Origin of the sequence: Paenibacillus sp. FSL H3-0286 (assembly GCF_045040705.1) — a bacterium.
Classification (GTDB): domain Bacteria; phylum Bacillota; class Bacilli; order Paenibacillales; family Paenibacillaceae; genus Paenibacillus_AQ; species Paenibacillus_AQ odorifer.
This window is the reverse complement of the sequence record NZ_CP150285.1, coordinates 3,450,903-3,912,275: the sequence shown is the minus strand read 5'-3', so window position 1 is coordinate 3,912,275 and position 461,373 is coordinate 3,450,903. Positions and strand designations below refer to the sequence as shown.

Here is a 461,373-nt window from a genome sequence, read left to right as displayed (position 1 = left end):
GGAATGACTGTTAGCTTATTCAGCTAACGGGCAGCTTAGTTTAAGATCATTCTCGGTGAACTGTATCATAAATAGGGGCAAGTTTAACCCTTGAAACCAGTGAGCTAGGATCAATTTCGTTTCGAGTTAATGTAAATAATAGCCGTTATTTTAAAATATGCGACAAGAATTGCATTTAAGGAAACATTATTGTATGATTTTGGTGTGTTAAAAATTGGAAAATTCAATCGTCATTGTGTGGACAGTACGGAAACTACTTCAGCAGTTAATTATGGCGTAACCAAAGTTTCTTATACTCATTAACTAAGGAGAAGCAGCCTTGCGTAAGAAGAAATATGTTAGCATTGCCTCAATTACATTGATTGTGATTATGGTCGTTCTATTCTTCAGTATGAAAAATGTTCTTTTCGACGGCTCTTCTAACAAATCAGAGGAACAGGCCGCCACAACAACCAGTGAGATGATTAACGAGACAGAGAAACCAGCTGCCACAATAACGAATAAGGGAACCAATGAAAAGAAGAGCGTAACCGCGATGGAGGCACTGCGCCTTGGGTACTTAGAGGCGAAGAAGCTGACGGAAGAAGAGCCGTTACTTATTAACATAACAAGCACGGATGACACTTCTGTTTCCCAGGAACGAACCGATGGTTCGGATGGAACAAGAGATGCTTGGAATCTCGAATTTGGCAGCAAGAAAGGGAATGTTTTTATTTATATCAAGATCGATAATGGAATGGCCATTAAGACTGATGTGAAAAAGCACGATAAGAATTTACTTGTAAAAGGACAGTATGCGATATCTGATATTCAAATCGATTCTTCCGATGCAGTTAAACAAGCTGTTGAGAGACTGGGGATGAAACCAGGAAATCCTGCTATAGCAGATGACTGGATCAAGGGGTATCATTTTACTATCAGCGGGTATAATACTGATCCTAACTCCTCCAAAACACGTCTGCTGCTAAGAGTTATGGGTATCTCGCCGAATTCTCCTAATCGTGAGAATGACAGTTTGAGAATGAGCGCTTTCTTTGATGTCAAAACAGGCGAATTGATGAGCGCTACCGAGATGACAGGCTTCGACAAGGAAGGGAATACCATGTGGAAGAATAGTGAGCTTAAATACTGATGACGGCATAAATAAATGAAGAAGGAAGATATTTTCATAAAAATACAACATATTACCAAATAAAGAGTTATTATTGATGGAACTTACCGTGCGTTACTGCTCATGAGCAGACGCATGGTAAGTTTGTTTTTGTGTAAAGGCGTTATTAACTGTCTACTTGGTAAAGGCTATACGCATCACTCAAGTTTATTGAAACTGGAAATATCCATTCTTCCAGGTGATGTATATGCTGTGTATATTCTTTAGTCCCCTGAACGGCGGTTAGGGCAATTGGAACCTAGCGGATCAAAGAAAGAGCATTCTGCAAAGGATGGCCCAAAAACTTACCGTTACAAACAGCGCGGTGAACTGTATCACAAGTTGTGGTAAAGTAGATTGTTGGGTTGAGCTAAGAGCAGCAATGTTAAAAATTGCAGATTGTTGTTTATAGATTGCTAAGTGAGGATTGAAAGGCTGAAAGATTGATGAATAAAGGGATGCAGGCGATTCGCAAAGCAAATAATTTAGTGCGATCCTAATAAAAGATGAGGTATATGTAATGCCAAAAAACGATAATATGCTGGCAATCCTATGGATGCTGAATTCGGGTGTTAAAATGACCGCAAAACAAATATCCGAAAAGTTAGAAATAAATATAAGGACAGTCTATCGGTATATTGATGCGCTAAGTGCCAGTGGAGTGCCTATAATATCGGACACTGGTCATAATGGCGGGTATAGCTTACTGAATAATTTTATCAGAGCACCTCTGCTATTTGATATTGAAGAAAAAAAAGCACTTCTTCATGCTGCTGTTTTTGCAAAAGAAGCGGGATACCCTTTGAGTGAGGCTTTAGGTAATGCGACATCCAAATTGAAAATGTATTCGAATCAGGAACAGGAAAGTGTTCTCAGCCATCATTTAGCCGGATTTGAAGTTATAAACCGTAGGGGAGACCCTTCTATTCAGCCAGTATTGGCGGAATTGGAGCAAGCTGTAGCAAACGAATTCTCTGTAGAAATTGATTATCACACACGCCGTGATGATCAACCCAAGACTAGGGTGATAGATCCCTATGGAATGGTGTACTGGAACAATAAATGGTATATTGTTGCATTTTGCCACCTGAGAAATGAGATCCGCAGCTTTCGGGTAGAACGGATTTTACAAATCAAGCGGACTCAAAACATATTTAAACGTTCCGAAGCTTTTTTGGCTCGGGAATTTTTTTTGCGAAATCTATTACCTGATTTAGTCGGCAAGGACGGGTTAATTGCTTTAATTATCGAAGGTAGGTCAGAGGCGTTGGATGACTTATGCCTGCATTGGTTTTTGGGGCATCATCTGAAAGAGCGTACATCAAATCAAGCAATCTTTTTACTTGAGGAAAAATCAATTCATACCTATGTTCCTAATTTTCTCTTATCCTACGGGAAATCCATTCAAGTAATCGAACCACAGAGTTTGAAGGAAAAACTTGTTGGTGTTGTGTCGGAGTTAATGGAATATTATCAACTTTAAAAACTTCACTGACAGCGGATGTCAGTGAAGTCATTTTATAATGATGATAATCATTGATTACCGATGGTTGGTATCACTTGATGAATTGTAAAATAGGGAGAACTTGCAAATGAATAATACGGTATATCTTTATGTGTTTGACACAATGGCAGACTGGGAAATAGGTTACTTAACTGCCGAACTGAACTCGGGAAGATATTATAAAAAGGGGCTGGCCCCATCAAAAATAGTTACCGTGGGAATTGATAAGACTTCAGTAACTACAATGGGCGGATTAAAAATATTGCCTGACATCAAATTGGATGATTGCAGTATTGAAAGATCCGATCTATTGATTTTACCCGGTGGAGATACATGGACAGAAACCATTCACCACCCCCTCTTAAAAATCGCTGAAAGGTGTTTAAGGGAAGGTATATGGGTTGCAGCGATTTGTGGCGCTACAATGGGACTTGCCCAGACAGGATTGCTGAATTCACGTGGGCATACAAGCAATGATCTGGAATACCTTAAAATGATCTGTCCCACTTATACAGGAGAAAAGTATTACAAAATGGAGTCTGCTGTAACTGATGGAAAACTGATCACCGCATCTGGAATAGCTCCGTTGGAATTTTCTGCACACATCTTGAAAGCTTTGGATGTGTTTTCTCCAAAAACATTAGACGCTTGGTATAGCCTTTATAAGACTAGTGATTCTAAATATTACTATGAGTTGATGAATTCAATACAATAAAAGATATGAACACCCAACGACTTTACATCTATTACCCCATATATAACAGTGTGTTATATATGGGTAAGGACAAGATGCCGTATGAGTAACAATGCGATTTAAAATATTCGTTCCACAGGAATTCTAAGGGAGTACGATAGTTAAGCATAAAGGGCTCCACATATTAGTGATGTATAATATGTGGAACCCTTTATTATATCTGACTTTCCTAAATCTAGATCTTGATAAATTGAAAAAATAAAGTTGTAGACTGCTCGCTGGCGTTAAGTTGTCTAAGAATACATTTGGATAAAGTGGGAGATATTACTGGAAACTTCTCCAGATGGGCGGTTATTATGAAAAAAATACTGATATCATTTTTGGCGATACTTATTTTTTCCACTGTTACAGTAGAGGCTGCGCCTGAATACGCAAAATGGGGCAAAATTGCAGTAGAGGAAACACAAAAACGATACAATGCAGTCATAATTGATTATAAGCACATTGGTCGTACTGAACTAACACCTAAAAAGTCTGAAGAGAAATTCAAACTATGGATTAGAAGCAAAGCAGGTAACGAGTTTGGAGTTTTTGTATCGATCCAATTTGACCCGCTAACTGATACAATCCAATCGATTCAGTTTTCTGAAACTAATCGTTAGATTTAATAAATCTCGCGATTACGCTAATGGGGCACGATAGCACAATGACAACAGGCTGCCGAGATTATAGGCAGCCTGTTCAGCTAACGGGCAGAATACCGTGATGTAGGTTTGTACTTTAAATGAGAAGAGTAATAGAGGTGGATTAAAGATAGGACTTTATTTCCCAGTCCAAGACTGCCGCTGGTTTTATAAGGAGCCATTCTAATTTTGAGGATTTCCATCGTATGACTAGTTTATCCTCTAATTGAACGCCCTTAATCCCAAGGATGAAATCCCTCCAAAATGCTGTGAAATAACAGCTTTTTATGAACAAGAACTAACCATAGCGTACCAAAAAGGACTAAATTTACTACTTTATTCTACAATTTCAACATATGAAAAATTCACAATAGAAAACTCAAAACCTATTCCTCTCCCTAGCTACTATCCACTAATTCTACAAATTCTACGCCCATACAAACAAAAACCATGAAAAAGGATATCTACACCAACCCTTATGTTTAAACAAGCTTTTTTTCTATTTTTATTGCTAATTCCATAGCTTGTAAGGCATAGTCTAACTCGATTATTGATGTAGAACCCTCCTCTAAGCATTGGAGAGCATGCGTAATACTCTTTTCAAAAGGATTAGCTTGTTCTAACAAAAGTTGCTGTTTACCTGCAGAGGTATATTCAATTAATGATCCTTCAACCGTGCCGTTCATGTCGTCACTTTCTTGATAGACTAGCTTTCCTTGTTCAAAATAAGCCTCATACCCTACGGAAAAAGGATAACCAGTTGGCATTTGTGAGGATACAACGATCTCTGCGGAGACATTCGTTTTCTGAAAATGGGTACGCACTAAAGCTTGTTCACTTCGTCCACCATCGGTTCCCCACACAAAGTATTCTTCTAACGATCCAAGCAGCCACGTTACAAAATCAAGTTCGTGAATCATCAGATTTGTGGAGATAGAATGAAGTCCGAGATCCCCCCAGAGAGGAGACGTTTCTCTTTTTAAGGTGAAGGCTAAAAGCTTTCCATATTTCTCATTAGAAGTGGTTTCGTATAAATATTTGTACGCAGGATCAAATTTAATAAATTGGTTCACGAGAATTCGTCTGCCATAAAATTGTTCTGCTTCCTTCATCGCAAGGGCATCTTCAATGGTAAAGCATACGGGGGTTTCACAGAATACATGTTTTCCATGCTTAAGCGCCTCAACGGCATATTGTCTATGTAAAGTCACGGGCAGACAGATATCGATCACATCAATCGTGGTATCAAGCATGATATCCTCTATATTTGTGGTAATCTCAACGCCTAACGTTTGTTTTAAATTTTGCAGCTTAGCTTCATTTCTACCATAAACAATAACTTTGTCTACACGCTCATTTTTCGTCAATAATTCTGCATGATAAGCTCCGAACCCTGTTCCTAATACGGCAATTTTCATATGTTTCAGCTCCCTTTATGTAATGAACTAATCATAACCTGTTATTGTTGACAACATCATGGCAAGAATTTTGAAGTATACTAGATAAAAAAGAAAAGCTCGGAGGTTCTCATGCGCTTGCATCGTTTGATTGCTATTTTATTATTAGTGGAATCGAGAGGGAAAATGAAGGCCAATGAACTAGCTCAAGCCTTGGAGACCTCTGTACGTTCAATCTATAGAGATATTGATGTGCTAGCTGAAGCTGGAATTCCTTTGTTGTCTATGTCGGGGCCCAATGGTGGCATCTCCTTAATGGAGGGATACACAGTTAACCTGAAGCAGTTACATGGTGAAGATGTAATCAATCTATATTTAACAGGTATGGGCATCTATTCTGGGGGCCATTCTGAATCGGGTCTTAAGCTGAAAACGACGCTGTTGAAATTAGAAAAAACATTGCCCGCATCCTACCAACCTGACATTCAGAAAGCGCAAAAACGCTTTTATTTCGATGACACACCTTGGTGGACAGAACGAATAGAAATTCCCTGTCTGGAATCTATTCGGACAGCTGTTTGGCGATCTCAGAAACTACAGATTGCGTACCAAAAGGTTAGCGGAGAAATATCATGCAGGAAATTACAGCCCTATGGTCTTGTGGTGAAAAAAGAGGAATGGTATCTTATAGCCTACTGTGAAGAAGCTAAGCACATCCGCACATTTAAATGTGAGCGAATTGCCTCTACGCAGCTTGTGGAAGAAGAGTACTCTATACCTATGGATTTTTCATTAGAAGAGCACTGGAAGCGGCAGGGACAGGTTTTTAAGCAAGCTTGTAAAGAGGAAGAGGTCTATCCTGTTGTGATTAGAGCCGATAAGAGAACAAGGTCTTCTTTATCTCAGCTAGAGGTCATGGAAATGAGGGAAGAAGGGGATGCATTCATTTTAAAGGTGAATATGTTTGGTTATGAAAGTGCATGTGCTAATATCTGGAGCATAATAGGACATTCCGAAATCATTGAGCCCTTAGAGCTAAGGCAATATGTGAAAGGTCAGTTGAGTTTTCTGCAGGGAATATATGATTAACCGTTTTTTCTATGTAAAAGAGACCGTAGCTATTGCATATTCTGCAAAGATACGGTCCCGATTTTCTGATAAATGAATTAATTCATATATTCGGTTAACATAATGATTATTATGTTAACCATGATGAGAATGATCCAATAAACATAATATTGGATTGGATAAGTTATCCTTTTATTGCTCTAGTTTCAACACCAAGTGTTAATTTCTCTCTGGCAACAAGTCTTTTGTGCGCTACGAGAAGAAAAGGAAGACCAAAAGCTGTTGTTAAAGCCAACGGTACGAAGATCGCAAGGCCATTCTGAGCGCCATAATGGTCTAACAACACACCCCCGAAGATAGGTGCCATAACACTCCCTAAATTATTAAAGCCAATCGTACCAAAGTACGTCCCTTTCATTTCAGGTTTGGCAATCCGATCGATCAACATATCCATCATCGTAAAGAGTAAGACTTCCCCTATAGTGAACAGAACTACACTGATCATTAATAGAGCCACACCACCTGCAAGCCCCACTAAGAGAAGACTAAGTGCAACGCAGATATTCCCAAGGATTAAAGGGACAATCGGCGGGAATTTACTTGCCGTTCGTACAATGGGATACTGCACTACTAACACGGTTATAGCATTCAGTGACAACATATAGGAGAACAATTGCCCACCATTGGTGAAATGCGTATTCATCGCTAAATATTGAGCCATTGTTGAGCCGAAGTGACCGTATCCTAACACACAAAAGATGGTACCCAGAAGTACAGGTAGGAACACACGGTCTTTACCGGTGATTGTCAAAGCTTCGAGTAAACGTGGTGCTTGAGCTTGTGTACGGGCGGGCATGCTTGAACGATGTGCCTTAAATTGCATGAATAATACAATTCCATATGCAACATAAACGATTCCTGCGATTAGAAAAGGAAAAGTTGATTCCGCAGAGCCGAGCTGTAGCCCAATGATCGGACCAAATACTACACCAAGATTAATTGCTGCATATCTAAGATTAAAGACAAGCAGTTTGCTCTCGGGAGGTGTAATATCAGATAAAAGTGCCCGTGAAGTAGGCTCGAATACAGATCGACATAAGCCGTTCAAGGTGTTCACCAGGAAAAATACCCATAGATGTTGAGCCACTGAGAATCCGAAGAAGACGGCTGCCCAGCCAAATACCGAGATTAACATGACGATTTTGCGGCCAACAATATCAGAAATATAACCGCCATAAAAACTGGCCAATACGCCTGCCAGCGAGCTAACCGCGACCGTAATCCCTGTTTGTGTCGGGGAAGCTCCGAGAACTTGGGTTAGATAGATGGATAAGAACGGGATGCTCATCGAGGTTACCAGACGTCCGAACATGGTGCCGATGATAATTGTCCAGGCTAGTGGGTGAATGTGCCTTAGATGCTGATTCATAATGATTACGATCTCCTAGTCTTATTGCTCTAATATTGTTGCTGCATATTCCTTGTTGATTTATGTATAATTATAATGATAAAAGGGGGAAGGAAAAGTGTAAGGATTACATTGACCATTTCACCTTTAAAGGAGTGAACCATTTGGACCAGATAAGTAATCATTTTTTATGTTTAGCAGCAGGCGTTACTAGTTCGTTCAAACTGAATGAACCTGTTCCTGTGACGATAGATTTATTGGCTTCGATCCTGATTTGCACTCCACGTAATGTTAAATTCGTGCTGCGGAAACTGGAAGAGCAGGAATATATTCAATGGCAGCCGGGGAGAGGCAGGGGGCATATCTCTCAACTTACTTTTTTAAAAAGTATTGATGAGGTATTCGAGGATAGCTTTCAGGAGTTAGTCAGTAAAGGAAAGATAAAAGAAGCTATCGAATTGATGAGCAGCGATCAGGTGACCGGACCCTTAAAGGAACGATTGTTAACGATGTTAAATAAACAGATGGGTTTCCGTAGTGAAGCAGAGTCAACCTCAGGGCTGGACGTCCTGCGGATTACCCGTAACCGGCATATGGAAGTACTGGACCCTGCTTATGTATACACCGCTTTTGAATCCTATTTGCTGGGTCAGATCTATAGCACACTAGTTACTTATGATGCAACGACCGATACCTTTCTTCCTGGTTTGGCCCATATGTGGGAAGCTAATGAGGGCCATACAAGTTACATTTTTTACCTCCGTAAGGGGGTGCGCTTTCATCACGGAAGAATCATGACCTCGAGAGATGTAAAAGAGACGCTACAACGGCTTATCGACTTGAACAGCCCTGCGGTTAGCCTTTATAAGGATATCGAACGAGTAGAGGTTGAAGGAGATCATCGAATCCGGTTTGTGTTGTCACGTCCAAATCTCTTTTTTCTGCATCTGTTCAGTTGTATTCACATGTCCATTCTTCCTTACGATATAGACATCACTAGTGAAGTAAGCGGTACAGGTCCCTACCGTTTATTGGATCTGAATGAGGATGTTTTGGTGCTCGCAGCTTTTGATTTTTATTTCGGAATTCGGCCGCTTCTGGATCGTGTTGAGATTTGGTATTTGCCAAAAGAGGCTTCTAATGAACGCCAATACCAGCTGCCAGATCCTGAACATGGGGAACTTTTACCTGATATCATCAGCAATCACAGTATAGATTACCCAGCCTTAGGCTGCAGATATATTCTGTTTAATTTTCATAGAGAGGGAATTCATCAGCAGCTGTGGTTTCGCCAAGTGATCCGTATCCTTTACAGTCGAACGGCTTTAATAAAAGAATTGGGTGGCAATCGTATCACTCCAGCAGATAGCTTTTTGCCATGGGAGAGCAGTAAGAGAGAGCTTCTAGATCCAACTTTGGAACATGCCCGAGCGCTTTTAGCGGAAAATGGGTATCAGGGAGAAGTCATTACTTTAGCAACTAAGGATAAAAAAGAAGAACGAGAAGAAGCGTTATGGCTCCAAACACGCGCTGCCTCCGTAGGTTTGCAAATTGAGTTATATTTTTTCAATGAATTTAAGGCAGATCATATACAGACAACAGCCGAGATCCAGCTTGCTGAAGAGGTTTTAGAAGATGATTGGCAATGGGGAATGATTAACTACTTTAATAATAAATCTAATTATTTATTTTCTTTGCTTAGAGAGGACCAGATTTCATTGTTTTCGAAGGTATTAGGTCCTTTCACAGAATCTCCAAAGGATGAACGGGTGAAACTGCTGAATCAAGCAGAGGGGATTCTTCGAGACAATTACTGGGTGCTACATGGCTGTCATATGAATAAAAAAGCTCAGCTAAATCAAAGCCTGTTTGGTCTGCACACCGGTTCCTTCGGGTTTCTGGACATCTCTAAGTTATGGATTAAAACTAGGCTTTAAGGTTTTCTTTTGTTATACTTTCCAAGGAGGCTGTATCGATAGAATCGAATGGCGCTCTAGATGGATCAGATTTATGAATAGTAATTTATTTGTAGCCATGGAGGTGAACTCGTTGGATTTTGCTCAGATCCGTATGGACCGAGACAAAAGAACGGTCGATACTTGACTCTTTTTTTGCCATTCGGACCTGTTTAGCGGATAAGCTAAGCGGTCTTTTTATTTGTTAAAAAAAGGTGGAAAAAGGGGAGACTTACATGCGTTTTCTATTCGTGGGTGCAGGAGCTATTGGTGGTTATTTTGGAGGGCGTCTGGTTCAAAAAGGGGAAGATGTAACTTTTCTAGTCCGTTCTACTAAACAAAAGCAGTTAGAAGATGAAGGTCTGGCAATAAAAAGTGTGCATGGTGACTTTCAGACTCCCGTTCGGACGATTACATATGGGGAGAAGGCAGCGCCTTTTGACTGTATTATTATTGCAGTGAAGGCCTATCATTTGCCTCAGGTGATGATGGATCTTACCCCTTTCGTCGGTGAACATACTATGATTCTCCCGCTCCTTAATGGGTATAAGCATTTTGGTATTTTGCAGCAGCATTTTGGAGCAGAAAAGGTACTGGGTGGTCTTTGTTATATCGAAACAACGTTAGGTTCTAATGGAGCTATCATACAAAGTAGTTCTTTTCATAGTATTGTGTTTGGTGAATGGGCGGGTGGGGAGTCAGAACGAACGCAGAAACTTCTCAGTCATTTGGATAAAGCAGGATTCACTGTGATACTAAGCTCTGATATTCAGCGCGAAGTGTGGCAGAAATATATATTCGTAGCTAGTTTAAGCGGGATTACAACTTTAATGGATAGCTCGGTTGGACCCATTTTAGCCTCATCTACAGCGCGTACTATTTATGAGCAGCTTCTGAATGAGATCGTGAGTATAGCGCAAAGTGCAGGTATGCCTGTTGGAGCAGATATGGTATCGGTCACGATGCAAAAGATGGATTCGGTGCTACCCGAATTTACTTCCTCTATGCATAGGGATATGCTAAAACATCTGCCAGTGGAAGCTGAACATCTGCATGGTGCACTTTTGGCGATGGCTGTACCTGGTCAAGTTATGTATCCCATTCTCGAAACCGTATATGCCCGTTTGAAAATATATGAAAGCGTTAATGATATGAGATGATCTGTATAAAATTACTTTAAGGAGCTGGACGATTATGAAGGAACTGAATCAAAAGATAATGACATTTCTAATGTTCGAAGGAAAGGCTGAAGAAGCTATGAATTTCTATACTTCTTTATTTGATCACTCCGAAATCATCAGTATTAAACGTTATGGGACAAATGAAGCAGGCCCTGAAGGGAGTGTCATGCAGGCTACTTTTTCATTACATGGACAAGTCTTTATGTGTATAGATAGCTACGTGAAGCATGGATTCACCTTTACTCCAGCGGTATCCTTATATGTGAATTGTGAAAGTGAAGCCGAAATTGACCGCGTCTATGCAGCATTATCCCAGGGTGGACAGGTGCTCATGCCACTAGGCGAATATCCATTCAGTTCGAAATTTGGCTGGGTAGCGGATCAATTTGGTGTGTCATGGCAATTAAATCTTTCGGGGAATGTGTAATCGATTGATGTGTTGCACGGTCAGATAATATTCTGTATCACAAGGGGCCGAGTTCGTCTGTAAAATGACGTAGTCGGCCCCTTAGTGTTCAGGCAGCGGAAAGGTCTGAGGAATCTTCTGATTTTAAATTACGATTGCAGCCCACGTAAGACTAATGATGAAATTCTCTCGGCGACTTCTTGTTGATTTATAGTATTATTCCCTGTTACCCATTGATAGACACCTTCATGGATCATTTGTGCGATGATCGGTACATAAAAGCTTTTCCCGTGATCTGGGTAGATATCTCCTAAAGCGTTAGATAAGTGAACCTTCAGCTCATTTATAATCTTCTCTTTCAATTGAGGGACAACCATCCCTATATAACTGCTGCGGCATTGTATGTTTGGTTGCTGATAGAAATCGAATACCGATAATACGAGTTGAGTGATGCCTTCTTGATCGAATTTAATTTCACCTTCAGTATGTTTTACAATAGCAGCGGATGCCGAATCACCCATAATATAATCCAATAATTCATATTTATCATTAAAGTGCGCATAGAACGTGGCTCGATTAACTTTAGCTCCCTTTGTTATATCGACGATTGTTATTTTCTCAAAATCCTTCAGGGAAACTAACCGTAAAAAGGAGTCAATTAAAGACTGTTTAGTCTGTGTCAGCCGAATATTGTGTACTTTAGTAGCCATTACTTCACTCCTACCCAACAATTTAGCAATTTTGTTGCTATAGCAACATTTGCAGGTTGATTGTTGATTGATACATTAAATTAGTAGCTGTATATTAGCAATTAAAGCAACAGCTGTTACTTTAATATATCATAGAAAAGGAGTTTATCAAAAATGAGAAATATTGTTATCGTGGGTGCAGGGCCTGGGTTAGGATTGTCTCTAGCTAAAAAATTCGGAGTTAATGGATTTAGGGTGGCTGTCATTTCACGCAATCCCGAGAAATTATCAATGATCATTAGTGAACTTAAGAAACTTAATATTGAAGCACAATCTTTTGTAGCGGATGTGACAGATTTAGCAGCTCTAAAACAAGTCTTTCAAGCGATAATAAAAGAGTTTGGTTCAATCGATGTACTAGAGTTCAGTCCGTATGCAGGGTGGGATAAATTCACTCATGTGCTGGAAACTACACCTCAAAGTGTGTTGGAACAAATAAACAGTTACTTGCTGCCCGCCGTTCTTTCGGTTAATGAAGTATTACCCAATATGATCCATAGAGGATCAGGAGCCATTCTTTTTACCACTGGTATTTCTGCTATGTTCCCTTTGCCTTTTGTAGGAAATGGCGGCATTGTTATGTCTGGTATACGAAATTATGCTACTGCTTTACACAATGAGTTAATAGATAAAGGAGTATTTGTCGGCCATCTTTCCATAGGGACAATGATACAAGCAGGAACAGCTGGTGATCCTGATGTTATTGCAGAGACTTGGTATAGCTTATATGAAAAGCAAGATAACTTTGAGGAAGTATTCCCTCTAGGATTGGATCCGACCCATCTTCCAAATTAAAAAACTAAATCTTATTTGATTAGCAAGTCGCCTTAATGGCGGCTTTTATCCTATTAGAAGACATATCTCTCATCAGAGTGAAGCAGGATTGAAGGTCAGATGTGAATGGATTTAATTACATTGCTGAACAACGGTTGTGCGTTCATTAGTAATCGTGACTTTGGAATGACCTGATAAATATTCGGTATAACCGCACACGGTTTGTTCTTTAGACTGTCCGTTAGAGTTGGTATATCGAAGATATATAGCACCTTCACCATTTAAACTCAATTTTGGTTTGAATTTTTTCTTTTGTCCTGCTTTTATTGGACTTGTATACAATTTCTTTGAATCCGCACGAATTAATCCTACTTCGATAGAGTTAATATCAACATCAGATTGATTATCTACGATGACTGAGAAGCTTTTAAACGGACTCAGAAGATTTGATATCGTCCCTACACCAAGAGCAACTCCACAAGTAATCAGAAATATCGTAATCCCTATAAAAAATCGTTTTCTCATCCTTCAGTCCCCCTATATAAGTAAGACAGGGGTTACTTAAAAAATGTTACAACAAGGAGAAGTTAGTTATAAAAATTCATTACCAAATCAAGCGTGGACTTGCATGTTATTATAAATATATTCCATATTAATGATTTGAAAAGGGGTTTTGTATTGACTATTATCCGTCATTTTGAACAAGGTGACATGCCATTACTTGGTGAACTTTATAACTCAGTATCTTCAAAGGGGAATGTTGTTTTTTGGTGGGTTGGCACTGAGGAAAATTGGGAAAATGTATATTGCGCTTTCGAGGACGGTAAAATGGTGGCCAAAGGTCAAGTGAGCATCATCAATATTGTGCCACCCGGCCGTACCAAGGATAGCAGACATTCGATCTACCTGAACTTAAAAACAATACCAGAACGTGAAGGCGATTATGATTTATTAGAAAAAGTTTATCAGTCACTCTTATTAAGAGCACTCGAATTAAAAGAAACGTTATCAAAGGATTACAAAACTACTCTATGTGTAGGGAACGATTCGGCAGAAGTCTTGAATACTCAATTTTTCGAAAAAGTGAAGGGCTTCTCTCATTATAATAGCTTATTTAAGATGAAACACAATCTAAGTGATGGCTTGTCTGAACCCACTCTGGCTAAGGAACTTGAATTCGCAACCTGGAATATGGAGACGCCTGAAGAAGACGAGCATTATTTGGAATTAGAAGCTGAGATTTGGCCGGAAACTCCGCTAGGGAAAGAACGGTTAGCTGAATTTAAACAAAATCCGCTCTGGACATCACTTGTTGTTCGAGAAGGGGAGAAGGTTGCGGGTAGCTTAATGGTCTGGCAGGAAGAGAAGGGTGGCTACATCGAAAATGTATTTGTACTTGAGCCATGGAGAAGATCCGGAATTGCTAAGTACATGCTTTTTCAAGCATTGAGCTATTTTAGAACCCACGGACTGGAAGAGGCATGTCTGATGGTGCTTACGGAAAATGATTCTGCATTACAGCTATATGAATCTGTCGGTTTCATTCTAACGAATGAGGAAAGACGCTATCGGATTGAACTATAAAAGTTTTTGAAAGTGAAGGATTACCAAGCAAAGTGCGATAGCTTTTTTGTCGAGCTTAGGTTCGAGGTTAAGGTCGCACTTTATTTGGTAACCCGTTCTGTGAATTATCTGCTAAATGCTTTCATACCTTTTGCTTCCCATCACATTTCTTACATACGTTAAGCTTTTCACCTGAAATGCCTTTCCCGAAGTACAACAGCTTAATACGTGTGCTGCCACAGATCGGACATGTTCCTCTGGCCCGGGATGGAATGCGCCAAAGTGCTTTGCCACGTTTGTTTTTAGACATGATTTGCCCCCACCTTTACTCTGGATACTCCATCTTATGACCAAGAGGAACTTAAAGTTCGAAGAGCGAAAAGAATAGAAAATCGGATGAAAAAGGGGCAAAAAATACCCTCAAAAAACAGCGTATAACTTAAATTATACGCTGTTTTGATTTTAAGGCGTTTTTTTAGGGGGAATGGGGCACTTGGACGAGTAAAACAGGTGGATTTTAAAGGAATATTTTATAAATAACGGATGTCGATGTCTTTGAATCTTCCCGCTGACATTTTAGGCATTCTGAATTGCAGGGAACCTTGTTTATAAGTGCCTCTGCTCTGATCTGGAATGACGGGAACTGGCAACTGAATAATCTCGCTATGATCTTTTCCTAAACCTGTTAATTTAATTTGTGTGCGATTGATTTGTGCCCATATACTTTCGGGGTGAATTCCGTTTGGAATACGAATTTTGGTAATCAGGTGATTATGAGTGTCGATATGCTCAAAACTTAAACTTGTGGTTTCGTTCATAAATGAAGAGGAGGTCGCTGCAGTTGCTTCACGGATTACTTTTTCGACATACCCGTCAATTTGGTTAGGATCCAACTTCCACTGCTCTTCAAGAGCTTTCAAGGATAACTTTTTCTTAAAAAAGGGATCTTCATTCATCCAATCTAAAGGGTTCGTCTTATTGGGACTCATAGCTCTGCGCCTCCTACGGTTTTTATCCATTGTATGGGCGTTTGACTTATTCAGTGACATCTGGGCGAATATCTACATAGAATAGCTTATCATTCCGAAAGGAGGAGTGGTTTGGTGGTTTCAATCATCGGCAATATTAAAATCAATAGCGTAGGCCCCAGCTCCACAGTCTTAGTAGGAAATACGGCATCCGTTATCCTGAGCAGCAACTCTAAAATTTATGCTGGTGCCAACTCCTTCTCCATAGGTGACTCTATAGGTACGAATATAACGAATAATGCGGCCAGCAGTACAAATACGATGGATTCAGATGTGGTGGATCAAGTATCACCTCCTTAAGGGTGGGGTTTAAATGAACATTACGGTATATCAATGCATATCGATCTATAATCTAAAAATCGGCACTATCTCTAATTCCTCGGTACTTCAGATTGGTACATCGGGACGAATTAATACTTTGTCTCATAATTATGAGACCTCTGGAGCTCCATCATCGGCTCCAACGACTCCAGCGGAAAAAATGGCTTCACCCCTTGTATCCTTACCGCCAGCGGCGGAACTATATGCACATCTGAATTAGGCTCTTTTTCCCCGCATACAATAAACCATAGGAGGGGGTTGTATGCATCCGTATTACGCTCAGCAGGTTTTTAATACACTAAGATTGCAAGCGGAGAAGATTCAACAGTTAGAGAAGCAGCTTCGCGATTTGCAAGGCGATGTAGACAGCATAAAGAACAATAAATCTGCAAGTATAGGACCTATCAATTATCATTTTGAACAATTAAAAATCGAAAAGCTGGAAGGCACTTTAAATATAGGCATTACACCGAATGAGGGAAACAATCTGGATGAAGCGATGATCAACGGTAAACCTATAGGGGAGCGGGAGGATGGTACAACTGCCTTATCGGATCAGATTCGCCCACAGATTTTGAAGTATGTGCAAGAAGAGGTTCCCTCGCAATTTTCACGTTTAGAAAAAGAGAAGAATTTAAGCATTGATGAGCAATATATCCAAATGGTGACTCAGGATCTGCTGAATCAAATGGATGGACGGATTAACGAGTATGTAAACCAACTCCCTGCCACAGAAGAAGGGCGTGGATACACTGATGAGGAATGCGCTTCTATTGTAGAGCAAATCAAACGAGATATCGTTATGGCAGTAGAGCGGCATTTGGAAATAAATATAACCGGAAGGCGGGAGACGAATGAAGATAACGGTGATCAATAGAGATATTAGTGTCAATGCAGTGAAAGTCGTTTCGATCTCGGGTTCATCAGTATTTTTAGTAGGGGATACTCAATCCATTCATTGCTCCTCGGCGTTTGACAGCGTAATAGAATATACTCAGAGCGCGCCAGATCAAGTCAAAAAAGGCAGTTAACCTATGCACACCTCACGCATACAAGATGTTTATATCAACAATCTGTCCGACAGTTCTATTTTTATATGTGGATCTGTAAACCGGGTTCAATCTAAATTCCTGGGAAGAAAGGAGAATTATCTTTTTAACATAAGGGAGATTAATAATCACCCGAAAGATACTACACTCATAGACATCCCTATCCCTGTATGGACTAAGCAAGGGAATGAAGCGGATGAATTTGTGATATTAAAGGATTCCGCAGAATCAATGATTAATATACAATATATAAAAATTCTGTCGATTGGGTCTGGCACGACCTTCCAGATTGGAAACAGCGGGTCAGTTCATCTGGAGAGTCGAACCAGTGAGTTTAAACGAGAAGTGGCTGCAAAAGATGAGGAGTAACAACAACTATTTTAATTCTTTTGGCAGGGAAATCGCGAATATATCATGCTCCGTCTGGATGTAGAGAATACCATTCGCACTAAATAGTGTGCCGTATTGTTGTGCTCCGGTTTTTACTTTGCCAAGCGCTTTGCCTGTTTCTGCATTTATGATATAGAAGTAGCCATTCTCATAGCCAGTGTAAATCCCCTTACCGATCAATTGAACACTAAGCGCTGGACTGTCCGGTCCGTTGAAGCTTATAATGCGATTATCGTTCATTTGAACGCCAGTGATCTGTGCACCCTTTTGGAAAAAAGCCATGTTATTTACTGGTCCAGCCACCCAATTTCCGTACTCCTGATAACTTTTGGGTTCACTCGTTGTTTCTTGACCTAAGGTAAAGCGGTATAGTGGATGACCACCCCATTGGTCTAAACCTCCATCGACTGTATATAGATACGAGCCTTGAAGTGATGTGAAATAATTACCGAGTCTACTGACATCTTCGAGCGGTTTATAGTTCTTATTGGTCTTCGCTTTTCCAGTTTTAACATCAACATGTACCAGGGTCAACTGATAGCCTTTAAGAGGCACATTAGAGGCATCATTTGCAGCATTGGCTTGTTCGCGGAGTAATAATTCACCATCCCGGTAAGCAACAAAGCTATAAAATCCCTGAATTCTCCATAACTTCTTGCCTGTAGCCGGATCGAGTCCGAAAAACTGTGTGCGTCTATTATCAACGGTACTGGATACTACCAATACCCCGTTATAAAGACCGTCGATACTTCCTACATACATAGGGATGTCTTTATTCTCCCAGATCTTTTTACCAGTGACCGGATGATAAGCTGCAATTCCACCATGCTCGTTCCGGAAGTACAACACTCCGTTAACTAACTCCGCGAAAGCACCGATCTCAATCGGATCTTTGGCAGCCTTAACCTTCCAAAGCAATTTCCCCGTTTGAGCATTAACTTTTACAAGATAACCCTCATAAGTGATAAAGAAAACCGAGTTATTCGTTATAATCTCAGGATTTGTTCCGTTTTTGTAGGACCATTTAACTTTGCCTGTAGTGAGATCGGCGGCCTTTAGTGTCCCGCCTGATGAATAATAGAATAATCCATTTGCAATAGGAGCCAGTTGGCTATAAATTCCTTGACCATCTGCCTTGTCGTGCCATAAGGGTTTAATTGTGGTGATAGAGTCGACGGTTGTTGAAGAGGAGGCAGAGGTTGTTACTGCTGCTTGAGCACTAGACAAATATATACCAGCTCCAGATACGAGCAAGGAGGAAGATATAACGGTCTTTAGGATAAACGGTACATATTTCACGATTTTAGCTCCTTATACATCATTTATAATATATTGACGCAGAGAATGGATATTTGTTTCTCAATTGTAAAAATACACTTGTTAACATAATAAATATTATGTTAACAATAAAAAGCGAATCAGTTTCGCACAAGAATTCTGTGTGAACCAATTCGCCTAGTAAAAGAATATGTCAACAGTTGATTTGTTTAGAAACCTTCACGAAGCCATGTTGTCGCTAACTTGATAGCTCCTTTTTTAGCATGAGTCTCGGCTAAAGGATTCAGCATGACAAAATCATGAATGATGCCTTGGAAGCGGACAGCCGTAACATTCACGCCAGCTTCCCGCAATTTGGCGGCATAAGCTTCACCCTCATCCCGTAGCACATCTGCTTCACCAGTAATGACCAGTGCATCTGGTAAATCCCGCAGCTGTTCTAGGCTAGCACGAAGAGGGGAGGCCGTGATTTGATTACGTTCCTCAGGGTCAGTAGTATATTGATCCCAGAACCATTTCATGCCGTCCCGCTGCAAGAAATAGCCTTCGGCGAATTCATGATAGGATTCAGTATCAAACGAGGCATCCGTTACCGGATAGAATAATAGTTGTTTCGCTATCTTCGGCCCACTCCGTTCTTTAGCCATTAGAGTAATAGCAGCGGCCATATTCCCACCAACACTGTCTCCGGCTATAGAAAGCTTGCTAGTATCTAATCCGTGCTCGCTTCCTTTTTCAGCTGTCCACTGGAGTACTGCATAGATTTCTTCAATAGCTGTAGGATATTTAGCTTCTGGGGAGAGGCTGTAATTTGGGAAAACAATTGCGGCCTCCGCTCCGACAGCTAGTTCACGGATCAGGCGATCATGGGTATGAGCATTCCCAAACACCCAGCCTGCGCCATGAATGTACAGGATAACAGGCAGCGACGCTGATGAGGAGCTTGGGGGACGAACGATTCTTATGGAAACATCACCGTTAGGTCCACCTGGCACCATTAGATCTTCAATATCAACTTCAGGTTTATATATCTCACTGGATTGTACGCTATCTACCGTTTCACGGCCTTTTTCTGGCCCAAGGTCAGGTAGAAAGGGAGGTTTCGCATTATCATCAGCAAATTTTTGAGCAGCTGGCTCAAGAATGATCTTAGTTTTGTTTGGCATGATTTATCGTCTCCTTTGACTGGTCATAGTCTAGTATACCCTCTTCATTCCATAACCATCTAAGCAGCTGCTGAAACGAATGCCAGTTTAGAAGTAGTTAGAGATTTGACGCTATTTGCACATTTATCGCCTATTGAGCACGGTTTCGGACACCAGTACAACTATTCCTTAGGGAGAGGTTCAAACGCAGTTAGAGCCTTACAACACCTTTTGTTGTTCCTCATGCATTTCAGGACCAATCTCTTCAGTGACACGCATCCTCTGTTTACGCTTATTACGGATAATCCAAACGAATACCAAAGTAATGAGTAGCGGATAGCCTATTGCCCAGCCCGTAAAAGGAAACACAGCAGCTGTTGCTAAAAAGGAAATCCAACTTATCGTCACACCTAAGCGACTTCCTTTGAGCAGACGTATTCCTGCAGCACAACCTCCGATATAAGTCAGGATAAAAGTAGCATTCGGAAACTGGATCAGAGTGGTGATGGAGAGGGACCCGCTGCCATACAGCGTCATCACCGATACAAAACAGAGCAGAAGAAAAGCTATGCCACCGATAGGAGTATGATACTGTTTGGATATTTTACCCATCCATTTCGGTGCAGAGCCTTGGCGGGATAAAGCATAAGCCACACGTGAGGCAGCTCCTGCATAGGCAATAATTGTGGCTGTACAGATGAACAGACCGGTAAGTCCGGCAATAAATCCTCCCCAGCGCCCAAGAGGCTGACTAATAATCCAGACGAGTGAAGTGCTTGATCCACCTTTGAGGTAGCTTTGTGTACCAACAGTTGCTAGTGCGGAGAGAAAATATAGAATCCCTACTATAATAGCGGCGATAGTTACTCCTTTAACGGCGGCACGCTGTGGGTCCTTGAACTCCTCAGATAGGTGTGAGACAGCCTCCCAGCCAATAAAACACCAGAATAAGATTGCAGCAGCCTGGCCAATGCTCATCCATCCATGTGGGATAAAGGGAGTGAAGTGTTCGACTTCCATACGGGGCAGTGCAGTAGCAAAGGAGAAGACCAGCACAGCAACAATCGCTATAACTACCGCTATTTGTACCTTTCCAGCTACCTGCATACCAATCCAGTTCGTAATCAGGCCAATGACCAACATAATAGCGGCAATAGTAATTCTTGCAGATTCGTCCCAGCCCATAGCGGCGGTCATATAACCAGCTCCAGTCAGTGCAGCAACAGGTGCGCCAATCGGAACGGACATCAGAAAGAACCAACCTACCAGTGAGCCAGCTTTTGGACCAAAAGCAAGCGTTACAAAATGGGACACGCCTCCAGCGTTAGGGAATTTAGCAGAGAGCAGACCCATTGATAAGGCCATCGGCAAAATCAGCAACGACATAAATCCCCACGCCAGTAATGAAGCGGGACCCGCCATTTCTGCAGCTAAACCAGGAACAATTAAGACCCCAGAACCCAACACAGCCCCGATGTAAAGGGCAATAGCCTGAGGCATGCCAATGTTTTTTTGTAAAGTGTTTGAACCGGATTCCTTCATGTTTTTTTATCCTGCTTTCCTTGTCTTTTGTTCTAGAGTAGCAGATAATAGATCCATTGGAAAAACAGAATTTTTGAATAGTATCCATTCGATATTCCGATGGTTCATTTTCATTTAGGGGGAAATTCATGGAGTCACGTCATCTTTTTACCTTTTTAGTGGTAGTGGAGACGGGCAGTTTTACTAGAGCAGCACAGAAGCTTGATTATGCACAGTCCAGTATTACTGCACAAATCCAAGCACTAGAGTCTGAAATTGGCCAGCCATTATTTGATCGGATCAGTAAAAAGATTATCCTAACCGACGCAGGGCGTCGGTTGCTCCCGTTCGCTCAGGAAATATCCAGAATGCACACTTTAGCAGAGGACGCGTTACGCTCGGATAGTGAGCTTACGGGTTCTTTACGGATTGGGGCTCCTGAATCTCTAGCTGCTTTTCGCTTACCAGGTATTATTAAGGAGTTTCGCGCTAAATATCCGAAGGTGCAAATTCTTCTGAAGCCTGGAGCTTGCTGGGAACTATCAGATTTTGTCCGTTCGGGTGAACTGGATTTAGCGTTCTTGTTGCAACCTGAGACGGAAGATAAAGATTTAAATATAGAAACATTAGTACATGAGCCGATGACGCTGATCGCAGCGCCAGATCATCCCTTATTAAACCTTGCTGAGGTAGAACCCCTTCATTTAAAAGGAGTGACCATACTTCATACTGAAACGGGCTGTTCCTACCGGACTTTATTTGAACGGCATTTGAACAGTTACGGTGTATTTCCTGACCCCACGTTAGAGTTTTGGAGCATCGAGGCGATAAAGCAATGTGTGATGGCTGATCTTGGCATTGCCTTTCTTCCATTAATTACTGTAAAAAATGAACTCTCCGAAGGCAAACTTGCCAGGTTGAATTGGAATGATGAATCACAGCGTGTGGCGACGCAGATCGCCTATCATCATAAGAAATGGAAATCGCCCGTACTGACGGAGTTCTTACTTGCGATACAAAAACATGCTGAGCAATGGAGAAGTCTAATATAGATCAACGTTAACAAGGAGGCTCTAAGGCATGAATGAGTGGTGTGAAGACTACGAAGAAGGGCTGGAGGCCTTTCTCATCTGGATGAAGGATGCCGGGTACACTCCCTATACGCAAAAATCCTATTTAGTAGATGTGAAACAATTTTTAGACAGCCTGAATGGTAAAAAGCTTGAGACGGTGAAGAAGCTGCATGTCATTTCTTTTTTGACCTCTGTCCGCGAACGTGGAGTGAGTGATGCGACCCGTAACCGGAAGCATGCTGCGATTAACTGTTTTTTCAAGGCATTGATCGAGCTGGAATTACTTCAGAACAACCCGGCAGCCGGGATTAAGAAATCCAAAACGGAGATCAATCGTGAGCCGGTCTACTTAGATGAAAGTGATCTGGGTCGGTTTTTATCTTCTATAGATGGTAAATACAAAAAGCGCAATTTAGCAGTTTTTTTGTTGATGTCCTATATGGGGCTTCGGGTGGGGGAAGTCCACACACTGAATTTGAGTGATTATAATGTAGAAAGACATTCCCTCCGTGTGTTTGGGAAGGGGCGTAAATGGCGTAATGTGCCGGTTCCCGAGGATGTAGTACCTTTTCTCGACTCTGCGTTAGCAGAAAGGTTAGATCCTTGGCGCAGTAAAGAGGAAGCGATGTTCATTTCACAAAAAGGACGCAGGTTGTCGATCCGCGGCATTCAGCAAATTGCAGCAGATACCTTTGATCGTTTCCAAAGGGATGTGCCAGCAGCACAGCGTCGTCCGTATTCAAGTCATAAGCTCCGACATTCCTTTGCAACCATGCTGCTGAGAAAAGGGGCAGATCTGCGCACTGTACAGGAACTGCTTGGTCACTCCTCGATCCAGACTACAACCGTATACACACATATTACCAGTCGTGAGAAGGAAGAGGCTATGTCTAAATTACAAATCCAGCTGTGATTGAAAAGAAAGAAACCTCCTTAGGAAATTGATAACAAAAAACAACTTGTTATTATAACGGTATTGATTTATTCTAACAGTTATTAAGAGTTTTTTATAGGAGGTCCTAATCGTGAAGGATGTATTTCTAAAAGGGATGACTTATGGCTGGGGATCAAAACGAGGTGAATACCGTACAGAATATGCAGAAGATTCGATGAGAAAGCTGGCGGAGACAGGAAGTGAATGGATCGCCTTATCTTTTTGGACATGGCAAGACACAGTGCATTCAACAGAAATTCATTATGATTACGGTTACACGGTGACAGATCGTGATCTCGCACATGCGGTACAACAGGCAAAACAGCTTGGTCTTAAAGTTTGTCTTAAACCTGTTGTGAATTCGAGGGATGGCATTTGGAGAGCTAGGATTGGATTTCCGGAAGAGGGAGAGATTTATTGGGCAGCATGGTTCCGTTCTTATACAAATTTCATTAAACACTATGCAGAGTTGGCGGAAGAGCTTGAATGTGAGATGTTCTGTATCGGCTGCGAAATGGTAGGCACAGAGTCTAGAACTGCGGAATGGAGACAATTGATTCAAGAGGTCACCAATCTTTATACAGGGCCGATCATTTATAATGCTAATCATGGCAAAGAAGAAGGAATCGAGTGGCTGGATGAGGTGGATTTTATCGGAACCAGCGCTTATTATCCGGTAGCTTCCGTGCCGGGAGATTCTTATGAGAATATGCTGGCAGGTTGGGAGCGGCAGAAACCGCGGCTTAAGTCACTTTCTGAGCGATTTGGCAAGCCTCTCGTATTCATCGAGATTGGATGCCGAAGTGCGCATGGATGTGCCACCATGCCATGGGACTTTACATACACAGACTTACCGTATTCAGAAGATGAACAAGCCAACTTCTATCGGTCAGCGCTGGAAGCATTCTGGAATGAACCTTGGTTTGCCGGTTACTTCTGGTGGGACTGGAGCACGAAATTATATGCCTTGGAAGAGGCTTCCATTGACCGTGGTTTTGATATTTATGGCAAAAAAGCCGAACAAGTTCTCAAAGAATATTACAAGCAACCTATCACTAAATAAATTGATAAAAAAGATCCGGAATTTCAGGTGAGCCTGATCTGCTATAGGATCTTTTTGTCATTGGCAGGCTAAGTTAATTCGTGTTATATTAAAAACCGTCCTTTTCATAGTGGAGGCAACGCTCCACGCATAAAAAGGACGGTTTCTTGTGTCTTTTGTATTCAAAAAAGGCTGTTTCCAGCCATATACGCTTACAATTCTAGCTTAGCTATTTCTGCTTTTAGCTTCTCAGCGGATTTCTGGAATAAAGCCTGTTCGGTTTCATTGAGTGGGAGGTCCAGTACCTGCCGAACACCCGAGCGGTCTACTACGCAAGGTGCACCGAGATAGACATCCGAAACCCCGTTATAGTTGTTTAATAAAGTAGAAACATTCAACACGGCGCCTTCATTATGAAGAATGGAGACTACAATTCGGTCCAGTGCAAGAGCTATTGCATAAGAGGTTGAGCCTTTGGCATCAATAATTTCATAGGCTGCATTCTTGGTATCTTGGAAGATTTCTTCGCGTTCTGCTTCGTCAAAACCAAGATCAATCCCAGCTACATTCGCAAGACTCCAAACCGGAAGCTCTGAATCTCCATGTTCACCGATGATCTGTCCGTGAATACTGCGAGGATCGATTTCTTTGTGAAGACCGATCAAATAACGAAAACGAGCACTATCAAGTACCGTACCAGAACCAATTACACGTCTGCGGTCAAACCCACTTATTTTCAAAGTCGCGTAAGACAGAATATCTACAGGGTTAGTTGCAATAAGTAGAATGGCATGTTGGTTATACTTTGTAATTTTTTCAATGATATCTTTAAAAATCGAAATATTTTTACGAAGCAGATCTATCCGGGTTTCTCCCGGTTTTTGTGATGCACCGGCAGTGACTATAATGATATCTGCTTCACGGCAGTCTTCATAAGTACCAGCCCATAACTTCACACCACCGACAAAAGGCATGCCGTGATTCATATCCAGTGCTTCGCCAAGTGCTTTCTGATGATTAACGTCAATAAGTACGAGTTCGGGCATACGTCTACGTAACAATAATGTATAGGCTGTAGTTGTACCAACTGCTCCAGTACCGATAACTACGACCCGATTGGGTTTTGGGGGGGCCATGTCTCCATCTCCTTAATATTTCAAATTTTTGGTTTCAATCTTGTCCATCATAATCGTTAACGGTAGTGTTTTCAAGCTGATCTTATTTAATGCATTACCCTAATTAAGGCCATACTAAAATGTGATTTTTATTTCATTATCTTAGCAAGACTAGACAGGAGAGAATGTAAGGATGGATTTATTTCGTAAAAAGGCTCTACACATACCCACAAGTTCTGAGGGGACGCAGTTAAACAAGACGTTGGGTGCCCTGGATCTAACAATGCTTGGGGTAGGAGCCATTATCGGCACAGGTATTTTTGTAATGACAGGAGTTGCCGCAGCAGAACATGCAGGTCCTGGTCTTATAATTTCTTTTTTACTAGCGGCGTTTGCCTGTGTGCTCTCGGCATTATGTTATTCGGAATTTGCTTCGACCATTCCTGTTTCCGGGAGTGCTTATGCTTATAGTTATGTAGCCTTTGGAGAACTATTAGCTTGGATCTTAGGCTGGGATCTTGTCTTGGAATACGGAGTTGCCGCAGCGGCTGTAAGCAGCGGTTGGTCAGGGTATTTTCAGGGGTTATTAGAGGGCTTTGGGATACATCTTCCAACCGCACTATCGGGGGCTTATAATGCACAAGCGGGTACAATAATAAATCTGCCTGCAGTAATCATCATTTTGTTAATTTCCTATTTACTGACTCGGGGAACCAAAGAAACGGCACGCTTTAACGCAATCATGGTTTTTATCAAAATAGCAGTGGTGCTTCTATTTATCGTAACAGGATTTTTCTATGTGAAGCCAGAGAACTGGACTCCGTTTCTCCCTTTTGGGTACCATGGCGTGATCAATGGCGCGGCCACAGTGTTTTTTGCCTACATAGGTTTTGATGCGCTAGCAACCGCTGCTGAAGAGGTGAAAAGACCCCAACGCGATTTGCCGATTGGAATTATTTCATCCCTTGCTATCTGTACTGTCTTGTACGTTCTTGTCTCACTCGTATTAACGGGTATTGTTCCATATACTGATCTCAATGTTAGTGATCCTGTATCTTATGCGCTTCGCTTTGTAAATCAGGATATGATTGCCGGTCTGATCTCTGTTGGAGCCATTGCGGGAATGACTACGGTACTGCTCGTGATGTTATTCGGTCAAACTCGGCTGTTATTTGCCATCTCACGTGATGGCCTGCTGCCCATAAGTTTATCTAAGATTAATGCTAAAACACAGGTACCTGTACGAAGCACATGGATGGTAGGTATCTTAATAGCTGTGTTAACGGGTTTCATCCCACTGGACCGGTTGGCAAATCTGACAAGCATAGGAACATTGTTTGCCTTTTTTGTAGTGTCTTTAGGGGTAATCGCGCTTAGATATATTCATCCGGATTTAAAAAGAGGGTTCAGAGTTCCTTGGGTACCTTTCATTCCGCTGTTAAGTGCGGCAACTTGTGGTATTTTGATGTATAATCTAGGAAGTGAGACTTGGATTGGTTTTCTAATTTGGACAGTTGTTGGACTTCTAATCTATGCACTATATGGCTATCGTAATAGTAATTTGAATCATAAATAAGATTCAATCCATCCGAGAGGAGAGAGGTTATTGGCATCTAAGATTGCTGGATTGAAGGGAATAAGATTAATATTGATGCTGATTTTGTTAGCGTGGGTGGTCACGGCTTGTTCATCTCCTCCCCCGGAACCTACTCAGCAGCCCCAGCCGACAGAGGCACCTGAAGAAGGTCAGACGATAACCCTGATTACTCCAGACGCCAATCATATTGACAATGATAGCGCTCCGAAATATCAAATTCAGACTCGTCTTACAGATTTTCAGCTGCTTAGTGAAAGTGAGGGTCTGGCCTGGGGGGTTACCAAAAACGAACTCCGGTTGTACTTGACCCGGGATAACGGAGCAACTTGGGCTAATATTTCACCAGCACCAAATGTGCAGTTCCTCTCCAATCCTGTGTATGGGAAGGGGATTTTCTTCACGGATCCATCTCATGGTTGGATTATAAGAAGTGCTTTTGGCTCGACAGAAACGATTGTGCTGCGAACCACAGATGGTGGCCAAAGCTGGAAAATCTCATCTTTAGGAGATGTGAATACAGTATCCTCTGTATATTTCAACTCACCCAGAAAGGGTTGGCTGATGACCTCATGGAACGCTTCTTCCAATAAAGAGAACAAGGCACTTTTTTCAACGACAGACGGTGGGGCCACTTGGGAAGAAGTGATGCAGAATGAGCAATACAATCCGAATTTCCCAAATGATTCGATACCGTTTGCCGGGGTCACCACTGGAATGATTTTTCGCAATAGTACACATGGATTTGTGACACTACAGACAGGTGCTCTTCCCAAAATCTTTATGACAAAAGATGGCGGTAAGAGCTGGAGTCTCGGGCCAGCTTTTCTAGTTAACGAACGTTTAGAAGATTGTGACCGAGTAATTACTGGCAAACCGGAGTTCTTCGATGCTACTAAGTCTACTGGTTGGATGTCTGTTGGCTGTCAAAAGGATAAAGAAAAAACGATCACTTACCATGGATATTTTACAGCTAACGGCGGCGCTAATTGGAAATTCGCTTCCTTTGGATTGAACGCACAAGCTGGTGTTAATCGTCTAATTGCTCCGACTTTTTTGAATTCACAGATCGGTTGGACCATACTCGGCGACACCCTTTACCATACGATTGATCAAGGAGCGACCTGGTTACCGCTTAAAGAGAGCAGTGTACTGCGATCTAAGCTTTTGGAATATCCGGAGATTGTAAAGCTGCAGTTTTTTTCCACTGAGGTGGGGTGGCTTTTGATTGAGAAAAAAGAGGACAAGCGCTCGATACTGTTACAGACTACGAATGGTGGTATCAGCTGGCGTGTAATGTAATAAGGAATAAGAACCTGCCTGATGGTAGGTTCTTTTGTTGTTAGCAGAGTGGGGGTTTATTGTTGTTTGTGAATGATTGAATATAAGGAAAAAACTTATTTAAAATTTTCTTTATAAATGTGAAAAAAATCACATGACATTTAAAGAATCCTGTGATATATTTAACACATAGAAAACAAGTTCAAATTTTCACAAACTCAGACATCGAATAGGAGAGATTACAATGAAAACATTCGAAACAGATTATATGACAAGAAACCTTTTGCAACTTTGCTACAACTGTGATGACGCTCATCTTTGTGAAACTGAAGAACAATGCAGAGCTTGCTGGGCTGAGAATGGAATGTTAGACGATCAGACGGACGAAACTAAGAAATTGCTAGACCTAGTTCATGCTTAATTTAATAACTGAAAACTCTGTATAGAGACCACTCGAATTCTTGATTTCTAAGAAAACGAAGTGGTCTTTTTTGCATCTAGTCTCACTTATTTAATGCTTTCTGGACTAGATGAGGCATATACATGTACAGAAGTACCCAGAACGCAGCAATTAGGCTGAATAACAAGAGGAAGAAGGGGGAAACTGTCATGGGAATGGGCCCGGATCTTTCATGGATGTTTGATTTTGCCGGAACGGTGATGCCGATCTTTATCGTTGTTATGATTGGTATTCTTGCTATATCAGCAGGCAGGGGCTTGCTTCAATGGGGCAGGAACAATGGCTCCCCCATACTAACAATCCCTGCGCATATCGTTAGCAAACGGACTGAAGTACGACAGCAGCAGCTTCAGGAAGAGAATGGCTCAACTCGTACTAGTACAACTTACTATTTAACGTACGAGCTGGAGGGCGGTAGTCGCATGGAATTTAAAGTAGATGGCCATGAATATGGCTTGAGTGCTGAAGGCGATAGAGGAATGCTTACTTATCAAGGAACCAGATATCATGGATTCCAACGACAGGCACAATACTCAACTGCGGAGTAGTCATATGTATTAAATCAAAACAGCGATCCTCATGCTCATGGTGGATCGCTGTTTTGCGTTTTGGTTATGTACCATTCAAGCTCATTGATCCTGTAGCTCTCAAAGCTAACTGATCCCGTAGCTCTCAAAGCTAACTGTAGGTGCGATCATCTATTAAGTGTCAGATCTTCATTACCCTCTCACCTTGCGGACCCAGATGACGTTATTTGCAAATTCACAGTCTTTTGAGCCTAGTTTCGGACTCCAATGCAGCTATTCATTAGAAAGAGGCTTATAATCGGTGCTTTGCGGGCCAATAGGGGCTTTGGGGTCCGTTAGAATCCGAAAAGTGGATTAATATCGCGAATAAGGTCAGCTGTGTCCGATAGCGCCTTCTGAGCGGGTGCTGACGTTGACGCAGTTGCTAACAAGGAAATTGATCTAACGTGGACATTGTTGCTAACACCGAGCCCGATTCCAGCACCGTTCGACGCTACCACCGACGTCGACTCTGATGCTAAAGCTGTCGTTAACAAGAACATCGAAGCTGACGTTGATAATTGTTGCTAACACAGACACCAATTCCAGCACCGATTCGACTCTAACACTGATGTCGACTCTGATGCTGGCACTGAGCTAACCCCGACGTCAACTCTGATGCTGCCACCGACCCCGACACCGACGCTGTGCGCAAATGTAATTGGACATACACAGCATATGGACATACGCAGCTTAGAGTGTAGATAATGGGGATTTGCTGAGTGGTTAAAAGGAAAGATCCCTACTCTAAAAAATAGGCGGGAACTGTCACCTCTTAGGCGAATGCACATACTATACAGCATGCAGTTAAGAACGAGGTTGCTACAAGAAGTGACCCCAAGGAGGAGACAGCGTGGCCGTCATCAAAACGAACTCGGAAGATGTGAAGGTGCTGGCGCGGTTGATGAGAGCGGAAGCTGAGGAAGATGGAGATCTCGGCATGCTCATGGTCGGCAATGTTGGCGTCAACCGGATTCTTGGCAATTGCTTGGACTTTAATAACATTCGGAATGTGAATGATATGGTCTATCAAAGTCCTGGAGGTTTCGAAGCGCCGCAGAAGGGATACTTCTACCAGCGAGCCAGAGAAGCAGATATCCGTCTAGCTAAACGTGTAATTGCTGGTGAAAGAACCTGGCCAGCTACCAATGCTTTGTGGTTCTTCAGACCCGCAGGTGATTGTCCTGCAACCTGGTATAACCAACAAAACACAGGCCGCTTTAAAGCCCATTGCTTCTTTACTCCGACCGGAGAAGATTGCCCGACTGTATTTATCGGCAATTAGCATGGTAACTGTGCAAAGAGAATTACTCAATAAAATGAGTAATTCTCACAGAAAGTTAGTTTGATTTCAATTGTGTCCAAATGTAAGTTTCAGTAGTGTCCAAAGGAGCTTATGCTCTGATAAACATTTAGGAGGTTTCAGTAAATGATCGTTCAACCTTACCGCCCCGTAACTTATACCATCGGTAGTGTCTCTTCTTCAGGTATGCCAATGTCTTCCGGAATGCCGATGTCATCTGGAATGCAAGGCATGGGCAGCATGCCACCCCAAGTAAGCAGTGGCAGTCCAATGACTCCAGGGGGAGTAGTAGTTCAGAATCCACCACAAACGTTCGAACAATCCTACATTGAGAATATTTTCCGCCTGAATTTAGGAAAAGTAGGTACGTTTTATTTTACTTATGAGAACAATAAAGACTGGAATGCCAAAGTTTACAAGGGTGTGCTGGAAGCGGCAGGCCGTGACCACATTATTATCAGTGACCCTGCGACCGGCCAACGCACCGTCTTACTTATGATTTATTTTGATTATGCTACCTTCGATGAGCCCCTTACTTACCAATACCCAGGTGTAATTGGCAATCCTCCAACGATGAGAAATTGTCGCTAAATTTAACCCATCTTCGATGAGAAGAACTCCAACGCCAAACGGTTAGGAGTTCTTTTTATTTGTGATGAATTTATGGAACAATCTTGATAATCATCGCCCATTTTTTTTCAAAAGGACACGCATGCTTGCGGTTTGCCCCAATATATTAATATAATAAAGTATATATTCAAAAACGTGATTCTAGACTGGAGATGAAACCATTGGGAAATTGATACTGAAAGGGACAAACGGCAAGCATTTTGCCAATACTCTGAAAAAACGAAGGAGGTGGGCCTATCCATCCATGTACGGAAAATGGTGGATAGGAGTATAAATTGAGCGACCCTTTACCCGGTATATTACATGTTGGTCTTATTATTTTGTTGGTATTGTTAAACGGATTTTTTGTTTCAGTCGAATATGCAATGGTGAAAGTACGAAGTGGTAGAATTGATACCCTGATTGAAGAAGGTAGTAAAAAAGCTTTTAATGCAAAAAGCATTGTCAGCAACCTGGATGGCTATCTCTCAGCCTGTCAGCTCGGCATTACATTGGCTTCGCTTGCATTAGGGTGGCTGGGTCAACCAGCTATAGCTAATCTTATCGGGCCTTTATTAGGAAGCATAGGTTTAGGAGAAACTGCTGTTAATGTTGTATCTTTGGTTATTGCTCTTATGTTCATTACTATCTTGCATATCGTATTAGGTGAGCTTGCACCTAAGACCATTGCTGTTAACAAGGCTGAATCTGTCCTTTTACTAACAGCAGGACCGATGAATGTATTTTACAAAATCATGTATCCAGTGATATGGATCGTTAATGGGCTGGCGCGTGGTTTACTGCAAATTTTCCGATTAGCCCCGGCTTCAGAGCTGGGAACGGCGCATACGGAAGAAGAAATTCGTATTATCATGCAGGAAAGTAACAAAAGCGGCTTTATAGATAATACTGAAATGGCGTTAGTTGACAATATTTTTGAATTTGTGGATACCATGGCTCGGGAGATCATGATTCCGCGGACAGAGATGATCTGTCTGAATAATCATGTTTCTGCTGAGGAGAACCTTGAGATTGCCTATGATGGCATGAGGACACGTTATCCCGTCTGTGACGGTGATAAGGATCATATTTTAGGCTTCATCCATATAAAGGACTTAATTAAGGATCGTCCACAAAGTTATCAGAAATTAATTCGTCCAATATTGACCGTGCCGGAATCCATTCAGATTAGTGCTTTGCTGAAAGTTATGCAGCGTGCGAAGACACAAATCGCCATATTGATCGATGAGTATGGGGGTACTTCAGGAATGGTGACACTGGAAGATATCATGGAGGAAATTGTTGGAGAAATTCAGGATGAATTTGATGAGGAACGTCCCGGTGTTGAGAAGCTTGGCGAGGATGAACACTCCATTGACGGTTTGATGCTTATTGAAGAGATTAATGATCTTTTAGGTCTTCATATGGAGACTGAGGATTACGATACGATAGGCGGCTGGCTGTATTCTAAATTGGAGGTTAATCCACCTCAAAAAGGGCAATCCGTAGAATTTGATGATCATCTATTTATTGTAGAAGAGACTGAGAATAAGCGAATTTCTCGAATTAAGCTATTGCGGTTACAGTTATTGAATGAAGAAGCTGGAGCTTAATGGAATTATATATTTTTAAAATAAGAGCAGCGTTTCTCCTTTTGGAGTTACGCTGTTTTTTTTGACCATACTGTTTGCCAAAAAGAGATTAATAATTATATAATTTTAAATGTATATGATAAAAACTACATTAGTCCCTAGAGGACAGAAAGGAATTCTCCTTGAGTAAACCTAAAAAAAGTCCAAATGTTCCCCAGTTGAGCAAACAAGAGAAACGACGGGTAGAACAGGAGCAACAGAAGCAGAAAACGAGAATTTTAGTTATTAGTTCAATAGCTGTAGTAGTTATCATTTTTGTTGGATTGTTTATGTTAGCTTCGAAAGATGCAGCAAAGAATGTCTCTACAGGAGAACCGGTAGAATTCAATTATAGTGAGCTACCTAGGATTGGTAATGAGGATGCACCTGTTAAGCTTGTTGAATTTGGTGATTTCAAATGTCCAGCTTGTTCCCAATTTGCTGGCTCCATGAAACCGAAAATTGTTCAAGATTTTGTCAACGAGGGAAAAGCAGCTCTTTACTTTGTAAATATGGCTTTCGTTGGTCCTGACTCTGAGACAGCTTCACTAGCTGCATTGTCTGTATACCATCAGAATAAGGATGAATTCTGGAAGTTCTATGATGCTGTGTATGCGCAGCAAGGGGATGAGAGTGTGGAATGGGCCACTGAGGATTTCTTGGTAAGCCTTGCTGAAAAAGAGAAATTAGCGATCGATTACGATCTGTTGCGTAAAGACATCCAAGAGAAAACTTATGCAGATGAGCTGAAGAAAGACATTCAGTTGGCAACTGACGCAGGCGTGACAACTACGCCTTCGCTCTACATTAATGGAGTGAAAACGGCTGAACCTTTCGATATTGAAGCGATTACATCTGAAATTAACACCGCCGCAAAAGCAGTGGAGGCAAAGTGACAAAATTCCTATCTTTTTGCAAGCGTAACTGCCTCTATCTGGCCTGGTTCGTCTCTTTGGTTGCTGTAGCTGGTAGCTTGTATTTAAGTGAAGTCTTGAAGTATGAACCTTGTAAGCTTTGCTGGTTTCAGCGGATTTTTATGTATCCGCAGTTATTTTTGTTGGGAATTGCCACTTTCCGTGGAGATAAGCGCATCATTCCTTATGTGCTTCCATTAAGTTTGATTGGTGGCAGTATCTCAATCTATCATTATGCGGAACAGAAGATTCCAGCGTTAAGTAAAGTTCTACCTTGTACAGTTGGTGTTCCTTGTAATAAAGATTACTTGAACTACTTCGGATTTATAACGATTCCTTTGTTAGCTTTAATAGCGTTTGCTCTAATAAGTCTCCTTCTTTGGTATGGACGTAGGGAAGAAGAAGTGATTGAAGTAGATGCTGAGGAGAGCTTAGGATTTTAGTTTTTACTTTGGAAGGTACAAAAAAGCTGAAAAGGTATTAAAATCACGGGCTAGAGGGATAATTGAAGATAATGAAAGAGAGCATCCAATAAGACGCTATATTTGAGCTTATTGGATGTTTTTTCATTCTTTTTTCATTTTTTTCAACGCTTTACTGTAGGCACTTTGTAGACTAATATTAGACCTTGTGAGAAGTTGAATATGCGCTGAATTTTCTTAGGAAAAACGGGGGAACCAAACTTGGCATTCATGCCAATGGGGTGAATCGGAACCGGGTCGAACAGACCTCTACCGTAGGGCTATAACCACAGCCCGAATCCGCCAGCTAACCTCGTAAGCAAGGTGGGAAAATGACCATGCATAAGCATGCGGATCATTTCCGTATGCTTATTTTTGTGTCTGCATTTATGAAATCCACCGATGAAAACAGCGCACGGAAATTCCGTTTCAGCTCCCAAAGAAAGGAACTGTATCCACCATGGTAAGCAAGGTAAAACGACTATTGATCGGACGTCCGATGAAGTCGAATGAACTCGATCATGAAAAGTTATCCAAGGTTAAAGCACTGGCTGTTCTGTCTTCTGATGCGCTCTCGTCTGTAGCCTACGGAACGGAACAAATTCTGATTGTACTAGTGGCTGCCGGGTTTACTGCCATCTGGTATTCCCTGCCAATTGCATTAGCCGTATTGGGCCTGCTGGCCATCCTGATTTTATCCTATCGGCAGACGATTTTTGCTTATCCGCAAGGAGGCGGAGCTTATATCGTAGCCAAGAGTAATCTTGGTATTCCGACAGGGCTGCTCGCTGGGGGTTCATTATTGGTGGATTACATTCTTACCGTAGCGGTTAGTGCCTCGGCAGGGACGGATGCGATCACATCGGCTTTTCCAAGTCTTCATAATCATACTGTTCTCATCGCTGTATCTGTTATCGTTTTATTAACAATCATTAATCTTCGCGGAGTGACTGAATCGGCTTCATTTATCGCAATTCCAGTGTATTTGTTTGTGGTTTCGATTGTTGTTCTGATTATCTCCGGTATCGTTAAATATGCAATGGGTGGCGCGCATGCGAATGTTCCTGAAATAGGCAGCGCCGTATCTAATGTAAGTTTGTTTCTACTATTAAAAGCGTTTAGCTCTGGTTGTTCAGCCCTAACGGGGGTTGAGGCCGTATCTAATGCGATCCCAAACTTTAAAGCACCCGCTGAGAAGAATGCAGCCAAGACGCTAATGATCATGGGACTTATCCTTGGCTTTATGTTTACCGGAATCACTGTGCTGGCGTATTGGTATGGGATTGTGCCAGATGAAAAGGCTACGGTTGTCTCTCAGATCGCTGAATCGACCTTTGGCCGTGGCGGATTGTACTTTTTCATTCAAGGGATTACAGCAGTGATTTTGTTCTTGGCAGCTAATACAGCATATTCAGCGTTTCCGCTGCTTGCCTTTATGTTTGCAAAAGATAAATATCTGCCACATGCATTTATGGTCCGTGGTGACCGCCTTGGCTTCTCAAACGGCATTATTTTTCTAGGAGTTATGTCTATCATACTTGTGACTGCATTCCATGGGAATACGGAAGGTTTGATTCCACTATATGCGGTAGGCGTGTTCATTCCTTTTACCTTATCCCAACTGGGGATGATGGTGCATTGGATCAAAACAAGACCCGCTGGATGGGTGAAAAGATTTGTAGTAAATACCATCGGTATGCTGACTACATTGACGATTACGCTTATATTTATCATTACTAAATTCTCGAGCGTATGGATGGCATTCATTTTCTTACCTGCTGTAATGTTCGTGTTCCACCGTATTCATAAGCACTATTTGAACACTGCGGATCAACTGCGTATATGTCCGGCTACGGATAAACCTGTAATTAAAGGAAGTACTGTAGTTGTTCCTGTTGCAGGGGTTACACGTGCTGTATTACATTCCATCAGCTATGCGAAGTCTCTAACAGATAATGTTGTTGCTGTGTATGTAGGCTTTGATGAAGAAGACATTCATAAGATGGAGCAACGGTGGGAGGAATGGAATCCAGGTGTACGCCTGATTGTACTTCGTTCCAGATATCGTAGTATCATTCGTCCGTTAGTGAAGTTTATCGATACGGTAGAGTGGAAGACCGCTGCGACGGATCACATCACGATTCTGATTCCACAGTTTATTACCAAACATTGGTGGCAAGCCGTGCTTCATAATCAGACCAGCTTTTTAATCCGCTCGTATCTAATGAATCAAAAGGACGTTGTAGTAGCGACTGTCCCGTATCATTTAAATAAATAAGTAGAAGATTAAAGATGAGGTTATATCCGGAACGTTCGGAATATAACCTCTTTTGTATTTTATATGAAGAAAATTGTTGCAAATCCACAGAATTTGAAATTTATATGTTGACACAGAGAATGAGAATCAATATCATTTAAAAGTGAAGCAGAGGTAAAGGTCACCTTTGAATATCAAAGCAGTTACATATAGGAGGGTTTTTAATGTTTTGGCTTAACAGAAAAAGATCAGGAAGCATGAAAGTGACGATGAGCGGACTAATAGTGATGACGCTAATACTTTCCGCTTGTGGTAATAATAATGCTGAAAGCTCATCAAATGCAGGAACAGCGCCTACAACAGCGCCTACAGCAGAATCTACAGAGGCACCTGCTGCACCTAAGACGTTAACAGATGCAATGGGTCATAAAGTAACGATTCCGGCTAATCCACAGCGCGTTCTGGGTTCATATTTGGAAGACTCTTTGGTAACTCTGGGTGTAACTCCAGTAGCTCAATGGTCAGTTACAAATGGCGTTCAGGATTATCTGGCCACTGAATTGAAGGATGTTCCTACAATTAGTTACGACCTTCCGTTAGAGGCTGTAACCAGCTTTGCTCCGGATCTTATTATCATCCCATCGGAGTCTTCTGTTCAGAACGGGATTTACGATCAGTTGAATAAGATTGCACCCACTTATGTAATTGGGGATGAACTAAATCAAGATTGGCGCAAATCGTTGCTCAAGATGGGTGAGATTTTGAACAAAACCCCTGAAGCAGAAAAAGCCATTAAAGATTATGATGTTAAAGCAGCGGCTGCGAAAGAACAGCTTGCAGGAGCTATTGGACAAGAGTCCGCGGCTATTTTATGGTTGGTGCAAAAAAACTTCTATATTGTAGACGAAACCCGCAGCAGTGGAGCTGTATTATATACAGACCTTGCCGTAACGCTGCCTAACTTAGTAACAGAGATCCCAGTAGGAACAAGAGCAACTTGGAATCCGATCTCACTAGAGAAGCTTTCTGAGCTGACCGCAGATCATATTTTCCTTGTAAATAGTGATAAGACTGAGGGTTCGGAGATCCTAGATAGTGCAATCTGGAAGGGCATCCCAGCTGTAAAAGCTGGAAATGTGCATGAAATGAGCTCAACAAGCAGCTGGCTTTACAGTGGGGCGAACGCTGGCAGCAAAATCATTGACGATGTGCTAAAAAGTCTTGTGAAATAAAAGTCGTAATTCACCATGAATGAGACTGATCATTTCGGTGGGGAAGGGCGTGCAGATCAAGTATCTCGGGATACAAAGATCTGCACCATTTTTTTATAAACCAATCCCATAGTACGGAAAAATCGTTCCTGCAATTGTACAACATAAATATTTTTGCGATAATGAGAATGATTGTTGTTATCATATAAACCATTGTAACTATTGAATAAGGAGACGACTCATGGTTTCACCCTCAGATTTCGCAAATCGTATTAAAAATGAACCCAAAAAAGCTCTACATACCCGACCGGCAGCTGCCATTGGTATTCTTATTTTTGGACTTGCTGCCATTGCCTTCGGATTGGCACTTTCGGTCTCAGTAGGTGCAGCAGATATCAAGTTAGCTACGGTATGGGAAGCTATATTTCATTTCAATCCAGATTTACAAAAACATCAGGTAATTAGAGAACTGCGATTTCCACGTGCTATTGCTGGCGCCTTAGTCGGTGCTTGCTTCGCAGTAGCAGGGGCTATCATGCAGGGGATGACAAGAAACCCGCTTGCGGATTCAGGGCTGTTAGGCTTGAATGCAGGAGCAGGGGTAGCGCTGGCCATAGTATTTGCTTTTGCACCCTCACTCTCATTCACTTCACTAATGTTGTATTGCTTTATCGGTGCCGCTGTGGCCTCTTTTATCGTATTCGGAATCGGTTCGCTTTCTTTTAATGGCCTGACCCCCTTGCGATTGACATTAGCAGGTTCGGCTGTTAGTGCTTTATTGGTTGCTATTAGTCAGGGAGTAGCTATTCTTTTCAACTTATCTCAGGACATAGCCTTCTGGTTAGCTGGTGGGATGGGTGGAGCTAGCTGGACTCAGATCAAGATTATATTCCCTTGGGTGGCCGTAGCCTTAATTGCAGCAATGATGTTATCACGATCCGTCACATTGCTCAGCTTAGGAAGAGAAGTAGCGGTTGGTCTGGGGCAGCGGACAAGGATAGTTCAATTGGCATGTATGATTGTTGTGGTTATCTTAGCTGGAAGCGCGGTTTCAACGGTTGGCCCGATTGCTTTTATAGGACTAATTATTCCACATGTTACACGTTATTTCGTTGGAGTGGACTACCGCTGGATTATCCCTTGCTCGGCAGTTCTAGGGAGCTTATTGATTATCTTTGCAGATATTGCCGCAAGAATGATAAATGCACCTTATGAGACACCGCTAGGAGCTTTAATTGCCATCATCGGCGTACCGTTCTTTATTTATTTAGCGAGTAAGCGGAAGGGGGAGCTGTAATGCCCAAATTAACCCTTACTCCAGATGAAAAAGAACGCCGCACACGCGCCTTAACGGTGTTAGCGCTCCTTGCTATACTGATCGTCGTTGTGTTTATAGTCAGTATGAATACAGGGTTTATGCGTCTATCCCCACTAGAGGTATTACATACACTCATGGGTGATGGAACACATCAGCAAAAGCTTATTTTATTTGATTTCAGATTACCCCGCATCGTAATTTCATTGTTAGTTGGAGCGGGCTTTGCAGTATCGGGCTGTATTCTACAAAGTCTCGCACGTAATGCACTCGCTGAACCGGCTACGCTGGGCATAAGTGCTGGTGCAGGTTTTGCGGTAATCATTTTTATCTCGTTTTTTCCGGCTACAACAGCAGCTCCGGTATTTGTCTTGCCTCTCTTAGCGCTTGGTGGGGCTGGCCTGACCGCAGCTTTAATCTATATTCTTGCCTACCGGAAGGCAGATGGTCTGTCTCCTACAAGGCTGATCCTTATCGGGATTGCGGTCGCTGCAGGAATCAATGCTTGCCAGCTTGTATTGGCACTTAGGCTTGATCCTAATAATTATCAATTTGTAGCTACTTGGATCGCCGGGAAAATATGGGGTGGGGATTGGAGATTCGTCCTTGCTTTGCTGCCTTGGATCGCGATTCTGTTACCGTTCGCCTTCTATAAAGCCCGGGTTCTAAATGTATTGAATCTAGGGGACCACACTTCATTAGGTCTAGGAATGCGTGTGGAGAAGGAACGTATTCTCCTTCTGGTAACAGCCGTAGCGCTTGCCGGCTCCTGCGTCGCGGTAAGCGGAGGTATTGGCTTCGTCGGCCTGATAGCACCACACCTGGCTCGCAGGCTCGTGGGACCCCGCCATCAAGTGTTATTACCTGCTAGTGCTTTGACAGGGGCGCTTCTTATGATTACCGCTGATACCATCGGCAGATGGGTGCTGCAACCTGCGGAAGTTCCGACTGGCATTGTGGTTGCGATTATTGGCGCACCTTACTTTTTATATTTACTCGCCAAGTCTAAAGCGTAAATTAGTTCATACTTAGGAGCATAGCTCCATAAAACTTTTAAGGGAGTTGTAGATCATGTCAGAACGTTTGAATACAGAAGAATTAAGTATTGGGTATGCAGAGGCTACTATAGTTAAAGGCTTGAACTTGTCTATCCCTACGGGAAAAATCACCGCACTAGTGGGCGCTAACGGCTCCGGTAAATCTACAATCCTCAAAACGATGGCCCGGATTATGAAGCCGAAGAGTGGCACCGTAATGCTGGACGGCAAATCGATCCATAACTTTTCAACTAAAGAGGTTGCTCGTCAGCTAGCGATTCTACCGCAGAACCCAACGGCTCCTGACGGTCTGACGGTATCTGAGCTGGTCAGTTACGGTCGTTTCCCTCATCAAAAGGGATTTGGCACGATGACCGCAGAGGATCGCAACATCATCTCCAACGCCATCTCTGTTACGGGCATGGAATCTTTTCATGATCGCCCTATTGACCGTCTCTCTGGTGGACAACGTCAACGCGCTTGGATCGCTATGGCGTTGGCTCAAGAAACAGATATTTTATTCCTTGACGAGCCTACAACGTTCCTAGATATGGCGCATCAGCTCGAAGTTCTTCAGCTTTTGCAAAAGCTGAATGAGGAAGAAGGCCGTACCATTATCATGGTCGTGCATGATTTGAATCATGCTACTCGTTATGCGCAGCATATGGTAGCGATTAAGTCCGGTACTGTGGTTAGCGAAGGCTCACCTACTGAGGTTATGACACCAGATGTATTGCGGGAAGTGTTTGGAATTGAAGCGGATATCGTTCCGGATCCACGTACGGGTGTGCCACTGTGTCTTCCTTACGAGCTTGCTGCCTATAAAGCTGTGTAATTATCATCTAAAATCATATAACGAACAGGCTCCCGTCATTGACAAGGGAGCCTGTTCGTTGTTACAGTTGTGGTTGCCTACAATTTCATAATAACTCTTTAAAATAGATCAAGGACCATCATTTATACATGGTTAAAGGAGCATGAAAACATGAATATTGACAAAATTCAAGATGGCCTAGAGCAGCTAATGACTGCAGGAAAAGTGAAAAGTCATGAGAATTTAAAAGATCACGTGTACACTAAAATGGGCGGAAAAGCTGATATTTTGGCTGCACCAGCTACTTATGATGAAATTCAAAAGATTGTTACATATGCAGAACAAAATGGGATAACCCTTACGGTACTTGGGAATGGCTCCAATGTGATTATCCGTGATGGAGGGGTACGTGGAATCGTTCTGCAAACGGCAGGACTGACCGAAATGGGAATTCGCGACAATCTCTTATATGCGCAATGTGGTGCCAAAATAATTGATGTTTCCAGATATGCGCTTGATAAGGAGCTTACGGGTCTTGAGTTCGCCTGTGGCATTCCAGGAACAGTTGGTGGAGCGCTCTATATGAACGCAGGTGCTTATGGCGGTGAGATCAAAGATGTCCTGCATAGTGCACTAGCTATAAATAAGAACGGGCAATTGGTAACTCTGCAAGGAGATGAGCTGCAATGGGGATACAGAAAAAGTGTATTCGCAAGCGGTGAGTATATTGTACTTGAGGCCAAATTTGCTATGACTTCCGGTGATGTTTTAACGATCAAGGCAAAAATGGATGAACTAACATATTTACGTGAATCGAAGCAACCGCTTGAGTATCCATCCTGTGGGAGTGTATTTAAGCGGCCTCCAGGCCGTTTTGCAGGACAGTTAATTCAAGAGAGCGGCTTACAGGGTACAAGAATCGGCGGTGCTGAGGTATCCAAGAAGCATGCGGGATTTATTGTGAATGCAGATAATGCAACAGCCAGTGATTACATCGGGCTAATCCACCATGTAAGAGCGACTGTGAAGGATAAATTCGGTGTAGAGCTTGAAACTGAAGTGGAGATCATTGGAGAAGAATAAATGATAAGCAAAAAGAGCCCGCAGATCGCTGTGGGCTCTTTTTGCTTATCATAATCATGTTCGTTTAATCTACTGAAAGGGTGTAATTAGCTCTGTCCGTAGTTATTTCTGCCTTGCGGTCGGCTAAGTCTACGATTTGAAGACCTTCAACAGCTAAATCATAAGTGGATTGTGGCAGGGATACCAGTTCACCATCGGCGTTAAGTGTGCTGCCGAAACCTCTTAATATCAGTGCACTTCCAAGATATTCATCAATTACGTCATCTGCACTCCGGAAATCTACGGACTCTAAATTGAAATGAACTTTATCCAAATCACGAAGTTCTTTCTTTTCAATAGCGATTGTTTCATTTAAATGATTGTTAAGCCAATCCATAAGCTGCTGTATACTTTGTTCCATAAAATGCTCCCACCCTTAGCTCGAAGATTATTATGAATAAGTTACCCTTTTCTTAGGATTTGAATCCTTTTTTTTGCCACATCTTAATTAACTGTATGAATAATTCATGTGATTAAAAAAGAAATTCACGACCAAATTGGCATTGTTTTTGAACTTCATAAACTCTACATACGCAGATCTATCCGCGGTAACCTGGAGTTATTTGCTGATCTATATAAGGTAACAGTAAAGAGTAGAACTTGTCAGGAGCGGGCTACCCATGGTATAGTTCAAGACGCAATATGCTTTAAGAAGAAGTCTGCGCTAAAGTTGTGCAGGAGAGGTTCGCGAACTCCCTCTATAAAAAACTAAGAATATATTAAACAGTACAAGCGGTTGCTGTCCTTTATACGGACGTTGCTTCCGTTTCTTCTTAGTGGAGCCAAGTTTTCGAAATCTCGTTCTTCTTTCCATTACCGGCCAAGGCCGAAGGAAAAGAGAGGGGTTTTTTGTCGTGTCAGAAGGAAGATTGAAAGAGGAAATGCAAGAAGTTACTTTGCTTGGTAATCAGGGAACACAGTACAAGTTTGGTTATGATCCAGACATTCTGGAGGTGTTTGATAACAAACATCCCGGGCGTGATTATTTTGTTAAATTCAACTGCCCTGAGTTCACTAGCTTGTGTCCTGTAACGGGTCAGCCGGATTTTGCCACGCTGTATATTTCGTATATTCCTGAACAAAAAATGGTGGAATCCAAATCATTAAAGCTGTATCTGTTTAGCTTCCGCAACCATGGTGATTTTCATGAGGACTGTGTCAACATTATTATGAATGATCTGATCTCTCTGATGGATCCGCGTTACATTGAGGTATGGGGCAAGTTCACTCCGCGCGGAGGCATTTCAATTGATCCTTATTGCAACTATGGAAGACCGGGTACGAAGTATGAGGCGATGGCGGAACACCGCTTAATCAATCACGACCTCTATCCAGAAAAAGTGGACAACCGCTAAATTCCAACTTGTGATAAGGAGAGATTCATATGAACAAAAAAGCACTCGTCGTATTCAGCGGCGGACAAGATAGCACCACTTGCCTGGTTTGGGCATTGCAGCAGTATGAGGAAGTGCAGGTAGTTACCTTCAACTATAATCAACGTCATGCGGCTGAAATCGAAGTTGCAACAGAGATAGCAGCTAAGTTTAATGTAAAACAGCATATTCTTGATCTGGGGCTGCTCAATCAGCTGGCACCCAATGCACTTACCCGTCAGGATATAGATATCGTGGCTGGTGAAGGAGATGAGCTTCCAAGTACTTTCGTCGATGGACGGAATTTGTTGTTTTTATCTTTTGCCGCAATATTAGCTAAACAACTGGGGTACTCCCATATCGTCACTGGGGTTTGCCAAACGGACTTTAGCGGTTATCCGGACTGCCGTGATGTTTTTGTGAAATCATTGAATGTTACGCTGAACTTATCTATGGACTATGAGTTTGCGATCCACACTCCCCTAATGTGGCTGGATAAAAAAGAAACGTGGAAAATGGCCGATGCACTGGGGTATTTTGATTATGTTCGCGAACACACACTGACCTGTTACAACGGTATTATTGGCAGTGGCTGCGGTACTTGTCCAGCCTGTCTATTGCGTCAGCGTGGTCTTGAGCAATATGAGGCGGAGAGAATGGAGGCCGGTTCTTAATGCTTAACGAGGTTTCAGTCTGCAAAATATTTACGTTCGATGCGGCACACCAGTTAGTGGGACACAAAGGGAAATGCAGCAATCTGCACGGACATACTTATAAGCTCGAAGTAGTGCTTAAGGGCAAACCTATGGCCGCGGAAGGCCACTCGGATGAAGGTTTCGTCATTGATTTCAGCGATATCAAAATGACAGTACAACAAAGCCTTGTAGATCGTTTAGATCACGCTTTTCTTGCTATGGGAAATGAACCTGTGTTAGAAACGTTAACGAATACGGGATCCAAAGTAGCCTTGTTGTCTTTCCGCACCACAGTGGAGAATATGTCTTCATATATTGCCTATAAGCTTAAGCAAGCAGGGTTGCCTTTGTACTCGGTAAAGCTATGGGAGACTCCAACCTCTTGGGCAGAGGTGCTGGCTGAAGATGTTCCGGATGAAGGGCCATCCTACCGTTTGTATGGAGGCTGTGATTGTGAGTAAGATTCCTGTAATTGAAATGTTCGGTCCAACTATTCAAGGCGAAGGTGCGGTAATTGGAGTGAAGACGATGTTTGTCCGTACCTATGGCTGCGATTATCGCTGCGGCTGGTGTGACTCCGCTTTTACTTGGGATGGTACGGCTAAGAATAAGGTTCGCATGATGGAAGCAGAAGAAATCATAAATGAATTATTGGCGTTAGCTGGAGATAATTTCGACTGTGTTACGATTTCAGGCGGTAATCCTGCCTTGATTGGTGAAGGAATGGGTACCTTCATCAACCTGCTTCATGAGCGTGGAATAAAAGCAGCGATAGAAACTCAGGGGAGTAAATGGCAGGATTGGTTCAATGACGTGGATGTGCTGACAATCAGTCCTAAACCTCCAAGCTCAGGAATGACAACGAATTGGGAAATGCTAGATAACATCATGAGTAAGATGGAGAAACTGGGTCGTTCTACACATAGCTTGAAGGTCGTAGTGTTTGATGATAATGATTTTGATTATGCGAAAAACGTTCACCAGCGATATCCGAATGTGCAGCTCTTTCTGCAGCCTGGTAATGATGATGTCACGGAAGAGGGCAACATTTCTGCTCGACTTCTGGGAAGGCTGGAGTGGTTGTTTAATAAAGTAATCGCGGATTCGGGTATGAACAAGGTTCGTGTACTTCCACAGCTGCATGCATTGATCTGGCATAATAAGCGTGGCAAATAAATGTTTGATGAAATCGTCCGGGTATCTGCTTACAGATACTCGGTTTTTATTTTTAACAGTTGTAACTTCTAGTAGGTAGATAGTCTGTCCCAGTTTCTGGTATGATTTTAAAAAAAGCTCTTGGAGGTTATTCATTTGGAACAATCAACAGCATTATTAATTATCGATGTTCAAGAAGCCATGTTCTCCTATGATCTAAAGCTGTACGATGAAGAGGGTGTGATGGACAGGATTGTCTCCCTTCAGCAAAAAGCTCGATTAGCAGGTACTCCTATTGTGTATATTCAACATACCGAAGATGAGGAGTACACAAAAGGTACACCCACTTGGCAGATCAGTCACCGCATCACACCGCAGGAAGGCGAAGTTATCGTTGAGAAGCCTACTTGGGATGCTTTTCACCGAACGGAACTGCAAGATGAACTCCAGAAGCTCGGGATTACGAATCTGGTGATCTGTGGGATGCAAAGTGAATTCTGTCTGGATACGACGATAAGACGCGCATACAGCATGGGATATAAAAGTGTACTGGTCTCAGACGCTCATAGCACCTTTGATAATGGGGTTCTGAGTAGTAGGGAGATCGTTAAGCATCATAATGCGATAATTGGAGGTAGATTCGCCCAGTTACGAGCTGAAAGCGAGGTTCAGTTCTAGATGAATACACCCCAGGCTGCCATGAAGCCTATTCAGCGTTCTCGCCTTAGATTGTTTGCTGGCAAACGATATTTTATTTGGAAAAGATATTTGAAATGGTGCACTGGACGAAGCAAAATAGCGAAGCAGCGTACGGATGAAACTTTAACTTATGCAGCTATGACTCATGCTACCCCGTTATTAAGAAGTCTTCGGAATGTAGATATGGTGCTTCAATACAATAAAATAACTAACTTACGGCTGGCAATTGCGAAGCTGGATGGACTTGTTGTGCAGCCGGGGGAGACTTTTTCCTACTGGAGAAGTATTGGTAAGCCCACTAAGCGAAAAGGGTATCTGGAGGGTATGGTGCTGCATTATGGTGGTTTTCATTCCGGGGTTGGAGGAGGCTTATGCCAGTTGTCTAATCTGATCTATTGGATGGCACTGCATACGCCACTTACCGTTATGGAACGGCATCGTCACAGTTATGATGTATTTCCAGATGAACAACGTACACAACCTTTTGGAAGCGGGGCGACCTGTTCTTATAACTATTTGGATCTTCAATTAAAAAATAACACCGCTCAAACGTATCAACTAAAGCTCTGGCTGGACGATAGCCATTTACACGGGGAGTGGAGATGCAATGAGCAGGCGTTTTATGATTATGAAGTATACGAAAGTGATCATAGGATTAGTCTAGAGCCTTGGGGCGGATATATACGCAGTAACAAGATCAGTCGAAAAGTATATACACGCTCTGGAGATCTAATTGGAGATGAAGCTGTAACTGATAATTACGCACTAATGATGTATTCTCCGCTTCTTCATGGATAAGAGGGTAGGGCTTAGGGATATAACATAGAAAGGCATGAAAATTATATCTCTAGACCATCTCCAAAGGAGCGGATTAACAGCATGAAAGCACTAACCTACCAAGGGAAGAAAAAAGTGAAAGTTAAAGAAGTAGCTGATCCGACGCTTGAGAAAAAAGATGACATCCTTGTTCGGATTACCACTACGGCGATTTGTGGCTCGGATCTGCACATTTATAACGGGGAAATACCAGGTATGCATGATGATTATGTTATTGGTCATGAGCCGATGGGGATAGTTGAGGAAGTGGGACCTGATGTAACTAAAGTCAAAAAAGGTGACCGAGTCATCATCCCCTTTAATGTCGCCTGTGGGCAGTGTTTTTTCTGCAAGCATGAGATGGAGAGCCAATGCGACAATGCTAATGACGCCAAGGACACAGGCGGTTATCTTGGTTATTCCGATACTTATGGGGGCTTTGCAGGCGGACAAGCTGAATTGCTGCGGGTTCCTTATGGTAATTTCGGCCCTTTTGTCGTTCCTGAGGATGCAGAAATGGAAGATGAGAAAATTCTTTTCATATCTGATATTGTGCCTACTGCTTGGTGGGGAGTAGAAAGCGGCGGAGTGAAGCCAGGGGATACAGTCATTGTTCTCGGCTGCGGTCCTGTTGGACTGCTTACTCAGAAGTTTGCCTGGATCAAAGGTGCCTCAAGAGTCATTGCGGTTGATCATATTGGCTATCGTCTGCAGCATGCGAAGCTGACCAATAATGTTGAAGTTTATAATTTCGAAGAGATCAAGGATATTGAAGCTCATTTGAAGGAGATAACACATGGGGGCGCAGATGTAGTTATTGACTGTGTAGGTTTAGATGCCAAAATATCTGCTTTGGAGAAAGTGGAAACCACTCTGAAGCTACAGGGAGGCTCACTCAGTGCATTTAGAATGGCCTCGGATATCGTACGTAAATTCGGAACTATTCAGCTTGTGGGAGTTTATGGGCTTAATTACAATATGTTCCCTTTGGGTCATCTATTTGAACGCAACATTACTTTAAAAATGGGACAAGCGCCGGTGATTCACTATATGCCGTTGCTGTATAAGATGATTAAAGAAAATAAATTTGATCCTACAGATATCATTACGCATCGCCTGCCAATTAGTAAAGCGGAGCATGGCTATGACGTTTTTAGTGAGAAAAAAGAGGATTGCATCAAGGTTGTTCTGAAGCCGTAGCCTTTTAAGAAGCATGAGCTTTCGTCAGAAATGACATTGCTTGTGCTTTTTTTAGTGAAATCTTATGAAAATAGATGCATTTTTTCACGGTCTGCGTTAAATTAACATAAGTGACTTAAGATATTGAAAGGACGCGTAACATGTGAAACTTAAAAAACCGCCACTTCCGATTCCACTATTAATGTTGATAGGGATTGTGGCCATCTCCTTTTCCGCCATTTTTATTAAATGGTCTGATGCACCTGCATCTATACAAGGCATGTACAGATTATTATTTACCTCACTGCTGATGCTACCTTTTGCAAGACCCTATAGTGGAGCTGCTTTTGCTCTTCGTAAAAAAGACTGGCTAATGCTCATCCTCTCAGGCGCAATGCTTGCGCTGCACTTTTTGCTATGGATGGGATCATTGAAGTATACTTCGGTAGCTAGTTCAACAATGATCATGGCGCTGGAGCCTGTATTTATTATGCTGGGTGTTTATTTTTTGTATAAGGAAAAGACAGCTCTGTCCGCTATTCTAGGGCTTGGCATTGCGATTGGCGGTGTCGTGTTTATCGGCTGGGGTGATATCGGCATCTCTGCGGATAATCTAAAAGGTGATCTATTATCGGTCGGAGGCACTGTCGCGGTAGCTGTACATATGCTGATCGGTCAAAAGCTAGTGGTGCGCATGCCCTCTTACTTATATAGCTTGATTGTCTTCTTATCAGCCGCTGGCGTGTTTGCCGTATACAATCTGTTCATGGGGATTTCCTTTTTTAATTATCCGGCCAAGGAATGGGGAATCTTTGTATTGTTAGCAGTGGTGCCAACGGTGTTTGGCCATATTTTGTTTAATTGGTTACTACAATATGTATCCGCGACTACGGTTTCAATGAACATTTTAGGAGAACCAGTGGGTGCCAGTATCTTAGCGTATTTACTCTTGGGTGAGCAGCTAACAACCTTACAATGGGCAGGTGGGCTGCTCGTTATGATTGGCCTCGCAGTATATTTGTACGCGGGAAGAAGGAAAACTATCCGGATGGCTGATGCCATTCAGAATGCTTCATAACAGATATTTTACACATAAAGGGGTAGCAATGGATGGAAGAGCAGAATCAATATTCAAATAATCAGGCAGAAAAAAACGCTGTGCCAACAAGCGAAGAGCTTTGGAACGAAGATACTTATACCGCTTGGGTAACTCGGTTTGGTACACCGTCAGAAGCAGCTGCAAAATTAATAAAGGAACCAAGTGCAAAGCTTCACCCGCTCCTTTCTTTTTTTGGAGAGGTGAAGAGTAAGAAAATGATGAATTTAATGGGCTCAAACGGGATGAAGGCCGTGGCACTCTCATTACTAGGTGCGGAAGTAACGGTTGCTGACTTCTCGGAAGCCAATGCGCGATATGCGGCTGATCTTGCCCAAGAAGCAGGGGTACCACTAACCTATATCGTCTCAGATATTCTTAAGCTGCCAGAAGACGTCCTTGATGGTTCATATGACATCGTCTTTGCAGAGTTAGGAATTGTTCATTACTTTACCAACCTTACACTATTCATGGAAACGGCTCGCCGATTGCTATCTCCTGGAGGCGTATTTGTACTCCGCGATTTTCATCCGGTAACGACCAAGCTTATTTCCTCGAAGGGATCTACTGCGAAGGTACGCAAACACAAAGTAAACGGAGATTATTTTGACTCTTCATTGGAAGAGAAGAAGGTATCCTATTCCAAGTATTTGCCTTCCACAGGTAAACCAGCAGGTGAACAAGAGCATAGTGTTGTGTATTGGCGCCGCTGGACACTCGGAGAAATTGTAACCGCAGCAGCTAATAGCGGACTAGTGATCCGCCAATTAGTAGAAGAACCTAATCTATCTTCCGACGTGTATGATAAGGGAATTCCTAAGACCTTCACATTGGTGGCTGGAAATGGCGCAAGCCTTTAGGAGGGTTCGCTGACATGTGATTTTTAGGGTATAACATTTGTGCTGAACTGAGGTGCTCTCGGTTCAGCTTTTTTTGTATGTAAAACATAAAATTTTAAACTTTTTTACGGAGATTATTCCATTACAATGGCAACTTATAGGGAATACAATGATTTTACATTCCGGATTGAAAGCGATTACTTTAAGGGTTAAGGCATTCTCAAAGAATTTGAGGTGGATATCAAAATGAACGAAGTGTTGCTTCGTATGGAGGGAATCAACAAGTTTTTCCCAGGTGTTCATGCTTTGAATGAATGTCAATTTGAGCTGAAGCGTGGGGAAGTTCATGCGTTAGTAGGAGAAAATGGCGCTGGCAAGTCTACCCTTATGAAGATTGCGACAGGTGTCTATTCCAAGGATGCTGGTCAAATGTGGTACAAGGGAAATGAAGTGGAGATTGTTAATACCCGTGAAGCACAGGAGCTTGGAATTAGTATCATCCATCAGGAATTGAATTTAATGCCTCATCTTACAGTCGCCCAGAACATTTACATTGGACGAGAGCCGCGAAAAGGTCTGAAATGGTTCGTTGATGATGTGGAGATGAACCGAAAAGTTCAGGTACTGTTTGATCAAATGAATCTGAAGCTGGATCCCAGAGTTTTGGTATCAGACCTGACCGTTGCTAATCAGCAAATGGTTGAAATCGCTAAAGCCTTGTCTTTCCAAGCCGAGGTATTGATCATGGATGAACCAACCGCCGCGTTAACAGATACAGAAATTAACGAGTTATTTCGAATGATTGAGCAGCTACGAGATAAAGGTGTGGGAATTATTTATATCTCTCACCGCATGGATGAATTGAAGCGAATTACAGACCGCATTACAGTTATGCGTGATGGTTGTTATGTAGATACCGTTCGTACCGATTCAATAACGATTGATCAGATCATCAGCATGATGGTTGGACGTGAATTATATCAAACGTCGAAACCAACGATTGCGAAACAGACTCAGCAAGTTGTCTTAGAAGTTCGGAAGCTTTCTAGAGGGCATGCGTTCAAGGATATTAGCTTTCATCTGTATAAAGGTGAGATTTTGGGCTTCGCTGGTTTAATGGGAGCTGGACGTACCGAGGTTGTACGTGCCGTATTTGGTGCCGATCCCATCGATGAGGGTGAAATTATGCTCCATGGAAAATCGGTTCGGATACGTCAGCCACATCAAGCGGTACAGCATGGTATTGGGTATTTGTCCGAAGACCGCAAACGTTTCGGATTGCTTGTGGATATGGATATCAGCATGAATAATGCGATTGCCTCCTTTTATAAATTCCGTAATTCATTTGGCTGGATGAAGGAGCGGGAGATGCGAAGCTCAGCGGAGCAGCATGTTGAAGCGCTAGCCACCAAAACTCCAAGTGTAGGTCAAAAGGTTAAGTTTCTGTCCGGAGGTAATCAACAGAAAGTGGTCATCGGCAAGTGGTTGACTAGAGACTGTGATGTACTCATCTTCGATGAGCCCACACGAGGTATTGATGTAGGCGCGAAAAGTGAAATTTATAAGCTGCTGGATCAGCTTGCGAGCGAAGGGAAGGCGATCATTATCATTTCTTCAGATCTTCCTGAGATTCTAAGAATGAGCCACCGGATTATCATTATGTGTGAAGGGCGTATAACAGGAGAACTCCCCGCAGAAGAAGCATCGCAGGAGGCGATTATGAAATATGCGACGAAACGTTCATAACTGTTCAAGAGTTAACCGGAGGTGTCAGGACTATGAAGATCGCGGATAAAGAGATTAGTCAGCCAGCGGGTATGAAGCAATCGGGAGGGCAATCCGGATTCAAACAAAAAATATTGGCATTTGCCAGTCTGATCATATTGGTCATCGTATTTTCTTTATCCTCCAGCAACTTTTTTCAATTCTCAAATCTTGTCGGAATTCTAGTTTCTACAGCTGTAATCGGAGTATTAGCGCTTGGAGCTACCTTTGTTATTATTACGGGCGGCATCGACCTTGCTCTCGGTACTGTAATGACATTCTCATCTGTTATGGTTGGAGTCATTATTACATTCTGGGGTCTGCCCGTCCCGGTAGGCATTGTAGGTGGGATTCTGGCTGGAGCACTGTGTGGCTTTGTCAGCGGTTTGATGGTGGCGAAGATGAACATTCCACCCTTCATCGCCACTCTGGCGATTATGATGGTCACCAAAGGCTTGTCGCTTGTCATCACCGGTGCCAAACCTATATATTTCAACGATGATCCGATCTTCGCCAAGATCGCCATGGGTAAAATGATCCCCGGTATACCCAACACCATCGTTATCTTCTTATTACTCGGTATGATCGCAAGCATAATCTTGTCTAAGACGATTATTGGGCGTTACAACTTCGCGCTTGGCAGTAATGAAGAAGCTACTCGCTTATCAGGTGTGAACACAGTCAAATGGAAGATTATTATCTATTCCATTACAGGGATTTTTAGTGGAATCGCAGGTATCCTGATGGCATCACGTCTGAATTCAGCACAGCCATCACTGGGCACCGGTTATGAACTAGAGGCTATTGCGGCAGTGGTCATTGGCGGAACTTCCTTAAGTGGAGGTGTAGGTTCTATTCTAGGCACGATTATTGGCGCACTGATTATGAGTGTGCTGACGAATGGCTTACAGATTATGTCCGTGGCTCAGGAATGGCGGACGGTCATTGTCGGTGTTGTAATCATCATTGCGGTTTACGCTGATATTCTACGCCGCCGTAAGCAATAAACTTGGTATGATCTCCATCCGGAGTGATATACAAAGCAAATGACGAGGGGGAAGATTCAAATGAAACTGCGTCGTAGAGGGTTTATTATGCTTGCCAGTCTATTGTTAGTCACTACTTTGCTGAGTGCATGTAACAACAATGATAGTAACAAAAGTGCATCCGGTTCAGACAAACCATACATTCCAGTCATATCAAAAGGGTTCCAGCATCAATTCTGGCAAGCGGTAAAGCAAGGAGCGGAGAAAGCTGCTAAGGAGTTTGATGTTGAGATTACCTTCGAAGGTCCAGAAAATGAGAGTCAGGTGGATAAACAAATTGAGATGCTGCAAACCGCTCTCGATAAGAAGCCAGCTGCAATTGCGCTTGCTGCACTGGACAGCAAAGCTGCGATTCCTTATCTAGAAAAGGCAAAGGAAAATAAGATTCCGGTCATCGGCTTTGACTCTGGTGTAGACAGTGATATCCCTGTAGCAACAGCAGCGACTAACAATAAAGCAGCAGCTGCTTTGGCCGCAGATAAAATGGCTGAACTGATTGGCAAGAAAGGTAAAGTGGGCCTTGTCATACATGACCAAACGAGCAGCACAGGGCAACAGCGTCGCGATGGCTTCTTGGAACAAATGAAAGCAAAATATCCGGATATTCAAGTGTTAGAGCCGCAATATGGAGGTGGAGATCAGTTAAAGTCCACAGACCTTGCGAAAGCGATGATGCAGGCAAATCCGGATCTGAAAGGAATCTATGGCTCTAATGAAGGCTCTGCTGTAGGTGTGGCTAATGCAGTTAATGAATTGCAAATGAATGGTAAGATCGTAGTCGTCGGCTTTGATTCTGGCAAGCAGTTGATGGATGCTATCCGCAGTGGTGTTGTGGCTGGTGCTGTTACACAAGACCCCATTGGTATTGGCTATCAAGCTGTGAAGGCAGCTGTGCAAGCGATTAAAGGGGAAGCGGTTGAAAAGAACATCGACACGGGGTTCCACTGGTATGATAAAAACAATATGGATTCCGATGAGATCAAACCTCTACTATACGAATAGAGTTTAATAATTGAGGTTGCCTCACGTAGGCGGCCTCTATTATGCTTATGCTGATAAGTTCAAAGTTGTGGAGGTGTTGGATGTATAAAATAATTCTGGTTGATGATGAAGATGAGGTTCGTGAAGGGATCAAACAGAAGATTACATGGAGTAAATATGGGTTTGAGCTGGTTGGTGATTTCGATAATGGCAGAGATGCACTGGAAGCAATCGAGCAGCATCGGCCTGACGTAATTATTACTGATATTTGTATGCCTTTTATGGATGGACTGGGATTGGCCAGAGCTGTGATGGATAGGTACCGGGATATGAAGGTCATTATCGTCACTGGATATGAAGACTTCGAATATGCGAAGCAGGCCATAACACTGAAGGTGACTGAGTACTTATTAAAACCGATTAATGCACGTGAGTTTGCTGAATTTCTAAGTAAGATGAAGCAGGAATTAGATGAAGAGCATCTACAAAAAGCGAATTTAGTTAAGCTTCGTATGCAACTTAGTCAGAGTCTTCCATTGCTGCGGGAACGATTTTTGGAGCAGCTGGTAACTACTCGAATGAAAAGCGAAGAAATCGAGAAAAAATTGAGTTATTTTCATATTCCGTTGCAGGGTCAAGTGTACCTTGCGCTCGTTATAGATATAGAACTGGAGAAACGAAGCCAGGACCTAGCTTTTGATGCAGAGCTACTGCGTTTCGGCGCCTTTAACATTGTTCAAGAGCAGCTGGAGAAAGAGCAAGAGGGAGTGGTATTCCAGACGAGAGATGGAAAAATCGCTGCGATAAGATCCGGCAATTCGGAGACGTTAGAAGTAGCAACGCAGCTTCTTGCAGAGCAAGTCCAGAGTAGCTTAAATAAATATTTGAAGCTGTCATCCACCATAGGCATCGGTAGAAAATATAATACTTTGCAACAAATTCCACTATCCTTCCAAGAAGCGGTCTCCTCCATAGAATATCGTTACCTTTTAGGCATAGATAAAGTTATCTCCATACAGGATCTTGAGTTTGGCAAGGGATTGGATCAGGCGCATTTCACCTCATGGGAAAAGCAATTTATATCCGCTTTAAAGACAGGTAAAGCTTCTGCTGTATCGGAAATTCTGTTGAAGTGGTTTCAGGAGCTTAAAAGTAATACCTCCTCTATAGAAGGCTGCCGTAGCAGCATCTATCAGCTGCTGGTTTCTTTGATGAACTATGTGGTCGACATCGGCTTCCCAAATACAGTAGTTGTTTCGCATAATATGTTTGCAGAGGTTGCTGCGCTTAAGACTTTAGATGAAGCAAGGAATTATCTGGAGAGGACTTGCCATGCGCTGATACTTAAACTATCGGAACAGAGAACAACGGTTCGGACTTCTCAGATGCAAGCCGCAGAAGCTTATATTCGCGAGAATTATTGTAATGACAGCTTTTCACTCAATGAGCTGTGTAGCCATATTTTTATGAGCATCAGTTATTTCAGTGCAACTTTTAAACAGCACACCGGTGAAACATTTATAGAGTATCTGACTCGACTCCGTTTGGAAAAAGCAAAAGAACTCCTTACGGTCACACAGTTGAAGACATATGATATCGCTGCCAGAGTTGGTTATGCTGATCCACAGTATTTTAGTGTTATTTTTAAACGTAATGTAGGAAGCACACCGAAGGAATATCGACACCGGCAGAAGGAGAATCTCTCTCTATGAGATCACAGCGCTTTTTCCGCAGCCGAAGTATTCATACTAATATTGCTGTCTCCTTTTCACTTCTTATCCTCTGCACAACTATTGTCCTGAGTTATACTTCCTATCGCCTGTCCTCAGCCGCGGTCAAGGGCAATTCTGTAGCCTATACTTCACAGTTAATAGAACAAGTAAAACTGAATATCGAGAATTACATTGGCAATATGGAGAGCATAGCCGCTCTGGTGTTAACTAGCAGTGATCTAGAGAAGTATATAAAAGGCTCGAATTTAGATAAAGAAGAGGCACTTAAGAATAAACTGCTTGCCAGTCATTATCTCCGGTCAGTGGTTCAATCCCGCTCGGATATTTCCTCTATATTATATGCAGGCTCAGATGGCATGACCGTTTCGGATCGACAGCATGCTGTTTTGAAACCGCTTCCTGAACTAATAGCTCAAGATTGGTATCAAAAAGCTATGAATCAATTAGACGTTGCAGTTTCTTCCTCTCATGTGCAGCACATCTTTCAAGATGAATACCGGTGGGTAGTCTCGATCAGCCGAAAACTCTCGAATGCGAATGCTATGACGGAAGCGGATCAACAAGGTGTACTGCTCGTAGATCTCAATTACAGTGTAATTAATAATCTATGTAAACAAATCGAACTGGGAAAACGAGGTTATGTTTTTATCGTCGATCCCGCAGGTAGCCTTGTCTATCATCCACAACAGCAGTTGATCTACTCCCAGCTCAAGTTCGAACAATTAGAGACGGTCCTTGGGATCAAGAGTGGATCTGTTACGGTTAACACGGGGAATGATCAGAAACTGTACACTGTGGACACTACCAGCTTTGGCTGGAAAATAGTTGGAGTCACTTATCCGGATGATTTGGTCGCGAACAAGCAACGTATGCAAGGAACCGCCGCCTTATGGGGAGCAATTAGTTTGATTTTTGCTATGGCTATATCGATATTTCTCTCTTACGCACTGACCAAACCCCTGAAGAATTTGGAGCTGAATATGAAAAAAGCGGAACGTGGAGAGTTCGACATACGCGTGGAGATTGAGAGCACGAATGAAATCGGCAAGCTTGCTCGTACGTTTAATCTCATGATGATGAAGATTAAAGAGTTAATGGGACAGATCGTTCTGGAGCAAGAGATGAAACGTGTGAGTGAACTGAAGGCACTGCAAGCGCAGATTAAACCTCACTTTTTGTACAATACACTTGATTCGATTATTTGGATGGCAGAGACAGGAAAGATGGAGGAAGTGGTTGAGATGACTTCATCTCTATCCAAGCTGCTTCGTTCAACAATTGGTGAGGGTGAGGAATTGATTCCGCTGGCCAAAGAATTAGAGCATATTCGGCACTATTTAACGATTCAGAACATGCGTTATCGTAATAAATTCACTTATTCCATAGAGGTACAAGAAGATATCCTAACCTGCAGCATTTTAAAAATGGTACTTCAGCCTTTGGTTGAAAATGCGATCTATCACGGCATAAAACATAATCCTGAGCAAGGGCACATTCTGATCCGAGCAAGACAAGAACAGAACGATATTATCGTACAGGTCATTGATGACGGTATTGGGATGGATGAAGAGCAGATGGGTAAGGTACTGCTGCAAAAATCAGATTTCAAGACTGGCAGCGGTGTAGGTGTCGCGAATGTGAACCATCGTGTCCAGCTGTATTTCGGTGTGAAATACGGTTTGTCTTTTGCAAGCGAGATGGAGGAAGGAACGACGGCCACTTTACGAATACCTGTGATTTATGAGGAGGAGAGTCAATGAGCGCTTTACGGTCAAAAATTGGCCTGTATACTCTGCTACTGCTCTTCATTGTTACTTTGGGTTCATTAGCCTATCGTATGTTTACAAATGAGCTTGACGCAAAGGTTAGGACCATTATTTATGTGCCCAAGACTATCGATAGCAGTATTGAATTCTGGGAAGTGATGAAACAAGGTGTGGCAACTGCGGCTAAGGAGTTCGGCGCAGAGGTTCGCACGATTGGAACGGATACAGAGCTTGATGTAGATCAACAGATAGAACTGCTGGAGCAAGCAATTAAGGAAAAGCCTGACGCCATTATTTTATCTGCTACGGATTATTATCGCCTCATTCCAATCGCGGAAAAGATCAAATCAGCTGGCATTACGCTTATTACTGTAGATTCGGGCTTAAGCGGTGGTGTATCAGAGAGCTTTATTGCTACAGACAATTATGAAGCAGGACGTAAGGCAGGACAGGAGTTAAGAAAATATATCGATCCAGAGGATAAAGTCGCTATCGTTAACTTTGTACAAGGCTCTGCCACCGCAATTGAGAGGGAAAGAGGGGCTCGTGATGCCCTTTTAGAGAATGGAGTTCATGATGTGCAGCCTACATTATACAGTGATGGTTCCGTGCGAAAAGCGTACCAGTTAACTGTTGGTTTACTAAAGGACGAGCCAAATCTAAAGGGGATAATAGGTCTTAATGAACCTTCTACACTAGGTGCTGGGCAGGCGATTATGGATATGGGATTTCAGGACAAAGTGAAATTATTTGGGTTCGACAATTCTAGCAATGAGGTGAAGCTCCTCGAAAAAGGGATCTTGCTTGGCACGGTAATGCAGAAGCCTTTTAATATGGGGTACTTAGCTGTGAAGACGGCGATTGAAGCTGTTGAGGGTGAGAAAGTGGAACGGATAATAGATACAGGCTCCGTGATCATCACGAAGGAGAATATGTATTTAAGTGAAAATGAGAAATTAATGTTTCCTTTTATAGAATAAATGAACAAGGAAGCTTCTAAAACCGTTTGCGGCTTTAGAAGCTTCCTTGTTTTTTTAAAGATCAAGAGTCGTTACTATATCAACAAAGGATTGCTGCAACGGTGTTAAAATATGATCTTTACGCCAGCCGAGCACAAACCCGCCGCTTTCAGGCAGAATCCCTGGCAGGTTAGCATAGCTAAGCTTGCCTAGCTCAATCTCAGCTTTAACCGCCGCTTTAGAACAAATACCAACACAATCACTCCCGCTAACTAACTGCTTAATCACTTCTGGAGAATTCAACTCGGATCGGTTCCATAAACGGATTTGATTGAATTGTGCCCATTGATCGGCATACCCTCGTAAACAAGATCCTTGCTCATGCTGAATCCACGGCTCATTGGCAATTAGTTCAGGTGTTAATTTCTCTAGGCCTTCAAATGGATGACCAGTTGCAAAAATTAGGACAGGTTCATCACGGACAATAAGCTGAAAATCAAAAGATTCGTCCTGCCAATCCGCAGTATGTAAAATGGCCATCTGAATATCCCGACTACGGAGACGCTCACGTAACAAAGCATCGCTTTGAACAGTCAAAGAGTTGTTAATCCCCGGATAGAGTTTCATGAATTGGATTAACACATTAGGTAAAATATAAGTTGCAGGAATAAAACTGGCTTCCAGCTCTAATATTCCTTTTGAGGGGGAAGAAAATTGTTTAACTGTGCGTTCAGCTTCTGCTGTGAGAGAGACGATTTTGAGGGCGTATTGATAAAGGGCTCGTCCAGCATCCGTAAGCAGTACTCTTCCGCTTCGGTAAAGAAATAGAGGGGTTCCGAGCTCAGCCTCCAGATTCTTCATATGAAAAGATACAGTAGGTTGTTTAAGGCCTAATTCTGCGGCTACATCGGTTACTTTTTTATATTTTTCAATTAGAACTACGATGTTCAATTTCATAATATTCATGACTTTCCTCCACATAATGCTAAGTTGGATTATAAATTATATCTCCATTATAGATTATATCTATACAGATATACACTTTATATTGGTATTTTTTTCGTTCGCTTTACAAAGATAAGAAGTTTCTCTAACGAACGAGCTCTAGAATAAGAAGAGTCAGAGGGGCCAAGAAGTCCCGGACAACATATAACATATGCGTTTGATGAACTTTTACAGTAACCATGCATATGGGGGCCAAGCTCCACAACACCATGTTAAAGCTTTCGAAGCCAGTTTGGTATGAACTGATCAGGGAGCCATGCTAACAAACCATTTAGGAGGAGACAAAACAATGCAATTCAAAAAATCATGGATCATGACTTTGGCTTTAACAAGCGTACTGGCACTATCGGCTTGCGGTAACGGCGGGGCAAACAACACAGGAGGAAACGCTGCAGCAACTAACGAAGGAAGCGGCGGCGCTGAAATAAGTGGTTCGATTCTGGCTTCAGGTTCAACAGCATTACAACCCTTGGTTGAGCTGGTAGCAGAGAATTTCATGGATAAAAACACTGGCGTGGACATTCAAGTTCAAGGCGGTGGCAGTGGTACTGGTCTTACTCAAGTAGCTGAGAAACAAGTAGATATCGGAAACTCTGACGTATTCGCAGAAGAAAAATTAAAAGATGCAGATGCGGAAAAAGCAGCAGCACTCGTAGATCATCAAGTAGCAGTAGTAGCGATCGCAGCAGTATCTCATCCTGATGCTGGTGTGGATAGCTTGACTAAACAACAACTGGTGGACATTTTCACTGGTAAAATCACTAACTGGTCTGAAGTCGGCGGAGCGGATCAAAAAATCCAAATCATCAACCGTCCAGGCAGCTCCGGTACTCGTGCTACCTTTGAAAGCTTTGCACTTGGAACCAAAACAGAAGATATCCCAGGTTCGATTCAAGAAGATTCCTCCGGTACGGTTAAGAAAATGATCGGTGAAACTCCAGGGGCAATCGGATACCTTGCTCTTTCTTACCTGGATGATTCCATTAAAACACTTAGTCTTGACGGTGTAGAAGCATCTGTTGACAATGTTGTTTCTGGTAAATACCCAGTATGGGCTTACGAGCATATGTACACAAATGGTGAACCTAATGCAACAGTAAAAGCATTCCTCGACTTTTTCTTAACTGACGAAGTGCAAACAGGTGAAGTTGTTGAACTTGGATACATCCCAGCTGTTAAAATGCAAGTTGTTCGCGACGTTGCAGGAACTGTTACCGCTAAGTAATTTAATTCTAGGCAATGTTATTGATTAGAATCTCAAGTGATTAGAGGCGGATACATCTGCCTCTCTTTTCACTTTAGAAAGAGGGAGCAATTGAGGGTGAAACTAAAGAACTCACGATTCGAAAAACATCATATTGAAGATTTTGTTGGACGTACTTATATGTCCTTCTGTGTATTACTGTTGATAACAATCATTGTATCGATGGTATATTTTGTAGCGTCTAAAGGAATTTCAACCTTCACAAGTGGCAATGCTACAGTTTCTGAATTTCTCTTCGGTACAAAGTGGTCGCCTGAAGCGGATACGCCTTCCTTCGGAGCTTTTCCATTTATCTCGGGTTCCTTCCTGGTTACTTTGCTTGCCGCATTGATTGCTAGTCCACTTAGCTTATGCGCTGCGTTATTTATGACTGAGATTGTTCCAGGGTGGGGCAAAAAATTACTTCAACCTGTTATTGAGCTTTTGGCAGGGATTCCTTCGGTAGTATATGGTTTCATCGGATTAAGTGTAATTGTACCGTTTTTACGCAACAACCTGCCGGGCCAAGGCATCGGGGTAGCTGCAGGCGCGCTTGTGCTCTCGGTAATGATTCTTCCGACGATTACAAGCGTGGCTGCAGACGCGCTGGCTTCATTGCCGCAAAACTTAAAAGAATCTTCCTATGCGCTTGGTGCCACCCGGTGGCAGACGATTTCGCGGGTGATTATTCCAACAACCTTTCCTGCCATAATGACAGGGATTGTATTGGGAATGGCTCGTGCTTTCGGTGAAGCACTCGCTGTACAAATGGTTATCGGGAACGCGCCATTCGTACCAAAATCACTCTTTGAGTCAGCTTCTACCTTGACCAGTGTGATCACACTCGGTATGGGGAACACGACCATGGGCTCACCTCACAATAATGCACTGTGGAGTATGGCACTGGTTCTCATGTTGATGACTTTCGTATTTGTCTTCTTTGTGAGAATGCTTGAAAGGAGAAATAAAATTTGAAGCCGAGAACCGTAAATAAAATTGCCACCAGTCTTATTGTATTTTTCGCGATGCTCATCGTTGCCATTCTACTTGGACTTTTGGGATATATCCTCTTTAGAGGCTTAAGCCATATCAGTTGGGATTTTCTTTTCTCCGCACCGCAAAAGATTCGTGCAGGTGGAGGGATCGGACCGCAGCTATTTAACTCCTTATTCCTGTTGGTACTGACACTTATTATTACAGTTCCGCTTGGACTGGGTGCCGGTATTTATATGGCGGAATATGCTCGTCCCGGTAAGATTACCGGCTTTATTCGCTTGATTGTTGAAGTATTGTCATCTTTTCCTTCCATCGTAGTCGGCTTGTTTGGTCTATTGCTGATTGTTAACTATTTCAATCTAGGCTTCTCCTTAATCTCCGGTGCGCTGGCATTGACGGTCTTTAATCTACCGCTGATGGTGCGGATTACAGAGCAAGCTTTCCGTAGTGTTCCAAAACAACAAAAAGAGGCCGGTTTTGCACTAGGATTGTCAAAGTGGAAAATTGTTACCTCGGTGTTGTTTCCGGTAGCATTACCTACAATTATTACAGGTACTATCTTGTCCGCTGGCCGTGTCTTTGGGGAAGCAGCTGCGTTGATGTTCACAGCAGGGATGAGTAGTCCAAGATTAGATTTCACTAACTGGAATCCACTTAGTGCGAATTCACCACTGAATCCCTTCCGTCCAGCGGAAACGCTGGCTGTCCACATTTGGAAGGTCAACAGTGAAGGTCTAGCTCCAGATGCTGCACAAATTGCTGCGGGAGCTTCGGCGGTGCTTGTAATTATGGTGTTAATCTTCAATCTGGCAGCACGTTATTTCGGAAGATTTATTTATCGTAAGCTTACAGCTTCAAAAAGAATGAACTAATCATACAAATTAAAGTAGAGATGTAGGAGGAGTAATCGATGGGAACGTCGGCAACAGCAGTGCGTGAATCTTTTCAAACCGAAGACCTGAGTATTTTTTACGGAACATATGAGGCAGTAAAGGGGATAAGCCTTCCATTTGCTGAAAATACGGTTACTGCACTGATCGGCCCCTCCGGCTGCGGTAAATCAACCTTTCTTCGTTCTTTGAACCGGATGAATGACGAAATTTCTGGCTCAAAAACAAAAGGAAGCATCTGGATTGATGGAGTGGATATTAATGCTCCGGGTACGGATGTGATTAAGCTGCGTCAGAAGATCGGGATGGTATGGCAAAAGCCAAATCCGTTCTATAAATCGATTTACGATAACATCGCTTTTGGACCTAAGTATCATGGCATTAAAGGTAAAAAGGCTCTTGATGAGATTGTTGAGAGCAGTCTTCGCAAAGCAGCATTGTGGGATGAGGTAAAGGATCGTTTAAAAGATTCAGCGCTTGCACTTTCCGGTGGACAACAGCAGCGTCTTTGTATTGCTAGAGCGTTGTCGGTTAACCCGCAAATCCTACTCTTGGACGAACCAGCATCAGCTCTAGACCCGGTCTCCACAGGTAAAGTAGAGGAGCTAATCAAGGAGTTAAAAGAAGAGCTTCGCATCGTTATTGTGACACATAATATGCAACAGGCAGCTCGGATCTCTGATTATACCGCATACTTTTATCTAGGCTCCCTTGTCGAATATGATAAGACGGATAAAGTCTTTACCAATCCAGAGAATCAAATGACGCAAGAATATATCATGGGCCGATTCGGCTGAAGCTGTGAACATCGTTCCTTCGGGAACGGTGTTTTTTTGTGAATTCAAGAGTTAATATGCAGAGAAACAATAACATCCGAAAGTTTCTGCGAAGTATATCGGTTGTTTTTAAATGAAATTACCTGTGATTCGAATGGTTACCTGTTATTTGCAAAAGGTAGAAAGATGCTGTATCATTTGTGATAATGATTATCATTATTACTATAATAGGGAGTGGATCTTATGACGCAATCTCAACAGACTCAACAGAATAGTGTGGCCGAAATAATAAAAGAACGACGCTCGATTAAGCTTTTTAAAAAAGATCCACTTCCACAAGGCCTTTTAGAGGAATTATTAAATGTAGCGGTATGGGCACCGAATCATGGTGTGCGTGAGCCGTGGAGATTTATTGCTTTTCAAGGGGAAGGTTCGAAATTCCTAGCTGAATCTGCATTTGCTTTTGTAAAACGTGCTATAGCTGATCCAGAAGTGGCTGCTAAACGTAAAGAATATATCTCGAATATTCCATTAACAGTAATCGTAGTGATGCCTGAAGATCCTCGGCAGAGAGAGTGGGACGAGGATTTTGCAGCAGCGTCCGCACTTGTACAGAACTTCCAGCTCGCAGCTTGGGAGCAAGGTGTAGGAACGATTTGGAAGACTGATCCATACATCAACAACCCTGAATTCCGCACTAAAATTGGTGTGAAGCCCGGCGAAAAAATTGTAGCCATGATCCATGCCGGATATCCGGAGACTGTACCTGACAGCCGTCCACGCACAGACGCTTCGGAGCTGCTGAAGATCGTAGACTTCTATCCAGAGAATGGCGTAGTGGAATAAGGAAAGTCGAAGGCATTCGTATATTAAAAGCGGCGAAAGATCAAAAAGATCGAAAGATCATAATTATCGAAAGATCAAAAGTATCGAAAAAGCGTCGAAAGATCAAAAGTATCGAAAGATCATAAGCGTCGAATTATCAAAAGTATCCTTAGGGATGCTTTTTTTTGTTGCTTAGACTAGCCGTAGTCGGGTGAGGGGGGAAGGGCTGCTGGGTGCTGATCACGTTTCGCTGCTGGTCCTCTGCTTATGTGGCTCAACCTTCTACTTACTTCCTAGTGATCTCCTATTGACCTTCTGCGGGCTTCCTACTGACCTCTTACTGACCTCCTACTGACCTCTTGTGGGCTTCCTACAAATCTCCGTATCGGACTGTATTGCAGCTATTTGAGCTTTTTGAGTCATTTTGCCGATCTATCGGACCGCATAGCTCTTATGACCATGCAACTGTGCAGAATTGGTGTGGTTATGAGTAAATAGCTGTAACTGGGTCCGATAGCACGTCAATTAGCTGCAAATCTACGAAATAAGGACTCCTCAGTCCGATGCAACGGCGAATATGTGAACTAACTCCAAACTAACCTAAACTACCCAAACTAACTAAAGACCCTCAGTATGTTACGGACCGTATAACAGCTATTTGAGCTTTTTGAGTCATTTTGCAGATGTATCGGACCGCATAGCTCTTATTACCATGTAACGTCGTAGAATCAGTGTGGTTTTGAGTAAATAGCTGCATCTGAGTCCGATAGCTCGCCTAAAACGTTTGAAATGGTGAAATAAGATCAACTGAGTCCGAACCATCGGCAAAAGTGTGTTCACAAGCATGGGGGATAGTTCAAATCGCGCAAGAACCCAAAGTAACCTAAGAACCAAACCAATGATGTCCAAGTTACCGAATTAACCCAAGTAAGCAAAGAAACTCAAGTCACAAAAGTAGTCAAAAAAGTAAAAAGAGCCAAGATAACCTCAAGAATTTGATGAAGCTATTGAAGCTAATGAAGCTATTGAAGATCAAGTAGGCTCAAGTAGGCGAATAACCCAAACTAACTAAAGACCCTCAGTATGTTACGGACCGTATTGCAGCTATTTGAGTTTTTTGAGTCATTTTGCAGATGTATCGGACCGCATAGCTCTTATTACCTTGTAGAGGCGCAGAATCTGTTTGGTTATGAGTAAATAGCTGCAATTGGGTCCGATAGCTCGCCTAAAAAGTGCGAATTGGAGAAATAAGGTCATCTGAGTCCGAACCATTGGCAAAAGTGTGCTTACATACTAGCAAAGGCGGCGAGTTAGGCATCGCAACTGACTGGCTATGGACTCAGTTACAATCACTCTTCACCATTTGATCCAACGGTGGGGAGAAAGTATTTCCTGACGGAGAGGGAATGGAAAATGAAGTCTGGATCCTAATATGAAACGTTGATCTTAATAAGAAACGTCGATCCTAATATGACACGTCGATCCTAAAGTCAAACGTTGATCCCACCAATTAAATGCAATATATAATGTACATAATGACCGATATAGATTACAATGGTGGAAAATGGAATGCATGACAAACATTAAAAGGGGTTATGGAGTGGGAGAGAACAAAAACATCAAGTTGAAGCTGGCTAGGATCCAAAAGAATCTTTCCCAAGAACAGTTAGCGGAAGTTGTAGGGGTTACACGGCAGACGATCGGCCTGATTGAAGCTGGTAACTATAATCCAACGATTAAGCTGTGCATAGCCATCTGCAAGGCGTTAGATACGTCATTAAACGATATTTTTTGGGAGGATTAGTTGTGAAAGGGCCAAAGATTAAAGACGAACGAATTATCACAGAAATTCAGAAGTTTAGTACGCACGGATTGTTGATTGTGTTAGTGGGATTTATGATTAGCCTTTTGGTAAAAGTATTTATCCTGGAGTGGGACATCAAATATTGGGTTGATACTTTTGGGATTATGCTGTTAGGTTGCTTGTATGTTACCGTTCGTTGTGTCAAAGATGGGATATACCTGCTGCCAAGTAAGGAAGGAGAACTCAAACGGTTTAAGAAGATTCATCTAATATCGGGAGTTATCAGCACGATTATTTGGGCCACGCTAACATTTTTGCTTGATTTTAGAGAAGCGGGAGAAGTGGATATTAGAAAAAATATATCGAGTACTCTCGTGGGGGCGGTTGTTTTTTTCATAGGGATCACTTGGGCGATGTGGTACATAATTAATAAATCCAACAAAAATGCTGACAAGAACATTGAGAATTAAAGATTAAAGATTAAAGATTAAAGATTAAAGATTAAAGATTAAAGATAACCACCTCTTGCAAAACTAATGTTATTAGTTTATATTTAAGCTAATACCATTAGTTTATCGGAGGGGTAAGTATGAGAGTAACACGTGAAGGTCATTTATTGCAGTTGACTTGGATGCCTAATTTTTTTCCAGTGAATTGTTACATTATTGAGGAAAACGATGGATTGACTTTAATAGATGCCGCTATGCCATTTAGTCTAAAAGGAATTATGGAGACCGAAGCGAAGCTAAATAAGAAGCTTACACGCATAATCTTAACGCATGCGCATGATGATCATATTGGGGCACTGGATGGACTGAAAAAGCAACGTCCAGAGGCTCAGGTGTACATCTCTGAGCGAGATTCGGCATTACTACGTGGAGATCGTTCACTTCGGGAAGGAGAACCTCAGACCCCTATTAAGGGAGGTGTGCCGAAGAAGATAGCTACCAAGCCAGACGTCCTTCTCCACGAAGGGGATACCATTGGCTCATTATCAGCGATTCACACTCCAGGACATACCCCCGGCTCTATGTCTTTCCTTGATTCACGCAGCGGTGCTGTAATCGTGGGGGATGCTCTTCAGACCTTCGGGGGAACTGCGGTGGCTGGAACCATCATCCCCCTGTTTCCTTTTCCAGCAATGGCTACATGGAATAAAGCTCAAGCTCTGAATAGTGCGATTAAGCTTCTAGAGTTCTCTCCAGCTTTACTTGCTGTGGGTCACGGCAACTTACTTAAAGCGCCAAAGCAGGAGATGGAGAAAGCCATACGTAAGGCACAAATGATTCAGGATAGGAGTAATTAAATGTCACCTAGAGCAGGATTAGATCGTCACACGCTAGTGATTAGAGCAGCAGAAATTGCCGATGCTGAAGGTATAGAAGCTGTTACCTTGGCTGCACTAGCAGCTAAACTAGGTGTTCGTTCCCCGTCACTATATAACCATATAAATGGCCTGCAGGATTTGCGGACTGGGCTCGCAATTTACGGTTTAGAGTTATTATTTACATGCATGTCGAACGCAGCTGAGGGATTAAATGGAGATGCTGCTGTACACGCGATGGGCCGAGCATATGTGGATTTTGCTAGAAGTAGACCAGGTTTGTATGAGACTACACTACGAGCGCCTGAACAGGAGAACACGGAGCTTGAAGCGGCTGGTGAGCATATTTTGCAGTTTATAATTCAGGTGATGAAGAGTTATCAATTAGGTGAAGAAGGAGAACTTCATGCCGTAAGGGGATTACGGAGTATCCTACATGGATTCGCCTCTTTGGAGCAAAAGGGTGGATTTGGTATGGCGCTCGATACTAACGAGAGTCTAACCCGCTTGATTAGCACTTTTATAACCGGAATTGGAAATATGAAATCAGATTAAATTAGATCTAGGAGATGATGAACGAATGGGTCAGGAATATGAACAAGGTAGTGTCACCACTTATGGGGAAACAGCAGAGATTATTGCGAAATTGGGGATTTTACCGCTTGCTGCGCTGATTCCCGGGCACCCGTCTTTAAACGGCTTAACTAAGCCCGAGAATTGGCATACTGGAACAGATTTAGATCCGTGGTCATGGCGTGCGCAGTTTCCAGGTGAGGGTCTTGCAGGATACGGAAAGTTTATTAAGAAAAAGGCTATTTTGGTCTCAAGGGAGTGGTTTCCGGCATTTGTAGCAGCAGTAGGCAGTACCAAATCTATTGAAGAGCGGTATAAGGATGGGTTGGCTAGTAAAGAAGCTGTGACCTTACTGCAGATTGTTCGTGAACATGAAGGCATTGATACACGTAAACTTCGGGCAGAGGCTGATATGAAGGCAAAAGAAAAGAAAACAGCCTTCGATAACGCGGTTACTGAGCTACAAAGATCGTTAGATATGGTGATCTCAGGCATCAAGCAACGCCTGAATGATGAAGGTGAAGTAAATGGTTGGAGCAGTACCTCGTTCGAGACGGTCAGTCACTGGATGTCAGATAACGGTTTATCCGCTTTTGAAGGGGATAGAGAAGAGGCCATAGCTTGGATACAAACGAAGATGAACGGGGTATGGTCGCCAACAGCAATAGCTTGGACAAACAAAGCATTCTCATGGAATTAATAAAAACGGTTAATCACTGCTCCATAGAGAGTGATTAACCGTAAGCGTTTTCCAATAAAATTATATCCATCACATTAAGGTTCCAACATAGGCGCCAAGTAAGCAATCAGGAAATACAAGAATCCAAAAAGCAGCATAACATAGGCAGTGTATTTAATAGCATTAGATGCAACAATTCTTGAATCTACCGGTGGTTGAATTTCTAGCTGTTCTTCTTCGAGGCTGTCAACTTCTTTGGATACTGGGTCTCTCAACATGATAATCCCCTCCTTGGAAATTCAATCCTTAACTGTATTGTGACATATTTGTGAACGGAAATCAACAATAGTGTGAACAAATATTGAACTTTTATTCAAATTTGGGCATTTTACCACCTGAAATGTTGCTGTTAAAACAAAAACAACCCGCTTACTCTCTAATTAGAGAGCTAAGCGGGTTGTTTGAAGTTGGTTCTATCTAGGATCTAACGGGTGTTGTTTATACCTTAAGCCCAATCCCCATTACGGAAGATAGGTACTGTTGTTCCATCATCGTTAATTCCGTCAATATTCATTTCAGGTGAGCCCATCATAAAGTCAACATGGGTATGGCTTTGATTCATTCCTTTTTCCAACAGCTGTTCTTTAGTCATCGTAATTCCTTCTTGAATTGTGAAGGCATAAGCTGCACCTAAAGCCAAATGACAGGAGGCATTCTCATCATACAATGTAGTGTAATAAAGAATACCGCTCTCAGAAATCGGAGAGTGGAAAGGCACCAAAGCAACTTCACCAAGATAGGAAGAGCCTTCATCCAGTGCGATTAGTGATGCCAAAGTTTCTGCGCCTTCTTCAGCAGTAAAATCAATCACTTTACCGTTCTCAAAGGTCAGCGTGAAGTTATTGATTAGATTGCCGCCGTAGCTAAGTGGCTTAGTGCTGCTCACTTTACCATTAATACCAGACTTCAGAGGGGCAGTAAACACTTCTTCCGTAGGAATATTGGCTAAGAAAGGGACGCCCTTACCGTTCACAGCTCCAGCCTGACACCAGATGTGTCCTTCCGGCAACTCAATAGTTAAATCTGTACCAGGTGCTGTATAGTGCAGCTTGCGAAACTTACTTTCATTCAAGGAAGCGCAACGAGTTTTGAGTCCATCTAAATGGCGGCTCCATGCTTCAATAGGATCTTCCTGATCCGCACGTGTGGCTTTAAAGATGGCGTCCCATAATAGTTCAACCTGCTGCTCTGATGGAGCGTCAGGGAACACTTTTGCTGCCCAAGAGGCTGATGGGAAGGCAAGGCCGCTCCAGCTCGCATGATTCCCCATTAAGTACTCACGATAAGGTGCTAGGGTCTGCCCAGAGATACGTTGATTATCGGCAATTCTTCCAGGTTCAACGCCTTTTAAAAGATCTGGGTCAGCGGAGATAATGGTTAGAAATGCGGCTCCCTTTTTAGCAAGATCCTCTAATTCATCGGCTTGCCACTGCGGCGGCTCCAGGAAGGAATCGGATGGAGCAAGATCATAACGTGTACGTAATACAACTTCATCACTATAATTTACCTTTACAAGTCTCGCGCCGGCTTCATAGGCTTTACGAACCACAAGTCGCACAAGCTCTGCGGATACAATATCTGCATTCACAACGAGTGTCTGACCCGGTTGAATATTAACGCCAATCTTCACGGCCAGCAATGCGTAATTCTCCAGCTTTTGCTTGAAATCCAACATAGTTTCTATTCCTCCCAATATCCTGTATCTCTTGTGTGCTTAAATTAGAACGCCCAGTTTCCATTCAGGAAGACAGGTTCTTCAGTTCCATCAGCAGTTATCCCGTAAATGTTCATCTCAGCTGACCCGATCATGAAATCCACATGGGTTACACTATTGTTGAGACCATGCTCAATTAACTGCTCTGGATTCATGTCTTTACCGCCTTCTAAACAGAAGGCATAAGCCATACCTATAGCAAGGTGATTAGAAGCATTTTCGTCAAACAATGTGTTGTAATAAAGAATGTTGGATTCAGAAATAGGGGATTTATGAGGAACCAAGGCAACCTCCCCTAAGTATTTCGCTCCTTCATCCATGCTAATGAGGTGCTCTAGCGCTTCTTGACCTTGCTCAGCAGTAACACTTATAATACGGCCGTTCTCAAAGCTAATAGAGAAGTCATCGATGATGTTGCCGCCATGACTAAGTGGCTTTGTGCTTCTTACAGTGCCATTAACACCAGTCTTTAGTGGTGCAGTGAAGACTTCTTCGGTAGGCATATTGGCTACAAAAGAATGACCTTTTGCATTAATGCTGTCTCCTTGTGCCCAGATATGGCCTTCAGGAAGCTCGATGCTAAGGTCAGTGCCAGGTGCTATGTAATGCAGCTTTTTATATTTTTTTGCGTTGAGTACATTCGCTTTTTGCTCCAAGGTGTCAAGATGCTCCTGCCATGCAGCTACTGGATCTTCACGGTCAAGACGCACGGTGTGGAAAATGGCTTCCCAGAGTTTATCTACACGTTCTTCGGCTGGAACCTCAGGGAATACTTTATCCGCCCAAGCTTGACAAGGAACAGCTACAATACTCCAGCTCACTTTGTCGGACATTTGCATTTCACGATATTTGGTGAGGGCAGCTCCGCGAACTTTTTGGAAATTGGAGATACGTACTGGATCAATACCTTTAAGTGCATCAGGATCTTCAGCGATCACGTTAAGGATAGCCGCACCTTTTTCGGCGAATTCAGTCATTTCACCTGCGTACCAAGTAGGAGGCTGAGTGAATACCTCTGGTGCAGCGTGTTCAAACTGTTGGCGTGTAATGCTTGCATCACTCCAGTTCACCTTAACTAAACTTGCTCCGATAGCATATGCCTTAGCGGTAATTAGACGTACGAAATCAGCGGCAAGAATCGGTGCATTCACCACTAGAATTTGCCCGGGTTGAACATTAACACCTATTTGTACAGCTAAATCTGCATATTTACTAAGCTTAGCCTGAAAATCAGTCATTGTAATTTCCTCCATTTACTAATAGTTTAGTACTTTACAAGCATTGTACTAAATTATTAACCGCCGGATGAAAAAAGTCAATTACGTGGAATTTACAGTGCAAAGAGAAGGAATTACATTCATTTCAATGATATACTGAAAGGGTAGCTGATTTGATGATAGGAAGGAAGATAAGTGGATGAATTTAGAGATCGTAAGTGCTGAAATGAGCCGTAAAGAAGATAAAAGTTATGTAGGGAGGACTGTATTCACTCTCGAAAATCATAAGGCTCCATATGAAATCACTTTCTTCAGTACAAGAGGAACGGAATGGGATTACAGTCTAAGCTTTGCGGGTGAGCCTGGGAGCGAGGAACAGTTCTTAGAAACGGATGCATTGCTGGAGAATAACGATGATGTGTACAATCAGTTGCTGGATGCTGCACTTGATCAACAAGAAATCGTGGAAGAATAATAATATTATTGATATGACGCCAGCGGCATTATCTGGTAGCCGCTGGCCATATCATGATTATCCAATCGTTATCTTACCTTCTGGGTAACGGTACAGTTCTTTACTACCTTTTGGTTTCAAAGCATAAGCAAGTGTAAGTGGTCCGGTCCGGCCCATAAACATCAGGATAATCACTAGAACCTTTCCTGCCGTAGTCAGTTCCGGAGTAAGGCCCATAGATAAGCCTGAGGTTCCAAAAGCAGATACTGCTTCAAAAAGTACAGTTAGAAATTCAGCGCTCTCGGTTAAGGATAATAACATCGTAGCGATGACAAGCAGCATAAGAGACATTAATGTGATAGTAAGGGCTCTATATACATTTTCTTTAGCGATCCGGTGGCGGAACATTACAATATCTTCTTTCCCCCGTAATCGCGCAGCTACTGCAGTAACCAGTACGGCGAATGTAGTGATCTTGATTCCTCCACCCGTCGACCCAGGTGCAGCTCCGATAAACATCAATAGAATCATCAGAAATTGTGTAGATTGCCGTAAAAGTGGAACTTCAATGGTGGTGACACCACCAGATCGCGGAGTTACCGCTTGTAAAAAGGTCGCCCAAAACTTTCCGCTTGCACTCAAGGGCTTCAGCGTAGAATTAAACTCCAGTAAAAAAAACAGCCCCGCACCAATAACAATCAATATAAGAGAAGTCCAAAGAACAACCTTTGAATGAAGAGTGAGTCTTCTGCGTTTAGGAAAGTCCATAAGATCAGACAGAACGATAAAACCAATCCCTCCAAGAAATATGAGACTCATTGAGGTAAAGTTAACAATGGGATCATTTACAAAACGAGTAAGTCCGCTAAACGGCCCATGAATATCACCGAAGAGATCAAAGCCTGCATTATTAAAGATAGATATACTGTGGAAAATCCCATAATATGCTGCTTTCCCAAAGGGCATATCCATCATAAACCTTCCAGCAAACAACACGGCCCCCGACAGCTGAATAACAAGAGAATAGATCAGGACTCTACGGATTAAGAGTACAATTCCCTGCATCGAATTTTGGTTCATGGATTCTTGCAAAAGGATTCGCTCTTTCAAGGATATCCGTTTATTAAGGACCAAGGTAATCAAAGTAGCCATCGTTACAAAGCCTAATCCTCCGATTTGAAATAAAATGAGTAGAACAACTTGTCCGAAGGTAGTTAGCTGAGTTCCCGTATCAATGACCGCAAGGCCTGTTACACAAGTGGCTGAAGTCGCCATAAACAAGGCATCGATAAAGGATATTTGTCCGGATGTTGAGGAGACCGGGAGACTAAGCAGAAAAGTCCCGGCAGTGATAAGGATTAAGAATCCTAGTGATAAAACTTTGGGTGGGGTCATTTTAAAACCACCGAAGTTCAGGTTAGCCAATGTAATTCTCCTGACGTACGTGATATTGGAGTAATGCTCACAGAATTATAACACAACTTACCAGCCCTTCCCTAAATGGAGGGAGGTAATTGACATATTTTATCGAATTATTCTAGAATAACACCCTATCCGTCAACTTAAAAGAGGAGGCTTTCTTAATGATTATAAGTCCGATTCTGAATCAGATTGGTGCTGTTTTTATTCCGGTAAAGGATATTGAGAAATCAAAACAATGGTATTGCCAATTGCTTGGACTCCCATTAGATGGAGAGGTATTATTCGGTCATTTATATGTAGTCCCTATGCAGGGACCGGGCATCGTTTTGGACAGTAAGATTTACACCGCTGAATCTGTTCTAAACATCCCTTCGTTTCATCTTAACACCGAGGATATTGATGCTGCTTATGATTATGTAAAGGCCAACGGAGGAGAGATTCTCACGGATATTGAGCATGATCATTGGTTTAATTTTAAAGATCCCGATGGAAATGTGATCATGGTCTGTCGTTGTTAATCGTTGTATAGAAGGGAGTAGACGAATGATAAGAGAAGCAGTGCCCGAAGACGCTACCTTCATTGAAGAACTTTATCGGATTTTGCTGCCTGAGCATCCAGCTATTCATGTATCTCCTGAGCGGCTGAAGCAGATCGCAGATCATCCGGAGAGTTTTCTATATGTGTGCGAAGAACAAGAAACAATTGTCGGGTCGTTACATCTTCATTTTTGTATGGATGCTTTGTGTGACGATAGGCCCTTTGCTGTCATAGAAAGAGTCATTGTGGCTGAAAAAGTACGAGGAAAAGGGTATGGCGCAATGCTAATGAGACATGCCGAGAATGTAGCAATCTCCAAGGGAGCCCTTAAGATTATGTTATCAAGTGCTGCAAAGAGAGAAGAAGCGCATCGTTTCTACGAAATTCTTGGTTATGATAGCAGCTCCAGTAAGGTATTCAAGAAGTATTTATAGTTATTTACGATTGGAAGTGATGATATGATGGTTACACTTAGAGAACTGGTGCCGGAGGATGCAGGTGAACTGCTTCGACTTCAGCATCAGTTAGACCAAGAGTCCAAATTTATGTTATTGGAACCGGATGAAAGACAAGCTAGTCTTTGTCAGGTCAAAGAAATGCTCGAAAGCTTTCTGGCAGCAGAAACTTCAATTCTTATAGGGGCAGAGGTTGACGATCATTTGGCAGGTTACTTGTCTGTTAGAGGTGGAAGTGTTAGACGCAATACACATAGCGCGTACATAGTGATTGGGATTCAGAAACAATATCAGGGGAATGGGATTGGGGCTGGCCTGTTCCGGGAGATGGACATCTGGGCTATGAACAATGGGATTGTTCGTCTTGAGTTATCCGTCATGACCCATAATCAAGCTGCTTTGGGGCTGTATACCAAGAGCGGGTTTGAAATCGAAGGGACGAAGCGGAAATCTCTTATTGTCGATGGTGAGTGGGTGGATGAGTATTATATGAGCAAAATTCTCCAAAAAGAAAAAAGGATAGAGTGTCAGATTTAATCTGATGACCCTATCCTTTTTTTATGAATAAAGGTTATGATTTCGTGATTTATGATGATTCAGTGTTGCTTGATTGTTCGATAACAACTTCAACCTTGCGGACACGGTATCTGTTCATCTCGCGGATGGTCAATGTTACATGGTCACGAACAATACTTTTGCCAATGGCTGGATCTGCGATATGACTGTATACCCAGCCTCCAACTGTGGTCACTTCTTCATCTTCGAAATCAAGCCCTGTAAGATCCTTGACCTCTAACAGAGATACCTTACCGTCGAACAGATAGTTAGTATCGCTTATTTTTTCGACTTCTCTGCGTTCATCACCGTCAAACTCGTCACGGATTTCACCAACGATTTCTTCCAAAATATCTTCAATCGTGATGAGACCGGATGTTCCACCATATTCATCAAGCAGCAAGGCAATATGCACACGCTCCAACTGCATACGAGTTAGAAGATTCTTGACCGGTGTCACCTCAGATACTGTCAGTACGGGTTGAATTAAGCTATGAAAATCAAAATCAGGATTGTTATCATACTGCAAATAGAGCTGTTTCGTGTTGATCATTCCGATAATATTATCCTTGCTGCCTTGTGCCACAGGGAAACGAGTATATTGCTCCTTGCGGATAATTTCGAAATTTTCTTTCAACGAATGATTGGTGAAAAGACATACCATATCGGTTCGCGGAACCATGATTTCTTTGGCGAGCATCTCATCAAAAGTAAAGATTCGGTTAACATAGCCATATTCGGCTTTATTGATTTTCCCGCTTTCGTAACTCTCGGACAGGATCAAACGAATCTCATCTTCACTATGCGCGTCTCCATGCTCACTAGCTGGTTTCATCCCAAAAAGACGAACAAGCATATTAGCGGAACCGTTCATGAACCAAATGAGAGGGTACAAAATTCTGTAGAACCAAATAATCAGCGGTGAAGTAATTTGACCGATTTTTTCCGGAATGTTTATAGCTGCCGTCTTCGGAGCAAGTTCTCCGACAACGACGTGCAAGAATGTTGCAATGATGAATGCGAGTAAAAACGCAAGAGGGTGACTCACACTAGAACTGATATTGGCCCAGTCGAAAATAGGAAGCAATAACTGTTCGAATGCAGGCTCTGCCAGTGCACCAATACCCAGCGCAGTGATGGTAATCCCGAGCTGACAAGCGGATAAATAGCCATCGAGATTAGCGGATACCTTCTGTACTGCCAAGGCATTCTTCTTTCCGTCAAGCACCATTTGACTGATCTGGCTACCTCTAAGTCTCACCAATGCAAATTCTGTTGCTACAAAAAAAGCGGTTAAAATAATCAAAATAACCACCAACGTCAAACTAAGTCCTATACCCATATAATCTTTACCATCCCTTTCGTTCCTAAAATAGGTTATACTCATTATTATGAGTTCTTATGAACTATTCTACGAACTTTTCAGTAAAATATCAAATGGTGGAGGGAAACAGATATGGAATCATTTGCATTGACTCGTGTGGAGATGTCCAGTCTACTGCTCTCATTGACCGGATTGTCAGACCGGAAACCGCTGAATATCCTCCAAGAGGCATGGGCAAAGTTTCACCGTGAAGAATTACAAAAGGGGACTTCGTTGCCCGCTTTTTTATCAACCAATGTTCCACCCATATTACAAAAGATCATTAAAGGCGGCCATGTAAAAGGCTTTTCACTTGGTGAAATTGCTTCATTGGGCCATCTTATAGAGTATTCCACATTGACCGTCACAGCTATGCAAAATTGGGTCAAGCGCGACTTCAAGGAATATCTCGGTTCGCCTAAAGAAGGAAAGAAATATTCGGTTAATCAGGCGGCGCTTTTGTTTATTATCGATGATCTCAAATCTGCTCTTAACTTTGAAAGTATCCGCCAACTGTTCCAGCTAATGTTCCTAAAGCCGGATCGCGATGATGATGATCTAATTGAACCGGCCAAGCTGTATTACGCCTATGCAGGGCTTTTTGAGGAGATCAAAAGCAATCCATCGATTCAGACGCAATGTAAAGTAGATCAAGTGTTGCACAAGGAGTTCTCTTGGAAAGAAGATACCTCGTTAAAAAGCTCTATAGATCGTGTAATTAACCGGCTGACACATTTATCGAGAGCGCAGAGAGAATCCGTTCGTAATATGCTGCTTATCGCCACAATTTCTGTGCAGACCTGTTATTTTCAATCGCTGGCTAGGCAATACTTTAATGCTGCTTTATTTCTTGATTTTTGAGCACTTCAATTTTAAAATGTATAAGTGAAACAATCAAAAGTAAGTTTATTGGTTAACAGGTTGAAATAAGGGGGCTTCGATGTGAATCAAATGACACTGCTGCGGAATCCGAAACAAAGGAAATTACTCTTCAGCGCTGGCTTGAGCTGGATGTTCGATGCGATGGACGTCGGAATGATTTCTTTTGTTGTAGCAGCTTTAGCTAAGGATTGGAATCTGGGACCGGAGCAGATCGGTATATTGACTAGTATTAATTCTGTCGGTATGGCAGTAGGTGCTGCAGCGGCAGGGATATTAGCAGACCGCTTTGGCCGTAAACCGGTATTGCTGTGGACACTCCTTATTTTCTCGGCGGCAAGCGGATTATCTGCATTTGCAACAGGCTTTGCGATCCTCTGTGTGCTTCGTTTTATCGCGGGGTTTGGACTTGGCGGTGAGCTGCCTGTCGCTTCTACCTTGGTCTCAGAGAGCATGCCTGCTCAGGAGAGAGGCCGTGCGGTTGTGCTTTTGGAGAGCTTTTGGGCAGTCGGTTGGATTGCTTCGGCATTAATCGCGTTCTTCATTATCCCTGATTATGGCTGGCGTATAGCTTTCGGAATTGGGGCTGTACCTGCACTCTACGCTTTATATCTAAGACGGGCGATTGATGATTCACCGAAATTTGCTGAGATTAAAAAGGCACCCGTTTCCTTAAAGAAACGAATCGCTACCGTATGGTCGCCAGAATATCGCCGTTCTACAATTATGTTGTGGATTTTATGGTTTACGGTGGTGTTCTCGTATTATGGCATGTTTCTATGGCTGCCTACAGTTATGGTACTTAAAGGCTTCAGCTTGGTCAAAAGCTTCGAGTATGTGCTTATTATGACGCTCGCTCAGCTGCCTGGATATTTTACTGCCGCTTACTTTATTGAAAAGTTCGGACGTAAATTTGTCCTAGTCATCTATATGCTGTTCACTGCAGTTAGCGCCGCATGGTTCGGAAATGCGACTACTGAAGGCATGCTGATGGCTGCAGGAATTTGTTTATCCTTCTTCAATCTTGGCGCTTGGGGTGGCATGTATGCTTATACGCCAGAGCTGTACCCAACGGCTATTCGTTCCACAGGCGCTGGTTTAGCAACTTCCTTTGGCCGGATTGGGGGCATTATCGCACCTTTGCTGGTAGGGGTTCTAGTAGGTAAATCTATGGAGATTGGCTCGATCTTTATGCTATTTTTTGTAACGATTATTATCGGTGCATTAGCGGTATTGTTCCTTGGCAAAGAAACAAAGGGAACCGAGCTTCTATAAAGTGTGATTCTGCATTACATACTTGATGTTAATCTATCAACAATGCTAAAATATCAAGAAGAAACGATGTTATCGTCCTGTATGGATGACCACTATTCACGTAAGAACAAAACGGTTCCTTCACAGTTGTGAACAGGACCGTTTTTTTACATTAATCCTTATTTATAAGGACGGAGCGATCGCACATGAGTAATGATAGGAAGCAACCGCATTTCACAGAATTAGTCTGGGAAAGTACGGAACAAAATGTACCGATTCCGCCGCGAAATTCCCCTGAACCTGCGCTGCCTAAGTCATCTTCTAAGAATAATGGCAAAACAAATTCAACCCCTGAACCTTCATTACAGCTGCAGCTTTGGGATACAGAGATGGAAACGCCGGAGCCTGTGACTACCACCGAAGGGCAGTTCGTAACAAGAGCGAAGGAATTAGTTGAAAGAACTGAGGACTCAGCGCTTTTTGTTCCTTTTAAGAGTTACTGGCCTACATATGGCCATATGACAGGCACGCAAAGCAGATGGTATTTTTATTGGCGGAATGAAGTTAGACAAGGCAGATATCTGAAAACAGATCTTTCTTATATTTTTCTGCATGTATATGAGCTTATTAATGGCGTGGGGTGGACTGACCCTAATGATGGCTATAGGCAGCTAAATCTGATCTGGGAAGCTTACCGGGAAAGTTATAAACGTTTGGATCAATATCTTGGCGGCTGGATCGCGGACTTCTCTTTTGTACATCATTTGGATGTCCCGCTTTCTATCATTGTGGCTCGTTCACGTGGTCTTGCTGGGGATCTGGCGGAGCTTGAATTAATGAGAGGACTGACGACTGCTCCTGAGCAGCTAACCTTCGCAGTATTAACGGCAATGTCGGACTATGATATTAGTAAATCCAAGTTCTACATCGGAGAAGGCAATGAGGCTCTTGAACAATACATTCCGCAGGTCGTGGCGTTAATTAATGCTTATGTCACCCGGAAACACGGCTCCAATCTAGTTGAAATGTTTCCGCCTGGACCAGCGGTGATGCGGGAGCGTTATTTATTCCGAAGTGCCGTATATGATATTTCATTATATGGCTATTCTGTTCTTATACCGGTTGTACGTATTAGTAAATCTCCACCACTTCGCAGTCTGATTACAAGGTTATTTCGTCTGACTGAGAATAAACTCCGGGAACTGATGGGCTACCGCGGACGACTTAAAGGTATTAATGTAGAGGCCGATATGGATGATTTGATCACTCGTTTTCTAAAGCGTGAGTATCTTAAAGAGACGCAGGAAGACAAAGGGCCGACAGTCGTCATAGATCCGGAGAAGCTAGAACGCCTGCAAAGTGATTCTGAAATTGTACGGACGATGCTTACGGTTGAGAATATGGACGAGCAAGATTACGAGGCTAGCGAGCTCGAAGCAACTATCGGTGAAATCGATCCAATACAAGATAGTAAGGAAGAATTGTTGCCTGTAGAGGTGATTGAAGAAGCTCAAGCGGTTAGCATAGGATCGGAGGCAGAACAGTTTGCCAATGCTTTAAGTCCACTACAACGGGAAGCACTGCTTGCTCTTTTGGATGAGGATGGAAGTCAAGCTTTACTGAAGCTGGCTGCTGCTAATGGCACGATGTCAGAGCTTCTAATTGATGAGATTAATGAAATCGCAATGGACATTCTTGGTGATCTGATCATTGAGGGGGAAGACATTGTTGAGGAATATATCTCTATGCTGCGCAATATTTAATGAGGTGAACTTTGGATGAGTGAATTAAAAATACCTAAACGAATGACAACTGCGCTAGTCAATTCGTTGACGGCTGGTGTTGTTCCGCGTATCGGACTAGAGCACATAGCCGTTGGCCGTCGGCCGGAGATTGAAGCCATATTAAGAGATATGGAGAACATTGCAGAGGGTGGAGCAGCTTTTAAGCTGATTACAGGCAAATTCGGCAGCGGTAAAAGCTTTCTGCTTCAGATGATCCGTAATTACGCGATGGATCGGGATTTTGTAGTAGCAGATGCTGACCTGTCCCCTGAGCGTAGGTTAGTAGGAACTAAAGGACAAGGCCTAGCGACTTACCGGGAGCTAATGAGCCATTTATCGACCCGCACACGTCCAGATGGTGGAGCGTTGGAGATCATCCTGCAGAAATGGATTATTACGCTACAGCAGTCCGTGATGCAGGAGAAGGAATATGGGCCTGATCACCCTCAGCTTGGTGAAGAAGTAGAGAAGCGAATTTACGCTGTAGCCTCTGAAATGCGCGGTCTGGTACATGGTTTTGATTTTGCCAAAGTACTCGCCTCTTATTGGAATGCACACAAGCTGGCCGATGATGACCAGAAACAGGATTCGCTTCGCTGGTTGCGTGGAGAATTTGCAACTCGGACAGAAGCCCGCAAAGCGCTTGGAGTTGGCGTGATTATTGATGATGATAATTGGTATGACTATATGAAGCTTTGGGCGGAATTTACTGCGGCTATTGGCTATAAAGGTCTGCTGCTGTTTATTGATGAAGGTGTCAATCTTTATAAAATTACGAACAGTATTTCCCGTCAGAGCAACTATGAAAAGCTGCTTACCATGTTCAATGATACGATGCAGGGGAAGGCAGAGAACTTAGGGATTTTTATAGGGGGAACTCCGCAATTTGTGGAAGATGGACGGCGTGGTTTATTTAGTTATGAGGCACTGCGATCGAGATTGGTTGCTGGCCGGTACGGGGCGGCGGGTCTGAACAATTATACTGGACCTATCATTGCTCTGGACATGTTATCACACGAGGAAATTCTGGTACTGCTGCAAAAGCTTAAAGAGATTCACGCCCTACATTATGGTTATGAAGCGCGTTTATCACAGGAACAATTGGTTCATTTTATGGAGGAAGCGGTTGGAAGATTAGGGGCTGAGGAACTCTTAACTCCACGGGAGGTAGTTCGTGATTTCATGGATCTGCTGCATACGCTCCACCAGCATCCGGAGATTACTTTTGAACAGCTAGTGGGCGAAAAAACTGCTAAGCCAGCTGAGACTGAGCAAAATGAACTGGATGGATTCCTGGCGGAGTTTGAATTATGAGTGATAATCCGTTCTATAGGCTGGCTCCCTTCATTAAAGAGTTTATTTATAAGAACCGCTGGGAGACTTTGCGTGAGGCACAGGTGGATGCCTGCCGGGTGCTTTTTGATACCCCGCATCATCTGCTGATTGCCTCAGGTACCGCTTCAGGTAAGACAGAGGCAGCATTTTTCCCAGCGCTTACTGAGCTGTATGAACGTCCTTCCGGTTCGGTTGGCATTTTGTATATCGCCCCTCTGAAAGCTTTGATCAACGATCAATTTACACGTTTGAATGATTTGCTTCGTGAAGGCAATATTCCGGTGTGGTACTGGCATGGAGATGTACCTCAAGCCGATAAAACAAAACTGGTGCAGAATCCTTCAGGCGTGCTGCAAATCACCCCGGAATCGCTTGAGGGGTTATTAATGAACCGCCCGAATGCTATTCCAGCGTTGTTCCATGATCTACGTTTTATTGTCATTGACGAGGTGCATGCCTTTATGGGAGCTGACCGGGGGATCCAGGTGTTAAGCCAGCTGGCGAGAATCTCACGAATGGCGGGATGTCATCCTCGCAGAATCGGTCTATCAGCTACGCTGAGTGACTACGCTTCTGTCACAGAGTGGCTGGCGGCGGGCACACGGGAGAGCGTTGAAGTGTCCGCTCCACAAGGCGGGCGTAAGCTCCGTTTAAGTGTGGAGCATTTCTCTTTCCCGGATGCACGGGATGAGGTGCAGGCGGAGCATTTAGAACGTGCGAAGCAGTCTTATTACGATTTTATTTATGATCATACGCATCTGAAGAAGGCGTTGATCTTCACCAACAGCCGCTCAGATGCGGAGACGGCGACCCTAGAGATGCGGAGGACGGCCGCGAAGCGTGGTGAACGGGATGTATTTCACGTTCACCATGGCAGCATCTCCGCGATGCTGCGTGAAGAAACGGAAGCCGCGCTGCGGCAAGGCACCGGACCGGCTGTTGCCGCAGCGACGTTGACGCTGGAGCTGGGTATTGATCTGGGCGAGCTGGAGCGAGTGCTACAGGTCGGCGCTCCCTATAGCTGCGCAAGCTTTGTGCAGCGGTTAGGCCGCTCGGGCAGGCGTGGAGACGCTGCATCCGAGATGATCTTTGTCACGCCCGAGGAAGAGGACGAGGAAGCTCAGCTTCCGGCGCGGATGCCGTGGACACTGCTTCGAGCGATAGCGGTAATTGAGCTATATGTGCGCGAGAAATGGGTGGAACCCCTGGTCGTGCGTCAGCTGCCAGTTGGACTGCTGTACCATCAGACGATGAGCATTTTGAAAAGTATGGGTGAGGCCGAACCGGATGATTTAAAAGAAGCGGTTCTGAGTTTGCCTTCGTTTAAAACCATAGATCCTACTGATTATGATATTTTCATGACCTATATGTTAGGCATGGGACAAATTGAGAAGATGGACGAAGGCAGCTTGATCATCGGGATGGCGGGAGAGAAGATCGTGAATAACTTCCGCTTCTACGCGGTCTTCAAAGATGATGAAGAGCATGTGGTCTATAACGGGACTGAGGAAATCGGATCGATCACAACGGTTCCACCACCAGGCTACTGTTTTACTCTGGCAGGTAAGCTTTGGAAGGTAGAAGAGGTGGATAATCGCCATAAAGCCGTTTATGTGAAAACCTCACGCGGCAAAGTAGATACGTTGTGGCTTGGTGCGGGTGGGGATGTACATACACGCATCATGAACAAGATCCGTGAAATCTTAGGAGCCACTTCATTGTATCCGTATTTAGCTCCGAGTGCGGCTGCGCGGCTCGAACGAGCCCGTCGTTTAGCGAAGGAAAGCGGAATGCTTGTGCGGTCCGTTATGCCGGCGGGTGGAGATTCCATGTTCATTCTGCCCTGGGCCGGTAGTCGGCAATTCCGTACGCTGGAGCGCCTTCTGAAGAACAACCTGAAGAGCCCTCTGGGACTGCGTTCTATCGTTCCCATGGAACCTTATTATATGGTCGTTGCGGGTAAAACAGATGCAGAAACGCTGGAAGCAGAGATCATTGCCGAAAGTATGGCTGCCACAGATCCATTATCATTGTTATCCCCAGATGAAGCACCCTACCTCGGAAAATACGATGAGTTCATCCCGCATGAGCTGCTGCGCAAAGCTTTTTCCTTGGATGGATTAGATGTCCCGGGTCTGATTGAGGTTTTAAAGCAGTGGCAGCAACCTAATTAACCTTAAGCAGTACCTGTTGAAAATACTCTAAATTGCAGACGTCCGCTTATGCGGGCGTTTTGTTATGTCCGGACCAATGCTGATATATGAACTTTCCTTAAGTTTCAAATGTTGCATAAGAATAGGGTGGAAGGAGAATAGTACTAACAGATTCCTATAGAGGATGATTGCGATGTGGCCTAAAATAGTCTCTTATATTCCGGACTGGACAATTTTTATGCAGGCGGCGATTACGCTGCTCTTTCCCGTAGGGATTTTTTATCTTTACAGGCATTTGTATTTTTATGTTGGAAGCGGACGCTCCAAGGAAACAGAGGCCAAATCACAGGATGCGGAACTGAAGAAGAATGACAATCGGGAAGTAAATCCGCAGCCTCCTGTGTCTACTGCTTTTACCCAGGACTATGATGCCGATCTGACAGCGATAAAAACGGCATTGGGGGAGAACAGTGATGTACATTTTCGTGAATTCTCAGTTAAAGGTATACAGGCACGTGCCGCATTGGTCTATGTAGAGGGGATGCAGCACGAGGAGCTAATCAATCAGCAGGTGCTGCAGAATCTGATGTATGCCGGCGAAACGCAGGCTTCAGAAGGAATATACAACTACTTGAAACAGAATATGCTCCCCTTAGCTCAGCTTAGTGAAGCCAAGGATTTAGACCAACTGCAGGAGTTTGTCCTATTCGGATACACTGCGCTGATTGTCGAAGGCATGCGTGAGATGTTGCTGGTGGGTTCTCCGCATGGATCCGTGCGCGCGATTACTGAGCCGACCTCGGAGGCTTTACTGCGTGGGCCTCGGATTGGCTTTACTGAGGTGCTTAGTGAGAATACCTCTATGCTGCGGCGCCAAGGGCTTAATAAGAATCTGGAAATGAAAATGGTTGAAGTAGGCAGCGAAATCAAGAAGAACCTGGTTATCGCTTATATGAAAAACATTGTAAATCCTGATCTGCTCCAGGAAGTGAAGGAACGTATCTCCAAAATTGATATGGACTTTATTCTGGAATCCGGCTATGTGGAACAGTTGATCGAGGATGATTATTTAAGCCCGTTTCAGCAGACACAGAATACGGAAAGACCCGATCGGGTAATTGCATCCTTGTTAGAGGGAAGAGTCGCGATTTTGCTGGATGGCACACCGTTTGCACTCGTTGTTCCAGTGACGTTCAGTATGCTTTTGCAGTCTCCTGAGGATTATTATGAGCGCTGGATTCCGGGTACACTTTTGCGGATACTCCGGTTTTGCGCATCATTTCTGGCTCTGTTGGCTCCGGCGCTGTATATTTCCTTTATCTCTTTTCATCCGGGACTGATTCCTACACAACTGGCGATCTCCATTATCGAAACACGCCAAGGTGTACCCTTTCCTGCATTAATTGAAGTGTTGATTCTGGAAATTTCCATTGAAATTTTGCGTGAAGCTGGAATTCGGCTGCCGAAGCCCATAGGTCCGGCAATGGGGATTGTCGGAGGTCTAATCATTGGAGATGCCGCGGTACAGGCTGGTATTGTAAGTCCTTTTTTGGTAATTGTTGTAGCTGTGACAGCGATCTCTTCGTTTTCCATACCGATGTACAGTGCGGGGATTACTCTTCGGATCTTACGATTCGCAGGCATGTTATTTGCGGCGGTCCTGGGCATGTTCGGAACCATCCTTTTCTTCCTGCTTATTTGCAGCCATCTGACTCGGCTTTCAAGCTTTGGAGTTCCTTACGTCACCCCTATTTCCCCTTTCCGCTTAAGTGACTGGAAGGATTTGTTCGTTCGTGCACCGTTATCGATCATGAAGCGAAGACCGGAGATGCTGAAGACCCAGAAGAAAAAGCGCAGGTCCTAGAGAATGTATTCTTAGCAGGAGCAGAGGGGAGACCACAGTGTTTAAACGAACTGATGATAAGATCACAACCTCGCAGGCTTCCATAATCTTGACCAATTCAATGCTAGGTGCGGGAATTTTGACTTTGCCCAGAAATGTTGTTAAGGCTGTGCAGACTCCCGATGCCTGGATTTCAGTAGTGCTGGGAGGTATCGTCGTATCTTTGGTCATATTGGTTATGGTGAAGCTTAGCCAGCAATTTCCAGGGAAGACTGTCTTTCAGTATTCTAAAAGAATTGTTGGGAATTTTCCAGGCAGTGTAATGAGTACAATATTGATTCTTTACTTTATTGTGATTGCGGGTTTCGAAATCCGCGTTCTGGCGGAAGTAACATTGTTCTTTCTTCTGGAAGGGACACCGATCTGGGCGATTGTGATGCCGTTCATCTGGGTGGGCACTTATTTGGTGTATGGCGGGATTAATTCCATGGCCCGCGTGTTTCAGATTGTATTTCCGATCAGTATTTTTATTCTGATTATTTGTTATATCTTAAGTACCAGAATATTTGATATCCAGCATTTGCGTCCTTTTCTGAGTGAAGGCATGATGCCGGTGATCCGAGGCATGAAGTCTAGCATCCTGATTTTTACCGGTTGTGAGGTTGTGATGACAATGACGGCCTTTATGGAGCATCCGCAGCAAGCGGTCAAAGGAATGATGGTCGGTTTAAGTATCCCGCTGGTATTGTATTTGGTTACTGTTGTGATGGTTATCGGCGGCCTATCCATCAATTCTGTAATCACCAGCACCTGGCCTACGATAGATTTGGTACGGAGCTTTGAAATATCAGGGTTCTTTTTTGAACGATTTGAATTTCCGTTGCTCGTCATTTGGCTGATGCAGATGTTCTGTAATTTTTGCAGCTTTTTCTTTAATGCATCACTTGGCATCTCCCAGGTATTCCACCTAAAGATCCATCCGGTTATGTTCGCTTTAATGCCCATCATCTTCATCTGTACGATGATCCCTCAGCGCATCAATGATGTCTTTAGTCTTGGTGATGCGATTGGCTATATGGGTGTGCTGATCTTTATAATGCTGCCACTGTTATTGTCGATTGTATTAATCATTAGGAAGAAAGGACTCAAGCAGAATGTTTAGACAGCGGGTTATTCGCCTACTATTGGTATTCGTGATTCTGCTTACGCAGTCTGGCTGCTGGAGCAGTAAGGAGATTGAAGACTTGAGTGTTTATACGGGATTGGCGCTTGACAAGGGGGAGCCGAAAGGAGTCGAACGGGAGTTTGAGGAACTCGGAGGAAGCTATTTTAAGAAAAATAAATTGACGGCTACGGTACAAATTGTGCCTGAAAAAATACTCGGAAACTCTGGCAAAGATGGCGCAACACCACAAACTCATTATCACAACATTTCTGAGACAGGGGATTCTCTGCTTGAGATATTCCGCCAAATCTCAATACGTAAGAACCGTCCGATTATAGGTCATCACCTCAAGGTTGTTGTCATATCTGAGAAACTGGTGCAACAGGAGAAGATCAGACGGCTAATGGACTTTTTACTGCGAGATAATGATATCCGCCCTAGCTGTCTTATATTTCTTAGCCAAGGGCCTGCATCCGACACACTTAAAACAACTTCGGAGGAGATTCCTTCTTTTCGTCTTGCAGACATGATTCATAACCACTTCAGAACCAGTAAAGTTATGAAGGGCATAACGTTGTCTAATCTAGATGCACTTATGTACTCCAGGCAAAGCTTTGTTTTACAGAACGTTGTGGAGGCACAAGGTGAGGTGGAATTTTCCGGAGCAGGTATTATCAAGGGAGACACAGGACAGTGGATTGGCAATATTGATCAACAGGATGTGGAGAGTATTGCCTGGATCAAAGGGGACATAAAAGGTGGGAGCATTAAAGCCTATAATCAGTTGAATGAAGCGATTACTTATGAAATTAAATCAGTTAAGAGCAAGATTACGCTGAAGGAGACTGCGGATGAGAAGTTCTCTATTCATGTAGCCATTGAGTCTGATGGACGTCTTATTGAGAATTGGGATGATAATGAGCATTCCGCGGAAGTTGCCTATTTCAAAGAATTGGAGAAGATATTCGAGGAAAAATTAACCGAAAAAATCAATGCTCTTATTCACAAAATGCATTCTACCTACAAAGTGGATATAGCAGGGTTCGGAAATTGGTTTAGCATAGAAAAACCGCAGGTTTGGAAAAAGATCAAGGATCATTGGGACGAGGAATTTATTCGGATGCCATTGACCTTTGATGTTAAGCTTAAAATCACCGATTTTGGTTCCACGACTGAATGAAGGGTTCACTTGATAGCGTGTTAACTCGAAAAGGATCTCAGCAGCCGATGATGGCTATTGAGATCCTTTTCGTGGTTAGTAAGTAGAAGCTGCAAAAACAAACACAACGACGAATAATATAATAATTGCGTACATCAGCGTGCCCACAATTCCACATACCAGGCCTGCAATCGCTAGGCCTTTGCCTTGTTCATAACGATTACGGATTTCCTTCAGCGATAAGGCGGATAGAATAATCGCAATAATTCCTAACAGAAAACCAATATAAGGCACAACAATAGAGAGGATTCCCAAGACAAAACCAGCGATTGATTTACCATTCGTCGGTGCCGGAGGGGGTGGAGGCTGATAATAGTTCAAATTGTCGTTTGGTGGATAGCTCATTAAAATCACCTCCAATAGAAATTGTTATTGAATGTAGTTAATCCAGTGCTCTAGCTGCACACAAGGGACAAGCCCAATAGATTCAGCTAGACGAATGGACGCTTGATTTCTTTCAAGGACGTGATAGCGTGGAATAAAGCCTCGTTCTAACGTTTCTTGTATGGCTGTGCGAACTACCATTTTCGCGTATCCGTATCTTTGAAATGCTTCTAAAGTATGAACAGCGCCGATTTCCCAAATCTGCTCTTCATTTCGGAACGCTAGGCAGGTACTAACCGGATTGTCGCCCTGAAAGATTGAAACGGAAAACGCTCCTTTTTGGAAATATTCCTCAATTTCTTCCTTATTGTAATGGTTAGCAGCCCAAAGTGGAAGTAGTCTGTCGTCAAATGAATGATTGATTGACACCTCTTTGTCCTTACTATACCTTAACCCCTCAGTTGTGCTGTAAGAGAAAAACCCCCGAGTTTTTTCTAAAGAAAAATGCGCAGACAGTGCCTCTTGGTACTTCACATCCTGTAGTTTAAAAACAAGCTTCGCCTGTGCTGGGAGCAGTGGTAGTAAAGCTGGAAATATATCGGGGCAGCTGTAATCCAAAAATACGATGTAATCCGCTTGAGGATATACCCTATGATCATATGCGTATGCTGTGGCTGGAAGAAGTAATACAATACCCCACTGATCACCATGCTCAACTAGATGTGTTTCCATGACTTCGTGGAAGGAGTTTAACATTTTTAACAAGCTTACATTCTTTAAGGGATTCGTTTGTAATTTGTTTATGATTCGTTCGTTCTGGTGCACGTTCATCCACTCCTAGCTCAGATTTATATATTTTACTATAAATAGTACTTATGCAGATATTTATATTTTTCCCTTTACTAATCATTAATCTATTGAAGAAGGAAGGTTGACATTGACTGTTATAATATATTAGGGAAAATAAAGCTCGCTGTTTGAAGCAGCATACGTGAACGGAGGCACATAATTTCATGACACAATCTATCACAGGCGCTGCTGTTCGTGTAGGAGAAGGTCTATCTAAGCAATTCATCCTAATTCTAGCCATTGCATCAGGACTAAGCGTGGCAAATATGTATTATAATCAGCCGCTCCTAGCTGAGATAGGACGCACATTTAATGCTTCCTCTAACGCAGTGGGATATGTATCGATGCTTACTCAAATCGGCTACGCGCTGGGAATGTTATTTTTTGTTCCACTAGGTGACATTCGTGAACGCAGAACACTGATATCAGGACTTCTTATTGCTGTATCACTGTCACTAATTGGTTTCGCTACCGCACAAAACCTCACTTGGATGTATATCGCCAGCTTTGCTATCGGCATAACTACGGTGGTGCCGCAGGTCATCATTCCTCTCTCGGCTGAGTTAGCTTTACCGGAGGAGCGGGGGAAGGTTATAGGCACAGTAATGAGCGGATTGTTTTTTGGTATTTTGCTAGCAAGAACAATATCCGGAATTATAGGGGATATGTTCGGCTGGAGAGCGATGTACTGGATTGCCGCAGTAGTCATGTTATTGTTATCCCTTATTCTTTATCGGCTAATCCCGGCAACGAAACCAGACAATAATTCCTCGTACTCAGATCTGCTGAAATCAATGGGACAACTGATTCGCAGATATTCGACGCTTCGTGAGTCATCTTTAATTGGGGCTTGCATGTTTGGCGGCTTTAGTGTGTTCTGGACTTCTCTAGCTTTCTTTCTGGAAGGAGAACCTTATCACTACAGTAGCTCTATTACAGGATTGTTTGGTCTTATTGGTGTAGCAGGTGCTGCTGGTGCTCCATTTATCGGGAGGTTAGCAGACAGAATTGCTCCCAAAAAGATTGTAGGAATCCTACTGTTAATTACATTAATTGCTTACGGATTTTTTGGTTTAGCCGGATTTACGATCTGGAGTTTGATTGCTGGAGTTATTATTCTGGATCTTGGGGTACAGGGGTCACAGGTCAGTAACCAAACACGGATATATGCACTTGAACCAGCGGCTCGCAGTCGTATTAATACTGTTTTTATGGTCAGCACTTTTACAGGTGGAGCGATTGGATCCACGCTGGGAAGTTTTGCATGGCAGCATTGGGGCTGGAGTGGTGTCTGCTTAATGGGGGGAACGCTAGTTGTAGCCGCTTTATGCATATGGATCGTCTATAGAGTGATCGAGAAAGAGGATTTACCAGAGACTAGCTAGAAACGTATTACAGTACCTTTTATTATACCCGGGAGGTGTTTGATCATCGCTGAGAAGACGAAAGTTATAGAGGTTGTCCCGTATAACCCAGAGTGGAAGGCAGAATTCAATAGATTAAAAGAACAGCTCTTATCTTATGTCGGAGATCTTATTATTTCTATCGAGCATGTGGGCAGTACTTCGATTGAAGGGCTAGCTGCTAAACCTATCATCGACCTTGATCTTGTGATGGACAGCTACGATGTACTCCCACAAATCATAGAACGTTTACAACAGCATGGATATGAACACCAAGGGAACTTGGGAATAGAGGGAAGAGAAGCGTTTCAAAGACTTCAGGATGATGGATTTATGAAATATCATCTGTATGTATGTCCTAAGGATGGAAAAGGCTACTTGGAGCATATCGCTTTCAGAGACTATCTGCGATCGAATACAGCAGCGCGTCAAGCGTATGCAGAGGTCAAACAACGCTTGGCAGAACAACATCGTTATGACATTGATGCTTATTGTGAAGGAAAGACAACGTTTGTTAGCTCAATTTTATCTAAAGCCATGAAAGAAACGTAAGATACATCAATCACTTGCCCGTTCGAAGATGATTTCGAAATTCACTGGGAGACATGCCGCTCCACTTACGGACTGCTTGGAGAAGTATAACGCGTCATTGAAACCGACCGAGGAAGAGATCTGGTCGATGGTCAGCGTGCCTCCTAGCAGTTTTTTTGCTTTATCCATACGAACCTTTAATAAATATTGTTTGGGAGACATGCCGATCTTTTGTTTAAAGACTTTAGAGAGGTGCGCCCTATGATAGCCTAGAGACGATGCCATATGGTCGATACTGATCTGTTGATGAAACTGTAGAGAAATCCAACGGATCGCTTGATCGATCTGACGGTCGATAACATCCGGTAATTCTATCGATTGAGAGGGAAGCGAACTTATGTTCGCAACACCGAATTTGTGCACTAGCAGCCGCAGCCAACCCGAAGCTTCTAAGCTCTCCAGTCGAGGATAAGCAGATTGCTGAAAGGATAAACGAATATGTTCATATACTTTATGTATCTCTATTAGGTTATCTAAGTGGATTATTGGCTTGTCCCTTGTAATTCCCACTTCGTGTAGTAGCTGTTCAACCGCTTCCCCTTGTAAGGCCACCCATACATATGTCCACGGACGATCCATGTCTGCCTGATAGCTAAATAACGCCCCCGGAAAAATAACAAAGGTATCCCCCTTACTACATCCCTGCGAATTACTGCCACTTTGAAAAACACCTTCCCCATCAATTACTGTGTGAATGAGATAGTAATCATGAACAGATGGGCCCATTTTATGGCCAGGAACGGGTTTGCCTTCTCCGCTGAATAATACAGATAGGTCATGATCATCGGGAGCCAGATTAAACCCTGCTGTAAAATGATAATGCTCTGAAGCCATTTACTTAGAACCTCCCCAAGATTGCTTTTATAATACATTTAGATTATAGGATTGAATATACAAATGCAACAAACGTCCATATATCTCTTGTATTTCTCCATACTCATTGGGACCGCTCTCATTTATAGTGATTAGTGAAGAGAGCAGACGGTTATGACCTGACATCCTAGTGTTTATAAGGGAATTATAGTTTACTCTATTCCATAAAACTGCGATGTTAATACCGTTCACCTCACCTATAAGGAGGAATATTTCACATGTCTAAAATTACATTTATCGGAGCGGGTAGCACCGTATTTGCCAAAAACGTGTTGGGAGATTGTATGAGAACGCCAGCCCTGCAAGGGTTTGAACTTGCCCTGTATGATATTGATCTACAACGCCTGAAAGATTCCGAGAATATGCTAAATAATATAAAAGAGAGCAGCGGCAGCACTTGTGTTGTGAAATCCTATACGGATCGTAAAGAAGCTTTGCGTGGAGCTAAATATGTCATTAATGCAATCCAAGTGGGAGGTTACGATCCTTGCACCATCACAGATTTTGAAATTCCGAAGAAATATGGCTTGCGGCAAACGATTGCGGACACAGTTGGCATAGGTGGGATTTTCCGTAACCTGCGTACTATTCCAGTGATGCTGGACTTTGCTGCGGATGTACGGGAGGTTTGTCCGGACGCACTCTTTATGAACTATACGAATCCTATGGCAGTTCTGACCAATGTGATGAATACCTATGGCGGTGTAAAGACGGTGGGATTATGTCATAGTGTGCAGCATTGTATTCCGGGCTTGTTCGAGCATCTGGGTATGGATCAGACAGGTGTTCAGGCTAAGATCGCTGGGATTAACCATATGGCTTGGTTATTGGAGGTTACTAAAGACGGCGAGGATTTGTATCCGGAAATTAAACGCCGTGCCGCTGAGAAGCAACAAGAACATCACGGAGACATGGTCCGTTATGAAATGATGCTTAAATTCGGTTACTACATTACGGAATCTTCGGAACATAACGCAGAGTATCATCCTTATTTTATCAAACGTAATTACCCAGAGCTTATCGAACGGTTTCAAATTCCACTCGACGAGTATCCACGCCGCTGTGTAGATCAAATTGAACGTTGGCAACAAATGCGTGAAGAATTGGTTAATAACAAAGAACTTAAACATGAACGTTCGCATGAATATGCGTCTTATATTATGGAAGCTATCGAAACTAATGTGCCTTTCAAAATAGGTGGCAATGTTATGAATACAGGTCTTATCACTAATCTGCCAAAAGAAGCATGTGTAGAGGTCCCTTGTTTAGTAGATAGAAGCGGAGTAACTCCGACCTACGTGGGAGATCTGCCTCCACAGTGCGCCGCACTGAATCGTACAAACATTAATACACAGTTGTTAACGATCGAAGCAGCGATTACCCATAAGAAAGAGCATATCTATCACGCCGCAATGCTCGATCCACATACAGCAGCTGAATTGTCGATGGATGACATTACAAATATGTGCGACGAGCTGATCACAGCCCATGGAAACTGGCTCCCGGCGTATAAATAAATTAACTAGTTAGGACTAAGGAAGCCTGAGAAATCAGGCTTTTTTTGATTGTATTTCTACGAAAACCGAATGCTATCTTTAAAAAAGACCACGTCGTTTCTTCTTGCTTATCTGTCTAGGACAACTGGGAGACATCGGAATACACATATATGGATTATCTAAATGTGGAGGTGATCCTTTATGATCGTTGAAAGCTATACCTTAGCATCGTCCACAGCTTATGCTACTCCTTATTATGTGATTAGAGGTGAGCTTCCTGGTCCTGTCTTTATGGTGGTGTCGGGGATACATGGGAATGAGACAGGAAGTATTCGTGCCGCACAGATCATTGTAGAACATTTTAACCAGAGAAGGTTGTATATACACCGGGGCACGATCATTGTAGTACCTCTAATGAATCAAAAAGCTTACCGCAAACGGATCAGAGGTGTACCCGATTTAAACCGCACCTTTCCACGTTCTAGCAAAACGGCGGCAAAACATCCATTAGCTTCAGCTTTGCTACAGCTAGTACTAAGATATCGTCCCACCTGGTTTCTGGATCTTCATGAAGCAAATGGGTTGTCACAAAAAAATCCGAAGCGACTTGGCCAGTCGATCATCGTCACTCCGGGAAGCCGAGGAACAGGTACAGCAAAACGTGTCATCAAAGGCATTAATCGAACGATTCCCAAAACCGCTTATCATTTTAATATCCGTTTACGGGAGCGCCCCGGCTCCTCAAGGGCAGCCGTTACCCGTATATTAGGGGCTAAAGCATTTACTGTGGAAACCTGCTGGAGCCTTGATCGTGAGCTGCGGATTCGCTATCAGATAGATATTGTTAGCCGTTTTTTAAAAAGTGCGGGATTATTGTGATAGAGAAAATATCTGATAACTGTGTTAGCTGGTTCTTAGATCCTAGGAATCAGCTTTTTTGCCGATACAAGAAAGGTAATTGACAACAATGGGTATAGTGTATATATTACATATATACATTGATAACACATAAACTAGGAGTGAGGGCACGATTACATGAACATATTGATATCCAACACTTCCGGTGAACCCATCTATGCACAGATTGTCAGCCAGATCCGCCAGATGATTCTGCAAGGAGAGTTAGTGTCTGGCACCCCATTACCTTCTATCCGGCTATTAGCCAAAGAGCTGCAGATTAGCGTAATTACAACGAAACGAGCCTATGAAGAACTGGAGAGAGAAGGGCTTATCAATTCAATTGTGGGGAAAGGTTCCTTTGTTTCTGGTGCAGATCAGGAGTTTATTCGGGAACAACGGCTACGGATTATGGAGAACAAAATGAAGGAGATTATCGACGAGAGTAAAATGCTGGGGATTAATTTTGCTGAGTTTAGTGAGATGTTGAAATTGCTTTATGAGGAGGAGACAGAATGAAAGAAGTCATTCAATTGGACCAAATATCTAAAAAATATGGCCATTTTAGCCTATGCGAACTTACGTTCGGTATCAAAGAAGGGTATATCACGGGGCTAATTGGACCGAATGGGGCAGGGAAAACAACATTAATAAAAATGATGATGGGGATGGTGTTTCCTGATCATGGCAGCGTCAAGATTTTTGACCAGGAGATGTCTATCCATGAAGCAGAGAATAAGGATCGGATTGGCTATGTCTCCGATGAAAATTACTTTTACGATCAATTAACCATCGATCAGATGAGTAAGATTATTGCTCCTTTTTATAGTCGTTGGGATCAAGAAACGTATAGGAAATACATAGAGATGTTCAAGCTTTCCCCGCGGAAAAAGATTAAGGAGCTCTCCAAAGGAATGAAAATGAAGTATTCGCTCGCCATTGCCTTATCACATGGTGCAGATCTGCTTATTATGGATGAACCTACTGCAGGACTTGATCCTATATTCCGAAGAGAGTTGCTTGATTTGCTTAGTGAGCATATCCAGGATGAGAAGAAGTCTATTCTTTTTTCAACGCATAATACGACTGATTTGGACCGGATCGCGGACTATATTGTTTTTGTGAACGAAGGGCACCTAGTATTTAATGAAATGAAAGAATCTCTAGCCAACAAATACATGCTGGTAAAAGGCAATAAAGAGTTGCTTGATCGGGATGTACGAAAATGGTTCATCGGGCTTAGAGAGACGGAAGTTGGTTTCGAGGGTCTTCTGAACAATCGCTCTGAGGGGGAACACTTCTTTAGAGGTCATGCCATATGCGAAACACCTACTCTGGAAGAAATCATGTATTTTACGGTAAAGGGAAACGCTTTGTATGTTTAATCTCTTGTTGCTGATTCGAAAAGACTTTATTCTCCTGCGGAATTTTATCCCTATATTTCTCTTGAGTATCTTGTTCATCGCATATGTTCAACTGGATAACTCCAGCATGTTTGCTACTTTTCAATCTTTACTGTTGCTCGTATACTCCTGTTCTATGGATGCACAGAATAACAACACAAAGTTTGTGATAGGGTTACCAGTAAGACGGCAAGAGATTATCTTGGCTAAATACTTATCACTTATTCCTTATTGTTTCATCGGTTTGGTTTGCTCTTTAGCTTTGTTACTAATTTCCTTTTCATTTGGATATTCCATTAGCCCGTTTTATTGGATAGGGGTATCTTTAACGTTACTTATGATTCCTTTGGCTGCGTCTATTTATCTGCCGATTCATTATTGGCTTGGTTCCAAAAACTATTACTTCAATATCCTTTTTAATGTAGTAATAACGATTACCACCCTGAACACTGGATCTTCACTCTCAAATTCATCCTTTTTCTTAACAATTACCGACATAAAGCTGCAGGATCATCTGTTGCCGATTGGTTTGATAGGGATTGTTTATCTCTCCATATTGTACTGCTCTTATAGGATTTCACTACGATTGTTTAGCAAGGAAGAGTTATAAGCTAAGGAGGACGTAAAGTGTATAAATCATTTTTTTTAATTCAAAAAGACTTCATTCTTCTGCGTAAATTTCTGATGCTGCTAATCCCCTTTTTTATTTTTATAGCTTATTCGAACTATCATAGCTTCAGTTTATTTACGGTAATGCCACCCATGCTGTTATTGATAAGCTCCTGCTCAATGGATACTCAGCAGATGACGCAACGGTTTCTCGTTAATCTCCCTGTAAGGAGACAAGAGCTTGTCCGTGCCAAATATTTTTCGATCCTTCCGTATGCGCTTGTTGGGCTGGCAGCCACGTCCTTTACCTATCTCCTGATTATTGTAACAGGTAAAGCCGTAACCCCTCATTTTTGGCAAGAGGTTGGTATTACGTTATCCATTTTCCCTCTCCTTGCGATGCTTTATTTACCGATTCATTACTGGTTAGGGGCAAAGGGAGCGCAAGTGGTTAATCTTGTTTTTATGATGATTGTTATGTTTGGACCGAACGTGTTTAGCTTTTTGATCCAGTGGATACCTGATGTGAACAGATGGCTGAGTTTTGGAGTGAAAGGTACGGTCATTCCCTTTATAATCCTAGGTCTGGCTTATGTATTCTTGCTTAGCTGTTCATATATCATTTCTCTGCGGATTTTTGTGCGGAAAGATCTTTGATTCGAAGGATTTGAGATTTTGAATGAATTCATATACCATTGTCACTACAAAGATAAATAGTAGGGGAAGGGTATACAACCAATGCCTAAAATGATCTATAGCTTTCGCACAAAAATGATTATGCTGCTGATGGCCAGTATGCTTGTATCCGGTGGAATTACCTTTTCAATCTATAAAATTCTGCAGAGATATTATCGATCAGAGGTCTTATTAGAAAATCCATTGACTAAAGTTCGCTACTTGATGCGGGATATCGGTGATGTTAATGCGTTTTTGATTATCTTCATTCCTTTGGCCATCTTATTCTTTTTTATATTTACTAAACCATATGCAAATTATTTCAAGGAAATCTCGAAAGGGATCCATCAGCTGGCGTCGGGTGATTTCTCGGAGCGGGTAGATATCCCATCTAAAGATGAATTCGGCCTTATTGGCCATGATATCAATCTGGCTATTGACCATCTTCAGGAAGCTATTGAGCGGGGCGACTTTGCGGAGAGCAGTAAAGATCAACTTGTATTAAATCTGGCACATGATCTGCGTACACCACTTACCTCCGTTATAGGTTATTTGGATTTTATCCTTAAGGACAATGAATTAACGCCAGAACAGACCAGACATTATACAACGATCGCTTATACTAAATCTCAACGTTTGGAAAAATTAATTGATGAGCTATTTGAAATCACAAGAATGAACTATGGTAAACTTACGCTTGAAAAAACCTCGATCGACCTGAGTGAGCTTCTTTTGCAGTTAAATGAAGAGTTATATCCCGTTTTTGAGAAAAATGGTCTTACTTCCCGCTTAGATGTAACCCAACCTCTGAAGATAGAGGGTGACGGTGAGCTGCTGGCACGTGTATTTGAGAATCTCCTCACCAACGCAGCGCGATATGGAAGCGACGGTCAATTTATTGATATTCATGGGTATTTAGAGGAAAACGAAGTCGTTATTGAGATCATTAACTATGGAGATTGTATTGATCCGGAAGAGCTGCCGCGTATTTTTGATATGTTCTACACCGGGGATCGAGCGCGAACGCATCCCACAGGGAGTACGGGACTGGGCTTATTTATCACTAAAAACATTGTGGAACAACATGCTGGAACAGTTTCTGCACAAAGCAGTGTAGTGCGGACGATGTTTGAAGTACGGCTTCCACAAAATAATTGAGAACGAAGTCAAGTGTCGACTAAGCAGGAGTAAAACCGAGATCTATGTGATCTTGTGGTTTTACTCCTTTTTTAATGGTTTGGTCAGCAGAAAGGATGAACGTTACCGGACATTTATTTGAAATTTTTAATAAATCGTGATATTATTAGCTTGCTAAGTAATTTGTAAGGCAGTACGGAGGAAATATCTGTGATAGAAGATGAGATAAGGGAACTACTGGATAGAATATCAGCGGAAATGCGTAGAGATTATGCAGAACTGCTTAGAGAACTTAATCTTCATGTGGGTCAAGAACAGTTATTATGCCGGTTATGGAGAACAGATGGAATGACACAAATACAGCTAAGTGAACGCTTGAATTGTGAGCCTCCAACCATAACAAATATGGTGAAATCTCTTGAAAATCATGGGTTTGTTGTTCGAAAAAGAGATTCTGAAGATGGCAGAGTTAGCCGAGTGTATCTAACCCCAGCCGGACGTAATCTCTGCGAACCTGTGGAACAGATCTGGAACAAACAGCTGGATAAATTACTAGCCGGAATTATACCTGAAGAACGTTTATTATTAAGAAGACTTATGAAACAAATGGCCGATAATTTAGCTTGAATCTGGAACTAATCGCCATAACCGTTAGTAAGCTAATTAAAACTAAGAAAAGAGGAACATAGATGATTACAAGTTTGACTCGCATCAATGAATTAGCTAAGAAAGAACGTGAAGTAGGCTTGACACAAGGCGAATGGGTTGAACAGATCGCATTGCGTGAAGACTATCTGCGTGAAATTCGTGGACAAGTTCGTAACAGTCTTTCTGGAGTGACAATTTTAGATCCGGATGGAAATGACGTAACCCCTGAGAAGCTTCGTGCAGCGCGTAAATAATCAATGAACTAATAAGTGGAAACTACACCTTTAGATAACGTTAGATTAGCCTATGGCTGATCGACGGATATCTAGAGGTGTTTTTTGTTATATAAATCTTAACAGAAGCTTAATTCGTTATCATTAGGAGCTGTTGAAAGTTAAGAATCAATTAAACTTGCGTTACACAGGATCTAAGACTGGATTGTTAGAATGAAATAGACAAAAGATAAGGGATAACATGAAGGGGTGCAGAAGTTGGAGAAACTAAAAGAAACATCAAGGAAGGAAATGAAAGTATGAAAAAAACATTATTAATTTTACTTAAAGTAATAGTCGCTATAGTCATACTCCTAGCACTTTTTCTGGTCATCGTTTTTACAGTCAATGTGATCAGCAATAAAGTGGAGAAAGGAAAAATAGAACCCTATGGTCAGCTTGTACCTGTCGACGGGAAAAAGATGAATGTTACCATACAAGGGCAAGGCAAGGAAACAGTCGTGTTACTCCCAGGGTTTGGAACCGCATCACCCGTAATTGATTTCAAACCACTTGTAGATGAACTGACTCCTTTCTATAAAGTTGTAGTAGTTGAACCGTTTGGTTATGGACTAAGCGATGTCACCACAAAAGAACGAACGGTCGACAATATCGTGAGTGAGCTTCATGAAGCTTTACAAGAATTAAAGATAGATCGTTATATTCTGATGGGACATTCTATAGCGGGAATTTACGGACTGGACTATGTGAACAAATACGAAAACGAAGTTAGTGCATTCGTAGGCATAGACAGCAGCGTACCCACACAAGGGGGCAACGATGAAGAATTTCCATCAGGAACCTATAAGCTGCTTAAAAACTCAGGATTTATGAGATTGCTGGTAAAGCTCAATCCAGCCCAAATCGTTACACCAAGTGATGATGAGGAAACTAAAGAACAAAATAGAATGATTTCACTTAAAAACATGATGAATCCTAATATCATCAGCGAAGCAGAGCATTTTAAAAGTAATTTCAAAGTCACGGAAACATTAAATTTCCCTAAAGATCTTCCTGTTATTTTCTTCCTAGTGAAAGAAAATACGGATGTTCCAGGCTGGGAATCCCTGCATAAAGAACAGATTAAAGACTCCTTACACGGGAAATTGATGTTGCTTGATGGGGAGCATTATTTGCACCATACCCGATCTAAAGACATTGTCGAGAACTTTAGAAGCTTTATGGGAGAGATAAAGTAAGAATGAATGAGAAAAGCCTGCTAATACAGGCTTTTCTTTTTTTGTATTTTCAAATAAGTGAATCCTTTAGAAAAAAATGATAAATTTATCAAAGCAATTATGGGCACTCTATATCCTAATCTTTATTATAGGAAGGACTACCATAGTATGTGCGGAATAGCAGGAATATTAAAATATAATGGACAGCCACCACAGGAAGAAACCTTAAAACAAATGACAGGGGTTATGAATCACCGAGGTCCCAATCATGAGGGAGTATGGCTCAATTCTCACATTGGACTTGGTTTTCGCAGATTGTCTGTAATTGATTTACGTGATGGTAATCAACCGATGACGAATGAAGATCGTACCCTTTGGATTGTTTTTAATGGTGAAATCTATAATTATAAAACACTACGAGATCAGTTAAAGCTAAAAGGACATCACTTTCAGACGCAATCAGATACAGAAGTCATTGTGCATTTATTTGAGGAATACGGCAAGGACTGTGTCCATCATTTACGTGGAATGTTTAGTTTTGCGATTTGGGATCTTAGGGAACAATCTCTTTTTGCTGCTAGAGATCATTTCGGAATCAAACCTTTTTATTATTACAAAGACGAAAATAATCTTTTATTTGCTTCGGAAATTAAAAGCATACTTGCAGTGCAAGGGGTACCCAGAAAGCTTCAATATCAAAGTTTATTCAGCTACTTAACTTTTCAGTATGTCCCGCATCCTGATACGATGTTTGAACACATTCATAAATTAGGACCTGCGGAGCGATTATTTGTTAACTCGGATGGTGAAATGAAGATCGAGAAATATTGGGAACCCCATTTTCAACCGGTAGAACGATCTTTAGCAGACTATGCTGAAGAAATTCAGTGGAAATTGAAAGAGTCTGTAAACCTTCATTTACAAAGTGATGTGGATAGAGGATGTTTTTTGTCCAGTGGAATTGACTCCACCGCAATAGCTGCAATGATGAGAGCAGAAGAATCAACAAAAACCTTTTCGATTGGATTTGAAGGGCTGAACAATGAAACAATCATTGCAAATCAAACAGCAGACAAACTGGGGACAGATCATTATTTTCACATCTTATCGCAAAAAGACTTTTTTGAAAGTATCCCGAAAACGGTCTGGCATCTAGATGAACCTGTAGCGGATCCTTCTGCCATTGCACTCTATCATCTAAACCAGCTTGCCAAAGAACATGTTACGGTTGTCCTATCAGGGGAAGGCGCTGACGAGTTATTCGGAGGATACAGAATCTATAGAGAGCCAAATGCTTTAAGACCGATAACCTGGATGCCTAACTTTATAAAGGATTCGTTACGAAAATCATTATCCGTATATCCCTATCATTTTTATGGGAAAAATTATTTACTTCGAGGTCTGACACCTTTAGAAGAGCGTTTTTTCGGAAATGCTAATATTTTTAACAAAAGCGGTAAAATGAACTTGCTCCACGAATCGGTACACGCTCAGAATAGCTTTTTACATCCCACGGATATCGTTAAGCCTTTTTATGATAAGACAGCTCACCTAGACCCTACGACAAGAATGCAGTTTATTGATATGAATTTTTGGTTACCTGGAGACATTTTATCAAAAGCAGATAAGCTGTCCATGGCACATTCATTAGAATTAAGAGTCCCGTTTTTAGATAAAGAGGTTTTCGAGACGGCTAGTAAAATACCTGTGTCCAATCGGATTGGGCAAAAAACAACAAAACTTGCTTTGCGTAAAGCTATGGAAGGAATCGTTCCGGAAGCTATAGTGAATCGCCCAAAACTAGGATTTCCCGTGCCCATTCGTGATTGGCTCAAAACTCCAATTTCAGATATAATGTTTGAACAAATACGCTATAGTGGCATTGAAGAAATATTCAATATGAATATCATCGAAGAGATGTTTGCCCAGCATCGGAGTAATAAAGGCGACTATTCGCGTAGAATATGGATAATTTACATTTTTTCAGTATGGTACACTCTTTTTATAAAAGAAGATCTGAAGCAATTAAATAGTGCCGTGTTGTAATGGGGGAGTGATTCGTTGAATATTGAGGAATATGCATGGAATAAACATGAACAGCAATTAAGAGAAACTAACATGTTTACTTATACTAGTCCAAAGATAAAGATTGTAGATAACCATGAATTAAGAAATCGGCTTGAAGAAACGCTTGAAGAGCTGCCGCAGAAGTTTCTGGCCAAATGGGCTTTGAAAGTAGCAGTTGAGCACCTGGATCATCTGGTCCAGCAGCTTGTAAATGACCCGCGGATTGATTTAGGTATAGAAACGCTAGAAAAGCGTATAACTGGTGAGATTAGAGCCTTTGACTTAAGAAAAGTTGGATTTATTGTCAATGAATTAGCCAAAGAGTCCACAACCGAGGCTAGTAAGTATGCTGCCCGTTCTTTTGCACAAGCCATTGCAACTGGACATATGCGAGGACACGCTATGGTTTGCAGTGACTATGCAGTAAAACTGGTGAATTACATATCAGATCATTCTTCAGTTGCAGAGGCAGCTACTAAAGAACGGGAAAGACAATTAAGGATAGCTGAAGAGTTGCTTTGAAATTAAAGCTTTAAAGATGAACATGTATGAGGATGATTATAAAAGTTAAATACTGGGAATAGTTAACTTTTTATATGATCGAGAGTTATGTAATCTAATGCAAACAATAAAAACATTATTAGTACTTAAAGTTTTATGCGTGACTTGATGAGCTTAAAAGCTTAATACTCGTTTTAGATAATACGATTACTAAATAAGAATCAATTGCTTAGGAAAGGGCGGCGATTTTGAACAGTTTTGAACATTGCTTAGATATCAGTAATGGATAGCTAATTAGTAATATTATGGAACTAATTGGTTGCTTCCATTAATTTATACACTACTTCCTCACAAAACCCGTATTTTGTACATATGTCACTAAGATGCGTTCTACTTAGATTATACATAGTTCTTATGGATTTGTCTGAGGACAAGAACTTGTACCCATTGACGATTTACGGTGTTCTTCCCTTCATACTAAAAACGCTTCTTTATTATAAATAAAAACCCGTTAATTTTCAAAAGATGAAAAATAAACGGGTTTTAAAAACTTAATCTTTTTACATATTTATCAACTGACTTTTGTAGCTTTAAGTTCTCTGATTTTAAATGGATGACCAATATAATCCTGCGATGCTAAGGGTTCCTTAGATATAGCTCGATTTTCGTTCTGTTATTTTTATAAGATCCCTCCCCTTTCTCGCAGTAAAAAAGCAATTCGGATTAAATACAAATTGCTTTTTCATTGAATACTGTGCTCCGGTACCTGAAGTATGTTGGGGATGACTCGATAATCACCTGTAGAACCTTAATTTGGATGTCATAATCTAGTTGAATCACGAAGCGGGAGCATTCGATATTCAGGTAATGATGAAGAAGCTCCACTTCCTTATCCAATGCAATATAGTCTCACCTTTGTCCAGAGCAAGCCGATAATACCGTGCGGACAATTTGGAGATTCGTTCAGTCTCCTGGACCTTCTCCTTTCGTGCATTCCATGAGATCAGTACCAGCGTTAATATAGAAAATGCTGACGCAAAGGCCCCCATTTCCACTTTACGCTTGAGTTGTTCGGTCTCTCAAGTCGTTTGAATCGGAAGCTATGGCGGGAAAACCAGCATGTACTGAACCAGTTCCGATGAATACCGCAGATCTTCCTATCGTAGAGTAATTGAAAACACTCATTTTCATGGAGCTGCACTCTAACTAGTAAAACGTTGGAGTGCAGCTCCAGTTATATGTAATGCGTCAGAACATCCAGTGCTTTTAGCTGACGAGCTGCGTAATACGAAAATTACATGTCGTAGATTGAGTGAGCACGCTTCTGTTTTATTAGTTACCTATATAATTTGACTCGCTAACTTCATTTTTGACCTGTATATAAAACAAAAAGGCATCAAGATTTGCTGTCCTGATACCTTTGAATTCTCCTGTATGAAATTCCCGTTTCTCCTTCAGATCAAGGCTATCCTTGGTTTCTTTTTATAACCAGAATAGATCTCTAAGAAAATTAAGCAACCGTTCCCCCGCTTTAATACCGAGAAACGGTTGCTGTTTAAAAGGGACTTTTTAAGTTTGTCTTCTTGATTGGGTGTGTATGACCAACTATGCGACTTCTGTTGTTATTGTCGTCCGACATCATTTCTCGTACTACATTTTATATTCAACCTTTTGGCGGTTTATTATAGTCTTTCCTCATGTCACTCATAAGATGTTCCGTATAATAGACAGATTACTTCCTGTCTATTATGGGATGATTTCATTACTTATACGTCAGCTTGTTTTTTAATCTTCGAGCTCTTTGATGATTTTCGGATATTTCTTATCCAAATCATTAAAATACAACAGGTGAAGATCGGGGATCTGATGGTAGTTGGGCGGTATATGGATCGGATTCGAGCGATTGAGCCTCTCCGGACAACGCCTGCTGGCACCGTTTTTTGGGATATTCAGATGCTAGGTTTGAGGGGGACCTCGGCGGCAAGAAAAATTCGGACGATCATGCCTCAAGCGCGAATTGTATTTACTACGGCGTATTCGGAGTATACGTTAGAAGCGTTTGAAATTCAATCTATCGACTATAAGCTATATCTGAACGTCAAGTCCGTACGGATGCGAATTTCGGCAAGCACCCTATATTCAGTGCCTCGGGGGAATTTCATATTCATTTGCCGTATACCGAAAGCAGGCAACTATCATGGAAAACGAGCAAGGAGAAGGAGATTAACGCTTTTTTGATCCACTAAATAGGGAAAGCTGTGAATGGCACGCTTTTGATAAAGTCGCTTTGGCCGGGGTTACAAAATTCAAAGTATCGCTTTTAAAGACCTTAGCAATTATTTATTTTTTGATAAATTGCATGATTCCTTTAGGAAAAGTATCCTCTACCTCTGTTCTTTTATCATACAGATTGTACCAAGCCTCAGCCACTTGATCAGGATCAAAACTTGTACCCTGTTTGATTAAAGGACTAATGGATAAATGGCCCACAAATACTCCAAGAGGAAGCAAACGCTCGTGTAAACTAAGAATATAGTTTCGGAGTCCAGACATGGCGATACCCGAATTTCCAAACATCGAGCTTGGACTCATTGCGGAAAGATCGCTTGTGAAAAGAAGTGCTCCTTCACCCCGTTCAATCATTTCTGGAAAGACTTGTCTAGCTGTATTAATAGCTCCGATGACAACATTGTTAAAAAATTGAAGTGCGCTCTCATCAGTCGTTTCCAGAACAGATGTTGTAGTAACATTTCCACTATGCGGGCTAAACTCCAAGACATCGATTGTACCGAACGTATTCTTAATTTCTTGAAAAGCTCTCATAAGTTGCATTTTGTTAGTGATATCGGCAGCAAAACCCTGAGCTTCAATTCCCATCTCACCAAGCTGCTCTGCATATTTGTCCAATTTCTCCTGTGTTCTTGAAACTAGGGCGATACGGAAACCGTTTTTTCCAAAAGTCTTGGCCAGCGAGAATCCCAGACCTGGTCCTGCACCGATAATAACCATTGTTTTCAATGTATACTCACCTTCCATAGAGACATTAATAGTCATGATATAGCCCAACATTGCCAAAAAGAGTTGCATAAGAGTTCAAAACCATATCAACCTTCTTCTATTCTCTGAAACAAAACGATTGGTTTTCGTGACTTCAATCGCAAATGGGAGTCAATTTCCTATAGATACAAATACTCTTCTGTACGATTATTTGTATCTAATTTAGACAGTGGAAGCCCTCCCGGCTTCTCCTACTTGATAACGATCTTCAGACATTGAACCTATTTAGCTGATGTCCCATCAGGACTACTCCTCCCTCATTTGTCAGTGTCCATCTTTCACTTTCTCTAAACGAATAAAAAACTTCTTTAATTCTGTATTCACAGTCTCTTGTGCTCAAAATGATCTTATCACATAAGAAAAAATATATAAAGTTGAGTTACTTGACTTTACATTATTGTTCGCTTATATTTGTCCTTGTAAGTATCTTGCGATGGAGGTTTTAACATGACTAGACTTAATGGTAAACGAGCACTTATTACGGGTGGCACCAGCGGAATTGGCTTGGAGACAGCCAAACAATTTCTGGCTGAAGGTGCTGAATTGATTGTCACCGGAGTAACTCCGGCAAATGTAGAAAAAACGCAAAAGGAACTTGGAAATCAAGTCCTTGTGCTTCAGGCAGATTCCCGAGACCTCAATGCTCAACGTCAACTGGCTGATCGAGTTGAACAACATTTTGGTAAACTGGATATTGCCTTTTTAAACGCAGGCGTATCTGACTGGCGTCCATTCGAGCAAATCGATGAAGAAGCCTTTGACCGCTTGTTTGCCATCAACGTAAAAGCTCCATTTTTCTTAATGCAGGCATTAACTCCAGTGATGGCGAACCCATCCTCTATCGTTTTAATGGGATCGAGCAGTTCTCATGCCGGATATGCACATTCCAATGCTTATGCGGCTACTAAAGGCGCCATTTCCACTCTGACCAAAGCCTGGAATTCCGACTTATTATCGTCTCACGGAATTCGCTTCAATACTGTGAGTCCTGGACCGATTGATACCCCGCTTTACGATAAGAACAAGCTAGGCGTGTCTGACGAAATTCGTGAGATGGTTATTAACCGCATTCGTGACGGGATTCCGGCTGGACGCATGGGTACTGCCGAAGAGATTGCCAAAGCTGTTGTTTATCTGGCTTCGGATGAGTCACGCTTCACCATTGGCGTTGACTTGGTTCTGGATGGCGCTCAAACGATTCTCTAATAGGTTAGCCCTATTGCTGCTTAAGCCCTCCGAGGGTGCTTAGGTAGCTTTTTCTTTTAGAACACGATCAACTGTTGTATAGTAGTGAAGAGGGTGCTATCCCTCTGATAAGACTTAAATCCAACTTTGGAGTGGAATTATGGGAACTAAATCAACTTACCATGAACGTATAAAGGAAGAAAAAAGGGCGTGCGCGATTGCCGCTGCACAAGAACTGTTTTTTGAAAAAGGGTATGCGCGGACTACTTTAGCTCAGATTGCAAAACTTGCTGGTCTCTCTACAGGTACACTTTTCAATCATTTCCCGACGAAGGAATTGATTTTTGAAACCATCGTCAAGCATTTTTGGGAGCTTGATCCCGAATGGGACTTTCCACCGGAGCTCGGCTCTCCCCTGCAAGGATTAATAAAGTTCGGACGAGACTACGCATGCGTGCTGACTCGTGATGGAATGGCTCCTTTATTCCGGGTCGTCATTGCAGAAGCCAAGCAGTTCCCCGAGCTCAGTCTTTTTCATTATGAACTGGGCGAAGGCGCCGTGCATCAGAAATTGACGCAATATTTAGTAGATGAAGTTCAATTGGGTAATATAAATCTGCCGCATGCATCAAAAACGGCCAACGAATTTATGAGTCTCATTTCCGGGCAGGTGCTATGGCCAAAAATGTTGCTGCTTGATTTCAGTATTTCACGAGAGCAGGCTTTTCAAATAGCGGATGAGGCTGCTCATACGATTATAAACAAGTATGCCGATTAAAAAGACGAATACGAGAGATCTCCCAATATGAGACTCCCTCTTATTCGTTTATTTACGTTCTTTGTAGAAATGAAGAACCATCAGGGTTTATTGATTATCACCGTATTTTTAGAGCGACTTTTGCTTCAGAGAACTCACCTCTATCTGTGATGCGGTTCTCCGCACTTTCTGTCATAATCCAACCTTTAGTGTGGTAGCCACTCAATAGAGACTCATAATCTACTTAGATATACATCTAATCTGTAATCGGGCTATATTCTTGTCCATTCCGGTAATCGGTACAAGTTCTTGTCCCTCGACAGGATGATTGTCTCACAATCTAGAAGTTTATATTATTTGATCTATTTATCACTTCCTCTTCCGAGTTCCGAGCAATAACCACATCATTAATTAGAGCCTTGCGATCTTTGCTGCGTTCTATAGATATCCCCAAAAGTCCCGACAACAATTGTAAGTCTCTTTTGAAGAGTACTATTATTTTTTAACTAATCAGCGGAAAACGAATCATAACTGTCGTACCACACCCTACCCCGCTGCTAATGTGGACAGTACCTTGATGTTGATTGACGATCCAACGTGCGATCGATAGCCCTAAACCTGCTCAGTGATCCCCTCTACTTCTAGAGGAATCTCCCTTATAAAAGCGATTAATACGAGTGGTAATTCATGTTCCGAAATACCCACTCCGTTATCCTTGACGGTTACAAGAACTGATTTCCCCTGCCTAAGACACTCAAGATCGATTTGCCCATCCGCCTGCGTATATTTAATGGCATTGTCCAACAAAATCATGAACAACTGTATGAGACGATTCTCATCTCCATTCATGAGCAATTCCGAGCCTTCGACATGAAGCTGTACCCGCAACTGCTTGTAATCCATTATTGGCTCCATTTTTTTGGCGATCTCTTTAATGATCTCGTCAATTCGCACAGGTTTGCATGAGATAACTTCCTCATGTGAATCGCCTCTTGCCAGAAGAAGTAGGCCGTCTACCATGTTGCTCATTCTTTTGGTTTCTTTCAGAATGGCTGAAATTGGAGCACTTTCTTCCTCGATCGTATGATCGGGATGGCGTAACAATATTTGTGTTTGCCCTCGGACGACCGAGGGCGGACTTCTCAACTCGTGAGAGGCATCTGCAACGAATTGCTGCTGCTTATCCCAAGCCTTCTGAATTGGTATGAGCGCCCGTCTAGCCAAAGAGTAACCTGCGATGATAGATAATAACGCGCCGACACCGATTCTGTATGGACCTCAGCCGCTCCATGTCGATTTGAAGTTCATCTCCTCATCGGAGCTGGCAGTACGAGTCGAGAATCCGCTCGTACTTTGGGAGCACGACAATTCGCTCCATTCAATAATCACCGAGACATCACCTTCGTACCCTACCCCTACTCCTCAATGGATTGAGGATCGGTTCTGGGTATGGGTGCATTATGGAGCAACGAAGTTAGGCAGAGGAGAACTATTCGAGTTCATTGATTTGCTCTCTTACATACGAAGTGCCGTGCTCGGGTCCCTGATTCTTATGGATATCCGGCATCTTCCGTCAGGAGTACGTAGGCTGGAGCAATATGCCGCTCACGAAATAGAAGAGCTTAAAGAGACACTTCCGCTCCACGACGCCTCAAGCAGTTACCACGCGCTGAAATTCTCCATAAAAATTTATAGAAGATTGCGTCAAGATACTGAAGGACTGATACGCAGGAAAACTGCTGAGCAAGCTGCTATCGCATATCTCGATTCTGTATACGATAGCGTACGCAAATGATGTCTTGTCGCAGAGACATATTGGAATGTTACCGGATCGGAAACAGCATTAGTGACATACAACATTAATCTAACGGAGAAGTACGACAAGTTCTGCTATAAGCACCAAACAGTGTGAAAAGCAGAAGATTACTTCAGTAATCTTAACTTTACAACCGAGGTTGGGAATGACGGAACCATGTATCCCGAAACCATCCCGCCAATAATCCTGCGTACGTCATGTTTTACAGAACATGAGGTTTGAAGTACAGGTAGATTCGGTGGTAAGAACGTTCAAACAGACTGAACTGACGAACTTCCGAATGTACAGGTCTAAAGTTAGAGCATATGGAAACATATGCACCATCAAACGATGGGGTGGCGTTTGAAATCCGGCTTGATGTCCGTGGCGGCGATTCCTTCAGCCGGCTCGGCTTCATGGTACATGAAGAAGGCGTCCGCAAAGATTACGCCCCAATCCGAAGTTGCATTGTCAACGATCTCCACATACAGCTTTTTGCCCAAATATTCGGAAAGATCCGCCTTATATTGCTCCATATTGGCAAGCCGCAAACCCTGTGCGGGATTCGGGAAGCCAACGTCAGCGAAGGCGCTGTTGCCATACCTCGCAATCACTTGGCCCGATTCAGCCTCCACGACATTTATATAGGCCTTGTTTGGATTTTTCGCACCGCCAAGCTTGAAGCTGATCCAGCCGCTGCCGCCCAGCTCGAAGGTGCTGGACCGAAGCACGCCAGTCGCAGCCTCGTCATGCTTCCAGCCATTTAAATGAAAGGAACCTTCCTGGTTGTACGGAATTTGTTCCCCCCACCAAGTGGTTTCGTCCGATACACTGTCCTGATCGAACGCTTAGCCTTTGACAACCGTCCAGCCTGACATATCTCCAGTTTCAAAGCCTGGATTCTCAATTTGATAGACCGTATCCGTTACGGATGATCCCAAACCATTACTTGTATTTTGGTAGACCGTATCTGTAACTGACGATCCTATGTCCGCCTTTAGATCAGAAGCTTCCCCACCTTCCCATACAACTCCTGCTGCGGCTGTACCCTGGATTGCCGGAGTCATAAGCTGAAGAGCCATAACCCCAACAACCATTTTGAAGATCCAAGATTTACTACTGTTGGCATCCCTCATTAACAAGCCTCCTTAGTCACTTTTTATTCACGCCAAAATAAAGCGCTTCCATTTAGTGATTTACTTATTTGAGGCGTTTTTTTTCTTCATGGGGTAAGGAGCGCCTGGGCGCCCCGCGTTACCAAATAGACTTCATATCCCATATTTCCATGGACTTCACCAATGACTTACCATCTCCCCAGAGCTCAAGCCCTAATGCATCCTTACGGCTGGGATAAACCCGGGTCGTCAGGCTTTTCAAACCGTTGGCATAGGCTTCGACCATGGAGCGGTCCAAATAGATATGCAGCTTCAGATTCTCACCTAACAATTCCAGCTTCCCTCCTTGAACCCCACTACACTTTTCACCTAGATGCAGTGTCGTTTTCGTACGGTCGACAAGGAACTTAGCTTCATTAAAATCATAATACAGCAACGTTTCCTCTTCTCCATCCGGTGTACACCGGACCTTGATTCCGAGTTGTGTGGCACTGCCTCGATCCAGTTCCAATTGAATCTCAAGCATGTCGCCTTGAACATCCCTCAACTGTACATTTACCTCAGCCAATGACGTGTCCCGGAGCGATAATCGTTTCCCACCGCGCAGCGACTCTAGCTCCTGAACCGGCTCGACTCCGAGCCGCCCATCCTCCCGCAAATAGACGTTTAGCGGCAAGCCGCCGTTATGAGCCCAGCCTGACTGGTATTCCAATTTAGAAGTACGATCACCCTGTGCAATCGTAAAGACGATATTTCGACCAGTCTTCGGATCAACCATGCCGCTCGGACCGGTAAAATGGAAATCACCGACATCTATCAATTGCGGTTCTTCTAGATCCGGGATAAATGAAAGATTGTCTTGATCCAGCTGCCCGATCCAATAGAATACCTCAACATCGGCACCCTTTCCTACAGGACTAACCAGCAGAAGATGCTTGTTTTCCCCCTTGTTGTCAGTGCCTAAGGGAAGAAGTACAGGCAACTCCCAAATGGGTCCAAGATAAGGGAACTTCTGAATATCCGCCTGATGGAAAGGCCCTTTGTATGTCCAATTCAGCATATCCTGCGAGGTAAATGCCAGCGCTGCCCCGCCTTCGCCTTCAATCCCTGACCCGACCAGGGCATACCAGCCGTTCTCATCCTTCCACACAAACGGGTCCCGAAAATCTCCGAATGCACCCATTCCCTTCTGCTGCACGATGAGCGGCACCGGGTGTTTAATCCACGTAATGAGATCCGGGTCTCCATCCTGCGGATAAGTGCTACGGGCAAGCGCGACGCTCTGATTCGGTGAAACACTATCATTGCCTGCCGTAAAGAACAGCACTGGCAGTCCCTCTGCATCATAGGTTGCACTTCCAGACCATATCCCGTCCGGTGCGAGCTGATCCTTCTCAGGTGCCAGCGCTACAGGAAGATCACGCCAATGCACCAGATCTTCACTCACCCAATGTCCCCAATGGATATGATGAAAGTACGGTCCTTGCGGATTGTGCTGATAGAACAAATGATACTGCCCTTCAAAATAAATTGGCGCATGAGGCTCGTTCATCCAATGTGCCGGCGGGCTGACATGATACTGCGGTCTGTGCCGATCCGTAAGCAGAGGTGTACGATCCAGCTTGATGTCGTCATATCTCAATTGCGGCCGGACGCCTCCATGTGCGGAATCCAACACTTCCTGATAAAAAGCTGCTACGTCCTCATTACTTAGGGCACGGTTATAAATCTTCAACTCATCCATGATCCCGCTGAACATATGAAGGCTGAACACTTCGGCAAGCCTGCTGCTGTGATTATTCCTGCCGATGAACAGATCCGTGTCCAACGCCTCAGCCAGGCGGGAACCGCGGGGCACCGCTGCCGATATGATTTCGGTGCCGTTCAGGAACAGCTTGATTTCACCCTCTTCTCCATCGAATACAGCGTTCACATAAGACCACTCATTCTTAGGAAGTTCATAGCCGTCCGGCGACCAGATTTCCTTCCATTCTCCTCCCTCAAGCCCGATTTGGAAGGACCAGGAGCCGTGACGGAACATGCCAAGCAGATATCCCTGCTTAGCCTTGTTATTGTAGCGGTTCACTATGGCAGCCAGTTTGCCTTCATGTCCCCACTCATAGGTGCGCGGGGCAACCCAAACCCCAATGCTGAGAGCCGATAGAAATTCCGGCTCTCCGTTACACTCTTCTCCGTGGACAGAATGAGCAATATATGTTGAGTAACCATCGAAGAGGAGACCACTTCCTGTTACCCCCTGTCTCCACAGCGGAGTACAAGGGTCGGTAAACTCTGCGTTGTTGAATACATAATGAATCTCATCTACCGTCTTAGTGACGCTCTCCATAGCGCTCGCTCCGGTCCCTTCATCAAAAGCCCAATGCATCATTAGTCCCCGGTTACCGACTTGGCTACTCATGCCTCATTCCTCCCTGAAGACTGCCCTGTGCTAACACTCGGAATCTGTATGGACTTCAGCGTATGGATTTGAAGCGAGTTCAGGACAACCTGTCCTGATTGTGTACTTATCTGAATATTCTCAATCGGAGCATCCGGGAAAATCTGATCGGTTAACACAACCAGACCATTAGCCGCATAAACTTCAACTGCATTGCGATCCAGCCAGATGTGCAGCTTAAGCTTACCGTTCGTAGCGGCCAGGCTGGCACCGTGACGGCTTGCGAACGCCGGGTGGAAATCAGTCAGACCACTTTCTGAACGGTCGGTAAACAGCCATTCCTTAGCAGGGTCATATCCGATAATAATTTCGCTCTGCTGTCCGCCAGATTGCAGATGGATACATATCTCGTCCCCGGATTTGATATCAATCTCTCCTTTAATTTCTAACAGATCACTATTCGTCTGCTGTATAAAAGGAGTCTTCGGCGTAACTGTGACATCGTTCCAGCTCATAGATTCATTACGCAGCTGCTCTATTTCCCGAACAGGCATTTGGCTCAGCACGACACTTCCGTTCTTACTAGTCAGGGACAAGGCGCGGGGCAAAGTCATTGCACCTCTCCAGGAGCCGGTAGGCGTCTCGTTGGCATATTTCCAGTTGCTCATCCATCCGATGATTACGCGGCGTCCATCCTGCTCCGGAATATCGGACCAGGTAACTCCCGCATAATTATCTCTTCCATAGTCTAGCCACAGTATATGATCCGCAGGATTGTCATTGATGAACGTCTTTCCATCGAACTCTCCAATAAAATATTGCGTACGCGATCCCTCTGGACAATTGGGATTATCTCCGATGCTGATGATCAGCACCCATTTTGAACGCCCGGTGTCATCCACCGGCAGTTGAAACAGATCAGGGCATTCCCAGACGCCATCATGTGACCCTTCATTTATACCAAATTCACCGGTCAGCGACCATTCACGCAAATTCTCGGATGCGTAGAACAGGGCATGATCTCCAGCGACAATCACCATAATCCACCGTTCACTTTGCGGATGCCAGAACACCTTAGGGTCCCGGAAGTCTATCAGTTCTTCCTCGATCAGCACCGGATTTCCGTCATACTTATGCCAGGTCTTGCCCTTATCGCTGCTGTAAGCCAGGCTCTGCCGCTGGCGCGGCTGCCCCGTGTCCGAATGGTTATCGGCATGCGTAAAGATCGCGACCAGTCCATCTGAATCTTCGAATAAGCCGCTGCTGTTATTCCAATCCACTACACAGCATCCCGAAAAGATCGCTCCATGCTCATCCGGGAATAGAGCAATAGGCGCGTGCTCCCATTGAATCAGGTCTTCACTGACAGCATGGCCCCAGTGCATTGGTCCCCATTTATTACCGTAAGGATGATGTTGATAGAATAGATGATAGCTTCCCTCATAATAGACTAATCCGTTGGGATCGTTTGCCCAGTTTGAGGGAGGTGTGAAATGAAACCCCGGTCTGAACCGCTCATCATTGAATTGTTTTCTGGACTCTATCATATCGTTAATCTCATCTGTCGTTGGCATGGACCCAAGAGCCCCCTTTCGTGTGGTTACCAGCGCTCCGGCGGCATTGGCAAAGGTCAGCATGTTGGTGATTTGCAGCTTGGTCAAATCCTGTAAAGAGCTTCCGCTTTCCAGAATCTTAAATAACATACTGCCCAGAAAAGCATCACCGGCTCCTGTTGTGTCAATGGTCTTGACCTTAAAGCCCGGTACATATCCCTCTTGACCAGCCAAACGGTAATAGCAGCCTTTTTCCGCTAGAGTGACGATAATGAGCATGATATCGAAGTTCTGCTGGAGCTCTTGTGAACCCTGTTCAACATCACTAGTTCCGGTTATAAAAGAAAGCTCTTCTTCTGAGATTTTCAGAATATTAGCATAATTCAGGCCCCAAAAAATATTCTGTCTGGCTTCTTCCTTGCTCTCCCATAAAGAAAACCGGATGTTAGGATCGAACGACAGTAGAACTCCTGCTTCCTTCGCCTTAAGAACTGCCGTCCTGGTAGCCGTGCGAGCAGGTTCATGGGTCATCGACAACGAACCAAAATACAGCGCCTGACATGCTTCAATCCGCGCCAGCGGAACATCCTGCGAGTGTAAGAAGGTATCCGCCCCCGGTTTCCGGAAGAAGCTGAAGGACCGGTCCCCCTGATCGTCCAGATGGACAAAGGCCAGCGTTGTACTCGCTTCATTGGTAACCGAAACTCCTGTTACATCTACCCCGCTGTTACGCAGAGCATTTTGCAGCAATAAACCGAATTGGTCTTCCCCAACTTTGCTGATCAGTGCTGATCTGGCCCCCAGGCGGGATAGCGCTGCGGCTACGTTAGCCGGAGCTCCCCCCGGATTGCATTCAAACTGATCATTCCCCCCAGTCGTCCTGCCTGCCGGTGTAAAGTCTATCAATACTTCCCCTATAGCGATGACATCAAGCACAGTTTCTCCCCACCTAACTTCTATTTATTTTTTCAGATTTTCATTATAGCGATCCAGCCCTTTTTGATAGATCTCCATCAGTTCATTCAGGCCCATCTTTTCCAGTGTTTTAATGTAGTTGTCCCACGCCTCATCTGCGCCGCCATCCACAATGAATTTTCCTCTTTGGGTATTTACATATTTAATCAGTTCCGGCTCAATCTTATTGATGGTGTCCAGTTCCTTCGGCTCAAAGAAGATGTTCGGATAGTTTTCTTTTTCCATATACGGATTGTAGTATTTCTCCAGGTCCTCAGCTCGCTGCTGAGCCCGGGGTTCCATATCTACCACTTTTCCGAAGTCATCGAAAGTAATGATACCGGGTGCACCTGATCCCGGAGCAACCTTCTGTCGGAATTCACCTGCTGAGGCTCCTTCAGGAAGCGGTAAATTCACCAGTTTTCCGTTTTCGTCCTTCTTGTACACGACATCCAGTGGTCCCCAGTGGATTTGAGCAGCCATGTAAGGTTCATACTGCTGGTCAATCCAACGCATGGTGATTTCTGGATTGCTGTTCTCTTTGGTAATGACAAAAGACCCGCGCCCCGGACCGCCGCCATTAGCGCGTCCAATCGTCTGCTCGCTATCCGCGCCTTTAAGCGGAGACAATAGCACATAATCCTTGGCACGTTCGGTTCCGACAACTTCTTCGGCTTCCCACCAGACATAAGATCCCAGCGTCTCATCTGTCGTTTTACCTTTGGCCAGATACTGTGCTGCATCCTGAGTGAAGGATTCCGGATCAATCAGGCCCTGCTTATACCATTTTTCATGGAAATAATTCAAAGCATCCTTATATTCAGGCTGAGTTGCGGTGAAAATGACTTTTCCATCGCGGACGACACGGTGTTCCAGATTATCCGGAAGACCAAAGGCCCCGAATAGTCCGGCAATATCCATGCACCACTGCATGTGCATAAAGCTTAACGGGATTTCATCCTGCTTGCCGTTGCCGTTCGGATCTTTTGTTTTGAAGGCAAGCAGCGCTTCCGTGTATTCATCCAGCGTTTCCGGTACTTTTAGGCCAAGCTTATCCAGCCAGCTTTTATTAATGACGTGAAAGAAAGGGTTGGTTCCAAGGTTGTTTTCTTCCCAGGACGGCAGACCGTAGATATGCCCATCCGGCGCTGTGATCGATGATTTGATATCAGGACGGCGCTCCAGAAGCGCTTTCAGGTTAGGCGCATATTGATCAATTAAATCCTCCAGCGGAATTAGCGTTCCATCTTCACCATAATTGATAAGCTCGTAATCAGTGAATCCGGCTGCATAGAAGGCATCCGGCAAATCGCCACTTGCGAGAAGCAGGTTTTTCTTTTCTGTATAATCGGTATCCGGAATGTTCTCCCAATTAATCTTCACGTTGGTTTCTTGCTCCAGCCGCTTGAAGATTTCCATCTCTGAGAACTCTGGTGCCAGGGCCGCCTTCGGGGCTACCATTCTTAACGACACTGGTTTGTTTACAACGGGAAGACCGGTTGCATTGAAATTGTCTTTCTGATTGGAATTTTCCGCCTGATTGTTTGTCCCGTTACCGTTACCCGAACATCCGCTCAGCGCAAACGCTCCTGCTAATACCAGAATCCCCGCATTTTTAAATAAAGAACTCATTTTCGATAACCTCCCTTTTGTTCATCCCGCCAGCTAATTACTCCTGTTTTGTTTTCATATATTGCTCTGTATACGCTGTGCATCCCCCCTTTCAAGTACCGCGTCAAAGTATTATCCTTTGATGGAGCCAATCATTACGCCTTTAACAAAGTACTTCTGAAGGAAAGGATACAAAATCAACAGCGGAAGACTGGATACCATAATGACCCCGTATTTGATCAGTTCCGTCACACGCATCTTGGCTGCATAGGATTCCACATCGATCATCATGCCGGAGTTGACCTGATTCTGGACAAGGATGTTGCGTAGCACTAATTGCAGCGGATACTTGCTCTCATCATTTAGGTAAATCAATGCATCGAAGAATCCGTTCCAGAAGCCGACCACATGGTATAACACCATTACCGCCAGGATGGACTTGGACAACGGCAGAACGATGCTCCAGAAGAATCTGGTGTTAGAACATCCGTCGATTGAAGCCGCTTCCCACATTTCGTCTGGTATGGATGACTGAAAAAAGGTTCTTACAATAATGACGTTAAAGACACCGCCTGCCCCGGGAATGACCAGCGCCCACATCGTATTCAGCAGGTGCAGATCTTTAATCAGCAGATAGGTGGGAATCAGCCCGCCGCTGAAAAACATGGTAACCAGCAAAAACCACATAATCAAAGACTTCCCGGCCAGATCCTTCCGGGCTAACGGATAGGCTGCAAATACTGTCACGGCTACTCCAATTAATGTTCCCAGCGTTGCATAAAGAATGGAGTTGCCATATCCGATCCAAATGGAGGAGTCACTGAATATCCGTTCATAACCGTCCAGCGTGAAGCCTTTCGGGAATAGCCAGACCTCACCGGAGTAAATGTAATTGGGGTCACTGAATGAGGCAACCAGTACAAAATACAACGGGTACAATACTAGCAGCATAATAATGGTCAACAGAATGTAATTGATGATGTCAAACCATACATCCCCTCTGCTCTTTCGCTTCAATAATTGATTCATAATCGTCTCCTCCTTACCACAGACTGGTCTCTGTCATCTTTTTAGCGATCCGGTTAACGGTGAAGATCAAGATAATATTAATAAGGGAGTTGAACAGGCCGACTGCCGTAGAAAAGCTGTATTGGGCTTTCTGAATCCCCATCTCATATACATAGGTAGGGATAATATTGGAGGTGGCGTAGTTTAGATCACTCTGCATCAAAAAAGCCTTTTCAAAACCGATACTCATAATGTTGCCGAGTGCGAGAATCAGCAAGATAACGATCGTCGGCAGTATGCTGGGAATATCTACATACCAGACACGCTTCCATTTGCTCGCCCCATCCATAATGGCCGCTTCATGCAGCTCGGGATTGACTCCCGCAAGTGCAGCAAGATAGATAATCGTGGCGAAGCCTGTTTCCTGCCAGATTCCTGATAAGATATACAAGGGACGGAACCAACCCTCATCAGCCATGAAGAGAATAGGCTGTCCGCCAAACGAGGTAATAATATGATTCACGATTCCGCTGTTTGGAGATAAAAAAACATTAAGCATGCCAACGAGTACTACGGTAGAGATAAAGTGCGGCGCATAAATCACAGTCTGTACAAATTTCTTATAGGACTTGCCCAGCATCTGATTCAGCATAATTGCGATGATGATTGGAGCCGGGAATCCAAATAACAGCGAAAGAAAACTGAGTGAGAGCGTGTTTGTGATGATTGTCCAGAAGTTATAGGAATTAAAGAAATCTACAAAGTGCTGAAATCCTACCCATTCACTTCCCCAGATCCCCTGGCTGGGTGAGAAATCCTTAAATGCAATTTGCACCCCATACATCGGATAGTACTTAAATACGAGGTAAAGAATAATGATTGGCAGTAAAAACAGGTACAGTTCGTAGTCGCGTTTGAACCTGCTCCATGGTTTACGTTTTGGTTTGATCATGGAATGATTCGCCCTGTTAGTTGTTGAATTCACGCGTATTCTCCCTTTCGTGTACAATTAATTACTTTTGAAACGTTTCCAATTTGAATTTAGAAAAAAACATTGGATAGATCTTTATCAAGAATCACCCGGATGTGCACATGTTTTCCAAAACTTTTTATAAGAACTGATCTATCTTAATTATTTTTGAAACGTTTCCAATTTAGAGTGAAAAACATCAGTTAGTAACGTGCTTCCACAGAATGAGCTGAAGTTTTTCGATTAAAGGGGATCATGTAGTTTCACCTTGTTTGAATTTAACGGGGATACGATAAACTTGTTTATCTAAAGGAATGCCATCAATCTTGTTATAGAGCAGTCTAATTGTCATGCGTGCCATCTCTTCCACCGGTTGCCTGATTGTTGATAGAATAGGATGAAAATAAGGATTATCCTGAATACCATCATAACCGACGACCTTCACATCTTCTGGTATACGAATGCCCTTCCTGCGTGCTTTGTCAATATAGCTGGCAGCGAGCATATCGGTAATGGCAAAGATACCATCTACATCGCCATGTTCGTTGAGGAACTCGTTAATATAGGCATTGTCATCTACTATTGGATCCGGCTTCTCGTAGATCACATAATCGATGCCTAAAGCCTCCGCTTCATGAATAAATCCTTGCCTGCGGTTCATGGTTTCGCTGAAAACGGAAGTGACACTCCCCATAAAAGCCGGTTTCCTGGCTCCTGCTTTCACCAGCTCTCTTAAAGCAAGACGTCCTCCCTCAAAATTATCTGAGGTCACACAGGTAATCTTCTTGTTAAAGTGCCTGTCGATGCTTACAATCGGAATGTCGTTGCTTACATTATTCTCGATATCGTTGTAAGTTATGCCAACAATACCAGCCACTTTGTTCTGCCGGAGCATTTCCAGATAATATAGCTCCTTTTCAGGCTTGCCTCCACTATTACATAACATAAGCTTAAAGCCTTCCCGGTCCAACTCATCCTCAATGTAATAAGCCAATTCAGAAAAGAATGGATTCCAGATACTTGGAAGTAGTAGAGCCACCATCTTAGATTTCTGCATCTTGAAATTCCTGGCCACTTCATTAGGGAAGTAATTCAGTTCTTGTATAGCTTCCTCCACTTTTTTGCGTGTCTTGGGTTTTACAGCGCCAGAGTTGTTAATGACTCTGGACACGGTTCCTACAGCAACGCCTGCTAAGTTTGCAACATCTTTAATACTTGTCATTTAACACCCCCGACCTCTCTATGGAAATTATAATATCACCAAAATGGAAACGTTTCAATATTTATTTTGGAAACGTTTCAACTTTTCTTCTGCTTGTAACAAAGATCTGTTTTTACTGCTATGGATGTTCTAAGGTATAGCCTGCAAAAATCAGATCAGAAAATTAGATGAACATAAAATCGGCAATAGTACCATATTCTTGTCCATTATCGGCAATGGGAGCAAGTTCTTGTCCTGAGCAAAGGACAAGAACTTGCTCCCTTAAAACAGAAAACCCGCGCTTGGCGCAGGCTCTAATGGGACTATGTTGTTGTCCACCGACATACAATGACAAAAAGTTACCTACATAAATATAGATGTCATCCTCCCTATAATGATAACAAAAAATCTATCTTCAAAAAAATTCTTCAATTAAAAATACTATATCTATTAGGTAATAGCCTATGGATTTTTTATGTTGTTCTAATTCAGTCAATTTATATTCGAGATACAAGTTCGAGTTAATCCGATATTTAGGCATTTTAAATATAGCTTCATCTTTGACCGCCACATATTCAGCGAAAACTCCTATTTTATTCACCGGCAACCTCGTATAAACTCGGTTACCAACCTGAAAATTAACAACATCTTTACCACATGCTTCTATAACACCAGATAGTTCATTACCTAATGTTAATGGGAAATCATAATCAGTAATCATTCGGATACTGCCATTTAAAATTAATGAGTACCTCACGATTATCGATTTCCGGTATCTTAACATTGTTTATTTCCAAATGAATTTCTTTTGAGTATTGTATTTGAGCAGCTCTCATGTTCTGCCAGCTTCCTCTCCATTTGAAAATTTTATGGCGTACAATTTTCAGTTGTACGCCAGTTGTGATTCCACATATTCTTATTGATGTTGAGTTTTTAATTCTTCCATTCTAGGGTAGTCTGTATAACCTGAGCTTCCGTTACCAGAGTATAATGTTTTAGGATCAACTTCATTTAAAGGTGTTCCTTTTTTTAGTCGTTCCACAAAATCCGGATTAGCTAAAGACCAGATACCGACTGGTACGACATCAGCAGTACCACTATCAATATCTACACTAATATCTTCAAGTGCCCGCCCTACTCGATTGACCAATAATGGATTTGTCCAAATTGAACGAATTTCATGGAGCAGTATTTCATTCCCTAAATGCATCACATGGAGGTATGCTAAATTATAATTAGCTAATTCTTTTACAAGATGGCGATAAACCTCTGGTCCTTGTGCGCCTTCAACAATCCCACCAAGAGGTGTTCCTGGTGAAATACGGAAACCGGTTCTTTCTGCTCCAATTTCTTCAACGACTGCTCTTGTTACTTCAATTGCAAACCGAGCACGGTTCTCCACAGATCCACCGTATTTATCGATTCGTTTATTAGAATTTTCACTAATAAATTGATTAATTAGATAACCGTTGGCTCCATGAATTTCAACCCCATCAGCACCTGCTTTAATAGCTGCTGCAGCTGCTCTTCGGAAGTCTGCAATAGTATTTTGAATATCTTCTTCACTTAGCTCTCGTGGGACGGGTATTTCCTGCATTCCTTTAGCAGTAAACATTTCTACACCAGGTGCGATCGCAGAAGGTGCAACTGCTTGTCGATGATGCGGAGTATTGTCGGGGTGCGATATACGGCCCACATGCATTAATTGTATATACATAAAGCCACCTGCTTCATGCAACGCATCCGTAACCTTTTTCCAACCTTCTATTTGCTTTTCAGTATAGATGCCAGGTGAATTTAAATAACCTTGACCATCATCAGATGGTTGTGTACCTTCACTAATAATTAATCCCATTGATGCTCTCTGAGCATAGTAAAGAGAGCTTAGTTCTCCAGGTGTGCCGTCCTTCTGTGCTCTACTACGTGTCTTAGGTGCCATTGCTAAACGATGAGGTAATTCCATATTTCCAATTTTCGTATTACTCCACAATTTGTTCATTTATTATTCCCCTTTATGAATTAAATTAGAAATGAAATTGTTATTAAGAAAGATGAGGGTACAGTGCAGGAACGCCACCTGCAAGTCCACCTTGTATCATTCGGCTGTTATCATCAGCAATAATTTCAAAGCTGCCAGATTCTATGCCATTAATAGCTATTTTTGCGATATCTGCAGGGCTTGCTTTGGGGACTTCTAAGCTGGTTGTCATGTCTGTATCCATAAAGCCCACATGTAATCCTGATACTCTTATATTATGAGGATATAGATTTAAACGTAAATCGTTCGTCAATGCCCACTCTGCAGCCTTTGCAGCTGAATAAGCACCTACAGTTCCTGAACTAAACCAAGATAATGCGGAAAGAACATTTAAAATAGATCCTCCCCCATTTTTTTCAATTATTGGTGCAAAAGCACGAACCATGGACAGCGTACCGAAGAAATGCGTATCAAACTCCAAATGTATTTTTTCTACCTCATCGTCCAGCAAAGTGGCGCCAGTAGCTGAGCCTGCATTGTTGATTAAAAGCGTCACGTCCTTAGCGAGGATAACAGCTGCTTCAACTTCTTGAGTGTTGGTAATATCAAGCTTTACTGGTATAACGCCTGGAATGTTAATGGTTTCCGGATTTCTTGCACCACCATAAACCTTAGCCCCTCTGGATAAAAGCTCCAGCGTGAGATGGCGGCCAAAACCTCGATTTGCTCCAGTGACAAATGCTACTTGTTCAGAAATTATCATTTTTGTTACTCCTTTTATTCATCGTTTATTCACTATATGGGAATGATCATTCTAAAAAACATATAAGAAGGATCGTTTAAAGAGATCTTTAAACGAGACAAGACTCAGTTATGAGAACAATCATTCTAGAATATGCATAAGCAATTATATTTAAATAATAATTACTTATATAAAAGTTTAATTGATAAATCGGCTATTCGATGTAATTTTTCTTTAGGCACTGAGGTCCTAGTCATTACCCTTAATCCCACAAAAACAGAATGCAGATGTTCCGCTAGATCGTCGGCATTGAAATCCAAGCTAAATTCTTCATCCTGCTGGCCCCACAGAATAATATCTTTGAGCAGCTTCTCTGATAATGTGAACGATTCAATGGACTTCAAATCCACATTGGCATCGCGCATTGCTAATTCCACCGCTGAATTCACCATCAAACAGCCTGAGGGCGAATCTTCTTCACCATTTATTATGAAACTAAAGATAAGCTGAAGTGCCTCAGTTGCAGTCTTGGAACGTTTAACTTCTCTTGAAAGCTCAGCATTCACTTTATCGCGAAAACGGTCCATGGCTTTCAAAAACAGCGTATGCTTGTCGCCAAATGTGTCATATAAACTTCTTCGATGAACTCCCATATGCTCTACAAGATCTGTCAAAGATGTCTTCTCGTAACCCTGTTCCCAAAAAAGCTTCATCGCCTTATCTAATACTTCGTTCTCTTCGAATTCTTTGCTTCTTGCCATTCGATTCCCTCCCTAATAGTAAATGTAACATATTGAGAACGATCGGTAAAGAATAGATTTTCTAATCACTGTTGACGATGTGCTCTCTTAGCTTTCTTCTTCACTCCTTCCGACTGGTCTGTGGTGACTTACCTCCGAACGGATCCCTTCCCCATCATAGCGCGACTATGTAGGTAACTTTAAGTCAATAAACCACAATGTAGATACATTTGTGCATTTTTTTTGACACAAATGTACCTACATAAAAAAAAGAAAAGCCTGATTTAACAAGCTTTTGTCGAGTAGCTTATGTTGGCACTTTTGTGTCTTTGGACAGTTCGTTATATACATGTCGGTGGACAAGAAGATTGTCTACTTCGGCTACGGTACTTAAAAGGGTAAAGTTAACGGGTGGCCGTTAGCTTAATAAAAAGACAGCCGATCATCTAGACGGCTGCGATCGTGTATGGATTGATCGTTCCCCATAAGCGTAATGATGTTGCTTCAGTCAAAAATAACTGCAATCTTATTAACCTGCTCCGTAATTTATAGCGAGGTTACGAACTTCACCTCCGGAAAGCGGCTATCTGGTCCTTTCATTAAGATTCCGTCTTGATTTTTCAGATACATATCGAAGAAATTCAGCATATAGGTATTGGTAACAGAGTCCGCTCTATCGGGCTCAATCTTTCCTGTAATGCCCAGCATTTTGAAAATCGGAGAAATGAACTGTACGTCGGTAAAATTCAAATGCTCCGTATTTTCGATATAGAGGACTTGTCCCCCTTCGTCGACCGCTTTGCGCATCCGTTCAAGCTCCAACTTTTTATCTTCCGTTACTTGATCCTCCCACTCTCTGGTTGAGCCCATACGGTTAATTTCTGCATCCGTGTAGACCCGGTTATCCATCACCATTTTTAATTTTTCGAAATAGCTTTCCGAGTTGAGGAACAAAAACGGCTTTCGCAGTCCCTCTCTTTCACGCAGACGATAAAGCCCTCCATCCAGATCTATGCCAACCGCGATTCGCGGATCGTAAGAAGCGTCATAAGCCGTTGCTCCGCCGATAGAATGACCGAACACCCCGACATGGTCGAGATCAATCCAGCCTTTTAGATGACTTGGAATCTGCCCCGATTGGATAAGCTCGAATTGGTCCAGCACAAACACCACATCTTCGGTTAAAACTTTCCCTAACTTGTCGCGATTTCTGCTTTCCGTCCGATAATTATGGTCAGGCGAGAATAAGTCGTTGGTTGTGCTGGTCGTGATTCGACCGTCCGGAAACTCGGTTGCAAATGTGTTGTAGGTGTGGTCGATCATTGCCACGATATATCCGTGACTCGCGAGATATTCGGCTTGCGAAGTGTGGAGGAATCTAGAAGAGCCGTTGCCGGGATTCCCAAGGATCAGTGGGTATGAAGTCTGTGCCGTAGAGATTTCCGCCTCCAAATATGCATAACTGGATACGTACTTCAGGTGTTGAAAAGTAAACCCGGGAAGACCATAGTTTGCGGCCATATAACTTAAAATCCGCGTATCGGGAATAAAAGCAGTTCGCTTGCCACTACCAGCTTGAGTCGGATACCATACCTGAACCATCAATTCTCTTTTACCCTCTCTTGCTTTATCAAAAATCTCTTCTCTATTGGTATCCACAAAATGAAACGTTTGCGTTCCTACCTTAAATTCCCCTGTCAGTTCAGGGAGTTTAAATACAGGAAAAGCATACATGAGAACAGCTGTTCCGACCAGCATGATCGCTATAGCGGTATAAGCTGAACCCAACAGGAATCGAGGAATTTTTTGGAAACTGCTTTTTTTAAAATAACTATAACCTGAAATGGCTAAAAAAATGACCGTTATGCAATATGGGAAAAACAGCTGAACTCTGTATCCTTCTACCGTCCAATGAATGACCAGCAAAACTGCGGCGATCCCGCTTGCAACGAATACTGGAATAATACGCTGACCTTTTTTTAATACAACTGTTAATACAAATAAACTGATGTTTGACAAATATAGCAATAATTCAAACAATCTCATCTCAAGTCTCCTTTAAAAAAAATTCATTTTCATTTGTTCCAATCATTCCTGCCTAGCTAGCCTAACCCCCCTCCTTTTGCTGCTTCAGTATAAAGACGGTTTCTGAATCCAAAATGTATCAGTTTCGTTTCTGTAAACTGCTTATTAGCTTAATAAAAAGGCAACCGATCATTTGACCGGCTGCCTTCTTATTTTGATTGAGCTATCGTTTCCCATTATCTTAGCTTAATGGGTCACATTCGTAGTCTTAATGCAACCTACCACTTATTCCATTAATCTTCCTTTACTTCATTATCATTCGGAATTAATTCATACAAGGCACGAACATCACAACCGATGGAATCGGCGATCGATATGGCAATTTTGAGTGGCATCACTCTTTTGTTTTCAATAAAGTCGTAAACTCGTTCCGGTTTAAAAAGCAAGTCTTTTGCCAGCCATTCCGCTGACTTCCCGGATTCCATCAATCGTTCATTCAGTAAGCAACGTCCTAGTTCAAATTTCAAGAAGTGATGACCTCCCGCATAAGATAATACTTAACCTTAAGCGTTGTCCATTGCCAGCATGAATATACTTCATAAAGGGTCCTATAACGATGAAGTTCCCCATGTTTCCTGTTAGTTCAATCTGAGGTTTTCCTATTTTCAGCCCAATTTTCCTGTTCACAATTGAGATTAATGATGCATAATAGCACTGTGTAGAAAATCTGCTAAATCCTCCTTGCTATATTGATTAATGATGTTCATATCTCTCACTCCGTGCATATATAAGCAATAACGCCCCATCTCGTGGTCTATAACATCGTCCACCTTAAGAGTAAGTTAGGTCAGTTTTTATGGAGTATATTGTGTAAACAAGCTTATGCGCGCTTTTTTATTGTTATAGAACATATGGATTTGGTTTGAATGACAGACTCATTCTTTAATATAGGGCGTAAACCCTCTTGAATATAGGTTCTCCACTAACTTGAAAAATTCTTCTGACGATAAATCCTTTTGACGGTGGAGCCAAAGACGAAACAAAGAAAGAGCAGTTGTCAGGTAAAACTCAATGAAGTATGGCGTTAGTGATTGGTTTTGCGGAACGTTTAATTCTAATTGATTCAAAGCGATTTCTTTTTTTAAGCGTTTTAAAAAACGGACACTTCCATAATCACCCAAAAGGGCATTAAGAACCAGGAGATGTTCTTTTTTATCCAGACAATAGAGCGTGTCTTGAACCGTATCCAACGATAGCTCTTTATTTGCCAATTCTTTTTTCATTTCATTCAATAGGTCATTTTCAACAGAGTCTAACAATTCGTAAATGTCAGTAAAGTATTGATAAAAGGTGCTGCGGTTATATCCTGACTTATTCGAAATTTCCTGAATCGAAATTTTCTCAATCGGCTTTTGGCTATATAACTCACAAAAAACTTCTACAAACTTTTGTTTTGTTTTCTCCGTTATTTGGGGTTGCTTTTTCATGTTTCCCTCCTACTGGTGAATAAGAATACCATCCGACAAATCATAAAAAACTGATGGTTGATCAAGGAATAATGAAGATTTATAATCACATCATACAACACGTTGTCGGATAATCCAAAGGGAATATTAATAAGTAGGGGTGGTTTATATGTCAGCAAAACAAGATAGAATTTTAATTTTTGGTGCAGGTGTCATCGGGAGCATGTACGCAATTAAGCTTATTGAAGCAGGGTTTGACGTTAGCCTGTTTGCACATTCGAATAGATATAAATCATTAAGAGAAAATGGCCTGCAGTATATAGAAAAAGGTACAGTTAGATCGATACAAGTGAATGTCATGGATACGCTCGAAAATGACGATGTATACGATTTTATTTTCGTTACCGTTCGTTATGATCGGTCCGAAGCAGCGTTGTTAGCGCTAAAAGATAATCAAAGCAAAAATATAGTTACGATGACTAGTAATTCAAATGGATTTTCTTCGTGGCTGGATATCGTAGGGGATAGACTTTTACCAGCTTTTCCCGGCTTCGGCGGACAGATTAAAGATGGAGTATTGCATGCTCGATTTCTACCAAAGTTTATAGCGGCAACTGCATTTGGAGAAATTAATGGTGTAGCGACAGAACGCATAGAAAACCTCGCAAAACTATTTAAAACAGCAAAGCTTCCCTACGTTATTAAAAAGGATATGCAAGCGTATCTAATCACACATTCCGTATCAGATATTGCCATGTTGAGTTTTTTGCATTCTGAGAATAAGATTATTGACAAAAAAACAGCCAGAACCAGAAAGACGGCACGCAAAATAACAGTCACTTTAAAAGCGTATCTTAGGGAAATACAAAAAGCGGGCGTTTTAATTGATCCTCCAATACTTAAAATGGTGCTTAAATTTCCAAACTTACTTTTGGATCTCTTCTTTATGACATGGCTACGAACTAAGATGGTTAGGGATATGATGTTGCCGGATTATGCGAATAATGCTAACAATGAGATTGTACAGCTGAGTAATGATTTAATGAAATTTTTAAGTCAACATGATATCAAATCGGAAATACATGTTCCGTAATTTTTTGTTAAAATAGTATGTTTTTTTTAATTTATTTTCATTAAATCCTTCAATCAGGCATTAATCTGAGTATGAAAATCTAAATATATAGTTTTTTCGTAGCATCCTTGAATAAACTACCGGGAAATGATAATTGAACAGCGGCAGTCCAAGACTTTATTTATCAAGTCTTGGACTGTCGCTGCTTTATTATCCGGGACAGTCGGCTGATAAACGCATTTCAGTATTCAAAGTTTTACTCACACCTGGGGTGATTCCTATCTTGGTTGTGGTTCTTGCCTGGATGCTGGCTCATAATATTTTGTATACCTATATCTCTCCTTTCCTGGATGATATGGGGCTTGAACCCTATCTCGGACAGGTTCTGCTTGTTTTTGGAATTATGGCACTGGTGGGAATCTGGGTGATTGGGATTTGCTCTGATATCTCTTGTACTAGGACTTTGGAGTGAGCATGGTACTATTATCTTCATTTCTGTTGCGCTGTGGGGGCTGACATTCGGTGGTGCGGCAACATTGTTGCAGACAGCACTTGCTCAGGCTGATGGGAAGCAAGGTGTGGATATCGTGATGCCTATCAATACAACGGTTTGGAATCTGGCTATCGCCGGCGCCGGGATGTTGGGAGGAGTCCTTCTGAATCAATGGGGCACCACCTCCTTTCCTTGGGCACTTCTGCTTCTCTTGCTTCTTGCTCTGTCTCCTTTCTTTTATAAAAATTTCACCCTATTTTGATAAAGCTCAGTGTAGGCAAGCTTCATTAATCTTTCCATGTTACCTGCCATCCATATGACTGAAGTTTAAAGTATTTATTAAACTCCGCAACTACGGACTTCGCGTTCTCTTTCGATGTGGCATGAAATATAGTTATATCGACTATATTACAGTCTGAAATTTCCTCCAAACCTTTAAGTCTTGATGCATCTACTCCAATCTGCTTTAGACTCATACAATTTTTGAGTATTGTTAAATCTCCAACCGGATAAGTGAACTGCTTTAATTTCTTCAATTCTCCTATAACCTCTATATGTGATTCATCTATTGCACAGCTATCTGTCTCAAAAACCGTTAGATTCTTTAAAGCTTTTAAGAATGATAAATGTGGTATTGTCACTTGTTTGAGCTCTAGTTTTATTAACTTACTAAGGTTTGAAATATAAAGCAGGTCGCCAACCTCCATTTCTTCTAAACTTAGTTCCTTCAAATTTTTTATAGTTCCAATTAATCCCCTATCAATTGAGTTCATTCTACATAATCTCAAACTCTTTAATTTCTTTATATCTTTCAGTGTATGTATATCTTTTAATGGAAGTCCTATTAATGTTAGCTTCCTTAACCCATCTAAAGAAACCAAGTACTTCAAATCAGACTCTTTAAAAGCTTCTGATCCTATCACAAGTTCTGCTAAAGAAGTCAACCGTTGAAGTACATCAAAATTAGTAATTTCATCCGCATGTATAATAAGTTCTTTAAGATTAACCATATGGGTTAAAATATCCAAAGATATTGCTCCGTATTTTTGAGCTTGATCAGCTCTAATAAATACCATTCTCTTTTTTTTCAATGTTTTTGAAGATACAAAACCACTTTCAACATCGTCTTTAAAATACTCTTCCCAAAATCCGCTTACAGGGATAAGGCTGTTCTCTTCGATATTCAAATTAGTCAGAGCCAAAATATCATCTAACAAACTTCCACTTTCACGGGATAATATGATTACATCTTCTTCTTCACGAATACCAATACTACTATTTCTGAGACTCGAATCGATAAATTCAAAGAAATGTCCCAAACTTTCTGCAATAACATAGGAAAAATGAGAATTATGATCTATCGTAATAATTTGCCCATAAACGCCCTTTTCTCCGGGGTCTAAATCTATTGCCAAAAATGAGCCACCACCATCTTCAGCAAAAGGAATCCAGCCTTCTCTGTAGTTCCCATCTTTTATTACATCTGATTTGCTGGATATAATATCGTACGCTGATTCCAAAAGGGACTTCCAGTTGCTTACTATCGATTCAATGTTCATCCAACCAAGACCAGCCATTATGCCAAAAATCTGCTCTCCTTCTCCATTAAAATTCATGTATAGCTTTCTGAAATCTTCTGGAAATTTGCAGTTCATCATGCTCTCGAAAAGATTTATTTCTGATTCCTCAACTGCTGGATTCAGTAATTCCTCTACATTTGGTATATGCGATTTTAATGTCTCTATAAGTAAACACTCTTCTTTTTTATTAGCTAATGACATATAGTGGCCCCCATTCTACAGAGTCATAATAGTTTCAGTAAACATTCTTGGTTGATCATCAATCATTTTGTTATGATTCATCTTCAACAGTTCTATCAATAATTAATTCTATCTTAAATATGGAGCATCTATCTCCCGATTTAGCAATATCGTATCATGAATTTGTAAATATTGTTGTATTAAGTCATATGAAAAAAACTAAGAGTCATCTTAGGGGTTAATTTTATCTCTATATAAACTTCATTCACAACTAATTTTCACCCTATTTAATGGTACGGTTCAGCGTAACATCTATAGAACGCAGACACCTACACAAACACCTGCACCATTGTCTCCACAAGCCGCGTTGGATACGATTAATGCTTACTACGTTCAGCAAGCTGGCGATGCGCCTGACCACTCAATATTTGACACTACTGGAGTAACAGATGTTACTCCGTCGAACTTAACCTATGTTGATTATGCATTGAGCGTGGACGAGACATCTCCATGGACAGTACTTGAAATTCAAGAGATTGTTAATGAAGTTCATTCAGGACTCGTATTGACAGCGATCGGCACGGGGCTTTCCCATGCCGTTTTGAATTCCATTTTTATTCCCGTTCTTACCTTTGAGCTTAACTTAATGACCTTGCCTGTTTGGGTGTCCTTATTGTTTTTCTAAGTTTTGCTTGCTAAGCGACTCTATTCAGCATCATTCTGCTCTTCCAGCCATCTCAAAATCGCTTGGTTTGTTTCTTCCGGCTTTTCTTGCTGGATCCAATGACCGCAATCCAGATTGACCACTTCTGCATTAGGCACGAACTTTGTCAGGTTTTCAGACCTCTGGACCGTATCCCGGTCACCATAGATCATGAGGGTCGGCTGTACCATGAAAATGAAGGGGGTTGCGATTTTGGATGAGCTGTTTCATCCCTTCTTCATTTAGCGATTTGATTTATGCCTCGCATTTAAAACGTTCTGACTTTGATGAGAATTAAACCCTAATTGATTGAGAAATACAGTAGCTCCTCTCTCCTATAGATCAGGGAAACAATAGACCCAGATTTATGCAGTACCAAAAATCCTTTTAACCATTCTTTTGTTATTTATATTTCCTTATTCTGTAATATATTTTTTGCAATGTTGAAATTTTAGCCCTTCTTCAGATGAAGCGATCAATATTCCAAGCCTTCTTAATCGTGTTTCTTCTTTCTTGGCGCTCATTACCCACCAGATTGAATCTCTTTTATAGGATGGTGATAAATTAGTGAAGAATAGCCAGGCTGTTTGATTTGCCTTGATTTGTTCTTCATATTCTTTGGCAAGTTCCACGTTTCTTTGTTCAGAGGAATAGCCTTGTGCATCGGTTCTGTTGTTAAAGACGTGCATTCCTTCTGGTCTCATCTTTCCAAACTGTATTAGTGCTTTTACCTTCTTTACGTTCACAGCACTCCATACACTATTTACTTTGCGCGGAGTAAAGCGAATCTTATAGCTTTGTTTATCAATGGTTTTTCGTATACCGTCAATCCACCCAAAACAAAGAGCGGCATCTACTGATGCAGACCAAGTAAGGCTTGCACGACCTGTACTTATCCCAAAATAGCCCACCCAAATTTCACTAGCTTCAGCATGATGTTCTTCTAACCAATCGTTAAACTCTTCTTGGTTGTTGAAAAAAACTACATCTCCCATTGTTCCAGCCATTTTAAAATCGCTTGGTTTGTTTCTTCCGGCTTTTCTTCCTGGATCCAATGACCGCAATCCAGATTGACCACTTCCACATTGGGCACGAACTTTGTCAGGTTTTCAGACTTCGCAACCACATCCCGGTCGCCGTAGATCATGAGGGTCGGCTGCTGGATGATTGGGTTCACTTTCGCCAATAAGCGCCAGTTGCGGTCAAGGTTCCTGTACCAATTTATGCTGCCCGTGAACCCTGATGTTTCAAAAGCGGAGACGTAAACGGCCAGCTCGCTTTCGCTCAATACGGGCTCACCGAGCGGTGTTTCTGCTCTGGCGAGATTGATCAACGCCATACCTGGCTCAGGTGCTCTGAGAGGCTCGCTCTTCCGGTACAGGTTGCGAAGGAACCTGTATGTATTGTCTTCGAATACGGCGTCCGCGACGCCTGGCTGTCGATTGAAGTGGACGAAATAGAAATCGCCGCCAAGTATTTCTTCCATGAACTCGATCCAGGGTTTTTCTCCGCGCTCTTGGTAAGGCAAGCTCAGATTTATCACTTTATTGACGCGGTTTGGATGCAACAAGGTCAGTCCCCAAACGACGAATGCACCCCAGTCATGACCGACAAAGGTAGCGTCCTCGTATCCATAGTGATCGAGAAGCGCGATGAGATCACCCGACAAGTGTTCAATGTCATAGTCTGTTACTTCGGTCGGACGGGATGAGTTGCCGTAACCCCGCTGGTTGGGGACGATGGCATGGTAGCCCGCTGCGGCAAGTGCGTCCATCTGATGGCGCCAAGAAAAGGCATGCTCTGGCCAGCCGTGGCAGAGTACAATAGGTTTTCCTGCGTTTTCTCGGCCTGCTTCAAACACTTCGAGTTCCACACCGTTGGCTGAAATAAGGGTGGGCTTGGGAAAATCGGTTGGATTAAACATTGAATTAAAACCTCCTTCTTGTGATACTTGTAGTATAATGAATAAAAGGTGACATCTAGATGTCACCTTTCTGAAATCATGTAAAAAAAGAGGGCAATTATGGACAAAGTGGAGAGACTCATTTCGATTATCATGATATTGCTGAAAAAAGAGGTTGTTTCTACAACGGAATTCTCACAACTATTCAATGTCTCCAAAAGAACGATCCTTCGCGATATGGAAACATTGAGCTTATCGAACATCCCGATCTACTCTGTCAATGGGGTCAAAGGGGGCTACGGCATAATGGATGAATACAAGGTTGATAAACGCCTTTTAAGCAGCTCCGATTTACAGAATATATTAACTGCGCTCGGCGGATTGGAACAAATCCTCCGTACTGAAGAAGTTGAAAGAACGATAAAAAAAATAGAGGCAATGGTTAGTCCATTGTCTCTAAATCGTTCCATTCAACTGTCGTTTTATGATTGGGAAGGTCGGTCCGAGATTCTTGAAACCTTAAAGACATATCAAGAATCCATTTCAAAAAAGAGGCTGGTTTCGTTTGATTATACAGATAAGGACGGGGCTGTAACGAATAGAATGGTCGAGCCCTATGAGCTGCATTTTAGCGAATCGAGTTGGTACTTGAAAGGATTCTGTTTACATCGACAGGGATATCGAACTTTCAAGTTATCTCGGATCGATCATATTACTATGGATGAACGCGCGTTTCATCCTAGAGACGATTGGTCAGAGCAAGTACACGAAGCAAATTATCTACCTGAATTCGTCACGATTAAGGCCTGGATATCGCCTAGCATAAAAGATCAAATCATCGAAAGGTATGGTCGAAGAAGTATTGAAGACCATAATTCTGGATTTTTATTAGCAACCATTTATGTCCCACAAAATCGTATGGGATTTCAACTTTTAGCAAGCTTCGGCACTCATCTAAAAGTTGTAGAGCCCAAAACCTATGTTGAAGACTTTCGAAATTATTTATATCAAATGATGGAGAACTATTCCTGATATATTTAGCATTAAAGCTTCAACCTTCAACTCAACTTTTCACCCTATTTATGGTACGGTTCAGCCCGATTTGTCTTCACCGTGTGATACATCTGTTCCAAGATTTCAGCCACGTTTAGATTCTATTGTGATTGTGCGCCTGAGTCTGAACCAGCTGATCTTCTCAACTGCTGTGTTGCGGTCCCCATCTGCAGTTTCCGGGCAATCTGCTTGTTGCGCATTCCTCTGATACCTTCAATAGTCCTCCTTGCTTCATTTAGAGTTATATATACTGGTTCTCTCAAATTAATCACGTAATCTAGTGCTCCGAATAATAAAAAAAGCCCGCAAGCTAGTTACCTGCGGCTGTGAATTTAGGATATGTTGTTATTTATTATTATCTCTCCCCTCTGCAACAAGCCTTAGCCCACTTTCATGGAGTTAGTTGCTTGTGGAAGCTACACCAAAGGCTATACGCGTTGAATCGTGGCTATCATGACACCGGCAAATCCAATGCCTAACTGCACCAGTATTTCCGTGCGCCTAGGAGGACACGCTATGCGATTTTCAAGTGGCAATCGCCTCCTTCTGTTCCTTAGCTTTTGGGAATCCTTGATCCACACCTTGTTCTCTACGATTATCACGCAAGAGCTCGTACGTCACATACACCGGTCGCCCTGTTCGTGGTTCCAGCATAATCTCGGCATCAATGGCAAATACCTCACGCAGCGTCCGTACCGTCATTACACGCTCTGGCGAACCATGCTCCACCACCTGACCCTCACGAATCGCCACCATATAGTCGGAGAAGCGTGCTGCCAGATTCAGGTCATGCAGCACCATCACAATCGTCACCTGTTGACTGCGATTTAGTTCATAGAGCAGTTCCAGCACTTCAAGCTGATGCGCCAGGTCCAGATAGGTTGTGGGTTCATCCAGCAGGATCAGATCGGTTTGCTGGGCGAGCGCCATCGCAATCCATACGCGCTGACGCTGACCGCCAGATAGCGTATCGACCTCACGATGCTCAAACGCTGTAAGCTGTGTAACCGATAGAGCCCAGGCTACTACTTGCTTATCCTCTTTGGAGAGCTTGCCGAAGCCCCGTTGATGTGGAAAACGCCCATAGGCGATTAATTGACCGACCGTCAAACCGCTCGGTGCGGTCGGCGTCTGCGGCAGAATCGCCATCTGCTTGGCCACTTCCTTGGTGGACAGCGTACGGATATCGGCGCCATTCAGATAAACCGTACCATTATTCGTCTTGAGCAACCGACCGACTGCCTTTAGTACGGTTGATTTGCCGCATCCATTGGGACCAATAATCGAGGTAATCTGTCCACGCGGAATCTGCAAGTTCAGTTCTTTTACGATAAGCGTGTCATTATAGGCAATATCGATTTGTTGCGCTGTAATACTTTCCATGACGTCCTCCTAATTGGCCTTCGATAGTAAATAAAGAAAGTACGGAACACTGATGACCGTAATGACGATTCCCGTCGGCACATCTCCCCCCAAGCTAACCGTGCGCGTAATCGTGTCAGCCAGCACCACGACTAATCCTCCGGTCAGGCTGGCAGCCGGAACGAGCAATTTATGATCGGGCCCGACCAGTTTTCTTGCCACATGCGGAGCGATCAAGCCAACGAAAAAGAAGCTTCCGCCCACGGCCACACTGCCAGAGGATAAAGCAACCGCAGCGACCGACAACCCCAAAAACTGCCGCTTCACGGCAAGACCCAGCCCTTCTGCCGTCTGATTGCCCAGATGGAGGGTGTTGAGTATGCGAGACTTGTAGAAAATATAGCCGAGTAAAATCAAGACCCATGGTGCCAGTACGGAAATATAACGCCAATCAGCGCCCCATAAGCTTCCCGCCAGCCAATGCAGCATGAAATCCATCTGCGAATCATTCAGCTTGAGAGTCAGGAAGGTGGTCAGCGCTTCATACCCGCTTCCGAGTGCGACCCCGGTTAAGATCAAACCGATTGGCGAAATATCTCGCCCACGGCGATACGATAATAAGAAGATCAATCCCGCCGCCAATAATCCGCCAACAAAGGCCAGTAGTGGTAGGGCAATAAAGGAGCCCTTTCCTGTCGATGCGATGAATACGACGAAGAACAGGACAAACAAACCCGATCCCGAACTAATCCCCAGCGTCCCTGGACTAGCCATGTCATTACGCAGCAAACTCTGCATCACGACCCCAGCCGCTCCCATTCCCAGACCTACCAAGATCGACAGTGTGATTCGTGGCAGGCGAAAATCGAACACGATCAGATTTTGCTTATCTGTACCGTTTCCGAGGAGAACATTCAGCACTTCTAGCGGTGAAAGATTCATTTTGCCAGAATTCATGCTAATGACAGCAAAAATAAGGATGAGCACCATAAGCACTATATTGACGATAATGCCCCTTTGCACCGTATAACGCTGCTTGATCATTCAGATTCCCTCCTTTGCTTGCGAGCCAGGAAGAGAAAGTACGGCACACCAATGATAGAAAATATAATACCAATCGGTGTTTCGAACGGCTTATTGATCAAGCGGCCAGCCAGATCGGCCGACACGGTCAGCAACGCACCATATAGTGCAACTGCCGGAATAATGTAACGATAGTCGACACCGACCATGTATCGCACAATATGTGGGGTAATCAGACCAACAAACCCGATCGGACCAACTAAGACAACAGCTAATCCAGTCAGCACGAGCACGATAATCGTCGATAAACCTTTGACCAGTCCGCTACGAATACCGAGTCCACTTGCCACATCATCCCCCAAACTGAGCAGTGTAACAGAAGGAGATAGCGCCAGCGCCAGCAGTACACCACCAACAAATAGCGGTGAGATGATCAGCAATTCCCCCCACTTGACCCCCGCTGTACTGCCTGCCGTCCAGAATGCTAATGCTCGACCCAGATTATAATTGATCGCTAAATACTGACTGAGTGCGCCAAATAGCATAGAGATGGACAGTCCTGCCAGTACCAGCCGCTGAGGCGTCATCCCGCGCTTGCCCAGTGACGCGATGAAGTAAGTGATCCCGGTCGCGAGTGCTGCTCCCAGACAAGCAAACAGCATCATATGCCCATACGAATAACCCGGCAGAAAGGCCAGGCAAAGAGCAATCGCGAATGCTGCACCAGAGCTGATGCCCATCAGCCCGGAGTCAGCCAGCGGATTTCGCGTCGTTCCCTGCATAATAGCCCCACATACCGCAAGGCTGCATCCGACGATCAGATCGGCTACGGTACGCGGAAGACGTAGGGTTTGTATAATTTGATGCTCAGTGAGCGTTGGATCAAATCGGAAAATAGCCTCCCATGCAGTCGCTAACCTCATGTCGGCGGCGCCGAAGCTAATCGACGCCGCCGACATGAGAACCGTTAATCCAAGCCCTACCACCATGTACATGGTGAAATTCACCGCCCCACGGCGTTTTTGTTCAGGCTTGTTTTTCATTACGCTTTCCTTTCCTTACCTACTGATAGTCATATTTACAAATTGGAGTACTTCTTTTTACCTCGTCAAAATCCTTATCTAGCCATAGCCAGCAATTGATTTACAATATGATCAATCAATGCACTGGAAGTCATTATATCCGTGGACCAAGATAGCGATGTACCCACCGATATGATCCGATTATGTTGCACAGCAGGTAGCGATTTCCAGACCGCATTATCAGTAGGGACTTCCGTATCTCCTATAGCGATTAGATAATCCCCTATGTAAGCAGCCAAGACCTCCATAGAGATATCTCCCCAATATTTATCTGTGTCAATAATATCAGTTTGAACTTTTGAAGGTGCCTTCATTTTAAGTCCATTATAAACAAGCTCGCCAACCGCATGCTTGGCTCCAGCGATGTAGTTACTTTTATCACTGAATTCCCCCATAGTAATCGTCACGTCTGAAAGACCTGCATTCTGAAGGGCTAGCTTCGCTTCTTCTATTTTTCCGGCATAAGCACTCAGAACAGCCTTAGCCTCTTCCTGCTTGTTCAAAACATCACCAATAAAATGTATCCGCTCTTCTGTAGTCATATCACCATAAGGGACATAAATTGTCGGGGCAATTTTGGATAAATCTTCATAATTTTCATCGCCCCATGCTAAAATGATCAGATCAGGCTCAAGAGTCATGACATCTTCCGGCTCCATAGCTATTTTAATAGAGTCTGTAATCTGGTTAGCAAAAACAGCCTCTTTCCCGTCCCTTGCCGCTCTCGCCACCCCTAAAGGAGTTACACCTAGGGCCACCACATCACCAACCAAATAATCGACTACAACACGCTGAGGGTTGTTCGGTACCTTAACGTCACCCTTTACTGTGGAAATCGTTCTCGTCTGCGAGACTGCTTCTGAAGCTTCCGGTTGTGTCGTCTGTTGTGTCTGCGCAGGGTTTGAATTCACCGTTCCCCCGTTATTCGATGGCGTTCCCGACGCACATGCCGACAATAACAGCATCAAGCTCATCGTCGCCGCCAAGATCATTTCTTTACTTCTTACTTTTCCAAACATGGTTGATTCCCCTTCTCTATAAGACTGGACTAGACCCGCTAGTTCCCTCTCATAGTAAAGAAAATGAGAATCATTATCAATACCATCAACCTGCATAGATAGTGCGTTTATTTTCCGATAATCACTTGGCGTCATCTTGTAATACTTCTTAAACATCCGAAACAAATTTTTCTCATCTGCAAAACCAGATCCTGTTGCGATCTCTTTAATGGTTGCTTCTGTATGTTTCAAGTCATGGCAGGCAGCTTCAATCCTTCTCTGAATGAGGTACTCCTGTAAGCTCATGCCTTCCTTTTTTTTGAACAGCCGCGTCAATTGCCCGCCACTGATCCCAAACATATCAGCAATTTCTTGGAACATAATCGGCTGCATGTAATGTTTATCGAGATATATCTTGGCAGAACAGGCTGGATCTGGCTGGAGATACCGAATTTCACCACTCTCAAAATCTCTGTACACCCCATGTATCAATTGATATAGAAAACTTTTGGCCTGCAGCTGATCCATCGCTTTGCCGCGGTTCCAGCCATTCATCATCTGTTGAAACCAATCGAGTAGCAAGATAGGATTACTTGGTGTATAACCATACTGTTGAACAAATGGATTTACTTCCTCCAGTAATTGCTGCAGGTGCCTCTTGAAAAAAAGAGGTAATTCTGCTTTATAAAATACCATAAAGGTCTTCACATTCTCCCCTTTAGGCGAAATACTGAGCAGGCTCCCCTTCCCTCCGTGAACTAAACCAAAGCGTTCCATTCCAAATGTGGTTTCATTCAGTTGAATTTGTGCTTCTCCTCCACATGCATAGATAAACATGCTACTAGGCATTTTATACTGCTCCAACGGGTATTGGGACGCTACATTCTGAAAACGTACATCTATTAATGTAATGATCGAACGTGTCCAAATGTGGGCCATCGTATCGATCATCTCTGGTGTAAATACCTGGCTTGCTGCTGCTTCGTCTTGCATCTATCTGCGCTCCCTCATCTCACCTTTTGCAATTTATATATCACCTATCAATTGATATTGATTATCAATATCATAATTCATGAGGTAAGTATATCATCATTAAGTGACATTGGGGACAAGTTCTTGCCCTGAGCAAAAGACAAGCACTTGTACCGATAAAAAAAACCGCGCACAGCGCGGCTTCCAGTGAGACTTTGTTCTTGTCCTCTGAGCGAAGAATCGTTTCTATACTCTCAGTAGAAGATATTATTTACAGCTAAATATTCCGAAGCAGTGAAGGATCAAGTTCCGCTCTCCCTAAGTAGCCGCTGCAGATAACGGGACGGTTAATGATTTCATACATTTTTTTAAGATCCGAAATGTACTCTTGGCTCCAAGTTTCAAAAGAATCGAATTCCGCCTTAGAAATTTGATGGTACTCCGGGGAGTCGGTTACCCCCGTAAGGACCTCATATGCATAAATATTATCGCCAAACTTTCCTACTGATTGGTATCTTCCTGTTTTCAGGCAGATATAATCGGTATATTTCACGGTCATCCCTCATCCTGTCATTGATTTCCTCAAGTCCATTAATTTAAATCTTGTATAAATCTAACTCCGCAGCAACTCGTCCCGCGCTTCCGTCAGTGCGAACCCCAGCAGATTTCTGCCCCGCCATTTCATGGGATTCTCCGCATCCGGATTGGACTGGCCCATGCCGATCCCCCAAATACGGTCTCGCGGGCTAGCCTCGACGAGGATGCGGTTCTTCGTCGAGTTAAGATAATCGTTAAGCTGAGGATTCTGCGAAAATTTGGCCAAGCTGGCTCTTTTGACGATGCTGTAACATTCCTTATCCCAAATATCTTTGTCAAAGTTTTGGACCGCACGTCCAAAAGCCTTCATCTCCTTTGGATGCTTAGCTTTAAGGATGGACTCCAGCATTTCGTCATCGCCGAACAACCTTGCCTTCTCGGCCATCATAAACTGCTCGGCGCATGAGTACTGCGTTCCCTCTACCGTGAACGGGCACAGCCACCATTGGCTGAAGCAGCTTTTATCAACGCTCCCGTCCTTAGGCGGTGTATGTCCCCAAAAAAACACGAATTTGAACTTTTTTCCCTCGTTATATGCTTTTCTTAACTCATCGATATTGTAAATCATCGTTAACCCTCCAAATTTCTTCGATATAAGCGGGATGGTCTATGCCCCGCATTTTCGGTATAATGATCGGTCTCCACTACAAGATCGGCTACTTTACGCCGGAAGGCCGCCTTCAACAGCTCTTTATCCATAATTACCTCATAAACCTGCTGCAGTTCCGTCAAGGTAAAAAGCTTCGGCATCAAGTGCAGTGCAATATCGGTGTAATTCACTTTTCCCCGTAACCGATCAATAGCGCATGCTATGATCTTCGCATGGTCGAAGGCCAATCCGTCATTCGATACGATCTCATAATCCGTGCCAGTCGATGTAGTCTTCGCTGTCATAGTCCTCGCCACGACCGCCGAAAGTTCTTCTTCTTCACTGCTTAGTTTGAGTTCGTACTCCAGCGTCTTGATGTATCCGTCCACAATCAGTTCTTTTTGCTCCCGCAGCGGCCGATAGGATACCTTGAACCAGGCGGCGTCTGCTGCATCATCACCTGCCTTAAGCTCCAACTTGTCGCTATTGATCAGAGCCATATAGCTGCAGCTTATTACCCAGGTTCGTGGGTCGCGCCCGATATCACTGAACGTATACAACTGCTCCAGATAAACGTCTTCTACGCCAGTTTCCTCGCATAGTTCCCTTACTGCTGCCTGCTCAGTCGTCTCATTCGGCCGGACAAAACCGCCAGGCAGCGCCCATTTGCCCAGGAAGGGGTGAGCCCCCCGGCGAATTAGTAGGACGCGTAGCTCTTTTTCCGGTAGTTTGCGATAACTGTCAGCCTCGTCTTCGGTCACAGTGAAGATAACCATATCCGTTGTCACTGAAGGACGCTCGTAATCGCCTGCCTTGTATTGCTTCAAAAATTCAGATTCCGTAAGTCCATCCTTATCCAACAAATCCAAGTGGGTATGCCTCCTTTATATTTGATTTAACCGTTCAGCTCTCCGAAATAGTTCCCGTAGGGCTCGAACTTTGCCAACACTTCATCTACCTTGCGTATACGTTCCTCCAGGCTCCCCCGCAGCGTAATATAGGGGATCCGCCGCTCCTTCAAATCCGCGATAATCTGTTTATGAAAGACATGCCGCTTCTGATCCCCGCTGCGGTCCCACGTATCGTCGTAAGGAATATCGTCAGCGCATAAGAAGAACAGATCATAACGTTGCGCGTTCTCCAGAGCGATCCGGGTTAACAGCTCGGGGGCTCGGCCGTGGTAATCCAGGGCGAACATATACGTCGTGATCGCATTGGTATCGACGAACAGAACCCGGTTCGCCGCAAGCATTGCCTGTTCTTCGCGCTCGATATGACCCACCGCGATTTCATCGAACGCTTCCAAGCCGATTCGGCGGTCCACCTGATGTTCGGTCCAATAATCGCGTCCGTATTCGCTTGCGAACGTTGTGCAATATCGCTGTGCCAGTGCTTCGGTGATCGTCGACTTACCCGTTGACATCGCTCCAACGAATACCAATTTCGTGATCAAATCCCGGTACACGATATCACTTACGAACTCCCTGTACTGATATGGATTGGAACGGACCATCGTCGCTGAGATCGGGACCCGCTCTCGAGCTTCATCCACCCGCCGGTCTATTGCACCCAAAGCGAGACTCATATGTTTGCCGTAGAATTCGCTCGAGTAAAAATGCGATACTTGCTCTCCGTTCAGCAAACCGAGTATATACTGTTCTTCCCGAACCTCATGCTCCCTGTCATCCGAATATCCATCCGGACCATCCCAAGCTTCGATTACCCGGACTTCCGGATAGAGCCTGCGAATCCAATTTGCCCGGACATGAAGCGGGATCGGAGTGACTGTCGTTTCGTAAATGACTAGGATCAATTCATCGACCTCTTGTAGCGCCGTTTCAATCATGAACTGATGGCCTTTATGCAGCGGGGCAAACTTCCCCAGTGTTAGTCCAAGCGTGTTCATGCCGCCACCTCCTTCGCCCCTTTATTCCAAATATAGTACCCGTAAACTGCGTTGACCAGATACGCGCTCCACATCACGATCATCAGTAGGCCTTCCCCGCTGCCCTCCAGCATGCGAATCGCCCACAGCAGCACCGTAAAGAGATTTAGCATGATATAGACCAGCCATTGTTCCTTGAATCTTCTAACCATTAAGAAGGTCGCCACAACAGACAGCACCGTTGTAGTGGCATCAATGTAAGGCGAATTCTGTCCCGGAATGAACGAAAGCCCAAATCCGAGCACTAAACAGCCGATTACACAGACCATCCCAACGAGGAGCAGTCTTCTAAGATCCATCTGCCGCATGGTCAGTCTACCGTCTTTTTGGCGATTATTTTTCCACATGTAGAAGCCAATGACATTCATTGGAACAAAGAATAGCAGATTCAGCATAACCTCTCCAAACAAACCGTTAATATAGGCCAAATAAGCATAACCGATGGTATTGTACATGCCGAAAACATAGCTCATCAGGTTGCCCTTCGCTGCAAGCACCACGCATAACACCCCAGTAATAAATACCGTGAATCCGAATAAAGAGTCCTTTGTAATCACTGTAAACCCGACAGCGATTGAGGTAAATAGTATCAACCACGTAATTTCGAACAGATTCCAGTTAGCCGCCACCTTTTTCATCTTGCATCCCTCCGCTTTTTCCACTCATTCATAGAGCGAAAAAAATTAGTTGTACTTAGTATCGTTTTGTTAATAACATATTGTTACTATCAAAAATAACAGAAAATTCTGCGAAGGGCAAGCAAATTCTTCCTATTTCCACAGGCAGTTACTTATTTAAGGCTTCTCAACAGAACTAACTTTAAATTTGTAAAAATAAAAAGAAACCCCTATTAAAAGGGATTTCCTCTAATCTTGTTCAACTAACGTACCAATAGGTGGACTGTTTTTTAAGGTTTACTATTCCGTCTTTATACTCGAATAAATAATCACCCTCTTTTTCTAAGAGAACAGGTAAATATTGAGCTACCATTTCAGTAAACACGAAATCATCCCCACAATTAAATTGTGCACTTCATTACATAAACCCGTCTTCGGGTTCACCAACATCAAATCCTAATACTTTTGTCGCTTCCAATTTAAATCTCTCTATCCAAGAACTCCAATCACTATTACTCATCTGTGCATAAAATGATAAACCACTTGGCTCCACTGAAGCCACAATAAAAACATCATCATCTTCCTGCCCGAACCAATAGGGAATTCCATTTTTATATATCGTCATCAACTTATAAGAGTCAGTAGCTCCGATAGAATAACTCTAAGCTCAAGTTCCGTCTGCTCTGACTTCACGGATTTTTCCAGCTTTGCACGGCTTCCGAATATCCGGTATAGAACCTGCTCCCGTTCATATATTTCTTTAGGCGACAGCTCTTGAAGCAGCGCTTCTGCAAGCTCGACCCGATCGATCACGAAGTTTTTGACAGATCTTGCTTCCTCATTTCCTGCTAGCAGAATGTCGACTAGAACTGGCATAAGCTCAGCCTCCACACCGTGCGTATCAATAAAGGTCTCCGCATAACCATCCTGTATCATTTGGTGCTCCGAATCTACCATCTCCATATAACGAGAGACGAGTGAGAAATATTCCTTGCTATATAATCCTAATCCGAGTACAGCATAGGTACCAGGCATGACCGACTTTTCACCCGGTTCCGTGTCCTTGTACCACGCATAGGGCTCCATAGCGATATCCGCATACGCAGCCAGCTTAGGAAAAAGAGACGGATAGGCTAGTGCACCCGCAAAAAACTGATGAAGACCTGATTTAGCCATTTTTTTTAGAGGAAGATAGTTCTTTTGTTTGCTTTTCAGCTTCAGGTTATATTCCTTCGGGAATCCCTGCTGCAGCAATTCGGTAATGTGATCCAATGCTTCTCCATAAGCTGGTTCCTCCTCGTTCAAAATCCGGACTTCAATGCTCTGTGTTACATCATTATTATCAACTTCAACACGGGTCCCTTTATATACTGGAGTGAATTTCCCGCTTCCCCCCAGGATATACTCCGCTGCGTGTTTTGAACCAAGCTGGACAGCTAGTTTCAAATATTGTTCCCGGATGTCCGGTTTCGTTTTTCCAATTTGCAGAGCGGCATATACAAAAAAGGAAAGTTGATCTGCATTCGGATCCATAAGCGCCATATCCTCTTTAGGTATCCAATCCATTCTAAAGCTGCCTGTACGCACAAAATAGCGTGGAAGAAAAATATTTTGAATCCAATTATCCATAGCCAAAGTATACTGGCCAGTCCATTCGTCTAAGCGTCGCCTATTACTTCTGAGCTTGTCGGATAAATGCTCAATTAATGGGCCAACCGCATTTTCTTCTTGCTTCATAAGATCAGGGTTCATCAAGTGATGAGAAAAGAAAAACTGGTCATCAACACTCGGCAATACGGGAAGATCAGACATGATTTTGGATGTTATAAACTTCTGTAATGATTTGCGGAGTTCGTTCAGCTTCTCTTCGTTAACCAGATGCACGCAAAGTGTTAAGTCTTCGTCCTCCATTTCAAAGGAAAGTACGATCTGGAATCGGTAATCAAAAAAACGAGGACCTAACTTCTCTGATAAAAAAAGCTCCTCCACTCTCTTGCATAATGCCGGGTAAAGTTCAGATCTAATTAATTCATCCGTGAGTTCGGCGATATAAGGACCTGCTTCGATTTCATAAGAGCTGTCCGTCCAATCGAACGGTTCTTCAACATCAATATGTATTTTTCCGTCACGCCAAGCTACCTGAAGATAATCCTTTATCCCTGCCTGGAGCGGACGATTTTCTATGAATTCATTTATTCTTATAGTCTCTTTGTTGTATATGGTTATCATCTCGCTCCACACATCGTCTAAAAACCTCTGTACTGCTGCGTTCATTCCCATTCCTCCTCATAGTTAGTGCTAATAGAACCTAGTACTCCTCATGCAGATTGAAGACGGAGCAGCAGTTGATCAACCAGATCTGTCTCTCGCAGCTGGTTGATCCAGCGCTGAGGGATATGCTCATACCCATATCGGATTCCGGCAAGTCCACCTGTGATACAGGCTGTTGTATCCGTGTCGTTGCCTAAGGCAACTGCTCGTTTGACGGCATCTTCGTAGGAAGTGCAGGTTTGGAGGATCATACACGCACTGAACAAGGAATCTACGACATAACCAGATCCTTCGCCATAGAATACTTTATCTGGCTGAATGTTCTCTTCGAGCTCCCGTTCATGCTCAGGCATCTGCTGGTAGATCGTTCGAAGCTTGCTAAGAGCAGTTCGGTAGCACAGATTGAAGTCTTGCTCTTGCAACAGTTCACGTGCAATTAACACATAGAAGGCACAACATACCTGATTACAGATATGTGCATGAGTTACAAGGCATTGAGTATGTGCATCCTGTACGAGCTGTTTATCTGTTCCTTTGTGCCACAAGGCAAGTGGTAGCACGCGCATTAGCGCCCCATTCCCTTTCCCATCAGGAACCGTATTGCCACTCTCGTAAGGAGACATTCCATGGTAATAAGTGGTCAGCGTACGACTGGTTTGTATCCCAACATCAAAAACTTGTTGGGCTACTGCCCATCTACCTTCATGATACCAGTCGACCAATTTGTCAGCAAAATCAGTTAGCTCCAGTGTACCTTTATCGATCAGACTCTCCAGCAGACATAGTGCCTGCGCACCATCATCCGACCAGGTGCCGGCTGGAACATCTCGGTAGGTGGGCTGAAAGCCCACAGGAGGAGTAAACTCAATCTGCTCCAGAGGTGGGAGCTGCTCCGCTGATCTGAATTCATAGGGGACACCAAGAGCATCTCCAATCAATAAGCCGTAAAGCCCACCCTTAATCTTATCCCACATGTTGTATTCTCCTTATCACTAGATATAATTTGGATCAAGCTGTCTACAAATATATAAGCCTACCCTATCAATATTTAAACTGTTTTGCATCATGTAAATAAAAATTGAAGAAATAAGCTTCCAATGAACAAAACGATAGTAATCTAAGCCCTTTTTGAAATCAATAATATATAACAAAAGATGAGGCTGTTTTTAAAATCAACAACCTCATCTTTTTTATGAATACTTCCCGAATAATTACGTGTCTCTACTTAAATAACCAATCAACTTTTTCTGCGTATTCGCAGTTTATTTTAGTCCCTATAATTAGCTAGGATGAAGTGCCCGGGCCATCGCATCCATATAGCCCTGAACAGCGCGCTGACTCACTTCTGTTTCTGGAGCGAAAATTTCGAAAAGGTGAAAACAACCGGGATACAGGTGGAATTCAACATCTACACCTGCTTGTGCAAGTCGTGCCACATACTCCATTGTCTCGTCTCGGAATAGATCGAGCTGACCTATACAAGTATAAGCTGGCGGCAAACCTGCCAAGTTCTCCGCTCTCGAGGGTACTGCATAAGTAGATTTTCCTCTGACGTCGCTCTCCTCGCCCAGGTACATGTTCCAAGCTGCTATGTTGTCTGTTCGGTTCCAGATTGCGCCTGCTTCCGTAATCTCATGACTGGACGGTGTGATGTTACGGTTGTCAAGCATCGGGTATAATGGCATTTGGAAAATAAGAGACGGTCCTCCTTTATCACGCGCCATCAGCGCGAGTGCTGCTGTCAGTCCGCCGCCACCGCTAGCACCGGCAATTGCAACCCGATCCACATCAATGCCAAGCAAGGCTGCCTCCTCCGTCATCCATACCAATCCAGCATAACAATCTTCGATCGCCGCCGGATAAGGGTGCTCGGGAGCAAGCCTATAATCAACCGATACGACTATACATTCAGCTGTCTGAACAAAACGTTCGCATAATTCGTCGTCCATATCCGGATGTCCTAACACGTATCCTCCCCCGTGAATCCATAGCATGGCAGGTAACAAGTCATTCGTTCGCCCGGCAGGCTCATAAATTTTCACCAGCATCTCGCCTCCATCCCTCGGGATTTTGCGCCTGGTTGTGTTTACATGCTCTGATCCTTCCACGGATGCAGCTGACACTAAGCTCCTGCTCCACTCTAAATTCTTCTCCAATTCAAACCCAGGAAATTGTGAATAAACCTCTCTTAATTCTGGTAGTATACGTGGTTCAACACTCATAATAATCCCTCCAAATAAAATAATGAATTCGTTCGTTTACGTCTTATTCATAGATAATCCTTATCCCATTTGAGCTTCCCACTTGGCAATTTCCTCTCGTACTTGCGGCGCAACTTCTGTACCGAGCAGTTCTATAGCCCGCATAACCAACTCATGCGGCATCGTACTTAAGGGAACATACATCATGAATCGTGTAATCCCTACATGCTTACGCAGATGGATTATTTTTTGGGCGACTGTTTCCGGATCCCCTACATACAACGCACCATCAAAGCGTCGGGCAGCATCATAGCTGGAACGATCGTAGTACGCCCACCCCCGTTCTTTGCCGAGCTTATTCATACCGTACTGGGTTGACGGAAAAAAGAGTTCTGCTGCCTGTTCCGTATCTTCTGCAACAAATCCGATGGAATGTGAACCTACCTGAAGCCGTGATGCATCATGTCCGGCATGAGCTGCCGCCTTTTTATACAGTTGTACAAGCGGTGCAAAATTGGTTGGGTTTCCACCGATAATCGCCAGGACTAATGGCAGGCCCAGAAGTCCTGCACGCACGGCAGACTCCTGGGTACCGCCGCTACCAATCCATACGGGTAAAGAGTGCTGAACAGGGCGCGGGTATACACCCAGATTATTTATCGCTGATCGATGTCCTCCACTCCATGTAACTTTCTCAGATTCCCGTATTTTCAGAAGCAGCTCGATGTTTTCATTAAATAAATCCTCATAGTCATGCAAGTCATACCCAAAAAGCGGAAAGGATTCAACAAAGGAACCCCGGCCCGCTATAATCTCGGCACGTCCATTGGATAAGCCGTCAAGCGTGGCAAAATCCTGAAACACACGGACAGGATCAGCTGATGAAAGGACCGTCACAGCACTCGTCAATCGAATCCGCTTTGTTAGGGGGGCTGCAGCAGACAACACCACTGCTGGTGATGAAGCTGCATAATCTTCACGATGATGCTCACCTATGCCAAACACATCAAGTCCTACCTGATCCGCAAGGACGATTTCTTCGACGACTTCTCGTAATCGCTGTGCGTGACTCATCACAACTCCGGTCTCAGTATCAGGCTTTGTTTCTATGAACGAAGTAACACCTATTTCCATAGTTAATCTCTCCTTATATTTTCTCTAGCAATTCGCCCGACATCATCGGTGCAACCCAATTTCTTAAGAAGAATGCTCAAGACAACGGATTAAAGCCGTCCAATCCAACTCACCATAACCATTGGCAATTCCTTCAGACAAGTGATGGTGGATAAGCTGACCTAAAGGTAGAGGAGTTTGAACGGACTTCGCTGCCTCAATAGCCAATGCAACATCTTTTAACCCAAGCTTCATTTTAAAACCGGCCGGTTCAAAGCGCTGTTCGCTCATGATCGCTCCATAGTTCTGATATATTGGAGATTGAAAAAGAGCATTCACGACATTCATAAATCGGGACGAATCAATACCGTGCTTTTCTACCATTAGCTGCACTTCCGACAAAGCTTCCAGCATTGAAGCAATTAGAAAGTTAACGCCAATTTTCACAACGTTCCCTTCTTCGCCGTGATCCCCAATCTCTACTATCTCTTGACCCAATACTGTTAAAACGGGAAGTACCCGTTGTCTTGCTTGTTCCGGACCAGCTAAAATAATACGCAATTTAGCTTCTTTAGCGGCATCTGGGCGCCCCATCACCGTGGCAGACACAAAGTGTTGCTTTCGCTCCGCATGCGAGACGGATAATTTTCGAGCCAGATCTACGCTGATTGTACTGGCAGAGATGTGAATTCCATTTTCCGACAATCCATTCAGAACACCATCTGGTCCCTCGACGACCTCCTTCAAAGCAGCATCATCAGAAAGCATGGTAATTACAAGATTGCTTTCTTTCACTGCCTCTAGCGGTGTTTTGGCATATCGTGCTCCCTGTTTCATTAAGGGTTCAACTTTTTCAAGGGTCCGATTAAAGATGACTAATTCATAACCTGCTTTCAACAGATTTTGGGCCATTGGGAGCCCCATATTTCCAAGCCCAATAAACGATACTTTCATTAGACACCTCTCCTTATTTTGAGGGATTTCTCAATAACGGAATGATCGTTCCGTAATAATTAAAAAAATATAGTCTAACACATACTCCTTAATTAGCACCTTCAAAATATGGGGAATATGATAACGGAACGATCGTTCCGAAATAATTAAAAAAAATTAGATTCCTGCTATTACAAAGCTAATCATCTCTTTTGCACGTTCCGGATTCTGATCTGCTTTGGCCATAATATTAATGCTTTGATGTAAATTCAACAATAAATAAGACAACGCTTTGATATCAGTCGTTTTATCAATTTCTCCCCGTTGCTGGCCCTTTTCTAAAAGGTCACAAAAAGCTTGCTCTAATTCCAAAAAACTAGTCTTTATCAACTCATTAATTTTTTCATCTGGCGACTCCAATGTTGTAGCTACATTCGTAACAAAACACCCGCCCGGCAGGCTGGTATCGTATGCTGAAGCAATATGATACTCAAAAAATTGAAGAATTCCATCTCTAACACTAGATGCATGTTCAAGAATAGCCTGCTTATTGAAATTCCCCTTTTTATAATGCTCAAGGGCATCTGTATACAAGGTTTGCTTGTCGGAAAACGTATCGTAAAGGCTGGATCGGCTAATGCCCATCACCTCTAGTAAATCCGGTATGCTAGCCGCTTCGTATCCTTTTTTCCAAAACAACAGCATAGCTTGATGCAGCGCTTGATCTTTGTTAAATTCTTTTGTCCTAGCGATAAGTAACACCTCCCGTCATTGAAATATAACATATCTGAACTGATCAGTCCAGATTTATAAAATAAACGGACACTCATATTGGTGTCCGTTCTTAAGAGCAAATACATAGTCATTGAATTGCTCATAAACATCTTTTATCCAAACATCAATGTTTGTTGCATATTATTCTAGTTTAATGATCAAATCAGCTAGTTCAGAGTTAGGCATCTCGTTTACGGTAAAATATAATAGCTGCTGTAATAAAGATCAGTGTCCATAACAGGGAAATACCTGTCCCTTCCATTGGTGTAAGGACATTTATTTCATCGGAGGAAGGCGGCATATACATATAATATCCTGCTGTATCCGGAAAAAAATATTTAGTATTGTGTAGAAAATCTTTCGACAATGGACTGACAATGAAGTAATAGCCAAGCAGTACCACTAAAGCAGGAGTAGTTCGTCTTAATAAAGCACCTATAGCTGCACTGAGAAGTGTGGTTAAAGTTAGATAGCCTGTTGCACCTGCTAATGATTTTATCATTTCGTCTATTTCAATCACTACTGCTGTGTCTTTCATCATGATAAAGGTATATAGTACACCTGATGCAGTAGTAAAAGACGCCGCAGGAATGGTTATAATGGCCAAGGCCAAATACTTCGTGGATAATTGAAACCCTCGCCAAGGTATCGTAGTTAAAGTAGTTCGAATCTGTCCCCCTGTATATTCTGAACAAGTAGCTAAGATACCAAGAATAATGAATCCTGCTTGAAGATATCCCATAGAAGAAAGTCCTGTATTCAGTATATTTTGCGTTCCTGCTGCCCCTTGTAGATCAACAGAAGTAAAAGCAGCGGCTAAACCTAAATTAAGAATGAATGTAACCAAAAGAGTGAGCCCTATCAATGGTAATGTAACTAATTTATCCAGTTCAGCACCCAGGATTTGTGTTATCTTTCTACTAGATGAGACACTCATGCTGCAACGTCCCTCCTATGGAATACAATAGCTGCAACAATGAAAACAACGACTACCCAGGCAAACATGACTAAACCGCCTGTGAAGGGGGTGTGAAACCTCTCGAATAAACTGCCTGTGGACGTGTTGTCCGTAAACATAAACATTTCAGCGCCAGCCCTATCTGGTAAGTAAAACGCCAACTTTGTAACCCTATACAACAGGACACTAAATGATACAACGGATGAATTTATTATGAGCACAGCAAGCGGGAGGATGCCATTCTTAGTTAGAAAAGTAATTCCAAGTGCTAAAAGAGCAGTGAATGTCCAGTAACAAATGGCACCGATAAGTCTGGACCATTCAAATGCAGGGGCATATTCACCAAGAATAAGATGCGTTGCAGACACAGTTGTCATAATAGCTACAATACAAAGCAGTATGCTGATCACAGTCACAGCACCTGCTTTTGCCAATAAAAAATGAATTCGGGATGAAACAACAGTTAAACTCGTTGTAATCTGTTGTCCTCCACCAGATTCACTGCTCTCTGTCAAATACTCACTGCTGACAGCAAGCACACCAAGAATAATAACGCCTTGCACACCAAGAGCTAACCCGATATAGCCAACTTCCGATAGCCGCGTGCTAACTCCAGCTATAATCTCCTCTTTTTGTGCTATGCTGTCCAAGGCAGAAATAAGCGCTGGGGCAAACGCTCCAATGAGAAAAGCAAGCCAAATACCCGGTAAGGAGAACAATTTAGATAGTTCCGCGTTGAATGCTCTCATACAACTTCACCCGCATTTTCAGATGTCAGGGCAAAAAAGGCTTCCTCCAGCGTGGAATAGTTACCTATTACTTCTTCCAATGTTCCATCTGCAACGATGGTTCCATGCTTAATAATCACCACATCATCAACCGTCTCTGCAAGCTCTCCCATTAGATGACTGGATAACAACACCGTATTTCCAGACTCAGCACGTTCACGTAAAAATGTCCGAATCCACCGAATTCCTTCTGGGTCGAGCCCATTTACGGGTTCATCTAAAATCAATATTTTTGGATCACCGAGTAGCGCAGCTGCTATTCCAAGTCTCCTCCCCATACCAAGAGAATACTTCCCAACTCTTTTTCCGGCTGCATTAGTAAGACCTACTATTTCCAGAACTTCCTCGACACGTGAGTTAGACAATCCTGCGGCACGGGCAATCCAACGCAAGTGTGCCCGTCCTGTTCGCATACGATGAGCTCCAAATCCATCAAGTGCGGCACCTACTGTGGATACAGGATTCTGTAATTCTGCGAATGGCTTTCCATTGATTAGTGCACTCCCTGAGGTAGCACGATCTAATCCAAGCAGGATGCGAAGTGTAGAGCTTTTACCTGCTCCATTTGGACCTAGAAAACCAGTTACTCTGCCAGGTCTAGCTTTAAAACTGATACCTGATAAGATTTTCCCAGTTCCGCGATGTTTGACTAAGTTATTAATTGTAAGCAACCATAACACTTCCTTTCTGTTATGGTTCTAATTATAAAGAAGCAAAGTTACATCTCGGTTATCCTGCTGTTTACTTCTGGTTTAACTTTAGGTTAAGCTCTACCAATAGCCACTGTTGTGCCGTTTTCATTTGATGTAAAGTCAGCTTTAAGCTTCATTTTATTCAACATATAATTTGAAGTCGATAAACCTATCCCCGCCCCACGCTCATAGGAAGAGTTATCCATCCCCGGACCTCTGTCTGCAACAATGATCTGTTCTTTTTCTACATCAACCACAATGTTTACATATTTGCCCTCTGCTGCATGGCGGAGAATATTCTGAAATAAATTATCCAGAACACGTGTCATCCATTTAGGATCTGCTTCCCAATAAAAAGTCTTCTCTGTCGGTAAATCAACCTCGATCCGGATTTCTTTTTCTTCAAATACAGGATACCACGCAGCAACAGATGCTCTTACTAAACGTCCAATATCTGTTGAAGTGGGCTCAAAAGGATGTTTTCCTGATGTAAGCAATGTATAGGAAAGTAAATCATCCATTAGATCTCCGACTCTAGTAATCGTATGGTTCATCTCTGATAATGAGTTTTGTCCTTCTAGACTCATTGATTCTTTATTTAATCGGGTGACATGTCCTCTCAAAATGGTAAGCGGCGTTCGTAAGTCGTGAGATAAATTCGCGATGAGTCGATGTCGTAACAATTCCTCTTCATGTTCTCGCTTGCGACTGTCTTCAAGCTGTTGAATCATCCAATTAAAGGAACTTCCTAACTGGTCTATTTCATCCATACGATCACTTTGAACAGCTATTGGTTTAGGAAATGAGTTATGATTAGCTGAAAATGACATGACTTCCTGTAAGCAGGTGAGACGTTTACAAAGTCTCAAGAAGAAAATCCAAGAGATTACCACAAATGCGACAATAATAAAACCAAACACAAGAAGTACAATGTAAAAATAATTTAACTTATTCAGCTCTTCTTCATTAAAAGGAGACGCAATGAACGCAGATAAGAAAATAAGTACGATCGGAGGTAAAAAGATAAATAGAAAATGTCCTTTTAGAAAACGACGAAATAGTGATTTAGTCTGTCTCATAGTTTCACCCGATAGCCTATTCCCTTCAATGTTTCAATAATCTCTGGGGAGTCTGGATGGCGTTCCAGCTTTTGACGCAGTCGATGAATATGTACCATTAATGTTTTATCACCTGTGATATAAGCCTCTTCCCAGATGGCTTCATAGATTTGTTCTTTTGGTAAAACTTGATTAGGGTGGCGTAAGAAGTACATCAAAATATGATGTTGTTTCCCTGTCAATATAATTTCTTCTCCTGTGTGTTTGTCAAATACCGTTTGGATTTCCGGATCTACTTCAATATAATTCCCTAATGAAATGCGTTCGGAATGTGTTCCGCCCTTTCGACGGATTAATACTTCTAATCTAGCAATTAGTTCATCCGTATGGAATGGTTTCGTTAAATAGTCATCAGCAAATTGTAACCCTTCTACCTTATCATCTATCGATGTTCGAGCAGTTAACAGCAAAATAGGAACAGCAGGAGCTGCCTTTTTTAATCGTTTCCCCACAGTAAATCCGTCTAAACCGGGTAACATGATATCCAAAATAACGATTTCATGCTGATTTACTTCTTTTTCAGCTCCTTCACCAGAAAGCAGCCACTGTACTGAAAATCCTCGTTGTTCCAATTCTTCCTTTACCCAACTGCCTATCTTCTCATTATCTTCAATATATAACACGTTTCTTTTCAAGTAACTTCCCTCTTTCTAAACCGAGTTCACTATTAGACAGATTAACACAATCTAAAGAATTGTTTCCAGTTAAGACAATTTTATTGTTCGTTAATAGAGGACTTTCACCGCCAAGTTATCGTCTATGCCGGGCGCACACTAGAAAACCCTCTAACATGGCAGTGCATGTTAGAGGGTTTCGAGCGTAGCTGCTAATTTTAGGAAATACTACTTCGTGATACTAATGGATTTCGAAGTATTATCGAAGAATATATTTGCACCAAAATACTCAGCAATGAAACGTAATGGGAGCATAGTACGACCGTTTACAAGTTCAGCTGCTACATCCATTCCTGGTGCAAGTTCACCGATCTTAATCGACAAAGTCTGACCTTTCAAAGTAATCATTACGGTTTTCGTAACGTTATCCCAGCTTACGTTTGCTCCTAAGCTCTCGGCAACGAAGCGCAGTGGGACTAACGTTCTGCCTTTAACTACCGTTGAAGCAACGTCCATACTCATTTCGATTCCGTTTAATTTATATCCTGTCTTTCCTAAAGTGAATTCCAATTTCACAGGTTCAGGCTTGGCTGTAATGAAGATATAACCTAGTCCTTTTGCCGTGAAAGTAAATTTACCTGTCTCACGCTCATAGTTGCCGCCTAAACGCTCCATGTTACCGTTCAATTGAAGCATAACACCGCATAACATGTTAAGCTCGTTTGTCGACAACTTCTCTTTTGACAGATCGAAGGTTACGGGTATAAGCCCTGTATAATCCGTTACTTCCCGGCCATCCACGAAGATCTTTAATTCATATCCCCGCCCTATAGCTCCGCCTCTTTCATCTACAGGTTTAATGACAACCTTCATCCACTTTCCTGTATTCAATTGCTTCAACAATTCAGCGGACAATTTAACAGATACGGTGTTATTCGTAACGATTAGCGGTTTGTCGGCATTAATAATCGCACCGATCGTATCGCTTTGAATCTCAAGCTCATCTTTTCCGGCTGACATCGTCAATGCAATGGAATTGCCCTTCTTCAGCTGCTCTTTGATTGTAGCATCAATACGCTCCGCTACTGATAACTCTGGCGAAGGAGTCGGCGTACTGCTGTGGCCATTTGAATTGCCGCCATTGTTATTGCCATTATTGCCACCACTGTTATTTGCAGTAATTACAATAGTTAACTCTATCGTATCCATGCCAGCATGATTGGAAGCCGTAATATTGAATTTGTAAGTTCCCGCTTCAGTAGGCACGCCTGAAATAATACCCGTAGCTCCTTCTAAATTCAGCCCAGCAGGTAAATAATTATCACTCACTTTCCAGGTAATCGGTTTGTCGCCGTAAACCGCTAATGTTACCGTATACGGTTGTCCAACGTTGCCGCTTGGCAGATTCTTAGTGATAATCTCCGGAGCTGTATCCACTGGCTTATCTTCTTTAATCTCGATGCTCAATTCTCGCTCATCTTTACCAAAATCATTCGTTGCTGCAACCGTGAATTCGTAATATCCTGCCTCTGGAGGCGTACCCGAGATAACGCCTGTTGCTTCATCTAGTTTCAAATCTACTGGCAAATCTCCTCCCTGGACCTTCCAAGAAATCGGTTCACTGCCATATACCGCTAGTGTTACTGTATACGGTTGTCCAACTTTGCCATTTGGTAAATTCTTAGTGATAATCTCCGGAGCTGTATCAACTGAGACATCTTCAGTGATCACTATATTGAACTGTTTTGTGTCACTGCCAACGTCATTGTTTGCTTGAACTTTGAACTTAAATTGACCCCATTGATCCGGTGTACCAGAGATAACACCAACATCTTCATCCAAGCTCAATCCTGATGGTAATTGCCCCTCTACAACGGCCCATTTGATCGGCTTATCGCCATCAGTGGTAAGAACTGCCGAATAAGGTTGTCCTACCTTGCCATCCGCAAGCGAATTCGTCATTATCGTTGGTGCCGTACCTGCGTCTTCAGCCCATTTCGCATATAATTCAATATCCCTTGTAACAGGATCAGCATCGAAATTCCAAGCATCGTTTAATCCTTTATCTTGATACCAACCGCCGAAAACAGTTTTATCTTTTGTCGGCGCTGTTGGCTCGGTAATTGTACCGCCCATGTCAGCGAACTTCACCGCAACTTCACTGCCCCCATTGGAATCAAAAGTTACCGCATAAGGGTTGTGCGCGCCGATGGAATGCGTTCTAGCGCTAAGTGAATTGCCGAAGAAGTCTGTTCTCTCCGTCATATGAGGCAGAGCATTCGCCCGATCCACATATGGGCTTACAATCTCGGCACCTGCACCATAGGCCAGGTTATTACCATCCGCAAGACGGAACCCGTTCATCGCATCGTAATCAAGCTTGGCATCCACTGTCCCACTGTTGGTAATCCAATGTTCAGGTGCAGATTTATAATCTTTTAATATAGAATTCAGTTCCTCTTCCGTTACATAGCGGTTGTCTGTTGCTGTTACGCCTGCACCTAGATATCCGCCTCCACCTGCGTTCATGCTGCCAAAAAGATTAGCCGGATACACAATGTTGTTCGTAAACCGTCCGGCTGCAAATGGAGCTGATGTTCCCCCGCCTTTCAGACCAACCTGGTTGTTTGCCCCAGTGTAGGCAAATATATTATTTTGGAAATAAATGTGCAAGTTGGAGGCTGTCGGGTCAAATACTAACGAACTGCTATTCTTCAATGGTGTGACGATGACATTGTTATAGTATAAGCCACTTAATTCCTCGCTCGTTGAAGAACCTCCTGCAAGCAATATTAGACTGTTAAAGCTCTTGTTAAAATCGGGGCTGCGGCCGTCGTTCACGCTAATATTATAGCGAACGATATTGCCCTTGGCAGCATTCATCTGTAAGTACCAACCACCATAGTTATTTCGGCTGTAATTGTATTCATACACATTATCCTGACAATAGTTGTCAATGTCCCAAGCCATACCGTCATTACTTGCATGATAAGGGTTATCCACAGCTTCATTATAGCGGAAGATGGTGCCTTTACTTGCCATAATCCACGCAGCCGCATAGTTTTGCGAACCTAGATATGTTGGTGTTGTATTATTTGGCCCCCAGTTCGTAACCAGATTGCCACTCTTATCGCTTAAATAGCTATAACCGTTGTCTGTGACCACATTTCGTTCCACAAGGGAGTTGTTCCCGCCGGACATGACAATGCCATCTCCAACCGAACTAGAAACCCAGTTGTTTCTAAACACAGCGTTGGATGCCCAAGGATAGCTAGAATTACTCCAAGTAATGCCTGTGTTATTAGTCCCAGGATTGCTTGGCCCGTAGGCATTATTGCGAATACCTTCGTTATCACAACGAAGGGTTTTGTTGCCTTCAACCAATATATCCACATAACCATTAATAATGATGCCGCCGGATACCTTACTTGCCCCATTTGCTTGGTGCAGCCCATTAACATCATGAACATAGTTATCTCGAATGACGATTCCTTGCATACGAGCATCAGCATAATCTTGAATATTAAACTGACCTTGTCCCAGCTTCGAAATCCTTGACATTACAGCGATACCGGAGCGGCCGTCACCTGCCGCATTGCCGATGTTCGTTACTTCAATTCCACTGACTACCCAATAGTTTACGTCATATAACTCAATGGTACCGTTTAAGGATATGCCTGATGGGCTCGACGCTGTTCCTCCACCATTAATTACCGGGCGTTGGTTAGGGTCGGTCGTATTATATTTTGTAAGCGTAATCGGATTTCCTTCCTCACCATTGCCGCGCAGTCTGATTTGTTCGTTCCATACGCTATTCGCATCCAGATAAATAGTTGAACCTGGCATAAATACATATTCATTAATCTTGGAGATTGATTTCCATGCCGTAGCTGGTGTGCGTCCATCTGCATGATCGTCACCGTTATTGGAGAGATAATAATCACGGACTTCAAGGGGTACAATGTTCAACTCGAAGGTGATTTCGGCAGGATACAGATCAAGTCTAACGGTATATTTTCCCGGCACGATATTATTTCTTGTGAATGATTCTTTGTTAATCTTCAATACATTACCGCTAACCGTATAATCCACATCCCGCAGCAGAGTTACAGCGCCGATCTTCACTCCAGCCAGATCCGTTAAATCAGGATTTACGGTGATATTATAGTCATCCAGACCAATAACATATGTGCTGTCTTCCAAGTGACTATACTCTTTAGGCAAGAGCTTTAGCGTAATAGAAGCTGTTCCGGTTTGGGCTGCTATTCCACTATCGATAACATATACGTCATCGATAAAATGCCTGTTCTGTATATCCTTAACCGTTCCAGGCTTGTTGCCCCAGTTCGTAGCAAGCTGCAATGCATCGATCTTGGAAATATTGTTCTTAACTGGAGTATCAAAATTTCCGCCAGCTGTTGTTTGCCTTTGAATGTCTTGTCCATCGATTTTATAGGTTGTTCCTGTTGATGTAACGAACCATTGAAATTTATGCCAACCTTCGCTTCGCTGGACATCTACAGGATAGAATCTCCCGGATGAACCAGGCCTGACTGCGTAATTGGTCAGATTTTCCGCCCAGTCACCATCTCCATTGCCATAATTTATTGCGATATGTTCATTGGACGATGGGGTTAAGCCAAAGACAGCGTGGTCATTGGAAGCCGCTCTGCCATCATCATAGTACCAAGCAGTAACGATTGTTGTCTTACCGGTTGCAGGGGCATAATTATAGGTACCTGGAACAGTCGCCACCTGACCGGCGCCGCTTGATGTCGCGGCCTTTCCTCCGGTACGGGACATCACATCGCTGTGAACATATCCGTTCGCACCATTTGAAAATTTCTTCTCCCCTTCAAATCCATCGTAAAACTTAGTGTCAGCCTTATTGAAGTAATCAACGCTCACATGTACAGTAACTTCTTCGTTCCCTGTCGGAATATAACCTTTCTTAACCGTCACGAATCCGGCATCATCAACTTCAATCTTATCCTTGTCTTGATCCGCCGGACTGAAGCTGATGTTATCAGCAACGAACACATCAGCTGTGTCAACCATTAACCGCGTTCTATCTCCTGCCCGTAATGTATCGTTCTGGCGAATTAGCGCAATGTTCGCTGAATATTGTGCACTCTCCCCTGACTCATCAGAGTCTAAGAATCGTGACGTTGCGTTGCCGTTTGCTTTTATTTTAAATGTATCATTTAAAGTCGGGGACAAAGCCGCATCATTGCTTGTTGCTGCAATCGGGCTTCCATTAACCACTCCATTACTGAAGAGTTGAACCGAATAGGCAGATGCGTTAGCGACGCGATCCCATGTAGCGTATGTGCCGTTCCATCTGGCATTTGCCGGTACAGGCAATTTCTCAATCTTTAATATTCCGGATGCTGCAACTTCTTCACTGATATCTCCCGCATTATTTATGACAATAGCTGTAATAGTGTAGTTGCCCACTCCGAGTGCCCTTGCATAGGGCAGAACATGATGCCTTTCATGATTGTTAGGCTGGTCGGGTCCCCCATTTTTCGATAAATAATAACCAACCGGTCCACCGTCTTTGAACAGTGTTACAAGGGTATCCCCGTAATTGGAAGCGCCATTATAAATACCCGTATCCGAGTCAAGCGTTGGATTAATTGGTGCATTCACCTGCGTATTGGTGGTTATCAACAACGGTACAGCATGGGATTTCACTACAACTCCCTCTGCCGAGGAAACTTCGCAATAATAAAAATTGCCTTGTTGTGAAGCTGCGTCCACATTGGAAAGTGTTAATACTGCCTTATCAGCTCCGCTGACTTTTGTCCCGCTCAAGCCAGTCTCATCATCAGATACATACCATTGATAAGCAGTAGCAGCGGCTGATGCCGTAATGCTAAATGTTGCTGTCTCACCTTGTTTCACTTCTGCAGCTGTTGGCTGAGTGCTTATTTCTAAATTTGGCAATCCGCCGGGAGGCACCAAATTCACTGTTAATGTTCTGGTTCCTGTTGTTGTAGCCACATCTTTTACAACATAAAAATCGTCAATTAGATGTTTATTTTTAATATAAGCTTTGTTCCCTGTCTGGCTATTCCATCCTCCCGCTATTTTAGGCTGAATGGTTGTACCGCTCTTCATAGCTCTGTAAATATCACTTTGCGCTGAATCGGATATTAATGTTCCGTCTATTTGTAACGTCGCACCATTTGGTGTAATAAGCCACTCGAATTTATGCCAGCCTGTGGAACGTAAAGCCCCGCTATCTTTCCAACGGTTGCCTGCTGTACCCGCTGATGATGGTGCATAAGCCCAAGTATATTTCGTCGGGTTATGAATAACATCTGCCTCTGAACTTTGATAGAATGTCCCGGCAAAGGTGGCATTTTTACCATCTACAATAGCAAATTGCGTTCTATCCGTCGCAGTCTTCTCCTCATTAGGATACGGGTCAAAATACCATGCCGTCATCTTATAATTGCTGCCAGCCGGCAATGCCACATCTTGAGCTACCTTTTCATTATTCGTATCATCCGAAGGTGTAATCGCTTTCAATCCAGAACGGGACTGTGCATCGGACAGCGTGAATGACGAGCTTAATTTGCTCATAGATGTCATCGGACCATTGTTGTTCTCGAAGTCCTCCATGAATAACACTTCTGAGTCAGGGTAATAACCCGCCCTGGCCGTGATTGTCACCGGGACGCCCGGAGCATCTGGCGACGCAAATGTATAACCGTTAGATAAAGTAATGTTCCCCTGATTATTAACAGTTAAAAGTTGCGAATTGCTGGAATCATAACTTACCTCGTCAATAACCGGTCCTTTAACCAGACTGCTTAAAGGTGAACCTTTATACGTAAGATTTACCCTACCTGTTTGACCTGCCGCTTGTGTCAATTCTAGTACAACGGAGTCAAAAGATTCACTCCCTCCCGCAGCTGACACTTCGGATGAAGGTGCTAAGCCGAACAGACCAGGGAATGCCAACGTTGTAGCCGTAACTATCGACAAAGCTTTTTGCATCCATTTCCATCGTATCATTCCAAAATTTCCTCCCTTTGAAATTAATAAATTTATACTTTATAAAAAATCTGTATCTATGGAAGTCTCAATAGACATAGATTTTTATAAACTTAAAAACTAACTATTCTAGTTCACTACTAACTCACTGAATCGATTACCGTTATACACGATCTTCAATTCATTCGTATTTGCAATTAACGCGCGCAAGTCAGACTCCGCCGATCCGTATAGAATGGAATCTTTCACTTCTTCCAGTTTAAGCTTGGTGATTTCCGGTTTTGTGGTTAATGTAGCAACGACATCCTCACCCATATATTTACCGATTACTGTCTCACCTACAGAAGCAGCAGCTAAAGACTCCCAGAACTTAAGAGACTCGGTATCTTCTTTGGATATATCTAAACGATTTAGCACTTTCTCTTCTTTGACTTGTCCCGCTGTCGCTAACGCAGCCGTTAATTTATCAGCTACACGAATATAATCCGCACTTTTTGATGCATACTCAACTTGTAACTGGGCGTCGCTCATTTTCGTTTTCTTTACCTGGGTTTCTATCAAATCCGGCCAACGGGCGCCACTTAAATATTGCATGTATTGATATAAATCAAACTGAGGCAACCCATAGTAAGTCTCTCCTGAATCATCCATCTTAGCTCGCTTAACATTTTCTTCTTGCATGTCGGATTTAAGCTCATCAAAGCTTTGGTAAGGGGCGATTCCTCGCTTGTGTGCAATAAATTGCTCCTGCTTGGACATTAGCAATGCTGTCATCGCAGAATTTTTGGCGTATTCAGAGGGGGTTTCATGATTTTTGCCGTATTGATGTGTCCAGAAGCCCTCATCTGCTTGGGCCCCATAAGTTCTGAAGAAATAGTCTACCGTTATAGCTCTCTGCTCTTTGACAAAAGATTGAAATTCTTCCTCTGTTACGGCGTATCCATCTACTGTAAATATCCAATTTTCAGGCAGTTCCGCCTTTTTGTTAGTTAAGCCCAACATGAGTAAAGCAAGAACAATCAGAGCGGTAAACAAGATAATCACTGTTGGTTTTCGTCTTGTAATCCCCATGACAGCCTCCTCTCCAATATTCAACCTAGCTTTGCATGAAAGCCATGACAGTGAAATTCTTCTCCGTTGCAGGAGAAGTTCCCAAATTTAAATGGTTAGACATTATTGTAAGTTTAGCCACCCCCTAATGTAAGCGCTTATTTAGACTGAATTAGAACAAATTTGACATGTTCAAATTACCACGTTTGGTTGAAAACGCCCTGCTAATCTAGCATGAGCAGTATTATGTAGATATCACCCAGTTGAGAGCCTTGAAAGATTAGCTTTTTGTATAGCTCTATACTAAATTCCAGGAAATAAAAAAGCCGAATGGATTGTTCTCATCCACTCAGCTCATAAGTTTATTTTACAATAATCTGTATCGTATCACTTTCCGTTGTTCCACTTCCATTCATAAACTCACCGCGATAGTGATAGATGCCAGGAGATTTCCCTGAAATTTGTGTAGTGGCCGATTGAGCACTTGGTGTTTGTGAAGATAAAGATTGCGTTTCAATAAGTTCGCCATTTTCATATAATCGATACTGTGTTGCGTTCGTGCCCCACCACATATTAGCAGTAATGTTATAGTCCCCATCTTGATCCCAGTTGTCACTAGACAAAACAGGTTTGCCGGGCTTCGCCTCAGCCACGGTGACGGTGTGTGGATCACATGAAGTCGTTCCATACAAATTCGATAACTCACATGTATACACATAGGTTCCATTCGGCTTTCCTTGAATAGGAATAATGGAAGTCTGGGCGGCTGGCGAAACATCGGCCAGTGACTTCGTTTGGATCAATTGACCATTCTCGTATAACTTATACAGTGAGCCATTGTTTCCCCACCACATATTCATTGTAACCTCATAATTGCCATCATTTATACCTGTCGCAACACCGCTATTATTCGAAAGTATCGGTTTACCTGGCACCCCATTTGCAAGCAATTCCGGGCTAACGGAATGCCGTTCGAACTTGACTGCATCAGCCCTCGTATAAATCATATCGGCAGGTAGAGTTGGCGGATCTACCGTTGTCGGAGTAACCCTGGTTAGACGAACGTACTCGCTGCCGTCTCCAGTAAAGTCGAACGTTCCTAGATTAACCCAACCTGATGAGCCGACGGTTGCATCAATATACGTAACTTCGGTAACCGACTGATGCTTCACTTCCACTTTGACATAGTTATCGTTTGCCGTCGTATGGACGAGCTTGTAAATGGAGACCGTATATTTCCCCTCTGGGAACTGGCCTTTCCACGTCGCTGATGAACCTTGAACGGTAGAATAACGGGACTTAACCCCAATTTTGTATCCAGCTAAATTGCTTTGGCTCCAAGATCCTTCTGTCGTGTATAACCCAGTCGTATTCGTGCTGTCGACAATAACCGTTAAGTCCCTGATCGCAATTGTCATAGAAGGTGTTGTTAAGGTCACCCCGTCAATCGTTACAGTGGCCCATACCTCAATATGATCCGTTTCTCCGTCGAGACTTAGAAGGGTCAACATACCGCTACTGTCCACTTCAGCCAGATCGGTTCGATCAACGAAATACTGCACATTTGCCTGTGATAGATCACCAATCAGACCGTTATCCAAATAGCCGGTTACGCTTAGTTGTGCGGTTTGAGTCATTTGCAGTTCACCCCGATCCGACAGGATCACCACAGACTCCAATTGCGGCATACTGTTTGGATCCACCCACATCATCGCATCGGCAACTACCCGTGACTTGTTGGCCTTATTGGTTAATTCGACATATCCGCTATCGCCTGCTGCAAAAGGATAATCTCCCAGGTGCACCCAAGTCCCATTGGCCGTTGTCTCATCAACGGTAACCGTCTCGGAGCCTCCACTATAATAAACGGTAAATGAGGCATTCGTTGCCCAATTTTCACTTGTAGCGGTTATTTGCGGAAGCTTGTAATACACACTGTAAGTAACACTTTCCGGCAGCTCAGGCCGCCATTTAATTCTGCTTGTCGCTGTGCCGGCAGTCGATTTGGCGTACACATAGTTATCATAGTAATAGTCGTTAGCCGTTGTATCCCGTATCCAGACGCCTTCTGTCTCTGCCTCCGTATTATCCACAATGATCGATGAACTCTCCTGCCAATCCGGTTGAACTGGAGTTTCTTGTACTTGATCAGGCAAATAGAGTGTCCGCTTGCGGGTCTGTTTCCCATCCGATTCCACATAATAAGTGAAGGTTTGGGATAAATCGTTTACCCGTATCGACCATTCCATCGGATAGATCGTATCTGGAATGGTTGTATACGTTACTCCGCCATCCAAGGAATAATGGATCGTCGCTGGTTTTGTCGTTTTTGCCTGCACATAAGCATCATAGGCCGTTTCGTCGGGCTTGACGATCAGCATACCTTTAACCGCATCTATTGGACTGTGGATATCGAAGAAATAGCTTGCATCCGATGTATCAGCAGTTCTGACCTGGTGCAGCGGCACATCAATGTTGAGTCCTTCTACAATGATAGCGGTTATTCCTTTGCTTGAAACCGTGGCTTGAATGATTCCACCACTCATAACCGCTTGCTCTGGTGTGCCATTGTCGCGGATGATGGTTACGGTATAATCTTGTGCCGGGTTGAACCCAATGATTTGCGCATTCAATTCGATCGGAGTCTGGACTTCAGCTGATGATTCGTTGCTTAACCCGATGTAGAATTTATTCCCGCTCTCTCCCGTTATCCAGTTCAATTGAGGATGGTTGGTCTTGATAATCCCCTTGGGCATCCAGAGCCAAACGTCGGAATTACCGTAAAAATTCCCTGGTTTATTTCCATAGAGGTGATATTTGAACCATAAAAAATTAGTTTCAAAAACAGAAGGAAATGTAATACTACCATTTGATTTCAACGTTTGTTCGCTGATCAAATAATCCATCGTTTGCCCGAGCTGTCCCGGGATATGGTGATAATAGATGGATGTAGCCCCGCTTGGGCCTTCCAGAGGAAACTCTGGCTCAAGTTGGCTAACGGCGAAGCCCTTATAGTAATAACCTGGATAACTAGAATATCGTCCAATAACTGCATTATGAGCAATATCCTGCAGCAGTTTATCACCTGTATAGAGCGACAATCTCAGCATGAATGGAGCTTCCTGAGCATTCATCCGATAATAGCCAGTTGTACTTCCCGCTTCAAACGTCAATCCATTGGGAGAAACAAGCCAACTATCCGCTTGTACGCCTCCGGCTACATCTTCTGGGAGCTTGATCCGAGGATATTGATATTTACCACTTTCCGGCCAATGGAACGACTCCGCGTAATTATACGTCTCAGGCTGCGGAATCGTAACGCTACCTTCAGGAACCGGACGAGCAACAAACATCGTTGCATACCGTTTGGCTTCCTTATAAGCTGCATTCAAGTATTTGGGATCCTGAGTTTCCTCGTAAAGCTCCAAGATCTCCATACACAGCTTGCTATAATAATAAATGAACTCATTTTTACTCACATTGACGGATGCAGGCGTATCAATATGCTGCATGATATAGCTGTCGGCTGCATCCTTGGCAGCCTGTAAATACTGCGTATCTCCCGTCATACGATACATCATCAGGGGTTGAATGACAGGACCACGGTCTTTCTGGTCAGGATCACGCACGAGGTATTCTTCCTGTGCCAGTGCTCCAATTCCTGCCGAAGTACCCATCATCTGATTGAGAGCGGTTACGCTTGAAAAATCAAACGGCAAGGTTGCCATTTTCCATAACGACGGCACACCGTATACTGGCTTTTGCGTAGGCGACCAGCCTATACCATTTCGCGATAAGCCATACTGGACGGACGGCAATGCTCTCGTATCGTAGAGCTGGTCATCCCCAGTCAAATAGTAAGCCCCCAAAAGAACTGCATTCGAGCTTGTTCGAACGCTATCCTCGTTTTCGATGTCAATAAAGCCCTTGGCACGGCTCCACCACCCGCTGGGTGACGGGACATAATCAACAGAGTCATCCCCTTGCGGCTCTATCTTAAGTAAATCGATCATATTGAACATCGCGTCAGTAAGCGACTGATCTGATACATTTTCCCGGTATGCAGAATAACCGTACTCTTTGCGAAGAATATCCGCGTAGGACTCATACAATTTGCTTTTTTGAGCGATTAGTCCCATATGAAATTGATAAGTGCTTTCTGCGTTCATTTGAGAATAGGTCCCTAATTGAGGAGCGTACAAGATTGGCTGCACGCTGCCTTCGTTGTTGACAAGGCTCATGCCAAGCCTTTGCTTCGTAACGCCTCCCGTCGGTTCAAATTCAACCGGAAGCTCATCCGACGGTACAAATACCCCATATGTCAATGGATTCCCCGAACCGTCATTCTTCTCAATTAGACTCATCGGAGCGCTTAGTTCCCTTAAGCTTGTTGATTCCACTGAACCTACCATTTTGGCGTGTGATCTGAAACCATTTAACACTTCATTGACGTCTGAGATTTGCTCTGTTGTGAAGGACTGATAACCGATTACATAATTGCCATCCTTGCGAGGTGTAAAGGCGAAGGAAACATCAGGTTTGTCCCCTGACATAGACCAGTTCACTTGTAAATCGTAATCGCTTTCATGTGAAGAATCGGTTAATATCGCCGTGTGGCTGTCTGGGAAATTGATCTCGTCGAATGTAATCCAGCGTTTGTTCATCGTATCGTAATAATTGGTTCGACTCCCCGCATTCCCATCCAATAAGACCCATTGTTCTTCAAGTCTTTCCGCCACATTATTAACAGGCATCCAGTTCCCCGTATCCGTATCCTTGTAGAACATATCACGAACGATGGTTTTGCCTTCATCCCAAGCAGCTTCATAAAAGGTAGCCTTATAGCTGGCATTCTCGATGCTGCCTTTTTCCGTGTAACTGAGATTCGCCAATGTACGACTGCGCAGCGGAGGCAACGGCGGAGCTTGCTGCCGTATATTCCCTTCAAATTTGACCGCATCGGCCCGCGTAATGATTTTTCCGGTCGTAGGTTGTGTTCGAGTCAGTCTGACAAATTCGCTATCATCACCACTGAAATAATAGGACCCCAAATCAACCCATCCGGCCGATGGCCCCGACGAGGGTCTCAGATCCATAAACATAACATCCGTAATCCCATTGTGAACAATTTCGATTTTAACATTACTGTCTGCTTTATCCGCCCAATCAAGTTTGTTGAATGAAATTTTCGCCGTCCCTGCTTCTAATCGCGGATTCCATGTGATGCTTCTTCCTACTGCATCGGTAAATTTGGAACTAGAATTATTATATCCCTTCACTCCCGTACTTGTAGTCCAATCAGGAGCGGAGAACCCGTTATTTGCGTTATTTACATCAGTAGTGACGACATCATCAATCGTGATGCTTCCATCATCAATGATGATCGTCTTATGAGGCTCTTTTTGCTGAATATTCCCTTCGAACTTGACCGCATCTGCACGAGTAAGTATCGTGCTGGTTGTGCTGGTAGACCGAGTTAATCTAACGAATTCGTTACCAACTCCGGAAAAATAGTACTCTCCCAAATCAACCCATCCCACAGAAGCGCCAAACGAAGGCCTCAAATCCATAAAAAGAACATCCGTCGTTCCATTGTGGACGATTTCAATTTTTACATTGCTATCCGCTTTATCTTCCCAGTTAAGCTTGTATAACGAAATTCTCGCCGTTCCTGCTTCCAATCGTGGATTCCATGATATCGTTCTGCCTGCTGTACTCGTATATTTGGAGCTGGAGTTATCATACCCCTTCACCCCTGTACTTGTGGTCCAATTTGGAGCCGAATATCCGTTGTTCTCGTTACCCACATCAGGTGTCAAAACATCATTGATCGTGATGCTCCCGTCATCGATGATAATCGTCTTATACGGTAAGGTCTCTGCATAAGCGGTCCTTATTCCGTCTAGGCTGAAAGGAACTAATATCGTCACGATGAAAACGATTAAGAAAAACAGCTTCCTTTTTATCATACAACTCACAGCCTCCCTTAAGTTGATAACGCTTACAAATTAATAAAACCCTCCTTTGTTCGAAGATCATAAAGAAGCAATCAGCCGTATTCTTCTGGCTAATCCCGCTCCGTCATTTTTATCATAGCATGTCACGTAACTGTGAAATTTCTTTGATTTCAAGAATTTCTTATAAGATTTTAAGCAAGAAGAAACGACATTGTCTTCCTTTAAAAAGAGACCTACATCATAACTGGCCGCTCAACTGCAGTCAGTATGATATAGGTCTTTCAATTGGAGAAAACCTTATGATTAATTATAATGGCGGCTGCACCAATAACAACTTCCCAAGCTGGATCACCGTTTGATCATACCAATCTGGATGCTGCCGAATATGCTCAATACTTCGTTCATTGCCGCATGCCTCAAATACAGCCGCTTTGTCTGTCTTTTCGGTATCGACTTCGAAGCGCACCGTATGTTTCCCATTCGGGAGCTCCGGCAAGAATACATACTGATTACGATTATGATCGTTGTGTAGTGTGAATCGATCGACAATAAAGGGTTCCCCACCATCCACCGACACCTTCAATCTGCCAGAATCAGGCCCCCCGATATCGAATAACCCGATATGAGTTCCCTCGAACTGCACCGTAATAGCCTCTCCAGGATCGACTGCTCGCCACAGGCCGGGGAACAACCAATTGTACTCGCGTACTAAAGCACAATCATCGGGAGTCATGTAAGACCATCCTGCGGAAAAATCGGTAAGACTATCCAATGACAGCATGCTCGCATATTCCCAAGGATTAGCCGGGACCAACGGATTCTGAGGTAAGTGATGTACTGACCTTCCTGGATGATCCTGAAGTTCTCTAATTTTTTCAAATGACCGGGTGATCGTATCCGTGTAAATCTGATGTCCTTCGGGAATAGTCGGATGGATCGAATCATGTGTAAAAACAACGGCTCCGGAAATGGACACGTCTTCCCTTGAGGTGAAAACGAGTTTTCCCTCCGACACCAAGTGACTGACCGCTACGCCCAGATGAATCGAAGGAATACCGTAATAGTCGGCCACTTCCTCTTGCATTAGAGCCCCCTTCTGGTATTCTCCAGACTGAAATAAGGCCACATCCCGCTCCTTCAGCGTATAAACGAACAGGATATCAGTAAACCGGCTCCGCTTGCGGATCTGACGGACAATCCCTTCGATCCGCGCCTTGGATTCGGGATCTCCGCCATCATTACCGACAAATTCAACAAATACTAGATCAGGTCGATGACGCAGTACATCTGTCTCCAAACGGGCACAGCCCAAATCCGATCCTGTCCCATCAATGCCTGCATTCACAGAGCGGATATCCGCCTTAGGATATTGCTTACGAAGCCAATCCGCCGTCATAACCCTGTAGCCTTCAGAACGTGTATTACTGCCGCCGAAATAGACGATTGTTACGGTATCCCCATTTTCCAATTTTTGAATTATATTGGGGAGCCCTTTACGAGGGAATAATTCCTTCATCGTGACTTCACCTGTCCTCATTTATCGATTTTAGGAGCAAACAATTTCACAGCAAACACTTCAAAATAAGGCGAACCATAAGTTGCGCCGAAATTAATCCGGATTCGGGTTACACCATTCGCATCTATCTTATGTTTATTCAACGTGAGATAATTTCCACGAGTTATGATTGTCCTCTCGGTTCCGTCTTCTAAGGTCAAGGTCATATCATAATCTTGGATAAGGGACTCAATCGGGTCGTTGAAATGCTCCAAATCCAGCTGCGAATTAAAAACAAGATGGATTTCGTCCAGATTTTTGGGGCTTGCAAAACAGAATTCCAACCATTCCTGTCCTTCCGAATGTTCAGAAATCCAGCCATTCGGTTGGCCATAAGGTCTGGAGTAGCCATTGACAACATTCTCAGGACTATACATATTCTGAGCTGGCACCAGGTCCTTAAAGCAAATGCTCTTATTGAATTTCTTCAGCCTGGACGGCTCTTCCGGCCTATAGTGGAAGCTGACCGCTCCTGTCAATTTCTCTTCATTACCGTATATGGCAAGGCTCGCCGTGCCCTCCAATATGATGTAGATTTTGTCGTCAGCCGGTTTCTTGCAGTCCAAGTCTAGCGTAATCCAGTCGTCATGACCGGCTGTAATAACCAAGTGGTAGTCTCTCAACTCGCTGGTTGGAATGTAGTTTTCCTTTCGTTCCCCGCCAAAAAGCTTCACATGTAGAGTTTCCGAATGCTTGGAGCTATTTTTAATTTTGAACCGTACGCTTTCAGCCACGGATGTCTGAATCGGCAAGACCAAACATAACCCTTTCTCCAAGGAAATCTCTTCGGTTGGATGAAGATTGTCATAGCTGCGCTGAGACGAGGCACGAATAGTTAATCCGTCAGCGAAGTAAGGATCCAATTCCTCTTGAAGGCCTACAATGGTTTGTCCGTCTCGAAGCAATAGCGCCTGCAGCTCCCCCATATGAGCTTCGACTATAGCAGCAGGGTCTACCTCATATTTCGAGCACAACGAAGCAGCTGTTCCAACCGCCTGCCCCATACAACCGCAGGTTGCCATAACCCTTGTAGATCCGAAAGCCACATGGGTAGCACTTATATTGCGACCAGCGAACATGAGATTAGGAATATTTCGTGAATATAAACTGCGGAAAGGGATATTGTACAATCCAGGCACGAAATTCCAAGCTGTAGCCGGCCCCTCATCGTAGATGCCCTTATTAGCATGTAAATCCATATACCATCCACCGACCGATACAGCATCTTCGAAATGCGGCTTTGCTGTGAGATCGTTCTGAGACAACATGTGATCCCCAATAAACCGCCTCGACTCCCGCTTTCCCGGGATCGGGCATACATAATCCAAAATGAGATTGTCTACATCATCAAATTCACCGCTATTTTTGAGATAATCCCAAATCCCGTATACCAATTTCCGCAGCTCTAACGCGATGTCTTCATTATTTTTAATAATATCCATATGTCCGCCGTATTCCAACCACCACAATCCGCCAAGCCCGTTGATTTTTCTTGGAAAAGCCCGATGATTTAAGCCTTTTCTGATACTATCGAAAAAGGTTAACTTCGTAATATCATACGCAAAGCCAGGTCTTTTGTATGGAACGGAATATCCTACGTCACGGGCTTGAAACAGGATCGTATCGCCCATGGTGTAATGGTCCGCCACTTCAGGAGCCAATTCTTCCTTGTATTCATGTTTCGCTTCTCTCCCCCATCGGAAGAGAGCACCTGCCTGATATCCGACAACTCCATCTCCGGAGCAATCGATATAGGTTCGGCTTTCAAAACGAAATTTCCTTTCGGAAGCCAATTGAAGACCATCCACCCATTTAATTCTGCCGTTCTCCATGCCCGTCTCATGCACGCATGTATTCAGAAATAGAGAAATGTTAGGCTCAGCATAGACCATATCCAACAAGACCGTATCCGAAAGCGAAAGCATCAGCTTCTTGTTGTATAACGGATTATAGTGGAAAATCTTCAACTTGAGTTCTTCCACCAACCCTCCTTCGCGTGCATAATAGGATGGACTGTTTCCGAGATAAGCCGACCCGTTGATATGAACCCTGACCTCGCTGCTCGCATTTCCCCCAAGAACCGGTCGATCATTAATAAGTGACACTTGCAGCCCTTGGCGTGCGGCGGCAATAGCAGCGCATATCCCAGCAATACCTCCGCCGACGACGGTTACATCTGCTTTAATAAGCTCCATTTTGATAACCTCCATGATTAGATCCTTCTATCATGGTAATCCTTTTGCTCCCTTTTTTTTTACATGATTTCGCGAAAAAATCACACATTTTTTGCAACCTTAATTGGATTCATACCGTGTCATTTTTATCCGATATTGCTTAGGAGTATCACCCGTATATTCTTTAAATAATTTGCAAAAATAACCTTCATTCACAATTCCTACTTCTTCGCACAATTCCAATATAGAATAATCCTGAATATTTAACAGCTCGAGAGCTAATTGGATTTTTTTACGATTGATGTAGCTGATAACGCCTTCGTTCATTGTTTTTTTGAATAAGCTGCTAAAATACGATGGAGCTAAATTCACTTCCTCGGCAATCGCCTCGAGCGTTAATCGCTGTTTCAGGTTTTTCTCTATAAACCGCATAGCACTCATGATTTCTATACGATGTAAAAGTTGGCCGGCGTGTACATATTCGAAGGTAAAGTCGCCGATATAGGCAAGCTGCTCCCGAAAAGCTAAAAATTCTATGGGAAACTCTGCTACTTCCGTAGCCAACTTGTTTCCCGATTTAAACTTCACAATAATGTCTCTGTACAAGTCTCTTAACATAGGCGCCATGATGGACTTATGGATTTTATGGTCCGTAACAAATTGGTTCAGATCAGCAAATGCTTTCTCCAGCTCTTCCTTGGAAACCTTTCTTTTCACCCCAGCAAGAAAATCAGCCAATTTCTCCTGAAATTCTTCTTTTCTGTCATTATGGTAATGGAACCGATGCATGGGTGTTTTTACTACTTTCTCTGTATGATAATAGAAATCATCACTCACATTTTGTGCTTCCGTGTAAGCTTGTTTGATGGATTCCCAGCCTCGGTGTGGACCTCCAAAAGCGACGGATACCCTTTGATTCAAATATTGATGCAAATGGGAGACGATCTGCCCCCCCAATGTCTGGCAATCATATTCCGTTTCCAGATCACTACGATTATTTTCCCAGGATAGAAAGCCAATAAACCGATTATCGGATAGATCCGCAGCTACACCACTGCCACCATTCATCACCGTTTCTTCGATTATATTTGTAATCGCATACCTCAATATGTTCTGATCAGACGCTGAATAATCATTTCGGAAACTTTCATACATATTCATTTCGACAATAAAGCAGCGATAGTTGGCTTGAAAGAAATGGAACTGCATACGATTGGCAAAATCTGATGCCCGATGAGAAGGGATTTCGCCTCTGATAAGCTCGTTAAAAAATTGCTTGCGGACTCGATATTTATTTTCAAGCACGGATACGTTTAAAGATTGAAATTCCGCTTCTTTTTTCTTAACTTCATTTAAAATCCCGGCTGCCTTATCTAAAGCTCGACCCAAATCCGCATCTCTGAGCGGAACCTTAACAATGTATTCCAATACGTTGGCTTGAATAGCTCTCTGGGCGTATTCAAAGGATGAATAAGCGGTCAAAAGAATGAATTGGGTATGGGGAAGCTTTGGCTTTAGCTGCTCAATCATGGAAATCCCATCCATTCGCGGCATGACGATATCAGATATTACGATATCCGGCTTAAGCTTTACGATCTCCTCTATCCCCTTCAGCCCATTATTCGCTTTTCCCACTAAATGAAATCGCTTATCCCTAAGGGAGCGCTCGTGAAAAAACAATTCCAATCTCTGAATGATTAGATCTTCATCGTCAACAATGAAGCAGGTGTAGTCTCTCATCATCATGCATCTCCTTTAAACAAGCCTGCTGGGAATAAGGCGCGAACCCGGGTTATTTCCTTAGGTATGCTTATGATTTGGAGCCCGAACTGTTCTCCGTAGTGAAGTCTGATTCGGTCATGAATATTGTTTAACCCGATTCTTTTCCTTTTCAATTCCACATCCCCCGGTTCTGAAATTAAAATATGCTTTATTTTATCAGTTGGAATTCCCTCGCCCTGATCAACTACTTCTATGATGACGTTGCCACCCTCCCTGTACGCATGAATAGTAATAGGGCCTTCGATCCCCCCTCCGTTATAACCATGGAAGATACTATTCTCCACAAGGGGCTGCAACAGCATTCGAAAAACCGGAAAATCTATTAGCCCTGCTTCGATATTTTCGATTAATTGGAAGTTTCGGTTATAGCGGATGTTCTGGATCGCGATATAGTCTGATACATTCTGCAATTCCTGACGCAGTGATACCTTCTCCGAAGCGTCAGCTATCCCATATTCCAATATTGAAATGAGAGACTCGATCACCACATCTACTTTCTCTATTTGTCCGAGTCGTATGACATTGCTGATAGAACCAAGCGTGTTATACAGAAAATGAGGGTTTATTTGAGACTGCAGCACTTGAATTTCCAGCTTTCGTTCAAGTTCGTTATGAAGCTCTGCTCCCCGAATCAGTTCCACAATTTGCTGCAGCATACGATCGAATGCTCGGGAGAGATCTCCAAACTCATCATTTCGGTTAATCGATATTGTAGTTGTGAGGGAGCCTTGCTCCACCCGCTTCATTTTTGTTTTGAGTGCATAGAGCGGGTTCCTTATATATTTGGCAATAAAGAAGGAAACGAACAGACTTAAGAGAAAACCAGCAGCTAGAAGCTCGATATAATAGGTTTCCAATCTGGATAAAGCAGCTTTCAAGCGTGATTCATCGTTGATTGAGATGATGGTCCAGTTGAATTTTTCAGTCGGTTTTTTTAGAAGGGAGACTTGAATCCCCTCCTTGGTGTGCAGTTGAAGGTTTGTTTCTGTAGTATCCAGAATTTCTTCTGCTGACGTTTCACCGATTGAAAAAGTATGATCTTGAACATTCAGGGGGCCTTTATTTTCCGAAAATCCGGCAATGATTTTTCCCGATGCGGTGATTAGAGCCAAATTCATTTGTTCTTTTTTATTAATCTTGAACAAGGTATCTTCAATGGCATTTAGATCTAAATCTACTGCAATGGCCATAGGAAACGGAGCACTGTTCAGATATCGGACCATCGTAACTGTCCAGCCGGAATATTTAGATTTGTAAGGATCACTGACAAATGTAATCCTTCTATTCTTGTCAGCTGCATCAAACAATGGTTCTCTTTCAGCTAAAGGTTCATCAAATATTCGGGTAGGTGTACTTCCGCCTAGAATAGATAAATCGTTTTTGATCAAATAAATATTACTGACGTAATTACTGTTGAGTTCATAGAGCTCTCTTAATTGCTTTTTAATCACGTCCGGATTGTCAATGTTGGCTTTCACCGATGACTCGACCGAGAACAGCATCGTCTGGAAGGAGGAAAAATTAACTGTGAAATACTGATCAATCTTATCAAGTATTTGGTTGGTGTAATAAATGTCAGAGGTTCTTATTTCCTTTTGGACATAACGATAAGACAATTGGCTTATCAAGATTATGCAGCTTAATACAAATGCAAACACGATAAAAAATAGTTTTAAAGGCAAGCTGATTCTTCTTCGCATCGATCATCTTCCTTTTAAATCTGTAATAAACAAATAATAGCATATGATAAGAAGAAACGCCTTCGGCGTCCTTTTTAAGGACGATAAGCGTTTCTTCGAAAAATAGAAGGATAAAGTATAAAGTAAAACTTATACTTTCTTATATTTCAATAAAGAGAGGGGCTAATTATAGCCGCTCTCTTCGTTTGATTTACTTGATTAAGCCTGCTTCTTTAAATTGCTTGATTACTGAATCTTTATACTTCTGCATGTCAAACTTAGTTTCCAATGTATTGAGGAAATTATCCCAGTTCGAAAGAGGCTCTTTGCCAGTCATAAATTTGACCAAGCTTTCATTAATGTAGCGTTGGCGGTCAGCAGCCAATGAATCGTTCGGGTCTTCAGTCAATAAATTCCCGGGCAACGTAGCCGCCACGTATTTCTGATTGTTCTCAAAAGCTTCTGCCGTCTTCGGATTCTGGAAGCTGAAGTACTCAGCATCATCACCACGACGCGGCATTCTATAATGATCGACCCATAAGTACTTTTCTTTCATTTCCTTTGATAATTCGGAGGTTTTATTTTTGATCTTGCCGTCTACCAAATCCCAATGAATCCCTTTAATTCCGTATGCAAAATTCGGATAGGCTTCTTTGTCCGTAAAGAGATAATTCAGCATGGACAAGATCCGAATGATTTTGTCCTTATCCGCTTTCTTGGATATGGCCCATGAATTGCCTTGGAACGATTTTCTCTCTACAATTTGATCACCATAAGGACCTGTCATTGGAGGAATGACGATCCATTCCGGCACCTCTCCACTGATTTCTTTCATTTTTTGCTGATAATCTGGTTCCAGCCTGCGGGCATCTCTTATCATAAAGCCAACTTTACCCTTAAATAACTTTTGGTCCAATAAATCGGGAGTATTCATCGTCACCCAGTCTGGATCTACAACTTTAGCTTCCATCATTTTATTGATATAAGCGAGTGCTTCTTTCATTTTTGGGTCGGTAAACAGGAACACTGGTTCATTGTCTTTCACATCAATGGCTGAGGGAGGATTGACACCAAACATCCACATCAAACTATCGAAGCCATAGGTTTGCAGATTGCCTTCTTTATTCATACCGCCTATGAATCCGTACGTATCATTTTTACCATTGCCGTCCGGGTCTTTCTCTGTAAAGGCTTTCATAACTTCAAATAGCTCGTCAGGTGTTGTTGGCACTTCCATATTCAGCTTTTTCAGCCAATCATTACGGATAAAGAAGCTTCGACTAATACCGTTTACATTATCATAACCTGGAACTCCAATGGTTTTTCCCTGATAGGACATCGCCTCCCAGGAGTCGTTGCTAAAACGTTTCTGCAATTCAGGAAATTGATCCAGATACGGTGTCAAATCCGCAAGAACGCCTTGGTCATAATATTGCGCGAGATCAGCCCGGCTCTTCAAAAAGATCAAATCTGGAATATCTCCGCCAGCAATGAGCGTATTTAATTTAGTCGTTGCTTGCCCTGATTGAGGAATCATCATTTCCAAGTCGATATTTACTGCTTTCTCCAACATTTGGCGTTGGATATCTTCTTCACGGGGAGGAATCGGAGCAGCAGCATTGAAAGTTCCTTGGTTAAACATCGAAATTTTCAATTTGGTTTCAAAGGGACTAGACTGGCCTTGTGAATTACCCGAAGCTGTCGATGTAACCTCTTTTTGTTCCCCACAGCCTGACAATACTGTTCCCACACCGACCATTGCTGTCAGAATAGCAAATGTAATCGCTTTACGTTGCATAATGACCTCTCCTTTGCTTCTATATTATCACGGTTTCCCCGTAACAACTCAGGTTGGAATATCTTTTTAACCTTTAACCGATCCCAAGAGCACACCTTTGGTAAAATGCTTTTGCATAAATGGGTAAACGATCAAAATCGGAACTGTAGTTACGACAACTGCTGCCATTTGTATAGCGAACGTACTAACAGCTCCGGTATTGGCAAGCGAATCAGCACTTTGTGTTGCGACGTTAAGCAGGATGTTGCGCAAGATCACTTGAAGCGGCATTAAGTTGGAATCATTGATATAAACAATAGCATCGAAGTAACTGTTCCAATGCCCGACTGCGTAAAATAATGAAATTGTGGAAAGGACGGGCAAGGACAGAGGTAAAATGATCCGCCATAACGACTGAAGTTCACTTGCACCGTCTACCCTCGCTGATTCCTCGATTTCAGCAGGCAATTGCTCGAAAAAGCCTTTAATGATCACCAGATTAAATGCACTAATGAGATTTGGAATGATCAATACCCACGGACTGTTTAGCAATCCCAGAGAGCGGACTAGTAAATAAGTCGGAATTAATCCTCCTCCAAACATCATAGTAAAGACAATGAATAGTAAAAATGGGCTGCGACCCGGCAAATATTTTTTGGATAACGGATATGCCGCGATTACCGTAAAGAACACATTGAGAGCAGTGCCTACAATCGTTCGAAACAATGTGATTTTATACGCCTGCCCAATACCATGAGAAATGAATACTTCTTTATAGGCTAGAAAGGTAAAGGTTTCTGGTATAATAACAATTCCTCTTCTTAGCACTTCCGATTCTGGCGTTACTGAAACAGCAACCACATATAGAAAGGGTAGTAAGCAAAGTAGAGCTAGCAAAATAAGAATAAAATAAACGAATGCTTGCCAGACCTTTTCTCCGATTGTCAAATTGATCATTTTGATAACCACCTCACCAAATTTGCCCATCGAATTTTTTGGCGAGCTTATTCGCTGCCAACACTAAAACAAATCCGATGACCGCTTTAAATAATCCCACAGCAGTAGCCAAGCCAATCTTAAGTCGCTCGAGCCCTTCACGGTATACCCATGTGTCGATAATGTCGATCTTCTCCTGATTAAAGCTGTTGGCAAACATGAATATTTGGTCAAAACCAGCATCCAGAATATGGCTTAATTTAAGGATCAGCATCAGAATCATCACGCCTCGAATGCCGGGAAGTGTTACATGCCATAGCTGTCTCCACTTGGAAGCGCCATCAATTCTAGCCGCTTCATATAAGCTTGGATCGATTCCTGCTAATGCTGCAAGGTACAATATCGCTCCCCATCCAATATCCTTCCATATTTCAGATAAGATGATCAGCAGTCTGCCCCAGGCAGGTTCCGTTAGGAATGAGATGGGTTCAACTCCAGTTTCCTTCAATATCATGTTAAAAAGACCATCCCCTGGGGCTAATAATGCCACCATCATTCCATAAACAATGACCCATGATAGAAAGTGGGGTAAATAAGTGATCGTTTGAACGATTTTCTTAAACCATTGGGTATAAACTTCATTGAGCAGCAAAGCAAGTATGATAGGAGCTGAGAAACCGAACAACAGCTTATACAGGGATATGATAATCGTATTTCTCATGATGTCCCAGAAATAAACGCCGTTCATAAAATCTGTAAAATTTCTAAATCCCACCCATGGGCTATCCCATAGTCCCAAAGCCAGATTATAGTTTTTAAAGGCAATAATGATTCCCGCCATAGGAATGTATTTGAATACGGCAAAGTAAACTAATGCCGGGAACAAGAGAGCGTACATCACTTTATACTTTTTTATCGTCCTTATCCATGAGTTCCGCTTTTTGGGGAGGGGAATGGCGTCCGCTGCCAATTTTGCTTGCATATCATCACCTCGTCTTTATTTGTATTTGTATAATAGCATCCCCCTACTGGATAAATTTCTGTAATTTCAAGAATTTCTTATAAGATATTAAGTAAGTACAGCCTTGGATAATTCCAATACAATAGGCATGATTGTCTTGCATTAAAGCTCGTACAATAACTCTGGCTCGAAAGTTTGAGTATAGACCAAATACAATCCTGAGGACCCAAACAAAAAAAGCCCTAGAAAAAATTGGGCTTAATTTAATGAGTCATGTTTTTTATATAATGCATCCACGTATTTTATTTTCCATTACTAAAAATAATCACCACATCATCAACCGTCGCTGCATGCTCTTCCATTAGATGAATGGGATAAATCAATAATGCTTATGACTGAGCCAAAATTCCTTTAACAAACAATGAGACACTATGCTTGTAGAACTCTTCCTCGGTGACGAATTGGGATTGATATTGCCGGTGAATCAGCTCGCTCATCTGAAATCCGTAGCACATCGAGAGAAAAGACATTGCGACAAGACGCTCATCCTGTCTGGCGATAACTTTTTTCTTCTGCAAGCGTTCAAAATATTCAACCAGCAAGGAGTGAAGCTTCGCCGGCGGATCGGCGAGCATTCTGTCTAATTCGGGAAGCATTCCTTTGTCGCGGATGCCAATCAAAATGATGTCCGCATTTTTATGGAAAAACAAACGGTACTGCTGACTTACATTCAGCAGATCGACTTCCGGATTATCGGTCGCTTCCTCTTTTAACAGCTTCTCAAATTGCGGAATATCCGAATGTCTTTCAATGATGGCTTCCAATATGCCTTGCTTGCTTCCAAATTGCCGAAAAATCGTAGATTCATTGACTTTAGCTTCCGTTGCAATGGCTTTGGTGCTTACTCCCCGATAGCCATTCTTTTTGATGAGCTGTGTCGCGGCTTCAATGATTCTGTCTGAAGTTTGCATTGTAGTTCTCCTTTTGCATATGTTAATCCTATTCTACTACAAGTTCTGCATATGCAGCAGGGTCGGGGTTCATCATTTTGATAAATGTTTTTTAAGGCAAATCGCTTCTTTTTTCCCAGCGGCTTGGTTCCGTAATCTTGACATGATCAGGCACCAATTGCGTGAGCGTGCCTAATTTATCAAATGTAATCTGGATTCGGTCAGAGGGCAACAGCCATTCTTCGGTCTCGATTGCGCAGCAATCCGGTATCGTCCCCATTCCTATAATCGTGCCCGGGAGCGGTGTGAAAACTTTGAGAACCTCCTCCATCACTTTTGCAGGGTGTGCAGCATACTCGGATGTGCTCCCCTTCCAGTGCAGTCTCTCCCCGATGCATACATTCACATCCAGTCCCAGCGGATTGTCGATTTCATCCGGCGTAACCAGAAATGGCCCTATGCCTTTGCTGCGATCAAAATCTTTGCAGCGCGTCGGTCCGGTCAGCCCCTGGAAATCCGGCCATTGCACATCGCGGACAGTACTGTCATTAAAAATAACATAACCTGCAATGCAGTTCTCCATCCCTGTAACAAAGGCCAGCTCCGGCTCAATATCCAGGTAGGAAGAATACGAAGGCCAATGAATCGTATCTCCATCGCCAATTAATGCATTATGGTTACATTTGTAATAACTGAAAGTTACTTTATTCGGATCTTGCTGGAATTTTTCAGTGATTTTTTGTTTAAGCTCTTCTCTTTCCGGCCCTGTATATTCTCTTTGCAGCAGATTTACGCCAGCATTTCTCAGATGTCTTGGCGTCAGCCCGAAATCGATAAGCGCAGCCGGATTTGGAACTGGCGGCAGCAGTTTTACCGCTACAATCGGGCAGATTTCATTTTCATTAAATTGATGCGACTGTTCGACCGCATATTGCATTAATTCCTTAGCGGCATCATAACTTGCCGGTAAATAATGAAGATAGCTGTCCATACTTTCAAGACTGTCAACGAATGTTCCCTGCTTTTTCATGATTGCGGCAAAAGACACGACAAATTTCTCGTTAATTACAAGCCCAAACAAAGGTTCCTGGGATATTTTGGTTTGAAAGGTTACTAGCTTCATGTTGCAGCGCCTCCATACATGTAGTGTGATGTTGTTCTGTTACTATCATATCGTACAGCATAAATGCATGCAAGTACATGCTTGCATTTTTGTTTTCCGTTCTCTATAATAAAGCCATAGTCATTATGCCTTATCCTAAAAACATATACGTAAAGGAGAATTTTTATGAAGTATGGACGTATTATCCAAAAACCTCGCGTTAAATTTTTTGAAGTCGCAGATGGCGTCTTTGCTGGTATTTCGCCGTATCGCGGGATCAGTTGGGCCAATGCCGGATTCATCAACAAGGGTGATGGGTTGGTGTATGACACGTTCTTCGATTTGTTCCATGCGCGGGAAATGCGGGAGGCTTTTATGGAAGTAAGCAACGGCGGCTCTCCCGCATATGTGGTGAACTCGCACTATAACAGCGACCATGCCTGGGGAAACAAAGTGTTTGAAGATGCTTGTATTATTATGCACAAGGAAGCCTCTAGAGAGCGTCTCACCGAAAATATCGCTTGGATGGACAGCGTCATCAGAAGAGGAAAGAATTCTCCGGAATCGACTCCGGGCGAGCGGTTTTTTGCAGCGGAATTTGAAGGATTTGACCTGGAAGGCGTAGAATGGGTGCTCCCGAATATTGAGATAAAGGACGATATCAACATCCGTCTTGGCGATACAGAAGTTATGATTCAGAACGTAGCTCCAGCCCACTCTGATAGTGACTTACTGTTGTGGATGCCAAAAGAAAAAGTACTGTTCGCTGGCGATGTCGTGTTTAATGGTTGTACGGCATACAGCGAAGAGGGAACCCTCAATTGGGTTAAAGTGCTTGATCGCATTATTGATGAAATTAAACCCGAAATCGTTGTTCCAGGGCATGGCGCCATTTGCGGCTTGGATTTCGTAAAGGAGCAGAGAGACTACCTCTTGAACCTGATCAGCGAGTTCAACAAGCATTACAATGACGAAATCGATTCCTTGTCCCTGACCAAGCAAATGGATATTTCCCGCTTTCTTCATTGGATTCAGCCAGAACGCTTGTATGTTACAGTGGATATCCTATTGAAAAGCAAACGAGGGTTACCACCCCATCCAGTTTGGAATGAGGTGCCTGCTAAGCTGGAAGACATGAAAGCTTTTTTGGCTGGAAAATATGACAATCAGATCAAGCCATGGGACCCTATGAGTGTTTGGCAAGAATAGCAATTTACAGCTAACCTATGAAAAACAAAAAAACGGCCCTGTCGCAAATGATGCGAACAGCGGCCGTTCTTTTGTATTGTTCCACGGAATTAAAATCGGTGCTTAGAAACGATTATGATAAAAAATGAAGAAGGACTATGGTTTACTAGAGGGGAATCCCCCCAATTGGATGGGAGGAGATTCCCGTTGTTGTTGTATTTATTATTCCAAATAGCCTTCGGCAAGTTTCATTAGGGTTTCTTTGCTTACTTTATTTAGGTCACCCCGTAAAGTATAGGCGTATTTCACCTTTTTGTCTGGGCTCTCGTATACCCATTTCAGCTCGTGCGTCTGCGAAGGAGCAAATTCTGTATGCAGCATCTCTACTCCCTTCACTTGAACCTTCTCCTGCTTAAATTCAACCTTCTCGTCAATATACATTGTAGGATCGCTCTTTCCACTCAGATTAGTGATATCAACCCCGATTTTATCTTCGCCATTTTGATACGTAGCAAAGAGAAGGAAAAACTGATCTGTCATTTCAACCGGCATCATGGCATATCCCTGATTGGATTCTTCCGCCTGCCTTCTCAGCTTTTCTGCCATTTTCTTTTTTTCTTCCGAAGAAGGAGGATTCACTTCCTGAGCATTTTTAAAGATTACGTCCGCCTTTTGGAATGTATAATTTCCATTGATGTTGTCTGCGATCTTAATGGATTTATCCGTAATCTTATCGCGCAATTGAGATGGATCATGGAAGATCGTCAACTTTGTTCCAAGATCTGTTTGATGATTCGGGTTATTGGCAACCATATAGAACAGCCCAGCTTCCCCGTTCTTAAGCACCTTTTCCTTCACTTCAAAAAATGCCTTGAACCGCGCTGCCTCATCTTTCGTTTCTGTTTTTACGTAATCTTTTGTAGATTTAGTTTCATATACGACTTTGCCATCTTTATTGGTCAAAGAATGATATTGAACTGCCGCATAACCCGTGGAGGCCATTAACATCATCCCTACACACGCAGTCAGAACAACTTTATATTTCATAAAAAACCTCTCCTTTTCTTTTGGCTTAGCATGTATTATTCTCATTACTTTTCCTGTCAAGTCGGCGTCGGGAATGCGCGCGTCATCAAACAGTTTTTTCAAATCCCGATCCCTGTCCATATTCATACACTCCCACTCCCTTCACTTGCGCATAATACTTTCGAAATTTTGCAGATGTACGTTCGTATCTTTTACGAAGGCTGGCGCTGTTTTTACCGAGAATCAATCCGATCTCCTGATAGCTTTTATCCTCGACACAACGTAAGATTAACAAATTACGCTCTTCCGCCGATAATTTTGCCATGGCCTGATGTACGGATTCATCAAAATAGTTGGCTTCAATATGCAAATCGACTTCATTATTTTCTTTCTCATCTTGGTAAAAGAAAGGCAAATATTTCACCAACTTTCGCTTACGGATGATGTCGATACATTGATGGTAGGCAATCTTGTATACCCAGGCACCAAAATCCATCTGATATTGGGTATATTTTTTCAAGGTGCGGAAGGTCTTCAAAAATACCTCCTGTGCGTTTTCCTCGGCTTCGGCATAATTGCCCAGCATGTGATAACAGTAGAGAAAAATCGGTTTTTGATAAATCTCCATGATTTTCTCAAATTGTTCTGTGTTCCCATCCAACACATCTGCAATGATCTGATTTAACTCCGCATCATTCAAGCTGTCTCCCCCCCCCTTTCACTCTATACAACGAAGAGCTCGACCTAAAATGTGACTGCAATAAAAATCTCAAGAATAAATCTTCTTTATTAACCCCTCGTTTTTTAGCATCTCCCCTGGCACATATTGCTTTTCAAACTTTAATATTAATAAACATAACAAAGAAGCCCTTCTTGTGAGGGCTTTCTTTGTTTTTCTTACTCAAATATCAGGAGCCTATGAATAATTATTGAGGTTGAAAATCTGAGAACCCTGAGATTAGTACCCTCAACCCCTTGCTGACGCTATCGACCTTCCATACACCATTCGTAAATACGAGAGTGATCGTACGATCCTCGGCATATTGATCTTCTCCTGTTAGACCATTTGCCAATATAACCGATTGCGCAAGCGTGGCTAAAGTCTTGTTAATGTATACTGGCGACGAGGCAGGCGATTCATAGGTACTAGCTGTATTCAAGCCTTTATTTTGAACGATAGACTTAATTAATTTATCGGTAAAGTACGGTTTGAAGTAGGAACTAATATTTTTAATTGAAGAGATATCAGCTGCTTGATTTAATTTATCGGAGAGTTGTTTTAACCGTGGATCCATAATTTTCTGCTTATCAGAGATTTGAATAGATTGTTGCTCCATGTTGACTACGAGTTCCTTACCCCCCAATGTTATGGTCGCCTGCTTAGACTGTTGGTTCCATAAGACATTTGCACCTAGCGATTGACCGACAAAGCGTAGCGGAACATAGGTTGTTCCTTTAATGACCTGCGTGGCAGTATCTATATCAATATATTCCCGGTGCGGAATATCCGGGTTATCTGTAGTCGGTGGTGATTCAATAATTGCGCGTTTGAAATTTGCAGCAAGCCAGAGGGTCGTGTCTCCATTTTTAATCTTTACTTCTTTCTCCGTTTGAAACCATTCCACACTTGCGCCTAAATTTTCTGAAACAGCTCGTAACGGAATGAGAACTCGACCGTTGTTAATTTGGCCGTTATTTATGATCGTAGGTTTGGATGTATCCGCTGCAAAGCTATGCACCGGTATTACTGGAAGCACAAGTAAAGCTGAGGCAAATAAGGAAATCATCAATTTTTTCTTCATAATAAAACCTCCCATAATAGATTTATCTTAATAATAGAAGTTTTCCTTTCTTATTTTGTTTGAGTTGTTTGAATACCCAAATTGTTATAAGTTTATCCAATATTTATACACTATTACATGCAACGAATCTAGAGAAACTTCCATACTATTAATGAGCTGTAGCGTAAGCGATGCTGTATCTCAGAATCGCGTCCGTAGAAACATCAACAAATTGCCGAAAGCTTTAAGCGCTTTATTTGACTTGAAAGATTTAAGTACATCCAATGCGCTAGTTGAGAAGCACTGTCCGGGCCGGCGTTCGAGAATAAACCTGTTCATCAAGTCCTGCCGATCAATCTTTAAGTTCATATGACCACTCCGTTATATGACGAGTGTTTTCAAAATTTCAATACCAAATTCATCGCTGCATATTCTGCTTTCTCCAGGCCTTCGGTGTCACCCCTATCATTTTTTTAAATACTGTAGCAAAATGCTGACTTGTCTTAAATCCAAGTTCCATGGCAATATCCGTGATGGACATCTTCGATTCCTTCAGCATCTGGCTTGCACAATCTATACGAACTCGTTCCATATACACTATAGGCGATTGTCCATTCGTCTCTCGGAACACACGATAGAAATGCGACTCACTCAACCCGAACTCCTTTGCAAGCTGTTCAATTGAATAACGAGCAGATGGATTCTGCTGAAGTCTGTCCTTCAGCTGCTGCGTGTAGGTATGCATGTTTGGGGAATGCACAACAAGCTGCGAATGATGAAATAGATGCAGCAAAATTTCCATGACATAATGCCGAAGTTGAAATTCCAGCAGTACCGTACTCTGGTTCTGTAGAAGCTGCTTCAATTGTTTGAAATAGACGACAACGTCCTTGCTGACCAATTGAATGCGTGGACAGTTCTGCATCCAATTAACGAAGATCTGACGCTCCTCCTCTTGAAGCCCGAACCATTCCTTGTTTCGGGCTGGGTCGCGAATAATCATCCACCAAATGGTGGATGGACCAATATAATCAAATTTGGCACGGTGCCGCTCCCCCGGACTTGTATGTATAACTTGCTGGGCATTCGTATGGTATGTTTCGTCTCCGATCTCCCAGTCGACAGCCCCCTGATCAACATAGACGAATTCGTATGCATCCTCATGCACATGATTCGTTAAAGGCATCGCTTTGCTAAAATGGTCATACCCCATTAACAATAAATCCTTTACTCGAGCCGAGTTGCCATTCTCTCCCTCTATGACATATACCCACCGTTCATTTTTGATATGATTCGCCACAATCTATACTCCACCTCTGCTTGATTTGTTTCTGATCCTATTCAATATAAATCGAAAAGTCAAATGAGATAAATTGCTATACACTGAAATCGTGATTATGAGGAAGGAGCGATGAACTTGAATCAGAGCGCAACACACATTCACGTTATATTCAAAACACACTTGGATATTGGCTACACGGATTTCGCGAAAAATGTGACGGACCGATATATGGGGCAATTTTTTCCAAGTGCGATTCAAACAGCGAAATATTTTGCCGAGAACCCGGAGAAAGGTTCCTTTATCTGGACAACGGGCTCATGGTTAATCCATCATCTATTAAAGCACGGTTCCAACGAAGTAAGACAACAAGTCGAAGAAGCGATTGCAAAGGATTATTTAAGATGGCATGGTCTTCCTTTCACCACATATACCGAGTTATATGATCGCGAATTGCTTGACTATGGCATTCAAATGGCGACGCGACTTGATGAGCGATTTGGCAAGCGTACGATCGCAGCCAAAATGACGGACGTTCCCGGTCATACACGCTCGTTAATCACGCATATGGCAAAGGCTGGTCTAAAGTATTTGCACTTAGGCGTTAACCCTTCCAGCTATGTTCCTCACGTTCCTGAAATGTTCTTATGGCGAAATACGGACGGATCTGAAATTGTTGTCCACTACAGCAAAGATTACGGCACAACCTTTGACATCGAAAGTTTGAACGATATCCTTTACTTCGCGCATACCCATGATAATCATGGCCCTTCTACGGTGCAGCAGATTGAAGCTGAGTTCGCCAAGCTGCGAGAAGCTTATCCGCAGGTAGTGATACAAGCTTCCACATTAGACCAGTATGCCGAAAAGGTATGGGCTATTCGTAATACCTTAACTGTCGTAGAAGAAGAAATCGGCGATAGCTGGATTCACGGTTCTTCCACCGACCCTTACAAATTAGCATGTTACCGAGAATTGCTACGCTTGAAGAGTAAGTGGCTGCAAGAAGGGGCGTTAACAGACAGCGATGAAGAATATCGCAATTTCTGTGATGAGTTAATTATGATTCCTGAGCATACGTGGGGTGTAGATATCAAAAGATATCTTGCAGATTATATCCACTATGGTAAAGATGACTTCCAAGAAGCACGCAAACGCGATAAGGTCGATATCAACTTAAACCCGCTGGAATATCGGTTCTACGAAATGAACTCCCGCGCTGAAATGATTGAAATGTTTGGTGAGGAAGCCGATGCCAAGCTGAATGCACGTTCCTTTAGTCTTATAGAGAAGTCTTGGCAGGAACAGCGTGAATACTTGAAACAAGCAATCCAAGCACTTCAACCTGAACGACAAGAGAAAGCCGAAGTTGCCCTGCTCGCGTTGAAACCATCTCGTAGCACTCTAACGGATGCAACTATCTTATCAAGTGACCAGCCTTATGTATTAGGAGATTTTGAGGTTGTGTTTGAGGATAGTGGCGCAATTGTCGGACTGAAAGATGCTCGCGGTCGGGCATGGGCCGGTCCAAAAAATCAAATTGGTTTATTCTCCTACGAAACTTATTCGCAGGCCGATTATGACCGATGGTATCGTGAATATCATCTCAGTTGGAGACATACGCATGTGTGGGCAACCGGAGATTTTGGGAAACCAGGGATGGACTTAACCCACGAGTGGATAGCACATGAAGTTATGACACCAAGGCTTCAGTCCTTGCAGGCTGTCTTTTGTGAAGAGCAGGATGTCGTGCTTGCAAACCTACGTATGCCGAGAGCGGCATGTGAGTGTATGGGCGCTCCACGGGAATTAACGCTTGAGTATGTCTTTAAAAAACATACGCATACAGTGGAATGCAAGCTGCAGTGGTTTGACAAAGATGCCTATCGCCTTCCCGAAGCCTCTTGGATGAGCTTTAATCCGATCGTGAACAATCCAAATCAATGGAAGCTGGACAAAATCGGTCAACTCATCTCACCTTTGGATGTCGTTCAAGGTGGAAATCGCAATATGCATGCGGTTCAGCAAGGGATGTACTATGCAGCAGCAGATGGAAAAGTGCAAATCGATACGTTGGATGCTGCACTTATCTGTCCTGGGAAGCCACGCTTGCTTCAGTTTGATCATACTTTTGCTCCGCTTACCGGAGGTATGCATGTGAATTTGCATAACAATGTATGGGGAACGAACTTCCAAGCATGGTATGAAGAAGATGCTTTGTTCCGCTTCAAGCTGTATTTTCAAACTCATATATAATTTCCCTTCGTTTATATCTCGATTGGATAATCCTGTAATTCCGAAAGGAGCTCTACGATGAATCAGCACAAACCTTGGACAATTTACGTCATTCAACATTCCCATACCGATGTCGGCTATACCGAGCGTCAAGAAAAAATTCGTCAATATCATGTCAATTATATTCGGCAGGCTCTGCAAATTGTACGTGATATTGAGAGCGGCGCCAGACCTGACTTAAAAGGCTATAAGTGGGTATGTGAAACCTATTGGCCTGTTGAATCCTTCCTATTGAAAGCCACAGACATAGAAAAAGAAGAACTCGCTCATGCGGTGAAGAAAGGTTATATCGGTCTCTCCGGCACCTATCTCAATTTCGGTGAGCAATTAAATCAAGAGATACTCTCTATCATGATTAAGCGGATAACAGATTATGGACAATCGATTCAATTCCCGGTACGTTCTGCGATGACGGCAGACATTACAGGCTTTGGTTGGGGATACAGTCAAGTGCTGGCGGATGCAGGTATCGAGAATTTGATTACATGTATTCATACGCATCATTCCATGTTTCCACTGTGGAAGAAGCAGATTCCGTTCTGGTGGGAAACGCCGAAAGGAGATCGTATTCTCACCTGGAGCGGTGAGCATTACATGTTCGGCAATGATCTTGGATTGACCCCAGGCATTGGCGGATCTTATACGATTCGCGATGATCATGATGTCCGAAACGGTGTATCCTTTGTAGTGGCCGAAGCACGTTTTGATCGTTATTTACAGCAATTGGTTGCTGATGGTTACACGTTCCCGTTCGTACCGGTGATGGTGTCCGGACTTCCTACCGACAACGGCTCGCCGAACGCAGCGTTGATGGATTTTGTGAATCCATGGAATGAGAAGCATGGCGAACGCATCCGGATTCAACCGGCGACCTTGGACGATTTCTTTGCAGATTTGAGATCTTATGCAGAGGAGCATCCCGAGGAAATCGAGACCTTCCGTGGGGACTGGCCAGATTGGTGGACAGATGGCTCGGCGACGACGCCGATGCATGTACAGATTTTCCGTGAAGCACAGCGTGTCTATACAAAGGTGAAGCTATTAGATCCCGCATGCGAGATCGTCTCCAAAGAACGTCTTGAAGCAATGGAATATGAGCTAGCGCTATTCGCTGAGCATACATGGGGTTATCATTCCTCGGTCACCGAACCTTGGAATCCGTTCGTTCAAGAGCTTGGCTGCAGGAAAGAAGCCTATGCGGCCAATGCCAGCTCACTCGCTCATACCGCTTTATACGACATCCTTGAGGCTCGCGGTGACGCTTTGCTTCGTCCTAATTGTCCAATGAAATTTGAGTTATATAATCCTAATGATTTTGCGCAAACTGATTATGCTGAACTCATTATGGAAGGCTGGAATATATCGGAATTGAAGAACGGTTTTGAAGTCATGGATGAATCGACGGGCACTGAATATGAGGTGCAAATGGTTACAGGGCACCGCGGTGTCATCCTTACCATTCCGGTAACGCTTCAGCCAAAGCAGCAGGTACAATTGACGATCAAGTCTCTTATCAATCACAAACCTGTAACTGCGTATCGAACAGATTACGTAGGCTCGGATCGTATGTTGGATATCATCCCGCCAGTCGCACCGAAGCTTCAGGTTACGCCGAAATATATGGAATCGCAATACGTAAGACTTGAATGGGAGATCGGTGCTGGCATCACGAAATGGATCGACAAGACCGTGAATCAGAACCTGCTTCGTGCAGATCGGAATCACCATGCATTTTCTCCTGTTTATAATGTGACTCGGGCAGCTAACGAATTTGGTATGTATGATGTTCGGCGCAAGATGGGACGCAATCGTAGAGGCCCTGATGCAATTACTTCTGTGGGAACACTGGTTAATGTTGATATTGTTGAAAAAGGCGCACTATACGCTAAAGTTCGTCTGACATACAGCGTCAATGGCTGCAGTCATTATTCCTTACTTGTCACCTTATACAGTGATCGTGCGCGAATTGATGTTGCCGTACGCATGCATAAGGAAAGTGTATGGGACCCAGAAAATCTATACATTTCTCTTCCGTTCGGAAGTGCTCCCTCTTCACCGCAGCAAGAACTATGGATTGAAAAAACCGGTGCGTCAGTACGACCGCGTATCGACCAACTCCCGGGTTCCCTTGCCGATTTCTACTGTGTTGATGAGGGTGTGGCGTATATCAGTGAAGGACGAGGGATTGCGATTGCCATGCCGGACACGCCGCTGATTCAAATCGGTTCATTAGACTATGAGGATCGTCTTCTGAGCGGCCATCCGGAGCTTGCCCATGATCCAGCCCACCTGTACTCATGGCCCATGAATAATTATTGGGAGACAAACTTTAAGGCGACACTGGGAGGATTCTATGAATTCCGATATTATGTTACTTGGGGTGAGGAACTTCATACCCCAGAATCTGCAATGAAGGCGTGCAGGAGCATGAACGCGGGTATCCTGTCTTGGAGAACAAATTTATAAGCAATAATCATTGAAAATAATCTCCCTACAAGATGTCTCTTCTCCCTTAATATAGTAAACTAAAAAGTTGATCTGCAAAATAGATCAACTTTTTAGTGTCACGTAAATTGAGGGCTTCTCCGAGATTAAACCCATTGCTTCTTCCAGACGCTCCAATTTACGTGTGCTAATACAATTTGAGCCGGTTTAGCGTTTTTCTCTGAAGCGATTTTTACTACCAGTTTTTGAAGAACTGCTCATCGTTTAAGACAAACGTGGATTATAGTCTAGGCGAGAATCGCAAAACAGGCTAAAGAACTGCTCCCGATATTACACCGGAAGTTATTCTTTAGCCTGTTGCTTGGTAAGATTGATCGAATGCTCAGAGGAGCTCTTGCTTTTTTTACACTCCAACTTCTCCGATCATTTGCTGTTCGATTTGTTTCATCTCATAAAAATAGCCTTTTTGCCCCATCAACTCCGAATAGGACCCCGTTTCGACTAGCCTGCCTTGGTCCATGACCACAATCTGGTCCATCTCTTCCAATCCGGTTAGCCGATGACAAATCAGGAGAAGCGTATCATTAGCCGCCTGTGCGTAGAGATGCTTCAAAACATGATGCTCTGTCACATAATCCAGCGATGAAGTGGGTTCGTCCAGAAGCCATACCCGTCCTTTGCGGAGCATCGCTCGCGCCAGAGCCAACCTCTGCTTCTCGCCGTCTGACAGATTCTCCCCTTTTTCATACACCATATCGGTCAACGATGTATCGGGCAGCTGCATTTTTGCTAGCACATCCAACAATTGTTCGTCTGCATGTTCTTCTCCATTCAGCAGCAGGTTGTCCCGGATCGTTCCCCGGAAGAAATGACTTTGCTGAAACACTACAGTAGCCGTTTGCCAAATGCTCGTTTCATCCAGTTCCTTCACCGAAATGCCGTTTAACCGTATATCACCGGCCGTTGGTGTTCGCAGCTTGAGCAGCAATTCGATAATCGTTGATTTTCCTGATCCACTCGGCCCGACAATCGCCGTTTTGGAACCAGGTAAAATGTGCAGGGATACATCCCTGAGCGCCGGTCTCCACTCCCCTTCATATTGAAACGTAACATCGGATAGCTCCATCGTAACGGCATGATCAACAGACAATGTGCCACTTGGCTGCGAAGACTGCTCATCAAAGGTCTGAACTGTTTCCGTCAGTCGTTTGGCTGCGTGTTCGCTATCCTCTTTATACGCGGGTAATGTGGCCATAGCCGCCGCTTCTTCAAATACGGTTTGTGATGCCATAACCAGCATGGCAAGAAATACGCCTGCAAGCGCTCCTTCCATAATTAAATAGGCGCCAAGCGTAAGCACTCCCCAGGAAACGAAAAACGTAACAAAAGTGTGCATCGATTGCCCGCGCAGCAGTTGCCCGGCTGCTCGTTGCTGCTCAGCTGCCAATACAGTGGAAGCATGCTGGAGATGTTCCTCCCGCTGTGCCAATTGACCATATACTTTTAAATCCCGGAAACCGTACAACACTTCGGTAACTTCCGTGGACAGCTGCGCCCTCTGCTCACGAACGCGTCCATGTATTCTCCGCTGCCCGAGTAACACAATTCCCGGTACAACGAATGCCGTTACCAGCATACCTATTACAAACAAAACGGCAATCCAGATCGAAAAGGTAGAAGTAAACAGCACCGTAGCCAAAAACACCATGACGACCATGATCGGAGGATAAGCGACTCGCAAAAAATAATTTTGCAAACTTTCCACATCCCCAACGATCCGCGCAAGCAGATCCCCGCTTCGATTTTTGTTCAATATACCAGGCGTTAAAGGAATAAGCTTGGCAAAAAAGGATGTACGTAAACGGCTAAGTATGGAGAATGTCGCCCGGTGAGAATACAAGCGTTCTCCATAACGACTCGCCGCCCGAAGCAGACCCAGCAGTTTGACCATGGAGGTGAGTACAATTAAAGTATAAAGCGGTGGCGCAAATACCGTTTGCGAAATCAGATATCCGCTCGCAGAAAAGAGTGCCACACCGGCTATGCCGGCGATAAATCCACCCAAAATCGAAAGAATGATATCCTTGCGCTCCTGAATCATCGCCTTTGACAGAACAGCCAGTTCATTCATGAGGATATCCCCCCTTTCCGCTCTACATCAATCATCTCGGCATACTGAGGCAGGCGCTCCAGAAGCTCGTCATGTCGTCCCGAGTCCACCAACACTCCATTGTCCATAAACAAAATCTTGTCGGCTTGTTGAATCGTATATAATCGGTGAGCTACCGTAATCATTGTAGCCGTTTTTGCCAGTTTGGCTATGGAGCGTTGCAGTACCCGCTCGGTGTGCAAATCAAGTCCAACTGTGGGTTCATCAAACAAAATGATAGCAGGACGCTTCAAAAAAGCGCGTGCTAAGGCAAGCCGTTGCTTTTCCCCACCAGACAGTCCCCGGCCTCCTTCACCAACAAAGGTATCAAATCCATGCTCTAATTGGGCTGTAAGCGCAGCGAGTCCTGCTTCTTCCCCCGACCGCTCAATTTCTGCTCTGGAGATGCTCCTACGAGCACCAATCGCAATATTTTCAGAAAATGTGCCTGCAAAAATATACGGATGCTGTGTAATGTAGCTAACATGTTCGAACCATTCGGTTTCATCGTATTGCGAGAGTGGACTTCCATTCACCAGAAGCGTTCCCGATTCTGGTTTCAGCAGACCGGCAATGAGATGTAGCAAAGTCGTTTTGCCGGAACCGCTTTTGCCAACAATGGCAATGTGTTCTCCTGGACTAAGCTGGATCCGCCCCGTCTTAAGCTCGAAAGAATCTGGAGCATACTGAAACCGGAGTTGGTCAATTACGATGGACGGCGGTATTAAAAGGTCTCCAGAATGGGTGAGTTCCAATTTGCTTATTCTGTCGGTCCTATCACCGACCTTATCCATGCTGTCGATCTCGTCGATTCCATCGGTTGTTAATGCTCCTTCAATGCCATTAGCGTCCCTGCTCCCCCCTGCCGTTTCCTCAAGCATCTGTTCTACCTTACGAACCGCACCCATACTTGTCCGGCCGCTGTGAAAGGCCGTTCCCGTATTCTTTAACAGGTTGTAAAACTCGGGAACGAGCAGCAAAACGAGAAAGGCGGTGTGGAACGTCATAGATTTGAAAACGAGCAACTGGATGGCCAGTTCAAGAGCGACAATGCCAATGCTTAGCATCACGATCGATTCCAGCATGAAGGTATTCGTAAACGCAATCTTCAAAATGCCCATTGTGGCATCACGATAACCCAAGCTACTGCGCTCAATCTCCTGTTGCTGACGGTGAGCCCGTCCAAATATTTTCAATGTCACCAGTCCTTGAAGAGAGTCTAGAAACGTCCCTGAAAACTCAGCCAGTTGCGCGTATTTTTCTTCGGACTTGTTCTTCGTTTTCAGCCCTACCAAAATCATGAACAGCGGGATGAACGGAGCAGTAAACAATAGAATGAAACCTGTGTTGGCATGTTGGATAAATGTAACGACCAAAATCAGAACCGGGATGATAGCAGCTTCCATCATACGCGGCATGTATTGACTGAAATAACTATCGGCCTCATCCACAGCATCCAGAGCAATACTGACCTTTCCTCCCGTCTGTCCACGAAGGGTTGAAGGCATGGAGGCATGAGTCAAGTTTTGCAGCACGGCAGCGCGCATATTTGTCTTAGCAGTGGCAGCCATATGTAAGCCAACTATACCGTTTCCATAAGACAACAGTGTGCGTACAGCCATAACAGTTAGAAGTATGCCGAGCAACAGGATAACCGATGAAAATGAAGCTTTCTCGACAAAAATCCGTTGGACTGCTTCAGCAAGCAGTCCAGCCTGACTCACAATAGCTATACCGAGCGCGAGCGAAATGATTGCGAGGAGAGCCCTGTTTTTCCTTTGTGAAGACATTTGTTGAGAAATCAGACTGGATTTCCTCTTCACAGATCACACCTCCTTTATCTATAGGCTTGTAGGGAAACCTCAAACATGCCGTAATGGATTAAACAGCTTTATTTTTTCCCTTTTACATAATCCGCATCAAACAGGAAGAGTTTGAAGACCAGAATAAGGGATGGGATCAACAGGCATAGACCGCCGATAAACACAATTACTAACGCTAAACCCATTGCCGGTGAAGTTGCACTGCTCTGAATCGTGATATACGGATCAAGAATATAAGGGTATTGCCCAATCCCATAAGCGAAAAAGGCACAGAAAAACTGCAACATGACGCATATAAAAGCTAATCCGTAACGGCGTCCGTTATATAACAGCCACATCGCGATCATAAAGAAAGCAACGGAAAGTGCCAGCAACCACCATAAATCCATCATATTTTGAAAATGGCGCTCATTGTGTTGACCCAAATAGATAAATGCTGTCAGTGCGAGGATTATCGTCGGTGTGCTCCAAAACAGGGCGTAGTTGCGCATCAGCTTCAACGCGGAATGATCCTCCGCCCGAGAAGCGTAAAATGTCAGAAATGAGCCGCTAATGAACAAAACGGACACGATTGCCAGTCCAACGATACTCCACGATAACGGATTGGTAAACAGCGCCCAGTAATCCAGAGAAACCGTCTCCCCCTGCTTCACGATAAAGCCGCCTTCAGACAAAGTTAGCGCCACTGACAACGATGCTGGAATAAGCAAACCTGTAGCTCCGTACAAAAAAAGATATACTATGTTTTTCTTGGAACCGTAATTTTCAAAAGCATAGAATGAACCGCGAATCGCAAGAAGAATCACTGCAATGCTTCCCGGAACAAGTAACGCGGAGCCATAATAATAGGCTGTGTCCGGAAAAAATCCGACGATGCCAATATAGAAAAAGATAAAAAATACATTTGTAATCTCCCATACGGGTGATAAATATCGGGAAATCAGACGATTAATGAGATGATCCTGCTTCGTTAAACGTGCATAAAAGGCGAAGAAGCCCGCTCCGAAATCAATGGAAGCTATAATTAAATAGCCGTACAAAAACAGCCAGAGCACCGAGATGCCAATCAATTCGTAACTCATCATTCAGTGCCCCCCTTTTCCGCAGATTGATTAGGATGATCCTTCATCCATTTCTCCATCTCAGCTTCTGCCGGATTATTGTTGAACAAGCGTCTTAGCACGATTACACACATACTGCCGAGTACGATGTACAAGAGCAATAAGGCGAAGAATATAATTCTTACATTCGGTGAAGACGTGGCCGCCTCCTCAACACGCATATATCCACGGATAATCCACGGCTGTCGGCCAACCTCCGCATAAAACCATCCCAGCTCAACAGCCAGAAAAGCGAGAGGGGCGCTCAGTGCGATGATGCGAAGCATCCATTTGTTAAGCTCATTACGCTTTTTCCAGAACACAAACAGAAAATATAGAAACGAAATCGCGAGCAGAGTAAATCCAATTCCGACCATTAAATCAAACAGATAATGAACGAGAAGCGGTGGCCATTCTTCCTTGGGGAATTCCTCGAGCCCCGTCACCTCTGCATTAAAGTCACCAAAGGCCAGGAAGCTGAGCAGCTTCGGCAGATGAAGAGCCCCTAGAACTTCATGCTCTGCATTCAGCCATCCCAATAGTACCAAATCCACACTGCTGCTCGTCTCAAAATGCCACTCTGCCGCTGCAAGCTTCTCTGGCTGATGCTCGGCCAAAAACTTGGCGGACACATCACCGGCTAACGTGTTCAGCAAACCGAATAGTAAAACAACCGCCATCATGAGATTTAAAGATTTTTTGTGGTATGCGGACACACCTTTTCTCAGCATCGCGAAGGCTGCAATCCCGGCTAACAAGGCAGCTCCTGTCAAATAGGCCGAGCTTAATACATGGAACACTTTGGAGAACGTCGCCGTATTCAGCATCGCTTGCACCGGGTTAATCGCTGTGAATTGGCCTGCTTCCATGACAAAGCCCTCAGGCTGGTTCATGAATCCGTTCACCGTCGTAATAAAAACGGCAGACATGCCTGCCCCGGCGACAATCGGAATCGTCAGCAGCCAATGGATATACGGATTTTTGAAGCGATCCCACGTATACAAATAAATGCCCAAGAAGATAGCTTCAAAAAAGAACGCGAACACCTCCATGAATAACGGAAGTGCAATGACATTCCCAGCCAGTTTCATAAAATTCGGCCATACCAGGGCCAGCTGTAGTGAAATCGCTGTACCGGTCACGACACCAACCGCCACAGAAATGACAAATCCTCGAGACCACCGCTTTGCCATAAGTGTATAATGGGGGTCCTTCTTCCGAATCCCGATAAACTCTGCTATAGCGATCATTAGCGGTATACCGACGCCAATCGTCGCAAAAATAACGTGGAACCCGAGAGTCAAGCCTGTCACCAGCCTGCTCCATAGCACCGTATCAATTGCCATTCTTTAATGCTCCCTTCAAAACACTGTTCATTTTTCTATGATTAGGCCTGCTAACTGTTGGCTGCATTCAATATCAGGTTTAGCAAGGTTCAGCGACATCGTTGCCTGTTCGTTTTAGTATGACGTTCATCGTTCTTTGCTATGTAAAAAGAGAAAAAATTCACAAAGCAAGAGTTGGCGAGCCCGATTTACCTGATACTGAGCAGTCAAAATTATAATGTGACCTAATGATTAAAATCATCTTATCTTAAATTGCAAGTAATTCAATCACAGATATCTCTTAATCCCTAAACGTTCAAGAAAGGGTCAAATCTTTCTGACAACTCAGTGAATAACACAAAAAGTACCCGAAGGAGCTATTGATTGATTAGTGCATATGTGATGTCACAAGTTCCCTCCTACTTCGATGCTGGCAAAAAAACGATATTTTCTCATTTTGAGCCGTAATATATCCCCTTTTTTGCAACAAAAAAACACTGACTCAAATCATCAGTGTTTTTTGAATTAAAGCTAATTTCATCTTTGTCATGACAAATCTTGAACTGCTACTATCATTTAGTACGACCGTAGAAAAAAGAATACCCATCTGATTTCCCAAGCTTAGTCGTCTCCGTTCCGTCCACTAGCTTGACCGCTTTCAGCAACGATACAATTTGCGTATGCATTAGCTTTGCATCAAATTTGTCCATCTCTCTGTTGTCACTATCCACGAGCAGATAGTCGGGCATTGGAATGAAACCAATCACCGGTATCCCTGCTTCAAATAAGGGCTGACTCTCTCCAAACTCAAACTTGTTATGTCCACGCAATAATACAGTACGTGTGCTATCTGTCTTTTCAATAGCCTTCAGCCAAATGCCTGCCATCATTTCATTGCCTGCATAGGTATATTCTGTACTTATTTGTCCAGTTGGACCATAATGACCCGTATCATCGTCCTTCCACTCCATGCTGCCTAAATGCTCAACCGTAATTCCAGCTACAGCTTTTAAATGGCCATTCTTGCCATCCCACAGCTCTCGATGCCCCTCCATCCAGGTGGAAGTTGCCTGAGAGGACCCTTTGAACTCCGGTAATCTAAAATGCCCTGTCACAAAAGCAAATATCATCGTACGTTCCGGCTGCTCCTGCTGTAAGTAACGAATCATAGACAGCATGCCCACAGCGCCATTCTCCTCCACCACATTTATCCCATCCGTATGAGTATTTACGATAATTGCTTCGTCTTTATTCTTACCGTCAATTTTCACATAAAAGGATTCTGTTGGGGCATCTTTTTGTATTTCCGCTTCTAAAATAACCGTACCTTCTTTATGCTCCTGAGCTGCGCTGATCACCTTTTTCCCTTCCGTTTCATTAACCCAAATCGCAGGGATTCCAGCATAATCGGTGGTAAAAGGCACATATTGCTCTTCAACCTTATCGTCAGATACCCCTTTCCAGACTAAAACAACAGCTTTTACGCCCATTTCCTTCGCTTGCTCCAATTTAGCTTCTTTTAATGCTGTAGTGAGGACCAGATCGCCTTCATTTGGGGCAATTTGGTTGTCCATTGGTGATGAATCCCGCATATTCATAACGATCCCACTTGGAAAATTTCTGAAATTCTCAATTTCAATGACAGCAATTTTTCCGCTGGCCTGGCCATATTCACCACGCTTCGTATACACCAGCTCCCCAGTTACACCTTTTTCGTCAGTTTCCCCGGAATAGGGAAAAGCTGAAGAGACATGAATTTCCTGCTGATCAATCATTAAAGCACTGTTCTTTTCTTCCCATCGGTCAAAAGTATAGCGATCACGATAAACTTGCAGCCCCATATCCGATACCTGCTGCTCCAGCCAAGCAATAAACTGATTGTGACCCTCAGAGCCGGTTGTACGGCTTCCAAAAGAATTCATTACTTCAATATCTTTGAGCATCACTGCTGCAGAATCCAAATTGCGTTCATCGATCGTCACTGTCGTATCAGCAGCTAATGCTACAGGTGTTGTAATAGGTTTTGCATAGACTCCAATACCCCAAAGTGCAGTAACGATAAGTGCAGCAATGCTGAATAACACTTTACGAACCACTAGAAACGGAGTAACTCTTCTGCTTACCTTTTGCCCCAAGAGTCCTCTCCATATGCCCGCTATGATCAGCAAGAGGATAGAAAGCGCAAGCAGCCAAAAATTTCTTGTTAGTAAGAATAACCCTTCTGCCACCATCGCACTAATAAATACTACATGTAACTTCTCACGCTTCTTTAATAGTAAAAAAGAGATGCCTAATTCTGCTAATAAAAAGATGATGGTCACGATTGAGATTACCGTTTCTTCGCCAATGAATACCGTAGCACTTAGTGCTAGGATCAAAAGCAGCACTGCTGACAATCGTCTATATAAGATTTCTAACATGACGCCCTCCCATTTTAACTAACGATTATTTTGACATTACATTTGTAATGCCTTATGGTTTTAGCATATTGAAAAGACTCATGAAAAACAATGAAACGAACATCAGAATGTACAAACGGAGGGGAAATGTCATCTCAAATCATGAATTATACAGTCCAAATACCTCTCAGCATCGTTCCAATAAAGAAACCAACCGTTTGACAAGAGAAGCCATCTGTACGGCATTAGTCTTCTTGATCCAGGAACAGCCTTTTGACAAAATCACCATCACCGATATTGTGAAGCGCGCAGGGGTTTCTCGAACAGCCTATTACAACAACTATTCCTCCAAGCAAGAGATCCTGGTGGATTTGGTCGATTCGCTTATTTTTGAAATTAATCAAAAACTCTTACCTTACACCAATGAATTAACAGGCAAAGCTAAAGAACCTCAAAAATTTATCAAAGTGCTTTTTGAAGTTATTTTTCAGCAGCGGAACATCTACAAAGCACTTCAGAGTGCAAAGTTTGATCATGTAATTCTGGATTGCTTGAATGAAATGATGCTTTCTACTGCTCATGACAAAAGCGACGAGAATGTGTACCGAATATACTTTAAAGCGGGGGCCCTCTATAATGTTCTCCTTAAATGGATACAATCAGACTTTGCAAAATCCATAGACGAAATGACCAAAATTTGTCTTGAGGTATACCATACTCCAATGTCCCAGGAATAAGGTTTAAAAATCGTGTTTATAAATGAAAAAACAAAGAAACCACGGAACCAAGTTCGGCTCCGCAGTTTAATTATCAACCCTACTATTGAATTTGAATTTGTTTCATGTACTCTTTGAATGCCTCGGCGATTTCTTTGTATTTTGTATGATGCAGATAATGTGAACCTTCCATTGGGATCATTTTGCCCTGTGCGGATTGTTTGACTTGCTCCTCATGCAGCGGAATCCACTGTTTATTGTGCTCGTTATTTGATTGAACGAAGAGAAGCAGCGGCAAGTCATTTGGCATTGTGATTTTTTCTCCATTTTTGAAATTGGAACCGAGGTGGCCCAGTTCATTCATCAACGTTGGATTGGTCGCGACTTGATTCGAAATCAAACGCATCTGTTCTTTGGTATGCTCATCGAACGCAAGCGATTCATAGGGATCTCCGCTCACTTTTTGGACCAATCTCATTAGACCTGATTTTTGAAGAAATTTCATGGCGTTCAAAGGTAATTTGACATCCATTCCGGGTTGATTGGGAACGCTGCTATCGATGCCGACAAAAGCAAGAACTTCATCCGGATATGTGTTCACATAGGTCGCTCCGTAAAGTCCCGCGATGGAATGTCCCATTAGAATGTAACGGTCTAAACCCAGTTGCTGCAATGCTTCGTGAACCTCACTTACTATATTCTCAGTCGTTCTCTCCTTCTCGGTTTCATCGCTCAAACCATAACCGAAAGGCTCGACCACCACGACTTTATAATTAGGGGTAATTTCATCGATCAGCAATTTGAAATCAAGTGCAGGCGTCGGGGTTCCTTGTCCCGGTAGGAGTACAACAGTTTGTTCTCCACTGCCTTGAATAAGCACATTCATCTTTTTCCCATCCACATTGACATACTGGCCATACGATTCGATTTTCTTTTTCTCTACCCCGTCGCTGATTGCATCAACGATAAAAACGATGCCCATGAACAGCACGAGCGCCCCTACAATACCTCCGATTATTTTTAACCATAGGTTCCGTTTCTTGTGGCTCTTAGTCCCTGTTGTTTTTATTTCTACCTTATTTGCCACGTTCATCTCTTCCCTTCCTTGTCCCTGTATCTGAAGTGCCGCCTTGACGACATATTCAAAGTGTAATCAATCAAGATGTACTCTTCGTGACGACAATATGAACGGAATATGAACAAGACAAAAAAAGAAGTTTTAGATTAACATCAAATCGGAAATGAAATAATGTTCTTGTCCTTTACTCAAAAAGCAGCGTTTCTCATTAGAGATCGCTACTTTTTATTGTATACTTCATTTAATATGTGTAGGTTCTCACTATTCTATTATTTCTCAGCACAAATCATGAATATCGGTGTTGACCGGTTTAAGACTTGCTGTTTCTCATCCAGAATTTTTGCGTTCAAATTCTCTTCAGCAAAAATATTAGCGAAGCCTTCTTTTTTGAGAGTCCGTATATCCCACTCGGGACGCCATTCTCTGGTCAGCGGCAATACAAGACTCAGACGGTCTGTCTCCTCTATGTCCTTATGATGCGGGAGTTCACCAAAGCCCTTATCTACATAGGTTTGCTGATCCTCTACTCGCTTTTGCTGCATCTCTTCGTCCCAGAGATGGCGATTCCAGTTGGCATCAAAAACCAGCAGCCGTCCCCCAGGCTTAAGTACACTTCTCCACTCTTTGTAGGCTGACTGCGGGGATCGGTAAGGCTCCAGGTGACATTGCGGCACACGATTAGATCGAAGCTCTCCGCAGCAAAGTCAAGCTTGTGCGAATCCATCTTGCGGAAAGTAACGGTTACACCTTCCCGAATGGAGTGGGCACGTGCTTCTTCCAGCATATTGTCGGTACAATCGATCGCAGTAACCAGATGCCCGGCACTCGAAAGAATCACAGAGAAGAAGCCAGGAAACCCATTTATCATTCACTCCTTCTTGGCAAGTATCATGAACCGGTTTACATTCTGGTAACCGTATTTCAAATAATCTAGCGGCATCGCACGGGCAGGGATAAAGTTCCGGTGAACATCTATGGTTCGGAACCCGGCCTGTTTCAGCGCTGTCTCGTCAGCTTCAGGCCGTAATACATTAACATATGGCAACTCGCTTAGCAGGCTTTTATCTTGACTGCTTCGCTGGCGGATTCTTTGTTCTGTGAGTAGAATCAGTGTCCAGGACAAGGCATACCAAAATCTATGGAATACAGTCTTGCTCTCTTTATACAAATAGTTGCCGTCAAAAATAATCAGGGTCCCGCCCGGTTTTAGAATCCGATACCATTCAGCATAAGCCCTCTGTGGATCAGGAAGCGTCCATACTACATCCCTGCAGACCACTGCCTCAAAGCTATTCTCTAGCTCCATATGCAAATCGGCAGCATCAGCGACATAAGCTGGAACTTTATATCCATAACTCTCAAAATTTCGTGAAGCTCTATCGATCATTCCCTGAGAGGTATCCACCGCTGTAGGCAGATGACCCATCTGTGATAAGAGTATGGAGAAAAAGCCAGGCCCTGTTCCCACATCCAGCACCTTTTGCTGGGTAGTTGTTCCCAACCCTTTAATAAGCAGTTGTTTCCAGAGGTTTATGGTTTTTTTGCTGCGGAATTGAGTCTGTATGACTTTGTCATAACTCTCCGAGCTTGATGTCCAGTATTTCGAAATCTCTTTTAACATCATTTTTCTCCTATGTCGAGTAGATTCCAGAAGACCGGCATAAAGGTGGAGTACCCCGGTTTAAATCCAGTCACTCTATTATTTACTGCTAAGATATCGTCAGGGAAATAAATAGCTGCAAACATAGCCTCCTGATACAATTTGGAGAAAATGGAGTCATATGCGGTCTGACGTTCCTGAATATCGGTTGTTCCTACTGCTGTGTCAATCAGTGATTCTAGTCCAGGATCAGACCATACGACAGCAGATGCGTCAGCTGTTTTATGAAATAGGGACAGCAAGAATGCATGCGGATTATAAGCATCATCATAAGTCCGGTACATGATTAGATCATAAGCTTTGCTTGTCCATAAGGCATCATAATAAGCATTCGGCTCAAGAACCTGAAGATTCACTCTAATGCCAATCTCCTTTAACTCAGACTGAACCAGTTCACTGATGGACTTCCATTCGGGATATTCAGCCTGCTGCAGCACGAAATTAAGCTCAAGCTGGGCTCCGTCCTTCTGTACAATTCCATCTCCGTCCGAATCCGTGTAACCGGCAGCTGCTAGCAGTTGCTTCGCTTCCAGCGGATTGAAGCCGTACCAAGTATTATTGGACTCCGTCACATAAGGAACTGTCAGCGGGAACAGGCCTTGAGCTTCACTGCCGATACCGTCCATAAGATCTTCGACAATGCTTTTTTTATTAATTGCCAAATTGATAGCTTTGCGCACATTCAGATCTTGAAGTGCGGGCGTTTTGTAGTTAAAGATCATGAAATGAGAGTTTGTTCCTTGTGCTTTTTGCAAAGTTAGTGAAGAATCCGCTTCAATCACTGGCACGCTTTCGACTGGAATCTTTCCCATTTGTCCCCCGGCAATGTCAATGTCTCCAGCTTGCAGCGCTAGTACTCTGGACTGTGGATCTGGGATTACCTTCAAAATAATTTTCGACAGCTTCGGCATTTCTCCCCAATAATTCGGATTTCTGACGAGTATGGCTTCCTGATCTGTTTTGTAGCTCTCTGCCATCCATGCGCCAGTTCCAATCGCTTTGATGAATTTACCCGTAATATCTCCTGCGGGTTCCACAGCGGAAGGGCTGATAATTCGGACCGGTCTTGCAAAGGATAACTCGGTTAAGAAGGGATAATACGCTTTGTTGAATGTCATTGTGATCGTATGTTCGTCCACAACAACAAGGGATTGCATCGCAGTTGCTACATTTAACGAATTGGCTGGATCCTTAATCCAGCGTTCGAAGGAGAATTTAACTGCGTCGGCATTAAACTCCGTACCGTCAGAGAATTTGACGTCATGGCGAAGATGGAACGTATATACTTTCCCATCTTCTGAAATATCCCAAGACTCCGCAAGCGACGGCAGTATTTCGCCTTTTTCACCATACTCCACTAACCCCTCATATATCATCGCGTGCACATTCATCGAACCATCATAGGCACCGGCATCCAATCGGTCTATACCGGCATCAGACGATATAGCAACAGTGACTGTCTTGTCCTGAGCTTCAGATCCTTGTGCAGCTTCATTATTGGCGGTATTATTGGCTCTAGCCGTAGAATTGCTGTTATTACTGTTGCTGCAACCTGATATCAACACAACTATTACAAGAAGCATAAAGAATAACGATTTTGATAATAGGTTTTTTGTCTTAGGGTTCGTTCTCATTCTTGGTACATCCTTTCTCTACTTAACATCATAGGAATGGCTGGGTTGCCACTCTTCTCCCAGTCTCTTCTTTCTTAAGCGGGGGTCCTGCACAGGTACCGAGGAGAGCAATGTTTTTGTATAAGGGTGGTTTGCTTGCTGCAACATGGTTGCACCCGATTGCTTCTCTACAATTTCCCCTTGACACATCACAGCCACACTGTCGCAAAAACGATTTACAACTGACAAGTCATGTGTAATGAATACATAGGATAATCCCAGCTCATGCTTCAACTCCTGCAGCAGATCCATCATTTGCTTTCGCAGGGTGACATCGAGACTTGAGAAAGGTTCATCGCAGATAATCAGCTCCGGCCGCAAGGCGATTGCGCGCGCAATTCCGACCCTTTGCTGCTGTCCGCCGCTGAGTTCATGCGGATAGCGGTGAATATGCTGCCGTTCAAGTCCCACAAGCTCAAGTGTGTCTGCTACCGTGGCCCTGCGGGCTCCAGCCTTCCTCTCTCCGTAGTTCTGAAGAGGCTCCCCGATAATCTGCTCTACCGTAAACAACGGATTAAATGAAGCCAGACTGTTCTGAAACACCATCTGCATCTTCCTGCGGATCATGCGCATTTCGCTAAAGGTCCAATCCGTATAATCCTCGTTCCGGTACATAACTCTTCCGGAGGATGGTTTCTCCAGTCCCAGCAGAAGTCTGGCCAAAGTGCTCTTACCACAGCCACTTTCCCCCACTAAACCAAGGGTCTCACCGCTCTCCAGACTGAGAGACAGGTTGTTGACGGCATGAACACTTCTGACATTACGTGTGAACCACCCCCTTTCCATCCCATATTTCTTGTTCAGGCTTACCGCTTCCAATATCTTCAAGATCACCACGTCCCTAAAAAATGTAATATTACCGTTGTTATCTGCACTCAATTAAATATTTAGTATAGGGATGCACGGGATTAGAAAAGAGTTCAAACACATTGCCTGATTCCACAATCTTCCCGGACTTCATCACATATACATAATCTGCAAGCTCCGCAACAACGCCAAGATCATGGGTAATTAATAGAATGCCGACATTGTTCGTCCATCTGATTCGGTCCAGCTCTTTAAGAATCTGGGCTTGAATGGTTACATCCAATGCCGTTGTAGGCTCATCTGCAATTAGCAATTGTGCTCCGGATACCAGGGCGATGGCGATCATTACTCTTTGACACATACCACCGCTAATTTGAAAAGGATATTTATTGAAAAGCAATTTAGGCTCGCTGAGCCCTGCTTGCTCCATCTGCCTCATGGCAAGCAGCTTTGCTTCTTTTCCCGATATACGCTTGTGCAGTTTAATCGTCTCCATGATCTGCCTGCCAATAGTAAGTACCGGATTCAGCGCGTTCATAGGATCTTGAAAGATAACAGCCATTTCTGTTCCCCGAAGTTTCTGTAACTGACGGCTGGAGCACTCACGAAGATTGTTACCCTTAAGCCAGATTTCTCCACTCTCAACTATGCCTGGAGAATCTACTAATCCTAATATGGACATTGCCGTAACACTTTTACCGCTGCCGCTCTCACCTACAAGTGCGACAATCTGCCGGGATTTCACCTCGATACTGACATCATCAACCGCTGTAACTTTATAACTGCCTGTGTGAAAGCAGGTGCGTAAATGACTGACCTTCAGCAGTGGAGACTCTGCCATCATATTCTGGCCCCCCACTTTACTACAGAATTGAAAGCACGCTCTGGTTGTCGCAAGCCTTCTCCCAACAGATTAAAGCCCAGAACCGCCAGCATGATCATCATTCCCGGAAATAGCATCAACCGCGGCTCCGTTTGAATATAGGCACGGCTGTCGTTCAGCATTACTCCCCATTCCGGTGTAGGCGGCTGAGCTCCCAAACCCAGAAAGGACAAACCCGCAATGGAGAGCATAATCGTACCCACTTCCATAGAAGCAAGAACCAGAATAGGCCGGGCTGCGTTCAGCAGAATATGCCTGAAAATAATTTGTAAATGAGAAGTGCCTGACGCTTTGGCCGCTGTAATATATTCACTTTCCTTGATTTGAAGGACCATACTGCGTATCACTCTGGCATACCCCGTCCACCAGACAGCAGCAAATGCGATTAGCAGATTCTTCATACTGGGACCTAGCATGGCTGTAATAGCAAGGGATAGGATTAAGCTGGGAAAGGCAAGCAATATATCTATGATCCGCATAATCAAATGATCGATCTTGCCGCCAGCGTAACCAGCCAGTAAACCAACAGGGATGCTAATCGCAAAAACAACGATCAACACCATAAACGAATCATTCAGGGAGGTTCGGGTCCCATAGATTAATCGGGATAAGACACAACGTCCCAGATGATCCGTACCGAGCGGGTATTGCCAGGAAGGTGTAGCCAGTTTGAGTTCCATGTGAATCTGCAGCGGATCGGAAGGTGAAAGCCATGGGGCAAAGAGTCCAACGGATATGAACAAAAGTACTATGCCCGCTCCTAACCTTGCTCCCTTATTCTTAAATAAGCTAATACGAAATATGACAATCCGCTCCTTCTAAATCGTCACCGCAGCCTGATTCGCGGATCCAGCAGCAGATGTAATAAATCCACTGTCAAGTTAATCAGGACAACGACAACAGCCATCCATAATACGTAACCCTGAATGACAATATAGTCTTTCGCAAAAATCGCCTCAATGGCATACTTACCAATTCCCGGCCAAGAAAATATAGTTTCAACAATAACGGAACCGCCTAATAGCCCCGCTATGTTAACCCCAAGGAGGGTAAGACTCGGAAGAAGCGCATTACGAAGTGCATGCCGAATGATTATTCTCCATTCCTGCAGCCCCTTAGCTCTAGCTGCTGTGATGTAACGCTTGCCCAAAACGTCTAGGAGACTGGAACGAATCAAGCGGATGTAGACTCCTGCCATACCAAATCCTAGTGTGAGGGCAGGTAGAATGACACTGGATACCTCATCCATTCCCATCACAGGAAATAGCTTAAACTTCACCGCACCATAATAAATCAGAAGCAGACTTAGCCAGTATCCTGGCATTGAAACACTGAGCATTGCACATACTCTTCCCAGTCGATCAAGCATTCTACCTGGATATAATGCAGACCCCACTCCTATCGGCAGGGCAATAAGAATAGCGGACAATACGGAACAGGCACTGAGCAGTAAAGTTGCCGGAAAACGACTCATCAGCTCTGTGAACACTGGACGACCGCTGCTGTAAGATAAGCCAAAATCGAGATGGGATACCCGGTTCAACCAGTGAAAATATTGCTTATGTACAGGACCATCCAGACCAAGTGTATGTCTGGTCGCCTCAATAGCTTCCTGCGTAGGTTTGATGCCGTCAGCACGCAGCATGATCTCCGCTGGATCACCTGGTGTTAAATGCATCAGCGCAAAGGTAATGCAAGAGATGCCGAGCAGCACGGGGATGAGCTGCAATAAGCGTTGCAACAAGTATCGATTGATGGCATTCAACTCCAAAATCTTAATCGTAATAATTACGATTATAGCATAATCTATTTAAATTAATAGTCTTAAATTGATTTATTTTATGTAGGACATAAAAAAATCAACCCCTATTAAATGAGTTGATCTTTAAACATTTGGTCTCTGCACAGTCGCAACTATTTTTCACAATAATATTGTCAAATCCTTAGGAATCATGTCATTATAAGTAGGTTCATATTAAAAATAACAATAAAGGAAGTGTGTATTTGAGTCGGTTCAATCTAGTCCTCATCTATGTTTTATCCATCATGATAGCTTTTCTTTTAGGGATTTACGTGGCCCCTAGCGTTGAAACACGCTTGAATGGGCAGACTGTGGCAAGTAATCCCGTTATCGAAGAAATACCGCCTAGTACCGCAGATAAAGCTGCTATTGCTGCTGAATCCAACACTACTGGATCCAATCCTATTGAATCAAATCCTACTGAATCTTCACCTTCACCTTCCCCGGAAGCCGTTGTCTTGGAAGATATGCCTTCGGACGATGATACTGGACCCGTTGGTGATGACTCTGAAGATCTGTCAGTAGCAGATACCCCATCCGGGCAAGGGATTGGTGCGCCATTAGAATTCAAGTATAGTACGAACTCTGCCGATGCTGTTAAGCTTACTTGGGAAGCTGACAACTTAACTGGAAAAAGGATCAATTATTACACAGCCCACATCAGCACGTTTAATCCAGTAGGCGATCCTTCCAATGATCAGCTGAACGGCAAGAGCAGCTTTTCACTTAAATATGTGGGGCCGGTTGAGCCCAATGATACTTTATTTATTTTCAGTGATTTTACATATCAGAATACAATACATACGATTATTATTGACCAGCTCACACTTCAATATGATGATGGTACTATCGAGACCTTCGACTATGGTTACGAAACTACCGATGATAGCGGCCTATAATCCACATGATTTGCAGCCCTGGTGCGAACCAGGGCTTTTTGCGAGGCACAATTGAACTAATGGTAAAGTAAAAAACGAAGAGCGGCCTGGAATCCGGCGCTCTTCGTTTTTTACTTTTATTGTTACTGTCAGTCTGTTTAGCGGATGACCGTTACCTTGATCGTATCACTGGCAGTCACTCCCGCCGCGTTGACCAGCTCCGCCCGATATTCGTACACACCGGCAGTGCGTCCGCTGATAGTGGTTGCTGCACTTTGTGCCGAAGGCGTATGGGCATTCAGCGGCTGCGAGTCGATGAGCTCCCCGTTCTCATACAGGCGGTATTCTGTAGCGTTAGTCCCCCACCACAGATTCATCGACACCTTATAGGTGCCATCTCCGTCCCAGTTATCTTCGGATAGTATCGGCTTGCCCGGCGCGGAGTCACTTATGGTGACCGTAAGCGGATCGCTCTTGGTCGTGCCATATTTGTTGATTAACTCCGCAGTGTAAACATAAGTGCCGTTCACCTTACCATGAAGCTCTGTACTTGCCGTCTGGGCAGCCGGCGATACATCTTTCAGTGTCTTGGAATCAATCAGTGTGCCGTTCTCATAGAGTTTGTAACTCGTGCCGTTATTACCCCACCATAGGTTCATGGTGACTGTATAGTTACCATCACTAAGTCCATTAGCATAGCTGCTGTTGGAGGATAGCACAGCTTGTCCTGGCTTACCAGTCGCAATCACCTGGCCGCCAATAACCTGGAACGTATTGCTCTTTTCAGTCGTATTGCCGGCTGCGTCATGCACGATGTATTTCACGGTGTGGGGGCCGGCGCCTAAATCGGCGGCGCTCAGGGTCTGGCCTTCGGCAATCGGTCTTCCATCTAATAGAAGCTGTTTCGAGGTGACACCTGACAATACATCGTCAGCAGTCAATTCAAAGTAAAGCTGTGCTCCTTCTTCTACATCTCTCACCTCATGACCGGATTCTTTCAGTTCGGCAACCGGTGGAGCCGTATCAATATTAAGGTTCAGCGTCTTTAGATCTTCCACTTTGCCTTTTGCCGGCACAGCATGGTATGTCAATGTATGCCGCCCATCTTCCTTCAGGTCCACAGGTGTACTGTACTCAGCTTCCTTGTTGCCGTTCAGCGAGTAATAAACATTAGCTGTATCTGTATTCGCCTTCAGGGTAACGGTGACCGGCTGGTTAAACCAGCCGGAATCATTAGGCTCGGCAGAAAGCGTCGCCGTTGTTACCGGAGTCCCCTCTTCTGCTGCTGCGGCGAAGTCATCGAGGCTTCTCGGCTTGAGCTGGTAGATGCCTTTAAAAATTGCGGCAACACCTGTAATATTAAGTTTCTGTCCCTCTGTATAAGGGAAGATATCCTTAGTAATGCCTGTCCGGGCATCCACGCGCACATGATTGCTTGTCCCGTCGGTATTGACGGCGTCGAATTCAAAGGAGCCGCTTGGCGTAGCGTTGATAATGTTCGCCACGGTCACACCGTTCAGTTGAACCAATTGGCCTTGGTTGGCATCATTCACCATGCTCGCCGCAATCGGCTGCGGCAGTGTCGCCGTGCCCGTCTTCGCAATTTGCACTGCTTCTGTCAGCTCCAGCTCTGTGTTGTACAATGCGGTGGACGCTGTTACCTTGACCTTATCGCCCACGTGGAAGCCGCTCTGACTCTGAAAGACATAAACCCCACCGGTTCCATCTTGGAGATAGAAGGACTGTCCGCCGAAGATACCCGGCTCAGTCGTCACGGTCCCCTCCACCGTTACCAGTGATCCGGCTGCTTTAGCCCGGGAGTCGCTGATAGAGATTGTAGCCGGAATGGGATCTTCCTCAGCCGGAAGCGGTTCAGCAGGAACATTGCCCAGCGTCACCGATTCAGTCTTGAGGTTTGTACTGTTCTGGCGAAGGCGCAGATTGGATGCAGCTGTGGTGCCCGGCTTGATCTGGATCGTCAGATCCTTATAGGCATGACCGTTCAGATCACCTGTCAGATTGAATGAGGAGCTATAGCCGTAGCTGCTTGGCCAGGTACCGTCGCTGTTCTGAATCTTGGCGATTTGGGCGCCGCTGCTTACTTGGTAGACACCTACCTGGAAGCCGGATACGCTTGTGCCTGCAGGAAGATTATCTGCACTCACCCGAATCTGAAAATTCTGTGCATTTGGCAGCACAGCCTGGTGCGTGAAGTTATAAACCGCACTTGCAGTGGCTGCCGGTCCGCCGTAGGAGCCTGCTTTGAAGGTGCTGCGATCATACCATTTGTAGCCAGCATTAGGTTGAGCCCAAGGCTCCGGCTGCGGCTCAGTGGACAGCGCCGGCTCCTCGAATGGCAGCAGTGTTGTCGGCTGATCTAGCGTCAGGCCATTCACCTGGGTGAAATCCGTATAGCTCTCCTGCTCGGCGAGCCAGTTCACGGTGTTAACCAGCAGTGTGGCATCGTCCACTTCCTTGAAGCCATCGTAAGTTGTTTTCTTGGCGCCGGTATCTTCGCGCAGGTATTTAGGTGTTGCATCCTCTACAGGAGATGAGTCACCGATGAAGGCTGCCTTGCCGGCGCCTTTTTTAGCAACTGCCACATAGGGACCTTCTGCCACACCGCCGCCGTTATAGACCCCCTGGTCTACGGCATTGGCCCAGGCAGCATTGGTTTGCGGCAGGTAGACGATACCTTTCGCACGGGCTGGGTCTAGAATGGCCAGCGTTGAACCGGCATGCATAGCTACCGCTGATACGCCCGTTGTAATGCCGAAGGCTTGATCGGGAGCCACGACGTTGGTTGCGTTAATGTCGCCAAGCGCATTGTAGCGGAAACGGACACCGAACTCGTCCGCCAGCCAGTCAGAGCTAACCACACCCTGCATGGCTGAAGAAGCGACCTCATCGGCATTCATGCCTTTGGCTGGATTGTCCCACGCTCCACGGCGGTAGCCGTTGAAAGCTTCTGAACCATCCCAGCGGTTTTTGTTGCGGTCGGCGTTATAATGGTCGCCGATGAAGAAAATACTGCCGCCATCCTCCACATATTCCGCCATCGCAAGCTGCTCGCTTGCTTTGTAGGGCACGTTGGATTCGGCGACGATGTAGACATCATAATCGGAAAGATCACTCAAAGTAATTGGAGTCGTCTTGCGGAGTTCTTTGACATAATAGCCTTCCTGGGCAAGGGCATTCCCAAAGTCTGAAAAAGCGCCGTCAATCACCCAATCGGCTGCTCCCGCAGTCTGCTCATGGGTGTTGTCGAACAGGATCTTCTGGCCTGCATGCTCATTGACGACTTTGGCCTCAATGTACGGCGCAGGATCGTTTGGTCCTTCTGCGAATACCGCCGAACCGGCTCCGAACGTGAACAGCTGAAGTGGTACGGCCACCGCCACAGCTAGAGTGCTGTTCATCAGCCTCTTTTTCCAAACTGAATTCTTCTCCTTCATACCCTTCCTCCTCAAGATATAGTCCGGTGAGTAATTACCATAAATACCCACCTGCTAGACATCTACTATCCTATCTCAAAACAATTAAAAAAAAGATAGATTTATGTAAACTGCTGTAAAAATTATACTTTTGGCCTATAAAACGGGTCGAATATAGAAAGGGTATTATGAAAAAAGTCACAGTTGCTGAGGCTTATGATGAAGGATTGGACTATCGGGATATTAGCAAAAAAAAACGAAACGGATAAATGCTTCGTTTCGCTCTCTTCCTATGTCGCCGCTGGCAGTTTCTGCTTGTTGTCCTGGTATCAATATTCCAGAAACATCAGTGGCTTAAGTATATCTATTAAACTATTTACTAGTGCCAAGTAACAAATTCACAATCGTATCAAGCTGAAGCTCTAATGAAAAAGGATCTTCCATTACGAATTCATCATGATAATTATCACCATACAAATAAACTTTGCCATTTTTCACTGCAGGGATGCCTTTCCATATGTTACTTTCCATTGCTTTATTGGTAGCATCCGCATCGCCATTATAAACAAAAACATAATCACCTAAATATTCTGGAAGCACTTCTAATGAAATCGATTCAAATCCCTCCGCCATATTTTTTGCACTTTCTGTTGGAGGCAGCTGAAGCATATTGTATATAGTGGAAGAACCATAGTTTCCTCCCTTTGCCGCTAAGACGTATACCGCCTTTTGTGAAAACTGAACAATCGAAACGGTTTCCCCTTCCTTGATAACCCCGGCAAGTTTAGACTTTGCTTCAGCTACTTTCTGTTCATATTCCGTAATCCATTCTTCTGCTTCTTTTTCTTTTCCGAATATTTTGCTTACACTCCTAAATTTATCAAGCGGCCCTGCTGTTTTTAACCCCTCCCAATAAGGCAGAAAAACAGTGGTCCCAATTTTCTCATATTGTTCTATGTTCTCATCGATCGAACCGATAATTAAGTCCGGATCTAGCATCGTTAATTTTTCCAGATTTAAAGGGAAATCCCCTAAATCCTCAATTTTCTCGATCGTTTCTTTGGGTATGTCCGCTTTTTCCATCCAGCCTTCATCCAGCATAAACGTTCTTGCTCCGATGGGTACAATTCCTAATTTCAATAAATGCCCCATATATTGGTCAGCCGCCACTCTTTTCGGCTCTGCTGGTACTTCCACATCTCCCTTAGGCGTTGATACTATTCGAGTGTTCGTACTTTCTTCTGATGTTGCTTGATTTACGGTTCCATTCCCATTACTTTGTTCCTTCGTAGCAGTACCCGTCCCACTTGAGCAAGCACCTAATAATAGAGAACCGCAAAGCAGTAAAGCGGCCGTCGTCTGAGATTTTGTCATTTTAAACATATGTAATTCCCCTTTTTCCGTATTATGATAATGATTATCATTATTAATATACTGTTGAACGATGGGTTCAAAAATAGAGGATGTGGGGAAGTTTAATGGACTTTCAGCAACTTTTGGCCGCTGTGACTCTTTTGTTCTAAAATGTGCAGGGGATACACCTTTTCTTTTCTTGAAAATTCGGCTGAAATAATATACGTCTTTATAACCAACGCTTGCTGATATTTCCCCGACCGAAGCATCTGTTGTCATTAAAAGCTCTGTTGCAAGTTCAAGCCGAAACCGAATTAAGTAATCAATCGGACTCATACCTGTGTACTCTTTAAACAAAGATGACAAATGATAAGCACTGAAATTAAATACTTCCGCAAGAGAATCTAATGTAATTGGCTCCGCATAGTACTCCTGAATGTAGGTGATTACTTGGACTGCAACACTGGTCTGTTTCACCTCAGTCTCTTTTCTATGTAATTCTTTTAAAACCTGATGAATGAATTGATAAAAAAGTGATTTTACGTTGAGTCTCTCTTCTTGCTCGTTCCATTTTTGATACATCAATTGCATTTTGTTATAAAGTAAAATGGGTGCATCAGGGGAAAAACAATATTGTGATTGGAACAGATCCTCCTCTTGAATCCATGCACGATAATAAATGATATAGTAAACAAAATTCTTACTTGTCGGAACAATATTAAGTGTCGCCCCTTTCCCGCTATGCAGGACTTGAAATCCTGTAAAAGAAAATTCAGAGTGATCTAACTGAACTTGAGCGCTCCCTTGTACCGAAAGTAAAAATATACTGGCAGGAATCTTGTACTTATGAAGAATTTCGCCTTGAACCCTTTCAATATGGCGCACATCCAATAACTTGACCGTCGCTTGGTCCCAAAGCAATATTTCATTGCTTTTGTACATAATGACTACCCCTCCGTTATCTGTCTAATACTCATCATAAATGATAACCATTATCAATAACAGTCAAGATATTTATCTTAATAACAAAAATCCGATTGCCCTAAAAGGTGCAATCGGATTTTTTAATATAAATTTATTGTTCAGACGCCAATTGCAGAAAATGATCTGCAGCCAAACGGACAGCCAGGATACTTGCGCTATTGAGTGAGTTATCAAAGATAAGAACATGATTGTTTTTCACTGCTTCCAGTGAGTTCCACACGTTCGAAGTTTCCTTGTCCTTGATGGCTGCCTTTGCGATATCCATATCATGCTGGATAATAATATAATCAGGATTCATGCTGTATATCCCTTCCAGAGAAAGGGCCCCTCCCTCTTCAGGATATCCCTTCGGTGGCAACAACCCGAAGCCTACAGTTTGATTGTAGTACATCGTGTTTTTAGAGCCTTGAGCATTAAAATTAGCTTTTCCGTCGACCCGTAGTAAAGCAAAGGTTTTATTCTCAAGACTACTTAGCTGTTCTTTTGTTTTTGCAATCATTTCTTGGGTTTCCTTAATGGCTTGTTCCGCTAATGTCTCTTTACCAACAATCTGAGCACACAGCATCGTCGTTTTTTCCCAGGTATCGGTGTAGTCAATTAAGATGACTGGTGCAATCTTATTCAACTCTTCATAATTGCTATCAACAGAACCCTTGAAGGTTACAATCACATCAGGCTTTGCTTCCATGATCATTTCCAGATTCGCATTGCTGCTGCCCAAATCAATGATTTCAGCAGTTCCAGCGTAAGGCTGTAAAGTAGCAAAATCCTTCATCGCTTCCGCTGCGTTAGTTGATGCGATTGGAGGCGTATCAAGAGCAAAAAAGTAATCTAAATACAAGGGATGCAGAACCGCTATACGCTCAGGTCGTGTCTTGAGCACCACTCCATTGTCGCTGGCATCCGCAATTGTTCTTGGCCATCCTGCTTCTTCGATCTTGCCAACTTCTGGTGTAGGCGTGACTGAAGTTTCGGAACACCCAGCCAGTAATCCTACTAGTATAATTAAGGATGTAATCCATCCATATAGTCTTTTCATTTGGCTCCCCCTTGAGTTGTTATCATTACTGTCTGTATAAATGCTTCATTAAATCACGGTTTTTCTGCGTGAACAGGTCATTATGTGAAGACACCATCCCGGACGAATTTGCCTCCGGTGTGATGTATTGTTTGGATTGGTTTACCGCATTGGCAGCATCCTGGAATGCCCCCGCGATCAGGTGCAGTTTCCCCTCATGATGTAGAACATCCCCTGCCGCATAAATACCCGGCACGGATGTCCCGCTCATTACTGATCCTGAAATCCGGTGTTCCCACAGATCCATTTTAATTTCACTGTTCACCAGCAGTTCTTTGTCGCGCTCATAACCGTGATTAATGATGACCTCATCGACAGACAGCTCAAATCCCTCTCCGTTGTCATTACTTTTTAGCAGTACAGTCCCTATTCTTTCGTGATCCGGTGTGGCAATCAACTTTTCGATTGAAGTATTTAACAAGCACTCTACGCCATTGTTTGCCAAGCGTGAAATATCGGCTTCATGCCCCTTTAAGTTCTCTTTCCGGTACGTCAGAAACACCTTTTTGGCAATCGGAGCCAGTTCATTCGCCCAGTCTACAGCAGAATGGCCGCCTCCCGATATTAGGACAGTCTTCTCTTTAAAGCGGGCAAGTGACTTCACCGTATAATGCAAATTTGTGATTTCGAATCTTTCGGCACCCTTGATTTCGAGCTTGACCGGCTTCAAAATGCCTCCTCCAATGGCCAATATGACAGTTTTAGTGAAATGCTTCCGGTTTGCGGCTGTGTGTAAAATAAAGTAACCTGCTTCATCTTGCGAGATGGATGTGACCTTTTCATTAAAGGCAACCTCCGGTTGGAAAGTCATCCCTTGACCAACCATTTGTTCAATAAGCTGCGAGCCAAGAATAGGCTGTAAGCCTCCCACGTCCCAGATCATCTTTTCCGGATAGACATGCACCTTGCCGCCAAGCACAGGTTGGAATTCTATAATTTTGGTTTCCATTTCACGGAGTCCGCTATAAAATGCAGCAAATAATCCAGCCGGACCGCCGCCAATAATCGTAACATCAAACAATTCCTCTTCATGCATCGTTCAATCGCCTCATTTCTCTTTTTTAAATCCCTAAATGCTCACGGAAAGTGCTACCCGTATATTCGCTCCGGAATAAGTCTCTTTCAACCAGCTGCGGTACCAACTTCTCAAAAAACAGCTCCATAGATTGTTCCGAACCGCCTGGCAGGGCGATGAAGCCATCTATAGCCCCCGCTTCAAACCGTTCAATAATATCGTTCAGCACATCCTCGACTGTCCCGACAGATACCCAATGTGCAGATCCGACAACCTCCGGCCTGTCCAAGATTTCTTTCACTGTAGGCTGATTTTTAATAATATAACGCCGTAACAACTCAGCATGAGTCCGGCTGCGGACGGCCTGACTGGAATCGGGTAACATATCGGCAGTTACTCGCTTATCTAAGGGATAACCGCTTAAATCAAGACCCAGCACCGATTTAAGCGAAGCATGTCTGCGTTCAAGGCTTAAATTCGCATGTGCAGCCTTATGTAATTCAAGTGCTTCTTCGCGCGTATCGGCCAGGAAAAAATATAAGCCCGGCAAAACTTTGATAGCATCCGGATCACGGCCCTGCTCAGCCGCTCTTCTTCTCAGATCATTCCTTAGTTCCACTCCCGATTCGATATCCGGCATTGCGGCAAAAATAGCATCAGCTACAGATGAGGCGAAATTCCGTCCAATATCCGAAGCCCCAGCTTGGAATAGCGGCGGCGTTCCTGACTTGTGAGCAGGCAAAGTAAGCGGCCCTTTTACACTGAAAAATTCCCCGGAATGATTAATGGCAGTCACTTTATCCTTATCCGAAAACATACCTGACTGACGGTCGATAACAATCGCTTCATTCGGAAAACTCTCCCAAAGCTTGCATACAACATCCGTGAACTCCATAGCCATGGCATATCTCTCTTCCGGTGACGGCATGGGTGAGGCGCTGAAATTATCGGCGCCTTCAATAGAAGTGACAATATTCCAGCCGGCGCGTCCATTGCTCAGCCAGTGTAAGGACTGCAGCTGCCTTGCAACAACATACGGCGGATTAAAAGTAGTGGAAATCGTCGTTACCAGTCCGATCCGCTCGGTTTCACGAGCTATCGCTGCAAAAAACAATGCAGGGTCTGGGCTACCGAAATTTGAGGAATCTCCTAACATCTGCGGACTAACATACAGATAATCAGCTCTGAAAAGAAAATCGAGCTTTGAATTCTCCGCCATTTTTGCCAAATCAATATAGTAATCAATAGAATCCATCTTTTCTACTCCGCTATCCGGGTGCCGCCAGCCGTCTCCTTTCATCCAGGTTGCATTTAAGGACAGGCCAATACATAATTGTTTGGGTCTTTTTTCTGTCATATCTACCAGCCTTTCATTTATAAATCAATTTACTGATAATGATTCTCAGTTACAAAAGTGAGTTTATCAAAAATTTAAATAAATTCAAATGTACAAATCTCAAATCCAGCATGCATCATTATTTAATCTAAATAAAAAAAGTCTGCACTTCTGGCTTATCACCAGTAGCTGCAGACGTAGTTCAAGTACAAGAAGCTCATTATGTACATTATTTATAGGCAGAGGGAGAAACACCGAATTTCTTTTTGAATAATCGGCTGAAATATAGTGGATTGTCATAACCGACACGGTCAGCAATCTCGCGGATAGGAAAATTACCTGCTTTGAGTAATTCACAGGCCCGTTCCAAACGATAATTAACGACATAGTCGATGGGTCGTAGTCCCGTATATTTATGAAAGAGGTAAGAGAAGCGGTTGGCACTCATTGCATGCAGTTCCGCTAACTCACCGAGTGTAAGTGAATTCATATAATGAAGTTTAATATACGCAAGGGCTTCGTCTACCATTCTTTGATTCGGAGAACGATCGTTCTCTCTGTAACTGCACGCAATCAGAACCTGGTGCATCAGGCTTAAGAACAACTCCTTGATACGCAGCTTCCCAATTTCTCCGGATGGATGGGCATTCTGATGGAGCATAATTAGTAATTCAATAATTTTTAGATTCGCTCCCGGCTCCAGCTTGAAATGAGAGTCAAATTCGTGAGTACTATTCAATTCTTCCGGCATATCCAATTTATAAAAAAGGGAGTAATACTCGAGCTCAGATTGTCCTATAACCTGCGAATCCATCTGCATGCCCGGAGCAGCATGAAAAACTGATCCTGGCCGTAATTCATATACCGTTCCATTCACACATATTCTGGCTCCCCCGCGAATGATAAATAGAAATCCATGCTTAACGGTGGTGAATTCACTTAATAAGCTTTTGGGCTGGATGACTAAGCGGCTTCTATCTTCTATTTCATAGACACCTTTAGTAAATGCCTTTGCTAATTTGTCCAAATTTATCATTGCTCTGCACCTGCTTCCTAGCACCATGCTTCTTATAAAAATCAGATCCAATTCTGATATTTATTTAAAACAGTATAGACAATAGTATGCGAAATTGCTAGAAGTGTAGTAGATATTCTACTGTAAATTGCAACCCAAGAAGATGCTCAGGAGATTTTGCTTGAAAATATGCCGTTTTCATTACAATCAATTTGAAGAAGCTCATCCTGTAAAATCCAAACATCAGTTTTTTCAACAAAGAAATGAAATCCGCCAATGGATTGAACCCATGCGGGATCGATCGGTGTAGCACTTGCATTAATTCCAACAGTGAAAGCATCAGAGCCTCCACCGGCATATTTTGCATAAATTCTTACATATTGCCCCTCTTCCAAACCCCATTCATTCTTAAATGAATCCAATGCTTTTTCGGATACTGCAAATGATATCATTCCTCTTCTCTCCTTTCTGCTGTTTAATCACATTTTTTTATTTCGCCACGATAATTGGCCATTCTGAAACTGGCTCCGCATCCACATGAAGCTTTTGCATTAGGGTTATTCATAGTGAATCCGCCTACCATTCCACTCTCTTCATAGTCAATTTCAAGCCCGTCAATATATGGAATACTATTCGGGTGAACCAATATACTAAAATCTTGTTTATTTAATATAATATCCTCTTCTGCTTGCTGCTCATCCACGACTAGGGTATAGGATAGTCCACTGCATCCCCCTTCATCAACACCCACTCTTAGAAATGGATTTCGGATATTCGCACTTGATAAGATTTCGGTGATTTTTTCTGATGCTTTGTCACTGACCTCGATGATCATTGTGAACTCCTCCTTCGTTTATTTGTTTTTCAAACCTAAAGATTGGATACCCGTTCCTATTTGTTCAGCTACTGGTGAGATCCGAGTGCTCGCAAATAAACTCATTACAATCAACAAGAGATGGAAACCCATTGCTACAATTAATCCGGATTGGAGTGACATTCCGCCAGCCTGACAAACCACAAGGATGGAACCGCCGATCCCGATAACTACACCGGGTGTAAAAGAATCCGCAAATTGCAGATTAGCCGAGGTGTTGCCGACACCTCCTTCTCCTGTCTGAGAAAACGCCACAACACCGCTAATCGGATGCGCCAATCCAATGCCGATTCCAGCGATGATCTGTCCAATAACTGCTACGGTAACGGTCACAACGGGTATCCAAAATACGATAGTAATCCCTATGGCAAGCAGCAATACACCCAGAATAATTCGCGTATGCCGTCCACGGCCCTGATCTGCCGAATCCCATCGTCCTTGCAGATACGCTATGACGCACCAACTCAACGCAGCACTCGCTACAATCAATCCGGCCTGAGAAGGCGTTATTCCTTTCACATCGATTAGAGCCAATACCAAGAAATTCTGTGTGCTGGTATAGGCAGCGAAGAACAGCCCACGTGTTGCCAGAATAGCTGGCATGCCTCTTCGAAGCGTAAGAGTTCCCTTCGGTAGCAGTTTGCGGAGCGGAAATATCATAAGTACTAAGCCGATAATGACTAAAACAAATCCCATAATGCTCGGAAGCATGCTTAGACCAACTAAGAAAATCCCTGTACCCATCGTTAACAGTAACGCATTCCAAGTTGATGAAGCTCCGATATCCCCTTGCGTCTTCGGTGTTTTTAATTTCGTGAACGCAGGTAAACTAAGCAGTGCTGAAATCATCAGGATCGGTAATATTCCCCAGAAAACAAACCGCCAGGACCACTGATCTGCGATAAGACCTGCAACGTATGGACCGAGCATGGACGGAAGAACATAGGCCGTACCAAATGCTCCGAGTATTTTGGCGCGTAATTTATCCGGGTAGCTTAAGGATATTGCTGTGTACACACAAGTCATCATAGCTCCGGCACCCAGACCCTGCATGGCCCGTGATCCTATCATGGTATACATATCGCCTGATGTTGCGGCAGCAATCAACCCAACGATAAACAAAAGAAGTGCGATAGTGAACGGTACTGCAGGTCCTCTTCTATCTATGATTCGACCGACGACCAGAGTTCCGATAATCTGCGCAAGCAGATACGTGCTGAATATCCAGCCAAACAGGCTAAGGCCGTTCAAATCTCCAGCAATTGAAGGGGCAATGGTAGTTACGGACAGGCCTTCGAATCCAACGGCCATCACTGACAGAATAATACCTATGGATAGTGCAAAATAACGTGGGCTGAAAATACTTTGATGATTAGACGACATGAAATGTGACCTCCAAGAAAATTGGTATGTATACATCGTATCCGGACACTTAGTAAACATTTTTGTTTATAATGTCTAAGCTACAGTTCAGCTTTGACTTTGTCAACATTTTTGTTTAAAATGTAGTCTGTGATGTAGATTTAGTTGTTTCAGTAGGAGGTGCAACATGAGCCGAAATCAAACCAAAAAGGATGTCTCAACCAAGACCCGAAGAGCGATCATTGATCTGTTAAAGCAACAAGGGGGAATGGATGTTATGGCACTCTCCTCCCAGTTTTCGCTATCTGGAATGGCTATTCGTCAACATTTGAATGCGCTGAAAGAAGAAGGGCTAGTTACTAATATAGAAGAGTCCCGTCCCATGGGGCGGCCAACCAAGCTATGGATCTTAACCCCCGCGGCCGATCGGTTTTTCCCAAGCGGATATTCGGATTTATCCGTCAGTCTGATCCATTCCATGAAAGAAGCTTTCGGAAATGAGGGGCTGGACAAGCTGCTGGCTGTTCGAAATAAGAATATGCAAGAACAATATCTTCAGCATCTTGGTGATACAGCAGACGTTAGAGAGAAGCTGGAGAAACTGGCTGAGATTCGAACAAGTGAAGGGTATATGGCCGAGGTTAAGGAGCAGGATGATGGCAGTCTTTTATTCATTGAGAAACATTGCCCGATCTGTGAAGCTGCTGCTGTATGTACCGGGTTATGCAAAAATGAGTTACATCTATTTAAAACTGTTCTAGGTAATAATGTTCATATTGAACGGGGGGAGTACATATTAGCGGGAGGAAGAAACTGTGTTTATACGGTTAGACAAAATAAGCTCTTGTTTCCAAGCTGCCATGCCGAATGACCGCGCCACTAAGGGAAGGTGTTCCCGTTGAAATATTCATAATTTGAAGCGGTACCCTGCAGCGGTTTTACATATTGTAACAAATTCGCGGGGCATAACTTTCCTTTTCTGATACGGTCATATCATGCTTTATTTCACAATTGGAAATTTTGGTGGGAAATTTTGGATGGATATGTTCATGGGAAAATGGTAGATTATTCTATGGTTAATCCCTCAGCTTGTTCGTGTTCGATATATGTTATTGGGATTACGCGCAAGTCGGGAGATATGTTTAGGCTTATATAATCTATATTTGGGGCGGGTGTCTGCATGGACAAAAATTCTGGTTATAGAACAAACGTTATAGGCGCTGGTGAGGTTGGCGTCGCCATCTCGGTCGATATGGATACGAATACTATTCATGAAACAAACAGCTTATTTTGGGATACAAAAGGAAATGAAGTTTTAGGAGCTACTGCACTTCCTCTTTATGGAGCATTTGTATCGGAAGAACAATGCCAACTTTTTGGCGATGTCTCAGGGAAAAAGTTGCTGGAGATAGGCTGTGGAAGCGGTCAATCTTTGCAATATCTGGGTGAACGCAATGCATCTGAACTATGGGGTACGGATATAGCAGAGAACCAAATCGAAAAGACTAGGCAACTTTTGACGGAGCACGGTCTTTCAGCAAAATTGATCTGCTCACCCATGGAAGAAGAATGTGGCCTGCCAGAGGATTATTTTGACTTTGTATATTCGGTCTATGCCATAGGCTGGACAACTGACCTTGAGGGTACTTTTAGCCGGATTGCCTCTTACCTTAAAAAAGATGGATCATTTATTTTCAGCTGGTCTCACCCTATACACAAATGTGTTGTTGCAGAAAATGATATGCTTGTTTTTAAAAAATGTTATTTCGATGAATCTTGGTATTCAGTATCTCTTGATGAAAGTACGCTAACTTTATCGGATCGTAAATTATCAACTTATGTGAATGCGCTATCTAAAGCTGGATTTGTTATTGAGCAAATGATTGAGCAATCTGATGATGAACTTATGCAGTCGCGGGACGATAAAAGCGATTTTGCAAAAAAAGCAAAGATGCTTCCTGTAACTTTTGTAATTAAAGCAAGAAAACTCTAGCATCTGATACCTATTGAACAACCTTACAACGTAAAAATTATTTTTCTAAGCCGATCCAGAAAAGGATCGGCTTATTTGATAGCTTTTTAAGATCAATCTTGTCTGTTCTCAACAGATTTCATGCGGTTTTGATCATCTGGCACTCGGTCATTACTGAATTCCTGGCCTGCTTCTGCTTCACCATGACCGGAAGCACTTCGGGCAAAATTTGTGAACTGCCTCTTCTGCTCATCCAGCTTGTGTTTACTTTTAAGAAGCTCCTGCGGATCTTGATTTGTCATCATTATCACCTCGCAAAATAGATTCATGCTGTTTATTCGCACTACATAAGTTTTCCATAATAGGGCGGTGCTTATGCAAGATAAAAAAACTCCTGCTCACCATAAGCAGAAGTTTCTAAATGAAGTTCTAGTTAACGAAAAATATCAATTATTTTATGCAAAACAAGGTATTCCAAAACAACAATTCCACCGCAAATGAGTATAAAAAACTGAAGTCTTGCCGTATTCATTCTATCCTTCCAATACTCTCCCCGGAATAATGAAATGATGTTAGGTGTAAAAGTATGCCTAATCGATTCGTTATAATCATCATTATCCACGAAGAACACGCGAAACAAAAATTTATATACTGGAATATTTAAGAACAGTAATAAAATGATCATCACAAGACTCATTGTCCTCGCCTCCCAAGATCCAATTATCCTAATTTTACCACATGGGTAGAAATCGGAAACTGATGACAACTTTATACCGCTCATAAAAAAAGACCTTCCTTTTAGGAAGGCCCTATTGAGTAATGTTCACTTTCAGCTGCGTAAACGACTATTTATGCTCCAACCACTTACACTCTGTAATTTCCATTTCGGTGAAAACACCTTTAAATGAAGAATTCTCTGGGCTACAAGCATATAAGCCAAAATTTATTTCCTCATTCCCTTCAAACAAATGAAAAATACGCATCTGTTCAAATGTAGTCCCGTCCAAAGAGCTTTCAATACAGAAATCACTTTCGCGTCGACTTAGTCTATAATACATAGTTTTAATGTTTGCATCGATATCAGTTGTTGCCCAATCTGAATATCCGTGATTTGTAACCACACTTCCAAGTCTTTGGAATTCCTCATTTTCATATTCTACCGATGCCTTGAACCAATTATCACTGTCCTGATAGATGACTATCCCACACTGCTCGTATCTATGTGTACTATCATAATCTGTTCTTACTATAAATGAAAAATACTTCTCAGCAGTTTTCATTAACAGTGCAGGTGAATTATCATTTCTGAAACCATAATAGGTTCGTTGCCAAAAATCTGTATTCGGCATCGTTACAAATTCAATCCTGTTTTCTGTAATAGAATAATCATTGATTGGATTTATCCAAAAAAGCTGTTCTTTATCAAAGTTCATTGCTCTACTCCTCACTTTTTATAAAGTTTTGTCAACCATTTTCATTGCTAAGATTTCAAATACAATTTAAATAGTTTTCAGCAGTTCATCCTAATAATACCATTTGAAAAATATAACGCACTACATTTTCTAATCTTTTATTTTGAAGTATCCAGAGAATTAAATAAAAAGGTTGTCCCGTTTACATATGCTCTCAAAATCGCTTGAGCATATGGCTGCTCTTCAATCAACCCCTCGGTCTCTAGCGGATTCTCTGCATGAAAGCTATAGGCTTCGATTATTGCCATGACTAAGAAGCACTCTAGCTTCATTATATATTCATTTTCCAGCTTCCTGATTCTCTGATATCCTTCGACGAAATAAGCTCTCTGTGTTGGGTATAATCCCATAATAGCCTGAGCTATATCGTAAAGATGATAGCCGAAGCCACATCTGCCAAAATCGATAGGATACGGTTCATTATCCCGAAAAATGACATTTCCATTATGTAAGTCCGCGTGGATCATCCCATAATTTTGTTCATGTCTTGTGAACGTTTCGAGACATGTTGCCACTTTAGTGGCGGCTGCGGAATATAACTTAAAACCCTCATCCGATATGAAATGTTTGCGATGTAGACTTAGGTGATCCCAGTCCCGTTTAAAGCTCAGTACACCCCAAGAAGGACGAGTAAAACCGCTGGAAGGACTAAAATCAGAGCTGGCCTCATGAAGCTTTGCCATCAATGATCCTGTTTTACGGATGCCCTCCTCCGTTAGTTCGCTTTTGTCTACATGCTTTCCCTCGACCCATCGCATTAAGCTCGAATAAAACCGTTGTCCGTCACACACCGATGTTTCCGTAATAAAGGCCCCTTCACGATTGATTACAGCTTCGGGCAAGAGGAGGCCCTTGCCTTCAAAGCGAACAACCACTCAATTTCTGAAATGGTTCCTTCGCGTTGTTTGTTATCCGGGTGAATGCGGAGCAAGAACTGTTCCCCCACATCGTTTACAATGCGGAAGGTGACATGTTCGGATACTTGAATGAAGAGAATGGAGTTCCAGTCTATTTCATATTCCTGTAAAGCATGAAACGCCGCTTGTTTTACTTGCCTCAGAGTTCGGTGTCGGTTCTCCTCAGTATTGATCCGAAAGCCATTATTCATTGCTTATCTCCTTTGTCTACCATACTTCCATCATTTTAACAGTCTAGACGGATAGCTGTAATGATAAAGAATGAATATGAAAAGAGTTTTCTCTTTTTGACTCACCTATAAAAATAGGGAATTCATTGCCACTTAAGCATGAAATTCCCTACTCTTCAAATCTAATAAGATTCTTCTACAAGCGAAATTGCAACAGGTTCTGCTGGCCCTCATTGTTCGCTCCCCATATCCATACGTTTCCATCGCTTTTCAGAGCCATGCTATGCAAGGCACCAGCGGATACACTGATAACTGGGACACCCTCGGATCAGCTTATCGCCTCACCCTTCGAGCAAAATCCACGAACTGGAATTTATCCAGCCGGTGTCTAGACTCGGTATATTGGTAAAGCACCGTGTTCTCCAAATACACATAGTTTCGTACTACTACAATATGCGTAAAATTCTTCAAATCGAGCAGTCTATGATCCTCCTCGGTAGAAGGCTCAACGGATATCAGCTTCTTCGCATAACTGATCTTAAGTCCCAATTCCAGCTCCAGATATTCATAGATTGAGCCTTCCGCGATTTCTTCACTTAGAAAGGAAACAATATCCGCACGAAAATAATCCTTATCCAAAATGATCCGTTCACCTTCAATTTCTCTGGCGCGAACAACCTTCCAAATCAGAGTTTCAGGTGGAATCTGCAGATGTCTTGCGATTGCGGAGCCTGCCGGCTCTTGTATCGTCCGCTCTACCAGTGTCCGTGAGGCAGTACCCAGGGTATCGGCCATCTCTTTAAATGAAATCAAACCGGTAACAGGGAAATCCATTCGGGTCATGTCAAGCACAAAGGAGCCTCTGCCCTTAATTTTGTGAATATATCCTTCACGGAAAAGTAGATTCAGCGCTTTGCGCACGGTCTCTCGTGAAGTGGCGTAAGCTTCGGCGAGTTCACTTTCGGAAGGCAGCTTGGTTCCCGGCAGCAGTTGTCCAGAATGGATTTGATTGCTGTATTCATTATAAATTTGCAAATATTTATTTTCTCTCAATTTTGATCACCGCCCTTTATTGTATCACGTCATGCCTTTGGAAGCATCGATTCAATTGGAGGGGAATTTATAGCGTTAAACATATAAATTCTTATATTTATAGAAAAACAGCCCCCAAGGGGCTGTCTTTCTAAAGTATAAAGTCTTTGCCAATATAGCCTTTATCAACCCTTGAGATGAATAGTCAAGATGCTTGTTTGTTTGGCCGTAGCTGGTCCGGTCTTCTCCTCGATCTTCTCGACCATCTCCTGACCTGCAGGAATGATGATTGGAGTAATCACCGGGTAACCTGCTGCGCGGATAGCTTCCATATCAAATTCTAGTAGAAGCTCTCCTGCTTGCACCTTATCACCAATATTCTTCAGGCTGGTAAAACCGCTACCTTTAAGCGCCACCGTGTTAATTCCAACGTGGATTAATACCTGAACACCGCTGGCATGCTCCAGTATAAGCGCATGTTTGCTCTTAATCACATGGGCTACTGTAGCATCAAAGGGAGCATATACTTTCCCCTCAGAAGGTTCGATTGCAATTCCCTCACCCATTTGCTTTTCAGCAAAGGCAGGATCGGGTACCTGTTCCAGCGATACTGCAGTTCCACTAAGCGGGGAGACAAGCTCCAGAGTATTAACTGATTCCTGTGACCCTTGAACGGAATGACGGCTGCTCAATTCCTCTGCTTCGTTCGTAGTACTAGAAGTCTCTGTAGCTGTGTTCTTTTCGGAACGACCCACTACAGAACGTCCGTACAATACTGTGGCGGCAAATGGCACAACGAGAACAATAACCATGCCAATAAAGAAAACGCCCCACTGATTCGGGAAAATCGAAAGGAAACCGGGAATTCCCCCTACGCCAATGGATGAAGCTCGAACCTGGTTAACGGTAAGGAGCATACCGGCAATTGCTGAGCCGATCATCCCGAAGATGAAAGGATAGCGATAGCGGATATTCACCCCAAAGATTGCCGGTTCAGTCACGCCGAGGAATGCAGAGACGGAAGACGTAGCCGCCAAACCTTTTGCCTTTTGTTCTCTAACAACGAACATCATCGCCAGTGCCGCAGCGCCTTGCGCAATATTGGAGAGCGCCAGCATCGGCCAGAGGAAGGTGCCTCCCTCACTGCCGATGAGCTGAACATCGACTGCCAAGAAAGTATGATGCATCCCAGTGATGACCAGAAGTGCATAGAATCCACCATAGATTAAACCACCAAGGAGCGCAAAATGATCAAATACATAGATCAAACCCGAGGTGATAGCATTGGCAATGGCGAACGTAACGGGTCCGATAATGGTGAAGGCCAGAAAACCTGTAACCAGCAGGGTCACTGGAGCAACGACCAGTAGTTTAATGGAATCAAGCACCCGGCGGTTGAGGAACTTCTCCAGTCTAGCCAGAATATAGGCCGAAACCAGTACAGGCAATACTTGCCCCTGATAACCGATCTTCTCCAAATGCCAGCCGAACAAATTCCAGGTCGGAACGGTTCCCTCAGTTGAAGCACTTGCATAACTGTAGGCACTTAATAGATCCGGATGTACGAGAATGAGACCCAGCACGATTCCGAGCAGAGGACTGCCCCCGAAACGTGTAACAGCTGCCCAACCGATAAGGGCTGGTAAAAAGGTGAAGGCTGTGCTGGCAATCGTGTTAATAATCGCAGCAATGTCTTTCCATGCAGGATAGACATCTACCAATGACTTACTATCAAAAAAGATACCAGGTCCGGTCAAAATATTATTAATCCCAAGCAGCAAACCTGCGGTTACGATGGCCGGAAGAATCGGAATAAAAATATCAGCCAGTGTTTTGATCGCCCGCTGCAGTGGATTCTGTTTCCGTGCTGCCGCTGATTTCACGTCATCCTTGGAAGAGCGGGCACCACCAGTGATCTGAATCATTTCATCGTATACTTTATCTACAGTTCCTGGTCCGATAACGATCTGGAACTGCCCTTGCGTAGAGAATTGTCCTTTTACGAGTTCGTTACGGTCCAGGGCTTCCGAATCCACCTTGCTCTCGTCATACAGCGAGAATCTCAGCCGGGTTACACAATGCGTCGCAACCTCAATATTCTCCTTGCCCCCAACCGCCCGTACAATATCTTCAACATTTTTGCGGTCTATAGCCATATCTTCACTCCTTACAAAATTGATGTGTGCTCCTTCTCAAGTACACCTCGTTAGCGGACTAACCACATGTAGGAAGCATAAGGACTAAGCTGAAGCTCTTGTGTTAATGATGGTGCATCTGCTGTATTCCCAATCAGAAGCTCGTCCTTACCACTTGGCGACAATTCAGTCCAGTGATTATCTTTAAAGCGGAAAGAGATCTCTTTACTGCTGAAGTTCGAGACCACAACAAGTGTCTCCCCAACTCCTGTTCTGGCGTAAGCGAAGACTTCAGGATGTCTTTCATCGAGTCTCTTGAAAATACCTTCTATGAATACTCCATACTCCTTGCGTAGTGCAATCAGTTTGCGGTAATGGTGGAAGATGGAATCAGGGTTTTCCAGTTCCTTCTGCACATTGATGTCTGGATACCGCTCATCTACCTTCAACCATGGAGTACCAGTGGTAAATCCGGCATTCCGGCTGTCATCCCACTGCATCGGCGTACGTGAATTGTCCCGCGAACGTTCCTGTAGAATGTTGAGGGCAACCTCCGGGCTTTTCCCCTGTTCACACAGAATGCGGTACATATTTAGTGACTCAATGTCGCGGAACTCATCGATACTTTTCCATACCGGATTCGGCATACCGATTTCTTCCCCTTGATATACATAAGGTGTTCCCTGAAGGCCATGCAGAGTTGTCGCGAGCAGCTTGGCGCTTTCCACACGGTAGACCTTATCATCAGTGAATCTGGAAAGGGCACGTGGTTGATCATGATTGTTAAAAAATAGTGCGTTCCAGCCTCCGCCTTTCTGCATTCCGGTCTGCCACTGCGCAAACAACCGTTTCATTGCCTCGAAATCATAAGGCATCAGTTCCCACTTCTGTCCATTCGGATAGTCGACTTTTAAATGATGAAAATTGAAGGTCATGGAAAATTCCCGCTCTTCGGGACTTGAGTACCGGATACAATGCTCCAGTGTAGTTGAGGACATCTCTCCTACAGTCACCATCTCAAACGGACCAAACACCTCTTCATACATTGCTTTGATGTATGCATGGACCTGTGGACCGTCAGTATAGAATTTACGTCCATCCCCCGGTGGAACACTCCCGTCATCGTTAGGGAAGCGCTGATCTTTGGAGATTAAATTAATTACATCCATGCGGAAGCCGTCGACACCCTTTTTAGCCCAGAATAACATCATATCATTCACTGCTCTACGTACCTTCTCATTCTCCCAGTTCAGATCCGCTTGGGTTTTATCGAAGAGAGTAAGATAATATTGTCCCGACGCTTCGTCGAACTGCCAGGCAGGCCCCCCGAACTTCGACTGCCAGTTGTTGGGTAAGCCGCCGTCCGGAGCCGGGTCCTTCCAGATATAGTAATCACGGAAAGGATTGTTCCTGCTTGAAATGGACTGTTTGAACCACTCATGTTCAGTCGAGGTATGGTTAACCACGATATCGATCATTAGCTTCATTTCGCGTCTATGCAGTTCCTGTATTAGCTCGTCAAAATCCTCCATCGTACCGAAATCCGGGTTAATATTTTCATAATCTGCTACATCGTAACCGTTATCATGTTGCGGCGAAACATAAACCGGCTGTAACCAGACAATATCGATTCCAAGCTTCTGCAAATAATCTAATTTCTCAATAAGTCCTTTAATATCTCCTGTTCCGTTGCCTGTAGTGTCCTTAAAGCTTTTCGGGTACACCTGATACACCGTGGAGCGGCGCCACCATTCCGAATACTGGGACTGACTCAAGTTGAACACCTCCAAAAAGAATTCCTTTATTTCAACCATTAAACCTGTATATACAAGTTCAAACACTTCACACAGTTTAAACCTGTATATACAGGTTGTCAATACTATTACTATCGAAGGAGTGGCATGAGTAGAAACTAGATTATTTATAACGTTGTATTAGAATGCGATTCATCGAAAAAAGGGTTAACGACAGGTGGCTCTAAAATTAACCCCTTTAATAATTGATTATTACCCTAATATTTGATCCGTAATAACAAAAAAAGCCGCTTTCTCGGCAGCTTTTTAGATACAAAGATATGTAGACAAAAAAACAAACAGGATACCTTTTACTAATACAAGTTAGGTATCCTGTTTCTATTCAAAGTGTCTATTCAAATTATAGTTTATTTAAGCTCCTGTAGGAGGCTCTTACCAAATTGGGGCATGGTCACAACAAAGTTATCAGCAACTGTTGCTCCAATATCCGAAAAAGTCCTCGATATAGGCAGCTCCCCTTGTCGATTGAAACTCTTACTGTAGAGGAGTAAAGGAACATATTCACGGGTGTGATCCGTGCCCGCATGAATGGGATCATTCCCATGGTCTGCCGTAATTATAAGAAGATCATCTTCACATAGCTCCGCTAGAACTTCATGTAATCGATCATCAAATTCTTCTAGCGCTTTCCCATACCCGATCGGATCTCTACGATGGCCATAAAGTGCATCAAAATCGACAAGATTCAAGAAACTAAGTCCTGTAAAATCAGTATGAAGGGTCTCCATGAGTTTATCCATGCCATCCATGTTAGACACTGTTCTGAAAGACTTGGTGACACCTTCCCCATCGTATATATCTGAAATCTTGCCAATCGCTAGTACATCGAACCCGGCATCCTTGAGCTCATTCATCACGGTTCTTCCATAAGGCTTCAAGGCATAATCATGACGGTTCGATGTTCTTTTGAAATTTCCGGGCTGCCCGAGGAAGGGTCTAGCAATCACTCTGCCTAGCATGTACTCCTCACGTAAAGTAATCTCTCTGGCAATCTCGCAGATTTGATACAGTTCTTCCAAAGGAATAACCTCTTCATGAGCCGCAATCTGAATCACGGAATCTGCTGAAGTATAGACAATGAGTGCGCCTGTGTTCATATGCTCTTGTCCAAGCTCATCGAGAATAGCTGTACCACTAGCGGGTTTATTCCCAATCACCTTTCGTCCTGTTCTTTCTTCTAATTCATTAATTAATTCATAAGGAAACCCTTCAGAAAACACTTTGAAAGGAACATCAATTCGTAGGCCCATGATTTCCCAGTGACCTGTCATCGTATCCTTTCCATTAGAAGCTTCCTGCATTTTGGTCCAATAAGCTAAAGGGCGCTCCACTTTGGGAACTCCGGGTATTGAGTCAATATGACTTAACCCTAGCTTGGATAACGCAGGAACATGTAGCCCATTCATTTTTTCTGCAATATGCCGTAATGTATGTGATCCTGCATCCCCAAACTTTTCAGCATCTGGAGCTTCACCAATGCCTACAGAATCCATAACGATGACGAAAATCCGCTTAAACCGGGGTGTTTGTTTCATGTTAATACTCCTTGCTACAACTAGAATATGATACCGATAATCAAAGCTGATAAAACGCTTACAAGTGTGGCGCCAAATAACAGCTTTAATCCAAATCGTGCGACGATATTCCCTTGCTTTTCATTCAATCCCTTCACTGCACCCACAATGGTACCAATCGACCCAAAGTTAGCAAATGAGATTAGAAAAACGGAGACAATGGCTGTAGTACGGCCACTTAAACCTTCTTGAATCTTAACAAAGTCAAGCATAGCAACGAATTCATTCGCAACAAGCTTTGTCGCCATAATACTACCGGCCTCAACAGCTTCATGCCATGGCACACCGATAAGAAAGGCGATGGGTGCAAAGACGTAGCCTAACACTCCTTGGAACGAGATTCCGAATATGCCACTGAAGACTCCGTTAATTAAAGCAATGATTCCTACAAAACCAACTAACATTACCCCAACTACTATGGCTACTTTAAAGCCATCCATAATATATTCGCCCAGCATTTCAAAAAACGTTTGTTTTTCTTCTACCTGAACTTCAACAATATCTTCTTCAGGTGTAACTTCATACGGATTAATGATGGATGAAATGATAAATCCGCCAAATAGGTTTAATATCAATGCAGCTACTACATACCGAGGTTCTAGCATCGTCATATAGGAACCAACGATTGACATGGATACCGTAGACATTGCAGACGCACATAATGTATACAAGCGATGTTTTGGCAATAGTCCAAGCTGGTTTTTCACCGAAATAAATACTTCATTTTGTCCGACAATTGCGGCTGCAACTGCATTATAAGATTCCAATTTACCCATGCCATTTATTTTACTTAGCACCAAACCAATATACTTTATAATGAATGGCAGTATTTTGTAATGTTGCAAAATCCCTATCAATGCTGACATAAAAACAATGGGCATCAAAACATAAAGGAAAAATGTATGCGCCCCTTCATTTGCAATGCCGCCAAACACAAAGTCAGTACCTTCATTGGCGTATCCAAGTAATTTTGCAAAACTATCAGCAAACCCTTTAATCAAAAATTCTCCAATGCTCGTTTTTAGGATAATTAATCCCAAACCTATCTGAATAGCAATCATTACAATGATTGGACGATATTTAATCTTTTTCTTATTGTTACTTCCTAGCCATGCCAGTAATAGAACAATAACCAGACCAGCAATAGAAATTAGATAATGCATTTTTAGCCCTCCAAATTATCGGTTAATTTTCTTGGAATCCTCATATCGAAATGCATCTTTCCACATTAACCCTTGTTCCAAAATAATCGCTAACAGGCTTCCGCATATTAATCCATTATTTAAAATGGCTATCACGATCGGAGATAAATGGGCCGTAGCTGATGCAGGAATAAACATTAAACCTACACCCACTAAAAGGGAAAGCCCACTGACAATAAATGTTCGCTCTTCATGAATAACCTTTTTCAATTCCTTTAGCGCTAGTCCGACCATCTTCACAAAAATGACGAAGGTAACAGAATAGCCTATGGGAGCTGGAATGGCAGATATGAAATTCATCATAGGCGGAAACAAGGATATTGAGATCACTAAGCTGCAGCCTATTAAAAATGATTTGCGCTCCCTCATCCCTGTTTGCTCAACATATCCCGCCGCTCCCGAAATAGGGACTGAGCCGACCGCTCCTAAACCACCACTAATAAGATGCGTAATTCCAGAAGTAAACCCGGCGCGCAAATAACGACGATGATCCCCTTGCTTTGGTTTCATAACGGTCTCCATCAAACGGATGGATGCCACTGCATTGGTTATTAATAATAGGGTTAGTAAAAATGCAGTAGTAATTGTCCCGGCATCGAATCGGGGTGTTCCAAATGGGAATATTTCCGGCAGCTTAAATAGAGTATCCGCACGAGAAACCGCCGGCATACTACCGCAGATTATAAATAATAGGCAGCCTATCACTATACTGAGAATTATTGAAAACTGGCTTAGTAATACAAAGCGGCTGTTGCCTAACCAAAAGGTAATGCAGACCACGATCACACTAAGGATGAATACTTTAACATCTAACATGGTGTGGGCTATGGTAATCCCCATCATCCCTTTCATAAAAGATCCGCTTAATTGAAAGATCAATAAAAGTAAATAAATAAAGGTGATGGTTGGAGTAAAAAGACGAGCGATTTTATCCATTAGCTTAAATGCTGAAATTAGGATAAACAACACTCCGCTAATGATCATCGCTCCACTTAAAGCCTGTAAAGCGCCGTTGTTAGAGGAATAGAGTCCCCCCACTAAACTCGCGTAAATGGTAAAAATGCTCCACCATAACCCTGCCGGACCTTCATGAATAGGGAATTTATGACCCATCAGGCCTTGTAAAAATCCAGCTATTGCTAAAGTAATCATGGTGCTCTGAATGAGTCCAGAAGTCTCTATGGGTGTTAAGTTATATAAATCTGCGATAGCAATGGGTGCAGCAATTGCACCAGCGATCATAAAAATCATCCACTGCAATCCTGACAGTATTACCTTCATTTCTTTCTCACTCTCTTTTCTAACAACACTGCACTCTTATCAATAAATCAGCCTTCAACGACTGTGTTAAGAGCTACTTCGACCATTTCATAAAAGGATTGTTCACTTTCTTTATGAGTTAGGTGCTCCTGTCTTAACAATTGACTGCCGACGGTCAAAATCGATAACGCTTTTACACCATATTTAGCGGCTAAAGTGTATAGGGCGGTACTTTCCATTTCTACAGCTAATACACCGAAATCCATGAACTTATGAAGCCGATCTAAATTTTCACGATAGAATTCATCAGAATTATAGATGTTACCAACAAACACCTTTGCATTTTTAGCTTGTGCTTGTTGATATGCTTTCATTAGCAATGAGAAATCTGCCGTTGGTGCAAAATTACAGCCATGAAAGATCTTTTCCGTCATATTACTGTCTGAAGATACTGCTTGGGCTAATATAATATCGCGGATATTGATATCTTCCTGCATCGCGCCACATGTACCAATGCGAATCAATTTCTTAACTTCATAATCGACGATCAATTCTGTTGCATAGATACTCATCGATGGATTTCCCATCCCTGTCCCCTGAACCGACACAGGCACACCCTTGTATAATCCAGTGTATCCATACATCCCTCTTACTTCGTTATAACAATAAGCCTCCTCTAAAAAGTGTTCTGCCACAAACTTTGCACGTAAGGGATCTCCTGGGAGCAAAACGAGCTCTGCTATTTCTCCCTTATTTGCACCTAAATGCCTACTCATAGTTCTTCCTCCAACTTTTAATAGTAAACTGAGGTTTACCGAAATCGCTTTCCACTTGCCTTCAAGTAAAATCAGTTTCGAAACTAGATTGAGCATAAGGTTTTTTAACATTACAAACTAGACCAAAAACTTACGGAGCTTACGGAAAATAATTGGTCAAATTATAAAAGCAGTTCTTTACGAATGTTGTCTAAATCTCTTTTAGAGGGGATCGTGGAAATAATAACAACAGGCACTGTCGTTAATCCAACCGGGATATTACTAATGACAAGATCGATATTATTTTGCTGCATGATCTCGTCGGTCAAGCCTTTCATTATGGAAGTATTAAGGATCAACTGATCCCCAATCTCCTTCTTTATCAAATCTGCTATGTAATGACGAATTGAAAATTCTTCCCCGATCACTAAAAAGGCCCTCTTACTTTTATAACGTAAACTCGAGCGGACAATTAAGGTTAGCTTTGTTAAATGAAAATGATTAAACAAAACGGAAGGGTAAGTTTTATTCCACGTTTGCATACAGGTTTGCAATTCTTGATAAATCTGCTGGCATTCCTTTTGAACATATGTTGTTAAATGACTTGTTGAAATCATCATCCATTCAGGAATGGCATTTTCGATTAATAGCTTGTCAAAGAACCCGTAAATCTCCAAAATAAACCGTTCTTGCATATCTAAGTTCGGGTATACCTTTGCTAATAACATTAGAAGCAGATTCCCCATTTGATATTCTTCTTTATCCTTGTGTAATTCGACTTCTTTCATCGGAGTGATCTCTGACCCTTCATAATAATGATATTGGCTGAGACTAACCATGGATTGCATAAAGAATATTTCACTGTTTGGAAATTCAAGGGACAGCTTGTCCTCAAGACGTTTTGCAATAGTTTTCACTGGGAAATAAAACATCCCCTTTTCCCAAGGGTAAGCATTTCCGTCGATTTTCACACATTTTCCTTTAGCCACTCTTTCTATAACAATGGCCAACAAAAACGATAATCTCCTTTTGGAATTGATAAAATATACAATGTTATTCTCATTTTCTATATTTGTGATTAACTGATTAATATAAGCAAAATCAACATTCGCAAAGGGCCAGCCTGTAAACTCATACGCATCACAATATAACTTCCAATAAAAATATCGAATATTCATTTCATTCCCTTTGATCATGGGGGTAGAAAAACTAATGCGTAGCTTATAAGCTTTTAGATCATCATTATTTAATTGCACAATCAATTTCTTTAAAGATGAGGTACTCATAAACATGGCTTCGGAGAGCTCCTCCACAGACAGTCGACCCACATTCGTAAACAAAAAATCCATTAGCCGATAAAAGATGGTTTGTCTGAACATAGAAGAAATCACTTCACTAATCGTACTTCGCCCATCACGTTGAAGAACTATTCCCTTTCCTCTAGAAACCTCAATGGTTACAGTAGATGGTAATTGCTTGCTGATTTCCTCCACCATCTTCCGGATGGTCTTATCAGAGATCCCTAAACTTTTTTCTATTTCCGCTAAGGTAAACCATCTATGTTCTGTATCAAGCAGCGTTAATAGTTGACTAGCTAAATTAAATCCCTTATCCATTTTTCTACACCCACTTCAATTTCGTTTTAATTTTTATAGTATAAACAAATTCGCAACCATAACCCTATTATTTTTTAATAAAAAAACCCGGGTTTTATTTACCCGAGTTTCACATCACATTATATTTGTGTTTTTTCTTCTATAGGGCTTATTGCTTTCAACTGCATCGTAATGACGGCTGCAATAACGGCTTTGATGATGTCTCCCGGAAGAAAGGCCAACGCTCCGACAAGACCAGCCCAGATCGAAGTATTGGTTATCAATGCCATGACAGGGGCACCAATCAGACTCACTAGTAATACACCGAAGATTATGTTGATAGCTACCAGCTTCCAAGTTCGAACCTTCGGCCAGATTTTTTCGGAATACCAGCCAATAAGGCCGGCCGCGATTGGAAAACTAAATATGTATCCTGCAGAAGGTCCAACTAACACCGCGATTCCACCGCGACCGCCAGTCAGTACAGGCAGCCCAATCGCTACTAGTATGATGAAAATAATGAGACTGAGGGCGCCCATCCGTTTCCCCAGAAAACATCCAGCCAACATGACGCCAAGCGTCTGGGCAGTGATCGGAACGGGGATGAAGCCGAGGGGGATGGGCGGTATCATCCCCAACACCGCGATAAGTGCTGCGAATAATGCAGCATAAATAAGTTCTTTTGTCTTCAAAAAAATGACCTCCATTGGATATCAATGATTGTATTCTGGTTAGTAAATACGTCCAGTAAGCTGAATTATAATGGAGATATTCTTTATTGTAAACCATAAATTAATATATGGTTTACAATAGAATGAAATACCATGCTTGAGTTTTTCCTATTGTTATATAGAATTAGAGTATCAGTCGCAATCGTTGGATGTTAATCTATTCAATGGGTTTTGGTCGGAGAGTTATACTTTTGGAGGTTTAAGTTCATGACAGTAAAAGAACATATTCTTGCCTTGCTCGACAGTAATAAGGGTGAATATTTTTCCGGCGAGGAAATAGCCGTTCAGTTATCCGTGACGCGCAGCGCGGTCTGGAAAGCCATAAAATCTTTACAGACAGACGGTTATTCCATACAAGCTGTAACCAATAAAGGATATTCCATGTCACCACAAACGGATATCTTATCAACCAGTGCAATTTCAAAGTACCTGGATACTCAGGGGCAAAAGTTACGTGTTGAAGTCTTTAAGACCATATCTTCCACGAATGAAGCCGTAAAAAACCTTGCCTCAAATGGAGAAGCTGAAGGTAAAGTGATTCTTTCGGAAGAACAAACAGCTGGTCGCGGGCGAATGGGCCGGAAATTTTTTTCTCCACCTGGAACGGGTATCTATATGAGCATCCTGCTGCGTCCCAAGCTGTCCGCAACAGACTCAGCTTTATTGACCACTTGCGCCGCTGTAGCTGTAGCCCTTTCTATCGAGAGCGTATCCGGTAAAGAAACGCAGATTAAATGGGTAAATGACGTTTTTATGGAAGGTAAAAAAGTATGCGGGATCCTTACCGAAGCATCCGTGTCACTGGAAAACGGCTGGCTTGATTATGCTGTTCTCGGCATCGGTATCAATGTAGCCCTCCCTTCCGAAGGCTTTCCCAATGATCTTACCGAGATTGCGACAACTGTAATTTCCGAAAACAATCCTTATGGTGATCTCCGCAACCGTCTCGTTGCAGAAGTACTAAACCATTTCATGAGATATTATGAGCATTTAACGGACAGATTGTTTCTTTCCGAATACAAAAAAAGGTTAATTTCACTTGGCGAACCTGTGACCGTGATAAAGGATAATGAACAACGTAAAGCAACAGCCATTGATATCGATGACGATTGCCATCTGAAAGTCAGATATGAGAATGGTGACGAGGAATATCTTTCAAGTGGAGAAGTCAGCATTAAAATTTAACTGGAGCTTCTCCTCCAAAGCAGCTAGTGCTGCCTCATGGCAGGCTGCTTCATCATACGAGCCAAAAAAACCTTGCTGATCCAAGGTTTTTTTAGATGAACTTAAAATATCAACTTAAAGCTTAGGATTCTACTGTACTAAAGTATCTAAATCAGGCTGCAATTTGTTCCGCAGAACATACAGCATGATGGCACCCACAAGGAACGCAACAGCATCTGAAATGACGAGCGACCAGACTACTCCGTGGAAACCGTTCATTCGATTAGCGATATGCAATACTGGAATCAGAGTAACACCTTGAATAATTGACATAATAAAGGCGGCGGTTCCTTGTGCTGTCGCTTGGAAGATCCCCGTAAACAACGCGGTCGTTCCTGAAATGAACAGGGATAAGAACGTTACATGAAGAATATAGCTGCCCAGTTCAATTAATTGCGGGTCATTCGTAAATAAACCGATTAAGTGGTCGGAAATCAGATATACAATAATGCCGAACACGGCTGCTAATGCCACAGTCACTTTGATTGTGAATGTAATGGTATGCTTCATGCGTAATTTATTGGCTGTAAAAGAGAAGGCAATCAGCGGCACGACTCCCTCACATAAGCCCATCAGAATAACCTCTGGAAATTGTAATAATCGTGATGAAATTCCGAAGGCCGCAATGGCCTGCTCCCCATATTCGACCAGAAAACGGTTAAAGATAAGTGACATTGCACCCATGAAGAGACTCATAACAAAAACGGGTACTCCAATTTTAAATACATTGCTGAGAATGTCTTTGGAAGCTTTGAACCATTTTACAGAGATGGTTAGGAATTGGCTCTTATATCCCATGTGGAAGGCGTAGAATGCACTTGCAACCAAGTTAGAAATGACTGTAGCAGATGCAACCCCGATCACGTCCCAATGGAAGACGAAAATGACTAGCGCATCGAGAATAATATTCACAACAACACTGAGAAGCATGCCGATCATCGAAGTGATCGCTGCCCCCTCCGAGCGCACGATATTCTCCAGCGTGAAGAATAGAACGACGAAAGGTGAACCAATAAGCATAATCGTGACATAGTCCTTCGTGAACCCGAAGGAGTCAGGCGTCGCTCCCAAGCCATGAACGATTGAATCGATCAACGGGATGCCGGCAGCCATCAAAATAAGACCGAGAGCTAAACTGCTGTAAAAGGCGAATGAAGACACATGCTTTACATCATCATATTTTTTCTCTCCCAGCAAACGGGAGATGAATGCACTGCTACCGATACCAATCAAGTTACCTAGCGCCATAATGGCGGCGAATAACGGTAAAGTTAGTGCGAGTGCGGTTAACATCGCAGTATTGCCCAGTGTACCAAGGAAATAGGCATTCAAAATGGAGTATATGACACTCATCGACATGCCTAGCATCATCGGTACTGCGAAGTGAGCTACGGCTTTTGCGACAGGTGCTTTTTCAAAGTAATGGAGGTTTTCTGCATCCATAAGGTTCACCACTATCTTTCTTTATTTTGTTTTTTGAAATTACTTAGAATTCTAACTATCGGTCCAATATGATCCGTGACGCAGCAACAAGCAAACCTGTACCCTAACGACGAGTTTTCAGATTTGGCGTACGAAATTTGACTATTCTTCAGTTTCACATTACGCTGCCTTTGCCGTTCATCTTTCTCTGGTGGAAAGGCAGCGCCTCAGCTACTGTTTGCTAAAAGACTTTAATTACTTATCGTCTGGGCCATGTGACTTGTCAGGTGACGAATTACTGTCATCGCTGGAAGGCCAGCCGAATCCGCGCATGTCACCACGCCCTTCTCCGCCAAATCCAGGGAACCTTCCGCTAAAGCGTTCGTCCCTAGAATTTCCCCACATTCTGTGCATTTGTCCGCGCATAGCCATCATTTTTTCAAATTCCTCTGTTCCCATACGCGCCTTGGCAGCTTCCATCCACATAGCCATCAAATCACGTTCTCCGTCCGATCCAAGTTCTTCCTCCAAAGCTGTAATGACGCGAGTTAGGTAATCCCCGAAAGCTATCTGCTCTTCTGGCGATAAGCGAGAAAATATGTTGCCGCTGTCTATCTCTTGTTTCTCTTCCTCTTGTCCTTTTTGCGTTAGGTAAATCAACATGATACGTTTGTCTGTTTCTGAGGGTTTACGGGTGATGTATTCTGCTTTCTCCAGTTTACCAAGCAATTCATTGAGGGATGATACACGGATGTCCAACATATAGGATAAGTCTTTGGTGCTGATACCGTCTTTCATCCGAAGAAACGCTAATATCCTCCCTTGCCCACGTGATGCGTCGGCCATAGGACCAACCGCGGCATGAGACTTCAAGTGTTGCCTTTGCAACAGCCATTGCAGTTTCGCGAGTTTTTCGTACAATTCAGTATTCATGTCCATAATGAATCCTCCATTAAGTTTTTACGGTACCTGTTTAACTTTATAACGGTACCTGTTGATTTGTATTATAACGGTACCTGTTAGATATGTCAAAATGTTTTTTTACAGGTACCGTTAATATGTTGTTTGACTGTTTATGGACGTGGCTTATAAGCTTGCAAACAAATACAAAACCCGCGCATTGCGCGGGTTATTTTAAAATTATATTGTGATTAGTTTTCATTTTTTATATCTGCAAGCAATCCTTCAAACCACTTCAGAGCGGTTTGCTCGCCTATTCGATGTGCCTTGATATTCTACTTATCACCGGCAAGTGTAAGCCACTTGCGGTTATGATGTTCCTGTACTTCAACGGGGGTATCGAAGAAATCACTCAAAACATCTGACTGCAAGCAGTTTACTGTCTCGTCACCTTTGTAGATTTCACCGTTCTTTACCAGCAGCGTGTGCGTGAAGCATGGTGTTATCTCCTCGATATGATGGGTTACATACAGCAAGGTTGGTCCACCAGGTTGCTTTGTTATCTTCTCGATCATCTGCAGCAGCTGTTCACGTGCAAAAATATCTAGTCCCGTGCACGGCTCATCAAGGATTAGTAGATCTGGATTGGCCATTAGTGCGCGTGCAATGAGGACTTTCTGACGCTGTCCTTGCGACAAGGTATCATATGTACGACCAGCCAAAGAAGAGCAGTCTAGAAACTCCATTAACTCCTCGGCTTGCTTTTGATCCTCTTCATTCGTCTTATCATACAGACCAATCGTCGCGAATTTTCCGCTTAGGACGATGTTCAGGGCAGTCTGATGGCCGTACAGCTTCTGCTGCAAGGAGGTGCTTACCCAACCGATTCGTTTGCGTAGCTCTCTCAAATCCACATCGCCAAAGCGATGGTCCAGCACTTCGACTTGTCCTGTTGTCGGCCAGATATAGCCGTTCACGACGTTTAGCATCGTCGTTTTTCCTGATCCATTCAGACCGACGATACACCAGTGTTGTCCCTGCTTCACTTCCCAATTCATATCGCGTAAGATCATTGTCGTATCACGTTGCCATGATACATTTTTGAGTGATATAATCATGCCCAATTTTCCCTCCTTAAACATGCTTCAATGAGTTCAATATTATCATGGTAAAGTCCTTCCCGTAAAAAAACATAAACGCAAGATTTTCTCGCCAGCGGTTCTACGGACAATTAATCTTTGATTCTCTGTTTGTTTCGGTATACTGTCGGAGGGATCCCGTTAAGCTGTTTAAAAATCTTACTGAAATGATATTCTTCGTAGTACCCGCATAATTTGGCGATTTCCTTAACTGGATAATCGGTAAAAACCAGATAACGACAAGCTTGCTGGTTCTGTAAGTGCATATGGTATTCCTTTGGCCCCATCCCCGTAAATTTCAGGAACATCTTCCGCAAGTAAGATGGCGAAATGCCGTATTTCTCCGCCAATTTCTCAATCCGGTGATGATCCTTATAGTCGTTCTCGAGAGTTTTCTTGATCTGTTCGAAGGCGGCGAAAGCTCCAGACTCCATCAGATTCCAGTCCGGTTGTACGGTCTGGTGCAGCATATGCAGTAGGATCTGCATTTTAGCCCGGGATACAGCTATGCCATCGGTTAGTCCGGGCAGCCAGTCCTGGTGAATCCCCCAGACCAGCTGGCTAATTTCCTCAGCTTGCTGTTGGTTATATTGGCTTAAGAAGGGAAGTCTCAGTTTTACGATTGGCTTGACTTCCTTCCATACCGCATCATAACCAAGCTCTGCACAATCGAAGAGCAACATCGTTATGCGAAGTGGAGCATCCATCTGCGAGCGCATGGACAGTTTAAGGCCTGGTTTTAAATAGATTAGCATTCCAGCCTCTACTTTGTGCTCAACATTGGTCAGGAAAACCCCTTTACCTTCATGAATCCAGTACAAGCTGTGCACATTTACCATGTTACGGATGTCCTCCCAGCCGGGATAAGTAGCTTTGTCGAGTACAAAATGGATATGCACTGTGAGGTCATTCAGCTTGTAATCATTTTCTTCCAATTAATAATCCCCTCCTGCTGCTAAAAGAGCGATTTAAACAAGACGGTAACGTTTTTTTCTATTCAATGCTTAAACTCCAAATGTTACTATCCATATTATCAAGATGTCTGAAATTCACAATACATTACAGGAAATAAAGGAGGAACACACTTGTTAAGGACTTTTAGCGAGTATCAAATTCGGAGAACTGCGCTGTTGGATGGGCCTTGGGATTTCATGAAGGATCCGTTAAATACGGGTGTTCAAGAAAAATGGTTTGAGCGATTTCCACATTCTTGGCAGTCTCTTTATGTGCCCTCGTGCTGGAATAATGAACTGGGAATGTACGATTATGAAGGTGTCGGTTGGTATCGTAAAAAAATACAGACTGTGAATTCGCAGCATGTCAGACTCATCTTTCATGCCGTGCTGGGCCACGCCGACGTCTATTTGGACGGGCAGCACCTTGGGTATCACTATGGAGGATTTACACCTTTTGAATTTATTGTTCCTTCCTTAGGGGCAGGAGAACATGAGATTATCGTCCGGACGGACAGCACCTTGGACCGACTTACGATTCCTACGGAGCAGGTGGATTGGTTTCATTATGGGGGAATCATACGGTCGGTGGAGCTGCAATATTTGCCTGAACTTTACATCGAACAACTGAAGATTGATTATGAACTGCATGGACCAGATGCCGATGTCACTGTTCAGGTGAGGCTCCATTCCTTCTTTAAGGAGCAGCACACTACAAAGATCACATTCTCCGAAAGCGGACATGAATTGCACTCGGAAGAAGTACAGATTGAAACTGGCCAGACCCTCAGTCATACGTTCAAGTTGCTTATGCCTGAAGTACGTTTGTGGAACGTAGGTCTTCCAGAACTGTATACCTTTCAACTGCGGACAGAGGAAGACGACAAGATTGAACGGATCGGTTTTCGCTATATTGAAACAAAGGATCATCGGATTCTAATTAACGGTTCACCCGTTTATCTTAAGGGTGTGAATAGACATGAAGAGCATCCTGAGTGGGGTTTCGCCTTCCCTCCGAAGCTGATGCACAAGGAGCTCAGTATCATTTTGGAGTTAGGTTGCAATTCCGTCCGGGGTTCTCATTATCCCCAAAGCCCATATTGGCTTGATCTACTCGATGAGCAAGGGATTGTATACTGGAGCGAAATTCCGATATGGGGAGCCTTTCTGCCGAACGAAACAGTAAGTGAGCCTCTCTTCCAGGAGCGTGCACTGACTATGATTGAAGAAATGATCAGCTTGCATATGCATCACCCAAGTGTGATCTTTTGGTCCGTTCATAATGAGATTGATACCCGGACGCAAGAAGCATATGCTTTCACACAAGCTCTAGTCGGATTGGTGAAGAAACTCGACAGTACTAGGCTTGTCACCTACGCTACGATGCATCCACTCGAAGATATTCTACTTCCTTTATTCGATGTTATCGGTATTAATAAATATTTTGGTTGGTACGAAGGCGATACAGCCAGCTTTAAAGACATGCTGGAACAGTTCCATGTGCGTGCGGAGCAGATGGGAGCCGGTGACAAGGTAGTGCTCATGACCGAATTCGGTGGTGCTGGACTATTTGGGGATGTGGGCTGGGAGCAGAGATTGTTCAGCGAGGATTATCAGGCAGATATTGTAACTGAAGCACTGGCGATCTTCAAAAATGATTCGAAAATTGGCGGGACTTACATCTGGCAGTTTGCAGACATCCGCGGCGATCTGAAGAGCAGCAGCAAGAACTTTCGCGACCGTGCCCGCGGCTTCAACAACAAGGGTCTGGTTAATGAATACCGCAAACCTAAACAATCCTTCCGTGAAGTGCGCCGTATCTATCAATCTTGGACAGATTAATATCCACATTGACTAAGAAGCCCATCGTCAACATGGTTTTTTTTAGTGTCTGCATTCTTAGTTCCTTACAGCTGGTGTCGGACGCGATATTTATATAGTTAAGCTGGGCGTATTAAGTCGGTTCTATTCTTCGCGTACTCGGGTAGCAGTAAGTTGATTGTCTATTTTCGGCATTCGATACAAGTGCTTGTCCTCTTACACTGCAGATAGATAAAGGAGTTTTAATCTAGAGTGATCAGTATGGTATGAATAATACTTGTTAATTTCCCATGGTCCGTTGCCGTTTTTACCATTGTACGTAGTCCTAACCAGGCATTCATTAAATAATGGGAAATAGCCTCGGGCTCCAGTGAAATTCTAAGTTCACCTCTTTGCTGGCCAGTCTGAACGAGGTCATATAACAACTTCTCCGTTTTTGAATAGCTATTCTCAACAAAGGATGCAACCTCCGGATCCAGTACTCCCAACTCCACACCCGAATTAACTATGAAACATCCTTGAGGTTCTCCTTCGCTCCTCATCGAAGATTCTAGAAATTGTCGAATGATCTCCTTTACGGGTTCTTGTTTCTCAACCAAGAATCTCATTTTTTTGTTTTGAGTAGATTCGTACCTTTGGAGTGCCGACAAATATAAGGCGTGCTTATCACCAAATGTATCATAGATACTTCTTCTGTGAATTCCCATACAGTCTACCAAATCTTGCATTGAAGTTTTCTCGTAACCTTGCATCCAAAATAGTTTTATCGCTTTATCTAGTACTTCATTAATTTCAAATTCTTTGCTTCTTGCCATTGTAATCACCTCAAGCAATCATTATACATTTAAGTAAACGATCCGCAAACTAATATATAAAACGTAAATAAAATCAAGCAAGATGCTTGATTTTATTCATAACATGATAACTTAACTGATGCTTACCGAAGAATTCTTACTTTGTCTGCTTATAAACAATCCAGAGTCCAATCTTTTTCCAGCGTATGCAAAAAAGTTGTACCCCACGTTTAAGAATAGGGAAGCCAGTTCTTTTTGCTCCAGTTTCTTCAACGATCGTTTTAGTGACTAATATCTAATTCGATTTAAAACTCAGATATAATTGGATAGATTTGATCTCTCAGATTGAAGTCATAGTTCTGGTCAACAATTCCTATCATATCATTGCTATCATAAAGCTCTACCATGAAACTCGCCATTTGTTTGGCAGTGTGGTATTTAGGCATGTTTGCTTTGTAATCAAATTCTTCAGCATCTATAGATTTCTTCACAAATTCCGTTTCAGTTATTGCTGGTGCTAAAACCTTTGCTTTTAATTTCGCGCCTTTAAGCTCTAGTTCCTTTGCAAGCCCTTCGGTGAAGGCACTAACATAATATTTAGATGCAGAATAAGCAACGCTCCCAACAGCAATGGCATATCCGAGTGCGGAGGATACGTTAATTAACTGAGTTCCTTCTACATCAGCATAATCTCGCACAAATAGTGTAGAAAGGATCGTCAAGGATTCGATGTTAACACGTAACATAATTTCAACTTTATCTAAATTCTGTTCTACCACAAAAGAAGCTTCACCAAGTCCTGCATTATTAATCCAGGTTTCTATTTGGTATTCCTTCAAAGTGTTATACAGTGTGTGAGCCTGCTCTGTAACAGACAGATCACTTGAACGAACAATAACATCTACATTAGGATCAATATTCTGAATTGTTGATTTAAGTTCTTCTAATTTATCTAATCTTCTAGCTACCAAAATTAAATTTTTACCGCGTGCAGCAAACGCTAATGCTGTTTCATACCCAATTCCTGAGCTTGCTCCTGTAATCACTGTATATTTCATATTATTCTCTCCCTTTTAAGTTTTTTGATCATTTAACAACATTTCAATAGAGTTTTGTTCACGATTAAACTTGTATCTCATTCATCCCTCCCTTAATAAATTTCTTCAAAATATTCAAGAACGATCATTCTAGTTAAGGTAAAAAAACTACACTATTAACTCTAATTTGCATCAGTATATCAATTCTAGAATGATCAGTAAAGAATTTTTTGACAACAATTGAGCCCCCTCCTTAAAATCTGATAATAACTTTCCCTTTAGGATGACCTTCAGCAACAAAATTCAGTGCTTCGTTAATATCTTCTATATGGAATTCTGTAGGGTCCACTGCTGGTACAATCCCATTATCTTCAATAATCTTCGTAATTTTCTTTAATTGTTCGCCATCACTGCGAACAAAAATGAAATGATATTGAATCTTCTTTTTCTTCGCTTTATGATCATACTTAGCCCCGGCGATGGTGAAGAGCTTTTGTTTCCAGCCAGAGAAGCCCAAATCTTCTGCAAAACGTTTGTTAGGACCGGTCCGCAGAGAAAGAAGGCGGCCTCCTGCTTTAATAATTGAAAGCTCATGATCAAATTCGCTGGATCCTAAGGTATCCATCACATAATCAACATCACTAAGCTGTTCCCAATAGTTCGTAGTCGTATAATCAATATATTGGTCTGCACCAGCGGCCATTGTCCGTTCACGTGCTCCTGGATTTCCACTGATGATGACCTTGAGCCCCATGCTTTTGGCGATAGGAATGGCCATTTGGCCAAATGAACCAGACCCTCCAGGGATAAACACGCTTTCGCCTGCTTTAGCATCTAATTCTTCATTTAATCCTTGATAAGCTGTTAATCCTGTTAATGGCGCAGCAGCACCAGTCACAAAATTCAGATTGGCAGGTAGGTACCCGATGGCATCTGCATTAATTGCCGCGTATTCCGCAAAGGCACCGATTTTTTGTAGTGGCAGACGTGAATAAATTGCATCGCCAACTTTGAAACCTTGCACCTTCTTACCCACTTTTTCAATAACACCCGTCAGCTCGTTACCAAGTACTAATGGGAATTCATAATCCTGAATCAGCTTTACACTTCCGGTACCAATGAGCAATTCCAAATGATTAACTGCTGCTGCTTTCACCTGGACCAAGACTTCGTTATCACTTATTTCTGGGATTGGAATATCGTTCACTTTTACTATGAACTTTTTTGAATATTTGGTGATCTGTGCTGCTTTCATGATAAATGACCTCCTATGCGTTAAAAAAGTAACATTTATTTATTTTTGTAACTTACACAACAAGCATAAAACTATAAGTTACAAAAGTCAACAATTGTTACTGGATATTTCATATGTTAAAATACTCGCAAGTGTATAAACGACAAAAAGGAATTTATTGAAGAAAGAAGGGTTGACAGTCGGTGGCTAAAATCACTCAAGAGCTTGTTATTGAAACAGCTGAGGCATTAATTAAACGCACGGAAAAATCCGAAGTGACACTCTCACAAATTGCGGATGAATTAAGTATCACCCATGCAGCGCTCTATAAGCACTTTAAAAATAAGCAAGAGCTCTGGGCAGCTGTATCTAAGAGCTGGTTCAACCGGATGATTTCAGAACAAATTAAATTAGATATGACTAATTTAACTAAACCGCAAGAATTGCTTCACGATTGGCTATGGGCATTTGTTAACGCAAAAAAACGCGCTTATAACGAGAATCCCAAGATGTTTGCCTTGAATACTCAATACGTGGATAGCAATCCACTGGTATTACGCGATGTTCTCTGGGATTCCTACCAAATCATTGACGGCTTCATGGACTATCACGATCCCCACTTGGAACGGGCTGAGGCGATTCTCTCTGCGTTTGCAGTATTTAGCCTCCCATCCTTCAAAGAATCCTGGAATTTACCTGACTACCAAGACAGGTTTGAACGCATCTGGAGTTTAATCAAACAGGGTCTATGAATTCAAATCCCTTAGTTTTAAAAAAATTATTCTTCAATCATAAACATGGTCCAGAAGCTTCTGTCTTCTGAAGTACTGCAGTTACTCTCCCACTTTTGTCCGGTTCCGCCAATTTTCGTAAACTCGGAATAAAATTATCATTACGAAGTCCTGCTCCGATGGAATACGCGGAACTCCTCACTGAGTATGCCAACATGTGCAGGTTACGGACGACTTCTGGAACCTGTGGCTGGTGCTAGATATGCGCCGCACGGCGTAAACCTTTATTGGTTCTTCTAAGATTACAACTTATAAAAAGAGGTCTGTTGTAATAAGACAGATCTCTTTTTTATTCCTTATTTTCATTCAGCGGATTATCGAATTAATAAATATCGTTAAAGTGCAAGCGGATTACAATATCCAGATCGTAATTGCCGAATCTCGAACCATAGAGTGTCCATTCCCCCTACAGTTCCCTTTAGCTCTAAAAAGTTTAGCTTTTTTCTCGGCTTCTATTCCCAAGCCTGTAAGTCCAAGCAACCCTAAGAGACCCAACCACCTCATATTAGTGCCTCGATTCTCATCCCCGAGTGCCTGCGCTCGGTAATTTCCATTCTCGACCGCTGTTGAATTATGATTACCCGTTGCATTAACATTCCTTTCATTCAGGTTATCATTTGTTTGATTAGCCGAGCACTTACCAAAGGTGTTGGAAGTCTTAATGACTCCCAATCCATCCCTGCCTTGATTGGAGATACACTCCACCATCTCCAGTGATAAGCAACTTCATTGAATGCAAAGGCAATTATACTTGCAATCATCACGTTGAAAAACATTTGATTCCTCCACAACTCGTGTTCAATTTTATCGTTCCTTATTTTCACATTTATCCTTAAACTTGCACGGATGACGACGCCTCAAATTGACATACCAATTTTATGTGAAAAGCTGCAATTTCCGTGTTTTTGTGGGCATGCTAATGTTTGTTCAAATTCAACAATAAAGGAGACTGTTTATGACAGGGATTCTAGGCGGTAACCCCAAAGAAGAACCGATGCATTATGGAGAGATTTTTACGGTTTGGCAAGCCTCTATGGTAGCAAAGGGAGCACTCTCTTGTTACAGAGCTTATATGTATCACGCTGGTGACAATGACCTGAAAAAAATATTAGGAGCTTTAATTGATCAAGCGGAGCTTGAAATCAGTGAGTGTGATACACTGCTCTCAGAGCAAGGTATTGCATCTGCACCAGTAATGCCAAATCGGCCCGATGCCAAGCTTGAAGATATTCCTGTAGGGGCACGTTTCACAGATCCTGAAATTGCTGCCAAACTTGCAGCTGATAATGCTGTTGGACTTGTGGCATGTAGTCAGGCAATGGGACAATCGATCAGAGAAGATATAGGGGCTTTGTTTGCTAAATATCACCTTACCAAAGCAGCCATCGGCCTTAAAATTCTACATTTGACTAAGAAAAAGGGCTGGTTGATTCCTCCACCTCTTCTTGTCAAACGACCTGAATCCGTTAAGGCGTAATTCTACTCACTCTTCAGCTTCTTATAAAAGAAGGCCTGCAATCATCCGCGGGCCTTCTTTTGCTTGTCCTACTACTACCTTTATTAGAATATGTTATCTATATTAAGGAGGAGGACAACATTAACGTATTTATAGGTTATATGATTCTAGGATTATCCCTCTCGGCACCTCTCGGACCCATTAATGCAGCACAGCTGGACAAGGGACTCCGCGGAGGATTTATGCCTGCCTGGATAGTTGGTTTAGGGGCGGTTAGTGCCGATATCATCTATATGCTGCTTGTTTATTTTGGCCTCATTCATCTGCTGGATGCTCCGTTTGTTAAAGTGTTTTTATGGTTGTTCGGATTCTTTGTCCTCGTCTATTCAGGTGTAGACAGCATTAAAAATACAAGAGAAATTTCAGGGATTGAGATGAGGGGAAACGATGTCTCACTGTCCAAATCTTATCTTTCGGGATTTCTGATGTCCTTGTTTAATCCCCTCTCCATCCTTTTTTGGCTGGGTATATACGGCTCAATATTAGCTAATGTGGTTAGCGAGTATCCAATTCAGCAGTTATTGATCTACAGTGGAGCGATCGTCCTCGGGATTTTACTCTGGGATGTAGCCATGGCTGCCGCCTCCAGCCTCTTTCGGGGCGCTGTTCTTTTAAGAATAGCTAGGATACCCAAACGTGCTTCTACAATCATTTATCTCACTCCTAAATACTCCAAACCGTATCCAGCAGCTCGTCCACTGCTTGAATTCTGTTCACAGAGGGTGTTTGTATTAAATTCCCTCTGACCATAACCATAGCTACATTCGACAAAGCTTTTATGTTCTCCAATGGGTTTTACTCCATCATGATTAAATCCGCATATTTGCCAACTTCTATTGTCCCTGTCTGGTGATCGATTCCCAAAATCTCTGCATTTGATTTGGTTACTAGTTCAATAACCTGACTTACGTTCAGCTTTGTTTGTCGCATGAAATGATCAAGCTCACGCCAAAGATCATAGTGGGTTACATAGGACATAGCGGCATCCGTGCCCACACCAATTTTGATATCATGTTCTATAGCCTGCTGTAGCCCTTTTAACATAGAGCCATACACAAGCCGGGCATTTTCCTTAACGGTTGTATTCAACTTTGTCAGGCTCGGATCTAATTTCGCACTGGGATAAGCTGCTTGTAAAGTAGGGATCACAGCGGTGTAGCCCTTTAAGGCTCTGGGATTATTTTTGTACAGCCTGATCATTTCCTCATCCATCTCCGCGCCGTGTTCAATAGTATCCACCCCACCCTTTAACGCAACTCTTACACCTTCGGTACTTTCTGCATGTGCCGCCACACGCATCCCAATTTTATGAGCTTCCTCGCAAATCGCAGCCACCTCTTCTTCCGTCATTTGCAAGCGGCCTGCTTCTCCGACCCTTTTGGCATCGGTAACCCCGCCAGTTACACATATTTTGATTAGGTCCACTCCGTTTTTTACATTGATTCTTACATTTCTTCTCCCTTCCCATGGTGAATCACCGACCAAAGCCAAATAAGGTGCACCGTGGCCATTCGTTACGCTCAGGAAATACCCGGATACCAAAAGATTAGGTCCAATAAATTGATTTGCCTTAATCTCATCCCTCAAAAGAACATCAGTATAAAAAAATTCACCTATGCTACGCATCGTTGTTACTCCGGAATGCAGTGCGGTTAGGGCATTGTTTTTCATCCGTTTCTTCAATACGTTTCTGCCCAGTCTCGTATCCAAAATATGATGAAACGCAAAATTCAGCAGCCCTTCACTGGCAGACAGCGTAAACAACTTCCCATCGGCAAAAAGATGGGCATGCGCATTGATGAGACCGGGCATCACATATTTCCCCGAACAATCGATCGTTTGGTAATGGGTCGGGACAGTTACAGCGCTTGCTTTCCCGATCTCTTGAATCAATCCGTTTTCCTGAATCAAAATAGTCATATGGGTTTCTGTGCCTTTTATTGCATCTCCATATATAACATTGCAGTCCTTAAACGCAAAACCTATCTTCATCGTAGCTTCCCCCGTTTCATGATTACACCTTTCAATAGTGAATTAACTATTCATTATTGGATTAAAAAAATAGGGACCCTCGTAGATGCTAAATGTGCATATCCACTTGGTTGTCCCTCATTGCAGTGTTGTGCGCCAGTTCCACCCCACACCTAAATTCGGCGCATTGACGTTATTCGTTTAAGCTTTTTAGTCCATGCAGCCAGTATAAGCTTAATGCCTCAAAAATCCGTTTCCGGCTATCGGCGCTCATCTCGTGCTTTAATAAATCCAGAATCATATTGATGACATTGTTCGCGATGATCTTCAGCAGAATCATATTTTCTTCGGTTCCGATTTCGTATCTTTTATAATGATCCTTAATATAGGGCCTTTTAGTTTCGATCATCAGATCGATCAGCTCGTTTTTGGCATTGCTATATACGGTCCCTTTATTCTTTTCAAAAATAATAACAATCTGCCTGCTGTACTGGGTTAATATAGTTATTTGCTCTTGAACGATAGCTGATTTTTTCTCATTATTAACATCATCAAAAAAAGTCTGGTTATCGATGCGAATATTTTCCACTAACACATTCTTCAAATAGTCCACTAAAGACGGCGGAACAACCGAATAGAACAACTCTTTTTTATTTTTAAAATAAGTATAAATATTTCCAACAGAAATTTGAATTTCATCGGCAATATCGTTCATTTTGGCATCAGAGAAGCCTTTTTGGAAAAATACCTTTAAAGCGGCGGATTCAATTTCCTGTTTCACTTCATCTTTTTTAGACTGCATATTGCCCCTCACCTTTAATAATGAATTTATAATTCACTATTAAAAATAATTCAAAAGATTGAATTTGTCAAACCACATTCGTGATTCAGCCATTACAATATCTCGATATAGCCTTCTGTTCCATGCACACGAATTCGTTGCCCGTCTTTTATCAATTTGGTAGCATTCTCCACTCCGACAACTGCTGGCAAGCCATATTCACGCGCAATAACTGCCCCATGGGTCATTAGTCCACCAACTTCAGTAACTAGGCCTTTTACAGATACAAACAATGGAGTCCAGCTAGGGTCAGTAAATAAGGTAACTAATATATCTCCGTTTTCTAGATCAGCATCCTCCATGTTTAAGATGACACGCGCACGTCCCTCTATAACACCGGAAGAAACCGCTAAACCTACAATAGCTTCAGTTGGGAGGTTTTCTCGTTTATACTTACCCGCAATGATTTCACCTTCAGACGTAATAACACGTGGTGGAGTTAGTTTTTCAAATAATTTGTACTCTTCTTTGCGTTTGCTGATGATCTGGTAATCCAATTTATTTGTGCTTACAACTTCGCATAGTTCTCCAAAAGTGAGATAGTATATATCTTCTTTTTCAGGAATAACTCCCGATTGTATTAGTTGTTCAGCTTCTTTCAGTAAAGCTTGTTTATAAACGAAATAGCGATTAACCATGCCGTATTTTGGGTATTCTCTAAACCCGCTGAAATTCCGGATGAGATCAATCATTCGTTTTGTTTCATTCGCTTTTTGTTCACCATCGGGTAATTGCTTCAATCGATCTAATAGCTCTTGTTCTTTTTTCAAAGCTTCCTGTCGACCTTGCTCAAATTTCCGATGGCCAGCATTAGGTTTAAAGTTTTTGATATTACTGAGAATCATGGGGACAAGTGTAGTTGGTTTTTCGCTCCAACGAGTTCTTGTAAGATCGATTTCTCCGGTACATCGCATTCCGTATTTACTGAGATAGTCATAGAAAGCGTCTTGGGTTTCCTGCCCACCCTCAAAGCTAACCAGTTCATTTAAGAAATTATCATCTTTAACCTGCTGTAAATAATCAATGACTTCCGGATAAGGCCGAATCACATCTGCGAGATTGAGTAGCGCCAGACCCATTTCTGAAGTTATATTGCCTTGTACAGATTGAGAAAGCGTATCCGCTACGTTTTTTTCACCCAACCACTCGTTTATTTTTTCATTGATCCATGCTGAAGCATCCATAGCCGCCATAATCACACGCATACTTTGTGGGTTGAATAGAATCTTCTTTAACTGCTGCATATCTTCCAGAATAAAATCAAACAACTCCGCCCCTGATTTGGTTTGAATGTTTTGTTGCAACTCTTCTATCGAGGCTTGGTTGCTCTTAATGAGGTCAGAAACGATTGTCGGATCATTTTCGAGTTGTACTTGAGAATCACTAGGTGGCAGGCTTGCATTGCTCTTACTCGGAGTAGAAGCCTTTTCATTATCTGCCGAAAATTTCATAAAATCTTCTCGCTCTACGATGGTTATGAGTGCGTCTTTTATGAGGGGATCAGATTTACCTAAGGCTTCTATGATCATTTCTCTGCTGCCAGATGAAGCAAGACTTGGTGTGACATCAACAAACAATCTTCCGCCAGCTGTACGCATAGGTGCAGGAGTCGTTAACAGGTAAAAAGCCAATCCCAGCGGTTTCATGGGATCTGTCATCATTTGTTGATGACCAACAGATACATAAACGTGGTTTTCTTGATCATTCGCTTCTGGGATGGGGAATAAAGTCGTGATTGGCCGACTCTGGACGATATAAAATGTATCCTCAGCCAGACACCATTCGATATCTTGTGGGCAACCAAAATAAGCTTCAATCTGTCTGCCTATCCTTGCTAATTGTAAAATTTGTTGTTCAGTAAGTGTTTGAGTCTCTTGCTGATCGATTTCGATCTGCCGGGTCTCTGTTCCGCCTTCTTTTAATCCGTAAATAGCCAATTTTTTGGTCGCTATTCTCTTATCGACAATTTTCTCTTGCTGTACTTTATAACCATCGGCAGATACCAAGCCAGAGACCAGAGCTTCGCCAAGTCCAAAACTGGCATCGATGGATAGTAGTTTCCGGTTAGAAGTAATCGGATCAGCGGTAAATAAAATGCCTGAAGCCTGTGGAAAAACCATCCTTTGAACGATAACGGATAAATAAACTTGACTGTGGTCAAATCCATTTTGCATACGGTAGATTACGGCACGATCCGTAAATAGAGAAGCCCAACATTTGCTGATATGCTGAAGGATTGCTTCTATGCCGATGATATTTAAATAGGTATCTTGTTGACCTGCAAAAGAGGCATGTGGTAAATCTTCAGCGGTCGCACTAGAACGCACTGCATAAGCATGTTCATCACCCAGCTGGGTGAGATAGTGAGAAACTGCCTTCACAACATCGGAAGGAATTTCTGCTTCCATAATGATTTGCCGAATCTTCCTACTGATTTCACCGATTTGATCCCGATCTTCTACTTTTAGCATAGTTAGTTGATCCAACAAAGCATGATACGTTTGGTTCTGTTCGAGGGCTTGGTGATATCCTACTGTTGTAATACAGAATCCTTCTGGTACTTGTATTTCTTCTATTTGTGATAGTTTCCCTAAATTTAACCCTTTTCCGCCAACGAGCAAAAGCTGTGTATTGTCCACTTCCTGAAAACCGAGAACTAAAGAACGCATTTATTATCGCTCCTAACTATTAAATTGAGAAAAAAATTGACAAGAATTTAACGGCATGATAAAATAAATATATAAGATGAGATTTCCATGCCTAACTATAGAATTTCAGTCGTGAGTTGATTATATCATCGTGTCTTTTCATATGCAATATATAAGAATCTGATTAGATAAATCAGGTTCTTTTTTTGATTTCAGCTATCATTAGTGTTAAAGCAAATAAACCGTAGCCCCTCAAGTGGCCTACGGTTTATTTGCTTTAATATTAGAATGACGTAATAGGGTATATTATAATCCCTTCACTTCAAACTCATAGATTCGCGCTGCCGTATCGGCTCCCTGCGTAGGTTTGAGAATCAATAATTTTACATAGCGGGCTTTTACTAACGCAATTGAATCAGTCGACTCGGCAGCCGAGTTTCCTTGGACGTTGACGACATCCGTCCAGTTCGTTCCGTCGCTGCTGACCTGAATCGTATAATCACTGGTATTAAAACCGGTCCACTCTCCTCCGCTCTCAGCATGCTTGATGACAAAAGCGCTGAGTTGATGTTCGGCGCCGAGGTCGACCTGAAGCCAATGGGGCAGATTGCCAATTGCGCACCATTTACTGTTATCCGTCACTTTACCATCTACGGCGTTAGGTGCCCCTTCCTTTTCCCCACAGGCATGATCGGCTGTTGCAGTTTTACCAAGTGCCAGATTTTTCACTGCTCCAGCTTCCTTACTCACTGTGATAAGCGCTTTTTTCGTAATTGTGTCTTGGCCCGAGCTGTTAGTTGCAGTCAGCGTCACACTATAAACGCCTTCCTGAGCGAACGTCACAACTGGGTTCTTTGATGTGCTGACCGCGGGGCTTCCGCTTTCGAAGGTCCATGACCATCCTTCTGTCACTTCAGTCGACAGGTCGGTGAAGTTTACGCTCTCGCCTGGAGCGACTAGGGTTCGATCAGTTTTGAACTCCGCAGTCGGCTTTGGATAATCCGGCCAGCTGATCTTCACACTAGAGGATTGACCTTGCTCGTATCTTTCATTGACGGCAACAACCTTCAATACTGTGATAGTTTCTTTGTCTATTCTTCGCATCTCAGGAACGTAAAACACATGATTTGGTGTTGCACCTATGAACATCTCACTGCCATCTGGAAGCACTCGATAGATTTCGTATTGCTTGACCTGTTGGTCAAGCTGTTTCCACTGTAATCTGGCATCTCCATAAATACCATTGCGAAAATCAGTTTGAGTGACCTTAAGATCGCGAACCGCGGGTAGTGGTTTGATTGGGTCATTAGCATTTTGAATGGAGAGCTGGCCAATTTGAATGTTGTAATTATTAACCTCATTCTTAGAATCAAAATACAATGACAACGCTACGATCCGTTTCCCTTTGTATGGGGTCAAATTCAATGTGTCAGTTGTCCAGTCTGGCGATGTCTTATCCTTCACATTAAGGAAGATATATTGATCGGGCTGATCAGCGAATGCAAGACCAACCTTCAGGCTTGGCTTATTTTGTGTTTTGTACGTAATAGACAGCTTTGTGCTTGCTTCGATCTTAAGGTCGGTCTTGTAGAGCTTCAGATGTGTCGCATTGTTAGGGTTCAGTACGCCTGATACCTTCAACGAACTGCCGCCGTAATAGGCATCGGACCAATCGAGCACTGGTGAAAGCGGGGTACCTTTGCTGTCTGCAATCCAACGCCAGGAGGGAAGAATATCCTGCAGACTCCGGTTGTTCCAGCTTTTATCCCGCACCTGCTTCCCTCTTACAAAATATTTCTGTCCGCTTCCCGTGTTGAAGTTGGTGGTGAAAGGCAGCTCATTGATTGGTGATGATTCGATCACATCGTTAGCGATACCTTTCCAGGCTTGATCGCTCGAGGTGTTACTCGGATTCCCGTTTGGACCCACCCAGAATTTGTTCTCGCGTACGAAGAAATCTTCCATACTCTCTGCGCTGTTAAAAGCCCAATCGGGGCGGTAAATACCAAGGGAAGTAACGGCAGGATCTTTATCCGGAAACAACAGATTCCAGTTCACCTTTGTATCGTAACCCTTGGCTTCGACATCGATGCCTGCATACAAGTCATAAGGACTTCTGCCCAAGCTTCTAGCCTTCTCTGCCGAGCTTTTAAGATCCTTCCACCAAAAGTTCAGGAACATATTGTCTGTTATTTGCTTTTTATTGTCTTGCAGGAACATCGCATTCTTGTCGTTAAGTGCATTTTGCCAACTAATACTGCCCTCATTGGTCATGGAATCATACCATACGATGTGCATAGAATTTGACTTGTGCGATTCCAGATAACTTAGGAAAGCTTTCATTTGCTGTGCGTCAGCCGGAGTTCCGCCCTCAGTCTCCTGGTTAATAAACCAGCCGTCAAATCCGTAATGGCTCGCAACCTGGATCAACTTGTCAGCAGCAGGAAAGGATCCGTCACTATTCTGCTGAAGCATCTGCTTGACCCATTCATACTTCCCGCCATATACGGTTGGTGGGAAGAATACCGTTCCGATGATCGGCACGCCATTTTTATGAGCCGCGTCGATCGTATCAGCGCTTGGAGGTACGATGATCCCTTCGCCCGCGGAACCACCCCAATAGACCAGCTTGTCAACATATTGCCAATAGGTAAATGTGTTAGCTTCGAATTTGCTTGAACCCTGCGATGGAACTCCGCTTGTTCCCGGGTTCAGTGCAGATAAAGCCATGACTTTTGGCGCTTTGGTTGCATGAGCGTTGACCCCATCTGCTACAAAACGGTCCTGCAGCGGGACTGTGCTCCGGTTAAATGCCGCATCCGGGTCGGATGCCGGACTCCACTGAAGCAATTGCTCCGGAAACCAATAGGATGAATAAGGCTGTTTCGCGAACGCAGTTGTGGATAAGGCTGCGCACATCACAAGTAAGAATATAAAACCTGCCCCAATCTTTTTCATGCCATACTCCTCCAATCGATTGATTAAATGATTGCGCTTACATTTTATCAAGTTGGACAAAGCTATAGATAGTGGATTAATGGCAAGTTCAGGTGCATTTATTACAGGTCGTCAGCCTAGGCTATAATCCCAGTGGGGAATTTGCTCCTTGAAATTTGATATTTATATACAAAAAGCCGCAATTATGCGGCTATTAAATGTTTATGATAAGGTATAGCGTCAGTTATTACGCTTTTAGGTTTAAAAGAAAATGCCGTGTGTCCTGATAAGCCTCTGTCCAGCCCATCTTAGCATAGAATCGAAGTCCATCGAGTCCCTTAAAATAATAGGCACCGATTAGCCGCTCCTCAAAATTCGGGGTCACTATTCTAGCTTTCTTTTGATAATTTTGATATGTGTTAATGACATCACACCAAGGCATATGCTTGTCGAGAACCGCAAGGTCTATGAGAGAATCGCCATACATGCAATTTCCATCAATAATGCCGGTTATCCGTGTTCCGTTGGACAACATATTCCACTGTTGAAAATCTCCGTGTATAAAGCTTCTATTAGATTCATTATAGGGTACATAGGTCATCAAACGACTATAGATTTCTTCGTATACGTCTCTTTCCAAGCAAGACGTGCGGAAGAGTTCATGCCAATTCTCCCAGAATGTCCCCGTCTGATCTTCCGCATTTACGGCAATGACGAAGTCTTTCCAAGATGAATAGGAACCATTGCCGTCAGGTCCGATCCAACCATAACCGTTAGTTCCCCCAATATCCGCTTCGGCCATTCTTGTTAAAATGCCGATAATTTCTGGCATCAGACGGGTTTGTTCCTCTGCTGTACAATCGGATAGATTGCGACCTTCCATTCGCTCCATGATCAAATAGGTTAACTGATTAGTCCTCCCTAACCCCAAACATTTTGGGAAAGGGATACCTTGGTCGAGTAGCAAATTAGATACAAATTGTTCGGTCTCATATGCTCGTTCCAAATCGCTGAATTTCACAACATAGTCTTTTCCTTCTAAAATAAAAGAAAACACGTTGCTTATATTGCCGCCAGACAACGGTGTAATCTCAGCCGCTCCCTGTCCAAGATGATTCCACAGTACTTTTTCAATTTCACTCATGGTCAATTCCGGTTTTTCGTAAGCCATATTTACTCCAACTCCTGCTTATTTGAGTCTACATATGAATTTATCCGCAGCATATCAAAAACACCCTCATCCTAAATATCTCGTTTCTCATACTCAAAGGGTTCATCACATGAGTAAATTTCATGGAAAAATCCTACATATGGGATATCGTCTTCTAGACATTTTATACGATATGACAGCTCTTCATCGCATTCCGGATCTTCACCATTGTTCCGCATTACCTCGAATGCATCAACGATGTTTTCCATGAGGGTTACTTGGATAAACAATGGCAATGTTTCTAACATCGAATCTTCGATCCTGGTCTCGGATCTGTAGCCATCAAGGACTGTTTTAAAATAATCATCCATAAACTTTTTGCGTTTATCAGTGTCTTGTTCAAATTGTATCCAGCCCACTCCAAGTGTCCAAAGATTTGCCAGGTCATACATATACCAACAAAAGCAGGAGTTATCGAAATCAAAAACAGTTATTTGCCCTGTATCAAAATCGATCATATAATTCCCATCGCAGTAATCAAAATGAACCATCCCAAAAGACTCGTGATTCCTGTCCATCCCTTCTAAGGTTGTTAAGAGATCTACCAGTTTCTCCTTCAAAAGAGATAACGAGTTAGGTATTAGCTTATCTATATAATCGGCATTGTATTTATCAAAAAAATCATACCGAGAATGGACAGGTGTATAACCCTTCGACAATTGATGCATTTTCCCAAGAACTTTGCCACAGTTATAATAGTATTCCGTAATAGGAACGCCTTCCCGATACTGATAATTATTTTCCGCGAGCATCCCCCCCTTGGCCTTTTCAAACAAGCAGACAAAAAAGGTATGATTATTAAGAGTTATCGTTTCCAGCAGATTCCCCTTCTGGGAGTTGACCACATTCGAAACACTGCCGCCATGCTCGTACAAATACCTGATATATTCCACTTCACCCAAAATATCTTCTCGGCTTCTGTCACTTAAAAAGGCAATTCTGATTATTTTTGCTTCAGAATCAGCTTTATCACAGTTATATGCGACATTCCGTCCTCCTTCATGTGCATTGATAAGCCTGATTTCATAACCTTCCAATCCGTACAATTCCATCACTAATGGAAGTAAGTGTGTATCAGCGATTTTAATAACCTCGTTATAATTCAGAATATCTCTCCTCTCAACTTCTTCAATATATGGATAGTTTACCAGTTCCAGCAGATAAACAGGATGGAGAAAACAACTATAACTGAACTATCCTGCTTCATTAGGTCATCGTTCCTAGGTACACACGAATTAAAATATCTTGGTCATGGTTACCGAATCCAGCCCCATAAAGTGTCAAACCACCAACATTAACAGCCTTCTCGTCAACTGCGAACCGAAGCGTCCAGAATTGTTCCCGTAGCAAAATATCTGCGACAGTAATGTCCGACATCCTTTCTTCATCAATAAATGTGCCCGAAGTGTCAATGCGGATCGTCTTCAATAACCCGTATTGATTTACATTCCGATGCCACCAATCCGGAGTATATATGCCTCGTGCCGCTCTTCCAAAGTCTGCCGGACTGGTCCAAGTTCCAAGCTTCACACCGTTAAAAAAGAACTCAATATCCGAAGGCCAATGATCTTTCAAGCCTGGCGCTTCAGAAGCAATTTCCATTGAAATCTCGATGGCCTCGGGCATTTGACCGGGAAGTAAGTAGTTAGGCGTTTTGTACTCTACGTAACCTCTCCCAAACCACAAAATGCCGGCGTTGACCCGCTCGGGATCGAGAAAATAGCGGGGATCGTCCCAAACCCCAATCTCTTTCTCTTGTGTCCCAAGACCACATGTAGGATGGACATCAAACGAGGTATAATGACCGACTGAAATGGTCTGCTCTCTGATCCTCGGGGTTTGTGTGGCAGTGGGGAGTTCGATTTCAACTCTTTTTTGTTTAAGGAAACACATTTTGTGCGTTCCTCCGTTTAGGCGTATCCTGTGACTTCCTGTAAGTCCAGCTTGTTCGAGCTTTCGGATATGCATAGTAACTATGGAAGGACTAAGCTCTAACTTAGCCGCGATCTCCTTCACATTCATTTCATTATCTGCAATGAGGCTCATAATCCTCCATCTGACTTCGCTTGCCAGCGCTTCATATAACGCCATGAATTTTGCTTCGCCGTTTGCTTTGATCATCATCATAATCACCTGACCTGTGCTTATTGAAATTACATATATATTAATTTAATAAATATAACGTATATCTTCAACCCCGATTCATTGAAAAATTATAAGCAATAGTGTTTAATTTTCTTAGTAGTTGAATATATTGAATTCTTATTTATATGAATTTATTAATGAGGTGGAGAAATGAAATACAATAATCCGGTCATCAAAGGGTTTTATCCTGATCCCAGCGCATGTAAAGTTGAAGACACTTATTATTTGGTCTGCAGTTCCTTTCAGTATTTTCCCGGTGTTCCGATTTTTGAAAGCAAAGATTTAATTAATTGGACCCAAATCGGTCATTGCTTAACCCGAAAGAACCAGATTCAACTGGATACTGTGGACAGCTCCGGTGGTGTATTCGCCCCCACCCTGCGGTACAATAATGGACGATTCTACATGACGACCACTAATGACACTCTGCGCCAGAACTTCTATGTCTGGACTGACAATATTTACGGCGAATGGTCTGATCCGATTAATGTAGATCAAGGCGGTATTGATCCGGATTTGTATTTTGAAGACGGCAAAACGTATTTCATGAGTAATGGGACAGACGATTACGGAGTTAATGGTATAGTCCAATGTGAAATTGAAATTGAAACTGGGCAGAAGCTGTCGTCAAGCCGTTCAATCTGGCAAGGATCCGGTGGGCGTTATTTGGAGAGTCCTCATTTATACAAAATTAATGGACAATACTATCTACTAGCTGCTGAGGGTGGAACCGAATATGGGCATATGGTTACTTATGCAAGGGGCAATTCTCCTACTGGTCCATTCGAAGCCTACCCGCATAACCCCGTATTGACTAATCGAAATTTAGGCGGTTACGAGCTTCAGGGAGTTGGACATGGAGATTTGGTACAAGACCATGAGGGGGATTGGTGGCTGTTACATCTTGGATTCCGGCAGACTGGCCAGTATCTTACCTATCACCATTTGGGGCGCGAGGTTTTTCTAACTCCGATTACCTTTGGCGAGGATGGATGGTTTACAGCAGGTCATGAAGGTACCACACTTATAAGTTTCGAGACTGATCGTATTGCGGACACAGTCATTCAGCAGGAGAAAAGAGTCTTTACGTTCGAGAACACAGATTGGAATTTGGACTGGTGTTACCTGCGTCACCCGGTTACAGAAAATTATCGGTTAGAAGCTGATAAAATAAAGCTTAAAGGAACTGCAGTTACGTTAGATATCCCGGCTACTCCGACATTTATTGGTATTCGTCAAAAAGATTTTAACGCAATTATTTCGTGCCAAGTCAGCCTTACGAATGGTGAAGCCGGAATTACACTTTACATGGACGAAAATCACCATTATGATTTGGCCTTGCGTAAACATCCAGAGGGTTATGAGATTATCGAACGGCTGAATATCGGAGATATCAAATCCATTGAAAAAACAAAAAATATAGGTCAGTGCAACCATGCTTCATTAGTTGTCAAAAGCAGTCCAACGCATTATCAATTTTATATCCAGGTAGACGGTATTGAGATCTTACTCGGAGCTGCGCAAACCAAATATCTATCCTCTGAAATAGCCGGAGGATTCACAGGTGTGCTTATTGGTTTGTACGCCACTGGAGAAGATCAAGATTATAATGCGATATTCACAAGCTTTAGCTGCCTTTATTCTTAAACCTTCAAATTAAAATGAACTGTTCAAGGCTAAGGGTCTTATAAATAAAAGAGGGGTTAACCCCTTAATTATGGTTAACCCCTCTTTTATCAAAACCAACAAGATCCTAAGAAAAATTAGATATCCAGCTTCCTTGTACTTAACGCTTTTACCATTACAGGATCTCTATGTGAAAAGAACAAGCTCTCTTTTGTGTTTAACAGCGCAATTTGTTCTATATCCTCTGAGTTTAATTCAAAGTCAAAGATATTAAAGTTTTCAATTATTCTTTCTTTCCGGACAGACTTTGGAATCACAACAACTCCTCTTTGCGTCAACCAGCGTAAAACCACTTGGGCAACAGATTTATTATATTTTTGGGCTATTGATACTAAAACTTCGTTCTGAAACATGTTGTTTTTACCTTCAGCAAATGGACCCCATGATTCAATCTGAACATTGTTTTCTTTCATGAATGCAGCACTTTCAATTTGTTGGCAGAAGGGATGTGTCTCAACTTGATTAACTGCAGGAGTTACTTCATTATGAATAATCAAATCAATCAGACGATCGTTCTGGAAGTTACTTACGCCAATCGCTCTTATTTTTCCTTCACGGTACAATTCCTCCAGCGCCCGCCAAGAACCATGCACATCACCAAATGGCTGATGAATTAAATACAAATCCAAATAATCAAGTTGCAATCTTGAAAGGGATTTTTCAAATGCTTCCTTTGTACGTTCGTATCCTGTATCTTGAACCCATAATTTCGTAGTAATAAATAGATCCTCTCTTGGTACTCCACTCCGTTTGAGGGCTCTTCCCACCGCTTCTTCGTTTAGGTATGAGGCTGCGGTATCTATCAGTCGATAACCTGACATGATCGCATCGTAAACAGCTTGTTCACATTCAGCTGCATCTTGAATTTGAAAAACCCCAAAACCAAGTATCGGCATTTCAACACCATTGTTCAAAATAACTTTTTGCATAAAAAATCCTCCTATTAGTTGATGATATAGCTCTATTTAAAAGTGTGAACTATCAATATCCATTTTAGACAAAGCTTCATTTAGACTATCTACATCTTCCTTTGTTAATTTGAGATCAGCTCCATATAGGTTTTCTTCTAATCTGTTTAATTTTGTAGTGCCTGGAATTGGAATGATATATGGTTTTTGAGCTAATTCCCACGCGAGTACGACTTGAGCTGGTGCTGCATTTTTACTTTTTGCAACTTGAGTAATTAAATCTAATAACACTTGATTATGATCAATCACATCAGGTTTGAATCTTCCCATGAAACTTCGATAGTCACCTTCATCATATTTGGTTTCCTTGGTATATTTACCACTTAAGAAACCATTTCCTAATGGACTGTAAGCGATAAAAGCAATTCCTAATTCTTCACAAAGTTCAAACAACTCTTTTTCCGGTTCACGCCACATCATGGAGTACTGATTTTGGGTTGCAGTAATCGAACATACAGCATGTGCTCGTTTCATATAATCAATCGGTGCATTTGAGACACCCCATGTTTTAATCTTCCCTTCAGCTATTAAATCTTTCATTGTTTCAGCGACAGCTTCAGGTTCGACATTTGGATCCACTCGGTGCTGATAATATAAATCAATGCAATTGACCTTCAACCTTTTTAATGAACCTTCTATTTGTTCACGAATAGAATCTGGTGTGCTATTCAAAATAAGTTGAGGTTGACCGTCTACAGCTTCTTGTCCTAAAATTCCGAATTTAGTTGCAATCACAACTTGATCTCTTTGTGGTGCAAGGGCTTCGCCTACTAATTCCTCATTGGAATCTCCATAAAAAGCAGCAGTATCAAAGAAATTACATCCTAGTTCAACTGCTCTGCGAATTAATTTAACCATTTCATTACGATCTGCTGGCTTTCCATAGGCATGATCCATTCCCATACAGCCAAACCCTATTGCCGAAACTTCCAAGCCACTATTTCCTAATTTACGCATTTGCATCTGTGATCTTCCTTTCGCATGAAGTTCAGTCAAAGTTCAAGGCTCGACGTAGTCTGCATTATTTTCAGCACGTTAATCCAGCTAAATTAGTTTGGGTACTATTTTAGTATGCAACAATTTTTCACAAAACAGATATCATAATAGTATTAAATCATTGCCTATTCCTCTCATTTCATTGAATCCTCCCTATGTATGAGTCACTTTATATCGACTACAAGGATTTCAAACCAAATCTTAAGATTAGATAAATATTGATTCTGCTCCCTTTAAAACAAATTCCCCACAGGTAATAATGGATACAAACCTACTATTGGAGTGAACAGTAATGATTAACATACTCGTTGTTGAAGATGATAAGCATGTAAGAAGACTTCTTGAAGCTGTTCTGAAACGCGAAGGATATGATGTTGTAACTGCTGAAGACGGAGTTAAAGCTTTGGAGGTCCTTGATTCACAGCATATTGATCTAATCATTCTGGATATCATGATGCCTAATATGGATGGTTATGAATTCGCCAAGGAAGTAAGAGATGCCGATAGCTTGGTCCCCATTCTTATGGCTACAGCAAAACAGCTGCCTGAAGATAAGAAAAAGGGGTTCCGGATTGGAACTGATGATTATATGACCAAACCCATTGATACCGAAGAAATGCTGCTCAGAATCCAAGCGCTGCTTCGCCGTTCACAAATCGCAAGTGCCCGCAAATTAGTAGTGGGTAAAGTGATCCTTGATTATGACGCATTGACAGTAACCCGGGAGGACGAGAGACAAACGCTACCGCAAAAAGAATTCTATTTGTTGTATAAGTTATTGTCTTATCCTGAACGGATTTTCACGCGCATCCAGCTTATGGACGAGATATGGGGCATGGAAAGTGAAAGTACGGATACAACCGTTAATGTGCATATCAATCGCCTGCGGAAACGGGTTGACGCTTATCCAGAGTTTGAACTGGTTTCCGTCAGAGGTCTTGGATACAAGGCGGTGCGAAGCCAGTGAGCAAAATAAGTAACAAGCTCAGCAACAGAATCAGCCTTCCCATCTATTTTTCTCTTATCATATTTTTCATCTTTCTTATTACCGTTGTGATTACAGGACTACTCTTCTTTCTCGCACAGGTTTTTGGTTTGTTGAACGAAGAGCTTGCCCAGGATGGATTCGTACTACCCATAATGGTATTAATCGCTTGTACAATTATCGGTACCACGATATCAGCCATCACAAGCCGGAAAATGGTAAAATCCATCCGGTTATTTATTGAGGCCACAGAGCGTCTTGCCAGCGGTGACTTCTCCATGCGGCTCCAGCTCAAAAGCCCGCCAGAGTTTGAAATTTTATCAGAGAATTTTAACCGGATGGCTGAAGAGCTTGGGGGTATCGAAATTCTGCGAACCGATTTTGTGAATAATTTTTCCCATGAATTCAAAACACCGATTGTATCTATTAAAGGGTTTGCCGAAGTCTTAAAGAACGATGATCTTACCAAAGAAGAACGGAATGAATATCTAGATATTGTCATTGAGGAATCGACCAGACTTGCCTCCCTTGCTTCGAATGTACTGGAGCTGACGCAGGTTGAGACGCAAAAGATTCTGACAAACAAAATGCGGTTTAATGTTGGGGAACAAATTCGCCAGTCTGTGCTTTTACTGGCTGCCAAATTTGAGAAGAAGCACCTGAAGCTGAATGTTAATATTCAGGATTATGAACTCTCCGGCAATAAAGAGCTTTTAAATCAGGTTTGGTTAAATTTATTGGATAACGCGATCAAATTCACTCCTGAACATGGCGAAATTGAAGTTAACATGAAGAAAAACGAAGATAACCTGTTGATTCTAGTTCGTGACTGCGGAAGCGGTATTCATCCTGAGGCTCTTCCCAAGATATTCGATAAATTTTATCAGCAGGATACTTCCCACTCTACTGCAGGCAATGGACTTGGATTAGCAATTGTTAAAAAAATCATTCATCTACACCATGGAACCATTTCTTGCGAAAGCATTCCATTACAAGGAACCACATTTACAGTTACGATTCCGATTGGAATGTAGTACGAGCCCTGGAGAACCTCATCGTTCTTTCAGGGTTTTTTTATTTTTCAGAAAAGTTAACTTTCAGTTTATCTTCTTTCGTTATCATTTAAGCAACGCCACATAAAGGAGTCAGATGTATGGTAACTATACTTAAGTACTTAAAACCGAAGGAATGGGCCCTAATCGGTATCAGCATCCTATTCATTGTCACACAGGTATGGCTGGATCTGGAATTGCCCGGTTATATGAGCGAGATTACTCGTCTTGTACAGATACCAGGGAGTGGAATGAGCGAAATCATTGCAGCCGGAGGCTGGATGTTGCTCTGTGCCCTTGGCAGCTTAGCCACATCAATTATAGTGGCAGGGATCGCCGCTAAAATTGCCGCCAACTTCTCTTCAAGATTACGCTCCAAATTGTTTGATAAGGTACAGTCTTTCTCTATGGAAGAAATCAACAACTTCTCTACAGCTAGTTTAATTACCCGTTCAACAAATGACATTACACAAGTGCAAATGCTGATTGTCATCGGTCTGCAACTGCTGGTGAAGGCTCCCATCCTTGCCGTTTGGGCAATGCTCAAAATTACAGGCAAGAGTTGGCAGTGGTCGCTTGCTACCGGTGTCGCCATTGGGGTATTGATTCTTATTGTCGGCATAGTGATCGTGCTAGTGCTTCCGAAATTCCAAAAATTGCAGCAACTGACTGATAATCTTAATCGTGTTGCAAGAGAGAATCTTACCGGCCTTCGTGTCATTCGTGCGTATAATGCGGAAAGCTACCAGGAAGATAAATTTAGTGTAGCCAACAGCGAGCTTACCCGAACGAATTTATTCGCCAATAATGTACTGTCCATGATGATGCCAAGTATTTCTCTGATTATGAGCGGTTTAAGTCTCGCAATATATTGGATTGGTGCTATTTTGATTCAAAATGCCAATGGTACGGCGAAGATGGGCTTATTTTCAGATATGATTGTCTTCTCATCCTATGCGATGCAGGTGGTTATGGCATTCATGATGCTGATCATGATTTTTATCCTGATGCCTCGTGCCCATGTATCCGCTAAAAGAATCAATGAAGTGCTGGATACTAAGCCAAGCTTAGAGAACGGATCACTTACTTCCTCCAGGGCAAATCGGTTGGGTGAGGTCGAATTCAAAAATGTCAGCTTTAAATATCCGGATGCAGAAGAATACGTTATTGAAGATATCAGCTTTACGGTGAAAAAAGGAGAAACTGTAGCCTTCATCGGTTCAACCGGATGCGGAAAAAGTACCGTCGTGAACCTGATTCCTCGCTTTTATGATGCTACAGCAGGTGAAGTGTTGGTGGATGGAATTAATGTTAACCAATATGAGCAAACTGCACTGCGCAATAAAATGGGATATGTATCTCAGAAAGCGATTTTGTTTGGCGGCACGGTGAGCTCTAATGTTGCTTTTGGCGATAATGGCAGTGATCTGTCCTCTGATGTTGTTGATGCCATTTACACCTCTCAAGCTTCAGATTTTGTTGAAAAGATGGAAGGAAGCTACGAGGCTCATGTCTCTCAAGGCGGTACGAACTTGTCTGGCGGTCAAAAACAACGTCTTTCCATTGCCCGAGCCATTGCCCGTCGTCCTGAAATATTAATCTTCGACGATTCCTTCTCAGCGCTTGATTATAAGACGGATCGCAAATTGCGAAGTGAATTGAAGAAAAAATCCAGCGGTACAACGATACTAATCGTTGCCCAACGGATCGGTACAATCAAAGATGCAGACAAAATCATTGTACTGGAAGCCGGACGAATGGCAGGCATGGGAACACATGATGAATTGATGCAGACCTGTGATGTCTACCAAGAGATTGCTTACTCACAACTTTCAAAGGAGGAGCTAGCTTAATGAACAAAAGCAAAGAGCAACTCAACACGTGGAGCAAACTTCTCCACTATTGCAGAAAATATATCCCTGTAGTTCTTATAGCTATTATTAGTGCAGCAATCGGTACGGTTCTGACTCTGCTTGGACCGGATAAGCTTTCGGAGATGACAGACTTGATCACGGCCGGCCTCGTCACCGGAATTGATATGGAAGCAGTAACTTCTATCGGCCTTTTCCTTGTATTTATCTATATCCTTAGCGCTGTGTTATCTTTGGTACAAGGATTAATTATGTCCGCAGTTACGCAAAAGGTCTCCAAAAACTTAAGAGCCGATCTCTCACGCAAAATGAACAAACTTCCGATCTCTTATTATAATAATTCTACAACCGGTGACATCCTGTCCCGGGTTACCAACGATGTGGATACGATCGGGCAAGCTTTAAACCAAAGCGTAGGCACATTGGTAACTGCCCTTGCCCTCTTTACGGGATCCATCATCATGATGTTCAAAACAAATGTAATCATGACTATTACGGCGGTAGTTGCAACTATCATTGGCTTTGGCCTCATAGCGGCAATTATGAAAAAATCCCAAAAGTATTTTCAAAGTCAGCAAGAATACTTAGGGAAAATCAATGGCCATGTGGAGGAAGTATATACAGGACATACTGTAGTGAAAGCCTACAATGGTGAATCACAAATGCGCAATACATTTGAATCCCTGAATATGAATCTCAAAGATAGTGCATTTAAAGCGCAGTTCCTCTCCGGTCTTATGATGCCGATTATGATGTTTATAGGCAATCTAGGTTTTGTGGCCGTTTGTGTAGTTGGTGCTGTACTTGCTATGAACGGAACGATATCCTTTGGGGTCATTGTAGCCTTTATACTGTATGTCCGTTACTTTACACAACCGCTCTCTCAGATTGCTCAAGCCGCACAAAGTCTGCAATCGGCTTCCGCGGCAAGCAAACGTGTCTTTGAGTTCCTCGATGCTGACGAAATGGACAATGAAAGTCATAAAGAAAGACATCTTAAAACTGCTGTGGGCAAAGTTGATTTTGAACATGTGCAATTTGCTTATGAAAATTCAGATAAACTTGTGATTAAAGATTTTTCTGCAGAGATTAAGCCTGGGCAAAAAATTGCTATAGTCGGCCCTACCGGCGCAGGTAAAACTACACTGATAAATCTTCTAATACGGTTTAATGAATTAAAGGGCGGAGAGATTTATATTGATGATACCCCCATCAGCAGCTTAACAAGAGAAAACATCCATGATCTATTCTGTATGGTCTTGCAGGACACCTGGCTTTTTGAGGGCACTATCAGGGAAAATCTGGTGTACAACAAAACAGGTGTAACCGATAAAGAAGTTGAAGATGCTTGTAAGTCGGTAGGCTTGCATCATTTCATTCAGACCTTAAGTGCCGGTTACAATACCATACTAAATGACAAGGTTAATTTATCCACCGGCCAAAAGCAACAGCTTACCATCGCCCGCGCGATGCTCAAGAATGCTCCAATGCTCATCCTCGATGAAGCTACAAGCTCAGTCGATACAAGAACAGAGCTCTTGATTCAGCAGGCAATGGATAAGCTTATGGAAGGAAGAACCTCCTTTGTTATTGCGCATAGACTCTCAACCATTAAGAACGCCGATGTGATTCTGGTTCTGAAGGAAGGCGATATCCTGGAAAGCGGCAGCCACGAAGAACTACTTGCCAAAAATGGTTTCTATGCGGAGCTTTATAATAGCCAATTCGACCAAGCCTCTTAAGGCCTAGTTGACACTGTGAATTATATAGCGAAAGTCAAAAAGACCTACTCATTGTTCTTATCCAGAACAATGAGTAGGTCCTTTATTTGCTATGAACACATATCATCTACTGGCAAGGAATTCATCAAGCTGTTTTTGCTTTTCAGCAATGACTTTATCTAGGCCGGCCGATTTTTGGGCGGCGATAAATTTCGGCAATTCTTTGTCCAGATCAACCGAGCCGGTCTCAAGCATCTTTTGATATTCTCTTAGAACGTTTGCTAGTGCTCCGACTTCGGATTTGACTGGCTCGCTGTCAAAGGTGAAGCCCAGTGCCGGCGATGATTTAGCGCCTTCGTTAAACTTTTTGAACTGCTCCCACTTGTCTGGAGCTTCCGAACTCCAGACATAGTTCAGGAATTGATTTCCCAGCTCCCAAGCGACGCCCGGTGCGTACTGTCCTGACTTCTCCGTCTGCGTCATAACATTACCATTAAGTGTAAAGTGTGTACCTTCAATACCGAAGTTAAGCAGATTAATAATTTCTTGATCTGTATGAAGCAGGTTTATCAGCATCATGGCGCGTTCCGGGTTCTTAGACGTTGATGAGATGGCTAACATGGCGCCGGTAGTCTCCGATGTGGCGACCGTTTTACCTGTTAAAGTAATTTGTGCAAGCTTGCCATCAAGTCCTGTCGCGGATGCGATTTCTTCTGCTTTGCCTGGCTTAAGAGGCTCTACAGTGGAAAATACATTGCCCGTCTTATAAGCATCAAGGGATGACGTTTGGGAAGTGGCCGCATCTTTGTTAAGATACCCCTTCTGGAAGAAATCACGGGTTACTTTTAATGCATTTAAGTATTGTGGATACTCTTCGGCCGGTTTGACTGTCGCTTCCGTGCCATTCTTATCGATAGCGCCAGGTATCGTCGTATCACCTAAAAAATCCAATTCCACAAAGGAGTGAGAGGCGAACGTGCCACCCGTTGTATACAGCGGATACATGGTTGGCTTCTTCTCTTTAACGATCTTATAAACGGCATCTAAATCTTCGATCTTTTGCACTTTACTCATGTCAATGCCGAGTTCATCGGCAATGTCCTTCCGGTAAACAATGCCCCCTGACGATGCCAATTCTTTATTCGTAGGGACTGCATAATTTTTGCCGCCGATTTTGGAGCCATCGAGAAAAGCTGGATCCAAGCTATCCTTAATGCCCTGGCCATACTGATCGAGCAAGGGACCGAGATCTAAGTAAGCACCTTTGGCAACGTTCTTTGCATACCCGTTCCATGAGGCTGTAAATAGAATGTCTACGGGCTCTCGAGAAGCGATGATGAGGTTAGTCTTATCATCCCATGCTCCCCAATCGATTGGTGCGATATCTACCGTCGCGTTGATTTTTTCGGTCAAGATCTTGTTCAGCGCTTCCTCGACGATAGCCTCGTCCGCCTGTGGAGCTCCTTCGTAGACCAGCTTTATTTTATAAGGCTCCAGCTTCGAGGGCTCATTGGATGTGTTATCGGTGGTTGAGTTCGCTGATGAGCTCGGTGCGGCGCTTTCTTTTCCGGCATTATCTGGTGTAGCGTTGTTCGAGTTGTTTGAATTGCCGCAAGCCGTAGTGGCTAATGCTGAAATAAGCATCAGTGTGAGAAGCAGTGAAGCCTTGCTTTTCGTATCCTTCATTTTCAAGTAATCCCCCCATAAAATAAAATGATATGCTAAACCATATACTGGTTTTAGCCGTTTCCGTGCCCACGTAAGTGATCGGCAATCTTAGCCTTTAACGGAGCCTACTGTCAGGCCTCTGATAAAGTATTTCTGGAAGAACGGGTAAGCAAATACGATAGGTCCAACACCTACAACCACCATCGCCATACGCACGGTTTCACTTGGGAAGTTGATCATTCCGCCAGCTCGGGTAATTTCAGCCATCGCGTTCGGGTTACTGGATAAGTACTGGATGTTGACCATCATCTTGTAAAGAAAGTACTGCACGGATATATTGTGGTTGTCTGTAATAAACATTAGGCTTAGGAACCAGTCGTTCCAGTATGTCAGTGTTTGGAACAGTGCAACGGTTGCCAGAACCGGCAGAGATAATGGCAATACAATTCGGATAAATATCCGTAGCTCCCCTGCCCCATCTATTTTTGCTGACTCCAGCACAGCTTCAGGTACGGTCTCCTTAAAGAAAGTGCGCATGATCAGTACCCAGAATGCGGACATGATCAGCGGCATGATCAGTGCCCAAAGTGTATCTTTTAATTCCAGCATCTGTACGTATACCAAGTACCAAGGGACTAAGCCGCCGGAAATCAGCATCGTTAGAAAAACAAAAAATGTAAAATACTTTGCCTGCGGAAAATTATTCCGTGAAATGGGGTACGCATACAGAGCTATTATGATGACACTTAGTATCGTACCTATCACCGTGACGGTTAGTGAGATTCCATAGGAATGAACGATTTGACTGATATCTTTCATTAGGAATCGATAGGCCGCCAGATTGAAATTTTCGGGCATAAATCGATATCCGTGTGTCATAACGGACTGCTCATCGGAGAACGATACCGAAAGAATCAGCAAAAGCGGTAGGATACAGAGCGCCGAATAGATGACAAAGAAGATGTTGATGAGGGTTGACGCCCATCCCGACAGCTGATTCTTTGGATTGGACCCAGATAAGGATTTACTCATTGTATTGGTCATAAGGGCTCCTCTCTTAGAACAGCGCGTTCTCGCGGTTAAAGCGGCGAACGACCCAATTAGATACAAAAACCAAGATGAAACCAACGACTGATTGGAACAGGCCTGCTGCTGAGGAAAGTCCGATATCCCCAACGGTCAGGAAGGTGCGGTAGACATAGGTATCGATAACGTTTGTCACAGGGAACAATGCCCCCGATTCACGTGGCACTTGGAAGAATAGACCAAAGTCGGCATTGAAGATCCGGCCAACCTGCAGCAAAGTCATAATCGTGAGGACAGGCATGATCAAGGGAATCGTGATTTTCTTGATCTGCTGCCACTTGTTTGCCCCATCAATTGTCGCGGCTTCGTAGTACTCCTCGTCGATACCAATGATTGCTGCCATGTACACAACCGTGTAGTACCCCATGTTTTTCCACGTGTTAATGATCGGCAAAACGATCGGCCACACTTCTTTCGTGAAGTACCAGCGTACGGAATCAAGACCAAGCGCCGGCAGCAACGTGCCGTTGAAGTATCCTCGCTCGTCGCTCATGAACCCATACACTAAGTACGAGATGACGATCATCGACAGGAAGTATGGCAGGAACATGATCGTTTGGTGTAGCTTCGAGAGGAAGCGGTTCTTCATCTCGTTAAGCATCAAGGCGAACCCTAGAGGAAGCGCCATGTTCAATACAATAAACAGCGAATTATAAAGCAATGTGTTGCGAATGATGATGTACGAATCCTTCGAGGCAAACAGATATTCGAAATTCTTCATCCCTGTCCATGGGCTTCCCAGGATTCCGTCCTGGTAATTGATTGTTTTAAAAGCAATAACGATCCCGAACAAAGGGATGTAGTTATTTATTACAAGCAGAACGATTCCCGGCAGCATCATTGCGTAGAACATCCAGTAAGTACGAAGATTCTTCACGATGGAAAAATTACGTACAGTACGTATTGGTTTCCTATTTGTAGGAAGCGGCATAGCTTTCAATAGAGTTGTTGCACTCCTTTCACTGTCTTACACACTCCCCACACCGTTGTTTAGGCGGTAATGGGGAGTTCAGGTTTTCACTATTGAGCCGTAACGTCAATTGTGACGTTACTTATTGAGGTTCTGTTCCCCACTGAAGAGCGCCTGCGATATAGCCAGTTGTATGGCTCCAATCGGTGTAAGTCGAATCGGTCGGATCGAAGGAGTAATCTCCCGTCTGCGTATAGTTCGTCCAATCGGTCTTGTTCATGCGGATCTGAAGCTCAATGCTGGCTCCAGCTGCTAAACTTCCGGCTCCGCTCGTAAAGCCGATTTCCAGATAATGATCAGCTCCTGTCAAAGGAGCCGGCAACTTGACGAAGGCGCCAGTTACGTTGCTACTGCCGACAGTGGACCAATCGCACCAGAAATTCTGGTCCTTCTCCCCATCGATCGTGTAATAATAATGAAGCTTCACGTCGGACAGATTGATGGCCGTGGTACCGGTGTTCTTCAGCTTTATCCGAGGGCTCAACGAATTGCTCGTTGCCGTAACAGGAGAATTGTACTGCTGCACTTTGATAGAACCACTTTCGGCAGTGGGGGTATCGACCACGGAGACCTCAAGATTCGCACTTGCTCCTGCGCTAAAGTTGAACGTCAGCGTCGTTGTTCCCACCGGTTGGGCAGCCAGATATGCCTTCTGAATCGTCACTGTCGTGCCTGATACGGTGTAGTCCGTACCAGCAACTAGGGCAGTCGTGCCATTATTAATGCCGATGAGTGTGTTATCGTTCAGCGTCAAGGTCACCGGAATGTCGGTCTGATTCGCGGTTTGCTTGTCAAAGGCAGCGGTCATCGGACTGATCGCCGAGTTAATAACCGACGAATCGTTCACAGCAACGGATAGCGTAGCAGATGAACCGGCGTTAAACAGGAAAGTGAGGTTCGCCTTGCCGATTGGCTGCTGCGCGAGATAGCTCTTGTGTAGAGTGACCGTGTTGCCCGAAACGGTATAGTCCGTGTCCACAACGAGAGATGTCGTACCGTTCTTAATGTCGGTGAGCGTGTTGCCGTTCAACGTTAGAGTCACCGGAATATCAGCTTGATTTGCTGTTTTCTTATCAAAGGCAGCAGTCGTTGGACTAATGGTCGAGTTACTGCTATTTCCGGTTGCGAATGCGGCAATGAATACCAACCCTGAATTCCAATAAACGGTATGTTCATTTGTAGTCCATTCTTGGAAGTTATCGGTATAGTTTTTGGCTGCAAATCTTGATATCTGGTTTCCTACGGTTATGTCGTTGGAGTATTTATTCGGTCCTCCGACAAGATATCCCTTAGGTACACCAGGTAATCCATCTGTTCTATACATGATGCTGAACGGATATTTCACGCTGTTATCGCCGTAACCTGATACAAAAGATACGCCTACCGGGTTCTGGCCAAGAATCCAGTCTAACTGACTATTGTTAATCTCATTAATGATAGCGCGGTTGCTCTCAAAAGTTCCCAGTAACTTCGTACCGATGATCATTTCCATCGGTGTGTCCGCAACCTGCATGGTGATTCCCCAATAGTAGTTACCATCTTTTATGATGCTTTTCCAAGGGCTATCGTTATATCTGCTCACTTTGTCATTGAACCATTGCTGGAATTTATCCGAATACCAGCTTAAGACTCCGGAGTCCGGATTAGCGGCTTTCAGATAACTGAAGAAGCCTGTATTCCAGGTGTTTGCCCAACCACTGGCGAAATCAAGGGTATCCTCAAAAAATATTCCCATATCGGTGTAATTCGCCAGGAAATAATCATTGTATTCGGCATCGCCGGTCGATCGGTACAGGGAGCCTGCAGCCCACAGACGATTCGAAGCGTCATCCGTCACATCGTAAGGCCATCTGCCCGTGTTAGGCGTCCGAATATTTTCCGGAGCTGCTTCCAGGTACCCCCATGCGTCTATTGCCGCATCCAAGCAACTTTGGGCAAAAGCCGGATCAATATTCTGATAAATTAAGTAGGCATGTGCCAATACACCGGCTGCGGTAGCTGTATCGGCGGTCGTTTTGATATCAGTCCGCGAGCTTACCGTATCCTTATCGATAATTTCTCTGTCTACCATATTGTCGTCATCCTGAAAGGTCACTCGCGCATAGAAACCGCCAGTTGCAGCATCCTGCATTTTGAGCATCCATTCCAGTTCCCACCTTGCCTCATCCAGGATGTCGGGAATGCCGTTTCCGCTCTCAGGAATATTAAATTGATTGTCTGTAAATTTCTCCGGCATCATTTCATAGGCCCAGAAGAGATCCGACAAGGCTTTGGCTCCTGCGTTAACGTACTTGCCTTTATCGCCCGCATCGTACCATCCCTTGGAAACATCTTTTTTGATGGAAGGGTTAGACATTAAAGGCACTGCGGTGTCAGGGGTAAAATCTGTTCTTTGATAATTTTGAGTGTATGGGCTGGTAATATTAATCCCGGTTCTCTGGTAATAGAAGTATCTTGTTACGTCATTTAAAAAGGGTTCATAGATTTCGTTAGCTTCGCCGATAGTGAACTTGGGCGAATTCTGAAGACCCTGCACTGAAACATAATATTTTCCCGGAATCGTTAAATTTGTGAAATCGGCGGTAAAAATACGCTCCCCGCTATCGATAGCATCATAATTTTTGGTGAGTACAAGCGTTCCGGAGTAAGCTGTCGAATTATTTGTGGCGTTAATAATGTTAAACGTAGTACCTGCATCGACCGTGAGCACATCCTCAAAACCGGTTACAAGCGCTTGCTTTACTCCATCTACGGGATACCCTAATTGATTGACCTTGATGGGGGCGTACTCTTTCTCCTTATCGGGAGACGTAACCCTAATGTCATTAAGCCACACTTTTAAAGGTTGAAAACCATTATTCTTGATGGATAATGCATCTATGGAAGATACATCAATTCCTTGGGAGACCTGAATTAGATCCTTTAACGGGATCTTCACATGGGTCCAACTTGTAGTAATGTTGACGTAGTTGTTAATGTTTACTGTAGTGGTAATTTCATTGCCGGCAGCTCTTTCGAATACCCGGTCTTTGAAGCCCAGTAAAAAGGACTCTCCGCCCGCATTTCCTTTGATATTAAACTCAAGGAATCCATTTGGATGATAAGAGGTAAAGTCATATGCTTTCCAGCCGGCAACCGTAATTAAAGCGTTGTACCAGGAAGGACTGGTAGGCGTCTTCGCATTCAACAATAATGAAGGCAATCCATTGTACATTGCTGTAGAATCAATGGGAAGCTTGCTGTTCTCCGTCTCCAATCCAAACCCGCTATCTCCTGCCCAGCCGTCGGATATATTACTGAATATTTGGTAATCTAGTAAGTCTCTCCACCCTGCAGGCGCTTCGGGGGTTGCCGCATTAGTCTTGATCGGATTTGAAAAAAAGATAGTCACAAACATAGTTAATGCCAGAAACACGCTTACTTTTTTCCTCATTACCTCTCCTCCTAAAAAGTTTTGTGAGCATAAACTGCTTCGCTCCGCTTCATACAAAAATCAGTTCGAAAGTTTACACTTAGTTAGTGAGAGTTACTCTATGATTAACTTCGTATACCATCACCTCTTTATTTGAAAACGCTTTCTAATAAAATCATTTTAATTCACGAAGTTAATCCTGTTATATAGAAGAAATAAAGGAACATAGAAGAAAACAAGCCACAATATTATGGCTTGTTTTCCATGTACCAATTATTTACTTCTCTCGTGATTACGTCGCCGCCATTCTTGTAAAATTGGGCTACGAACTCATCAAAGTAGGAGATCGGCTTCTCGCCATAAATGATGCTCAGATAACTCTCCGTTGCGAGTTTCTGCAGGAACACTCCGTGTTTCTCCATCCCGTCCGTTAAAGGTCCGTGGTATCGGTTTGGGATTTCGAGTCCCTGCTCGGCAATCGCCACCCCAGCCGCCGTAAGTTGAGCTGAATTTAAACCTTTAATAGCTTGTTCGATCGGCGTCGTCACTATGGCTTCCGAATTTTCAGATAATTTTCTGATTGCATCCGCATTCATATAAGGCAAGGCTGGAGCGCCACCTGTCAGCGGATAGAGCATCCAGCGCATATCCATTGAAGACCCGTCCGCAAGCGGCCACTTATCATTTGGCACGCCTTCAGTGGCGAAATTGACAGTAATGACTTTGTCGTTCATGATCACATAATCGTAACCTTCGTGAAACCCTTGTGCGAATCGGGGATCGAAGTACGGGTCATCCGGGCCGAAATTTTTGGCAAGCAACTTGTTATAATAAGCGAACCAGGCTTCCATATTCGCGAAATCCTTGCTGAACACCGTGTAGATACCGTACAACGGCTTTTGTGCCTTGCCCTTTAACCCATCCGGTCCGGCAGGAAGGGGGTAAGCCTGCCAAGCCGCTTCGGGATCGACCTTCACTGTATCGCCGAGCGGCCAGGCTCCCATCCAAAACGGGCCGAACATGACACCGGCAATTCCGTTAACCGCCAGTTCGGACGCTTGGCTCGGGTCCTGCATGCCTGCATCCCTGTCCATATAGCCCTTCGCCATCCAGGACGCCATCGTTTCCAGGTATTTCTTAGCATCCGGGTGTACGGCGCCAAAGATCAAGCTGCCCTTCTCGTCTTCATTCCAGAACAGTTTGATGTCAGACGTGCTAATCATCTGCCTAGAAAAAGCTCCGGCAATCGCATCTGTCTGCCCCATCCAGCTCCAGGGACCTTCCTTCAGCGGAACCGCTAGACCAACTTCGTCATCTTCGCCATTCCCATTAGGATCTTGTTCAGAAAATGCCTTCAGCACGTTCTCCAACTCACTTATCGTCGTAGGCGGGTTCAGCGACAGTTTCTCAAGCCAATCCTTACGGATCCACATGACCGTTCCCTCATCTCCTGCACTAAAACGGGGAAGTCCATATATCTTGCCGTCTTTGGTCACTTCTGCCATGGTATAAGCGTACTTCTCCAGCGCTTCTTTTAGCTTAGGATGAGCATACTTCTCGATGGCATCATCCAGCGGAAGCAACTTGTCGGCTTTGAGCAGATACTTCAGGATGTCTCCTTCAGCGCTAAGGGTGTCCGGCAGCTTGCCATTCACAGCCAGCGCGAGCCGAATTTTGGTATCTGCATCTTCGAACTTGCTGACAATCCAATCAAACTTCGTGACGATTCCCAGATTATCTTCCATCCAGCGGGTATGCACGTTGTCAGTAAGGCTCTCATCTGGCTTGAATGCGTTAGGCCGATTCTCGTCTACGATTCCTGTTGTGATCGTTATAGGCGGATCGTATTTAAAGTCCCATACCGGAGTCTTTTCCCCATTGGATGTACTGTTTTGTGCCGTTTTCCCTGTGCTACTTAAACAGCCGGAAACTAGCAGCACTCCGCTCAGAACTGCCCATAGAAAGATGGCCTTTCTTTTTTGTTTTTTCACCGGCCCAATCCCTCCATTCCCGATCGGTATCTATCCCTGAATTCCTGCGGCGTCACCTGATAATAGTCACGGAATTTCCGAATAAACCAGTTAGTATTGGGATAGCCAATGCTTTCACCAATATGGTAGATTTTATTATTTGTATGTTTGAGCATCTCGCAGGCTTTGAGCATACGCTGCTCGTAAATATATTGGGATACGGTAGTGCCTGTACACTGCTTAAAGATTTTTGACAGATGGTTAGGATGTACGAAGACGCGTTTGGCCAGCAAAGTAAGTGACAAGTCCTTGTCCAGCTCCTTCTGGATGTAGAGTTGCGTCTTCCGGACGATCACCTGGCTGTGGTCCTCGGTCTCCTCCCCTAGCTTATCGCGAAGTGTGCGTAGTAAGTCGAGCGCCCAGCTTTCCAGCTGCGACGCGTGCAGCATTGCTTTTCCTTTTACGAAAGCCGATTGCTCAGGAGTGAGCATTTGGGCCAGCGTCCTGCCACTGCGATTCGCGATATACTGGAAGGCATTGGAGAGAAAGAAAAAGACGTCGCGCATGAGGTAAGGTGAACCCGTATGCATAAGCGGTGACACGAACGCTCGGATCTTAACTTCCGCCGCTTCCCATTGCTCCGTTTCCAAAAGATGTGTCAGCAGAGGCGTTTCATAGAGCTTGCGCATAAGACGCGCTTCCTCTTCATTCCGCTCTGGCACCTGCCCATCCGAAAAACTGTCACTATCCAATCGTGATTTAGCTGTCATATAACTAGCTTGCAGTTCTTCCGGGAATAGACAGTCGGTTTCTCCTACAGAAATTTCACCTTTAAGCAAACGCTGTACTTCTTTCTTTAATCGCTCTATCCGCTCAAGCACCCATTCCGGTTCGGGTGGTGCTCCTGATAGGTCGTATACCAGAGCGAGCAGGTTTCCTTCATCATCCGCAGCCGACCAGCAGTCATAGCGGTCCATCAGCAATTCTTCCAGCATGTTTGTTACCGCGAACCGGATCAGTGACTGCGAATAGAGATCTTGTCCGTCGAAAGGGGAACCCAACCGAACAAGGCACATCGAGACATGACCTGGTATTGGAAGAGGGAGGTCAAACAGCTTTAACTTCTCCGCAAGCGCCTTGCCATTCAGATTTCCGCTGAGCACTTTGAGCAACAACCCTGCTTTCAGTTCTGCACTATTGTCTCGGTAGATACGGAAGCCCTGTTCGATTGATCGCTCCTGCTCAAGCTGCTTAATGATCCGGCCCATTGCCGTAAGTAGCTGCTCGTCCTTCGCGGGCTTCATCAGGTAATCGAGCGCTTGCAGCTCAATCGCTTTTCGGGCGTAATCGAAGTCCGCATAACCTGTGAGCAGCAGGCACTTCAGCCCTGGAATACGAAGCCTGGCCTGTTCGATCAGTTCCAAGCCGTTCATGCGTGGCATACGGATATCCGTCATAAGGATGTCAATGGGGAAGGAGTCTATCAGAGCAAGTGCCTCGCTCGCGCTGTAAGCCTTCCAAACGCGGGAGATACCAAGTGTCTCCCATGGAATCGTATCTGCCAGACTGTCCGCATAATGTTTCTCGTCATCAACTACAAGCAGGCTATTCAATGCTCTTCCTCCTTCGTTTCTTCTTTCATCCCCTGTCTCCAAATCAGCCTCACGTTTAGACCACCCAGTCTGGACGGGCAAAACTCAATTTGAGCGTCTGAACCGAAGTTGCCTTGCAGTCTTTGATATACGTTCCAAAGACCGCAGCCTGCATATTCGCTGGCCGGAATATGAAGCTCCATTTGCAGTTGGTCCATCCGTTCTTTATTTAATCCTTTTCCGTTATCCTCCACTTCCAAGTGCAATTGGTCTTCATTGACGTAAACTCTAATTTCAACCCGGCCTGGATATTCGACGTTCTCAAGTCCATGCACGATCGCATTCTCCACGATTGGTTGGATAAGAAGTCGGGGAATTCGCAGCTCCGCCAACTCTTCAGGCAGTTCGATGCTGTAGGACAGTGTCTCATTGCGAAGCCGTAGAATCTCGAGGTGAATGCGCACGAACGCCAGTTCTTCACCCAGGCTGACTCCTTGATTATCCATTCGCGTCGTATACCGGTAATAGTCGGCCAGATGATACGCCATGTCTATAACTGCCCGATTCTTTCCCATTTTGGTCATATTAATGATGAAACCCAAACAATTGTACAGAAAATGAGGATGGATCTGTGCTTGTAACTGTTTTAGCGTGGCATCGCGCGCAAGGATACGCGATTGTAGGACATTCTCGATGAGATCTTGGATCTGCGTCGCCATCTCGTTAAAGTTCTGCATCAGGAACGTGAATTCATTGTTTGATTTCTTCGGTAGCCGGTACGCGTAATCGCCTTCCTTAATCCGCTGCACCGCACGCACAAGTTGGAAGATAGGTCGATGTACGTTCCAGTACAAAGCAGACGCGGCGGTAATACAGGATAGGAGCAAAATAATCGAAGAAGCTCCAAATAATAACCTCTGTTGCTTGATAGGTCCGATAATCTGGTTAAGTGGAACAGAATCGACGAGATGCCACTCAAGAATATTGGAATAATAATAGGTAATCAGATAAGGCCTGCCGTCGAAGGAATGAATTAAAAAACTTGAATCCCGGCTATTGATCCTGTCGCCTAATTCCGCGATAATTTGGTCCATCTTGGGCCCATCTGCGGATCGGCTGGCGATGATGGCATGTCCTTCTTTGTAAAAAAACGGGTTGTCAGAGTGACCAGATTTGTAGGTATCAAGCAAATTTTCAAAGCTCCACTTGTAGAGGTTAATGCGAACGGCAACATCCAGATCGTCCGGACGGGCTGGTTTGTAACCCGTAGTGACATAAGTTCGAGTAAAACCGGAGCCAATTTCCAAATCTTCGCTGTAGCTCCACCCTAGCGAAAATCGGCTATCAAACTCTTTAAGGTCATATTCATAGGAGGGGGAAGAAGAAATACTATCGTCTCGTTGCGGGAAATAGACGGTCACGTCATTGCGCCAGTTGCCCGATGCGCTGGCCAGCGACAGCTTCTCTTGGATCAGCAGCCTTGTCTTCATTAGGGAATAATCGCTCATGTTGAGGTTGTAAAGGTATTCCAGCACGTTCGTGTCAACGAGCATAGGTGCGGAGACTAAGTCGAACTTCTCAATGCTGGCATCCAGTTGTGCCACGAAAAGCTCCATCCGGTTCAGGCTGGCTTTGATAAGCTCCTCCTGTATGACGTTGATGCTCTTAGAGGTAGAATAATAGTACAACGCCACGACCGGAGTTAGCAGAATCAGCAACAACACTAACATTTTCTGAAAAATATTAAATTTGATCCGCATGGGATTTCCATCCTTTTTTGTAATTACACCTCAACCTGTATTTTACAATGGATAGAAAGCGTTTTCTATACAAATTCTTTGCGTTTCAGCAAATTAAAATAACCTCATTCCCAATGAACTCTACTTAGGAATGAGGCTGTGTTAAAATTTGAAGGCATTATCAACCGTTATTTTAGGACTCCCCAAAAAGAATCTCCGCATTAAATATCTTGCGATCCTGCTATTTCCCATCAGTTTCATGCAGGCTAGCGAGAATTTTTTAACCCCTTTAGGAGATTTAACGGTCATGCTGATTATCAACTGTTGAGCAAAATGCACAAAACGAATTTCCCGATTACGAATGGGCTGCAAACGATCTAAACACTTGTATTCATGATTTGGCTCTAATTTTGATGCAACAATAAGTTCAGCAGCGACCAGCGCTGTTTCAAAAGCCAAGGACAATCCGATAGCTCCGAGTGGTGAGGAACAATGTGCAGAATCACCGATTAGAATACAACCCTTATTATGCCAATTGTCCACCATAAAAGTCTCTGATTGGATAGAAACAAACGATTTGAAATCAATGATCTTTTCAATGTCTTCTTTAAGCTCAGGAAAGGCCTTTATGAATTCAAGCTTTAATGGTTCGATGCCTTTGCTTTTTATGGAATTCCATTGGTCTTTCCTCATTGTGAAACCTATCTGCACACAATCAGAGGAATAAGGAAGCCCGATGAAGTTACTAAAATCAGACAATCTGAAAAGGAGTTTTTGATTTAGCTTGAACTCATTAGTCGATATTTTGCACCAGATTAAATCAAAATCTTCTTTTTTATACTTAAAAGAAAAATCGCTTGTCTTCCTAACCGTCGACATCCGTCCATCCGCTCCGACTACTAAAGAAGCATGGATCGCAGTCATTTGTCCATCTACTAAGGCGTTTACTCCGACTGTTCGATTTGCACTTTTAATAGTTGAAGTGACCTTTGCGTTAAAAATGAGCTCAAAATTACTAAAATCCTTTGCTAGATCATAAAGAAAAGTTAACAAGACGGATTGTTTTATTTTAATTGCGTAAGGTGCCTCCGGCATTTCTTTTTCATAATCAATTTGAGTGATATATTTCTTATTATTCCATATTTCAGCATTAAATAATTTTATATGCTCATACTTTTCAAGACGCTGTTCCAGATTCAACTCTTTCATGAGCCTTACAAATCGAGGCTGAAGAACTTCTCCTCTGAACTTGCGATTAAAGCTTGTTTGACTTTCCAGTACGGTAACTCTAATTCCGTTTTTGGCTAACAGCAGCCCTAGAAAGAGACCAGAAGGTCCACCACCAACAATGCAAATCTCCGTTTCTTTATTCATTCCTATCACTCTGTGGGTAAAGTAGCAGCCCGTTCAATTTTCACTACTGGAACCACCCTAGCCGATAATCTAAGAAAAAGAGAAATTAAAAAACCTAATAAAAGAATAGAACCTAATATAGTAAAGGATAACGAATAATTTTCTGTTTTTAGTAATTTCAAAGCTAATATCGGGCCTGTGCTAGCGCCTAGGAATAGAATAAATGCATTGAATGAAATCGCAGACCCTCTTGCATTTCCCCCTAATTGACTGACGATTGAGATGATAACGGGAGTTACCAGCGCGATACCAGCCACAAATACAACGCTCATTAGGACAAGAAGTGGCAGGTTCGTACTAAAACCTAGAGCAAGCAACCCAATTGCAGCTAAAGCTAAGCCTCCCCTTAGAACAGCGGCCATTCCAAGTTTTTGAGCAATTCTTCCGGAAAAGGGTGATAAAAGCATCCCCGCGATTCCAAATGCACGAATATAAAGGATATCCTGTGAGGAAAGACCAAACTTAGCTGAGCTTAAATAACTTCCCAAAACGGTGTACATGCCAACTAAAGTTAATAGAAGCATAAAGGTTATCGCAAAAGCCAAAAGCAATTGTGATTGTTTTAGCAGAATTGTCATTTGTTTAAACTTCCGCAGAACATTTTCTTTCGGTCTTTGCATTTCATCTTTAGGAAGGAACCTCATTACTATCACTGAAGTAATACCATACACAATTCCCAAAATAAAGAAAATAGCACGCCAGCCAAGAGCTTCGTTAACAATCCCACTAAAAACCTGGCCTACTATACCTGCCATTAACAGTCCTGAGCTTATAAATCCGACGGCTGTTAGTCTTTTATGAGGCGGGAACATCTCCCCTGCATACACTAGCGCAATAGGTGCAAAAGCAGCAGCCACTAGGCCTTGCACTCCTCTGAGCATAATAAGCCCGTAAAAACTATCCACAAATCCTAATGCAAGCGTAACTACGGTTAACCCAATAATGCTGGCTACTAAAAATACTTTACGTCCATATCTGTCTGAAAAAGGTCCATACAAAAGACAGCCCAGAGCATAACAAAGAGAAAATGAACTCCCAATCCAAGCCGCCTCACTCGAGCTAATCTGAAAGGCATGTGAAAATACTTCGGATAATGGAATTGTAATATACATGCTAGTTAAAATAACTAATCCACACCAAAATAAAATAATCGTCATTAATGAATAGTTCTTATTGTAATTCTGAACGTCTATCGTCTGATTCATAAAGTAAATATCCCCCGGTTTACTATTAATTTGCAACAGTGATGCCTTCCAAGACATGGATCAACAAATCGTTTATGTAATCCGCATCCGGAATTTGTTTATAGATGAGAATTTGAAAGTATATGGGACCATAAAGCAGATCTAAAGTTATATCCAGGTTGATTGCTGGTTTCAATTCTCCCATATCTATGGCTGCTTGGAGTAATTGTTTGGCTTCATTTCTTTTTGTCATTAAAAACAATACGTAAAAATCTTTCGCGATTTCTTCGCTCTCTGTAACTATAGTCAAAGTGGATTTCCCGATTTTGCTATTGAGGATACGAGCTAAAGCTTCAAGCTGTTGTTTGAAGTTATCCTGAATGGATTTATTACTATCAAATTCAAACTCTGATTCTACGGTCATTAGAAAAGCGTCCAGTACAAGACGCGCTTTATTTTCCCACCATCTATAGATTGTTGTTTTGCCTACTCCAGCTTGTGCTGCAATCGCCTCAATCGTTAAAGATGAATAACTGTTGGATTCTAACATTTCAAGTGTTGCAGTAAGAATCTCTTTTTTACTTCGAGGTTCTTTGTTTTTCACGTTCATATTCATTTCACCTCCTAGATGTTATTTAAGTTATTAAAAGGATGTAATTATAGAACGATACGTATCGTTTCATTTGTTACACTATCTTATATCATTTTCATAAAATTTAAAATAGTTAATTTGAAAATTATTATTTTCTGGATTTAGGCATGCGGTAGATGACGAAACATAACTTGCGCATACAAAAATTAACGCTTCGGAATGGTCCGAAGCGTTAGTTTTCGTGGATATTTGCAATTAAGGATTCGATGACTAGTCCAGATACATCATTCCACTGATGATGGCTAAAACTTGAGCTACATCTGTTATCGGTGCAATATCCTTTAAAATTCTTTCCTTTGTTGGATAGATTCTTTTATCCAATCATTTAAAACGGATGTACTAACAAAAATTTCATCTCCGATTTTAATAATGGGAAACAACACACCGGTATATGCACCTTGTGTTTTCAACATTGTTTCTTCTGTAGTAATAATCTTGCGCACTTGAGATTCAGTGATGTTTAAATATTTAGCAGTTTCTTTAAGTGTCATTAATGGTTTATTTGAATATTCATTGTTAATTGTTGGACTTATAGATGACTGACTGCCTTTGATGATAAAACAACCAGTAATGATTGCAATTCCTAAAATTATTGAACTAATAACGTTACTAAGATTTTTCATAGATATTCCCCCGCTTATTTAGTTCTTGTAATTTTTGCAGCTAATAAACTTCTTAATTTTATTTAGTTTGCTACCTTTAATAGAAACTTGTTCGTTTTTTCAATAAAGCACCATTTCTAATTCTTATTGTAATACATCAGGAAAAGATGAGTGTTGTACTTAGTTACATATTACTCCTCAATTTTATTCGACACACCACATATTTTCAGCTGCTCTCATTTTAAAGTGAAATAACTAAAACGTTCAGCAAATCATTAGACCCATGAAGATTGTGATAAAAGACAAGCAAAGGGAACGCGATCGTTACAAAGTTGCATCTGGAGAGAAGTGCCGCTTATCATACTTCCATCGTAAAACACTCTGGATTAAACGAAAAATGTGCATATTACTATTCATTGTTTCTTTTCTTTTAGATTCTATATTAGCATTTAATACTTTTAGTATAAGCAACTATTACAAGTCATCTTCATGAAATAATTACTTATCTCCTATTTTTATATTAATAATATATTTTTCTAAAAATTAAAAAAACTTATTGGTGTAAATGGTGCTAAACTTTGTTCTTTATTATTATAAAGAAGTTTTATTTCTGGTTGAAAAACTATATTCTCCTTTTTCTTAATAATATAATTACATTTAATTTCATAAACTTTCAGTTCTTTTAAAATTTTTTTATCAACTTTATTTCTGAATTCTTCCTTAATTTCTTCCTCTGCATATATATCTGGATTAACTTCTACAGTAACAATTTCAATAAAACTCTTTACTTCTTTCGGATAAATTAATTCTGCTTTTATATCACTAGTAATAATATGATTTGAATCTAATATCTTATACGAGTATGAATACTCTTTATTTAGTGCTGTTACATTTTTAGGGGATATCGGAGATTCCATTACGGAAATTCCATTTTCCTCACCAGAATAAAATTGTAAATATACTGGACTAATATTTTTTTTAAAGGTTTTACTTCTTAGTTTTATTTTGATTTTATCAAAACCCAATTTTTCTAAACCTAATATCCTATCAGAATTTAACCTTATAGAAAATCCTTCTACTAAAAAATTCTGGTCAGTCAATTCCCATTCTATATCGTCTGGGCTAAATTCAATTTCATCCTTTTTTTCATTGGATAAAGTTATTGTTATATCCGATTTATTTAATTTTTCAAAAGTATCTTTTTTTAAATTTGATGTTGATCCAAATAACAGCAATGACGAACCATTATTTTCTGAATGTTTTATATTGATCGTATATATCCCAACTGCTTGGTTGAATTCTAGCTTATTTAGTATATTACTAATGCTATTAGATTCACACCCAAATACTATTAATAGAAGAGCTACTTCAATCAAAAACATTATTTTTTTCAAATAGTGTCAATTCCCTTCCAGTTATACAGATATAAAAAAGGAGTGAATAGTATGTATCCACTCCTTTTTTACATTAACTAAACTCTTAAACTCTCAAACCTATTTCTGCTGTTATAACTCATCTTTAATATCAAATCTATAGAGCAACCTGCTGTAATGCGTAATATTGGTCATGTGCTTCAGTAAAAGCGCTGCCTGCATATTTAACACCTAACTTAGTAACATCATAAGTATACTGTTCTTGGTAATATCTTAAAATAATCCTACCTTTGTATCCTTTAGTAGTTGGGTACGAAATAGTCTGTGTCGTTGTGAATGCAGCACTTGAACCGATCGTTCCTGAAATATTGGTTTTTAAAAACGCTACGTCCACTCCACCACCACCCGTAACTGAAGCAGTGACAGTTGTGGTTACTCCTTTCGAAACTGAAACAGTACCAGGATAAGCAACGTAATCTGAGACTGGCTTAAATAAATTATAACTTATAGGCTTACTTACATTAGAAAGTGTGTATGTCGCTCTTGCCAAATAATTTGTTGCATCGGGTTCATTCGGCGTAATTGTTTCCAGTTCTGGTGTAAAGCTGCGCTTGGTTGAATAGTCACCGATATATGTTTCAATTGCACCTGGTTCATTTACAGTAATTGTATCCTGTTCGGATTTAAAGATACTCTCGGATGCATAGTCACCGATATAAGTTTCAGTTGCGCCGGCTTCATTTACAGTAATTGTATCCTGATATTCTGATGCTGCAAAAGCGGTTGTGCTTAGACCAAAACAAAAAAAGCATGCAAGCAGCATTGTAAAAACTTTTCTAGTTTTTTGTGTTCTTACAGCTCCACCCCTTTTTTTTAAACCACCTATCTTAGTACAGTTTTTTTCATATCGCATCAAAGTCACCCTTTCGAATTTATGGAATTTTTCGTTAAAATGTGTTATCCAAATAATAGTTATTTACATCATCAACAATTTAGTTTCAAAAAATATCACAAGAAAAAAGTAACAACAATTGTACTTATTAATAAATCAATATGACCACCCACCTTCATATGAATAAAATAAAGACATGTATATACTTTTAACATTAACGCTTAACATTTAAAGTGTATGGATAAATTACCATTTAAATCATTATTTTGTCAACAATAATTTAATAGATACCATTATTCTCTTAATTATTAATATAAAGTAAAAATCAACGGTTGATATAACGTGAAAATCGATCTATAATTTTAAGATACTATATTATACTGGGGGAACCTTTATGTCCTATACAAAATTGACTAATCGGGAATTAGAAATCATGCATATTTTATGGAAGGAACCCCACCCTCTTACCGCGACAAATATTTTTGAGAAAATCGAGGAGAAATTTAGTATATACAGCATACAAAACGCCTTACAATCGTTACTTACTAAAAATGCAATTGAAGTTGCAGCTTATACAAAGGTTTTTAAAACAACTGCAAGAAAGTACAGACCTATTATCACTACAAATGATTATGCAGTTATGCAATTTGCTCAATATTACTCAACGGATGATGCTCAAACTGGTATTACAGAATTAATCTCAACATTATTTAAGTTCGAGGATGAAAATATTGATATACACACGATTGATAGATTAGAAAAGTTAATAAAAGCGAAAAAAACAGAGCTTGAACAAACGAAACTGACGCAAAAAAATGGGGAGGTCGATAGATGATAACCATTTGGAGTATACAAACTACTCTATTAGTAAGTAGTTTGTTTATTTGCTTATATTGCCTTATAACTAAAAAATCATCTACTATTAGTAAAGTTGGTGTTCCGGTTTTATCCCTATTGCTGTTACTTATTACAATCAGATTACTTGTTCCAATAGAAGTACCTTTTGCTCATACTATCGAATTACCAAAATTCCTACCCATAATAAATGATTTTTTTAATTTTTCTATTTATTCATTCAGCGATCAAATAAAGATTAACTTATATCTTTTTTTGGGTGTTATTTGGTTATCGGGAACACTCATAAGTATTAGTCGGATTTTTCAAAGATACTCTAATTTGTGTAAATTAATAATGACGTGTTCTATCAAGAAAAATATAAACTCTGAACTTTTAAGTGTCCTCCAGAAGGAAATTAAAATACCTAAAAATTTAAAGTTAATTGAAACCTCATTGACTTCAGTTCCCATGATGTATGGTTTTTTTAGACCCACAATTGTTTTTCCAGTACATAATTTTACTGATCAAGAGGAATATTTTATTATTCGGCATGAATTGCATCACTATTTTAATAAAGATAATTGGATTAAAACTATCATTGAACTGTTATGTGCTTTTTATTGGTGGAATCCTTTTGTATATCAATTGCGTAACCAAGTGGATAGAATTTTGGAAATAAAAAATGATCTTACCATAACAAAAAATTGGGAGGAATATAAACGGCTTAATTACCTCGAATTTCTTGTGAATACCTATAAAAACTCTATAAAATCTAAATATATGCCCTTTACTATGGACCTTATTGATAAAAACAGATCTACTTTCATGAACCGCTTTGAGCTACTGTTATCAAACAATAAACCTAAAGAATCATGGTTAAGGTTTTCAACCACGAGTATATTAGCCTTATCATGCTTTGTGTCTACATTATTTCTTGTTGTACAACCACGATATTCTTTTCCAGATAATTACGCTAGCACAGCTATTGATATAACGCCTGATACAGCTTACATAATAAAAAACAAGGATGGTACTTTTGATATTTATCTCAATAAATTAGGTTATTTCACTACCATACAAGAGATTAATCCGTTTTACGATAAGTTACCTATCATAAAAATGAAAGAGGACGATATTAAATGAAGAACCAGAAGATTTTCAAGAGGATCATTAGAAGTATTATAATCATTGCTTTTTTTAGTAATTTTTTGAGTGTACATATAGAAGCTAGTTCATATACAACACCACTCGAACAAAGTGACTTTAAAATATTTGCAGACGTACTGGAAAATAAGATAGTACTTATTGACGGTAAATGGTATGAAATCGTATTTAATAGAACTACGGGGAAGATCATTAGTAAAAAAGAAATTAAGCGGAATTAGATTATCTGCACGAATATAATTTTCTGAAAAATGATAAATGAGCTAAAAAAACCTTAAGATGCACGAGCTACCAAAGTCAAAAATTAAAGCGAGACCGTACTTCAATATAGAGAGTACAGTCTCGCTTTTTCAATATAAATTAAGATCATGGATAAACAATACCTAGCAATTTCACAGAAAAGTGTGGCTACACTAGCTGCGCGGCTCGGGTAATTTATCCACTAGAATTGTAAGGTCAACAGCATCGGATAGTTCAGAGTATATTTTTGCTCCGTTGTATAGGAGTCACATTCATCATTAGTGATATTCGCTTCGAAGAAGTTATCGTACTCTATGACTGTAGCATCCAAGTAAGAAGTAACCTCAGCATCACAATAAATTCACTAGTAACACTGCCTCCATCCAAAGACTCGACCAAAGGGCTGGTTCGTCCAACCCAACGATCCTTAATAACAGAAATAAGTGGCTGAATAGCGTCCTGTGATTAGTGTGATAAATGCTATTCTTCCATGTTTACCACTCCTTACTTCAAAAGATATTTATTAATAATTGTAGCTGTTAATGGATACATGTGAAAGGAAACAACATTTTTAATTATTAGATCTTTCGCCACCTATTAATAAACACTTTGTAAGCAAAAAAGGCTAGAGCCAAGTGAACTTGGCTCCAGCTCTTTTGTGGTGCTTACAATTCCATTACTCTGTAAATTAAAGCAGCGGCTTCCGCACGTGTGGTCAGGCTCAGTGGTCTGAAGGTACCGTCGGTATAACCGTTGACAATTCCTGTCTCCCGCAGGTACTCAACCGCATCCATCGCGTAAGAACCGATTTGATTCTCATCGGCAAAAGTTGCTGCCTTGCCGGAGATATCCGACTGGAGAGCAGTTAAGCTCAGAGCGCGAAACAGAATAACAACCATTTCTTGGCGGGAAATAGGTTCTTTTGCGGCAAATACGCCTTCGCTACGTCCGTTAACAAGCTTTAGCGCCTGAGCTGTTGAGACAGCTTGGTAATACCAAGCATTTGAACTCACATCTTTGAAAGTACTGCTACTCTCGGCTTGAAGTTCTAGCGCTGATACTATCAGCTGAACAAATTCCGCTCTTGTAATTTGCCGGGCAGGCTCGAATTTGCCCCCACCTGTGCCATGAATAAGATCACGGGAAGCCAAAGCTTCCAAGATGACTGTGGAGCCTGAATCAACATCAGAGAAGTGGATATTTGCATTAGCTGCAGCATAGAGTCCAAAATCACTTGATGTAAACGTAATTTTTCCAGTACCTGATACGTATTTGGAGTTTTTGACCACTTTGGCCACTCCCTCTCCGGTAACAGAGTAGACGATGGCTTGATGTGGGACTTCATCAGGGTTTAATTCATATCCAAATGATACCTTCATTGCCGCAGAAGGGCTTAATGTTTCTTTGGACTTACCGTCTACCGTCATTGAGATCCGGAACAAAGCATGTGTTTTCCATTTCTCTTGTAAGGCAACTGGAAGGGTTGACGCATCAACAAAATGGATAGATAGCTCCAACTGCCGGGCACCCTCTGGAATATTCTCACCTAAAGTGTCAATTGGAAGTGTTATTGTGGCTGCACCTGCTTTTACAGTTAGGGAAGTAACATTATCTTTTAGTTCGGGAACTGGCACTTGAAAAGCCACACCACTGGCAGTCGCATCCTCTTCAGCAAGCTCAAGTACTAAAGCTCCATCTTGCACTCCCTTCATCACTTTTTGGAGTTCTCCAGTGAAAAGCTGTGCAATTTTCATTCCTTCAGCACCGGGTGAACCCTGAATGCGAATACGGCCCGCTGAAATTATATTCACTGGACTAACTATTTTTCCTCCACTACTCTCATTTGTGTTGCTATTATTGCTGCCGGACGAATTGCCGGGCGTATCTGTTCCCCCACCTTCTTCACTCCGCACTACATTCAAAGTGTAGGTCTTAGTTGTTATGCCGTTCGCAGCGGTAACTTTAACATCGATTCTGTTATCTCCTACCTTAAGCTCACTTCCGCCTGTTACCGTCAATTTGGCTTCTGCATCAGAAGGTGTCCCAGTTACAGCCACCGCTGTCTTGGAAAAGGGCACATTTATTGTATAGGTCAGTTTCTTACGGTCAAACCCAGGGATGTCTGTACCGTCCATACTCAAAACGCTCAAATCGGCATTATCACTCAGTGGGGTCTCTTCTTCACCTTCTACGTTCATAAACTGGAAGGTGCGGAAAAGTGAGGCGTCCTTCGCAGCGCCAATGCCTGATCCCCATTCAATATATCCTTTTCGACCCGCGCCATCATTATCGTTAACCAGCATGGAGAAGCTTAAGATATCGCTCGCCGCTGGACGGATCGGGCTTATTTCGCTCCAAGGTAGTGCCAGTGCATATGATGTAACCTTGGTCGCCTCATCTCTGGTCACACTTAAAGTTCCCTTAGTCAACACTCCGGTAGCTGCACCTTTCATAGACAGCCAACGATATATTTGCGGCCCCTCTGGGGTTTGCGAGATTCCGTATTCATACCAGGATTGACTATCGCCCGGTACACCGGGAGCAAGACTGAACTGAATACTGTCATTTTGCCAAATATTAATCCCGGCGGCATTATGGCTGAATACATCATCGCGGATATCGGCGGTCAAATAAATGTGTTCTTCATCCCAGCGTAGTTGCGCTGTTCCACTAAGATCATCCGCACCCTTATATCCGTTGAGCAAAGGGGTTCCGTCCGCAAGATCAATCAGAGCTGGACTTCGTGTATCGGACTGATGCTGCATCCGGTTAATATCTATGTTTTGCTTGAGGTGAACTGTCTCATAACCTTCAAGGTCAACTGTCAACTCAAGAGGATATTTAACCCCTTCAGAGAATCCCGGCAGTGGAATTGAATAAGTAAATCCACTATTTGGGGCAATTTCAGACAATTGCGATTCACTACCGCTGATCTGACCAGTCTCTTCCCCTAGGGTCCAGGAAATCTTTTTAATTCTCAGAGGATCCACACTGGAACTGTTCGTAAATTGAAGTTGTAGCGACATGCCGCCGTTATTACCATCTGTAATATGAGGAGCAATTTTTAAACCTTGAAAATATAGTCGCAGATCATCTACAGGGGCTTCTGGAAGCGTAGCAGGATCAAGTCCGGGTCCATTATAAGCTCCAATATTCGGTGGAGTTGCTGCTGAAACGGGATTGCCCCAGTAGTCCCGCCCACCGTTGTCTGCAATGACAGCACCGGCCCCAAGTGCAGGAGACCCCTCTCTCAGCTTGTAACCGTCCACTGTATTCCAGCCCATTCCGGCGGTGCCCTGAGCAACTAAGAGTGGATTTGCTGTGATAGGATTGGTATTTTCCGGCTCGCTTACTGGATGGTTGCCATATAATAGATTATGGTCGAAGCTACCGTTCACCCCTGGCAGATTATAACCTCCTTGACCAAGGTTGTAGACCAGATTGTTCCTAAAAGAATATGGAGCGTTAATATTTCCTGCGTCATCCCATTCATGATCGATAATTTTGGTGTTTTGCCCAGCTCCGATATAGATAGTATTGTTATAGATTTGTGTATCTGGCGTAACCCCGCCTGCAAAATTAAACGTATGCGTTAGATCATTCTGGCTGATGTTGTATCTGACTACATTGTTAGAGGAGCCTGTCAGCACGCCTGGAGTCAAACGGGCATCGACAAAAAGCATGAATCCGCCTTTGTTGCCATGGCTGTAATTATATTGAACCACACTGTCCATCGTATCGATATCCAGATTGAAGCCTTGACCATCTCCCTCTGGTTTGTTCGTGTTAAAAGACTCATTGAACTGGACGATATTATTCTTGCCGCGAGTCGGCCAAATTGCGGCAGATCCGTTAAACTCGCCTTCTTCGGAATAATTTCCGCCTTCCTCCGCTATGTTATGCTCAATCACCGCTCCATCCGCACCGAAGGTGAGAATACCGTCGCTGTCGGCTTGTTTGACATAATTTCCACGGATCGTAACATTGACCGTAGCATAGTCTGCTCCGTTAAAACGCTGATCCCATACCACAATACCGGTCCGGCCTATCCGTTCCACTGTATTGCCCTCGATCCATACCCCATCGAACTTGTCCGTGCCCGTCGTTCCGCCCACATATACGGAGATACCTCCAAACGCATGTGGGCCACCTTCGGCTCCGGAAACCGTTGGATAACGGAAACTGCTTGATACATCATGGACATAGTTATCCTGAATGCGGATATTACTTAATGTTCCTCCATTTGCGTTCTCCACCATAATACCTTCCCGGTAAACACTTCCCCTCTCGGAAGCATAATTAGTGACCTCAAGATCCCGAATCACCCAGTTCGAAGCGTTACGTAGGTATACAGCTGCTCCGGCCATGCCTCCACCGTTGATAATCGGTTTGCTTCCACTCCCATAGGCAGATATTGTAATCGGTTCTTCATCTGTGCCGCTGCCCTTAGGATATAATTGTTCGTTCCAGATTCCACCCTTCTTTAACAAAATACGATCCCCAGCTTCAAAGGTAGTCTGATTCACTACAGAGAAGGTCTTCCAGGCAGTCTCCGGTGTTTTTCCATCGTTGTTGTCGCTGCCTGCAAATGAATCCACATAATATTCTCCGTCTCCACCGCTGCTCCCTCCATCTCCAGGCAAGCGGTTGGATAAAGTGACCGATCCTAGTTGCATCAGCCAGGGTGCGGAATCACCGCTAAGCTCGATTTTTAAATAATGAATGCCGGAAGGTATCCCTTGTGCCGGAGTATAATTCGTCCCAGTCCAAGCCGCATCACCAGTGGCCTGTGGAGGTTCATGAACAGCAGAAAGTTCTGTCCAAGTGGATGCATCCGCCGAACCATAGAACTTGATAGTCCCGCTAGACCCGGCAAAGGAATGCATGCGGGCTGTGAAATGTTGCAGATTATGCAAATGGTACACGAGTGATTCTGCTGAGTCTGCTGTTCTCACCGCACGAGAATGATCTCCACCAAAAAAAGCGGGATTGCTTGTATCTAAAGACCAATTTGTACTGTGTGCATAAAGCTGTGCGATGTCGTCAAGCTCATCAACAATCGTTTTTGGTGCAAGCGACACATTGGAGAGCGTAAGGTGCCCAAGCTGCATCAGCCAGGTATCGAGGTCACCACTGACTTCAATTTTGAGATAATTGACACCATCCGGCAGCGCCCCCGAGGGTGTATATACTGTTCCGTACCAGCCAGAACCGGTTGCGGTGGGACTGTCGTTGATGGCTGGAAGCTCCGTCCAGATATCTGCATCTGGCGATCCGTAGAACTTGATAACAGCCGTGGAACCAGAGAAATAATATGCATGAAGCGTAAACGACTGAACTCCAGTCAAAGTGTAAATGGCATAGCCAGTCTCCGTGGAGGTTCTGACCAGCCGGGCTGCATCTCCTTCGAAAAACTGAGGATTACTACTGTCAATTAGCCAGTTCTCGGACCTGTGTTCCGCTGCCGGTAGGGTTGAGAAATCATCGGCATTCGTCTCTTCAGCATGGGCAGAAACGCCCATTACAGGAAGCACCGCTGTGAAGATCAGCACCATTATAAGCAGTGATTTTGCGAGTTTTTTGAACATTATTGTATTATTCCCCCTTGAACATTTATTGGATGGTATGGTTTGCGAGATCTTCAGCCATCGGGTAATTCCATTCCACGACAGCTTCGGACAGCTTTTCGTCCACAATGGATCTATACTTCTGCTGCGCCAAATTCAGTGCGATGGCATCCTTCACATGATCGAACGGCTGAACAGCTGCATCATCTGCCGACAGGCAGTAAAGTAGGTGGATAGCCCCATTTTCAGTAAACAAACCGCTAAACTCTCCCGGCGCCAGTTGCTCTGCGGTAAGCAATACCTTTGGATTTTCCAGAGCTGCTGTTCGCCGTGAAGCACTTGTTATTTTCACCTCGCCAACGTTTACGCCAAACTCTTTTGCCTGGTCTTGGAAGCCTGTGCCTGAAGAATCTGTTGCTGCTGTCGCTGTTGCTATTGCATGGAGCTTTACCATTCTTTCTAAGGCTTTTTGCTGATCTTTGTACTCTGTTTCTGGGCCAAAGGGAAGCGTTGCCCATTCCAGACGAATCGTTCCCGGCAGAGAATATTTCGCAATTAGATTTGCTGCATATTCCAATTTCACCTGTTCGTCTGAAATCACGATACTTCCGTTACTGCGCATGGCCTCAATCGTGGCATCCTCAAGGTTGCTCATGTAATAACTGAAATAGGCCTGCGCCTCCAGATGAAGAGGACCATACACCACCTCCTTATTCGCTACTGCCTGACTCCGCCGATTATTCTCGCGCTCCATCTCCTTGAGAAAACCTTCAAAACTGATATCCGTTACGACTCCTGCTTCTTGAGCAAGCTGTAGCTCCATCCGCTTCGTCAAAAGCTGAGTTTGAGCTGTATTGATCCATTTCTGCATTGGATTTTCGCCGGAATAGTAGGCAGACCAGAAGTCTTTTGAATAGTCGGCGTTGTAAGTTTGTTTAAAATAATCAACAATCAGTGCCCGATTCATTTGAAGATGCCAGTTGAACTCCGCTGCTGTGGCCTCCTGCCCGTTAAGGGTCAGAAGCATTTCTTCTGCTTGTGGAGCTTGCAACTTCTTCGCACCAATCAGCAGCAGGCTTCCTGCTAACAGAGCGGTCAGAATAACGATTAGCTGATTTCTTTTGGAATGAAGTTTTAGAGTCATATATTGATTCCTCCTCTCTTCCTTGGTGTTAAGCGCTTTCATTCTCTTCGATATTAGACATGTTTACCTTGAAATAACAGGCGAGAAAGCTGCGAAATGGTTTGCCATTTCACGATTTGACCGTAAAGGCCAGTTTTCGCCCCATAAAAAATGCTGCGGAGAATAGAAAAGTTACGTATTCGAACGTGGAATGTTGTACAATGTGCAGGAATTCAGCGCGTTTGTCGGGATTGAGCAGCAAATTGTTGTATATCAAGCATGATATCCATGCAATTACGGGATCGGAGTGATTTATAGAAAAGTCGATTTGCAATCATCACTGATTTAGTGTGTTCCTCAATTTTTTTTGATTGTAAAATCATCTAATAAAAACAAAGGCAGTCCGGAATTTTCCAGACTGCCTTGCATTGTTCTTAAGACTGATCTGTGCCCGAAAACATACAGAAATTCAAGACTCCACCTTTGACAATCTCATCATGTGACAGAGAGTGGTGCTGCCATAGCGATCCGTTCCAGTGGACGGATTTACTGTACACATTGGCGGGGCTGTTGTTCTCTGCTTCAATGATCCATTGCTGCCCATTTTCAAGCTGAATAGTTACCTTATCAAAAAGCGGGCTGCCGAGCACATATTCAGGAATTCCAGGACTTAAAGGGTACAGGCCGATGGCGCTCCAAATAAACCAAGCACCCATGCTGCCGTTATCTTCGTCGCCGGGTAAACCATCCATCTGGCTGCTGAACAGTTCGGTCATGGTTTTGCGGACCCAATATTGCGTTTTGGACAGCACTCCCAGTCTGGCAAATATATAAGGAATGTGGAAGCTCGGCTGATTGCTGATGGCAAACTGCCCCAGATCGGCGGAGGCCATTTCCGACATTTCGTGTATTTCCAAACCATAGGATCCCACTTTAAATACCGGTTCCTCGGTCATCAACTGATCCAGACGCTGGACAAAAGCCTCTTCACCACCCATCAGCCCGGCTAGTCCCGGGAAGTCGTGGGGCACTGCCCAGCTCCCCTGCCAAGCCCCGCCTTCACAAAACGGATTACCCCACTCCAGAGGATCAAATGCTTCCTGCCAAGTACCGTCCTCATTGCGACCTCTCATAAACCCAACTGTTGGATCAAACAGCAGCTTATAATTCTGTGCCCGAGCCATAAAACGCTCATAATCATCCATTTTGCCAAGTGTTTTGGCAATCTGCGCAATACAGAAATCTCCGTATACATAATCCAACGTGTTGCTTACACTTTCATGGAAACGGTCATGCGGCAGATAACCATGCTGCAAGTACAATTCAAGGCCCCTTCTGCCCAGCTTCTCGTCCACTGATGGACGATCTGCATGCTTCAGAAGACCTTCATACAGTACCTCTGTATCAAATCCGCCGATGCCCTTAACCACGGCATCCGCAGCTGCGGCATCAATCAGTGTGCCTGGCATGGCACTGCGCTCCCCTGGTGACAGCCACTTTGGCAGCCAGCCGCTCTCCTTGTATGCCAATGTCCACGCCTGCATAATCTCACCCAATAAAGATGGGAATAAGATACTGTATAAAGGAAGGCTGGTTCGGTATACATCCCACAGCCCGATATCCGAATACATTGGACCCTGGCAGATGCTGCCATTAAAAGGGCTGTAATGGATTTTCTCGTTCTGCTCGTTATATTCATGCCACGTTCTCGGGAACAGGCAGATTCGGTACATGCAGCTGTAAAAGGTGCGGAGGTTCTCTTCATCTGCGCTTTCAGCAACAATGCGCCCCAACCGTTCTTCCCAGCTTGCCTCTGCTTTATTCAAGATCTCTCCGAAGCCGTCTTCCCCAATCTCTCGGTTCAGATTAAGCAGCGCCTGCTCTCCGCTAATAAAGGAAGTCCCGCACTTCACTCCCACTATGCCAGATTCCGGTGCAGCTATTCCTACGTAAGCGCCCAGTCGTTCGCCAGTCCCTTCATGGGTCCCCAGTGGCTGATAATCTCCGTTAAAGATTCCCGACTCCTCCATGTGAAAATCCCTATCGAACTGGAACACGAAATACATCGCGAAATTATCGGGCACCCCGGCGGTATGGCCTCTTGTGTAGCCGGTGATTCTACGTTTATCCGGCTGGAAGGTGAGATGTGACTCACCTTTCAGAGGTGCTATAATAAGCCTGTTCTGCTGCCTCTCAGCGAAAGTTATTCTTATCGCTGCACAATGTTCGGTTGGAGTCAGCTCAAGCCGGGTGCGGTAACGTTGAAGAAACACATCGAAATAGTGAGGGGACACTTGCATCTCTTCCGTTTTGAAGGAAGAAGAACGTGAACCGGGACTGAGGAGCAGTGGACCTGTCTGCGGCAACAGGGTCAGATGCCCATAATCTCCGATCCACGGGCTGGGCTGATGGGTCAGCCGGATGCCCTCTAGGTGGCGATGGCGCGGGTGGAAGAACCAGGTTCCACCTGCTTCATAGGTTTGCGGGCACCAAGCCGCCATACCAAATGGCAGCGCTGTAAGTGGCAGTGTATTGCCATGTGAATACCGGAAATCTGACTCCGTCCCCTGTAATGGATTTACATAATCTAACCAACCCAAATAGATACACTCCTTTAGCCAGTTTTCACCGGCTCTATATTCTCCGCTCTTTACTGATACCGGTTAAGATAATCGGAATACTTGAACATCTCCAGCTTCCACCCGCACAGTCAGTTTTGTAGTTGTGGGTTTCAATAGATTCATTGGTTGAATTTCAGCGCTGCCATCATCAAACCACGGTTCGACAGAAGTATAAACAATACCCAGCGTAACGTCAGCCTTAACCGCCATATCCCCTTCATTATGAACATAAAGAAATGCCCCTCGGTCCTGCTCACCTTCCCACTCGGAGAGATCCGCGCGGACACCGCCGCTTGCTTGTACATACGGCTGCAGCTTTAGTTCCTTCTGTAATAGATCCCGCACCAGCTGAAGCGTTCCGGGATGTCCATCCTGCCAGTAGGCAGCCGCAAGCAAGGTACCGAACCATACGGCACGCCCGTTGCCATAAGCGGCGGTAGTCAACACAGGCATGCGGTCCTCGGCAAATTCAGCCAGTACCTTCACATGGCTTTCCAGCTCGATATCCGATTTGTAATAGGATCCGTGCGCCGTATCGTCTGCTGCCGATTCCTCCGCCTTGCTGTGCTCCATAACATTCCGCAACGGAATCGCTGTCCGTGATTCGAACGCAACCTGATGATAGCTGTGATCCAGGTTCTCAGCGGAATGAATCCAAGTCTCACGGACCCCGAACACCTGGTCAAATCCATAACCGGGCACCGTATAGCTGTGGCAGCCATTCTCTGCCTGAAGTGCACCGAACGAGCATTCCGAAATCAAGATCCCGCCCTTTTCCACCCACTGGCGTAGGATGTCACACAGTTTGCGGTTCAAATATAGAGGATAAGGCATCCACAAGCAGTGGTATTGCTCCAGTGTCTTCTCGTTAACATCCGTCTCATGCAGAAATTCAACTTTATAATTGAGCTCATGCAGTAGTTTATGGGCGCCTTGTAAGGAATCGTTGTAGGTGTCCAGATGATCATGTGCCGCAAAGTTAGCAACCTGGTTCTGCGGACTGAACAGAATGGCAATCCCGTCTCCGCGCCGTTTTGCATGCATCAGCTCTTGCTTATTGTTTTGCACCAGCTTATTTAGATGAGCCATATCCTTGTACCATGGGGTTGGACTTCCGTCCAAATATACACTGCCCCATGCAGGGGCCTCCTGTCCCAATATCTCTGGTCTGTACTGCCAGAACAAATATCCCGTGATGCCACGAGCGAGCGGGGTCAGAATATGCCGTTTCATTTCCCGCAGGTCCGGCTGACGCGGCTTCATTGCAGTATTGCCTGGCAAAGCATGAATCTCCGAATTGATAATGGGTTTACCTTTGGCGGCAGAGATCAGTAGATCAGCAGACCAGGCCGAGGACCCAAGGCTATTGCCTGTCAAGTCACAGGGCTCAGCCAGCTTGAAGTCGTCCGAACCCGCTGTAATCATATTAAAGATAGGGGCGGGCACAGTGTGGGCCATAACAGGATGCAAAAGATCCAGTGACTTCACTATATCTACCCGGCTCCGCAGCTCATCCGTTAAAGTACCGGACATGAACAGGCGCCAGTCCACCAGATCATTAAATACGCCTTGTCCACGCGGTGCCTCTACTTCCTCCCAGCTCCCGTAAGTCCGCTGCCATGATTCATTGAGGGCTTCCAAAGTAACATATTTATTTTTCAGCCATTCTTGGAACACCCACAGCGATTGCTCGCAATAACACACCTGGTTGTCAAAAGACAACTTGCGCTTGATTCCTGTGGTTAGTTCAGGCTCATTCCATAAATCCCAGACCCAGAGCGCCGGATGATCCTTAAAAGTCTTCACCGTCTCCGCCAGAAACTTTGCCTTTTCTTCGGCGGCAGCTGGATGATGATAACAGGGCCCCGGCGCTCCGCCGATCTGGCGGCAGTTAATCGCCCTTGGTTCCAGAATGGAACCGTCCGCTGTAACCATTTTGGAATCAGGATATTTTTTATAGAACCAGGCCGGCGCCACGTCGAAAATTACATTCAAAATGACCTTCAAACCATTCCTCTGCGCAATATCCATTAGCTCCTGAATATCATCGAAATGATAGGTCCCTTCTTTGGACACACTCGCGCGCCATTGTACCCAATATTTCACACAATTGAAGCCCTGTCCGGCAATATTGCTTAGGTCTTGTTCCCATTGATCACGGAAGGGGGTCGGGGAACGGTAATATTGAAACCCAAATGGAATAAATGAATCTTGCATCTAGTGTACTCCTCCTACAACGTTCAATTTCGATCTCTCTATGTTTATAAAAGCGCTTACTGCTCTTTTACGCTTAAAGTCTATCACAGTGGATTTTGCAAAAGTTAGGATGGAATCCTATGAAACGGTTTGCGAAGCTGTTGAAATGTTTGATCCTTACGCTACGTGGCAGTCACTGCGCAGAGTCACCGGGGAATATACTGCGAAATCGTTTGCGATCCTGACAACCTCAGAAATTATACCTCCTCTTTAAGAGGTTTCATGTTTATAATGGCTGTAAGACATATTAGAAACTACTTCGAGGTGAAGCCAATGTTGAAAGCGCTTGTAGTGGATGACGAATATCTGGTCCGCATGGGCATCACCCAGACCATAGACTGGGCAGAATACAACGTCGAGATCATAGGAGAAGCCAGCAATGGCGAGGAAGGATTGGAGCTTGCCCTAGTGCACCGTCCAGATGTGATCATTACCGATATTCGTATGCCGTATATGAACGGTCTTGAGCTCATCGAAAAAATACGGGAACAGGACATGCTCGTAGGGATTGTCGTGCTCAGCGGTTATGACGAATTTCAATATGCGCAGGCTGCTTTGCGTTATGGCGCCTCCACCTATTTGCTAAAGCCCATTAATATAGAAGAACTTGCAAATACAGTTCGAAGCGTCGGGGATGAAATCCTTGGCAAAAAGCAACTCTCCAAGCGGTATTCACAGCTTAATGAGGAATTGGCCTCGATCTCCAAGCAGTTCTGGCAGGATTTGCTGCATGACCAACTGCATGACGAAGAGTTTATTTCAAATAAGATAAAATTACTGGAACTGCAATTGGAACCTGGAAAAGCTATCCTACCGCTGTCCATTACCTTTCCTCCTGATAACGGCCTTCAAGGAAATACTGTAGGCAAAGCGCTGGAGGATGCAGCGGCGACTATTCTGGAAGCGCATTCTTTTGAGCAACTGTGTCTATTCCGGGACAGCCATCTGGAGTGGGTTATGATCCTTCGGACCGGGGAACCAGAGCTGGCCGGAGATTCTGCACGAAAATTGGGCAAACAACTATCTGAATGGAGCCAACAGCACTTCGGCCAGGCCTTAAGCGTCGGCATAGGTAAACCTGCGGGAGAATGGAACGGGATCGTAGATTCATACCGGCAGGCTGTACTTGCTGCGCAGCGTGCCCTTTCTGGCATTGAACGTGTGCTGTATGCTGAAGAAGAGGCTGGGGCTCGGTGCCGGCGTGAAATCAGGGACGCACTCGCTTTTATCCGGGAGCACTATGCCGGAAACATTACCGTTGAGATGGTTGCTGCGGCGGTCTTCGTCAGTCCAACCCATTTGATGCATCTATTCCGTAAAGATCTGAACAAAACCTTTTACGAATGTCTGACGGAATACCGTATCGAGGAAGCCAAACGTATGCTGCGCAATCCGAAGTATCGGGTGTACGAGGTTGGCAATCAGGTCGGCTTCACCGACTCCAAATATTTTAGCCAGATCTTCAAAAAAATGACGGGCATCCCGCCGAGTGAATATGCAAAAACCTATGGGTAAGCGGAGACTAGCCAACCGGATGGATTCCTGGATGAGGCGGTTCAAGATCAAAAGCCGGATTGTTGTTGTTCTGTTAGCAGGACTGTCTCTGCATCTGGTGCTGATGCTCGTTATTTTCAATTTTTATTCCTATACCTACCTACAAAAGGATCTGTACCGCCATGTCGTTCAGACTCAGCGCCAAATTGGGCTTAGCGTGGAGCTCATGGTCGATGACATTCAAATGTTGTTTCTGCGGTTTCTGGTGAACAGTGATATCTACCAAATCATCAATAATGATTCCCTGCCGTCAGCTGATAAGGAATCGCGAATCGGAGCTATCATCGACGGTATGCTGGCCCAGAACGACCTGGTGGGTAACGTGATTATCAGCACCAACGATAATATGCTTTATTCTTACCAGTCTAAGGAGCAGATGCTGGAGGTGCCTGAAGCCCTGTTCATCAAACGCATTCAGGAGAGCAGCATGCCTGTTGTCGGTGAGATCAAACGGGATGGAGAAGGCAATGCGTATATTCCATTCGGCCAGCAGTTCCGCAATTTCAATACAGGGCAAAATATCGGGGTCGTGATCATTTATGTCAGGGAGGCTGCTTTGGCGGACCTGTATTCCTCCAGCTTCACTGGCATCGGCTACTCCTTCCTGACTTCCGACAATCGGATTATTTCTCACCCCGACAAACGGCTCTTGGGCAATTTTTTGGAGGAACACGCCCCTCTTCGCCCAGGTAAAAAAGAAGGCTATCGTACCTGGTCAGATAACGGAAATTCCTACATCATTGCTACTTATCCTTTGAATCCCCGGTTGGAGACACTTGGGGTCAGCTGGGAATTCACCAGCGTGATTTCCAATCACAAACTGCTCTCGGGAATCGCCAAAGGCAATCAAAATGCGCTTCTGTTCGCCAGCGTTACCTTTATTGTGCTGCTGATTTTTTCCTTCTATCTGGCAGCCAAAATCACCCGTCCACTGCTGAACTTGAAGAAGAAGCTGAGCCTGTTTGGCAAAAAAGATCTGGCCGCTGTTTATGAACAGCGCGGTCAGGTTGATGAGATTTTTCAGCTTGAGAACAGCTACTATCAGATGGTGGAGCGGATCAGCCAATTAATGCTGGAGAAAGATGAGGAGAAAGAAAAGCAACGGAAAGCTGAGCTGACCGCACTTCAATCACAGATCAATCCCCATTTTCTCTACAACACACTGGATGCAATTGCCTGGATTGCCCGACTGAAGAAGCAGCCCGATATCGAACGACTGATTTCTTCATTAGCTACCTTTTTTCGAATCAGCCTGCATAAAGGCGACAAGTTCGTGACCGTGGACGAAGAAATCCGCTTGGTGCAGAGTTTTGTGACAGTTGAGCAAATGAGGTTTCCGGATAAGTTCGAGATTGAATACGAGATTGAGGAATCGCTGCGCAAGGTTCGCATTCTGAAGCTGATTCTTCAGCCTATTGCAGAGAATGCGATCAAACACGGCATCAGCGAGAAACGCGGGATGGGCCGAATCTGGATTAAAGGCGAATTAGTGGCAGATGAGATTCGCTTCACAGTGACTGATGACGGGGTGGGATTTTCCAACGGTGCGACGCTTAGCCAAGCCAAGGAAGATGTGTTGTTTCAGAGCGGGTATGGACTAAGAAATGTGGACGAACGAATTAAACTGGAATATGGTCCTCAATATGGTTTAAGTATCTCCAGCACACCGGGGCAAGGCACCACAGTTACGATCAACTTGAAGAAGGAACTGCCCAATTAGCGAATTTAGTTTATAAATGCGGACATAACAAAGAAATCGATCCTTTTTGAGTGGGTAGGCGGGACTTCTACTTTGCTTAAAAAGACGATTTCTTGTTTTATTCTGAGTAGTGGCAAATTAAAGATACTTTCGAGAATTATAGGTGCTTTAGTTGTATTTAATACAGCTAAAGCACCCTTTTTTTGCAGCGAGCAGAAGTTTAAGTGTATTTGGTACATCTATACGTTCCAATTCTGTTGGCAGCAACTAACTTTCCGAATAATAAGTGTACTGAATACAACTATATCTTACTTCATCCGTTTATTGCCCACGCTAGATGTATGAAATACACTTCGGTTAGCGATTTTCATGATTCAGACTCCATCTTATCTTAGTCTTTCATTGTTGAATTAATCTTCAGGTACAACTGCTTCAGTGGATTAACTATACTGCCGCTAAGCACTGAGATCAGCAGCCAGAACACTATGAACACTACGAGGTTCAGGGCGAGCATTAAATACTTAAACGTTCGCAGCTCTGCATTCATGCCATCTGCTGAGATATAGGTGACAATCCGCTCTGCCGATTCCGGTAGTGGATAGAGCAAAATCAGGCCGTCAGCCGTTTCCCGCTCCAGCAGATCTGCATCACCTCTGCCTGTACTATTTTGATCGATACCCTGTGTCACTGGCTCAGCCAAGGTAGCTTTTTCCGAAGTAACTAGTGCTGCTTTGATCTCCTGCAGTCGCTCCTTCGGGACATCGGCAGCACTCAATAGCTTCCCGTTTCCGGTCAGTAGGTAAACTTCATTTTCCCCGTAGATTGTATTCTCGCCAGATAGGTAGAAGCTGTAAAGCTTGTCAATCTCCACTTCGAGCGAGAGCAGACCGAGGACGTCTCCCATCGAACCCTTAATTTTTACTTCAAGCAACAGACGGTCGCGCAGATCCGAAGGTGCATTCATTAGATGCTCCCGGTTCAGCACCGTCCAGCGCAAAGCCTGCTCTCGGTTATTTAGAAATTGTTCCATCCCTGGATCTTTTTTGATCTCTGCAAAGGGCAGCAACCCGGAAACATTGCTCGAGGAGTAAGTTCCCCCTGCTTCTCCCCAAATGTAAATGCCGAGAATGTCACTACTGGAAGAACGTATGCCCTCAAGTATCGGAGAGATTGCCCCGTCATATGTTGGTTTTTTCAGCGCATTCTGCACCACCTGGTTGTTGGATATAAGCTTCGAGGTCTCCTCCAGCCAGTTCATGAACAGAAGTGTGTTCTTATGCTGCTGGCCAGTGTACTGAACGGATAGCTGCCGCAGCATGTCAAGGCTTCTATGCTCCATAGTACGGTACAGAATGAAGCTCGAAGCGACAATATAGACAGTAATGAACAACACCAGGACTAGGCGGATATTGCGGCCGAACGATCTGAACATATGACTTCCCCATCCCCCTCCGGTGTATGAATCATGAAAACAAAATCAACTGAAATCAGACTAACAGCTAAGGTGACTAATGTCGATCTCCTTGTAAAAGTAACCCTCATCTGTCTCATGCACTTCATGATTAGGCAGAATTATTGTAATTGCCGATCCGGTTTGCCAGGAAGCTTTCATGTGGAAGATCTCCTGTCCTGTTACTGAACGGATCTCCCATTTGATGTTTATTGGGCCGATACTTGTATTTACGGTTCCGCTGGCCTGCCGCAGTTCTCCATAGTGGGGCTTTATAGTTATTCCCTCTATTCCTTGTTGGACACCCAATATCCCTCTGGTGAACTCAGTGATCGGCAGTGCGCTCCATGCGTGGCAGTCACTTCTGGTGCCGGTTGAATCTATTTCTGGAAGTGTAGTGAGATTAAGCTCCAACTGCTTCAACCACCGTGTCCATAGTCCGAACGAGCGGTCATACATTCCGCATTTCTCTAGCGCGCGGAATAGATAGTAGCTCATCGGCAACGAAAGCTTAGCCAGTGATGTGTCTGTTAACGTTGACTCCAGCAGTGCCGCCCCTTCTACAACATCCACTGTGCCCGCCAAAACCGCCCAGACCTGCGTGTGCTGGCTATGCTGCGTTCCCGCAGTTGCCTCCGGACTGTCGCGGAACAGCAGACTGTTCGTTAGCCGGCAGCAATCCATTACCGCAGCGTTGACCGCCGCTTTGCGTTGACGCAGTTCACCAGCAATCTGTGTCCAACCGCTGGCTGCAAGCAATTCAGCCGCTTGCTCCAGCGCGGCCGCATACATCAGGCTCAGTACGGTTGCGGGTGCATCATCCGTACAATCCGGTGCGCCGAGCGGCCATTCCTCCACCCAATCGAAGTAATTCCAATATTGGCGGGGCGTTCTGTCCACCAGACCCTCCGGAGTCAGATGTTGATCGAACCAGTCCAGCACAGATAACAGCGCTAACCGGTACTGATTCACCAAGGCCATATCCCCGAAGGATCTGTAGTGGTCATGAATCATTCCGATCCAATATAGGGAGAAGGAAGGAATGACCTGCGGCAGCACAGAGGGATAGCGACTTTGCAGCATCCCGTTTGGTAGCTGAGAGGCCTTATAATCTTCCATAGCTCTCCGCGCTAACCGGTCGTCCCCTGATAATAGGTACGTAAACTCCATCATCAGTTTGGTATCCATGGTATACTGCAGCTGTTCATAATACGGAGTATCCTCGTAGGTCTCATGCATGCAGCGCTGAAGTGTTCGTACACTGAGCTCCCATAGTTGGTTATATTGTTCATCGGAGCAGTGAAAGTTTCCTTCCGGCTGCAGTGGATATCCGGTCTCCCTATAGCTAAAGCTAGAAATCGTTAGAGGCTCGACACCAGCCTGCACTTCCAGCCGTACATAGCGGAAAGTACGGAACCAGAACGGTTCGTAGATTTCCATCCGCGCAGAGATGCCGTAACCTGCCGGGTGATAGCTATCGTAGCCCCCTCTTAATACATGTTCCTTCGTATTATCGCGGACAGCTTTGCGGCGAATCTCATCATCCCCCGTTTCTTCTTCATAACACTCAGCGCATAGTAGGGTAATCCGGCTACCTTTGCCTCCAAGAAGTCTAAGCTGCAAATACCCTGTGGTTAGCTCGCCAGCATCCAACTCCAACCAAAAATGTTGCCCTGCTTCTATTGTTATTCCAGCGGAAGGCAGTACTGCGTTGGGTGAAGCGCCGCCATCTCCATTTCGCAGCTCCAGACTATGCCCTTCCTCAAAAAAGGCTTGCCCTACCCCGCTACTGCTGCGCATTAGCTTCAGAAAAAATTGCTCCCGCTCATACAACAGCGGAATCGGACGCCGGGCCAGCTGCCAAGGGGTTAATTGGCCATATTCATCCCGCACCGGTTGCACAATTCCGGTAGCAAGCCAGGCACTGTCATCATATTCGGGCAGTGTCCAATCCAGCAGCGCTGCGTCACCCCCCACTTCTTCCAGTCCACCCATCCAGCGTATGATCGGAAACTGCTGGAGCTTATAGCTGCGATCCTTAATACTTTTCCATGAGCTATCCGTATTTAGCTCCTGTACTAGCTGCCCGCCTTGTGTAACTGCCGCTTCCACAAGCAGACCGCCTTTTTGCGAGCGCCAGACGGACAAAGGTCCGTCTTCACCCAGTTCAAAGGGCGTAGTCCCTGCATAATGAACGACCATAACAGCAAGCACATTTAAACCTGGTTGTAGAACATTGTCCAGACTGAATTCTTCATAATACTGTATATGACCATGTCCTTTACAAGGACCGGCCCATAAACGCTGCCCATTGACGAACAGCCTGTAGCGGCTGTCTGCGGTAATGGCCAAATCCAGGGTGCAGGTCTTTCCGATACCAGCTGGCAGTTCGAACACTCTGCGAAAGTACGCACGCTCGTGCTGCTGTTCCCTATCCGCTGATCCTTGCTCCTCCTGCGGCCAGATCCAGCGTGCTCCCCAGTCTCCCCATTCTTTTGCTGCCATGTTATGCATATCTCCTTTATCTCATTTAAGTAGTTAAGGCAATCTACGCAGAAACGGCATCGCCGCCCTTCAGAAGGACGACGTCGCCGTTGGTCTGCGTTTTATTTAACCTTATCGAGATAATCACGTTGGAATTCTTCGGCAGCCCTATCCAAGATCTGTTGCGGTTCTGCGTTCTTGTCCGTCAGTACGGTTTGCAGTACGATATCCAGCTTTTGGTACAATTCCTGCGCGTTGACTGGTTCTTCCGCCCGCATCCCCTTGCTGCCATTGTCCATATAATCACGGAACAAATCCAGATTGACGTTGTTGTATTTGTCTAGAATCTTTTGTTCTTCTCCAATCCGTTTCTCATCAGTCCAAATCCGCAGCCCGTAAGGCCCTACGATCAGCCCTTGATCGCTCAGTGTCTTCTTCTCAATATCCCAACCGGTCAGTGCCTCTTCAGAGGACTCTGGTGTAAATCCGTAGGTTTTTAGCCATTTGAATCCGGCATCAATCTGCTCAGGTGTTACATTAGGCGAGAACATATATAGGCCGCCACCGAGCAGGGTTACAGGTTTCCCGATTGGTCCTACTGGAAGCGCGGACATTGCCACATTGTCCTTGGACATCTTAGTCTGTTGCTGGATGACCGGTGACCAGTCATTCGTGCCGAAGCTCATAGCGACCTGATCGGTTCCGAACAAGCGGAACATATCGTTCGTAACATCGACCAGATTGTTGTCGGGCAGTACATCATATTTCCATTTTAAGTCCTTCACATATTGCAGGGCCGCTGCTGCTTCCGGCGAATTGAACACCGCCTGCCATTTCCCGTCTACCTGTTTTTCAAATTCTGCTCCGTATGCCCAGGCAATGTTCATGAACATCCAACCGCCTTGACCACTTTTTGTAGGCAAGAACATTCCGGCTTTACCGGTCTTTTGTTTAATAATCTGCGCAGTTTCTGCTAGCTCTTCATATGTTTTAGGAAATTTAGGAATCCCCTTGTCGTCCAGCAGTCCAGCCTCCTTGAAAAGATTCATATTGTAGAGCATACCGATGACGTATCCGTCCTTCGGAATCCCATAATACTTGTCGTCCTTGGTAACCATTTTCAGCAGATCTGGATTGATCGCCTTGTCGTAGCCATATTTTTTCATCGTATCCGTTATGTCAGCCGCGTAATTTGCCTTGATGATTTTGCTTGTTTCTGTAAAAAAGGTTTCGTATACCGTCGGAAGCTGGCCGCTGGCCGCTTTTGGCAGGAATGAGCTGACATCATACCCCCATTCATCTTTGTCCACAATAATTTCCGGATAATTGGCTTTCATCTTCGCCATGACCTGCTCATACTGGGCGATTTTGGCTTCCTCATTCGGCTTTGGCCAGTTACTGACCTTGATCGTCACCTGTTGATTGCCCGCTGTCTCCGTCTTTCCTCCGGCATTCTTCTCATTGGAGCCGCCTCCGCAGCCAGCCAGTCCGGCAGAAAAAAGCAGCGTAAGTGCCAGTGTAGCTGTCAGGTTCTTGGTGTGTCCTTTTTTCAATGTAATTCCCCCTAATCTTATTGTTAAAGCATTCTTCGCAACATGTAAAGCGCTTTCTTTTAAATCTGAAATCATCTTAACATGCACCTTCTGCAGCACCCTACGGGGCAAAACTGTGAAATGGTTTGTGATCGGGTGATGTTACCCTTTAATACTGCCGCCGAAGGATTGCCCGTTCATAATGTACTTTTGGAAAAAAATAAACAGGATAATCGGCGGCAGAATCGCAAACGTCAACGCAATAAACTGTATGTCCTGCGGCAATGTCGCCTTCAGATTGTAAATAGCCACAATGACCGACCAGGTCGATTTATCCTTCAGCACCATAAAGGGCCAGAAGAAGTCCTGCCAGACACTGTTCATCGTAAGGATTGTAATTGTAGCCATAACTGGTCCGCTGAGCGGGAGAATGACTCGAATAAAAATACCGATGGTGCTCGCTCCGTCAATTTTGGCTGCTTCCAGCAGCGCTTGTGGGATGGTATCGAAAAAGTTTTTGAAGATCAGAATTACCACCGGATTCACAGCAGCCATAAACCACATCGGCCAGTATGTATTGGTCAGGTTCAAGTGCAACAGCGGAAAATCAATCAGATTCTTAAACAGCGGCACCATGCCCACTGTATTCGGCACCATCATGGTCCACACGATCAGTGCAAACAGCAGGGCACTGCCCCGCGGCTTTAGCTTGGAGAAGAAATATCCGGCCAGTCCGTTAAAAGTAAGGCAGAACAGTACAGAACCTGCGGCCAGATAAGCCGTATTCAGATAATAACTGAGGAAGTTAAACTCCTGCCAGGTCTCCCATAGCTTGCCAACATTGAACGAGCGGGGGATCAGGGTGGGCGGGATTGCATAAAACTCTTTGATGTCCTTCAGACTTGAGACCATAATCCAGACCGGAGGCAAAATACAGACAGCGGCCAGCACAATCATCAGAATGAACATGCACCAATACAGCAGGCGCACCCAAGGTGATCTGTATTCTATATTGCTGATAATGCCATATGCTTCTTTAGTTTTCATAGCTTCTACTCCCTGTTCAATTTCTTATCCAGCCGGAAATAAATAATGGTAAGCACCATCAGGACTAGAAAAGTAATAACCCCGAGCGCCATTGAATGGCCTGCTTCAAAACTCCGGAACGCATAATAATAGCTTTGCAGCATCAAGGTCATTGAGGCATTGTTCGGTCCACCCTCAGTCATTACTAGGGGTTCATTGAAGATCTGGAATACACCGCTGATCTGCAAAATCATCATCAGTCCGATCATGCTAGAGATTTGCGGAATGGTGATACTTTTGAATCTCCGCCATACATTCGCACCGTCAATCGAGGCTGCTTCGTACAGATCATGATTAATACTCTGTAGACTTGCCAGATAAAGCAGCACTGTTCCCCCGAAATTTCGCCAGGTAATCGTGAAGATAATCAGCATTATCGTCATTTGCGGATCCTGAAGCCATTGCTGCACCGGAAATCCCATGGCACTCAGCATAATATTCAGCACGCCACCCTTTCCGGGCTCAAACAAAAACATCCATAACATCGAAGCGGCAATGCCGGGAACCATACTCGGAAAAAAGACCGAAAAGCGAAAAAATGACTTCCCATGTCTCAATTCATTAATCACGACAGCGACAATAATGGGTACGGCAAAACCGATCAGTAGTGACCAGAACACATACACAAAAGAGTTGGTCAATGTCTGTTGAAACGCCGAGTTCTGTATAACATCCTTGTAATTCTGCAGTCCGGCGAAACTTACGGCATTATAACCCTCAGTATTGAAAAAAGAGAGCACAATGCCCTTCACGAGCGGCTGCCAGGAAAAAAAGAAAAAGGCAAACAGTGTGGGTACAATTAATATCCAGGATGACCAATCTTTGAATAAACGCCGTACAGGATAACCTTTCTTTTTCTCTGTCATTAAAGGATTTAGTTCACTGGTTTTTCCAATCATGCTCCTGTCCTTCCTTCCTCCCGGAATCAAGCTTTAATCCGGTCAGGCGTTGTATAGTTGTTATACCTAAATGATAGCGCTTCCTACTGAGCGCCGAAATCCGGTAACCCTGCGAAAGCGTTTGTAAAGCTACTTATTTGTTGGCAAAAAAAAGCAGTGCACGCACCGGAATGGCCGCACACCGCTTATGTTCATGTTATAGTGAATCGTTTAGGCCTCACTTAACCCTGCGCTGATGCAGAGGACGGCCGCTTCCGCCCGAAACGCTTCGCTCGCCGGATTGGGCTGCTCCTCCAAAATACGAAGCACCGACTGAGGCTCTACGCCGGGCTGTGGCACACGGGAGGGAGAAACTACGCTCCACTTCTGCTCACCCTTGAGCCTGTATGACAGCTCATAAAGATAAAAGCCCGCATGTTGTCCGTCAGTGAGCTGGCTTACGCCATCCTGCCACGAGCAGAGTTCAAGCGGATGCTGTTTGTCCGGCAATACACCGGACGCCAGTGTGATGCGCTCATTTCGAACTACCTGCTGCTTCTGTTCCCAAGCCTGCTGATCTAGGATTCCTAGATCCAGGCGGTATTCCATTCCCGGCTCTCCATAAAGAGTCCAAGCCACAGGGCTACCCACCGCTACGAACTTAGGTGCTTCCAGAAAAACGGGTTGATGAGTTGGGACAAAACGTTCGGTCTGCTCCCACTCTCCCGCAGCCGGACTGCGTCTGCGATAATGCACCGTGCCCGTGAATTCGAGCTCCTGTTCCTGTAGCAGAGCTATTAGACATAGAGTAGCTTGCTCGTAAAGATCCGTGCAGTTGTTATGGCCGAAGCGGTATCCGATCTCATGGCGAAGCGGTATCCCGCGACTCCGGACCAAAGCCGCGAAGGAAAAGCTGAAGCGGCTAAGGGTAAAGGCATCATGCGTGCCATGGTTAATCAGCAGCTTTGTGCCACTCGCTTTAAGACCCTCCAGAAAAAATTCAGATTCCAGTCCGGTCGTTTCCTTTAGACTTGCAGAGTCAATAGTTCCCGTCAGAGTCTGTAGCAGAGTCTCGATTCCCGTGCTGCCGTTCTGTGGATGCTGCCAATCTTTCTTCCAGATTTCCCGGTAACCGGTGTCTACTTCCGCCACATGCCAGATCAGTGGGCAAGCTCCTTCGGCAAACTCACGGGTAAGCCCGTTCAGAATCAACGGCGGTGCATAACACAGTGTGTAGCGCACCCGGTAGGGTAAGCAAAGCGGATTGCCTCCAGCCAGCAGCGCAGTTAAGCCGCCGCGCGAACCACCTACAGCCACTACCTGCTCTGCATCACCGCCATAACTTTCTTGACCTCTGGTAATTGCCGCCCCAATGCCAGCATAGATGGAGCCTTGCAAGGAACGGCTGCCGATATATCCTCCTCCGTTCCACAGAATGCCGACAACGCCTTTGCCGGTGCTGGCCAGAGTCTTGCCGATGATTTCCAGAAATGAGGGACCTACCGTACTGAAGGTATTCTCATTGGCATCATAATAACCATTGAACAACAGTGGATATCCCTTAACATTTGCCGCGCTCCAAAAGGGCGGCAGAATATAGGAAGCAAGGCTATGCTGGTCATTCTCTGTAACTAGCAGACTGCCGCTGATGAGCTGAAATACAGGCGCATTACTTAAAAGTGAAGCATTGTCTGTGGATGCATTGCGGAAAACCACCGGAAATCCGAAGGTCTTAAGGATGCGGTCGCTCAAGGAAACTGCAACTAGATCATCTACAGCATAGAGACTGTAGCGGTCACCGATATAATGCTCGAATTGCGGAGTTTTAAAATTCTTATTTCCCTCGTTGCCTCCGAACAGCTGATGATCTTCCGTATTGTATACATAAGGGCTATCTGGGTCGCTATTGTAGAGCCGTGCATGCTCGGAAACAACCTTTTCCCCGGCTTCGTCCATCCGCAATGTCCCTATGCCATCTGTTCCGCCATAACGGAAGCCTCCTTTTCCCTCAGCAACGCTATTATCCCAGTGAGACACTACAGGAAGCATATTGGTCAGCATAGGACTGACTAATACAAATACCCCCTCCTCTTTCTCGGAGATCCCTTCTGCTGCTTCAACTTCAACAGTGTCTTCATGGAGGGTTGACCAATTCGCTTTCTGATAAGCTACTTCGCCGCCTCGCAAGCAAGCAAGCAGCAGTGGAGCGTTGTGCAGCCTTAAGTAATCAGCCACTGCTCTGCTAACAGGTATAGCGACAGGTGTAGATCCCTTGGCTTGAATAAACCGACTTAGCGGAACATGTACCTCCGGTACAAAACACAATGTTTTACTCACGATTTTTTTCTCCTCCAACCTGTATCATTCTGCTCTGTGCTGTTAGGAACGACATGAATCTAATTTCTGGCAAGCCATCTGTGATCCTATAATTTTCCCCAGACAGGAATCCTCCTGAAAGTTTAGGAGTGCAAGTAACCGTTACTGTTTTGGTCTCACCCGGAAAGAGGGTATGGAACTGCTCATCCGCTTCCATCCAGTAGCGGTCTCCCCTTTCCTCTGCATGGATATGCAGTAAAACTTCACTACCGGTATTTTGGACTGTAAAAAGGGCCTGCTGGCTCTTCTCCTGAGCACCCGTCGGCTGCCATAAACTCTCCTGACGCACCTCAAGATTGCCTCCTATAAGTGCAAGCGCGGGAGCATATGGATGCTTTTTATTGGTAGAGAATACATATAAATTCTGCTGTGGTGCTTCATCGCCGTCCTGGTAGGACAATCTGACGAAATATAAAGCATCCTCATGCTCTGGCACGTTGAAATTCAGCACCCCAGCGCCGACAGCCTGATCTTTGTTTCCCTCTGCCTCAAATGATTGCTGATAGATGCACCGTCCGACTGCATCGAAGACTTCCGCGTCGACTTCTACCCTGTGTCCATTTCCTCCATGCACGTATACATCTCCCTGAAATCCGGTGCTTGGTGTAAGCAGTAGACTGCGGTAGTCCAGCGAAACATGTAGCGGACGGAAGGCAGATTTCACCCAATGGTAGGCCATCTTCGTTTCACCGTAATAATCGACAAGGTTAGTGCAGGACACATTCGGCCACGGCTCGTTGAATTGCCAGACAATGCTGCCGCTGTTTCGGAACTTACGGCGGCGGTTAGCCTCCAGCACGAACCGGATTCCTTCCGCCTGTATCCACTGGCTGCAGGCAGAGAACTGCTCCAAATCTGTCATGCTGCCGAACATTTCTTCTTCACGGCTCAGCGTATCCCACCACTCCCCGTGATGTCTCCATATCGCGTTGTTCTCCATAGAAACCGGTCGCCGGTTGGTCTCACTCAGAAATTTCTCCAGACTTTTGAGAGAACTCAGACCGTCCACCCCAAATTCGCTGTGCAGCAGATTATCGTTGCTGCCATATAACTCGTAGTGATAAGGGTTTCCCATATACTTCCAGTAACCGTGCACATCATGCCCCTGACCTTTGGCATCCGTAATATATTCTACCGGGCCGGAAGCTGAGGTCGGTAGGAAGAGTCGCTGCGGATCATACTGTTCTACCAGTTCTTTCAACATCGCCAGATTGGAATCGCTGCTGTCGGAAGGCTTATTTGGCTCACTCATTAATTCATTGCCGCCGCTCCATACCGTTAGCGATACATGATTGCGTTTGTCACAGAGCGCTGTGCAGGCAGTCTTGTGAAGCAGCTCCAAAAACTCCGGCTGCTTCGAAGGGATATTGTCAATACCTGAACTCGACTGAATGAACTCCTGCCAGACCATAATGCCGTTCACATCACATAAGTCGTAAAAAGCCTTTTTCTCAATGATTCCACCGCCCCATACCCGAACGAGATTAATATGAGCTGCTTTCATCAGACGAATCATCAGTTGATATTGTTCAACCGTTACATTCCCGTAGAGATGGTCCAGAGGGGTCATATTTACCCCTTTCATATAGATCTTGCTTCCGTTAATCACCACTGTATATGGTAGGGCGTTGTCTGGACTGTCTACATTGTGGATATAATCGAGCTTGCGAATGCCCGTTTGAAAGCTCTGGGTATCCAACTCCGTTCCAGCTTCATCCAGTAGCTTTAGTTCAAGATTGTACAGTGGCTGCTTTCCATAACCGTTTGGGTACCATAGCTCAGGTTCGGGTATGTCCAGCTCCGCGTTCAGAAGCTCTCCAGCTCGAACTAGTCGCGATTGAACCAGCAGCGGATTCCCCTCCGGATCAGCACAGGTGATGCACGCTGTCAGTGTCCCATCATCTTCAGAGCCAGCCATTCGCTTGATTCCTGCTTGAATGGTAATTCGACCAGACGAGATCTGATTTCTATCGTTCTCGCCAAACTCCGCATCTGTAGTGATCGACACATCATCCCAAGAGCACTGTTGATGTACCCTCAATACCACATCATCCCAAATTCCGACATTGACCAACCGGGTAGAGAAATCCCATTTATAATTAAAACGGCTCTTCTGCGTGAAGGTAGCCGAGGTTTTGCCGATTTGCCCCATTTCATCTGGCGCCTGCTTCAACAGCACTGAAATTTCAAGGCTTTCCCGCCCGGAGAGCAGGTCTGTAACATCAAATACAGCCGGCTCGAACATACCTTTATGTTCACCCAGCAGTAAATGATCAGCGTATACCGAGGCTTCATAGTCCAGTCCCTGAAAGACCAGTTCAACTCTGGCTGCTCTCAGCTCAGGCTGCTTCAAGGTCGTACGGTAAACCCACCAGCGGTTCTCCACCCATTCACAACTCAGGCTATTTAACTCTTGATTAGGGTTGGTAATCCAGCCCTGTCTGAAGAGATCATAGTGAACTCCACCCGGCACAGTGGCAGGCATCCAGTCCGTAACCCCCATCAATTCCTGTCCCAGCTCCATACTGGTGCCCTTTAGCGGAACCCAGGGCCAATACCCTTTGACTTCCCACTTCAAATCGTTCAATCGAATTTCATTCATGTCTTCCCGTTCCCCCAAACCCTGCTAAATTTGGCGCTGTTCCTGACGATGAGCGGCTCTGGCGCCATTCGTTAATGCGCTTACAACTTTAGGTGTGCAGCTTCATTACCAATGATAGCACCGGGTTAATGTTTTCAAAGGTCTCCAACCCTGTGAAATCGTTTGTAAAACTGCTCAGTTGCTGATAAACACAAACAACCCCTCTAGGCTGGAGTGAGGCTTATCAGCAATCATCTATAGAGGTGGCTTTTTAAGGCTTGTTTTGTTTCGGAGCCTCTGACTCCCGTGCTTTACCAATACGTGTAATACGTCGAACGCGAAAAAAGGAGTTCCCTTCAGCCGCGAAAGGCTGCTTGGTGAACTCCTTTACTTTTTGTTCGATAGAAGTTTTAAGAACTATTGCAACAATGTAGCACCATCTATCGGACATAGATGACGCTAAAAGCAGTATTATTGTACTTTTGGTGGGCTAACGGTCCCCATAGCCACTATCTGTATGAAATACAACACATATGGACCTCTTTTTAAGCAATAGCGTCACTGGAGTCCGAAATGTTGTTCAAAAGGCTGAAAATTAGAAAATAGTGTCATCTGGGTCCGAAACCCTGAGAGACTCAGACAACGATGACACAGTTGAAGCTGGCGGCTACCAATAAACTAAAAGCAGCAAAAAACTAAGAGCAGCGAATCTCTCTTTATTATGAGAAACGCTGCTCTAGAGTTTTTTACGATGAAACCTTCTGTCTTACTCAATAAAAAAGTAGTTTTTAGTATAGCGCCCTTGGACTGTTCATCCATATGAAATGCGATAAGTAGCTCAGTAATCGCCTGCCTCTACCTATTGGATCAGCTCAAGAAGCTCCGCAACATTCGCCTTGTACTGTGGTTTGAAATCATCTGATTTCATATAACCCGCAAGGCTGGATAAGAACTGTCTGCCTTCCGGCGTATCGCTAACCTTATCAGCATCCAATGCGCATATCAGCAGGTTGCCTGCTCCTACACTGCATTCCACTAGGAAACTCAGCTTATGATTGCGTTCAAAATTATCGATAGTCTGCACTACGGGATTCCAGTTGCGGTCTGCCGCATCCATGATGAGCGATTTCGAATTCTCAACAATACTCCACCAAGGATAAGTAGAATATTCCTCGCTCGGGAACTCACGCAGCGCCGGGTGGTTGTTATCAATCAACAGCCCCATAGTACCAATGGGTACTGGCCGGTTCATGCTCTCTGAGATCGAGCGGAACATTGGATAACACCAGAAATCTGTGCAGTAATAACCTTCAACAGCATTTTTGAGAGATTCCGGTTTCGGCATAAGCAGTACATTCTCACCTTGCTCCAGCAATGCAAGCGCATCATCAGATAGCTTGTCGAAGACATGGACACCCTCCAGCATGTTGCCACTCTTCACTGGATAAATCCACAGGTCATAGCTCTTACGGATATCTGTTCCCTGTATGGAGAGGGACAATACGATAGTACTCATCCGGTCAACTACAGGTAGTTTTATTGCCAGATCGCAGATATCGATATAATTCGTTCCTGCAGGTACGTCCACCTCGGTTGAACCTGCGGCGAGTATACCGTTATCTGAGGTAAGCTCCCAATGCAGTTCAAATGTACTCGGCATCCCGCTGCGGAAACAGCTCAGTTCGACATGGGCATCGAACGTTTCACCAGAGACATAGTTATACTTGGGGAATCTTGCCAGCAGAACGGCATCATTACAAAAAGTTCGCCAGTCCTCAGCACTTATCATTCCTTTGGAATCCATAAAGGCGTCGAGGACACCCACCAGCGCCGTTCCCTGGCCACTGAAATCCTGCAAATCAAGCAGTTGGAAACCCGCAAGCCGCCGGGAGCGGAATGCCGCCTCGAGTTCCTCTTTGTAGCAAGCTACTGCCAGTTGCCCCGAGTATTCGAAATATTTGGCAGCCAAATGACCCAGCCCTTTACTTTCCAGTCGTTCACGGAAAATTATGAAATTCTCAGCTTTGAGCGGACCGTTGTATTTATCGATTTCCTCATAATTAGGATAGGTAGCATACTGTCCGATCTCATGCGAGATTACCGGAATGTGCGGTATCCATTCTGCGGAAGCGTCTCCAGCCTTCACCGTCTTGGCCTCCGTACCATACTGGATCTGGATCTCTCCGCCAGCGGCAGCTTCCATCCCCTCTCCGTTGAAGAAATCCTGAGGGACGATCTGATCGTCATAGTCTTTCATCGTGCCTGGCAGATCAATCTGGACATGACCTAATGGAGCATCACACATCGCATAGGAGCCTCTGAACAGCCGATCTCTGGAGAAGCGCACGCCGCTGAAGAAATCGTCATGTTCCAGAATTTCTGGCACCCATTGGTGGTTATTGGACCCCTGTGTATAGAGAATCCGGTTATCAAATGCTTTATAGTCCTTTAGGAAGGAATCAATCTTAGCTTTGCTGCCCCATAGCTCGTTGCCAAGCGACATCATCACGAAGGAGGGGTGATTGCCAAAAGCCTGGAGAATGGCATAGCCTTCGCTGATCAGATAGTCCTGCTCCGCCTGATTATGGCCCTCGTCGGTTTCTTCCGTGATTGTTCCCCAAAATGGAAGCTCTGGTTGCATGTAGATACCGAGCATATCCGCTGCGGTGAAAGCAGCTTCCGGCGGACAGCAGGTATGAAAGCGATAATGATTGATGCCGTAAGACTTGGAGATGCCAAGGATTCTTACCCATTCCTCGACGTCAGTCGGGGCATAACCGGTAAGCGGGAAGATCAGGCCGTCATGTTTGCCGCGGAGGAAGGTTTTTTGTCCGTTGATTGTAAACTTATCGCCCTCTGCCCGGAATTCCTTCAATCCAAAAACGAGCTCCTGTCGGTCCATTATATATCCATCGCTGTCTTTCAAAACAAGGTTTATGTTATAAAGATTGGGAGCGCCTTCACTCCAGAGCAGCGCGTCTTGACCAAGCTCATAGTTGAAGGAAAAACTACCCGGTGAGACTGGGTACTCCCGCTGGTCCACAGCATGTGTATTGTCGCTGTTGAAGCTCTGCGCAGACACTGTAAGTATAGATTCGTTCCTGCTGTCCAAGGTTGCCGTGATTCGGACTGAGCGGGCTGAGAGATCCGGATCGAGCCGGATGCCGCTGAGCCGTGACTCACCATAGAACTGAAGCTCCATACGTCCGGTAATCCCATTCCAGTTGGTCTGGGTATCCTGCGACGTTAAATGTCCACCTTTGGTTGGGTAACCAGTATTGTCCACACGGATGGTGAGCGTATGATTCCCAGGTTGAAGCTGCGGCAACTCGTATATATGTGGGGTGTTCAGACTGTTACGGCTGCCTATTTCCTGATTGTCCAGCCATAGAGTCGTCAGCCTCGTGCGTTCCAAATATAGGAAGCAGACTTTGCCGGCTAGTTCTTCCGGAATGACGACCTCTTTTGAATACCAGACTTGCCCTTCAAACAAATACTCATCCGTTAATGCGCTTACTAAAACATCCTCGTTCTTCGAACCTTTGCGTGCGTAGGACGTTGTTCCCGGCAGTGTGATAACATCTGTAAAAGGCAATGCCAGTCCTTGTTTTCCCTCATCCAATTGCAACTTCCATTCGCCTTCCAGGCTGATCTTTGTCTGCAAAATATCACTCCTAATAATGATAATCTCTGAACTCCTGAGGTGTAGTGCCGGTTGTTTTCTTAAAAAGGAAGGCAAAATAAGCCGCGGTCTGAAAGCCCACCTGCTCGGCAACCTCGTAAACCTTAATATTGGGGTCACGAAGCAGTTCCTTGGCTTTGTTCATACGCGCTTCCTGCACGAAGTCGGAAATCGTCCGGCCCATTTCTTTCTTGAAGAGAACACTTAAATAGCTGTGATTCAAGTGGAACTGCTCAGCAAGCTGCTTAACAGTCATGTTCTCATGCAGATGCTCCTCCAGTTGGCGGGCGACCCGCTGGATAAGGTTATGCTGCTGAGCGACCTGCTCTCTTTGATTAAGCTTAGCATATTGCGCCAAATATTCCAGTACGACCTTCCTGACTTCATCTACGCCTGTACAGTCGATCAGCCGCTGCCACATGAGGATGTTCATCTCTGTTTCCTTCTCATGTACACGCTTCAGTTTTCTGGCTAGCTCGCTAAGCAACCCCATTCCGAAAGCCTGCACATAGGAAAAGGATACAGGCTCTCGTGCAAGTAACACTTCGAAAGCATGATTGAAATAAGCGGAAGCTTTATCGCTCTCTCCTCTGTCCAGTAGCTTAACGATTTCCGGAATGTATTCTTCACGCAACCTGAAATCATGATATTCATTCATCAAGTTCCGGTCGAAATAGAGGATTTGTCCGTAGCCGGCCAGCCTGGCACCGCTCATCATATGCCTTACTTCCTTATACAGCAACGGTATTTCCGTCCAGAACAAACACTCTCTGCTGATTCCGACCGAGACGGAGGCTTTATACTGCTCTCTTAGGATATCTTGGATAAACGCAAGCTGCTTCTCAAGTCTTGCCCGCACCAATGGCGTTGCGTTCAGCACAATGACGGCCAGTTCATCCGCTCCTGTCTTCCCTATATAGGTACCGGAGAAACCAGATAGACCAGTCTTAACGCAGTTCAATAGCCCTTCGCTAAGCAGGATCCGATCCTTGGCATCATGCGGATTATCTAGGAACCTGCGGTCATATCCGAACAGGAATAATGTTGCCTGCCATTCCCCATTAGGCAGATCCAGCAGGCGCCGCCAGGATTCGAGCAGCTCTTCACTGTGGATCCAGCCTTCAACCATATCTTTGACGAAACGTTCCTGCAGCACCTCATAGCTCTCTGTAACTTTCTCCCTAAGTACAGTGGTTTCCTGTTCAATCTGTTTTTTCTTCTCAACTACTTCTCTGAACGCAGCCAGTTTCATTTCGAGTTCTTCCGTCTTGATGGGCTTCAGAACGTAAGCCTTAGCTCCCAGATGTATAGCCTCCTGCACAAATTCAAACTCGTCATATCCACTGATCATCACAGTCTGTAAAGACTGGAGTGTCGGATAATCCGCTCTGCATCTGGCGAGCAGTTCGATCCCTGTCATACCGGGCATCGAGACGTCAGCGATCAGCACATCCACAGGAGTTTCTCCTAGAATCGTTAGTGCTTCTTCACCAGATAATGCAGTTAACGGTTCCTCATACCCCAGAGCTTTCCAGCCAATATGACGAAGAAGCCCTTGAATCTGCATAGGCTCGTCGTCGACAATTAATGCCCGCATTAAGCTCCATCCCCCTTTTTTATCTCAGGACTTTCCTTGCAAACAGGGATATCAATGGTTACACAAGTCCATTCGTCTTCTACACTTTTAATCTCAAAGCGGCCCTCTGTGCCAAAATACAATGCAAGACGTTCACGGATATTGTTCATCCCGAATCCGTTTTGCGTACCCGTGTAGCTGCCGGCACGGATCTGTTCCAGCTTCTCACTGCCAATCCCTTTTCCATTATCAAAAATCTGAAACTGCACCGTATTCTCCACTCGTTTGATCGTAATTTGTATAAAAGCATGAGTTCTAGTTGTGATGCCCCCGTGCAGATAACAGTTCTCGACCGTTGGCTGTAGGATCAGCTTAATGCTGTACAGGTCAAGAACGTCCGGCTCTACCAGCCACTCTACGGATACCTGACCGGGATAACGCAGCTGCTGAATTTCGATATACGCTTTCAGATGCTCAATTTCGTCACGGATCAGCGTCACATTAACCCGGTTATTGAGTGCCAGCCGATAGAATGTCGTCAGCGCATCTATGGTTCGGATTTGCAATTCGTCCTGCTGATCTAATGCCCGCCAACGGATCAGGCTTAACGAATTATAAATAAAATGAGGGTTAATCTGTGCCTGCAACGCCCTGAATGATTGCTCCCGCTCTTTGAGCATGGCCTCTGTATGTTCTTCGACCAGTTTTCTCAAACGGCCAGACATGGAATTGAACAATACCTCAAGCTCCCCCAGCTCATCGTTGTCACGGTTTCTCACTGTAACTTCGAAATAGCCCTGTGAGATATCTGTCATCCTGGTGCCCAGCTTGCGGATCCGCCAAATCACATTTTTAAGTACAATCATGATTAGAAAGATGGACAGCAGCAGGAAAAATGCAATACCTGCTCCGATATAGTACATAATCCGCGTAGACTGCTCCTCCAGTCGGTCAAGATGCACAAGTGCGGCAACCGTCCAGCCAGACTTAATCTCCTGAGTGATCAGCATCATCCCGCTTTTTGTTGCTGAGGTTTCCAACGAGTTGTTCCAGTACTGACCTAAGGAGGATGAGGATAACCGGCTGCCAATTTCAGAGGGCTCCGAGGATGCAATAATGCGTTCGTTGTCGTCAACGATATACAATTCTCCGGCCCCTTCAAAAGGATGTTCGAACGATTCCATGAAGACACCGTTATAGTTCAGTAACAGGTACACAATCCCGTAAACATCTCCATACGCGTTCAGAATTTTATGGGATACCACTAGCTTAGTCCTGTCGTCAGCTGCATTAGTCCATACCAGATTGTCTGTTGTGCGAAGCATTTTCGTATACCAATCCCGCTCTCGAATTCCCGAAAGGCTCCGTTCTTCCGGCTTCCACAGAAGCCCTCCATCTTGCACTAGTGTATCGTTGGTATGATAGATTCGGAAATTCTCAATACCTGGCAAGTATTTGCTGGTGAGCAGAAAGGATCGGTCCACATAATTGACCGTACCCAATTGTTCATCGATATCCGCATAGTCCCTGGCTAATCTAGAGATCAGCTCACCATCCGTAGCCGTTCGGGTAGCCAGCAGATCATAGCTTTGCTTCCTGAATTCAATACTCTGCGCACTTTGCCGAACGGCTTCCCTGATCGTAAGCATATAATTGGCCCGCACCGTATGAAGCATCATGTACCCTGCACCTGCAGCCAGCAGTACGGTGGGGAGAAATACAATGAGTCCGTAGAATAATACAATTTTACTCCTCAGGTTCATGGAACGGGTCATACGGATGATCCATTTCTCTATTTGTTGTTTAATCATAGATTCCCCCCATGAAGTGCAAAGGGAGCCCCCTCCAAGTGAGAGGTGCTCCATTAATTTTTTATCGTTTACGATCCGCGACTGAAAGAGCGGCACGGTTGTCTATTGCAAGGCTGTTACTTCCTCCTTGTACGTATCCAGCCACTCCTGCTTGACTTCACTCCAGTGCCCACGCTTCTCTAGTGCTGCTTGGAAATCGCTCCAATTCTTTTCGAATTGTCCCTCGTCTTTGGCCATTAAAAGCTTGGCTCGATATTCCTTGCGGATATTTTCGATCTCCGGTGAATATTTCTCCCATGCGCCGCCCTGTTTCATCTGAAATAGATCATAAGGCTCTGCCACGCGGATCGTTCCCATTTTGCCGATAGCCTCAGTGAACTTAATGGTCTTAGCAGCTCCGGCTTTTCCTGCATCCTCTGTGTTCCACCATGGGTACCATTCATTGCTGTAAGAGGCAGTCATGTAAAGCTCAGGGGTGACTTTAGCTTTTTGTGCGGTGTCTCCGGAATTGCGGCTCGTCTTGTAGGTTTCGTCTGTGAATTTCCATTTGCCCAACGGTTGATCAATCCAATCCCAGTATAATCCCGCCGGTCCTTCATTAATGACCTGCTGCTGCTCGGGTTTTGGCTGCAAGGTATAATCGAAGAATTTCAGAATAGCTTCCAGATTTTTAGTTTTTTCACTAACATAGACATCATAGCCTGGATTCGGATTGGTAACCTGATTAATTCCGACTTTCTCTACACCATCCACTTTAGGAAAAGGGATCGCTTCGTAAAACCACCCTGGCTCTGTTGGACCGTCCAATGTCTCCCAGGCTGAGGCAGGAATGTTCCAGAAGCTGCCGACATTGAAGGCAATACGACCTGATTTGTTCTTTTCTGTATACTGTTCTTTTTTGCTGGTGACGACCTCTGGATCGATCAACTTCTCCTGGTACATCTTGTTCATCCATTGATACGCTGCTTTATAATTGGGATCGTCGTAAGCGAATACAAAATCATCGCCGCGTTTGTCAACGCCATTACCTGCTGTAGTCACCCCGAATGCTGTCAAAATCGCGTTTTCATCGCTCCAGCCCAGATTATCACTAGTGTCCATCAGGAATGATAGAGGAATAAGCGATTTGCCGGAAGCATCCTTCTCTTCTGCAGCTTTCCGAAGGAAGGTCTCAACTCCTTCTAACGTTGCTAAGTCCTCTTTGGTCATACCTGTTTTCTCCAGCACATCACTTCTGACAATCCAGGCTTGAGATGCCCAGCCTGGCCACGGATCTTCCGGGTTTTGGTCAAACCAGGTAGGAATGGACCAGATATGACCCTCATTATCCTTCATAAGTTCCAGATACTGCTTTGGAATAGACGCCAGTCCTGGATATTTGTCAGGCATGTCGAAATACTGCTCTAGCGGCATAAGCTGTTTCGACCGGTTCATCGCGCTTTTGACCGTTTCGTTTCGGCTGAAGATAGCTGCATCTTCAAAGCCGCCTGTGTTTATCTTCAAATTAAGTGCAGTCATTGCGTCGCCTTGAGTGGTTTCCAGCTTCACATTTACTCCAGGCTCCTGTTCACGCCAATATTTCTGGACCAAACTATCATTATTGATGGTTGCCGTCCATCCAAGCCAGAGATTAAAGGAAGTCGAGCCACTGGCGGGCAGGTTACTTGACGTTTCATTGTCGCTTCCAGGCTTGTTCGCAGTATTCTCACCTGATCCGGAGCATCCGGCAATAGACATCAGTAAGGTTGCTGCAGCCAAAGCGGCTAGACCCGTTTTTTTGAATATCATTGATTTTTCCCCCTGTTCTATTATTGAAAATCAGCCTTTTACTGACCCTACAAGAACTCCTTTCACAAAATATTTCTGCAGGAACGGATACACGCACAGGATGGGGATTGCACTCACCATAACGACTGCCATCTTAATCGACATCAGTGTAATATTCTGCATTTGTGAGCTTCTCGCCAAAGCTTCCTGGTTGGTATTCGAGCCAAGGACAGCGGATAAATCCTGAGCAGCGAGCAATTGCTGCAGGAAGGTCTGCACCGGAATCAGGTTCTGCTTCGTGACGAAGAAAGCACCGGCGAACCAGTCATTCCAGTGTCCCACTGCGGTAAACAATCCAAGTGCGGCAAGCATAGGTTGAGAGAGTGGAATAATAATCTGAATCAGGGTACGAACAGGACCGGCTCCATCTAGTTCAGCGGATTCTACCAGAGCTTCAGGGATTCCCTGTATAAACTTCAGCATGACAAACATGTTCCAGACCGAGAACAGCCCGGGAAAAATATACACCCAGAACGTGTTGATAAGCCCGAGATTATTAAGCTGAATATAGAAAGGAACCAGTCCTCCACTGAATAACATGGTTAAAAGAACATAGCCTAGTATCGTGCTTCTTAATGGAAGACCGCGGTAGGACAAGCCAAAGGCCACCAGAAGTGTGACGATAAGTCCTGCGAATGTGCCAATGACTGTCCTAGCGATTGTAATTAGATAAGACTGGCGGATAATCTCATTTCCTAATACAATCTCATAATTAATTAATGTGAAATTCTTGGGCCATAGATACACGCCACCTTTGGCCGCACTTGCACCGTCATTCAGTGAGATAGCCAGCATGTACAGGAATGGATATAGTACAGACAAGCACAGACCGGCCAGTACTATGACGATGACGTATTGAGCTATTTTTTCACCTCTGCTGAGCTTCATATGCCATCACCATAATCCTTCACCATTTATTTTTCTAGATAACTGATTAGTCGAAACAACCAATATCAAGCTGATCACTGAGGATAACAACCCCACTGCGGTCGCCATTCCAAAATATCCCTGCTGCAATCCGTTGCGGATGATATACGTATCCAGTACATCCGCGACCCCTTGATTAGCAGAATTCATCAGCGGATAAATCTGATCCATCCCTACTGAAATCAGGCTTGGGATACTCAGAATTAGCACAATCGATATTGTCGGTAGAATACCCGGGAAGGTGATATGCCGAATCTGGGCTAGCTTTCCTGCACCCTCTACTTTGGCGGATTCATACAATTGCGGATCAATCGTTGTGATCGCAGCCAAATAGAGAATCGTGTTCCATCCGGTCTCTTTCCACAAGCCGCTTAATATAACCATGGGCCGGAACCACTCCGTGGAACCTAGAAAAAATACAGGATCACCGCCTGCTTTCTCGATGAACTGATTGACCAGCCCACCATCCAAAGTCAGAAAAGACTGCAGGATGTAAGCGACTACAATCCATGAGAAAAAATGAGGCAAATAGCTGACCGATTGCACGAATCGCTTAAATACAGGCCGGGTTACCTCGTTAATCACCAGTGCCAGTAGAATCGGTGCCGGGAATCCGAAGATGAACTTAAGCACAGATATATATAACGTATTTTTGACGACAGTTAAAAACTGGGGATCTTGCAGGAAAGAAAAGTTGTCTAATCCCACCCATGTGCTGTTCCAGATCGAGGTGCCAATCTGAAAGTCGCGGAAGGCGACCTGAATCCCTGCCATCGGAATATAGCTGAACAAAAATAGCAACAGCACTCCCGGAAGAATCATTAAATATTGCCATCGGTACTTGTAGAACTTAGCGTACAATTTACATCCCTCCTTGATATTTCTATCATAAGGTGCAGCGGGAACCCTGCCTATATAACAGTGATTGGTTATCTATTGCTCTGATTGGTTCTTTAAAGCGCTTACGTTGTTAGACAAGCTCCGCTCGCACGCAAATAAACGCAGCCTTAAACGGCTGCGTTACATTTTTTATGACGAAAGCTAATTATTCGATTCAAATTATTATTGTTAATGTACGGCTTTTTGCCCTACCGGTTGTGAAGCCTTGGAATAGCGGTTCTCTGGCAATGGAATACCGAGATTTCCACGCAGGGTGCTACTTTCGTATTCAGTGCGGAACAGGCCCCGCTCTTGCAGAATCGGCACTACCCGATCGACGAATTCCTCCAGTCCATTAGGAACAGCAGCTGCGATCATAAATCCGTCTGCTCCTCCACCCTCAAACCAGGTTTGAATCTGATCAGCCACTTGCTCAGGTGTGCCAATAAAGCTGCTGCGCGGGGTAGCGGATTGTAAGGCGACCTGTCTTAGTGTTAAGCCTCTCTCCTTCGCGTCCTTTTTGATTTTATCCGTGCCGCTCTGAAAACTATTACGCCCCAACTCGCCAAGCTCAGGGAACGGTTCATCCAGCGGATATTGCGAGAAATCATGATGCTCGAAGAATCTGCCCAAATAGTTCAGTGCATTCTCAATCGTCACGAGACCAGCAACCTCCTGATATTTACGCTCTGCTTCCTCTGATGTGTCGCCAATGATTGGTGCAATACCAGGAAAGATCAGCACCTCATTCGGATCCCGGCCAAATGAAGCTACCCGTGTCTTAACATCGCTATAGAATGCCTGGGCATCTTCTAGCGTTTCGTGGCCAGTGAAGATAGCATCCGCTTCCTTTGAGGCGTAATTTTTACCAACTTCTGAGGAACCTGCCTGAAACACGACTGGCTGCCCCTGCTTCGAACGAGCAATATTGAGCGGTCCTTTCACGGAGAAGAACTCTCCTTGATGGTCCAGGGTATGCATTTTTTGCGGATCAAAGAATACACCTGTTTCTTTATCTCGAACAAACGCATCATCCTCCCAGGAATCCCATAATCCGCGTGTCACCTGCAAATATTCGGTAGCAATACGGTAACGCTTGCCATGGTCAGGATGCTCTGTTTTGCTGTAATTCGAGGCAGAGCCTTCCAGCGGTGAAGTCACCACATTCCAGCCGGCCCGGCCACCGCTGATTACATCCAGTGAGCCGAATTGACGCGCGACGGTAAACGGTTCACTGTAGGAGGTGGAAAGGGTACCAACCAGACCGATGTTGGTGCTGACGGCGGCGAGTGCGCTAAGAATGGTCAGCGGTTCAAACCGGTTAAGGAAATGCGGAATGGACTTTTCATTAATGTACAAACCGTCTGCGATGAAGATCAGATCCAGCTTGCCTTCTTCTGCCTTCTGTACCCACGCTTTGTATAATTCAAAGTTTACACTTGCATCCGGCTTAGCATCAGGATGGCGCCACATCGACGTACTGCCTCCTACTCCATGCAGCAGTGCGCCTAGCTTCAGTTGTTTTGGTTTGGTCATGTTCATTCCTCCTAAAAGTTTTGTGAGCATACGATTCCCAGGTTTTACTTCATGCAAAACTAACTATGAAAGTATTCATTGCACGAACGATGCATTGGCTGCGCCCTGCTTGATTCGCTCAATCTGGCCAAGATGTCTCTCTACATGTGCGGTGAAGCTATGGACGATATCGGAAATTTTAACGTTTTCCCCCTTGAAGTTAACCCCGCTTTTCTCCCAATCCTCTGCGCTGAGCCGTTCAAACAATAGACTGTTATAATAAAGCAGGCTGCGGAACAACTCCAGACTATCGGAAGCACTACCACTATTGGCGTACTGGCCGCTGACCCAAGTGTCCTGATTGAAGACTGGCAGCTGCGCAGTTGTAGCAGCGAGAATATCACGTATACGGAACGAAACCACAATGCTGTGATCAGCTAGATGGGCTAACACCTCAGTAATACTCCAACTCGTTGGTGCTGCCTTCCATTTCAGCTGTTCCTCTGATAACCCTGCGGTTGCATGCACCAGTTGGTTGTGCGTACTTAAAAAATTGCTAATTTGAACTTTGCTCATTAAATCCCCTCCAAAATTAGGCCTGCTTGCGAATGATCAGGTGTAAAACGTGATAACGCAAAAGGTTGAATGTTGTGGTTGGTAGCTCCACTTGTCGCCAAATCAGCAAGTATTTCACCTACAACACTAGAAAATTTAAAACCATGCCCTGAGAACCCTCCGGCTACCAGCACATTGGAGTGGAGCGGATGGCGGCCAATAATGAAATCTTCATCAGGTGTATGCTCATATTTGCATACAGATCCTTTAAGTAATCGGCCAGCTGCACCCGGCATGTAAGTCTCCAGTACTCTTCGGAGGTCTTGCTCATCGCTGGTTTCACTGCCAAAGGGAGCAAGTAGTGTGCCTGGTTTCCATTCCAGCCCCGTATCGTGCCGGCCGATCTTCAGACCGGCTCCAGCAATGCTGGGAAAGCCATAATAGCCACCTTCCTCAGCTCCTAGCGTGAAGCCAGGGAAGTTACCGGCTGCAAAAGCAGGTGAGCTCTCAAACCAGCCCACAACTTTGCGGATCGCCTTGATTGGCAAATGCACAAAAGGCGCTAACGCACCAAACCAGGCTCCGGCACTAAGGATAGCTGACGCTCCGTGATAATCGCCGTTTGTTGTATGAACTGTTACACTGCTTTCGCGGGCGGTGATGTTTACTACCGAAGTGTTCGTCAACAGTTCCGCACCCTGTCCAAGGGCAAGCTGGCTGTAGGCGGAGATACAGCGCTCGCTGTACAAATACCCGGCATCCGGTTCATACATTGCTGCGAATGTTTCCGGAATGTTCAATCCCGGCCAGCGCCGCCGGATCTCTCCGGCATCCAGATGCTGGACCTGCACCTTCCGTTTCTTTGCTTCCGCGAGACGACCGCTGAAGGAATACACTGCACTATCTGCGAGATTCAAAACGCCCGAGCGGACAAGCAGTTCTATTCCGCTCAACTGCTCGGCTTCTTGCCATAAATGATCTGCCCGCAGAGCCAAATTAATGTAGGCGGGATCACCACTGTAAGCATGCCGGATCAGCCGCGTTTCCCCGTGATGGCTTCCCTGTGTATGTGGAGGATCAAAGGCATCAATTAGCAGCGTCTTCACTCCGCGCTTCGCAAGATAGTAACCGGCACTCATGCCCATCGAGCCTGCGCCGACGATAATTACATCGTAACTGTTATGTTCAGCTATAATTCTGCACCTCCTTCGGGACTGTACTGCACTAGGGATCGTACAGCTACATCCGCAAGGAAACGTGCTGCCACAGGGAGTGCACGTTCATCCAGATTGAAGGCCGGATGATGCCATTCCTGGCTTCCTTCAGTACCTACAAAAACGAACAGTCCGGGTACCACGCGCTGATAGAAGGCGAAATCCTCTCCAGCCAGAGAAAGCTCTGGCTGAATCGCTCGGTAGCCAAGAGCTTCGACCGATTCAACTCCAAGCGCTGCTAGGGAGGGATCGTTGATAACCGGAGGCGGCCCTTCTATCCAGCGAACGGTAGCTTCTGCTCCAAGAGCCGCTGCTACACCGACCGCCACTTCTTGAAACCGCTCCAGCACTTTGCTGCGCACCGTTTCATCAAAGGTGCGGATCGTCCCTTCAAGCACCGCTTTTTCGGGGATAATGTTCCATGAATTGCCGCTGTGAATCTGCGTCACACTGACCACCGCACTCTGCAGCGGACTGACATTGCGACTTACAATGGACTGGAATGCCGTCACAATATGCGAAGCCGCTACAATCGGGTCTATGCCAGCTTCCGGAACGGCAGCATGAGAACTACCACCCTGCACTTCAATCACAAACCCGTCAGCTGCTGCCATTAAAGGACCACCCTTAATACCGATGGTTCCGACTGGCAGGTCTGGCTTGTTATGCAGCCCGATCACTGCCCGGACGTCTTCTAGTGCCCCGCTAGCAATGATTCGCTGTGCACCCTGCGCCTTCTCCTCCGCTGGTTGGAATAACAGGCGCACCGTTCCCTGTAATTGCTGCTCTCGCTGTTTCAATTGATAGGCGGCACCAATCAAGGCAGCCGTATGGAAATCATGCCCGCAGGCATGCATTTTGCCGGGATATAATGAAGCGAAGGATACTCCGCTTTCCTCCTGGATTGGCAAGGCATCAATATCTGCGCGCAGTCCGATGACCGAACCGGGCTTTTTGCCGCCAATCTCTGCGATCACGCCGGTAGACAGACCGTATTCTACGATCCTGACTCCTGCCCGCTCCAGCAAGGAAATAATATATTCTGTTGTGCCATATTCTTCATTGGACAGTTCCGGGTGCCGGTGCAGATGACGGCGTATCCCGATTAATTCTTCTTCAAGCGCTTCCGCACTCAACTCTTTAGCTTTACTTGTCATATACAGTCACCCTCCTTTACACGATTTCCTGTGTGATACCGAGCCCGCCCGCTTTATGCCTCTGCAGCCACTTCAGCGATTGCTTCGCTCAGTAGCTCAAAGGATCGGAGCCGTTTGTCAAAGGGCTGTACATTCGTCGTTATGATGAACTCCTCGACACCGGACGCCTCTGAAAGTTCCAACAACTGTTCACGGACAGATGATTTTGTTCCCTTGGTAATCTCCGGTTCCAGCTCTTCAATCGTGTAGGCTTCATTGCTCTGGCGGGCAAATTCTTCCCCCTGTTCCAAGGTCCCTACTGTCAGCTTCTTCCCGCTCGCCAGTTGAATCCGGATCAGCTTATGCGCACCTGCCAGTTCTTTCGCTCCCTCTTCAGTCTCAGCCACCACTAACGCTAAAGCGATAATGGCTTGCGGTTGTCTGCCCTGTGAAGAAGCGAAACCGCTGCGGTAAGCACGAATGGCATCCAGCGCTACCGCCTTATCGCTGTTAATAAACAGGGAGAATACGTAGGGTAACCCCAGTTCAGCGGCAATTTCCGCGCTGCTTACACTCGCGCCAAGGACATACAACTCAGGAGGAATACCAGGAAGGGGACCTGCCTTCAACCCTGCCAGCGGATGGTTTTCTTCGAGGCGGTTATGTACATACTTTTCCAGCTCGATGATTTTGTCCGTCAGGTCTGGGGTTTCAGCTTTTCCCTGCTGTAGTGCCTGTGTGCTACGTGGGAGTCCACCGGGAGCACGTCCCACACCGAGATCCACTCGTCCAGGAGCCAGTGTAGACAGCACATTGAAGTTCTCCGCTACCTTATACGGGCTGTAATGCTGGAGCATGATGCCACCGGAGCCAATGCGGATTCGCTCTGTTTTAGCCAGAAGATGTGAGATAAGTACTTCCGGGGAAGAGCCGGCTACCTGCTCGGAGTCATGATGCTCCGAAACCCAGAACCGGTGGAATCCAAGCTCTTCGGACAATTGTGCCAGCTTGATCGTATGCTGGAATGCTTCCTCCGGCGTTTCTCCCGGATAGATCGGACTTTGATCAAGTACGCTGATTGTAATAGCCATTGTTTTTCCTCCTATATGGAATAGTTAAATTCAGGTGTGATCCGCTTCAGGAACTGCTTCGTTCTTTCTTCGCGCGGATGGTTAAACAGCTCTGCCGGAGTCCCTTCTTCAACAATGACGCCTCCGTCCATAAAAACCACATGATTCGCCACATCGCGAGCAAAGCCCATTTCATGAGTCACCACAATCATTGTGATGCCTTCCTTGGCAATTTTACGGATGACGGCCAGCACCTCACCCACTAACTCTGGGTCCAACGCCGATGTGGGTTCGTCGAACAATATAACCTCCGGCTCGAGCGCCAAGGCACGGGCAATGCCAACCCGCTGCTGCTGGCCTCCGGACAGCTGACTTGGATAGGCGTCCAGCTTGCTGCCAAGACCAACCTTTTCAAGCAGGGCAATACTCCGATTTTTCGCTTCGTCCTTCGGAAGCTTTTTGACAATCAGCAGTCCCTCCATCACGTTCTCCAGCGCGGTTTTATGGCGGAATAAATTGTACTGCTGGAACACCATTGCCGTTTTTTGCCGGAGCAGATGAATCTCCTTTTTGCGGGGATGTTTGCAGTTCACTTTGAAATCGCCGATGGCGATCTCTCCGCTGCTTGGCTTCTCCAGATAATTCACACAGCGTAAAAGTGTCGTTTTGCCTGAGCCGCTGGGACCGAGAATGACGACAACTTCACCCTTCGTCACCGTTAAATCTATATTATTGAGCACCTGATTCCGACCAAATGACTTCGAAATTTGCGCAAGCTTGATCATGCTACTCCACCTCGATTGTACAGATTAATTCTTTTTTCAATCAGCGACGTCACGCGTTCGATTAGGAACGTAAGTCCCCAGAAAATCAGTGCTGCCGCCAGATAAGCCTCAAAAAACTTCCAGTTCGTTGAAGCTACAATTTGCGCCTTAGCATTGATATCCACCACCGAAACGGTAAAAGCAAGGGTAGATCCATGCAGCATACCAATTACCGAATTTGACAGATTAGGCAGACTCGCCGCCAGCGCCTGAGGAAAAACAATCCGCCGCAGTGCCTGGGGTGTGGTCATTCCGATAGAATGGGCAGCTTCCAGCTGACCGCGATCCACAGCAAGCAGACCGGAACGGACGACTTCGGACATATAGGCTCCCGCTGTAATCGAGAACGAAATATAGGCAAAACCGATCATCGGAATGGCTACCGACCTGAAGCTCCAGCCGAACTGCACTGCCAGACCATCGATTAACACGGGAAGCCCAAAATAGATAAGCAAAAGATGCGTCAGCATCGGTGTCCCGCGGATGAACGTAACATAACCGACAGCCAGCGGATACAGCAGCGGAATTCTGTATATCCGGATCAACGCTACAGCCACACCAATCACAAATCCAATGAGTACTGAGACAGCAGTAATAGATAAGGTCACAGGAATTGCACTTAAAATTTGCACCAGAGCAGTCCAGATAAAAGATGGGTCCAGCTTCATAATCCGCTACCTCCTTTACCCGGTCCAAGTTCAGCAATGATGCGGCGGTAGGACCAGCTTTTGTTGATTTTGAACGATTTTTTCTCCGGTGTATTCCGTTTCTCATGCCGCAGCAGCCGGCGTTCTGCTATAAGCAGCAGTTTCTCGATTGTAAAGCTGATGACCAGATAGATTAGCGCAAGCGCGATATACGTTTCAATAAAATGCTGAGTTAAGCTGCCTAGCGTCTGTGCTTTCCCTGACATTTCCATCACCCCAAGAGTAAAGGCCAATGACGTATCTTTCAGTAGAGCAATCACCAGATTGGAGAATACCGGAACTGCGATTCCGAGCGCCTGCGGCAGCACGATTCGCGTAAAGGCTTGAAACCCCGTCATCCCTGTAGCATAAGCAGCCTCTACCTGCCCCTTATCCACCGCCATTACAGAAGCCCGGATCATTTCGGACATGTATGCCCCCGTATGCAGCCCGTAAGTAAGAATCACAAAAACAAGCACCGGAGTCCGGGTCATATCGACATGAACCAGCTTCATAATTTCGGGCAGACCATAATAAAACAAGAAGAGCTGGATAAGAATCGGAGTTCCCCGAAAAAAAGAAATATAGATTTCGGAGATGGTTTTTAACACAGGCACTTTATAAAGTCTTGGCAGAGCTACGAGAAAGCCGACAAGAATTCCTGTCAGTAGAGAACAGGCGACAATCAGAAGCGTGGTGCTTAAAGTCCCTAGTAACTTAGGCAAAAACGAAAATACAAAGCTGATATCAAACTGTGCGCCCATATATTCCCCCCCTTCCCGTGCTCACCGGCTCAATCATTTAACCGAATCCGCTGTAACATCCGCACCCAACCATTCCGTACTAAGCTTGCCTAGTGTGCCGTCTGTCTTCAGCTCTTTAATCGCACTGTCAATCGCATCTGACAGCTTTTGTGAATTGGCATCATCCTTACGGAAAACATAGAGAATATCCGCGGATGACAGCTCGTCGCCCGTAGCTTTTAGCTGACTCTGCGGATCAATGATCGGCAGGACAAAATCTGCAGCCAGCGTAGCGTCCACACGCCCAGTACTAATCTGTGCGACGGTATCATTCGCTGCACCATTCTGATACACGATATCAATCGCATTGTCATTCTCTTTATTGTAGTTCTCGAGTATTTGTGCTTGTGCACTCGTTGCACCTACAAGTACCTTTTTCCCTTTGAGATCATCAAGCGATTGGATTGAATTATTATCCTTTGCCACTACAATGCGGTTTCTCCAGTGGGCATAGGCTTCTTTGTTAAAAGAGTACTTCAGCTCCCGTTCCGGATTTTTCTCCATGACATGGGCGACCAAATCGATTTTTTTGGTTTCCAGGCTCAGCAGCAGATTGCTGAAATCCATGGTTTGAAATTCGAATTCATATTCTGGCAGCTGCTTATCGATTTCTTTGAGCAGTTCCACATCAAATCCGGTGAGTTTGCCGTTCTCATCTATGAAGCAGACTTTCGGAAAAGCAGTACCCGTGCCCACAATGATCTTAGTTACCTTTGCCGAATCCTTTGCCGGTGCCGCAGCTTCTGCTGCATTTCCATTCTGATTGCTGCTAGCGCTGTTACTGTTGTTTCCGCAGCCAGCAATCGCCAGTGTCAATACCGATGCAAATACTAGTGAAATGGACTTTTTCATTGTTTTATCCCCTTTAAATGAACTGTGGTTTGTCTGTAAGTGTTTTTTTCATCAGATACATAATGCCGTCACCGTTCTGCTGATCCAGTTCTAAAAAACGTTCGTACCCCCGGCGTTCATACATTTGAACCAACCACGGATGTTTCTTCGCCGTTGCCAGCGTGACTGCAGCCGAACCTAACTGACCAGCAATAATGTTCTCTTCCACCCAATCCAAAAGTTTTCCACCATAACCTCTGTTACTATAATCTGGATGGGCAGCAAACCATTTGATAAAAGGCAATGGGCTAATCTTCTTAATCTCTTCTTCCTTTGAAAGGGTTATGGTCGCAACTATCGTTCCGTCAACTTCAAGCACATAACACTCATTCGTAGCTATATTGTCTTCAATAAGCGCCAAGTCGGCTGTGGCCGCCGGCCAATGCAGCCCGAGTTCACGAATCAGCTGATAGGCACGATATGTAACATCTAGCAATTGCTCCGCATCCTTCAGTTCTGCCAGCCTGTATACCTCACTCATCACATGCCCTCCAGCCTTTCGAAAATTAACTTTATAATCCCTATCGAAATAGTCGTGATTATATGCAATTAACTTTATCACTGCATGTGTCCATGCGCTAATAGAGTTTTTTAATACATCTATACAATTAGTCGATCTCCCACTTTTCCAATCCCGAGTTCAAGCAGGGTTTCGATGAATTCTGCGTTCTCTCCATTTAGCGAAATCAGGCTGGTTCGCAAGGAGATGCCTTCCGTCTCCGCAATATCCACCCGGATCAGCGACCCCGTCGCCACTTCCTCTTGCACACTGAGGGCGGGAAGGAAACAGATGCCTGCTTTTTTCAATACCAGCTTTTTGGCTGTCTCCAGGTTATCTACCTGATATTCAATCTTCGGTGGCTGTTCCATACTCTCAAATACACGATGCAGCCGCATCCAATCCAAAGATCCGCATTCAAAAAAAACCAACGTCTCCTGGCGGATATCCTCCAGTGAAGCCCGCTGTGCTTTAGCAAAGCGGTGTCCCTCATGTACATACAGTGAGATGGGGTCCTCGAAGAATGGAAAGGTTTGAATTGCCGGATTTACGACCTTACGGATAAAAGCCAAATCAAGCTCTTTCGATTTTAACTTTTCAGTCAATACTTCCGTAGAAGCTGTCATCAGCTTGATTGTGATATGAGGATATCTGCGCTTTAAATGAAGCATCAAATGGGGCATTAAATAATTGGAAACCGAGACCGTACTGCCGATTCTCAGTTCATTTGGAATGTGCCCCTTAGCCTGAACCTGATATTTACCGTTCTGATAAATCTGAAGAATCTGCTGCGCATAGGGTAGAAACTGTTTACCTTTATCCGTCAGGTTAATCTGCTTCCCCAACCGATCAAACACTTTGCAATCCAGTTCCCTTTCTAGCGATTGGATCCGGGCCGTTACTGTCGGCTGTGAGATATATAGGACTTCGGCCGCTTTATTGAAGCTTCCATAATGATTGATGTAGACAAAGGCCTCAATATTTTCAATGTTCATCCCTAATCCCCCTATGCTTTTATTAATTTTACTATTCCGATGAAAAAACAATGAATTATAGCGATGCTTTCCTATAGATTTTGTTTATATCTTAGTCATCGCCCTATTTTTTGTCAACAATTAATTCCGTGTAAATCAATCGGATTTTGAATCAAACGTTATGTTTATTTCATATAGAACTTTTCTATTCCTATATCAGAATTATAAAATTCCTCTTATTCCACTGGGAATTATCATATATAATAATTTCATTCGAATGAACATTACATTTGTCTGAAAGGGGATAGCGAAAACATGTCACAAAAGATCATTATCCGTGAAGCTGAGAATAAAGATTGTAATGCTATCGCCGAAGTGCTGTTAGATGCATACCATCAATATTCGGAGATCATGCCTGAGCCGTTGTGGCTGGAGTATCGAAAATCGCTTCTTGATTCCGTTCATGGTGATACTCCGCTCGTACGGATCATCGCTGAAATCGACAAGAAAATCGTTGGTAGCGCACTCTTGTTCAGCTCCTCGGAAACGGCTTACGGGAAACCGGAGCTAGGGATTCACTCCCCTATCCTACGTCTGCTAGCCGTATCTCCATCCGCTCGTGGTCTTGGCGTTGCAACCCTTCTGATTCGCGATGCTGCACGGAGATCACTACAGTTGGGTGCCACCACCTTGAACCTGCACACCTCGGAAATGATGTCTTCAGCCATCAAACTGTACCAGCGCTTAGGCTTTAATCGTGCGTATGAGACCGATCTTATGAACGGTGACACTCTAGTACAAGGCTTCCGGCTAGACCTGCTTTCCTCCGTCCGTTCTACAGCGGGACAAATATAGAATTCGAGAATTCTTAAATATTTGTCTTTTAAATATAAAAAGAAGCCTCGGAAAGCTTACCCAATGATCTTGTGTGATCGTTACGGTGAACTCCCGAGGCTTCTTTATTTTTCTTTTTTATAAGTAATTTCTTTAAAACTCACAGTGATTTTTCCCGTATTATCGGCATCGCCCATTCGAAGATCTGTAGTAACGGTAGCACTGGAAGGGATGGACGAAAAGCTTGCCCCCTTCTGCTTCTTTTTTACATCATAGAGATAATAAGAAACATCCTTAACATTAAGCCCTACATTATCCTTGTGTATAAGTTCTACAGTATAGGATTTTATCACGGCTACATTAGCGTCCATCCACCCCACAACTTCAATAGCTGTATCTTCATGGTTGCCTTCAGTCTTAATGGAGCCGATGGAATGACCATCCTGATTATAAAAATTAATTTTTTGTGCAGCTATTTTCAGATAATCGATATCGATGTCAAGAATTCGGTTTTCGTTGATCTCTGCTGAATCCATCCAGGCAATCGTACCCGCGGGGTTCCACTTTATTTTCTCAGAAGGCACATATTGCTCTAGTGGTAACGGAACAGTACGAAGAGAAACTCCTTTATTATCGTAAAAGGTTAATTCGCCGCTCTCATCATCATGTACAAATCTTTTAAAAGTTGGTGAGAGGAACAGGGATGGCGCCCCGGTCGTCGAATGTGGGATTACGCGATATTTCAGAAGATGGACATCGTCCTTTCCCGTTTTCAGATCAAAGATCCATACATTGCCGAGATAACTCTGCATAAACAATTTTTGCTCATCAGCTTTCCATTGAAATTTATAAATGTAATCATAATCATCAGAAAGCGGCCAGAAGTTTTCCCGAAGTCGTTCAATCTTTCCTGTAAGAACATTATATGAGGACAAATGATATTGCCCTGCTTTTTTCGTCACATCCGATTCCAGAAATAATAGATGATCCTCATCCAGCGGGATTAGCATATTATAGTTGCTCATAAAAGCATTATTCCAGCGATTATTGGAATCGTTGAGCTCGTCGCTCCATTTCACCTTTACCTCATCCGTAGCAGGATCATGAGCTAATACAGCGTTGACAGCATTATGGTCGCCATAGAAAAGATGAATGGTATGATAAGAGATCCCTTGCAGTTCAACTACTTCTCCACCGTTTAACAGATAGTTATTTTCGGATAGGCCAACCGGTTTGGCCACCAGATCTCCAATAGAGTTCCGTTCTGTATTAAACTCCAAACCATTAAATTTTGCTTCCGACAACAGAATCTTTTTTAACTCGGCAGTTGATTCCTTAGTAAGTGTGTAGCCTGTATCCGTTTCGTTCACATTCATTAACATGCCCTGCTCGCTTGTCTCGTTAATCCATAAATGAAAGGCATATTTATTATTATCTGAAATTAGAACGATATCGTAGTTAGGCGTTGCGGTATTTAAATTCCCTGGTATTTGTTCAGCGGTACGGATGGCTCGGACGAAAGTATCTATGGTTTCATGATCTGTGTATTCATCCTTTATGTTAGCATTCACTGAACCATGTGCTAGAGAGTTTGCTAATGTGATTCGCTTGATGGTCTCATCTATCTTTAGATTATCTGATTCTACTTGTTGTTCATTTGATTGAAATAAGGTAAGCAAAGCAGTCTTATCCGTTTCTGATAACTTGTAATGCCCATTTACTCCTGATTTGGTGAAAAGACCATTATTATTGCCCATAATCCAGAATGAGAATTTTTCGTTTTCTTTATTCTTCAATTCAACAATAACCTCATAATCAGGTGCTGCAATATCAAGCTTCGCGTTGTCATACTCAGCAGTATGTATAGCTTTATTGAAACGTTCTATTAGCTTTTGGTCCGTTATGGTTATTAATCCGCCGCTATCATTATGGATTGTAATGGAGTCCACAGAACTCAGATCGATTAGCGTTTGATTCCCTTTATCTTTATTCCCTGTATTGACACATCCAACAAAGATTATTGAAATAACTGCTAAAAGGGCTAGTAAATTTAACTTTTTCATATAGGCTCCCCCTTCTTATTCTCTCTTCTTTGACGCCGGATAGAGGATAAAGTTGCAAAAAATGAGATTTTACACCTATTTAAAAAGATCTAATTAAGCCAAATCTAGCCTGTAGCCATTGGATCAGATTCTTGGCCTGAGCAAAGTTACAGTGTTTGTAGCGATAAAAAAAGCCACCGCACAGGCCTGTTCTCCTGTAAGGCAGCTTCTTCTTTATCTCAATATATCTCTTACAGCACCCGTCAGTACACCAATAACTTCTTGCTCGGAGGCCAGCGGAGAATCTCCTTCTACTGTGTGGGCTAGCATTCCGGCCGCGGCCGCAAAGGCTACAGTATGCTGAGGATCAAAACCTTCCAGCTCACCATGAATTATACCACTGGCATAAGCATCTCCAGCCCCGACTCTATCAAGCACCGGAAAGCTTAAGGTCTCGGAATATGCGAAGCGACCGGATTTGAAGATATAACCGCGCAATGAATGGCGGTTATCATCATGAATGGACCGATGCGTTCCTGCTACCGTACTTAGACTGTAGCGTGAAGCTACTGTGGGAATCAGCTCCTGAAGTTGTTCTTCTCTTGAAGTTCCTTCGGGCTTCATACCAAGGATTAGCATTGCGTCTTTTTCATTCATCAGCACGATGTCGGCCAAATGCAGCATGTCTTCGTAATGGGAGCGCGCCAGCTCATAGCCTCTCTCCCCCCAGAGCGATGGGCGGTAATTGCAGTCAAAAACGACAAGGCCACCGTGTTGCTTAACCGTTTTTGCATAAGTTTTCATCGCTTTTCGCACATCATCGTTCATTGCCAGTGTTATCCCGCAGAAATGAACAGCATCCGCGAGGTCTACCAGCTCTGCGAATGGATAAGTACCCGGAGGAGCAGTATTGAAGCTGCTCTCCGGGCGACCGGAATAAGTCACTCGGGAGGGGCGAGCCCCGAATCCGTTTTCAAGAAAGTACATCCCTATACTTGAGCCCCCGCGTTGGATATGCTCCGGCTGGATGCCCAGTCGCCGAAGATAGGCTGTTGCTGCGTCACCAATAGGATTCGCAGGCAGTCTGGACACCAAAGTCCCCCGATGTCCGTATCGGGACAATGCGGACAGTACATTGACTCCGGTGCCGGAGAACGAATACTTCAGCAGGTTACCCTGAGATAACAGTTCAAAGCCCGGTACCTGTAGCCGCATCATTATTTCACCAAAAGCGGCGATATGTTTAGGCATATTGATCTGCCAGCTTTTTCATCGTCCGATACAGCTGTTGTATGTCCGCCAATCTCGTTCTTCCGCTCTGCGGATCGATGATCGATGTATAGACATGGGGAATCACCTGCGGCACTCCCGCTTCCAATATAATAGACAAGATCTCTTCAAAGTTGTCCAGATCGATACCGCCGGTCGGCTCCAGCGCAAAACCCTCTTCCGCACAGGCTTTGGCCACAGCGATTAGCTCCGCTTTACGGCTCAGCCCCTGCATCGGAAAATACTTTAAAGCATTTCCGCCCATATCCCGAACCAATGCAATCGCCGCATTTACGGGAATTACAGCGGGTACAGATTGTGCCGCACTGGCCGGGCCGGTGGAGATATTCACAAAACCAGGTTGTCCCGTTGGTGCGATCATGCTGTTAATCCAACTATCTTTCGCTCCAAGGTTAGCACGGGTCGCACCAACTGCTGGGAATACCTGATTAATGTGGCTGCCAGCATAGGATTTGACAATCTCTGCAACAACAGCAGCTTGCCGATTATCACCCGCACCTAGTCCTATTGATACCGCACCGTCAATTTCCCGCCCATATGCCTCCATCGCCTGCACGGCTTCTTCTACCGTTGCATAGTCTTTGGACAATACACCGACCAGTACATAACCTTCGGCAGCAGCAAACACCTCTTTGGCATTTTCTATATCCTTAGCCAATACGTTTAAGGCCACCCGACCTTTATAGAACCGCTTGTTAATTTCAGACATTGCTTGCCCCTCCTGTCAATTCCCTTATCCTCGCTGTAATCATTTCTATGTCATCACCCATTAGCGGACGCGGGTCAATATCAAAATAACCTTGCCTTACCCCATAGTCTCTAGTGTAAATAGCCACTTCACCTTGTTGAAGCTGCTGGGACAGCTCAAGTGCTGTTATTGCGCACTGATTCGGGTCCACATGGATGCGTCCACGGTAAATCGCCCGGCCTGCTTCATCCTGCACGATAGTTACCCGAATTCCGGGAAGCCCATCGAGCGGCATCAGCAATTGGAGCGTAGCTTTTTCCTTTTCGCTTGTATCCTGTTTGTGAGCATATTCATCCAACGCTTGCATCAGGCCGAAGGATGTTTCCTTACCAACCTTCATGCTGCGTCCAATGCCGTGAAGCTGCACTTTTAACCATTCAATATAAAGACGTTTTCCCGCCACAAGTCCGGATGTTGGACCTTCTATGGCTTTGGAGCCACTATAAATGACCAGATCGGATATTTGCACGTATTTCTGCAGATCCTCTTCCGCTGCAGCATCTACAATAAGCGGGACGTTATGAGTTTGAGCCACAGCCCAAGCTTCCTCTACAGAGATCATATTCTTCTGAACGGCATGATGAGATTTGACATACAAGATAGCCGCAGTCTGATCCGAGATCGCAGCAGCCAAATGCTCCGCCCGTCCTTCATTGGCATAACCTGCTTCCACCACTTTACCGCCGCCGAGATAAACCATGGTTTCCACTGGTGCACCGTATTGTACGTTATGACCTTTTAACATCACAATTTCATTTCTAAAAATGCTATCCTGATGGAGCCGTAGACTTGTACGAATATTACCGCGGGTTACCAGCGCCGCCACGGATAAAGCAATTCCACTGGAAGCCGAGTTCACGATCACCGCTGCTTCAGAACCTGTATGACGTGCAACATAATCCCCCGCTTTATCCACCAAATCGGCGATTTCCACATAACTCTGTCCGCCTTGACGCATAGCTTCCATCACCGTATCGGTCGGTGCCGATACCCCGAGGATGCTCATCCGGCCGCTTGCATTAATAACTCTTTTCAGGCCGTATTTCGCATTCCATGTATTTGTCACCTATGATCACTCCTATTGCTTGAATGGTTTGCTGTGCTACCCGGCGTTCCCCCTCAGAATCTACCAGTTCAATCTTCTCATCCGTCACACGAAAAAGGGTCAGATTCGCCTTGTTGTTGATCCGAATCTCCCCAAGTTCCGGGCGTCCCAGCCACTGGGCTGCTCTACTCGTCACCCGTGCAATTGTATCTTCAAGGGAATATCCCAGTGCAATGAATTTGTTCAACAGATTCGCCATGGAGTAGACGGGACCATTCATACGGTTGCCTCTGTATATGTCTGTGCTGATCGTATCCGGATCAATACCGTTTTGTTTGGCCGCCTCGGCCACAGCGAACGAGAAGCTAGCCGTACCATGTCCCACATCCAAGTGAACTCCACGCTCAATAGCATCTCTCAGCACCTGGAGCGGTAGATTCTCCTTATCGAACAAATTGTTGCTTTTGCCATTTAGATAATGGGTTATCACGTCGTTGCGTTGAAGTAGCGGTAAAACCTCACGGATATCCGGCGGTGCGGAGCCTATATGTACCATCAGCGGCAGCCCGGTCTTTTCCGAAAGCTCCAGTGCATGTTGAAGCGGTTGAATGCCATTGTCACCCACTACGCTTTTGCTGATTCTGGCCTTCAAGCCTACGATAAATTCAGGATAAGCAACTACCGCCTGAAGCACCTTTTCATGATCAATCCACTCTAATTGGGACAACTCGTCAATTCGCATCAGGCCAATCTTTGAAATGTTAAGAAAAGCAAGCAGTTGCGTTGCTGACTTTTTCCCCGCCTCTGCCAGCTCACCAATACGCTCCGCTCCGCAGCTACCTGCGTCCACGAGGGTAGTCACGCCACATTTGATTCCGATTTCATCGATCTCGTCTCCATACGGATTCAATTCTGCAAACGCATGTACATGCAAGTCGATCCAGCCGCTAGAGACATACGCCCCATTGGCTTCCACGACCTTGAAACCATGGTCTTCGGCGGTGCCTCCGGGAACAATCTGGACTACGTTGCCATCAGCTATGACAATGTCCACTTCCGCTCCATTCAGGACTTTCGCCCGGCGGAGGAGCAAACGTTCTGCTGTCATCGTCACACCTTCTTTCCAAATTCAGAACATTACCGTCCTAGGTCTTTCCCGCACAATCTATAACACAAACAGTCCCAATGGATGTAGGATCTTTTTTCACAGGGACTGTTTGGATGAACTATTTATTCTTTATCACTACCGTGTTCAGACCCGAAAACCCTTTAAAAAATTCACAGCCTGGCGGATATCTTCCTCCGGATTAGTGCCAACTTCCCGTTCTATGGTCAGGAATCCTGTATAACCGATGTCGTTCAGTGCTTGCAGATAGTTGTTCCAATCAACAGAACCCGCTCCGAGCGGAACTTCACGGAATGCCGAGCCGGTCTCGGCCATTTCAGCGATTTTCTCATGGTCTAATGCTGGTGCTTCATAACCATATTGACCGTAAACATCGCGTGGATCGATATCGGCAAGCTTGAGACCATCTTTAGCATGGGTGTGTACAATGTAGTCTTTTAGAGTATGAACACCTTGCACCGGATCATCACCAGTCACCATGACCATATTGGCCGGATCAAAATTAACGGAAACCCCTCTGGAACCCAGACCGTCGAGGAACGTCTTCAGACGTGCAGCGGGTTCTGGCCCAGTCTCAATCGCAAAATAAGAATTCATCTCATGTGCATATCTGCTAAGTTCCTCACAGGCAATGTGCATGGTTTCATAGATTTTACTGGCAGGGTTAGAAGGAACAATACCGATATGTGTAGTTACGATATCTGTACCTAGCTCCTTGGCCAGCTCCATAATGCGCTTGGACTTTTCAATTTTGGCACGGTTCTGGGCAGGGTCCTGAAAGCCATGTCCGCCTAAATCTCCAACGAGGGCAGAGATTTCTAAACCTAGCGAAGCAATGTAATCCTTCCATTCACGGCGTGCTGACTGAGAGAGAGTAGCGGGATCAAATTCGCCTTGTACCGCATAAATCTGAACTCCATCTGCCCCAGCTTCTTTTGCCTTGCGCAATCCCTCTTTCACTCCAACCTGAAAGCTGTCTACGATAACACCGATTTTATTAGTGATAATTGGTTTAACCATGGCATAATCCTCCAGTATAATGAATTAGATTTGGTTCCAAACCCGCTTGATGTATTCCAGCCCCAGTCTTGTTCCCTTACGGCACTCTTCCATTCCCTCAAATTCTACAGAGATATATCCATCGTAACCGCTTTCCTTAACGATTCGAATTACACTCGGCATATCGATGTCTCCTTGACCAACGATGGCACCTCTCAACCAGTTCCCACCGGAGGATTGGAACCAACCTTCGCCAGGCTGGCGGTCTTGCGGACGAATATAGAAATCTTTGAAATGCACCATTGAAGCAAGCTTGATGTTGTTAGGTACAGCTATTAGCGGGTTCTCATCTGCGCACAGGAAGTTCCCAATGTCGAGTGTTGTACGGAAGTTATCTCTACCCACCGCATGAACCAGCGCCTGTACACGATCGCTGTGCTGAATAAAGTATCCATGATTCTCCACACTGGTCGTAATGCCTAAACCTGCGGCATAATCAGCAATTTCTCGGCAGGCTTCAGCCAAACGTGGAAGCTCTTCCAAAAAATGCGTGATGGATAGATCGTTTGAGGAGGCTACATCATGCCGCATCCGCTGAATGCCTAATGCCGCGCACACGTCTACTTCCCGCTTTACCCGCTCGACTTCCCGCTGCATTTCCGCTGTCTCCAGCCCGGCAAAGTTCGCCCCGATAGCATAATTGGATAACTCTAGTCCACGACCCGCTGCTGTTCGTACAATCTGATCAATTAGCTCAGGATTTTCAACCAAATTGATACCCAAAGGTACAATCTCCGCATGTTCTGCGCCCAGATCGGCGATCGTCTCAATGACTCCTTCAAGCGTGAGCTCACCCGTTGAAAAAGCCGAATGCAAACTGTAAGTGCTGATTCCTAACTTCATAGTTTCACCTCTTCACCTTTGGCTGCGGATTCATAGATCGCGCCGAGTATCTTCATGATTGTAACGCCGTCTTGCACAGGACTAATTGGTGTAGAGCCGGTACTGATGTTGCTAGCAAAATGATTAATTTCATTCTGGAATGCACTGTTGAACTCAAACCCCTTATTATCGGTCTGCGGATAGGTATTGACGATCGTATCCGCCTGTTCTTTAACAATGACTATCTCAGGATCAATTTCAACCCCCCCCTTGTCACCATACAGGCGTACCGAACGCTCGTCTTCTTTGGCATGCAGTGTAAAGCTGACATCGACCATTAGCGAAGCTCCATTCTCAAAGCGAATCAGTGCATTCGCTAAATCTTCCACCGTATTGTTCGCTGCGTCGTAATCGGCGGCTTTATAGAATGAGAGATTCTTAATATTAAAACGATTGCCGAGCTTCCGGTAGGTATTAGCACTTACCGATACTGGATTCGGACGGCCCATCAAATACCAGCATAGATCAATCACATGGACACCAATATCGATCAGCGGTCCGCCGCCGGAGCGTTCAATATCACTGAACCAGCCGCCGGGATTGCCTAGTCTCCGGAACGTCGTTGCTTTTGCATAATAGATTTCGCCGAATTCTCCTTGTTCCACCAACGTCTGAAGGAGCTGGGCATTGGAGTCATAACGTCGTACAAAGCCTACTTGCAAAATCTTGCCGCTCTTTTCCACTGCTTGCTGTACCTGAAGCGCTTCTTCAACCGTACGGCAAAGCGGCTTTTCCACAAGCACATGCTTGCCTGCCTCAAGCGCCGCGATGCTGATCTCGGCATGAGAGTTGTTCCATGTGCAGATGCTGACTGCATCTATTTCGGAATTGGCCAGTAATTCACGATAATCCGTGTATACCTTCTCGACGTTATATTCTTTAGCAACTTCGCGTGCACGTTCTTCATTCAGATCACATACCGCATATATGGTTGTCTGCGGATTATTCCGATAAGCACTTAAGTGCATGCCGGAGATAGAGCCCGTACCTATTACGCCAATTTTGATCTTATCCATTAACACTCGCTCCTTTATTTTGCATAGGTTATGATTCGTATTATAATGATTTCAACCCTAAACACCATGCAGAGCCTTGCGGTTTCATTTGTACAATTGTGCTATAGGAGGTGCAGTCTATAAATGTTGGACTATGATAAACATCTACAGGAACCCATGGACATGCCGGATCCCGAGTTTCCGATTAAAGTACATACCCAGCGTTTCCACCAAGAAGGAGTTATGTTGTTCCCACATCATTGGCATGAGCATCTTGAGTTTATATTTATTGAGAGTGGTGAGGCTGTTTTTGAGTGCGGACGAACACCGATCAACGTTCGGGCTGGCGATTTAGTTGCTGTGAACAGCAACGAGCTGCATTATGGGGTAAGCGCTTCTTCTGATTTATTGTATTATGCGATTATTGCAGATACTTCTTTGCTGCATAGTGCGGTAAGCGACGCTGCCGAAACCAAGTTCATCGCCCCGATTCAGCGGAACCAGCTGCTGTTACGTAACCATATCCGGGGGGATCAGCATATTACTGACTGTGCTTTGGCGATTATTCGGGAACTGGAACGTCGCGAATTTGGTTACGAGCTGGCCGTCAAGTCCGAGCTATACCGCCTGTTAACGCTGTTGTTGCGCAGACATATCGTCACCGTACTCTCACAAGCTGAGCAAGAGAGGCGTATTCAGACCGTTGAACGCTTCGCACCTGTTTTGCGATATATCGATACCCATTACCAGGAACCGATTCAAGTTGACGAACTTGCGGCGCTAACGGGGCTAAGCCGCTTCCATTTCAGCCGTCTCTTTAAGGAACTAACTGGGCATACGATATCGGAATATGTAAATGCTGTCCGTTTAGACCGTGCAGATTATTTGCTCCGCCATACCCAGCTAACGATTTCTGAAATCGCTACCACTACTGGCTTCAGCGATATCTACTATTTCAGCCGCACCTTCAAAAAGCATAAAAAAGTAACCCCTAGCAGTGTGAGGGGATTCTAGTTAGAGTGAACAAAGGACTGCCTCTTGGCAGTCCTTTGTTAGTGTATGCAACGTTCCTCTAGTTAAACTATTATTGCCATACAAGCTGTCCCTTTCTTATTTTTGCTGCATAGATGATTTGGCCTGTATGATAATGGACTTCTCTCACCATCGCTATCATGAGATTAAGAGCAGTGGTCTCGTTATTTACTTGGCTATATGTAAGGGGTGGCAAATTAAGAAAGGGTTGTGACATCAATAACTCCGGGTTAGATTGGAGCCGTTCAAGGTATTGGATAATAATATCAAAAGCATCCCTGGTCATGGTTATAGCTTGTTCTTTTGTCATTTCTAGACCTCTTTCAAACTCCCTCTCTCTATCTCTTGTATCAGGAATATCTAAAAGAATGGTTTCAATTCGTGAGTGTACTGCTCCGCTAATATGAGCAACCAAATTTGCAATACTGTTACTTTCCACGGTTGGGGACCATGTAATATCCTCTTGGGTACATTGCTCGATTGCTTGGAGCGTCCATTTCTTTTCCGATCTAAATTTAACCAACATACTTTCAATTAACTCAATGGCGATATCCATTGCTAACCTCCTATTGATATAAACTATGTAAATTTTACCAAACTCATCTCTACTGTCAAATGAAATCCAGTACCAATGCTATTTTTATGCCACAATGTTTTGTTACATTCTTATCCGAGCTCCTGAGTAGAGTTAATTGATAACGTTTGTTGGCCTTAAAAGAAGGAGTTGGTATATGACACTGGATCATTCAGATTAGTACAAAAGAGACTGATGAGATTATCTACTATTTTTAGAAAAAGGAGATACGAAATGAAACTTAAAAAATGGATTGCCCCTATCCTCACATGTTCTCTGATGAGCCTCTCTTTCGCTACAGGATCTGCAAGTGCAGCAACTAACAGCGAGTATAGCTTGAAATTCAATGCGACTAACTATACTACAAAGACCATAACGGTGGATGGTCAATCCGTCACTTATCGGGCATATGAGAATATCGTTTATGTAAAGAACCCTGTAGATATTAATTATGAAACTATGAACGTCTATGTCCCTGAGGAATACTTCCAGGGTAAGTCGATCGGTAGTTACACCGCCGATACCGCACCTATCTTCTTCCCAAACCAGGTTGGCGGGTATATGCCTGCTCAGCCAGGTAGTACTGAAACAGGTAAAGGAATGGGTATGGGGGCAGGTCCACAGAACGGCGCTCCGAAAACAGACAAGGAATCCGCAGCAGCCCCAGGCGCCGATACAGGAACGGAATTGAATAAACCCGCTGCGGGTAAAGACGAAAACGCAGGAACACCTTCATCTGAATCTCCCAGTGCTATCGCAGTTGCCCTGTCCAAAGGTTATGTGGTCGCATCTCCAGGCGCTCGCGGTAGAACTACAAAGGACGAAAAAGGTGTTTACACTGGTAAGGCACCCGCAGCTATCGTAGATCTGAAGGCGGCTGTCCGCTACCTTCGCTTTAACGACGACATTATGCCTGGTGACGCCGAGAAGATCATCTCTAACGGCACAAGTGCTGGCGGCGCGCTCTCCGCATTACTGGGTGCTACCGGCAACAATGCGGAATATGAGCCTTATTTGGAAGCGATCGGAGCAGCTGATGAGCGTGACGACGTTTTTGCCGTTTCGGCCTACACGCCGATTACGAATCTAGATAACGCAGATGCAGCTTATGAGTGGCAATTCAACGGAATTAACACTTATGAAAAACTTGATTTCTCCGGAAATACGGATTTTAACATGGAAAGAACGTTGGTAGAAGGAACATTGACGGAGGATCAGATTCAGGTATCTAACGAACTGGAAGCTATGTTCCCTGAATACGTCAATAGTCTAGGACTTACGAATACTGACGGAACAGCTTTGAAGATGGATGCGGACGGCAATGGCACCTTTAAAGATTACATCAAAGCTTTTGTGATCGCTTCAGCGCAAAAAGCGTTAAAATCGGGTACAGATCTGTCCGACAAAACCTGGATCACCATTGAAAATGGCACTGTTACGGATATCGACTATGATCAATATCTTGCATACTTGAGCAGAATGAAACTGCCTGGAGCCTTTGACGGTTTAGACCTGAGCAATGGTGAAAACGATCTATTCGGCACAGCGAATGTCGCTGCCCAGCATTTTACTCAGTTCGGTTTGGAGCATGATACAGCGGGGGGAACACTTGCTGACCAGAATCTAGTGAAAATGATGAATCCAATGAACTATATCAGCACTGAGGGAACAACCACTACAAATAATTGGCGGATTCGGATGGGAACCAAGGATAGTGATACTTCCCTCGCTGTTTCTACTATATTGGCAACAGAGCTTGAGAACAAAGGTTCAAACGTTGACTTTGCAATGGCTTGGGATATTCCACACAGCGGAGATTACGATCTGGATGAGCTTTTTGCTTGGGCGGACAAGGTTAGTGCTACTTCGCCAAAAGCATCCGCAGCTGCCATTCCTTCCAAATCATCATTGTTGGTGAATGGTAACAAGATATCTGTTAACGCGTACAATATCGACGGCAGCAACTATTTTAAATTACGGGACATTGCTATGATTGTAAACAACACTACACAACAGTTTGAAGTGACATCGGATGAAAATACGAATACTTTAAACATTACATCTGACAAAACGTACACTCCGACGGGCATTGAACTTTCAGCATCTGTAAATACTAGTTCAAAGACCGGTGTTATGACAGCCACTAAGATAACTTTGAACGGACAAGAGATTTCAGTAACGGGCTATAATATCGGCGGTAGTGAGTATTTTAAGCTGAGGGATATTGCAAAATCACTTGATTTTAATTTGGAATGGGATGCTGGAACGCACACCATAAGTATAGATACTTCTAACATCTATAAGGACAGTAATAAATAATAGGACAGTAACTTATTCTGGTTACAAGAGGCCGATCCTTCAATCGGTCTCTTTCCATTCCATTTAGAATGCGATTATTTCCCTCACGAACATGCAGTCTTCCTTGCTCCTTTTAGACAATTTACATACAATAAGTTCCAAGATATCGGAATAAAGGTGGTAGCTATGCAGGGTAAAGTGAACATACTAATTTGTGATGACAATATAGCTGTACATGAGAGCATATCTGCTTATTTACAGGCGGAAAATATGGAATATGAATCCGTATACAATGGTGAGGAAGTTCTTTACAAATTGGAAGATCAGCATTTTGATCTCTTAATTCTAGATATTATGCTGCCTGGACTTTTTGGGACAGAGGTCTGCCGTAAGATTCGCTTGACTAGTAACGTCCCGATTATAATGCTGAGCGCAAAAGGTGAGGAAACTGACCGCATATTAGGTTTGGAAATTGGTGCAGATGACTATATTACAAAACCGTTCTCCCCCCGGGAGGTCGTCACAAGAGTAAAAACCATTTTAAAACGCACTCATTACACCTTTCCAAGTGAAGACGCCATCCTGACGCTGGGAGAAATGAAGATTGACCGAAATGCTTTTAATATCAAAATTAATGGATCACGAATGGAATTTACACCTAAAGAGATCGAATTGCTTATCTATTTTACAATTAATAAAAACAAGGTGCTTTCAAGAGAACAAATCTTAAATAAGGTCTGGGGTTATGATTATTTCGGTGATACTAGAGCCGTTGATAATCTCATAAAAAGAATGAGAAAAAAACTGCCTGAAAAGAATTTGGGATTTGAAATCAAATCTGTTTATGGGATGGGCTACAAAATGGAGACTTCCACATGAAAAAAGTAACTTCCAACAAAAAAGTGATATATCTGGCCATCCTCTTTTGTTTCATTTTAGGACAACTTGGAGGAACCTTGATTATTAAACAGCTTTTTTTGAATTATAAATTAAAAGATATGCTGCCTCAGGCCTCTGCTATAGCTGCTGAAATGGTACAAAATGAGATGAGCATTCGAGGTTTTAAACCGTATCTTATGAAGGTGTATGATTTAGAGGGAAATGACCTTTCACCTGGTGACGAAAATAAGCATCTTTTTTTCAATGTTACATCGGAAGAATTCAAGGATGCCCTTATAGATTATATTCCCGAAGTAATTAAGTACAATAAATTCGCTGCGATTAAAAATATTAATGGGTTTCCGAGTAAATCCATTGTCGTAGGCGCACCTATTATTCAGGATAAACAAGCGGTCGGAGTCGTCTTTTTATTAGAACCTGGCAGTGAATTTCAGGCGGTATTGAATGGCTTCTATTACGTTTTTACAGGTACCCTTTTGTTAGGCACACTAATAATCAGCTTCTTTATATCCTCCTATCTAAAGGAGATGAAGCAGCTTGAAAAGACTCGTCGGGATTATATAGCGAATATTAGCCATGAGCTGAAATCTCCCATTGCCTCTATCAGAGCTTTAACGGAGACGCTGGCAGATGGAATGATTCAAGATGAAGAAAAAACAAATAAATACTATGGAATTATTTTATCCGAATGTGCGCGCTTGCAACGATTGATTTATGATGTACTGGAATTATCAAGAATGCAAAATAAAAAAGAAACTTGGAATAAAGAAAAAATAGATACTCAGGAATTAGTCATGCTTATTGAGTCTAAATACTCTTTCTTGTCCGATGAAATGGGCATTGTATTTGAGATTACAGATAACGCCAGAAACCTTCCAGATGTTTTTTCTAATAAAGATAAAGTGTTGCAATTAGTCAATATTTTGATGGATAACGCCATGAAATACGTTCAGGAGGATGGGAAAATAACTTTTGATGCTATTGTGCATTCGAGGGTTGTAACTGTGCAGATATCAGACAATGGACCCGGCATTGCAAAAGAGCACCTCCCTTATATCTTTGAAAGATTTTACAAAAGCGAACAGTCCCATAATGAAAAAGGAAGTGGTCTTGGGCTTGCTATCGCCGAGGAAATTGTAAATGGTCTGGGAGAAAAAATATCGGTTACAAGCAAACCGGGAAAAGGAACAGCTTTTCAATTTACCATTAGACGGTTCAAATAATAACTCTCTCATTTAACACCAAGAAGGTCAGGTAAGGGTATTTCCCTCTACTGACCTTCTTATATTTTATTAATTGTGTAAAAGAAACTATCTTCCATCTTATGGGTATAATTAACATAAAGCTCTATAGGAGGGAAAATCATTGAGAAAAATAAGGAAGCTGATTCTTTTAGGATTTTGCATCATGATTTTACCGGGAACCGTAATTTATGCTGCAGCTGGCTCATCTGAAGTTTCATTATATTTGAATAATGTGCTTCAAAAACAGCCCGCAATATTGTCCGAAGGTTCGATTTCCTTGACGACTGAACAGTTGTCTAAAGATTTATTTGCACTATTCACCTTGGATGAATCAGGTAAAACCGTTCGAATCTACAAGCCTAACATAAACATGGTAATGCTCGATAATAACGGAGAGATTTTTGGTAAAGTAAAAAGCCCGTCACGTTTTGCATTTTCTACTCTATTACAGGTGGATCATTTAAAAACTGAAATTTCAGATATTAAGGTTGTGATCACCGATCCTGCGGATAAAACAGAAACCATTGATGCTCAACAAATTAAGAACAGCGAAGAAAACTTTTGGTTCAAAACCAATGAGTATACATATTCCTTTACTACAAAGGGCACCTACACTATTCAAGTATTTTTTAAAGATGTGGCTTCGAAAAAGTGGTTTCCTGTCTCCGAAATCGATATATTTGGCATTTGAATTCCAGTTATAATGGACTCCGCTCATTCTATTCTTATCGCGATATTACCAAATTGTTCTCCCTGCTGCATTCGGTGAAAGGCTTGAACTGTGTCTTGTAAAGGATACACTCGATCAATGATAGGTCGAATCGAATGGTGTTCCATAAACTGAAGCATATCCGCAAACTCTTCACTACTTCCCATTGAACTACCTATGATACTAATTTGCGGGAAAAATATGGCTCGCGTCGGGATTTCGATTCGATCTCCTGAGCTTGCACCAAACGTAACAATACGTCCATTGGGTTTAATAATATCAAAGTAATGTGGGAACGTCGCAGGCCCAATGCTGTCGAGGATGAGATGAACGGTGTCTCCTTTCATGCTTTCCTTCCAGTTGCTATGACTGTCGAACGCATGATCAGCTCCATGAGCGAGAGCAGCTTGTCTTTTCGTTTCACTGCGTGAAGTGACACTGATACGTGCACCCACCGCTGAAGCCATCATCATGGCATAAGTCGCAACCCCACCACCAATGCCAGGTATAAGAACATGTTCACCTTTCTTTAAGCGGCCTCTAGTGAATAGCGCCCGATAGGCTGTTAAGGCAGATAAGGGCAGCACGCCGGCTTCTTCCCATGACAGGTAAGCTGGCTTGCTGATGGCATTTTGCGCAGGAATGATGATTGACTCAGCGAATGTGCCTTCTGAAGGTCCCCCAACAATGGCTGGAACGTTTGGAACATTATCGGTATGTTCCCATCCGATGCACGGATTAATGATGACATCTTCACCTACATTATGATCAAGCACACCTTCACCTATTGCTTCAATTCTCCCCGCACCATCAGAACCGATAATCAAAGGAACATCCTGTTTTGTTCTGGCATCCATGATAAACAAGTCCCTGTGGTTTAGCCCTGCAGCCTTTAACCTAACCTTCACTTCTCCAATCCCCGGTCTTTTATCCATAATCTCTTTATAGTTCAAGCCCTTCAGGCCACCTTCTCCAGCATGTATAATGGCTTTCATCATCTAAGCCCCTTCCTCAAGTTGTTATTAATGAATCTATAATAAATTTTACATAGTGGGTGTAATCCAGTAAAATGATCAAAACTGAAGGTGACTATCATAAATCATCATACCAAGAAGGTGCAAAGGAAATGGAAAGTGGAGATTTGAGAATATTTCAAGCGGTTGCTCGCGAGGGTAGCATAACGAAGGCTGCTCAAGTCTTGAATTATGTCCAATCAAATGTGACGAACCGGATTCAGTATCTAGAAGCTCAGCTGAAAATCCCCCTATTTCGTCGATCCAATCGAGGGATGACGTTAACGCCGGCAGGTGAGAACTTACTGGTATATACAGACAAAATATTATTACTAATGGACGAGGCTGTGATAACCACACAATACTCTGAGCACCCTGCTGGTCCGCTCCGTCTAGGTTCCATCGAAACAACAGCGGCTACTCATCTAACGCCTCTGCTAACCGAATATCACTTACGATATCCCGAGGTTAATCTATCGCTTATAACGGGAGAAACGCATAACCTCTTACAAAAGGTGCTTGATTACCAACTAGATGGAGCCTTTGTTTATGGGCCCATTGACCAGCCTGATATAGAACATGTTGTTGCTTTCGAAGAGGAGCTGGTGCTTATCTCACAACCAGGTAAGAGCGATATGCGCGAATTGCTTACAAAGCCAATGTTGTTTTTCGACGTCGGATGTACACATCGCGCCAAAGCTGAGAGTTTCCTAAATGAAAGCGGGATGAGCTCTCATAAGATTATGGAATACGGAACGTTAGATGTAATTCTAAGTGGGGTTACCGCAGGACTCGGCGTGTCTATGCTGCCCCAATCTTCGATTTCCAAGGCTGAAGAGGCGGGAGTAATTACTTCCCACCGTCTGCCTGAAGGATATCGAGATTTGCAGGTATGGTTTGTGTATCGCCGGAACGCGGTTTTTTCTAGTGCGTTGTCAAAATTAATCCAAATGATCGAAGAAATATAGCAAACATACATATTGGGGTTTGATTATATTCGAGCGCAAAGCTTGTTTATTAATCAAACCCTTTTCAGCTTTTTCCGATTATACTTGGTATGTCTTGTTCCCCTCTACTCACCACGAATTACTCGAAAACCTTGATCAGGACCCATACCATTCGCTTCGAACTTTCCCCGAAAAGAAATCTCGTTGTTGCTGATACCGCCGATCCACCCGCCACCCTTTACAACCCGGAAAGAACCGCTGTTACTATCTATATCTCCGTACCAGTTCCAACACCATTCCCTTACATTCCCTGACATATCGTAAAGACCTAGCTCATTAGGTTTTTTGCCACCGATAGATTTTGTTTTGTTGTGGTTGTTTTCTATGATCGGCCAGTTCCAATCTCCTGATAAGTATTTGTCTCCAGCATTTTGCCAATACCATGCTACTTCATCTGCTTTATTGCTTCCACTGTAGGTGTAACTTTTGCTCAACTGTCCTCCACTTGCAGCATATTCCCACTCTGCTTCAGTAGGCAATCGGTAACCATTAGCTCCTGCATTGAGCGTTGCTGTCCATTTTAAATTATCGTTATCACTCTTATTATTCGGATCTTTTTTATTTTTATCTATATTGTAATAGGGTTTGAACCCCTCTTTTATACTTCTTTTATTACAGTAATCTATTACGTCATACCAATTAACCATTTCTACTGGCAAGTTGTCGCCTTTGAATGCTGAAGGGTTGCTTCCCATTATTTCAACCCACTCTTTCTGAGTCACTTCATATTGGCCGATATAGAAATTTGATATAGTTGTACTTTTGTAGTTGGAATTTGTGTTAATGAAAGTCCCGCCTTTGACTAATACATAAGTATCCTTCTGTTCAGGCTTTTCTTGCGAACAAGCGCTGATAACAACTACTATTAAAAGAGAAATTAATAGTTTTCTCATGGATATATCTCCTTTCCAACCACTGGTATGTAGTTAAGTATCATTTGTTGAATGATCTAGAATGATCTAAGGCTGCCGGCTGTGGACCGACAACCTTAGCAATGATAGTGATTAATAGTTATTTTAATAAGCTGGAGATGCCTGAGCTGGTCCGAAGCTCAAGTTACCATACTGTTACGTTTGAGCTCCCGCTACTTTGATATCCTTCTGTCGCTAACACCTGATAAGACCAACTGCTGCCCAGATTCATTCCGTAACTTTTCCAAGCATTAACGTGGTTGGCAAAAGTGATCGCAACATTGCTTCCAGTTGCTCGCATGGATTGTCTTACACTCCAAAACTGTGTGAAGGTTGCCGTACCATCAATAGAAGGGGCGTTCGTTCTCGTAGTCGTATATATATCATATGTGCCTCCATCACTGGTCACGGTACCTTTATAAGTTCCAGTAGGTCTATAAGTGCCCCAGCTATCAACGACGTAATATTCTATGAGGGAGTTTCTCGTCCACCCATAAAGAGTTAAATACCCATTGCCGGATGGTGCCCAGACGCCTGCATTGTAGTTTATTGTTCTAGATGGAGATCCAGTATTCCAACCTTTACCAACAACAAAGTTACCAGTATTTGACCATGTAACACTGTAATTCCCACCAGATCCATTGGTAGCATTTACTGTTCCGCCACCATCGGTCCAATTTTGCCAATAGTCTGTCGCTGCACTTGAGGTTGCTGCAAACAAGCTGAAACTCATTGTAGCTGCCATAATTACAGTCACGATTTTCTTGTTAAATTTAAACATAATCTACCTCCTGAAATTTTTTGTCACTACATACCTACATACTGCTTGTCTGTATTTCTAGTAGTCGAAGCAATTCCTTGTTGGGGCAGATTCGCAACACCACTTCCTTCCATATATATTAATGTAAGCGATTACATATGGAATCTTATCATAGATCGTTTACTATTTAATCTCTTCAAATTAAAGATTTTACCCTAAAAAGTATTGTTCTTTTGGGATACCTTATTCACTGGATTTTTGTATCTGCCACAATTACAATCCAGTATTTTTTAGTAACACGTTCATAAACCAAGGCTTAATCAGTGGTAAGACTACTGCTGGTTGCATAGCTTTTGTATGGTCCATCTGGGCTCCCGAAAGGATTTCAACATCCCAGCCTAAATCCGCCAACTGCTCCTTATTCTTTTTTAACAACCCGACGATGTCAACGGTAACGCTCCCGAAATTTTCACCGTAAACGATCGTATCATTTCCACCTGCAAAAGCTAGTTTAGGGAGACTAAGCAAATGTTGAATACTGCGATCATCAAAGGCTGTGAGGCTCTGGTATAGAGAGACAAATTGTGCTGTAACACGGGTATCTATGGTAACCTTTATATTGTCCCAATCCATTTCGTTTGGATTCTCCGATCCTGTTGGGCTTTCTACAGATTCATTTTGGTTACTCAAAGCTTGTGTATGTGTTTTATGGGTCACAACCCTCATTTCTTGATAGGGACCATTATAGGGTGGAAAACCTCCCATTACCAAACTCTCCAAGCGATCTGTTCTTATAGCCATTTGCAATCCAATCAACGCAAGCCAGGAATAACCGTAGTAACTAAAGCTTGTAACATTCATTTCATCCGCAATGTGGAGAAGATCCTTCACAATATGATCTGCTGTTAGATTTTCCTCTGGATATTGAAATAGATGACCTTCATAATCGAAATAAAGCACTTGAAACGTATCCGCAAGTCCTTCAACAAAATGTTTGCCTAATTCGGGATCTACTCCCCACAGCTTTAAGTTTTCTGCTTCCTGATTGTACACAGATTTTTTAGCGATGGGTAACATGAGGGTTGGACTATCTGGAAGTCCTGCCATACCTACTTCTATTTCTGATTGATTTGCTAATTGTATTATCTTTTTCAATGAACTCACTCCTTTGTGTTCTATAAAAATATCATATAACATTCATGCAATCTTTCGGTTTATCCCTCTACCTCCCTTGATATATCTACCTAAATTCGATTTAATATTGTTGTAGCACTTGAATGTTCAACTTTAATGTTTTGGGGTGATGATGTTTATGGAAGAGATATATACACCTACACTGATAGCTAAGCAATTAAATGTGAGTACCACTACTTTAAGGAGATACGAAGATCAAGGTTTAATTCCAGATGTACCAAGGACCGCCAGCAACCGCAGATGTTACACTTCCATCCATGTGCAAGCTTTTATTACCATTCGGGCATTATTGCAGGGATATGAAATTCCGGTTGTGTACGATGTGATGAGGAAGATAAAAGGCCAGCAGATGGAGTCTGCTCTTTGGGCAATCAATCAAGAGCAACATAAGACCCAAGTGGAAAAAGAAAGGTTAGAGGAAGTCTTACGCATGTTTCGGGATGTTGATTTATCTAAATACAAAGATTTAACTGTATCAGATTCAATGACGATTGGTGAAGTTGCACAAATGGCAGGAGTTAATCCATCAGCTATTCGGCATTGGGAACAAGAAGGGCTAATCTCTTCGAATAGGAACAAAGATAATGGCTACAGAGTCTTCACTTTAACGGAATTAAGAAAAATTATTCTTATCAGCAGTTTAAGGAAAACTGTTTATTATATCGAGAATATGAAACAGCTTTTGAATGAAATAGAAACACATAACTACAAAAAAGTGGAGATATCCTTTCAGCTTGCCTTACAAAAATTGAATTCTCAATTAATGAAGCAATTTTTCGCGATAGCTGAACTTACAAACTATGTGAAATTGTATAAAAGTAATGCCGAGTAACATATTGATCATAGAAAATGGACTACCTTGCGGTAGCCCTTTTGTGCCTATTTGAACTTGATGTCAACAATCTTCCCGCTTTCCACAAAACCAATATTTCGATAAACCTTATTCGAGTCAGGATTCTTTAAATCAGCATAAAGCATGGGCACTAAATTCTCCGATAAAAGAACGGAACATAACTCTGCTACTAGTGCACTTGCATAACCCTTTTTCCGGCAAGACGGTGGTGTGTATACCGCATTTAATCTGGAATATCTTGCCGACCTATGTGCAATGTACGCCATCGATACAGGTTTATCGTCTACAAACCATATATACAAGTCCCCTGTCTCAATCATCCTCTTGGCATCTAGAATTTTAGCTTCTGGGTTCACCCTAACCCCATAAGCCCCCTCTGAGAAACCCGCCAAAAACTCTGCTACAATGGCCAGGTTTTTTCTCGTTGCTTGTTGCATTGTACCCTTTACGTTCAACGGTTTCTTTGGATCTGTACAGAAATAAGATTGTATAGTCATCGTGGACTCATATTGAAGATGATTTGCCTGAGAATACAGCTGTGCAAAACGTTCTGTTGTTTTTGGTTCTCCAGATACTCCCGGTAATGTAGTCTCTTTAAGAAATTTTATAAGTTCTTCGTAGAGAACGGCCTTCTTATCCTCGGCAATATCCTTAGAACTCCAAAGCCATGCGTTATGTCCCGTTGACTGGGCATAAATCATTGTTTCATCAGAATCTTTTAAGCAAGTAGAACTCTTCGACTCGCAAATAAGGTGAATCAGGTTGTATTGAACCTCATCAGCAATAAATATATCCTGGCTAAGTATTCGATCGGAGACATTGATTTTTTGAAACATTGTTACTCCTCCTTATTTATTTATAAGAACGCAAAAAACTCCGTCCCATTAGGGACGGAGTAGATTCCGCGTTACCACCCTGATTGGTGTATTTATGAATACACCCTCTCTGCTGCCATCGTCCAACAACGATGCTTCTTTGTAACGGCAGAATCCCGGGCCCGCCTACTATGATTTCGGGAGCCAGCTCTGAGGCGATTGTTCGATTCGGGTGTCCTCTGCCTCGCACCAACCGGCAGTTCTCTGATCGACATATCCGGATTTACTTGTCCTCATCGTCGCATTTGATTGCAATATAATTAGATACAATATAAAGTAATAGGGATTTTATGTCAATAAAAAATATGTGAGTTGGCGATTATGAGTGCTCGTCTCCGTTAAACAATTATTATTCACTGCGAAAAAAGACTAAACACCAAATTGTCTTAAATGATGGTCTAGATGTTTATAAATCCCTTTACCCCATTGCTCCGGAGTGAATTTCCCGAAAAAAGGATGTGGATGGGATGAACAATTCTCCGGACCGTTACTTTGAAAAGTTATAATCTTTTGTTTCAGTATTTCTTTTTCTTTTCCAAAATCTCTATCATCTAAAATAAGTATGGTCGGAATTGTTGACATATTATGTGGTACTGGCTTGTCATTGTAAAAAATAGATTTCACAAACCCTCCTATTAATATTCCTAGCCAACTTCTAGGAGGAAAGGAGTTTCCATTTGCGATGTCTTGAAATGCTGAACAGTGAGCCAACATTTGAGAAACATTCATTTTTCCCCACTGTGGGCTTGAATTTGGACTTAAATTCTCGATACGGCTCAGTATTTCCGCTGTATGTAATTTGTTATATATATTTTCCATAAACACACTTCCATTACGTTTTTTGGGTTTTCGATTTTTTCATTATTAGTTCTGATGATCCATATATCACGATAAGCTATTGTATTCATGATTGCATCATAATAATTTTACAGTATACTGCCGATCTAATATTCGCCATTTCCATTATTCTATCCTTTATTCACTATCATGTCCTTTAACGTAATAAAGCTATCCATCATGGAGGTAGCTCCTCGTCTTAAACTGTCTTTAAATATCGTTTCCCGTTAGTTCAACAACCTACGGATTTCTGCAATACAGAAATACTTTCCTTTAGGAACGCCCTATTCTTTTCAATCCCTCTATTTTTACACCAGACAACAGCACCAAAAGCATCGTAAAAATCATAAAAGGGTAGTATTGTTTCCAAATCCATTAGAGGACGAATTGTTGAATATCCCTCTTTATACGAAATTCTACTTTGAGGATTCACTTCCCAAACATATCGGTTAATTTTTGTGAAATCAATTTCCGAGGATCCACTCCGTGCACTCTCAAAATCAATAATTCCAACAACCATATTATTATTTGTTAGTATATTACCTTGTCGAAAATCCATATGAACAACACACGGGCCATCAGGAGGAGGTAAAACTGAGAAAGCACCCTCAAAGTAATTAATACATTTTTCGAAAAGTCCTCTCTCAAGGACTTGCTTGCAAGGTTCTATAAATTTTTCAAAGCTATTTCTTATATAAAGTCTCCAATTGTTCTGATTAAAAAATTGAAAACCGTCTAATCCTTCCACACCATATCCCGGCATTTTAACTTCATGCAGCTTTGCGTGAAGTACTCCAATTTGAAATGCTAATTCATCATCAATAGCACCTGTACATGGTATACCTTTAATCTCAGATAAAAGTAATGCACCAGAAATTAAGTCATCCCCACTCCAGAAGTCTAACACCTTTGGAACCGGTAATACCTCCCTCAACAGTTCAAGCATACGATATTCGCGATATAGTTTATCCCTGTTATAAGGGATCTTCGCATACACCGTTTCTCCATTAGTAAGATTCAGCTTGTATACTTGTGAACTAAAGGACTCAGGAACATTATCTATACTTAATACATTAAGGTTAAATCTTTTTATGATTGTTTCTACTAAGTTCAACTCGCACCTCACATGTTATGAATGAATAGTAATTAGTTCAGCTATCTTATTCTTATTTTTATTGAACTATCCTAACCATTAGTGTAATAAAATTACACTAAGCCCTTTTTCCTTCTTGCTCTCAGGTAAATGACTGAAATCACTACTAGTCCTATTGCAATTACAATATACAAATCAATATCCTGCTCAAACATTAACCACATCTTGTATTCTAGGTGTACTTGCTGTTTGGGTCGAAGTCCTTCACCGAATAGTTCTGTTGCTTGGTTAAGGTTATTCATTTCAATTGTTGAACTGCATGGACTACTGCTTGATTCGCCATCCACTTCGCTAATGTATATTAAGTATTTATTACCTTCCTTGAAATCAAAACCCCAAGTGTAGTCTGTTCTCACAATAATTTGAGAGTCAACTTCAGTTTTCCAACTTCGTTCAACATCCACTAATATATATCTGATTTTCTCTTTTGGCCCCGTAAATCCTTCTTGTTTCAAATCGACCTTTATTTGTTTTACTTCACCGTAAATAGCTCCGCCGTAGACCTCTAGGGCTTCTTGGGGACTTCCTAACTCGACACAGGATAAAGCTTTAGCATCTTGTCCATTTGCAATAAAGAATGCGAAAGTGAATAAACATATTAACGTGATTAAACGAAGTTTCAATTTACCACCTACTCTTATGATTTTATTACATAACTTCTTTATTGACATAAGTTATAGGTGAAATGTTGCACTAATTTTCCAATTCCTTCAATGAAATAGGGAGTACACCTCGACGGTATGCTCCCTATTTGGGTTGACAATAGTATTTCGTTGGCCGTGGATGCAGCGCAAGCGCCGCACCTCAGAATATAGAAGTTAAAGTTCTTTCTGGGAGCTGAAAGCTTTGAAGAAATATTCCCCACGGATTTGACAACTTTATTCCCTAATACATTTACAATTAGATGTTGAACTGAGCTTTTATAAAAAAACGCACCTGTTAGCTCAATAGCAATAATCTGCAACTCCTTACTTCTCCCAAAGCTCGATCAGTCGACCTTCTGGGTCTTCAATCCAAATAAACTTTCCAAATTCATTAATCTCTATTTTCTTTGCAAGAGGTACACCAATCTGTTCAAAATGCTTAATCGTCTCGTTTAGATCATGCACTTGGAAATTCAACATCACTTGTTGTTCTATTGGAAAATAACTGTCATCCTCGGTAAAGAAAGAAAAGATGGTCTCATTTCCCACTTGAGGTTTTATCACAGTCCCATTCCAATTCTCTATGTCAAGCTTCAACACCTCACTGTACCACTTTTTTGTAGCTTCAAGATTCTTAGTTCTCCAGAATATTCCTCCGAAACCTTTAATCATCGTATCTACACTCCTGTCTGCATTGAAGTTTCTAATAATATACCCTTTAGGATTAAGGAGAATCCACCGTTAACCTCCACTCATTACACCGAAGGTTAGTTCTAACGGGGTATTCAAAATCACATTCACCAATAAACGAGGAGCCAAGCTTATGAAAAATGATATTGGAAGCAGGAGTGAAGTGTATCGGACCCTATAGTCGCTATTAACCATAATTCGGCTCATTTGAGAACCTATCGGACTCTATAGTCGCTATTGGCTCGAAAAGCCCTCATATCGCGCATGTTTGGAACAAATAACGCCTCTGGGGTCCGAAACACTTCTTAAAAGTCAAAATTCAGCCGAATAGCTGCATCTGAGTCCGATCGCTCATGGTGAAGAGAGCGTGTGGGAATACAATACGCACAACAAGCAGCATAGTCGCACATCCGGTATCACAGACGCCAAACCAGCAGCATAGTCACAAATTAGGTAACACAGACGCCAAACCAGCAGCATAGTCACAAATTAGGTAACACAAACGCCAAACCAGCAGCCAAATAGCACATTCGGTAATCCAGACGCCCAACAGAGAAGCACCAATCAAGTATTGGAGTGTTCGTGTATTCATGTGTTCATGTATTCGAGTACGCAAATGTTCAAGGAGATACATCATGCTTCTTCCATGTGGAGAACATTCCTCTTAGCCCCACGCAGTGTCCGTTGCTCATTACTTCTCCTTCTTATGTAAATAATCTTCATTTTAGATTCTAGATTAGAATTATTTGCTATAATGTTCTCATGAAAAATAAAACTATCCTAAACAAATTAGCTATCATTCTACTTTTTATAAGCATTCTCTTTGGCCTACGCTGCATTTGGTTGAGTCTATTTAAGGTTTCCGACACTGTACCTGTGATTAACAATGGGGTACTGGATTTACGCGGCCAGGATCTGGAGCAGGCTAACTTATTCAGGCTGGATGGTGAATGGAGCTTCTATCCTTCGCAATTCGTTTCATCGAAGACTTCTACTCTACCAAAGCTATCCCACTCGCTTCAAGTTCCTGGAAATTGGAGCCATGTTATGGGAAGCGATCAGAATTCTTCTTATGGTTATGGTACGTATCGTCTGCGAATTTTGGTAGACCCGCTTCAGCAACCTGTCTCTTTCTGGATCAAACAAATTTATTCCGCTTCCAGTGTGGAGATTAACGGCACTCCTATTCTCAATAATGGGGTAATAGCTCTTGATGCCGATACATATGTACCCAAAACCACCTCATATACAGCAGCTTATTTTTCAAAAAACACCACAGTGATAGATGTATTTATTCACGTAGCTAACTTTGATCACCCCTATAAGGGCGGTATAAAAGGCCCTATTTTCTTTGGCTCTCAGGAACTCATTGACCGGACATACTTTTACACTGTCGGATTTCAAATGCTTACAGCAATTATCTTACTACTGCATGGGCTTTATGCCTGTATTCTGTACTTATTTAATCCTAAAGAACGTGCTCTGTTTCTTGTAGGGTTAATGACCTTATCTGTAGCTGTAATCCTTTTAGCTCGAAATGACAACTTAGTGCTTTCATTACTGCCGATTAATTATACTTGGTCCTTAAAAATCCGTTTGATCGCCTTCTTATGGCAAAACCTTTTTATTCTGCTTGTTTTCAGGAAATTCACCTCAGGTGCCAAAGTCAACAAGTGGTTACGTGCTTACACATGGTGTCTTTTCCTTTATACCTTGTTTATATTTATTGTCCCTGCTTATTTAGTCAGCACATCCATTCATTTGGGAATCATTCAAGTGTTCCAGTATATTCCCTTCATTTGGTTGCTCTATAGCTTAGGGCGCTTATTGTTCAAAAAGCAAGATGATAAAGATGTTGTTTTTCTGCTGTTATCAGGTGCGGCGATCGTTTCTAATTTGTTATGGAATTTGTGGGATAGTAACGGACACTATTCAATTGTCTATTATCCTTTGGATATTATCGCAGCCATCGTGGGCTTCTCAGCTTATTGGTTTAAAAAGTATTTTCAAAATGCTAAAGAGAACATGGAACTAAATGAGCAGCTGAAAAAAGCAGACAAACTTAAGGACCAGTTTCTCGCTAATACCTCACATGAGCTGCGTACACCGCTTCACGGAATCATGAATATCGCGCAAAATATTGTCACAAAAGAAAAGGACAGACTTTTCGAAAGTAGCCGTCAAGATATGGAACTGCTGATTACAATCAGCCGCCGTATGTCTCATATGCTTGGTGATCTACTGGATGTGGTCCGTCTTCAGGAGCATCGTGTTATTTTACAACAGGAACCTATTTCGGTTCAATCGGTAGTTCCCGGTGTGATTAGTATGCTTCAATATATGATTGAAGGTAAGCCAGTACAGCTATCTATGGATATCCCGGAAGCTATGCCGCCAGTTCGTGCGGACGAGAAAAGACTGGTGCAGGTTTTATTAAATCTGGTGCACAACGCGCTCAAATACACCGAAGCAGGACTTGTAACTGTTAAGGCTGAGGAACAGGACGGACAGGTTCTTATCTATGTGACAGATACCGGAGTAGGCATGACTGAAGAGACTATGGCACGGATATTTCTACCCTATGAGCAAGGCCCTCACGGAATAAATGACGGGCGTGGAATTGGGCTGGGATTAAGCATATGCCGGCAGCTGGTAGAACTGCATGGAAGCAGCCTAAGCATTCAATCAGAGCTTGGTAAAGGTTCAACTTTTAGTTTCACACTCTCTCTTGCCGATTCTTACAGCGAACAGATAATAAAACAGACGGAACCTACAGTTTCGTATATGGCAGATGAGATTCATAGACAGATGACTGAGTGGGGAATTTCCGAACATCAGCCAAGTAATCACTCTGAAAAAATTCCGCCGCTTTTTACAGAGATTAAGGTAAATATTCTGGTGGTAGATGATGATCCTGTCAATCTGAATGTACTAAAGGGTATTCTTGAAACCGAACCTTATATCATAACTACCGTGAACTCAGCCCATGAAGCATTGGAATTGTTGGATAAAAGGAACTGGGACTTACTTATTGGCGATGTTATGATGCCACAGATGTCGGGATACGAATTAACACAGAAGGTTCGTACTCGTTACTCCTTATATGAACTTCCGATTCTACTGCTTACTGCCCGTAGTCAGCCTGAGGATATTTATACTGGATTTTTGTCCGGTGCCAATGATTATGTCACAAAACCTGTAGATGCAGTGGAGCTTAAATACCGTATTCGGGCTTTAACTGCGATGAAGCTATCCTTCAATGAACGGGTGCGGATAGAAGCAGCCTATCTACAAGCACAGATACAACCGCATTTTTTATTCAATACGTTGAACTCTATTGCCGCACTCAGTGATTTGGATACTAAAAAAATGCAGGAGCTCATTGGCGCGTTTACTTCTTTCTTAAGAATCAGTTTTGACTTTTTAAATGTCGGAGAGCTCGTGAACCTCTCCCATGAACTGGAATTGGTAGAATCTTATCTGTATATTGAACAGACTCGATTTGCAGAAAGGATATCTGTTGTCTGGAAGGTAGATCCGAATATTGACATCCTAATTCCTCCTCTATCCATCCAACCGTTGGTAGAAAATGCTGTTAAGCACGGTATACTTAAGCGCCAACAGGGTGGAACTGTTCAAATACGTATTATCCGTCTGCACAAGGCTGTAAAGATTGAAGTGGAGGATGATGGGCAAGGCATGGATTCCGGGACCCTCTCTTTACTGCTGAAGCCAATGATGGAAGGCAAAGGTGGCATCGGGCTGGCCAACACCCATAGGAGGTTAAGTCAATTATATGGTCAAGGTCTCTCGATCCAGAGTAAGCCTGGAGAAGGCACCTTGGTATCCTTTGTTGTACCAGAGGACAGTGATAACTTTTCAAGCAAAAAAGCCGCTCCATAAGGAGTGGCTTTTTTGTATCGTTATCTATATCCTTTTAGAGTAAGCTTAAAAAATAGTCGGCACCATTCCCCCATCCATGCGAATTGGAGAACCTTTAAATGCAGAGGCATAAGGACTGCATACAAATGCTGCTAGTCTGCCTATTTCAAAAGGTTTAATAAATCGTTGTATTTCAGATTGAGGAAGATTTGTAGTCATGAATTTTCTTTCTTTTTCTGAAAAAGTCATATCTTCATTGGAGTATATCCCATCGATAATTTGATGCACATTTTCAGAAAGTGTTGGTCCTGGCATGATTGTATTGACTGTAACTTCAGTTCCTATCGTTAACTTAGATAAGCTTTTTGACAATGATAATAACATTGATTTGGTCATTGCATATTGAGGCATTTGGCCTGAAGGCATAATGGCTTCTTCACTAGCAATAAAGAGAATGCGGCCATAATCTTTTTGTAACATTTTAGGTAAATAGAATTTTGTTAATCCATTCGCAGCAAGGACATTAGTACGGAAGTATTTTTCGAATATTTCGTCGTCAACGTCCTCATATTTCATAATTTCATAGATACCCATATTATTAACTAAAATATCTATATTAGGGTATTTTTCGAATAAGGCTTCTCTTTGTTCAATATTCACAATATCCGCTGTAGCATTTTGTGGAGAGGTAGCCGAGAAATTTGACTTTATTTCATTTACAGTTTGTTCTACCTGATCATAATTCCGTCCATTAATTAGTACATTAACTCCTTCTTTAGCAAGTTCAAAGGCGATTGCTTTGCCAATACCTTTTGTTGATCCTGTAATTAAAGCTGTTTTATTATTTAATCCCATATCCATATTACATTTCTCCTTTTATCACGGCGTGCTGAGTAGTTGTCATTTCAAGAACAGTCCTGTGAGCCGGCTAGGATTATATTATCGTACCGGGGTTGTTCAGTAACTAGCGGATTGCGCCAAAGTTCTTGTTTAACACGCCAATGATAAATCTCTGAAAATACTGTCTTTATGAAGAGGGTATCGAGTTTAAACCTAAATGTTCAGTACGCCAATTTGAAGGAGTATCACCTTCCCAAAGACGGAAGGCACGGTAGAACGAGTTCTGGTCTTCATATCCAATCAAGAAAGCCACTTCTTTAATATCAAGCGATGGATCTGCCAGATACTCTCGTGCTTGCTCACGTCTAGCTTGTGTCAGCAATTGCTTGAAGCTTGTGTTTTCTTCAGTAAGCCTGCGTTGCAACGTACGGTCACTCATACTTAATGCCTTCGCAACAGCATGAATGTCAGGGCGTCCTCCGTTGAAGCTGCGTTTCATGATCCATTTGACCCTCTCGGTTATAGAGCGAGTGCCCTTCTGTTCAGCAAGCGTCCGGTCCAAAACGGGAGTCAGAATCTCCAGCAGCTCTTCGTTGTACGAGATAAAAGGCCGATCCAAATCATTTCGACGCAACGTCAAACGATTATATTGAGCACCTATCTGAATTCGGCAGCCGAAATAAGCTTCAAGAATCTTTACATTTCCTATAGGCTGTGAAAACTCGACAAGCTGTGCTGTCAAAGGTAGACCTGTGCCTCGCCGCCCAAGCTCTAGAAGAAATGCCAAAGTGAGGCCTAGTAGCAGCGGTGGACCAAAATGCCCGGGATGCTGCCATTCCAATTCGATTGTACATAGCTCGCCTTCTTCGGTAAAACGCAAGCTTTCAGGAGGGCACATTTGTTTGTATCGTACCATTCGGTTAAGAGCATCGCGATAGTCCTTAGCATGGTATGTTGCTAAGACCGTAGGCGGATATTGTGTAGTTTCAAAGACGGTTGCAAGCTTAATGATTCCTTCGGCTGTATCCCCAATGAGATCGGAATATGCCTGCCAGACTGCGAAATATTGGGCGGTGGTGACTTCTGACTCTGTGATCTGGCTAAGTGGAAGATTTGCTTTGCTGGCTACATCTTGTGCAGTTATTCCTAATTGACTTAATCCAGCCCAAAATCCTGGTGGGATTTTAATTTGATCAGAGGTATGAAACTTCATACATATGGACCTCCTTTATTAAGAACTCCAGCACACTTGGGCAAGCAGTTCGAACGAATGCAATCGTTTCTCATAATCTGGAATCATGGTAACGATAATGAATTCATTAACTCCATACAAAAGAGATAACCGTTCCAACTTACCTTTAACACTTTCCGGAGTACCTACCAGCAGCTTACGTTCCAAGGGCTCAGACTTCGCTTCGGCAGAACCTTCTTGTTGGAATAATGTCGTACCAGATGAGGCCAATCGCTCTGCCTCTTCCTCAGTCTCGGCGCAAATGACGCCAACAGCAACCATGGCCTGCGGTTCAGGAGAAAGTGAAGAAGGAGTAAAGGTTTCACGGTAAGCCTGCAAAACCTCCTCCCCTGCTACATCGCTCATGAACTGGCCAAACACATAACCTGCTCCAAACTCGGCAGCATATGCCGCGCTTTTCTTGTTTGTACCCAGCAGCCATAGCTCTGGAGATACGGGAGGGACCGGACGGGCGGTTATTGAACGTCCTTCATAGGAATAGTTACCCTGCAATAATTCAGTGACGCCTTTAAGGAGTTCTGGCATTTTCCAAACATTTTCGAGAAAATTGCCACTTAGTGCTAAACTTACTTCAGCATTACCGCCGGGAGCTCTGCCTAATCCAAGGTCGATGCGTCCCGGGTACAAACTGGCCAACAAATGAAATGCTTCCACCACCTTTAGCGGCTTATAATGTGGCAGCAATAAAGCGCCTGAGCCAAGGCGAATGTGTGCTGTTTTCGCTCCAATATGCGATAAAAGCACCTCCGTAGAGGTACATGCTAATCCTGGCATATCATGATGTTCAGCAACCCAATAACGAGTATATCCCAGTCTTTCTGCTGTCTGAGCCAGCTTCACTGCTTGTCCCAATGCGATACTAGCATCCACCGTATTAAAAACAGGTACAAGATCTAATACACTAAGCTTAATGGATGTTCTTGTCATGATTAAGTCCTACTCGAGGGTTTCGGTAAAATTCGATCATATCGATAAAAATAAGCTTGTAATCAACTGTCACCGCAGCCAGATCATACATTCGGCCATGGCCGTCTTCTTTGGAGGCAAAAACAACATCGTGCCGCAGCTTGTCCATAATCATTTTGCCGATGAACTGATGCTCGTATTCCGCGTACTTCTTTTTGAAAGCTTCATTAAATTCCCACACCTCTTGGTAAGACCGCTCTAGCATTGCGTTTACCAAAGTCAGCTCGTTGCCCTCTTTTTGTACAGCCACGTAATAATTTCCGCGCTCATCCTTGATCAAATCCTTATATAACTCAACGTTCAAAGTTAACATCTCCTCTCTGATTACCTAGGACTCAATTTTATAGGCTTGCAGTCAGCACCGTTGGCTCTGTCGTGATTTCTACATTTCCTGCAACGGCTCTGGAGATCATGCAGGAGCCTTCTGCTTTATGGGCAATTCGGATGGTTTTATCGATATCGTCCTGTGACGCAACTTTGGTAAGGGTGATTAGGGGTGAATGTTTGATGGCTTCATATGTAAAAATGTTATTCGTTACATCGACCGTCGCCTCTGAGGTTAACGTCAGCTCTGAAGTCGTAAGCCCTGCCCGCTCCAGCAATGCTGCAAGTGTAATGAGATAACAGGTTGCTGCTGCTCCCAAAAGCATCTCATCCGGATTCGTTCCTACTCCGGGTCCTCCCATTTCCTTCGGAATGGAAATTTGAGTCTTAAGCTGTCCAGCTTCAATAGTTCCGTCACTGTTACGGCCACCGTTCCATACGGCGTTCAATATAAATGGGTGCTTCATTTTTATATATCCTCCCTAGCTTGATATGCATGCTATATTTTTCATCGAATACTTTACATGCTAACATAGAAGAATGTGGTGAACAAACAGGCTCAGGCCTACTATTCATGAAACTTATCTATAAATTAAAATTCAGGAGGTTCTACCATCATGATAAACGACACGGATATCAAACATCTTAAGCGTTGTATTGAACTTGCCCAAATTGCACTCGAAGCTGGGGACGAACCCTTTGGTTCCGTCCTTGTATCAGCAAGTGGCGAAGTGCTGGCGGAAGACCGCAACCATGTAGGTAGCGGTGACCATACTCAGCATCCCGAATTCGCTTTAGCCCGCTGGGCAGCTCAGAATATGACACTGGAAGAACGTAAGCAGGCAACAGTGTATACCTCCGGAGAACATTGCCCTATGTGTGCAGCGGCACACGGGTGGGTTCATTTAGGACGAATTGTATATGCCAGTTCCTCGAAGCAATTATCGGCGTGGTTAAATGATATGGGAATTGCAGCATCACCCGTCCGTAATTTAAGTATTCAGGAGGTTATTTACGAAACGTTCGTAGATGGCCCTGTACCCGATCTTGCAGAACAAGTACGGGAGCTTCATCTACAATTTCACGAGAAAAGACTTCATTAGAAAGAAGAAACAAAAATAATTGATTTTCCGTAAAAAAAGAACCTTTGGATAAAGGTTCTTAGGCTGTCGAGAAAGTCTCGACAGCTTTATTTATGTCCAGAAAAGGGTGATTTCACATCCCTTACTTTTTATTATTCTTAATTACTTCGCTAAAGCGGTCAGGGAAATTTGTATGTACACCATCTACACCCCAAATTACGGCTTTATCCATATTCACTTGATAATTCACAGTATATGGAAACACCTTTAGCCCTGAATTTTTTGCCTGCGCGACATATGCCGCATTTATTTTTTGAAAGTTAGGACTTATGCCTACCGCATAAGTTTTTAATCTATTCACATAGGATTCTGATATTTTATAAACAGGGAAATCATACCATACAATTTGATAAAGAGGGACTGCTGGATTTATGGAATGGAATCTACGCAAACTCGCTTCACTAAATGAATGAATAGCAACATGAGCCGACAGATCATAATTTAAGATTTCTTCGTTTAACAATGCCTCGATGTTCGAATTCGACGTGGGATCTTTAATCTCAATCATATAGTCCACTTCTTTTCCGAACCTTTCAAATACCTCTTTTAGTGTCGGAATACGTAAATCTACATATTTATCTCTAGCGAACATGGGATATTGTTCATTAAACCATGAACCCGCGTCTAATTTTGAGATCTGCTCTAAAGTAAAATCCTTTACATACCCTTTAGCATTCGTGGTACGATTTACGGTCCCATCGTGAATAACAACAGGAACATGATCTTTTGTTAACTGAATGTCTAACTCGATATAATCGGTCTTCATATCAATGGCTAGCTCGAATGCAGGTATTGTATTCTCAGGAGCATATCCTGAAGCACCACGGTGAGCGATGGTATATACTTTATCCGCAGGCATGATAATTTCCTTTACTTTAATGCGAATCCAGGGGGAATAAGCATACAAAGAGGTGAACAATAAGATTAATAAAAGCACATGTATACCTATAAAGTAGATTCTGGAATTTTGAATTTTTTGCATTAAGCTGACCTCATCTTTTTAAAAATATAATGTAGAATACTTGGTGTCTTTCGCTCTAACATTCATTCTTGTGTAAAATTATGATTTATATTCCCTTATGTTAATCTCACCTCATCGTATTTGTAAGGTCAAAGTTTGGAGATTTCTATTGTACCAGATTATCTAGAGAAAATATTGTGAGGCAGCATAAATGGAAAAGGATCTGCAAGGTCAAGAAAGCAACATCTAAACTTTGTGGGGTATAAACTATAGTTGCTATATATACAGAGTCCTAAAGTTCTTATACCATTAACTTTGTAAGCGATTAACTTTATAGGAGGAAATGACTTGACAAAGCCAGTGCAACCCAATGAACCTCTCGTAACTCATATTTATACTGCGGACCCTTCTGCTCATGTATTTGAAGGCAAGATTTATATTTATCCCTCTCATGACCTGGATCACGATATGATCTCTAATGACAACGGTGACCAATATAATATGGAGGATTACCATGTTCTGTCTATTGATGGAGATGGCTCCCCTTGTATCGACCACGGTGAAGTGCTTCATGTGAAGGATGTCCCATGGGCTAAACAGCAAATGTGGGCTCCGGATGCAGCATACAAAAACAATACCTACTATTTGTTTTTCCCAGCCCGAGACCATGACGATATTTTCCGAATTGGGGTTGCAACCTCAGCGTCACCTTCCGGACCCTTTACACCTGAACCGAACTACATTCGTGGCAGTTATAGCATTGATCCCGCTGTTTTCGTTGATGATAGTGGCAAATCATATATATACTTTGGGGGTCTTTGGGGCGGTCAACTTGAAAAATGGCAAACCGGCTCATTTGTTACGGATGCAGAGGGACCGGCTGAAACGGCACCTGCTCTAGGACCTATCGTAGCGGAGCTGAGCGAGGACATGCTGAGCTTTGAAGGTGCGCCTAGGGAAATATCCATCGTCGATACGAACGGAAATCCGATTCTTGCTGGAGATGAAGAGAGAAGATATTTTGAAGGTCCATGGGTTCATAAATATAACGGTTATTATTATCTTTCTTATTCCACGGGTACTACCCATAATATTGTATACGCTATCAGTAAAGATCCGCTTGGGCCTTTTGTATATCAAGGAAAAATACTTACACCCGTCCTGGGCTGGACAACACACCATTCTATTGTTCAGTTTAAAGAGAAATGGTATTTATTTTATCATGATAGTTCTTTATCTGGTGGTGCTGACAACAAGCGTTCTGTAAAATATACGGAGCTGAAATACAACGATGATGGCACCATTCAAACCATCCATCCTTAGTTTTTATTGAAATGGAGTGCATGCTGTAGTGCATAGGAGGGGAAATATCATGCCAATAACACAACAAGGTGCTTTTTATACGGGGAAATATCGCAATTTATTTAAGGAGCTCGGCTTTTCTGAAGATGAAATCAACGCTAAACTCGAAGAAACTTGGAGTGATTTGTTTTACGGAGATCCGAACGTACGAATCTACTATCCGCTGGACGAGGATAAAAGCTATATTCTGGATACAGGTAATCTGGATGTTAGGTCAGAAGGAATGTCCTACGGGATGATGATGGCTGTTCAAATGAATAAAAAAGATGAGTTTGATCGTTTATGGAACTTCTCTAAGACGTTTATGCAGCACAAAGAAGGCCGTTATGCCGATTACTTTGCTTGGCACTGCAAGCCTGACGGTACAAGAATTTCTCAAGGACCCGCACCGGACGGGGAAGAGTTTTTCGCCATGGCTTTGTTTTTTGCCTCAAAACGTTGGGGGAACGGTCCGGCACCTTATAATTATTCCGAGCAGGCTCGAATAATATTGCGTGCTTGTGTACATAAAACTGAAACAGGCGCTGGTGACTCAATGTGGGACGCGGAAACGAAACTGATTAAATTCGTACCGGAATCCACCTTCAGTGATCCATCTTACCATCTCCCCCATTTCTATGATTTGTTCGCTTTGTGGGCTGATGCAGGTGACCACATGTTTTGGAGAGAAGCGGCGGAAGCCAGCCGCTCATATCTACACACTACATGTAATCCTATAACTGGCCTCGCTCCCGAATATGCTAATTTTAACGGCACCCCGGCAGAACCCCAGCCTCATGGTGATTTCAGTCATTTTTTCAGTGATGCTTACCGGGTTGCGGCTAATATCGGTTTGGACTGGGCATGGTTCCAAAAGGACAGCTGGCAGGTCGATCAATGTAACCGGATTCAAGCTTTTTTTAGGAATATCGAAGTTTCCAATTACCGGAGGTATACCATTGAGGGACAGGCATTCGACGAACCGGCGCTGCATCCGGTAGGCCTTTTGGCGACTAATGCCATGGCTTCGCTTGCTTCGGATGGCCCGGAGGCAGAGCATTTTGTCCGTTTGTTTTGGGATACACCTTTGCGAACTGGACAACGTCGTTATTATGATAACTGTCTGTACTTCTTTAGTTTACTGGCCCTAAGTGGAAACTATCGCATTTATTGAAGTATATCGAACAAAACAATAGGACTCCATTCCTCAAAAAGCCGAGGAATGGAGTCCTATTGATCGTAATAAAGCTTTGCTATTATTTAATAACTACATATTCCAAGTTCACAAGTTTTGCGTAAGCAATAATTTGGTCTGTTGTAAGAGTTAATGAAACAACGGTGTGGTGACCGCCACCATTTTCGATCCAAGCTTTAACTCCGTCTTGGAAGTTTGGTTTAACATTCCAAAGCACACGAGCTACTGGAAGGTTTGGAGCTGGAACAGTTGGTTCAAAAGCAGTCACTTCATTGATCAAAAGTTTGTAATGCGTACCGAAGTCAGCCATGGAAACCACTACACCGTCTCCTGCTTTGCCGTCAAATACTAAACGGGCTGGATCGTCTTTACCACCAATACCTAGTGGAGACACGATGATTTTTGGTTTGTTGCTTGCCAAAGTTGGATCTACTTCAAGCATATGGGATTGAAGAATAGATTCTTGTCCAACTGTCAATTCATAAGTGTAATCTTCCATAAAGCCAGTCGATTGGTTATGGCTCATCACTTTAAGCAAGCGGTCGAGAGCTGCAGTCTTCCAGTCTCCTTCTCCAGCAAAACCATATCCTTGTGCCATCAAACGTTGAACAGCAAGTCCTGGAAGTTGTTTCATTCCATGTAAATCTTCGAAGTTTGAGGTGAAGGCATTGTAGCCACCTTGATCAAGGAAACGTTTGATAGCAATTTCATAGCTTGCTTGAACTCTTACGCTAGCTTCCCAAGCTTCTTTGCTGTTAGTGCCATAGTCGAATTCATACAGCTCTGCATATTCAGCAAACAAACCATCGATTTCTTCTTCTTTAACTTCATTAATGACTTGAACCAGGTCACCAATACCAAAGTAGTCTACCGTCCAGCCAAATTGAATTTGGGCTTCAACTTTATCTCCTTCAGTTACACCAACGTTACGCATGTTGTCACCAAAACGAGCAACTTTGATATTGAAGCTTTCGTTATAAGCAACGGCTACGTCCATCCATTCTGCAATTTGCTTTTGAACTTCAGGGCGTTCCCAATAGCCTACAACCACTTTGTTTTGTTTGTTCAAACGGGCATTAATAAAACCATATTCACGGTCACCATGAGCTGCTTGGTTCAAGTTCATGAAGTCCATATCAATTGTTGCCCATGGAATACTTTCATTATATTGCGTAGCTAGATGAAGCAAAGGTTTTTGCAGCATTTTTGTTCCGCGGATCCACATTTTTGCAGGTGAGAAAGTATGCATCCAAGTGATGACACCGGCAACTTCGTCACGGTAGTTAACTTCTTTCATAATGTTGGTGATTTTATCTGCGCTGACAGCCAAATCCTGCAATACTAGTGGGTAAGGCAAAACTCCGCTTTTATTCAAAGCATCTGTCATCGTTTGTGCGTGCGCTTTAACTTCAGCCAATGCTTCTTCCCCATAAAGATGTTGCGAACCTACGACAAACCAAAATTCTTTTGCTACTGCTGTTGACATATTCATCCTCTTTTCATCATTTTGTGGTTTGATTATTTTTGACCGTAATAAGCGTCTTTCCCATGTTTGCGCAAGTAATGTTTATCTAGAATACGTTGTGGCAATTCTTCCGCAAAATGGTTCAACTCTCTAGCAAATAAATTCATTTTCGATACTTCATCCAACACTACGCTGTTCATTACAGCGGATTTTGCATTTTTCCCCCAAGTAAAGGGTCCGTGGCCTTTAAGCAAAACACCGGGAACCGCCATAATATCTATCCCGCGTTGTTCAAAGGTTTCGATGATTACATTACCTGTTTCCGCTTCGTAACCCCGATCGATTTCCTCTTGCGTCAAGAAACGTGCACAAGGAATGGAGCCATAGAATGTATCAGCGTGCGTAGTTCCCATTACAGGAACGTCAAGTCCTGCTTGTGCCCAGATAGTCGCCCAAGTGGAATGTGTATGCACGATTCCGCCAATTTCGGAGTAATGTTTATAAAGTACTGCGTGAGTAGGTGTATCGGAGGAAGGTCTCATCTCCCCTTCAACCACATTGCCATCCAGATCAACAACTACCATATCGCTGGCTTTCATTGTTTCATAATCTACACCACTAGGTTTGATTACGAATAATCCACTTTCGCGATCAATTGCACTCACATTTCCCCATGTATACTTGATTAGTCCATGTTTCGGCAATTCCAGATTGGCTTGAAAAACCTCTTCTTTAAGTTGTTCTAACATCTTGGTCCCTCCATTTTCAGACTAAATTATCAACAGCGGATTGCTCAATCGCCAGACCTTTTTTATAACGTTCGATAAAGGTTTCAAAACCTTTAATGTCGGTTGCATCGGGATGAATTTCTTCTCCCTTTACATCTTTGAACACTTTTTGATCGAGGAAGTCTTCCAAGCTTTCTTCCTGATTTTTGTTCATCATGTAGGAGGCAAGAATAGCCATTCCCCATGCGCCGCCTTCTCCAGCTGTCGACATTACGGAAACAGGAACATTCAGTGAAGCTGCCATCATTCTTTGGCCAACAACCGGAGTCTTAAATATACCGCCGTGTCCTAAAATACTATCAATAGCTACATTCTCTTCTTTCGTCAAAATGTCCATTCCAATTTTCAAAGCACCAAAGGCGCTGAACAAATGTGTACGCATAAAGTTAGCCAGATTAAATTTGCTCTCAGGCGAACGTACAAATAACGGACGACCTTCTTCTAACCCCGTAATGTTCTCACCCGAGAAATAACCGTAACTGAGCAATCCACCGGCATCTGGGTCTGCTTCCAAAGCTTTATTCAGCAGTACGCTGTACAATTTGTCAGCTTCGGCTTTTTGCCCCATCGCTTCATAGAACTCACGGAATAATCCGAGCCAGGCGTTAAGGTCACTTGAACAGTTATTAGCATGAACCATACCTACTGGACTTCCGTCTGGCGTAGTCACCATATCGATTTCCGGATAAACCTTGGAAAGCTCTTTTTCCAATACGATCATGGCAAAAACAGAGGTTCCTACGGAGACATTCCCGGTACGTTTTCTTACACTATTGGTAGCAACCATACCGGTTCCCGCATCCCCTTCTGGAGGACTAAGCGGAATCCCAGCTTGTAATTGCAATGATGGATCCAGAATTTTGGCTCCTGCTTCGGTTAATAGACCCGCTTGCTCACCGGCAACACACACCTTAGGAAGAAGGTTGCTGGTCTTCAGCGAATAACCTTTGCCAGCAATAAGCTCATCAAACTGTTGTATCATAGATTCATTATAATTTCCTATGGATTCATCAATCGGGAACATACCTGAAGCATCTCCAACACCAAGTGCTTTGTTGCCGGTCAATAACCAATGAATGTATCCTGCTAACGTTGTAACAAACCGAATCTGCGGCACATGTTCTTCTTTGTTTAAGATCGCCTGATAAAGATGAGCAATACTCCAACGTTCAGGAATATTGAATTTAAATACATCTGTCAGTTCTTTGGCTGCCTTACCCGTTGTTGCATTACGCCAAGTCCGGAACGGAACGAGCAATTGATCCTGGTCGTCAAAAGCCATATATCCATGCATCATTGCAGAAAACCCGATTGAACCAACGGTTTGGAGGGTGATTCCGTAATTTTGTTGAACTTCTTGCTTCATCTCACGATAAGCATCTTGTAGACCTTTGATAATATCTTCTAGGCTGTACGTCCAAAAGCCGTCTTTCAACTGATTTTCCCATTCATAACTTCCAGAAGCGATCGTTTGAAAACTATGATCAATAAGTACTGCTTTAATACGCGTGGATCCAAATTCAATCCCTAGCGAAGTTTCTCCCTTATTGATTGCTTCTTCGATGCTTAATCGATTCGATATCACGTTGGTCACCTCTCTGACAGCGCTTTTTTAATATAAAAGAATTCGCTTTCTTAATTGACAGCTTTAGTATAATTTTTTGTACGTACATTTGTCAATAAAATAGTTATATATACATACAAATATGGAGAAGATAATAATTTAACTCCGGACTTAGTTTGTTTATGATGATCTAAAGGTACGAAATATTTACATTTTTTCATAAAAAAAGAGCCCCTTTATATTTAATTCGTAGTCATGCTATAATTTGTACATACAACTTATCGAAATGTACGAATTATAAAGCGAACAAGTATGGAAAGAGGAATTACATGAAACCAAAGTATCAAGTGATTATAGAGGATATAAAAAGCAAGATCCTTTCAGGAGATTACAATGTAGGCGAACAAATTCCTACGGAGTCTGCCTTGCAGTCCTTGTACGAGGTTAGCAGACAGACTGTTAGAAAAGCCATTTTAGAGCTATCCAACGAAGGATTCCTCCGCAGCGAAAAAGGTTCTGGCACGTATGTCAGCAACCAATATCGCACAAAGACCGGCGGGAGTTCCCATAAGAAGACGATCGGTGTAATTACGACCTATATCTCTGACTACATCTTCCCTTCTATTATCCGGGGGATTGAAAGCCGAATGAATGAGGATAACTATTCACTACTATTGGCTAGTACCAATAACGATGTTGCGCAAGAAAAAAAAGCTCTCGAAATGATGTTGTCCTACGGCGTAGATGGTTTAATTATTGAACCTACGAAAAGTAATCTGTATAATCCCAATATTGCGTATTATCTGTCGTTTAAGGAGCAAGATATTCCACTCATTATGATTAATGCTTTTTATGAGGAAATAGAGCTCCCCTTCCTTTGTCTTGACGATGTGCAGTCCAGTTATCTGGCAACAAAAGAATTGATCTCCAAAGGCCACTCTCAAATTGGACTTATCGCAAAAATGGATGATTTACAAGGCAAATATCGAATGAAGGGTTATATCAAAGCCCTCGAAGAAGCTAAATTGCGGTTTTATCCAGAGCAAATATTTTCGTTCAACACCGAGACCAAACAAACCTTAGCTACGAACTTGAAGGATTTCCTAAATAAAAATAGAGATACCCTCTCTGCGATTGTCTGCTACAACGACGAGGTTGGTCTGGAAGTGGTCAATGCTTGCAGACAGCTAGACATTTCTATACCAGAGGAATTATCAATTATTGGCCAGGACAACTCCTATATTGCCCAAAATGCAAACATCAAACTGACCACTTTAACACATCCCCAAGAAACTATGGGCCGTGATGCAGCGGATTGGGTCATTAAAAAATTACAAGGAAAAAAGGATCTTCCCAACAATACTTATTATCAACCTGTGTTAATTGAAGGAGAAACAGTAGTCGAGAGATAGAATAAATTCTGAGGGATTTTGCGTTTCTCTTCATATGTAAATGTAATAACCCACCAGTCGTGACTGGTGGGTTATTTGCAACTGTCATCTCCGTATTCTTTAAAGGTTCGATTCGTGTTTTGAAGTCAACAGTACAGAAGAAGCAAACTGTTTCACAAGCTTGCCGGGATTGATCCCGTATTTCTCCCGAAACACCTCTGAGAAGTGACTTGAGTTGGAATAACCTACAGCACAGGATGTCTCATTAACGTTCAAATTACCTTGCTGCAATAGGTGTAGAGCCTTCTCCAACCTTATATCCCGCAAATAGCCGAATACAGTTGTTCCGAACATTTCTTTAAAGCCTGATTTTAATTTGTTATCATTCATTCCAATCAATCGGGAGAGCTCCAACAGGCTTGGCGGATCTATCATCCGTTGCAACATGATGTCCCGGGCTTCACTAATTTTTGTCATGTCGCTTTTCGATAGCTTTGTTGTCCCAGAAGTACCCTCTGTTAGAATCGATTGAAAGCCCAACGACAAAAGCTCTAATGTACTACATTCGATCTCCAGATTTTTGGTGCTGCGGTTTTGAAGAGCTGCCAGCATTCGCTCAAGCACGATAGCAGTAGACGGCTGCATCGTTTCCTGGAATACACGAAAAGATGCTTGGCCAAGAATGCGGTCAAAATCAGCGGATCTCCCACCCCCGCCTTCTTCCATGAAGTGATGAAAAGTCGAAACAGGAATACCTATGCCTAACATAAGATAAGATTCATTCCCCTGAAACTCAAATTGAGAGCCAACTTCATTCATGAGTTGTAGCGTACAGCTTCCCGGAACAAACTCATACTGGACACCATCTACAGAGACTTCTCTTTTCCCTTGTAAACAATAATTAAGTTCAACCATTGCTGTTTTGGTTACCAAAGGCATGCTGTAATCCTGGCGAAAGGTAAAATCGGATACCACCACATTGATATCAAAGCGTGGGACGAATCGACGAACGAACCCTTCTCCCCTTTGCGAATGTAGTGCCATGTGCTCTGTACGATCTCTATTCTGCCGCGGCAGCTCAAGCCCATCGAAAAAAAGATTGAAATTGTGATGATAATCTATTCCAGTCATTGCTACCGCTCTCCGTTCAAGTTTTATAATATTGAGAATAATTCTCATTATTATAAAGGATCCTCTCTTTTTTGACCCGCTTGAATATGGTGTTATCTGGATACGCCATCTAGGAAACACTAACATTTCTTTTACTTAATTTCTTAAATACCGAGTATTCCTTATTGGACTTAATAAAACTTAATATCTTTTCGGCACATTCTATTGAATTCATCTCTTCCGTATTTACTTCGAGGTCATATTCATCAAAGCAATATACTTTGCTAAACTGTGAAGCTGCTAGTCCAATCTTTCTATCTCCTCTTGTTTGCTCTCTTCTTATGAGTTCTTCTTTCGAGCATATTACACCTATAAATAACGTAGGCTGATCGAAAAATTGATCAAGAAACACATTAAACCTCTTATCATTGTCGATTACGGTATCTACTATTACATTAAAACCCATTTCTATTAACAATTTAATTGTCGAGCGGTACACTGAGAATATGGAATCATCTAATATTTGGGAAACGACTTGATGATCTATTTCTCTTGGAGGTTCATCTGGAAATTTATTATTAATAAAATCATTGTAATTATTAAAAAAATCATCAATTGATAAATGATAAAAAGGAATCTCTTTCTGTTTTATCAGTTCAGTCGATATGGAGGTCTTTCCGGAACTTGAAGTTCCATTTAGAAAAACTAATATCCCTTGCTTCAATTTAATCATCCCTTCAAATAATAATCATTGCAACTCAGAGAATATTCGAGAAAAGATTAAATTATCCTTTACTGTTTGATATGTTCCTTGATTTGTTCGGCTATTTGCTCCAACAATGCTTCTTTTCCTAAAGCAAAGAAAGCCTCATTATAATTTTGTCTGCTTGTCATGCGATATATATTATTCGATTTTGCAGCTTTCAGATTACTCCAGACCTTGCTTTGGTCAAGAACATTCTGGTCATTATCGGATAATAAAATGATATGGTCTGGATTAAAGGTAGACAGTGCTTCTAGACTTGTCACTTTCCCTCCCCATGGATCTGGCTCCGGTGTACCTGGCGCGAGGGGTAATCCTAGATCATTAAAAATCATATCCGCAATACCTGTGCGGGAATAGATGCGTATTTCTTTCTCTGTAGCTTCGATTACCGCAAACGTCTCTTCCTTGGTTATCTCAGTGATTTGATCATGTAGTAGTAGAGCACGTTGATCATAGACCTTCAACCACGTTTCCATTTCCGCTTTCTTATCAAGTACCTCCGCAACAAATGCAAATCGCTCTCTAAAAGCGTTAAAGCCATAAGGCACCCTCACTGTTGGAGCAATCATATTTAGTTGATCATAGATTTTTTCTTGGGTAGGTCCTGCCAGTATCAAATCAGGGCTTGCTGCAATGATCGCTTCTAAGTTGACTTCCGTCTGAAACCATCCAGCGGGAGTTACATCAGGCAGTTCTTTTTTGAGAATAGGAGTGATTTCTAATGAATTAGCCATATCCGTATTCCCAGTAATAACAGGTTTATATCCAAGCACCAGAAGTTCTTCCGTTGAGCCGGATACATCGGCAATTCTAACCGGATTCACCGGTATTACAACATCTCCTTTAGCATCCTTGAGGGTACGTGTTTCGGTCGAATTAGTAGCGACGGGTTCTGAATTTACCGCAGGTTGAGAATTTTCTACCTTAGCCTCCTGACCTGAATTCCCACACCCGTACAGCATCACCATCATGATTAAGGCGATTCCGACAAAAGAGATTCGTTTTAAACTGAACATTTTTTCCAACCCTCTCCAATCTATTGATAATCATTCTCACTTCTAGCAAGTCCGATCATACACTCTGCTGATAGGACAGAACTACCGGCAGAGGGATTGAATAACGGTTTGGCGGATATTTATTTAATTTTTATCGTTTTTTAATTACTTCTGAAGGATTAATTCCATACTGCTTCCGAAAAGCTTCGGCAAAATGACTAAAGTTGTTGTAACCTACCATCGTCGCCGTTTGGCTGACACTAATTTCCCCGGTACTTATGATTTCCCATGCTTTTTCTAAACGTTTGTTCCGTAAATATGCAAATACAGTTGTTCCGTACTCTTCCTTAAATCCAACTTTCAATTTGTATTCGTTAATGCCTGCCAGCTTGGACAATTCGATTAGCGAAGGTGGGTTTGCCATGTGGTCAAGGATGATATCCCTGGCTTTCCGAATGTTTTCTCGGTCACTACGTGATAAATGCAAACTCCGTTTAGTATGTTTCTGCTCAAAAAGAAATGCGTCAAAATATACAGATAGGAGTTCTAATGCCTTCCCCTCTACGTACAACCGGCGCATGGAGGTATGATATGGACAGTCTCTCAATTGCACCAATAATCGGGTGGTTTCTGGAAGAATAGGCATACGGAACATTCGAAAAGCACGTGAATCTAACAGCCCGGATAAGCTGCGAGCATGTGAAGAGCTTTGATCCGCCATCCATGAATCGAATAGTGTAACCGGTACACCTATGGACAATAAACGGATAGGTTCAGCACTCCGATAGTGAAATTCCGCTTGGAAATCCTGCATGAACTGCAATGAACAACTATCGGGCATTAACTCATGGCTGGTATCTGTTACATGAACTTCCCCGCTTCCCTGCAGACAAAAGCTTAACTCAATCATCGCCGCTTCGGATTGAACCCGAACTAGGCGATCATCAGCAAAACGGTAATCACTATCAACAATTTCGATCCCGGAGGGTGTGATCACTCTATCGACGTATCCTTGGGTACTGGATTGTGCAAAATGTTTCCTCTCTGTAGTGCCCCTCATAGACGGAGCCTCAAACAAAGCATCGAAATACCCGTTATAGATGTTATGAATAGATGAACTTGTCATTCTGTTATACACTCAGCAGGTAAGCTGCACTCCGTAATCCCAATATTATGTTTTATCATGAGCAGATCACCTTTTCTCTTCTATTAAATGATAACGATTATCATTTAGATCATTATATGCGAGATATTAGATAACCTGCAATGTACAGTTTTTAAGGATCTCTTATCTCCGCCTTCTCAGTAAAGCGGTAGCACTTCTTGTGTCAGCCCTGAAAAGAGGTCGCTGGTTTGATCAAAAAAGGTATCAGGCAAATAATAATAAGCATCACCCATAGACACCACCTTTAATTCGGGAATGATATACATGGCGATATAAGTCCCGTCTTTGAGGTTGAACTGTAATTGATATGATTTTCCTTGGGATTGCGCCGCTGCAAGAGCTTCATATTCCTTAATGCTTAGCTCTGTTTTTTTTGCGCTGTACAAACCTTCGATAATGGACTCAACAATAGGATGATCAGTGATAGTCTTTTGCACGTCATTCCCCACATGATTCAGAATATAGATATCTTTTGCATGCTCCTTCAGATTAGCCAGATCTAGATACTCCTTCGCGCTCATTGCAGAATCGTCTACCTTCGCCACAATTTCAGCTAGATAATAATATTGCTCATCCTTAACTGCAATACGAAAATGGGATGGGTATGTTGGGATTTCATACAGCTTTCCACCCATAGCGAACGTAGCGGCATAATCTTTTTCCGCATTCTTATCCCCGTCATTCTTTCCGGGCTCTTGGTTGAGATCAAACTCTAATGCACCAAGCGATTTGTCAGGCTCCATACCTGTGAACTTAAACTGAGCGCCATCTGCTACGAATGCATAACGGTATCCATTGTAATTCAGAATTTTGCGAACCCCTGTGGGAGACGAGACTGGTGTCTGCTGTGATATTTGTGGTGAATTAGGCAACGGAGTCTGCGGAAATTTATAAACGGCCACACCTAACACCAATGCAGCACAAGCTGCGAGTGAGCCCCACTTTACATAAGCTTTTTTATTAGTGCGTCTCACGGAGTTGGCTTTTTCTATCAAATTTTCGTCTATGTAACCGATTGTTTTGAAGAGCTCTTTATTATTCAAAGGAAATAACCCTCTTTCTGAAGATATATTTGGAGTTTTTTGCGTGTTCTGAAAAGAATTGATTTGGTTTTACTTTCACTGATTGAGAAGCGTGCGGCAATATCGGCCAAAGAATCAGAATACCAGTAACGCCTCAAAAAAACATTCCGCTGATCTTCCTTAATGTTGTGTAGAAATTTGCTTATAGATTCGGCTATTTGTGCTTCCTCGTATTGGGTTTCAACGTTGTCTGAAGAGGATAAACAATCGTTTAATTCATTAAGAATCGTATCGAATTTTTTATTCCGTTTTTTAGCCATGTAATAATCGTATTTGTTCAAAGCAATATTTCGTGTGATTCTCCCCAGAAAAGAGGACAGCTTTGCAGGAGACTTCGGCGGTATTGCTTCCCATGCACCAAGAAAGGTATCGTTAACACATTCTTCCGAATCTTCAGCATTAGACAAAATGTTATGAGCGATCCGAGTACAATAATTTCTATATTTTTTCGATGTTTCTTCTACTGCCCTTTCATTACGTGCAAAATACAATTGTATGATTTCACTATCTTCCACTCCATCACTTCCGTTCGATTTGATTAAGCATTCACTTATAAAGTAGGAAAAGAAGTGTTTAGGTTGCATAAAAATATAATTTTCTATAAGCTTCGGCATTCAACGCTGATAATATGACATAAAAATACAAATAACCCCTCATCCTAAGGGATAAGGGGAAGTTATGATATCATCTAATTTTTAATTAATTCTACTTCCTTCATTGGAACCTTTGTCTTACGGAGCATCATCCAGATCCCCCCCAGACAAAATAAAACACTACATCCCATGCCAAACAACGCGCTGGCGTTTAATGCCTGAGGTGAGCCTTTCATTGTAAGCACAGCCATTTGAGTGACAACAATGGAGACTAAGGCATCAGTAAAGCTAATCATTTTTAATGTTGATATAATGGGATTTTTGAGATGACGGTTAACAATATTTCCATGAATGGCAAAACCAAGTTTTGTAAAAGCGATCAGTGCTACCAGATATACAATGTAACCTTCATAAACCAAAGCATCTCCGACTAGATAAATCCGCAGGCAGACCAACAGATAAGAAACCCCTAGAAGACAAAGAAAAACACCGCCACGCTTATAAACGTAAAGCTCCAGTGAATACCTTTGCTGTGCTGAACTGACTTTTTTAGCTAATGTATATTTATGAAGCACCTGTCCTTTGGCTATACAAAGGATCAGATAATAAAGTGCATTTGTGATGAACCATCCGGACAATAGATATAACCCAAGAATTAACTTGCCTATACCAATAAAAGCATCGATGACTAAGGAAGCAGCGTTGAACATGGCGGTTCGATCTTGCGGATTTCCGAAGTACCGAACTAAGATTGCCTTAATATATATCATCCTTTCAAGAAAACCTTCATATCTCATTTTATGTTTCTAAGGGGACAATAGTATCATACTTGGCTCAACCCAGCAATAAAGCAAACAAAGTTCTGATTTATGATATATTAGAAAAGGTTGTGCTAATTCAGCAAGAGGAAATAGCAACAGCAATTGTTAATGGAGGCAGGTCGTATATGTATAGAAAATTAACAGCAGCAGAGTTGGATGTTATTTTAAGCTCGATTAATAAGGAACAGCATTTTTTATATTATTCATACCTTACTTTTCGCAGACAAAACACAGTGCATTACGGTCAGTATTCTGACCAGGGCGAGTTGCTTGGAGTATTAGCCTTTTTAAGTGGCCTTCCGTTTAATGCTTTTTCTGTATATCCAGTTCAGCAATCCTTTTGTCTCAGCTCAATGTTGGCGTTCATGAAAGATGAATTACATCTACATAACCATGCGGTAGGTAGCTTTATTATTAACGAACAAGAGCTGCAGGTCTTTGCTTCTCAGCTTGAGTTCTACAGCCCTCCCAAAAAATTGCTTCTTATGAAACATATTCATGAAGATGTTCTACCAACAGCGGACAAGCATGTTATGCACTTAGGACCTGCTCATTTCCAGCGAATTGAAGCAAAGATGAACGAGCTGCAAACCATGGCTTTTTCAAAAGAAGAATTACAGAATCCGTTCTATGGTGTGATGGCACAAGACGAGCTGATTGCTGTAGGAGGATACCATATATATAGTGAGGATTACGTTGAACTAGGAAATATCGGAACAGATGTAGCCTGGAGAAGAAATGGTTATGGAAAAAAAGTCTGTGCAGAGCTAACACGCCAAGGACATGCCATTTCAGCTAACGTATATTTGAATGTTTTTGAGGAGAATGTAGGAGCCATTTCTCTATATCAATCGCTGGGATATGAACTCATTTGCCAACAATACATCGTTGAATTTGTTATTTAAATTAAAAACGTACTGCAGCTAATGCAGTACGTTTTTTTTAAATTTTAGGTGATACGCCAGTTAACCTTGTTTATTTCATTGCTTTTGCCAGCTCTGTGAAAATAACCCCAAGCGCATGAGCACCCGCATCTGGATAACCGATGCTGCGTTCCCCTACTGTACCGGCTCTTCCCATACGGGCAACGATTTCTATAGTATTTTTAGAACCTTGGACAGCTGCTTCCGCTGCTTTATTTGCCGCCACTTTAATATCGTCGCCTTGTTCTGCACTTTGGGTCCAGGCATCTGCAAACGGTACAAGCGCATCAATCAATGTCTTGTCTCCGACGACAGCCCCTCTGCCAAAAGATCTTTCACCCGTATCTTGAATCCCTTTGACAACAGACTGCATCATATCAGCAAACTCCTGAATGGTCAGCTCTTCCTTCTGCTGAACATTTTTGCTCGCTGCGCGGAAGCCTGATCCCCAGATCGGTCCGGATGCTCCGCCGCAATATTCCATAATGACCATGGAGCAGGCGTCAAGGAACTCACCGATATTAGTGAGATGATGAGCTAAAATATCTTCCCACTCGACTTTCAGCTGTTTAAAGCCCTTAGCTACACTCATCCCGAAATCGCCGTCTCCAGCGTGGGAGTCAAGCTCACAGAACGGAACTTCATTCTCGATAATAACCTGGCTCATTTGATCGAGCAGATAGACGATATTTTGCAAAGTAAACCGATTGTTCTTAATCACCGCTGCAGCAGCATCCGTATTATTCTTAAAGGATACATTGCTGTCTGCTTTCTCTTCTTGGATTACTTCAGTATATTTCACAGGCTCAAAAGGGCCTTTAATCGACAAGGCTGGTGTATCACAAGGCGCAGATAACCATTTCTTCAGTGTCTCATCCAGCTTCATTATCGTCACCGATGCACCTGCCATGTCAATGCTGGTCATGTAGTTACCAACAAACACTTTAAACACTTGCTTATTCTTAGCGGTTAATTCGCGGATGACAGAATTGTTCAGCAAATATAACTCTTGCAGCGGGGTGCCTCCAAAACCATTAATTAATACGGCTACTTCCTCCTGCTTCTGATCATTCATTTGGAAGTTGTCTAGCAAAGAGGTAACCATTCGCTGTGCTAATTCATCTGCGGGTACAATTTTCTCCCTGCGTATTCCAGGTTCTCCATGGATGCCAACCCCGTATTCCATCTCGTTCTCTTCAATATGAAATGTCGGAGTACCTTTGGCAGGCACGGTACAAGAGGTATAGGCGAAGCCTATGCTGCGCACATGATCAATTGCATGTTGCGCCGCTTCTTTCACTTCCGCTAAGGACAATCCAGCTTCTGCTGCTGCTCCGGCTACCTTATGAACAAGCACTGTTCCGGCTACGCCTCTTCTCCCTACTGTATAAAGGCTGTCTTCAACGGCAATATCGTCGTCTACTTTGACATAATCCACTTCGATACCGTCTTCAGTTGCTAGATGGGCCGCATTTTTAAAGTTCATGATGTCACCGCTATAATTCTTGATAATAAGCAGCGAACCTTTGGTGCTTGCTGTGCGGCGAATCGCTTGATAAACCTGAATTTGGGATGGAGAAGCAAACACATCACCGCATACAGCTGCATCCAGCATCCCGGTTCCTACAAACCCGGCATGAGCCGGCTCATGCCCGCTTCCGCCACCACTGATCAGGGTAACTTTATCTTGATTGATCTCTTTCTTAGAAATCACTTTGAATTTAGGATCGAAATCCAGCTCGGGATGCGCCAAGACAAGCCCGTTACACATTTCCCTAACCAGAGTCTCCGGCTTGTTTATTATTTTTTTCATCTTAAAGCTCCTTACTTGATTTATATTGACGGCCTAATTGATCGGCTGCCATAATTGCTGATGCAACCGCATCCTCCGTAATTGGGAACGGCATCGAATGGATAGATTCCTCAGCAATGCAAGCTTTTTTAGCAACCTCAAGCAGTTCCTCATAGGTTACATGCTCAACACCAATATCCGCTAAGCATACTGGGAGGCCAATCGATAGACAGAAGTCCAACACTTCTTTTAATTCAGTCCGGTCTGCATTTTCAAGAACCAATTGAGCAATCGTGCTGAAGGCAACCTTTTCACCATGATAATAATGATGAGTTCCTTCCAAAGCAGTTAACCCATTATGAATCGCATGAATCGCTGCCAAACCACCACTTTCAAACCCAAGACCCGATAAAAGAATATTCGTCTCAATTATATTCTCCAAAGCTGGGGTTACGATATTCATGTCGCAAGCTTGCTTCGCCTTGAATCCATTCTCAAGCAATGTCTCATAGCAGAGCTTCGCAAGTCCCAACGCTGTTACTGTTCCTTTAGCTTCACCGCAAACCCCTTCACGAACTCCGCAAGGTAAACCTGCATTCACATTGGAGTAAGAATTTGCAGTAGCTCTTGCTTCAAAATAGGTTGAAAGTGCATCTCCCATACCTGCCACAAGAAATCTTGTAGGTGCATTGGCAATAACTGTTGTATCAATCATGACTACACTCGGGCTTTGCTTGAAATAAGCATAATCATCGAATTCACCTTCCGGAGTATAGAGCACCGCTGAGTGGCTTGTCGGAGCATCAGTTGCTGCTATCGTTGGAACGATAATCAGCGCTTCTCCTTCAGCTACACATTTTGCCGTATCAATCGCCTTACCTCCACCCAAGCCAATCGTACATGCACATTGATGTTCTTTGGCTAGCGCTTGTAATCTGGCGACTTCTTGTCTTGAGCATTCCCCGTGGAAGCCGCTTTCAACAAGAGTTATATTAAATTTCTGTTTAGTTGACTCCAGTTTGTCTTTCACACGTGTTACATCATCTGGATGGGCAATTAACAAAGCAGAATCACCAAATGTTTTTACGAAGTAACCTAAGTTCAATAATTCATTCTCACCTTGTACATATTTCGTCGGACTGATAAATGCTCTTCTCATTTTTCGTTCCTCCTCAGTTGTTTATAGTTATCATTATAGATTGCTCTAATTTAAGAAACATGAAACAATAAAAGCTTATTAAAGCGTTTTCTTATCGTATTTTTTTGTCATAATCGTGAAAAATCGAACTTTCATGTCATTGTGTTGAATTATTCTGTATAATGTTCATTAAGATTCTATAACTTACATAGGAGAATTTTGTGATGTCAAAATCCCGGTTCAATCTAGAAGAAATTATTGATTTGAAGAAATGGGAAAAGCTCCAGGATTCCTTATCTCTTGTAACCAAAATGGCTATTCTTACTGTTGATTACAAGGGTGTTCCCGTGACCAAGCACAGCTATTGCCAGCCATTCTGTCAAGGTGTGCGCCAGGACTCCCATCTCTCTCAATATTGTCAAAAATGTGATGCCCGCGCTGGGATTGAAGCGGTTCGCCAGAACAAACCGTTTATTTATTTATGTCATTTCAATATTATAGATATCGCGATTCCGATCATTATAGATAATCAATATCTAGGTGCAATTATGGCCGGACAGCTCAAGCTTCGTGAACCTGACGTGCCACAACTGGAGCAAATTGTCTCTCGCCCGCCGAATGTGGAGACGAACATGAAATTTAAAGCACTCAAAGAGGATTACCAGGCACTGCCTGTTTTATCCTACGATGAAGTAACAAAGTGTGTTGAGCTGCTGCTGCAGTTAAGTACCTATATCGTGGAGGAAGCCATTCAAAAGCATACTACTGTGGATTTGTACAAAAAGGTTCTGACCACCAATATAGAAGAACCCGCTTCTGCTGAAGCAATGGACGAGTCAGACCGTACGTATCGAAAAATCCAATCCATACAGCAGGAGTTATCCGGGGCCTTGATCGAGACCAAATTAAAGAATGGTGTACAAAAGTTCGTCTCAGTAAATTCTGTGCTTCAGCCTGCTTTTAATTACATTTATGCACACAAAAATGAGAATTTCAGCCTCAAAGAGATGGCTAAGCTTTGTCATATCAGCCCCAGTTATTTCAGCCGTATTTTCACTAAAGAAACTGGAGAGAATTTCTCCATCTTCATTGCCAGACTCAAGATTGAATGGGCTAAGCAACTGCTGGAATCCACGGATTCCCCGATCAATCAAGTCAGTGATGATTTGGGCTTTTGCGACACGGGCTATTTCATTAAAACCTTCAAAAAATACGAGAACCTCACCCCGGCTGTATATCGGAATATGTATATGAGGCGATCAGCAAAAGAAACCCTCCGTTAATAAAATTAACGAAGGGTTAGTTCCTCATTCCCACCAATGCTTCATTTCACTGAATCCTACATCCCATAACTTCACATTCCCTTTAAGGATAAAGGTTATTTCTTTTACGGTAACTAATGCCGTATTGTTGAGTTCAGCTTGGGAACTATATTGTTCACTGGATTGAAGGATCATGTTACCATCAGCTATAATCATTAGTTCACTGCTAGAATTTTCATTTTGCGGGAATCCAAAGCTGAAATATAACCATACCTCTTTTTTATCACCCAAAGTATAGGTGTATTTTTTAATTTCTTCACCTTCACTGCTGTACAAATTCATTTTTGGTATTATATTTTCACCTGCGATAGTGAAACTGGGAAGATTATGCGTGATAGGCATGCTTCCCGTAAGCTTTTCCAACGTTTGTAATCCCTGCACAGGTCTTTCACTTTTCTTCAGAGTTAAATCAATGATCTCAGAGATTCCCATGATTCCAACCAATAGCACAACAACAGATAATGCCGAAGTAAAAAGTGATCTCCTGGTGATTTCCGGGGAAAATCCAATCTTATATGCACAAAATCCGATCATTGCCCCTAACGTATTGGAGATGACATCGGCTACATCAAAGGAACCCAAAAAAGTTAAAGCTTGAAGACTTTCCAGCATAAAAATTGTTAAGATAAACAAACAAATAAACTTCTTAAAATGTGTACGATACAGCAAAGGGAATAATACGCCAAAAGGAATAAAAGCAGCGATGTTCCCAAAGTCATAAACCCAAGAAAAGGATAGGTCAAAGAGATCAGGAAAAAGAAGCGGAACACTTTCTGGAATCAACATAAACGTATATTCATACTGGCTTGTTGCATGCTCTACTCTATTGAAAGCAAAAAACAAAAAATATAAGATCAACAGTGTATATAAAATAGTTCCTATAATAAGAATCTTTCGTAATTTCACTCCCATAATAACTTCACAATTCCCTCCATATGTCGATGGAAATAGTATATCTCTCCAAAGTGACATTCCCGTGACACTGAAGGTGACGATTTAGTCATTCAAAGATTATATCGACAAAAAGTCATCACCCTTAATTTAAGGTCGATGACTTTTGGTTACATAAATTATCTATTCGAGACTAGTTTCCAGTGCTGGCCAGCAGAACCTGTATTATTTGCTTGAATAATATTTGCCCCCTCTGTCGTCGAACCCTGATCTACTGCCAGAGCTTTTCCACTATTACGATTAATAATATTGTAAAAATCACCTGAGGACTCCAAAGTCCACTGCTGGTCATTCGATCCGTTATCATTCCATTGTACACTTTGAGCACCGTTAGCTAATGAACCTCCTAAAATGCCCAGGTTTTTACGACTATTAGTATTGACCAGCTTCGTATAACCATCAGCTGTGCTGACTACAAACCAATTTTGGTCATGGGATGAAATTCCGCTGGTCCACTGAACCGCCTTCCCTCCATCCGCCATCGAACCTTGATAGATACCCAACACTTTACCACTGTTCTCATTAACCATTCGATAACTGTCCACCATAATATGTCCTTCATCTGGAACCAACTCCCACAGCTGATCAGTGCTGCCTGCATCAGTCTGCTGTATAACTTGGGTACCCTCTTCAGTAGAACCCTGCGCTATACCTAACGTCTGACCACTGTTACGGTTAACAATCTTGTAGTAGTTACCAGAGGCTTGTAAAGTCCACTGCTGGTCATCGGAATGGTTTTCAGTCCATAAAACGGCTTTAGCTCCTTCTGTTGTTGATCCTTCTAATATACCGGCGACCTTTCCACTCTTTGCATTCACAATGGATTTGTAACCGTTAGGAGCATACCCACTTTCCGCTGTGGAAATAAGCCAATATTGATCCAAAGAATTAGTCCCGCTGCTCCATTGGACGAGCGGATTGCCATTCGCAGTTCCACCTTCCAATACACCTAAAGCCTTCCCACTCTTCACATTAATTAATTTGTAGTAACCTACGGACATATCACCATATTTCACCGTGTTTTTCCCACTAAAAAATCCGGCTTGAGGGATAAATAAGCGGCCATTGCTAAGCGGCAGTAGTTGGCGGTTATACCCTGCATCTACGGGCGGATTATATGGAACCCAGCTTCCGGATGCATCCACTCTAGAAGAGTTGATCAGCACTTCTTTTTTTCCTGCAACGTTTAATACGAGTCTCCCATCTCCCAAAGCAGAAATATAGGGACTTCCTCCGTACCCTACAAGAGATCCTACTTCAGTTAGATTCCAGCTCTCAGGATCTGCTGAAATTTTCAAATAATTGGGCACGCCCGGGTATCCGACCATCTCATAGGTCATTGCGTAATTACCATTGCCCAGCTTAGCGATTGTAGGCATTCCTGGACGTAATTTACTGTCTGCAAATGCCACATCAACTACCACAGGTCCCCAGTTCGTACCCTCCAACGTAGTCTGATGAACTAACTTCTGGGCATGGGCAGGATCACGTTCATCTGAATAATAAACAATGAGTTTGTTGTTGTGAACCAAAAAGAAAGGCTCCCAAATGGGATCGTAACCAATATCGTTTCGTCCACCTTCAGCAATGGTGCTTACATATGTCCATGTTCTACCTAAATCATTGCTTTTATATAATTCCAACTTGGTAGCTGCTTTGTTGCTTGGCACAGAATTTCCTGCAAGAAGCATAGTACCTGCAGGCATGTTACCTATAGATTGGGGGAGTTCAAACAATTCAGGGCAATTTAACATTCCCCAACCGTTTTGAGTATCCTCCACTTCTCCAACCTGATTCCAAGTGACACCATTGTCAACGCTTTCATAAATAGGGAAAACAGGGGTGGTATTAGAGGTTTGTTCAAATGTAGCATACATTTTATTATTGTTGATGCCACTATATTTAAGCTGGATTGCCCTAGGTGATAAAGCCCCATAGGATGGTGAATCTGCTGGTGGTACATATAAGACATTAGGACCGAAAGCGTTTACAATATTGCCGTCAAAGCTAATCCCTGTGCCAACCACTGTCACTAAAACCAACAAAAAAGACAAAACCTTCCTCAGTTCTCTTCTCAAAAGTAATTTCTCCTTTACTCTGGTTTTTTTAAACGAATACAGCTTCAATATAATTAATAAACGGATAAATGAGAATGTAATATCTCGACCGGATCATGCAATATGATTACACAAATAGACTCTCATCTTCGATTTCAAGTTTTGAAATTAGAAGAGGCAGATGAACAACCTTTGATAATCAAAAGTTGTTCATCTGCCTCTTAACTTATTAGGAATCTACTTTTTCTTCTTGATGTGGTATCTTTTCATTGTGATAAAGGACGAATTCGTATTTATTCCCCGTTAGTTGATCATTATAAAATACAATTTTACGGTTCAGTATATCCAAGTTTTGTTGCAATGCCTTAATTTCTTGTTCCACTTGTTGCTTACGCTGTTCAAGTAAATTTTTCCGTTCAGGAATTGTCTCGTCCCCCATAGCCCGCCACTCGGTATATTGCTTCAATTCTGCCATCGTCATTCCTGAATCTTTTAAATGAAGCAAAAATTGAACCCAACCTATATCCTGATCTGTATATTCACGTAAATTATTGTCACTTCGATGTGGAGTAAGTAAGCCTTCCAATTCATAATATCTGAGCGTGCTCTTGTTAACACCGACGATTTCTGCAAATTCTCCAATGGAATAAGGCATGATCCCCACCTCCATTTCTAATTTTGTTTCTATTCAAAGGATATACTTAAATTAATAAAAAACCAAATGTCGAAGTATCAATCCATTTTTATGGCTTGCCTTAAAGTGTACTTTAAGGTCTATACTTCATTTTGAAGCAGTTAATCATCGATGAAAGGGATGTTCTTATATGGCTGAAAAACAAACAGCAGGACGAGACTTGTTAGGAGAATTCGCTCCGAAATTTGCTGAACTGAACGATGATATCTTATTCGGTGAAGTGTGGTCAAGAGAGAAAGAATTATCTGCACGTGACCGCAGCATGATTACAGTTTCAGCATTAATATCAGGAGGAAACTTTGAACAATTAACTCCACATCTGCATAAAGCAAAGGCAAACGGAGTCACAAAAGATGAAGTAGCGGAAATCATCACGCACCTTTCGTTTTATGTAGGGTGGCCTAAAGCATGGTCGGCATTTAATATTGCTAAAGAAATTTATAAAAATTAAACGAAAGAGGTTTTTATTATGGCTAATGAGCAACTAAGCAACAGTACTATCTTTCCACTCGGACAAAAGGTTGAAGCTAATTTTATAGGTGATGCATACTTGCAGATGATTTATACTGATGCGACACCTTTGAATGCGCCTATTGGGAACGTAACCTTTGCCCCGGGAGCTCGCAATAACTGGCACTTCCATAAAATCGGACAAGTATTATTAGTTACCGGTGGTGAGGGTTGGTATCAAGAAGAAGGCAAACCAGCTCAATTCCTCCAAAGCGGGGATGTTGTGAATATTCCAGCGAACGTAAAACATTGGCATGGTGCTACAAAAGACAGTTGGTTTGTCCACTTAGCCATTTCACCCGGAGAAACAGAATGGTTAGAACCTGTTGATGGTGAGCTTTATAATCAATTATAAAAAAAACGCATCGAGTCTATAGACTCGATGCGTTTCTTTTCTATATCGTCTTTTTGAGAAAACTAAACTTTATTGCTCAAGAAATTGGTAAACCGCCATCATCTCTTGTTTATTCAACTCACGAATACGATTGAAAATTGGAATATCAGCAACAGCTTCAATATTTAAGCTTTCAGAAATAACGTCACTTACTTTACCCGTTAGCCAAGTTTGAACATCTATACCTTCAACGACTTCCTTACGCCCTTCATCATTGATTCCACTCGCATAACAACTAACACAGGGAATCGTTAATTTATATACGCCATCATGAAGTCCATCTTCCGAAATAACTTTTTTCCCTTTACAGAATGGACAGGGATGGCTTGCTTTAACCTTATTAATTAAGGTGACGATTTTTTTGTAACCAAACGCTTCATAGACATAAGTCAGCTTTTTATATTTTCCATTAGTGAAATACTTATCTATGATATTTTCTCTTGTTTCGTGGATATTGGCAAAATCACAGATCGTAATCCGGTTTTTCATGCTGATGGTTTCGATACTGCCGCTAATGCTGTCCCAGAATGGCAGGGCATTTTGTAACACCATTTCATATTGCGCAAAACTTCCTAACTCTAGTTCAAGTATTTTTAGAGCGACTTGTGTTTCCCTAGGTAATAGAGAGACCTCTTCTGTCAAAACCATATCGCCGCCCACGATGGCTTTCATTTTTTCTAGTACCTGTAATTCGCCAACAGTGCTAATAACTTGATCAAGGGGCATCCCGATAATCTCACGAATATCAGTGTCGCCGTATTTAAGCTTTTTATGATGATTTAATACCGTTCCTTGACAAATTGGACAGGTAATCATTTTTTTGGATGCTTTAATATGCTCTTTAATAATCGATTTCGAGATAACCATATAGTTCCCGATAATGGTATTAAAGCCATCCCAAGTTCTCGAGGCTTTAGCTGCTTTATCATAGAAGGACTTTTCCCAATACCCGTATAAAAAGGTGTGTTTTTCAGCTTCTGTCATCTCATTATAACTTTTGCTAATATCCTGTCCGAGCTCATTCTTTAACTCATCAAAGATGAATTTTATTTTTGGTAATTGATAGAATTTCAGAATCTCCATCGCATCTGGATGTAATGAACCGTCCCAAAAGGGTACGTTCTTGTCCTGAAGAACAATATCAAAGTCAAATTCTTCAATCACACGGCGGCCCTTACAGCTTGGACAATGATTGTCTGATTGATAGAAATCAAAGCTTTTTGTATCTTTATTAGTGGGATGCGCTGCCACAATATGGTTGATCAAGCCACCCATTTCATAAAGGAAAGTAAACTGACTATACAAGTGTCGTTCCAGATCAATGGCGATGACAGGCGCAATCGTATCCGATTCATATTCACCATAAATCAGGCGGGCCATGGAGGATAAGCTTTTTAAGATGCCACCTTTATAGATGTTCTCTGCATTTTTAAAATAGGGGATCTGACTTTCTTTTAAATAGTCAATTCCATTTTGTAGCTGGAGTGTTGAAGAAATGTGCGCAGGTGCCACACTATCAGCAGGATTTTGTTGACGATAATAATCATCATGACTGAGAACATCAAGATGCTCCACAGGTGCAAGCTGTCTTTTGCCAAAATCAACGATAAAATCAGAGTTCTCTAACATATAAGAATTATGTTCAATCATGATTATGGAGACAGATTCATCCTGCAGAATGTCCCTAATGCTGTCAATGAATTGATTTAAAATATTTTGTGATAAACCTTTGGAAGGCTCGTCAAAAATAAAAAGTGTATGTGGATTTCTTGAGCCCGCAAACAGCTCAGAAACTAAATGGACACATTGAAATTCACCCGTGGATAAGGACTGTGTTTTTCGCTCCAACGTCAAATAACCAAGTCCAAGCTTGATCAATAAGCTTAGTCTTTTATGAGCAATGTCCTCATTTGGCAGTTCAACAATAATATCTTCAATCGAGCGCTCAAAAATATCATCAATATCCTCACTGTACTTTGTGAGTTTCCTTTTAATATCAAGAAAAGTGGCAACGGTCGAGCGACTGGTAATCGACTGATTTCGATCTTGCCCTACGATCACCAGCTTATCTTTGGAATAACGCTTTAGAAAATCTTTGACCATACATTCATTAACCAGTGTAGATTTACCACATCCGGACTCACCTGTAAAAGTTACCAGTCTATTTTGAGGAATCTGAATTTGGGCCATTTGAATATTACGACAATAAAGATCATGAAATTGATAATATTCTGCAGGTGCTGCCTGATTTAGTTCTCTATTGATGGGCTCAGGACGTGGTGATTCTTCAACAATTTTCCCGCCATATTTGCCACTGCCAGGTCCAAAGAACAAGTGTTTATCCGCTGTGTCCAGCACGGTGTCAGAATGGTCAATGAGCCAAATTTGATTTTTATATCCCAACTGTTTAATCTCCGCTAAAATCTTCAATAGGGTTTGGTGATCGAGACCCACGGAGATTTCATCAATGATAATCACGGTATTTTCACTTGTTGCCATGAATTCTGCCAAGTAAAGTCGTGTTAATTCTCCGCCTGATAATGTACCCATAATACGATTTAATGTTAAATAACCAATATTCATATTGATTATATTTTTCAGAATTTGTTGTTTACCTTCACTTATTTTTAGAATATCTGCCTGTGATAAAATGGTCTCTATACTTAAGTCGTTTAGATCAGAAATACTCTTTGCTTGATCCAATAATTCAATTTTATATTGTTCAGCTGCTTGATTATAGCGTTTCCCCTGACACTTTTTACACTCGACATTTTTTGTAGTTCCACGACCCTTACAATCAGGACACCAACCCAATTCATTATTAAATGAAAAAACCTCTGGAGAGAGATTATATTGCTCAGCAAGAGTGACACGGATTTCAGTAAACACACCTGTATGTGTGCCAATGGTTGACCGAGGATTTGAAGATATGGATGATCTACCAAGAAAAAGAACAAGTGGCATTGCTTCCATTTTGATCGCACTGAAATTAGTCTCCATAATATTGGGGAATAAATACTGGTATTCAGCTTTTGGCAGTAAGGAAACGAGACGTTTTTTTGATTCTTCCCCAATCGTTTGACAAAAAGTTGTTTTACCAGATCCAGACAAACCAGCAATTCCTAACGACTCATCAACTGGCAGTACCGTTTCTAATCTGTTAATATTGTTCGCAATTAATTGATTTATTTTCATAGTAAGCTCATCTCATCTCCATTCTCTTCATCTAGTATTGCCATGATTTATTCCATTAAAAAGGGCACTTTCCTTGTTCCAGAAAAGCGCCCTATTCTTGAAATTATAATTCTGCTAATACCTTTTCGAGCTGACCACCCATATTTGTCCAAGCATATTTAGCACCTTCGATGGCTCCTTGGCGGGCTTTCGTCTCTTCACTAAATCCTGATTGATCTAAATGGAGATTAACCTTCCCCTCTGAATCTTGACTCAAAGTCCAAGTAACAGTTGTACTTTCTCCCGCACTATTCCAAGTATAAGATAACGTATGCGGCTCATCCACGACGAGTACTTCGCTATCTACAATTCCATCCCACCATTCATTTGGCTCAGCACGGAATTGAAATTTATGACCAACGACGGGTTTAAAATCATTACTCCAGATCCATTTCGCAAGCGTATCCGAATCCGTTAAAGCATTCCATACCTTCTCGATCGAACTTGTAAATTGAAAATCTAATGATACATCTGGTTTCATAGTTATTCCTCCAATATAAGTTTTAATTTATCAATTCTTTGTTTCCAGAATCCTTCATAAAAAGATACCCAATCTTGAATTTCTTTCAAAGGATTGGCATTCAACCGATACCTCGTCTCTCTGCCAACCTTCCGAGCAATTACGAGACCAGCATCTTTAAGTATATTTAAATGCTTCGAAACGGCTGTACGACCCATTTCAAAATGAATCGTTATCTCATACAGAGGTAATTCATCAACATCAGCCAGAATTTGAAGAAGTTTTCGTCTTGTTGGATCCGCAACAGCGTCATAAACATCCCTCACTTGACTATTGTCGCTCACAACCACCCCCACCTTTTCCGTAATATTTCCTGTAATGTCACCTAGTATCCATCATTATTACCTAATAGGACACCATTTGGTGTCTAATTGATTATAAGACACCAAATGGTCACATGTCAACAATTCAGTAAAAAAAGCATTACCAAAAGCAAGTCCAGCTTAGGACTGCTTTTGATAATGCCTCCAGATAAATCATTTCGTTTTACGATTTAATAATTAATCTAATTGTTCTCCATTAGTAGCGATAACATTTTTGTACCAATAAAATGATTTTTTCTTTATACGACGTTTTGTACCTCTGCCCATATCATCTTGGTCCACATAAATGTAACCATAACGTTTGGACATTTGATTTGTTCCTGCACTCACCATATCTATGCAACCCCAGCTTGTGTAGCCCATTACATCTACACCATCTGCAATGGCTTCTTTTATTTGCTTAATATGTTCTTTTAAATAATCAATTCGGCAATCATCCTCTATAACATCGCCTTCTTGTAATACGTCTAAGGCACCTAGGCCATTCTCTGCAACAAGTACCGGCTTTTGATAGAGGTCATACAATTGGTTTATTGCAGTTCGTAAACCCTTAGGATCAATCTGCCAACCCCAATCACTCGATGGTAAATAAGGATTTTTCACTCCGCCTGTAAGCAAATTCCCTTCTGCGCCTTCTATCTTTTCTGGATGTGCACTGACTGCACCAGACATATAGTAGCTAAAGGATACATAATCCACTGGATAGTCTTTCATGATTTGTTCATCCTCGGGCTCTGTTTTCAGAACTATATTTTTTTCTGCAAACATTCGAGCGGTATAAGCCGGATAGTAACCTCTCGCTTGTACATCAGTAAAGAATAAAGAGGTACGTTGTTTATCAACTGTGGCTTGAACGTCGTCAGGATCACAACTATAAGGAACAAGAAGTTGATAACTAACCATACATCCAACCATTGCTTGAGGATTACTTTCTTTACACGCTTTGGTTGCAAGTGCACTTGCGACAAATTGATGATGAGCTCCTTGAAACATTGCTTGTTCAATATTCGGGTGATTTTCTTCGATAACCCCTAAACTTACATATTGGTGGTGTACTACACAGTTAATTTCATTAAAAGTCATCCAATATTTCACTTTATGCTTGTATCTTTCAGCTACAGTGGTTGCATAGCGAACAAAGAAATCTATAACTTTCCGGTTCACCCAACCTCCATACTTAGTTGTTAGATGAAGTGGCATTTCATAATGGGATAAAGTAACAATAGGCTCAATTCCATATTTGTTCAATTCATCAAACACACGATCATAAAATGCAAGACCTTCTTCATTAGGGATTAATTCATCCCCATTTGGAAAAATACGAGTCCAAGCAATGGACATACGGAAGGCTTTAAAACCCATTTCGGCCAATAAAGCAATATCTTCTTTATAGTGGTGATAAAAATCCACCCCATGTCTTTTGGGATAATACTTTTCACTTGCGGGATCTTGTGCTTCTTCTATTTGTTTATGAGTCATGAGGTGCCACTGGTCAGACCAGTTTTTTTTAGGGGTGTTTTCGTCAAAAATATATACATCTGCTAGAGAAAGCCCTTTACCGCCAACATTACTTGCTCCTTCTAGTTGATTGGCAGCTGCTGCTCCTCCCCATAAAAAGTTTTCTGGAAATGTCGTTTTCAATTCAAACATGTGTAAACCCTCCTTGTTGTTAAATAAAACATATGCTACGGATTAAACCTGTTGGATAAGGGCATCTTGTTCTTCTTTATATTTTTGATTATCCATTATTCTAAAGAACGGATAGTAAATAATAAACGCTACTGCAAACAGTACAATTTGTAAGATCATTCCCGAGATACTACCTGTCATCAAATATCCGCCGATAATTAATGGCATTGTTCCCGGAGGCAGTACACCTATTGGCAACGCTACTAATCCAAAATCCATGGAGAGATAGGTTATCAAAACAGTAACAATCGGTGTTATAAGAAATGGGATTAACATCATTGGGTTTAATACGATAGGCATCCCAAAGATTAACGGCTCATTGATATTAAATAGTCCTGGTCCAATCGTCAGTCGACCCATTTGTTTCAGCTGTTTGCTCTTCGCAAAGAATAACATAGCAATCGTTAGTCCTAGAGTTGCACCAGATCCACCGATAAAGATAAGATATCTGAACTCTGCTGTAACAATATTATGGACGGGTGAACCCGCTGCGTAGGCTGCAGCATTTTCTGAGGTCAATTGCAACCAGATAGGCAACATGACAGAACCTACAATGGTGGAACCATGTAATCCGATTGCCCATAATAAGTTGATTAACAAGAACACAACAATTGTTCCCGCTAAGCTTGTTCCAACAGTGGTTAATGGTTGTTGAAGAAGCTTGGCAACAATGGTATGCACGTTATCAAAACCAGTAAAGTTCTCAACAAGTAGGCGAACTCCCCAGACACTCACGATAACAAAGAAACCAGGAATAATCGCTGTAAAGGATTTAGCAACTGTTGGCGGCACACCATCCGGCATTTTAATAACTATATTTTTTTGTACGATTCTGCGATATATTTCTGTTGCGAAGATTGCGGTTAACAATCCTACAAATAAACCTTGACTCGAAAAATAATTCACGTTCATTGCTTTTGTAACAACATCATCTACTGTGAAAGAAGTTGATGGAGTGACCACAAAATATGAACATAATGCCACAGCCCCTGAAGAAAGCGGATCCACTTTATAGCTCTCTGCTAGTCTATATCCCACGGCAAATGTTGCAACTAATGCGACAAGGTTAAATGTACCATTGTACGGATATAGTAAAGCTGTTTTGATATTTGGATGGGCGACCAAGAATTCTAAATAGGCTGGAATTGGCAGGTTTGCTAAGATTAAAAAAATGGAACCGATAATAATAAACGGGATAGTTAAAACCATTGCATCGCGAAGCGCTTGTAAATGCCGCTGACCAGAGATTTTACCTGCAACTGGCATTACCTTATCTTCTAAAAATTTCGTTATTTTATCCATAGTTTCTTGCACGCTCCCGAAGAAGTATTTTCTTATTGCGATGCCACTTCTTTTTGATCCTATTTTGAAAGCTTATAAAGTTCAATGATTTCCGTAACAAGTAAAGAAATGGTCTCTACACTCATTAGTTGGTCTTCAGCATGCATAAGGATCAGTGAGAATTGAAGCTGTTCGCCATTTGCTTCTCTTTTGATTAATGATTTATGCATTTTATGACCTTCTCTAAAAAATTGCTTTGATTCTTCTAATTTTTCTTGTGCCTCTTTAAATTCTCCCTCTTTGGCTGCGTAAAGCGCCTCCATTACTAAGCTTTTAGCTGCGCCTACATTACTGATAATGTTAAAAGCCACAGTATAGTATTCCTCTTTCACTTCATCTACCATTTCTCTCTACTCCTCTCTTATCTCTATTTACTTTCAATTAATTGCAAGGCTTGTTCAAGTACTTTTTCACCGTTCATCATTCCGTAATTCAACATATCAATAGCTTCTATAGGAATGTTTTTATCTGCTAATCTTGTTTCTAATTGCTTTTTCATATATTTCACCTGAGGTCCTAACAATAAGACATCAACCTTTTTCTCTTGCAAAGTAATATCAATTTCAGATGCTGATTTAGCAAAAACATCGACATCCAACCCTTTTTCTTCAACAACCTTCTGCATTTTTGTTACTAAAAGGCTTGTACTCATTCCTGCTGAACACACTAACATAATTGTATTCATATTGACTTCCCCCTAAAATTATCATTTATTGAACACCTTTAGTGTAAACTTAAATCGCTTTCTTTTTAAGCTAACCTTTTTCCAAATCAACAGGAAACGGTTACATTGCAAATAGTAAGGCAGTACCTAATTTCTCACTCACTCTAGTTTAGTAATTGTATAATTTCTTCCACAGACTCCTTAGCAAGGATCTGCACAACAATCTCTTTATCCTCTATCAATGATCCTAGCTTTTTATACATTTTATCTAGGTCGACATTGTTTCCTTCTTTAATGTTTAATAAACAAATTAATTGCACCATTTGCTTATCATTCCAACGAATAGGACGTTTTAACGTACAGATTGTCCAAAAGGTTTCCGAGGTAACAGGAAGTGAAGGATGTGGAACAGCGACAAGATTTCCAAAACTAGTGGGTGCATAGGACTCTCTTTCAACTACTAAGGATTCATAATGCTCTGGTACAAGTCCTTGTTTTGTTAGCTCATTGCTTAAAAAATGAATCACACTTTCCTTTGTGGTAAATTCTTTTTTCACGAATACTCTAGATGCGTCAAGGTAAGAATGAGTTTCTGCCACCTGTTCTGAAGACAGTAAGACGTCCTTGATTCTTTTGAGGTCTTTAGCTTCTAGAAAGGTATTTACAACATAGACGGGAATACCTATATCTTCATTGATCGGAACTGTACTGATAATAAAATCAATCGAGGATAGGTCCGTTTCTGCTAATTTGTAAAAACTAATTGTGTCTACAATCTGCAATAGATTCTCAAATGAATTGATCAATCGGTAATAAAGTAATTTGGCACTTCCAACACCAGACGCACATACAAGAATAACTCGTTTTATTTTTTTGTTTTTATTTTTCATTCTTTCTAAAGCAACCCCAATGTGCAAGGCAATGTAAGCAACCTCATGTTCTCCAACTTCTGAATCCAAATAGTAGTTAATACATTTACTCGCAATAAGTGCTCCTTCGAATGCGGCTGGAAAACTCGTCTTAATATCATTTAACAGAGGATTTCTAAAATTCATGTTGTATCTTAATCTATTCATCGCAGGCCTAATGTGAAGGGTCAGGGCTTGAATAAATTCATGGTCATGGCCAAAATCCCAATTCAACTCAGTTTGTAAACTTTTCAAAATACAGCTGACAATGGAGTCCACTTCATCGAACTTACTGTACTCCGTTAGATTTTCTTTCGGCAGCAATTTTGTTCCAACCAAATGGATGATAATATAATTAATCTCTGAATCGGAAAAGAGCAGATCCGTGAAATCTTCTATGTCTTTAACAATTTCATGGGCAACAATTTTTTCAAAAGGATACTCTTCCATAAGATTTACCGACGGTTGTTCGATTAAAAATCCCTCTTCGATACGTTTACAAGCTATTATTAAGTGAATAGCGAGGTTTTCCAAGGAAATATCTGAAATCTCAATTTTGTATTTATTTACTTTGCCGATGATTATTTCTTTGATTTTCGTGTATACCTCTTTGTCAAACAAAGTAAAGTTATCGAAAGTTGGATCGGAGTTTTCTTCTCTTTTGTATAAAAAATTAGACAAACATATTCGTTTCTTAAATTCATCGCCCTCTATAAACAGGCCATAATGAGGCCGATTAACTAAATTCAGGTTGTATTTTTCCAGTATCTTACGCACTTCTTTTAGATCGTTTTGGATTGTCGATTTAGATACAAACATCTCATCTTCAATAGTGGCCAACTTGATATACTTATTTTCTAATAAAAACCGACTCAACAAATAAAGAACCCTATTATCTTGTTCAGAAAAGTCTACTGTAGAAGGATTGATTTTATCATTAGTTAACTCATTTAATTTTTGGGAAAATATATCTTTATCGAAGACTCTTACAACGAAGCCCTTCCCACGAATTAACTCTATTTTTAGTCCTACTATGGCGGATATATTTTGTAACTCTTTCAAATCATTACGGATCGTTCGATCGCTAACATTCAGTTCTTTAGCAATCCATGCAGCTGTGACAGGTTGATTAGAATTAATTAAGTATAAAAGTATTTCTTTTTGCCGTTTTGAAAACAATTGTATCCCTCTTTCTTATCCAGAGTATGAATATGAGCTAATATTAACTGAAGCATACATTTACATACATTTGCTCATTTTTTTATATCGGTTACAATATCACTTCCTAAGAAAATTTGATAGTGTTCTTACAGTAACATAAGAAACAGGCGTCCTCATTTAAGAAGACACCTGTTTAAATTTCAGCTTCGTTTGACGAGTCATGGCAAGAAATTTGCGGGTTAACTCAACTTCTGCTGCAGTATAATTGCTAGCTCTTCTGCTGAATCCCACACAATAGGACGAATATCCTTAAGCTGTACAAAAAGTTTATCCGCCTCAATACTGTTTACGGTCCATAATACGGGTATGTTTAAACCAAGTGCATATCCCGCTGAAAAATACACCTCTGGGGATTGCCCCGTTAAATCTGCGATAATCAGTTTGCTTTCTGCGATTTGATCCAACTCGTATTTTTCGCCGTTTTGAGTTTTCGTATGTGTTAATAAGCGCGGCAGGAAACCACACTGTTCTATTTTGGGCAATAACTTCTCCAGCCATGTTGTAGACAAATTTTCTTCATCCGACACGAGCACGAGACAAGGTTTTAGTTTTTTACCTCCAGCGCTTTCCGCAGCTTCATTCCAGCCGGTTTCAGTAAGCTTAAAGGTCATGCCTTCCCTGATCAGAAGCTGATCACTTATCAACTTGTCTATGATGTATACCAGCTCTTGCAGATTGGGAGAATACGTCAAGTTATAGCTGCTAGAGAGGGGTTGAATGACAACCGCTTCCCCCGGGCCTTCAGAATGTCTATATAAATATTGCAGTAGACGGTTTCCTTTATCTTCAATGCTCACAGGTATTTTGGGTGAATTTACAATGGACTCTAAATCATCAGCAGATATAGTGATCTTTTCATCACAATCAGTCAGCTCACGTATGTAAGCAGATACTACATGAAGCATGTCGCGTTTCTTTTGATGCGGGAGCGAATTAATGGGTTCGTAGCTGTCTCTACGTAGACTATAAAACCCGCCTGGTGAACAAGAACAGCCTATATATCTATCGTTATCGCCTTCTGGTTCAATGGAAACAATCTCATCACAGAACAAACAGTGTTTCTTAATCATGACAACTCTTCACCTCTTATTAAGTGTTAGCCTCTACCTTACCAAGATTTTTTTGAAAAGTAGACAAGAAGATATTTCCTGTAGCAAGTTATCCCAAGGCGTAAACGTATTATTTCGAGGCTCGAATGTAGATTTTATTCAATAAAAAACCGACATAAGAATCAGCTAAAAAACTGAATCTTAGGTCGGTTAATATAGGCTTGGAGCCGGCATTTAGGATTGTGATAAACCTTCTATAACTTTATCAATATTCCATTTGATCATCTTAATGTATGTGTCGCCCTCTTCGCCTTTCTTAGCTAAAGAATCGGTGAAAATCTTAGAGTGTATCGGTACTCCCGTTTCATTTGCGATAGTTTCCATTGTTTTTGGATTTACGCTAGTTTCCAGAAATAATGCAGGCACTTGATTTTCATCAATGATCTTAATTATGTTTTTCATTTGTTCAGGCGTTCCTTGACTATCCGTATTGATCTCCCAGATAAAAGCTGATTCAAATCCGTAAGCTTTGGAAAAATATTTGAATGCTCCTTCGCTGGTAACAAGGATACGTTTCTCTTGTGGAATTTTTTCGACCGCTTCTTTTGCATATTGATCCAATTCATTCAGTTTCTTAACATATTCCGATTGATTATTAAGATAAAATTCTTTGTTGTCGGGATCTTTTTCGATTACACGTTTTGTGATGATATCTACATATTTTATTGAATTCTGAATATCCAGCCAGGCATGAGGATCTACCTGTGTTTCTTTTCCTTTTTCTGTTAGGTACATTGGAGATACTTCATCTGAGACTGCAAAAGCAACATCCTTTTTATTAGTCACATCTAGAAGATCTTGAAACCACCCCTTACCTGTTTCTAGGTTCAAACCGTTATAAAACACTAAATCTGCGCTAGAAACCTTACTTGTATCCTTGGGTAATGGATCGTACATATGCGGATCTGTTCCGATGGGTACCATACTGTAAACTTCAGCTTTCTCCCCTACAATGTTTTCGGTCATATCAGCGATAATGGAGTACGTTGCAACAATCTGCAGCTTATCATGGTCTGCATCTCCTTCACTAATCTTTGAGCATGCGGTAAGAAGTACGATAAACATTGTCAAAGAGAGTATTTTTATGGTCTTCATCCTTGTTTCAACCCTTTCCTGAAAAAATTATTTTTGGGTGAGATTATAAATGAAATTCCGAACATGCTTACGCCGACCAGAACAATCGTGGCACTTGTAGGTAAATTGAATTTAAAGCTTACAATTACACCTATAATCCCTGATACAGCGCCAATTGTAGAAGCCAGGATAATCATGTGGAACAGCTTATTCGTCCAGAGATAGGATGTAGCAGCCGGAATAACCAGCATTGCAATCACAAGCACAATTCCTACTTGAGATAACGAAGATACGGTAACCACAGATAGGAGCATCATCAATAAATAATGATAGAACCCTGTTTTTAACCCATAGGCTTTGGAAACAACCGGATCAAACGAACTCATTAAAAGCTCTTTATACAGCAATGAAATGATGGCAATAACAACAATCATAATAATAAAGGACTGCATTAACTCCGACTGTGGGACGGCCAGAATATTACCAAACAGAATGTGAGTTAGATCAAGCCCGCTTTTGGCAAAAGTAATTAGGACGATACCTAGCGCAAAAAATGAGCTGAGAATAATGCCGATAGAGGTGTCACTTTTAATATTGCTGCGACTTGTAATAAATTGAATGAGAACCGCTGCTAATAGTCCAAATAGTGAAGCTCCAAGAAGAATGTTGATTCCTAAGATATAAGATAACGCCACCCCGGGTAACACCGCATGTGATAACGCATCTCCCATTAATGACATCTTTCTAAGTACAATAAAGCTTCCTAAAACCCCTGATACAATTCCAAGAATGATAGCAGATAATCCCGCGTTAAGTGCATATATCGGAATGTTTAATACTCCTGAGAAATAATCAATCATGATCTGTCGCCCCCATCCCTTTGATCACCAGATTACCTAAGGAGGCACCATAGGCGCTGAGGATATTCTCTGGCGTAAAGGTGTCTTTAACGTCACCAAAAGCAATTAATTTCTTATTGAGAATGATGACTTTGTCAAAATATTCTTCGACCTCATGCAAATCGTGATGAACAATGAGTATGGTTTTCCCTTCTTCGCGAAGTTGTTTTAGCAGCTTTACAATGATTTTCTCACTGACTAAATCTATGCCTACAAAAGGTTCATCTAAAAAAAATACATTTGCTTGTTGTGCAAGTGCCCTGGCGATAAAAACTCTTTGGAGTTGTCCCCCGGACAGATTGCTGATTTGTTTATTCGCAAGATCACTTATATCCACCATCGCCATACATTCCTTGACTCTTTGCCGCTCTGTTTTTCCGGGACGCTGGAAGATTCGCAAATTAGGGTAAGTTCCAGTCAGCACTGTATCCCTTACCGTGATTGGAAAAGAAAGATCAATGTCATTCTTTTGCGGCACATATGCGATCTTCCGTTTGTACTCAGAAATATCTTTTCCCTCCACCATAACTGATCCTGTTCTCTTCTTTATCACCTCTAGCAATGACTTGATGAATGTAGATTTTCCCGCACCATTTGGTCCGATAATTCCGATTGTATACCCAAAGGGGATATCAATATTTACATTTTCTAGTGCAGAATTACCGAAATAATCTACGTTTAGGTTTCTGATTTCAATCATAAAAAAACTCCTTATCTCTGTTAAGTTCATATGTAGCACTGTTCTGTTCATCCTGTTAATTTATTTCCCAATAGAAACAATGATTCCTTTGATCCAATTTGTTTCCCTAGGTAAACTTTTATTCTTATATACAATATATTTACCCGAGGGCAATATGTCAACAACATTCCTTAAATCAACAAAAAAAAGAACCCAAGTGATTTGAGTTCTTTTGCATTATTTCAATATAAAAATCTCATAGTTGCAGTAGTTTTAAACATCTAGGCTGCATCAAATAACCTCCTGTAATACCCTCTGCCTGCAATTGAATCGTATATTCTCCTGCCGTGGGGAAATACAGCTCACCTACTTGAAAGCTTTGAAAATTACTAACTCCATCAGTAGAATGAACTTTAGCTTGTAAAATTTGATCCGCTGCCTTGATGAGGTAGACTCCGCCACCACCATTCTCTCCTTCTTCGCTGCGATATTCGATACTAACCTGAAATCTTACCGGACCTAATGTCCGGACATGCCAAATTGCGGTATCCTCTCTATCCTTCCAGTCCAACAGATTATCATGGTCTTTTTTTCCTGTATCGTAACGGAGGGTTGGACCAACGATCTCACTTTCAAATACCCCTAATTCTTGTAAGGTATCTTCTCCAAATTCCAATAATCGGACTGGATTACCTTCTACAGGTTCTGCACAGACAATTGCGATGACCAGCGGCATGTTGTTAGAATTTTCGGCAAAGTTCGGTAAGCTGGGGAGTTCGACTTCCAGATCCTGCTCAGATAGCTTTGTGAAAATCAGCTCCTCCCCTCCATCTAAAGCAAATACCTTTTGAACAGCGGTCTTCAGACCGGGGACGATTAGCTTATTTCTCTTCTTAAGATCGAAAACATGCAGATATAATGTGTTTCCTTTCAGAGTGCATCTGCCCCATGACGGTTTGGCTGTGGGCGATTCTCCAGCACCGTAAATGCTATCCCCATTGGTATTTAACCAATCTCCTACATCAAGCAAAATGGATTCGGATACCGGATCCCATTCCCCTGTTGCTGTTGGGCCGATATTGATTACCAGATTTCCATTTTTACTTACAACATCGATGATCTGGCGGATGATAGTTACAGGGGATTTCCAATGGTGATCGGATCTCTTATACCCCCATGAGTCGTTTAACGTAATAATATTCTCCCAGTACTTACCAAGGTTACGAGTCGTAAGTTGATTATCAGATGTATTTGAATAATCTCCAAGTGGTGCTTTCCATACTCTGCTATTGACCAAACATTCTGGCTGAATTGCATGAACCGCCGCCAAAAACGCTTCTCCTTGCTCACGGGTCAGTTTGCCTCCGCAATCAAACCACATTAAACCAACTTTGCCGTAGTCCGTCAGCAGCTCACGGACTTGAGGGATTGATTTGCTGTGCAAATATCGTTCAAAGCGGGTGCGTTTATCGGTATCATTTATCCACGTTTGAACGTCATCGTAAGCGCCGATATTCAGTGGATAATCCCAGGTATTCCCTTGAGAGTCTGGATCATGCCAATCCATCGCATGAGAGTAGTAAATTCCGAGTACCATTTTTTCCGCACGACATGCCTCCATTAGTTCGCGAAGGGGATCACGGCCCAATGAGGTGTGCTTGACGATCGAATATTCGGATACACTTGAGTCATACATCGCGAAGCCGTCGTGATGTTTAGCTGTAAAGATGATATATTTTAGGCCAGCACGCTTGGCAGTCCGTACCCACTTCATTGCATCAAAAGCTGATGGATTGAACGCTGCGGCCATTTCCTCATATTCAGCCACTGGGATCTTCGCGCGTAGCATAATATGCTCACTGTAAGAAGCTTGTATTTCTTTTCCCTTCCATTCACCCGCAGGCAGGGCATAAGGGCCCCAGTGAATAAACAAGCCGAGCCTGGCTTCCTGCCACCATTCCATACGCCGAGCCTGCTCGTTATCTATCGGAGTTTCGACCGACTGTATACTATACGGATCATCGAGAAGGTTTTCTGTTGTTTTTCCGTTCCTTACCATAACTGAAGAACGGCTCCGCGGAGTTTAGATACAGCCTCGACGAAGAAATAATCGCCATAGATCAGTGGCGTATCAATGTGCACACCCCCTGGAAGATTGGATGTTCCAGAAAGAATCAAGCCCTCCTCTTCCGGAATGTCCCAAGTCCCATAATTCTCATAAAGTGAGCGAACGATTTGTTCTGCGGCTCGCAGGTAAAAAGAGGCTTCCGCCTGTGGTACGATCTTTGCCAGCTCAATCAAGCCACATGCCGCACATGCACCAGCAGAGGTATCACGCGGCTTTTCGCCTGCATCAGGTGCCCTGAAATCCCAGTGAGGTACATGATCCTCCGGAAGATTAGCTAAGAAGAAGTGCGCAGCTCTTTTAGCTCCCGTTAGAAACTTATTCTCTCCGGTATAGTGAAAAGACAAAGTAAGACCGTAAATCATCCATGCGCTGCCCCGTGCCCAAGCGGATTCTTCCGCATAACCTTGGCCGGCCATAGCGCCGATTTTTTCGCCTGATTCCGGGTTGAACTCCAGAATATGATAACTTGATCCATCCGGACGTAAAAAATGCTCAACTACCGTTTCCGCATGCGCAGCGGCGATATGCCGGAAACGCGGATCCTCTGTAACTTCCGATGCCCAGTATAGTAAGGGCAGATTCATTACAGTATCAATGATGGACCATCCCGCCCGGTTTATCTTCTCCGTGTCATGCCAGGCTCTGATAAATGACCCTTTCAGGTTAAAGCGGCTGGCCAGTTGAGCAGCAGCCATCAACCCGCGCTGCTTGGAGCGTTCATTACCAGTCACTCGGTAATTGGCCAAAGCTGAGAGTGTCCATATAAAACCAGCATCATGATGTACGGTAAGGGCATAAAGAGGTTCATCCAATTTCTCTTCAATTTGCTCGGCGATTTCTTGCAGCGCCGGATGATTACCTTCTGCGGCAATCTGCCACAAAATACCCGGCCAGAACCCTGCTGTCCACCACGATGGACGCATGTTGTCGTATACTCCGCTTACGGAAGCATGCGGAAAACTAACACCAATTCGCTTACTAGTCTTTTCCACTTTATTTACAATTTGTTGCCAAGCGCCATCCGCCCATTCCAGAGTAGACTCCGAAATTACCAGTCCGCGAGTTTGTTGAGTTGGTATAACTTCACTCATTTTAGTTCCTCCTGTAAACACTGATAATATTTATGAAATTTAATTTCTTAAAGCGTTGTCCGTAGTGGAATTACCATATTCCAAGTGTGCTTCGCATTTCGAAACCCTCCCGGTCCATCTGCTACTGCAGCGAATAAATGGGTAGGGACCCCTTCTTGAAATAATAGGAACGGACGTTCAAAGCTGCCCATCCACTGCTCTGTGCCGTCCTCCCAGAGTACCCGCCGGGAATACGATTGCGTTGAATCAGCCAGCTGCCAGTCGGTTCCATCCGTAGATGATGCAAATATCCCACCGTGCTTTTCTCCACATATCCGGCCATCCATATCCTTGGCGATCATTTGGTACCCGTCCGTGGTCCGCCAGATAAATGGATCTTCAATATGAGACCGCTCTGGTGGAAACAGCGGTGCGTTGTTAATTACTTTATATGGCCCTTCGTCCTTAGATGAACCGGCAATGCCAAGCGTCATCTGTCCATAGGAATTGCCCTCATATTTGCGGGCTTTATATACCAATAGCAAGGAGCCATCTTCGCGGATACAAGGAGCCGGATTGGATGTGAGAAAGCTGTCGAACCTGCCCGGACGTGTAGGCAGAATAGGTGCGTCCATCCTTATCCATGGTCCGAATACACTGTCGGCTATAGCTAAGCCAACACGTTTGTTGGCACGAGCGGCAATCACCCGATAGTCGTCAAATTCCACTGTTTCATTAGGCTGCGGCTCAGCGAATGGATGAGTGGAACCCATATAATACAACAGATACTTATCACCATAACGAAGGATATGCGGATTATGGGTGCTTCGTCCGTCCCAGTATTCCGCTCCCCTTGCGGGTAGTACGGTTTCTTCGTACGTATAAGGTCCTTCCGCGTTATCGGCAGATGCGCGGACAATTTCTGAGCGGAGTAACCATCCCGGATGCATCGGCAGCCACTTCGGCCAACGGGATGCAAATAAATGAAAACGCCCATCCTCGCCACGCACAGCTGATCCGCACCACACCCACCAATCCTCCATGCGGAACCCTCCGTTCAAAGGAGCAGGCAACATTCGGTCCATCAATGAAAAAGTCATTTTCTCCCTCCACGGCTTATTGCTTTACATCTGTTAGTCCATAACGTTTAGCAGCACTGCCATGTAGCCATTCCGCCGCAATATTCAGCGCCTCCTCCCGGCTGATCCAGCCTTCCGCTATTTGACTTTCCAAAAAGCGCGCAAGTATTTTTTTAACGATCAGCAGCTTGCCATATGTCCATTCGATACAGCGCGCATCCGAGACAATGAGCGAACACTTGAGCGGGGCGAGTGCCTCTAACCGATACTGCATGCTCTGCAAATAGGTACTGGGTCTGAAGTTATACCACCACATCCCACCTACATGAACGTTAGGGAAATTCCATCCAGCCTGCACAATATCCAGGTTATTTAATTCTGAAGCCACCACCAGCTCAAACGGAATGGAATACCGTTCAAACAAACCATACAGTTTAACAATCCGTAGCGGATCGTTAACTGGCGCAGCCGATGTATTACACCATCTGCGTTCGACGCCGAGAAACAGCTGCAAGAACATTCCTCTTACTTGCAGTTCTGAACAGATATGATGAAGGAGCAGCATCATGATTTCATCCGGACCAGTTACGCTGCTAAGATTGTAAACATCATGAGCATTGGCTTCAAAGGCTGGCAACGTAGTCATGATTCCCGGACAGCCCATCGTCTGATATGAGTGCAACTGCTCGCTAATAAACTTTTTCGCTTGAGTATAAGCCGCTTCCCGGCTGGGATCAGAGGCATCTGCAATATTCTTTGCCAGCTCAGGCAGCCAGGAGTCAATTCGAGGAATCAGTAGAGCATTTTCTCTCATGTGTGCAAAGTTGGCATGCTCCGGACGGTTTACAATAAACCGCTGCACATGCAGACGGTCAGCTACGTTTTGCGCCCAGCCGGGATCGTTACTTTGCTGTTTAACCGTTATATCCGCTTTGAACACCGACTCTGAATCAGTGATGGAGATACCGTACAAATCTTTCATGATTGCTGTAAAAGCACGATTCATCATCGTATTACGGGAAGCGTGGTAAGCTCTAACAAAAGAGTCAGTCCGTTTCTCTTTCGAAAGTTGGTCCGCATCCGCCGGATATCCTGCTGACTGAAGCTCTTGGTTCAACCAGAAATAATCGGCTATTTCCCAGAAGTCAGCCGCGTTTAGCTTATCGCCGACGAGATGGGTATGTGTATCGATTACAGGCATACGCATGATTTCATCACACAAAGCAGTTTGACTCATCATACTCCCTCCTAACTGGCAGGAAGCCCTTCGAATGAAGAGGCTTCCTGAGAATCTTTCTATTTCCGGCTTTGCTGATTAAGGATTCCCTCATTATTTTTGTAGCGTTCTGTTGCTTCTTTTAAGATTTCTTCGCCGCCCTTTTGCTTATATTCCTCGATGACTTTTGGGAAATCACTAATCGGTTCTTTGCCATAAATCATTTTGACCATATGGTCTATGATCAGTTTTGGTGCCTGATCGGGACGTTTGGAGGCTAGATCAGGGAATTTGCTGAAAGACTCCAGATCAGGTACAAATCCGATGCCCCCTAAGCCTTCTTTACTCAGAGTTTCATCCAATGCTTTCAAAACATCTTTACCACCCGTAAGCAGCTCAGTTCGTTCGCGGTTGATTGTTCCGTCCCCTACCCAGCGCAGCTGTGTGCGGAATTTCTCTTCATCTTGGGCAGCCTTGTTCTCTGGCAGCTTATAATCAACTTTTCCGTCTTTTACCGTGTAATTCTCGCCTTCAATCCCAAAGCTATAGAAATTACTGGCTTCCGGGGTCTGCATCCATTCAAACATTTGGACAATCCGGGCAGCCTTTTCTTTACTGACCTTATTGTTGATATACAGTGAGGTATTGACCGAACTATACAAACCGTATCCTTTTTGTCCATGGTCACCGGTTGGCGACGAGATAATATCCACTTTCGCTCCCGGATTGGACGCGGCGATCTGGGTCCGGAAATCCAGGAGATTCTGCGCATTAGCTGTCCAAATCCCTGCATTGCCTGCAGCAATATTTTCACCATACTGTGCCGTTTGAATTGTCGCAAAATCCTTCTGAATGAGGCCTTCGTCATACATCGTCTTGTATACGTTCAGTGCTTTTTCCATATTCTCGGAATTATAAAATTTGGGTACGATCTCTCCATTATCCTCTGTAAACTGATAGCCAAGCGCGTCATATGCACCAAATGCGATATCAGCATACTTGAAGTTCTCACGCATCTGATAAGGAGCGCTCACACCGAGTTTCTTAAAAGCGCGCAGCACATTCAAGAAATCCTCAATCGTCACAGGTACCGGAAGGCCTGTTTTCTCCAATAAATCAGTTCGGATAAAAGTGGCACGTCGAGACGGATTGCTGAGCCAAGTCGGAATGCCATATATTTTTCCATCGTAGCTGACTTCATCCCATGCTTCCTGCGGGACAACCTTCATCAGGTTGGGCGCATTCTCCTTCAGCAGATCATCCAGCGGCATAAAAACACCAGCCTGAACCGACCCAGCCATCGATTTATCCGTAGCCCCTCCGACATTTTGTACGACATCCGGAATATCACCGCCGGCGAACATAACAGCCATTTTGGAATCAAAGTCCTTCAAAGGAATTAACTTAATGTCTAAATCGACATTCGCCCGTTTCTCTAACTCCTTGACCCACTTATCGGTGTTAATGTCTTTAGAACTTTCCGTGTAAGCGTTTCCGCTTGTGTTTAACGAAATACTAAATTTAAGCGGTTTTGATTCGCCTGCTGCATCGACATTACCGTCCGATGTTTCATTGCTTCCGCATCCTGCGACGAGACTTGAGACAAGCGCCGTGGATAGGATCAGACTAACCCATTTTTTCATCTGGATAATCCCCCTTATTAGTATAAAAAGGTATTTGGTTTACCTGTACCCATCATAAAGCTGTATCAACAGCACTCCCATGGGGTGGATTATTGTGGGATGTGTTTTTTTGTGATCGGTTATCGTTTTAAAAAAAGGCCATCCCCAAAAGTCCGCGGCTCGGACCTCAGGACAGCCTTTTGATCCTCGTTCTCTTCGGCGAGTAACGCCTATGCGTTAAGCACTTGATGTTCCTTCCTTCCGGAAATCGGCATTCTCATGATCATGCGTGTTCCGCATTCTGGACTGCTTTCTACGTCAACGCCGAATTCTTCTCCGAAGACAAGCTGAATCCGGCGATGAACATTTTGCACACCGATGCCGCCTGGGCTTCCTTTCCCTTCCTCCACATCGGCGAGTCGATTTTCGCTCAGTTTGAGGCGAAGTTCTTCAAGCCGCTCCGGGGTCATCCCGCTGCCATTATCCGTAATGCTGACCCAGAAGATATCGCCATCCTCTCCAGCATCAATCGTAATTGTGTGATAATCTTCAACACCATAACGAAAGGCGTGCTGGAACACATTTTCCACAAGTGGCTGTAAGGTCAAGCGAACCATTTTGCGCAGAAGCATTTCAGGCTTTATCCGCACATCGATTTCAAACGGCCTTCCGATCCGGTGATTGATAATGACCATATAATGGATGACATGCTTCAGCTCATTTGCTACGGTTATCTCTTCAAGATTGGTGCGCACCGAATAATGCAGCATGTAGGACAGGGCTCCGACGATTTCTGATATTTCATCTGAATCCTGAATTACTGCATAGCAGACCACCGTTTCGAGCGTATTGTATAAAAAATGAGGGTTGATTTGCAGCTGTAAGGATTGGAATTCGGCCTTCTGCCGCTCAGCTTCCATTTCCTTGTTCTTCAGTTCTGACTGATACACGGTGTCCACAAGCTCTGACAGGCGGGTTACCATCAGATTGTAACGAACGATAAGCCCAGTGACCTCATCCTGGCTTTTCGGAAGGGAGATTAATTCCCAATTTCCTTTTTCGGTCTGGCTCATTCCTTTCATCAGTATACGGATGGGTGTAGTAACGGACTTACCAAATCGGCTTGCCAGAAACAGCGCTATCATAAATGTCAAAATCGCGACAACAATAATATAATTCCGGATGGTAATTAGCGGCTTTTGCAGCTGAGTGTCTGGGATGGATACAACCAGATGCCAACCGGAATATTCCGCATTACGGCTGATATAAGATTTTTCCACGCCCTCTGCCGAACTGCGGAACATCGCCTCTCCTGCTTGCTCAATTTGCTTGCCAAGACTATCGGGAATCAACGTCCCTACTTTGTTTTGATCGTTATGATATTGAATCCTGCCTTCGCCATCTACAATAAAAAAATAGCTTTCGGGACCAAGATCGATTCCTTTCCATAACGTAGAGAGTTCCTCCGCTTTGACTTCGATGCCTACGAATCCTTTCATCTCTGGTGACTGAAGACCGCGAATGCTGCGGATTAAGGTCAACATCGGCGTTTGATCCCCACGGATACTGTAATTGATTACATTCAACTGTCCACTGACATCTGTATGTTCTTTGAAATACCGGATCTGTCTAGCGGTGTCTTCCTGTGTAAAAGATGGCGCTGAACCGCCATTATAATAATAAAGCGCATTCCCGGAATACCCGATAATATATAGGGCTTCAATCTCGGGATTGCGAATCCATACAGGTTCAACAATAGCATCGCGAATATCGGTCGTGTAGCGGTAATTTTCATATTCCTCACGATCTGCTGATAGATCAATATATCTTTTAACTCTCAAATCCGTTAGTAGCGCCACGGTCGACCGTTGATAGGATGAAATATAGAGATTGGTATGATGAACTGCATTATTTACGATCTGAATCATTTGGTTTTCAGTGCTTGACTGCAATTGCTTGGCAGAAATGCTGTAAAAGGAAATCCCCAGCGCTGACAGGGAAAGTAAGATGACAATGGTAAAATAAAATAGCAGCTTCCGGCTGAGGGTTGCTCTCATTATTCAATGCCAAACGAAGCACGGTATTCCGAAGGTGACACACCCACGAGATTTTTAAATGTCTTCGTAAAATGAGGATAATCCTCGTAACCTACATGAATCGAGATGTCACTGATTGTCATGGTGGGTACGGCAAGAAGTCTGCGCGCTTCCTCCATTCGTCTCCGGATCCGATAGTGTACGAAGGTTTCCCCCGTCATTTTTTTGAATAATGCGCTGAAGTAGGTGCGGGCAAGTCCCACCCGTTTGGCTACTTCTTCTAACGACACATCCTCAGCCAGATGTTTATCAATGAAAGCTTTTGCTTCTTCAACCGGGTCCTTATAGTTGCCTTTTCGAGTAAGCTGCAGCTCCGCAAGTATACCGTTTATTATCGCGACAAATGCTAACATCGTTTCTTTTTTCGTATTGGCGGCTTTCACATCTCCACAGCACCGGGACGGAGGCTTCCAGCCTCGGCGTTCCAAGCGATCTACGATCATTTGCAGACAATCATTCAGCACTGCATCCATGCTAAAGACGTTCAATCCTTCAAATAAACCCGACGTTTCTCTTTCATCAAGCAGACGGTTTGTCTCATCACGTTGCAGCAGCCAGATGTGTTGTTCCAGCTGTTCGGCCCAATCCACGTATTTATGAACAGGAATAATGCTGCCTGTCATGCCGGATATCAGTTCTCTCAGCATATCATGCACATCCTGCTGGAGAACCGGCTTCAGTAAATACCGTTTAACGCCATAGGCCATTGCTCGTTGTGCATATTGAAAGTCATTGTACCCGGAAATGACTGCCACCTGGACATGACTGTAATCACGGTGAATTCGTTCACATAAATCAAGGCCATCCATCCGCTTCATGCGCAAATCTGTCAGCACTAAATGCGGTTCTAGCTTTTGGATCGTTTCTAAGGCTGCTTCGCCGTCGTCGGCTGTATAAATCGCGGTGAATGAGACCGGATAACGCTGGACCATCTTCACCAATCCTTTTTGAATGACAGGCTCATCTTCTACAATCAATACTCGCACTTGTATCAAATCCCTTCCGGAATGGAATCAGAATCAGTTGTCTTGTGGTATGAAATTGATTTGAAGTTGCGATTATTGGCAACGCTTCCATTTTTGAGTTTGGATTATATCTTACCATATTTTGATAAGCAGATGTCTGTTTCTTTTAAAGGATGATGCAAGCTGATTGATTTAAGACTTAATAGATCCGATTAACATCCCTTTGATAAAATACTTTTGCAGAAACGGATACACGATAATAATCGGTATGACGGAGACGACAATAACTGCCATTTGCACACCTGCCGGAGATACTTCATTTACGTTTTCTAATAAGCTGCCCGCTTGCCCAAGGTCGTTACTCAGTACGATTTCCCGAAGCCGCAGCTGAAGTGGATAAAGCGCTCGTGTATTGATAAAATACAACGCCGATGAATAAGAATTCCAATGGGATACCGCGTAAAACAAGCCCATAGTTGCCATAACTGGTTTGGACAAAGGAAGGATGACGCTCCACATCGTGCGCAGCTCTCCCGCTCCATCCATTCGCGCGCTATCTATCAGCTCAGTAGGCAGGGCTGAGAAAAAAGAACGCATGATGAACAGGTTATATGCACTGATGGCCGATGGGATGATTAATACCCATAAAGAGTCGATCAAGTGCAAGTTTTTGATGACCATATAGTTCGGTATGAGCGGAGCGTGAAATATCATCGTAATTAGGATTAAAATCAGAACTCCTTTGCGCATCGAATATTCGGATCTGGATAAAGGATAGGCCAGTGATGCAGTTAAAATCAGATTAATAAGCGTTCCGACAACGGTAATAAATATACTTACCATGAAAGCTCTCCAGATGGAGGTATCCCCAAGAATAACTTGATAATTCATGAGCGTCCAATCTACAGGGAATAGCTTAACCTCGCCTGCATTAATGGCATGAGTGCTGCTAAATGATTTGGCGAGCACATGCAGCAGAGGGAAGACCATCAAGCACCCGACCAGCATCAGAAACATATAGTTGAAAACGTCAAATAGGCGACCTTTATTTTTCATTTACTCTTCGACTCCTTTCTAGTAAAGTCCATCCCCTGATGCTTTTTTACTAAGCGTATTCCCGATCATGACTAGCAACAGTCCGACGACCGATTTAAAGAGGCCTATAGCTGTTGTATAGCTGTATTGCTGATCAATAAGACCCACTCGGTATATATAAGTATCGAGAATATCTCCATTGGTCTCATTAAGCGAATTGATAAATACAAACACTCGCTCAAAGCCAAAATCAAGGAAGTTACCGATATGAAGCAGGAACATAATCATGATAGTAGGCAAGATCGTCGGGATCGTTATAGATAAGGTTTGTTTCCAACGATTTGCTCCGTCAATCCGAGCCGCTTCGTACAGCTCAGGATTCACAGCAGCGAGTGCGGCTAAATAAACAATAGTTCCCCATCCACTGTCTTTCCATATGCCTGTTCCAACCAGGATGGTACGAATATACGAGTCCTCGCCCAGAAAATAAACGGAGTCGAGCCCAAAAGTATTTAAGATCTGGTTCACGATACCTGTCGTTGGGGACAAAATGCCAATCATAATCCCCCCAATAATGACCCATGAGAGAAAATGGGGCAAATAAACGACGGTCTGCAAAATCCGTTTATAGAAAGCTTTTCTCACTTCATTAAGAAGGAGGGCGAATATTATGGGAACCGGAAACGCAAAGACCATATCATATAGGCCGATCAGGATAGTATTTTCAAGAATTCTCAAAAACTCTGGATAGGTGAACATCCGCCGGAACTGATCAAGGCCAACCCACGGACTGCCTGTAAAACCTTTGAATATGTTGTAGTTTTGAAAGGCCATGATGGAACCCGCCAAGGGTAAGTATTTAAATACGATAAAAAAAATAATGCCTGGAAGTGAAATGAGATATAGCGCCTTATATTTGCGCAAATTGTTCATTCGTCTTTGGAATGGGGAAAGATCTGGCCTGCTCGCTGGCAATGCGGCTGGCACTTGTTGTGGCATAATTATCGCTCCTTTGGTTGCAGTTTGGATTTTGTTGTATGGCTAATGTTAATCCAATATCCAGGTCTTCAAAATGGAGATTTTTCGGCTTGCCTGTGTTTTATTACGATTGACTATTGTGCACGAATCTTGCGGGACTTCCCTGCAACTGAAGAAAAAGTATATTCAAATCCCTGACCATCGCTAATAAGAGATTGTTCTGGCAGATCGAGCGGAACGGCAGACCAAATTCGATATTCAGCGGTAACCGTAGAGTGAATCGTCGCTTCATCCAGCTTTCCTTGGCTCCAAGAAAGATCAACGGTAAAACCACCTCTTGCTCTCATCCCCCTTATGCTGCCTGAAGACCACTCCTTAGGAAGGGCAGGTAATAGTCGAAGTTCTCCTCGGTGGGATTGCAGCAGCATTTCTGCTACCCCTGCTGCTCCACCAAAATTGCCGTCTATTTGAAAGGGTGGATGGCAGTCTAAAAGATTCGAATACGTGGAGGAGGCTAACAGTTTAATTAAATGCTCATAGGCTTCCGCACCCATACCGAGACGGGCATAAAAGTTGACGATCCATGCCCTGCTCCAGCCGGTATGACCTCCACCTCCGTCAAGGCGGCGTTCAAGAGTTCGCCGGGCTGCTGCGGCAAGATCAGGGGTGTGCCTCATGTCAATCTGTTCCCCCGGATGTAATGCGAACAACTGAGAAATATGCCGGTGACCTGCGTCTTGCTCTTCGTAGTCAAACAGCCATTCCTTAATCTGTCCATGACTGCCCACACTCGGCTGTGGAATGTGTTCAAGCGTCTCATGTAGTTCAGAGAGAAACATTGTATCTTCTTCTCCGATAATTAATGCCGCTTCTGAACAGGCGGATAGCAATGTATATGCGATTTGCAAATCCATGGATGGTCCCATACAGAGGCTGCCGTTGCTTCCGTCCGAAAGTAGGAAGCGGTTTTCCGGGGAGACAGAAGGCCCAGTAATTCGTAAGCCACCTTCCTCTACCATGTAATCAAGCAGAAAAATCGCTGCTTCCTTCATCACTGGATAGGCCCTTTCCTTGAGAAAAGAAAGGTTCAGTCCAAACCGGTAGTGTTCCCACAAATGAAGGCATAACCAAGCAGCACCCATTGGCCAGACCGTGCAGGTAATTAGGATGCCTTCTGGTCGGGTTTCCGCCCATAAGTTAGTGTTATGATGAGCAACAAAACCGCGACAGCCATACATTTCTTTTGCCGTTTCTTGACCGTTCAACTGCATCCGTTCGATCAGATCAAACAGCGGTTCATGGCATTCAGCCATATTTAGGACTTCGGCAGGCCAGTAATTCATCTGGAGGTTAATATTAATTGTATATTTTGATTCCCATGGCGGGGTAAAGCTATCATTCCATATGCCTTGCAGATTAGCAGGCAACGTACCTGGTCGAGAACTGGAAAGCAGTAAGTAGCGCCCATACTGTACATATAGTGCAACTAGTCCTGGATCACCAGACTCATTGGGATTGCTTCTTTCATCTTTTGCTTGCTGTAACCGCTGTAATCGCTTATCGGTAGGAAGCTCAGCGTACAGGTCTCCACCCCTAGTTAAATCGATTGAAAATCGAGCAAACCGGGACTTGTATTCCTCCTTATGCTGCTTTATTAGAGTTGCAAAAGACTGAGCCGTAGCTTGATCCAATTGCTCTAGACAGGCTTTTTCAGGTTGATCTACGCGAAAGGTACTCTGCGCTGCCAGCATAAGGGTGACGGAGTCTGCCCCCTCAATAGAGATGTAATCCCCGATGAGCCTCTGGCGGCCCCCTTGTTGAACTGCCCTTAGTGCTGTGCAAAAGCGAACGCCATCCGCTCCGCATTCCCCATTCATTAGAACTGTGTTTGCAGGACCAGTGCTACAGCCGGTATCGAACGGACGACGCATAAGATTCGCAGCCAACGTGATCTTGCCAAGTCTGTCAGCTGTCAATCGGACTAGCAATACACCGTCCGGTTCACTTATAAAATATTGCCTGTAATAGCGAACCCCGCCACAACGGTACGATACCGTAACGACCGCTTGCTCCAAGTCGAGCTCCCGCTCGTATTTTTCTATAACCTCACTGGAATCCAGAAACTTTAAAATCAAATCTCCAAGTGGCTGGTACGGCTGCTCATATTTTGGTGAAGCAGTCATAGCCATTCGTGCCAAATGTTCTGCCTCCGCCTGCCTGCCGTCTTTCAGCATTTGCCGAATCTCTGTTAAATATGGCTGAGCTGCAGGATTAGCTGCACGTCCAGGGCCGCCGTACCAAATTGAATCTTCGTTAAGCTGGATTTTATCTTGGCCGATCATACCGGACACCATTGCCCCGAGGCGCCCATTTCCTATGGGAAGAGCCTCATTCCAATTTGACGCCGGGCTTGTATACCATAATCGAAGACGTTCTGATTCCTGCTTGGTTGCCGGTAATGCTACCTCTTGTTTCGCTCGTCTTCTTTCACTCAACTCTTGTTCACCTGGCCTTTCCTATTTTCAGTTCATATCATTCGTCAGTAACTCCACTTCCTATGCTACTCTTGATCCTGATGTCTCTCCATGGCATAGATTGTTAGGGGTTGTGTTTTTTTATGATCCAAACTAAAAAGGATGCGGAAAATTCCGCACCCTACTGTAAATTATTTTTTAATATTATTGAGCGCATTTCGACCTAAACGTTCCATCAGCTGCTGCTTGTAGAGACTATTAATGACGACATGTTGACCGCAACTGCACCAATATCCATCTTCACGGGGCCGGGAATCATAATCGTTAGGAAGCAGTCCGGGTATCTTGCTACCAACATGGCCAATGGCGTAGTTTTGAGCGGTTGGTGGCCGCTGTAAAGTGAGCTCTCCTTGTGTATTCCAAGTCACATAATTCGCACCTGCCCAGCCATGTCCGCTGCCTAACCACGCCCTATCCCGAATAGAGATGGGAGCTTTGATATTATCGAACAGGCCTCCGACTGACCAGCGATGATGAGGTTCACTGGTGTTATAATTTTTAACAGCTTCTCCATCCAGAAATACATTCGGCCCCGGTACCCAGCTATCGACGGTGAACGCATGCCGCGCCGTCTCTGTATAAATACGTTGAGCGAGATTTAGCTGGCCCATCTGATGTATGACATAACGGCGACCCCCAGTAACCACACTGATCATATCGTACATTTGACAGTCCTGAACCGTAATCCATTTGGAACAACGCTTCATTTGAACGAGAGAATAGGACAGATGGTAACCTCTCACCTCTCTAACCCAGCCATTCTTCACACTGTTGAACACGACGAAACGTTCAGCATGTTTTTCGTCCGCATAATAAGAATCTGTTGTATCGTTATCCATCTTAATATCTATAATACTTGGGTCAAAATCGGACTCTACCCTCATTTTCTCTACCCCCACCTGCTGAATGCGGGCATGGTCTGTATATTTATAGATCTCTCCGCCGCCCCACTGACTTTCGATAGCATTCGCCAATGGGGCATCGACCATAATCGTATTACCTACAATAGCAGTGATGACTCGGTCAAAATCCAGATTGAACGGTGACCATTGGGTTACGGTTCCACCCGGGCGCTTATAGATGTTATCCATACCAATTTCGTGAATCCAGTTTTTATTACCTATTCTGCGGACTATGATCTGATCGCCTACATTGTAAGCACCCCCGTCTTCTACATGGAAAGAACGCGAGCCTGAGGGCACATACAAATCTGAAATCATCTGCTTCGAGTTGCTGTCCAGCATAAGATCTGCATTTTCACCAATTTCAATTAGATTTCGCAGTTTCGCTCCGGTACCATAGAGAATAGTGCCCTCTTTGTCCTGACCTTCACCGCGAAGGACGATCCCGCTTGCTTTAATGAACAACGTGCCTCCGACTTCATATCTGCCTTTTTTCAAAAGGACTGCCCCGCGGAATCCGTTCTTATCGAGCGGGAGCATAGCCAACTGGTCAATTGCCACCTGAATACGGTCCGTCGCGTCTCCGTCCAAGGGTAGAACGGTCGACTTAACGGGAATATTCGGGATCTCAACACCACCACCCCTATAACCCGCATTAGAAAAGTCCAAGATCCGATTACCTCGATAATCACCGATATACATCATCATTCCATCGTTACCAAGGAAAGCGATTGTGCTCTGTCCCGCGGGGATGCTCTTTGGATCCAGCACGGTAAAATAATATGAGTCATACTGAGGAGCTTTTCCGTCCTGCTTGAGGGTCATTCGCAGTTCATAAGTACCCAGTAGATCAGCCGTGCCTAACGGTGTCCATTCCATTAACGAGTCTTTAACCATAGGAGTCTCAGGCAACTCAGTCACCAGTTTCGTTCTATCAAAAATCAATTCACCGGCAACCCTTCCGTTAACACACGGTGTGAAGGAAACCGTCGGGTACACCTGACTTGGATTGAGGATGGCTGGTTGGCCAATTTCAGTATTCATGTGCGTATGCTTCAATGTGGAATTAATAATAAAGAGTTCATCTCCTTTTCTATATTCACTCTCACATATCGGATACATATTACCTTGGCTTAAGAAGAATTAACATGTCATTTTTATCGATTGGAATGTGTTTTCTTATTCACCTATTTATGCAAACCCTTGCACCCGCATGGTGCTGAGCAACGATTAAGCCAAACTAAAGACAAGTTTCTAAAGGCACTAAATGGTAGATGAAAGTTTAGCTTAGGTAAAAAAAGGCGCGATCCCCAAGGGTATCACGCTTTTTATCTAGCTTAGATTTCCTATAACTGGGTGTGGCACATAAGGCTCTTCCAGACTCGCTATTTCACTTGGCTCCAGCTTCACTGATACCGCTGCAACGGCGTCCTCCAGATGATTTGCTTTGGTTGCACCAATGATAGGCGATGTTACTTGCTCTTTTTGCAGAACCCAAGCAAGCGCTACTTGGGCACGTGGAATCCCGCGCTTTGCCGCAATTTCGGCAACTACCTCAACAACCTTGCGGTCAGCCTCAGCCATTTTTGCATAAAATGCCTTTCCGACTTCGTCTACCTCTGAACGAGCTGTTTGTTCATTCCAATCACGGGTTAGTCGACCTTTAGCAAGCGGACTCCATGGGATCACACCGATTCCTTCTTCCCGGCAAAGAGGCAACATTTCCCGTTCTTCTTCCCTGTAGAGTAGATTCAAGTAATTTTGCATAGAGACAAATTTAGTCCAACCGTTACGCTCAGCAACATGCTGTGCCTGCAAGAACTGCCAAGCATACATAGAGGACGCTCCAATATATCTAACTTTACCTGCCTTTACTATGTCATGAAGGGCCTCCATGGTCTCTTCGATAGGAGTGTCATTATCCCAACGATGGATCTGGTATAGGTCCACATAATCTGTGCCCAGCCGTTTTAGACTGTTGTCTATTTCGGTCATGATCGCTTTGCGTGAAAGTCCTGCTCCATTTGGTCCCTGATGCATCCGGAAAAACACCTTTGTAGCAATAACTACCTCATCGCGGCGAGCGAATTCTTTTAAGGCACGTCCGACAATTTCTTCGCTTGTTCCGTCAGAGTATACATTAGCCGTATCAAAGAAGTTGATGCCAAGCTCCAGTGCTCTTTTAATAAAGGGTCTGCTCTGCTCCTCATTTAGCGACCACGGAGCCATTCCACGTTCAGGTACTCCGTAACTCATACAACCAAGACAAATTCTAGATACGTCCAAACCAGTACGACCAAGTTTTGTATATTCCATTAGTTTGTGTCTCCTTTAGATTTTGGGTTTGTTTACTCCTAAACTGCGGCGAATTTCCATATCTGGTGACTCGGCCAATTTAACAACTAATGCAGCCACACTTTTTCGCGACACTTCTCTCCCTTTAAAAGGTTCACCTTTCTGAGTTGTTTCGTAGTCTATCTCGTCTTTATAGGTAAACCATCCAGGTCTCAGAATTGTATAGTTAAGATTTGAAGCTTCAATAATTTCTGCAGATTTACGATATGGATCCAATATACTGCTGTACTTCTCTCCTGGAACTTCATCGTAAATGCCCATTGAGCTGATAAAAATCAAACGTTTAAGACCAGTGGTGTTCATTGCTTCAACGATAGTCTTAGACATTTTCTCCAAATTACCTGCCAGATTAGCATAAACAACATCTTGCCCGATCATCGCTTCTTTTAATTGCTCACTATCCAACACATCTCCTTCAACTACTCGAGCACGGCTGGATGTTATATGGCTTAATCTGTCCGAGTTACGGAGATAAAGTGTTAAGCGGGCATCGGTTTCGTTCAAAAACAAATCAATCGCATGTCGTGCAATTCCGCCATTAGCTCCTATGATCAAAACATTGCTCAATTTCAAAACCCCTTTCTTAGTTCTAATTATGCGATAAATGAAGGGAACGCCGTTATCTCAATTATCTTAAATGATTGCCTATTCCTCTCACTATCACTAACACAAAAGATGTTTTTACTTTATAATTGAATAAGAACAAAACATTAGGAGGAGCACATGTCTAAAGAATTACTAGAGCGGAAAGAAGAACTCGCCAGATTGATTGAACATCATTCGAGCCAGGATGGAGTATATGAGACCGCTATCCCCTCATTGTTTGTGATTCGTAACTCCAATGTGACCGAGCCAGTATACAGAGTATACAAACCTTCTTTATGTTTCATTGCGCAGGGAACAAAGGAGATCTTATTGGCCAAGGAGCGTTTTGAGTATGGTCCCGCAAATTATCTAATATCATCAATGAATTTACCCGTAATCGGTCAGATTATAAAAGCTTCTCCCAACGCACCCTATTTAAGCTTTAAGCTAGAATTCACGCAGAGTCAGATTTTGAAAGTACTAAATGATTCCGAATTTAAACTCGCTCCGAAAGAAAATGCTAAGCGCGCTATGTATGTCGGGCAGATAGAGTTACCACTATTGGATGCGATCCTGAGATTGGTACGTTTGCTGGATGATCCCAAGGACATTCCGTTTTTGGCTCCGATTTATACTGATGAAATTCTATACCGGCTTCTGCAGGGACCCTATGGAGTTACACTCGCTCAAATTGCGATGGAAGGTAGCAGCACCTACCGCATTCGGGAGGCCATCGAACAGATTATCGAGAACTGTGATAAACCTTTGCGGATTGAAGAGCTTGCTGAAACAGCCAGTATGAGTATTTCTTCGTTCCATAGACACTTCAAAGAGGTAACTGCCATGAGTCCTATTCAGTTTCAAAAGCATCTGCGCTTACAGGAAGCTCGCCGCCTTTTATTATCTGAATCAGCGGATGCAGCGGATGTCGCGTTCCGAGTTGGCTATGAAAGTGCATCACAATTCAGCCGCGAATATTCTCGGATGTTTGGTTCACCACCTAGAGCAGACATCAAGCGTTTGAAGGAAGATATGCTCATTGGATAAAAGCGAACGTGTTCGTCATTCACAATATGGAACTATCAGCTTAACACCAACTTGTATGGGTAACCTTTGCGCACAGGCTGATTCTATCGGGCTGGTCCTATCAGGTTTATCCTATCTGCTGATCACTATCGGACCCACGGGACCTTAAACGTAGTATTATCTCACATTTGGGATGCTAAAGGACCGCATAGCCGCTATTGGCTCAAAAAACACTCAATATGAATCTATTTCGAAGTAATAGCTGCATTGGGGTCCGAAACTATGCTTAAAAAGTGATAAATACGCAAATAACGTCCTCTGAGTCCTTAAGCCCAAGAGGTTGATAAATACAAGCTGAGGGAGACAACCAACGACGACAAAAAAACAACGATATCCAAACAACAACAACAACAACCAAAAAACACAAAGCAGCGATTCATCCATACTTGGAGAATCGCTGCTTTGTATTTTTCACAAGCTAACACTGCTTTTTCTGACGATCACGTAGCCGACCGCCTTTTATTTCTTTTGATAGCTAAACCAATCATAATAAGCAGTTGTTCCATAAGGAGAGTAGTTATACATGCCGAAGAATACTCCAGTAAATCCGCCTGCGACTTCAGTAGATATCAAGTGTGTCTCGGCTTCGCCAAGCAGATGCCATATTTGATCCACACCTCGATAGTAAAATATATATTTTTCAGGTAATGCCTGGATTCTCAATTCTACCCCTGTACCTTCGAAAGCCGAAGAATATGCCACATCACTAATGCTCCCTACCTGTCTGCGCAGCGTAATAACATTTTCACCTTCCATCTGCGTTAGTCCAATTGCGTAGTGATACTTCTGATCCATAAAAACTACAAGACCAGCTTCGTCACCCTCAAGAGGGCTAAATTCCATTTTGGTGGTAATTTCACAATTCAAATGCCGCTGTCTACAGCCAATAAAAGCAGGCGTACCCTTCTCATTTAATCTCACATCTGATCCACGTAAAGCTAGCCACCCTCCCCGTTCCTGCAATGACCAATCCACCTTATTAGCATTACGTATGAAATTCCAGCTCATTCTTAGGTCAGATTGATCAAAATCGTCGGTTTCAGGCTCTTCTTCCCACGGCATTGGTGAAGGCAGGTCAGCTTCCATTTCTAAACCAACCACTCCGTTATCACCAATCATTGGCCACCCCTCCTCCGTCCACTGAACCGGAGCCAAATATGTCTCTCTGCCAAGATGATGACGGTAAGGATAACCTACTGGTCGAATCCCCAGAAATACCGCCCACCAGCTACCATCCTGAGCTTCAATTAAATCGGCATGCCCTGTAGCTTGAATGGGGTAATCTGAACTTCGATGTGTCAAAATGGGATTGTGAGGAGACGATTCATAAGGCCCATATGGCGATCTACTTCTTGCAATAGTCTCCATATGTCCATATTCTGTCCCACCTTCCGCACACATCAAATAGTAGTAATCGTTTATTTTGTAAAGATGTGGACCCTCAGGGAATTTCCCTCCGCTACCAGTCCAGATCAAGCGTGTATCGCTAAGCTTTTGACCCGTTTCAATATCAATCTCACATTGGTAGATCCCCATCCCTTGCTCGGAGCCTGTGCTTGTGAAATAAACCTTTCCATCGTCAAAAAACAAGGAGGGATCAATGCCTTCCTGCTCCACATAAAGTGGATTCGACCATTCGCCTGCCGGGTCATCCGCCCAAACGTAAAAATGACCTCCGCTATCCTGATTTGTCGTAACCATATAAAAACGACCGTTATAATAACGAAGAGTCGGCGCCCAAACACCTCCGGACACCACGGATTCATCAAATTGAAGCTGATTCTCACGAGTCAAACAGTACCCAAGCTGCTTCCAATGCACCAAATCCTTGCTGTGCCAAATGGGTATTCCCGGAGAATAGGCAAATGAACTGTTTACCAGATAATAATCCTCGTCTACTCTGCAAATGCTTGGATCTGGATAAAACCCCGGGATAATCGGATTGTTATATTTCATGTAGTATTCTCCTTCTCTATCTTAATCACTGAAACCTATGTCAAGGATTATACTGCTTCAACTGGATAGAAAGCCTTGATTATTCGGTCCTAAAATAGCATGATATAGACATTCATCTAGACAAGCTTTTGGAGGGTAACGAGTTGAGTGAATTTTATTTAAAATGGTTTACATCTGATCGTCAATTTCCATTTTTTATTCAATACGGCTATCATGACGAAGACACCGATCTACATAGACATGCGGACTTTTCAGAGCTCGTAATTGTATTGAGTGGCACAGCTACACATATTGTTAATACTGAGGAGTCTTTTATCAAAAAGGGAAATGTGTTTGTAATTAATGGTTCGACCCCGCATGCTTTTAAAGATCCTCAGGATTTCAAGATCTGCAATGTTATGTTTCAGCCTGAATTGCTATCGACAGCTGGGGCAGATTTGCGGACATCCAACGGCTTTCAAGCCTTATTTGTGTTGGAACCCCTGTATCGCCATAAACATTCCTACACAAGCAAACTCAGCTTGCCGATTCCTAACCTGGAGTATGTCTCTTTTCTCATTGCGGGCATGATTGAAGAATATCACAACAAGCTACAGGGTTATCAGACCATGCTGGGCTCCAAGTTTATGGAACTGGTCGTCTATTTGTCCAGACAATATGACCCACAGGAAAAAGGGATTCAGGGGAACCATCTGATGCATTTGGCGAATGCACTCTCATATATGGAAGATCGTTATCTTGAGCCGTTAACACTGGATCAGATCGCCAAACATTCGGACATATCAGTCAGACACTTAAACCGGATCTTTCGCTCCTACTATCAGACAACCCCGATCGCTTATCTTCATCGTTTACGTCTGGAACGGGCTTGCGGGTTATTAAAGCATTCTAATCTCAGTATCACCCAAATCTCACATGAATGCGGGTTTAGTGATAGTAATTATTTTACTCGCCAATTCACTAAAATCTATGGGATGTCACCCAAGGTCTATAGGAACAAGCTTTGAGGGTAAAAAAAGAACACCAGGCAGCGATTCTCCTATTATTGGAAAATCACTCCCTGGTGTTTTTGAATCAATGCGCATTACCTGATCAGATTATGGGCAAGTGAATATAAACAGACTAATGGTCGCTAATCGCTTTTAACAAACCTTGAACTTGAGGCGATCGGAAGTTCCTCTCCGCATTCATGTAGCTCTACGTTTTAATGGAATCTGGGAGATAACTGCATTCTATACACTTATTCCGTACGCAGAAAGAACCTTCATACTTTAACTGCACTTTATACAACTAAAAACATCCAAACCTACCTAATGGGTAGAAAATCAAGGAAATAGATGTACGAAGTACACTTATATCCACGAGCTGAGTGATTTGAAGGAATATAGCTGTACAAAATACAGTTAAACGTTGGTAAACATCGCTGACTTCGGCTCTACGGGATTATCCTCCCCCATTGATTTTTTATTAATTAAAACCAACGATGGAATGAGGTACATAAGGCTCCTCTAAAAACGCAATTTCTTCAGAGGTTAAAGTAATGGATAACGCACCTACGGCATCTTCGAGATGCGATGTTTTTGTAGCCCCGATGATAGGTGCTGTAACAGGTTCTTTTTGAAGCAACCAAGCAAGAGCGATATGAATCCGTTGAACACCGTGTTTTTCGGCGATTGTCGCAACTCGCTCCACGACTAATTGATCGGTATCGGCAGTTCCATCATATTTAGATTTTTGAATCTGATCAGTTTCTGAACGATGAGTTGATACCGCCCAGTCTCGCGTAAGTCTTCCTGATGCAAGGGGACTATAGGGAATAACACCAATATTCTCTTCCTTACAAAGCGGCAACATCTCTCGTTCTTCTTCACGATAGATAAGATTGAGATGATTTTGCATAGATACAAATCGGGTCCAACCGTTTTTCTCCGCTACATATAACGCTTTTTGAAACTGCCAAGCATACATTGCTGAGGCACCTATGTATCTTGCCTTACCAGCCTTCACTACATCATGAAGAGCTTCCATCGTTTCTTCGATAGGTGTGTGATAATCCCAGCGATGAATCTGATATAGATCTACATAATCTGTTCCCAATCTCTTGAGACTCTTATCAATCTCACTCATAATTGCTTTCCGGGATAATCCTGCTCCGTTCGGACCTTCATGCATACGGTTAAAGACCTTAGTTGCTAAAACAATCTCGTCTCGATTGGCATAATCCTTAAGCGCTCGTCCAACGATTTCTTCACTTGTTCCATCGGAGTATACATTCGCTGTATCAAAAAAATTAATACCCAGGTCAAGCGCTTTTTTTATGATAACACGGCTCTGCTTCTCATCAAGCACCCATTGATGGATCCAACGTTCGGCAACGCCAAAGCTCATACAACCTAAACACAGTTGGGATACGTCCAGCCCCGTTTTTCCAAGTTTTGTATATTTCATTTATCTCGAATCCACACTTTCCAATTAAATTGTAATATCTTAATGCCCTATCTTAAAGGGGTACATATTAATTCATAAAACAGCTCCAACGCATACCGATGAAAAGGAACTGGGGAATAGTTAACACTTCCGGCAGTACATTGCACCTAATCGATGATTTAAACGGCGTTTGAATAAACTGAATTTATATTCAATCCTAGTCCATGTCAAGCCTATTAATCAAGTAATAACAGCATTTGAATCAAATCTTGTTCATCCGCCTCTTTCCGTGTAAGTCTGTGTCCGAAGATTCTTCATTTCATAAAATAGCTTAATAAGTTTTCTGCGCTTCTACTTGGGAATATGAGGTGACATGATGTTATTTTCTGCACAAGGGGTACCACCCCAAGGATATTACCAAAGCATCTGGGACTTTACTTCCCACAACGAAAACAGTACAAAGGAAGCTGGGAATGTCGTTCCTTTTGACTTCGGACGGGCGGCTGAGTTCAGAGCGCCTAAAAGCATTGAAACGAGTATTGCTCCAGCACTAACACCTTATTGTTTAGAGCCCTTTGGCGGATACGTTGCCACCATTTCCAGAGGGAAGGTATGGGGAGAATCTGGTGCTGTTCTAACACCAGAAGGGAAATTGATCTTTGATCTTTCCCAAGAATATGACGCCAAGCAATATAGGATGCTTGAAGCAGATGAGCACCCAGTGTTTCACCGGTGGAATGATCCGCAGCTTCAACATTTTGCCGGGACCGCGGCGGTGTTAACCTTTTGCGGAGCCCATAACTATTTTCATTGGATGTATGATGTGCTTCCTAGATTAGCGATGCTTCAATCGAGCGGAATCACTTACTCCACTATTATCATGAATCCAAATCCGTATGGACCCTTTGTGGAACAAACGTGGGCCATGCTTGGGATATCCGAGTCATGGGTGATCCGGACGAATTCAGAAGCATATGTTCAGGCTGACCAGCTACTTGTCCCTTCCTTAATGATGAATTCACATTATCCTCCTTGGACCACGGATACACTGCGGAGATTTTTGTTACCGCATAGAGAAACAACACTAGTCACTCCAGAACGTTTTTATATCTCACGAAAAAAAGCAAGCTCAAGACGGTTGGTTAATGAAGATGATGTCATCCGCTGCCTTGAGAATTTTAATATCGTACCGATTTGTCTAGAGGACTGGACGGTTGCCCAGCAAATCCAATTATTCGCCTCAGCGAAAGTAATCGTAGGTCCACATGGTGCTGGACTCGCTAATCTGGCTTTTTGCCAGCCTGGAACACAGGTCATTGAAATTTTCCATGCCCAGCATGTTGTTCCAACCTATTGGATGATCAGCAACCATAATAATCTCGAATATTATATGGTGTACGGGCAAGGTGTACCCGATCCTGCGATTCGTTTTCCAGGATTGGAGGACATCTATGTGAACGTAGATCGTCTGAAACAAACGATGCATCTGGCAGGCTTGGAATGAGAAGAATGCTTACTACTTTCTCGAATTCAAAAAGCGCAAAGCATATTTTGCTTTGCGAAGAACATATAGAGGTCCTAAGAACACTTTGTGAATCGGCGTCTGAATTGGATTTTATCGAGGCAACGTTGACCTGGACGGAATACTTCGATAAAAATTATTCTTTCTTCTCTATGATGCTAGCGAGTAAAGGTGCTCCTTATTTCCGAAATCGTTTCTTAAGCTTTCTTCTCGATGAGTTTAGACATGAAGTAACTACCACCGAAGGCATAAACGAAGGGTTACATGAAGAGGTTATTATTAGTTTTGTTGCATCGGCTTATGCAGGGGTAGTGGAATGGTGGTTCAAGAATGAAAGACCTGTGACCTATCAAGTCTTGGCTGAACAACTCGGAACGTTATTAGAGAGGAATTTATAAAAAAAAAGCGGCGATTCTCCTATAATAGGTGAATCGCCGCTCTTTTTTATCGGGCATTAATTACGCCGATAGATTACACATCTTTTTAAGGACTTCGGTCCCAGATGACGTTATTTGGTAGTTTTCAGCTCTTGAAGCAGGGCTTCGGACCTCAAGGATGTTATTCCTTAGAAAGTGACTTATATTTGGTGTTTTTCACGCCAATAGCTGCAGTGGGGTCCTTTAACATTCTGAAAATCAGAAAATCTCGCCTTTAAGGTCAGAGGAGTCCGATAAAAGCATCTACTTACAAATGTTATCGGTTCAAGTAAAGATTCTTTTAAATCGCTCGTTTGAACTGGGTATTGTACAGCTCGTAATAAACACCTTGCAGCGCAAGAAGCTCTTTATGACTGCCTTGCTCGGCAATTCCGCCACCCTGAATAACGAGTATACGATCAGCATCCTGGATGGTACTAAGCCTATGGGCGATCACAAAGCTTGTTCGTCCCTTCATTAGCTTTTCCATCGCCTGTTGAATATGCATTTCCGTACGCGTATCCACACTGCTGGTTGCCTCATCTAGGATCAAAATAGCTGGATCAGCTAGAATGGCGCGGGCAATCGTTAAAAGCTGACGCTGGCCGTGGCTCAAATTACTGCCTTCCGCATGGAGAATAGTCTCATATCCATGCGGCAGTCTATTGATAAAGGCATCTGCATTGGCCAATCTTGCCGCTTCCTCTACCTCTTGGTCTGTCGCATCAAGACGTCCAAAGCGAATATTTTCCCGAATCGTTCCCGAGAATACATGCGCGTCTTGCAATACCATTCCCAATTGACTACGAAGTGCATTTTTATCCAGCTCTCCAATATCGCGGCCATCAATGAATATGAAGCCGCCGCTCAAATCATAGAATCTGATCAGCAAGTTGACAATGGTCGTTTTTCCAGCACCCGTTGAGCCGACAAGCGCAATTTTCTCTCCGGGTTTTGCTTCAAACGTAACCCCACTCAGAATTGGTGAATCCGGCTTGTAAGCAAATGAAACGTCTTTGAAAACAACGTTCCCTTTTAACCTTGGCAGATCGTCACTTTGTTCATCACCGTCACCATATTCGGATGGCATATCCATAACTTCAAACACACGCTCCGCACCAGCAATTGCCGACTGAATTAGATTGTACTGGTTAGCAAGATCGGAGATCGGTCGTCCGAACTGTTTGGAATACGTAAGGAAGCTAACGATTACGCCAACCGTAGCCATGTTATGAAAAGCCATCCAGCCACCCACCCCGGCAATGATCGCAAATCCAAGGTTATTAATCATGTTCATGACCGGTCCCACTAATCCGGAAACAATTTGTGCCTTAATGCCGACTTTATTCAACTCTCCGCTGATTTTGCGGAACCGTTTCACTTCTGTCTCTTCCCTGCTGTATTGTTTGACTACTTTTTGTCCGCTGATGGTTTCTTCGATAAATCCACCCAACTCACCTAGATGGCGTTGCTGATTTTTAAAATAAGTTCGACTTAAACCTATGATTTTACGGCTGGACAATAACACAAGAGGGATCGTTATCAGTGAAACTACGGTCAACGGAACGTTCATCATTAACATGATCACTAGTGAACCGCTTAGGGTGATCAAACTGTTTAATAACTGGGTCACACTCTGATTAAGTGTACTGGATACGCTCTCTATGTCGTTGGTTGCCCGGCTCATTAGTTCTCCGTTAGCTTGCGTGTCAAAAAACTTAATCGGTAGCTGTTGATATTTGCTGAACAGATCACGACGCAGCTCAAACACGGTATTCTGTGAGACGGATGTCATAACATAGGCTTGCACCCAAGCAACCACACTGCTTAGACCATAAATACCTATTAGGAGTAGACAAAAGCGAATAAGACCCTGATAATCGTGAGGAATTACGGCAGTATCAATCGCTTTACCGATTAGATAAGGCCCGATCAACGAAAGGATTGCATTCAACACTGTAAATACATACACAATGATTAACCCGAACCGCTGGCGGTTCAAATACATCCAGATGCGTTTGAGTGTTCCCGCTTGATTCTTAGCGCGTACGATCGGCACAGCTCCGCCCCGTCCGGGGCCAGATCCAGGCCCAGATCCAGGTCCGAATCCGCCTGATCGATTAAAAGGAGTGGTGTTCATGCCGTTATTAAGCTTTGACATAAGGCACCTCCTCTCCCTTCATCTGTGATCTCCAGATATCTCTGTATATTTCACTGCTGTTCATAAGCCCATCATGTGTACCTTGTACAGCAATTCGGCCATTTTCTAATACCAGAATACGATCAGCATCAATTACAGAGGTGACACGCTGAGCTATCAAAATATTCGTGCTGCTGCGCAGCCGTGTTTTTAACATCTGCCGGATTCGTGACTCTGTCGCTGCATCGAGCGCACTAGTGCTGTCATCCATAATGAGGATTGTTGGCTGAATTAAAAGTGCCCGTGCAATCGAAAGCCGCTGCTTTTGCCCACCGGACAGGTTAATGCCACGCTGGCCGAGCTCTGTATCGTAACCCTGTGGAAGTTCTAAAATGAAATTGTGAGCTTCAGCGGCTATTGCTGCTTCTTCCACTTCCTCATCTGTGGCATCCGGTCTGCCGTATCGGATATTATCGCGGATAGTACCGCTGAACAGAATAGCCTGCTGCATAACATATCCGATTCTGCTACGCAAATCTTCCAGAGCAATCATACGAGTGTCGGAGCCATCAATTGTAATGGATCCAGAGGACACTTCGTAAAACCGGGGAATGAGGCTGACCAATGATGATTTACCAGTACCGGTGGCACCAAGAATGGCCACTGTTTCTCCTGGCTCCGCAGTGAAATTAATATCGTCTAACACTAGATTTTCATCCGAAGGATTATAAGCAAAAGATACATTGTCAAATACGATCCGACCGTTGTGTATGGCATCTTTTTTAGCGTTGGCAACTTCTGTAATCTCACTAATGGTGGAAAATACTTCATTCTCCCGATCGGCAGAAACCTTGGCTCGTGAGAAGAAGGTCAACATATTGCTTAACATCAGCATTGACATCAACAATTGGGTTATATAGTTAATAAAAGCGATCAGCTGACCAACTGGCAGCCCACCGTTCCAGCTTTGCACTCCCCCAAACCATAGTACAGCAACAATACTGGCATTTAGTACAAGCATCATTAGCGGCATATTTAATGACATTAACCGTACCGCTTTTATCGCAATTTCTGTATAATCCTTGTTAGCTGTATTAAAGCGTTTCTGTTCATGGTTAGCGCGGACGAATGCTTTGACTACACGAATGCCTGATAAATTTTCCTGCAACACTGTGTTCACACCGTCTAATTTGACCTGCATTTTCTGAAACAAAGGAAAAGAAAGTCGGATTAACCCATACAAAATTAAACTCAAGAGTGGCACGGCAACGGCTAGGATGAGGGTCAGCATAGGACTTATCCGAATCGCCATCACCAAGCTTCCGACTAATAGCAAGGGAGATCGAATACTCCGCAAAATCATTTGCACAAAGGTTTGCAGCTGTACCACATCATTTGTTAATCGTGTAATCAGTGAGCCCGTCTTCAATTGATCCAGGTTCTTATTAGAAAATTTCTGAATATGTTCAAACAAGCTAATCCGCAAATCATTTCCGAAGTTTTGAGAAGCAATACTCGAAAAAATAGTGCAGCCCACCCCACCAATTAGACCGATAAATGCTACACCAAGCATGATCAGTCCGGTCGAGAAAATATGAGACAAGTCTTTTGTCATGACACCCTTATCCACAATGCTCGCCATGAGCGTGGGCTGCAGTAAATCCATAGTTACTTCGACCAGCATCAGCAATGGTGCCAACACACACCACACCCAATATGGCCTCAAATAATGCTTAAGCTTCCACATTCCGCCACCTTCAATTGTTTAAGATAAATACGTGATTTTAGAACTAATCGGTGTTCTGGGTTTCGCATTCGACACTTCCTCCGGATACCCCATTCCAAATATCCCAATAACATCGTAATTTTCTTGAACACTAAGAATCTCACGATTATGAGGCAAAGCCCCCAGCGAAGCCCAATACGTACCTACACCTGCTTCATGTGCAGCTAATAAGAAATTTTGTACGAAACAAGCAGCAGCCATAACATTCTCATCGCGTTCAAACGCAGTTGCGGCAGGCTTAGACAGAACTGCAAAAACAACAGGTGCGTTGCCAAAATCCGTCTTATGCTTTAATTTCGCTCTAGTATTGGGTCCGATGAAAAGAAGCTCCCAAGGTTCGGTCATACGATGATTAGGAGCGTAACTTGCAGCCTCCAGCCATGAATGTAACTCCTCTTCACGAATTGGAGTCTGTTTGAATTGTTTTGTACTTCTACGGGTTTTAATGAGCTCAGTTATTTTCATCTTTTTCTTTACTCTCCTCTTTATTAACTTTTGATGTTGTATCTTCTGGAGCGATCTCATGAATCTGAAAGATTTGTTTAAACTCTTCAATGATCGCTTCCGTTGCTTTTAATTCACCGCTAACCACAAGTTTAATCGATTCAAGCTCAGGCTGATTTAACTGCCGCTGTAATGTAGCCCGGTTAACCATAAGCTTATCTAAAAAAGCGATGGCTCTGCCACGGCGAAAAGTTTGAGCACTTTTAGGATGTGGATCCATTGATTCTGTCATCCCATGTTTCATAAAGCCACGATCTCTGTGTTCGCCACGTCCCTCACGATCTCTGTGCTCTCCATGTTCCCTATGACCGCCACGTTTGCCGACATGTCCTTCACGCATTTTATTTCCTCCTTTTGCGGTGTATACATTTGTATACGCGCTCTTCATGTATACAAATGTATACGATAGAAACCATTTCTGTCAAGATCATTTTTCCATTTTGTAACATCATTATTGCTTACTTTATATCTAAAAAAACAATAAAAAACCCGCATAAAGTGCGGGCTTAAAGAGGAAAATTATCAAATTCAACGGAGAGATTTATAGGAAAAAGCTATTTTTCTTATACTCCTGAACGGATACTCCCATTACTTTTTTAAAACAGTTACTGAAGTAAAATGGATCTTTAATGCCGACCTTTTCAGCAATTTGATAAGCTTTCCAATCCGTTTCATTCAGAAGCTTCACCGCTTTTTCCATTCTGCACTTGAGAAGATAATCCGTAAAGCTAATCCCTGTGTCCTGCTTAAAGATCCGGCTAAAGTAACTGGAATTCATGTGGAATTTATTCGATACATAGGATAAAGACATCTCCGGAATGTGCATCTCCTGTTGAATAAAATCTTTAACTTCATGGATAATATTATTAGTTTTTTTGCTTCGTGCCCGGGTTACTTGAGAGGTTACCTTCTCTGTGAGTTCAAGTAATGTCTGTTGCATGTCTGGCAGGCTATCGAGCTCAAAAATCCTTTTATATGGCGAAATATCGAAAGAAAGATTATTATCTAGTATAACTCCCATTTCAGCGAGTGAATTGATTAATGTGGAGACAAATTGGGCGGAAACCAGCCTAGCTCGTTCCACAGAAAAAGCCTCGGACTTCTCCAAATCCTGAAACATTTTCTCAATGGATTGCACAGCCTTGTCTAAGACACCAGCTTTTACAAAAAACAAAATTTCCTCAATTTCAATCGTCTTAACTTCCCAGGATCGGCCCCCGAAATGAATTTCATCATTAAAAAAATAGATAGCGTTACTGCCCTTTAACTTACCATATCTAACTGCCTCCAGCGCCTCTTTATAGGATTCTTTGATCCTATTGAAATCCGTACAGGTACTACCTACGCCAATGTAAGCTTTACATCCTAGCTTTTCATGGAGCGATTGGGCCAGCCACTCTCCAATCTTCGTAAGATTCTGATTATCTTTTCTATTAAGAAGGACAATCCGTTGACTGTTATCAAAAAAAACTTCGATTCCCTCATACTCTTCAAGCGCGTAATCAATAAACCTCTTACAACGCAAAGACTGTAGGATTCGTTGTTCCTCCCCTTCTTCTAAGGGAATTTGAAGTTCAATAAGCATGATTGAAAACAAGCTGTTCGCTGATTCAGGAAAAAAGTAATGGAATCGGCTATCCAACTGATCGGGGTCCCAGAGGCCTGATAGCAAATCATTTAGAAATTTTTCTTTTAGTTGAACGGCGTTTTCATTTAACTGTCGGTTCAGCTCCTGATATTCGTTCCACCGCTCTGTCTCTTCCCGGATTTTTCCATGAAGATCTACCGCAACTCTTCGTACCTCCTCGGCTTGGAGCGGCTTCAAGATAAAATTTTGCACTCCAATGTCCAGGCTTCTTTTTGCATATTCGAATTCGGGATGTGCAGTGATGATCACAATTTTGACTAGCGGATACCTTTCTTTTATCAACCGGCTTAATTCCAGTCCATCCATAAAAGGCATACTGATATCTGTAAATACTACATCCGGTTTCATGGTTTCGATCAGATCTAACGCTTCGCTTCCATTCGAGGCCTCACCTACGAATCTGTAACCAACTGCTTGCCAATCTATAATGATGGGAACAATTTTTCTCGCATTAATTTCATCATCCACAATAATGGCTCTGAGCAGTTCAAGCTCCATGACTATTCCCCTCCTCAAGCGGTAGTTCCAATTCAATCCGAGTTCCTTCTCCCGGTGCACTGACCAAACTACAATTCATGTCCGCCCCATAGTACAGCTTCAAACGCATCAAAGTACCGCGCAACCCAAAACTGGACTCATTTTGCCCATAGGGCTCAGCTTGCATTTCCCGACGTTTGTCTTCATTCATCCCCACACCATCATCTTCCACGACTAGCTTCAGTCGATTCCCCTGAATACGGGCAAGGATGCGAATCTTACCACACTCCCCTAAAGGGCGAATACCATGATAAAGCGCATTTTCTACAAGCGGCTGAAGCGTCAATTTGGGTATCCGAACATACTCAGCTTCTTCCGACACCTCAATTTCACTGATGAAAATTTCTGGATAGCGAATATTTTGTATACTCAGATAACTTTTAGTGATCTCTACTTCTTCTCTTAACGTTACTACATCACTGCCCTTACTAAGACTCTGACGATAGAAGGCTGCAAGCTCAGAAATAATCTGGTACGCCTCATTATTATTTCCTGACAAAGTTAAATAGCCAGCTGATTCTAACGTGTTATATAAAAAATGTGGTTTAATTTGCTGCTGCAAAATATCCAATTCGAGTTTCCGAATCAATTTCTGTTCTTCTTTCTCCCGCTTAAGCGCTTGCTCAATGGTCATAATCATATTGTTATACCTATCTTTCAACTGGTTCAGCTCATCCGTTCTCGCCTCGTACCGAACCAAACTGAACTCTCCAATCTCCACTTTTTTCATGGATCGCAGCATATGTAAAATAGGTGTAGTAATGAATCTAGAAATCCAGACGGAACCTAAAAATATAGAAATGAAATTAAACAACATAATCATTAACAGCATCAGATTAAATTGACGATAGGGGCTTTCCCATTCCCCCAAAGGCTGAGCGCTAGTAAACCTCCAACCACGATCCATTGAAACCAGAGAAGAGATCAGATAATTATGATCTTTGATCTTTACGATTTTGCTACTGCCGAGCGGCACATCAAGCATAGAAGAGTTTGTATAAGTCGATAATTCAGGCCGTGTAAAATCAAGGAGTGTCTCATATCCAGTTTCGATCATTAAATCAGGTTTATTATCGTTGATCGAACGTTCATAGCTTTTTTTTAGCTCCTGAACTGTAATGTTCACGACTAATACTCCTATTTTCTTAGAAGTGTTCATGTCGTTTACGATGCGAATCAGAGAAATATATTGTGGATCCTGCTGGGGTTCCTTCGTCTCAAAATTGAAGATACCTCCGGCATTTTTCCTCCAAATTGCTTTTCCGTCTAAGGCGACCGCCTCGGAGTACCATTCCGCTGACTCGATCCCATCCGTTCTGATCGGTTTTGCTGACTGCAAATCAATCGCAAACTTACGTCCTGCATTATCGAATAGATAGACAGAAGAGATAGAGGGCTCTGCGAGCATAAAATCTGACAGAGCAACCTCTAGCTTGTAAGTTAAAATTCCGATGTCGTTACCCGCCAGATCACTGCCCAAAATTTCCTGAACCGTATTGTTCGACACGATCATCTTGGAATAATTATTCGTGCTGTCAAGAAGTGATTCGATTCCGGAATTCATGGCGTTCAAGGTTTGAAGCGATACCTCACCTACCTTTTCCTCGGTGAATTTCTCATTGATTCGTTGGTACATAATACCGCTTGCAATCATGGAAACCACTAATAAGGCCAAGTAGTAAAAAACGATTTGTGATCGGATACGTGCAAACCTCATCGGTAACCTCCTGGCCGACATTAAGCGAATACGGACTTTTATTTATAGCTTCTTCAATACGACACTAGTATAGCATTTTTCGAAAGATTCCTATCCCATTGCTTTAACCCTTAACTGCCCCGGCAATAATGCTTTTTTGGACTTGATTACTTAGGAACAAGTAGATAATGATCATGGGTAGTGTAGCCACAACCATTCCTGCGAACATAGGTCCAAATTCTGTGGCATAGGCACTTTTAAACGAATTGATGGCGACGGTAATTGTTGCTAAGTCAGGATCATTAATGAATGTATTGGCAAACATCAGTTCGTTCCAAGCGGATAAAAAAGTAAAGATGGAAGTGGTTACGATAGCCGGCTTTACAAGCGGAAGCATAATACGGAAAAAAACCTGATAAATATTACAGCCGTCTACAACGCTGGCTTCTTCCAACTCCCCTGGCAGCGCTCTAAAGAAACCAATCATGATAAAGATTGTAGTAGGAAGTGCACTAACGGTATAAGGAATGATTAAGGCCCAAGGCGTATTCAGCAAGCTTGTCATTTTTAACATCTGAAAGACAGGTAGCAGCGTAGCATGAACGGGGATCATCAATCCCAGCATGAAGAAAGTAAGCACCACATTATTAAGCTTCCACTTCATTCTTGCGACAGCAAAAGAAACCATTGCCGATAACAGAGCAGAAATAATGACAGTTACCGTTGTATACATAAGGCTGTTCAAAAAGTTACGTGCGATATTCGCCTTAAAAAGTGCGTAGTCGTAGTTCGCCCACCGCCACTCATTAGGCAAGCCCATCACATTTGAGCCTGTAATTTCTATGTTTGTTTTAAAGGAGGAAAATACAAGCCACACGAGCGGATACAGTTGAATAACTGCGAAGATTAGAAACGCAATCTGCAAAACAACCTTTGGCCAGCGGCGGTTATGTGTTGTTGTCATTAGCTCTCCTCCTTATCATCGTAGGTTCTGATCAGTTTTTGTAGAACTAAGTAGAAAAAGAGACATTCCACAACCATAAACACGGCCATCGCGCTGCCGTACCCATACATATTGCGATTAAAAATCGACGAATACATCAATGTACTTGGAACACTAGTTTCCGGTGTAGGGTAGCCATTGGTCATAATGAAGACTAAATCGAAAAACTTCAATGATCCCAAAACAGCAAATATGACGCATACCTTCAGGATCGGTGAAATAAGTGGAATAGTGATAGAGAAGGCGGTTCTTATACTTGATGCTCCGTCAATTTTCGCAGCCTCGTACAAATCTTCAGGAATCCCTTTGATGGCAGCGTACATTAGAAGCATATGGTAGCCGATATATTGCCAAACGATTGGAATCATAACACTTATTAGTGCAGTTCCGCTTTCCGTTAACCAATCATGTGTCCAGGAGGACAAGCCTAGTTGATTGAGTATCGTATTCAGCAAGCCATATTCAGGCTGATAGATTTTCAGAAACATAACCCCGATGACAGAGGAGGATACCAAGACTGGAATGAAATACAAAGTACGATACAGCTTTTCACCCCACACCCCTCTGGCAAGAACCAGAGCGAGCACCAGAGCTATCGGAAGTTGCATGAAAACAGAAAGAACTGCCAGATACAACGTATTAAGTATCGAATGATTAAAATCCATGCCGTACGTATCTGCAAAAAATAAATCCTTATAAGAAGCTAAACCAATAAATTTAGCCGGTTGTATCCCATCCCAGTCCAGCAGACTGTAATACATAGACTGAAGGATCGGGAAAAAGCCAACAAGAATGTATAAAATCAAAGCAGGAACAACAAATACGGCGATAGCCTTTTTGTTTCCGAATACTTGATGCATACTTCACTCCACCTTAAATCGATCAGGCGGCGAACAATTCTCGCCGCCTGACGCAGATTATTGTCCTTGATTGACCTTGCTCTGTAGTTCTTTCGTGTAGTCTTCAGGTGTTGTTTTTCCGGCGACGAATTTCATCAGCGAACCGAACATAGATTCAGTGTCATTACCATTCAGCATTTGATCCCACCAGTAGGAGAAACCAGTTGCTGATGAGGACAATTCACCAATTTGCAGAGCCAGTGGATTCATTTGAGAAGTGTCACCTACATCAACTTTCCATGCTGAGGAGCCTGAACCAGCCAGAAATACTTCTTTAGACATGGTCTCAATAAAGAACTTGTATACTTCCCATATTCTTTCCTTGTTTTTCAGATCGGCATTGAGCACGAATGTTTCACCCGAACCTCCGAACCACTCGTCAGCATTTCCTTTCCCCCCTGGAATGGTTGGAAATTTAATCGGTACCACTTTACCTTTGACCAGAGAGTTATCATCTTCAATCTGTCCGTTGACCCAAGCGCCCATGAACATCATAGCTGCTTTACCTGATAGGAACATATTTGTCGCGTCATCATAAGAAGTTCCAACAAAATGTTTGCCGAAGGAGTCCGCATCAATCAATTGTTTGTATTTCGCAGCAGCTTCTGTGAATTCAGCTGTGTCGAATGATCCTGTTTTCGTTAAAGCGGCATTTACAGCATCCACGCCTGCCATCCGGATGGCTAGAATCGCGTTCCATTGCATTGCTGGCCATCTGTCTTTAGCCCCAAGTGCAATCGGCTGAATGCCTTTTGCTTTTAGTGCTTCAATCGCAGCAACAAGCTCATCCCATGTTTCCGGAATTTTCGCTCCTGCTTGCTCAAATAGTTCTTTATTGACGTACATTTGAGCAGTAGCTATATTGATCGGCAGACCGTAAAGCTTGCTGTCGAAGATGAAATTGTCTGTCGTACCTGGTACAATTTGGTCCAGCGTTCCATCTTTTGCGAGATCATCAATGGACAAAATCCGGTTCCCCGCTATAAATGGCTCAGAGAATCCGCCACCCCAGGTGTAAAAAATGTCGGGCAGCTCATTGGCGGCTGAAGCCGCTTTCACTTTTGTTTTATAAGATTCGCCCCCAACACCCACATGCTCGATTTCAACATTAGGAAATTTAGCCTGGGTTGCTTCAAGTGCTTTATAAAAACCAACAAACCCGCCGTCTTTAGAATTTGGATCCGCGAATTGGGACCACATGGTAATCTTGAGCTTCTCTTCCGCCGCAGGTGTTTTTCCCGTATTGCCTGCGTTTGCATTAGCCTCAGAATTCACTTTATTCCCGTTGTTCCCACCACAAGCAGTGATAAGCATGGACATAGCCATCAACACTGTTAGAGTTAGGTTAATCCTTTTTTTGTTGACCTTTTTCATTCTTTTTCGCCCCCCCATTTTTATATTGCTTACAGGACTAATTATATAAATCAATTTATCGAGTGAACATGAAAGCGTTTTACTTAATGATGTATTCTCTTTACATTAGACATTTTTCTTTATTAGCTACACATAAAGAAGACCTCTGATTTCTTCAGAAGTCTTTTTTTCATTCATATCAAAACTTAGGGAATGAACACCTCTATATAGCTGAGTGGCTTAGGTTCTATCTTCTCTCTTCTCTATTATCAGAAGTTATCTCATGAATCTGAAACATATGTATGAACTCATCGATGATCGCTTCCGTAGCTTTTAGTTCACCACTAATGACTTGTTTTGCCGATTCAATCTCTGACTCTTTTAGCTGCTGCTGCAACGCCGAACGATTAATCATTAGCTTGTCCAAAAATGCGATAGCCCTAGCACGACGAAAGGTCTGAGCGCTTTTGTGAGGATGCTCCGAACCCTCCTTGACTCCATTTATATTCATTTCTTCATGCTCTCCGTATTCTCGATGCTCGTTATAACCGTGCTTATCTATGTGTCCTTCGCACATAATTATTCCCTCCTCTAATTCCACTTACAAATCCATAACCCATTAATAAGACCGGGCGGATGGAAGCCGTCTGACTCCTTATCCCAAGTAATGTGTATACCATCTTCACCTATATATTCACAACCGGCTTTAGATCTCCCTGAGATGAGTTATTAATTATAGCATTGGATAGATCCATAGTTACAGGATAGGGTGCAAGAAGAAACGGTTTGAATTGTACTTTCCATCTACGCTTTATCCGATCGTCTCTTAATTCTATTTTTCCCCCTGGAATTGCAACCATAGGATAGTCCAAATAGCCCTCAATTTCGGTCGACACTCTAGCTGCCTCCTAACTATAATTTTAATCATGTATTGACGGGTATACAGAATAGAACTATAATCTATACAATTCCTAGAAACATACTATGAATTTCAAAAAATAAGAAACATTAAATCATCCTTAGTTTGTCCACAAGAAGGAGTGTAAACACATGCCAAATGTTCAAACTTTCAAAGCAACTGCTCATTTGCAAGACGGCGTAAAGGTCGTTACTAATGCAAGACAATTCGAGCTGGTCATCGATGAACCGACAAGTCTAGGGGGTACGGATACAGGAATGAATCCTGTTGAAGCTTTGCTCGCTTCTTTGGGTGCCTGCCAATCCATTGTAGCTCGGGTCTACGCCTCTAAATTTGAGGTGGAGCTTGAAGATTTCAGAGTAGATGTGGAAGGTGACTTGGATCTCGACGGATTCTTCAACCGCTCTGAAGTACGTCCTGGCTATTCCGATATTCGGTATACATTCTACATAAAGACTCCATCCCCTGCTGAGAAGGTCGAACAGTTCGTACAATTTCTGGAGAGCAAATGCCCTGTAGGTGACACCATTGCAGCTCCGGTTAATCTCAAGCTAAATCGTATTGTGATTGAAAATTAACCGTTTAATAATTCTAAGAGGGAATGTAAAAAGGGCTGCAAAGTTGCGAAAAAGCGACTAAGCAGCTCTTTTTCATGTCCTGTTCTCCGACTTCATATAATGTTAAAAATGATGCCCTTCGGAGGAACCCAAAACATGACGGATATACTAAGTAAAGTAGATGAAGAAATCGAACGTTTGTCAACGTTCTTGCTACAACAGCAGAAGGATGACGGCTCATGGCATTTTTGTTTTGAGAACGGGATTGTGATCGATGCTTATATGATCATTCTCTTTAGGGTGTTGAACCTACAGAATGAAACGCTCATTCGGCAGCTACATGATCGCATTCTTGATGCACAACAGCGAGAGGGTTGCTGGCAGTTATATAAGGACGAAGAAGCTGGGAACTTATCCACATCAGTCGAAGCTTATTATGCCCTGCTCTATTCTGGATACAGTAAGATAACAGACGAGCCAATACTTCGGGCTAAGCGTTATATACTGTCTAAAGGTGGTTTAGGCAAGGTCACAAGTATCTTAACTAGAGTCATTCTCGCCGCAACGGGTCAAAGCAAGTGGCCTTTAGCAATTTCTTCGATTCCACTGGAGGTGCTTTTGTTTCCGTCTTACTTCCCAATTAACTATTTCGAATTCTCTGGCTACTCTAGGGTACACCTCACTCCTATGCTCATTATGGCCGATCGGCGATTTTCGATCACTACAACCCATGCTCCTGATCTGTCAGATCTTATGGAGACACGATTGGATAGAGATGAATCGCCTACCCGTGGATATCAGGAGATGCAGGATGTTATTCAAATGGGTTTGAGCAGATTACTCGGGAGTCCACACTACATACATGAAGCTGCCAAAAACAAAGCGGAGCAATATATGCTCCAGCGAATCGAATCCGACGGTACCTTTTACAGCTATGCCAGCAGTACAATTCTTATGGTTTTTGCCCTGCTTGCTCTCGATTATGATCGGCAGCATCCGATAATTACACAGGCCATTCGAGGTCTCACCGCGCTGCAATGCCAATCAAATCATAATACTACAATTCAAAACTCTCCATCTACAATATGGGATACAGCGTTAATCTCCTATGCTTTACAAGAGGCACAAATTCCAGTTGATCACAAAGGAATAAAACACGCTGCTTCTTATCTTCTGGAAAAACAGCATCATAAAACTGCTGATTGGAGCATCCATAATCCGGATATAGTTCCCGGTGGATGGGGATTCTCTGAGTCTAATACAATCAATCCGGACGTAGATGATACAACGGCAGCCTTGCGAGCCATCCGAAGCTTATCAACCATTCACCCTTCATATCTGGAATCATGGAATCGCGGACTGAATTGGGTCCTATCGATGCAAAATAACGACGGCGGCTGGCCGGCATTCGAAAAAAACACCAATAAAGAAATGCTCACATGGCTCGCTATCGATGGTGCTAAATCTGCAGCCATTGATCCTTCGGAAGCAGATCTTACCGGACGAACTTTGGAGTTTCTCGGAAACTTCGCTGGTTTAAATACACAACACGAGTTCATTAAAAGGGGTACAAAATGGCTGATTCAACATCAGGAGAAGGATGGTTCGTGGTACGGAAGATGGGGTGTTTGTTATATTTATGGCACTTGGGCATCATTAACAGGCCTGCAGGCTGTTGGGCTCCCTATAAATCATGATACATTGCAAAAAGGAGTGAAGTGGCTTCTAAGCATTCAGAACTCGGACGGCGGTTGGGGGGAGTCTTGTCACAGCGACCGGCTACTACAATATGTTCCTTTAGGAGAAAGCACACCTTCACAAACCGCCTGGGCACTTGATGCGATTATCGCCGTTCAGCCAGAGCCAACAGCTGCGGTGGAAAAAGGAATTCAAAGACTAATCACGTCTATTCATGAAGAGGATTGGAAAACTTCTTATCCCACTGGCGCTGGTCTCCCCGGTAATTTCTATTCCAATTATCATAGTTATCAGTATATCTGGCCACTACTCACACTGACTCATTACAGAAAAAAATACGGTCAAGGATAATACTCGGTAATACTCGGTAATAACTAGCGTTGTCCTGCTCCACTTTTTAACTGTCTCGTAAAAGCTTGAATCGCACCATTTGCCGTCCTTTACGACAAACTCTCCTTATCTGTACTTACTTAATAGTATACATCTCCATTACAGTCAGTCCGTAAACGGGTACGAACCAGTAACGCAACCAAATCATTCATTAAATGCCATAGGGATTGGTATATCAGCTCCCCTACCCTCTCCAATAACTTGCTCCAGTACGTATTCATCTGTTCAAACTATACTACATGTTTTCTTTCCATAAAGACCGCCTACTATTTCTTTTAGTAAAAAACAGCAGAGCAGCGATCATCCGTTATAGGAGAATTGTTGCTTTGCTGTTATGAACCGGGGGTCGAATGCTTTTATCCGTTGCACCTACCTAAATCACCCAGTCTTAATCAAGATTAGAGCTTTAGGACTCAGAAGACGCTATTTGCTTGTTTTTAGGCTTTTGAGTTAGGTTACGGACTCCAGTGCAACTATTCCTCAAAAAGAGAGCCATTTTTGGTTTTTTTCATGGTAATAACTGCGATGGGGTCCGATAAAATTCCAAATGTAAGCTAAATCTGCTCTTAAGGTCAGCTGTGTCCGATAGCAAATACGTGTGCGCAAAATGTTACCTAATCAATCCAACTTGCCATATGAATCATCCCTATAGGAATTACTTAAATTACTTATGAGATAGACTCCATTTTTGCTTTGAGTCAATTGAGCGTAGTTAACACATGGTCAATCAGGCAGCAATCTCCAATAATCAAGGATCGCTGCCTGATATTTTAGATTACTGGCGTTTTGCCTGAGCAAATTATGATTGTAACTTCTGATATCCACACTCCGTATATTTGTAGCTCAGGATTTTAACGCAATCTAATGAAATAACTGCATTTTATACACTTACTCGATATTGCTAGGGAATAACTCCGACTTTAACTGCATTCTATACAATTAAAATCAAGAGACATCACCTAATAGGCTTTAACTCGTGAGAATAGATGTAAGAAATACAGCTATTTTCAATACACAACTGTTTTGAACGATTATAGCTGCACAAAATACAGTTAAACATCTCGCTGCTCCCCATCCGTTACCTTCATCCGCCCCCATACTGGTACACAGAGGGTTGCATTATTACTCAATTTACTTTTTGGAGCACGGTACCGGAATATCAGAAATATTCCTTTTCAAGAAACAGGTGTAATCGTTGGTGGTTTCGGTGCCCTTTCCCACGCATGGGTTACCTGCAATGTTGCTGCATAGGTGATTAACGAAACAAGCAACGCTCCGAACAGTTCAATGACCTGCCCCAGGTGCAATCTTTCCAGAATTCCGTGAGCCGCCAACCCGCTAAGCGCCATGACAATTCCTCCTGCTCCCACCTTGAATACAATACGAAAGTCAAAATAAAACCCGATCGTTCCTGCCACAGATAAAAAATTCAACAATGTCAGCAGCAAGAGCCCCAGTCCGAATCCCATGGCCACCCCTTCGATTCCAATATTAGAACCTAGAACAAAGATCGCAATCACTTCAAAAATATTCGTAAGAATATGATTCCACATAACGGTTGATGCTTTCCCCAAACCAAGCAAAATCGCTTGCAGTGGCGCTCCGAAATAATAAAGAAAAAATAAGGGTGCAATTAACCTTAGCAGCTCGCCCGCTTCTGGCGAATGATAGATCATAGTTGTTAAGGGTACAGCCCATAAGTACAGGATGATTGTACATGGGAAACCTACTATAAGCGCGGATCGCATAGCCATATCCATCCGATTATGCATAAGCTTGCTATTGTTGCTCACACTTGCTTCGCTGATCGCCGGAATTAATGCAGTCGACAACGATTGTGTGAAGAAGCTGGGGAGAAACAACATGGGAAGAGCATAACCCGCCAGAAGTCCGAATTGCTTGGTCGCCATCTCAACACCTACACCAAACAGTACTAGACTTTTCGTAATCAGCAGTGGTAGAAAGGCATGATAGAGCGAATGAATAAAACCGCTGCCTGTCATCGGTAAGCCGATACGCAGCAAATCTCTCAACGTACTGTCTCCTTTAAGTGAAATTCTTGACGTAGGTGGTGGAGAGGTTTTGACCTTACCTCGATTTGCCCATTTGAAAACAGCAAACAAATAGAGCAAACCAAAACCTTCCCCAACAACGGAGGCAGCCATTGCGCCAGCAGCCGCATAGGCAATACCGTAGGGCAACAATACGTTGACAACACCGATAATGACAATGATTTGCGCCAGATTCTCAATAATATCGGAAAAGGCAAGTGGGTTCATGTTCTGTTTTCCACGAAAATAACCTTTCAGTACAGCAGACATCGCAATAATTGGAATGATCGGCGTAATAGCAACCATAGCATAATACGCCCGCTGATCGGCCAAAAAAATCGATGCGATCCATTTGGAGCCAAATAGAGCCACTAAAGTTAATATAATACTCAACGTACCCGTAATGCTTAAGGATACTGTGAGAATACGCTTTACTCGGGCTTCATCCTGCTTAACCTCAGCTTCCGATACAAGCTTTGAAATCGCAACAGGAAGCCCCAGCTCTGTTAGCGTAATAAATAAGGGAAGCAGTGGATGAGCAATCATAAGCAGCCCTACTCCCTCTGCTCCCAAAAAACGTGCCAGCAAGACTCCGTTCAAAAAACCAAGCCCTTTTGTGAAAAATGACGACACGGTTAATATGAACGTGCCACGAATAAAACTTTGTTTACGCATCCCCATTTATACGCATCTCCACCTATGGTTTGTCCTGTCCTTCTTTCTAACTTATTCGAACAAACGCAAGTACATGCAGACAAGTATTTGTAAAGTATTTAATCAGCAATAAGCCCGACACATCTAAGCCGGTATACCAGGCATTTTCCTCACTTTCATTAGCTTCTGTAGCAATAACATTTTTCATAGACCAGAGATACTTCTCTGTATTGTTCATTAGTACTGTTTTTGTATAAATTTCATCCTCCGCAATAAAAGATATATTAAGAAATAAATAGATGATTTACCAATGGCATGTTATCATTTTGAATGCGATTTCAATAGCTTTGTTATTACAGTTTTTTTACTCTTCTTCGTGAATGTCTTTTTGCAAAATCTTTGATATGATAAAAAAGAATACAAAAGGCTTTACGGAAATCATTCACATCGTTAATAACCACTTCTAAATTTTCCAAAGATAAAGGAGAACTTCATTCATGAGTCAGAAAACAAGATTAAATAATGACTGGTTATTCAGCAAACAGCCGCTTAAGTCCACTTTAGAATCGGTGATAGCAGCTGATTCGGAGTGGATCGACGTAACCTTACCCCATGACTGGCTAATTTTTGATACACATAATCTATATGAAAGCGGAGAAGGCTGGTACCGTAAAAGCATAATTATAGATGAGAAAGTGCCAAATAGTCGTGTCTCGCTTCGTTTTGAAGGCGTATACATGGACTCCACTCTCTATGTGAACGGCCATATCGCAGGCGTCTGGAAAAATGGATACTCCACCTTTGAATTAGATATCACGCCATACATTATTGAAGGTATCAACGAAATCTATGTTCAAGTGGTTCATGAGTCTCCTAACTCACGCTGGTATTCCGGTGCGGGCATCTATCGGAGTGTATGGCTGAAGACGTATCCAGGGACACATATTGTGCCTGATGGTATTTATATCTCTACTCATAAAAAAGAGGATTCCTGGAATGTTGAGATAGATACCGAAGTATTGTGCAATGATCTATTACAAACCGCAAATCACTACATAATTCGTCACAGTATACTGGACGCTTCAGGTATCTGTATCTCTCATGCAGAGAATGAAAGTCCAGTACAAGTCGGGTCTGCTGTATCCAGCTCTGCCCTCTTATCCGTCAATGATCCAATGCTCTGGGATATTAACCAGCCTTACTGCTATTCCCTAAAAACTGAACTGCTGGAGAATGATCAGGTAATTGAAGAAGAAATCCAAACCTTCGGATTCCGTACGATGGAGTTTGACAGCCAACAAGGTTTCTTTTTGAATGGCCGAAAGGTGAAGATTCATGGCGTATGCCAACATCATGATTTGGGATGTTTGGGGGCTGCGGTGAATAAGGCAGCTCTAAAAAGACAGATTATCCTCCTGCAGGAGATGGGCGTAAACGCTATTCGTACGGCCCACAATATGCCAGCCGTTGAACTGATGGAACTAGCGGATGAGATGGGCGTGCTCATAGTTTCCGAAGCATTCGATATGTGGGAACGCAGTAAAACTCCTTTTGACTACGCTAGATTTTATCCGGATTGGTGGAAACAAGATATTGCCAGCTGGGTACGCCGGGATAGAAATCGCCCCTCCATGCTCATGTGGAGTATCGGAAATGAAATATACGACACCCATGCCGATGAACGCGGCCAAGAGTTAACCATAGAATTACGTGATCTGGTGCAGGTTCATGACCCTAAAGGAAATGCAGTGGTTACTATCGGTTCAAACTATATGCCATGGGAGAATGCACAGAAATGCGCAGATCTAGTGAAGTTCGCAGGGTATAACTATGCCGAAAAATACTATGACCAGCATCATGAGGAACATCCCGACTGGATTATTTATGGTAGTGAAACTTCGTCTACTGTACAGAGCAGAGGCATCTACCACTTCCCTTATGCTCAGTCTGTATTGTCTGACGATGATGAACAATGCTCAGCC

The 461,373-nt window shown here is 43.2% G+C and carries 388 protein-coding genes, 2 pseudogenes, 2 riboswitches and 1 other annotated feature (1 of these 393 cut by a window edge); of the genes and pseudogenes, 138 read left to right on the top strand and 252 right to left on the bottom strand.

All coding sequences use genetic code 11. The annotated features are described in order from the left end of the window. Nucleotides 1-319: 319 nt before the first annotated feature. The 4 genes from MHB37_RS17585 (at nucleotide 320) to MHB37_RS17570 (ending at nucleotide 4,010) form a co-directional block, all read left to right on the top strand. Nucleotides 320-1,132 (top strand): hypothetical protein, encoded by an 813-nt coding sequence (locus tag MHB37_RS17585; RefSeq protein ID WP_340976156.1) that lies wholly within the window; start codon nucleotides 320-322, stop codon nucleotides 1,130-1,132. Nucleotides 1,133-1,670: 538 nt separating this feature from the next. Beyond that, nucleotides 1,671-2,633, top strand: a complete 963-nt coding sequence (locus MHB37_RS17580) for a YafY family protein (protein ID WP_076190218.1) — start codon at nucleotides 1,671-1,673, stop codon at nucleotides 2,631-2,633. A gap of 109 nt (nucleotides 2,634-2,742) precedes the next feature. Beyond that, on the top strand, nucleotides 2,743-3,369 hold the full coding sequence (locus tag MHB37_RS17575) for a type 1 glutamine amidotransferase family protein (protein WP_340393751.1): 627 nt from the start codon (nucleotides 2,743-2,745) through the stop codon (nucleotides 3,367-3,369). A 335-nt stretch (nucleotides 3,370-3,704) separates the two neighbouring features. Then, entirely contained in the window at nucleotides 3,705-4,010 is a 306-nt protein-coding gene (locus tag MHB37_RS17570) for a DUF3889 domain-containing protein (protein WP_076179956.1), read from the top strand. 503 nt (nucleotides 4,011-4,513) lie between these two features. On the opposite strand, the gene MHB37_RS17565 is transcribed toward MHB37_RS17570, so the two are convergent. Continuing rightward, on the bottom strand, nucleotides 4,514-5,449 hold the full coding sequence (locus tag MHB37_RS17565) for a Gfo/Idh/MocA family protein (protein WP_405168299.1): 936 nt from the start codon (nucleotides 5,447-5,449) through the stop codon (nucleotides 4,514-4,516). 111 nt (nucleotides 5,450-5,560) lie between these two features. On the opposite strand from MHB37_RS17565, the gene MHB37_RS17560 reads away from it, so the two are divergent. Then, a complete protein-coding gene (locus MHB37_RS17560) occupies nucleotides 5,561-6,517 on the top strand; it encodes a WYL domain-containing protein (protein ID WP_339187239.1) in 957 nt (318 codons plus the stop codon). Nucleotides 6,518-6,680: 163 nt separating this feature from the next. On the opposite strand, the gene MHB37_RS17555 is transcribed toward MHB37_RS17560, so the two are convergent. Continuing rightward, the gene (locus MHB37_RS17555) at nucleotides 6,681-7,925 is read right to left on the bottom strand and encodes an MFS transporter (RefSeq protein ID WP_076126732.1); all 1,245 of its coding nucleotides are present in this window, start codon (nucleotides 7,923-7,925) and stop codon (nucleotides 6,681-6,683) included. Nucleotides 7,926-8,068: 143 nt separating this feature from the next. On the opposite strand from MHB37_RS17555, the gene MHB37_RS17550 reads away from it, so the two are divergent. From MHB37_RS17550 to MHB37_RS17540, 3 genes are all read left to right on the top strand, one after another. After that, entirely contained in the window at nucleotides 8,069-9,841 is a 1,773-nt protein-coding gene (locus MHB37_RS17550) for an ABC transporter substrate-binding protein (RefSeq protein ID WP_340393745.1), read from the top strand. Between the two features lie 254 nt (nucleotides 9,842-10,095). Next, nucleotides 10,096-11,019 (top strand): ketopantoate reductase family protein, encoded by a 924-nt coding sequence (locus MHB37_RS17545; RefSeq protein WP_076306022.1) that lies wholly within the window; start codon nucleotides 10,096-10,098, stop codon nucleotides 11,017-11,019. Nucleotides 11,020-11,053: 34 nt separating this feature from the next. Beyond that, a complete protein-coding gene (locus MHB37_RS17540; protein WP_076126726.1) occupies nucleotides 11,054-11,467 on the top strand; it encodes a VOC family protein in 414 nt (137 codons plus the stop codon). Nucleotides 11,468-11,595: 128 nt separating this feature from the next. Here the strand turns inward: MHB37_RS17540 and MHB37_RS17535 are convergent, their stop codons facing one another. Continuing rightward, nucleotides 11,596-12,156, bottom strand: coding sequence for a TetR/AcrR family transcriptional regulator (locus tag MHB37_RS17535; RefSeq protein WP_248548702.1), 561 nt, complete (start codon nucleotides 12,154-12,156; stop codon nucleotides 11,596-11,598). Between the two features lie 153 nt (nucleotides 12,157-12,309). On the opposite strand from MHB37_RS17535, the gene MHB37_RS17530 reads away from it, so the two are divergent. After that, nucleotides 12,310-12,990, top strand: a complete 681-nt coding sequence (locus tag MHB37_RS17530) for an SDR family oxidoreductase (RefSeq protein WP_076184391.1) — start codon at nucleotides 12,310-12,312, stop codon at nucleotides 12,988-12,990. Nucleotides 12,991-13,101: 111 nt separating this feature from the next. On the opposite strand, the gene MHB37_RS17525 is transcribed toward MHB37_RS17530, so the two are convergent. Next, a complete protein-coding gene (locus MHB37_RS17525; RefSeq protein WP_076126724.1) occupies nucleotides 13,102-13,494 on the bottom strand; it encodes a hypothetical protein in 393 nt (130 codons plus the stop codon). A 186-nt stretch (nucleotides 13,495-13,680) separates the two neighbouring features. On the opposite strand from MHB37_RS17525, the gene MHB37_RS17520 reads away from it, so the two are divergent. Further along, a complete protein-coding gene (locus MHB37_RS17520) occupies nucleotides 13,681-14,553 on the top strand; it encodes an N-acetyltransferase (protein ID WP_248548853.1) in 873 nt (290 codons plus the stop codon). Nucleotides 14,554-14,674: 121 nt separating this feature from the next. Here MHB37_RS17520 and MHB37_RS17515 read toward each other — a convergent pair whose 3' ends face one another. Together MHB37_RS17515 and MHB37_RS17510 are read right to left on the bottom strand one after the other, a co-directional pair. Next, nucleotides 14,675-14,842, bottom strand: coding sequence for a hypothetical protein (locus MHB37_RS17515; RefSeq protein WP_175618918.1), 168 nt, complete (start codon nucleotides 14,840-14,842; stop codon nucleotides 14,675-14,677). Between the two features lie 220 nt (nucleotides 14,843-15,062). Then, a complete protein-coding gene (locus MHB37_RS17510) occupies nucleotides 15,063-15,521 on the bottom strand; it encodes an Hsp20/alpha crystallin family protein (protein ID WP_076126722.1) in 459 nt (152 codons plus the stop codon). 114 nt (nucleotides 15,522-15,635) lie between these two features. Here MHB37_RS17510 and MHB37_RS17505 point away from each other — a divergent pair, with 114 nt between their 5' ends. Genes MHB37_RS17505 through MHB37_RS17485 form a run of 5 tightly spaced genes read left to right on the top strand, consistent with a single transcriptional unit; the run spans nucleotide 15,636 to nucleotide 17,299 of the window. Then, nucleotides 15,636-15,860, top strand: a complete 225-nt coding sequence (locus tag MHB37_RS17505; RefSeq protein ID WP_036687577.1) for a spore germination protein — start codon at nucleotides 15,636-15,638, stop codon at nucleotides 15,858-15,860. Between the two features lie 13 nt (nucleotides 15,861-15,873). Then, the gene (locus MHB37_RS17500; RefSeq protein ID WP_076277016.1) at nucleotides 15,874-16,101 is read left to right on the top strand and encodes a spore germination protein GerPB; all 228 of its coding nucleotides are present in this window, start codon (nucleotides 15,874-15,876) and stop codon (nucleotides 16,099-16,101) included. Nucleotides 16,102-16,143: 42 nt separating this feature from the next. Next, on the top strand, nucleotides 16,144-16,758 hold the full coding sequence (gene gerPC / locus MHB37_RS17495) for a spore germination protein GerPC (RefSeq protein WP_076126719.1): 615 nt from the start codon (nucleotides 16,144-16,146) through the stop codon (nucleotides 16,756-16,758). Then, nucleotides 16,736-16,912, top strand: a complete 177-nt coding sequence (locus MHB37_RS17490) for a spore gernimation protein GerPD (RefSeq protein WP_111504304.1) — start codon at nucleotides 16,736-16,738, stop codon at nucleotides 16,910-16,912. The genes gerPC and MHB37_RS17490 overlap by 23 nt, the downstream gene beginning before the upstream one ends. A 3-nt stretch (nucleotides 16,913-16,915) precedes the next feature. Next, nucleotides 16,916-17,299, top strand: a complete 384-nt coding sequence (locus tag MHB37_RS17485) for a hypothetical protein (protein ID WP_405168298.1) — start codon at nucleotides 16,916-16,918, stop codon at nucleotides 17,297-17,299. A 6-nt stretch (nucleotides 17,300-17,305) separates the two neighbouring features. Here MHB37_RS17485 and MHB37_RS17480 read toward each other — a convergent pair whose 3' ends face one another. From MHB37_RS17480 to MHB37_RS17470, 3 genes are all read right to left on the bottom strand, one after another. Beyond that, nucleotides 17,306-18,619: a PQQ-binding-like beta-propeller repeat protein gene (locus MHB37_RS17480; RefSeq protein ID WP_340976133.1), complete on the bottom strand. Its 1,314-nt coding sequence runs from the start codon at nucleotides 18,617-18,619 to the stop codon at nucleotides 17,306-17,308. Nucleotides 18,620-18,807: 188 nt separating this feature from the next. Next, nucleotides 18,808-19,764 carry an alpha/beta hydrolase gene (locus MHB37_RS17475; RefSeq protein ID WP_076217745.1) on the bottom strand — a complete coding sequence of 319 codons (957 nt, stop codon included), beginning with the start codon at nucleotides 19,762-19,764 and terminating at the stop codon, nucleotides 18,808-18,810. A 198-nt stretch (nucleotides 19,765-19,962) separates the two neighbouring features. Next, complete coding sequence (locus MHB37_RS17470; RefSeq protein ID WP_076310591.1) at nucleotides 19,963-21,285, bottom strand: APC family permease; 1,323 nt, start codon at nucleotides 21,283-21,285, stop codon at nucleotides 19,963-19,965. A 128-nt stretch (nucleotides 21,286-21,413) separates the two neighbouring features. On the opposite strand from MHB37_RS17470, the gene MHB37_RS17465 reads away from it, so the two are divergent. From MHB37_RS17465 to MHB37_RS17455, 3 genes are all read left to right on the top strand, one after another. Further along, entirely contained in the window at nucleotides 21,414-22,316 is a 903-nt protein-coding gene (locus MHB37_RS17465) for a LysR family transcriptional regulator (protein ID WP_076133707.1), read from the top strand. Nucleotides 22,317-22,344: 28 nt separating this feature from the next. After that, nucleotides 22,345-23,250, top strand: coding sequence for a tyrosine-type recombinase/integrase (locus MHB37_RS17460; RefSeq protein WP_076106781.1), 906 nt, complete (start codon nucleotides 22,345-22,347; stop codon nucleotides 23,248-23,250). Nucleotides 23,251-23,362: 112 nt separating this feature from the next. Further along, entirely contained in the window at nucleotides 23,363-24,334 is a 972-nt protein-coding gene (locus tag MHB37_RS17455) for a glycoside hydrolase family 113 (RefSeq protein ID WP_340010294.1), read from the top strand. Nucleotides 24,335-24,525: 191 nt separating this feature from the next. Here the strand turns inward: MHB37_RS17455 and MHB37_RS17450 are convergent, their stop codons facing one another. Continuing rightward, nucleotides 24,526-25,449 (bottom strand): L-lactate dehydrogenase, encoded by a 924-nt coding sequence (locus MHB37_RS17450; RefSeq protein WP_036687562.1) that lies wholly within the window; start codon nucleotides 25,447-25,449, stop codon nucleotides 24,526-24,528. Between the two features lie 172 nt (nucleotides 25,450-25,621). Between MHB37_RS17450 and MHB37_RS17445 the strand changes: the two genes are divergently transcribed. The 15 genes from MHB37_RS17445 (at nucleotide 25,622) to murB (ending at nucleotide 41,964) form a co-directional block, all read left to right on the top strand. Continuing rightward, nucleotides 25,622-27,004 carry an amino acid permease gene (locus MHB37_RS17445; RefSeq protein ID WP_076302576.1) on the top strand — a complete coding sequence of 461 codons (1,383 nt, stop codon included), beginning with the start codon at nucleotides 25,622-25,624 and terminating at the stop codon, nucleotides 27,002-27,004. A gap of 30 nt (nucleotides 27,005-27,034) precedes the next feature. Further along, entirely contained in the window at nucleotides 27,035-28,324 is a 1,290-nt protein-coding gene (locus MHB37_RS17440; RefSeq protein WP_081386226.1) for a hypothetical protein, read from the top strand. Between the two features lie 223 nt (nucleotides 28,325-28,547). Then, a complete protein-coding gene (locus tag MHB37_RS17435; protein WP_169744776.1) occupies nucleotides 28,548-28,724 on the top strand; it encodes a hypothetical protein in 177 nt (58 codons plus the stop codon). 194 nt (nucleotides 28,725-28,918) lie between these two features. Then, complete coding sequence (locus MHB37_RS17430; RefSeq protein ID WP_076190442.1) at nucleotides 28,919-29,311, top strand: DUF2500 domain-containing protein; 393 nt, start codon at nucleotides 28,919-28,921, stop codon at nucleotides 29,309-29,311. 871 nt (nucleotides 29,312-30,182) lie between these two features. Further along, a complete protein-coding gene (locus MHB37_RS17425) occupies nucleotides 30,183-30,614 on the top strand; it encodes a cell wall hydrolase (protein ID WP_076126705.1) in 432 nt (143 codons plus the stop codon). Between the two features lie 144 nt (nucleotides 30,615-30,758). Beyond that, on the top strand, nucleotides 30,759-31,223 hold the full coding sequence (gene gerQ, locus MHB37_RS17420) for a spore coat protein GerQ (protein ID WP_036687556.1): 465 nt from the start codon (nucleotides 30,759-30,761) through the stop codon (nucleotides 31,221-31,223). Between the two features lie 314 nt (nucleotides 31,224-31,537). Then, entirely contained in the window at nucleotides 31,538-32,854 is a 1,317-nt protein-coding gene (locus MHB37_RS17415; protein ID WP_036687555.1) for a hemolysin family protein, read from the top strand. A 161-nt stretch (nucleotides 32,855-33,015) separates the two neighbouring features. Then, on the top strand, nucleotides 33,016-33,768 hold the full coding sequence (locus MHB37_RS17410) for a DsbA family protein (protein ID WP_081386224.1): 753 nt from the start codon (nucleotides 33,016-33,018) through the stop codon (nucleotides 33,766-33,768). Further along, a complete protein-coding gene (locus MHB37_RS17405; RefSeq protein WP_076126701.1) occupies nucleotides 33,765-34,229 on the top strand; it encodes a disulfide oxidoreductase in 465 nt (154 codons plus the stop codon). The genes MHB37_RS17410 and MHB37_RS17405 overlap by 4 nt, the downstream gene beginning before the upstream one ends. Before the next feature lie 194 nt (nucleotides 34,230-34,423). Further along, nucleotides 34,424-34,583, top strand: a riboswitch (cyclic di-AMP (ydaO/yuaA leader). Nucleotides 34,584-34,707: 124 nt separating this feature from the next. Further along, nucleotides 34,708-36,525 carry an APC family permease gene (locus MHB37_RS17400; protein ID WP_076126699.1) on the top strand — a complete coding sequence of 606 codons (1,818 nt, stop codon included), beginning with the start codon at nucleotides 34,708-34,710 and terminating at the stop codon, nucleotides 36,523-36,525. A 203-nt stretch (nucleotides 36,526-36,728) separates the two neighbouring features. Beyond that, a complete protein-coding gene (locus MHB37_RS17395) occupies nucleotides 36,729-37,736 on the top strand; it encodes an iron-hydroxamate ABC transporter substrate-binding protein (protein WP_081386223.1) in 1,008 nt (335 codons plus the stop codon). 220 nt (nucleotides 37,737-37,956) lie between these two features. Further along, a complete protein-coding gene (locus MHB37_RS17390) occupies nucleotides 37,957-39,012 on the top strand; it encodes an iron ABC transporter permease (protein WP_076184381.1) in 1,056 nt (351 codons plus the stop codon). Then, nucleotides 39,012-40,046 carry an iron ABC transporter permease gene (locus MHB37_RS17385; protein ID WP_076184380.1) on the top strand — a complete coding sequence of 345 codons (1,035 nt, stop codon included), beginning with the start codon at nucleotides 39,012-39,014 and terminating at the stop codon, nucleotides 40,044-40,046. Before MHB37_RS17390 ends, MHB37_RS17385 begins: the two co-directional genes overlap by 1 nt. Before the next feature lie 55 nt (nucleotides 40,047-40,101). Next, on the top strand, nucleotides 40,102-40,902 hold the full coding sequence (locus MHB37_RS17380; RefSeq protein WP_036687549.1) for an ABC transporter ATP-binding protein: 801 nt from the start codon (nucleotides 40,102-40,104) through the stop codon (nucleotides 40,900-40,902). Nucleotides 40,903-41,052: 150 nt separating this feature from the next. Then, nucleotides 41,053-41,964 carry a UDP-N-acetylmuramate dehydrogenase gene (gene murB / locus MHB37_RS17375; protein ID WP_405168297.1) on the top strand — a complete coding sequence of 304 codons (912 nt, stop codon included), beginning with the start codon at nucleotides 41,053-41,055 and terminating at the stop codon, nucleotides 41,962-41,964. Between the two features lie 64 nt (nucleotides 41,965-42,028). On the opposite strand, the gene MHB37_RS17370 is transcribed toward murB, so the two are convergent. Continuing rightward, on the bottom strand, nucleotides 42,029-42,364 hold the full coding sequence (locus MHB37_RS17370) for a hypothetical protein (protein WP_036687547.1): 336 nt from the start codon (nucleotides 42,362-42,364) through the stop codon (nucleotides 42,029-42,031). Nucleotides 42,365-42,677: 313 nt separating this feature from the next. Continuing rightward, nucleotides 42,678-42,721: riboswitch (PreQ1 riboswitch) on the top strand. 163 nt (nucleotides 42,722-42,884) lie between these two features. On the opposite strand from MHB37_RS17370, the gene queF reads away from it, so the two are divergent. From queF to MHB37_RS17295, 15 genes are all read left to right on the top strand, one after another. Next, nucleotides 42,885-43,358 carry a preQ(1) synthase gene (gene queF / locus MHB37_RS17365; protein ID WP_036687775.1) on the top strand — a complete coding sequence of 158 codons (474 nt, stop codon included), beginning with the start codon at nucleotides 42,885-42,887 and terminating at the stop codon, nucleotides 43,356-43,358. A 29-nt stretch (nucleotides 43,359-43,387) separates the two neighbouring features. Continuing rightward, nucleotides 43,388-44,050 (top strand): 7-cyano-7-deazaguanine synthase QueC, encoded by a 663-nt coding sequence (gene queC, locus MHB37_RS17360; protein ID WP_280753137.1) that lies wholly within the window; start codon nucleotides 43,388-43,390, stop codon nucleotides 44,048-44,050. Next, the gene (locus MHB37_RS17355; protein WP_036687544.1) at nucleotides 44,050-44,532 is read left to right on the top strand and encodes a 6-carboxytetrahydropterin synthase; all 483 of its coding nucleotides are present in this window, start codon (nucleotides 44,050-44,052) and stop codon (nucleotides 44,530-44,532) included. Before queC ends, MHB37_RS17355 begins: the two co-directional genes overlap by 1 nt. After that, a complete protein-coding gene (queE, locus tag MHB37_RS17350) occupies nucleotides 44,525-45,247 on the top strand; it encodes a 7-carboxy-7-deazaguanine synthase QueE (RefSeq protein ID WP_339187202.1) in 723 nt (240 codons plus the stop codon). Before MHB37_RS17355 ends, queE begins: the two co-directional genes overlap by 8 nt. A gap of 135 nt (nucleotides 45,248-45,382) precedes the next feature. After that, nucleotides 45,383-45,904 (top strand): cysteine hydrolase family protein, encoded by a 522-nt coding sequence (locus MHB37_RS17345; RefSeq protein WP_076190233.1) that lies wholly within the window; start codon nucleotides 45,383-45,385, stop codon nucleotides 45,902-45,904. Then, nucleotides 45,905-46,723, top strand: coding sequence for a VanW family protein (locus MHB37_RS17340; RefSeq protein WP_076184375.1), 819 nt, complete (start codon nucleotides 45,905-45,907; stop codon nucleotides 46,721-46,723). 81 nt (nucleotides 46,724-46,804) lie between these two features. Next, nucleotides 46,805-47,941: a zinc-dependent alcohol dehydrogenase gene (locus MHB37_RS17335; protein WP_339168032.1), complete on the top strand. Its 1,137-nt coding sequence runs from the start codon at nucleotides 46,805-46,807 to the stop codon at nucleotides 47,939-47,941. A gap of 142 nt (nucleotides 47,942-48,083) precedes the next feature. Next, nucleotides 48,084-48,998 (top strand): DMT family transporter, encoded by a 915-nt coding sequence (locus MHB37_RS17330; protein WP_175618917.1) that lies wholly within the window; start codon nucleotides 48,084-48,086, stop codon nucleotides 48,996-48,998. A 32-nt stretch (nucleotides 48,999-49,030) separates the two neighbouring features. Then, the gene (locus MHB37_RS17325; RefSeq protein WP_076217755.1) at nucleotides 49,031-49,876 is read left to right on the top strand and encodes a class I SAM-dependent methyltransferase; all 846 of its coding nucleotides are present in this window, start codon (nucleotides 49,031-49,033) and stop codon (nucleotides 49,874-49,876) included. Between the two features lie 225 nt (nucleotides 49,877-50,101). Next, a complete protein-coding gene (locus MHB37_RS17320; protein WP_340396692.1) occupies nucleotides 50,102-51,601 on the top strand; it encodes a sugar ABC transporter ATP-binding protein in 1,500 nt (499 codons plus the stop codon). Nucleotides 51,602-51,633: 32 nt separating this feature from the next. Next, nucleotides 51,634-52,626: an ABC transporter permease gene (locus MHB37_RS17315; RefSeq protein WP_076279361.1), complete on the top strand. Its 993-nt coding sequence runs from the start codon at nucleotides 51,634-51,636 to the stop codon at nucleotides 52,624-52,626. A 60-nt stretch (nucleotides 52,627-52,686) separates the two neighbouring features. Beyond that, nucleotides 52,687-53,667 (top strand): ABC transporter substrate-binding protein, encoded by a 981-nt coding sequence (locus tag MHB37_RS17310; protein ID WP_076138730.1) that lies wholly within the window; start codon nucleotides 52,687-52,689, stop codon nucleotides 53,665-53,667. A gap of 80 nt (nucleotides 53,668-53,747) precedes the next feature. Next, nucleotides 53,748-55,358, top strand: coding sequence for a response regulator (locus MHB37_RS17305; protein ID WP_405168296.1), 1,611 nt, complete (start codon nucleotides 53,748-53,750; stop codon nucleotides 55,356-55,358). Next, nucleotides 55,355-57,139, top strand: coding sequence for a sensor histidine kinase (locus tag MHB37_RS17300; RefSeq protein WP_405168295.1), 1,785 nt, complete (start codon nucleotides 55,355-55,357; stop codon nucleotides 57,137-57,139). Before MHB37_RS17305 ends, MHB37_RS17300 begins: the two co-directional genes overlap by 4 nt. Continuing rightward, entirely contained in the window at nucleotides 57,136-58,125 is a 990-nt protein-coding gene (locus MHB37_RS17295) for a substrate-binding domain-containing protein (RefSeq protein WP_339281065.1), read from the top strand. The genes MHB37_RS17300 and MHB37_RS17295 overlap by 4 nt, the downstream gene beginning before the upstream one ends. Before the next feature lie 54 nt (nucleotides 58,126-58,179). On the opposite strand, the gene MHB37_RS17290 is transcribed toward MHB37_RS17295, so the two are convergent. After that, on the bottom strand, nucleotides 58,180-59,070 hold the full coding sequence (locus tag MHB37_RS17290; RefSeq protein ID WP_076306014.1) for a LysR family transcriptional regulator: 891 nt from the start codon (nucleotides 59,068-59,070) through the stop codon (nucleotides 58,180-58,182). Nucleotides 59,071-59,398: 328 nt separating this feature from the next. Here MHB37_RS17290 and MHB37_RS17285 point away from each other — a divergent pair, with 328 nt between their 5' ends. The 10 genes from MHB37_RS17285 (at nucleotide 59,399) to MHB37_RS17240 (ending at nucleotide 68,240) form a co-directional block, all read left to right on the top strand. After that, on the top strand, nucleotides 59,399-60,334 hold the full coding sequence (locus MHB37_RS17285; RefSeq protein ID WP_076126671.1) for a phosphate ABC transporter substrate-binding protein PstS family protein: 936 nt from the start codon (nucleotides 59,399-59,401) through the stop codon (nucleotides 60,332-60,334). A gap of 90 nt (nucleotides 60,335-60,424) precedes the next feature. Further along, the gene (gene pstC / locus MHB37_RS17280; protein WP_036687519.1) at nucleotides 60,425-61,327 is read left to right on the top strand and encodes a phosphate ABC transporter permease subunit PstC; all 903 of its coding nucleotides are present in this window, start codon (nucleotides 60,425-60,427) and stop codon (nucleotides 61,325-61,327) included. Continuing rightward, complete coding sequence (gene pstA / locus MHB37_RS17275) at nucleotides 61,324-62,220, top strand: phosphate ABC transporter permease PstA (protein ID WP_036687518.1); 897 nt, start codon at nucleotides 61,324-61,326, stop codon at nucleotides 62,218-62,220. Before pstC ends, pstA begins: the two co-directional genes overlap by 4 nt. Before the next feature lie 38 nt (nucleotides 62,221-62,258). After that, on the top strand, nucleotides 62,259-63,035 hold the full coding sequence (gene pstB / locus MHB37_RS17270) for a phosphate ABC transporter ATP-binding protein PstB (RefSeq protein ID WP_036687516.1): 777 nt from the start codon (nucleotides 62,259-62,261) through the stop codon (nucleotides 63,033-63,035). Between the two features lie 222 nt (nucleotides 63,036-63,257). Next, nucleotides 63,258-63,860 carry a nitroreductase gene (locus tag MHB37_RS17265; RefSeq protein ID WP_076099095.1) on the top strand — a complete coding sequence of 201 codons (603 nt, stop codon included), beginning with the start codon at nucleotides 63,258-63,260 and terminating at the stop codon, nucleotides 63,858-63,860. Between the two features lie 1,579 nt (nucleotides 63,861-65,439). Then, nucleotides 65,440-65,643 carry a helix-turn-helix transcriptional regulator gene (locus MHB37_RS17260; protein WP_036676881.1) on the top strand — a complete coding sequence of 68 codons (204 nt, stop codon included), beginning with the start codon at nucleotides 65,440-65,442 and terminating at the stop codon, nucleotides 65,641-65,643. Nucleotides 65,644-65,645: 2 nt separating this feature from the next. Then, the gene (locus MHB37_RS17255) at nucleotides 65,646-66,113 is read left to right on the top strand and encodes a DUF6773 family protein (RefSeq protein ID WP_341164782.1); all 468 of its coding nucleotides are present in this window, start codon (nucleotides 65,646-65,648) and stop codon (nucleotides 66,111-66,113) included. Between the two features lie 119 nt (nucleotides 66,114-66,232). Continuing rightward, nucleotides 66,233-66,949, top strand: a complete 717-nt coding sequence (locus tag MHB37_RS17250; RefSeq protein ID WP_341164783.1) for an MBL fold metallo-hydrolase — start codon at nucleotides 66,233-66,235, stop codon at nucleotides 66,947-66,949. Then, nucleotides 66,950-67,522 (top strand): TetR/AcrR family transcriptional regulator, encoded by a 573-nt coding sequence (locus MHB37_RS17245; protein WP_076190237.1) that lies wholly within the window; start codon nucleotides 66,950-66,952, stop codon nucleotides 67,520-67,522. Between the two features lie 25 nt (nucleotides 67,523-67,547). Next, nucleotides 67,548-68,240, top strand: a complete 693-nt coding sequence (locus MHB37_RS17240; RefSeq protein WP_341164784.1) for a hypothetical protein — start codon at nucleotides 67,548-67,550, stop codon at nucleotides 68,238-68,240. A gap of 74 nt (nucleotides 68,241-68,314) precedes the next feature. Here the strand turns inward: MHB37_RS17240 and MHB37_RS17235 are convergent, their stop codons facing one another. From MHB37_RS17235 to MHB37_RS17225, 3 genes are all read right to left on the bottom strand, one after another. After that, the gene (locus MHB37_RS17235) at nucleotides 68,315-68,497 is read right to left on the bottom strand and encodes a hypothetical protein (protein ID WP_076126661.1); all 183 of its coding nucleotides are present in this window, start codon (nucleotides 68,495-68,497) and stop codon (nucleotides 68,315-68,317) included. A gap of 227 nt (nucleotides 68,498-68,724) precedes the next feature. Then, entirely contained in the window at nucleotides 68,725-69,954 is a 1,230-nt protein-coding gene (locus MHB37_RS17230; protein WP_076126659.1) for an aminopeptidase, read from the bottom strand. A 44-nt stretch (nucleotides 69,955-69,998) separates the two neighbouring features. Continuing rightward, nucleotides 69,999-71,231 (bottom strand): aminopeptidase, encoded by a 1,233-nt coding sequence (locus MHB37_RS17225; protein WP_076281757.1) that lies wholly within the window; start codon nucleotides 71,229-71,231, stop codon nucleotides 69,999-70,001. A 178-nt stretch (nucleotides 71,232-71,409) separates the two neighbouring features. On the opposite strand from MHB37_RS17225, the gene MHB37_RS17220 reads away from it, so the two are divergent. After that, nucleotides 71,410-71,685 carry a hypothetical protein gene (locus MHB37_RS17220; RefSeq protein WP_076280402.1) on the top strand — a complete coding sequence of 92 codons (276 nt, stop codon included), beginning with the start codon at nucleotides 71,410-71,412 and terminating at the stop codon, nucleotides 71,683-71,685. A 57-nt stretch (nucleotides 71,686-71,742) separates the two neighbouring features. On the opposite strand, the gene MHB37_RS17215 is transcribed toward MHB37_RS17220, so the two are convergent. Further along, nucleotides 71,743-73,059, bottom strand: a complete 1,317-nt coding sequence (locus tag MHB37_RS17215; protein WP_076184980.1) for a TrkH family potassium uptake protein — start codon at nucleotides 73,057-73,059, stop codon at nucleotides 71,743-71,745. 191 nt (nucleotides 73,060-73,250) lie between these two features. Between MHB37_RS17215 and MHB37_RS17210 the strand changes: the two genes are divergently transcribed. The 3 genes from MHB37_RS17210 to MHB37_RS17200 are packed head-to-tail and all read left to right on the top strand — an operon-like array spanning nucleotide 73,251 to nucleotide 74,616. After that, nucleotides 73,251-73,604, top strand: coding sequence for a VOC family protein (locus MHB37_RS17210; protein ID WP_036677380.1), 354 nt, complete (start codon nucleotides 73,251-73,253; stop codon nucleotides 73,602-73,604). 25 nt (nucleotides 73,605-73,629) lie between these two features. Further along, entirely contained in the window at nucleotides 73,630-74,058 is a 429-nt protein-coding gene (locus tag MHB37_RS17205) for a GNAT family N-acetyltransferase (protein WP_076184843.1), read from the top strand. 24 nt (nucleotides 74,059-74,082) lie between these two features. Beyond that, nucleotides 74,083-74,616 carry a GNAT family N-acetyltransferase gene (locus MHB37_RS17200; protein ID WP_405168294.1) on the top strand — a complete coding sequence of 178 codons (534 nt, stop codon included), beginning with the start codon at nucleotides 74,083-74,085 and terminating at the stop codon, nucleotides 74,614-74,616. Nucleotides 74,617-74,665: 49 nt separating this feature from the next. On the opposite strand, the gene MHB37_RS17195 is transcribed toward MHB37_RS17200, so the two are convergent. Then, nucleotides 74,666-75,976: a hemolysin family protein gene (locus tag MHB37_RS17195; protein WP_076126650.1), complete on the bottom strand. Its 1,311-nt coding sequence runs from the start codon at nucleotides 75,974-75,976 to the stop codon at nucleotides 74,666-74,668. A gap of 114 nt (nucleotides 75,977-76,090) precedes the next feature. Here MHB37_RS17195 and MHB37_RS17190 point away from each other — a divergent pair, with 114 nt between their 5' ends. The 8 genes from MHB37_RS17190 (at nucleotide 76,091) to MHB37_RS17155 (ending at nucleotide 87,590) form a co-directional block, all read left to right on the top strand. Then, nucleotides 76,091-76,858 carry a DUF1836 domain-containing protein gene (locus MHB37_RS17190; RefSeq protein ID WP_036676915.1) on the top strand — a complete coding sequence of 256 codons (768 nt, stop codon included), beginning with the start codon at nucleotides 76,091-76,093 and terminating at the stop codon, nucleotides 76,856-76,858. A 90-nt stretch (nucleotides 76,859-76,948) separates the two neighbouring features. Next, nucleotides 76,949-78,151 carry an MFS transporter gene (locus MHB37_RS17185; protein WP_405169611.1) on the top strand — a complete coding sequence of 401 codons (1,203 nt, stop codon included), beginning with the start codon at nucleotides 76,949-76,951 and terminating at the stop codon, nucleotides 78,149-78,151. Nucleotides 78,152-78,336: 185 nt separating this feature from the next. Next, nucleotides 78,337-79,893 (top strand): TerB N-terminal domain-containing protein, encoded by a 1,557-nt coding sequence (locus MHB37_RS17180; protein WP_339187183.1) that lies wholly within the window; start codon nucleotides 78,337-78,339, stop codon nucleotides 79,891-79,893. A 15-nt stretch (nucleotides 79,894-79,908) separates the two neighbouring features. Then, complete coding sequence (locus MHB37_RS17175; RefSeq protein WP_076126647.1) at nucleotides 79,909-81,228, top strand: ATP-binding protein; 1,320 nt, start codon at nucleotides 79,909-79,911, stop codon at nucleotides 81,226-81,228. After that, entirely contained in the window at nucleotides 81,225-83,423 is a 2,199-nt protein-coding gene (locus MHB37_RS17170; RefSeq protein ID WP_340976106.1) for a DEAD/DEAH box helicase, read from the top strand. The genes MHB37_RS17175 and MHB37_RS17170 overlap by 4 nt, the downstream gene beginning before the upstream one ends. A gap of 172 nt (nucleotides 83,424-83,595) precedes the next feature. Further along, nucleotides 83,596-85,266 carry a spore germination protein gene (locus tag MHB37_RS17165; RefSeq protein ID WP_076126801.1) on the top strand — a complete coding sequence of 557 codons (1,671 nt, stop codon included), beginning with the start codon at nucleotides 83,596-83,598 and terminating at the stop codon, nucleotides 85,264-85,266. Nucleotides 85,267-85,303: 37 nt separating this feature from the next. Beyond that, complete coding sequence (locus MHB37_RS17160) at nucleotides 85,304-86,407, top strand: GerAB/ArcD/ProY family transporter (RefSeq protein WP_076184847.1); 1,104 nt, start codon at nucleotides 85,304-85,306, stop codon at nucleotides 86,405-86,407. Then, nucleotides 86,400-87,590 carry a Ger(x)C family spore germination protein gene (locus MHB37_RS17155; RefSeq protein WP_076126641.1) on the top strand — a complete coding sequence of 397 codons (1,191 nt, stop codon included), beginning with the start codon at nucleotides 86,400-86,402 and terminating at the stop codon, nucleotides 87,588-87,590. The genes MHB37_RS17160 and MHB37_RS17155 overlap by 8 nt, the downstream gene beginning before the upstream one ends. 75 nt (nucleotides 87,591-87,665) lie before the next feature. On the opposite strand, the gene MHB37_RS17150 is transcribed toward MHB37_RS17155, so the two are convergent. Both MHB37_RS17150 and MHB37_RS17145 read right to left on the bottom strand, forming a co-directional pair. After that, nucleotides 87,666-87,974, bottom strand: a complete 309-nt coding sequence (locus tag MHB37_RS17150; protein WP_036676925.1) for a DUF4190 domain-containing protein — start codon at nucleotides 87,972-87,974, stop codon at nucleotides 87,666-87,668. 24 nt (nucleotides 87,975-87,998) lie between these two features. Next, nucleotides 87,999-88,778, bottom strand: a complete 780-nt coding sequence (locus tag MHB37_RS17145) for a GNAT family N-acetyltransferase (RefSeq protein ID WP_076126639.1) — start codon at nucleotides 88,776-88,778, stop codon at nucleotides 87,999-88,001. Nucleotides 88,779-88,966: 188 nt separating this feature from the next. On the opposite strand from MHB37_RS17145, the gene MHB37_RS17140 reads away from it, so the two are divergent. Together MHB37_RS17140 and MHB37_RS17135 are read left to right on the top strand one after the other, a co-directional pair. Next, nucleotides 88,967-90,187, top strand: a complete 1,221-nt coding sequence (locus MHB37_RS17140) for an MFS transporter (RefSeq protein ID WP_076190242.1) — start codon at nucleotides 88,967-88,969, stop codon at nucleotides 90,185-90,187. Between the two features lie 39 nt (nucleotides 90,188-90,226). Next, nucleotides 90,227-90,757 (top strand): GrpB family protein, encoded by a 531-nt coding sequence (locus MHB37_RS17135; RefSeq protein WP_370510713.1) that lies wholly within the window; start codon nucleotides 90,227-90,229, stop codon nucleotides 90,755-90,757. Between the two features lie 6 nt (nucleotides 90,758-90,763). On the opposite strand, the gene MHB37_RS17130 is transcribed toward MHB37_RS17135, so the two are convergent. Then, nucleotides 90,764-91,630, bottom strand: coding sequence for an AraC family transcriptional regulator (locus tag MHB37_RS17130; RefSeq protein WP_405168293.1), 867 nt, complete (start codon nucleotides 91,628-91,630; stop codon nucleotides 90,764-90,766). A 257-nt stretch (nucleotides 91,631-91,887) separates the two neighbouring features. Here MHB37_RS17130 and MHB37_RS17125 point away from each other — a divergent pair, with 257 nt between their 5' ends. From MHB37_RS17125 to MHB37_RS17070, 12 genes are all read left to right on the top strand, one after another. Continuing rightward, a complete protein-coding gene (locus MHB37_RS17125; protein WP_076303657.1) occupies nucleotides 91,888-93,186 on the top strand; it encodes an alpha-glucosidase/alpha-galactosidase in 1,299 nt (432 codons plus the stop codon). 180 nt (nucleotides 93,187-93,366) lie between these two features. Further along, on the top strand, nucleotides 93,367-94,044 hold the full coding sequence (locus MHB37_RS17120) for a succinylglutamate desuccinylase/aspartoacylase family protein (protein WP_076126632.1): 678 nt from the start codon (nucleotides 93,367-93,369) through the stop codon (nucleotides 94,042-94,044). 156 nt (nucleotides 94,045-94,200) lie between these two features. Further along, complete coding sequence (locus tag MHB37_RS17115; protein WP_076126630.1) at nucleotides 94,201-94,581, top strand: GntR family transcriptional regulator; 381 nt, start codon at nucleotides 94,201-94,203, stop codon at nucleotides 94,579-94,581. Beyond that, nucleotides 94,578-95,447, top strand: coding sequence for an ABC transporter ATP-binding protein (locus MHB37_RS17110; protein ID WP_076126629.1), 870 nt, complete (start codon nucleotides 94,578-94,580; stop codon nucleotides 95,445-95,447). Before MHB37_RS17115 ends, MHB37_RS17110 begins: the two co-directional genes overlap by 4 nt. After that, entirely contained in the window at nucleotides 95,440-96,075 is a 636-nt protein-coding gene (locus tag MHB37_RS17105) for an ABC-2 transporter permease (protein WP_405168292.1), read from the top strand. The genes MHB37_RS17110 and MHB37_RS17105 overlap by 8 nt, the downstream gene beginning before the upstream one ends. Nucleotides 96,076-96,092: 17 nt before the next feature. Continuing rightward, entirely contained in the window at nucleotides 96,093-96,731 is a 639-nt protein-coding gene (locus MHB37_RS17100) for an ABC-2 transporter permease (RefSeq protein WP_076184854.1), read from the top strand. Between the two features lie 81 nt (nucleotides 96,732-96,812). Next, nucleotides 96,813-97,907, top strand: coding sequence for a HAMP domain-containing sensor histidine kinase (locus MHB37_RS17095; protein ID WP_036676951.1), 1,095 nt, complete (start codon nucleotides 96,813-96,815; stop codon nucleotides 97,905-97,907). 189 nt (nucleotides 97,908-98,096) lie between these two features. Further along, nucleotides 98,097-98,513, top strand: coding sequence for a MarR family winged helix-turn-helix transcriptional regulator (locus MHB37_RS17090; protein WP_248548678.1), 417 nt, complete (start codon nucleotides 98,097-98,099; stop codon nucleotides 98,511-98,513). A gap of 62 nt (nucleotides 98,514-98,575) precedes the next feature. After that, entirely contained in the window at nucleotides 98,576-98,788 is a 213-nt protein-coding gene (locus tag MHB37_RS17085; RefSeq protein WP_036676956.1) for a DUF896 domain-containing protein, read from the top strand. 278 nt (nucleotides 98,789-99,066) lie between these two features. Next, nucleotides 99,067-100,005 carry an alpha/beta fold hydrolase gene (locus tag MHB37_RS17080; RefSeq protein WP_076190247.1) on the top strand — a complete coding sequence of 313 codons (939 nt, stop codon included), beginning with the start codon at nucleotides 99,067-99,069 and terminating at the stop codon, nucleotides 100,003-100,005. 147 nt (nucleotides 100,006-100,152) lie between these two features. Continuing rightward, nucleotides 100,153-102,030 (top strand): asparagine synthase (glutamine-hydrolyzing), encoded by a 1,878-nt coding sequence (gene asnB, locus MHB37_RS17075; protein ID WP_405168291.1) that lies wholly within the window; start codon nucleotides 100,153-100,155, stop codon nucleotides 102,028-102,030. A 15-nt stretch (nucleotides 102,031-102,045) separates the two neighbouring features. Then, on the top strand, nucleotides 102,046-102,573 hold the full coding sequence (locus MHB37_RS17070) for a putative immunity protein (protein ID WP_081383441.1): 528 nt from the start codon (nucleotides 102,046-102,048) through the stop codon (nucleotides 102,571-102,573). Nucleotides 102,574-104,892: 2,319 nt separating this feature from the next. Here MHB37_RS17070 and MHB37_RS17065 read toward each other — a convergent pair. After that, complete coding sequence (locus MHB37_RS17065) at nucleotides 104,893-105,561, bottom strand: SDR family oxidoreductase (protein ID WP_076303015.1); 669 nt, start codon at nucleotides 105,559-105,561, stop codon at nucleotides 104,893-104,895. 495 nt (nucleotides 105,562-106,056) lie between these two features. On the opposite strand from MHB37_RS17065, the gene MHB37_RS17060 reads away from it, so the two are divergent. Further along, complete coding sequence (locus tag MHB37_RS17060) at nucleotides 106,057-106,815, top strand: SDR family oxidoreductase (RefSeq protein ID WP_076302996.1); 759 nt, start codon at nucleotides 106,057-106,059, stop codon at nucleotides 106,813-106,815. Between the two features lie 139 nt (nucleotides 106,816-106,954). Beyond that, nucleotides 106,955-107,572: a TetR/AcrR family transcriptional regulator gene (locus tag MHB37_RS17055; RefSeq protein WP_076302995.1), complete on the top strand. Its 618-nt coding sequence runs from the start codon at nucleotides 106,955-106,957 to the stop codon at nucleotides 107,570-107,572. A 481-nt stretch (nucleotides 107,573-108,053) separates the two neighbouring features. On the opposite strand, the gene MHB37_RS17050 is transcribed toward MHB37_RS17055, so the two are convergent. Together MHB37_RS17050 and MHB37_RS17045 are read right to left on the bottom strand one after the other, a co-directional pair. Next, nucleotides 108,054-108,143, bottom strand: a complete 90-nt coding sequence (locus MHB37_RS17050) for a hypothetical protein (RefSeq protein ID WP_405169610.1) — start codon at nucleotides 108,141-108,143, stop codon at nucleotides 108,054-108,056. A 20-nt stretch (nucleotides 108,144-108,163) separates the two neighbouring features. Next, on the bottom strand, nucleotides 108,164-108,775 hold the full coding sequence (locus MHB37_RS17045) for a sensor histidine kinase (protein WP_405168290.1): 612 nt from the start codon (nucleotides 108,773-108,775) through the stop codon (nucleotides 108,164-108,166). Nucleotides 108,776-108,788: 13 nt separating this feature from the next. Between MHB37_RS17045 and MHB37_RS17040 the strand changes: the two genes are divergently transcribed. After that, nucleotides 108,789-109,346 carry a hypothetical protein gene (locus MHB37_RS17040; RefSeq protein WP_405168289.1) on the top strand — a complete coding sequence of 186 codons (558 nt, stop codon included), beginning with the start codon at nucleotides 108,789-108,791 and terminating at the stop codon, nucleotides 109,344-109,346. A gap of 344 nt (nucleotides 109,347-109,690) precedes the next feature. Here the strand turns inward: MHB37_RS17040 and MHB37_RS17035 are convergent, their stop codons facing one another. The 15 genes and pseudogenes from MHB37_RS17035 to MHB37_RS16965 all read right to left on the bottom strand — a co-directional run bounded on the left by MHB37_RS17035 (nucleotide 109,691) and on the right by MHB37_RS16965 (nucleotide 127,128). Then, the gene (locus MHB37_RS17035) at nucleotides 109,691-110,077 is read right to left on the bottom strand and encodes a hypothetical protein (protein ID WP_405168288.1); all 387 of its coding nucleotides are present in this window, start codon (nucleotides 110,075-110,077) and stop codon (nucleotides 109,691-109,693) included. 117 nt (nucleotides 110,078-110,194) lie between these two features. Beyond that, a complete protein-coding gene (locus MHB37_RS17030; RefSeq protein WP_405168287.1) occupies nucleotides 110,195-110,482 on the bottom strand; it encodes a hypothetical protein in 288 nt (95 codons plus the stop codon). A 118-nt stretch (nucleotides 110,483-110,600) separates the two neighbouring features. Continuing rightward, the gene (locus tag MHB37_RS17025) at nucleotides 110,601-112,880 is read right to left on the bottom strand and encodes a GH32 C-terminal domain-containing protein (protein ID WP_405168286.1); all 2,280 of its coding nucleotides are present in this window, start codon (nucleotides 112,878-112,880) and stop codon (nucleotides 110,601-110,603) included. Next, the gene (locus MHB37_RS17020; protein ID WP_405168285.1) at nucleotides 112,877-115,348 is read right to left on the bottom strand and encodes a PfkB family carbohydrate kinase; all 2,472 of its coding nucleotides are present in this window, start codon (nucleotides 115,346-115,348) and stop codon (nucleotides 112,877-112,879) included. Before MHB37_RS17020 ends, MHB37_RS17025 begins: the two co-directional genes overlap by 4 nt. A gap of 24 nt (nucleotides 115,349-115,372) precedes the next feature. Next, nucleotides 115,373-116,998, bottom strand: coding sequence for an ABC transporter substrate-binding protein (locus tag MHB37_RS17015; RefSeq protein ID WP_340393698.1), 1,626 nt, complete (start codon nucleotides 116,996-116,998; stop codon nucleotides 115,373-115,375). 111 nt (nucleotides 116,999-117,109) lie between these two features. Continuing rightward, the gene (locus MHB37_RS17010) at nucleotides 117,110-118,006 is read right to left on the bottom strand and encodes a carbohydrate ABC transporter permease (RefSeq protein ID WP_076302989.1); all 897 of its coding nucleotides are present in this window, start codon (nucleotides 118,004-118,006) and stop codon (nucleotides 117,110-117,112) included. A 13-nt stretch (nucleotides 118,007-118,019) separates the two neighbouring features. Beyond that, a complete protein-coding gene (locus tag MHB37_RS17005) occupies nucleotides 118,020-118,937 on the bottom strand; it encodes a sugar ABC transporter permease (protein WP_175617341.1) in 918 nt (305 codons plus the stop codon). A gap of 271 nt (nucleotides 118,938-119,208) precedes the next feature. Next, nucleotides 119,209-120,177, bottom strand: a complete 969-nt coding sequence (locus MHB37_RS17000) for a LacI family DNA-binding transcriptional regulator (protein ID WP_076184863.1) — start codon at nucleotides 120,175-120,177, stop codon at nucleotides 119,209-119,211. Nucleotides 120,178-120,688: 511 nt separating this feature from the next. Further along, nucleotides 120,689-120,992 (bottom strand): annotated as a pseudogene (locus MHB37_RS16995) (alcohol dehydrogenase catalytic domain-containing protein); the annotation flags it as partial. An 80-nt stretch (nucleotides 120,993-121,072) separates the two neighbouring features. After that, nucleotides 121,073-122,155: an alkene reductase gene (locus tag MHB37_RS16990; protein ID WP_405168284.1), complete on the bottom strand. Its 1,083-nt coding sequence runs from the start codon at nucleotides 122,153-122,155 to the stop codon at nucleotides 121,073-121,075. 43 nt (nucleotides 122,156-122,198) lie between these two features. After that, complete coding sequence (locus MHB37_RS16985; RefSeq protein WP_076133019.1) at nucleotides 122,199-122,897, bottom strand: SDR family oxidoreductase; 699 nt, start codon at nucleotides 122,895-122,897, stop codon at nucleotides 122,199-122,201. Between the two features lie 161 nt (nucleotides 122,898-123,058). After that, a complete protein-coding gene (locus MHB37_RS16980) occupies nucleotides 123,059-123,637 on the bottom strand; it encodes a TetR/AcrR family transcriptional regulator (protein ID WP_076133021.1) in 579 nt (192 codons plus the stop codon). Nucleotides 123,638-124,162: 525 nt separating this feature from the next. Further along, nucleotides 124,163-125,662 (bottom strand): alpha/beta hydrolase family protein, encoded by a 1,500-nt coding sequence (locus MHB37_RS16975; RefSeq protein WP_405168283.1) that lies wholly within the window; start codon nucleotides 125,660-125,662, stop codon nucleotides 124,163-124,165. A gap of 272 nt (nucleotides 125,663-125,934) precedes the next feature. After that, nucleotides 125,935-126,168 carry an XRE family transcriptional regulator gene (locus MHB37_RS16970; RefSeq protein WP_342409707.1) on the bottom strand — a complete coding sequence of 78 codons (234 nt, stop codon included), beginning with the start codon at nucleotides 126,166-126,168 and terminating at the stop codon, nucleotides 125,935-125,937. A gap of 408 nt (nucleotides 126,169-126,576) precedes the next feature. Then, nucleotides 126,577-127,128, bottom strand: coding sequence for a TetR/AcrR family transcriptional regulator (locus tag MHB37_RS16965; protein ID WP_341164795.1), 552 nt, complete (start codon nucleotides 127,126-127,128; stop codon nucleotides 126,577-126,579). A 148-nt stretch (nucleotides 127,129-127,276) separates the two neighbouring features. On the opposite strand from MHB37_RS16965, the gene MHB37_RS16960 reads away from it, so the two are divergent. From MHB37_RS16960 to MHB37_RS16950, 3 genes are all read left to right on the top strand, one after another. Then, nucleotides 127,277-128,200 carry a 2-dehydropantoate 2-reductase N-terminal domain-containing protein gene (locus tag MHB37_RS16960; RefSeq protein WP_341164796.1) on the top strand — a complete coding sequence of 308 codons (924 nt, stop codon included), beginning with the start codon at nucleotides 127,277-127,279 and terminating at the stop codon, nucleotides 128,198-128,200. A 133-nt stretch (nucleotides 128,201-128,333) separates the two neighbouring features. Continuing rightward, nucleotides 128,334-128,651: a hypothetical protein gene (locus MHB37_RS16955; RefSeq protein ID WP_405168282.1), complete on the top strand. Its 318-nt coding sequence runs from the start codon at nucleotides 128,334-128,336 to the stop codon at nucleotides 128,649-128,651. Continuing rightward, nucleotides 128,608-128,934: an MFS transporter gene (locus MHB37_RS16950; RefSeq protein WP_076184869.1), complete on the top strand. Its 327-nt coding sequence runs from the start codon at nucleotides 128,608-128,610 to the stop codon at nucleotides 128,932-128,934. The genes MHB37_RS16955 and MHB37_RS16950 overlap by 44 nt, the downstream gene beginning before the upstream one ends. Before the next feature lie 25 nt (nucleotides 128,935-128,959). Here the strand turns inward: MHB37_RS16950 and MHB37_RS16945 are convergent, their stop codons facing one another. Next, nucleotides 128,960-130,453 (bottom strand): SMI1/KNR4 family protein, encoded by a 1,494-nt coding sequence (locus MHB37_RS16945; RefSeq protein WP_076281776.1) that lies wholly within the window; start codon nucleotides 130,451-130,453, stop codon nucleotides 128,960-128,962. Between the two features lie 346 nt (nucleotides 130,454-130,799). Here MHB37_RS16945 and MHB37_RS16940 point away from each other — a divergent pair, with 346 nt between their 5' ends. Further along, nucleotides 130,800-131,117, top strand: coding sequence for a hypothetical protein (locus tag MHB37_RS16940; protein ID WP_076302981.1), 318 nt, complete (start codon nucleotides 130,800-130,802; stop codon nucleotides 131,115-131,117). Between the two features lie 434 nt (nucleotides 131,118-131,551). On the opposite strand, the gene MHB37_RS16935 is transcribed toward MHB37_RS16940, so the two are convergent. Both MHB37_RS16935 and MHB37_RS16930 read right to left on the bottom strand, forming a co-directional pair. Beyond that, nucleotides 131,552-132,142, bottom strand: a complete 591-nt coding sequence (locus MHB37_RS16935; RefSeq protein WP_232061375.1) for a YdeI family protein — start codon at nucleotides 132,140-132,142, stop codon at nucleotides 131,552-131,554. Continuing rightward, the gene (locus MHB37_RS16930; RefSeq protein ID WP_340393675.1) at nucleotides 132,118-133,059 is read right to left on the bottom strand and encodes an alpha/beta hydrolase; all 942 of its coding nucleotides are present in this window, start codon (nucleotides 133,057-133,059) and stop codon (nucleotides 132,118-132,120) included. The genes MHB37_RS16935 and MHB37_RS16930 overlap by 25 nt, the downstream gene beginning before the upstream one ends. Before the next feature lie 99 nt (nucleotides 133,060-133,158). Here MHB37_RS16930 and MHB37_RS16925 point away from each other — a divergent pair, with 99 nt between their 5' ends. Further along, nucleotides 133,159-134,070 (top strand): YafY family protein, encoded by a 912-nt coding sequence (locus MHB37_RS16925; RefSeq protein ID WP_076126589.1) that lies wholly within the window; start codon nucleotides 133,159-133,161, stop codon nucleotides 134,068-134,070. Nucleotides 134,071-134,616: 546 nt separating this feature from the next. Here the strand turns inward: MHB37_RS16925 and MHB37_RS16920 are convergent. The 33 genes from MHB37_RS16920 to MHB37_RS16760 form a co-directional block, all read right to left on the bottom strand. Continuing rightward, nucleotides 134,617-135,474, bottom strand: coding sequence for an ABC transporter ATP-binding protein (locus MHB37_RS16920; protein WP_076190254.1), 858 nt, complete (start codon nucleotides 135,472-135,474; stop codon nucleotides 134,617-134,619). Nucleotides 135,475-135,483: 9 nt separating this feature from the next. Beyond that, complete coding sequence (locus MHB37_RS16915) at nucleotides 135,484-136,497, bottom strand: iron ABC transporter permease (RefSeq protein WP_340393669.1); 1,014 nt, start codon at nucleotides 136,495-136,497, stop codon at nucleotides 135,484-135,486. Beyond that, nucleotides 136,494-137,519: an iron ABC transporter permease gene (locus MHB37_RS16910; protein WP_076126583.1), complete on the bottom strand. Its 1,026-nt coding sequence runs from the start codon at nucleotides 137,517-137,519 to the stop codon at nucleotides 136,494-136,496. Before MHB37_RS16910 ends, MHB37_RS16915 begins: the two co-directional genes overlap by 4 nt. 74 nt (nucleotides 137,520-137,593) lie before the next feature. After that, complete coding sequence (locus MHB37_RS16905) at nucleotides 137,594-139,549, bottom strand: AraC family transcriptional regulator (protein WP_076126581.1); 1,956 nt, start codon at nucleotides 139,547-139,549, stop codon at nucleotides 137,594-137,596. A gap of 256 nt (nucleotides 139,550-139,805) precedes the next feature. Further along, nucleotides 139,806-140,081: a hypothetical protein gene (locus tag MHB37_RS16900; RefSeq protein WP_143763838.1), complete on the bottom strand. Its 276-nt coding sequence runs from the start codon at nucleotides 140,079-140,081 to the stop codon at nucleotides 139,806-139,808. Between the two features lie 60 nt (nucleotides 140,082-140,141). Then, nucleotides 140,142-140,693, bottom strand: coding sequence for an NADAR family protein (locus tag MHB37_RS16895; RefSeq protein ID WP_405168281.1), 552 nt, complete (start codon nucleotides 140,691-140,693; stop codon nucleotides 140,142-140,144). A 2-nt stretch (nucleotides 140,694-140,695) separates the two neighbouring features. Then, on the bottom strand, nucleotides 140,696-141,583 hold the full coding sequence (locus tag MHB37_RS16890) for an NrtR DNA-binding winged helix domain-containing protein (protein WP_076277376.1): 888 nt from the start codon (nucleotides 141,581-141,583) through the stop codon (nucleotides 140,696-140,698). Nucleotides 141,584-141,609: 26 nt separating this feature from the next. Next, nucleotides 141,610-142,620: an AAA family ATPase gene (locus tag MHB37_RS16885; RefSeq protein ID WP_076303669.1), complete on the bottom strand. Its 1,011-nt coding sequence runs from the start codon at nucleotides 142,618-142,620 to the stop codon at nucleotides 141,610-141,612. Continuing rightward, complete coding sequence (pnuC, locus tag MHB37_RS16880) at nucleotides 142,617-143,297, bottom strand: nicotinamide riboside transporter PnuC (RefSeq protein WP_405168280.1); 681 nt, start codon at nucleotides 143,295-143,297, stop codon at nucleotides 142,617-142,619. Before pnuC ends, MHB37_RS16885 begins: the two co-directional genes overlap by 4 nt. Nucleotides 143,298-143,694: 397 nt before the next feature. Then, nucleotides 143,695-143,901, bottom strand: coding sequence for a hypothetical protein (locus MHB37_RS16875; protein WP_254848967.1), 207 nt, complete (start codon nucleotides 143,899-143,901; stop codon nucleotides 143,695-143,697). Then, a complete protein-coding gene (locus MHB37_RS16870) occupies nucleotides 143,901-145,550 on the bottom strand; it encodes a DUF6138 family protein (protein ID WP_405168279.1) in 1,650 nt (549 codons plus the stop codon). Before MHB37_RS16870 ends, MHB37_RS16875 begins: the two co-directional genes overlap by 1 nt. 44 nt (nucleotides 145,551-145,594) lie before the next feature. Beyond that, nucleotides 145,595-146,521, bottom strand: a complete 927-nt coding sequence (locus tag MHB37_RS16865) for an ADP-ribosylglycohydrolase family protein (RefSeq protein ID WP_312149983.1) — start codon at nucleotides 146,519-146,521, stop codon at nucleotides 145,595-145,597. 306 nt (nucleotides 146,522-146,827) lie between these two features. Then, entirely contained in the window at nucleotides 146,828-147,769 is a 942-nt protein-coding gene (locus tag MHB37_RS16860; RefSeq protein WP_405168278.1) for an alpha/beta hydrolase, read from the bottom strand. A 60-nt stretch (nucleotides 147,770-147,829) separates the two neighbouring features. Then, a complete protein-coding gene (locus MHB37_RS16855) occupies nucleotides 147,830-148,882 on the bottom strand; it encodes an LLM class flavin-dependent oxidoreductase (RefSeq protein ID WP_405168277.1) in 1,053 nt (350 codons plus the stop codon). 63 nt (nucleotides 148,883-148,945) lie between these two features. Then, the gene (locus MHB37_RS16850) at nucleotides 148,946-149,815 is read right to left on the bottom strand and encodes an NAD(P)-dependent oxidoreductase (protein WP_405168276.1); all 870 of its coding nucleotides are present in this window, start codon (nucleotides 149,813-149,815) and stop codon (nucleotides 148,946-148,948) included. A 156-nt stretch (nucleotides 149,816-149,971) separates the two neighbouring features. Next, entirely contained in the window at nucleotides 149,972-150,556 is a 585-nt protein-coding gene (locus tag MHB37_RS16845; protein ID WP_249267693.1) for a TetR/AcrR family transcriptional regulator, read from the bottom strand. A gap of 190 nt (nucleotides 150,557-150,746) precedes the next feature. After that, a complete protein-coding gene (locus MHB37_RS16840) occupies nucleotides 150,747-151,505 on the bottom strand; it encodes an ABC transporter permease (RefSeq protein WP_405168275.1) in 759 nt (252 codons plus the stop codon). After that, nucleotides 151,502-152,275: an ABC transporter permease gene (locus MHB37_RS16835; RefSeq protein ID WP_076309489.1), complete on the bottom strand. Its 774-nt coding sequence runs from the start codon at nucleotides 152,273-152,275 to the stop codon at nucleotides 151,502-151,504. The genes MHB37_RS16840 and MHB37_RS16835 overlap by 4 nt, the downstream gene beginning before the upstream one ends. Next, nucleotides 152,272-152,985, bottom strand: a complete 714-nt coding sequence (locus tag MHB37_RS16830) for an ABC transporter ATP-binding protein (RefSeq protein WP_405168274.1) — start codon at nucleotides 152,983-152,985, stop codon at nucleotides 152,272-152,274. The genes MHB37_RS16835 and MHB37_RS16830 overlap by 4 nt, the downstream gene beginning before the upstream one ends. 92 nt (nucleotides 152,986-153,077) lie before the next feature. Then, a complete protein-coding gene (locus tag MHB37_RS16825; RefSeq protein ID WP_076190266.1) occupies nucleotides 153,078-154,085 on the bottom strand; it encodes a sensor histidine kinase KdpD in 1,008 nt (335 codons plus the stop codon). Beyond that, nucleotides 154,082-154,759 (bottom strand): response regulator transcription factor, encoded by a 678-nt coding sequence (locus MHB37_RS16820; protein WP_076190267.1) that lies wholly within the window; start codon nucleotides 154,757-154,759, stop codon nucleotides 154,082-154,084. Before MHB37_RS16820 ends, MHB37_RS16825 begins: the two co-directional genes overlap by 4 nt. A 207-nt stretch (nucleotides 154,760-154,966) precedes the next feature. Beyond that, on the bottom strand, nucleotides 154,967-161,764 hold the full coding sequence (locus MHB37_RS16815; protein ID WP_405168273.1) for a stalk domain-containing protein: 6,798 nt from the start codon (nucleotides 161,762-161,764) through the stop codon (nucleotides 154,967-154,969). 108 nt (nucleotides 161,765-161,872) lie between these two features. After that, entirely contained in the window at nucleotides 161,873-162,814 is a 942-nt protein-coding gene (locus MHB37_RS16810) for a hypothetical protein (RefSeq protein ID WP_405168272.1), read from the bottom strand. A 341-nt stretch (nucleotides 162,815-163,155) separates the two neighbouring features. Next, entirely contained in the window at nucleotides 163,156-168,762 is a 5,607-nt protein-coding gene (locus tag MHB37_RS16805; protein ID WP_405168271.1) for a hypothetical protein, read from the bottom strand. Nucleotides 168,763-169,057: 295 nt separating this feature from the next. Next, a complete protein-coding gene (locus MHB37_RS16800) occupies nucleotides 169,058-170,266 on the bottom strand; it encodes an SGNH/GDSL hydrolase family protein (RefSeq protein ID WP_076306598.1) in 1,209 nt (402 codons plus the stop codon). A 17-nt stretch (nucleotides 170,267-170,283) separates the two neighbouring features. Further along, a complete protein-coding gene (locus MHB37_RS16795; protein WP_340033116.1) occupies nucleotides 170,284-172,515 on the bottom strand; it encodes an FAD-dependent oxidoreductase in 2,232 nt (743 codons plus the stop codon). A gap of 84 nt (nucleotides 172,516-172,599) precedes the next feature. Next, nucleotides 172,600-174,225 carry a response regulator gene (locus MHB37_RS16790; RefSeq protein ID WP_405168270.1) on the bottom strand — a complete coding sequence of 542 codons (1,626 nt, stop codon included), beginning with the start codon at nucleotides 174,223-174,225 and terminating at the stop codon, nucleotides 172,600-172,602. Next, entirely contained in the window at nucleotides 174,222-175,961 is a 1,740-nt protein-coding gene (locus tag MHB37_RS16785) for a histidine kinase (protein WP_076217656.1), read from the bottom strand. Before MHB37_RS16785 ends, MHB37_RS16790 begins: the two co-directional genes overlap by 4 nt. Nucleotides 175,962-176,151: 190 nt before the next feature. After that, complete coding sequence (locus MHB37_RS16780) at nucleotides 176,152-177,738, bottom strand: extracellular solute-binding protein (protein WP_036677074.1); 1,587 nt, start codon at nucleotides 177,736-177,738, stop codon at nucleotides 176,152-176,154. Between the two features lie 66 nt (nucleotides 177,739-177,804). Next, nucleotides 177,805-178,674 (bottom strand): carbohydrate ABC transporter permease, encoded by an 870-nt coding sequence (locus MHB37_RS16775; RefSeq protein ID WP_036677077.1) that lies wholly within the window; start codon nucleotides 178,672-178,674, stop codon nucleotides 177,805-177,807. 13 nt (nucleotides 178,675-178,687) lie between these two features. Then, nucleotides 178,688-179,635: a sugar ABC transporter permease gene (locus MHB37_RS16770; RefSeq protein WP_036677080.1), complete on the bottom strand. Its 948-nt coding sequence runs from the start codon at nucleotides 179,633-179,635 to the stop codon at nucleotides 178,688-178,690. A gap of 368 nt (nucleotides 179,636-180,003) precedes the next feature. Next, complete coding sequence (locus tag MHB37_RS16765) at nucleotides 180,004-180,585, bottom strand: TetR/AcrR family transcriptional regulator (RefSeq protein ID WP_076279708.1); 582 nt, start codon at nucleotides 180,583-180,585, stop codon at nucleotides 180,004-180,006. 91 nt (nucleotides 180,586-180,676) lie between these two features. Beyond that, the gene (locus tag MHB37_RS16760; protein ID WP_312149994.1) at nucleotides 180,677-181,687 is read right to left on the bottom strand and encodes a fumarylacetoacetate hydrolase family protein; all 1,011 of its coding nucleotides are present in this window, start codon (nucleotides 181,685-181,687) and stop codon (nucleotides 180,677-180,679) included. A gap of 165 nt (nucleotides 181,688-181,852) precedes the next feature. Between MHB37_RS16760 and MHB37_RS16755 the strand changes: the two genes are divergently transcribed. Continuing rightward, nucleotides 181,853-182,875, top strand: coding sequence for an MBL fold metallo-hydrolase (locus tag MHB37_RS16755; protein WP_405168269.1), 1,023 nt, complete (start codon nucleotides 181,853-181,855; stop codon nucleotides 182,873-182,875). A gap of 201 nt (nucleotides 182,876-183,076) precedes the next feature. On the opposite strand, the gene MHB37_RS16750 is transcribed toward MHB37_RS16755, so the two are convergent. The 4 genes from MHB37_RS16750 to MHB37_RS16735 all read right to left on the bottom strand — a co-directional run bounded on the left by MHB37_RS16750 (nucleotide 183,077) and on the right by MHB37_RS16735 (nucleotide 186,961). Continuing rightward, complete coding sequence (locus MHB37_RS16750) at nucleotides 183,077-183,901, bottom strand: hypothetical protein (protein ID WP_076281795.1); 825 nt, start codon at nucleotides 183,899-183,901, stop codon at nucleotides 183,077-183,079. 85 nt (nucleotides 183,902-183,986) lie between these two features. Further along, nucleotides 183,987-184,580, bottom strand: a complete 594-nt coding sequence (locus MHB37_RS16745) for an RNA polymerase sigma factor (protein ID WP_076281796.1) — start codon at nucleotides 184,578-184,580, stop codon at nucleotides 183,987-183,989. 226 nt (nucleotides 184,581-184,806) lie between these two features. Then, on the bottom strand, nucleotides 184,807-185,682 hold the full coding sequence (locus MHB37_RS16740) for a stalk domain-containing protein (RefSeq protein WP_076126533.1): 876 nt from the start codon (nucleotides 185,680-185,682) through the stop codon (nucleotides 184,807-184,809). 397 nt (nucleotides 185,683-186,079) lie between these two features. After that, entirely contained in the window at nucleotides 186,080-186,961 is an 882-nt protein-coding gene (locus MHB37_RS16735; protein WP_076126531.1) for an AraC family transcriptional regulator, read from the bottom strand. 117 nt (nucleotides 186,962-187,078) lie between these two features. On the opposite strand from MHB37_RS16735, the gene MHB37_RS16730 reads away from it, so the two are divergent. Both MHB37_RS16730 and MHB37_RS16725 read left to right on the top strand, forming a co-directional pair. Further along, nucleotides 187,079-189,196 (top strand): DUF5054 domain-containing protein, encoded by a 2,118-nt coding sequence (locus MHB37_RS16730; protein WP_179088132.1) that lies wholly within the window; start codon nucleotides 187,079-187,081, stop codon nucleotides 189,194-189,196. A 57-nt stretch (nucleotides 189,197-189,253) separates the two neighbouring features. After that, on the top strand, nucleotides 189,254-191,701 hold the full coding sequence (locus MHB37_RS16725) for a glycoside hydrolase (RefSeq protein ID WP_405168268.1): 2,448 nt from the start codon (nucleotides 189,254-189,256) through the stop codon (nucleotides 191,699-191,701). Between the two features lie 382 nt (nucleotides 191,702-192,083). On the opposite strand, the gene cydC is transcribed toward MHB37_RS16725, so the two are convergent. From cydC to MHB37_RS16700, 5 genes are all read right to left on the bottom strand, one after another. Continuing rightward, the gene (gene cydC / locus MHB37_RS16720; protein ID WP_340393610.1) at nucleotides 192,084-193,811 is read right to left on the bottom strand and encodes a thiol reductant ABC exporter subunit CydC; all 1,728 of its coding nucleotides are present in this window, start codon (nucleotides 193,809-193,811) and stop codon (nucleotides 192,084-192,086) included. Then, complete coding sequence (gene cydD, locus MHB37_RS16715; protein ID WP_340393608.1) at nucleotides 193,808-195,652, bottom strand: thiol reductant ABC exporter subunit CydD; 1,845 nt, start codon at nucleotides 195,650-195,652, stop codon at nucleotides 193,808-193,810. The genes cydC and cydD overlap by 4 nt, the downstream gene beginning before the upstream one ends. Nucleotides 195,653-195,720: 68 nt before the next feature. Further along, nucleotides 195,721-196,737, bottom strand: coding sequence for a cytochrome d ubiquinol oxidase subunit II (locus tag MHB37_RS16710; protein ID WP_076126522.1), 1,017 nt, complete (start codon nucleotides 196,735-196,737; stop codon nucleotides 195,721-195,723). Next, a complete protein-coding gene (locus tag MHB37_RS16705; RefSeq protein WP_248548643.1) occupies nucleotides 196,734-198,098 on the bottom strand; it encodes a cytochrome ubiquinol oxidase subunit I in 1,365 nt (454 codons plus the stop codon). Before MHB37_RS16705 ends, MHB37_RS16710 begins: the two co-directional genes overlap by 4 nt. A gap of 551 nt (nucleotides 198,099-198,649) precedes the next feature. Then, nucleotides 198,650-200,497, bottom strand: coding sequence for a hypothetical protein (locus MHB37_RS16700; RefSeq protein ID WP_340393603.1), 1,848 nt, complete (start codon nucleotides 200,495-200,497; stop codon nucleotides 198,650-198,652). 80 nt (nucleotides 200,498-200,577) lie between these two features. Between MHB37_RS16700 and MHB37_RS16695 the strand changes: the two genes are divergently transcribed. Then, on the top strand, nucleotides 200,578-201,213 hold the full coding sequence (locus MHB37_RS16695; protein ID WP_217696907.1) for a TetR/AcrR family transcriptional regulator: 636 nt from the start codon (nucleotides 200,578-200,580) through the stop codon (nucleotides 201,211-201,213). An 82-nt stretch (nucleotides 201,214-201,295) separates the two neighbouring features. Here the strand turns inward: MHB37_RS16695 and MHB37_RS16690 are convergent, their stop codons facing one another. The 9 genes from MHB37_RS16690 to nikB form a co-directional block, all read right to left on the bottom strand. Beyond that, nucleotides 201,296-202,285 (bottom strand): alpha/beta fold hydrolase, encoded by a 990-nt coding sequence (locus tag MHB37_RS16690; RefSeq protein ID WP_076184906.1) that lies wholly within the window; start codon nucleotides 202,283-202,285, stop codon nucleotides 201,296-201,298. Between the two features lie 254 nt (nucleotides 202,286-202,539). Next, nucleotides 202,540-202,812, bottom strand: a complete 273-nt coding sequence (locus MHB37_RS16685; RefSeq protein ID WP_076302957.1) for a hypothetical protein — start codon at nucleotides 202,810-202,812, stop codon at nucleotides 202,540-202,542. Next, nucleotides 202,794-203,138, bottom strand: a complete 345-nt coding sequence (locus MHB37_RS16680) for a class I SAM-dependent methyltransferase (RefSeq protein WP_076302956.1) — start codon at nucleotides 203,136-203,138, stop codon at nucleotides 202,794-202,796. Before MHB37_RS16680 ends, MHB37_RS16685 begins: the two co-directional genes overlap by 19 nt. After that, a complete protein-coding gene (locus MHB37_RS16675; protein ID WP_339167904.1) occupies nucleotides 203,139-203,894 on the bottom strand; it encodes a methyltransferase domain-containing protein in 756 nt (251 codons plus the stop codon). After that, nucleotides 203,891-205,564 carry a nickel ABC transporter substrate-binding protein gene (locus MHB37_RS16670; protein ID WP_076302954.1) on the bottom strand — a complete coding sequence of 558 codons (1,674 nt, stop codon included), beginning with the start codon at nucleotides 205,562-205,564 and terminating at the stop codon, nucleotides 203,891-203,893. Before MHB37_RS16670 ends, MHB37_RS16675 begins: the two co-directional genes overlap by 4 nt. 18 nt (nucleotides 205,565-205,582) lie before the next feature. Then, on the bottom strand, nucleotides 205,583-206,431 hold the full coding sequence (locus tag MHB37_RS16665; protein ID WP_076302953.1) for an ATP-binding cassette domain-containing protein: 849 nt from the start codon (nucleotides 206,429-206,431) through the stop codon (nucleotides 205,583-205,585). A 37-nt stretch (nucleotides 206,432-206,468) separates the two neighbouring features. Next, complete coding sequence (locus MHB37_RS16660; protein ID WP_076302952.1) at nucleotides 206,469-207,254, bottom strand: ABC transporter ATP-binding protein; 786 nt, start codon at nucleotides 207,252-207,254, stop codon at nucleotides 206,469-206,471. Then, the gene (gene nikC / locus MHB37_RS16655) at nucleotides 207,251-208,096 is read right to left on the bottom strand and encodes a nickel transporter permease (protein ID WP_076184910.1); all 846 of its coding nucleotides are present in this window, start codon (nucleotides 208,094-208,096) and stop codon (nucleotides 207,251-207,253) included. The genes MHB37_RS16660 and nikC overlap by 4 nt, the downstream gene beginning before the upstream one ends. Before the next feature lie 23 nt (nucleotides 208,097-208,119). After that, nucleotides 208,120-209,058 (bottom strand): nickel ABC transporter permease, encoded by a 939-nt coding sequence (gene nikB, locus MHB37_RS16650; protein ID WP_254857073.1) that lies wholly within the window; start codon nucleotides 209,056-209,058, stop codon nucleotides 208,120-208,122. A 239-nt stretch (nucleotides 209,059-209,297) separates the two neighbouring features. On the opposite strand from nikB, the gene MHB37_RS16645 reads away from it, so the two are divergent. Further along, nucleotides 209,298-209,993: a hypothetical protein gene (locus MHB37_RS16645; RefSeq protein ID WP_405168267.1), complete on the top strand. Its 696-nt coding sequence runs from the start codon at nucleotides 209,298-209,300 to the stop codon at nucleotides 209,991-209,993. 137 nt (nucleotides 209,994-210,130) lie between these two features. On the opposite strand, the gene MHB37_RS16640 is transcribed toward MHB37_RS16645, so the two are convergent. The 9 genes from MHB37_RS16640 to MHB37_RS16600 all read right to left on the bottom strand — a co-directional run bounded on the left by MHB37_RS16640 (nucleotide 210,131) and on the right by MHB37_RS16600 (nucleotide 222,444). Further along, on the bottom strand, nucleotides 210,131-213,427 hold the full coding sequence (locus tag MHB37_RS16640; protein WP_076302951.1) for a chitinase N-terminal domain-containing protein: 3,297 nt from the start codon (nucleotides 213,425-213,427) through the stop codon (nucleotides 210,131-210,133). Between the two features lie 351 nt (nucleotides 213,428-213,778). Further along, nucleotides 213,779-215,701, bottom strand: coding sequence for an AraC family transcriptional regulator (locus tag MHB37_RS16635; RefSeq protein ID WP_076302950.1), 1,923 nt, complete (start codon nucleotides 215,699-215,701; stop codon nucleotides 213,779-213,781). Nucleotides 215,702-215,834: 133 nt separating this feature from the next. Next, a complete protein-coding gene (locus MHB37_RS16630) occupies nucleotides 215,835-216,782 on the bottom strand; it encodes an ABC transporter substrate-binding protein (protein WP_076184914.1) in 948 nt (315 codons plus the stop codon). Between the two features lie 25 nt (nucleotides 216,783-216,807). Beyond that, nucleotides 216,808-217,857, bottom strand: a complete 1,050-nt coding sequence (locus MHB37_RS16625; protein ID WP_076302949.1) for an NAD(P)/FAD-dependent oxidoreductase — start codon at nucleotides 217,855-217,857, stop codon at nucleotides 216,808-216,810. Nucleotides 217,858-217,882: 25 nt separating this feature from the next. Continuing rightward, on the bottom strand, nucleotides 217,883-219,193 hold the full coding sequence (locus tag MHB37_RS16620; protein ID WP_405168266.1) for an NtaA/DmoA family FMN-dependent monooxygenase: 1,311 nt from the start codon (nucleotides 219,191-219,193) through the stop codon (nucleotides 217,883-217,885). A 208-nt stretch (nucleotides 219,194-219,401) separates the two neighbouring features. Further along, nucleotides 219,402-220,208, bottom strand: coding sequence for a helix-turn-helix domain-containing protein (locus MHB37_RS16615; protein WP_405168265.1), 807 nt, complete (start codon nucleotides 220,206-220,208; stop codon nucleotides 219,402-219,404). A 146-nt stretch (nucleotides 220,209-220,354) separates the two neighbouring features. Continuing rightward, nucleotides 220,355-220,639: a HesB/YadR/YfhF family protein gene (locus MHB37_RS16610; protein ID WP_076217679.1), complete on the bottom strand. Its 285-nt coding sequence runs from the start codon at nucleotides 220,637-220,639 to the stop codon at nucleotides 220,355-220,357. Between the two features lie 23 nt (nucleotides 220,640-220,662). Further along, nucleotides 220,663-221,019 (bottom strand): HesB/IscA family protein, encoded by a 357-nt coding sequence (locus MHB37_RS16605; RefSeq protein ID WP_405169609.1) that lies wholly within the window; start codon nucleotides 221,017-221,019, stop codon nucleotides 220,663-220,665. 21 nt (nucleotides 221,020-221,040) lie between these two features. Next, nucleotides 221,041-222,444: an MFS transporter gene (locus tag MHB37_RS16600; protein ID WP_339187058.1), complete on the bottom strand. Its 1,404-nt coding sequence runs from the start codon at nucleotides 222,442-222,444 to the stop codon at nucleotides 221,041-221,043. Between the two features lie 166 nt (nucleotides 222,445-222,610). Between MHB37_RS16600 and MHB37_RS16595 the strand changes: the two genes are divergently transcribed. Next, nucleotides 222,611-223,294, top strand: a complete 684-nt coding sequence (locus tag MHB37_RS16595; RefSeq protein ID WP_405168264.1) for a helix-turn-helix transcriptional regulator — start codon at nucleotides 222,611-222,613, stop codon at nucleotides 223,292-223,294. A 309-nt stretch (nucleotides 223,295-223,603) separates the two neighbouring features. Beyond that, nucleotides 223,604-224,416: a class I SAM-dependent methyltransferase gene (locus MHB37_RS16590; protein ID WP_076130506.1), complete on the top strand. Its 813-nt coding sequence runs from the start codon at nucleotides 223,604-223,606 to the stop codon at nucleotides 224,414-224,416. A gap of 92 nt (nucleotides 224,417-224,508) precedes the next feature. Here MHB37_RS16590 and MHB37_RS16585 read toward each other — a convergent pair whose 3' ends face one another. The 15 genes from MHB37_RS16585 to MHB37_RS16515 all read right to left on the bottom strand — a co-directional run bounded on the left by MHB37_RS16585 (nucleotide 224,509) and on the right by MHB37_RS16515 (nucleotide 239,013). Further along, nucleotides 224,509-224,700 (bottom strand): hypothetical protein, encoded by a 192-nt coding sequence (locus MHB37_RS16585; RefSeq protein ID WP_076130505.1) that lies wholly within the window; start codon nucleotides 224,698-224,700, stop codon nucleotides 224,509-224,511. A gap of 128 nt (nucleotides 224,701-224,828) precedes the next feature. After that, complete coding sequence (locus MHB37_RS16580) at nucleotides 224,829-225,092, bottom strand: hypothetical protein (RefSeq protein WP_076277344.1); 264 nt, start codon at nucleotides 225,090-225,092, stop codon at nucleotides 224,829-224,831. A gap of 148 nt (nucleotides 225,093-225,240) precedes the next feature. Beyond that, complete coding sequence (locus tag MHB37_RS16575) at nucleotides 225,241-225,828, bottom strand: DUF1349 domain-containing protein (RefSeq protein ID WP_076130504.1); 588 nt, start codon at nucleotides 225,826-225,828, stop codon at nucleotides 225,241-225,243. Nucleotides 225,829-225,965: 137 nt separating this feature from the next. After that, on the bottom strand, nucleotides 225,966-226,709 hold the full coding sequence (locus tag MHB37_RS16570) for a phosphotransferase enzyme family protein (RefSeq protein WP_405168263.1): 744 nt from the start codon (nucleotides 226,707-226,709) through the stop codon (nucleotides 225,966-225,968). Beyond that, complete coding sequence (locus MHB37_RS16565) at nucleotides 226,694-226,975, bottom strand: hypothetical protein (protein ID WP_405168262.1); 282 nt, start codon at nucleotides 226,973-226,975, stop codon at nucleotides 226,694-226,696. Before MHB37_RS16565 ends, MHB37_RS16570 begins: the two co-directional genes overlap by 16 nt. 175 nt (nucleotides 226,976-227,150) lie before the next feature. Further along, nucleotides 227,151-227,264 (bottom strand): RCC1 domain-containing protein, encoded by a 114-nt coding sequence (locus tag MHB37_RS16560; RefSeq protein WP_139330042.1) that lies wholly within the window; start codon nucleotides 227,262-227,264, stop codon nucleotides 227,151-227,153. A gap of 23 nt (nucleotides 227,265-227,287) precedes the next feature. Next, a complete protein-coding gene (gene treR, locus MHB37_RS16555) occupies nucleotides 227,288-228,007 on the bottom strand; it encodes a trehalose operon repressor (RefSeq protein ID WP_036677129.1) in 720 nt (239 codons plus the stop codon). 164 nt (nucleotides 228,008-228,171) lie between these two features. Then, on the bottom strand, nucleotides 228,172-230,142 hold the full coding sequence (gene treP, locus MHB37_RS16550; RefSeq protein WP_076306578.1) for a PTS system trehalose-specific EIIBC component: 1,971 nt from the start codon (nucleotides 230,140-230,142) through the stop codon (nucleotides 228,172-228,174). A 50-nt stretch (nucleotides 230,143-230,192) separates the two neighbouring features. Further along, nucleotides 230,193-231,896, bottom strand: coding sequence for an alpha,alpha-phosphotrehalase (gene treC, locus MHB37_RS16545; protein WP_405168261.1), 1,704 nt, complete (start codon nucleotides 231,894-231,896; stop codon nucleotides 230,193-230,195). Nucleotides 231,897-232,282: 386 nt separating this feature from the next. Continuing rightward, entirely contained in the window at nucleotides 232,283-233,470 is a 1,188-nt protein-coding gene (gene deoB, locus MHB37_RS16540; protein WP_076278532.1) for a phosphopentomutase, read from the bottom strand. A gap of 20 nt (nucleotides 233,471-233,490) precedes the next feature. Continuing rightward, complete coding sequence (locus MHB37_RS16535) at nucleotides 233,491-234,672, bottom strand: NupC/NupG family nucleoside CNT transporter (RefSeq protein WP_036677141.1); 1,182 nt, start codon at nucleotides 234,670-234,672, stop codon at nucleotides 233,491-233,493. 15 nt (nucleotides 234,673-234,687) lie between these two features. Further along, nucleotides 234,688-235,992 (bottom strand): purine/pyrimidine permease, encoded by a 1,305-nt coding sequence (locus MHB37_RS16530; RefSeq protein WP_076302118.1) that lies wholly within the window; start codon nucleotides 235,990-235,992, stop codon nucleotides 234,688-234,690. A gap of 47 nt (nucleotides 235,993-236,039) precedes the next feature. Then, complete coding sequence (gene deoD / locus MHB37_RS16525; protein WP_076130497.1) at nucleotides 236,040-236,747, bottom strand: purine-nucleoside phosphorylase; 708 nt, start codon at nucleotides 236,745-236,747, stop codon at nucleotides 236,040-236,042. 161 nt (nucleotides 236,748-236,908) lie between these two features. Then, nucleotides 236,909-238,342, bottom strand: coding sequence for a helix-turn-helix domain-containing protein (locus MHB37_RS16520; RefSeq protein ID WP_340918869.1), 1,434 nt, complete (start codon nucleotides 238,340-238,342; stop codon nucleotides 236,909-236,911). Nucleotides 238,343-238,461: 119 nt separating this feature from the next. Next, complete coding sequence (locus MHB37_RS16515) at nucleotides 238,462-239,013, bottom strand: biotin transporter BioY (protein WP_076277335.1); 552 nt, start codon at nucleotides 239,011-239,013, stop codon at nucleotides 238,462-238,464. 246 nt (nucleotides 239,014-239,259) lie between these two features. Here MHB37_RS16515 and MHB37_RS16510 point away from each other — a divergent pair, with 246 nt between their 5' ends. Then, the gene (locus MHB37_RS16510; RefSeq protein ID WP_340393557.1) at nucleotides 239,260-240,237 is read left to right on the top strand and encodes a biotin--[acetyl-CoA-carboxylase] ligase; all 978 of its coding nucleotides are present in this window, start codon (nucleotides 239,260-239,262) and stop codon (nucleotides 240,235-240,237) included. Between the two features lie 129 nt (nucleotides 240,238-240,366). Here the strand turns inward: MHB37_RS16510 and MHB37_RS16505 are convergent, their stop codons facing one another. The 4 genes from MHB37_RS16505 to MHB37_RS16490 all read right to left on the bottom strand — a co-directional run bounded on the left by MHB37_RS16505 (nucleotide 240,367) and on the right by MHB37_RS16490 (nucleotide 244,672). Beyond that, a complete protein-coding gene (locus tag MHB37_RS16505; protein WP_340918861.1) occupies nucleotides 240,367-241,719 on the bottom strand; it encodes an MATE family efflux transporter in 1,353 nt (450 codons plus the stop codon). A gap of 234 nt (nucleotides 241,720-241,953) precedes the next feature. Then, nucleotides 241,954-242,637 carry a MarR family winged helix-turn-helix transcriptional regulator gene (locus tag MHB37_RS16500; RefSeq protein WP_076130492.1) on the bottom strand — a complete coding sequence of 228 codons (684 nt, stop codon included), beginning with the start codon at nucleotides 242,635-242,637 and terminating at the stop codon, nucleotides 241,954-241,956. Between the two features lie 296 nt (nucleotides 242,638-242,933). Further along, nucleotides 242,934-243,716, bottom strand: a complete 783-nt coding sequence (locus MHB37_RS16495) for an ABC transporter ATP-binding protein (protein WP_076130491.1) — start codon at nucleotides 243,714-243,716, stop codon at nucleotides 242,934-242,936. A 113-nt stretch (nucleotides 243,717-243,829) separates the two neighbouring features. Further along, a complete protein-coding gene (locus MHB37_RS16490) occupies nucleotides 243,830-244,672 on the bottom strand; it encodes a helix-turn-helix transcriptional regulator (protein WP_076184951.1) in 843 nt (280 codons plus the stop codon). A 150-nt stretch (nucleotides 244,673-244,822) separates the two neighbouring features. On the opposite strand from MHB37_RS16490, the gene MHB37_RS16485 reads away from it, so the two are divergent. After that, nucleotides 244,823-246,532, top strand: a complete 1,710-nt coding sequence (locus MHB37_RS16485) for a glycoside hydrolase family 2 protein (protein WP_076130489.1) — start codon at nucleotides 244,823-244,825, stop codon at nucleotides 246,530-246,532. Nucleotides 246,533-246,753: 221 nt separating this feature from the next. Here the strand turns inward: MHB37_RS16485 and MHB37_RS16480 are convergent, their stop codons facing one another. The 3 genes from MHB37_RS16480 to MHB37_RS16470 form a co-directional block, all read right to left on the bottom strand. Continuing rightward, nucleotides 246,754-247,326, bottom strand: a complete 573-nt coding sequence (locus tag MHB37_RS16480) for a TetR/AcrR family transcriptional regulator (protein WP_405168260.1) — start codon at nucleotides 247,324-247,326, stop codon at nucleotides 246,754-246,756. A 284-nt stretch (nucleotides 247,327-247,610) separates the two neighbouring features. Next, complete coding sequence (locus MHB37_RS16475; protein WP_076130487.1) at nucleotides 247,611-248,363, bottom strand: SDR family oxidoreductase; 753 nt, start codon at nucleotides 248,361-248,363, stop codon at nucleotides 247,611-247,613. A gap of 232 nt (nucleotides 248,364-248,595) precedes the next feature. Then, nucleotides 248,596-249,597: an NADP-dependent oxidoreductase gene (locus MHB37_RS16470; RefSeq protein WP_076184955.1), complete on the bottom strand. Its 1,002-nt coding sequence runs from the start codon at nucleotides 249,595-249,597 to the stop codon at nucleotides 248,596-248,598. Between the two features lie 182 nt (nucleotides 249,598-249,779). On the opposite strand from MHB37_RS16470, the gene MHB37_RS16465 reads away from it, so the two are divergent. Continuing rightward, the gene (locus MHB37_RS16465) at nucleotides 249,780-250,328 is read left to right on the top strand and encodes a TetR/AcrR family transcriptional regulator (RefSeq protein ID WP_076130485.1); all 549 of its coding nucleotides are present in this window, start codon (nucleotides 249,780-249,782) and stop codon (nucleotides 250,326-250,328) included. Nucleotides 250,329-250,972: 644 nt separating this feature from the next. Here MHB37_RS16465 and MHB37_RS16460 read toward each other — a convergent pair. Then, nucleotides 250,973-251,143: a hypothetical protein gene (locus MHB37_RS16460; protein ID WP_175617339.1), complete on the bottom strand. Its 171-nt coding sequence runs from the start codon at nucleotides 251,141-251,143 to the stop codon at nucleotides 250,973-250,975. A 179-nt stretch (nucleotides 251,144-251,322) separates the two neighbouring features. On the opposite strand from MHB37_RS16460, the gene MHB37_RS16455 reads away from it, so the two are divergent. Both MHB37_RS16455 and MHB37_RS16450 read left to right on the top strand, forming a co-directional pair. Beyond that, nucleotides 251,323-251,844 (top strand): DUF3231 family protein, encoded by a 522-nt coding sequence (locus tag MHB37_RS16455; protein ID WP_036677170.1) that lies wholly within the window; start codon nucleotides 251,323-251,325, stop codon nucleotides 251,842-251,844. Between the two features lie 59 nt (nucleotides 251,845-251,903). Next, on the top strand, nucleotides 251,904-252,629 hold the full coding sequence (locus MHB37_RS16450; protein ID WP_405168259.1) for a LysE family transporter: 726 nt from the start codon (nucleotides 251,904-251,906) through the stop codon (nucleotides 252,627-252,629). A 49-nt stretch (nucleotides 252,630-252,678) separates the two neighbouring features. On the opposite strand, the gene MHB37_RS16445 is transcribed toward MHB37_RS16450, so the two are convergent. From MHB37_RS16445 to MHB37_RS16415, 7 genes are all read right to left on the bottom strand, one after another. Continuing rightward, a complete protein-coding gene (locus MHB37_RS16445) occupies nucleotides 252,679-253,875 on the bottom strand; it encodes an amidohydrolase family protein (protein ID WP_340918853.1) in 1,197 nt (398 codons plus the stop codon). A 172-nt stretch (nucleotides 253,876-254,047) separates the two neighbouring features. Continuing rightward, nucleotides 254,048-254,656: a TetR/AcrR family transcriptional regulator gene (locus MHB37_RS16440; protein WP_076133162.1), complete on the bottom strand. Its 609-nt coding sequence runs from the start codon at nucleotides 254,654-254,656 to the stop codon at nucleotides 254,048-254,050. 92 nt (nucleotides 254,657-254,748) lie between these two features. Continuing rightward, complete coding sequence (gene ppsA, locus MHB37_RS16435) at nucleotides 254,749-257,364, bottom strand: phosphoenolpyruvate synthase (protein ID WP_405168258.1); 2,616 nt, start codon at nucleotides 257,362-257,364, stop codon at nucleotides 254,749-254,751. A gap of 285 nt (nucleotides 257,365-257,649) precedes the next feature. After that, nucleotides 257,650-260,301, bottom strand: coding sequence for an endo-beta-N-acetylglucosaminidase (locus tag MHB37_RS16430; RefSeq protein WP_405168257.1), 2,652 nt, complete (start codon nucleotides 260,299-260,301; stop codon nucleotides 257,650-257,652). A 226-nt stretch (nucleotides 260,302-260,527) separates the two neighbouring features. Then, nucleotides 260,528-261,451 (bottom strand): phosphotransferase family protein, encoded by a 924-nt coding sequence (locus tag MHB37_RS16425; protein WP_076184961.1) that lies wholly within the window; start codon nucleotides 261,449-261,451, stop codon nucleotides 260,528-260,530. 71 nt (nucleotides 261,452-261,522) lie between these two features. Continuing rightward, on the bottom strand, nucleotides 261,523-262,542 hold the full coding sequence (locus MHB37_RS16420; RefSeq protein ID WP_405168256.1) for a phosphotransferase enzyme family protein: 1,020 nt from the start codon (nucleotides 262,540-262,542) through the stop codon (nucleotides 261,523-261,525). Between the two features lie 154 nt (nucleotides 262,543-262,696). Further along, the gene (locus tag MHB37_RS16415; RefSeq protein ID WP_076130610.1) at nucleotides 262,697-263,611 is read right to left on the bottom strand and encodes a transcriptional regulator; all 915 of its coding nucleotides are present in this window, start codon (nucleotides 263,609-263,611) and stop codon (nucleotides 262,697-262,699) included. A 174-nt stretch (nucleotides 263,612-263,785) separates the two neighbouring features. Here MHB37_RS16415 and MHB37_RS16410 point away from each other — a divergent pair, with 174 nt between their 5' ends. Next, on the top strand, nucleotides 263,786-265,282 hold the full coding sequence (locus MHB37_RS16410; RefSeq protein ID WP_076190317.1) for a glycoside hydrolase family 43 protein: 1,497 nt from the start codon (nucleotides 263,786-263,788) through the stop codon (nucleotides 265,280-265,282). Between the two features lie 116 nt (nucleotides 265,283-265,398). On the opposite strand, the gene MHB37_RS16405 is transcribed toward MHB37_RS16410, so the two are convergent. Beyond that, a complete protein-coding gene (locus MHB37_RS16405; protein ID WP_405168255.1) occupies nucleotides 265,399-266,250 on the bottom strand; it encodes an aldo/keto reductase in 852 nt (283 codons plus the stop codon). Between the two features lie 36 nt (nucleotides 266,251-266,286). Beyond that, a complete protein-coding gene (locus tag MHB37_RS16400; RefSeq protein WP_076190318.1) occupies nucleotides 266,287-267,252 on the bottom strand; it encodes an aldo/keto reductase in 966 nt (321 codons plus the stop codon). A gap of 325 nt (nucleotides 267,253-267,577) precedes the next feature. Between MHB37_RS16400 and MHB37_RS16395 the strand changes: the two genes are divergently transcribed. From MHB37_RS16395 to MHB37_RS16380, 4 genes are all read left to right on the top strand, one after another. Beyond that, nucleotides 267,578-268,252: a response regulator transcription factor gene (locus MHB37_RS16395; RefSeq protein WP_076184972.1), complete on the top strand. Its 675-nt coding sequence runs from the start codon at nucleotides 267,578-267,580 to the stop codon at nucleotides 268,250-268,252. Then, the gene (locus MHB37_RS16390) at nucleotides 268,249-269,304 is read left to right on the top strand and encodes a HAMP domain-containing sensor histidine kinase (RefSeq protein WP_081386330.1); all 1,056 of its coding nucleotides are present in this window, start codon (nucleotides 268,249-268,251) and stop codon (nucleotides 269,302-269,304) included. Before MHB37_RS16395 ends, MHB37_RS16390 begins: the two co-directional genes overlap by 4 nt. 119 nt (nucleotides 269,305-269,423) lie before the next feature. Beyond that, nucleotides 269,424-271,175 (top strand): ABC transporter ATP-binding protein, encoded by a 1,752-nt coding sequence (locus tag MHB37_RS16385; RefSeq protein ID WP_076190319.1) that lies wholly within the window; start codon nucleotides 269,424-269,426, stop codon nucleotides 271,173-271,175. Continuing rightward, nucleotides 271,175-272,935 carry an ABC transporter ATP-binding protein gene (locus tag MHB37_RS16380; protein ID WP_036677200.1) on the top strand — a complete coding sequence of 587 codons (1,761 nt, stop codon included), beginning with the start codon at nucleotides 271,175-271,177 and terminating at the stop codon, nucleotides 272,933-272,935. The genes MHB37_RS16385 and MHB37_RS16380 overlap by 1 nt, the downstream gene beginning before the upstream one ends. Before the next feature lie 102 nt (nucleotides 272,936-273,037). Here MHB37_RS16380 and MHB37_RS16375 read toward each other — a convergent pair whose 3' ends face one another. The 13 genes from MHB37_RS16375 to MHB37_RS16315 all read right to left on the bottom strand — a co-directional run bounded on the left by MHB37_RS16375 (nucleotide 273,038) and on the right by MHB37_RS16315 (nucleotide 291,488). Continuing rightward, complete coding sequence (locus MHB37_RS16375) at nucleotides 273,038-274,600, bottom strand: ABC transporter substrate-binding protein (protein ID WP_076130604.1); 1,563 nt, start codon at nucleotides 274,598-274,600, stop codon at nucleotides 273,038-273,040. A 90-nt stretch (nucleotides 274,601-274,690) separates the two neighbouring features. Further along, nucleotides 274,691-275,626, bottom strand: a complete 936-nt coding sequence (locus MHB37_RS16370; RefSeq protein ID WP_081383287.1) for a carbohydrate ABC transporter permease — start codon at nucleotides 275,624-275,626, stop codon at nucleotides 274,691-274,693. Nucleotides 275,627-275,639: 13 nt separating this feature from the next. Continuing rightward, a complete protein-coding gene (locus tag MHB37_RS16365) occupies nucleotides 275,640-276,545 on the bottom strand; it encodes a sugar ABC transporter permease (protein ID WP_305953568.1) in 906 nt (301 codons plus the stop codon). Between the two features lie 175 nt (nucleotides 276,546-276,720). Further along, on the bottom strand, nucleotides 276,721-280,071 hold the full coding sequence (locus tag MHB37_RS16360; protein WP_405168254.1) for a glycoside hydrolase family 9 protein: 3,351 nt from the start codon (nucleotides 280,069-280,071) through the stop codon (nucleotides 276,721-276,723). Between the two features lie 227 nt (nucleotides 280,072-280,298). Continuing rightward, entirely contained in the window at nucleotides 280,299-282,041 is a 1,743-nt protein-coding gene (locus MHB37_RS16355; protein WP_405168253.1) for a hypothetical protein, read from the bottom strand. Next, nucleotides 282,038-283,675, bottom strand: a complete 1,638-nt coding sequence (locus MHB37_RS16350) for a response regulator (RefSeq protein ID WP_405168252.1) — start codon at nucleotides 283,673-283,675, stop codon at nucleotides 282,038-282,040. Before MHB37_RS16350 ends, MHB37_RS16355 begins: the two co-directional genes overlap by 4 nt. Then, the gene (locus MHB37_RS16345) at nucleotides 283,630-285,372 is read right to left on the bottom strand and encodes a histidine kinase (protein ID WP_405168251.1); all 1,743 of its coding nucleotides are present in this window, start codon (nucleotides 285,370-285,372) and stop codon (nucleotides 283,630-283,632) included. Before MHB37_RS16345 ends, MHB37_RS16350 begins: the two co-directional genes overlap by 46 nt. Nucleotides 285,373-285,513: 141 nt before the next feature. Next, entirely contained in the window at nucleotides 285,514-286,725 is a 1,212-nt protein-coding gene (locus tag MHB37_RS16340) for an FAD-dependent monooxygenase (RefSeq protein WP_405168250.1), read from the bottom strand. 5 nt (nucleotides 286,726-286,730) lie between these two features. Continuing rightward, a complete protein-coding gene (locus MHB37_RS16335) occupies nucleotides 286,731-288,005 on the bottom strand; it encodes an MFS transporter (RefSeq protein ID WP_405168249.1) in 1,275 nt (424 codons plus the stop codon). Next, nucleotides 287,995-288,564 (bottom strand): TetR/AcrR family transcriptional regulator, encoded by a 570-nt coding sequence (locus MHB37_RS16330; protein WP_081383283.1) that lies wholly within the window; start codon nucleotides 288,562-288,564, stop codon nucleotides 287,995-287,997. Before MHB37_RS16330 ends, MHB37_RS16335 begins: the two co-directional genes overlap by 11 nt. A gap of 317 nt (nucleotides 288,565-288,881) precedes the next feature. After that, the gene (locus tag MHB37_RS16325; protein WP_036677218.1) at nucleotides 288,882-289,223 is read right to left on the bottom strand and encodes a helix-turn-helix domain-containing protein; all 342 of its coding nucleotides are present in this window, start codon (nucleotides 289,221-289,223) and stop codon (nucleotides 288,882-288,884) included. A gap of 515 nt (nucleotides 289,224-289,738) precedes the next feature. Further along, entirely contained in the window at nucleotides 289,739-290,596 is an 858-nt protein-coding gene (locus MHB37_RS16320; protein ID WP_339167805.1) for a hypothetical protein, read from the bottom strand. Nucleotides 290,597-290,732: 136 nt separating this feature from the next. Next, the gene (locus MHB37_RS16315; protein WP_076130950.1) at nucleotides 290,733-291,488 is read right to left on the bottom strand and encodes a hypothetical protein; all 756 of its coding nucleotides are present in this window, start codon (nucleotides 291,486-291,488) and stop codon (nucleotides 290,733-290,735) included. A gap of 373 nt (nucleotides 291,489-291,861) precedes the next feature. On the opposite strand from MHB37_RS16315, the gene MHB37_RS16310 reads away from it, so the two are divergent. Then, entirely contained in the window at nucleotides 291,862-292,302 is a 441-nt protein-coding gene (locus tag MHB37_RS16310; RefSeq protein ID WP_036677226.1) for a BlaI/MecI/CopY family transcriptional regulator, read from the top strand. Next, nucleotides 292,299-293,447, top strand: a complete 1,149-nt coding sequence (locus tag MHB37_RS16305; RefSeq protein WP_405168248.1) for a M56 family metallopeptidase — start codon at nucleotides 292,299-292,301, stop codon at nucleotides 293,445-293,447. Before MHB37_RS16310 ends, MHB37_RS16305 begins: the two co-directional genes overlap by 4 nt. A gap of 926 nt (nucleotides 293,448-294,373) precedes the next feature. On the opposite strand, the gene MHB37_RS16300 is transcribed toward MHB37_RS16305, so the two are convergent. The 4 genes from MHB37_RS16300 to MHB37_RS16285 all read right to left on the bottom strand — a co-directional run bounded on the left by MHB37_RS16300 (nucleotide 294,374) and on the right by MHB37_RS16285 (nucleotide 305,236). Beyond that, nucleotides 294,374-299,296, bottom strand: a complete 4,923-nt coding sequence (locus tag MHB37_RS16300) for an S-layer homology domain-containing protein (protein WP_405168247.1) — start codon at nucleotides 299,294-299,296, stop codon at nucleotides 294,374-294,376. A gap of 25 nt (nucleotides 299,297-299,321) precedes the next feature. After that, on the bottom strand, nucleotides 299,322-300,419 hold the full coding sequence (locus MHB37_RS16295; protein WP_405168246.1) for a hypothetical protein: 1,098 nt from the start codon (nucleotides 300,417-300,419) through the stop codon (nucleotides 299,322-299,324). Between the two features lie 413 nt (nucleotides 300,420-300,832). Continuing rightward, on the bottom strand, nucleotides 300,833-302,998 hold the full coding sequence (locus MHB37_RS16290) for a GH92 family glycosyl hydrolase (protein WP_405168245.1): 2,166 nt from the start codon (nucleotides 302,996-302,998) through the stop codon (nucleotides 300,833-300,835). Between the two features lie 63 nt (nucleotides 302,999-303,061). Next, on the bottom strand, nucleotides 303,062-305,236 hold the full coding sequence (locus MHB37_RS16285) for an alpha-amylase family protein (RefSeq protein ID WP_076303721.1): 2,175 nt from the start codon (nucleotides 305,234-305,236) through the stop codon (nucleotides 303,062-303,064). 270 nt (nucleotides 305,237-305,506) lie between these two features. On the opposite strand from MHB37_RS16285, the gene MHB37_RS16280 reads away from it, so the two are divergent. After that, nucleotides 305,507-306,790 (top strand): response regulator, encoded by a 1,284-nt coding sequence (locus MHB37_RS16280; RefSeq protein WP_076218693.1) that lies wholly within the window; start codon nucleotides 305,507-305,509, stop codon nucleotides 306,788-306,790. Nucleotides 306,791-306,821: 31 nt separating this feature from the next. Next, nucleotides 306,822-308,549, top strand: a complete 1,728-nt coding sequence (locus MHB37_RS16275) for a sensor histidine kinase (RefSeq protein ID WP_405168244.1) — start codon at nucleotides 306,822-306,824, stop codon at nucleotides 308,547-308,549. A gap of 370 nt (nucleotides 308,550-308,919) precedes the next feature. Here the strand turns inward: MHB37_RS16275 and MHB37_RS16270 are convergent, their stop codons facing one another. From MHB37_RS16270 to MHB37_RS16155, 24 genes are all read right to left on the bottom strand, one after another. Continuing rightward, on the bottom strand, nucleotides 308,920-309,960 hold the full coding sequence (locus tag MHB37_RS16270) for a hypothetical protein (RefSeq protein ID WP_405168243.1): 1,041 nt from the start codon (nucleotides 309,958-309,960) through the stop codon (nucleotides 308,920-308,922). Nucleotides 309,961-310,020: 60 nt separating this feature from the next. Continuing rightward, nucleotides 310,021-312,483, bottom strand: coding sequence for a hypothetical protein (locus MHB37_RS16265; protein WP_405168242.1), 2,463 nt, complete (start codon nucleotides 312,481-312,483; stop codon nucleotides 310,021-310,023). 101 nt (nucleotides 312,484-312,584) lie between these two features. Continuing rightward, entirely contained in the window at nucleotides 312,585-314,015 is a 1,431-nt protein-coding gene (locus tag MHB37_RS16260) for an ABC transporter substrate-binding protein (protein WP_405168241.1), read from the bottom strand. A 141-nt stretch (nucleotides 314,016-314,156) separates the two neighbouring features. Next, nucleotides 314,157-315,041, bottom strand: coding sequence for a carbohydrate ABC transporter permease (locus MHB37_RS16255; RefSeq protein WP_405168240.1), 885 nt, complete (start codon nucleotides 315,039-315,041; stop codon nucleotides 314,157-314,159). Nucleotides 315,042-315,046: 5 nt separating this feature from the next. Then, complete coding sequence (locus MHB37_RS16250; RefSeq protein ID WP_197740348.1) at nucleotides 315,047-315,979, bottom strand: carbohydrate ABC transporter permease; 933 nt, start codon at nucleotides 315,977-315,979, stop codon at nucleotides 315,047-315,049. 210 nt (nucleotides 315,980-316,189) lie between these two features. Then, on the bottom strand, nucleotides 316,190-318,295 hold the full coding sequence (locus MHB37_RS16245) for a hypothetical protein (protein WP_405168239.1): 2,106 nt from the start codon (nucleotides 318,293-318,295) through the stop codon (nucleotides 316,190-316,192). Further along, nucleotides 318,288-320,936, bottom strand: coding sequence for a glycoside hydrolase family 2 protein (locus MHB37_RS16240; RefSeq protein WP_076276558.1), 2,649 nt, complete (start codon nucleotides 320,934-320,936; stop codon nucleotides 318,288-318,290). The genes MHB37_RS16245 and MHB37_RS16240 overlap by 8 nt, the downstream gene beginning before the upstream one ends. A gap of 838 nt (nucleotides 320,937-321,774) precedes the next feature. Further along, nucleotides 321,775-324,579: a glycoside hydrolase family 2 TIM barrel-domain containing protein gene (locus MHB37_RS16235; protein WP_405168238.1), complete on the bottom strand. Its 2,805-nt coding sequence runs from the start codon at nucleotides 324,577-324,579 to the stop codon at nucleotides 321,775-321,777. Between the two features lie 10 nt (nucleotides 324,580-324,589). Beyond that, nucleotides 324,590-326,194, bottom strand: a complete 1,605-nt coding sequence (locus tag MHB37_RS16230) for a response regulator (protein WP_076280605.1) — start codon at nucleotides 326,192-326,194, stop codon at nucleotides 324,590-324,592. Beyond that, nucleotides 326,194-327,984: a sensor histidine kinase gene (locus tag MHB37_RS16225; protein WP_076190337.1), complete on the bottom strand. Its 1,791-nt coding sequence runs from the start codon at nucleotides 327,982-327,984 to the stop codon at nucleotides 326,194-326,196. The genes MHB37_RS16230 and MHB37_RS16225 overlap by 1 nt, the downstream gene beginning before the upstream one ends. 102 nt (nucleotides 327,985-328,086) lie before the next feature. After that, nucleotides 328,087-329,772 (bottom strand): hypothetical protein, encoded by a 1,686-nt coding sequence (locus MHB37_RS16220; protein ID WP_076276554.1) that lies wholly within the window; start codon nucleotides 329,770-329,772, stop codon nucleotides 328,087-328,089. Nucleotides 329,773-329,802: 30 nt separating this feature from the next. Continuing rightward, nucleotides 329,803-330,699: a carbohydrate ABC transporter permease gene (locus tag MHB37_RS16215; RefSeq protein WP_076218970.1), complete on the bottom strand. Its 897-nt coding sequence runs from the start codon at nucleotides 330,697-330,699 to the stop codon at nucleotides 329,803-329,805. 6 nt (nucleotides 330,700-330,705) lie between these two features. Further along, nucleotides 330,706-331,599, bottom strand: a complete 894-nt coding sequence (locus MHB37_RS16210) for a sugar ABC transporter permease (protein WP_081383282.1) — start codon at nucleotides 331,597-331,599, stop codon at nucleotides 330,706-330,708. A 207-nt stretch (nucleotides 331,600-331,806) separates the two neighbouring features. Beyond that, entirely contained in the window at nucleotides 331,807-333,153 is a 1,347-nt protein-coding gene (locus MHB37_RS16205; protein WP_076125544.1) for an LLM class flavin-dependent oxidoreductase, read from the bottom strand. A 75-nt stretch (nucleotides 333,154-333,228) separates the two neighbouring features. After that, entirely contained in the window at nucleotides 333,229-333,708 is a 480-nt protein-coding gene (locus tag MHB37_RS16200) for a DinB family protein (RefSeq protein ID WP_076190340.1), read from the bottom strand. Beyond that, on the bottom strand, nucleotides 333,708-334,880 hold the full coding sequence (gene solA, locus MHB37_RS16195; RefSeq protein ID WP_405169608.1) for an N-methyl-L-tryptophan oxidase: 1,173 nt from the start codon (nucleotides 334,878-334,880) through the stop codon (nucleotides 333,708-333,710). The genes MHB37_RS16200 and solA overlap by 1 nt, the downstream gene beginning before the upstream one ends. Further along, the gene (locus MHB37_RS16190; protein WP_076190342.1) at nucleotides 334,877-336,058 is read right to left on the bottom strand and encodes an amidohydrolase; all 1,182 of its coding nucleotides are present in this window, start codon (nucleotides 336,056-336,058) and stop codon (nucleotides 334,877-334,879) included. Before MHB37_RS16190 ends, solA begins: the two co-directional genes overlap by 4 nt. 53 nt (nucleotides 336,059-336,111) lie before the next feature. Next, nucleotides 336,112-337,128 carry an LLM class flavin-dependent oxidoreductase gene (locus MHB37_RS16185; RefSeq protein ID WP_405168237.1) on the bottom strand — a complete coding sequence of 339 codons (1,017 nt, stop codon included), beginning with the start codon at nucleotides 337,126-337,128 and terminating at the stop codon, nucleotides 336,112-336,114. An 11-nt stretch (nucleotides 337,129-337,139) separates the two neighbouring features. Beyond that, nucleotides 337,140-337,892 carry an amino acid ABC transporter ATP-binding protein gene (locus MHB37_RS16180; protein ID WP_076125552.1) on the bottom strand — a complete coding sequence of 251 codons (753 nt, stop codon included), beginning with the start codon at nucleotides 337,890-337,892 and terminating at the stop codon, nucleotides 337,140-337,142. Then, nucleotides 337,889-338,599, bottom strand: a complete 711-nt coding sequence (locus MHB37_RS16175; RefSeq protein ID WP_076125553.1) for an amino acid ABC transporter permease — start codon at nucleotides 338,597-338,599, stop codon at nucleotides 337,889-337,891. Before MHB37_RS16175 ends, MHB37_RS16180 begins: the two co-directional genes overlap by 4 nt. Then, nucleotides 338,596-339,381 carry an amino acid ABC transporter permease gene (locus MHB37_RS16170; protein WP_076125555.1) on the bottom strand — a complete coding sequence of 262 codons (786 nt, stop codon included), beginning with the start codon at nucleotides 339,379-339,381 and terminating at the stop codon, nucleotides 338,596-338,598. Before MHB37_RS16170 ends, MHB37_RS16175 begins: the two co-directional genes overlap by 4 nt. A gap of 33 nt (nucleotides 339,382-339,414) precedes the next feature. Next, complete coding sequence (locus MHB37_RS16165; RefSeq protein WP_340012678.1) at nucleotides 339,415-340,272, bottom strand: transporter substrate-binding domain-containing protein; 858 nt, start codon at nucleotides 340,270-340,272, stop codon at nucleotides 339,415-339,417. A 13-nt stretch (nucleotides 340,273-340,285) separates the two neighbouring features. Then, a complete protein-coding gene (locus tag MHB37_RS16160) occupies nucleotides 340,286-340,792 on the bottom strand; it encodes a GNAT family N-acetyltransferase (protein WP_076133225.1) in 507 nt (168 codons plus the stop codon). Nucleotides 340,793-340,911: 119 nt separating this feature from the next. Then, nucleotides 340,912-341,805 carry a LysR family transcriptional regulator gene (locus tag MHB37_RS16155; RefSeq protein WP_405168236.1) on the bottom strand — a complete coding sequence of 298 codons (894 nt, stop codon included), beginning with the start codon at nucleotides 341,803-341,805 and terminating at the stop codon, nucleotides 340,912-340,914. A 294-nt stretch (nucleotides 341,806-342,099) separates the two neighbouring features. On the opposite strand from MHB37_RS16155, the gene MHB37_RS16150 reads away from it, so the two are divergent. Continuing rightward, nucleotides 342,100-342,639, top strand: a complete 540-nt coding sequence (locus tag MHB37_RS16150) for a GNAT family N-acetyltransferase (protein ID WP_076306470.1) — start codon at nucleotides 342,100-342,102, stop codon at nucleotides 342,637-342,639. A 104-nt stretch (nucleotides 342,640-342,743) separates the two neighbouring features. Here MHB37_RS16150 and MHB37_RS16145 read toward each other — a convergent pair whose 3' ends face one another. From MHB37_RS16145 to MHB37_RS16110, 8 genes are all read right to left on the bottom strand, one after another. Beyond that, entirely contained in the window at nucleotides 342,744-344,681 is a 1,938-nt protein-coding gene (locus MHB37_RS16145; protein WP_405168235.1) for a hypothetical protein, read from the bottom strand. 213 nt (nucleotides 344,682-344,894) lie between these two features. Continuing rightward, nucleotides 344,895-345,911, bottom strand: a complete 1,017-nt coding sequence (locus tag MHB37_RS16140) for a sugar kinase (RefSeq protein ID WP_405168234.1) — start codon at nucleotides 345,909-345,911, stop codon at nucleotides 344,895-344,897. Further along, complete coding sequence (locus MHB37_RS16135; RefSeq protein ID WP_405168233.1) at nucleotides 345,904-346,659, bottom strand: KDGP aldolase family protein; 756 nt, start codon at nucleotides 346,657-346,659, stop codon at nucleotides 345,904-345,906. The genes MHB37_RS16140 and MHB37_RS16135 overlap by 8 nt, the downstream gene beginning before the upstream one ends. After that, on the bottom strand, nucleotides 346,652-347,704 hold the full coding sequence (locus MHB37_RS16130) for a DgaE family pyridoxal phosphate-dependent ammonia lyase (protein ID WP_282579774.1): 1,053 nt from the start codon (nucleotides 347,702-347,704) through the stop codon (nucleotides 346,652-346,654). The genes MHB37_RS16135 and MHB37_RS16130 overlap by 8 nt, the downstream gene beginning before the upstream one ends. 13 nt (nucleotides 347,705-347,717) lie before the next feature. Continuing rightward, nucleotides 347,718-348,851: an amidohydrolase/deacetylase family metallohydrolase gene (locus tag MHB37_RS16125; protein WP_405168232.1), complete on the bottom strand. Its 1,134-nt coding sequence runs from the start codon at nucleotides 348,849-348,851 to the stop codon at nucleotides 347,718-347,720. 144 nt (nucleotides 348,852-348,995) lie between these two features. Next, entirely contained in the window at nucleotides 348,996-349,889 is an 894-nt protein-coding gene (locus MHB37_RS16120) for a sugar phosphate isomerase/epimerase (RefSeq protein ID WP_036677301.1), read from the bottom strand. A 24-nt stretch (nucleotides 349,890-349,913) separates the two neighbouring features. Further along, nucleotides 349,914-350,771, bottom strand: a complete 858-nt coding sequence (locus MHB37_RS16115) for a sugar phosphate isomerase/epimerase (RefSeq protein WP_076125572.1) — start codon at nucleotides 350,769-350,771, stop codon at nucleotides 349,914-349,916. Then, nucleotides 350,768-351,826: a Gfo/Idh/MocA family protein gene (locus MHB37_RS16110; protein WP_405168231.1), complete on the bottom strand. Its 1,059-nt coding sequence runs from the start codon at nucleotides 351,824-351,826 to the stop codon at nucleotides 350,768-350,770. The genes MHB37_RS16115 and MHB37_RS16110 overlap by 4 nt, the downstream gene beginning before the upstream one ends. 123 nt (nucleotides 351,827-351,949) lie before the next feature. On the opposite strand from MHB37_RS16110, the gene MHB37_RS16105 reads away from it, so the two are divergent. Next, entirely contained in the window at nucleotides 351,950-352,819 is an 870-nt protein-coding gene (locus MHB37_RS16105) for an AraC family transcriptional regulator (protein ID WP_076125575.1), read from the top strand. A 70-nt stretch (nucleotides 352,820-352,889) separates the two neighbouring features. Here the strand turns inward: MHB37_RS16105 and MHB37_RS16100 are convergent, their stop codons facing one another. Continuing rightward, on the bottom strand, nucleotides 352,890-353,393 hold the full coding sequence (locus MHB37_RS16100; RefSeq protein ID WP_036677310.1) for a DUF1572 family protein: 504 nt from the start codon (nucleotides 353,391-353,393) through the stop codon (nucleotides 352,890-352,892). Nucleotides 353,394-353,645: 252 nt separating this feature from the next. Here MHB37_RS16100 and MHB37_RS16095 point away from each other — a divergent pair, with 252 nt between their 5' ends. From MHB37_RS16095 to MHB37_RS16080, 4 genes are all read left to right on the top strand, one after another. Beyond that, nucleotides 353,646-355,730 carry a subtype B tannase gene (locus MHB37_RS16095; protein ID WP_217696576.1) on the top strand — a complete coding sequence of 695 codons (2,085 nt, stop codon included), beginning with the start codon at nucleotides 353,646-353,648 and terminating at the stop codon, nucleotides 355,728-355,730. A gap of 165 nt (nucleotides 355,731-355,895) precedes the next feature. Then, nucleotides 355,896-356,588, top strand: coding sequence for a response regulator transcription factor (locus tag MHB37_RS16090; RefSeq protein ID WP_076278485.1), 693 nt, complete (start codon nucleotides 355,896-355,898; stop codon nucleotides 356,586-356,588). Next, nucleotides 356,585-357,832, top strand: coding sequence for a sensor histidine kinase (locus MHB37_RS16085; protein WP_405168230.1), 1,248 nt, complete (start codon nucleotides 356,585-356,587; stop codon nucleotides 357,830-357,832). Before MHB37_RS16090 ends, MHB37_RS16085 begins: the two co-directional genes overlap by 4 nt. A gap of 142 nt (nucleotides 357,833-357,974) precedes the next feature. Next, on the top strand, nucleotides 357,975-358,544 hold the full coding sequence (locus MHB37_RS16080; protein WP_076303738.1) for a hypothetical protein: 570 nt from the start codon (nucleotides 357,975-357,977) through the stop codon (nucleotides 358,542-358,544). A gap of 23 nt (nucleotides 358,545-358,567) precedes the next feature. Here the strand turns inward: MHB37_RS16080 and MHB37_RS16075 are convergent, their stop codons facing one another. Beyond that, a complete protein-coding gene (locus MHB37_RS16075) occupies nucleotides 358,568-359,557 on the bottom strand; it encodes a zinc-binding dehydrogenase (RefSeq protein ID WP_036677456.1) in 990 nt (329 codons plus the stop codon). A gap of 131 nt (nucleotides 359,558-359,688) precedes the next feature. Between MHB37_RS16075 and MHB37_RS16070 the strand changes: the two genes are divergently transcribed. After that, nucleotides 359,689-360,543, top strand: coding sequence for a LysR family transcriptional regulator (locus MHB37_RS16070; protein WP_076303798.1), 855 nt, complete (start codon nucleotides 359,689-359,691; stop codon nucleotides 360,541-360,543). A 104-nt stretch (nucleotides 360,544-360,647) separates the two neighbouring features. Here MHB37_RS16070 and MHB37_RS16065 read toward each other — a convergent pair whose 3' ends face one another. From MHB37_RS16065 to MHB37_RS16055, 3 genes are all read right to left on the bottom strand, one after another. Continuing rightward, on the bottom strand, nucleotides 360,648-361,475 hold the full coding sequence (locus MHB37_RS16065) for an SUMF1/EgtB/PvdO family nonheme iron enzyme (RefSeq protein ID WP_076303739.1): 828 nt from the start codon (nucleotides 361,473-361,475) through the stop codon (nucleotides 360,648-360,650). A gap of 163 nt (nucleotides 361,476-361,638) precedes the next feature. Further along, nucleotides 361,639-362,274, bottom strand: a complete 636-nt coding sequence (locus MHB37_RS16060) for a glycoside hydrolase family 11 protein (protein WP_405168229.1) — start codon at nucleotides 362,272-362,274, stop codon at nucleotides 361,639-361,641. A 252-nt stretch (nucleotides 362,275-362,526) separates the two neighbouring features. Continuing rightward, a complete protein-coding gene (locus MHB37_RS16055; protein ID WP_405168228.1) occupies nucleotides 362,527-363,408 on the bottom strand; it encodes an alpha/beta fold hydrolase in 882 nt (293 codons plus the stop codon). Nucleotides 363,409-363,565: 157 nt separating this feature from the next. Between MHB37_RS16055 and MHB37_RS16050 the strand changes: the two genes are divergently transcribed. After that, entirely contained in the window at nucleotides 363,566-364,279 is a 714-nt protein-coding gene (locus MHB37_RS16050; protein WP_339282101.1) for a MerR family DNA-binding transcriptional regulator, read from the top strand. A 47-nt stretch (nucleotides 364,280-364,326) separates the two neighbouring features. Here the strand turns inward: MHB37_RS16050 and MHB37_RS16045 are convergent, their stop codons facing one another. The 5 genes from MHB37_RS16045 to MHB37_RS16025 form a co-directional block, all read right to left on the bottom strand. Beyond that, entirely contained in the window at nucleotides 364,327-365,136 is an 810-nt protein-coding gene (locus tag MHB37_RS16045; RefSeq protein ID WP_405168227.1) for a GNAT family N-acetyltransferase, read from the bottom strand. Between the two features lie 47 nt (nucleotides 365,137-365,183). Further along, nucleotides 365,184-365,424, bottom strand: a binding site (T-box leader). A 120-nt stretch (nucleotides 365,425-365,544) separates the two neighbouring features. Continuing rightward, nucleotides 365,545-365,994: a DUF1569 domain-containing protein gene (locus MHB37_RS16040; RefSeq protein ID WP_076218108.1), complete on the bottom strand. Its 450-nt coding sequence runs from the start codon at nucleotides 365,992-365,994 to the stop codon at nucleotides 365,545-365,547. Between the two features lie 250 nt (nucleotides 365,995-366,244). Next, on the bottom strand, nucleotides 366,245-367,126 hold the full coding sequence (locus tag MHB37_RS16035) for an aminoglycoside phosphotransferase family protein (RefSeq protein WP_076278481.1): 882 nt from the start codon (nucleotides 367,124-367,126) through the stop codon (nucleotides 366,245-366,247). A gap of 92 nt (nucleotides 367,127-367,218) precedes the next feature. Further along, nucleotides 367,219-367,788 carry a hypothetical protein gene (locus tag MHB37_RS16030; protein WP_175619918.1) on the bottom strand — a complete coding sequence of 190 codons (570 nt, stop codon included), beginning with the start codon at nucleotides 367,786-367,788 and terminating at the stop codon, nucleotides 367,219-367,221. 345 nt (nucleotides 367,789-368,133) lie between these two features. Beyond that, on the bottom strand, nucleotides 368,134-368,481 hold the full coding sequence (locus tag MHB37_RS16025; protein WP_076278478.1) for a VOC family protein: 348 nt from the start codon (nucleotides 368,479-368,481) through the stop codon (nucleotides 368,134-368,136). A gap of 861 nt (nucleotides 368,482-369,342) precedes the next feature. Between MHB37_RS16025 and MHB37_RS16020 the strand changes: the two genes are divergently transcribed. Continuing rightward, complete coding sequence (locus tag MHB37_RS16020; protein ID WP_405168226.1) at nucleotides 369,343-372,402, top strand: ATP-binding protein; 3,060 nt, start codon at nucleotides 369,343-369,345, stop codon at nucleotides 372,400-372,402. Nucleotides 372,403-372,447: 45 nt separating this feature from the next. On the opposite strand, the gene MHB37_RS16015 is transcribed toward MHB37_RS16020, so the two are convergent. From MHB37_RS16015 to MHB37_RS15995, 5 genes are all read right to left on the bottom strand, one after another. Continuing rightward, a complete protein-coding gene (locus MHB37_RS16015; RefSeq protein WP_076307807.1) occupies nucleotides 372,448-373,242 on the bottom strand; it encodes an SDR family NAD(P)-dependent oxidoreductase in 795 nt (264 codons plus the stop codon). Nucleotides 373,243-373,408: 166 nt separating this feature from the next. After that, nucleotides 373,409-374,434: a helix-turn-helix domain-containing protein gene (locus MHB37_RS16010; RefSeq protein WP_405168225.1), complete on the bottom strand. Its 1,026-nt coding sequence runs from the start codon at nucleotides 374,432-374,434 to the stop codon at nucleotides 373,409-373,411. A gap of 18 nt (nucleotides 374,435-374,452) precedes the next feature. Beyond that, nucleotides 374,453-375,400: an LLM class flavin-dependent oxidoreductase gene (locus MHB37_RS16005; protein WP_405168224.1), complete on the bottom strand. Its 948-nt coding sequence runs from the start codon at nucleotides 375,398-375,400 to the stop codon at nucleotides 374,453-374,455. Further along, nucleotides 375,381-375,743, bottom strand: a complete 363-nt coding sequence (locus MHB37_RS16000) for a hypothetical protein (protein WP_076303749.1) — start codon at nucleotides 375,741-375,743, stop codon at nucleotides 375,381-375,383. Before MHB37_RS16000 ends, MHB37_RS16005 begins: the two co-directional genes overlap by 20 nt. Nucleotides 375,744-375,780: 37 nt before the next feature. After that, nucleotides 375,781-376,230, bottom strand: a complete 450-nt coding sequence (locus tag MHB37_RS15995) for an OsmC family protein (protein ID WP_405168223.1) — start codon at nucleotides 376,228-376,230, stop codon at nucleotides 375,781-375,783. Between the two features lie 150 nt (nucleotides 376,231-376,380). Between MHB37_RS15995 and MHB37_RS15990 the strand changes: the two genes are divergently transcribed. Beyond that, entirely contained in the window at nucleotides 376,381-376,866 is a 486-nt protein-coding gene (locus tag MHB37_RS15990; RefSeq protein WP_076125601.1) for a nucleoside deaminase, read from the top strand. Nucleotides 376,867-376,987: 121 nt separating this feature from the next. Here MHB37_RS15990 and MHB37_RS15985 read toward each other — a convergent pair whose 3' ends face one another. Then, entirely contained in the window at nucleotides 376,988-377,887 is a 900-nt protein-coding gene (locus MHB37_RS15985; protein WP_076125603.1) for a glycerophosphodiester phosphodiesterase, read from the bottom strand. A 327-nt stretch (nucleotides 377,888-378,214) separates the two neighbouring features. On the opposite strand from MHB37_RS15985, the gene MHB37_RS15980 reads away from it, so the two are divergent. Together MHB37_RS15980 and MHB37_RS15975 are read left to right on the top strand one after the other, a co-directional pair. Next, nucleotides 378,215-379,189, top strand: a complete 975-nt coding sequence (locus tag MHB37_RS15980; RefSeq protein WP_340034549.1) for a glycoside hydrolase family 43 protein — start codon at nucleotides 378,215-378,217, stop codon at nucleotides 379,187-379,189. A gap of 49 nt (nucleotides 379,190-379,238) precedes the next feature. Further along, nucleotides 379,239-380,381: a glycosyl hydrolase family 8 gene (locus MHB37_RS15975; RefSeq protein ID WP_076190363.1), complete on the top strand. Its 1,143-nt coding sequence runs from the start codon at nucleotides 379,239-379,241 to the stop codon at nucleotides 380,379-380,381. Nucleotides 380,382-380,463: 82 nt separating this feature from the next. Here MHB37_RS15975 and araA read toward each other — a convergent pair whose 3' ends face one another. Genes araA through MHB37_RS15960 form a run of 3 tightly spaced genes read right to left on the bottom strand, consistent with a single transcriptional unit; the run spans nucleotide 380,464 to nucleotide 384,240 of the window. Continuing rightward, complete coding sequence (gene araA, locus MHB37_RS15970) at nucleotides 380,464-381,888, bottom strand: L-arabinose isomerase (RefSeq protein WP_038571054.1); 1,425 nt, start codon at nucleotides 381,886-381,888, stop codon at nucleotides 380,464-380,466. Between the two features lie 32 nt (nucleotides 381,889-381,920). Then, the gene (locus MHB37_RS15965; protein ID WP_036677359.1) at nucleotides 381,921-382,616 is read right to left on the bottom strand and encodes an L-ribulose-5-phosphate 4-epimerase; all 696 of its coding nucleotides are present in this window, start codon (nucleotides 382,614-382,616) and stop codon (nucleotides 381,921-381,923) included. Nucleotides 382,617-382,632: 16 nt separating this feature from the next. Beyond that, nucleotides 382,633-384,240, bottom strand: coding sequence for an FGGY-family carbohydrate kinase (locus MHB37_RS15960; RefSeq protein WP_340394317.1), 1,608 nt, complete (start codon nucleotides 384,238-384,240; stop codon nucleotides 382,633-382,635). Between the two features lie 308 nt (nucleotides 384,241-384,548). On the opposite strand from MHB37_RS15960, the gene MHB37_RS15955 reads away from it, so the two are divergent. Then, on the top strand, nucleotides 384,549-385,631 hold the full coding sequence (locus MHB37_RS15955; protein WP_076125610.1) for a GntR family transcriptional regulator: 1,083 nt from the start codon (nucleotides 384,549-384,551) through the stop codon (nucleotides 385,629-385,631). 99 nt (nucleotides 385,632-385,730) lie between these two features. Here MHB37_RS15955 and MHB37_RS15950 read toward each other — a convergent pair whose 3' ends face one another. The 7 genes from MHB37_RS15950 to MHB37_RS15920 form a co-directional block, all read right to left on the bottom strand. Beyond that, the gene (locus MHB37_RS15950; RefSeq protein WP_076280633.1) at nucleotides 385,731-386,741 is read right to left on the bottom strand and encodes a helix-turn-helix transcriptional regulator; all 1,011 of its coding nucleotides are present in this window, start codon (nucleotides 386,739-386,741) and stop codon (nucleotides 385,731-385,733) included. A gap of 109 nt (nucleotides 386,742-386,850) precedes the next feature. Next, nucleotides 386,851-387,444: a phosphotransferase-like protein gene (locus MHB37_RS15945; protein WP_339174286.1), complete on the bottom strand. Its 594-nt coding sequence runs from the start codon at nucleotides 387,442-387,444 to the stop codon at nucleotides 386,851-386,853. 68 nt (nucleotides 387,445-387,512) lie between these two features. Then, nucleotides 387,513-388,502, bottom strand: a complete 990-nt coding sequence (locus tag MHB37_RS15940; protein WP_076307804.1) for an ABC transporter substrate-binding protein — start codon at nucleotides 388,500-388,502, stop codon at nucleotides 387,513-387,515. A 130-nt stretch (nucleotides 388,503-388,632) separates the two neighbouring features. Next, nucleotides 388,633-389,607: an AraC family transcriptional regulator gene (locus tag MHB37_RS15935; protein ID WP_076280634.1), complete on the bottom strand. Its 975-nt coding sequence runs from the start codon at nucleotides 389,605-389,607 to the stop codon at nucleotides 388,633-388,635. 176 nt (nucleotides 389,608-389,783) lie between these two features. Further along, entirely contained in the window at nucleotides 389,784-390,689 is a 906-nt protein-coding gene (locus MHB37_RS15930) for a hypothetical protein (RefSeq protein ID WP_405169573.1), read from the bottom strand. Beyond that, nucleotides 390,686-391,243 (bottom strand): RNA polymerase sigma factor, encoded by a 558-nt coding sequence (locus MHB37_RS15925; RefSeq protein WP_076125863.1) that lies wholly within the window; start codon nucleotides 391,241-391,243, stop codon nucleotides 390,686-390,688. The genes MHB37_RS15930 and MHB37_RS15925 overlap by 4 nt, the downstream gene beginning before the upstream one ends. A 173-nt stretch (nucleotides 391,244-391,416) precedes the next feature. Then, nucleotides 391,417-392,091 (bottom strand): hypothetical protein, encoded by a 675-nt coding sequence (locus MHB37_RS15920; RefSeq protein ID WP_254857049.1) that lies wholly within the window; start codon nucleotides 392,089-392,091, stop codon nucleotides 391,417-391,419. Between the two features lie 176 nt (nucleotides 392,092-392,267). On the opposite strand from MHB37_RS15920, the gene MHB37_RS15915 reads away from it, so the two are divergent. After that, nucleotides 392,268-393,047, top strand: a complete 780-nt coding sequence (locus MHB37_RS15915) for a GNAT family N-acetyltransferase (protein WP_076302133.1) — start codon at nucleotides 392,268-392,270, stop codon at nucleotides 393,045-393,047. 70 nt (nucleotides 393,048-393,117) lie between these two features. Here MHB37_RS15915 and dhaK read toward each other — a convergent pair whose 3' ends face one another. Further along, nucleotides 393,118-394,878 carry a dihydroxyacetone kinase subunit DhaK gene (dhaK, locus tag MHB37_RS15910; RefSeq protein WP_076184598.1) on the bottom strand — a complete coding sequence of 587 codons (1,761 nt, stop codon included), beginning with the start codon at nucleotides 394,876-394,878 and terminating at the stop codon, nucleotides 393,118-393,120. 1 nt (nucleotide 394,879) lies between these two features. Further along, nucleotides 394,880-396,016 (bottom strand): glycerol dehydrogenase, encoded by a 1,137-nt coding sequence (locus MHB37_RS15905; RefSeq protein WP_076125622.1) that lies wholly within the window; start codon nucleotides 396,014-396,016, stop codon nucleotides 394,880-394,882. A gap of 203 nt (nucleotides 396,017-396,219) precedes the next feature. Here MHB37_RS15905 and MHB37_RS15900 point away from each other — a divergent pair, with 203 nt between their 5' ends. Beyond that, a complete protein-coding gene (locus MHB37_RS15900; protein ID WP_076217596.1) occupies nucleotides 396,220-397,278 on the top strand; it encodes a PocR ligand-binding domain-containing protein in 1,059 nt (352 codons plus the stop codon). Nucleotides 397,279-397,302: 24 nt separating this feature from the next. On the opposite strand, the gene MHB37_RS15895 is transcribed toward MHB37_RS15900, so the two are convergent. From MHB37_RS15895 to MHB37_RS15885, 3 genes are all read right to left on the bottom strand, one after another. Beyond that, complete coding sequence (locus MHB37_RS15895) at nucleotides 397,303-398,229, bottom strand: VanZ family protein (RefSeq protein WP_076280638.1); 927 nt, start codon at nucleotides 398,227-398,229, stop codon at nucleotides 397,303-397,305. A 158-nt stretch (nucleotides 398,230-398,387) separates the two neighbouring features. Next, a complete protein-coding gene (locus MHB37_RS15890; RefSeq protein ID WP_405169572.1) occupies nucleotides 398,388-400,346 on the bottom strand; it encodes an RICIN domain-containing protein in 1,959 nt (652 codons plus the stop codon). 208 nt (nucleotides 400,347-400,554) lie between these two features. Beyond that, on the bottom strand, nucleotides 400,555-400,980 hold the full coding sequence (locus tag MHB37_RS15885) for a MerR family transcriptional regulator (RefSeq protein WP_076276522.1): 426 nt from the start codon (nucleotides 400,978-400,980) through the stop codon (nucleotides 400,555-400,557). A 169-nt stretch (nucleotides 400,981-401,149) separates the two neighbouring features. Here MHB37_RS15885 and MHB37_RS15880 point away from each other — a divergent pair, with 169 nt between their 5' ends. Further along, nucleotides 401,150-401,470, top strand: coding sequence for a carboxymuconolactone decarboxylase family protein (locus tag MHB37_RS15880; RefSeq protein WP_076276521.1), 321 nt, complete (start codon nucleotides 401,150-401,152; stop codon nucleotides 401,468-401,470). 18 nt (nucleotides 401,471-401,488) lie between these two features. Further along, nucleotides 401,489-401,884 (top strand): cupin domain-containing protein, encoded by a 396-nt coding sequence (locus MHB37_RS15875; protein WP_076217591.1) that lies wholly within the window; start codon nucleotides 401,489-401,491, stop codon nucleotides 401,882-401,884. A 69-nt stretch (nucleotides 401,885-401,953) separates the two neighbouring features. Here the strand turns inward: MHB37_RS15875 and MHB37_RS15870 are convergent, their stop codons facing one another. The 25 genes from MHB37_RS15870 to MHB37_RS15750 all read right to left on the bottom strand — a co-directional run bounded on the left by MHB37_RS15870 (nucleotide 401,954) and on the right by MHB37_RS15750 (nucleotide 434,131). Next, on the bottom strand, nucleotides 401,954-405,118 hold the full coding sequence (locus MHB37_RS15870; RefSeq protein WP_405169571.1) for an ATP-binding cassette domain-containing protein: 3,165 nt from the start codon (nucleotides 405,116-405,118) through the stop codon (nucleotides 401,954-401,956). A 103-nt stretch (nucleotides 405,119-405,221) separates the two neighbouring features. Then, on the bottom strand, nucleotides 405,222-405,638 hold the full coding sequence (locus tag MHB37_RS15865) for an SRPBCC domain-containing protein (RefSeq protein ID WP_076125634.1): 417 nt from the start codon (nucleotides 405,636-405,638) through the stop codon (nucleotides 405,222-405,224). Nucleotides 405,639-405,640: 2 nt separating this feature from the next. After that, the gene (locus MHB37_RS15860) at nucleotides 405,641-405,961 is read right to left on the bottom strand and encodes a helix-turn-helix transcriptional regulator (protein WP_038571021.1); all 321 of its coding nucleotides are present in this window, start codon (nucleotides 405,959-405,961) and stop codon (nucleotides 405,641-405,643) included. Between the two features lie 216 nt (nucleotides 405,962-406,177). Beyond that, complete coding sequence (locus MHB37_RS15855; RefSeq protein ID WP_405169570.1) at nucleotides 406,178-407,650, bottom strand: glycoside hydrolase family 1 protein; 1,473 nt, start codon at nucleotides 407,648-407,650, stop codon at nucleotides 406,178-406,180. A gap of 42 nt (nucleotides 407,651-407,692) precedes the next feature. Beyond that, entirely contained in the window at nucleotides 407,693-408,991 is a 1,299-nt protein-coding gene (gene celB, locus MHB37_RS15850; protein WP_340034542.1) for a PTS cellobiose transporter subunit IIC, read from the bottom strand. A gap of 59 nt (nucleotides 408,992-409,050) precedes the next feature. Further along, the gene (locus MHB37_RS15845; RefSeq protein WP_051490993.1) at nucleotides 409,051-409,374 is read right to left on the bottom strand and encodes a PTS lactose/cellobiose transporter subunit IIA; all 324 of its coding nucleotides are present in this window, start codon (nucleotides 409,372-409,374) and stop codon (nucleotides 409,051-409,053) included. A gap of 23 nt (nucleotides 409,375-409,397) precedes the next feature. Continuing rightward, the gene (locus tag MHB37_RS15840) at nucleotides 409,398-409,715 is read right to left on the bottom strand and encodes a PTS sugar transporter subunit IIB (RefSeq protein WP_036677859.1); all 318 of its coding nucleotides are present in this window, start codon (nucleotides 409,713-409,715) and stop codon (nucleotides 409,398-409,400) included. Nucleotides 409,716-409,858: 143 nt separating this feature from the next. After that, on the bottom strand, nucleotides 409,859-411,781 hold the full coding sequence (locus tag MHB37_RS15835; RefSeq protein WP_405169569.1) for a BglG family transcription antiterminator: 1,923 nt from the start codon (nucleotides 411,779-411,781) through the stop codon (nucleotides 409,859-409,861). A 221-nt stretch (nucleotides 411,782-412,002) separates the two neighbouring features. Further along, entirely contained in the window at nucleotides 412,003-412,893 is an 891-nt protein-coding gene (locus MHB37_RS15830) for a hypothetical protein (RefSeq protein ID WP_036677862.1), read from the bottom strand. Nucleotides 412,894-413,106: 213 nt separating this feature from the next. After that, complete coding sequence (locus MHB37_RS15825) at nucleotides 413,107-414,027, bottom strand: metal ABC transporter substrate-binding protein (protein WP_036677864.1); 921 nt, start codon at nucleotides 414,025-414,027, stop codon at nucleotides 413,107-413,109. After that, on the bottom strand, nucleotides 414,024-414,866 hold the full coding sequence (locus tag MHB37_RS15820; protein ID WP_036677866.1) for a metal ABC transporter permease: 843 nt from the start codon (nucleotides 414,864-414,866) through the stop codon (nucleotides 414,024-414,026). The genes MHB37_RS15825 and MHB37_RS15820 overlap by 4 nt, the downstream gene beginning before the upstream one ends. Continuing rightward, nucleotides 414,859-415,602: a metal ABC transporter ATP-binding protein gene (locus tag MHB37_RS15815; RefSeq protein WP_405169607.1), complete on the bottom strand. Its 744-nt coding sequence runs from the start codon at nucleotides 415,600-415,602 to the stop codon at nucleotides 414,859-414,861. The genes MHB37_RS15820 and MHB37_RS15815 overlap by 8 nt, the downstream gene beginning before the upstream one ends. A 238-nt stretch (nucleotides 415,603-415,840) precedes the next feature. Then, nucleotides 415,841-417,643 carry an alpha-L-fucosidase gene (locus tag MHB37_RS15810; RefSeq protein ID WP_405169568.1) on the bottom strand — a complete coding sequence of 601 codons (1,803 nt, stop codon included), beginning with the start codon at nucleotides 417,641-417,643 and terminating at the stop codon, nucleotides 415,841-415,843. Beyond that, nucleotides 417,637-418,803: a glycoside hydrolase family 88 protein gene (locus tag MHB37_RS15805; protein ID WP_076190378.1), complete on the bottom strand. Its 1,167-nt coding sequence runs from the start codon at nucleotides 418,801-418,803 to the stop codon at nucleotides 417,637-417,639. Before MHB37_RS15805 ends, MHB37_RS15810 begins: the two co-directional genes overlap by 7 nt. 47 nt (nucleotides 418,804-418,850) lie before the next feature. Then, on the bottom strand, nucleotides 418,851-419,882 hold the full coding sequence (locus MHB37_RS15800; protein WP_405169567.1) for a glycoside hydrolase family protein: 1,032 nt from the start codon (nucleotides 419,880-419,882) through the stop codon (nucleotides 418,851-418,853). A 16-nt stretch (nucleotides 419,883-419,898) separates the two neighbouring features. Then, on the bottom strand, nucleotides 419,899-421,101 hold the full coding sequence (locus MHB37_RS15795) for a glucuronate isomerase (RefSeq protein ID WP_405169566.1): 1,203 nt from the start codon (nucleotides 421,099-421,101) through the stop codon (nucleotides 419,899-419,901). 56 nt (nucleotides 421,102-421,157) lie between these two features. Then, on the bottom strand, nucleotides 421,158-422,720 hold the full coding sequence (locus tag MHB37_RS15790; protein WP_076278459.1) for an extracellular solute-binding protein: 1,563 nt from the start codon (nucleotides 422,718-422,720) through the stop codon (nucleotides 421,158-421,160). 209 nt (nucleotides 422,721-422,929) lie between these two features. Next, nucleotides 422,930-424,756: a sensor histidine kinase gene (locus MHB37_RS15785; RefSeq protein ID WP_076125645.1), complete on the bottom strand. Its 1,827-nt coding sequence runs from the start codon at nucleotides 424,754-424,756 to the stop codon at nucleotides 422,930-422,932. Continuing rightward, nucleotides 424,756-425,781: a response regulator gene (locus tag MHB37_RS15780; RefSeq protein ID WP_076276512.1), complete on the bottom strand. Its 1,026-nt coding sequence runs from the start codon at nucleotides 425,779-425,781 to the stop codon at nucleotides 424,756-424,758. Before MHB37_RS15780 ends, MHB37_RS15785 begins: the two co-directional genes overlap by 1 nt. A 171-nt stretch (nucleotides 425,782-425,952) precedes the next feature. Next, the gene (locus tag MHB37_RS15775; RefSeq protein WP_076184580.1) at nucleotides 425,953-426,816 is read right to left on the bottom strand and encodes a carbohydrate ABC transporter permease; all 864 of its coding nucleotides are present in this window, start codon (nucleotides 426,814-426,816) and stop codon (nucleotides 425,953-425,955) included. Between the two features lie 18 nt (nucleotides 426,817-426,834). Then, nucleotides 426,835-427,728, bottom strand: a complete 894-nt coding sequence (locus MHB37_RS15770; protein ID WP_405169606.1) for an ABC transporter permease — start codon at nucleotides 427,726-427,728, stop codon at nucleotides 426,835-426,837. A gap of 179 nt (nucleotides 427,729-427,907) precedes the next feature. Beyond that, on the bottom strand, nucleotides 427,908-430,268 hold the full coding sequence (locus MHB37_RS15765) for a glycosyl hydrolase family 95 catalytic domain-containing protein (protein WP_405169565.1): 2,361 nt from the start codon (nucleotides 430,266-430,268) through the stop codon (nucleotides 427,908-427,910). A 170-nt stretch (nucleotides 430,269-430,438) separates the two neighbouring features. After that, complete coding sequence (locus MHB37_RS15760) at nucleotides 430,439-432,253, bottom strand: hypothetical protein (protein WP_405169564.1); 1,815 nt, start codon at nucleotides 432,251-432,253, stop codon at nucleotides 430,439-430,441. Nucleotides 432,254-432,541: 288 nt separating this feature from the next. Next, entirely contained in the window at nucleotides 432,542-433,525 is a 984-nt protein-coding gene (locus MHB37_RS15755; protein ID WP_076125654.1) for an aldo/keto reductase, read from the bottom strand. A gap of 15 nt (nucleotides 433,526-433,540) precedes the next feature. Next, complete coding sequence (locus MHB37_RS15750; protein WP_076125657.1) at nucleotides 433,541-434,131, bottom strand: SDR family oxidoreductase; 591 nt, start codon at nucleotides 434,129-434,131, stop codon at nucleotides 433,541-433,543. Nucleotides 434,132-434,287: 156 nt separating this feature from the next. On the opposite strand from MHB37_RS15750, the gene MHB37_RS15745 reads away from it, so the two are divergent. Beyond that, nucleotides 434,288-435,196: an AraC family transcriptional regulator gene (locus MHB37_RS15745; RefSeq protein ID WP_076184576.1), complete on the top strand. Its 909-nt coding sequence runs from the start codon at nucleotides 434,288-434,290 to the stop codon at nucleotides 435,194-435,196. Beyond that, the gene (locus tag MHB37_RS15740) at nucleotides 435,189-435,344 is read left to right on the top strand and encodes a hypothetical protein (RefSeq protein WP_179087429.1); all 156 of its coding nucleotides are present in this window, start codon (nucleotides 435,189-435,191) and stop codon (nucleotides 435,342-435,344) included. Before MHB37_RS15745 ends, MHB37_RS15740 begins: the two co-directional genes overlap by 8 nt. Nucleotides 435,345-435,694: 350 nt before the next feature. Here MHB37_RS15740 and MHB37_RS15735 read toward each other — a convergent pair whose 3' ends face one another. Continuing rightward, nucleotides 435,695-437,191, bottom strand: a complete 1,497-nt coding sequence (locus MHB37_RS15735) for a glycoside hydrolase family 43 protein (protein WP_339282094.1) — start codon at nucleotides 437,189-437,191, stop codon at nucleotides 435,695-435,697. A 143-nt stretch (nucleotides 437,192-437,334) separates the two neighbouring features. On the opposite strand from MHB37_RS15735, the gene MHB37_RS15730 reads away from it, so the two are divergent. Further along, a complete protein-coding gene (locus tag MHB37_RS15730; RefSeq protein WP_076217573.1) occupies nucleotides 437,335-438,198 on the top strand; it encodes an AraC family transcriptional regulator in 864 nt (287 codons plus the stop codon). A gap of 460 nt (nucleotides 438,199-438,658) precedes the next feature. On the opposite strand, the gene MHB37_RS15725 is transcribed toward MHB37_RS15730, so the two are convergent. Beyond that, nucleotides 438,659-439,639: an aldo/keto reductase gene (locus MHB37_RS15725; protein ID WP_076125870.1), complete on the bottom strand. Its 981-nt coding sequence runs from the start codon at nucleotides 439,637-439,639 to the stop codon at nucleotides 438,659-438,661. Nucleotides 439,640-439,991: 352 nt separating this feature from the next. Here MHB37_RS15725 and MHB37_RS15720 point away from each other — a divergent pair, with 352 nt between their 5' ends. Together MHB37_RS15720 and MHB37_RS15715 are read left to right on the top strand one after the other, a co-directional pair. After that, on the top strand, nucleotides 439,992-441,122 hold the full coding sequence (locus tag MHB37_RS15720) for a DUF563 domain-containing protein (protein ID WP_280752945.1): 1,131 nt from the start codon (nucleotides 439,992-439,994) through the stop codon (nucleotides 441,120-441,122). After that, nucleotides 441,119-441,538: a TetR-like C-terminal domain-containing protein gene (locus MHB37_RS15715; protein WP_405169563.1), complete on the top strand. Its 420-nt coding sequence runs from the start codon at nucleotides 441,119-441,121 to the stop codon at nucleotides 441,536-441,538. Before MHB37_RS15720 ends, MHB37_RS15715 begins: the two co-directional genes overlap by 4 nt. 319 nt (nucleotides 441,539-441,857) lie before the next feature. On the opposite strand, the gene MHB37_RS15710 is transcribed toward MHB37_RS15715, so the two are convergent. From MHB37_RS15710 to MHB37_RS15660, 11 genes and pseudogenes are all read right to left on the bottom strand, one after another. Further along, the gene (locus MHB37_RS15710) at nucleotides 441,858-443,717 is read right to left on the bottom strand and encodes an ABC transporter ATP-binding protein (protein WP_405169562.1); all 1,860 of its coding nucleotides are present in this window, start codon (nucleotides 443,715-443,717) and stop codon (nucleotides 441,858-441,860) included. After that, complete coding sequence (locus MHB37_RS15705) at nucleotides 443,704-445,443, bottom strand: ABC transporter ATP-binding protein (protein ID WP_076309405.1); 1,740 nt, start codon at nucleotides 445,441-445,443, stop codon at nucleotides 443,704-443,706. Before MHB37_RS15705 ends, MHB37_RS15710 begins: the two co-directional genes overlap by 14 nt. An 18-nt stretch (nucleotides 445,444-445,461) precedes the next feature. Continuing rightward, nucleotides 445,462-445,947: a nitroreductase family protein gene (locus MHB37_RS15700; protein ID WP_405169561.1), complete on the bottom strand. Its 486-nt coding sequence runs from the start codon at nucleotides 445,945-445,947 to the stop codon at nucleotides 445,462-445,464. Then, entirely contained in the window at nucleotides 445,934-446,326 is a 393-nt protein-coding gene (locus MHB37_RS15695; RefSeq protein WP_405169560.1) for a hypothetical protein, read from the bottom strand. Before MHB37_RS15695 ends, MHB37_RS15700 begins: the two co-directional genes overlap by 14 nt. Nucleotides 446,327-446,527: 201 nt before the next feature. Next, the gene (locus MHB37_RS15690) at nucleotides 446,528-448,132 is read right to left on the bottom strand and encodes a response regulator (RefSeq protein ID WP_076125686.1); all 1,605 of its coding nucleotides are present in this window, start codon (nucleotides 448,130-448,132) and stop codon (nucleotides 446,528-446,530) included. After that, nucleotides 448,122-449,888, bottom strand: a complete 1,767-nt coding sequence (locus MHB37_RS15685; RefSeq protein ID WP_076190387.1) for a sensor histidine kinase — start codon at nucleotides 449,886-449,888, stop codon at nucleotides 448,122-448,124. Before MHB37_RS15685 ends, MHB37_RS15690 begins: the two co-directional genes overlap by 11 nt. A gap of 103 nt (nucleotides 449,889-449,991) precedes the next feature. Then, entirely contained in the window at nucleotides 449,992-450,831 is an 840-nt protein-coding gene (locus tag MHB37_RS15680) for a carbohydrate ABC transporter permease (protein WP_076125690.1), read from the bottom strand. Next, entirely contained in the window at nucleotides 450,831-451,730 is a 900-nt protein-coding gene (locus tag MHB37_RS15675; RefSeq protein ID WP_076125692.1) for a carbohydrate ABC transporter permease, read from the bottom strand. Before MHB37_RS15675 ends, MHB37_RS15680 begins: the two co-directional genes overlap by 1 nt. Nucleotides 451,731-451,787: 57 nt before the next feature. Next, nucleotides 451,788-453,143 (bottom strand): extracellular solute-binding protein, encoded by a 1,356-nt coding sequence (locus MHB37_RS15670; RefSeq protein ID WP_312150638.1) that lies wholly within the window; start codon nucleotides 453,141-453,143, stop codon nucleotides 451,788-451,790. A gap of 226 nt (nucleotides 453,144-453,369) precedes the next feature. Continuing rightward, the gene (locus tag MHB37_RS15665) at nucleotides 453,370-453,699 is read right to left on the bottom strand and encodes a hypothetical protein (protein WP_256716022.1); all 330 of its coding nucleotides are present in this window, start codon (nucleotides 453,697-453,699) and stop codon (nucleotides 453,370-453,372) included. Between the two features lie 112 nt (nucleotides 453,700-453,811). Next, nucleotides 453,812-453,982, bottom strand: a pseudogene (locus MHB37_RS15660) (formylglycine-generating enzyme family protein); the annotation flags it as partial. 190 nt (nucleotides 453,983-454,172) lie between these two features. Here MHB37_RS15660 and MHB37_RS15655 point away from each other — a divergent pair. Further along, nucleotides 454,173-454,619: an OsmC family protein gene (locus tag MHB37_RS15655; RefSeq protein ID WP_076125698.1), complete on the top strand. Its 447-nt coding sequence runs from the start codon at nucleotides 454,173-454,175 to the stop codon at nucleotides 454,617-454,619. Nucleotides 454,620-454,754: 135 nt separating this feature from the next. After that, on the top strand, nucleotides 454,755-456,647 hold the full coding sequence (gene shc / locus MHB37_RS15650; RefSeq protein WP_341086570.1) for a squalene--hopene cyclase: 1,893 nt from the start codon (nucleotides 454,755-454,757) through the stop codon (nucleotides 456,645-456,647). A 1,214-nt stretch (nucleotides 456,648-457,861) separates the two neighbouring features. Here shc and spoVB read toward each other — a convergent pair. Next, nucleotides 457,862-459,418, bottom strand: a complete 1,557-nt coding sequence (spoVB, locus tag MHB37_RS15645; RefSeq protein ID WP_248548247.1) for a stage V sporulation protein B — start codon at nucleotides 459,416-459,418, stop codon at nucleotides 457,862-457,864. Nucleotides 459,419-459,888: 470 nt separating this feature from the next. Between spoVB and MHB37_RS15640 the strand changes: the two genes are divergently transcribed. Then, nucleotides 459,889-461,373 carry the 5' portion of a sugar-binding domain-containing protein gene (locus MHB37_RS15640; protein ID WP_405169559.1) on the top strand. The gene runs 1,995 nt beyond the window's last position, so only the first 1,485 of its 3,480 coding nucleotides appear in the window; it begins with the start codon at nucleotides 459,889-459,891; its stop codon lies off the right edge, out of view.

Coding starts and splice junctions, on each gene's coding strand:
- MHB37_RS16275 (WP_405168244.1), top strand. CDS start 306,822: ATGAGGCGGTTCAAGATCAAAAGCCGGATTGTTGTTGTTCTGTTAGCA.
- MHB37_RS15875 (WP_076217591.1), top strand. CDS start 401,489: ATGGCTAATGAGCAACTAAGCAACAGTACTATCTTTCCACTCGGACAA.
- MHB37_RS17290 (WP_076306014.1), bottom strand. CDS start 59,070: ATGAATATTATGAAATTGAACATCGTAGTTCTAATTGAAAAATATAAA.
- MHB37_RS16165 (WP_340012678.1), bottom strand. CDS start 340,272: ATGAAAAAGTCCATTTCACTAGTATTTGCATCGGTATTGACACTGGCG.
- MHB37_RS16330 (WP_081383283.1), bottom strand. CDS start 288,564: ATGAATATGAACGTGAAAAACAAAGAACCTCGAAGTAAAAAAGAGATT.
- MHB37_RS17185 (WP_405169611.1), top strand. CDS start 76,949: ATGACACTGCTGCGGAATCCGAAACAAAGGAAATTACTCTTCAGCGCT.
- MHB37_RS17155 (WP_076126641.1), top strand. CDS start 86,400: ATGTTTAGACAGCGGGTTATTCGCCTACTATTGGTATTCGTGATTCTG.
- MHB37_RS16710 (WP_076126522.1), bottom strand. CDS start 196,737: ATGATGAGTTACGAATTGATTGGCATCTCGGTGCTCTGGCTGTTTTTG.
- MHB37_RS16140 (WP_405168234.1), bottom strand. CDS start 345,911: ATGCCTAAACATATCGCCGCTTTTGGTGAAATAATGATGCGGCTACAG.
- MHB37_RS15700 (WP_405169561.1), bottom strand. CDS start 445,947: ATGAAAATAACTGAGCTCATTAAAACCCGTAGAAGTACAAAACAATTC.
- MHB37_RS17485 (WP_405168298.1), top strand. CDS start 16,916: ATGCACACCTCACGCATACAAGATGTTTATATCAACAATCTGTCCGAC.
- MHB37_RS15920 (WP_254857049.1), bottom strand. CDS start 392,091: ATGATATATATTAAGGCAATCTTAGTTCGGTACTTCGGAAATCCGCAA.
- MHB37_RS16785 (WP_076217656.1), bottom strand. CDS start 175,961: ATGCGAAGAAGAATCAGCTTGCCTTTAAAACTATTTTTTATCGTGTTT.
- MHB37_RS17470 (WP_076310591.1), bottom strand. CDS start 21,285: ATGAAGGAATCCGGTTCAAACACTTTACAAAAAAACATTGGCATGCCT.
- queC (WP_280753137.1), top strand. CDS start 43,388: ATGAACAAAAAAGCACTCGTCGTATTCAGCGGCGGACAAGATAGCACC.
- MHB37_RS17245 (WP_076190237.1), top strand. CDS start 66,950: ATGTCACCTAGAGCAGGATTAGATCGTCACACGCTAGTGATTAGAGCA.
- MHB37_RS16085 (WP_405168230.1), top strand. CDS start 356,585: ATGAAAAAAGTAACTTCCAACAAAAAAGTGATATATCTGGCCATCCTC.
- MHB37_RS15800 (WP_405169567.1), bottom strand. CDS start 419,882: ATGACTTTTTCATTGATGGACCGAATGTTGCCTGCTCCTTTGAACGGA.
- MHB37_RS17085 (WP_036676956.1), top strand. CDS start 98,576: ATGATTACAAGTTTGACTCGCATCAATGAATTAGCTAAGAAAGAACGT.
- MHB37_RS15680 (WP_076125690.1), bottom strand. CDS start 450,831: ATGACAACAACACATAACCGCCGCTGGCCAAAGGTTGTTTTGCAGATT.
- MHB37_RS17165 (WP_076126801.1), top strand. CDS start 83,596: ATGTGGCCTAAAATAGTCTCTTATATTCCGGACTGGACAATTTTTATG.
- MHB37_RS17395 (WP_081386223.1), top strand. CDS start 36,729: ATGTTTTGGCTTAACAGAAAAAGATCAGGAAGCATGAAAGTGACGATG.
- MHB37_RS16980 (WP_076133021.1), bottom strand. CDS start 123,637: ATGGCAAGAAGCAAAGAATTCGAAGAGAACGAAGTATTAGATAAGGCG.
- MHB37_RS17300 (WP_405168295.1), top strand. CDS start 55,355: ATGAGATCACAGCGCTTTTTCCGCAGCCGAAGTATTCATACTAATATT.
- MHB37_RS16455 (WP_036677170.1), top strand. CDS start 251,323: ATGACAGGGATTCTAGGCGGTAACCCCAAAGAAGAACCGATGCATTAT.
- MHB37_RS16615 (WP_405168265.1), bottom strand. CDS start 220,208: ATGATAAATTTGGACAAATTAGCAAAGGCATTTACTAAAGGTGTCTAT.
- MHB37_RS15695 (WP_405169560.1), bottom strand. CDS start 446,326: ATGCGTGAAGGACATGTCGGCAAACGTGGCGGTCATAGGGAACATGGA.
- MHB37_RS17105 (WP_405168292.1), top strand. CDS start 95,440: ATGTTTAATCTCTTGTTGCTGATTCGAAAAGACTTTATTCTCCTGCGG.
- MHB37_RS15720 (WP_280752945.1), top strand. CDS start 439,992: ATGATGTTATTTTCTGCACAAGGGGTACCACCCCAAGGATATTACCAA.
- MHB37_RS16305 (WP_405168248.1), top strand. CDS start 292,299: ATGATAACCATTTGGAGTATACAAACTACTCTATTAGTAAGTAGTTTG.
- MHB37_RS16895 (WP_405168281.1), bottom strand. CDS start 140,693: ATGATTTACAATATCGATGAGTTAAGAAAAGCATATAACGAGGGAAAA.
- MHB37_RS16420 (WP_405168256.1), bottom strand. CDS start 262,542: ATGGAATTGTACGGATTGGAAGGTTATGAAATCAGGCTTATCAATGCA.
- MHB37_RS17515 (WP_175618918.1), bottom strand. CDS start 14,842: ATGTCTAAAAACAAACGTGGCAAAGCACTTTGGCGCATTCCATCCCGG.
- MHB37_RS17545 (WP_076306022.1), top strand. CDS start 10,096: ATGCGTTTTCTATTCGTGGGTGCAGGAGCTATTGGTGGTTATTTTGGA.
- MHB37_RS17295 (WP_339281065.1), top strand. CDS start 57,136: ATGAGCGCTTTACGGTCAAAAATTGGCCTGTATACTCTGCTACTGCTC.
- deoD (WP_076130497.1), bottom strand. CDS start 236,747: ATGAGTAGGCATTTAGGTGCAAATAAGGGAGAAATAGCAGAGCTCGTT.
- MHB37_RS16965 (WP_341164795.1), bottom strand. CDS start 127,128: ATGAAAAAGCAACCCCAAATAACGGAGAAAACAAAACAAAAGTTTGTA.
- MHB37_RS16150 (WP_076306470.1), top strand. CDS start 342,100: ATGTCACAAAAGATCATTATCCGTGAAGCTGAGAATAAAGATTGTAAT.
- MHB37_RS16925 (WP_076126589.1), top strand. CDS start 133,159: ATGGACAAAGTGGAGAGACTCATTTCGATTATCATGATATTGCTGAAA.
- MHB37_RS17010 (WP_076302989.1), bottom strand. CDS start 118,006: ATGAATCAATTATTGAAGCGAAAGAGCAGAGGGGATGTATGGTTTGAC.
- MHB37_RS15940 (WP_076307804.1), bottom strand. CDS start 388,502: ATGTTCAGTTTAAAACGAATCTCTTTTGTCGGAATCGCCTTAATCATG.
- MHB37_RS16865 (WP_312149983.1), bottom strand. CDS start 146,521: ATGTGGGATAAGATTAAGGGTGGGCTTTACGGCTTATTGATTGGAGAT.
- MHB37_RS16050 (WP_339282101.1), top strand. CDS start 363,566: ATGGAAGAGATATATACACCTACACTGATAGCTAAGCAATTAAATGTG.
- MHB37_RS15795 (WP_405169566.1), bottom strand. CDS start 421,101: ATGATGAGTCAAACTGCTTTGTGTGATGAAATCATGCGTATGCCTGTA.
- MHB37_RS15990 (WP_076125601.1), top strand. CDS start 376,381: ATGATAAACGACACGGATATCAAACATCTTAAGCGTTGTATTGAACTT.
- MHB37_RS16400 (WP_076190318.1), bottom strand. CDS start 267,252: ATGCAAATGCGTAAATTAGGAAATAGTGGCTTGGAAGTTTCGGCAATA.
- MHB37_RS16100 (WP_036677310.1), bottom strand. CDS start 353,393: ATGGATATCGCCATTGAGTTAATTGAAAGTATGTTGGTTAAATTTAGA.
- MHB37_RS16155 (WP_405168236.1), bottom strand. CDS start 341,805: ATGAACATTGAAAATATTGAGGCCTTTGTCTACATCAATCATTATGGA.
- MHB37_RS15790 (WP_076278459.1), bottom strand. CDS start 422,720: ATGAAAAAATGGGTTAGTCTGATCCTATCCACGGCGCTTGTCTCAAGT.
- MHB37_RS16145 (WP_405168235.1), bottom strand. CDS start 344,681: ATGAAAAAGTTAAATTTACTAGCCCTTTTAGCAGTTATTTCAATAATC.
- MHB37_RS16185 (WP_405168237.1), bottom strand. CDS start 337,128: ATGGCTATTACAATCAGCGTACTTGATCAAAGTCCGATCTATCCGGGA.
- MHB37_RS16480 (WP_405168260.1), bottom strand. CDS start 247,326: ATGGCAAGAAGCAAAGAATTTGAAATTAATGAAGTACTAGATAAAGCG.
- MHB37_RS17140 (WP_076190242.1), top strand. CDS start 88,967: ATGACACAATCTATCACAGGCGCTGCTGTTCGTGTAGGAGAAGGTCTA.
- MHB37_RS15770 (WP_405169606.1), bottom strand. CDS start 427,728: ATGAACAATTTGCGCAAATATAAGGCGCTATATCTCATTTCACTTCCA.
- MHB37_RS15825 (WP_036677864.1), bottom strand. CDS start 414,027: ATGAAGACCATAAAAATACTCTCTTTGACAATGTTTATCGTACTTCTT.
- MHB37_RS16395 (WP_076184972.1), top strand. CDS start 267,578: ATGATTAACATACTCGTTGTTGAAGATGATAAGCATGTAAGAAGACTT.
- MHB37_RS16345 (WP_405168251.1), bottom strand. CDS start 285,372: ATGCGGATCAAATTTAATATTTTTCAGAAAATGTTAGTGTTGTTGCTG.
- MHB37_RS16850 (WP_405168276.1), bottom strand. CDS start 149,815: ATGAAAGTATCGTTTATTGGGCTTGGAAATATGGGGCTCCCAATGGCC.
- MHB37_RS16695 (WP_217696907.1), top strand. CDS start 200,578: ATGAAAAACAATGAAACGAACATCAGAATGTACAAACGGAGGGGAAAT.
- MHB37_RS16815 (WP_405168273.1), bottom strand. CDS start 161,764: ATGATACGATGGAAATGGATGCAAAAAGCTTTGTCGATAGTTACGGCT.
- MHB37_RS17190 (WP_036676915.1), top strand. CDS start 76,091: ATGGAATCATTTGCATTGACTCGTGTGGAGATGTCCAGTCTACTGCTC.
- MHB37_RS17320 (WP_340396692.1), top strand. CDS start 50,102: ATGAACGAAGTGTTGCTTCGTATGGAGGGAATCAACAAGTTTTTCCCA.
- MHB37_RS15950 (WP_076280633.1), bottom strand. CDS start 386,741: ATGACTGGAATAGATTATCATCACAATTTCAATCTTTTTTTCGATGGG.
- MHB37_RS16625 (WP_076302949.1), bottom strand. CDS start 217,857: ATGCATGAAGAGGAATTGTTTGATGTTACGATTATTGGCGGCGGTCCG.
- MHB37_RS16825 (WP_076190266.1), bottom strand. CDS start 154,085: ATGAGACAGACTAAATCACTATTTCGTCGTTTTCTAAAAGGACATTTT.
- MHB37_RS17240 (WP_341164784.1), top strand. CDS start 67,548: ATGGGTCAGGAATATGAACAAGGTAGTGTCACCACTTATGGGGAAACA.
- MHB37_RS16040 (WP_076218108.1), bottom strand. CDS start 365,994: ATGGAAAATATATATAACAAATTACATACAGCGGAAATACTGAGCCGT.
- MHB37_RS16225 (WP_076190337.1), bottom strand. CDS start 327,984: ATGATTAAACAACAAATAGAGAAATGGATCATCCGTATGACCCGTTCC.
- MHB37_RS15805 (WP_076190378.1), bottom strand. CDS start 418,803: ATGAGTGAAGTTATACCAACTCAACAAACTCGCGGACTGGTAATTTCG.
- MHB37_RS16405 (WP_405168255.1), bottom strand. CDS start 266,250: ATGCAAAAAGTTATTTTGAACAATGGTGTTGAAATGCCGATACTTGGT.
- MHB37_RS16385 (WP_076190319.1), top strand. CDS start 269,424: ATGGTAACTATACTTAAGTACTTAAAACCGAAGGAATGGGCCCTAATC.
- MHB37_RS15785 (WP_076125645.1), bottom strand. CDS start 424,756: ATGAGAGCAACCCTCAGCCGGAAGCTGCTATTTTATTTTACCATTGTC.
- MHB37_RS17490 (WP_111504304.1), top strand. CDS start 16,736: ATGAAGATAACGGTGATCAATAGAGATATTAGTGTCAATGCAGTGAAA.
- MHB37_RS16295 (WP_405168246.1), bottom strand. CDS start 300,419: ATGACTCTAAAACTTCATTCCAAAAGAAATCAGCTAATCGTTATTCTG.
- MHB37_RS17000 (WP_076184863.1), bottom strand. CDS start 120,177: ATGACAAGTATTAAAGATGTTGCAAACTTAGCAGGCGTTGCTGTAGGA.
- MHB37_RS17220 (WP_076280402.1), top strand. CDS start 71,410: ATGAATTTAGAGATCGTAAGTGCTGAAATGAGCCGTAAAGAAGATAAA.
- MHB37_RS17310 (WP_076138730.1), top strand. CDS start 52,687: ATGAAACTGCGTCGTAGAGGGTTTATTATGCTTGCCAGTCTATTGTTA.
- MHB37_RS17175 (WP_076126647.1), top strand. CDS start 79,909: ATGAGTGAATTAAAAATACCTAAACGAATGACAACTGCGCTAGTCAAT.
- MHB37_RS15900 (WP_076217596.1), top strand. CDS start 396,220: ATGTCAAAATCCCGGTTCAATCTAGAAGAAATTATTGATTTGAAGAAA.
- MHB37_RS15935 (WP_076280634.1), bottom strand. CDS start 389,607: ATGACAAGTTCATCTATTCATAACATCTATAACGGGTATTTCGATGCT.
- MHB37_RS16215 (WP_076218970.1), bottom strand. CDS start 330,699: ATGAAGCTCAGCAGAGGTGAAAAAATAGCTCAATACGTCATCGTCATA.
- MHB37_RS17230 (WP_076126659.1), bottom strand. CDS start 69,954: ATGTTGGATTTCAAGCAAAAGCTGGAGAATTACGCATTGCTGGCCGTG.
- MHB37_RS15895 (WP_076280638.1), bottom strand. CDS start 398,229: ATGGGAGTGAAATTACGAAAGATTCTTATTATAGGAACTATTTTATAT.
- MHB37_RS16915 (WP_340393669.1), bottom strand. CDS start 136,497: ATGATCAAGCAGCGTTATACGGTGCAAAGGGGCATTATCGTCAATATA.
- MHB37_RS16705 (WP_248548643.1), bottom strand. CDS start 198,098: ATGGCAATTGATACGGTGCTATGGAGCAGGCTGGTGACAGGCTTGACT.
- MHB37_RS16175 (WP_076125553.1), bottom strand. CDS start 338,599: ATGAAGCTGGACCCATCTTTTATCTGGACTGCTCTGGTGCAAATTTTA.
- MHB37_RS16935 (WP_232061375.1), bottom strand. CDS start 132,142: ATGGCTGGAACAATGGGAGATGTAGTTTTTTTCAACAACCAAGAAGAG.
- MHB37_RS16520 (WP_340918869.1), bottom strand. CDS start 238,342: ATGGATAAGGGATTTAATTTAGCTAGTCAACTATTAACGCTGCTTGAT.
- MHB37_RS16090 (WP_076278485.1), top strand. CDS start 355,896: ATGCAGGGTAAAGTGAACATACTAATTTGTGATGACAATATAGCTGTA.
- MHB37_RS15965 (WP_036677359.1), bottom strand. CDS start 382,616: ATGTTAGAACAACTTAAAGAAGAGGTTTTTCAAGCCAATCTGGAATTG.
- MHB37_RS16230 (WP_076280605.1), bottom strand. CDS start 326,194: ATGCGGGCATTAATTGTCGACGACGAGCCTATGCAGATTCAAGGGCTT.
- MHB37_RS17520 (WP_248548853.1), top strand. CDS start 13,681: ATGCCATTACTTGGTGAACTTTATAACTCAGTATCTTCAAAGGGGAAT.
- MHB37_RS17040 (WP_405168289.1), top strand. CDS start 108,789: ATGATAGATAATAACGCGCCGACACCGATTCTGTATGGACCTCAGCCG.
- gerPC (WP_076126719.1), top strand. CDS start 16,144: ATGCATCCGTATTACGCTCAGCAGGTTTTTAATACACTAAGATTGCAA.
- MHB37_RS17335 (WP_339168032.1), top strand. CDS start 46,805: ATGAAAGCACTAACCTACCAAGGGAAGAAAAAAGTGAAAGTTAAAGAA.
- MHB37_RS15665 (WP_256716022.1), bottom strand. CDS start 453,699: ATGTGCGAAGGACACATAGATAAGCACGGTTATAACGAGCATCGAGAA.
- MHB37_RS15820 (WP_036677866.1), bottom strand. CDS start 414,866: ATGATTGATTATTTCTCAGGAGTATTAAACATTCCGATATATGCACTT.
- MHB37_RS15855 (WP_405169570.1), bottom strand. CDS start 407,650: ATGTTTGAATTGAAAACGACATTTCCAGAAAACTTTTTATGGGGAGGA.
- MHB37_RS17265 (WP_076099095.1), top strand. CDS start 63,258: ATGACGCAATCTCAACAGACTCAACAGAATAGTGTGGCCGAAATAATA.
- MHB37_RS17540 (WP_076126726.1), top strand. CDS start 11,054: ATGAAGGAACTGAATCAAAAGATAATGACATTTCTAATGTTCGAAGGA.
- MHB37_RS16505 (WP_340918861.1), bottom strand. CDS start 241,719: ATGGATGCAGAAAACCTCCATTACTTTGAAAAAGCACCTGTCGCAAAA.
- MHB37_RS16095 (WP_217696576.1), top strand. CDS start 353,646: ATGAAACTTAAAAAATGGATTGCCCCTATCCTCACATGTTCTCTGATG.
- murB (WP_405168297.1), top strand. CDS start 41,053: ATGAATATTGACAAAATTCAAGATGGCCTAGAGCAGCTAATGACTGCA.
- deoB (WP_076278532.1), bottom strand. CDS start 233,470: ATGAAACAAACACCCCGGTTTAAGCGGATTTTCGTCATCGTTATGGAT.
- MHB37_RS16045 (WP_405168227.1), bottom strand. CDS start 365,136: ATGTTTCAAAAAATCAATGTCTCCGATCGAATACTTAGCCAGGATATA.
- MHB37_RS15885 (WP_076276522.1), bottom strand. CDS start 400,980: ATGCCTTATTCCATTGGAGAATTTGCAGAAATCGTCGGTGTTAACAAG.
- MHB37_RS16635 (WP_076302950.1), bottom strand. CDS start 215,701: ATGTACAAAAGCAATGAAATATTGCTTTGGGACCAAGCGACGGTCAAG.
- MHB37_RS17285 (WP_076126671.1), top strand. CDS start 59,399: ATGCAATTCAAAAAATCATGGATCATGACTTTGGCTTTAACAAGCGTA.
- MHB37_RS16575 (WP_076130504.1), bottom strand. CDS start 225,828: ATGAACTTTGATAAAGAACAGCTTTTTTGGATAAATCCAATCAATGAT.
- dhaK (WP_076184598.1), bottom strand. CDS start 394,878: ATGAAAAAAATAATAAACAAGCCGGAGACTCTGGTTAGGGAAATGTGT.
- MHB37_RS17200 (WP_405168294.1), top strand. CDS start 74,083: ATGATGGTTACACTTAGAGAACTGGTGCCGGAGGATGCAGGTGAACTG.
- MHB37_RS16775 (WP_036677077.1), bottom strand. CDS start 178,674: ATGATCAATTTGACAATCGGAGAAAAGGTCTGGCAAGCATTCGTTTAT.
- MHB37_RS16805 (WP_405168271.1), bottom strand. CDS start 168,762: ATGATAAAAAGGAAGCTGTTTTTCTTAATCGTTTTCATCGTGACGATA.
- MHB37_RS16565 (WP_405168262.1), bottom strand. CDS start 226,975: ATGAATAATGGCTTTCGGATCAATACTGAGGAGAACCGACACCGAACT.
- pstB (WP_036687516.1), top strand. CDS start 62,259: ATGGGAACGTCGGCAACAGCAGTGCGTGAATCTTTTCAAACCGAAGAC.
- MHB37_RS15760 (WP_405169564.1), bottom strand. CDS start 432,253: ATGAATACTGAAATTGGCCAACCAGCCATCCTCAATCCAAGTCAGGTG.
- MHB37_RS16325 (WP_036677218.1), bottom strand. CDS start 289,223: ATGAAAAATCTTAGTAACGTTATTAGTTCAATAATTTTAGGAATTGCA.
- MHB37_RS16670 (WP_076302954.1), bottom strand. CDS start 205,564: ATGAGAACGAACCCTAAGACAAAAAACCTATTATCAAAATCGTTATTC.
- MHB37_RS16475 (WP_076130487.1), bottom strand. CDS start 248,363: ATGAAATATACAGTGATTACAGGAGCAAGCTCAGGAATTGGGTATGAA.
- MHB37_RS15755 (WP_076125654.1), bottom strand. CDS start 433,525: ATGGAATATACAAAACTTGGTCGTACTGGTTTGGACGTATCTAGAATT.
- MHB37_RS17060 (WP_076302996.1), top strand. CDS start 106,057: ATGACTAGACTTAATGGTAAACGAGCACTTATTACGGGTGGCACCAGC.
- MHB37_RS17575 (WP_340393751.1), top strand. CDS start 2,743: ATGAATAATACGGTATATCTTTATGTGTTTGACACAATGGCAGACTGG.
- MHB37_RS15975 (WP_076190363.1), top strand. CDS start 379,239: ATGCCAATAACACAACAAGGTGCTTTTTATACGGGGAAATATCGCAAT.
- MHB37_RS15985 (WP_076125603.1), bottom strand. CDS start 377,887: ATGCAAAAAATTCAAAATTCCAGAATCTACTTTATAGGTATACATGTG.
- MHB37_RS16680 (WP_076302956.1), bottom strand. CDS start 203,138: ATGATAAATGGGTTTCCTGGCTTCTTCTCTGTGATTCTTTCGAGTGCC.
- MHB37_RS16130 (WP_282579774.1), bottom strand. CDS start 347,704: ATGAGCATCCTCGGGGTATCGGCACCGACCGATACGGTGATGGAAGCT.
- MHB37_RS16590 (WP_076130506.1), top strand. CDS start 223,604: ATGGACAAAAATTCTGGTTATAGAACAAACGTTATAGGCGCTGGTGAG.
- MHB37_RS17205 (WP_076184843.1), top strand. CDS start 73,630: ATGATAAGAGAAGCAGTGCCCGAAGACGCTACCTTCATTGAAGAACTT.
- MHB37_RS16190 (WP_076190342.1), bottom strand. CDS start 336,058: ATGACAAGTAAAGCTAAAGAGTTGAGTGCGGAAGCGCTTGAAGAAGAA.
- MHB37_RS15955 (WP_076125610.1), top strand. CDS start 384,549: ATGAAACCAAAGTATCAAGTGATTATAGAGGATATAAAAAGCAAGATC.
- MHB37_RS17125 (WP_076303657.1), top strand. CDS start 91,888: ATGTCTAAAATTACATTTATCGGAGCGGGTAGCACCGTATTTGCCAAA.
- araA (WP_038571054.1), bottom strand. CDS start 381,888: ATGTCAACAGCAGTAGCAAAAGAATTTTGGTTTGTCGTAGGTTCGCAA.
- MHB37_RS16255 (WP_405168240.1), bottom strand. CDS start 315,041: ATGAAAACTAAAGAAGCATATGGCATTATCAGCAATATAGAATACAGA.
- MHB37_RS16960 (WP_341164796.1), top strand. CDS start 127,277: ATGTCAGCAAAACAAGATAGAATTTTAATTTTTGGTGCAGGTGTCATC.
- MHB37_RS17325 (WP_076217755.1), top strand. CDS start 49,031: ATGGAAGAGCAGAATCAATATTCAAATAATCAGGCAGAAAAAAACGCT.
- MHB37_RS17170 (WP_340976106.1), top strand. CDS start 81,225: ATGAGTGATAATCCGTTCTATAGGCTGGCTCCCTTCATTAAAGAGTTT.
- MHB37_RS16755 (WP_405168269.1), top strand. CDS start 181,853: ATGAAGTATGGACGTATTATCCAAAAACCTCGCGTTAAATTTTTTGAA.
- MHB37_RS17580 (WP_076190218.1), top strand. CDS start 1,671: ATGCCAAAAAACGATAATATGCTGGCAATCCTATGGATGCTGAATTCG.
- MHB37_RS15775 (WP_076184580.1), bottom strand. CDS start 426,816: ATGAAAAATAAAGGTCGCCTATTTGACGTTTTCAACTATATGTTTCTG.
- asnB (WP_405168291.1), top strand. CDS start 100,153: ATGTGCGGAATAGCAGGAATATTAAAATATAATGGACAGCCACCACAG.
- MHB37_RS17030 (WP_405168287.1), bottom strand. CDS start 110,482: ATGAGGGATGCCAACAGTAGTAAATCTTGGATCTTCAAAATGGTTGTT.
- MHB37_RS17305 (WP_405168296.1), top strand. CDS start 53,748: ATGTATAAAATAATTCTGGTTGATGATGAAGATGAGGTTCGTGAAGGG.
- MHB37_RS16535 (WP_036677141.1), bottom strand. CDS start 234,672: ATGCATTATCTAATTTCTATTGCTGGTCTGGTTATTGTTCTATTACTG.
- MHB37_RS17460 (WP_076106781.1), top strand. CDS start 22,345: ATGAATGAGTGGTGTGAAGACTACGAAGAAGGGCTGGAGGCCTTTCTC.
- MHB37_RS16580 (WP_076277344.1), bottom strand. CDS start 225,092: ATGAGTCTTGTGATGATCATTTTATTACTGTTCTTAAATATTCCAGTA.
- MHB37_RS16510 (WP_340393557.1), top strand. CDS start 239,260: ATGACAGTAAAAGAACATATTCTTGCCTTGCTCGACAGTAATAAGGGT.
- MHB37_RS17120 (WP_076126632.1), top strand. CDS start 93,367: ATGATCGTTGAAAGCTATACCTTAGCATCGTCCACAGCTTATGCTACT.
- MHB37_RS16310 (WP_036677226.1), top strand. CDS start 291,862: ATGTCCTATACAAAATTGACTAATCGGGAATTAGAAATCATGCATATT.
- MHB37_RS17080 (WP_076190247.1), top strand. CDS start 99,067: ATGAAAAAAACATTATTAATTTTACTTAAAGTAATAGTCGCTATAGTC.
- MHB37_RS16750 (WP_076281795.1), bottom strand. CDS start 183,901: ATGAAATATAAAGTTGTTCTGACTGCGTGTGTAGGGATGATGTTAATG.
- MHB37_RS16415 (WP_076130610.1), bottom strand. CDS start 263,611: ATGATCAAAGCAAACGGCGAAGCAAAATTCATGGCGTTATATGAAGCG.
- MHB37_RS17115 (WP_076126630.1), top strand. CDS start 94,201: ATGAACATATTGATATCCAACACTTCCGGTGAACCCATCTATGCACAG.
- MHB37_RS17025 (WP_405168286.1), bottom strand. CDS start 112,880: ATGAGTAGCCAAGTCGGTAACCGGGGACTAATGATGCATTGGGCTTTT.
- MHB37_RS17400 (WP_076126699.1), top strand. CDS start 34,708: ATGGTAAGCAAGGTAAAACGACTATTGATCGGACGTCCGATGAAGTCG.
- ppsA (WP_405168258.1), bottom strand. CDS start 257,364: ATGCGTTCTTTAGTTCTCGGTTTTCAGGAAGTGGACAATACACAGCTT.
- MHB37_RS16110 (WP_405168231.1), bottom strand. CDS start 351,826: ATGGATAAGATCAAAATTGGCGTAATAGGTACGGGCTCTATCTCCGGC.
- MHB37_RS16495 (WP_076130491.1), bottom strand. CDS start 243,716: ATGATTATATCACTCAAAAATGTATCATGGCAACGTGATACGACAATG.
- MHB37_RS16630 (WP_076184914.1), bottom strand. CDS start 216,782: ATGAAAAGACTATATGGATGGATTACATCCTTAATTATACTAGTAGGA.
- MHB37_RS16125 (WP_405168232.1), bottom strand. CDS start 348,851: ATGACAGCAGAACGTTTGCTCCTCCGCCGGGCGAAAGTCCTGAATGGA.
- MHB37_RS16265 (WP_405168242.1), bottom strand. CDS start 312,483: ATGGCAGCAAAAGAATGGGGAGACTGGGGAGCACGCTGGATCTGGCCG.
- MHB37_RS16770 (WP_036677080.1), bottom strand. CDS start 179,635: ATGCAAGCAAAATTGGCAGCGGACGCCATTCCCCTCCCCAAAAAGCGG.
- MHB37_RS16025 (WP_076278478.1), bottom strand. CDS start 368,481: ATGATTAAAGGTTTCGGAGGAATATTCTGGAGAACTAAGAATCTTGAA.
- MHB37_RS15870 (WP_405169571.1), bottom strand. CDS start 405,118: ATGAAAATAAATCAATTAATTGCGAACAATATTAACAGATTAGAAACG.
- MHB37_RS16740 (WP_076126533.1), bottom strand. CDS start 185,682: ATGAAGAAAAAATTGATGATTTCCTTATTTGCCTCAGCTTTACTTGTG.
- MHB37_RS16610 (WP_076217679.1), bottom strand. CDS start 220,639: ATGATATCATTTGCAGTATCCGAAAAAGCATTGGATTCATTTAAGAAT.
- MHB37_RS15865 (WP_076125634.1), bottom strand. CDS start 405,638: ATGAAACCAGATGTATCATTAGATTTTCAATTTACAAGTTCGATCGAG.
- MHB37_RS16200 (WP_076190340.1), bottom strand. CDS start 333,708: ATGAGCAAAGTTCAAATTAGCAATTTTTTAAGTACGCACAACCAACTG.
- MHB37_RS17535 (WP_248548702.1), bottom strand. CDS start 12,156: ATGGCTACTAAAGTACACAATATTCGGCTGACACAGACTAAACAGTCT.
- MHB37_RS16120 (WP_036677301.1), bottom strand. CDS start 349,889: ATGGTTAAACCAATTATCACTAATAAAATCGGTGTTATCGTAGACAGC.
- MHB37_RS17065 (WP_076303015.1), bottom strand. CDS start 105,561: ATGGTTATTATCGGTGCAGGACCAGGTCTGGGATTCTCGCTGGCCAAG.
- MHB37_RS15915 (WP_076302133.1), top strand. CDS start 392,268: ATGTATAGAAAATTAACAGCAGCAGAGTTGGATGTTATTTTAAGCTCG.
- MHB37_RS17570 (WP_076179956.1), top strand. CDS start 3,705: ATGAAAAAAATACTGATATCATTTTTGGCGATACTTATTTTTTCCACT.
- celB (WP_340034542.1), bottom strand. CDS start 408,991: ATGGATAAAATAACGAAATTTTTAGAAGATAAGGTAATGCCAGTTGCA.
- MHB37_RS16115 (WP_076125572.1), bottom strand. CDS start 350,771: ATGAAGTTAGGAATCAGCACTTACAGTTTGCATTCGGCTTTTTCAACG.
- MHB37_RS15715 (WP_405169563.1), top strand. CDS start 441,119: ATGAGAAGAATGCTTACTACTTTCTCGAATTCAAAAAGCGCAAAGCAT.
- treP (WP_076306578.1), bottom strand. CDS start 230,142: ATGGCTATAGACCGCAAAAATGTTGAAGATATTGTACGGGCGGTTGGG.
- MHB37_RS15710 (WP_405169562.1), bottom strand. CDS start 443,717: ATGTCAAAGCTTAATAACGGCATGAACACCACTCCTTTTAATCGATCA.
- MHB37_RS15685 (WP_076190387.1), bottom strand. CDS start 449,888: ATGAGGTTTGCACGTATCCGATCACAAATCGTTTTTTACTACTTGGCC.
- MHB37_RS16840 (WP_405168275.1), bottom strand. CDS start 151,505: ATGAGTGTCTCATCTAGTAGAAAGATAACACAAATCCTGGGTGCTGAA.
- MHB37_RS17445 (WP_076302576.1), top strand. CDS start 25,622: ATGGATTTATTTCGTAAAAAGGCTCTACACATACCCACAAGTTCTGAG.
- MHB37_RS17510 (WP_076126722.1), bottom strand. CDS start 15,521: ATGAGTCCCAATAAGACGAACCCTTTAGATTGGATGAATGAAGATCCC.
- MHB37_RS16460 (WP_175617339.1), bottom strand. CDS start 251,143: ATGTTTTTCAACGTGATGATTGCAAGTATAATTGCCTTTGCATTCAAT.
- MHB37_RS16530 (WP_076302118.1), bottom strand. CDS start 235,992: ATGAAGGTAATACTGTCAGGATTGCAGTGGATGATTTTTATGATCGCT.
- MHB37_RS16860 (WP_405168278.1), bottom strand. CDS start 147,769: ATGAGTGTTGAACCACGTATACTACCAGAATTAAGAGAGGTTTATTCA.
- MHB37_RS16640 (WP_076302951.1), bottom strand. CDS start 213,427: ATGAAGGAGAAGAATTCAGTTTGGAAAAAGAGGCTGATGAACAGCACT.
- MHB37_RS16990 (WP_405168284.1), bottom strand. CDS start 122,155: ATGAACAAATTGTGGAGTAATACGAAAATTGGAAATATGGAATTACCT.
- MHB37_RS16800 (WP_076306598.1), bottom strand. CDS start 170,266: ATGAAGGAATTATTCCCTCGTAAAGGGCTCCCCAATATAATTCAAAAA.
- MHB37_RS16105 (WP_076125575.1), top strand. CDS start 351,950: ATGTTGGACTATGATAAACATCTACAGGAACCCATGGACATGCCGGAT.
- MHB37_RS16315 (WP_076130950.1), bottom strand. CDS start 291,488: ATGCGATATGAAAAAAACTGTACTAAGATAGGTGGTTTAAAAAAAAGG.
- MHB37_RS16660 (WP_076302952.1), bottom strand. CDS start 207,254: ATGATGGCAGAGTCTCCACTGCTGAAGGTCAGTCATTTACGCACCTGC.
- MHB37_RS17315 (WP_076279361.1), top strand. CDS start 51,634: ATGAAGATCGCGGATAAAGAGATTAGTCAGCCAGCGGGTATGAAGCAA.
- MHB37_RS16690 (WP_076184906.1), bottom strand. CDS start 202,285: ATGAACGTGGCAAATAAGGTAGAAATAAAAACAACAGGGACTAAGAGC.
- MHB37_RS16005 (WP_405168224.1), bottom strand. CDS start 375,400: ATGACAAGAACATCCATTAAGCTTAGTGTATTAGATCTTGTACCTGTT.
- MHB37_RS15845 (WP_051490993.1), bottom strand. CDS start 409,374: ATGGTAGATGAAGTGAAAGAGGAATACTATACTGTGGCTTTTAACATT.
- MHB37_RS16875 (WP_254848967.1), bottom strand. CDS start 143,901: ATGACGATATATAAAAATGGAATTCCCTATTGGTTCGGGCAGGAAGAT.
- MHB37_RS16010 (WP_405168225.1), bottom strand. CDS start 374,434: ATGAAGTTTCATACCTCTGATCAAATTAAAATCCCACCAGGATTTTGG.
- MHB37_RS16360 (WP_405168254.1), bottom strand. CDS start 280,071: ATGAGGAAAAAAGTAAGCGTGTTTCTGGCATTAACTATGTTTGTGACT.
- MHB37_RS17195 (WP_076126650.1), bottom strand. CDS start 75,976: ATGGGTATAGGACTTAGTTTGACGTTGGTGGTTATTTTGATTATTTTA.
- MHB37_RS16070 (WP_076303798.1), top strand. CDS start 359,689: ATGGAAAGTGGAGATTTGAGAATATTTCAAGCGGTTGCTCGCGAGGGT.
- MHB37_RS16870 (WP_405168279.1), bottom strand. CDS start 145,550: ATGAACGCAGCAGTACAGAGGTTTTTAGACGATGTGTGGAGCGAGATG.
- MHB37_RS17095 (WP_036676951.1), top strand. CDS start 96,813: ATGCCTAAAATGATCTATAGCTTTCGCACAAAAATGATTATGCTGCTG.
- MHB37_RS17340 (WP_076184375.1), top strand. CDS start 45,905: ATGAATACACCCCAGGCTGCCATGAAGCCTATTCAGCGTTCTCGCCTT.
- MHB37_RS17475 (WP_076217745.1), bottom strand. CDS start 19,764: ATGCCAAACAAAACTAAGATCATTCTTGAGCCAGCTGCTCAAAAATTT.
- MHB37_RS16270 (WP_405168243.1), bottom strand. CDS start 309,960: ATGTTCAGATCGTTCGGCCGCAATATCCGCCTAGTCCTGGTGTTGTTC.
- MHB37_RS17130 (WP_405168293.1), bottom strand. CDS start 91,630: ATGGCTTCAGAGCATTATCATTTTACAGCAGGGTTTAATCTGGCTCCC.
- MHB37_RS17390 (WP_076184381.1), top strand. CDS start 37,957: ATGGTTTCACCCTCAGATTTCGCAAATCGTATTAAAAATGAACCCAAA.
- MHB37_RS17560 (WP_339187239.1), top strand. CDS start 5,561: ATGCGCTTGCATCGTTTGATTGCTATTTTATTATTAGTGGAATCGAGA.
- MHB37_RS16810 (WP_405168272.1), bottom strand. CDS start 162,814: ATGGGGATTACAAGACGAAAACCAACAGTGATTATCTTGTTTACCGCT.
- MHB37_RS17565 (WP_405168299.1), bottom strand. CDS start 5,449: ATGAAAATTGCCGTATTAGGAACAGGGTTCGGAGCTTATCATGCAGAA.
- MHB37_RS16380 (WP_036677200.1), top strand. CDS start 271,175: ATGAACAAAAGCAAAGAGCAACTCAACACGTGGAGCAAACTTCTCCAC.
- MHB37_RS15735 (WP_339282094.1), bottom strand. CDS start 437,191: ATGAAATATAACAATCCGATTATCCCGGGGTTTTATCCAGATCCAAGC.
- MHB37_RS17530 (WP_076184391.1), top strand. CDS start 12,310: ATGAGAAATATTGTTATCGTGGGTGCAGGGCCTGGGTTAGGATTGTCT.
- gerQ (WP_036687556.1), top strand. CDS start 30,759: ATGATCGTTCAACCTTACCGCCCCGTAACTTATACCATCGGTAGTGTC.
- MHB37_RS16160 (WP_076133225.1), bottom strand. CDS start 340,792: ATGAGTGAGGTATACAGGCTGGCAGAACTGAAGGATGCGGAGCAATTG.
- MHB37_RS16370 (WP_081383287.1), bottom strand. CDS start 275,626: ATGACCAATACAATGAGTAAATCCTTATCTGGGTCCAATCCAAAGAAT.
- MHB37_RS17380 (WP_036687549.1), top strand. CDS start 40,102: ATGTCAGAACGTTTGAATACAGAAGAATTAAGTATTGGGTATGCAGAG.
- MHB37_RS17055 (WP_076302995.1), top strand. CDS start 106,955: ATGGGAACTAAATCAACTTACCATGAACGTATAAAGGAAGAAAAAAGG.
- MHB37_RS16220 (WP_076276554.1), bottom strand. CDS start 329,772: ATGATATTCAAAAAAACGGGTCTAGCCGCTTTGGCTGCAGCAACCTTA.
- pnuC (WP_405168280.1), bottom strand. CDS start 143,297: ATGAAAAAGGTGGCGGCTAACTGGAATCTGTTCGAAATTACGTGGTTG.
- MHB37_RS16250 (WP_197740348.1), bottom strand. CDS start 315,979: ATGATTGGAAAAACCAGTGAACTAAATCCTTTAATGACAGAGAAAAAG.
- MHB37_RS17385 (WP_076184380.1), top strand. CDS start 39,012: ATGCCCAAATTAACCCTTACTCCAGATGAAAAAGAACGCCGCACACGC.
- MHB37_RS17150 (WP_036676925.1), bottom strand. CDS start 87,974: ATGAGCTATCCACCAAACGACAATTTGAACTATTATCAGCCTCCACCC.
- MHB37_RS16920 (WP_076190254.1), bottom strand. CDS start 135,474: ATGGAAAGTATTACAGCGCAACAAATCGATATTGCCTATAATGACACG.
- MHB37_RS16930 (WP_340393675.1), bottom strand. CDS start 133,059: ATGTTTAATCCAACCGATTTTCCCAAGCCCACCCTTATTTCAGCCAAC.
- MHB37_RS16430 (WP_405168257.1), bottom strand. CDS start 260,301: ATGAAAAAGATTGGGGCAGGTTTTATATTCTTACTTGTGATGTGCGCA.
- MHB37_RS16440 (WP_076133162.1), bottom strand. CDS start 254,656: ATGCAGTCTAAAAAAGATGAAGTGAAACAGGAAATTGAATCCGCCGCT.
- MHB37_RS15675 (WP_076125692.1), bottom strand. CDS start 451,730: ATGCATCAAGTATTCGGAAACAAAAAGGCTATCGCCGTATTTGTTGTT.
- MHB37_RS17430 (WP_076190442.1), top strand. CDS start 28,919: ATGGGCCCGGATCTTTCATGGATGTTTGATTTTGCCGGAACGGTGATG.
- MHB37_RS17110 (WP_076126629.1), top strand. CDS start 94,578: ATGAAAGAAGTCATTCAATTGGACCAAATATCTAAAAAATATGGCCAT.
- MHB37_RS15670 (WP_312150638.1), bottom strand. CDS start 453,143: ATGAAAAAGGTCAACAAAAAAAGGATTAACCTAACTCTAACAGTGTTG.
- MHB37_RS16280 (WP_076218693.1), top strand. CDS start 305,507: ATGGCTGTAAGACATATTAGAAACTACTTCGAGGTGAAGCCAATGTTG.
- MHB37_RS15810 (WP_405169568.1), bottom strand. CDS start 417,643: ATGGTAAGGAACGGAAAAACAACAGAAAACCTTCTCGATGATCCGTAT.
- MHB37_RS16620 (WP_405168266.1), bottom strand. CDS start 219,193: ATGACAGAAAAAAGACCCAAACAATTATGTATTGGCCTGTCCTTAAAT.
- MHB37_RS16700 (WP_340393603.1), bottom strand. CDS start 200,497: ATGTTAGAAATCTTATATAGACGATTGTCAGCAGTGCTGCTTTTGATC.
- MHB37_RS16945 (WP_076281776.1), bottom strand. CDS start 130,453: ATGTCATTAGCTAATAAAAAAGAAGAGTGTTTACTTATAGAGACATTA.
- MHB37_RS16445 (WP_340918853.1), bottom strand. CDS start 253,875: ATGAAGATAGGTTTTGCGTTTAAGGACTGCAATGTTATATATGGAGAT.
- MHB37_RS16855 (WP_405168277.1), bottom strand. CDS start 148,882: ATGGAAATAGGTGTTACTTCGTTCATAGAAACAAAGCCTGATACTGAG.
- MHB37_RS15905 (WP_076125622.1), bottom strand. CDS start 396,016: ATGAGAAGAGCATTTATCAGTCCGACGAAATATGTACAAGGTGAGAAT.
- MHB37_RS17500 (WP_076277016.1), top strand. CDS start 15,874: ATGAACATTACGGTATATCAATGCATATCGATCTATAATCTAAAAATC.
- MHB37_RS17355 (WP_036687544.1), top strand. CDS start 44,050: ATGCTTAACGAGGTTTCAGTCTGCAAAATATTTACGTTCGATGCGGCA.
- MHB37_RS16065 (WP_076303739.1), bottom strand. CDS start 361,475: ATGAGAAAACTATTAATTTCTCTTTTAATAGTAGTTGTTATCAGCGCT.
- MHB37_RS15705 (WP_076309405.1), bottom strand. CDS start 445,443: ATGTGGAAGCTTAAGCATTATTTGAGGCCATATTGGGTGTGGTGTGTG.
- MHB37_RS17225 (WP_076281757.1), bottom strand. CDS start 71,231: ATGACTGATTTTCAGGCTAAGCTTAGTAAATATGCAGATTTAGCTGTA.
- MHB37_RS15690 (WP_076125686.1), bottom strand. CDS start 448,132: ATGGAGCTTGAACTGCTCAGAGCCATTATTGTGGATGATGAAATTAAT.
- MHB37_RS16910 (WP_076126583.1), bottom strand. CDS start 137,519: ATGAAAAACAAGCCTGAACAAAAACGCCGTGGGGCGGTGAATTTCACC.
- MHB37_RS16585 (WP_076130505.1), bottom strand. CDS start 224,700: ATGATGACAAATCAAGATCCGCAGGAGCTTCTTAAAAGTAAACACAAG.
- MHB37_RS16595 (WP_405168264.1), top strand. CDS start 222,611: ATGAGCCGAAATCAAACCAAAAAGGATGTCTCAACCAAGACCCGAAGA.
- MHB37_RS16975 (WP_405168283.1), bottom strand. CDS start 125,662: ATGAGATTGTTTGAATTATTGCTATATTTGTCAAACATCAGTTTATTT.
- MHB37_RS16340 (WP_405168250.1), bottom strand. CDS start 286,725: ATGAATAAAGAAACGGAGATTTGCATTGTTGGTGGTGGACCTTCTGGT.
- MHB37_RS17235 (WP_076126661.1), bottom strand. CDS start 68,497: ATGTTGAGAGACCCAGTATCCAAAGAAGTTGACAGCCTCGAAGAAGAA.
- MHB37_RS16060 (WP_405168229.1), bottom strand. CDS start 362,274: ATGTTTAAATTTAACAAGAAAATCGTGACTGTAATTATGGCAGCTACA.
- spoVB (WP_248548247.1), bottom strand. CDS start 459,418: ATGGGGATGCGTAAACAAAGTTTTATTCGTGGCACGTTCATATTAACC.
- MHB37_RS17370 (WP_036687547.1), bottom strand. CDS start 42,364: ATGGAACAAAGTATACAGCAGCTTATGGATTGGCTTAACAATCATTTA.
- MHB37_RS16795 (WP_340033116.1), bottom strand. CDS start 172,515: ATGGAGGTTATCAAAATGGAGCTTATTAAAGCAGATGTAACCGTCGTC.
- MHB37_RS17215 (WP_076184980.1), bottom strand. CDS start 73,059: ATGACCCCACCCAAAGTTTTATCACTAGGATTCTTAATCCTTATCACT.
- MHB37_RS16790 (WP_405168270.1), bottom strand. CDS start 174,225: ATGATGATGAGAGACTACACCTGCTTCATTGTTGACGATGAAGATCTA.
- MHB37_RS16675 (WP_339167904.1), bottom strand. CDS start 203,894: ATGATGTTAAAAGAGATTTCGAAATACTGGACATCAAGCTCGGAGAGT.
- MHB37_RS17465 (WP_076133707.1), top strand. CDS start 21,414: ATGGAGTCACGTCATCTTTTTACCTTTTTAGTGGTAGTGGAGACGGGC.
- MHB37_RS16470 (WP_076184955.1), bottom strand. CDS start 249,597: ATGAAAGCAGCACAGATCACCAAATATTCAAAAAAGTTCATAGTAAAA.
- MHB37_RS17005 (WP_175617341.1), bottom strand. CDS start 118,937: ATGATCAAACCAAAACGTAAACCATGGAGCAGGTTCAAACGCGACTAC.
- MHB37_RS16685 (WP_076302957.1), bottom strand. CDS start 202,812: ATGCAGCAAAAGCGAGTAGAGGATCAGCAAACCTATGTAGATAAGGGC.
- MHB37_RS15880 (WP_076276521.1), top strand. CDS start 401,150: ATGGCTGAAAAACAAACAGCAGGACGAGACTTGTTAGGAGAATTCGCT.
- MHB37_RS16500 (WP_076130492.1), bottom strand. CDS start 242,637: ATGGACATGAATACTGAATTGTACGAAAAACTCGCGAAACTGCAATGG.
- MHB37_RS16180 (WP_076125552.1), bottom strand. CDS start 337,892: ATGATCAAGCTTGCGCAAATTTCGAAGTCATTTGGTCGGAATCAGGTG.
- MHB37_RS16170 (WP_076125555.1), bottom strand. CDS start 339,381: ATGGGCGCACAGTTTGATATCAGCTTTGTATTTTCGTTTTTGCCTAAG.
- MHB37_RS17525 (WP_076126724.1), bottom strand. CDS start 13,494: ATGAGAAAACGATTTTTTATAGGGATTACGATATTTCTGATTACTTGT.
- MHB37_RS16135 (WP_405168233.1), bottom strand. CDS start 346,659: ATGTCTGAAATTAACAAGCGGTTCTATAAAGGTCGGGTGGCCTTAAAC.
- MHB37_RS16905 (WP_076126581.1), bottom strand. CDS start 139,549: ATGCAAGACGAAGCAGCAGCAAGCCAGGTATTTACACCAGAGATGATC.
- MHB37_RS15725 (WP_076125870.1), bottom strand. CDS start 439,639: ATGAAATATACAAAACTTGGAAAAACGGGGCTGGACGTATCCCAACTG.
- MHB37_RS15745 (WP_076184576.1), top strand. CDS start 434,288: ATGTCTAAAGAATTACTAGAGCGGAAAGAAGAACTCGCCAGATTGATT.
- MHB37_RS15655 (WP_076125698.1), top strand. CDS start 454,173: ATGCCAAATGTTCAAACTTTCAAAGCAACTGCTCATTTGCAAGACGGC.
- MHB37_RS17450 (WP_036687562.1), bottom strand. CDS start 25,449: ATGGCCCCCCCAAAACCCAATCGGGTCGTAGTTATCGGTACTGGAGCA.
- shc (WP_341086570.1), top strand. CDS start 454,755: ATGACGGATATACTAAGTAAAGTAGATGAAGAAATCGAACGTTTGTCA.
- MHB37_RS16015 (WP_076307807.1), bottom strand. CDS start 373,242: ATGGATATGGGATTAAATAATAAAACAGCTTTAATTACAGGATCAACA.
- MHB37_RS17435 (WP_169744776.1), top strand. CDS start 28,548: ATGAAAACATTCGAAACAGATTATATGACAAGAAACCTTTTGCAACTT.
- MHB37_RS16375 (WP_076130604.1), bottom strand. CDS start 274,600: ATGAAGGATACGAAAAGCAAGGCTTCACTGCTTCTCACACTGATGCTT.
- MHB37_RS16985 (WP_076133019.1), bottom strand. CDS start 122,897: ATGATAATTTCTGAACAAGTAGCATTTGTCACTGGAGCAAATCGAGGT.
- MHB37_RS16285 (WP_076303721.1), bottom strand. CDS start 305,236: ATGCAAGATTCATTTATTCCATTTGGGTTTCAATATTACCGTTCCCCG.
- MHB37_RS16760 (WP_312149994.1), bottom strand. CDS start 181,687: ATGAAGCTAGTAACCTTTCAAACCAAAATATCCCAGGAACCTTTGTTT.
- MHB37_RS17180 (WP_339187183.1), top strand. CDS start 78,337: ATGAGTAATGATAGGAAGCAACCGCATTTCACAGAATTAGTCTGGGAA.
- MHB37_RS15995 (WP_405168223.1), bottom strand. CDS start 376,230: ATGAAGCACCCATTTATATTGAACGCCGTATGGAACGGTGGCCGTAAC.
- MHB37_RS15840 (WP_036677859.1), bottom strand. CDS start 409,715: ATGAATACAATTATGTTAGTGTGTTCAGCAGGAATGAGTACAAGCCTT.
- MHB37_RS17250 (WP_341164783.1), top strand. CDS start 66,233: ATGAGAGTAACACGTGAAGGTCATTTATTGCAGTTGACTTGGATGCCT.
- MHB37_RS16600 (WP_339187058.1), bottom strand. CDS start 222,444: ATGTCGTCTAATCATCAAAGTATTTTCAGCCCACGTTATTTTGCACTA.
- MHB37_RS16885 (WP_076303669.1), bottom strand. CDS start 142,620: ATGAACACGCTTGGACTAACACTGGGGAAGTTTGCCCCGCTGCATAAA.
- MHB37_RS16835 (WP_076309489.1), bottom strand. CDS start 152,275: ATGAGAGCATTCAACGCGGAACTATCTAAATTGTTCTCCTTACCGGGT.
- MHB37_RS16425 (WP_076184961.1), bottom strand. CDS start 261,451: ATGGCTTACGAAAAACCGGAATTGACCATGAGTGAAATTGAAAAAGTA.
- MHB37_RS16410 (WP_076190317.1), top strand. CDS start 263,786: ATGAAATACAATAATCCGGTCATCAAAGGGTTTTATCCTGATCCCAGC.
- MHB37_RS16240 (WP_076276558.1), bottom strand. CDS start 320,936: ATGAATGAAATTCGATTGAACGATTTGAAGTGGGAAGTCAAAGGGTAT.
- MHB37_RS16300 (WP_405168247.1), bottom strand. CDS start 299,296: ATGTTCAAAAAACTCGCAAAATCACTGCTTATAATGGTGCTGATCTTC.
- MHB37_RS16765 (WP_076279708.1), bottom strand. CDS start 180,585: ATGCAAACTTCAGACAGAATCATTGAAGCCGCGACACAGCTCATCAAA.
- MHB37_RS16075 (WP_036677456.1), bottom strand. CDS start 359,557: ATGAAAGCCATTATACATGCTGGAGAAGGTGGCCTGAAGGGCTTGAAC.
- MHB37_RS16725 (WP_405168268.1), top strand. CDS start 189,254: ATGAATCAGCACAAACCTTGGACAATTTACGTCATTCAACATTCCCAT.
- MHB37_RS15830 (WP_036677862.1), bottom strand. CDS start 412,893: ATGATTAAGAAACACTGTTTGTTCTGTGATGAGATTGTTTCCATTGAA.
- MHB37_RS17555 (WP_076126732.1), bottom strand. CDS start 7,925: ATGAATCAGCATCTAAGGCACATTCACCCACTAGCCTGGACAATTATC.
- cydC (WP_340393610.1), bottom strand. CDS start 193,811: ATGAATGAACTGGCTGTTCTGTCAAAGGCGATGATTCAGGAGCGCAAG.
- queF (WP_036687775.1), top strand. CDS start 42,885: ATGCAAGAAGTTACTTTGCTTGGTAATCAGGGAACACAGTACAAGTTT.
- MHB37_RS16780 (WP_036677074.1), bottom strand. CDS start 177,738: ATGCAACGTAAAGCGATTACATTTGCTATTCTGACAGCAATGGTCGGT.
- MHB37_RS17015 (WP_340393698.1), bottom strand. CDS start 116,998: ATGAGTTCTTTATTTAAAAATGCGGGGATTCTGGTATTAGCAGGAGCG.
- MHB37_RS16205 (WP_076125544.1), bottom strand. CDS start 333,153: ATGACCAAACCAAAACAACTGAAGCTAGGCGCACTGCTGCATGGAGTA.